Here is a 461,373-nt window from a genome sequence, read left to right as displayed (position 1 = left end):
GTGTGCCCTCCTCGCGCGGCTCTCGCCCCTCCTGCTGCTCACCGTGCTCGCCTGCCGTAACGAGGTCCACGCCACGGGAGGCGTGCCGGTGTCCGGGTTCGAGATCGTCCAGAGCTGGCCCCATGATCCCCGGGCCTTCACGCAGGGCCTCGTCTACCGGGATGGCAAGTTGTACGAGGGCACGGGCGGCAACGGACAATCGAGCCTGCGCGAGGTGGAGCTCGAGACGGGCGCGGTCCTGCGCAAGCGCGACCTCGAGCGGCAATACTTCGGAGAGGGGATCGCCTTCCTCGGAGGCAGGCTCTATCAGCTCACCTGGCGCTCACGCGTGGGCTTCATCTACGACGCCGCGACGTTCCAGCAGGTGGGCCGGTTCGACTATTCCACCGAGGGCTGGGGGCTCACCACCGACGGTACGTCGCTCATCCTGAGCGATGGGACCGCCACGCTGCGCTTCCTCGATCCCCGGACGTTCGCGGTGCAGCGCACCGTCACGGTGACCGACGAGGGCCGCGAGGTCTCCCGGCTGAACGAGTTGGAGTACATCCGCGGCGAGGTCTACGCGAACGTGTGGATGACCGACCGCATCGCACGGATCGATCCGGCCTCGGGACGGGTGACGGGGTGGCTGGATCTCAAGGGGCTGCTCGCACCGGAGGAGCGCACCGGGCGCGAGGACGTGCTGAACGGGATTGCCTACGACGCGGCCCGGGATCGGCTGCTGGTCACCGGGAAGAACTGGCCGAAGCTGTTCCAGATCCGCGCCGTACCCCGGTAGGCCCGGTATTCAGCGAGAGCGGCGTCGCTGAACGCCCTGCTCGCTCAACTTCCAGGCCAGCTCGCGAGCCACCTCGAGCTCGAACGGCTTCTTGAGCCACTGCAGGTCCGCCCGGCCGACACGCTGGGCCACCTCCTCGCGGGAGATGTCCGAGAAGGCGCTGCAGATGGCGACCTCCAGTTGGGGGTCCTTCTCCAGCATGCGCATGATGGTCTCCAGCCCGTCCCAGCCCGGCGGCATCCGCATGTCGACGAGGGCGAAGGTGTAGGGCCGCGCCTCCTCCAAGGCACTGACGACCTTCTGGAACCCCTCGAGGCCCTGGGAGGCGGTGTCGATGATGAAGCTCACTTCAGGGGACGCGGCGGGCGGGGCGGCACCGAAGAGTTTCTTCTCCAGGCTGTCCAGGGCAGGGCGGCGCCACTTCGGCCCCAGCACCCGGCGCCAGACGTTGAGGATGGTGGGATCGTCGTCCACCACCAGGATGCGCCGCTGTGTCTGAACGTCCAGCCGGAGCCCACTTGATGGGGCCGGGCGTACACCCGGCCCCTGAGCCCCATCTTGAGACCCGGCCATCCAGAAAGTGTGAGGGGGTCGCCACTGGAGCGGAGCCGGTAGGGCGCTGCTCTTCGCCATGTTGTTGTCCTCCGGGCAACTGTACCTGGGTCCTACAAGGGGTGGAAGACACAGCTTCCGGAGAGATGCGCGCGGGCCGGCGTAAGGAAAAGCCCCGAGCATGCGGGAGCGGACATTCGCGGGGGACGGCATCAAGGGTGGGCCTCCAGGCCATGCAGGAGCACCTGGGGCTGCCTTCCCCGCCTGCTACTCCGGCGGGCCAGCGTACGACCCAGGGATGAGTGTGTTGGATTCAATGGGCCTCGTTGCTGGCCTTCACGGCCGGGCGGCGTGCGGCACCGTTCGCCACGCCGTTCAGGTAGTTCAGCGACATCTTCAATTGGTGGTCGGTCAGCTTCGCCGTCACGTCCCAGCCCCGCACGCCCTCGGGCAGCCCCCTCGGCTTCGCCATCGTCTCGGACTCGCTCGCCACCGACGGCTCCGCCTTGAAGTGCCGCTCCAGGTCCTTCTCTCGCGGCTGAGGGTCCTTCGCGCCCTTTCCACCCGGTGTCTCCGGAACCAGGTAGTCCGGGGTGATTCCCTTCTCCTGGATGCTGCGCCCCTTGGGGGTGTAGTACCGGGCAATGGTCAGCTTCAACCCCGAGCCATCCTCCAGCTCGATGACCGTCTGCACGCTCCCCTTTCCGAAGGTCTGCGTCCCCAGGATGGTCGCGCGGCCGTGGTCCTGCAGCGCCCCCGCGACGATCTCCGACGCCGACGCGCTCCCCGCGTTCACCAACACCACCAGCGGGTACTCCGGCTCCGTGTCCCGGTCCTTGCTGCGCTCCTCGGTCGTATTGGCCCCGTTGCGCCCGCGCGTGCTCACGATGGGCAGGCTCCCCGGCAGCCACAGGTCACTCACCGCCACCGCCTGGTCCAGCAACCCGCCCGGGTTGTTGCGCAGATCCAACACCACCCCGCGCAGCGGCTTGCCCCCGTTCTGCTCCCGCAGCCGGTCCAGCTCCTTGCGCAGGTACAGCGCCGTGCGGTCCTGGAAGTTCTTCACCTTCAGGTGGGCGATGCCCCCGTACAGCGCGCCCTCCACCGGGATGATGCGGATGTGGTCCCGGATGATGGCCAGCTCGCGCGGCGCATTGAAGCCCTCGCGCATGATGGTCAGCAGCACCCGCTTGCCCGCCGGGCCCCGCATCCGCTGCAGCACGTCCGACAGCCCCAGCCCTTGAAGGCTCTCGCCATCGATGGCGACGAGCTCGTCCCCCGCCCGGATGCCCGCGCGCGCCGCCGGCGTGTCGTCGATGGGCGCCACCACCACGATGCCCTCGCCCTTGCGCGCCACCTCGATGCCCAGCCCTCCGAACTCGCCGGAGGTGTCGATCTTCATCTCCTTGAAGACCTCGGGCGGCATGAAGACGGTGTGGGGATCCAACGTCTCCAACATGCCCTTGATGGCGCCCTGCATCAGCTTCTTGTCGTCCACCGGCTCCACGTAGTTGTTCTGCACGTACGAGAGCACCCGGGCGAACACCTCGAGCTGCTCGTAGGTGGTGGTCCGGGCGGTGGAGGGCTCGCGCCCGTCGGCCCGTGCCGTGGGTGCCAGGAGCAACAGGCCCGCGGCGAGTGCCGCGCGCCAGGAGTACGGGGAACGCATGGGCGCGACTCTAGCACCCGCCGCGCCCCGGCCCGCCTACAGCCCGGAGGCGTCCGCGAACCGCACCAGTTCCGACACCAGCTCGTCTGGTCGCTCCACGTGCGGGATGTGGCCGAACTGCTCCACCACCCTCACGCGTGCATGGGCCGGCAGGTTCGAGCGGAAGAAGTCCAGGCTTTGGTGTGGCAGCAATTTCTCACTCCCACCCCACACGAAGAGCACGGGCATGGCGAGCCGCTTGAGCTCCTCGGGCTTGAGGTACTCGGCCCTGGCCAGGGCGTCCTCGCTCAGCGCACGCACCGCGGGTGTGGCGTAGATGCCGCGCACCGCGTCGGCGAACAGCATCATCAACAGGGGCGGCCGGTGGAAGAGACGCCGGGTGAGCGCCCGCGACTGCTCGGCGGTGCGCACGTCCATGGACTCCAGCACCTCGCGGATGAGCTCGTGCCCCACGTCGGCGCCCGCTGGCGCCACCAGCCCCAGTGCGCGCACCAGCTCGGGGTGCTCCGCCGCCAGCTGCGCCGACAGGGCCCCACCCAGCGAGTTGCCCACCACGAAGGACGACCCCCCCACCACCTGCCGGCAGTACTCCACCAGCAGCGCGTACTGGCCGCGCACGCACGTCGGCCCGAGGCAGTACTCCGGCGAGAAGCCGTGCCCTGGCAGGTCCACCGCCAACACCCGCTCGAAGCGCCTGGCCAGCCCGAAGAAGATGCGCGCGAAGCCGTTGGCCGTCCCGCCCAGCCCGTGCACCAGCAGCACCGTCGGCCCCTTGCCGCGCCCCTTGAGCTCGTAGTGGTGGAGCGGCTGACCGCCCACGTTCACCACTTCCGACCGCACTCCGCGCGCCACCAACATGCGCCGGGTGACTTCCTGTAGTCCTGAGATCAAGTCCACGGTGGGGAAATTAACCGGCCCCATGCCGCACTGCATCATTTCCGTGCGCTCATCCATCCAGGAGTGGACGCTCGCCCGGGAGCGTGATGCGTCGGCCCTCTTCGGCGCTGCGCACCGCCGCCTCGAGCACGCGGATGACCTGGGCGGCGCTCTCCGCCGTCACCGGCACAGGTCCCTCGCCAGCGATGGCCGCGGCCAGCTGACGGTAGAAGCGCTCATAGCACCCCGGCAGGGTGGGCACGCTGCCCCCGCGACTCAGCCGGCCGTACCGCTCCGCGGGCTCGACACCCCAGCCGGCCTGGCCCGGCCGAAGCCCCGTGCCGAGCTGCTCCTCCTGCGGGTCGAGCCCGTACTTGCACCAGGCATCCGCTTCGCCCTGCAGGACGAAGCGGGGCCAGGGCTCGTGCACCACGGAGCCGGAGTGGAGGATGACGCGCAGCTCGCCATAGCGCAGCAACAGGTGGAACCAGTCCGTGGCCCGAGCCCCCTGCCGCTGCCGTCCGAGGTCGGCGGTGATGGACTCGGGCAGACCGAACAACAGCAAGGCCTGATCGACCAGGTGGGAACCCAGGTCCCACAGCGTGCCGCCCCCGGGGACGTCATCCTCCTTCCAGCGCGCCTTCACCTGGGGCCGGAAGCGATCGAAGTGGCTCTCGAAGCTGTACAACCGCCCGAGGCGTCCCTGCTCCAGCAACTGACGCACGGTGAGGAAGTCGCCATCCCAGCGCCGGTTGTGGAAGACGGTCAGACACCGGCCCCGCTCGCGCGCCAACGCATCCAGCCGCAGGGCCTCGGCCGGGTCCACGGTGAAGGGCTTCTCCACGACCACGTGCTTGCCGGCCAGGAGCGCCCGCTCGGCCAGTGACGCGTGCGTGTCGTTGGGCGCGGTGATGATGAGCAGGTCCAGCGAGGGATCCGCCAGCAGCTCCTCTGGGGAGAGCACGCGCACGCCCGGCCAGTCGCGCGCGACGTCCTCGGCCCGGCGCGTGGCGACCGCCGAAAGGGTGAAGGCCGGCTCGGCGGCGAGCAGCTGCGCGTGGAAGCGGGAGCCGGACAGGCCGTAGCCCATCAGCCCGGTGCGGATGGGAGAAGAAGAGGAAGGTCTCATAGCGTCAACGCGACAGCCAGGGTGCCGGGTCCAGGGCCTGCCCGGCCCGGCGGATCTCGAAGTACAGGTAGGCGCCCTTGAGCGAGCCCGTATCACCCACCTCGCCCACCACATCACCCGCCGCCACGTGGGCGCCCACCTGATGGGCCAGGGAGGACAGGTGTGCCACCAGCGTATGGTAGCCGCCCCCGTGGTCGAGGATGAGCAGATTGCCATAGCCGCGCATCCAACCCGCGTAGGCCACGGTCCCCTCCGCCACCGCCTTGACCGGCGTGCCCGCGGCCGCGCGGATGTCCACGCCCTTCTGCACGGTGACGGTGTTGAAGCGCGGATTCACCACGCGGCCGAAGCCCACCTCGATGATGCCCGGCGCGGGGAACGGCAGCTTCCCCTTGAGGGCCCCGAAGCCGGACGTGGCCGGGCCCTCGTTCATCTCCTGGATGACGCGCGTGAGGTCCGCGTCCGCCTGCTCCAGCTCGCGAACCATGCGCCGCGCCAGCTCCGCCTCGCCCTTGATGGCGCCCACCACCTCCTCGAGCGCCTCCTGCTGCGCCTTCGCCAACGCCTCCTGCTCCCGCAGGAAGCCCAGTCGGACGTTCAGCGAGCCCTGCAACCGGCGCAGCTCGGCCGCCGACTGGCGCCGCAATCCCGCCACCCGCTGCACCGTGCGCAGCACCCGCAGGTCCTCCTCCAGCGTGGCCCGCAGCGCGCGCGAGCGCCACACCATGGCGGAGAAGTCCTTCGCGCTCAGCAGCACCTCCAGGGGCCGGCGCCTCATCAGCCGGTACATGCCCCACAGCCGCGGGGACAGCCGGCGCATCTGCTCGCGCAGCATCTGCTGCGTCACCGCGTCCTCGTGCTCGGCCACGGCCAACCGCTTGCGGAAGACGGAGAGATCCCTCTCCAGCGCCTTCACCCGCTGCGAGCTGGTGGCCGCCCGCTGCTCCACCATCTCCAGCACCTCCAGCGCGGACACCTTGCGAGACTCGATGAGCGCGAGCGCCGCCCGCTGCGTGGACAACTTCTCGCGCACGGCCTCCCGCTCCGTCGCCTCCTCCTGCGCGGGCGACTCGGACGCGGCGCCCTCGGACGCGGACGGCTGCGCCGCGGCCCCGTCCTGGGAGAGGGCCACGCCACCCCACAGCAGCAACGAGAGGAGGACGAGCCGGCTCATACCCGCAGGAAGCGCCCCACCGCGATGAAGCTACCACCCAGCCCCAGCGCGCAGCCCGCCGCCAGCAGCTCCAGGGCCAGACCCGGCTCCAGCAGCGGCACCATGCCACCGGGCCCCACCAGGAAGGAGAAGAGCGAGGCCACTCCCGGCCCCACCAACCGCTCGAAGGCCACCAGTCCCGCCAGCGCCACCCCGGCCCCGAGCAGCCCCTGCAGGAAGCCCTCGATGAGGAAGGGCGCCTTGACGAAGCGGTCCGTCGCGCCCACCAGCTTCTGGATTTCGATCTCCTCGCGCCGCGCGTAGATGGCGAGCTGCAGCGTCGCGGACACGATGACCACCGTGGCCAGCAGCACCACCGCGAAGGCCACCCATCCGCCATAGCGCAGCGCCTTCGAGATGGCCGAGAGCCGCTCCACCGCCTCCTCGCCATAGTCCACGCCGGTGACACCGGGCATGGCGCGCAGCTCCTGGGCCAACGCCTTCAACGCGCCGGGGGTGCGCCGCTCCTGGGGAACCTCCAGCTCCAGCGAGGGCGGCAGGGGGTTCTCCGGGAGCTGCGCCAGCGCCTCGCCCAGGTCACCCAGCTCCCGAGCCAGACGATCGAGCGCGGCCTGGGGCGGAACCAACGAGGCCCGGCCTCCACTGGCGGCCACCATGCGCTCTCGCAGCACCGCGGCCCCCTCCTCGTCGAGCTCGGGGGACAGGTACACCGTCACCTGCACCTCGCCGCCCAGCGAGCCGATGAGCGCATCCACCATGCGTCCCATGGCCTGCGCCAGCCCCGCGGAGAAGAGGGCGATGGCGATCGTCGTCACCGCGATGAAGTGGACGAAGGGCGCATGCCGCAGCCCCGAGGCCGCCGAGCGCCAGAAGTAGGCTGCCTTCGCGATCGCGCTCATCCCGCCGTCATCCGCCGGGCCGCCTTCACCCCGTCCTCGTCCGACACGATGAACCCGCGCTCCAGCCGCAGCGTGCGCTTCTGGTAGCGCGTGATGAGGCTGGTGTCGTGGGTGGCCACCAGCACCGTGGTACCCCGCGCGTTCACGTCCATCAGCAGGTCCATGATCTCCAGCGTGAGCGCCGGGTCCAGGTTGCCCGTGGGCTCGTCCGCCAGGAGGATGGTGGGATCATTGACGAGCGCCCGTGCGATGACCACGCGCTGCTGCTCACCACCGGAGAGCTTCAGCGGCAGCGAGCCCGCCTTGTGCTGCAGGCCCACCAGCTTGAGCATCCGCTGCACGCGCTCGCGCGCCTGGGGCCGGGGCACGCCCAACACGTCCAGGGCGAAGGCCACGTTCTCCTCCACCGTGCGGTGCGGCAGCAGCTTGAAGTCCTGGAACACCACCCCGATGTTGCGCCGCAGGTAGGGCACGGCCGACTCGCGGATGCGCGCGATGTTCCGCCCACCCACGAGCACCTGGCCCTTGGTGGCTTTCTCTCCGCAGAAGATGAGCTTCATGAGCGTCGTCTTCCCCGCGCCCGAGGGCCCGGTGAGGAAGACGAACTCGCCCTTCTCCACGTGGAGGTTGATGTCCGAGAGGACGGGCGGATCGCCCGGATACGCCTTGTAGACGTGGAACATCTGGATCATCGGCGCGGCGATTATGTCCCCCGGACGCACGGAGGGCCAACGCTCGGCCGCCGACGTCCGGCTACTGGTTGTTGTCCTCGCCCGCCAGGTAGCTGAGGATGACCTCGTCCAGGCTCTTCTCGGAGATGAGATCCTCACCGAAGAGCGTCTCCACCCCCACCTCGTTGATCTTCGGCTGCACCTTCATGGCGCGCGCGGCGGCGATCTCCGGGGGAACGAAGGCGGCTGGAGGGGCCGCCGGAGGCGGAGCCTTGGGCTGAACGGGCTGCCGTGCGTGGGGGACGTCCTCGGCCGAACCGAGTTGGCCGGGTTGGTAATGACGCACCCCGCCCTCGTACCCGTCGTACACGCCGTTGATGAGGTTGCGCAGCATCTCCTTGTGCTGCTCCTCCATCAGCTCGCGCACGACCTCGGCGAGGTTCTCCGCGTTGAGGATGTCCGCGTACGACGTCTTCTTCGACGCGAGGATGTTCCCACCCACGAACAGGTGGGTGATGATGTGGGGGTTGTTGACGCCCGAGTCCTCGGTCTGGACGTGGTAGACCTTCCCCTTGTACTTGATGTTGTGGTTGAAGCCGGTGACGGCTTTTTCGAAGGTTTTCGCCATGCCCGAGGCCGAGGAACGTACCAGCGGTGCATGGGTGTGACAAGGAACGCGTCGGCCTTCTTCGGTTGAATGCCTGCTGGCCTTCCGACAGGAAGGCCGCGCCCCTGCACCGGTCACCAGACGACTTCGTCGAAAATCCCACTGCGGGTAGACTGCGCCGGCCACCGGGGGGGGAAGGCAGCCGCCGGAGCATCGACCGGAACGGGAACCACGATGAAGAACGAGCTCAAGAATCAGCTGCGCCAGCAGGACGCCACGGCGCTGGCCCAGGGCTATTCGCCCGCCATCCGTGCCATGGAGATCGCCAGCATCGTCTCCTTCATCGGACTGGAGTCGGCCCTTGTCTGGAGGCTGTGGGGCAATCCCCATACCGGCCCCTGGCTGGTGCTCAGCGCCCTGCTGTTGGGCTACCTGGCGGCCGACTTCGTCTCCGGCATCGTCCACTGGATGGGCGACACCTGGGGCGCCACCGACATGCCCGTGCTCGGCAAGGCCTTCATCCGGCCCTTTCGCGAGCACCACGTGGACGAGAAGGCCATCACCCGCCACGACTTCGTGGAGACCAACGGCAACAACTGCCTCGTCTCCATCCCCGTGGCCATCCTCGCGGTGGCGCTCCCCCACTCCAACGCCAGCTGGGTGTTCGTCTCCGCCTTCCTCGGAGCGATGATCTTCTGGGTGATGGCGACCAACCAGTTCCACAAGTGGTCGCACATGGACGAGCCCCCCGCGCTCATCGGCTTCATGCAGCGTGTGCACCTCATCCTGCCGCCGGAGCACCACCGCATCCACCACACGGCGCCCTACAACAAGTACTACTGCATCACCGTGGGCTGGATGAACAAGCCACTCGCGATGATCGGCTTCTTCCCCGCGATGGAGCGCCTCATCACCTGGGCGACGGGCGCCATCCCCCGCAAGGACGACATCGGTACCGAGGCCGCCCTGGAGCTCTTCGAGGCCACCGCCACCGCCGAACCCCCCGTGGTCCAGGCCGCCAAGGAGCTGCTCGAGGCCACCACCGCCGAGGAGCCCAAGCCGGTCTCCCCGGTGCGGCCGTCCTGACACACCGGGCCCGGCGCTCGACCGCACCGGGCCTCCAGCGGCAGGTGGAGCTCAGAAGGACAGGTCCACCTGCTCCGCGGAGTGGATGGGGCGCCCCAGGAAGCGCGCGCCGACTTCCACGAAGCGCTCCGGCACGTCCGTGACGAAGGAGTGGTGCGTGGGCGCCCCACCCGCGGCCAGCAGCCCCTGCTCCTCCAGCAGCGCCGCCACCACTTCCGCCGTGGCCTCTGCCGAGTCCACCAGCGACACCTGGGGCCCCACGGCCTCGGCGATGACGTCCTTGAGCAGCGGGTAGTGGGTGCAGCCCAGCACCAGCGTGTCCACCCCGCTCCGGGCGAAGTCCTCCAGGTACTCGCGGGCCACCAGCCGCGGGACGTCTCCCGCCAACCACCCCTCCTCCGCGAGCGGGACGAAGAGCGGACAGGCCCTCGCCTTCACCTTCACGCCCTCGGGACCGGCCGCCGCCTCCAGCTCGCGCTGGTAGGCCCCCGAGCGGATGGTGCCCGGCGTCCCGATGACGCCCACGCCGCCTCCCCGCGTCCGCCGCAGGGCCGCCCGCGCGCCCGGGGCAATCACCCCCACCACTGGTACCGGCAGCGCCGCCGACAGCGCCGGCAAGGCCACCGCCGACGCCGTGTTGCACGCCACCACCAGCAGCTTGATGCCGCGCTCCAGCAGGAAACCCGCGTTCTTCAGCGAGTAGCGCGTCACCACCTCGCCGGACTTCGTGCCGTAGGGCACCCGCGCGGTGTCTCCCAGGTAGAGCGTGCTCTCGTGGGGGAGGTGGGACATCAGCGCCTTGAGGACGGTGAGTCCTCCGACGCCCGAATCGAAAACCCCGATGGGACCGTGGCTGCCTTGCCGCATACCGGGGCTCCTATCACGTTTGATGCCAACGCCATGTACCCGCCCGCAACGCAAGGAGGGCCGAGGCGGGTGCCCCGGCCCTCCGGAGGACAGGCGAGCTGCCGATCAGTAGCGGATGAGGGTGATTTCGGTCGACGGATCCGCCGCGGTCTTCTGGTCGAAGGCCCACACCGTCACGGTGGTGGGGGCATCCTCGTTGGTATAGAGGATGGTCGAGCCCTTCATCCCGCGGATGTACACATCGTAGGAGCCCGGCTTCAGGAACTGGTAGAGGACGGGAGCGCCCGTGCAGGGCTGCGGGTCACCCACCGTACCGTAGACGAACTTGCCCGTGGCCTTGTCGAACAGGTTGATGGACATCCCCGTGAGGCCCGCCTCGGCGCAATTCACGAAGTCGTAGCCATCCCACAGTTCCCAGCGCAGCGACATGCCGCCCACCTCGTAGAAGCGGAACGACTCGGACCGGGGGCTACCGGCGCTCGTCACGAACGTGCCCTGGGTGGAGTACAGCGGCATCCCATCCCGGCCCGCCCGATCCCGGCCATAGGCGACGAGATCGATGGTGTGCGTCCCGTCCTCCAGCCAGGGCGTCTCCACCCCACCGTTGGTCATGCCATCGGCGCAGTTCAGGGTGACCCACTCGCCCCCGTCGATGCTGGCCTTGACCGAGGTCACGTTGGCCTGCGAGCAGGACGGGTTCTGGCTGTAGGTGTTGGGCGGGAAGGACCAGGACACGTACGCGTAGGACATCCCATTGGGCGTGAGGTCGATGTTCACCCGCACGTCCCCGTTCACCGTGAAGGTGCCACGGCCCTCGTAGAGGGTCTCGTTGGTGTAACTGTAGGCCTTGATGGTGAAGGAGTAGTTGCCGGGCACGAAGTCGTGCAGGACGATGCCGTCCACCCCCGCGGTGCTACAGGCGTAGACGCCACCGTTGTAGAGGGTCTCGCCGGGGATGCTGATGTGGATGTTCTTCACCTCCGGTACGTCCGAGCACCGGAAGTCGGGGGCGAACGTCCACAGGAACGTCACGTCACCGGGCCGCGCGGCGGGAGGAGGGGGCGGGTTCGTGTTGCAGCAGGGGCCGTCATCATGGTCGTCGTCGTGGTCGACGATGATGCAGCCCGAACCTAGGGAGGCGAGACAGAGGAATGCGGCGAGAAGTCTGGCGTTCATGGGGCGTCCTCGGATTGTGGACCACCGGGGAAAAGGGGCGGGCATGCGGCCCGACACACAACCCCTCGGACGCCCCCTCCGGGAATTTATTCAATGCCCGGCAACAGCAACCAACCGACCCCTCTTCGTACCGGGTTTGTTTGACCACCCCGGACCCAGGTGCTACGGCCAGACCCCCATGTTGATGCCCCGCTTTCCCCTGGCGCTCGGCGCCATGAACTACCTGCAGATCCTCCGTGATGCCTCCATCCTGGAGCTGGGAGTCCTGGGCCTGCTCATGGTCGTTTCGGTGGCCTCCTGGGCGCTCATCGCGCTCAAGCACACCCAGCTGACCCGTGCCCGGACCCAGTCCCTGGCCTTCCTGGATTCCTTCTGGAAGGCATCCCGGCTGGAGACCATCTACCAGGACGCCCAGAAGCTGGAGGGCTCGCCCCTGTCCAAGGTGTTCTGCGCTGGATACGAGGAGCTCTCCAAGCTGGCCCAGACCAAGGACAGCGCGGAAGGCGCCATGAGCGAGCGGCTCGGCGGTATCGAGAACGTGGAGCGGGCGCTCAACCGGGCCTCCACGACCCAGCTGATGGACCTGGAGTCGCGGGTGAGCTTCCTGGGCACGGTGGGCGCGGCGTCGCCCTTCGTGGGCCTGTTCGGCACGGTCATCGGCATCCTCAACGCCTTCAACTCCATCGCCGAGCAGGGCAACGCCACGCTGGCCACGGTGGCGGCGCCGGTGGGCAACGCGCTCTTCGCCACGGCGGCCGGCCTGTTCGCGGCCATCCCCGCGGTGGTGGCCTACAACTCGTTCATCAGCCGCATCAAGGTGTTCGACACGGAGATGGCCAACTTCTCCGCGGACTTCCTCAACATCATCAAGCGGCACTTCTTCCGCTAGGAGATACGCGCCATGGGCATGGGCTCCAATCGCGGGGGCGGCCGCGTCACCATGAGCGAGATCAACGTCACGCCCATGGTGGACGTGATGTTGGTGCTGCTCATCATCTTCATGGTGACGGCGCCCCTCATCCAGCAGGGCGTCAAGGTGAACCTGCCGGAGGCCAGGGCCGCTCCGGTGGAAGCCGCCGAGAAGAAGCTGGTGCTGTCCATCGACGCACAGCGGCGCGTGTACATCGGAGAGGCCGAGGTGCCGGTGGCCGAGTTGGAGAAGAAGCTGGCCAGCAACGCCAAGGCGCAGGCGGACAAGGAACTCTACCTGCACGCGGACCGGGACGTGCCCTACGGCGTGGTGGTGGACGTGATGGCCGCCGCGCAGCGCGCCGGCATCAACAATGTGGGGATGATCACGGACCCCACGGGTGGGGGCCGGGCGTCCAACTCCAACAAGGGCAAGAAGGAGGCACGGCGCTAGCCCATGCACCCGGCCTACAACCAGAGCCTGCTCGCCCCCAGGCGCACACGCCTGGGACGCTTCCTCACGGTGTCGCTGGTGGGCCATGCCCTGGTGCTGGTCGCCGTGGGGCTGTACACCACCTTCGTCGAGGAACCCCGGGTACAGCTGGACCAGAAGCCCATCCGCGCCACGCTGGTGCGCCTGGGCAAGCCCCGCGACGAGAAGCTGCTGCCCCGCAAGGAGCAACCCCCTCCGCCTCCTCCCAAGAAGGTGGACGCGGCGCCCTCCCCCACTCCCGCCCCGCCCGAGCCCGCCAAGGTGGCCGTGCCCGTGCCCGGGGTGAAGCCGGAGCCCGCCCCCAAGCCCACGCCCCAGAAGGGCGAGGCCCAGGGCGAGGACCGGCGCAACCGGCTCTTCGGAGCCTTCGACAAGCTCGCCAAACCCTCCAAGCAGGAAGAGGAGCTGGAGGGCGCCGAGGACGGCGATCCCAACGGCGACTCCGCCACCGCCGAGGGCGAGCGCTACTTCGGCCTGCTCTCCTCGCAGGTGCGCCGCCACTACGACGTCGCGGACACCATCCCCGATAACGAGCGTCTGTACCTCAAGGCCCAGGTGGCCATGCGCCTCAACCGTACCGGAGAGGTCATCGATGCGCGGCTGGCCAAGGCCAGCGGAAATACCCTCTTCGACTCGGCCGTATTGGCCGCGGTGAAGAAGGCCTCTCCCTTCTCCCCTCCCCCCGACCATCTACGGGACGCGCTGCAGAAGAGCGGCATCGTCCTGGAGTTCAGCCCGTGAACGCGAAAGCCCTCCTCCTCTCGCTCGTGCTGCTGCCCCTCACGGCCCTCGCACAAGCCCCCGTCATCCAGATTTCCGGCGCCAACTTCCGGCCCCTCCCCCTGGCCGCCCCCGCTCCGCTCGTCCAGGGCGAGGTGGCCAAGGCATCCACCCAGGAGGTGGACGCCGCGCTGATGTATGACCTGCGCGCCTCCGGCATCTTCCAGGTGCTGGACCGCAACAGCTTCCTCGCGGACCCGAAGGAGGGCATGGCCGCGGGCAGCATCAACTTCTCGCGCTGGGCCGACGTGGGCGCCGAGTCGCTGGTGAAGTACACGCTCTCCCAGGAGAACGGCGAGCTGAAGGCCGAGGCGCGCCTGTTCAACGTGGGCTCCGGCCGCGAGGACTTCAAGACGACCCAGAGCGCGCCCGCCGCGGAGCCTCGCGCGCTGGCCCACAAGGTCGCCGACGCCATCTACCGCTTCTACACCCGCGAGCCGAGCCCCTTCCTCTCGCGCATCACCTACGTGCGCAAGTCGGGCGCCAACCGGGACGTGTGGGTGGCGGACTGGGACGGCCACAACGCGAAGCAGATGACCCGCGGTGGCATCAACCTGCTGCCGGCGCTCGGGCCGGACGGGACGCTGGGCTACACCTCGTACCAGCAGGGCAAGCCGGACCTCTACGTGCGGAAGCCGGGCGGCGACACCGTGCGCATCAAGACGTCCGAGGGACAGATGGCCACCGGCATCTCCTTCTCCCCGGATGGCAAGCGCATCGCGTACGCACTGGCCGAGGAGGAGAGCGCTCAAATCTGGGTGGCCGAGGCGGATGGTGACAACGCCAGGCAGATCACCGACACGCGCTTCGGCATCAACACCAGCCCCTCGTGGTCGCCGGACGGCAAGCGCATCGCCTTCGTGTCCAACCGGGGCGGCTCGCCACAGGTGTACGTGATGAACGCGGATGGCTCGGGCGTGAAGCGGCTCACCTTCCAGGGCAACTACAACCAGACGCCGGACTGGTCCCCCCGCGGAGACCTCATCGCCTTCACCGCGCGCGACGAGCGCAACGCGTTCGACCTCTTCACCGTCCACGTGGACAGCGGGAAGATCACCCGCCTCACGCAGGACCAGGCGAACAACGAGGAGCCGAGCTTCTCGCCCAACGGCCGCCTCATCCTCTTCACCTCCACGCGCAACGGCGGGTCGCAGCTCTTCGTGATGACGGCGGATGGCAACAACCAGACGCCGCTGCCCGCGAGGGAGAAGGCCACGCTCACCACCCCCGACTGGGGACGCTGAGCCCAAACACTCTCCCTCCGGGAGAGGACCCGGGTCTGCCCCATTGCCGGATTGACACACGCGGGCCCGGCCCCTGAGCATCCCTCCATCCAGGCACGGAAGTGGAGCCCATTCCCGAGGCTCCCTCCCGCCGCCAGGCAGGGGGAGCACATGCTACTCGAGAACAAGGTCATCATCGTCACCGGCGCCACGTCTGGCATCGGAGCCGCCACCGCCATGGAGGCGGCCCGGCAGGGCGCCAAGGTGGTACTGGCTGGCCGCCGCGCCGACAAGGGGGAGGAGTTGGTGGGCCGCATCCGCGCCGACGGAGGCACCGCGCTCTTCGTTCGCACGGATGTCTCCCAGGAGGCCGACATCGAGGCGCTCGTCGCGCGCACCCTCCGCGAGTACGACAAGCTGGATGGCGCCTTCAACAACGCCGGCATCCCGGGCCCCCTCGGGAAGTTCGCCGACATCCCGCCAGCGGAGTACCGCCAGCTCATGTCGATCAACCTGGACGCCACCTTCCTCAGCATGCGCCACGAAATCCGGGCGATGAAGAAGAGTGGCGGCGGCTCCATCGTCAACTGCGCCTCCATCCTCTCGCACGTCGCCGCGCCCGGCTTTGGCGCCTACTCGTCGGCCAAGCACGGACTCATGGGCATGACCAAGGCCGCGGCGCTCGACTACGCGACGGAGGGCATCCGCGTGAACTCGGTGCTGCCCGGCCCGATCGATACGGAAATCTGGAGCCACATCGAGCACGGCGAGCCGACCCGCCAGGCCTTCGTCAATGGCGTGCCCATGCGGCGCTCGGCCCGCTCGGAGGAGGTGGCGAAGCCCGTGCTGTTCCTGCTCTCCGATTGGTCGACGTACATCACCGGCACGGCGCTCGCCATCGACGGCGGATACTCGGCCCAGTAGGCCGACTCCCCTTGCTCCTCGAGCCCCTGAAGCCAGCGGCCCGGTGACCGCTGGCTTCGCACGGGCTCGTCAGATGTTGATGCTCTGGGGGATGTTCGTCGGGATGAGATAGGGATAGGGCCCGTAACGGTTCGCGTTGCGCTGCGCGATCGTCTGGCCGATCTGCTTCAGCTCTTCCTTGAACGTGTGCAGCGCGGCCATGACGTTCAGCCCCTTGAACCAGAGGGGCCGGTACTCCCCCAACCGCGTGTAGTAGACCCCGCCGAGCAGGGAAAGAAAATCGAGCTGCTCGGCCGCCATGTCCAGCGGGGGGTACTGGTCCAGCGTGGGATTGAGCGCGGCGTCGGCCACGGACAGCGGCGCTGCCCGATAGGCGGCCCCCGGCGCCAGCGGAGTGAAGGTCATCAGCCCCGCCTGGGCGAAGTTCACCGCCGCGTGCTGCGCGCTGGAGGTGAAGATGATCATCGTCAGCGCCTGGACCAGGTACTCCACCGTCGACAGCTTGCCCTGGCCATCCTCGCCGAAGCCGCGCACCCGCCCCCCCTCCTCCGCCACCAGCTCGGCGCTCCACTGCTGTAGCGCCTGGTCCTTGGCGACTGCCTCGTCCGAGGCGTAGTGGATGCCCACGTAGGCGCGGACCCACCGCTCGATGGCCCCCCACAGCAGCAGCGCGTCGTCACGGTAGGGGTACTCCAGGCCCTCGTCCGTCACCCCGCGCAGCTCGAGCTGCTTGGGCAGCATGCCCCGGTTGAAGTCGTAGTCGGAACCCAGGAGCGACTGGACGGCGAGGGCCCGATCCGCATCGATGGTGCCGCCCAACAACATGTCCACCTGATGGCCCTTCGCGATGAGCGTGGACTGGGCCGAGTCGTTGATGGACAGCGTGCCCTCGAAGTGCGGAAGCAACAGCTGGCCCACCGGGTGCTCATCCGGCAGCTGCCGGTGGGTGGCGATCACGAAGGGCTCGATCAGCAGGTGCGTGCGCCCCAGGTGGGAGAACATCTCGTGATGGTTGAAGTCCGCGACCTGGACGGTCGTCTTGGCCCACTGCCAGGCCTCTCCGTCCTCCGGGGTGAAGAGGGGGTAGACGCGCGGGTCCTGCCCGCAGCGGATGGCCACCGGCTGGAGCTGGCGCGCACCCGTGCCACGCGGGAGCGAGAACAGCGCCTTGGGAGCGAAGCAGTACTTGGGTCCGTCCGGGAAGTTGCCGTTGATCACCCCGGCCAGCGCCCGGTAGTCCGCCACGAACAGACGCCCCTCGGCCAGGGCCTGCTGGACCGAGTCTCCCGCGTCCTCGAGGAGGGTCTGGAATTGGGCGTCGGTGATGGCGAGGTCCGGATCCAGCGTGGTCAGCTTCTGGATGACGAGTGGATTGAATCCGGCCACGCGCATCCAGGCGAACGTCGCATCATCCTGGAAGCTGCTCGCGGCCCAGGGCGGGCTCACCGAGGTGAACAGGTTGAGGTAATCCTGCAACGAATTGGGACGCCCCTTCGGTTTGGCGAGCACGGCGTCCACCACCAACCCGAGGATCTCCAGCGGATTGGTGACGTTCATCTGCCCCACCCTGCGGGCGATGCGCTCGCAGTGAGCGAGGGTCTCGGCCTTGTCGCCCAGTTCGCCCAATCCCTTCAGGAGCTCACCTTCGGCTCGCTCCCAGGGTGAGCCGCTCTCCTCGATGGACTCGAGGTTCAGCGCGTCCAGGTTGCCGTCCTTCGGCATGCGGGACATGTCCACCTGGCCGAGACCGAGCTTCCCGAGGTCGAGCGTCAATGCGCTGGCCGGGGCCGGAGCGCTGGAGGAGCCCTGCTCGCGCTGCGCCTGCTGCCACTTCCACTCGAGCTGGTTGCGAGCGATGTGGAGCACCTGCCAGATGACCTTGAGGTACCAGGTGAAGGAAGGCCTCTGGTCCTTGGGAAGGGTCTGCAGCATCGCCAGCGGCGAAACGTAGGTGTAGTTGTACTGGTACTCCGAGGCGTTCGGATTGAGGGGTTGGGCGGTGGCGGCGGTGGACATGAGAGCTCCCTTGGGAAACGCGGGCGGCGAGCGAGCGGGAGGACACCGAATCCGCCATGAGTCTGTCCGAGGAGCTCCGGTTTCGTCCATCCACCCCCCCGCGCTCGCTGACAGGCCGGGTGTGAGGGTCTACAGTCCGCGTGCCCATGGATGAGTCTCCCTTCCGCTCCTACTGGTCGCTCGATCCCGAGGTGACCTTCCTCAACCACGGTTCCTACGGCGCCTGCCCCACGCGGGTGCTCGAGGAGCAGTCCCGGCTGCGCGCCCGCATGGAGGCCGAGCCGGTGCGCTTCCTCCACCGGGAGCTCGAGGCCCTGGCCGACGCGGCCCGTGCCTCGCTCGGGGCCTTCCTGGACGCGGACCCGGATGACCTCGCGTTCATCAACAACGCCACCACGGGCGTCAACACGGTGCTCCAGTCGCTGCGCTTCGCCCCAGGCGACGAGCTGCTCACCACGGACCACGAGTACAACGCATCCAAGAACGCGCTCGACTTCGTGGCCAGCCGCTGGGGCGTGAAAGTGGTGGTGGCGAAGCTGCCCTGGCCCGTGCCATCACCGCAGGCCGTGGTGGACGCGGTGCTCGCCCATGTCACCGAGCGCACCCGACTGCTGCTCATCGACCACATCACGAGCCAGACGGCCCTGGTGCTTCCCGTGGCCACGCTCGTGCACGCGATGCGAGAGCGGGGCGTGGAGACACTCGTGGATGGCGCCCACGGACCCGGGCAGGTGCCCCTGTCCCTGCGCCAGCTCGGCGCCGCGTATTACACCGGCAACTGCCACAAGTGGCTGTGCGCGCCCAAGGGAGCGGCCTTCCTCTACGTACGCAGGGATCTGCAGCCGGGCATCCGCCCCGTCGTCATCAGCCACGGGTACAACTCGCGGCGCGAGGACCGCTCCCAGTTCCGCCTGGACTTCGACTGGCTCGGGACGAACGATCCCACCCCCTTCCTCTGCATCCCCAAGGTCCTGGAGGTGATGGGCGGCATGCAGCCCGGCGGCTGGCCCGAGGTGATGGCCTCCAACCGGGCCAAGGCGCTCGCGGCTCGCGCCTTCCTGTGCCAGCGGCTCGGGGTCGCGCCCCAGTGCCCCGAGGACATGGTGGGCTCCATGGCCACCGTACCCCTCCCGGACGGCTTCCCGGCACGGCCCTCGGTGCTCGGGTTGGATCCACTCCAGGACCGGCTCCTCTTCGAGCACCGCATCGAGGTCCCCATCACCCCCTGGCCCCGGCCCCCGCACCGTCACGTGCGCGTGTCGGCCCAGCTCTACAACTCGCACGCGGAGTACCAACGATTGGCGGAGGCTTTGGGGGCGCTTCTGGGCTGATAAGCTCCGGCGGATGCCTCGTTACGCCACCATCGATGTGGGGACCAACTCGGTCCTCCTGCTCGTCGCCGACCGCCAGCCCGATGGCCGCTTCCAGGCCGTTCAGGAGCGCGCCGAAATCACCCGCCTGGGCCGCGGCGTGGACAAGAGCCGCCGCCTCTCACCCGAGGGCATGGAGGCCACCCTCCAGGTGCTCTCCGATTTCGCCACCGAGGCGCGCAACCTGGGCGCGGAGGCCATCGCCGTGTCCGCCACCAGCGCCGCGCGCGACGCGGAGAACGGCGCCGAGTTCCTCTCCGCCGCCAGGGCCCGCGCCGGTGTCACGGTGGAGATCATCTCCGGCGAGCTGGAGGCGCAGCTGTCCTTCACCTCGGCGTACGCGGACTTCGGGCGTCAGGCCTCCGGGCCGCTGGTGGTGGTGGACATCGGCGGCGGCTCCACCGAGTTCATCTACGGCGACACGCAGGGCCGCGTGTCCTTCCGGCACAGCTTCGACGTGGGCTCGGTGCGCATGACCGAGCGCTACGTGCACGCGGATCCACTGACGGCCGAGGACCGGGCCCGCGTGGAGTCGCACCTGCGCGAGACGTTCTCCTCGATGCCCTCCTGCCCTCCGGGCGCGCAGCTCGTGGGCATCGCCGGCACGGTGACGACGCTCTTCGCCGTGCAGCACGCCATCGATCCGTATGACTCCGAGCGTGTGCACGGTGGCACCCTCACGCTCGTGCAGTTGGAGGCGCTGGCGGACAAGCTGTGCCGGCTGCCCCTCGCCGAGCGCCAGAAGCTACCCGGCCTCCAGCCCAAGCGCGCGGACGTGATTCCCGCCGGAGCACTCATCCTGCTCGAGGGCCTGCGGGCACTCGGGCTCGCGCGCTGCCTCGTGAGCGACCGAGGCCTGCGCTGGGGCCTGCTCGCGCACCGTTTCGGAGCCCCCCTCTCATGAGTCACCCCACCGCCGTGGCCGCCCCCGCTCCCACCGCCACGCGCACCAGCCACTACGCGCTGCTCATCCTCTCGCTCATCAACCTGGTCAACTACCTCGACCGGTACATCGTCACGGTCGCCCTGCCCTACATCAAACAGGACTTCCAGCTCACCAACACGCAGGCGGGCTACCTGGGCAGCTTCTTCATGCTGGTGTTCATGCTGGCCTCGCCGGTGAGCGGATTCCTCGGGGACCGCCTGCCGCGGCGCTACCTGGTGGCCGCTGGCGTGCTGCTGTGGAGCCTGGCGACGGGGGCCTCGGGCCTGGCCACCACCTTCTTCATGCTGATGGTGGCCCGGGCCGCCGTGGGCATCGGCGAGGCGGGGTACGGCGCGGTGGCCCCGTCCATCATCTCCGACCTCTTCCCGAGAGAGCAGCGCACGCGGGTGCTGTCCTTCTTCTACATCGCCATTCCCGTGGGAGCGGCGGTGGGGTACGGGCTGGGCGGGTGGCTGAGCCAGGCCTACTCGTGGCACATGGCCTTCTTCGTGGGCGGCGCGCCGGGCCTCGTGCTGGGCACCATGGCCTTCTTCATGCCCGAGCCCCAGCGCGGCGCCATGGATGGGCCCGAGGCGAAGACGAAGCTGCCCTTCCTCGTGGGCCTCAAGGGACTGGCGAGCAACAGGGCCTTCTGGTGGACCACGACGGGCTACACACTGATGACGTTCGCCATCGGAGGGCTCGGGTACTGGCTGCCCACCTTCCTCGTCAGCGAGCGCGGGATGTCCCCGGGCGCCGCGGGCTTCAACTCCGGCGCCGTCACCGCCACGGCGGGCCTGTTGGGGACGATCGCCGGAGGCTGGCTGGGCGACAAGATGGACCGGAGGATGGAGGGCGGTGGCCTGCGCATGTCGGGCGTGGGGCTGTTGATCGCGGCGCCCCTCATGTTCCTCTCGACGAAGGTGGACTCGCACGCGCCGATGTTCGCCATCATCTTCCTGGCGCAGTTCTTCATCTTCCTCAACAGCGGCCCCATCAACGCGGCCATCGTCAACGGCGTGCCCCCGGCGTTCCGCGCCTTCGCCATGGGCCTCAACGTGCTGTTCATCCACATGCTGGGCGACGCCATCTCGCCCACCGCCATCGGCAAGGTGGCCGACCTGAGCAGCCTGAGCTTCGCCATCGAGCTCAACGCCGTGCCGGTGCTGCTGGGCGGGCTCGCGCTGTTGATGGCCGGCAAACTGTTCAAGCACGTCACCGCCTGAAGTGTCGCGGGCGCTTCAGAGCGCGAGAGAATCCGCGACATCGTGCTCAAGGCGTCCCAGGATGTCCGCGCCCGAGCCGGGCTCCTCCCGGCTCGACGTCGACATGCTGGAGGCACCATGAGCAGCCTGCTGTTCACCCCGCTGACCCTGCGCGGGGTGACGTTCAGGAACCGCATCGCCGTCTCACCCATGTGCCAGTACTCGAGCGAGGACGGCTTCGCGAACGACTGGCACTTCGTCCACCTGGGCACCCGGGCCGTCGGAGGCGCGGGGTTGATCATCTTCGAGGCCACCGCCGTCGAGGACATCGGGCGCATCTCGCCGCAGGACCTCGGCCTCTGGAAGGACGAGCACATCGCGCCGCTCGAGCGCATCGTGCGCTTCATCCACGAGCACGGCGCCATCGCGGGAATCCAGCTCGCGCACGCGGGGCGCAAGGCGTCCACGAAACGTCCCTGGGAGGGCGGGGGCCCCATCGCGCCCGACGAGAAGAATGGGTGGAAGACCGTCGCACCGAGCGCCGTTCCCTTCGATGAAGGCTATTCGGAGCCCGAGGCGCTCGATGACGCGGGCATCCAGCGTGTGCTCCGGGCCTTCGTCGCGGCCGCCGAGCGCGCGCGCACCGCGGGGTTCCGCCAGCTGGAGATCCACGCCGCACACGGCTACCTGCTGCACGAGTTCCTCTCGCCCCTGTCCAACCGCCGCACCGATCGCTACGGAGGCTCGTTCGAGAACCGCGTGCGGCTCACCCGCGAGGTGGTGCAGGCCGTGCGCAAGAGCTGGCCCGAGGAGCTCCCCCTCTTCGTGCGCTTCTCCTGCTCCGACTGGGTCGAGGGCGGCTGGACGCTCGAGGACACCGTCGCCCTCTCGAAGCTGATGAAGGAGGACGGAGCGGATCTCATCGACTGCTCCTCGGGCGCCATCGTTCCCGGGGTGAAGATTCCCGCGGGGCCCGGCTACCAGACTCCCTTCGCCGAGCGCATCCGCAAGGAGGCCGGTATCCCCACCGGCGCCGTGGGCTTCATCCGCTCCGCGTTCCAGGCGGATCACATCCTGCGCACGGAGCAGGCGGACATGGTCATCCTCGCGCGCGAGCTGTTGCGAAATCCGTACTGGCCCCTGCACGCGGCGCGCGAGCTCCACGCGGAGGTGGCGTGGCCGCCGCAGTACGAGCGCGCTCAGGACTGAGACGTGCTCGCGGGGGACCCAGCGTGTGTGGGGCGAAAGGACCCGCTCCTGCTAACCTCACGGGACATGCCCGCCCGTGAACCCCTCTCGCCCTGGGCCTCCCTGGGTTTCGCTGTCCTGCTTTTCGGGGTGGCCGCGATGATGGCGTGGATGACCCTCTTCCGATACCTGGGCCCGCGCATCGAACGAGAAACCCGGTTCATGGGGTGTGATCGGCTCGCCAGTGGCCAGTGGCAGCTCCAGTTCTACCCCGGCCCCACCAGCGTGCGCCTCGAGGCCTCCGGCGAGTACAACGCGGAGGTGGCCGGGCTCTGCGCACGACAGGCCCGGGTTCGCGTGGTGGCTCGCGCGAAGGGAAACATGGGCGAGCCCATCACGTGGGTGGAGGGCCTGGAGGACCTCGAGAGCAGCGAGGTGGTGCTCTCCGAGGAAGACGCGATTCAGACCCGGGCCGGTGGCGATCGGCGTGGGGTGCTTCGTCCTGTTGGTCATCGCCGCGGCCCTGCTCATCGGCGACGACGAAATGCTCCCGGAGCACGACTAAACCTCCTCGAATCTCGTGCCGGTAGCGCCCATGCGCTGTAAAGCGTCCTTGATCTCCTCGGAGGCGATAAGGACGACCTCCCATCCCTCGGGACGGAACACCTTGGCGCTCCCCACCTTCGCCTTGTCAATGCGCATGTCATCTACGGCCCAGTACTGACCCACCTTCTCGGGAAGGCCATCCTCGGGTCGCCAGAACTGCACCTTGGAGGATTTCTCGTCGATGCAGCGGATGAGACGAGTTGCCACGAGGACGAGGTACTGATCCGGTTGGCCTTCGATATCCGCGGGAATGAGCTCACATCACCGGGGCCCGCTCCGACAGCATGGGGGCCACCTTGACGTGGACGACAGGGATGCTCAATCCCGCCTCGGAGAAGTCCAGCGGCCTGCCTGCAACCTGAATGGGGATCCTCAACCGTCCCACCAGGTGCACGGGCGTTCCTCTCTTGAAGTCCCAGTCGTGCACCTTGTTGCCCTGGCCATCAATGGGGGTATTCAGATGCCAGCGGTGAGGGACATAGACGTCGTCGGAGAGCTTGAAGAAGCGCTGGGCCATATGGGGAAGTTCTAGCGTCGCCCCTGCATTCTGGCTCGTGGGCTGCCGCGCGGAGCTGCTGCCCAAGTATCGGATTGGCGAGTGTGAGCGATTGGGCTCCCGCACGTGGGGCGGAGTGCCACCGGGGCCAGACTCCGGTTGGACACTCGCTGCCGCGGGGACAAGTTCCCCTCGTCGGACGCTCCACCAAGTCGTAGCGCGTCACCGCCCGGTCTTGCGGACGGAGATCTCCACGATGAAGTCCGGGCCCCGCTCCGGGTTCCCCTCGGCCCGCTCCAGCACGGCGGGCCGGTCATCTCCGGTCCACAGGCCCAGCAGATCGTAGGTCATCCACTGCGCCAGCGAGCGCGCCACCCGCTGTGCTCCCTCGCGTGACACCGTCGACAGCGAGCCCTGTGCCTCCATCAGGCCTCGCACCATCCGCGCCGGCACCATCCAGCACTCGGCCCGCAGCGAGGGCGGCACCAGGAACAGGCAGAAAGAGGACTCGCTCTGCCCGAGCAGCCCGTCCACCTGCTCCCGTGCCAGCCGGATGTTTGGCGCCCACTGCCCTTCCCCTCGCCGCTCCAGCTTCGTCGCCTGCACCAGCACCGCACGCTTCGTCGTGAGGAACGACTCCACCTCGACCTTCAGCACGAAGGCCAGCTCCACGCCTCCGGGCCTCAGTCCCTCCGGGGCGGACTCGCCCTCCACGGGCGCACGCGTTCTCCGGTACTGGAGGTCCAGCTCCAGCGGCACGGGCTGCCCCTGCGAAAGCAGGATCGACAGGTCCGAGCGGATGCTCTCGAACTCGTGCTTCAGATCCTCGAGCAGCCGGGTCACCAGGCGCGCCTCGTCCTCGCGGAAGTGCTCCGGGTAGCGCGCGGAGAAGTCCCGCTCCACGCGGCTGAACGCCCCCAGGAGCAGTTCCTCGAGATCCCGGTCCCGCAGCCACGTCCTGCCCCCACCGAGCGTCATCGCCCCCGAGGCGCGCAGGTGACGCAGTGCCCCCGTCAGCGTCGCCGGTGTCTGTGGCTCCGGTGCGGACTCGGGCCCGGCGGCGAGCCACGCATTGATGGCCCTCACGCGGAAGCGCACGCGCGTGGAGGGGTGCTCACCCAGCCGCCGCAGGAGCCGCCGGTCCGTGGACGTCTTCACCAACGACAGCGTCACCAGCTCGGCCTCGGAGGCCGCCGCGTCCGGCGCGCACCACAGGAAGAACTCGATGGCCGCCTTGCGCAGCACCGGCTTCTTCACGAAGCGGCGGACGACCTCCTGCCTCCACGCGGACAAGTCGTCCGCTCCGGGCCGGCGCTCCGACTCGAAGCGGGGCCACAGGTCCACGCACTCCTCGGACAGCCAGTACAGCGCCTCCGCCACCGGCAACTCGCGTACCCGCTCGCGCGCCCGGTTGCGGCGCTCGAAGGAATCCTCCACGCCCTGGCGCAGCGCCACCCGGAAGATGCGCTCCTCCAGCCACAGCAGCACGAGCGCCAGGCCCGGCTCCTTCTTGGGCTCGAGGTGCTCCCAGCACTTGTCCGCCACGAGCCGGTGCCGCGCGAGCTCCTTGTCCTCGTGGATGCTGGCCACCAGCGCCTGCAGGGCGCCTCGCAGCCCCTCCACGGGCGCCTCGAAGTACGCCAGCAGCTCACTGAGGTTCTCGATGACGGCCAACGGTCCTCCCTCTTCGAGGTTCCTGGCGAGCAGCAGGCTCGCCCGGGTGCACCACCGCGCCTCCCCCTTGCCTTGCGCATAGCTGCCCAGGAAACCGCGCAGCTCACCCCGGCTCTCGGGAGCGGCCACCAGCTGGAAGAGCTTCTCCTCGAGGATGTCGCGGCACTCGCGCCAGGGAATCTTCGCCGCCCGCTCCCGGATGAAGGCCACCAGCTTGTCGCGGCCCTCGCGCAGGTACGGCAGCAGCGCCCGGAGCTGATCCAACCGCCCGATGACCCGCCGCTCCGAGCCCAGGAGGACCTTCAGGTCCACCTCCACGGTGTCGTTGAAGCGGAGCACCTTGCCGTCGAACGTGCAGCGCACGCCGCTCACCAGCGTCACCAGCTCCTCGGGGTGGCGCTTGAGGTAGCGGGAGACGACCTTGGCGAGCTCGGCCTCCACCTGGCGCACGAGCGGCGCCACGGCCTCGTCCTGGCCTCCGTCCTTCAGCGCCTGGACGAGCTGCGCCTGCCGGGTGATGAGCCGCTGGAGCAGCTCCCTCGGCGCCTCCGAGTAGGGCCACAGCAGCTCGCCGCAGTGGACCAGCAGGAACAGCAGCTCGCCGGGAGAGCGGGAGCCGGTGTCCAGCCGGGACCAGGCGGCGGACTGCGCCATCTCGCGCTCGTCCAGGGTGGCGTTGCGCACCCACTCGGCGAGCTGCTCCGACCACTGGGGACGCGACGACAGCACGGCCTCGGGGGCGGAGCCCGCCACCTGCTCGTAGAGCGCCTGGATGGACTCAGGCCACTTGTCGTTGCCGGGAAGCATGTCGCGGTCGGTGCCTGCTGTCTCTCAGCGCCCTGCTACCACAGCTAACGGCGCAATGGGCTGTTCGAGGCGGGGACGGTACTCCCCGGCCAGCTGGTCCACCTCCGCCGCCAGACGCTCGCCCTCCTCGAGCAGCCGGGCCTTGAGCCTCGCGCGGCTGCCCAGCGTGAAGAACACGGACACGTCCCGAAGCACCACCCACCAGCGCTCGGAGAAGTACAGGGTGAAGAGAGACAGCGGCGGCACCGCCAGCAGCACCGGCAGGCCCAGCGCCGGCCCGCGCCACAGCCACGCCCCCACCGTCAGCACTCCCCACCACGCCACCGACACCACCAGCGCCGCGAGGAACTTCACCGTCGCCTGCACATCCAGCTCGGCCTTGCGGCTCATCCACCTCGGGAAGAGGTACGGCACGTAGAACAGCCCGAGCCCCAGGGCGAACAGCGGCAGCCCGAACACGAGCAGCGCCAGGTTCTTCAGCACGAACCGCGTCACCGGGCCCGCCTGGTACGTCAGCGCCAGGTCCGTGGGGTCCGCCCGCACCAGCTCCAACCGGCGGTGGAAGGACATCAGGTCTCCGCGCATCCGCTCGAAGCGCTCGGGCTGCTCGGAGCGGAAGAGCTGGAGCCCCCGCGCCCAGTGCCGCAGCCGCTCGGGGTCCATCGCTTCCTTCTGACGGAACGCGTAGAGCCGCTCGGCCATCTGGATGAGCGGCAGGTCCTCCCACTGCTCCAGGTTGAGGGTGACGGAGCGGAGCCCGCCAGCGATGTGCTCGGTGAGCTTGCGCACCGAATCGACCTCACCCGCCGCGTCCGCCGGGAGGAAGTCCTTCACCTCGATGGGCACGCCCATCTCGATGAGCACCTCGCTGCGGAACAGGTGCTTGTCCGCGTACGTGAGGCCCACGGGCACGATGCGCACCGCCGCCCCCTGCTTCGCCGCCCCGAGCGCGATGCGCGCCGCCCCCGTCTTCAGCTCCGCCAGCGAGGGCTCCGAGTGGCTCTTCCCCTCGGGGAAGAGGGTGATGGCCCTGCCCCGCACCAGCGCCCCGCGCGCCGCGTCCAGTGTCCCCTCGTTCTTGCCCATCTGCGAGGGATCGTCCTGCTTGCGGTACACGGGCAGCGCGCCCAGTCCCCTGAGCAGCCAGCCGATGATCGGAAGGCGGAAGAGGGGCTCCTTGGCCAGGAACGTCACGTGCCGGCGCGTGAGGATGAAGACGAGCGCGGGGTCGATGAGCCCATTGGGGTGGTTGCCCACGAACATGACCGGGCCCTCGGGCTCGGCCGAGGGAGCATTCACCTTCACCCGGTAGAAGAGCCGAAGCGCCAGGGCCACGACCGCACGTACGAAGCTGTAGAACACACGTGCAGTGTACACCGGGCGGGGCGCGGACGGACCCGCCCCCGGCCAGGGCCGGAGCCGAGCATCTCTCCACAGACGCCTGCTCGGTCGCGGGCATGGCACGGGAACGGAGTATCGAACGCGCCCCGGGTGTTCCCGCGCTTCGACAACCTCCTCTCCCGGAGCACACCGCATGCCCAGAACCCCTCACGCCCTCGCACGCTCGTCCGTCGTCGTCCTGCTGCTGTCCCTGGCGGCCTGCGGGCCCGAGTCACGCGTCGAGCCGAAGACGGAAGACAGGTCCGGCCACACCGGGGAAGCGCTGGCCTCGACGCCAATCGGTAACTTCAGGAGCGGCATCATCACCTTCTACGACGCGACCGGCGCGGGGGCCTGCAGCTTCGATGCGAGCCCGGAGGACCTGAACGTCGCCGCCATCGGTGAGCCCGACTACGCGGGCAGCGGGGCGTGTGGCTCGTGTGCCGAGGTGCAGGGGCCGCTGGGCACGGTGCAGGTGCGAATCGTGGATCTCTGCCCCGGCTGCGCGGCGGGCCACCTCGACCTCAGCCGCGAGGCCTTCGCGAAGATCGCCAACCCCATCGATGGCCGCGTGAACGTGCGCTGGCGCTATGTCTCGTGCCCCGTGACGGGCCCCATCCGCTACCGCTTCAAGGATGGCAGCAACCCGTGGTGGACCGCCATCCAGGTGCGCAACCACGCCCTGCCCATCCAGAAGCTGGAGTGGTTGAACCCCGAGGGCAAGTGGGTGTCGGTCCCGCGCCTGAGCTACAACTACTTCGTCCAGCCCACCGGAATGGGCTCGGGTTCCATCAAGGTCCGGGTGACGGCCTCGAACGGGCAGGTGCTCGAGGACACCCTGCCGGGCGTCCGGGCGGAACAGACGTTCGCCGGCAAGGCCCAGTTCACGCCGTAGTCCGCGCCCGCTGGCTCAGAACGTGCCGATGCTGAAGTGGAGCTGCCAGAGGGGCTCGTTGAGCGTCTCGTCCGGGTCCAGGTTGATGCCCACGTCGAAGGCCAGCGGGCCCACCGGCGTCACGTAGCGGAAGCCCATGCCCGTCGAGTAGCGGAGCGCGCTGAAGTCGAGGTTCGTCCGGTCCAACCAGAGATTGCCCGCCTCCAGGAAGAGGCCCAGGTTGAACGAGGACTGCACCGGGATGCGCAGCTCCGCCTTCCCGAGGGTGAAGAGCTCGCCACCTTCGCTCACGGGCGCCTGGCCTCCCAGGATGGTCAGTTGCTCCAAGCTGCAACCCGCCGGGTGGATGAGCGAGCGGCAGTCGGCCACCTGGCGCCGCAGCGCGGTGCGCTGATCCTCGCTGAGGATGCCGTCCTCACGGAAACCGCGCAGGCTGCTGGAGCCGCCCAGGAAGAAGCGCTTGGAGCCGATGACCCGCGCGTCCTTCTCCAGTGACACGATCGTGCCACCGCGCAGCGACAGCGCCAGCACCGCTCCCGACGTCAGCGGCGCGTACACGCTCACGTTGCCGGAGATCTTCACGCCGTTGATGGGCAGCGCCTCCAGCGGCTCACCCGTGCGGGTGGTCTCGTACGAGCTCAGGTCCCCCATCCACTCGGCGCTGGTGGACACCAGCAGGCCCTTGTGCGGGTTGGCCGGGTCATCGCGCAGGTCCACCGTCGCCGACGAGCGCACCGAGTGCAGGATGAAGAAGCCGTAGGGGAAGCGCAGCCGCTCCTGGTCCGCGCGGTTCGGACTGATGAGCACCCGGTCTCCCGACTGCAGCAGGTTGCCCTCCAGCTCGTACTGCAACGCGAGGTTCAACCAGCGCATGGCCGACCAGTCCAGGCCCGTCACCGCCGCGACCCGGGAGGACAGGTACGAGGGCCGGTGCACGCGCTCGGCGATCAGATCCAGACGCGCGCCCACCTCCAGCGGCAGCAACCCATAGAGCCGCGGTTGCACCGCCGACAGCACGGCACGCCCGTCGAAGTCGCGCACCCAGTCATACGGAGCGGGCTGGACGCACTCCTCCGGCAGGGTCTCGCAGCGGACCCGGGCGAACTCCGCCCTGTCGATGCCCTGCGTACTCAACCCCACGTAGTTGAGCTTCAACCGGCCCGACAGGTTGAGGCCACGCCCGTCCACGTTCGTCCGCGTCGCGTCCACCACCAGGCGTGGACCTTCCGACAGGAAGTACCCGCCCGCGATCTCCCCCTCCCAACGAGGGCGCTCGCGAACCTCCACCACGACGTCCTTGCTGGCCTCCGGCACGTCCGGCTTCTCCAGCCGCACCGTCACCTGCCGGAAGAGGTTGAGGAGCGCGAGCCGGCGCTGGCTCTCGAAGAGCTTCTCCGGATCCACCACCTCGTCTTCCTTGAGGCGCACATTGGCCCGAACCACCTCTTCGTCGGTGCGCGCCGTCCCCCGCACGAGGATGCGGCCCACCGTCACCCGCTGTCCCGGCTCCAGCCGGTAGAGGACGCTCACGCCCTTGCTCCCCGGCGTCGGCGCCGCATCCACGCGGGCGAAGAGGTAGCCCAGGCGGCCCAGCCCCGTGACGAGCGCCTGCCGCCCGCGCTCCACCGCGTCGAGGCTCAGCGGCTCACCCGGCGTCACCGGCACCAGCGCGTGCCCATCGAAGCCCTGGGGTCCACCCTCGACGCGTACCTCGGCCACGCGCAGCTGCGTGCCCTCGTGCACGTCGAACCACGCCACCGCCGTGCCCCGGGCCACGTTCACCCGCAGCCGGGTGAAGCGCACCTGGGCCTCCAGGAACCCCCGCTCGCGGTAGGCCTCCGTCATCAGCTCCGCGGCGTCCCGGTAGGCCTCCTCGACGAAGATGGTGGCCGGCTCGTGCACCCACTCGGGTGGACCCATGCGGCGGTTGCCGGGCCCCATCTCCAGCACCTCGCGCAGGCGCGCCGGCGAACCCGGCTGGGGCTCGTTGGCGCGGATGCGCTCGGTGAGCATCTCGCGCAGCGTCTCGTTGGAGAGCAGCGTGTTGCCCCGGAAGATGACCCGGCGCACGCGCAGCGGACGGCCCTCCTCGATGTCGAAGGCGAGCACCGCCTCCTCTCCGTCCGGGCGGTGCACCTCACGCGGCTCCACGTGGACGTCGTTGAAGCCCCGGTAGCGGTAGAAGGACTCCAACTGCCGGACCAGCCGGGCCACCGTCGAGGCGTCCAGTGGATCCTGTCCGTCGTAGGAGAGCACGCGCGCGAGCAGCGTGTCCGCGAAGTGGTGGTTGCCGTGGAAGTGGAAGGTGAAGCGCGGCCCGGCGGAGATGGGCACCACCACCGTCGCCGCCTCGCCCTCCTTCTCGAGCAGGGGCACGCCCACGTTGGCGCGAAAGTAGCCGCGCTCGCGCAGCAGCGTCCGCAGCCGCTCCAGGCCCGAGTCCAGGCCTCCACGGTCCAGCACCCCGCCCACCCGCAGGCCCAGCGTGGCGAGCAGCTCGGACAACGGCAACCCGGGACTGCCCGTCACCGAAACGGCCGCCAGCTGCGTGGGTTTGCCCTCGAAGATGGTGAAGGCCAGCGCCACGCCTCCGGGAATCGGCTCGCGTGTGAGCTGGATGCGCGCGTCGTTGTAGCCCTGGCGCCCGTAGGCCTGGGACAGCCCCGCATGGGCCGCCTGGAGCGCCTCCTCCTCGAGCCGCTGGCCCACGGCGATGCCCCTCCTGCTCAGCACCTCCAGCAGTACCTCGTCACTCAGGACGACGTTGCCCTCCACGTCGATGCGCATGACGGGCAGCATGGGCGTGAGCTCGAACACCACGCGTACGCCGTCCTGGTCCTCCACGGTGCGCACCACGATGTCGCTGAAGCGCTCGCTGGCCCACAGCCGCTCCACCGAGCGCCGCACCGCGCGGGCCGACAGCGTCTGGCCCTTGCGCACCGCCACCAGCTCCGCCAGCCCCGCCGCTTCCATGTCCTCGGGCAGGTGCAGCTCCACCGCCACCACCGTCGGGCCGGAGGGCGGTACGGGGACACCGGGCACCGGCACCACCGGCTGCGCCATCACCGGGCACGCCAGCACCAGGACGAGCGCCAGCGCTACTTGGACTCCCAGCTCAACTTGAGCTCGAGTCCAAGATTTCCCAGGTTGCCGAAGGTGTTCTCGGTACGCTCGTTGTCCCACTGAAGCTGCGCGGAAAGGCGGTTGTCGAAATGGTACTCGGCACGCGCGCGTGTTCCGCGCCCGCTGACGGGTTGCGTCACTCCAATCTTAAGCTGCTCCGTGAGGAACTTCGACTCCAACCGGGCAGTTGGTTCCGCCTGCTGGGTGGCGTCGTTGTAGGTGGTGGAGATCTGCAGGGACAGGTCCTTGAGGACCGGGTTGTTGGGTAGGAAGCGCTGCACCTGCCGATCCAACCCGGACATGTTGAAGAAGGCCTCCGCGGCCAGACCCACGCTGGCCGAGGCCGCCGTCTCCCTGTCCGTGCTCGTCAGTCCCAGGGTGAGAAGGGAGATGACGTCCCCCTCGGGCAGGCCCGGCTCCGAGGTGAGGAGCACCTGGGGAGCAGCCGGGCGACCGAAGGCATGCAGTTTCACCTGGTATTCACGCACCTGGGCCTGGGCGCGCAGGTCGAACACGGGGTCGATGCCGTAACGATCCTGGAATTCGATCTGCCCGCGGTTGATGGTGAACTGGTTGTTGCGGAAGAAGGCCTGACTGCCCTCGTCGGTCTCCACGGTGCCGAGGACGCCCGGGCGGACGTTGGTGCCGGTGAGCCGCAACGACCCGAGCAGCCGCGCGCGGGCCAGGTTGTTGTCCACGCGCACGTCACCCAGGTGCATGCCGACGTCGAAGGTGAGGTACTCGCGGGGCTTCTCCGTGGGCGTGGGCAGCACGGTGCGCCGGGCGAGCCGCTTGAGGATGTCGTCCAGCTCCAGGCCGCGGCGGTAGCGCAGGTTGCGGATGTCCAGGGCGCCGCCCAGGCGCAGCGCGTCCGGGTTGCCGGTGAGCCACAACTGCCCCGTGGTGTTGAAGGGCAGGTCCTCGTGGAAGCGCATGGCCACGTCGGTGAGGGAGAGGTTCAGGCTCACGTCCGAAGGACGGAAGTCGACCAGGTGCACCTCGCCGCTGGCCTGCATGCGGCCCTCGTTGAGCAGGCCCTCCAGGGACTCCAGGAGGATGTGCTGCGCGGTGAACTCCACCCGTCCGGACACCTCCCGTGCCGACAGGGGCTGGTCGCGCAGGGACAGCTTCGCGTCGAAGATACGGGCCGTCCCCGCCAGGGACGGGTTGCGCGGGCTGCCACCCGCCACGGCGTTGAGCTCCACGCGACCGTCGGTGCGCACCAGCATCGGTGAGAGGGACTCGAGCAGGCTCAGGTCCATGGTGCCGCGCAGCAGCAGCTCCATCTTCTCGAACCCCACCCACCCGGCCGCGGACAGCTCGGTGTCCGGCCCTCGGAAGGTGAAGGAGGGCACGTCCAGCCGTCCGTTCGCGTAGCTCAGCGAGATGGGCCCATCGTTGGCGCCGGAGAGCTCTCCTCGCGAGAGGGTGAGCCGCTCCACCGTGGCGTTCATCTGGATGGCCTGCGCGTTCTTCAGCGCGCCCTGCGCCCGCACCACCGCCTTCACCGAGCCGGACAGCTCCTTGGTGAAGTCGTTGGCGGGCAGCAGCGGGCGGATCTCCGGCAGCTCCAGCGTCACCGCCGCGTCGAAGGGGTATGGCTCCTTCACGCGCATCCACAGGATGCCGCTCGTGTCGCGCGAGGGGCGGCCGGCCACCTGCAGCTCGCGCCCTTCCAGACGCGCCTCGAGCCCCATGTTGCCCAGGTTGCGGTCGGCGAACGTCACCTGTGGGCCCCACACCCGCGCCGTCGTCACCGGCACGTCCGTGTTGCCCGACACCGCGCCCTCCAGGGCCAGCAGGCCCTGCACGCCCAGGCGCTTCGCCGACTCCGGGCCCAGCATCTCCGCCAGGGACAGGTTCTCGCCTCCGAAGCGGTAGTCCAGGGCGCCCTCCTTGGGCCCGGAGAAGAAGAAGCTGCCCTCCACCCAGGTGAGACCCAGCGGGCCCTCGAGCACGGTGCGCTCCAGCACCATGGCCTTGCCGTCCTCGAAGCGCAGCCGGGCCGAGCCGTCGCCCATGCGCCGCCCGTAGTACGTGGTGTCCTTGAAGTCGAGCGCCACCAGCCCCTCGAATTGATCCACCGGGCTGTCGATCTCCACCCGGCCCGACACCTCGCCCTGCACCGGCCCCTGCACGACGGAGAGGGTGGAGCTCAGCGGGGCGATGATGTCGATCAGATCCTCGGTGCGGCCCCGCGGCACCACCACCTCGGCCCGCGCGTGCAGCGAGCGCCCGAAGGTGAGCGCCGCGGTCCCGAAGTACTGGGTGCGCCCCTTCTGCCCCGAGAGCGTGGGGAAGCCCAGCACCTTGTCCGCGTACGTCACCTTGCCCTGCACCACGCCCAGATCGAAGTCCCAGAACTCGAAGTCGCGCAGCGACACGTTCGCGCCGATCTTCACGTCCGAATACGGCCCTTCGATGAAGGTGCTCGTCGAGCCGCGCCCGGACCACTCGAGCCCCGCGATGTGGCCGAAGTCGGACAGGTCCACGTCGCCGTGGGCATTCACCAGCAGACCCTTCTGCGAGTCGTAGAAGAGCGTCACCTCGCCGCCGATGCGCGAGCGGCCCGATTCGATCTGGATATCGGTGAAGTTGACGCGATCCCCCAGCAGCGACACGTGGGTGCGCACGTGGCCCCGCTCGTAGGTGAGCAGGGTGCTGCCGGTGTCCACGGGCGCGTCGAAGGCGCGCGAGGCCAGCATGAAGCGGCCGTGGCGCAGGTCCAGGTCGCCCGACAGGTTGGGCCGGGGCAACAACGTGCCGGACAGGTGGACCTTCGCCGAGGCCGGGAAGTCCACCCAGGAGCCAGCCAGCCCCGCCTTCTCCAGGATGCGCCCGAACGAGGCGTCATGGGTCTCCACGTCCACGTCCACCGGCAGCCCCGGACGGAGCGAGAAGGAGCCCGTGATGCGCGCGTCTCCCGAGCCGATGGGGAGGGTGAGCTCCTCCACCGTCACCTGGTCGCCAGCGTAGGCCAGCCGCGCCGTGAACGAGCCCGGGGCGAACTTGTCGTAGGCGAGCCCGCTGCCCGACAGCTCCACGGACACGCTGGGCGCCGCCGGGCGGCCATTCATCGTGAGGCGCGTCCAGAGGTGCCCCTGGGCCGGCTTGGGCAGCAGCCCCGCGCGAGACAGCGTGCGCAACGGCAGGAACACCTGGGCGTCCAGCGCGAGCACCGGCTCGCAGAGCTGCTCCACGCGGCCGGAGATATTCACCGTCACGTCATCCAGCGCCACCTCGGCGCGGTCCACCTCCAGCAACTCCTCCTCCACGTCCAGCCCACCCGAGAGCGCCAGCCGTCCCAGGGCGAGCTCCTGTCCGGGGCCCAGCCGCACCAGGCCGCGCCGGGCCTCCACCTCGAACTCCTCCTCGCCCCAGCGCTCGCGCAGGCTCACGTCCAGCTCGGACACCTCCACCTGCCGGCCCTCGGGCAGCACCAGCCGCACCTCCGCGCCGGTGATGGCCAGCCGGGACAGGCGCAGCCGCCGCAAGGGCTTGAGCGGGCACACCCCCGGCTCTTCCTTGGAAGTACCGCGGGGACGAGACAGGTCCAACGCGAGCCGCGGCCGGTTCACCTGCACGAAGTCGATGGCGAGCTGACCCGAGAACGGGTTGGGCAGACCGAGCTGCACCTCGGCCAGGTCCGCGGCGAGCAGGGGCGTATCCGCGCCCTTCTCGAAGACGGACACGCCGCGGAGGATGAGCCGCTGGCCGAGCGGATCCACCTCACACCGCCCGATGCCCACCTCCACCCCGAGCAGCGTGGGCAACTGGCGCCGCGCCTGTGTGCACAGCCCGTCCCAGGCGATGCGCGTACGAAGGAACAGCACCGTCCCCAGCACGAGCACGAGGACGATGAGCCATAGGGGCGCCTTGCGTGCACCCGGCTGCCTGTTCCTTGGGACCAAAACCGCTACAGCTTACCCAGTCCCTCGAGGTAGCGATCGATCTCCGCGAGGTCCACCTTCGCACTGCCGCCTGCCCGACTGCTCCCATTGGCCGCCAGGGCGGGCTTCTGTTGGCTCTCCGGCTGCGTCGAGCCCTGCAACCCCAGATTGTCGGCGATGCGATGGATGAGCTTGTCGCCGATGAGCTGCTCACGAGCCAGGAAGGCCTCGAAGAGGGCGTTGTCGCAGATGCTGTTGATGACGCGCGGGGTGCCGCCCGAGCGCTGGTGGACGGCCACCAGGGCCTCGGCGGTGAAGGGCAGGCGCGGGGAGCCGGCCAACCGCAGGCGGTGCTTGATGTAGGCCTCGGTGGACTCGGAGGTGAAGGGCTCCAGCTTGTAGCGGAGCGCCACGCGCTGGGCGAGTGGCGGGTCCAGCTTGAGGTTCTTCTCGATGTCCGGCAGGCCGAAGAAGACGAAGGAGATGAGCTTGCGCTCGGGGACCTCCAGGTTGAGCAGACCCCGGAACTCCTCCATGAGCTCGCGCGTCTCCAGCATCTGGGCCTCGTCGATGAGGACGACGGCCTTCTTGCCGGACTCGTAGATTTGAAGCAGCCGCTGGTAGAGCTGGGACAGGAGGGCCAGCTTCTCCTGGGCCGGGTTCTCCACGCCCAGCTGCAGGGCGATGCGCCGCAGCAGCCAGTTGGCGGTGATGCCCGAGTGGATGATGACGAGCAGCGCGGCCTCGTACTCGGACTCGGGCAGCGAGTCGAGCATGCGCCGCGCCAGCGTCGTCTTGCCCGCCCCGATGTCACCGATGAGGATGGACAGGCCCTTCATGTAGCTGACCGAGTGCATGAGCCGGGTCAGCGCCTGGGAATGCTGGGCCGAGTTGTAATAGAAGCGACTCACCGGAGCGTTGGAGAAGGGCTCCTGGGTGAGCTCGAAGTAGTCGAGGTAGGTGGTCATGGGCTCGGCGAACCTCGGACTGCGCTAGACGTAGCCTACCTTACGCGGCTTGGCCGCACTCGCGGGGGCTGGCGCCGCCGGAGCCGCGGGAACGGGCATTCGGGCCCCCGAGGGAGGAGCCCCATGAGTTGCCGCCTTGGGCAGCGGATCCGCCACCGGGGACGTGGTGGCGGCCAGTCGCTCCACGTGGCCGGAGACCTCGCGGAACTTCGGGTCGAGCGCGGCTACGCGCTGGAAGTGGTAGAGGGCCTTGCCCGCGTCGCCCACGGCCTCGTGAGCCATGGCCAGCTCGAAGCCGATGGCCTTGGCCACCTCGCCGGTGGCGTGCTCGCTGGCGAGCGCCTGCTTGAAGGTGACCACCGCCGCGCCGGCATCACCCCTCTGGGCCTGCAGCAGGCCGATCATCGTGAGGCAGTCCACCTCACGCTTCTTGCCCATGCAGCCCTCGCGCGCCACGGAGAACTCGTTGAGCGCGTCGTCGATGAGGCCCATCTCGCGGTAGGCGATGCCCAGGTCGTAGTGGGTGTCCACGTCCTCGGGCTTGACCACCTTGGCGAGGCCCTTCTTGAACTCGGCGAAGACCTCCTCGACCGAGTACTGGAAGTCCTCCTCGACGGCGGACGCCGCGGGCTGCTCTCCACCCAGATCGCCGAACTCGCCGGCCAGTTCCGCCGCCAGGTCGAACGCATCGCGCTCGGCGGGGGACTCGCCCAGGGCGGGGACCGCGGGCACGGAAACCGCCTGGGTCTCCTCCTCGGGCTCCTCGGCCTCCGGGGAACCGCCGGACTCGAGCGTCTCGAGCCGGGCCATCAGCTCTTCCGCGCGCGCATGGCCCGGGAAGGCGATCATCACCGTCTCGAGGATCTCCCGCGCCTCCTCGAGGAGGCCCTGATCCAGGAAGAAGCTGGCCTCGTCGCACTCCTCACCGGCCGGCTCCTCCTGCGGCTCCTCGACCACGGGAGCGGGCTGGGGCTTGGGCGGCGCCTTGGCGACAGGAGCGGGCTGGGCCTTGGCGGGCGCCGGCGCCGCCTTGGCGACAGGAGCGGGCTGGGCCTTGGAGGGCGCTGGCGCCGCCTTGGCGACGGGCGCGGAGGCCTGGGGCTGAGCCTTGGGCGCGGCGGCCTGCGGCGGGGCCTTGGGCGTGGCCTTGGGAGCCACCACCACGGGCGCGGGCACGGGCTCTGGCTCCTCGAGCTCGTAGGAACCGAGCGCCGGTGTATCCACCGGGGTGCCCTCTTCCACGGAGTCGAACGGGTCCGTCTCCAGGGGGAGCGGCGACACCCGCGTGGGCAGGTCGTCGTCCGGCTCGGGGAAGGAGGAAGCGTCCGAGAAGGAGTCCTGGAGCAACTGCGCCGAGGGCTGCGACACCTGCGTCGGCAACGGCTCGTCGTCGCCGAGCGCCAGCGGGGCACCGGCGTCCGCCAGCAGCGGCTCGTCCTCCTCGGCGGAGGCGACCACCAGCGCGGCGTCGTCGTCCGAGCCCACGGGCTCCATGAAGACGGTGGTGGCCTCCTCGGGCTCGTCACCCGCGCCGAAGAGCGGCTCGTCGCCAGACACCACCCCGACCGGCTCGTCCGCGAGCACCACCCCCTCGTCGGAGTCCGCGGGAATGCCGAACTCGCCGGGGAGGATCTGCCCGTCCTCCTCCTCCGCGCTGCTCGCGGAGACGAGGGCCAGTTCGTCCCCCGGCGGGTGCTCCAGGGCATCCGCGGGCGCGTCGGCGACGACGACCTCGTCGTCGTTGGAGTCCACGAGGATGGCGTCCTCGCCCACCGTCTCCACCTGCGCCCCCATGACCGGCGCCGCCGAATCCGACTGCAGCACGGCCAGGAAGGCAGGCACCTCGGGGTGGCCGGGGTTCTGCTCGAGGATGGTGGCCAGGTACGGCTGGGCGCGCTGCACCTCCGCGCGGCGCGTGCACAGGCGCAGCACGTTCAGCAGCTGCTCGCCGGCCTGGGCCGCGTTCCCGGAGGCGACGTAGATGTGGTACGCCTTCTCGTGCGCGTCGAGGTTCTCCGGGTCCACCGCGAAGATCTTCCGCAGGTGCTCGAGCGCTTTATCGTGCAGGCCGTATTTGACGTAGACTTCCGTCTCCGTCAGCAGCTTGGAGAACTGATCCTTGCCGGCCGGGGCTGGAGCCGCCGGAGCGGGCGCGGCGCTGCTCGGAGCAGGAGCCGGAGCGGGCGGAGCCGCGGTCACCGGAGCCTTCGCGACGGGAGCGGGCTGGGGAGCTGGGGCGGGCGTGGGGGCCTGGACCGGAGCCGGAGCGGGGGCCTGGACCGGAGCCGGAGCGGGGGCCGCGCTGGCCCCTTCCGCCTTGTACGCCGCCAGATCCGCGTCAGAGGGATCCAGCTCGGCGACACGGTTCCAGATGTTGGCCGCGTCCTGGTTGCGACCGCGCTCCTGGTAGACCTTGGCCAGCTCCTTGTAGACGGAGATGGTCTTGGCCGTCTGCCCGAGCCCGTGGAAGGCCTGGGCCAGCATGTTGAGCGTCTCGACGTCGCGCCCGTCCGCCTTGAAGCACACCTGGAGCCGGGCCAGCGCGCGCTTCTGATCCCCGCGTGACAGGTACTGCTGGGCCAGATCCTTGGCCAGCGCGACGTTGTCCGGATCCAGAGTGGAGAGGCGCTCGGCCACCCGGAACCAGTCATCCATCCGGTTGTTGCGCTTGAGGTACTCGGCGGCCTTCTTGAACTCCTGGGTGGCCTCGCGCGTCAGGTTCTCGCGCGCGTACAGCTCGGCGAGCTTGATCTTCGACGCCACGTTCTCGGGGTCGAGATCCACCATCTTCTTGAGCGTATCCAGGGAATTCTTGACGTCGCCGGACTTCTCGTAGTGGTTGGCGACGATCTGGAAATACGCCATGGCCTCGGACATCAGTCCGAGCTGCTGATGGAGCTCCGCCAGCTTGAGGTTGACGTCCAGCAGGTTGGGGTTGAGCTTGAGGACCTGCTTGTAGAGGGCAACGGCCTTCAGGAAGAAGCCGTCGGCCGAGTAGCCCTCGGCGACCTTGGTGAAGTAGTGGGCCGCCTGAACGTTGTCGTTCTTCTTCTGGTACAGCTCCCCCATCTTCTGGAGGACACGTCCGTCCTTGGGATCGACCTCCAGGACCTTCTGGTATTCCTTGATGGCCTTGTCGTAGGCGCCCTTCGCGACGAGCTTGGCGGCGGCTTCGATGATCTTGTTCTTGTCCATCGAGCGTGGGCTTCCTGCCGAGCGAAACCCCCGGAAAGTCTGGGGTTTCTGCTTCCTTCAAGGAGACTACGAGGGAGGCCCGAGGCTAGCGGAATCATCCCTCGCGGGTCAAGGAATCCACCCGCCACAACCCCCTTTGGGATCAGGGGGTTGCGCGATGAGCAGGCAAGGAACCGTCAGGGAGTTTCCTCGATCGCCTTGCGCAGCCGGTGGGTGCCCGTCTCGGACGCCAGCAACCGCTCCACGAAGCGCGTGTCGTAGTTGCCCTCGACGAAGGACTCCTCCGCCAGCGCCGCCCGGTGGAACGGGATGTTGGTGCGGATGCCCTGCACCACGTACTCGCCCAGCGCCCGCTGCATGCGGCGGATCGCCGTGGGCCGATCCTCCGCGTAGACGATCAGCTTGGCCAGCAGGCTGTCGTAGTACGGCAGCACCGTGTAGTTCTCGTACGCACTGGAATCCACACGCACGCCATAACCACCGGGAGCGCTGTAGGCGGTGATCTTCCCCGGCCAGGGCGCGAAGGTGACGGGGTCCTCGGCGTTGACGCGGCACTCGATGGCGTGGCCGCGCATCTGGATGTCTTCCTGCTTGCGCTTGAGCGGCTCACCCGAGGAGAGCTTGATCTGCTCGCGGACCAGGTCGACGCCGGTGACGAGCTCGGTCACCGGGTGCTCCACCTGGATGCGGGTGTTCATCTCCATGAAGTAGAAGCGCCCGTTCTCGTCGAGCAGGTACTCGATGGTGCCCACGTTGTTGTAGCCGAGCTTCTCCATCGCGCGGATGGAGACCTCGCCCATCTGCTGGCGCAGCTCGGGGGTGAGCGCCGCCGAGGGGCTCTCCTCGATGAGCTTCTGGTGGCGCCGCTGGACGGAGCACTCGCGCTCACCCAGATGGATGATGTGCCCGTGCTCGTCGGCCACGATCTGGATCTCGATGTGGCGCGGCTTCTCCACGTACCGCTCGATGTAGAGGTCGCCGTTGCCGAAGGACGCCACCGCCTCGGCCGCCGCCGTGGCGAAGGCCTGCGCCAGCGCGTTCGGCTCGCGGACGATCTTCATGCCCTTGCCGCCACCACCGGCCGCCGCCTTGAGGATGACCGGGAAGCCGATCTCCTTGGCGAAGGCCTCGGCCTCCTTCGGATCCTTCACCGTGCCGATGCTGCCGGGCAGCAGGGGCAGGCCCGCCTCGCGCGCCGCGTTGCGCGCCCGGACCTTGTTGCCCATCAGCGAGATCATCTCCGGCCGGGGGCCGATGAAGTGGATCTTGCAGTCCCGGCACACCTTGGCGAACTCGGAGTTCTCCGAGAGGAAGCCGTAGCCCGGATGGATGGCGTCCGCGCGAGTGATCTCCGCCGCGGAGAGCAGCTGCGGGATGTTGAGGTAGCTCTCCTTGGAGGGCGGTGGGCCGATGCACACCGACTCGTCGGCGAACCGCACGTGCAATGCATTGGCGTCCGCCGTCGAGTGCACCGCCACGGTGGCGATGCCCAGCTCGCGGCAGGCGCGGATGACCCGCAGGGCAATCTCCCCGCGGTTGGCGATCAGCACCTTCTTGAACACGATGTCGTGCCTCCGCAGGGCGTCAGACCGCCCGCGTATGTCAGACCGGCTCGATGCGGAACAGCGCCTGGCCGAACTCGACCGGCTGCCCATTCTCCACGAGGATCTCCGCCACGCGACCCGCCACGTCGGCTTCGATCTCGTTCATTAGCTTCATGGCCTCGATGATGCAGAGCACCTGCCCCTTCTTCACCACCGAGCCCACGTCCACGAAGGCGGGCTGGTCCGGGGCGGGCGTCCGGTAGAACGTCCCCACGAACGGGCTGGTGACGAGGTGCCCGGGCTTCTCGGCCGCCGCGGCCGCGGAGGCCGGAGCCGGAGCCGCCATGGAGGCCGGCGCCGGAGCCGCCACGGAAGGAGCAGCCGCCACCATGGGGGCGGCTGCCACCACCGGAGCAGGGCTCACCGAGGGCGAGACCGGGGCCGCGTGCACGATGGTGGGCGCGGGCACGGGGCCACGGCGGATGAACAGCCGCTCCTCCCCGCGCTGCCACACGAGCCGCGTCACCTCGGAGGCCTCGAGGATGTTTACGATCTCCCGGAGCGCATCCACGTCCAGGGACGTGGTGTTGCCCTCCACACGGACGCTACCCGCCTCCTCGGCGGGCGCGGACAGCGTTCGAACTGCCTTGCGCTTGGTTGCCAATTCTGTCCCCTCCCTGAAGCGCGATGGAGCGACTAGCCTGCGGTGGCCACGCGCGTGAGGTACTTGCCGTCGCGCGTGTCGATCTTGAGGACGTCACCCTCGTTGATGAAGAGCGGCACGTTGACGACGTAGCCCGTCTCCAGCGTGGCGGGCTTGAGCGCGCCGGACACCGTGTCGCCACGCACGCCGGGATCGCACTTGGTCACCTTCAGGTCCACCGAGTTCGGCAGGGTCACGCCAATGGCCTTGCCGTTGTAGAACATGATGGCGGCGTTGACGTTCTCCTTGAGGAAGTTCTTCGACTCCCCGAGCACGTCCGCGCTGATGAACGTCTGCTCGTAGTTCCGGGTGTCCATGAAGTAGTAGTCGCCGCCCTGCTCGTAGAGATACTGCATGTCCTTCTCTTCGATGTCGGGCTTGCCCACCTTGTCGCCGGACTTGAAGGTCGGCTGGAGCACGCGGCCGGAGAGCAGGCTGCGGATGGACGTGCGCACGAAGGCCGAGCCCTTGCCCGGCTTGACGTGCTGGAACTCGACGATCTCGAACGGCTCACCGTCAACTTCGATCTTCATGCCCTTGCGGAACTCGGACGTATCAATCACACCGGCCATGAACGGCTCCTTCGGACAGCTTGAAAAGTCCGGGGTGTCTAGCCGATGGGGCCGCGCCTTGCAAAGTGGAAAGGCGCGGCGCGCTGCGCCGTCAGCCGTCCAGGCTACAGCTCAGCGCGGATCTTGGGGGCGGTCACCCGGAGGACGTATCTGCCCTTTCCATAGTTACCGTCCGCCCGGAGCGCCAGCACCAGGAAGTATTCCGGGGAGACGAGGCGCATCAGCGTCAGCACGTGCTCGCTGTTGACGCTGACCTCCTGCACCTCTCCCGTCTTGAGGGCCTCGGCGGCCTGGCGGAGCTGACCGAGCAGGTTGGCGTACTCCACCCAGGCGCCATTGAGCTCCAGCTCGGCCGCCTCCTCCTTCTGATGGGTGTCCACGGCGATGCCGTCGAAGCCCATCACACTACAGGCCAGGGCCCCGTCTACCTGGTTGACCACCGACTCGAGGTGCGTGCGGAAGGACATGGCTGCTGGCTTGTAGGAGGCTCAGGAGAGCGGGTCAAGAGTCAGGAGCCGGGATTCACGCAGGTGATGGGGCCGTCCATGCCGGGGATCCCACACGTCCCGCTGTAGACCTCATCATCAGCACAGGCAGGGAGCGTGGTGGCGAACACGGTGACGGGGAAGGTGAACTTGTTGCTCTTCACCTTCTGGCCACTGCTCGTATAGCCCTCAGCATAGATCGTGGAGAGGACGGTCACCGACTCGTCACCGGCCTGCACCTGCTCCTGCAGCGCCGCGAGTGCCTTCGCGCCGAACGTATACATGAAGAGGTAGCTCTCGTCGGGGTCCGTCTCAGGACGGAAGACGGCGTAGATGGGGACGCGATCCTCCTCATCCGCAGGCAGCCGCACACCCGGCCTCGACGCCTGATAGGAGTAGACCAACTCGGTCAGGATGATGTCACCGAGCCCGGTATTCGTAACCGTCTTCCCATCGATGACGATGGGCTGATTCACGGTATTCGTCTCGACGCTCGGAGCAATCAGGTAGTTGCCATAGCCGGCCAGGTCGAGGCTTCCACGGGTGATGAATCTATCCGCTGCGGCCGTGCAGCCATCATTGGCCTCCAGCGCGCGGGTATTGAGGAAGCGCACGGGCGCATCTCCCTGATTGGCCACACAGCCCACGGGTGCCATGGCCAGCACCGCAACCACCATCAATCGCTTCATGGACATCGACTCCCTCGATGGCTCGAAAGATACCGGCTACAGAGACTGAGCAATCGTCTGCCGGTTGAGGATTCGCGGCGTGATGAAGATGAGCAACTCCTGGCGCTCATCACGCTCGCGGTGATTCTTGAACAGAAAACCCAGCACCGGAATCTTCGACAGGAAGGGCACCTGATTGCTCTGGCTGCTACCACGGCGGACGTAGATGCCACCGATGACGGTGGTATCGCCGTCCTTCACCAGCACCTGGGTGTTGGCCTCCTTGCGCTGGATGGCGGGCTGGCCGTTGGCTCCCGTGTTGGACGGATCCGGCTGGTTGTTCTGCGCGTTGATGGTCATCAGGATGCTGCCGTCCTGGGTGATGTGCGGCGTCACCTCGAGCGACAGACGCGCTTCGACGAAGGTGGTGTTGGCACCGGACGCGGACACCTGGCTGAACGGGATGGACACACCCTGGCTGATACGCGCGGTGTTGTTGTCCAGCGTCGTCACCTTGGGTGCAGAGATGGTCTTCACCACACCCTCGGCCTCCGCCGCGGACAGACGCAGGTTGAGGGTGAGCGCGCCACCGGCGGAGCCGAAGACGAAGCCCAGCGCACCACCGAGACCCGGACCGGCACCCACCGGCAGGTTGACGGCGTAGTTGGGACTCTCGGCGTTACCGACACCGGTTCCTGCCGAGCCACCCGTCACGACGGCGGTGTTGGGGAAGATGAGCCCGGTGGGATTACCCGTGGCCGGCGCGGCCGAAGCCTGACCACCCCACTGAACGCCCAGTTCGCGGCTGAACGAGGTGTTGGCCTCCACGATGCGGCTCTCGATGAGCACCTGCGGCGTCTGCGTGTCCAGGTTGCGTACCAGCGCCCGGGCCTTCTCGATGTTGGCGCGCACGTCCTTGACGATGAGCACGTTGGTCCGCGCGTCCACCGTCACCGACCCGCGCTCGCTCAGCACGTCCTTCACGCGGGAGGACATGTCGCCGGCCGTCGCGTAGTTCACCGGGATGAGGTTCACCAGCAACTCCTCCTGCGCGATGAGCGACTTCTTTCGCTCCTGGCGCAGCTTGGCCTCCTCCTCCAGCGTCTTCAGCGGGGCCACGCGGAGGATGTTGCCGATCTCCTCCTTGCCCAGCGACTTGGTGCGCAGGATCAAATCCAACGCCTGATCCCAGGGCACGTTGCGCAGGCGGATGGTCACCTTGCCGCTGACGTCATCGGCGACCACGATGTTCTTCTTGGAAATCTCCGCGATGACGCGCAGCAGGTTCTGGATGTCGATGTCCTTGAACTCGAAGGACACCTTCTTGCCGCGGTAACGGGCCTGCTGGGGCGCGCCCTCGGAAGCGTAGGTGGGCGCCTCGGCGGTGAAGCCGGCGGTGCGCTGGGTGACGGTCACCTGCTCCGTCTTCACGCCCTTGACGTTGAGCCGCCAGGACAGGCCACCCGCCACCTGGCTCACGTTCTCATCGATGGCGCCATCCGCGGCCACCACCAGGCGAACCCGGTTGCCCTCGCCAGGCACCGAGAAGGCGCTGATCATCTTCACCGGCGTCTCCAGCGCGCTGGTGTCCAGGCTGCGCTCGAGCCGCCGCGGCAGCTTCGCGTTCTCCAGGGTCAGCACCGCGCTGCGGGGATCCGGCCGCTCCACCTTCCAGGCCACCGCGCCCGACAGCTTCAGGTTCACCCGACCACCGGACTCGTTCTCGTCGAAGGTCACGTCCTTGACGTCCACCGGCGCCGGCCGCGCGTCCACGGGCGTGGTGCGCAAGGGCGCGTTCTCGGCCACCACCTTCTCGGGCGTATCGACCGGAGCGGCGGGTTTGCGGGCCACCTTGCCCCCGAGCACCACCGCCAGACCACTGCCGGTGCGCTCCACGCGGTACGCGGGCATCTCGTCGCGAACGTCGAGCACCAGTCGCACCTTGTCCGAGTGAGCGCCCACGCGCAGGTCCTTCAGAGGACCCGAGCGCACGCGCGGCGCACGGGCGGCCAGCCCCACGCCGTACACGTCCACCGCGAGCCGCGGAGGATCCGCCAGCTCCAGGACCTCGTAGCGGGAGACCTCGCCATCCGCGCGGATGTTCAGCGTGCCACGGGCGAAGGACAGTCCGGTGATGCGGCGGGCCGGGTGCGCCACGTCGCGCTCGTCCGCCTCGGCCGCCACCACGTTCTCGGGCAGCGCGGCGGCGGGCTTCTTCTCACGCGGCTCGGCCACGACGGCCGGCCGCGGCGCGGGAGCCACCGCCGGAGCGGGCTCGGCCCTGGCCACGGTGGCGGGCTCGGGCTTCACCTCCGGCTTCGGCTCGACCGCGGGTGCGGCCTTCGCCTCGGCCGCGGGCGTGGAAGCCGCTGCTCCGTCCACGGAGATGATGACCCGATCACCCTCGGCGCGCACGTCGTACTGCGCGGCCTGGTGCAGGGCCACCAGCACCCGGCCCACGCTGGCGCGCTCATCCGAGAACTGGGAGGCCACCACTCCGGCCACCGGTCCCTGTCCGTTGTGGTGTCCCTTGATGCCCGTGGCGTCCGCCGACGAGAGATCCACCACCAGCCGCTCCGGGCCACTCAGCCGGAAGACGGTGAAGGTGGGTGCCCGTGTGCCGGTCACCACGACCTGGGCGCCAGCTCCCGTCTGCACGACCTTCAGGTCGCGCAGCGTATTGAGCTCGGCGGCCTGGGCCCCGACACCCACGATGGCGACCATCAACGCGGCCACCACGCTCATCAACTTGCCCCTCGTCACAACGCTCACCTCGAGCATGCTTCCCCTCAACAAGTTGCAATGGGGCACGGGAACCCGTCCGACCGGTTCCCGGCTCGCCGGGTGCCTACGGCTCCCAGTTCTTGCCCGTCATCAGGTCGTAGGCAGGATCCACCCGGCCCTCTTGCTTCAACTCCATCTTCACCGGGTTGTAGACCACCCGCTCCGGCGTGGTGATCGTCTCCGTGATGATGACCTCGTCGCGAAGGATCTGCGTCACCTTGCCGCCCGCGCGGCCCAACCGGGTGTTGCGACGCACGATGTGGCCACGCCCCATCGGGTCCTCCACCATGGCCATCGGGTTGGCGTCACCGGTCACCACCGCCACCAGCTTGAGCTGGTCGATATCCCACTGGCACAGCGGCTCGTTGCAGGCCGACATCTGCTGGCCTGCCTGCGGAGCCTCACGCACCATGTCCTCGACGGGACTGCGGAACGGATCCCGCTTCCCCACCGGGTTGTAATTATAGACGTACGTGGACACGGAGGCTACCGGGGTCTCCGCGGCCTTCTCCTTGGGGGCGGTCTCCGCCTGGGCGCGCTTGGGCGCAGCCGCAGGCCGAGCAGGCCGCGATTCCTCGCCGCAACCCACCAAAGAGAGGGCCAAGGCCCCCGAGATGAACATGGAATGGAACGTCTTCATCCTCTGATCCCCTTGTCGCCCCATTTCCAGGACCGATCAAGTTTCCGCGACTACTTCTTCTTCTTGGCCCCGGGCTTGCCTGGCTCGGCCGGCTTCGCCGCGACGAAACGGAACGTGGTGGCCAGGAACGAGCTGTTGAGCATCACCTTTTCGTTCTTCAGCTTGGCCCCATCGAGCTTGATGTTGTTGACGTTCACGATGCGCCGCATGGTCGAGACCTCCTGCAGGAACATCGCGATCTCATGGTAGTTGCCGCTCACCACCATCTTGATGGGGATGCGCGCGAAGAAGTCACTGCCACCCACCGTCTCCGGGCCGGGCTCCACGCGGGCGATCTCCAGCCCCGCCTTCTTGCCAATGTCGTTGAGCTGCGCGAGCAGCTCCTCGACGTCCTTGTTCTCGGGCAACTCGGTGAGGGCCTCGGCGAGCTTCTGCTCCAGCACGTCCATCTCGCGCCGGCGCTCGTTGAGGTTCTGGGCAATCTCACTCTTCTCCGCCAGCTCCAGGTCCAGCTTGCGCTGAGCCGCGACCTGCGTCTCCATCTGCTGCTCCAGCGGCTGGATGACGAAGAAGAAGTTGGCGGCGGTCATCAACACCACCACGGCCGCCAGCCCGCCGAACTTCACCGCGGGGGGCGCCTTCACGATCTTGTCGAGGTACTTGTCCATCGCGCCGGTTCCTCTCAGATGGCGTAGTTGGCGGTGAGGGTGATGTCGAAGTCCACTGTGGACAGTTCACCCGCCCTGGTGCCCTTCTGCTCGGTCTTCTTCAGGTCCACGTTGGAGAAGAAGGGCTTGATGTCGCCCACCGGGAACTCCTCGATGGAGGCCTCGGCCGCCACCAGCTCCACGCGCGACGTCTTGGCCTCACGGCGCTGCTCCACCAGGCGGCCGATCCCCTTGGGCGTCCACACCATGCCGTTGAGGTTGCGCATCAGCTCGGCCACATCATCGTGGCTGATGGCCGAACCCGCCAGCTTCACGGCGCCACGCTCCTCGTTGAAGGTCTTGATCCAGGCCTTCTTCGGCAGCGAGGTGGACAGGGCGTCCAGCATGCGCACGGGACCGGAACGGCCCCTGCGCAACTCGTCCAGCACGGCCAGCTTCTTCTCCACCTCGGCCTTGCGGGTGTTGATGTTCTTCACCTCGCCGATGGTCTTGTCCAGGTCGGCGATGCGCTGACGGGTGGTGGCCAGGGCCTTGGCCTGCCTTTCCACCACGTCATTGCGGTCGGAGTACCAGAAGAAGTTGCCTCCGCCCGCGCCGAGGATCACCAACGCGAAGAGGGCCAGGATCTGCCGGCCCATCTCCCGCTGCACTTTCTTGCGGACGGGCAACAGGTTGATGCGGATCATCATGTGAGTCGGTCCTTCGAAAAGAGGGGGAGATCAGCCGAGCTTGTCACCCGGGCGGCGCAACGCCAGGCCCACGGCCACCGCTGCCATCGGCGCCACCTCCATGATGAAGGCGGGGTCGAACTTGCGGTTGTCCACGTCGATCTTCCGGAAGGGGTTGAGGATCTCCACCGGCACGCCCACACGCGATTCGATGGTCTTGAACAGCGCCGGAATCTTGGCGGTTCCACCGGAGAGGTAGACCTTGGTGAAGTTGGCATCCACCGCGGTGCCCGCGTAGAAGTCCAGCGAGCGCTGGATTTCACCGGACACCTGCTCGGCCACGCTCGTCAGCACCCGCTCCACCTCCTGGGGAACGACCGCGTCCGAGTCGCCACGGGTACCGCCGATCTTCAGCGCCTCCGCCTCCTCGTAGGAGACGTTGAGCTGCTTCTGGATCTCCTCGGTGAACTGGTTGCCACCGATGGTCACGTCACGGGTGAACACCGTGATGCCGTTGGAGATGATGTTGATGTTCACCACCGAGGCGCCCGCGTTGATGAGCACCACCGTCTCCTTGTCGGGGACGTCGTAGTTGGAGGCGAACATGTTCTGGACGGCGAAGGCGTCCACGTCCACCACCACCGGCTGCAGCCCCGACTCGGAGACCACCGTGGTGTAGTCGTTGATCATGTCCTTCTTGGCCGCGACCAGGAGCACGTCCATCTGGCCGGTGGCGTCATTGCCCCCCGCGTCCAGGATCTGCGTGTCGATGTTCACGTCCTTGACGTCGAAGGGGATGTACTGCTCCGCCTCCCACTGGATGCTCTCCTCGAGCTCCTCCTGGCTCATGCGGGGCATCTGGATCTTCTTGATGATGACCGAGTGGCCGGAGACGCCGATGGCGACCTCCTTGTTCTTGATCTTCAGCTCGGTCATCAACTCCTGCAGCGCCTGCACGATGGCGGTGGAGTTCATGAGCGCGCCGTCGACGATGGCCTCGGGAGGCAGCGGCTTCATCCCAAAGCTCTGCAGCGCGTAGCTCACCTGGCCACGCTTGCGCTGCTCCTTGAGCAGGATCATCTTCACCGAGGTCGATCCGATATCGAGACCGAGAGCCAGCTTTCCCTTCGCCATACAGTCGTTGCTCCGTGGAGGGGCCACCAGCGTAGCACCGGCCCGCGAGCCCTCCTAAAAAGTGCTCCGCGCCTGCCCGCTCAGCAGGCGGCCAATCTGTCCCCCGAACGTCCACGGCGGTGCACCCACGCCGCTCTGACAAGCCGATTTTCCGGCCTGGGACGCGTTTCGTCAAATCGCCCTCCCCCGCGGCTCGTCCACTGCCGCACGGGCAGTCAGCCTCGCTCGCCCTCGGCGTCCGCGTCGATTCCGTATTCCTTGATTTTGTACAGCAGGGCCCGATGGCTGATCTCCAGCACTTCGGCGGCCCGGGTGCGGTTGCCCCGGGTCCGGCGCAGGGCGGCGCGGATGTAGGACTCCTCCAGGTCCCGGATGGCCTGTTTGAGTGACAGATTCGTATCGGCCGCGGGGTGGGAGGGGGCCGAGGCCGGCACGATGGCCGGAGGAGGCGGCGAGGACCAGAGCCGCTCTGGCAGGTTCTGCGGGAGGATCAGCTCCGCCTCGGCCAGCAGGACGGCACGCTCCATGGCGTTCTCCAGCTCCCGCACGTTTCCGGGCCAGGAGTAGGAGGCCATCAGCGCCTCGGCCTCGGGGGTGAGGCCCCGAACGGGAGGCTCACGGTTGAGCTCGCGGTTGAAGCGCGCGAGGAAGGCCCGCGCCAGCAGCGGAATGTCTCCAGGGCGCTCGCGCAGCGGGGGGACGCGCACGTTCACCACGTTGAGCCGGTAGTAGAGGTCCTCGCGGAACTCGCCCCGCTCCACCAGGCGGCCCAGATCGCGCAGCGTGGCGGCGATGACGCGCACGTCCACCTTCTCCGCGCGGTTCTCCCCCAGCGGACGGATTTCCCCCTCCTGGAGCACACGCAACAGCTTCACCTGGGCGGGCGGGGGCAGTTCCCCCACCTCGTCGAGGAAGAGCGTGCCGCCATCCGCCTCGCTGAAGAGGCCGCGCCGGGCGGTGCGCGCGTCCGTGAAGGCGCCCTTCGCGTGACCGAAGAGCTCGCTCTCGAGGAGGCCCGCGGGGATGGCCCCACAGTTGACGGCGACGAAGGGCATGGCGGACCGGGGCGAGCGCGCGTGCAGGGCCCGCGCGACGAGCTCCTTGCCCGTTCCACTCTCACCCGTGATGAGGACGGTGGTGCCCACCGGCGCCAGCCGCTCCACCTGCCGCATCACCACCCGCATGGGCTCGCTCTCGCCGAGGATGCCCTCGCCGGACACGGAGCCACCGGCCCCCTGCAGGCGCCGGTTCTCGCGCAGCAGCCGCTCGCGCTCCTCTGCCTTGCGCAGGACGAAGACGATCTCCTCGGGCTTGAAGGGCTTGCGGACGTAGTCGTACGCACCGGCGCCCACCGCCTCGAGCGCCTGCGCCTGAGAGCCGTACGCGCTCATCACCACCACCGTCAGCCCCGGGTGCTCGCTCAAGGCCTGGCGCAGCAGGGACAGGCCGTCGCGCCTGGGCATGCGCACGTCACACAGCAGCACGTCATAGCCGCGCGCGGACAGCTCGCGCAGGGCCTCCTCGCCATCGGCCACGGCCCGTACCTCGTAGCCCAGCCCGGACAACACCAGCGTGAGGACATGACGGACGGAAGGCTCGTCGTCAGCGACGAGGATGCTGCGGAAGAGGGCCATGAGTGCCCCTCTAGAAGTAGCCCACTCCGGGGCGCACGGCCAGCTTCCACCTCAGAGGCCCGGCAGGCGCACGGAGAAGCGAGCCCCTCCACCCGGGACGTTCTCCGCCGTCAGCCGCCCGCCCATCCCCTCCGTCAGGTGCAGCGACACGGCCAGTCCCAGCCCCGTGCCCTGCCCGGGTGCCTTGGTCGTGAAGAAGGGCTCGAAGAGGTGCGGCATCACCTCCGCCGGAATGCCGGCCCCCGTGTCCTCCACCATCAACAGGACGTCCCCTCCCTCACTCCAGGTGGAGAGCCGCACGACCCCCTGCCCTCCCATGGCCTGCACCGCGTTGAGCAACAGGTTGATGACGATCTGTGACAGCGGGCCGGAGTCCGCCCGCGCGAGCAGCCCGGGCGTGAGCGCCAGGCACACGTCCACCTGCGAGAAGTCCCGCCCGGCCTTCACGAGCTGCACGCACGTCTCCACCACGTGCCCCACATCCACCGGTCCCAGCCGCTCCCAGCCCGGACGGCCGATCTCCAACAGGCCCCGCACGATGCCGTCGATGCGCTGCACCTCATGATCGATGCGCGCGAGGTACTCCTGCACCTCGGAGTCCTTCACGCGGGCACCGGCCAGGGAGAGATAGCCGAGGATGCCCGCCAGCGGGTTGCCCACCTCGTGGGCGACGCCCGCGGCGAGCCGGCCCACGGTGGCCAACCGCTCCGCCGAGACGAGCTCTGTCTGAGCCTGGGCCAGGCGTGCGTTGGCGGCACGCAACGCCTCCATCTGGCGCAGCGTGGTCTCCTGCTCCCCCTGGAGCGCCACCATCATACGGGAGAGCGCCCGCTGGATGCGCGAGAGCAACGGCCCCGGGCTCTCCGGCAACGACACGTCCAGTTCCAACCGGCCGAGCTGCTCCACCACATCCTCGGTCCGCCGCAGGGGCCGGCCCACCATGAAGTCCAAGACTCCGTACGACATGAGGGTGAGCAGCAGCAGATCCCACGCCAGCAGGAACGGCAGCGAGCCGATTGTCCGAGCCAACGCGGAGGCTTCCGGCGAGCCATGCGCCGCGCACTGGCGCCCCGCCTCCATCAGTGCCAACAACGGCCGCTGAAGGGTGAGCCAGGTGAGGCCCGTCCCCACCACGCTCAGCAAGAAGGCGACGCTGGCGATCCGCCACTTCATCCGCGCCCGCCCTCCCTCACCGCACTCCCGACAGCAGCAGATCCAATGGCACCGGCAGCACCTCGCTCAGCCAGGGACCCAGCAGCATGATCTCGAGGGCCGCGAGCGACAGCCAGGGACCAAAGGGGATGTTGGTGGGGCCCGGGACCCAGTCGTCCTCCTCGCCCTCCCCCTTCTCTTCTCGTGCGTGATCCGCATCCGCGGACTCCGGCGCTGCTCCAGGCTCGCCCTCGGGAGGCACCTGCGCACTTGGGAGGGTGGAGGATGGCGGCTCCGAAGCCTCGGGCTCCGGCGCCGGTCCCGCCCGTCCGTGGATGAGCAACATCAGCGAGCCCACCACAGCACCCTGCAGCGAGGAGAGGAAGATGATGCCAAGCAGCGCCTTCCACGACAGGAAGGCCCCAAGGAGTGCGAGCAGATCCTTATCACCCGCCCCCAAGGCCTCCTTCTTGAAGATCTTCTCTCCTATCCACTCCATCGCCCAGAAGATGAGGAAGCCGGCTACCGCGCCGATGACGGAGTCGCGCAGCCGCTCCAGCCCCTGTGTCGCCGACAGCACCACGCCCGCGGCGATGCCCGGCCACGTCAGCTCGTGCGGAAGTATCCAATGCTCCAGATCAATGAAGGAGAGCGGCACCAGCAGCAGCACCAACACCAGGCCGGACACGAGCTCGGGGCTCCAACCAAAGCGGCGCTGGCAGGCGAGGAAGAGCACGCCGGTGAGCAGCTCGATGAGCGGGTAGCGCCAGGAGATGGGCAGGCCACACGAGCTGCAACGCGCGCGCAGGGCGATCCAGGACAGGACCGGAATGTTTTCGTACCAGGCGAGTTGGTGCCCACACCGGGGGCAACGCGAACGGGGCCGCACGATGCTCTCGCCCGCGGGCACGCGAGCGATCACGACATTCAGGAAACTGCCGAAGATCAGGCCCATGACGAAAACCAGCGCCACGGCCACGGCTTCCACCGCCTGGAGAGTCACGTTCTACGTCCCTTCATCCACGAGAAGCTCCGAGGCGCGCAGCATAGGGCCCGGGAGTGCACCGCGGGCAGACGATTCCTGTCACCCTGGTGACAAAAATTGGCACCCCTTTTTTGTCACCGCGTCTGGTGATCCAACGCAAGTACCTGGATCTCCGTGGAGGGGTGGCTCGTTTGACGGTGGCATCGTTCGTGCTATTCCTCGTCACGGCTACAGCCGCAACCCACGGCTTCGGCCGCTACCCATCGAAGGGAACCCCATGACCCGTCTGTCCGCCCGGAAGAACCGTGGCTTCACGCTCATCGAGCTCATGATCGTGGTGGCCATCATCGGCATCCTCGCAGCCATCGCCATCCCGAACTTCATCAAGTTCCAGGCCCGCTCCAAGCAGGGTGAGGCCAAGGCCAACCTGAAGGCCTGGTTCACCACGCAGCGCGCCTTCCTCCAGGAGAAGGATCGCTACGAGGAGGACATCAAGATCATCGGTTACGCCCCCGAGCGCGGCAACCGCTACGCCTACTACTTCGGCGCCGACACGGGCACCTGCGAGATGCGCGCCGCGGGCGCCATCGCCGAGCTCCCCTCCGCCTTCTGCATCAGCGTGGACACGGGCAAGTTCAGCGGCGCCACGGCGCTGCCGGAGCTCACCGCCAAGGGCACCGTCTCCCACGTGGGCACGGGCAAGCCGCCTGGGAATCCTGGCCTCTCCACCGCCGGCTGCCCTGGCTGCAACATCGACGCCTACGCGGTGGGCAACGTCGACAACGACCCGGTGGGCAACGACACCTGGTACATCTCGACCGGTGACGCCACGGTGGCCCACGTGTGCGGCAACGCCTCCGAGACCACGGCGGTGGCCGGTTCGCCTTGGACGAGCTACAACGACGTCGACTGCGACATCTGATTGATTACCCGCTCGGCCCTTGGGCCAGCGGGTAGTAAAAAGGACATCCGGGGCATATCCCGGGTGTCCTTTCTGTTTTTGAGACCAACATGCGGTCGCGAACCTCCCTGCCTGCCCTCCTGGCCGGCCTTCTCTGCCTGACCATCCTCGCCCTGCTCGCGGAACCTCCCCGCAAGCCTCCTCGGGGGCCTCACCAGGAGCCCCTCCTGCCCCGGCTCGAGCTGCTACGGCTGGTGGGACGGGGGCACCTGCAGATGGTCGCGGATTACTTCTGGCTCCAGCTCATCCAGGCCACTGGCCGCGCGCGACAGGCCGAGGAATACCGCGACATCTATCCCTACGCGGACCTCATCACTGACCTGGATCCAAGGTTCAGCATCGTCTACCCGTTCGCCGCGGGGGCGCTGCCCACCAATCTGGGCCGTGAGACGTGGGTCAACACCGAGGAGTCCACCCGGCTCCTACGCAAGGGCCTGCCCCTGGTGCCCGACAACATCGAGATGAACATCATGCTGGCCTACAACCTGAGCGCCTTCCACAAGCAGTACCGGGAGGCGGCCGAGGTGTTGGAGCGTACCTCGAAGCTGCCGGGTGCCCCTGCCTACCTGCCCGCGCTCGCCACCCGCCTCTACGCCCAGGCCGGGAACGTGAATGCCGGCCTGGCGCTGGCGCGCTCCCTCGCGGATTCCGCGGAGGACCCGGCCACGCGCGAGGCCTTCCAACAGCGAGTGCGCGATCTGGAGATGGAGGGAGAACTGCAGCGGGTGGATGACGCCATCTCCGACTTCCGCCAGCGGTTTGGCGTGGCCCCGCCCGACATCGACACGCTGCTGTGGCTGGGTTTCCTGAAGCAGCCTCCGCACGACCCGCAGGGGGGCGGCTTCTTCATCGGCTACGACGAGCGCGCCTACTCGGAGTCGCAGCAGCGACGGCTCGAACTCTACACCCCCGACAGCCGGGGCTACCAATGGCAGACGCAGGTGGTGCAGTGACTCCCATGGACTCTCCCGCTCCCATCGAGATCCGAAACCTTTCCAAGACGTACCGGCTCGGCTTCCTCATGAACCGACAGGTCCGCGCCCTCCAGTCGCTGGACCTCACCCTGATGCCGGGCCAGGTGTACGGACTGCTCGGCCCCAATGGTGCCGGCAAGTCCACCACCATCAAGATCCTCCTCAATCTGGTGCAGCCCTCCGCGGGCGAGGCACGCCTCTTCGGCCTGCCCCCCACCGCGAAGGAGGCACGCCGCCGAATCGGCTACGTGCCGGAGAACCCGGCGCCCTACGAGTACCTGACCGGCCGCGAGTTCGTCACGTTGTCAGGCCGGCTGGCGGGCATGAGCGGCAAGGAGCTGGATGACCGGGTCTCCGAAGTCCTGGGGCTGGTGCAGATGACGCGGGCGGCCAACCTGCAGCTCCGCCGCTACAGCAAGGGCATGGTGCAGCGCGTGGCGCTGGCGCAGGCCCTGGTCTCCAAGCCGGAGCTGCTCATCCTCGACGAGCCCACCTCGGGCCTGGATCCTGTGGGCCGCCGGCAGATCCGCGACATCATCCTCGAGGAGCGGCACCGGGGCACCACCGTGCTCTTCTGCACACACATCATCCCGGACGTGGAGGCGCTCTGTGATCGGGTGGCGGTGCTGGTGGGCGGCCGGCGGGTGCGCGAAGGCAGCGTGGCCGAGTTGGTGAGCGCGCAGGCGACGCACCTGGATTTGACGGTGGAGGGGCTGCCGGCGGAGCGCATCGAGGCGCTGGGGCTGGCGCTGGAGCAGGTCCGCAAGCTGGAGAATCGCGTGCTGCTGCGCGTGCGTGAGGCGGATGCACAACCCCTGCTCAAGCAGGTGCTGGAGCAGGGTGGGCGGCTCACCCAGTTGCAGCCCGCCCGATTTTCGCTGGAAGAGCTTTTCCTGCGCGCGCTCGAGGAGGCGCGGCAGGGCCCCGTGGGAGGAGAGATTTCGTAATGGGTCCGTTCGTCGCCCTGGCGCTCAATGGTTTCCGGGAGGCCCGACGCAACCGGGTCACCCTCCTGGTGGGCATCTTCGCGCTCACCCTGCTCATGTCCACCACACTCGTGTTGGAGGTCACCGTCGGCACGTTCGACCGCGTCCTCACGGACGTGGGCCTGGGGACCATGAACCTGATGCTGGTGCTGCTCACCATCTTCCTCTCCAGCGGGCTCATCTCGCGGGAAATCGAGCGGCGCACCATCTTCCTCATGGTGTCCAAGCCCATCTCGCGTGGCACCTTCCTGGTGGGCCGGCTGCTGGGCAACATCCTCACCGTGACGGTGCTGCAGTTGGCCATGGCCGCGCTCTTCATCCTGATGCTCGTCCTCTACAAGAGCCCCCTCACATACGCGCACCTCGCGGCCGTGGGGATGCAGTGGTTCGAGCTGTGGGTGCTCAGTGGCGTGGGCTTCCTGATGTCCAGCTTCTCCAGCCAGATGGTGTCCGCCTTCGTCACCGTCAGCATCTACTTCGCCGGACACCTCTCGGCGGACATCTACTCGCTGGCCATCAAGTCCCAGAGCGAAGCGGTGCAGGCGCTGGGACGGGCCGTGTACTACCTGCTGCCGGATCTATCGCGCCTCAACTACCGGCCCCACGCGACGTACTACGCCAGCATCTCCGGCGGCGAGCTGCTGTCCTCCGCCGTCTACGCCCTGGCCTACACCGGGGTGCTGGTGTCGCTGGCCGTCATCCTCTTCAACCGGCGGGACTTCCGCTGAAGGAGTGGGGTGGGACGGCGGGGCTCAAGCCTCGTCGTCCCGGTCGGAGAGCCCGTGCTTGGCCATGCGGTAGCGGAAGGAACGGAACGTCAGGCCGAGCAACTCCGCCGCACGCGTCTTCACCCCACCCGCCTGGGTCAGGGCGGCCACCAGGTAGCGCCGCTCGGCATCATCCAGGAAGTGCTCCAGGGAAAAGCCGGTCCCAAGCGAGACCTGCTCCGAGGGAGAGGCGGAGACGGCGGCGGGCTGTGCCGGCTCGCCCCGCAGCGTGGGGGGCAGCGAGGCCAGCGTCAGCACGTCTCCATCCGCCAGCGTGGCCGCGCGCTCGACGATGTTCTCCAGCTGGCGCACATTGCCAGGGAAGGGATAGGAGGCCAGCACCGCCAGCGCCTCTGGAGAGAAGCGCAACCCCGGCCGCCCCAGCTCCTTGCGCTGCCGCTCGAGGAAGTGCTCGGCCAGCAGCGGAATGTCGCCCGCCCGCTCGCGCAGGGGGGGCAGTTCCAGGGTGATGACGTTGAGGCGGTAGAAGAGATCTTCCCGGAAGCGCCCCGCCTTCACCTCGGCCTCCAGACGCCGGTTGGTGGCCGCCACCACCCGCGCATGGAAGGGGATCTCCGCCGAGCTGCCCACGGGCTTCACCTTCCGCTCCTGCAGCACGCGCAGCAGCTTCACCTGCGTGGCCAGCGGCACCTCGCCAATCTCGTCGAGGAACACCGTCCCCTCCCCCGCATGCACGAGCAGACCCGGCCGCTCCTGCGTGGCGCCGGTGAAGGCCCCCTTCACGTGACCGAAGAGCTCGCTCTCCAGCACGCCCTCGTTGAGGGCCGCGCAGTTGACGGGGAGGAAGGGCTGGCCGGCACGCGTGCTCTTGAGGTGGATGGCCTTGGCGATGAGCTCCTTGCCCGTACCGCTCTCTCCATGGATGAGGACGGTGGAGCGCGTGGGCGCCACCTTCTCCACCAGGCTCCACACCGCGCGCATCCGCTCGCTGCGGCCCACCCCCATTACTCCCGCGCCCGGCACCAGGTGCTCGCGCAGCGAGACGTTCTCCCGGCGCAGCGTGCGCTTCTCCAGCGCCTTCTGCACCAGCAGCTTCAGCTCCTCGTTGTCGAAGGGCTTGCCAATGTAGTCGTACGCCCCTTCGCGCATGGCCTCCACCGCCGAGGCCGCCGTGCCGAAGGCGGTGATGACGATGACCTCGGGCGGCTCGGGGAGGGACCGCGTGGCACGCAGCACGTCCATGCCACTCTGCGAGGCGCCCAACCGCATGTCGGTGACGACCAGGTCCACCCGCGCCGAGCCCAGGACCTCCCTGGCCGCCCGCACGCCATCCACGCACGTCACCTGGTAGCCCGCCCGGGTGAGCAGCACCTCCAGGAACTCGCGCATCGACAGCTCATCGTCCACCACCAGGATGTGCACGACCAGGCCCTCCCTTTCCCCCTCAACCCTGCAGCGGCAGTTGGATGAGGAACTCGGTGCCCTCTTTCGGAGACGAGGACACGCGGATGTTGCCACCATGCGCACGCACGATGGAGTACGCCGTGGACAGCCCCAGCCCCGTACCACCCTCGCGGGTGCTGAAGAAGGGCTCGAAGATGCGTGACAGGTCCGCCGCGGGAATGCTGCCCGCCGAGTCCCAGATGCGCAGCCAGGCCTCCTCGCCCACCGCCTCCAGCGTCACGCGCACCCTGCCCCGTTGGCCGGCCGCCTGGAAGGCATTGCGCAGGATGTTGATGAGCACCTGCCGGAACTGATCCGCGTCCACCGGCACGCGCAAGGGGGCGAGCACCATGTCCACCTCCACCTGCTGGGCGATGGGGTCCACCCGCAGCATCTCCACCGTCTCCGCCACCAGCACCTCCAGCTCCTGCTCCTGCTTGATGGGCGGAGGCGGGCGGGCGAAGCGCAGGAAGTCCTCCACCAGCTTGGAGAGCCGGTCCGACTCCCGCAGGAGGATTTCCACCAGTTTGGTCGAGCTCGGGTCCGTGTCGGGCTCCTGTACGAGCAGCTGCGCCGAGCCCCGCATGGCCGCCAGGGGATTGCGGATTTCGTGCGCGAGCTGGGCGGCCAGCGTTCCCAGGGCGGCCAGCCTGTCCGCGCGCTTCAGATCCTCCTCCATGCGGCGCAGCTCGGTGAGATCCTGGAAGACGATGAGCGTGCCACCTCCATCACTGCTCTCCAACCCCGTCACCGACAGCCCGAGCGTGCGCACGCCAGAGGGCGTCTGCACCGCCAGCTCCCGGCGGCGCTGGCGGGCATCCGCTCCCAACGCGCCCGGCAACAGGGACTCCACGTCCAGCCCCGGTGGCAACCGCGGCTCCAGAGACAGGATGGCACTGGCGGCCCGGTTCACGAAGGTGACACGCCCGGCCACGTCGCAGGTGATGAGCCCCGAGGGCATGCAGGCGAGGATCTGCCGCTGCAGGTGGTCCAGCTTCTTGAGGTCCGCCTCGCGCGCGGAGAGCCGTCCACCCGTAGCCGACAGCTGGCGCGTCAGGTAACCCGCCAGCGCGGCAATGAGGAACAGGGCCAGTACGTTGCTGCCCAGAAGGAAGAGGAGGCGCTGACGGCTGAGCACACCCACTCCCAGGGGCGGTTCCAACCATTGGAGCCTCACCGCCACGAGCAGCGTCGCATAAGCGAGCGCACTGGCCCCGGCGGCGATAAGCGCGCCTCGTCCATCCAGCAGGATGCTCGCGCCAATAACGGTCAGCAGGTAGAGGAAGGTGAAGGGGCTGTCTCCGACGCCGGTGAGGAAGACGAGCACCGAGGCGATGAGCAGGTCGCCCGCCACCTGCACCACCGCCGCCGCTCGGTCCGCCCGGCCCCCGCGCAGCATGAGGCCATAAACAAGCGTGAAGAGATAGACGAGCCCGATGGCCACGAACGACAGCGTGTCCACACGGCTGAGATCCTCCAGGGGCTGGAGGAGCAGCCGGGCCGCGACGGCCACGAGCGACAGGCTGACGGCCACCGTGCGGAACACGGTGAGCCAGACCAGCCGTGTCCGCAGCGCGTCGGCCTCCGGCGGAGCGGCGAGCACGAGGCTGCCGACGCTACTTGATGGCACCGGCGATGGAGAAGATGGGCAGGTACATCGCGATGAGGAAGCCACCGACCACGCCGCCCAGGAAGACCATCATCAGCGGTTCGATCATCGCCGTGAGGCCCGCGACCGCCGTATCCACCTCGTCATCGTAGAAGTCGGCGATCTTGTTGAGCATCGTGTCCATGGCGCCGGTGGCCTCACCCACGCCAATCATCTGCACCACCATGGGAGGGAACACCTTCGTCTCCAACAGCGGGCCGGCGATGTTCTTGCCCTCGGCGATCTTCCCGCGCACGAAGTAGATGGCCTCTTCCACGGAGCGGTTACCGGCCGTCTTCGCCGTCACGTCCAGGGCGTCCAGGATGGGAACACCCGAGGAGATCATCGTGCCGAGCGTACGGGTGAAGCGCGCCACCGCCACCTTGCGGATGACGGGTCCGAAGATGGGCGCCATCAGGAACACCTTATCGAAGAAACGCCGGCCCTGGGGTTGAGCGTACGTATAGGAGAAGGCCACCGCGATGGCGATGATGCCCATGAACGCGTAGCCCGCGTAGGCCTGGGCCCATTTCGACAGGTCCACCACGAACTGGGTGGGCGCGGGCAGCGCCTGGCCGAAGTCCGCGAACATCTTCTCGAACGTCGGCGTCACCTTGAGGAGCAGCAGCGCCGTCACGCCGAAGGCCACCAGGAGCACGATGGCCGGGTAGGTCATCGCGCTCTTGACCTTGCGCTTGAGCTTCTCGTTCTTCTCGCGGTAGGCCGCGAGCCGGTTGAGGATGTTGTCGAGGATACCGCCCACCTCGCCCGCGGCGCACAGCTGGACGAAGAGCTCGTCGAACACCTTGGGGTGATCTCCCAGCGCGTCCGCGAAGGTGGAGCCCTGCTCCACCTTGTTCTTGATGGCGAACACGACCTTGCGAAAGGCCGGGTTGTCCATCTGGCTGCCCAGGATGTCGAGGCACTGCACCAGCGGAAGGCCGGCGTCGATCATCGTGGCGAACTGACGGGTGAAGACGAGGATGTCCTTGCCCGTGACGCCCGTGCCGAGCGCGAGGTTGAGCTCGGAATCGAAGATCCCCTTGCGGCGAACCTTGACCGGATTGAGACCGAGCGACTTGAGGCGGGCATTGACGGCCTCGACGTCCGAGGCCTCCATCTCACCCTTCTTGGTCTCGCCAGACTTGGTCTTGGCCTCCCAGAGGAATTGGGCTGTGTTCTTCGACGACTTTTGTGGTGCCGACTTCTGGGTTGCCGTTGCCGCCATACAGGCCTCCGAGGGGGACGCGAGTCTATCCCCGCGGTTGAATTTCGCGAATTAGCGTGCGCCCGGACCGGCCGGCCGCTGACCAGGCATGCCGCCAGGCCCAGCACCCGCCAGGAGATTGCGGAGCTCGTCCGGATCGCTCGAGCGTCCAAAGGCCTCTTCCTGACTGATGAGCCGCCGCATCAGCAGCGCCGCCAGGGCCTGGTTGAAGGTCTGCATGCCGAACTTGGCCTGACCGACCTGCATCGATGAGTAGACCTGATGGATCTTGTCCTCGCGGATGAGGTTGCGGATGGCCGGGTTGGGAACCATGACCTCCAGCGCCAGCACGCGGCCCGGAGAGCCCTGCTTGGCGATGAGCGCCTGGCTCATCACGCCTTCCAGCACGAACGACAGCTGGGCGCGCACCTGCGGCTGCTGGTACGGAGGGAACACGTCCAGCACGCGGTTGATGGTCTGCACCGCGCTGTTGGTGTGCAACGTGGCGTAGCAGGTGTGGCCCGTCTCGGCGATCACGAGCGCCGCCTCGATGGTCTCCAGGTCGCGCAACTCGCCCACCAGCACCACGTCCGGGTCCTGGCGGAGGATGTACTTGAGCGCCGTCTTGAAGTTGCGCGTGTCGGCCCCCACCTCACGCTGATTCACCAGGCAGTTCTTGTGCGGGTGCAGGTACTCGATGGGATCCTCGATCGTCATGATGTGCTCATGACGGTCGGTGTTGATCTTGTCGATCATCGAGGCCAGCGTGGTGCTCTTGCCCGAGCCCGTGGGACCCGTCACCAGGATGAGACCGCGCGGCTTCTTCACCAGCTCGGCCACCACAGGGGGTAGACCGAGCTCCTGGAAGGTGAGGATCTTGAAGGGAATGGTCCGGAAGGCCCCCGCCACCGCGCCGCGCTGCATGTAGATGTTGGCGCGGAAGCGCGACAGGCCCTTCACGCCGAAGGACAGGTCGAGCTCGTTCTCCTCCTCGAACTTGTGCTTCTGGGCGTCCGTGAGGATGGAGTAGCAGAGCTGCTTGGTCTCCACCGGGGTGAGCTGGGCCGTCTTGAGCGGCACCAGCTCGCCATCCACGCGGAGCTGGGGCGGCGAGCCGGTGGTGATGTGGAGGTCGGAAGCGCCCTTCTCGACCATCGCCTTGAGCAGCTGGTGCAGATTCACGAAAACCGTCCTTCAGGGTAGGGGTATTAGGCGGGGTGGAGCGGGTTAGAAGTTGTCGGGCGCGGTGTTGGCCACCACTTCGTCCAGGGTGGTGACGCCGTCCATCATCTTCGCCAGGGCCGACATGCGCAGCGAGCTCATGCCCAGGCGGATGGCCTCGGCCTTGAGCTCGGCGGCGGAGGCGCCGTTGATGACCAGTTCCTTGAGGCCATCCCAGAAGGGCATGACCTCGTAGATGGCCACGCGGCCACGGTAGCCACGATCATTGCACTCGCGGCAGCCGACCTTCTCGTACACGGTGAAGGTGCCGAGCTTCTCCGGAGGCACGCCCGCGTTGAGGAGGGCCTGCTCGTCCACGTTCTCCGCCGGCCGCTTGCAGGCGGGGCACAGGCGGCGCGCCAGACGCTGGGCGAGGATCAGGTTGAGCGAGGCCGTCACGAGGAAGGGCTCGATGCCCATGTTGAGCAGACGGCTCACCGTGCCCGGGGCGTCGTTGGTGTGCAGCGTGGAGAGCACCAGGTGGCCCGTGAGCGCCGCCTTGACGCCGATTTCGCCCGTTTCGAAGTCGCGGATCTCACCGATCATGATGATGTCGGGGTCCTGACGCAGGAAGGAGCGCAGCGCCGCGGCGAAGTTCAGGCCGATGTCTTCGTGCATCTGCACCTGGTTGATGCCGGCGAAGTTGAACTCGACCGGGTCCTCGGCGGTGGCGATGTTGGTGTCGACCTGGTTGAGCGACGAGAGCGCCGAGTAGAGCGTCGTCGTCTTGCCGGAACCCGTGGGGCCCGTCACCAGCACCATGCCGTAGGGACGCTCGATGGCCTCCTTGAACCAGGCCAGCGGCTGCGGATCGAAGCCCAGCTTCGTCATGTCCAGCTGGAGGTTGGACTTGTCCAGGAGGCGGAGCACCACCTTCTCGCCGAAGAGCGTGGGGCACACGCTCACGCGGAAGTCCATCTCCTTGCCACCGCCGAGCTTGATCTTGATACGGCCGTCCTGGGGCAGGCGGCGCTCGGAGATGTCCAGGTTCGCCATGATCTTCAGACGGCTGGTGATGGCGTTCTTGAGCTTCATCGGCGGACGCATCACCTCGTAGAGGGAGCCGTCGATGCGGAAGCGGACGCGGAAGTCCTTCTCGTAGGGCTCGACGTGGATGTCCGAGGCGCGCTTCTTGATGGAGTCCTGGAGGATCAGGTTCACCAGCTTGACGACGGGCGCGTCGTCCGCGGCGCGGGCCATCTCCTCGACGTTGCCCTCCTCCTCCTCCTTGGCGACCTCGATGTCCTCGGCCATCTCCTCGACGAGGGCATTCATGTCCGGGCCCTTCTCGGCGTAGTAGCGCTCGATGGCCTCGCGGATGGAGATTTCGGACGCGACCACCGGCTCCACGTTGTAGCCGGTGAGGAACTTCAGATCGTCCACCGCGTAGATGTTGGACGGATCACACATCGCCACGATGAGCGAGGGGCCGGCGCGGTTGACGGGGATCACCAGGTGCTTCTCGGCCACTTCCTTCGGCACGAGCTTGATGATCTCCGCGTCGATGTCGAAATCCTTCAGGTTGATGGCCGGGACGCCGTACTGCTTGGAGAGGAAGTCGGTGAGCTTGGACTCCTCGATGGCTCCCGTCTTGATGAGGGCGGTGCCGATGCGCGTTCCCGTCTTCTGCTGCTCTTCCTGGGCTTTGCGCAGCTGCTGGACGGAAATGAGGTTCTCGCGAACCAGCAGTTCACCAAGTCGACCGGACATTCAGGGGCCTCGAACGTTGGAAAAACGAAGGGATGCGCGGACGTAGGCGCGCATGAGACTTTGAGAACGGATTAAAGGAAGGGACGCGCGGACCTGTCAAGGCGGCCCACGGGAGCCGCTCTCCTGGCAACCCGTTGAATCCATTCGGGAAAGTTTCAGTCGGACGCCCGGGCGATGACCGCTCGGGCAGCCTCGACATCCCGCTTGATCTGCCCCACGAGCTCCGCCACGGAGCCAAAACGGCGCTCGGCGCGCAGCCGCTCCAGGAACTGCACCCGCAGCTCCTTGCCGTACAGGTCCCCACTGAAGTCGAGCAGGTGCGCTTCGATCGTGACCTCGTTGACCCCGAAGGTGGGTTTGACACCGATATTCGCGACCCCCGGAAGCCAGGTGACATCCGGCCCCCCGCGGAAGCTGACGCGAATGGCGTACACACCGGCGGCGGGCCGCAGCTCGTTCTGGGTGTCCACGTTGGCGGTGGGGAAGCCGATGCCCCGGCCGCGCCCATGGCCGGTGACGACGGTGCCGTCCAGGTCGAAGGGCCGCCCCAGCAGCCGCTGCGCCGCGCTCACCCGCCCCTCGAGGATGTACTCGCGCACCTTGGAGGACGAGGCCACCACCCCATCCACGGTGACGGGAGGCACCACGTGCACCTGGGCGCCCCGGGCGGCGGCGGCCTCGCGCAGGGTGTCCGCGTTGCCGGCGCGGGCGGCCCCATAGGTGAAGTCATGGCCCACCACGAGGTGGCGCGCGCCCACCTCGTCCAGCAGCGAGGCCTCGAAGTCGCGCGGCGAGTGACGGGCGTACTCGAGCGTGAAGGGCTGCACCACCGCCGCGTCCAACCCGCTGGCCTCGAAGAGCTCCAGCTTGCGCGGCAGCAGGGTGATGAGCTTGGGGGCCAGGTCCGGCTGGAGCACCTTGCCCGGGTGGGGCTGGAAGGTGAGCGCGGCGGAGGGAACCCCCCGGCGCCGGGCCTCGGCGAAGAGGGCCTGGTGGCCCAGGTGCACACCATCGAAGTTGCCCAGCGCGAGCGCGCAACCGGCCAGCGCCCGCGCCTCCGACACACCTTGGAAGACCTTCATGGGTCGCCGGTATAGCGCCAAAACCGTCGCTTTGCCCTGGCCAGACCGCCCCGGCCCGTGCGAAGAGGCCTCCCAGCGTCACGCATCCGTCATGGCCCGCCCCCGCCTCCTCCCCGATCCCGTCGGCCTGCACCTGGCCAATCTCGAATCCCCTCCCGACTGGGACATGGAGTTCGGCTTCTCCGGCCCCCTGGAGCTGGAGATCGGCTCCGGCGCCGGTGGGCACGCGCTCGAGTACTGCCGGCGCCACCCCGAGGTGCGCTTCGTCGCCTTCGAGTGGCGCAAGAAGTACGCGCGCGACACCCTGGACCGCGGCAGCAAGATGGGCCTGCGCAACCTGCGCGTGCTCGAGGCCGACGCGCGCTTCGTGGTGCCGCGCATCTTCGCGCCGGGCTCGCTGGATGCCATCCACCTCCAGTTCCCCGACCCGTGGTGGAAGCGCGCCCACTTCAAGCGCGCCGTCATCCAGCCCGAGTTCGCCAGGCTGCTCCTGGACCGGATGAAGCCCGGCGGCCTGTTCGACATGCGCACGGACGTTCAGGACCGGGGCGTCTCCATGCTGGCCATCCTGGAGGACGCCGGCTTCCTCAACCCGCTCGGCAAGGGTGTGTTCCACCCTTATGATCCCGAGGAGGTCCCCTCCACCCGCGAGCGGCGCTATCTGGCCAGCGGCGAGCCCGTGTACCGCGCCCGTCTGCGCAAGCCCGCCTGAGGAGCACCCGGACGGGCGGCTGGCTTGGCAGCGGTGCCGCTTCCGGGAAAGAATCAGGGGCCCCCCGGACACCCCCGGACGAGGGGGGTCACAGGTGGACGGCAGCGACATGGCGGACGATTCGATCAAAAAAGTGGGAGAGGCGCCCCGCCGCACCCTGGCCACACCCACGCTCGCCGACCGCACCATCCTGCTCGTCGACGACGACCCCGCCAACATCCAGCACGTGCGCGAGGGCCTGGCCTCTCACGGCTACCGCTTCCGCGAGGCCCATGACGGCACCGAGGCGCTGCGCTCGCTCCGGGAGGTGAGGCCGGACCTCATCATCATGGACGTGGAGATGCCGCGGCTGGGCGGGGTGGAGGTGTGCCGCATCATCAAGGCCAATGGCGGCGAGGGGGGCTTCGGCTTCATCCCCGTCATCCTGGTGACGGCCCGGCAGGCGGCGGGCAAGGTGGAAGGGCTCGAGCTGGGAGCGGATGACTACCTGGTCAAGCCCTTCGACATGCTGGAGCTCTCCGCGCGCGTGAAGTCCATGCTGCGCCTCAAGGCGCTGCAGGACACGCTGGTGGAGAAGAACCGGGAGATGGACCTCAAGAACCGCGAGCTGGACCGGGCCAACAAGGAGCTGGCCCAGAAACGCGAGGAATTGCTGGCCCTCACCCGAATCGACGCGCTCACCGGCCTCTACAACCGCCGCTACTTCGAGGAGCGGCTGACCGAGGAGTTCATCCGCTCCACGCGCTACCGCTCGCCCCTGTCGCTGGTGATGCTGGACATCGACCACTTCAAGCGGCTCAACGACACCTACGGCCACCCCTTCGGGGACGAGGTGCTGCGCACGGTGGCCCGGGCGGTACGCGGCAAGCTGCGCGAGGTGGACTTCGTGGCTCGATATGGAGGCGAGGAGATCATCGCCCTGCTGCCGGAGACGGGGCCCAAGGAGGCACTCGGGGCCTGCGAGCGCGTGCGCGAGGCCATCGCCTCGCTCCAGCTGGAGCACCGCGCCCAGGACGGGTCTCGCCAGCAGGTGCGGTGCACGGCCTCCCTTGGGGTGGCCAGCGTGCCCGCCAAGAGCATTCTCGCCCTGGAAGAATTGCTGCGTGTGGCCGACGTCTGCCTCTACGAGGCCAAGGCCGCCGGCCGTAATTGCGTCCGCCAACATCAGGAAGAGACTCCCGGTTGATTCAGCCTCTTGGCGAGCGCTCCGCTTTGGCCTAGATGGCAGGAGCATGCGCCTGCCGCCCGCGATGTCGCTCCTCCTGCTGGCCCTGCTGGCTCTCGGTGGTTGCAACCGACCCAGCTACGAGACGCCCGTGAAGGCCTACCAGACCTTCCACCGGGCCGTGCAGCGCGGCGATGAGAAGACCGCCTACTCCGTCCTCTCCCAGCCCACCCAGGAGGCACTCAAGGCCCGGGCCCAGGCGGCGGCCGACGCCTCCGCGGGCGCGGTGAAGGCGGATCCGGTAGCCTTCTTCTTCGCGAATGTTCCACCCCCCGCCGATGTTACGGAAGTCTCGCTCTCAAGCGAGGAAGGGGACGTGGCGAAGGTAACCGTGGTTTCCTCGAATGGAAGAAGTCAGGTCCGGATGGTTCGTGAACCCGCCGGATGGAAGATTGACCTTACGCAGTCCCTCCAGCAGCCGTGAGCACAGGCCTCCCCCAGGCCGCTCGCGCATCAGGTAGCCTACGAACGTGAACGATCGGAAAACACGGCGGATCGCCCCCGCAGTCGAGGTCATCCGGCGCCCGGCCGCCACTCCCGGCACCGTTGCGCCGACCCCGACGCCCACGACCTCTGTCACCCCGCGGCCCACGCCGCGGCCCACGCCGACGCCCTCGGCGCCCACGCCCGGCCCCACCGTCAGCGTGACGCCCAGCGTGACGCCGAAGCCCACGCCGACTCCCTCGGCGCCGGTGACGCCGTCGGCTCCGGTGACACCTGCGTCCGTGGCCCCCGCCCCTCGGCCCATCCCCACTCCCACCGCCCCTCGGCCCATCCCCTCCCCGACCTCGCCACGGCCCGCCCCCTCGGCTGGCCGCGCGCCTGGAGCGGGACCGATGGGCTCGCGTCCCGGCGGTGGATTCGGACGCCCCAGGGCGCCCCGCCCCCCTCCCACGCCCGAGCAGATCCTCGCGCTCGCCACCAAGGAGCACGTGCCGGCGCGCATCGCCAAGGGCGAGCTCGAGGGCAAGATGAAGTGCCGCGTGTGGCGCAAGCTGCACGCCGAGGAGGCCAAGCGCTTCGACCAGGTGTACGAGCTGATGGGCCAGAACCCGGGCCTGTCGCTCCCCGATGCCTTCGGCGTGCTGCAGAGCGGCCTGACCGTGGCCGAGTTCCTCGCACGCAAGGAGCGCACCCAGCGCAAGGCCGCCGTGAAGCAGGCCCGCGGCGAGGTGGATGACTCCTCGGTGGGAACCTTCATCAACGGGCTGCTCGAGTCGAAGACGGAGCTGGCCATCGTGCTGGGCGAGCGCACCGTGCTCGATACGCTCGCGAGCGTGGAGCCCATCTCCTTCGTGCTCGGCCGCAGTGGCCGACTGGAGAAGCTCCAGGTCGTCATGCTCACCCGCCGCACGGACTGGGAGCAGCTCACGCCCCACCTCGAGCGCGATCAGAAGCTGGCCCAGAAGCCCGTCAACGTCGCGCGCCAGCCGGACAAGCGCCCGTTCTCGGACCCCCGCCCCTTCCTCGCCCACCAGGGCGAGCGCGTGCGGCTGACACTCCGCAATGGCATCCAGCTCACCATGCGGCTGCGCGTGGTGGGACGCTTCGACCTCATCGTCGGTGAGGACGGACACGAGGTATTCGTCCCGCTGCACGCCCTGGTGCGCTTCTCGGCCGAGAACGCCCCGGACGCGGAGATGCCCGGCAACGAGGCCGAAGAGAACGACTAGCCCCCAAGGAACCGCCGATGCCCTTCATCTCCAAAATCATCAAGCCGCTGCTGGCCCTCACCCTGGCGGCCGCGGTGCTGAGCGCCGGGCAGGGCTGCTCCAAGGAATCGAAGCCGGCGGAGCCCTCGGCCGCGGCCACCGCCCAGCCGACGAAGCCCGGTGAGCCGCGCACCATCGCGCTCTCCGTCACCGAGAAGGGCTACGAGCCGAGCCCCGTCACCCTCAAGCAGGGCGAGCCCGTGAAGCTGGTGCTGACCCGCACCACGGACCAGACCTGCGCGACGGAGATCGTCCTCGACGAGTACAACATCAACACCCCGCTGCCCCTCAACCAGCCGGTGGAGGTGAGCTTCACCCCCAACAAGACGGGCAAGCTCGTCTACGGCTGCGCCATGGGGAAGATGATCAGCGGCGTGTTCATGGTGGAGTGATTCCACTCCATCCGCCGTTCCGAGGGGGCCGACTCCATCCGCGCGATGGGGTGGCCCCCTTCTCGTATCAACGCCTCCACTCCCGAGCGTAGGGTGACGTCTGGACGGGGGACGGAGCAGGGCACCAGAGCGGCGCCCCCAGCTTCGCGGCCCGGTGACGCGCGAGGTGGAAGGCCGGCCAGCCTCCCGGCATCGACTCCCGGGCGTAGGCGCAGAGCGAGCGGCGGGCCCGCATCGCGAAGGAGCCCTCGAGCTGCTCGCTCTCGGGCCGCTGCGCCAGGTACGCGGCCAGCTCCGGCGCGGCGTCCTCCGAGAGGGCCAGCGTCATGTACTCCGCGTCGAGGACGACGCCCTCCGAGGAGCGCGCGAGGTTGCCGCGCGCGATGAAGGCGTCGGGGTTGAGCACGTTCAGCGTGGCGAGGAAGCCGAGCGCCCCCACGAAGGCCCCGATGGCGAAGCGCTCCGGCCGCCACCACAGCGTCACCACGCGCCAGGCGAACACCCCGGCCAGCGCCACCATGAAGACGTGCGTGTACACGCGCAGCTCCGTGTAACCGTAGACGGACTCGTAGAGCGCCATACGCTTCATCGCCGAGGCGAGGATGACCAGCACCAGGCCCACCATCGCCGTGCACGCCGCTCGGAAGGCGGTGAGCTGCCCCTGCCCGTGCAGCCGCGTCCAGCGCGCCAACGCCAGGCTGAGCCCCAGCGTCATCACCGACACCGCGAGCAGTTCGAAGAAGCCGCGCCGGGCGTACTCGGAATAGGTGAGCCCCGAGGGCAGGTGCGCCTCGCCGAACAGGAAGGCGAGCTGGATGGCGGCGAAGCCCAGGAAGAGCAGATCCACCAGGCCCACCAGCGTGAGGCTCTCGGTGAAGCCCAGACGGGCCTCGACGGGAGCCACCTCCGTCTCACCGGCCTCACCGCCATGGCGGCGGCGGCGTAGCGCGTGGGCGAACAGCCCGAGCACCCCGAAGGCGCTGCCCGCGATGAACACCCCCCGCCCCACCGCGTCCATGAACGACAACCCCAGGTCCAAGGACAGCACCCGCTCCACCGCGGTGGCGAAGACGGCGTCCGCCGAGACGAGCAATCCGGTGAAGATGAGCAGCACGGGTACGGCGAGCAGCGCTCCACGCAACACCGGCATCAGCTTCGGCGCATGCGCGCGGGCCGCGGACAGGTCCACCTCCGCGCGCACCACGCCCAGAGGGAGGAACACCGCCTGGAAGAAGGTCCCGAGCGCGGTGAACGGATAGCTCCACAGCCCGAGCCGCTCCACGCGGCCCGCCGCCCAGAAGTGTGTCACCAGCAACAGCAGGAAGCCCGAGGCGAGCACGTTGAGCGTCGTGAGCAACGGGCTCGCGCGCACGAACACCATCCCGGAGAAGAACAGCAGCGGCACGAGCAGCCACGCGTTGGGACGGGCCCGCTGCCAGCTCTCGCGGCCTCCCACGGTGAGCAGTGCCGATAGGAGAAGCACGACGAACAGAGGGAACGAGAGGCCGAGCGCGGGCCCATCGAAGAGCACCTCGGCGCAGATGCCCAACCCGAGCGCCGCGAGCAACGTCGCGCGGGGCCTGCGGAGGCGGGGAACGGCGGGTACGAGGGGAACATCGACATGCGGAGTTGGCAGGCCAGTGGCGGCGGTCGTCATATGAGACTCCGAGAGCGTGGGTTCGCCCGATGCCGTGCAAGGTTGCGCCCACCCGAGGCGACGACGAGGCCCTCCACGCCGAACGGTCGGTTCGCCGCGCCCAGCGGTCGCAACCCGGCCCGGCTCACGCCCTCCCCTCCCGCTCCGCCCTCCCTCCCGTGTCCGCTCCGCCACGGCTGCGGCCGGTGAACCACACTCCCTCCCCCCGTGAAGTCAACGAGCCACCAGTAGGACTGCTCCCTCGCAGCAGAACCCCGGGCGGCCGGTTTCTCGGCACGACGCCCGAAGACGGCTAGGCTGGACCCTCTTCTCCATGGGCAGCGCGGCGGAGCTCTTCACCCGACACGTATTCCTCGACCTCGAGACGACGGGGCTGGACCCGCGCGTCGACGAGGTCATCGAGTTCGGAGCCCTCTTCGTCGAGAACGGTCAGGTGGTGGACCGCTACGTCCACTTCTTCGCCGCCTCGCGCCCCCTGCCCCTCACCATCCGCCGGCTCACGGGCATCGACGACTCCATGCTCGCCGGTCAGCCCCGGCTCGCGCAGAAGGTCCCCGAGCTGCGCCAGAAGCTCGCCGGCTGGACCGTGGTGGCCCACAACGCCTCCTTCGAGAAGGGATTCCTCCCGGACCTCCTGGGCCCCATCCGCGCCCCCGTGCTCGACTCGTGCGAGCTGATGCACTACCTGCACCCGGAGCTGCCCAGCCATTCGCTGGAGTTCCTGCTGCGCTGGGCCGGCAAGGGCCCCCGCTCGCGCCACCGCGCCATGACGGACTGCGAGGCCACCCTCTCCGTGCTGCTGCACGCGTTCGAGGGCTGTCTCCGCGACGGCCGCGCCGATGACCTCGCCGACCTCCTGGAGACGCTCGACCCGCGCGCAGCGCTGCGGCTCGCGCAGATCGAAGCCGGCGAGTCTGGACTGGAGCTCGAAGGAGACCTCGACCCGGACGCGGCGCCCATCGTCACGCTCCTCACCGGGCTGTGGAACCTGTGCCGCTCCCGCTCGGCCCCGCTCAAATTGGAGGCCACGGGATTCCTCCCCGGACGCCCCGAGCGCCAGCGCACCGACGGCTCGAAGCCGCCTTCCGAACAGCCCGACGAGAGCACCCCCGTGCTGCCCGTGCGCACCGAGGAGGTGACGGCGCTGCTCGGCCCCGGGGGAGCCCTGGAGCGCGCGCAGGAGGGCTTCGCGGCCCGCCCCGCCCAGCTCGAGATGGCCCAGGCCGTGGCGCGCACCCTGTCCGACGGGGGGCAGCTCGCGGTGGAGGCCGGCACGGGCACAGGCAAGTCGCTCGCGTATCTGGCCCCCGCCGCCCTCTTCGCCGCTCGCAACGGGCGCAAGGTGGGCGTGGCCCCGCATACCAAGACGCTCCAGGACCAGCTCATCGAGAAGGACCTGCCCCGCCTGCACCGCGCCACCGGCGGAGCCTTCTCCTACGCACTCCTCAAGGGCCAGACGAACTACCTCTGCCGCCGCCGCGCGCTGGACATCACCCGCGTGGAGCCCGGCATGCGCCACACCGCGCGAGCCCCCCGTGCCTACCTGCGTGCATTGATGCGCCGTGGCCCGGATGGAGACCTCGACCGGCTGAGCCACTGGTTCCGCGAGCGCTTCCCCGTGCTGCTCGCGCTCTCCCCCGCGGTGCGCTCGGAGGCGGCCACCACGCTCGGCGAGCGCTGCCCGCACTTCCACCGCTGCTACTACCACTCGGCCGTGGCCCAGGCGCGCGACGCGGACGTGCTCGTCATCAACCAGTCGCTCGCCTTCGCCTGGCCCGCGCGCTACCCCAAGCTGGAGCACCTGGTGCTCGACGAGGCGCACGAGGTGGAGGACGTCGCCACCACCGCGCTCTCCTCGGAGCTGTCGGACCTGGCCTTCAGCCGGCTCACCGAGCGGCTCCACGGGCGCGACGGGCGGCGCGGCCTCTTCGCCGAGCTGCGGCGGGCCCTCTTCGCCTCGCGGCGCGCGGAAGCCCGCGTGCTGATGAGTGAGATCGACAGTGCCCTGCTCTCGGTGGGCTCGGCCGCGCGCGGCCTGGGCGAGCGCGTGATGGCCCTGTGCGAGCCGGCCGCGGCGAGTGCCTCCGAGGACGCGGACGAGTCCGCCTACGCGCCGGAGCTGCGCATCACCCCCGAGGTTCGGGCCGCCGCCACATGGGAGCCGGTGCGCGAGGGACTCCTGGAGGTGCGCGAGTGCCTCCAATCCCTGCACAAGCTGCTCACGGTGGGGCTGGCGGAGATCCTCCCGGACCTGGCGGTGAAGATGCCACCGCTGGAGCGAGAGCTGGCGGGAGGCGTGTCGGAGGTGCTGGAGCTGACCACGCTGGCCTCGGAGCTGTCCGACGAGCCCGCGGAGGGACGGTGCTACGCGGCCACGGCGGTGCCTCGCAAGCAGCGCTGGAGCCTGAGCGCGCAGCCTGTGAACGTGGCGGCCTACGTGTCGCGGGACTTCGCGCAGCACAAGCGCTCGCTGGTGCTGGCCTCGGCCACGCTGAGCACGGGCACCGAGCGGACGCCGTACGTGCTCGGACGGCTGGGATTGGATGGACGCAACGAGGGGATTCCCGCGCCCCGGCTGCTGCGCGCGCCCACGCCCTTCGATCTGCGCAGGCAGGCGCTCGTGGTGCTGGTGATGGATGCGCCTCGCGCGCACGAGGAGGCCTTCATCGATTGGGCCGCGACGCGCGTGTCCGGACTGGCCCAGGTGATGGGCGGGCGCGTACTGGGCCTGTTCGCCTCCACCCGGCGCATGGAGCGCGTGGCGGACCAGGTGAAGGCGAAGCTGGAGCCGCAGGGCATCGAGGTGATGCGGCAGTCACGCGGGCACGGGCGCTCTCTGGCGGCGCGGCAGGAGAAGGACACCGGCACGGTGCTGCTGGGGACGAAGAGCTTCTGGCAGGGCGTGGACATCCCCGGCCGGGGCGTGGGGTGCGTCTTCATCGACAAGCTGCCACTGGAGCCCGCCAGCCGTCCGCTGGTGGCCGCTCGCGAGGAGCCCCTCTCCCGCGGAGGCAACACGCACCTGGGCTTTCTGTACTACCGGCTGCCCCGAGCGCTGCTGCAGCTGCGCCAGGGCGTGGGCCGGCTCATCCGCTCGCATGGGGACCGGGGCGTGGTCGTCATCGCGGACCCCGGCCACCCCAGCTACCGGCAACTCATCCTGGACGCGCTCGCCGGCTACCGCGTGGAGATGCTCCCCTGGTCCGAGGCCCGCGTGCGCCTCTTCTCCGCCATCGAGGAGATGGGGCTCATCCGCAGGAGCTGAGTCAGGCGGAGCCGGGCTTCGTGTCGGGCGGAGGCCCAAGGGTCCAATGCTCCAGCTCTTGCCGAGCAGTTTTCTCCTGGGTCATGGCCGGGATGTCTAGCGCAGTCTCAGGGCCTCACGTGTCCCACTCGAACGTGTCCGCGGCCTCCTCGATGATGCGAGGCGCCAGCACCTTGAGCAGTTCCTCGGGCTTCGCTCCCGAGGCCTGCACTTCCACGTCCCCCAGCAGCAACTGATCCGGGTAGCTGACGCACACCATCCGCACCAACAGGCCTCCCGACTCCGTGTCGAGAATCTCCGCCTGCACCCGGAAGCCGAGGATGCCGTGCTTGCGCAACACGCCCTTCGCCGCCGCCTTCTTCTCCTTCGTCGGCGCCAGCAGCGCTCCCACCTGCGTCAGCTTGCGCCGCATCCGCGCCTCGGTGGACTTCACCACCTCCGGCCGCAGCTGGCCCGTCTTGTCCTTCACCCCACCGAAGGACACGTAGAGCCGGGGCGTCTGCTCCTTCAACCCCTGCAGCACCTGGATGGAGGCCTGGATGGCCGCCTGCGTCGCCGCGTCCGTCTCGCGCTTGCGTGCCTTCAGGCACTCCAGCCCGGCCAGCTCCTTCAACTTCCCCAGCGCCTGAGCCGAGGCCGCACGGACCTGCTCGCTCGGATCCTTCAAGCCTTCACACAGGGGCTTGAGCGCCTCCGGATCATCCGAGGCACCCAGGCCCTGCGCGGCCTGCGAGCGCAGTCGGGGCTCCTGCCCCTGCCCGAGCTGTTTGCTCAGCGCGGCGGTCCGGGAGTCCACCTGGGCCAGGGCAACCCCTGGCAGGGTCAGCAGCAACAAGGAAAGGAGCGAGAACGGGCACCGCATGCGGAGCTCGCATCCTAGAACCAGGACAGCGAGGAACGCAGCGCACCGGGGGTATGAGCTCTCGCTATTTCCACCCGAACGCACCCGTGACGTCCTCGATGACGCGAGGCGCCAGCGCCACGAGCAGATCCCACGGCTCCGCGTTCGAGGCCTGCACCTCCACGGTCCCCAGGAGCTGTTTGCCCGGGTAGCGCACGCCCATCACCGACAGCTTCAACCCCCCCGCCGAGGCTCCAGGGCGGATCTCCACCACCAGCCGGCAACCCTGGACCTTCTGCTTGTCCAGGAGCGCCTTCGCCGCCGCTTCGCTCTCCTTCTCCGGCGCGAGCCACGCGCCCGACCGCACCAGCTCGCGCCGCATCCGGGCCTCGGTCGCCTTCACCATCTCCGGCGACAGCGTCCCCGTCATGTCCTTCACCCCCGCGAACACCACGTACGCACGCGGGGGGCGTTCCTTCAGCTCGCGCAGGGAGCGCAGCGCGGACTCCATCGCCGTCCGGACCTCCGCCTCCGGCTCGTCCTTCCGGGCCTCCAGGCACTCCACCCCGCCTGGCTCTCCCAGCTTCTCCATCCCCCCGGCCGCCGCCGCCCGGACCTCGGCGCTCGGGTCCTGGAGCCCGGCACACAGGAGCTCGAGTGCCTCGGGGTCATCCGACGCCCCCAGGGCACGCGCCGCCTGGACGCGGTGGAGGGGCTCGGTCCCCTGCTTCAACCTCCTGCCAAGCGAGGCCGTTTCGGGGTCGGTTTGTGCCAGGACTGTCGCCGGGCAGACGAGCAGCAGAAGGGTGACAAGGTGGGATGGGGAGCGCATGTCAGTAGGCGGATCCTAGCTCGGTCCATAAGAAACGCAGCGCCCCCACCACTTGTGGCATATACCCTCACCATGTCCTCTGTCCTGTCCGCCTCCCAGATTCGCGAGGCGTTCCTCGAGTTCTTCGAAGAGCGCGGTCACCGCCGCGTCGCGTCGTCCTCTCTCGTCCCGCAGAACGACCCCACCCTGCTCTTCACCAACGCAGGCATGGTTCAGTTCAAGGACGTCTTCACCGGCCGTGAGAAGCGCGACTACTCGCGCGCCACCACGTCGCAGAAGTGCGTGCGCGCCGGCGGGAAGCACAACGACCTCGACAACGTGGGCTACACCGCCCGGCACCACACGTTCTTCGAGATGCTCGGCAACTTCTCCTTCGGCGACTACTTCAAGGCCGACGCCATCGCGTACGGCTGGGAGTTCGTGACGAAGACGCTCGGCCTGTCCAAGGAGCGGCTCGCCGTCACCGTGTTCAACGGCGAGGGTGGTGTCCCCTGGGACGAGGAGGCCTTCGAGCTGTGGGCGAAGCAGGGCGTGCCGCGCGAGCACATCTACAAGCTCGGCCTCAAGGACAACTTCTGGGCCATGGGCGACACCGGCCCGTGCGGCCCCTGCTCCGAAATCCACTTCCATCAGGGTGACGACATCCCCTGTGCCGAGATCGCCGCGGGCCGTCCGTGTCAGGGCGTGGCGTGCGACTGTGACCGGTGGCTGGAGATCTGGAACCTCGTGTTCATGCAGTTCGAGCGCAAGGAGAAGGACGCGCCGCTGATTCCGCTGCCCAAGCCGTCCATCGACACGGGCGCGGGCCTCGAGCGCATCGCGTCCGTCGTCCAGGGCAAGCGCTCCAACTACGACACGGATCTCTTCCAGAGCATCATCTCGCGCGTGAGCGAGCTGGTGGGCAAGCCCTACACCCAGGAGGGCGGAGCCTCCATGCGCGTGGTGGCGGACCACAGCCGCGCGGCCGGGTTCCTCATCGCCGACGGCGTGCAGCCCTCCAACGAGGGCCGTGGCTACGTCCTGCGCCGCATCATGCGCCGCGCCATCCGTCACGGCTCGCTGCTGGGGCTCGAGGACCTCTTCTTCTTCAAGGTCGTGGACCGCGTCATCGAGCTCATGGGCGACGCCTACCCCGAGCTGCGCGAGAGCCGCACCTTCATCCTCGAGGTCTGCAAGCACGAGGAGGAGAGCTTCCGCCGCACGCTCAACCGCGGCATGAAGCTCATCGACGAGGAAGTGGCCCGGATGAAGCAGGCCGGGGAGAAGGTCCTCTCGGGCGAGAAGGTCTGGGAGCTGCACGGCACCTACGGCTTCCCGTGGGACCTCACGGAGATCATCCTCAAGGAGCGCGGCTTCGAGGCCGACATCCAGGGCTTCGAGAAGCTCAAGAAGGAGGAGGCCGAGAGGGGCACGGACGAGGGCGGCATCTCCAAGGACAAGGCCATCGCCACGGTGCACCTCGCGCTGCTCGAGCGCCTGGGCCCCACCGAGTTCCTCGGCTACGAGGGCGTGGGCCACGAGGGCGAGGGCTCCGTGCGCGCCATCGTCAACAAGGGCGGCGTCGAGCTGACCGAGGCCAACGAGGGCGATGAGGTGGAGCTGGTGCTGGACCGCACGCCCTTCTATGGCGAGTCCGGCGGCCAGGTCGGTGACACCGGCCGCATCGTGGGCCACGGCGGCAAGGCGGTGGCGCAGGTGCTGGACGCGCAACGTCCGGTGCAGGGCCTCGTCGTGCACCACGTGAAGGTGACGCAGGGCACCTTCAAGGTGGGTGACATGGTGCAGGCGGGCGTCGACGGCGAGCGGCGCTCGTCCATCCGCGCCAACCACTCGGCCACGCACCTGCTGCACAGGGCGCTCAAGCTGGTGCTCGGCGAGCACGTCAAGCAGGCCGGCTCCGTGGTGGCGCCCGACTACCTGCGCTTCGACTTCTCGCACTTCTCGCCCCTCACACACGAGCAGGTGGAGCAGGTGGAAGACCTGGTCAACGGCTGGGTGCGCGAGAACACCGAGGCCCAGACGCGCGTGATGAACCTGGAGGACGCGAAGAAGTCCGGCGCCGTCGCCATGTTCGGCGAGAAGTACGGCGAGACGGTGCGCGTCGTCACCGTGCACCCCCAGTCCACCGAGCTGTGCGGCGGCACCCACGTGCGGCGCAGCGGTGACATCGGGCTCTTCAAGATCGTCTCCGAGAGCGGCGTGGCCTCGGGTGTGCGGCGCATCACCGCCGTCACCGGCATTGGCGCCATCCAGTACCTGCGCGAGACCGAGCGCGAGCTGAAGAAGGCCGCCGAGCTGCTGAAGACCTCGCCCAAGGACCTGGTCAAGCGCGTGGAAGCCACGCAGCGGCGCGTGAAGGAGCTGGAGAAGAAGATCGAGGAGGTGGCCGTCAAGGCCCAGGCCGGCTCCAGCAAGGACCTGCTCGAGCAGGCGCGCGACATCAACGGCATGAAGGTACTCGCCACGCGGATGGATCCGGCGGACCCGAACGTGTACCGCGGGCTGGCGGATCAGCTGCGCGATCGCCTCAAGTCCGGCGTGGTGCTCATCGGCGGCGAGAAGGACGGCAAGGTCGTCCTCCTGGTGGCGGCCACCAAGGACGTGGTGGCGCGCGGCATCCACGCGGGCAACCTGCTCAAGGAGCTGGCCAAGGAGGTCAACGGCCGCGGCGGTGGCAAGCCGGACCTGGCCCAGGGCGGTGGCGAGGACCCCTCGCGCATCCCCGCCGCCTTCGACAAGCTCTACGAGCTGGTGAAGGGAACGAGCCTCTCATGAGACTCGACGCCCGTGGCCTCGCGGCGCTCCTCTGCTCTGCGGCCCTCATGGGGGGCTGCAAGAAGGAGGAGTCCGCGCCCACCGAGGACCGCACCCTGGCGAAGCTCCGCCAGGAGGTGGATCGCGTGAACCAGGGAGGTGCGCCCGCCGCCCCTCCCGACGCTCCCGCGGACCCCAACGCGCGCCTGGCGGGCCTCGCCGCGGGCCACGAGGCGGAACAGGCCAGGACGTACGCCCTGGCCTCGAAGGAGCGCGTGAAGGTGGACACGCTCTCGCTGAAGCCCACCCACCTGGAGGCCCTGCACTCCCTGAGCGGCAAGGGCAAGGTGTCGCTCACCACCACGGACCTCTTCGTCCGCGTGGAGCTCGAGGCCGAGAACGTCGGCCCCCAGCCCGTGGACCTCTCGCTCTCCGCGACCCGGCTGGTGGACGCGGAGGGCAAGGAGTACCCCATCGCCCGAGATGCACAGACCGTTGGCGGCACGCGCACGCTGGACCACACCTGGCAGCGGGAACAGCGCGAGTCGCTCGTCCTCCTCTTCGAGGCGCCCGCGGAGGCCCTGGCTCCCGGACTGGCGCTCCTGATTCCCACCCCCGGCGGCGCGGACGCTCGCATCCCGCTGCAATGAGGCCCTCCTGGAGGCGTGACGGACGGTGACGGTCGAGCCCAAGCTGCTCCCGCTGCGCATCCGCCTCCCGTACGCGACGGAGGAGGATTTCGTCGAGAAGTACGGCTCCAACGTCGCGCGTGGGGGCCTCTTCATCGCCACGCGCTCGCCCAAACCCGAGGGCACGGGGCTCGCCTTCGAGCTGGTGCTGGCCGATGGCTCGCGGCTGCTGCGCGGCGAGGGGCTGGTGGTGAAGGCCCAGGCCGAGGGCCCTCGTGCCGGGATGACCGTGCGCTTCGTGCGTCTCGATGCGCACAGCAAGGCGCTCATCGATCGCATCCTGGCCCGCCGGAACGCGAGCGCCGACGTCTCGCCGCCGGCTCCCACGGCCCCCAGCGCGCCCCCGCCCTCCGCCGCGGCCGAGCAGGTCCTCGAGCAGCTACCAGAAGCCCGCGCGGAGGCACCCGCCGAGGTCCCGGAGCCACGCGTCAGCCAGTCCACCGGGGCTCCACGCGCGGATGAGCCCGGGCAGGTGCGGGCTCCGCGCCCGGAGGGACCGGGAAGGAGCGGACGGCCCGTCATCTCCGCGGAGGCGCTTCGCAAGCAGGCCGCTGCATCGCCACCGCGCCCGGCCGCGCCGAAGCCGGCCGCTCCTGCTCCGGCTCGAGCTCAGCCGCCAGCGAAACAGGTTCCTCCGGCCGCCCCCAGGCAGGCCCCTCCTCCTGCCCCCGCGAAGCCCGCGGCCCCACCGGCGCCGAAACCGGCCGCTCCTCCACGAGCAGCTGCACCGAAGCCCGCCGCCGCGGCCGGGCAGCAGGTCCCGCCCACGCCGCAGCCACCCGAGGCCCCAACACCCGCCAGCATCCCGGCTCCCGTGGCCGAGAAACCCACACGGACCATCACGCCGGTCTGGGGCGTTCCCACCGTCACCGTGCCCGAACCCGCGAGCACGTCCACCCCGGCGGAGCCCGCCGCCTTCGTGGCGCCCGAGGGTGCGGCCCCGGTGCTCCCCGTGCGTCCCACGACCCAGGACTTCATCGCCAGCGCCGTCCTGGAGCACCTCTCCCCCGAGGACCTGGAGCCCTCCGCGATCATCGCCCCGGAGCCCGAGCCGCCTCCTGTGCCCGTGACTCCGGCACCTGTCCCCGTGCTCCCCGCGGAGCCGCCCGTCTCCGTGCGTCCGGAGCCCTCCGTCTCCGAGACTCCAGTCCCTGTCGTCCCCGAGGAGCCTCGCCGTCCCGTCTCGCCCGAGCTCAAGGGCCGTCGGCGCGCCATCCTCGACGTGCCCGTCTCCGCGCCCGTGACGGCCGCGCCTCCGGAGGTCGTGCTCGGCATCGACCTCGGCACCTCCCAGGCGCGCGTCGCCGTCCACCACCAGGGCACGCTCCAGCTCCTCTCCTTCGGCGAGTCCCAGTCCCTCCCCTCGCTCATCGCCGTGGACGCGACGGGCCAGCTCCTCGTGGGCACGGCCGCCAGGGCCGAGGCCGCGCGCTCTCCGCGTCATGCCATCCACGGGCTCCGCCGGTTCCTCGGGCTGCGCGCCCGCTCGCCCCTGGTGCGCGCGCTCGGCGGTCCCCTTCCCTTCCCCATCTCCCCGGGCCCCCACGGCGACGCCAGCATCGAGCTCCACGGCCGCGGTCTCCTCCTCCCCGAGCTCGCCGCCCAGCTCCTGCGCGAGCTCAAGTCCGCCGCCAGCACCTTCCTCGGCCACGAGGCCATGCGGGCCGTCCTCTGTGTCCCCTCCCACTTCGACGATCGCCAACGCGCCGCCATGCGCGAGGCGGGCACACTCGCCGGGCTCGACGTCCTGCGCATCCTCAACGCCCCCTCGGCCGCGGCGCTCGCCTTCGGCCATGGGCGGGTGCTCGCCCGCAAGCGCCTGCTCGTGGTGGAGCTCGGTGGCGGCGGTCTCGACGTGTCCGTCGTCCAGCTCACCGGTGACGACCTCGAGGTCATCTCCACCGGAGGAGATCCCACCGTGGGCGGCATGGACTTCGACGCACGCATCGCCGAGGCACTCGCCAGCGAGCTCCAGGCCCAGGGACTTCCGCGCCCCGAGCACCCCTCCGACTGGGTCCCCCTGCTCACCGCCGCCGAGGCCGCCAAGGTAGCCCTCAGCGAGCGCGAGGAGGTCTCCTTCCCGCTCCCCGGCGCCCCGGCTCCGTTCTCGCTCAACCGCGAGCGCCTGGAGGCCCTCACCGCGGATCTCGTGCAGCGCATCACCCTCGTCGTCCGCCACGTGCTCGAGTCCAGCGCGCTCACGCCGCAGGGGCTCGACGAGGTGCTGCTGCTCGGAGGCCAGGGCCGCTCGCCGCTGGTGCGCCGCCGTCTGGAGGAGAGCCTGGGCGTGCCCGTGCGCGCGGATGTGGCGGCCCCTCACTCCGCGGCGCTCGGCGCGGCGCTGCTGGGCCAGGGCATGCTCGACGCTGCGGCGGGCAAGCCCGGCGCCACCGTCTCCGAGGTGCTCTCCGTCCCCATCGGCGTGGCCGAGCGCGGGGGCACGTTGCGGCGCGTCCTCGAGCGCAACACCCGGCTGCCCGCGGAGAAGACACTCGTCCTTCCCGTCACGCCCGGGCCGCTCACGCTCGCCCTCTTCCAGGGGCCCTCTCCGGTGGCCGCGGAGAACGAGTACCTCGGCACGCTCGCCTTCACGCTCGAGCGTCCCGGCGAGGCCGAAGTGCACTTCAGCCTCTCGCAGGACGGGACCCTCTCGCTCGCGGCCACGCTGCCCGGCGTGAAGCGCCACCCCGTGACGCTCGCCACGGACATGCCCGAGGACGCGGAAATGGAAGCCGTCATCGCCCGTTCTCCCCTGGAGGGCGAGCCCGAGACGCGTCCCGGCGGTCTCCTCTCCGGTCTGCGCAAGCTCTTCGGACGCCGCTAGCCCCATTCCCCGAGAGAACCAGGAGGCCCGCCGAGCGCCTCCCCTCCTCCCCGGAGCGTGCACGGCCACCCCGGGCAGGCGCGGCTCCCATCCTTCTCATTCCGGCCGAATGCCCAGATTTCGGCCAGAGGACACACACCCCAGAGTGACGGGAGGATGAGATGAAGGTTCGTTCGTGGATGGGTGGTATCGCGCTGGTGGCCTTCTGCACCGCGGGTTCGGCGTTCGCCGCCATTGACGCTTCGCGCGTTGGCGACGTCATCAACTTCGAGCAGGAGAGGACGCGAGTGGGCCTCGACGTGCGTCTGGGCATGGGCGGATTCACCGGAGACGCCGGGTCGCGTACGGCGGCGGGCCCGCTGCTCGGCATCACGGCGGGTGCGCAGCCCTGGCGCAACTTCGGCATCGAGGCGGGTGTCGAAAGCCAGCGCATCCCCATCAATGAGGAAACCATCCAGGAGGGAGAGGCCCTGTACCGCCACAACCTGGGACTGATGGCCAAGGCCGGCCCGCTCGTCATGCAGGACAAGCTCCGCCCGTACGTGGGAGCGGGTGTCGGCGTGAGCTACATCAACGTCACCGATGGCGCGGAAGGCCTCTTCAGGAACGACTTCATCCAGGAGGTGCCGGTCGCGGCCGGCGTGGACTACCGGTTCACCCCGAGCGTCTTCGCCGGGGCGCGCGCCTCGTACCGCTTCCTCCTGGGGACGGAGTTCGAGGACGCGGTCGACCTGGACGGTGAGACCAGCGGCAACCTGCTCAACTTCGCCCTGACGGTGGGCGGCCGCTTCTAGTCCTTCCGAGGCCACCAGGTCTCATGAAGTCGAGCCCCGTCGCACCTTCCAGGTCGCGGCGGGGCTCCCTGATGACCGATCGACACCCGCGACAAGGAGCTCGCCATCACTTCCGAGATCGCCATCATCCTCCTGCTCGTGCTCGCCAATGGCGTTCTCGCGGGAGCGGAGCTCGCCATCATCTCCGTGCGCAAGACGCGGGTGCATGAGCTGGTGGAGTCGGGCAGCCGGGCCGCGCGGGCCGTCGCCTCGCTCCGGGACAATCCGGAACGCTTCCTGGCCACGGTGCAGATTGGCATCACGGTGGTGAGCGCCACGGCGGGAGCGTTCGGCGGCGCCTCCCTGGCCCAGCCCCTCGCGACGGTCCTCCAGGAGCTCGGGGTGGGAGCGGAGCACGCCTCGCGGCTCGCCCTGGCGCTGGTCATCGGATTCATCTCCTACCTGTCGCTGGTGCTGGGCGAGCTGGTGCCCAAGTCGCTCGCGCTCCGGTATTCGGAGCGGTACGCGCTGCTCATCGGCCGGCCCCTCCGGCTCCTGTCCCGGCTGACGAAGCCGGTGGTCTGGCTGCTCACCGCCAGCTCCAACCTGGTGCTGCGCTTCTTCAAGGACCGGACCTCCTTCACCGAATCCCGCATGAGCCCGGAGGAGGTCCACCAGATGGTGGAGGACGCCTCCCGGAGTGGAGCCGTCAATCCGCGCTCCGGGGACATCGCCACGCGCGCGCTCGACCTGGCGGACCTGAGCGTCGCGGACGTGATGGTGCCGAGGCCCAAGGTGGTGGGGCTGCGCAGGCACGCGCCCCTGGAGGAGTTGAAGCAGGTGCTCCAGCAGCGGGGCCACTCCCGCCTTCCCGTGTACGAGGGCACCCTGGACCGGGTGGTGGGGTACGTCGTCGGCACGGACCTGTTGAGCATCGCGCTGGAGCAGGGCACGTTGGACCTGGAGGACGCCCTGCGCCCGGCCTACTTCATTCCCGAGACCACGCGGGCCCTGGACGCGCTCCAGCAGATGCAGGCGCGGCGCACCCCCATGGCCCTCGTGGTGGACGAGCGGGGCGGGCTCGCCGGACTCGTCACCCTGGAGGATCTACTCGAGGAGCTGGTGGGGGAGATCTTCAGCGAGAGCGACGTCCCTCCCGACTGCCTGCACCGGGAGCCGGACGGAGCCATCCTCGCGGATGCCACCCTGACCGTGCGCGAGGTGAACCGGGCGCTCGAGCTGGAGCTCCCGGAGGGCGAGGCGTGGGCCACCCTCGGGGGGCTCTGTCTGGCGTTGGCCGGAATCATCCCCGCGCCGGGAACCCGGCTCACCACGGACGATGGGACGGAGCTGGAGGTAGTGGACGCCTCGGCCCGCCGGGTGAAGCAGATCCGCATCCGCCCACCGGCCCGTCCCGCCGCGGAGCCGGAGCCCGAATCCCAACACCCCCCCGCGTAGGCGCCGTGGATGTCCCCTCTCCACTAGGCCGCCATCGCACCCGCCCTCGGCTCCTGCTCGGCGACGTGGGCCGGCAGGACGACGCGGAAGGTGGTGCCCCGGCCCACCACGCTCTCGACGGTGAGCTCTCCCCCATGCGCGACGATGATGCGCTGGCATACCGAGAGCCCCAGTCCGCTCCCCACTCCCGCGGGCTTGGTGGTGAAGAACGGACGGAAGATGCGCTCCAGGTCCTCCGCCGCGATGCCGCAGCCGGTGTCACTCACCTCCACTGAGACGCGGGCATCCGCACCCGCTCGGGCCAGCAGCTTGATTTCATTGCGCTCCACCTGACCCGGCGCGATGGCGTGCGCCGCGTTGATGAGCAGGTTGAGGAACACCTGGCACAGACGCGCCGCGTTGCCCCGCACCGGCGGCAGTCCGTCCGACTCCATCACGAGCCGCGCCCGGTAGCGGATTTCATGCGTCGCCATCTTCGAGGCGCTCCGCAGCACGGCCCCCAGGTCCACCGGACCGCTCGCCCCGTCATCCGCGTGGGACAGCAGCTTCAGGTCCTGCGCGAGCAGACGCACCCGCTCGGCCCCCTCGTGTGCCTCGGCGAGCGCCGCCAGCAGCTCCTCGCGCTCCTGGGACGAGGGCGCCCCCTGGAGCCGGCCCAGCTCCTCCCGCGCGAAGCCGAGGTTGCCGAGGATGAACGCGAGCGGGTTGTTGATTTCGTGCCCCACGCCCGCCGCGAGCTGGCCCATGGTCACCAGCCGGTCGGCGAAGAGGAGCTGGGCATTGGCCTCCTCCAGCTGGGCGGTGCGCTGGCGCACGGTCTCCTCCAGCAGGGCGTTGTAGCGGCGCATCTCCCGCTCCGAGGCCTCCGCCTCCGCCTTGGCCAGCCGCTCCTTCTCCCGCACGGTGTCGCGCAGCTCCGCGGCCATCCCGTTGAAGGCCCTGGCCAGCGTGCTGTACTCGTCGTCGCCCGACACCAGCAGCTCGGTGGTGAAGTCACCCCGGCCGATGCGCTCCGCCCCCTGCGTCAGCTCCCGCGACGAGCGCCGCAAGGGGATGATCAACGTGGCCGCCATCAAGAACACGAGCACCAGCGCCACGAGCGGGACGACCGCTCCGAGCACCTGACTGGCGTGGAGCGTCAGGAACCGCCAGCGCTTGTGCTCCGCCTGACGCGCGCTGTTCACCTTCCAGGCCTTGTCGAGCAGGGGCAGCACCTCCCGTTCGAAGGCATCGAGCGACTCATGCAGGAGCCGGTCCTCACCGCCCGCGGGGAACTCGCGAAGGCGCGCCGCCATGCGCCGCATCCACCCCAGGTGCGCGTGGTTCAACTCGTCGATCCGGGCGAGCTCCGCGGGCAGCGCCTCGGGTGCCATCTGCTGCCGCACCAGCTCCCGGAGGTGCGCGAAGTCCGCCTCGATGCGCCGCAGCTGTTCGTCGAGCACCTTCCCGGTGTCCTGCCCCTTCTCATGTGCATCGAGCAGGGCATGGGGCACCTTCATGGAGTCCGAGATCAGCCCGCCGTAGAAGACGTTCTGCTCGTGCATGGAGAACATCAACTGCGTGCTCCACAGCCCCCGGCTCGCCATGGAGAACAGCGTTCCCCCGAGCACCGCGACGAGCCCCACCGCCACCGCCGCGAACAGCAGGATCTTTCCGCGCACCGTCATCGTGATGGCCTCTCGGAAGCAGCTCCGGGCACCCGAAACCCGAACGGCCAATACCTCAGATGGCCGTTCAAGTCATGACGGATTTTTTCATCGATGCGGTATGCGTTGAAAACCCGTCAAAGCGTGAAATGACGGAGAAGGGCCTCGGGGCGAGGGTCTCGCTCCCAGACATCCAGCACGGACTGGGCGGGCGAGCGGCCCGAGGCGGCCACATCGGCGAGCGGCTCGAGCAGGGGCGCATCGGCGGCATCCAGGCGCTCCAGGCCACGCCGGGCGATGGCCACCATCTCCGCGGCCAACCGGTGCAGCTCGTGGGTGCCGAGCCGCCCGGCCAGACCCTGACGGCGCGCGGTGTCGTGGAAGGCCAGGTGCTCCTCATAGGACAGCCGCGGCAGCAGCCGCTCGGCCTCCTCCATCGCGCCGCGGTCGTACAGCAGCCCGCGCCACAGCGCCGCGAGCGCGCCCGTCATCGGCGCCGACGCGCAGTCCGCGCCGCGCACCTCGACGACCTTCTTCAGCCGCACCTCGGGGAAGAGCGTGGAGAGGTGGTCCGTCCAGTCGCTCATGTCGGCGGGGCTGCCCTCGAAGCCCTGCTGGATGAACTGGCGGAAGGTCATCTTCGGGCGGAGGTACTCACCGTTGCGCCGCAGGAAGAGGATGGGCGCGTCCAGGGCCCACTCCACGTAGGCGCGGTAGGAGAAGGAGCCGTCGAAGAAGGAGCGCAGGTAGCCACAGCGCGTGGGATCCACCTCGTCCCACACCCGGCTGCGGAACGAGAGGTAGCCGGAGGGCTTGCCATCCACCAGCGGGCTGTTGGCGTAGAGGGCCACCAGCAGCGGTGCCAGGCGCGCCACCAGCACCGTCTTGCGCACGCAGTCGGCCTCGTCCTCCCAGTCGAGCGACACCTGACCGGTGGAGGTCATCAACATCATGTTGTGCGCCAGCGGGCCGCGCTCGGGGAGGCTCTGGCGCATGGCGACGTAGCGCGTCTTGGGCATCCACGACATGGCCCGCGGCGTGCCGAAGGGCCGGTAGCCCAGGGCCACCAACCTCAGACCGAGCGCCCCGGCGGCGGCCTTCACCTCTTCCAGGTGGGCCAGGTTCTCGGCGTGGGCCTCGCGCGCGGTGCGCCAGGGCGAGCCGGACAGCTCGAACTGGCCGCCGGGCTCCAGGGAGATGGTGAGCAGCCCCTTCTGCAGGGCGATGATGGGAGAGGTCGGCGTCTCCCGGAAGGGGGTGTAACCGGCCGGAACCAGCCGCTCGAGCAGCGCGCCAATCCCCGAGGGTCCCTCGTAGGCCACCTGGCTCGCGCCCTGGATCGGATAGACGAATTTCTCGTGCTCGAGTCCCAGCAGGTGCTTGGAACGAGGCTTCTCCGCGGACCGGAAACCGGCCAGGAGCATATCGATGGAGGTGATCGGCTCGGAGGCTGAGCGCTGGAGGTCGAGAGACATGGCGGCCCTATATAACGATCGTTGACCGTGCCGCCGTCATTTGCGCATCGTCTCGGAGATGACCCACCCCTCGCCGGTGCCCACACTCTCCGCCCGGCCCGGTCCGGCGGATTTCTTCCAGGGGCTTGGCCTGCTCGGCCGGGCCTGGAGCCTCATCTTCCGGACGCCGCGGCTGCTGCGCCTCTCCACCCTGTGCGCGGTCGTTACACTGGTGGCACTGGGAGGCCTCTTCGCCCTGGTCTGGATGTACACGCCGCAGCTGCTGGGGTGGATGTGGACCCGCCCCGAGGCCTGGTACGGACAGGCCGTCTGGTACGTGCTCCTGGTGCTGATGTTCCTCGTCCTGCTGGTGGTGGGCGCCAACGTGGTACTGCCCCTGGTGCTGGCGCCGCTGCAGGATCCCCTGTCCGAGCTCACCGAGGAGCAGTGCGGTGGCTACACGCCGCCCCCCTTCCGGCTCGGTGCCTTCACCCAGGGCCTGGTCACCGGCGTGGCGCATACCCTGGCGCGCGTCCTCTTCCTCGTCTTGGGGCTGGCCCTGCTCTTCCCCCTCAACCTGATCCCCGTGCTGGGAAACACGGCGTGGACGGTGTTGGGAACCGGATGGACGGTGCTCTGGCTGGCGGGAGAGCACCTGGCCGCTCCCATGACGCGCCACCAGTACCCCTTCGCCGAGGTGCGCCGGGTGATGCGCCAGCGCTGGCTGCTCTGCCTGGGCTTCGGGGCGGGCGTCTACGTCCTGCTCTGGGTGCCCCTGCTCAACAGCTTCTTCCTCCCGGTGGCCGTGGTCGGCGGCACGCTCCTCTACCGGGGGTTGCTCGCCGTGGGGAACGTGCCCCCACCCCCGGCCGGGAAATAATCCTCCCGCCCGGTTGTCTCGTCCGGTGGCCCCGGGCGCGGGAACGCAGCGCACGCTCGTGGCGTTCTCCAACGTTGCACAGAGGCGTCCGCTTGAAGCACCAGGGGTCCATGATTAGGCTTGCCCGGTCGCTCCTGGCCCCGTTCCTCATCGGCAACCGCTGGATTTCGCAGGGCTTTTCACGCATCACCCCCGGGGCCCACGGGCTCCAATCTGGATGAACCATGCCGCGACTCTTTCGCCGGATCACCGCCGTCGCCGTTCTCCTTGGCGCCTGGGCCCTCGTGGGCAACGACCGGGCACCCCTGCCCCTGACACTGGGCGCGGCGGAGGCCGGCCAGGCAAACGCCACTGACTCCAACCGCATCGCTGGCGAGAAGGGCGGCCCGACGCACGACCTCTCCTCCCTGCGCGTCTTCACGAAGGTCATCCTCTACGTGAAGGACAACTACGTCGACCCCAAGCGCGTGAAGCCCAAGGAGATGATGATCTCCGCGCTGGAGTACGTGGAGAAGAGCGTCCCGGACGTGCTCGTGGACGGCAACGCCGAGACGGGCAAGCTCAGCGTCAACGTCAACGGCAAGACGCGCGAGTTCGACATCAGCCACGTCGACTCGCTCTGGAAGATGTCCTTCACGCTCAAGGACGTCTTCGACTTCGTGAACAAGAACATGCGTCCCATGGACGACACCCGCGACATCGAGTACGCGGCCGTCAACGGGATGCTCTCCACGTTGGATCCGCACTCGGTGCTGCTGCGCCCCGAGGTGTACCGGGAGATGAAGCTGTCCACCAAGGGTGAGTTCGGTGGCCTGGGCTTCGTCATCCAGATGCGCGAGGGCAACCTCACCGTCGTGAAGGTGCTGCCCAAGACGCCGGCGGCGCGCGCGGGCATCCAGAAGGACGATCAGATCAAGAAGATTGGCGAGGAGTCCACGGTCAACATGGACCTCAACGAGGCCGTGTCCAAGCTGCGCGGCCCGGTGGACAGCCGCATCAGCATCACCGTGGAGCGCAAGGGCTGGGACAAGCCGCACCCCATGACGCTCAGCCGCGCGATGATCTCCATCGAGAGCGTGCAGTCCAAGCTGCTCGCCGGCAACGTGGGCTACATCCGGCTGAAGAACTTCCAGGGCAACACCACGCGTGACCTGCAGGCGGCGCTGGCGGACATGCGCCGGCAGACCGAGTCCAAGGGTGGGCTCAAGGGCGTGGTGCTCGACATGCGCGGCAACCCGGGCGGTCTGCTGGAGCAGGCCATCCAGGTGTCGGACACGTTCGTCTCCAACGGCACCATCGTCTCGACGGTGGGCCTGTCGGACAAGCTGCGCGAGGAGAAGCGGGCCCGGGCGGACGAGGGCGAGGACACCTTCCCCATCGCCGTGCTGGTGAACGCGGGCAGCGCCTCGGCGTCGGAGATCGTCGCTGGCGCGCTCAAGAACCTCAACCGCGCGGTCATCATCGGCCGCCAGACGTTCGGCAAGGGCAGCGTGCAGGTGCTCTATGACTTCCCGGACGACAGCGCGCTGAAGCTGACCATCGCCAAGTACCTCACCCCGGGCGACGTCTCCATCCAGGAGGTCGGCATCGTCCCGGACATCGAGCTGATTCCCTCGGCCGTCACCGACGAGCGCGTGCTCGTGTTCGCCCCGCGCAAGACGATTGGCGAGGCGGACCTGGATCAGCACTTCGGCAACCCGAACTCGGACTCGGTGGCCAAGAAGCGCGAGGACGTGCTCGGCCGCGAGAAGCCGCTGGAGACGCTGAAGTACCTGAAGATCGACGAGAAGCAGCAGCAGGCCCTCACCAAGAAGCAGGAGGAGGCCGACAAGAACCCCGGGGTCGCCACGAAGGAGGACCCCAAGTCGACCACCAACAAGCACCTGCTGGACGTGGACTCCATCGGCTCGGGCGAGGAGCTGGATGATCAGCTGGACGCGGAGAGCCAGGACGAGGTGAAGGAGGACTTCGAGGTGCTGTTCGCCCGCGACTACGTCCTCCAGGTGCCCTACACGGACCGCCGCCAGATGCTGCAGAAGGGCAAGGATTTCGTGGAGAAGAAGCGCCGCGACGAGGAGCAGCGCATCAACTCCGCCATCAGCGCGCTCAACGTGGACTGGAGCCCGGGCCCCACGCCCAAGGACGTGAAGCTCGCGGCCACCTTCAGCCCCCCCCCCGACCAGCGCATCCCCGCGGGCGAGACGTTCGACCTGGTGCTCACCGCGGAGAACAAGGGCACCGAGCCGCTCAAGCGCGTGCGCGCCTGGACGGAGAGCGACAACTACTACCTGGACCGCCGCGAGTTCCTCATCGGCAGCCTCGCCCCGGGTGAGAAGAAGACGTGGAAGGTGAAGGTGCGCCTGCCCAAGGATCTCACCTCGCGCCGCGACGACGTGACGGTGAAGTTCCTGGACGACCACGGCGTGCTGCCCACCACCCTGGTGAGCGAGCTGAACTTCACGGAGCTGCCGCGTCCCTCCTTCGCCTTCAACTGGCAGGTGCTCGACGACTGCGCGTCGTGCAACCGCGACGGCGTCGCCCAGCGTGGCGAGGACATCACCGTCGTGCTGGACGTGACGAACACCGGCAAGGGCAAGGCGCTCGACACGTCCGCGCAGATCAAGAACGCGGGCGACGCGAACATCTTCATCGAGAAGGGCCGCTTCAAACTGGGCGAGATCGCCCCGGGCGAGACGAAGACGGCGCGCTTCCAGCTCCAGGTGAAAAAGGGCTTCAAGGAGAACACCTTCCCGCTGAAGCTGACCATCTTCGACGAGCCGCTCGAGGAGTTCGCCATGGAGAAGCTGCAGATGCCCGTGGCGGACGCCGCGGTGGCGAAGTTCGAGCCGAAGAAGGGCCTGGTGAAGGTGGCGGAGAAGGCGGAGCTGCTGGCCGCCCCGCAGCAGGACGCCCCGGTGCTCGGCAAGCTGCCGCGCTCGGTGGTGCTCAACACCGAGGCCGTCACCAAGGGCTTCTACCGGGTGGAGCTGGACAGGGAGCGCTTCGCCTTCGTGCGCGCCCAGGATGCCCGCGACACGCGCGGCAAGGCCTCGACCTCGGTCCTCCAGGGGGTGACGTACGTGGCCCGCCGCTCGCCGCCGGAGATCAGGCTCGACGTGGACGCCAGCCAGGGTGGCCTGGTGGCCAACGGTGAGAAGTACACGCTCTCCGGCGAGGTGGATGACGCCCAGGGCCTGCTGGACATGTACGTCCTGGTGAACGACCAGAAGGTCTACTTCCAGGGCGCCAACACCCACGGTAAGGGCGAGCCGCACAAGCTGAAGTTCTCCACCGAGTTCTCCCTGAAGGAGGGCAACAACGCCGTCCTGGTGGTGGCGCGCGAGAGCACCGACTTCGCCAGCCGCCGCACCCTGGTCATCCGCCGCCGTCCGGCCGAGATGGCCCAGAAGGTGGCGGCGCCGGCCACGGCCACCAAGCCGACCAAGTCGGTGACGCCGTAAGGAAGTAGCGCGGCTGATCGGCTGCCATCCGGGCGGCTTTCGTCGGGGCCCCGGGCCCCCTCGGAAGCCGCCCGTTTTATTGACGCTCTCCTCGGACGCACGCTAGCGTCACTCCGTTTGGCGCCGTCGCCGGACGTGTGCCTGGGAGGCGGTACTGAGGATGCGGACGTTCAGCCGTTGGATGGCCCTCGCGGTGCTGGTGTGCGGTCCCGCCGCGTACGCGGATCGCAACGACTTCACGCAGATCACGAAGTTCGGCAAAGCGGAGCCGGGCCTGGACAACATCAACTCGGAGGCCAACGCGAACTTCCGAGCCTTCGCGCGCACCTTCGCCGCGGTGATGACCTCGGCGAACCTGATGCCCCCGGAGACGCTGGGGCACGCGGGCTTCGCCCTCAACGCGGAGCTGAGCGTCGTCAGCCTCCCCTCCAGCGTGCTCCTGCCCACGGAGCGTCCGCAGACGGGCTCGCTGCTGCTGCCCTCGGTGCACGTGCGCAAGGGCCTGCCCTTCTCGCTCGAGCTCGGGGCGCGCGTGGGGTGGATCGACCGCAGCAGCATGTTCGCTACCACCGGCGAGCTGAAGTGGGCCGTCAACGAGGGCTTCACCTGGCTGCCCGACATCGGCGTGCGTCTCCACGTGACGCGCCTGATGGGCAACAGGGACTTCGATCTGACAGCGACCGGCCTGGACCTGGGCGTGGGCAAGCAGTTCCCGCTCGGCGGAATGGTGACGCTCACGCCTTACGGCGGCATCGACTTCACGGGCGTGATGGCCAGCTCGGACACGATCGATTTCGATCAGGGGCGGACGCTGGACAGCACGCTCAACCCGGCCAACCCCTACGCGGGCCTGGACAACACCGGCGTCTACACGCAGGTGAAGATGGGGGAGAACATCAACACCCGCTTCTACGGCGGTGTGCGCTTCATCGGCGGCGCGCTGCAGCTCGGCGCCGAGTTCTCCCTCAGCAGCCAGGGCACCATCCCGGTGACCAGCTCGGGTGTGACGACGGACCGTGCCCTACCCGCGGTGGTCGCCTTCAGCACCACGCTCGGCCTGGACTTCTAGTGGAGAATGTCCCCTCTCCCCTCGGGAGAGGGTTAGGGTGAGGGTAACCGAGCCCGTTCTTCAACCCGTGGCCCGCGGTGTGAACAGGGGGGTTCAACCCGGGTTCACCCGATACCCTCACCCCGTCCCTCTCCCGAAGGGAGAGGGGAAATGGCCGCGGGGGGCCACCTGAAGGGGCTCAGGCCGCCCCGCCGCGTAGGGCCTCACGGATGACGCGGGGCTTGTTGGTGATGAGGTAGGAGACGCCCATCTCATCCATCGCCCGAGCCCGCTCCGGCTCATCCACCGTCCACACCGCCACGCGCAGGCCCTGACGCAGCCACTGCCGCATGCGCTCGGGCGTGCACTGCTCGTGGTACGGGTGCACCGAGTGGGACGAGACGAGCGGCATCACCACGTACGCCTGCGGGCCCCAGCGCTTGTCCGGATCGATGAGGAAGCCGCGGCGCAGCGAGGGCGCGGCGGCCGCCGTCCGGAAGAGGCACAGCGGGTTGAAGCTGGAGATGACCACCCGCTCGGCCAGCTCCCGGCGGGTGACGAGTTCCGCCACCTTCCGGGACAGTCCTCCGTCATCGGCCCGGTCGCACTTGAGCTCGATGTTGATGAGGAAGTGCGCGGGCAGTGCGTCCAGCACCTCCTCCAGCAGGGGGATGCGAGCGGGCGCGAAGCCGAGCCGGCTGCCCACATCCGCCTGCTTCAGCTTCCACCAGGACGTGGTGCGCACCTCCCAGGGCAGGCCGGCGAGCCGGTCCAGCTTCTCGTCGTGGCACACCACCACCTCGCCGGAGCCACACACCATGGCGTCCAGCTCCACGCCATCGGCCCCCTGGGCCACGGCCTCCTGGAAGGCGGCGAGGGTGTTCTCGGGGGCATCGGCGCTGGCGCCTCGGTGAGCGAGCAGGAGCATGCCTCCCACTGTGCAACAGCCCGGCTCCAGGGGCGAGCGTCCCGGCACCGGCCGTCCGGGCACGACAGGCGGCTTGCCTCCCCCCGGGCATTGCTGCACTGTGCGCGGCATGCTGGGACTGCGTACCGGGGAGATCCTGTTCATCGCCTTCATCCTGGTGGTGGTGTTCTCCGCCGCCCGGATGGGCCAACTCGGCAACGCCGTGGGCAAGTTCGTCTACTCGTTCAAGAAGGCCTCCAAGGGTGAGGACCTGGTGGACGCGAAGACCCTGCCCCGCGCCAGGCGTGGCCAGGACGTCTCCGACGCCGACTACACCGACTCCGGCCCCAAGCGCGGCTAGCGCGACTCCACGGCCAGCAGCCGCGCGGCCTGCTCGCGCAACGAGGGGTGCACGGACGCATCCGCGGCCAGCTCGGACAGGTCGCTCGCGCTGAGCAGGGGGACGATCTTCACCCCCACCTCCGGCGGCAGGTACGGGTTGAAGACGAGCGCGCGGCGCACCGCGTGGCGCGAGGACCAGCGCGAGGACTTCCAGATTTCCACCAGCGGCTCCGGCCGGGCGGGACGGCGCGCCGCCATGCGCACCACCAGGGGCTCGGTGAGCCGGGGGTTGAGGAGCGCGTTGCGCACCACCGCGGGGTTGCTCACCGTCACCAGCCGCGCGAGCACGTCCGGATCCCTCGTGAGCCGCGCCTGCTGCTTGAGGTGCCCCAGGGACTGGGTGAGGAGCCGGGCATCCGCCTTGGCCGCGGCGCCCTCGTCGAACTCCTTCTGGGCCGGCGCCGTCTCGAAGAGATCCGCCACCGACTCCAGGGACTGAACCTCGGCCATGCGGCGCATCGAATCCGCGTAGGGGATGCTCGCGGCCTCCTGGCCCAGCGCCGCCACGAAGGCGGAGAGGACGCAGGTGGCCGGCTCCCAGGACTCCCGGGCCAGGTAGATGACCTGGTGCAGGAGCTCGTTGGCGTCGAGCGGATCCCTCCGGGCGAGCTCGCGCGCGGCGGCCTTGCGGACGATCTCCGCGCTACCGCTCAGGGCATGCAGCCGCCGGACGACGGTCTTGGCCTCCTCACGGCTTGGCATCGCCGGCGCGTCCCTCCTGGGCTCCCTCCCTGGCGGCGACCGTGGTCCGCGGCTCGAGCGTCACCTCGAGCCGGAAGTCGGCCAGATCCGAGGGGTACTCGTAGAACAGGACGACGAAGGGTGCCCGGGCGCCAGGAGCCACCTCCTTGGAGGCGCCATCCAGGCGGGCCCGCAGCGCCTCGGCGTCGCTGGTACTCTGGAGCGAGTAGAGCTCCTCCGGCGTGGGCACGGCCCCCACGAGGCCCTCCGCGGACAGCACCTTCTGCTCTCCGTCGAACAGCGTGACGCCCACCTTCACGCGGATGGGGGTGGAGCCACGGTTCTCCACCTCTCCCCGGACGAAGAAGACGGCGCGCCCGTCACGGGTCTCGTAGAGCCCGTTGGAGAGATCCTTCGCCACCAGGGGCCGCGTGGGCGACACCATCTCCCGCACCTGCTCCCGCACCTGCGCGGGAGACAGGGCGGACAGCTCCACCCGCCCATCGTTGAGCCAGGCACTGCCCACGGCCAACAGGACGACCAGCAGCACCGCCGCCACCACGAGCTGGGCGGCCACGGCGGCCAACCGCTGCACCAGACTCGGACCCGTGGGCGGCGCCTTGGGCGCCTCCAGCTTCGGCGCGGGCGGCGCGGCGATCACCGGCGGCGCGGGCGTCGGCGTCATCCCCGGCAGATCCGGGAGGATCTCCGTGCTCTGGGCACCCGCCCCCGGGAAGTCCTGGAACGGATTGCGCTCCGTGGGCGCGTTCGCCTTCGCGGTGGGAGTCGCCGCGACCGTCTGCGTGGCACCCCAGTCCGGGATGCCCGATGGCATGGACTGCTGCGGCGCGCCCCAGTCCGGAATGCCCGATGCGGGCGCGGGACTCGGGGCGGGCGCCGGAGCAGGCACAGGCGCCTTCGCGGGAGCTGGAGGCAGCGCGGCCACCGGGTCGAACGCGGCGAAGGGGTTGTTGCCCTCGAGCCCCTCCATCTCACCCGGGTTCGCGGCCGGAATGGGAACCGGAGCGGGCGCGGGGGCCTTCGCGGGAGCCGGAGGCAGTGCGGCCACCGGATCGAACGTGACGAACGGGTTGTTGCCCTCGAGCCCCTCCATCTCCTCGAAGACCGGAGCCGGAGCGGGCGCGGCACCCCGGGGCGGCACCGTGGGCGTGGCCTGCACCGTCGGCGCGTCTTCCGGGGGCAGCGAGAACGGATCATTCTCCTCGAACGCCATCGGCGCGCCACGCGGCGGAACGGGCGCGGCGCCTCGGGGCGGCAGCGTGGGCGTGGCCTGGAGCGTCGGCGCGTCTTCTGGAGGCAGCGAGAACGGATCGTTCTCCTCGAACGCCATCGGCGCGCGGACCTGGGGCGCGGGCGCGGGGCTCCTCACCGGGACCTGGACGGGCGCGGGCGCGGCGCTCTGGGCCGGCTTCGGAGCCGGCGGCGCGCTGCGGGCGGGCACGGCCACGGGAACCGGCCTGGGCGCGGGGGCCGGCGGCAACGTGGGCATCGAGCCGGCGAGCGTCGCCTCGCCCTCATCCGAGCCGAACGGGTTGTTCTCGTCGAAGGAGAAGGGCGCGCTGCTCACGGGAGCGGGCGCGGGGCTCTTCGCCGGAACCGGCAGGGGCACGGGCGGGCTCTTCGCCGGAACCTGGAGGGGCGCGGTGCCCTGGGCCGGCTTCGGCGCCAACGGAGGGCTGCGGGCGGGCACCTGCACCGGGGCCGGCGGCTGCACCGGACCGACCGCGATCGCCCCCGCGGGCTTGTTGGGGATGGGCGCCTTCGCGGCCAGCTTCAGGGCCTCGGCGGGCGTGGGGGTGCTCTCGCCGATGAACTCCATCAGCGGATCCAGATCGATCGTCGCCGGAGTCTTCGGCGGCTCCATCGAGGGGACCCGGGGAACGCCCGCCGGAAGACCTCCGCGCGCGGCGGCCACTCCCGCTGCCGGAGCCTTCCCGGCCGGGGCAGCCCCGGGCCCGGAAGTCCGGGGCACCTCGAGGGGTGTACCCGCACGAGGGGTGGCCGGGGCGGACGTGGCGGACGCGAGGTCCTCACGCACGACCCGGAAGGTATGCTGACACCTGGTACAGCGGACCTTGACCCCCTTGTCCGTCACCTTCTCGTCGGGGATCTTGAACCGCGTCTGACACCGCTCACACTTGACGATCATTCAGGGCTCGGCCGGTCCGTGAGTATAGGCGCAGAGGGGCACCACCGCGAGCATGCCTCTCCTCGGCTTGCCCGCTCCCACCCCCTCTGCTACAGGCTTTCGTCCCGCACCGTGTGCGAGAGCGTCCGGAGGCAGGGGGAGAACCAGATATGAGCGAGCCAGAGCAGGCAGGCGTACCGAGCAAGGAGCCGAAGGTCATCAAGCGGTACACCAACCGCAAGCTCTACGACACCGTCGAGAGCCGATATGTGACCCTCGATGAGATCGCCGCGATGATCAAGGAGGGCGTGGAGGTCCAGATCGTCGACAACCGGACGAAAGAGGATCTGACCTCGGTCACGCTCGCGCAGATCATTTTCGAGGAAGAGAAGAAGCGGAACCGGATGCCCCTCACGGTGCTCCGGGAGATCATCCGCCATCCCGGCGAGTCGCTGACGGACTTCATCCAGAAGGCGGTCACCCCCCGGGTGGCCTCCATCCGGGAGGAGGCCGAGTCGCGGCTGGACAAGCTGCTGCGGCGTGAAGACAGGCAGGAGGGCGAGCCCTCGCCCGAGCAGCAGCCGGCCGAGCAGGCGCAGCCCGAGGAGGCCGCCAACGCCGCCGCGGGCCCGGGCGGTGCGGCGGAGCTGCTCAAGGCCAGCCAGCGCGCGCTGGAGGACTGGCAGCGGAAGATCGACGAGCGGGTGAAGCACGTCGTGGAGAACCTGGCGGGCAACCTGCCGGCGCTCGGCCGCGACATGGCGGTGCTGACGCAGCGCCTGGCCGAGCTCGAGAAGAAGCTGGACGAGTTGGAGAAGAAGAGCCCGCCGAATCCGCAGTAGCGCGTGCCCTCCCCTGCCCTCCCTCTCCCCCTCTGGGAGAGGGTCGGGGTGAGGGTCAAGCGAGGCTCGGGCGCCGCTACGCCACGCGGGTCGTCTTCCGACCGCGCTTCGTCCCCTTCGAGGGCGCGCCGTCGTAGATCTCCTCGGCGATGGCGCCGAGCATCTGCGCTCCCGTGCTCCGGGGGGCGTACTCCCAGATGGTCTTCCCGTGGCTCTGGGCCTCGTCCACCTTGACGTTGTAGCCGAGCGGCGTGGCGGCGAGGGCATCGGGGAAGTAGGACTTGAGACGCTCGAGGATGGCGGTGGCCAGCGCGGTGCGCCGGTAGAGCGTGGGCACCACCTTGGTGATGCGCAGCCCGGCACGGCCCTCGGTCTCGGCGACCTGGCGGACGGTGTCGGCCACCTCGGCGCAGCCGTCGAGCGCGAAGTACGTGAGGGCCACGGGCACCACCACCTCGGTGGCGGCCACGAGGATGTTGCGCGTGGTGATGCCCATCGACGGCGGCGCATCGAAGACGATGACGTCGAAGCCCGCGGCCTCGGCGGGGGCGAGCCGCTCGGCGAGCCGGTGCGCCCGCCGCTCGTCATTCGCCACCATGAGGGGGAAGTCTGCCATCTCCTTGTAGGCGGGCAGGACGGACAGGCCCTCGATGGCCGAGGGCCTCACCACGTCCTCCAGGCGCACGGCCGGTTCGGTGAGCAGGTGGAAGACGTTGCGCGGCAGGGTGCGCACGTCCAGCCCGAGCGACTTGCCCGCGTGCCCCTGCGTGTCCAGGTCCACCAGGAGCACCTTCAGCCCGCGATCCCTCGCGAGCCACGCCGCGGTGTTGACCGCCAGCGTCGTCTTGCAGGTGCCACCCTTCTCATTGATGAAGGCGATGCGCCGCATACGCTCCCTCTACTTCTTCTTGGCCGCCACCAGCGCGTCCACCTTGGACTCCACCGAGGACAGCAGCCGCTCCAGGTCATCCACCTTGTTGCGCAGCTGCTCCAGGTCCGCGGTGGACGGCAGGTTCATCGCGGAGAGCGTCGTGCGCAGCGCGCTGTCCAGGGTCCCCTTCGCGGCCAGCGAGCGCGCCACCAGGTTCTGCACCATCGCCACGAACTTCTCGTTGGACATCAGCTGCTGCGTCAGCTTGCCGACCCTCTCCTCACCGGTCTCGACGAGCTTCTTCACCATCGGGTTGTTCATGATCATGGATGTGTCCATTCACTCCGCGTGGGGGTGGGGGTAAGGAGGATCCGCGGCAAATCCCGGAACAACGGGCGAACTCTGGAAGGACGCGACGCGACGTGTCAAGTCGTGGCAAGTACTCAACAGTCCGCGTTGACAGGGGGGAGGGGCATCCCTACGGTTCGCGCCTCTCAATGGCCGGCCTGCTCGACAAGAGGTTGTGGATCGTCTCCGGCAAGGGCGGCGTGGGGAAGAGCACCATCGCCGCGGCCCTGGCGTTGCGCTCGGCGCGCGCTGGCAGACGCACCCTGGTGTGCGAGGTGAACACCCAGGAGCGCATCAGCCGCCTGCTCGGGCATGAGCCCGTGGGCCCCGAGGTGACGAAACTGGAAGACAATCTGTGGGCGGTGGACGTGCGCCCCCAGGAAGCCATGCGCGAGTACGCGCTCATGGTCCTGCGCTTCGAGACCCTCTACAAGACGGTCTTCGAGAACAAGGTGGTGCGTTACTTCCTGCGCTTCATCCCCTCGCTGCAGGAGCTGGTGCTCTTGGGGAAGATCCTCTACCACGCGCAGGAGAAGCGGCCGGACGGCCAGCCGCTGTGGGACACGATCGTGATGGACGCGCCGGCCACGGGCCACGCCATCACCTTCCTGCGGGTGCCGCAGGTGCTGCTGCAGACGGTGCCGCCCGGGCCCATGTCCCGCGAGGCCATGAAGATGCGGGACATCCTCGAGGACCCGGCGGTGACGGCGGCGGTGCTGGTGTCGCTGCCGGAGGAGATGCCGGTGAACGAGACGCTGGAGCTGCACGCGGCGCTGAGGGATCAGGTGCGGGTGCGCACGCACGCGGCGGTGCTCAACGCGTCCTTCCCCGAGCGCTTCACCGAGGACGATCTGGAGGCGCTGGTGGATCAGCCGGAGCTGCTGCGGGTGGCGCGGGCGCACCATGACCGGGCGGCGCAGACGGTGCTGGCGGAGATGAAGCTGGAGCGCAACCTGCACGCGCCGGTGCACCAGGTGCCGCGTATCTTCACGGACAACTTCGACCGGGCGGCCATCCAGCAGGTGATGGGCCACCTGGAGCCACTGGTGACGGGGAAGGCGGGAGCATGAACGCGCTCTCCGAGGCCCTGACGAAGAAGCGCGTCCTGGTGTGTGTCGGCTCGGGGGGCGTGGGCAAGACGACCGTCTCCGCGACCCTGGCGCTGCGCGCGGCGGTGGACGGACGCAGCAGCCTGGTGTGCACCATCGACCCGGCCAAGCGGCTGGCCAACTCGCTGGGCCTGCACGCGCTGGGCAACGTGGAGGCCGAGGTCCCCGCCTCCGCCCTGGAGCCGCTGGGCGTGAAGCCGCGGGCCCGTCTCCACGCGATGATGCTGGACATGAAGCAGACGTGGGACGACCTCATCGTCAAGCACGCCCCACCGGACAAGCGGGAGAAGATCCTCGCCAACCGCTTCTACCAGTCGCTCTCCAGCGCCCTGGCCGGCAGCCAGGAGTACGTGGCGATGGAGAAGCTGTGGGAGCTGCGCACCAAGCGCGACTACGAGCTCATCGTGCTCGACACGCCTCCCACGGCGCACGCGCTGGACTTCCTCGAGGCGCCCAACCGGGTGCTGGACTTCCTCGACAACGAGGCGGCGAAGAAGCTGCTCACCCCGGCGCTGGCGGCGGGGAAGATCGGCCTGTCACTCTTCAGCCTGGGCAGCAGCTACGCGGCGAAGGCCATCTCCAAGTTCACCGGTACGGAGACGCTGCAGGAGCTCGCTGGCTTCATGCTGGCCATCGCCCCGATGAACGAGAGCTTCCGGGAGCGGGCGCGCGGGGTGCGCGAGCTGCTCGCGGCGGAGCAGACGGGCTTCGTGCTGGTGACGAGCCCGGGGCGCGAGCGCCTGGACGAGGTCATGCACTTCCACCGGCTGCTGAAGCAGAACGCGATGGAAGTGGTGGCGGTGGTGGTGAACCGGGTGCACCCCATGCCGGGGCCGGGGTTGTGGGAAGAGGCGAAGAACCTGATTCCCTCCCGGCGCGCGAAGGTGGAGGAGACGCTGCGGGAGCTGACGGTGCTCGCCGAGCAGGACGCCCGGGGCATCGCCGAGCTGCAGGCCGCGTGCGAGGGGACTCCGCTCATCCAGGTGCCGCGCTTCGAGCTGGACGTGCACGACATCGGCGCGCTGTGGCGCACCGGGCGCTACCTGATGGGTGACGAGGTGGTCGCCGCGCTCCCGGCCGCTTGAGGGCGCCCCCCTTCCGTCAGGAATCCCGGCACAGCCGGTCCACCCGGTTGAGCAGCGTGGGGATGCGTGAAGCACCATGCATCCTCCGCACGTGCTCCGCGGCGGCGCGGGCCTCCACCCCCACCGCGGTGACGAATAGCGGACGCTGGCTCTGCCCGCGCAGCACCGGCACCGCGAGCTGGCTGGAGTGGAATGCCGTCTTCGCCACGCCGATGACCGGCACGCGCCTCCCGAGCGCCTCGTGCAGGTGCGCGCCGAGCCCGGGCCGCTCCTCGCCCAGCCACACGTACCCGTCGATGACCACCGTCTCCAGCGGCTCCCGGACGGCGGCGAGCACCTTCAACAGGTGGGGCAACTCGCGGCGGTAGAACTGCCCGGGCTCATAGGGCTCCCCGGGCGGCCCCCGCTCCACCACATGCGCGGCCTCGGCGGCATCCGCCCAGTCCCGGAAGAGCACACAGGCGGCCACGGAGACCTCCGTCCGGTAGTCCACGTCCATGCAAGCCAGCATCGTCCGCCTCCTCCGAGTGTCCACCCTTCACGCTGGCCCGGTCGCCGGGCGGCGCGCCATACGGGCGGGAATCGCGGGCGAAGGTTAAACTGGGGCCCGCCTGGGAACCCCGGGACGGTCCTCGCTGTCCCTGGGGACTGGAAACGCGGACGGCCCCCCAGCGGGCCCCTGACGAGATTTGGATGGAGCGGAGGACAGACATGTCGGCCACCTGGCGCACGTGGGTGTTGGTGGGAGTTCTGGGCCTGGTGGGATGTAGGACGACGAGCTCGGCGGTGCGCGAGACTCCGGAGAAGCCGAGGCAGGAGGTCCACTTCGAGCCGGTGTCGGTGACGGCGGACCTGGAGTTGTCGGAGCTCAACGACGAGGAGCTGTTCGCGGGCGGCACGTCGGCCTTCGCGGCCAACGACTTCGCCCGGGCGGCGCGCTACTTCGGGCGGCTGGTGGACTTCCACCCCCAGAGCAAGCACCGGCAGGAGGCGCTCTACAACGCGGGCCTGTCGTACGAGCGGCTGGAGCAGTGGGAAGAGGCATACCTGCGCTTCTCCGAGCTGGCGGACGCGGAGAAGGGCACGGGGGACGCGCTCGACGCGGCCTTCCGCATGGCGGAGACGCAGTACCACCTGGAGCGCTTCGCGGACGCCGCGAAGGTGCTGGGGACGATCGCCGCGCGCGAGGACCTGCCGGTAGGCAAGCGCCTGGAGGCCCAGGTGCAGCAGGGCGTGTGCGAGCTGGAGTCCGGGCAGCCGGAGAAGGCCGAGGCCACGCTGCGCAAGGTCATCACCACGTACGAGGGGCTCCCGGACAAGGACGAGGTGGAGGACTACTTCCCGGGGCAGGCGCACTTCTTCATCGGGGAGATCTACCGGCTGCACTACGAAGCGGTGAAGCTGGACCCGGAGAAGGGCAGCGACGCGCTGGCCAACGACCTGAACTACAAGGCGGAGCTGCTGCTGTCGGCGCAGGGCAACTACCTGCGGGCCATCCGGGTGGGCAACGGCCACTGGGCGACGGCGGCCGGGTCGCAGATCGGCGCGATGTACGAGAACCTGTACGAGCACCTGGTGAGCTCGCCGGCGCCCAGGGAGCTGGACGCGGAGGAGGCGCAGATCTACCGCGAGGAGCTGCGCAAGAAGGTCCGGGTGCTGCTGACCAAGTCCATCAACATCTACGAGCGGACGCTGGAGGCGGCCGAGCGCATCGGCTCGCAGAACGCGTTCGTGGACAAGACGCGCAAGAGCCTGGAGAAGATGAAGGCGCTGTTGCTGGCGGACACGGACGGGGCACCGCTCCCCTCCGACTCCGAGCCCGCCGGGTCCGAGCCGCACACCTGAGCGGAGCGCTCCCCTACGGGGCGCGCCGCGGCAGCCTCACGGTGAACGTGGTGCCCTCGGCCTCGACGGAGCGCACCTCGATGGTGCCCCCGTGCGCGCGCACGATGTTGTCCACGATGAACAGGCCCAGGCCGATGCTGCGACTGGCCCCCTCCCCCGCATGCGAGCCCCGCCTCATCGGCTCGAACAGGTGCGGCAGGAGCTCGGGGGAGATGGGCTTGCCCCTGTTGTGCACGCGGAGCAGGACGGCCCCATCCTCGCCGCGAGTCTCCACCCGGACGGGCGAGCCCTGGGGGCTGTAGGCCAGCGCGTTGTTCATCAGGTTGGTGAGCACCTGGGCCAGCCGGTCCCCATCCCACTCGCCCATGCCGTGTCCGCTCCTCACCACCTCCACCTCGCGATCGGGATGGGCGAGACGCACCTCCTCCGCCACCTGCCCGCAGAGGGCGTGGAGGTCGAGCGACCTGCGCTCGATGGGAATGCCCCCTCCGAGCCGGACCCGGGTGAAGTCGAGCAGATCTCGAATCATCCGGGTCGCCCGCTCCGTTGACGCCGAGATGCGCGCGAGGCCCTTCGTCTGGCGCTCGCTCAGGTCCTCCTGCCGCATCAGCGCCGCGACGGACAGGGTGATGGCGTTGAGGGGGTTGCGCAGATCATGGGAGACGATGCCGATGAGCTGCTCGGCGAACTCCGCGCGGTGCTGCGCCTCCGACTGCCGGCGCTTCCTGTCGGAGATGTCCTGGACGGTGCCGATGAAGCGCACGGCCCGGCCCCCCTCGAAGACGGCGCGGCCCGTGGAGCGCAACCAGTGCTCCCCCGGCTCCTTGCGCCACAGCGCGCGGAACTCGGAGTCGTAATCACCACCACTGCCCGGTTGCAGCGCCCGCTGAACGGCGGCGTGCGTGCGCTCCCGGTCTTCCGGGTGGATCCCCTCGAGGAAGGTGTCGTACGTCACCTCGGCCTCCTGGGTCAGGCCGAAGAGCGCCCTGCACCGCCCGTCCCAGCGCAACACGCCCGTCACCGGATTGAAGTCCCAGGTGCCCAGGTCCGCCGCGCGCACCGCCAGACGCAGCCGATCCTCACTGGAGCGGAGCGCATCGCTCGCGGCCTTGCGCGCGGTGATGTCCTGCATCGCCCCCACCATCCGCACCGCCCTGCCGCTCGCGTCCCGCTCGATGAGACCGTGGTCGATGACATGGGCGTAGCTGCCGTCCCGGTGGAGGAAACGGTACTCGTCCCGCCACCGCTGCTCCCCTCTGGCGATGGCCGCGTGGATGCCGTGGACGACGCGCTCCCGGTCCTCGGGATGGATGGAGCCGTACCAGCCGGAGATGTGCCCGCCGAGCTCCTCCCGGGAGTGTCCGAAGAGCTTCTCCACCGCCCCGCTCCAGGAGATGGAGTCCGTCAGGAGGTTCCAATCCCAGATGACGTCGCTGATGGCCTCGGTCGCCAACCGGTAGAGCGTCTCGGACTTGCGCAGCCGCTCGTTCGTCTGCCGGAGCTGCTGCAGCAGGAGGGCCTTCTCGATGATGCCGGAGAGGTACTCCACCAGCGTCTCGAGGTAGCGCCTCGCCTGGGGCTCGAAGGGCCGGATCTCCGAGACACCGATGTAGAGCACCCCGAGGAGCTTGCCGTGTGGCCACAGCCGCAGGCCCAACAGCGAGCGCAAGCCGCTCTGGCGCACGCCCTCGGACACCGCGGGGCCGGCACTCGCCGCGTCTGCCAGGGCCAGGGGCTCCTCGGAGGAGGCCAGCTCGGCCAGGAAGGAGGATGAGTCCACCGGGACGGGCTCGGTCTCGCCCCGATCGCGCCACCGGCCGGTGTACATGGTGGGAATGAGCAGCTTCCCGCTCGGATCCGCGAGCAGGAGCCCGGCGCCATCGGCCCGCATCGCCTCCTGGACCACCTCCAACAAGGCGCCCAGCCGCTCGTGGAGGGGCACGGAGCGCTCGCTGTTTCCAATCACCTCGGAGGACAGCGCATCGAGACGGCGCAGGAAGCGCTTCTCGCGCTGCCGATCATCCGCAGTGTAGCCGCTGAAGGTCGCGACCACCTGGTCCATGGCCCCCCGGAGCTCCTCGAAGAGGAGCTGCGTGTCCTCCGGCGCGGGTTGCTCCCGCAGGGGAAGGGCCTCCCAGAGGACCGAGATGATGCGGCCCATGACGACGTACTCGCCCGTCACCTCCTCCTGGTTGTAGCCCAACCGCACGCGCTGGCCGATATGCGTCTCCTCCAGACGCGTCTTCGTCTTCACGGGATCTCCCCGGTGGCCCTGCCGGGAGATGGCCGCCAGCGTCGAGAGGTACTCGGGGAAGGTATTGATGAGCTCGTGCTGGGTGAGGCCCCGGGCGGACTCCGTCCGGCTCGCCTCCTCGGCATAGCGCTTGATGAGCTGCTCCCGGTTCCTCTCGATGAATTCGGCGACCGTGGTCATGACGTGTGGGCGTTCCTCACCCTCCTGAAGGTGCGAAGGACCCGAGCCCGGCGCCAGCACGGCGAGTGACGGGCGTTGTCCTTTCAACGACCTCCCAGGGCTCCTGGTTCGCCGAAGCCGAGCGCCGAGATCCGGGAAGGGGGATAGCCCATGGCCTCGAGCGGGGTACGGATGTCCCGCTGGAGCTCCGGGAGGTAGCCCATCAACACATCGGCCGGCCCCTGGACTTCGAGGGAGCCCAGCGCGGCCGGCAGGAGCAGGGTTTCCCCCGGGGGAAGCGTGCCACGCCAATCATCGGCACGAAGCGCCACCGGGCCGCCCACGTTCGACAGGATGCGAGCCCCATCGAAGATGTGGGCAGGCGCCACTGTCCAGGAGTTCACACCCACCACGTACGCGTCCCCACTCCGGGACCAACCTGCACGCCCTTGCCCGCGCGCTCGGCGCTCTATTTGCGATCGCGTGGGCGATCAGGCATCCAAGCCCCTCCTGGCTATGCGGCGCGTTTCACGACCGGCAACTCGCTTCGGTCATCGCGCCCTTGGAATAGACCGAGCAAGGGCTCAACTCCGCTCATCCGTCTCCAACTCTTCCGGAAGAGGTGCGTTCATGAAAGTCAGCCTTCCTGGGAGTTGAACGACCATGAAGCCCTTACCGGCGATTTTGACACGCTGCGCGTGATCTGCCTTCCCACTCACAAGCCACTTGTCCGCGTCTTCTCGTGTCGCGAACTCATGAGAGACCTCGACAGTGAATGACTTGTTAGAAAACTCTTTATCCCACCATATTCGCGACGACTGGCTCAAGACATGCATGAAGGCTGAGGTCGAGCGCGTTGGGTTGAGTTATCGGGCACAAGGCAGAGGAAGCCCGCCCCGGGGCAGCGGGTAGCAAGCAGGAGGAGATGGAGAGGGGAGTGGGGAGAGTGCGACACGTGAGCTGCAATTGACTCCAGGCAGCTACGTGATTTGCGCTGTGCTCAGCGAGCCCAGCTTCGTCCACAGCTTCTGCCAGAGGCTGGCCGACTCCCGGCCAATGACCAGCACCACTCTTCTGGCGTGTAACAGCACCCGCGCGGCTACTTTGAGCACCCGCTCGCGCACACGGAGCAGCCCCCAGCCCTCGCCCGTGGCCTGCTCCATCAGCACGCGCGCGGCGTGCACCAGGTTGTAGGCCAGGGCATTGAGCAACAGGCGTACCTCGTTGTTGGCGAAGGCGTCGATGGACACCGCGCGCTGGACGGGCGGCTGCCCCCGGTACTTGGACTTGGGCCGTCTGGCCGAGGAGAGCGCCGGGGCCAGCACGTCCATGAGCTCTCCGAAGTGGCCCTCCGCCGTGCCGCGTTGGCGGTAGTGCTCCAGCAGCGCCTGTGCCGGCATCTGCTCCTTGCTCCAGCTCGTCACCAGCCAGAAGGCGTGCGGGAAGAGCTCGTCCTTCCTCTCCAGCACTACCAACACCACGCGCCGCGCACGGCTCCAGCCCTGCGCCTGGTACTCCCATTCGTACAGGTGGGTGCCCGGCTCCCCCAGCGGCACTCCCGAATTCATGAAGCGCGGCAGCGCCGCCTCCCGCTGCAACACGCTGGTGTTGCGCACGCGCGCCACGTAGGGCGTGCCTCGCTCCTCCAGCTTCGCCAGCAGCTTCTCCTCGGGAAAGCCCGCGTCGAAGCGCACCGCCGCCACCTCACACACCTCCTTCTCCACTCGCCCCAGCAACTCGTCGATGAATTCCAGCGCTCCATTGGCGCTGTGCACGTTTCCCTCGCGCAACCTCACGTCCAGCAGGTCTCCCGTCTCGGCGAGACTGGCGACAATCGGGTGGTACATGCGTACTCCGTAGTGCCCGTTGTACGCGCTGCCCTCCTGGTGCCCATGCACCTCCACCGGCAACCCGTCCACGTCCACCGTCACCTGCTTGAGCTTCTGGCCCTTGGGCTGCTGCGCCCTCAGCCTCCGCCCCGTCTGCCACACCAGCGCCTCGTGCAGCACCTTCCGGTTTTCCTCTCGCGCCAACATGGCCGTCAGCCGCGACAAGGTGGGCTGTGAGGCCAACCCCTCCGCTCCCCCCTCTTTCCCCCTCAGCGGCACGCTGCTCTTGCTGTCCGACACCGCCAACCTCAACGCCGCGTCCCTCCTGAGCGCGTCCGCGTCGTCGTGGTCTCTCCACCCTTGCCCCAACAGCAGAAGGTCCGTGCGCACCAACTCCCTCAGCGAGTGGGTTATCCGCTTCTCGTCTCGCGTGTCCGTCAACATCTCCCCCAGCCAGCGCGTCAGCCCCAACCGCTCGTCCACCTCCCTCAGCAGCACCGCACCTGCCTCCGACGTCAACCGCTCCGCCCTCGCCTCCAGCTTCACGGAGCCGTTGAACTCCAGCCCGAAGTCGTTGAGGATTTCACCCATGACGCGCCTCCTGCCTTGTGGTGGTGGATGTCTGAACAACACCCCTCTACCACTCGGGAGGTCAGGCGCGTCACCCTCCTTTTCCGGTCATCCTCCTGCACCTCTCGTGAATAAGGCGGGTTTATAATACCGAATGAAGTCCTCCTCCTGCCTGCTGTCGCGAGTGTAGAGCAACGCGGCTTGAGCCATCTTGGTTGCAGCCCTCTCTTTGGAGTCCTCTGCATACTTCTCGATGACGGAAGAGAGAACGCCGATCATCTCATCCAAATCGAACTCTGGAGTGTGTGCCATGTTGTCACCAAGCTCGCCGCCTGCTTACAGGGGAGCCAGAACCAGTGCACCGCCAAGTATGGCAACGACGTACGGGGCGGCAGCCACGCCTCCCACGATAACGACGGTTCCAAGTGCCACTTCAGTCTTGTGATCCCCGAGCCAGTTGATCGCAGCGTCCATGGTTGGGAAATGAAGCGCCTTCTTCTGTGACTCCTGCCGCTCCAGTTCCTCTTGTTCCTTGATGCAGCTCATGAACACCTTGAGACATTCACTCGTGCAGTGCTTGTAATGCTTTTCTGAGTGCTTCTCGATACTCGGAAGCTCCGGCTTGAAGTTCGTTGCAGTAGGCCTCTGCGCCAGCACCACCCGTTCCGCTCTCGACGTTGGGGCCAACTCCGCTCGCGTCTTCGGAAATGACGTAGACCTTTCGCTCCGGTTGCTGCGAGTGAGCACATCCGACGCTGGCCATCGACACAGCCGTCAGCAGAATCATCAATTTCGACAGGGAAACTGACGTCATTGCCTCAGTCCTTGTGGGCTTGCCCCGGTTACGTGGACAGTAGGGTTAAGATGCCAACTTCTGCGGTAAGGCCGCAAGCTCAAAATCCACTGGACTGACGTAGCCCAGCGAGGAGTGCCGCCGCTGGCGGTTGTAGAAGACCTCGATGTATTCGAAGAGGGCCAGCCGGGCCTGCTCGTGCGTGGCGAAGGCGGTGGTGTAGACGAGCTCCTGCTTCAAGCTGCTGAAGAAGCTCTCCACCACGGCGTTGTCCCAGCAGTTGCCCTTGCGCGACATGCTGCATTGGATGCCCCGAGCAGCCAGTGCCTGCTGGTAGTCGGTGCTGGCGTACTGGCTGCCCCGGTCCGAGTGGTGCAACAACCCCTGCGGTGGCTGGCGTCCCTCGAGGGCCATGTCCAGGGCGTTGAGCACCAGGTGCCGGTCGATGTTCTCGCTCATGGACCAGCCCACCACCTTGCGAGAGAAGAGGTCCATGACGACGGCCAGGTAGAGCCAGCCCTGCCCCGTCCCCACGTAGGTAATGTCCGTGGCCCAGGTGCTATTGGGCTGGCCGGGGGAGAAGTTGCGCTCGAGGATGTTGGGGGCAACGGGCTGGTTGTGGCGGGAGTCCGTCGTGCGCACGAAGCGCCGTCTCTTGCGAGCAGCGATGTCGTGCTCGTTCATGAGCCGGGCCACACGCTTTCGACTCACGCGCTGCCCCCGGGCACGCAGCTCCGCGTGGACGCGAGGACTGCCGTACGTGCCGCGGCTGTCGCGATGTATCCGCGTCACCTCCTCGGCCAGGGCCCGGTCCGCCTTGTCCCGCGCGGACTCCGGGCGCTCCTTCCAGGCGTAGTAGCCCGAGCGCGACACACCCAGCTGCTCGCACATGAAGTCCACAGGGAAGTGGGCCTTCTCCGCGTCGATGAACTCGAACTTCACCTCGAGGTCTCCTTCGCGAAGAAGGCCGCCGCTTTTTTTAGGAAGTCGCGCTCCATCTCCAGATGACGCACCTCCTTGCTCAGCCGCACCAACTCCTCCCGCTCGGCCGTGGAGAGTGCACCTGCCGACTCCTTGCCATCGCCTCCGTCGGCCTCGCGCACCCAGTTGCGCAGGGCTGACTCGGTCAGGTCCAAGTCCTTGGCCACCTGGGGCAGGCTCTTGCTGCCCTCGCGCACCAGTCGGACCGCCTCGGCCCTGAACTCCGGGGTGAAACTCCGCCTCTTCCTTCGCTCCATGAACACTACCTCCTGTGTAGCCGACTTATGAGGTGTGTCCACAAAACCGGGGCAGGCTCATCCTGGCCAGCCACCATCGCGAGCACCACGTGGGCCGGGTGGGCGCGCCACCGGGTGAGGCTCCCTCGGGGGTACTGGCGCGTGAATGTCTCTCCGCCCACGGCTGCGAGCCATGCTCGGAGCTCCTCTTCCTCTGGCCCCGAAGAGGCTATCTCTGACACCCACAGATCCGGCCAGCGCTCGCGAGCGAACCGGGCTGCGGGGCCCGGGTCGACGCGTCGGAAGCACACCTCCAGCCGCTCCATGGGCGGCTCCGCTCCTCGCCACAGGCGCTGCCAGTTGTGGCTGCCGCCGAGGCCCGACTGCTCGAAGCCCCCCTTCGCATCCGCCTCGAACAGGAACTCCCCGGTGCTATCATAGATGTTGTACTGGAAACCCACCGTGCCGAGGTGCTCGGTGAGGCGCGCCAGGAGCGGTGCCTCCCCTTCCATGAGCAGTTCGTAGGGCGCGCTCCGCAGGGCGCACCAGCCCGGCGAGGCGAGAAAGCCCGCGAGGCCCCAGCGGGGCACGTCCTCGCCATGCCCGTACTGCATCGGATCGTAGGGCTCGGGCGTGCGCGGCGGGGGACGCACCTGGTGGCGCCCGGCCTCCTCGAGCAGCCGCTCCACCGCCGCTTCGAGCCGCCCGAGATCCGCCGTCTGCACGAAGGCGACGTTCATCCATTTTCCCATTGGGATACCTCGGCTTTCCCCGGCCGCCTCACCCGCCGGGCCAGGGACCAGGAGTCTGGCGTCAACAGACCGGAGAGTGGAAGAAGCTTGGGGCGCAAGTCAGGTGAGGAACCGGTCGCGTCTGGGCGCACTCACCTTCTCCGGCGCAGGTTGCCGTCGTACTCCGCCAGGGCCTCTCGTTGTTCCGGTGTAGCGATGTTGCGGGTGGCCGCGAGGAGGGGTTCCATCTGGTATCCCGCGAAGTCGTTGAGCGCCTCGACCACCGCCTCAGCCCAGTCGTAGGAGTCGGTGGCAGGTGAGAGGCTGCGGAACCAGGCCGGGAGCACTTCTGCCCAGTCCACGCCGACCTGCCATGAGCCGGCCTCGTCAGCGAAGAAGACGATGTTGACCTCGCAGCGGTCGATCTGGCGCATCAGGTCGATGAGAAGACCAAGCCCCTCGCGGGCCGTGTCGACGTCGCCTGCTCGCTCTGCCCTCATGCAGGCATCGAGCAGTCGCGAGTGCTCCGCGATGAAGGTTTCGGTGCCACGCGACTTCTCCATGAAGTTGCGCGAGCTCACCATGAAGTCCTGGTAGTAGCGGCCGGCGAGGCTCTCGCGATGGAAGCGACGGATGCTGTGAAGCAGGCCGGGCTCTGCCCGGCCGTCCGCAACGACATCCTCCAGGCGGACGTAGTTGGCGACGAGCTCGGGGAAGGCCTCATCCGGCAGCAGGCCGATGGCGCGGTCCAGCCAGACACGGAGCCCGGTGCCATCGAGCTTGTGGGCATGGGCGCGCACCTTCGCGCGGTCGATCCGGGGCATCTTCTCGCGCTGGCTCATCGGTCGAACGCCGTCGTGGCTCGGACCATGTGGAAGCCGTTCGGTCGCCAACCGTCGAGCCAGGCTCCCAGCGCGTCGGGATCCTCGTCTTATATCTTCATGCGCGTCAGGTAGTACACCTGCCGCGCGCCCCCCTTCCAGGACCCGCTGTGTCCTGTGACAACTCACGTCATGTCACGACGGGAGCTGATAGCTCCGTCGAGGGGAGGCTCCCAGTGCTTGCGCCGGCCTGATCCAGTCCTCCGCCCAAGGCGGCGGGGCTCTACTGCTCCCGCGTCACCGCCTCGGCGCGCGTTCGAGGGACCAGGCGCACCGGTGCGAACCGCACGCCCTTGGACTCCCAGTCCACCGAGGAGACCCATGGCAGGTGCGTAGAGCCCCATAAGGCCCTCAGCGCGACACGCGCACCAGCGTCGTCACGTCGCTCTAGAAATCGAGAGGCTCGAGAGCGGACGGCGGATGGGAGCGCATCGCCCGAGGATGACCTTCCAGCCGTTCCGGGCTGCCGCCGCCTCGCGGATGATCTCCGCCACCTCGGCCGCATCCACGCGCTCGTCGGAGATTCGCACCGTCGCGCCGAAGTCGGCGGCGAGCTGGCGCCGCTCGGACGCGGTTGACGCTTGCTCGAGCACGCGCGAGTACGCCTCGCACGAGTACGCGAACGTCTCGCGCTTGCGGAACTCGATGTCGAGCAGCCACTCCCGCCAGCGGGTCTCGGGGAGGCCCACCGTACGGCGCTTGCAGTTGTGGAAGATGTGCGCGGCCTCGTGGACGATGAAGTCCGCGAAGGGCTCGTTCCCGGCGAAGTATTCTGGGGACACGTAGCACGTCGTCGCCTCGCTGAGCCCGACTATGAGCGGCGCCTCCTCCCCGAGGAGTTCCGCGCCGAGGCTCGCGAGGTAGAGATTCGCCAGGTCCCAGGCCGAGCTGTCGTAGGCGTGCTCGCGCAGCAGTCGCTCGATGTTGTCGCTCGTGAGGAACACGACGGATTTCTCGAGCATGGCCAGAACGGCGTCCTGCTCCACTCTTGGGAAAAGGCCTCGGACCATCGGCTCGACCTTCTGGCGAGTGAGTGCGACGGTGCCGACCTCCGGCACCGGGCGAGGCGTGCGGCCTGCAGCGAGGCGCTTCACCTCGCTGACGAGCGCGTTTCGCAGGTCGTTGTGCGCTCGCTGGGCGCTCTCGAGGAAACCTCCCGGCCATGCCGTGTGATGCGGGTCGGTGTTGCCGGTGCGGAGGTAGCGCTCAACCTCCTGCGCGATGGTGGGCTGGGTGTCAGTCACCTCGTGATGGTACGCGTGGCCCTCAAAGATGGGGAGAACGGCGTAGGCGACGGAAGGGGCTTCGCCACGGCAAGCGAGTCCCCGCCCGTGAGCCGTGCTCAAGAGCTGGCGCGCCTGCTGCTGGTAGAGCGCCGTGTCCGCCTGGCGCCAACTCCTCCAGTCCGCTGGCACACGACATGGCGGCGCGAACCGCCACTGTCCCGGGCGGGGCGTCTCCCGGTGACGAGCGCGTGGCCTCAGTCCCTTCCGGGGCCCCTTGGAAGAACAACCGCCCAAGAAGATAGCGCGTGCCCGGCCTACCCGGAAAGAAGGCAGGGGATTGCCATGTGTGATAGTGGTCCTGTCGGAGTGAGCGGGTATTGCTTGCTTGGGCGCCGCCGCTTGGGGGCTTCCGGAGGGCGCGCACGATGAGGACTCACCCGTGGGCCGTGATGCTGCTGTGCCTCTGTCCAGCACTGGGCGGGGCAATGGATTCTCCCTCGCCCGACAGCGAGGCTTCACTGCCAGCTTCCTACGCCACGTGGCGCTACCTGACGCGCCTGGAGGCCACCGGGCTGGCGCTGCTGCCAGGCGACGGCGTGGGCGGAGTGGTGAGCTACGCCCAGGTGACACCCATGCTGGTGGTGGCCGAGGGTGAGGCGTTCGGCCTCAACATGGGCGCCCCGGTGCGGCTACGGCTGGCGGGCGGCGAGGTGGGGGCCGGGCTGGTGCGCCGGGAGGACTGGGACAGCCTCTCGGATTGGGGCCAGTTGGTGCATGCCCTCAAGCTGGGCTCGGACACGGCCCCGGTGGGACTGTGGGTGGGAGCCCTGGAGGGCTACAGCCTCCTGTCCGGGCACCTGGTGCGCCGCTACTCCAACCGGGCCAACCCGGACTACCACCCGGCGGGTGCCTCCCTCACTGGCACCGTGGGCCCACTCTACGTGGAGGCCTTCGCCTCGGACGTGCTGGGGGCGCGCCTCATGGGCGCCCAGGCCGAGGTGGACTTGCAGCACCTCTTCACCGGCCCGCCACGGCAGCGGGGCCGTTACACCCTGGGGCTGTCAGCAGTGCATGACTGGGGCAGGGCCGGAGGCGCTTCTCCTCCGGTGACGCTGGCCCACCTGGACGGGACAGCGGTGGTGGTGGTGCGCCCGGGCTTCGAGCTGCACGTGCTGGGCGGCTGGGGAGGCCGCCCGGGTGTGGGCGGCGCCTGGGGGGCGGTTGTCGGCGTGGGGGCGGATGCCCTCTCCCCCACCCTGGACATGAAGCTGCGGCTGGAGGTGCGGCGACAGCAGGGTGGCTTTCGTCAGGGGTACTTCGGCCCGGACTACGAGCTGGGGCGCCTGAGCGCGGTGGGCACACCCGGGCTGCCGCAGGCGCAGGCTCCCTTCCCCAACGGGTTTTCCACCTACGCCGAGGCCGTGGTGGCCTGGGATGGGGTACGGTTGGGCGGGCTGCTGCAACGTCACCTGTCCCTCTCCCTGGGCGCGGAGGTGTTTGGCTGGGGCCGGGTGGACGTGGACGGGCGCCTCACGGCGCAGCTGGCCAACCGTAACCTGGAAGTGGCCCTAAATGGGCTGGCATTGGGCATGGGCCAGCCAGGGGCACGCCACCTGTACTCGGGCCAGGTGCGCTGGCGCTTCGGCCACAAGCTGTACGTGCTGGCCGAGGGCGGAACGCTGCTGTTTGCGGAGGCGGACGGGGCATTGCGCCCGGGTGCCTTCGCCTCGCTGGGCCTGGGGATGGACAATGCGCGCTGAGGCCCTGGCGCTCAGGAGGGCGGCGCTGCTGCTGGGCGCCGTGCTGCTCTCCACCGGCTGCGTAACGCTGGCGCCGCGACAGGGCGGCAGCACCTCGGAGGGCCCCCGCGCGCTCTCCATGTCGCGAGAAGTGGGGGCCAGTACGCCCGCGCTCGAGGCACCCTCCCCTCTTGCGTCTACCGAGCTGGGCGAGCACGCCCTCTCCGCCGAAATGGGCGCGCAGGAGCGGCTGCACCGCCGCCGAAGCGCCCGTGGACTGGGCCCGGAGGCTGCCCTGGCGAGCTCGGGCGAGGCGCCTGCGTCCGAGGAGCCCAGCGCGGGGCCTTCCCCGCAGGAGCCGCCCTCGTGCGGAGGGCAGGCCGTGCCCCCGGGCTGGCCCGATTTTTCCTCCTGGGACAAGGAGGCACTGCTCGCCCCCTTCCTTTCGTGCTCTTCTCCTGGGGAAGTCCTCGCCCTGCAGGAGCGCGTGGACATGCCCCGGCTGCTGGAGGCCTTGGATGACTGGCGCGCCGTACGACTCGGCGCCCTGGGCCCACCGCGCGAGGACGTTGCCCACCTGCTCAACCAGAAGCGCGCCTCTCTTCTCCAGAAGGCCCCCGGAGCCTATGGACGCCTCAACGCGCAGGTCCTCTCCGTCTACGTCGTCGACTCGGCCTACGACAATGACTTGAGGGAGATTCTCTTCCTGCTGGCCCAGGAGAGGCGGCTGGAGGAAGTCCTCAAGCGGCTGCCCGCTTTCCAGGCCGCACTGGAGAAGCGGGGACTGAAGCCCACGGCCCGTGTGGAGCGCGGCTCCAAACTTGAACAATGGGGCCGAGGTATTCGCGGGCTTAGCGAGGACACGCTCTCCAGCTCACCTGCGGCCATAGACGGGCAGGATTTCGCGTTCTTCCCCATACGAGGCCAGCTGCCGCCGGAGTACCAGGAGGCCCTCCAAAAGGCCGAGAAGGAGCTGGTGCTCAACGCCTCGGCGGACGACATGGCGGTGAGTGCGTTTGACCACGTCACCTTTGGTGTGCCGCTGGGCAGCTACCACTTTATCGCCACCTCCGGTCATGGCGTGTGGTTGCTCTGGAACGGCGAGATTGAGGAGGGCACGCGTGAGGCGGCGCCGGCGCTGGTGCTGGCCCTCGTCGGGGGCTACAAGGGCGTGCGCTACCTCGCCAAGGGGGAAGGCGCCGCGGGCGTGCGCTTGCGCCTGCGCACCGGGGCGGAAGCCGCGGAAGCACGGCTTCGGGCCCTGACCGAGACGGCGCGGCAGCTCCAAGGGGTGATGAACCTCCAAGGCCTGCGCGACCTGGCAGGCTACATCCGGGAGAGCCGTGAGGCAGGGCGCTTCGTGGCCGTGGGCGGGGCGGACGCGGCGCTGGCGCTATACGAGGCTCGGGGAAATGTGGCCAAGGCCAGGCCGCTCATGTCCAAGGCCAGGCCTGGGGCCACGGGCTCCCCTCCCGCGAAGAGTGGGGCAGGCGCTGGAGAAGCCGCCACCGCGGCGGATGACGCCGCGCGCTCTCCTCCCAAGAAAGCCCCCGTTGCGCAGGGCCAGGGCACCCTGGCCGCGCTGGTGGATGACGGGGTGGGCCACACGCGGGAGGTGGTGGAGGCGAAGCTGGCGGCGGCGGAGCTCGAGGCTACGGGCCCGCGCCTGCCCAAGGACGTGAAGGTGCTGGAGCAGCACCGCCCCGCCCTCGAAGCCCCACCGCCCGAGGCCCAGGGCAGCCCGCGCTGGCGCGAGTACGTGGAGTACTACAACAAGCGCTTCAAAGAGGTGGAGAGTGGCACGGCCGCCGAGGGCCCCCTCAAGTGGGCGCCTTACGAGCAGTTGCGCGGATGGTTTGCCCGGGGGCTGGCCTTCGAGCGCGACATGGTGAGGCTGCTGCAAGCGGACGCGAAGAAGCCTCGGGCTCAGCGCAGCTTCCTCGGGGACTTCGACAGGCCGCGTATCGAAATCCAGGTGGGCGTGAGGAAGCCGGGCACCGGCCTGCGCTTCGCGGATGTGCTCGTCATCGAAGAGGGAGGAGTTGGCGGAGGGCCACGGCGCGTGGAGTCGTTCAGCTTCAAGAGCCGCGACCTCTCGGGGCTGGGGGAAGGAGCTTTGAAAGCTCAAATGATTGAGGATGCGAGCGAGGCCCTACAGAAATATGGCGAGAGGCTGGATATCCGCCGTGACTCCCTCCAGTCCCTCTTTCCAGGGAGCGGCGAGGTGCAGGTCACGAGAGTCCGCCTCATCTACGAGGGGGGCAAACTCATGCCCAAGGATGTGGAGTTGTTAAGGGGAGCCGTGGACGAAACCAGGGCAGCGGTTCCGGGAGTCGAGGTGGTGTTTCAATGAAGGTGCTGAAGTTTCACGGCATGAAGGACGAGGATTATCTCCGACTTGCTTTCGACACTGTCTTCGACCAGCAGGCGGCGCTGGAGGGACAGTTGGAGCCCTTTCTCCAGGCACTTGAGGAGTACGCCGACGGGTGGATGCCGGACGTCGTTGAAGGCAAGCGGCGCCGCAAATACTCCCGCGCCGCCGTCTGGAAGTCCCTGGAAGAAAAACGCGGCCAAAGAACATCGGGGCTCGAACTTTATCGGACCAAGTGGCCCGCATTGGACATGTCCATCAGTCTCTGGTTTCCGCCGCTACCTCCCAATCTGGGATTCTTCGTCAACGTGAAGCCGCTCTCCGTCTTTGCGGAGGCGGATCGCTGCCACCGCTTCGTGGAAATGGTGCGCGCCTGGGCCTCCCATTATCCCGTTACGTATGCGAAGGCCCACAGCACTGATGACACGCATTTTACGGACTCGCCCAATTTCGGCCGCGACGACGAGACCCGGCGTAGAGACGGCTTCGACAAAATCTACGAGGTGTTCTGGCTCAACGTCTTCGGCGCCAAGCTGGTGGAAACGGTCGGCCGCGAGCGCATGCTGTCCACGCCGGCTCACCGAGTGGAGGAATTGCCCAACGGCTCCGTCCTGCTGGTGACGTGGCCCACTGCGGCGGACTTCGCCAGCAAGGAGGCGCGGCTCGCACAGGCCCGCGCTCACGCCCACCTCCGGCCGGATCTCGACTTTGACACCGTGCTGCGTACCTTGCATGAGCGCAGTGCCATGCTCGCCCCTGTGGAGCCCCGTTTCCACCCGGAGATGGCCTCGCTTCTCTCCCGGGTGGTGGACGGCGCCGCGAGTTACGAGCGTCAGCGCAGGATCGCCGAACTCAACGCGTGGTGCCCTCCTGAGCCCGAGGAGTGGCGCCCTGCTGACTCCGCCCTGCCACCAGACGTGGAGAATGTGGAGCGCGCTCTCCAGCAGTACAGCTTGTACGCCGAGCACCTTGTGGCGCTGCTGCATTCGCAGGTGCCCTCCGTCTTCGAGGCCACGCCCGAGTCCCTTACGGATGCCGACTTCTACTTCTGGCGCGAGGAGTTTCCGAAGAGCCGCCTGCGCGAAGCCATCGACGAGCACGCGGTGCCAGCCATTGGCGCGTACCTGGGTGAGGTGCTGGTGCGCAACTTGGGCGGCAAGTGGATTCCGCGCCAGAAGCTCGAGGAGGCCCAGGTACTCGTGGGCAACCGCGTGTGGCTTCCCTTCGCCCGGGCCCGCAACTACATGCGCTCGCGACAGTCGCTCCTGGACTACTCCCTCACCTACCTCTACTGCGTGGCCGAGCGGCACAGGAGCTGACCACCAGCGGGGAACTCTGGAGATGTCCCTGCTCGGGTTGTCCGTGGTCCAAACAGGCGATCACCTGACTGAGGACCTCTGACCGGTTGGACTTCACCGCGGGAAGGTGAACCCACCGCTTAGGGGCGAACTTCTCGCGCAGCTCCAGGTGGTACACCCCTGTGGCCCTTGCTTCGAGCGGCGTGTGTCCGAGTTGCCCTCCCCTGTTCTACGCTCTCCCGGCTCGAACGCCGTTAGACAGGGCTGGCTCATTGCGCGTGCTGCGCAGAGGACGCCACTGCCTCACGGGAACTCGATGTTTTCCAGGGCGATTTCGAGCCCCCCACCCCACAGCCTGAGTGTGTACCTTCCCGTCAACTCCTGCTGCGTGGGCCCCAGCACTACGTCGATCCGCCTTACGGCTCCGGCCGGAAGAGCTGCCTCCGGCAACACCCGCACTGCAGTGAGTGGCTGGCCGCCTCCTGCTGTGAGCGACGCGCCCTCGACTCGCCAGTCTTCCTGCCGGTTGTTGGCGAGCCGGACGCGCACTGCTGCTTCGCGCTCTCCATGTTCCAGTTCCACGGTGGTGGTTGAGATCTCGCTGACATCGATGTCTCCGCGCTGGCCTCCTTGCGGCTTCACATCCCGCCAGTGCAGAGAGATTCGGCTGCCCCTGCCCAGCCGCAACAATCGCTCCAGCAGCGTTGTGGGAGCTGCCTGCTTGCTGCACTGCGCGAGCTGCTGCTCACAAACTTCCGCACGCTGCCGCTGTTGCTGCGCCTCTTGGCGGAGCGAAGCGACCGTGCGGGTCTGACGGAAGACGTTCACCTGTCGTGGCTTCCCGGAGCCCTGGCCGACGAGAATGAAGGTGGCGCTCGATGGCTCCTTCTCATCCGCGAAGTAGACGGTGAGCTTGCGACGCTCTCCTTCCGCTAGGTCTCGAGTGGCCTCAAGGGACATGCCCATGGGAGTCGGTGAGAAGGACACCTCGCTTCCCTCCAACACCGTCCTCTCCAAGAGAAGCGGAGTGTCGAAGCGCAGCGTGGTGGCGACTTCCGGCGCGACGCACACCAGCATGGGCAGTGAGCCCACCTCCAACTCCACGTTTTGCAGCTCGGCGCCGCATTCGATGAGGGGGGCAGCGGGAACCTGGGCAGCCTTCCCGGGAAGGGCCACCAGCAGCAGGACAGGCAGGGGAAGCTTGAGCACGGCAACGACTCCGAGCCACACGAGCGGGAGGCAGGCAATTCTGCTGCAAGCTTACCCGCTCTGACTCTCGCCGGGCCTCCTAGAAACCCGGGGCGATGCCGCAGCGCTCGTAGTACCGCGTCACGGGCCGGACATTGAGGAGCGGATACACCTTCCCGCTGCTATCCAGGGGAGCGATGGCGCACATGCACACCGGGCTCTTCTTCTTCCCGTCCGTGCTGGTTGGGCTTGCCCCGGTTACGTGGACAGTAGGGTTAAGATGCCAACTTCTGCGGTAAGGGCGCAAGCTCAAAATCCACTGGACTGACGTAGCCCAGCGAGGAGTGCCGCCGCTGGCGGTTGTAGAAGACCTCGATGTATTCGAAGAGGGCCAGCCGGGCCTGCTCGTGCGTGGCGAAGGCGGTGGTGTAGACGAGCTCCTGCTTCAAGCTGCTGAAGAAGCTCTCCACCACGGCGTTGTCCCAGCAGTTGCCCTTGCGCGACATGCTGCATTGGATGCCCCGAGCAGCCAGTGCCTGCTGGTAGTCGGTGCTGGCGTACTGGCTGCCCCGGTCCGAGTGGTGCAACAACCCCTGCGGTGGCTGGCGTCCCTCGAGGGCCATGTCCAGGGCGTTGAGCACCAGGTGCCGGTCGATGTTCTCGCTCATGGACCAGCCCACCACCTTGCGAGAGAAGAGGTCCATGACGACGGCCAGGTAGAGCCAGCCCTGCCCCGTCCCCACGTAGGTAATGTCCGTGGCCCAGGTGCTATTGGGCTGGCCGGGGAGAAGTTGCGCTCGAGGATGTTGGGGGCAACGGGCTGGTTGTGGCGGGAGTCCGTCGTGCGCACGAAGCGCCGTCTCTTGCGAGCAGCGATGTCGTGCTCGTTCATGAGCCGGGCCACACGCTTTCGACTCACGCGCTGCCCCCGGGCACGCAGCTCCGCGTGGACGCGAGGACTGCCGTACGTGCCGCGGCTGTCGCGATGTATCCGCGTCACCTCCTCGGCCAGGGCCCGGTCCGCCTTGTCCCGCGCGGACTCCGGGCGCTCCTTCCAGGCGTAGTAGCCCGAGCGCGACACACCCAGCTGCTCGCACATGAAGTCCACAGGGAAGTGGGCCTTCTCCGCGTCGATGAGCTCGAACTTCACCTCGAGGTCTCCTTCGCGAAGAAGGCCGCCGCTTTTTTTAGGAAGTCGCGCTCCATCTCCAGATGACGCACCTCCTTGCTCAGCCGCACCAACTCCTCCCGCTCGGCCGTGGAGAGTGCACCTGCCGACTCCTTGCCATCGCCTCCGTCGGCCTCGCGCACCCAGTTGCGCAGGGCTGACTCGGTCAGGTCCAAGTCCTTGGCCACCTGGGGCAGGCTCTTGCTGCCCTCGCGCACCAGTCGGACCGCCTCGGCCCTGAACTCCGGGGTGAAACTCCGCCTCTTCCTTCGCTCCATGAACACTACCTCCTGTGTAGCCGACTTATGAGGTGTGTCCACAAAACCGGGGCAGGCTCAGTCTACGATTCTCCGGCCCATGGAGCCCATCTTCACGCCCGAGCAGCTGGCCGAGATCAAGGCCTACCACCTGCCGCTCTACATCCGCAGCGCGGTGAGCCCCTTCATCTACCTGGGCGTGCTGGCCCTCATCCTGGGCGTGCTCGTGCGGCCCTTCTACCGGTGGTCCGAGTCCTGTGCGGCCTGGCTGTCCCAGCGGCTCGCGTTCCTTCGCACGGCGCCCGTCAGCCGGGCCTTCGTCAAGGCCATGGACCGGCTCTGGGGTGAGCCGGGATGGGGCGCGGCGATCTTCTTCGCGCTGCTCGTGAACCTCTTCATCGAGCTCGTCCACGTCCCGGCGACCATCTACTTCGACTACGTGCTGGAGCACCGCTACGGCATGTCCGCCTATACGCCCCTGCGGTTCGCGTTGGACGAGCTCAAGGGTGTCACCCTGCAGGGGTTCGCCACCCTCGCGCTGGTCCTGGGGCTGTATGGGCTGGCCCGCCGGGTGAAGCGCTGGTGGCTGGTGCTGGGCATCCCCTCGGCGCTGCTGCTGCTGGTGTCCTCGGCCCTCGACCCGTACCGCAACCAGGTCTACTTCGAGCAGACCCCCCTCGAGCAGGGGCCCGTGCGCGAGCGCATCACCGCGTTGATGGCCCAGGCGAACATCCCCTTCCAGGACGTGCGGGTGGAGAAGACCTCCGTGGCCAGCAAGCGCCTCCAGGCCTACTTCGCGGGCCAGGGCCCCACGCGCACCATCGTGCTCAACGACGTCATCCTCCAGGAGCTCGCACCCGAGGAGATCCTCGCCGCGGTCGCGCACGAGGCGGGCCACGTCCACGAGTCGAAATGGCCGGGGCGCATCGCCTCCTCCGTGGCGATGCTCGCGCTCCTCTTCGTCATCGACCGGCTGCTGAGGCTGTCCGCCTCACGAGGGTGGTTCGGCACCACGCACTTCGCCGACATCCGCACCCTCCCCCTGCTGTGGTTGCTCTCCTTCTTCATCTTCTTCCTGAGCAACCCCCTCTCCGCCGCCTTCTCCCGTGAGCGCGAGCGCGAGGCCGACCGCTACGCCCTCCAACTCACCCAGGACTCCGACGCCTTCCGCCGCATGCTGGTGAAGGCCGCCCGGGTGAACAAGATGGACCCGGACCCGCCTCGCTGGGTCGTCCTCAAGGGCCACAGCCACCCGCCCATCTCCGAGCGTCTGGCCGCCGTTCCCCCCTCCCCACGAAAAAGAGCGCCAGCGGGCGGAACTCCGTTCGTCACGGAGCCCTCCCACTGACGCTCTCCCACCGGACCGCCGTCGTCCCCTCCTCCCCTCCGCGGCCCGGCGGCTCCCACTCGTGACAGCGGACTACGCCCGCGCCTGGGCCTGATCCGCCTTCATCTTCTCCGCGGCCGCCAGCGCGATCGCCTTCACCAGCGCCTTCGCCCTCCGGCCCGCCGACGTCTCCCCGTTCGGATCCGCCTCCGACGCGTTGGCGATGTCCGTGAAGCCCTGCCGGTTGCCCTGCCGCAGGTACAGCTCGCCGCGGTTCACCAGCGCCACCGGGTTGCTCGGGTCTCGCTCCAGCGCCGCGCTGTACTCGGAGATGGCCTCCTCCAGCCGCCCCAGCTTCTGGTACACCGTGCCCAGCGCCGCCCGGCTCGCCGAGTCCTTCGGGTTCCCCTCCACCAGCCCCTCGAAGAGGATGCGCGCCTCCTCGTAGCGCCCCGCCGCCGCCAGGTCACACCCCACCTGCGCGATCGCCTTCGCCTCCTCGAAGGTCATCCCCTCCACCTCCGACCACGTCATCTCCCCGCGCACGAACGCCTTCAGCTTCTCCGTCGTTGCCGTGTCCATGGCTCCTCCCTCGTACTTGATGACCCGTCCCATCTCCGCCTACGCGCTCCGCATGTTGGAGAGGGCCGTCTTCGCCATCTCGTTGAACTTCATGGACAGCGTGCTCATCATCTCGAACATGTTCTTGCGCTTCTCGATGAGCTTCTGAAGCCGCAGGTTGATCTTCTCGATGTTCCGATCCGCGTCCGCGGCCTTCTTCTCGTTGCCCTTCTCGTTCGAGATGCCGGCCCTGGAGTCCTGCGCCGCCGCCAGGTCATCCATCGTCTGGAGGATCTCGTCGTCCAGCTTCTCCGTGAGCGACATGAGGATGGCCTCGATCTTCTCCTCCAGGCTCATGCTCGGGTCGTTGATGACGCCCCGGACGCTCGAGCTGGCCTGACCGCCCGAGGACGACGACGTGCCACTGGAACCGCCGGGGCGGGAAGACCCCGACGACGACTCCACGCTCCCGGGCTGCCCGTACTGCGCGTAGTCCGCCTTCACCTTGTTGATCTCACCCCGCACGTTGCTCTGGGTGATGCGGTCGTCGTTCCGGATGTCCTGGAGAATCCCCGCGACACCGCCCTTGAAGCCGCCGAGCGAGGTGTCGAGCCGCTCGAAGTAGCCCGGGTTGTCCACCAGGAAGCGGGCCGCCTTGCGCAGCTCGGGCGACACGCGCGAGTCCTCGGAGATGCGCTTCAGGTCCGCCTTCGACAGCGACCCGTCCAGCTTCCCGTCCGTCGCGTCGAGGTAGCGGAAGTTCTGCTCGATCGTCCGCAGCGAATGGAGGTAGTCGTTCATCTTGGGGTCCAGGTGGCTGCCCCCGTCGACGCCACAGGGCTCGCGCGAGCCGCCCGTCTCCACCGGCGAGGAGCCGTGCCGCGGCTTCGCGTAGCCCTCGCAGGCCCGCTGCTCGTCCTTCGGCGCCCTGTACTCGGTGGTGGCCGGCGGATTCTGGGTCAGCTCCTGCGCGAGCCCCATCGCGCCATCGGCCGCCAGCATCACATTGCCCGTCATCGCCCCCACCGCCACCTTCGCGGCGTTGGTGATGGCCGGCGGGAGCCCCAGTGCACTGCCCGCCATGTCGATGAGCGCGCCACCCGACAGCAGGTTCGTCACCCCCCCCAGGGCACTGCCCAACCCCTTCAGAAAGTCACTCATGGTTTCTCCTTGGTCGTGTTCCGCGCCCGAGGGATTGCAGCGGCGGTGCCGACCCGGAGCCGGGCACGACGCCAACGAATTCAGCGAGTTAGCCCGAGCACCGAGCGGGCACGGTCCTGCCTCGCGGACGGAGCGGTCCACGGAGGAGGATTGCGGTTAGATTCCGCCGCGCATGCGCACCCTGGGCCTCGACGTGGGTACCAAGACAATCGGCGTCGCGGCCTCGGACGCCCTGGGCCTCACCGCCCAGACCGTGACGACCATCCGGCGGACCAGCCTCAAGGCGGACCTCGCCGCGCTCGTGAAGCTCGTGCGCGAGTACGAGGCCGAGCGCTTCGTCGTCGGGCTGCCGCTCAACATGGATGGCTCCGAGGGCCCTCGCGCCGAGGCCACCCGCAAGTTCGTGGACACGCTCACCCAGGCCACGGGCCTGCCCGTGGAGCTATGGGACGAGCGCCTGTCCACCGTGGCCGCCCAGCGCACCCTGCTCGAGGCGGACCTGTCGCGCGCCAAGCGCCGCGAGGTCATCGACCAGATGGCCGCCCAGTTCATCCTCCAGGGGTGGCTCGACGCCCGGCGCCCGCCCTCGGAGGCGTTCGATGACGACGATTACGACCCGGAGATGTAAGTGAAGAAAGTCCTCCTCGCCCTGCTCGTCCTCGGGGTGCTCGCGGCCGCCGCCGCGGGCGGCTGGTACCTGCGCCGCGAGCGGCGGATCACCGAGTTCGCCGCCACCCCCGTCACCCTGCCCCAGGAAGGCATCACCGTCAGCGTGCCCAATGGCACCGGCCCGAGGACGCTCGCCCTGATGCTGGCGGACGCGGGGGTCGTCACGGATCCGGAGCTCCTCTACCTCTTCATCCGCCGCGAGCAGGCGGGCCCCAGACTCAAGGCCGGTGAGTACCTCTTCGAGGGCACCCTCACCCCCGCCCAGGTGGTGGAGCTGCTCGCCTCGGGCAAGGTGAAGGTCTACCGCTTCACCGTCCCCGAGGGTCTGCGCGTGGAGGAGATCCTCCCCATCCTCGCCAACTCGGAGCTGAAGCTGGACCCGAGGAAGCTGGAGCGGCTCGTCGCGGATCCGCGCTTCCTGCGCGAGGCCGGCGTGCCCGCTTCCTCCATCGAGGGCTTCCTCTACCCGGACACGTACACCTTCACCCGCAACGCCACCGAGGAGCGGGTGCTCGCCCGCATGGTGGAACGCTCGCTCGAGGAGTACCGGAAGGCGGACGCGAAGAGGAAGGCCGGGGTGAAGCTCTCGCTGCTGGAGACGTTCACCCTGGCCTCCATCGTGGAGAAGGAGACGGGCCAGCCCCAGGAGCGGCCCCGCATCGCGTGTGTCTTCCACAACCGGCTGCGCCAGGGCATCAAGCTGCAGACGGACCCCACGGTCATCTACGCCATGAAGCTGCTGCGCGGGGTGTACTCGAAGAACATCACCAAGAGGGACCTGGAGACGCCGCACCCGTACAACACGTACACCACGGCCGGGTTGCCGCCGGGGCCCATCGCCAACCCGGGTGCAGCGGCCATCCAGGCGGCCCTTCATCCGCTCGACTGCGAGGATCTCTTCTTCGTGTCGCGCAACGACGGCACCCACATCTTCTGCCCCACCCTGGAGTGCCACAACGCGGCCGTGCAGAAGTGGCAGGTGGAGTTCTTCCGCGCCAAACGTCGGCAGCGGGCAGGCGGCGCGAACTAGCCATCCTCCGCACGCCTCGGCCACCAAGGCACCGAGGAGGCGCGGTGGCCGCCGTTCTCTCCGCGCTCAAGCGGGCGCGAGGTGGAGGCATGCTCCCTGTTCGAGCCGGGGTGTCCACTTTTGGAGGCAGGGGATTCAACCCCTTCTTCCACGAGGTGGACCATGGCAACGGCGACACAGCAGAAGGCAGGCGTGCAATTACTGGCGGGCCCTCCGGTGAAGGTGAGCTGGAGTGCCATCTTCGCCGGGACGGTGACGGCACTGGGCCTCTGGATATTGCTCTATGCGCTCGGACTGGCGCTGGGCCTGTCCTCCATCAATCCGCAGGACACCGGGAGCGCGAGGACCTCCGGCATCTTCACCGGCATCTGGAGCCTCATCTCTCCGCTCATCGCCCTCTTCGTGGGCGGCATCGTGGCCGGGCGAGGCTCAGGGGTCCAGACGAAGTCGAGTGGGGGCATCCATGGGCTCGTCATGTGGGGGCTCACCACGCTCGTAGGCTTCTGGTTGCTCAGCAACCTGGTCTCCGCGCTGGCGGGTGGACTGTTCTCCATGGGCAGGACGGCCGTCCAGGCCACCGGGTCGGCGATATCGGCGGGCGCCTCTCAGGGAGGAGGCCTGGGGCAGGTGGCGCAGAGCTTCGGAATCGATGCCAATGACGCCCTGCGCCCCGTCAACCAGCGCTTGCAAGCACAAGGCCTTCCTCCGGTGACGGCGAGCCAGCTGGAGGCCGCGACCCGGGACGTGGTGCAGACAGCGGTGCAGCAGGGCCGGCTCGACCGGCAGCTCCTGGTGAATTCCATCGCCGAGAACACGGCCCTCTCGCGCGCGGACGCCCAGGAGGTCGCCAGCCGCGTGGAGGCCCAGTTCAACAATGCCCAGGGCCAGGTGGGCCAGGCCGTCCAATCGGTGCAGACGGGCGCGCTCCAGGCGGCGGATGCCACCGGCAAGGCGTTCTGGGGTGTCTTCGGCGCCCTCTTCCTGGGACTCATCTCGGCGATCCTCGGCGGCACCGTGGGCGTGAGCAAACGCCAACGCGTCTACGCGGAGGGCGCGGTGGTGCCGACTCCGCCCGAAGGCGGGCTGCCCCCTCCTCGCCGCGAGGTGTACCCGTAGGCGCCCTGCCCTCTGGAGTGCGAACGGGCCCGAGCATCCAGCCGGGCCCGTTCGCACTCCGAACCGGGTGTTGCCCGGATTCTCACCGTTCCGGGCCGAGGCCCGGGTCGTCATACGGCCGGGCATGCGTCAACCGTCATCTGCCTGCGGGGACGACACGACCCATCGTGACGCATGGATGCCGCGCGGCGTCGTCAGGGTGGCGGCACGAACCGCGGTACCCCAATGCACATCACGAATCAGGAGGCAGCCATGATCCAGCGCAGTCAGTTGAAGGAAGGCATGACGGTCCGGAGCTCCGACGGCGAGAAGCTCGGCAAGGTGTTCGCCCTGGGGGATGAGGCGTTCCACATCGAGAAGGGCATCTTCTTCCCGAAGGACTACCTCGTCCGGTACGAGGAGATCTCCGACATCCGAGATGGAGAGATCATCCTCACGCACGGCCGTGAGGGACTCCTCCGTCTAACCGACCAGGACAGGTACGGGGCCGCCAGCATGGCCACCAGCTCTGGCCTGGGAACGAGCGCGGCGGGCATGGGCCTGGGAACGAGCGCGGCGACCATGGGCCTGGGCGCGGGCGCGGAGACCATCGGCGTGGGAACGGAGACGCGCCAGAGCGCCGCCAGCACGGAGCGCCGTTCGGACGAAGTGGCCGTCCCCGTCCACAAGGAGGAACTGGACGTCAGCAAGCGGGACGTTCAGTCCGGTGAGGTGCGCATCCACAAGGAGGTCGTCGAGGAGGTGAAGACGGTGAGCGTCCCGGTACGCCGCGAGCGCGTGAGCGTGGAACGCCGCGACGTCAACCCGGACCGGCCCGCCATGAACGCCTCCTTCCAGGACGAGACGGTGGTGGTGCCCCTGCATGCCGAGGAGGTGGAGCTCCACAAGCGTCCCGTGGTGTCGGAGGAGGTCGTCATCCGCAAGGACGAGATCGAGGAGGAGCGCCGGGTGGCGGAGCCGCTGCGCCACGAGGAGGTGGACGTCCGCACGTCCGGAGAAGAGGACACGCGCTCGCTCAACCTCAACCCCGATGATCCCACCTTGCGCCGCTCGTGACGGGAGCGGCCCCAGGCCACTTCCCGGAAACGGGAGGTGGCCTTTCCCTCCGGGACGTCAGCCGCGGTGGGCCTCGACACTCACGATGGGCGTGGAGAGCGTGGCCATGTGGAACCCGCCGAGTGCCGGGGCAACCTCACGGTGAAGGTGGTCCCATCTCCCTCGTGGGAGCGCACCTCGACGCTCCCGCCGTGGGCCTCGGCGATCTGCTGGACGATGAAGAGACCCAGCCCCAGGCCCGAGGTCGGGTGCGCATCGCCCTCCACCGCCCGCCGGAAGGGCTCGAAGATGCCCGTCAGCAGCTTCCGCGGGATGGGCCGCCCCTCGTTGTGCACCACCACGGTCACGGTGTCGCCCTCGTCCTGGAGCGTGAAGTCCACCGGTGTCTCCGCGGGGCTGTAGTCGAGCGCGTTCTTGCCCAGGTTGCCCAATAGCTGGGCGAGCCGGTCCGGGTCCCACTCGCCCAGGAACCGACCGTCCGCCACCAGCCGCAGATCCCTCCCGGGATGGCTGGTCTCCAGCTCCTCCAACACATGGCGGCAGAGGTGACGCAGGTTGGTGGGCCGGGGATGGCTGGGGATACCGCCGCCCAGCCGCCCGCGTGTGAAGTCGAGCAGCTCGCCAATCATCCGCGCCATGCGCTCCCCACTGGTGACGATGCGGCGCACCACCTTCGCATGCGTCGCGGGTATCCCCTCCAGCCGAAGCAGCGTGTTGGCCGAGAGCAGGATGGCGTTGAGCGGGTTGCGCAGATCATGGGAGACGACCCCCAGGAAGCGCTCGCGGAACTCGGCCGTCTGGCGCATGAGCTCCTCCTGCTGCTTGCGCTCGGTGATGTCCATGACGACGCTGCCCACCCCGAGCACCCGCCCGTCTCCCCCCCTCACCGGGAAATAGTCCCCCACCCAGTGGTGGATGACGCCCGGGTCATTGGCCGGCGCGGCGCTGAACTCCTGGCCCCTCGAGGCCTCTCCCGTCTCCAAGACCCGTCGCAGGACGGGCTCCAGCGCCGGCCCACTCCCCGGGACCACCTCGTTCACGTGCCTACAGGCGGTGCGGCTGCCCATGTGGGCCACGCCGATGACCTCCTCTCCGTACATCAACGGAACCCCGTAGAGCGCACGCGTCCCCCGAGACCGGATGAGCTCGCTCCTCACCAGAGGATCCGTCGCCGCCGAGCGCAGCTCCAATGGCCGCTGCTCAGCCGCGATGCGCCCGCTGAAACCCTCGCCCACCCGCAGGCGGAAACCGGAGGTCACCTCCTCCTCCAACCCCACCGAGGCGCGAACCCGCAGCACGTCGCCCTCGCGCATCAGCAGGGAGACGGAGTCCACCGCCTCCGTGCTCTCCAACATGACGCGCAGCAGCTTCGGCAGGAAGGAGTCCAGGTCCTCCGTCCCGAGCGCCGCCTCAGTGCCAACGCTCGCCACGCCGTGGATTCAGCGGCCCCCCGCCAATCTCCGGTCCTCCGCATGCCGGACGGCCAGGGGAGCGAGGGATGGGCATCAAGGACGGGTGCGGACGATCTCCCGCAGCGTGAGGCGCCGGCGCACCGTGTCCACCTCGTACAGCACGAGATGGCCCTCCAGGGAAAGGGAGCGGGAGACGAGAGGCTCGGCCTCCTTCTTCGGCAGGGGCACCGGTGTGGGCGACCTCAACTGGGCCGCGATGCCGTCCAACGCCTGGCGGATGCGTTGGTAGCTCTCCAACGGCAGGTGCGCCAACTGCTTCCAGGCAGAGGGACTGACTTCCACGCTGTAGGAGTTGAGACTCTCAGGGCGACGCATACCGGACCGCCCCACTGCACGTGCCAGGCCAGTCCGATCATCTGTCGGTTTCAACACTTACCCCGTGCACGTCCCCGGTTGACTGGCATTTCTACGGTCGGAAATCGGAAACATTTACGGAGTCAGGCTTCCCGGGTGGTCAATGACCACCTGTACGGGAGGGAGCCACCTGAGGATGTCTCATGACGGACGACCCCTCGAGACCCGGAGCTTGCCTGGCGACAGGGGCGGCTCCACGCATGCCCCGATGAGGGGAACTCCCCCGTGAGCCCGCCGCCCATGCACCCTGGCACCTTCGAGACTTCTTCCTGGGATGGGCAGGTGTTCTGGGACGCGCTGGTGGAGGAGAGCCCCTCCTGGGAGGCCTTCACCGGCCAGACGCACCGGCAGAGCCAGGGCTCGGGCTGGGTCGAGGCCATCCATCCCGAGGATCTGTCCAACGCGCTCAAGCACGGCGCCGGCAGACCCGTGCGCATCCACGTCACGAAGGAGGGGCAACGCGCGAGGGTGACGGTGCGGGACGAGGGCATCGGCATCGCGCCGGAGCACCTGCCGCGCGTCTTCGACCGCTTCGCGCGTGGCGTGTCGGAGCGGCACTACGGGGGCCTGGGGCTGGGCCTCTACATGACCCGGCGGAGCATCGAGGCGCTGGGCGGCACGGTGGGCGTCGAGAGCAGGCCTGGAGAGGGAGCCCTCTTCACCGTGGAGCTGCCGCTGCGGCCCCCCGGGGAGGACGAGCGGCCGTGAACCTCGAGACGCGATCGCCGGAACCCTCGTCCCCCTCCCTGGCGGAGCTGCTGGAGGAGCGGCACGAGGACATCATCCAGCGTTGGACCGGGCGGCTGCGCGGAGGGCTCGTGACCGGGCGACCCACCCGGTGCGAGCTGGAGAACCACATCGGCGACTACCTGTGGGAGATGGCCGCGGTGCTGCGCCAGCACGAGGCCACGGGGGACCTCCCGGTGCCGGAATGGAGCCCCAGGGCCCGGGCGCGCGGGGCCTGGCACCCGCGCGGGGGCTTCGACGTGCGGGAGCTGCTGCGCGAGTACCACGTGCTGCACGAGTGCATCCTCGACCTGGTGGAGGAGACGAACGTGCGCGTCACCCTCGGGGAGGTGCGCGCGATGTCGGCCTTCATCTCCCTCGGCATCGCCGAGGGCGTGGCCGAGTACACCCGTCAGTGCGACGAGCGGGCCCCTCTCGGAGACGAGGAGCGCTTCCGCCTGCTCGTGGAGGGCGTGGAGGACTACGCCATCTACATGCTCGACCCGGAGGGCCGGGTGATGAGCTGGAACGCGGGCGCCGAGCGCATCAAGGGCTACGCGGCACGGGAGGTGCTCGGCCAGTCCTTCACCCGCTTCTACACGCCCGAGGATGTCGCCGCCGGAGTGCCCGACAAGTGCCTCCAGACCGCGGCCATCCACGGCCACTGCCGGACCGAGGCGTTGCGCGTCCACAAGGACGGCCACCGCTTCTGGGCGGACGCCGTCATCACCGCCCTGCGCGACGAGCACGGCGTGCTGCGCGGCTTCTCCGACGTCACCCGCGACATCTCCAAACGCAAGCGCGCCGAGCAGGCCCTGCGCGAGACGACCCAGCGGCTGCGGGCCATCCTGGAAACGGCGGTGGACGGCATCATCACCATCGACGAACGGGGCCGCATCCAGGACGTCAACCCGGCCACGACGCGCATCTTCGGCTACGCGCCCGAGGAGCTCATCGGCCGCAACGTCGGAATCCTCATGCCCGAGCCCTACCGGTGCGCGCACGACGGCTACATGGACAACGGCCTGAGCACGGACGTGCGCAGGGTCATCGGCATCGGGCGGGAGGTGGAGGGCCTGCGCAAGGACGGGAGCGTCTTCCCGCTGGAGCTCTCCATCAGCGAGACGCTCCTGCCCCAGGGCCGCCTCTTCACGGGACTGGTGCGCGACATCACCGCGCGCAAGCGCGCCGAGCGCACCCAGGCCTTCTTCATCGAGGTGGGGACGGTGCTGTCCCAGTCGCTCGACGTGCCCACGACCCTGAAGCGGCTCGCCTCGCTGGCCGTGACGCACCTGTGCGACTACTGCATGGTGGATCTGCTGGGCGAGGACGGGCGGCTGCACCGCCTGGAGATGGCGGCCCGCGCGCCGGAGAAGCGGGCCCTCCTGGAAATCTCACGGCCCTACCCTCCCCTGCTGGGGAGCCACAGCCCCGTGGCCCGCGCCCTGGAGAGCGGCAACGCCGTGGCCGTACCGGAGATCACCCCCGGGTGGCTGGATGCCGCCGCTCGCAACGCGGAGCACCGGGCCAACCTGGAGGCGCTCGGCCCGAAGTCCGTGGCGCTCGTCCCCCTGGTGGCCCGGGGCCGCAAGCTCGGCATCATCAACCTCGCCTGGACGAGCCCCCATGCCGGAGACCTCACCGCGGACCTGGAGGTGGCCAAGGGGCTGGCGGATCGCGCGGCCGTGGCCATCGACAACGCGCGCCTGTACCAGGAGGCCCAGGAGGCCATCAGGGTCCGCGAGGACGTGGTGGCCATCGTCAGCCATGATCTGCGCAACCCCCTCAACGCCATCACCCTGTCGGCCACCGCCCTGCTCAAGCGCGAGGACGTGGACGAGCGCTCCACGAAGGCGGTGAGCCGCATCTACGCCGCGGCGGAGCGGGCCAGCGGGATGATTCGCGATCTGCTCGACTTCACCCAGGCGCGCGTGAGCGGCATCCCCGTCCAGCCCGCGCCGCTGGACTTCCATGAGCACGTCCATCGGGTGGTGGAGGAGGTCCAGCTCGCCTGGCCCGAGCGGCACATCCTCTTCCACGCCCACGGCGATGGCCGGGGCGAATGGGACGAGGGGCGCCTGGCCCAGGTCGTCACCAACCTGGTGGGCAATGCCCTGCAGCACAGCCCCGCGGGCACGCCCGTGCGGGTGACCACCTGGAGCGAGGGCCCGGACGTCCGCCTCGAGGTGTACAACGAGGGTGACCCCATCCCCGCCGAGCTGCGGACGACGCTCTTCGAGCCCTACCAGCGGGGACAGGAGGCCGGGGAGGGCCGGGGCAGCCTGGGCCTGGGCCTCTACATCACCCGGCAGATCGTCCTCGGCCATGGGGGCACCCTCGACGTGCGCTCCACCGGGGACGAGGGCACCACCTTCACGGTGCGGCTGCCCCGCCACCAGGCCTGAGCGACTACCAGGTGGCGTTCGCCCGCGCGCGCAGCCGCGCGTTGGACACCACCAGGCCGGCGCGGTCGGCCAGCTCCTGCAGCAACGCCTGCTCCTCCGGGGTGTAGGGCAGATCCGGCCGCGAGCGGAACACGCCCAGGGTACCGAGGATCTGCCCCTGCGCGCGCAAGGGGACGATCAGGATGCCGTGCAGGCCGAAGCACTCGACGAAGGGACGCACCTGGGGCGCCAGCGACTCGAGCAGCCCTTCCTGGGGAACGCGCGACACCCGCAGCGGCTGGCCGGTGTGCAGCACGCGCACGGCCGGCCCCTCCTCCCGCTCGTAGGTGCCGCGGATCGTCTCCTGGAGGAGCGCGCGGGCCCAGGGATCCGGGTGGTACATGGCGGAGAACGTCACGCTCCCCGAGACCTCGTCGCGCAGCAGCAGGGCACAGGCGTCCCCGAACGACTCCGACACGCGCCGCACCAGGGCCCGCGCGGACGCCTCCACGTCTCCTCCAGCCTCCGCGAAGGCCTTGACGGCGTCGGCCAGCAGCCGCATGTGCTCCGTCTGCTCGCGCGCCACCGCGAGCAACCGCGCGCGCTCGAGTGCCTGGGAGCACAGCTGCGCCAGGGCGGTGAGGAAGTCCCGCTCCTCGGGCGAGAAGGGCCGCCTGTCCTGGAAGGACAACCACAAGCAGCCCAGGCTGTTCCCCTCGACCCGCAGGGGCAGCGCGACACGGGCCTCGAAGGTGGACAGCAGGGTGGACATCTGCGGGTAGTCCGCCAGGAGCTCCTCGGTGGAGGAGAACCAACGGGCCTCCCCGGTGCGCACCGCGTCGAGCTGGGGCATCCGGTCCCCGGCGGAGAGGTGGCGCACGCGGCGGACGAGCTCCCTGGAGTAGCCCACGTCGTGGAGCACGCGGAGGGAGCCCTCGGGCTCACGCAGATAGACGATACCCGCGTGGGTGCCCACCTGCCGGAGCCCCTCGGTGAGGATGACGCGAGCGACCTCCGCGGGAGTCGCGGCCCGGGACAGCGCCGCCGCCACCGCCTGGAGCCGGGAAGCACGCCCCTGGGCCTCGCGCGCCTCGCGGTACAGCAGCGCGTTGTCCACCGCGAGCCCCGCGCGCCGGGCCAGCTCCTGGGCCAGGAGCAGATCCCTCTCACTGAAGCGCCGGCCGCTCTCGGCGTGGACCAGGGTGAGGGCCCCCAACACCCGTCCGCGCGCCACGAGGGGCAGACACACCGACGACTTGAACCCCAGCGTCCGGGCCAGGCGGAGGTGCTCCTCGCCGCGCGCCAGACGGCGCAACAGCTCGTCCGGCATGTGCTCGAGCAGGAGGGGCTCGCCCGTGCGCAGCACCCGGCCGATTCCCTCGTGGGAGGTCCGGTCGATGGGCCAGCGGCGGGCGATCTCGAAGGCGAGAGCCGCCTTCTCCGGCTCGCTGTGCACCGCGGCCACCCGCTCCACCGCGCCCGTCTCGGAGAGCAGATCCACCGCCGCCCAGTCCGCCAGGCGCGGCACGACCAGCTCGGCCAGCCGCTGCAGGACGGTGCGATCCTCCAGGGTGGAGAGCAGCTCGCCGGCCTCCGCCATCAACCGGAAGCGGCCCTCGCTCTCGCGCAGCGCCTGCTCACGCTCCTCGAGCTTGCGGCGCGCGCGGACCTGCGCCGTCACCTCCACCGCGTGGGTGAGCAGCCACTCCACCTGGCCCTGCTCGTCCCGGAGCGGCTGGTAGACGAGGTCGAAGAAGGCCTCCTCCAGGACGCCGTTGCCGTGCCGGCCGAGCGACACCGGGAACTCGCGACCGCTGAAGGGCTCGCCGGTGCGCATCGCCTGCCGGAGCGCCTCCATCACCCCCGGCTGCGAGACGACCTCCGGCAACACCTCGCGCAGGGGCCTGCCCAGGGGCACGGGACGGCCGACCACCCGCTGGTAGAGCGGGTTGGCGAACTCGAAGACGAAGTCCATCCCCCGGGTGATGGCGATGGCCGCCGGCGTCTGCGTCAGCAGGTTCAACAACCGCAGGCGCTCGGACTCGGCCTTCTCGCGCTCCGCCTGGAGCTTGAGCCGCTCGCGGTGCAGGTACAGCTCGACGAACACCTCCACCTTGGCGCGCAGCACCCGCGGGTCGAACGGCTTGAAGAGGAAGTCCACCGCGCCCATGGAGTATCCACGGGTGGTGAAGTGCGCGTCGGCCGTCAGCCCGGAGATGAAGATGATGGGCGTGCGGCACGTCCGCTCCCGCTCGCGCATGAAGCGCGCCACCTCGAAGCCGTCGATGTCCGTCAGGTGCACGTCCAGCAGGACGACGGCACAGTCCATCTCGAGCAACAGCCGCAGGGCATCCCCACCCGACGACGCCGTCACCACCCGCTGGCCCAGGGGCGCGAGGAGGGCCTGGATGGCGACGAGCTGGTTGGGGCTGTCATCCACGACCAGGATGATCGCCTGAGCAGAGGGGGATGCCGGCTCGGGAAGCAGTGCGGCGGACGTCATGGCCTGGGTGTTCGTGAAGGGTGCTCGTGCTGGAGGATTCCAGAACCCGGCGTCTCGCGTTGTCGCACGAACACACGGGCTCCGGCCATGCCTTCCTCACGGCAGCCCCACCAGGAGGCAGCCAGGCGCCAGGTGTCTGTCACCTGGCCAACCGTGGTGGAGGACGGGTGGCCCCCCCGCGGCCCCGCCCGCCTCAGCGGCGCTGATAGACGTGCAGCGGCGCGGAGAAGCCGTCGAGCTCCTGGTACGCCACGCCGTCGAGCGTCAGCGTGCGGCCCTCCAGCGTCACCCCCGGGTCCTTCACCAGCGAGCCGCCGTCGAAGCGCACGAGGTACTCCGGCCGGGCCTCGCGCAGGTGCTTGCGGAAGGTCTCCCAGCGCACGCGGGCGAGCCGCTCGTCCGGCAGCCCGGAGAAGAAGGCGAGCTGGAGATCCAGGTAGCCCGGATCCATGTCGAGCACGGCGGCGCCGCCCCTGGGAGCGACCTCGTCCCTGAGGAAGCGGGCCACCTGCATCAGCGGCACCGGGTTGGTGGAGGTGGGGCTCACCGGACGGAGGCTGTCGCGCATGCCGCCATCGGCGCGGAAGGTGTAGAGGCCCATGGCCACCGGCACGGCCACCGCCAGCACCGAGCACAGCCCGGCCACGGCCTTGCGCGCCCCGGCCCCGCGAATCGCCTCGAGGCCCGGCACCACGAAGGGCAGCAGCAGCACCAGCTGCGTCACCGTGAAGCGACCCAGGGGCTGGAAGTTCAACAGCACCGAGGCCCGGAAGGTGAAGTACGCGGTGGGCACCGCCGCGGCGAGCACCAGCCAGCGCACGTCCGGCCGCTGCCGCCACGAGCGCCACATGCCCACCATGCCCAGCAGCGCCACGCCCGGCGACAGCGTGAGCAGCGCCACCCCGGGCCAGAAGCCCAGGCTCTCCAGCCGGTAGCGCCACGCGCCCACCCGGGCGATGCCCTCGCGCGTCCAGTCCGCGTGGAATTGCTCCACCGCGGTGACGGGGAAGAACGGATCCCCGTGCGCCATCTCGTTGCCCTGCATCCACAACAGCGGGAAGGGCAGGCACAAGAGGCCGAAGCTCACGGCGCGGGTGAAGCCGGCCACCCGGTCCTCGCCCCAGAACAACAGCGCCACGCACAGCAGCGGCATGTACATCCACGCGTCGTAGCGCGTGGCGCACGCCAGGTTGAGCACCAGCCCCGCCCCGAAGAGGGGCCCCAGGCGGTTCTCGTCCAACCCCTCCGCCACGAGCGCGAACACCCACAGCATGAGGAAGAGCGAGAGCGCCTCGCTGGCCGCCGTCGTGGACATCTGCAGGTGCATGCCCCAGACGGAGAAACCCAGGCAGGCCCATACTCCGGCGCGCCAGCCGAAGAGGCGCCGGGTGAGCGAGTAGAGCGGCAACACCGCCAACACACCGAACAACAGGCTCACCAGCCGGCCCGCGAGCGCCTTGTCCGGCACCACCTTCAACGCCAGGCCCACCAGATAGAGGTGCAGCGGCCCGAACTGGAAGGCCCCATCCCCATACGAGGTGATGAGGTGCGGCGCGCGTGCCCAGCGCTCGGCCAGCTCCGTGCGCGCCACCGCGTCCCCGTAGAAGTTCTCGTTGAAGGGCATCAGCAGCAGGCGCGGCAGCAGCGCCGCCGCGAGCAGCAGGATCCACAACAACCGGGGGTTGGGCTCCAAGGCCACTTCTGGCACGGCGGAGAGGGCGGGGATCGCACCGGACGGGCGCGGAGGAGAGGCGGGAGCGGTCGAAGCGGACGACATGGGGGCGCGGAGAATACGCAGGCGCGGCCCAAAGCCAAGCAAGCATCCCTCATGGGAGGGTCTTTCCCTACCCTCCCCCGTTGCCTGGGTGACAGGCAGGCATGTTAGCCTTCGTGTAGCCCATTTTCCGGGCCGTCCCAAAAAGGGGGAAATTCCAAACATGCTGGCTTCCCGTTCCTTGCGTCACGTCGTGCTCGCGCTCGCCGCCACCCTGGCGGTGGGCTGTGCCCCGAGCCTGAAGGTCAACGTCCTGCAGCCGGCCCGGGTGAACCTGGGCGCCGCCAAGAGTCTGACGGTGGTCCAGACGGAGGGCCGCAAGGGAGCCCGCGACTTCCTCGTCGACGAGCTGACGCGCCAGGCCCGTACCGGGGGCTACTTCCAGGTGGCGGACCGCACCGACGAGGGCATCGTCGTGAAGGTGGCCGGCCGCTCCGTGCAGATCATCAACGCGGGCACCGGCCCCGCCCAGACGCAGGACGAGATCGGCATCCGCATCGACGTCAATGACTGGGACGCCGAGAAGAAGACGGAGATCATCAAGGACAAGGACAGCAAGGGCAGGGTCACCGAGCGCGAGGTGAAGTTCTACGAGGCCAAGACGGTGGCGAGCGTCACGGCCTTCAACACCGCGGGCAAGGCGCTGCTGGCCGAGCAGGAGTACGAGACGGTCGGCCGGGGCGAGGACAAGGACGAGGCCATCACCCACGCGGCCCGCGCGCTCGTGAGCCAGCTCCTGCGCGACATCACGCCCACGTACGTGACGAAGAGCATCCGCCTGGACGGGGACGACAAGGCGCAGGAGCCCATCATCGACATGGCGCGTGAGGGCAACGTGCCGCGCGCCATCACGGAGATGGAGTCCTACGTGCAGAGCAACCCGCAGAACGCCTCGGCCCTCTACAACCTGGCCGTGCTGCTGGACGCCACGGGCAAGTACCCCGAGGCGCTGGAGCTGTACACCAAGGCCATCTCCCTGTCCGCCAAGGACTACTACGTGGACATGAAGTCCGAGTGCGCCAGGCGCCTGGCGGACCAGCAGGCGCTCTCGCGGTAATCGGCCGCCGCGCCGGAGTCTCCGACCGGGCCGTCACCAGGGCACAGTGGCCCGCCGGGCGGCGATGGCCATCGACAACGCGCGGCTCTTCTCCCTGGCCCAGACGGAGCGCCAGCGCGCCGAGGAGGCCAACCGGCTCAAGGACGGCTTCCTGGCCACCGTCAGCCACGAGCTGCGCACGCCCCTCACCGCGATGATCGGCTGGGTGAAGATGCTGCGCAGCGGGCGGCTCGCCCCCGACAAGCACGCCCGGGCGCTCGAGACGGTGGACCGCAATGCCCAGGTGCAGGCCCAGCTCATCGAGGATCTGCTGGACGTGAGCCGCATCATCTCCGGCAAGCTGCGGTTGGAGACGCGGCCGGTACACCTGACGGAGGTCATCCGGGAGGCGATGGAGTCGGTGCGCCCCGCGGCGGACGCGAAGGGCATCCACCTGCTGGCGGAGCTGGACGCCGAGGGGGACCTGGTCCTGGGGGACCCGGGCCGGCTGCAGCAGGTGGTGTGGAACCTGCTCTCCAACGCGGTGAAGTTCTCGCCCGGGGGCAGCCGCGTCTGGGTACGGCTGCGGCGCGTGGAGGCCTCGGTGGAGGTGATGGTGGAGGTGATGGTGGAGGACGAGGGACCGGGGATTCCCGCGGACTTCCTGCCACACATCTTCGAGCGCTTCCGTCAACTGGAGGGAGGCACCACCCGGCGGCACGGAGGACTGGGCCTGGGACTGGCCATCGTCCGTCACCTGGTGGAGCAGCACGGCGGCACGGTGCGGGCCACTAGCGAGGGACCCGGCCGGGGCGCCACCTTCAGCGTCCTCCTGCCGCCCGCCCAGCCCCGCCCGGCCGCGCCGGAGGCCTCCCCTGCCCGGAAGCTCCCGGCCCTCCCCGCCCTCTCGGCCCCCAAGCCCCCCGCGCTCGTCGAGCGGCGCATCCTCGTGGTGGATGACGAGGACGACAACCGCGAGGTGCTCAAGGTGATGCTGGAGGAGTACGGGGCGCACGTCGTCACCGCCGCCTCCGCCGCCGAGGCCCTGCGTGCCGTGCGCGAGGTCCGGCCCGAGTTGCTCATCTCGGACATCGGCATGCCCGGCGAGGACGGGTACCGGCTCATCTCCCAGGTGCGCGCGCTCTCGGCCGAGGAGGGAGGTGGGGTGCCAGCGGTGGCGCTCACGGCCTATGCCCGGGTGGAGGACCGGGCGCGCGCCCTGACGGCCGGCTTCAACATGCACGTGGCCAAGCCCGTGGAGCCCTCCGAGCTCCTGACCGTCCTCTCCAACCTGGTGACGCTCGCGCCGGGGAGCTAGCAGCACACTTCGGACCTCGAGGGAAGTGCCCAAAGCGCGCCGACATGTAGAGCAAGCGGGTACGCTACCCCACAGTTGATCGTCCAATTTCCGCTCATCCCCTCGTACTGTCGTTCACTGATAACCGAGCGGTAGGAACACCCCTGCTCGAAAACAAAGGCACCCTTATAATGGAGTGTGCCTTTTCACCCCGTGGAGGCGGGGCCCATCGCACCGGCGACGAGCCCTTCCGACACGAGCTGGCCACGCGGTCCCACCCCGCGGCGGGGTCCCGAAAAGGGCAGGTCGATCGGTCGTGTCGTTCAGGGACCCGTCGTGGGTGGGCTTTGGAATGGCCCCTTACCCCCCCAGGTTCACTTTTTGGCCCTTCAAGGGCGCGAATTCCGCGTTCTCGAAAAGCCCGAGGGAGAAACATGAAGGACGTTGAGATGAAGGGTTCGTGGGTCGCGAAGATCGCCGCGTTGCAGGACGCGAAGACCTACGCGGAGCTCAACTGGGAGGGCTCCTTCGAGGACTACCTCGAGATCGTCCGCAAGAACCCGAAAGTGACCCGCACCGCATTCCAGAGGATCTACGACATGATCCTCTCCCACGGGAAGACGGAGTACATCGACAACAAGAAGAAGCTCATCCGCTACCACTTCTTCAGCGACGAGAAGTTCGGCGGACGCGACGCCATCTTCGGCCTCGACGTCCCCCTCATGAAGCTGGTGAACGTCTTCAAGTCCGCGGCCCAGGGCTACGGCACCGAGAAGCGCGTCATCCTCCTTCACGGACCGGTGGGCTCCTCCAAGTCCACCATCGCGCGCCTGCTCAAGAAGGGTCTGGAGGACTACTCCAAGTCGCCCGAGGGGGCCGCCTACACCTTCTCCTGGCTCACCGACAAGAAGGGCCCGGATGGCTCCACCGTCCGCGAGAAGATGAAGTGCCCGATGAACGAGGAGCCCCTCAACCTCATCCCCAAGGAGTGGCGCTCCAAGGTCTTCACCGAGCTCTGCCCTCCCGACAGCGGCTACACCATCCCGGATGGCAGCGAGCTGTGCCCCGCCTGCCGCTTCGTCTTCAAGGACCTGATGACGCAGTACAAGGGCGACTTCGGCAAGGTGATGGAGCACGTCCGCGTCAACCGCCTCATCTTCAGCGAGAAGGACCGCGTCGGCATCGGCACCTTCCAGCCCAAGGACGAGAAGAACCAGGACTCCACCGAGCTCACCGGTGACATCAACTACCGGAAGATCGCCGAGTACGGCTCGGACTCCGACCCGCGCGCCTTCAACTTCGACGGCGAGTTCAACATCGCCAACCGCGGCCTCATCGAGTTCGTCGAGGTGCTCAAGCTCGACGTGGCCTTCCTCTACGATCTCCTCGGGGCTTCGCAGGAGCACAAGATCAAGCCCAAGAAGTTCCCCCAGACGGACATCGACGAGGTCATCATCGGGCACACCAACGAGCCCGAGTACAAGAAGCTCGAGAACAACGAGTTCATGGAGGCCTTGCGCGACCGTACGGTGAAGATCGACATCCCGTACATCACCAAGCTCAGCGAGGAAGTGAAGATCTACGAGAAGGACTTCAACTCCCGCGCCATCAAGGGCAAGCACATCGCCCCGCACACGCTGGAGATGGCCGCCATGTGGGCCGTCCTCACGCGCCTGGAGGAGCCCAAGAAGCACAACCTCTCGCTGTTGCAGAAGCTCAAGCTCTACAACGGCAAGACGCTCCCCAACTTCACCGAGGACAACATCAAGGAGCTGCGCAAGGAGGCCAGCCGCGAGGGCCTCGAGGGCATCAGCGCCCGCTACATCCAGGACAAGATCTCCAACGCCCTGGTGAGCGACAAGGGAGAGGGCTGCATCAACCCCTTCATGGTGCTCAACGAGCTGGAGGCCGGCCTCAAGGGCCACTCGCTCATCAACAGCGAGGACGCCCGCAAGCGCTTCCGCGAGATGCTCACCTCCGTGAAGCAGGAGTACGAGGACATCGTCAAGAACGAGGTCCAGCGCGCCATCAGCGCTGACGAGGACGCCATCGGCAAGCTGTGCGGCAACTACATCGACAACATCAAGGCCTACACCCAGAAGGAGAAGGTCCGCAACAAGTACACCGGCCTCTACGAGGAGCCGGATGAGCGCCTGATGCGCAGCATCGAGGAGAAGATCGACATCCCGGACAGCCGCAAGGACGACTTCCGCCGGGAGATCATGAACTACATCGGCGCGCTGGCCGTGGACGGCAAGAGCTTCAACTACCGGACCAACGAGCGGCTCCACAAGGCGCTCGAGCTCAAGCTGTTCGAGGACCAGAAGGACAGCATCAAGCTCAAGAACCTCGTGTCCACCGTGGTGGACAAGGAGACCCAGGAGAAGATCGACCTGGTCAAGGACCGGCTGATGAAGAACTACGGGTACTGCGAGATCTGCTCCACGGACGTGCTGAACTTCGTGGCCAGCATCTTCGCCCGTGGTGACGCCAAGGAATAGGCCCGAGAGGGGGACGACGTGTCACTGCGGATCCACCAAGACCACTCGCGCTTCAAACAGATCGTCCGCGGGAAGATCAAATCCAACCTGCGCAAGTACGTGCAGAAGGGGGAGATGATCGGCAAGAAGGGGAAGGACACCATCGCCATCCCCATCCCGTTCATCGACATTCCCCACTTCAAGTACGGCCACAAGGAGCAGGGCGGAGTCGGACAGGGAGATGGAGAGGTGGGTCAGCAGCTCTCCCCGGGCGCCGTACAGCCCGGGGATGGGCACCAGGCCGGCCAGGGAGAGGGTGACCACTCCCTGGAGGTCGATGTCACCCTGGACGAGCTGGCTCAGATCCTCGGCGAGGAGCTCCAGCTCCCCAACATCGAGCGCCGGCACAACGAGAAGATCGTCACACAGCGGATCAAGTACACCGGCGTCAACACCACCGGTCCCGAGTCCCTGCGTCACTTCAAGCGCACCTACAAACAGGCGCTCAAGCGGCAGATCGCGATGGGGACGTACGACCCCGCGCGGCCCATCATCATCCCCACCCGCGAGGACCGTCGCTACCGCAGCTACAAGCTGCAGGAGCTGCCGGAGACCAACGCCGTCATCATCTACATGATGGACGTGTCGGGCTCGATGGGTGACGAGCAGAAGGAGATCGTCCGCATCGAGAGCTTCTGGCTCGATACGTGGTTGCGCCACCAGTACAAGGGCCTGGAGGCGCGCTACATCATCCATGACGCCGTGGCGCGCGAGGTGGACCGGGATACGTTCTTCCACACCCGCGAGTCCGGCGGCACGATGATCTCCAGCGCCTACAAGCTGTGCCGCGACATCATCAAGGCGGACTACCCGAAGAGCGCGTGGAACATCTATCCGTTCCACTTCTCGGACGGCGACAACTGGAGCGCGGACGACACGCGCCAGTGCATCGAGATGCTCCGCGAGGACATCCTCCCGAGCGTCAACCAGTTCGCCTACGGCCAGGTGGAGAGCCCCTATGGCAGCGGTCAGTTCATCAAGGATCTGCGCGAGGCCATCGGGGATTCCACCAACGTCGCCCTGAGCGAGATCGCCGACAAGGACGCCATCTACGCCTCCATCAAGGATTTCCTCGGCAAGGGTCGCTGAAGAGCGGCCTCACGCCACCCGGAGCTCGCGATGCCCAAGAGCCTCACCCCGCAGTTGAGCAGGCTGAAGGAGGAGATCGAGGGCTACGCCCGCGCCTTCGGTCTCGACTTCTTCGAGACCATCTTCGAGGTCGTCAGCTACGACGAGCTCAACATGGTGGCCTCCTATGGAGGCTTCCCCACGCGCTACCCGCACTGGCGCTGGGGCATGGAGTACGAGCAGCTGTCCAAGGGGTACGAGTACGGGCTCTCGAAGATCTACGAGCTCGTCATCAACAACGACCCCTGCTACGCGTACCTGCTGGAGAGCAACTCGGACGTGGATCAGAAGCTCGTGATGGCGCACGTGTACGGCCACTGCGACTTCTTCAAGAACAACTTCTCCTTCCGCCACACCAACCGCCGGATGATCGACGACATGGCGAACCACGCCACGCGCGTGCGCCGGTGGATCGACAAGATTGGCGTGGAGAAGGTGGAGGACTTCATCGACCGGACGCTGTCGCTGGAGAACCTCATCGACCAGCACGCCCCGCACATCCGCCGCAACCCGGACCCCAAGCGGGCCGAGGACGAGATGAAGTCCAACGAGCGGGTGGAGGGCTTCAAGGTGGACCGCGAGTACATGCGCGGCTTCATCAACCCCTCCGAGTTCCTCGACAGCCAGCGCAAGAAGGTGGAGGACGAGAAGCAGAAGGCCAAGAAGTTCCCCGAGCGTCCCCAGCGCGACGTGCTGCTCTTCCTGTTGGAGAACGCCCCGCTCGAGCCGTGGGAGTCGGACGTCCTCTCCATCATCCGCGACGAGGCGTATTACTTCGCGCCCCAGGGCCAGACGAAGATCATGAACGAGGGGTGGGCCAGCTACTGGCACTCCACCATCATGACGCGGCGGGCGCTGAAGGATGACGAGGTCATCGACTACGCGGACCGGCACTCGGGCACCATGGGGACCCGGCCCGGCGCGCTCAACCCGTACAAGCTGGGCATCGAGCTGTGGCGGGACATCGAAGAGCGCTGGAACAAGGGCCGCTTCGGCAAGGAGTGGGACGAGTGCGACGACCTGCGCGCGCGCCGCTCCTGGGACAAGAGGCTGGGCATGGGCCGCGAGAAGATCTTCGAGGTCCGCAAGCACTACAACGACATCACCTTCATCGACACGTTCCTCACGCCCGAGTTCGCCATCGAGCAGAAGCTGTTCGTCTACGGCTTCAACGAGAAGCGCAACTCGTGGGAGATCCTCGACCGTGAGTTCCGCAAGGTGAAGAACAAGCTGTTGCAGGGGCTCACCAACTTCGGGCAGCCGATCATCGAGGTGGTGGACGGCAACCACGAGAACCGGGGCGAGCTGCTGCTGGCGCACAAGCACGACGGGCAGGACCTGAAGCCGGACTACGCGCGCGAAACCCTGCGCAACCTGCAGTCGCTGTGGCGGCGTCCGACGTGCATCATCACGCGCTACGACAACAAGGGCGTGTTGCTGCGCTTCGACGGCCAGAACCACACGGAAAAGAAGATCGACCTCTAGGACCGGGATGCCCGCCCCGCCCCCCTCCCTCTCCCCCTGGGAGAGGGCCGGGGTGAGGGTATGTGGAGCCCTTCTCTTTTCCACCCTGTTGCAAAAACCCAGTTCGCATAAAACGACCAGAGCAGCCGGCCGGGCGAGCTCCCATCAACCCGCGGAAATCCCTGGCCGGAAGTTGGGCACAGGTCTGTAGCTCCACTAGACTGGGCGGGCCCCCATGAGACTCGCCAGCGCCTTCCTGTGCCTGGGCCTGCTGTTCGCCGCGCCCTTCGCCGAAGCCTCGATCCGTTACACCGTCAAGAACCGCCGCATCGAGCCGAACCAGCCGCTCGCGGTGGCGCTGCAGGAGGCGGGGCTGCCGCCGGAGCAGACGGCGGCGGTCATCTCCGCGCTCGAGGGCGTGTTCGACTTCCGCAAGTCGCGCGTGGGAGACCAGTTCCGCCTGGTCATCCGCGAGGGCGAGCTGGACTTCTTCGGCTACCGGCAGAGCGCGGTGGACGAGTGGCAGGTGCGCCGGGACGGCGACAAGTTCGTCGGCAGCAAGCGCGCCATCGAGGTGGAGAAGAAGGTGGCGTTGGTGTCGCTGGAGATCAACAACTCGCTCTACGAGGCGGCGCTGGCCGCGGGTGAGGATCCGCTCATCGGCATGGTGCTGGCGGACGTGTTCGCCTGGGACATCGACTTCTACCGGGACGTGCGCAAGGGAGACCGGGCGCGGGCGCTGGTGGAGAAGTTCGTCTCCAAGGGCCGCATCCTGCGCTACGGCGAGGTGCTGGCGGCCACGTACGAGGGCGAGTCGGTGGGCACCAAGCGCGTCTTCCGCTACGAGCTGCCGGATGGGAAGGCCAGCTTCTTCCAGGAGGACGGGGCGAGCGCGCGCAAGGCCTTCCTCAAGAGCCCGCTGAAGTACGCGCACGTCACCAGCGGCTTCGGCAGCCGCTTCCACCCGGTGCTCCGGTACGTGAAGGCGCACAACGGCGTGGACTACGCGGCGAGCATCGGCACGCCGGTGTGGGCCGTGGCCGATGGCACCGTCACCGTGGCGGGCAACACGGGCGCCGGCGGCAACACCGTCTGCCTGCGGCACACCAACGGCTTCGAGACGTGCTACCTGCACCTGTCGAAGTACGGCGCGGGCGTGCGCGTGGGCGCGCGGGTGAGCCAGAAGCAGGTCATCGCCTACTCGGGCAACACCGGCCGCAGCACCGGCCCCCACCTGCACTACGCCCTCAAGCGCGGTGGCCGCTACGTCAACCCGCTCAACCAGAACTTCCCTCGCACGGAGCCGCTGCCCAAGAACCTGATGGCGGACTTCCGCGCGAAGATCGCCCCCCTGGCCCAGCAGCTCGACGCCGTCTCCGTGGCCACCGCCGGGGTGGGGGCCCAGCAGTAACTCCTCCCGTTGCGCTCCACCCGACCTGGTATGTAGGGTCCCTCCTTACTTTCCCCTCGAATGTAAATGAGGAGAAGGCGGAGCGAAGCTCTGCGCGTTGGCCAACCTGTCTGATAGGATGGGAAATTCCCCCAATCCCCCACCCCCAAGACGACATGTCCGCCATCGCTGACTTCATCGACGTCGCGGAGGAGCTCCGCAAAGGGCTCGTCCGGCTCACTGAGGAATTGCAGCACGGACTCCCCGAACGCCTGGCGCGCTTCCCGAGAGACCCGCAGCAGCGTCAGGCGATGCAGGAGGAGCAGGCCGCGCTGCTCAAGAGGCGCCTGCCGGAGCTCACCGCCTGGCTCGACCGCCACTTCGCCCGGCTGACGGAGCTGGACTCCCACCTCACGGAGGAGGAGCGCGAGCGGGCGCTGGAGCACCACCGCTCGGCCGTCCAGCCCTTCTTCCTGCAGAGCCCCTTCGTGCGGCGCGCCGTGGACAAGCCCCTGGGCTACCCCGGGGACTACGTGACGGTGGAGATGATCTTCGGCACCGAGGATCAGGGCGTCTCCACCATGGCCCGGCTGCTCTCCCATTATGCGCTCCACGTGGGGCCTGCCCAGGCCCACCGCGCGCGTCCGCCCTGGGTGATGGGCCACCTGCGCCGGCATGAGCAGGAGCTGGGGCGCCCCCTGCGGGTGCTCTCCTTCGCATGCGGGCCCGAGCACGTGCTGCGTGAGTACACGGCCCTGGGTGGCACCGGCAGCTTCGTGCTGTGCGACTTCGATCCCGCTCCGCTCGACTATTGCCGCCGGCAATTCGAGAAGCTCGCGCGCATGCCTCGCGGCGGGGTGCCTCCACCCGAGCTCAACTTCGTCCAGCTCTCCACCTACCAGCTCATCCGCTACCGGGACTCCCTGGACAAGCTCCGCCTGCCGAGCGGCCCCCTGGACGTGGTGGTGGCGGCGGGCATCCTGGACTACCTCAAGGACAACGTCGTCACCCGGTTGCTGGACCTGATGGCGTCACTGCTCGCCCCTGGCGGATTGCTGCTGCTGACGAACCTCCATCAGCAGAACGACTGGCGCTCCTTCATGGAGTACGTGGGGGACTGGAGCGTGCACCACCGCACGCGCCAACAGTTCCAGACGCTCTGCGAGGGACCAGGAGAGCGGAGGATGCTCACACGAGAGCTCTCCGCCGACGCGACGGGCACCAACCTCTTCTGGGCCGGCCAGCGCCAGGGGTGAACGGCGCCCGGACGGGCCTCAGGACCACTCCAGCAGGTACTCCGCGTGGTTCACCGCGAGCGCCTTGCCCGTGGCCCTACCATTGCCGCACAGCACCACCAGGACCTCGGTGAGGGCCCCCTCGTGGAAGAACACGGGCTGCATGTCGTCGCGGAAGGTGATGAGCGCCCGCTTCTCCCCCAGGTCCCGGAACTCGCGCGTGCCGTAACTGACCAGGGTGGAGTAGACGGTGTGGACCGTGGAGAGGGCCCGCTTGGGCTCCCCTCCCCCAATGAGCCTCATCAACGTGTTGCCCACGTAGGACTTGAAGAAGCCCGTCACCGTGGAGGCCCCGCACGCCCGGAAGACGTCCTGGAGGTCCGGGTACTGCGGCTCCAGCACGTCCACGGCCGCGTAGAGCAACCGCAGGAAGTCCGCCGCCGGGTAGGAGAAGAAATCCACGGGCATCTTGCTGACCCGGAGCTGCTGCAGCATACGATCCATCCCCGCGCTGCCCACGCGCTGCTCCACGAGCCCGTACACCGACTTGAAGATGAAGCCGCGTACGGTGTCCTCGGGCCGGCAGATGGCAATCCGCTGAGCCAGATCGTTCTTGTCACTAGGCATGAAAGAACCTTCCGGGTTCCAGGCCGGGGGCAGAACCTGGATACATCCGCTTCCTACCAGACTCCTCGTCCGATCGGCGAAGTCTCTACACCCACGCTCCATCCTCGGAAGACGGGTCTCACTCCATCCAGGAATTCCAGACCACACCGCAAAACCGGAGCGCCCGCCCGCTGTGGGAGCACGCATCTTTTCTTTCGATGCGAGATGCCCCCAGCTCGGTCTACCCTTGCGGGCCCGCGCACGGCCGGAACAGAGGGCCGTGCACATCACGTCACCTGACTCATCGAACGCAGAGTTCCACGAATGTCCAACCTCGTTCCCGTCGCCAACCCGCCGCCCGCCTCCGCGTCCGACACGCACGACACGGGGCGTGAGCCCAACCGTACCGGGCTGGATCCGCACAACGTGCGCCGCGGCTTCCTCGAGCACGTGCGCTACTCGCGCGGGAAGAACCCGGAGACGGCCACCGCCCACGACCGCTTCATGGCCCTGGCGCTCGCCGTGAGAGACAGGCTCACCGACCGCTGGGTCCGCACGGCTCGCACCTACTACGAGCAGGACGTCAAGCGCGCCTATTACCTGTCCGCCGAGTACCTGCTGGGGCGTGCGCTAGGCAACAACCTCATCAACATCGGCATGTACGAGGCCGCCGAGCAGGCCATGCGCGAAGTGGGCGTGGACCTGGGCACGCTCGTGGAGATGGAGCCGGACGCGGGCCTGGGCAACGGCGGCCTGGGGCGTCTGGCCGCGTGCTTCCTCGACTCGCTGGCCACGCTGGGCTACCCCGGCATGGGCTACGGCATCCGCTACGAGTTCGGCATCTTCACGCAGGACATCGTCGACGGCTACCAGGTGGAGCGCGCCGACGAGTGGCTGAAGTTCGGCAACCCCTGGGAGATCGTCCGGCCGGAGAAGGCGGTGCCCGTGCGATTCTTCGGGCGCGTGGAGCACCACCAGGGCGCGGACGGCCGGCCCATGGCGCGCTGGGTGGGCGGCAAGACGGTCATCGGCGTGCCCTACGACACGCCCATCGCCGGCTACGGCAACAACACCGTCAACACCCTGCGGCTGTGGCAGGCGCGCGCCAGCGAGGAGTTCGACCTGCTGCTCTTCAACGCCGGTGACTACGAGCGCTCGGTGGTGGAGAAGAACGACTCGGAGGTCATCTCCAAGGTCCTCTACCCCAACGACGCCTTCCAGGCCGGCAAGGAGCTGCGCCTCAAGCAGCAGTACTTCTTCGTGGCCTGCTCCATCGCGGACATCGTCCGGCGCTACCTGAAGACCCATACGGACTTCCGCGACTTCCCCAACAAGGCGGCCATCCAGCTCAACGACACCCACCCGGCCATCGCCGTGGCCGAATTGATGCGCGTGTTCGTGGACGAGAAGCGCCTGCAGTGGGACGAGGCGTGGGCCATCACCCAGGCCACCTTCGGCTACACCAACCACACGCTGCTGGCCGAGGCCATGGAGAAGTGGCCCGCCACGCTCTTCGAGCGCCTGCTGCCGCGCCACCTGGAAATCATCTACGAAGTCAACCACCGCTTCCTGCGGCAGGTGCAGATCCGCTACCCGTTCGACAACGACCGGATGCGGCGGATGAGCCTGGTGGAGGAGGGCCCGGAGAAGAAGATCCGCATGGCGCACCTGGCGGTGGTGGGCAGCCACAGCGTCAACGGCGTGGCGGAGCTGCACACCAACCTGCTGCGGCGCGACGTGCTCCCGGACTTCGCGGAGATGGCCCCCGAGAAGTTCAACAACAAGACCAACGGCGTGACGCCCCGGCGGTGGCTCGCGTGGAGCAACCCGCGGCTCTCCAAGCTCATCACCAGCCGCATCGGCGAGGGCTGGGTGACGGATCTGGATCAGCTCCAGAAGCTGGCGCCGCACGCGGAGGATCCGGAGTTCCGCAAGGCCTTCGCCCAGGTGAAGCAGCAGAACAAGGAGGACCTCTCGCGCTACCTGAGGGACCTCTGCTGGGTGAACCTGGACCCGAACGCCATCTTCGACGTGCAGATCAAGCGCCTGCACGAGTACAAGCGCCAGCTGCTCAACGCGCTGCACATCGTGTCGCTGTGGATGAAGGCGCGGAGGGATCCGAGCACCATCATCGCCCCGCGCGTGTTCCTCTTCGGCGCGAAGGCGGCCCCGGGCTACCACCTGGCCAAGCTCATCATCCGGCTCGTCAACGGCATCGCCGAGGTGGTGAACAGCGACGCGGGCACCACGGGCCTGCAGGTGCTCTTCGTGCCCAACTACCGGGTGAGCCTCGCCGAGCGCATCATCCCCGCGACGGACGTGTCCGAGCAGATCTCCACCGCGGGCATGGAGGCCTCCGGCACGGGCAACATGAAGTTCATGATGAACGGCGCGCTCACGCTGGGCACGCTGGACGGCGCGAACGTGGAAATCCGCCAGGCGGTGGGTGACGACAACTTCTTCCTCTTCGGCCTCACGGCGGACGAGGTCATCGCCCGCAAGCGCGCCGGCTACCGGCCCCGCGAGGAGTACGAGCGCAACGTGGAGCTGCGCGAGGCGTTGGATCTCATCGCCTCGGGCTTCTTCTCGCCGGAGGACAAGAACCTCTTCAAGCCGCTGGTGGACAGCCTCCTGGAGGAGGACCGCTACCTGGTGCTGGCGGACTTCGCCTCGTACGCGGCGAAGCAGGAGGAGGTGGCGCGCACCTACAAGGACCAGGAGAAGTGGACGCGCATGGCCATCCTCAACGTGTCGCAGTCGGGCATCTTCTCCTCGGACCGCACCATCAAGCAGTACGCCGAGGAGATCTGGCGGGTGAAGCAGACGCCGGTGGGCACCTGAGCCCCTGACGTCCGGGTGCCCGCGGTGCGTGTCGCCGCGGGCGCCCTCCCCTCTTCCGCCGCTCACTGCCTCCTGCCTCCAAAACGAGGGCGCGCGACTCCGGAGGGGACCGGCGACTCAATCCACGTGGGTGCCAGGAAGGCCGAAGTGATGCCGGATGCGCTCGGCCTCGGAGACGAGTCCCCCCTCCTCCAGCTTGCCCAGGATGTAGCGCACGGCCGCGTCCATGTCGGCGAAGACGGCATTCGGCATGGGCAGGGGCTTGAGGTGGAAGATGAGGCTCAGCGACAGACGGATGGGCGGCGAGGTGATGATGGTGGCGCTGCCAAGCACCCGCTCACGCAGGGCGGCCTCGTGCTTGTGGATCCACGCCACCTGCATCTGGCGCTGTGTGGCCGTGAAGAGACCTGCATGACTCATGTCGGAGATGAAGGCGTACCGCTCCCCTCGCTCCACATAGGTGCTCGACCGAGCGAGGAGCTCGGCGAACTGCTTGTCCGGCAGCACGCCCGTGAGACGGAAGATGAGCAGCGGCCAGAGCGAATCGTCAAAGGTGAAGCTCGCGCTCATGCCGCCTCCCGCGCGGGCACTCCCCGGTGCGCTGGGGATGATTCTTCTAGAAACATATGGCGCCAATACCGTCCTTGCTCCATGGAGCAGTGCCTGCCCTCTCCTGGCCGAACGCCCACCCACCTGACAGCCGGGCCTTCGGCGAATCGCCCGAGGAGAAGAGGCCGCCCCGGTTGCCCGGAGCGGCCTCTCTCGAACCTCAGTCCCTCGAGTGATTACGGCGACTCGGCGGGGCTCGAGGCGTTCTGCGGATTGCGCGCCGCGCGAATCACGAAATCCGTCGCGTTGTCATCGCTGTCGTAGCCGTTTCCACGGTTGGCATCGCTGCCACCGGGCCCCATGGAATCGGAGGTGGAAGAACTGACCGCCTTGCGCTCGAGGCTGGCGCCCGCGATGGCGTTGTCGATGAGCGGCGCGGGGCTCCCCTCGGGCTGCAGACCCGCCGTCGAAGCAGTACCCCAGGCCAGCCGGTCGATCGTGCTCCCTAGCGAGTTGACGAGTTGCAGCGTCGCTCCGGAGTGAGACGTCTGCGCGGTGTACGTCGCGTCCGGTGCCACCGAACCGGTATACCCGAGTCCCGTCGAGCTATTCTTGTACGCAAACAGGAAGTAGCCCTTCGCCGGAATGGATGCACCCGAGAGAAGCGTAACCAGGGTGCTGAAGGTCGACGTAGTGGAAGCCGACTTGTACTGGAGCTTCCAACCGGAAATGTCCACTTCGGCATTGGTCGGGTTGTAGAGCTCGATGAACTCGTCATCGTGGGCGAGGGACCCATCCGAAGTGAGGTTCTTCGAGGCGAACTCGCTGATGACCACGTGGTTGGCCACGGTCACCGGAGGATCGATGATCGTCACGGTGCCGAAGACGCCGGTGGCCGGATCCGCGATGCCGTTCTGATCGCAGTACACGTAGGGCGAGGACTCCCCGGTGAACGGGTCCTTGAAGAAGTACCGGAAGCCGTAGCGGTACGAGCCAGGGGTGGGGATGCTCAGCAGGCCCATCATTTCGTCGTTGTTGCTGACCGGGGGCGCGTAGCCTCCGTTGAACGAGATCGGTGCCCAGGTCCAGGTCTCCGCGGAGCTCATGCCCGAGCCGTAGCCCAGCTCGGCGAACACGTGCGGGTAGCCGTCATTGCCGGCCGTGTTGCGATCGGTCACGCTCGGCTCGTAGAACTGGCTGTAGATCTCCGTCGACGTGCCGGCGATGGTATCCGGGAGCGTCTTCGGGCTCTGGATGTTGCACCAATCCACGGGCGGGGTGACCGTCATGCCGCACGCGGAGTTGGCGGCATTGGGCGTGCCGTAGTCCCCACCCGAAAGCTGCACGTCCGCGTCACACCAGTACCAGGGATTGCCGTTGGCCCGGGTCCCCACCACGAGCGAGGAGAGGCTCATCGCCCTGCCCTCCGTCTGCCAGAAGAGCGGCGAGTACGTGAACTCCTCCACCGACGTGGCCCCGTTGGCGATCTTGAACTGCCCCGAGCCCTCCAGGGCGATGGAGCCGTCGTACTGATAGTTGGCGGAGACCCCGCCGTTGGTGGCGATGTCCTTGTTCTGCGCCAGGACGAAGGTGCCCTTGCGGTCGATCACCACCGGGGTGCTGCCAGAGCCCACCGGGAAGGTGGTCGTGGCGCCAGAGCCGCTCTTGTAGGTGATCAGCAGGCCATTGAGGTTGAGCAGATCGTTGGTGTTGTTGGTCAGCTCGAAGTACTCGGAGGTACCGGTCGACGGCGAGTGCATGACCTCGGAGATGCTCAGCTGATTGGCCGTGGGCTTCGCCGCCGTGTCGCAAGCCGCGTCGAAGCACACGGCGTCGGTGCCCGTGCAGACAGTGGTCGTCTGCGACTCCTCGCAGGTGGCGGTGTTGTCCACGTCGACGCAGCTCTGCTGGAAGGAGATCAGCGAGACGCCATCTTCCGCACACGTGGGCGCGCGCGGCGGGCAGACGAAGCCGGCGCACGGGTCCACATTCGTGCTCGTGCTCACGGTGGCGAAGCGCGTGTTGTTGGCGCTGTCATGCACCCTCAGCGCGAAGTAGTAGAGGGTGTTGGGGCTGAGATCGATGACGGTGACCGACTCGGCCGTTCCCGGCGCCTGGGGCGAACCCACGTCCACCGGCACGGCGGAGTCGAACGACGCGGCATCGATGGGGCTCGTCGAGTAGCGCAGGTCGTAGAGGGAGGCGGTCCCGAGCAGGTCGTCATCACCCACGGCGGTCCAGCCCAGCTCCACCTGGATGCTCGTCTTGCCCAGCACGGAGAGCGTCACGGCGCCCGGCGCGACGTCGTCCACGAGGGTGAAGGGCTCGCTGGAAACGGGAGCGAACCCGGGGGCCGAGGCCGTCAGCACGTAGCCCGAGTTCTCCTGGGCGATGGACAGGCCCGAGAAGGTGGCCACGCCGTCCACCGGCAACACGGAGACTCCCCCCTCCAACGTCCCGCCCTTGTCGACGGAGAGCGTCACCGCGGGCTCACCCACGGGCACCACGTTTCCGGCGGCGTCTCTCAGCACCACCTGCACGCCGAAGAGCGCGCGGACGCGGCTGTCGCCAGGCTGCTTGGAGAAGAAGAGCTGCGTGGCCCCACCCGGCACCACGGAGAGCTCCACCGAGGCGGAGAGGGCCGCATCCGCCGTGTCCTTCACCGTCACCACGCGGCTGCCCGCCTGGTTCAGCGTGACGTCGAAGGTGTGGCGGCCGAGATCGGCCGCGGTGAACGTGTAGTCCGCCGGCAACGTGGCCGAGGCGTCATCCGACGAGAAGTGCACGGTGCCGAAGTAGCCGGCCGCATCGTTCCCGAAGGCATCCCGCGCGGAGACCTCGAGACTCACCGGGCTGCCCACCACCACGGGCCCCACCGGGGCAGTCAGTGACAGGGTGGCGGCGGCCGCGGGAGCCACGTCGAAGGACGGGCTCGTCGCACCCGCCAGCCCGTCGGCGCTCGCCACCAGCGTGTAGCCCTGTCCGGCCTTCTCGAGCACCAGATCGGAGAAGCTCGCCACGCCATTCACCGCCGTCACCGTCACCGTCCCCTTCAGGGTGGCCGACGCCGGACCGGAGCCGAGCGCTACCGTCACGGTGTTGCTGGCACTCGTCACCGTCTCGCCGTCCGCGTTCTGGATGGCGACCGAGAACACGCCCAGCGCCGTGCCGGCCGTGCCGGACGACGGCGCCGAGGAGAAGGCCAGCCTGGAGGCCGGCGAGACGACGGACCCGACGAACTCGATGGTGGGCCGGGACGACAGCGTCACCGGGCCGCCCTCGGCTTCCACCGACACCGTCACCGTCTTCGTCTCCGCGACGGTGGAGCGCAGCGTCGCGATCGCCACGCCCTGGTCATTGGTGGAGCCCGAGGGCTGGGTCAGCGTGTTGCCCGTACCGGAGACCGTCACCTTCAACGTGCGGCCCGGCAGCGGCGTGCCGTCCTCCTTGCGCACCGTCACCTTGATATCGACGGAGTCCTCGCCGTTGGCCTGGACCCCTTGTGCCCTGCTCACTTCCACGGACGAGCGGTCCGCATCCGGCATCTCACGCGTGACCGGCGGAGTGGGATCTCCACCACAACTCGATCCGCACCCGACGGACAGACCGAGCAACAACACGCTCCACGCGACCAGTCGCGCGAACGTGGGGGGGCCATGACTCATGGACATCTCCAGGCTGAGGAAGGACAGCACCCGCTAGCGGGACGCTCGGCGGGTACGGAGTGACTTCTATCAGACACCATGTCCCTGAAAAAACTCAGTGCCAGGAGACGAGCCCGTCACCCTGTTGCCGCAAGGGCGTCACATGCCCATGGCCTGGAGCATCAGGCCGGAGCCGAGCAGCGACTGGCCACCGTCACACACCATGATGGAGCCGGTGATGTATGAGGCCGCATCCGACGCCAGGAAAAGCGCGAGTTGCGAGATGTCCTGCTTCGTACCGAAGCGTTGCAGGGGCAGGGCCCGGGTGAGCTTCTGGCGGGTGTCGTCGCCCGGGGCGAGCCGGCGCATGCCCTCGGTGTCGTCGATGGGGCCGGGGGTGATGGAGTTGACGCGCACGCCCACCCCACCCCACTCGATGGCGAGGGTGCGGGTAATCATGTCCACACCAGCCTTGGCGGCGCAGACGTGGGCCTGCATGGCCATGGGCAGGTAGGCCTGGGGCGCGGAGATGTTGAGCACGCTGGCGCCCGGCTTGCGCAGGTGCTCGAAGGCGGCGCGGCAGGCGTTGAAGGTGCCGAGCACGTCGATCTCCAGCACGGACTTGAATCCATTGGAGGACATGCCCAGGGCGGGAGCGGGGAAGTTGCCCGCCGCGCCGCACACGAGGATGTCGAGCTCCCCATAGGCATCACGCGCCGATTGGATGGCCTTCTCCACGGACTCGTAGTTGCGCACGTCCGCGGGCACGCCCATGGCGGTGCCATGCGCCTGGAGGCCCTTCACGGCCGCCTCCAGCTTCTCCACGTTGCGGCCGTTGATGACGACCTTGGCGCCCGCCTTCACGAAGGCCTCGGCGATACCGAGGTTGATGCCACTGCTGCCGCCGGTGATGAAGGCCACCTTGCCCGCCAGCAGATCATCTCGAAATACACCCTGTGCCATGTGACTCATCTCCCCTGGAAGCGCGGAGGCCGCCGCTCGGCGTATGCCGCGAAGGCCTCGGCGAGGTCATGTGACTGAAGGAAGGCGGAGTTCCACACCGCCACGTAGCGCAGGCCGTCCGCCACGGACTTGTCCGCGCAATACTCCATTACCTGCTTGGCCCCCTGCACCACGAGCGGAGGGTTGTCGGCGATCTTCCGTGCGGTGGCGCGCGCCGCGGCCAGCAACTCCTCGGGGGTGGCGAAGACCTGGTTCACCAGTCCCATCTGGAGGGCGCGGTCCGCGTCGATGTCGCCACCGGTATAGGCGAGCTCGCGCGTGTGCCCCTCGCCGATGATGCGCGGCAGCCGCTGCAGCGCGCCGAGGTCCGCGGTGATGCCCACGCGTACCTCGCGCAGGGAGAACTTCGCCTCGCGCGAGCAGTAGCGGAAGTCGCACGCGGCGATGAGATCGATACCGCCACCGATGCACCAGCCGTGCACCGCCGCCAGCACCGGCTTGCGGCAGCGGGCGAGCCCCTCGGTGGAGGCCTGCATGGTGTCGATGAGTTGGAGCAGCTTCGTGCGCTCGAGCGCGAGGTTGCCCTCGCCCGTGAGCAGCGGCCCGAGCGTCTCCATCATGGCCATCAAGTCGAGGCCGTAGGTGAAGTGGGAGCCGTCGCCGCGCAGGAGGACGACGCGCACCGAGTCATCCGCGTCGAGCTTCCGGAGCGCCTCGGGCATCTCGCGCCAGAAGTCCGGCCCGAGCGCGTTGCCCTTGCCGGGACCGGTGAGCACCACCTCGGCGATGCCGTCCGCCTGTTCGATGCGCAGTGACTGATATGCCGCCGTCATTCAAGGCCCTCCCTCGTGGAGGAGGGCCACTTGAGCAGAACGCCCGGGCAGCGTCCACGCCCGCGCTCAGCCGAATTCGACCACCTTCATGCCGAAGAGCCGCTCCACGGATTGGATGAGCTCGTCGCTCACCTGCACCTTGATGGAGGTGTTGCCGATGAGCGCCTCCGCCTCGTTGGCGAACAGCAGGCTCACGGCCACCGGAGTCGCGCCCGCGTACTGCTTCGCGATCTCCGCCAGCTTCGCCATGCGCTCCTCCGTCGCGAGGTCCACCGGCAGCCGCAGCTCCAGCCGCTTGGTGCGCTTCTCCCGCACGGCCTTGAGGCTCTGGATGTCCTCGACGATGAGCTCCGCCACCGGCGTGTCCTCGTCGCGCTGGTTGAGCTGCACCGTGCCCGTCACGAGGATGGGATCATCGCTCTTGAGCAGCGGCTCCCAGTGCTCGAAGCCGGGCTTGGGCCCCTGCTTCGTCCACTTGCCGTCCTTGCCCATCACGTTGCGCGTGCCGTCCTTGCCCGGGAAGCACACCAGCTCGATGGAGCCGGACAGGTCCTCCAGCGTCACCCACGCCATGCGCTTGCCCGTCTTGGTGGGCCGCTCGCGCAGCGCCGCGACGATGCCCGCGATGGTGAGCTTCTCGTCCTTGCGCGCGCGCTGCACCGCGGTGATGGGCCGCGCGTAGCGCTTGAGCTCCTTGTCGTACTGGTACAGCGGGTGGCCCGACACGTAGAAGCCGATGGCCTCCTTCTCCAGCGCCAGGCGCTCCTTCTCCGACCACTCCTCCACCTGGACGTAGTCGTCCTTCATCCCGCCGCCGCCGCCCGAGGAACCACCGCCCAGCATCCCGAAGAGCGAACTCTGCCCCGCGGCCTTGTCCTTCTGGCTGCTGGAGCCGCGGCTCATCGCGCGCTCGATGCTCTCGAAGAGCTGCCGCCGCGGGCGATTCTCGAAGTCGAAGGCGCCCGCCTTCACCAATTGCTCCAACACCTTGCGGTTCACCTTCCGCGAGTCCACGCGCTCGCAGAAGTCGAACAGGCTCTTGAAGGGGCCCTCCTTGCGCGCCTCGACGATGGCCTCGATGGCCCCCTCGCCCACGCCCTTGATGGCGCCCAGGCCGAAGCGGATCTTCCCCTCCACCGCGCCGAAGGCCATGTCCGACTGGTTCACGTCCGGCGGCAGCACCTGCACGCCCGACTGCCGGGCCTCGCCGATGTGCAGCACCACCTTGTCGGTGTTTTCCTTCTCGCTCGTGAGAAGGGCCGCCATGAACTCCACGCGGTAGTGCGCCTTGAGCCAGGCCGTGTGGAGCGTGACGAGGCCGTAGGCCGCCGAGTGGCTCTTGTTGAAGCCGTACTCGGCGAACTTCTCCATGAGGTCGAAGATCTCGCCGGCCACCTTCAGGTCGACGTTGTTGTTCTTGCACCCCTCGAGGAAGCCGGCCCGCTCGGCCTGCATGACCTCGGCCTTCTTCTTGCCCATGGCGCGGCGCAGCAGGTCCGCGCGGCCCAGGGTGTAGCCTCCCAGCACCTGGGAGATCTGCATCACCTGTTCCTGGTAGACGATGACGCCGTAGGTGTCCTTGAGGACGGGCTCCAGCAGGGGGTGCGGGTACACCACCGGCTCGCGGCCGTGCTTGCGGTTGATGAAGACGTCCACCATGCCCGAGTCGAGCGGACCCGGGCGGTAGAGCGCGCCGGCGGCGATGACGTCTTCGAAGCAGGACGGCTTGAGCTTCATCACCATTTCGGTGAAGCCGCTGGACTCCATCTGGAAGACGCCGGCGGTGTCGCCGTCCGCCATCAGCTTCCACACCTCCGGGTCATCCAGCGGGATGTCCTCGCGCTGGATGGGCTTGCCGTCCGGTGGGTTGCGGTTGATGAGGTTGAGCGCGTTCTGGATGACGGTGAGCGTCTTGAGGCCGAGGAAGTCGAACTTCACCAGGCCCGCCGCCTCCACCTCGTCCTTGGCGAACTGGGTGATGAGGGTGTCCTGGCCCGGAGGCTGGTAGGTGGGCACGAACTCCCACAGCGGCTTGTCGGCGATGACGACGCCGGCCGCGTGCATGCCGGGCTGGCGGTGCAGGCCCTCCAGCGCGAGCGCGATCTCCAGCACGTCCTTGGTGGTGACGTCCTTGCCCTCCACCTGCCCGATGGCGGTGGGCTTCTCCATCATCTCCTTGAGGCGCGGCTCCTGCTCGATGGCGTCCTTGAGCGTGATGCCGAGCACCTCGGGCACCAGCTTGGCGATGCGGTCCCCCTCACTGAAGGGCAGCGCGAAGACGCGGCACACGTCGCGCAGCACGCTCTTGGCCTTGAGCGAGCCGAAGGTGATGATCTGCCCGACGTTGTTCTCCCCGTACTTGCGGCCCACGTACTTGATGACCTCGTCGCGCCGGTCCTGGCAGAAGTCGACGTCGAAGTCGGGCATCGACACGCGCTCGGGGTTGAGGAAGCGCTCGAAGAGGAGGTTGTACGGGAGCGGATCCAGGTCGGTGATGCGCAGGCAGTAGGCCACGAGCGAACCGGCGCCCGAGCCACGGCCCGGTCCCACCGGAATCCCGTTCTGCTTGGCCCAGTTGATGAAGTCCTGGACGATGAGGAAGTAGCCGCTGAACCCCATCTTCTGGATGACGCCGATCTCCAGCTCCAGACGGGCCTTGTAGGGCTCGCGGTCCACGGGCGGCTGGCCGGCGCGGAAGCGCGCCAGGTCGATCTCCTTGAAGCGCTCCTCCAGGTTCTTGCGCGCCAGCTCCGCCATGAAGCTGTCCGGCGTGTGGCTGTCGGGCACCTGGAAGGTGGGCAGCATGGGCTTGCCCAGCTTCAGCTCCAGGTTGATCTGCTCGACGATGCGCTGGGTGTTGTGGACGGCCTCGGGCGTGTCCTTGAAGTACTCCAGCATCTCCTGGGGACTGGTGACGTAGAGCTTGTCCGTGGAGTGCTTCATGCGCTTGCCGTCGGCGAGCGTCTTGCCGCTGGCGATGCACATGAGGAGCTCGTGGGCGCGCGCGTCCTCGCGCTTGATGTAGTGCGCGTCCGCGGTGGCGCACAGCGGGATGGCCAGGTCCCGGCTGAGCTGCTTGAGGTTCTCGTTGGCCTTCTCCTGCTCGGGCATCCCGTTGGACTGCACCTCGAGGAAGAAGTGCTCGGGCTCGAAGATGTTCTTGTACTCGAGCGCCGCCTTGCGGGCGTGGTCCATGTCCCCGCGGAAGGCCGCGCCCGTCACCTCGCCACCCAGGCAGGCGGTGAGCGCGAAGAGCCCCTTGCTGTGGTCCTTCAGGAGCTCCTTGTCGATGCGCGGGTGGTAGTAGAAGCCCTCACGGTAGGCCATGGACGAGAGGTACTTGAGGTTGTCGTACCCCTCCTTGTTCTTGGCCAGCAGGATGAGGTGGTGGCCCACCTTCTCGGTGCGATCCTTGCGGCCCTTGGGACCGGCGACGTAGGTCTCCATGCCGATGATCGGCTTGATGCCCGCGTCCTTGGCCTTCTTGTAGAAGTCGATGGTGGCGAACATGTTGCCGTGATCGGTCACGGCCACGCTCGTCATCCCCTTCTCCTTCACCGTCTTGATGAGGTCCTTCATCCGGATCGCGCCGTCGAGGAGCGAGTACAGGGAGTGCAGGTGGAGATGGGTAAAAGACATGGCTGGAAGGTAGTCAGGAAGGGGGTCTACAGCATCACATTTGTTCAGCGAGACGCCGCTCGCCAGTTTCCGGCCGGACGGCGTGTCCGGGGCCAGAAAGTCGGCCCCGGCGCCTTGTGCCACGGCCTCCACGGGCCGTGAAGGAGCCATCAGGTCGGGAATGGGGCACAGGCCCTGCCACCTGGGATGGCCGCGTGGGGCCCTCTCCCGCCAGGTCGCCGGGCGGGCGAGCGGCCGGGGTCTCCAGGCGGCCGGAGCCCACCGGCCGGAGCCCGCCGCGTGGCCTTCACACTTCTTTACCCCGCCACAAAGCCCCCTCAACGGGCCTCTCGCATTCTGTACACCGTCGCCGATTGACGGCGTCCACGAGCAGAACGCGGGGCCGGGAAGGCCCCTGGGAGCATACGCCATGACCACGAAGAACAAGATCCTCCTCGCCGGCTCCGCCGTCCTCGCCTTCGTCCTCCTGTCGGGTTTCCGCGGCGGACACTTCGGCGGTGGCCCGCGCGACCCCGAGCGCGTGAAGCAGATGATCACCTGGAAGCTGGACGACAAGCTGGAGGACCTGAAGGCCACCGACGCCCAGAAGCAGGCCATCCACGGGCTGAAGGACTCGCTCTTCGAGGACGGCAAGCGCCTCTTCGAGCAGCAGAAGGACGCGCGGGCCCAGATGATGAGTCAGTGGGAGTCCCCCAACCCGGACAGCAACGCCGTGCACGCCCTGGTGGACGCGCGCGTGGACGCATTCCGGGCCTTCGCCCACAAGGTGGCCGACGCCGCCCTGCAGGCCCACCGCATCCTCACCCCCGAGCAGCGCCAGCAGGTGACGGCCGGGGTTCGTGAGCACATGAACGCTCACTAATAGCCGAGTGCACGCGGAAGCACACATCGTGGATGGACCGGGGTCCAATTCCGTCCCCGGCCCACCTCTCCCGTGGATACCCTGGAGGGGTGCCACACAACTACCAAGAGTACGCCCGCCGCATCCGCGCCTACGCCGACATCGCCGAGGTGAACGAGTACGCCCGAGTCGTCGAGGGAGGTGTCGAGTACCCGCTCTTCCGGCTCACCGTGCCCGGGGAGCGTTGGTTGGTGATCACCTCGGGCTTCCACGGCGAGGAGCCCGCCGGTCCGCTCACGTTGTGCCAGTACTTCGAGGACATCGTCACGTACGCCCGTGAACGTCGCGTGGGCCTGCGCGTGTACCCCTGCATCAACCCCTCGGGCTTCGAGGACGGCACCCGCTACAACCGCAGCGGCGAGAAACCCAACAACGACTTCCTGCGCTACGAGACCGCGCCCGGGGAGTGGAAGGGCGAGCTCAACCACGGCGAGCCCTTCCTCCGCTGGGCGCTCTACGAGGGAGGCCCCAAGGAGACGCGCGCGGTGCGCTCGGACATCGTGCGCTACCCCGCTCCCGACGCGGCGCTCGACATCCACCAGGACAACTACCTGCCGGGCTCCGCCACCTACGCCTATACCTTCGGGGACAAGAGCGCCTACCGGCCGCTCATGGAGGCCGCGTCGGCCTATGCCCGCATCATGCGAGAGGAGAAGGTGGACGACGTCAACCGCACCGACACGGACGGCCTCATCGAGTACAACGATGGGAGCGTCACCGACTACTTCCTGCGCTGCGGGGTGCCCTACGCCACGGCACTGGAGACCACCACGCGAACTCCGCTAGAAGCCAGCCACGCCATCAACCTCATCTGGATTCGCGGCTTCATCGACCTGGCCGCGCGTGGAAGCGGGAGCACGTGATGATTCGCAGACCTCTGGGCAACACCGGCCTTCAAGTGTCCGTCCTGGGATTCGGAGCGGGGCCGGTGGGAAGTCCAGAGCTGTCCGAGGCCAGCGCCGAGGCCCTGCTCCACGGGGTGCTGGACGCGGGCATCAACCTGCTCGACACGGCGCCCAGCTATGGGCTGTCCGAGGAGCGCATCGGCCGCTACCTGCAAGGGCGGCGGCACGAGTTCGTCCTCTCCACCAAGTGCGGCTACGGCGTGCCCGGCGTGGAGGACTGGACGGGCCCCTGCATCACCCAGGGCATCGACCTGGCCCTGGGCCGGCTGCGCACCGACGTCATCGACCTGGTGCACTTCCACTCGTGTCCGGTGGACGTGCTGGAGCGCCCGGGCGTGGTGGACGCGCTCCGGCGCGCCGTGGAGCAGGGCAAGGTGCGCGTGGCCGCGTACTCGGGGGACAACGCGCCCCTGAGGTGGGCGTTGCACTCGGGGGCCTTCGGCTCCGTGCAGACGTCCGTCAACGTCTTCGACCAGAAGGTCATCGACTGGGGTCTGCCCGTCGCGAGGGAGAAGGGCATCGGCGTCATCGCCAAGCGGCCCCTGGGCAACGCGCCCTGGCGCTTCGCCGAGCGCCCCGGTGCCCCGGACATCGCCACGTACTGGGAGCGGATGCGCGCCCTGGCGCTGGACACCGAGGGCCTGGACTGGAGCGAGCTGGCCCTGCGCTTCGCCGCCTTCGTGCCGGGCGTGGCCAGCTGCATCGTGGGCACCACGCGCACGGAGAACCTCCAGAGCAACCTGCGCGCCCTGGAGAAGGGCCCGCTGCCCGACGCCCTGGTGGACCGCATCCGCGACGCGTTCCGCCGCAACGAGCAGGGCTGGGACGGGCTCATCTGACGCGGCGATGAGCCCGCCTCCGGGACTGCGTCTACTTCTTCGGCGCTGCCTTCTTCTTGCCCTTCGCGTCCGCCGGCTTGCCCTGCTTCTGGAGCTCGATGACGTAGTGGCTGACCGCCCAGCGGTCCTCCTCGGGCATGTTCAAGAAGGGCATCATCGTGCTCCCCGGAATGCCGGTGGTGAGCGTCTGGAAGATGTCCTCCGGCTTGTTGCCCTTCTTGAAGGGCTCGGTCAGGAAGTTGCGCGGCTTGGGCATCAGATACATGCCCGCCGGACCGTTGCCCTCACCCTTCTCTCCGTGACAGGACAGGCAGTAGGTGGTGTACGCGGTCTTGCCCTTCTCGATCATCGCCGGTGTGGCCTTCGGCGGCTCGGCCCCGACAGCCGAGCCCGTCACCGCGACCGACAGCACCAGTCCCATCCACTTCATACTCATGCGTTCCTCACTGCTCCGTGCGTCGCGCCCTGGCGGATCGGGAAGAGACCGTCGCGAACACCTCGGATGCGGAATACCCCGGCCCCGCGGCCCCCGCGCGCTGAGCCTCCCGACCCTTCGTGACCATTGTATCCGGTGGTAGCGTCCAAGCCCCCGCCATGCAAGCCCACCAGGGGCCTGGAGGGTCGTGGAGTAGCTCCGCTACTGGAAGCCAGGCTGGCAGGAGGCCGTCTCCAACTTCACCCGCACTGTCTCCGTCCACGACGGAGAGAGCAGGGCACACGCATCACGGGTTGCGTGATGGCCGCCGCGGCGGCTTCACTGCGGCGCATGCAGAGCCAGTCTCCGCACAGCGCCCCGTCCCGCCCCCGCGCGCTCCTGGTGCCGTGCGTGCTCCTCACCCTCGCGCTGGGATTGGGCTCGCGTTCCGCGGTGGCCCGACACGTGCTGCCACACTTCATCACCGACTACGCGGGCGACACGCTCTGGGCCACCCTCGTCTACCTGGGAATCCTCCTGCTCTGGCCCCGGCTCTCCGTGCGGCGCGCCGCGGCGGGCGCCCTGGGCTTCTCCGTGCTCATCGAGCTCAGCCAGCTCTTCCACCCTCCCTGGCTCGATGCACTCCGGGCCCACCCCCTCGTCGCCCTGGTGCTGGGCCGTGGATTCCTCGTGTCGGATCTCTTCTGCTACGCGGTGGGCGTGGCGCTCGGGGTGGCGCTCGACGCCGGGTTGTCGCGTGCCTCAGCGCGCGGTGCCCACCACGCGTGACCACATCGTCAGCAGATTGCGGACCACCGGCCCCTCGGGCACCTCGGCCACGGGCGGCACGTCCACCTGGATGCCCTGTGGCGCGAGCCGCGTGAAGGGGTTGGCCGCGTCCTGCGTCTTGAGCGGCACCGAGGGATCCGCCGGCCGGAAGCCGAACGCCAGCGCGCGCTCCTGCACCGGGCGGCTGCGTAGATACGTGAGGAATTTGCGCGCCGCGTCCTTCTGCTCCGGCGTCACCCAGTCGGCCTGCACCAGCGCCGCCGGGTGGTCGCTCCACAGGGTGAGCGCCGGGTAGTACACCTTCAGATTGCCCCATCGGCCCTGTGCGTTGGCGAGCTGGGAAATCGCCAGGTTCTCGTAGACGACCGCCACGTCGTACTTCGACGGGCCGAAGCGCACCATGTCCGTCATGAAGGTGCCCGTGGAGGTCTCGAAGCGGGTGACGCCCTTCTCCAGCTCCTTCACCCACGTCTGGTACTCGGGCTTGAGCAGGTCTCCCACCGTCAGGCCCGAGCGCTTGCCGTAGAACTCCAGCGTGGCCAGCAGCATCGCCTGCAGGCCCGAGTTGGAGCGCGTGGGGTCCGTATGGCCCAGCTTCACGAAGCCCCACTCCGACCTTCCTCCAATGGCCGGCCAGCCCTGATCGCTCGCCACCGCCTTGTGGATGGCCTTCCACGACACCACGCCGCCGGAGATCTTCTGCAGCACCTCCGCCCGGTCCTCCCACACCACGAACACCAGCGGCGTGATCACCAGCGGCTGCGGCGCGTCGTCACCGCTGGTGGCGAAGAGCTGCCCACGCTGCGGGTCCGTCGACCAGTCCGACTCCAGCATGCGCAGCACGGCGCTGTCGGCCGGGCTCCACACCGTGGGCTTCTCCTTGCCATCCAACATGGCCTGGGCCGACTCCAGCGAGCCCTTGCCCACCAGCTTCACGCGGATGGACGGGTTCTCCTGCTGGAAGCCCGCCACCGCGGCCTCCACCCACTCCTTCTTCTCCGTGCTGTAGAGGAAGGAGATCTCCGTCACCGGCCCGGAGGTCCGGGTCTGTGAGGGAGCGGTCTCCGTCCCGCCCTGCTGCCGCGCCTTGTCCCCGTTCGAGGACGTGATGAAGAGCACCGCGCCGACCGCGACGAGGAACCCCAGGATGATGAAGACCTTGGGCTTCATGATGAGACTCGAACCTCCTTGAGCGATTGCAGGGTGTCCTCGAAGGCCTGGATCTCACCATTCATGCGGCCGAGCTCCTGGTTGAGGTCCCCGTACATGCTGTCCGTGGCCTGTGCGTCCAGAGCGCGCAGGCGCATCACCTTGGCGGGGAGTCCCTGGAAGGTGGCCGCGATGCGCGAGAGGTTGGCCAACACCCGCTCGTGCGCCGCGTGGATGTCCAGCAGCGCCGCCAGGTGCTCCTCGCGAGCCCTGTGCGCGCTCTGGTACTGCTCCCGGGCCTCCGCGTCCCGCGCCGCCCGGGTCTGCTCTTCCAACAGGCGCAGCTGCTCGCGCACCGCGCCCATGTCCACCGTGCGCAGGTAGCGGGAGAGCTCCTCGCCTCGCCGCACCAGCCGAACCGCGCGCCCCTCCAGCTCGCTCAGCGACGACAGGGCCAGCTCCAGGTGCGACAGCACTCCGCGCGGTGCGTCCGCCAGCGTGCGCGACAGCTCCTCGCGCGCCTGATGGATGGCCCGCACCGAGTCGCGCACCCGCTGATCCTCCAGCCGGCCCGGGGCGGGCAGCTTGCGCTCCTCCTCGGAGCGGCCGGAGAGGGTCTCCTTCCAGAAGCCGGGCGACACCACGTCCCAGGCCACCAGCGCGACGTAGGCCACCGCGCCCAGCGCGGCCACGGCCCAGGAGCGCAGGGCCGCCGCGAGCAGCGCCGACGTGCCCGCCACCACCAGGTTGAGCGTGCTCCCCGCCGAGCGCGCCAGCACCTTCGGAAGGTAGCCCACCAACGTCGACTCACCCCGCTCGGCCATGTCCGCTCCTCCCCTGTCCCGTCATCCCGCGCCTCAGAAGAAGGACGCCATGTCCCGGTACACCTGGACGATGTCCTCCACGCCGCCCTTCGCGCTGGAGCCCTTCGCCGCCTCGGCGATGCGCTCGAGCACCTTGCCCTCGGCGCCATTGCCGTAGGCGATGGTGAAGATGCGCACCGGGTTCTCCTCGCTCGAGGCGTTCAGGCCCTGCTCCAGGTCCCCCAGCGTGATGGTGCTGTGCTCGTCCTTGCCGTCCGTCATCACCACCACGGCGTGGATCTTCCCCGGCTCCTTCTGCGCCCGCTCCCGGGCGAGCTTGTAGGCGGTCTGGGTGGCCGAATAGAGGGCCGTGCCCCCCTCGGCGATGATGTTGTCGACGCGGCCGAGCAGCTCCGCGCGGCCCTTGCCGAGCGTCATGGGGCCCAGGGGCGGGTACACGTTGTTGTCGAAGAGGACGAGCGTCACCTCGTCCCGGTCCGACAGCGACTCCAGGAAGCGCTTCGCCCCCACCTTGGCCTCGGCCAGCGGGCGGCCCGACATGCTGCCGGACTTGTCGAAGACGAAGGTGATGTCCGTGGGCTTCTTCGTCTCGCGCCACACGGCCAGCAGCTTCTCCAGCACGTCCGCGCCGGGCACCTCCAGCAGCGTCTGCGGCTGCTTGGGATCCGCGCCGTGCGCCGCGTCCACCGGCGCCGCGATGGCCACCGCGGGGTCCGCCGGACGGAAGCCCAGCGCCAGCGCGCGCTCCTGCGCCGGCCGCGCCTTGAGGAAGGCCATGAAGGCCTGCGCCGCCTCGCGCTCCTCGGCGCCCACCCAGTCCGCGTCCAGCACCGCGTACGGATGATCCGACCAGAAGGTGCCCTCCACCGGGTAGATGGACACCAGCGGGAACGGCGCGTCCGTCTGCTTGCCGTAGGACTCGATGACCAGGTTCTCGTACAGCACCGCCGCCGACAGGTAGCCCGGGCCGCGCTGCAGCATCTTGTCCGAGAAGAAGCCGGTGGACTTGCCGTAGTGCACCACCGTGCCCTCGATCTCCGCCAGCAGCGCCTTCGTCTTCTTGTGCTCCACGTCCGCCACCGTCAGCCCGCGCGTCTTGCCCGAGCCCGCGTAGGCCTCGGCCAGCACCGACAGCAGGCCCGAGTTGGAGGAGTCCGGGTGGGTGTGGCCCAGCTTGAAGCGGCCCCACTCGGGGTGCCCGTACGCGCCCCAGCCCCGCTTGTCCGCCGCCACCTTCATCAGGTCCGCCCAGCCAATGGGCTTGCCCGGCCAGCCCAGCGCCTCCGCCATGGGCTTCCACATGGCGATGACGATGGGCGAGAGCAGCAGCGGCTCACCCTCGCCCACCACCGGCGTCGTCTTCCCCTTGGACGTCATCCACGCGCTGTTGAGCAGCGGCAGGTACGCGCTGGAGGCCGGGCTGTAGACGTGCGCCCGGAGCTTGCCGGAGACGATGTCCTGCACCGCCTCGCCCGAGCCCATCGCCCGGCCCTCCACCCGGATGGACCGCCCCGACTTCGTCTTCGCCCCGCTCCGCTCGAAGGCCCGCGCCTGCTCCTCGAACCAGCTCTTCTTCTCGCTGCCGTAGGCCACCGTCAGCACCACCGGCCGTCCACCGCCCGCCACCTGGGGCTTGCGCGTGGCACCCGGTGCACTGGATGTCCCCGGGTTGGATTCCTTGCAGGCGGCCAGCAACATCACCACCGCGAGCACTCCCCACCGCAGCTTCCACATCCGGACGGTCCTCCCCTCGGGCACCTTCGCCACGACTGTGTGACGCAGCGCCGCCTCCCCCTCAACCGTCCGCGACTCAACTCACCTGCTTCTTGCATGCACGTGACGGGCTCGTCACAAACAAAAACCGCTTAACCAGGAATACATGTTCACCCATTAAATAATTTGAGGTCACACGTATTCGACCGGGACAGATAGGTTCGATAGAGTCCGCCGCCATGAATTTCAAGAGCCGGAAGCTGTGGATGATCGGAGGCCTGGGTCTGGCGCTGGGTGGGTGTGCCACGAAGGTGGTGCCGGTGAAGTACAACCTGGGGCTGTCGCGCGCGGAGTACCGCGACTATGCGAAGGCCGGGGCCAACATCTGTAATGCGGAACCCCGCACCGTGGAGAAGGAGCTGGGTTCGGTGAACAAGCTGCTGACGGACTTCCTGTCCTCCACGGAGCAGGTGAAGAACCCTCAGTCGGTGGACCATGGCCGGGCCCTGGAGACACTGAAGGAGGCGGAGGGCTCGCTGGGCAAGGTGCTGGACGTGTACCAGACCAACCTCGGCGCGGTGCGCAAGTGCGACTTCGCGAAGTCCAAGACACTCTCGGAGCTGGCGCAGAAGGGGACGGAGCTGCTGGAGCAGTCGCGGGCGCGGATGACGGAGGGCGCCCAGCTGTCCGCCTTGAGGGAGGCCCAGCGCAAGTGGGAGGAGGGGGTGCCCCAGCGGGAGAAGACGGCGCGCCAGACGTGGTGCGCGAAGGAGCCCGAGGTGGGCAACACGGACCTGTACTACGCGCGCAAGTTCGCCGATGGCCGGACCGAGTGGCTCTTCTGTGATGGCCACATCGTCCAGTCCGGCACCCAGGGGGGCGAGCCCACCCTGGTAGCGCCCGAGGGCCTGAGCGCGAGGGACCGCCGCAAGGTGAAGCCGCCGCGTTACATCGAGGCCGCGAACGGCTACCCGGTGGAGGAGATGGACAAGCAGCCCACGGGCATCGCGGAGCCGTCGCCTCCCGCCCACAGCTCGAGCGCGGGCGGGAACTGAGGGAGCGTGCTACCTCACGCGCCCAGCCGGGACAGTCGCTCGGCGAGGCGCGTGTCTCCCCCGGCATCCAGGGAGCGCAGCCACGCCGGCAGCGAGCTGCCTCCCGCCACCAGGTGTCCCTCGAGGTGTGGACGCAGCGCGCTCCAGCGTCGCTCCCACCCCTCACCGGAGCCACTCCGGGGCCGAGCCTCCAACAACGCGCCGATGCGCAGCGCCAGTTCGGGCTCGCCCAGCGCCTCGGCCTGACGGGCCAGCAGGCCGGTGGCGGCCTGGGCCGGCGCACCCGCGGGGGCACGCTTCCACTGCTCCAGCGTCCGGAGGAAGGCCGAGGCGTCCAGCTCGGCCAGCAGTTCCATGGCCACCCACGGCGGAAGCCGCGGCTCGCCCCGGGGAGCCACCACCTTCGCCATCAATGACGTGAACACCGGGCCCAGGGCGGCGTGGCTGGAGGGCTCCGTTCCCCCCAGCGCCCGGAGCGCGCGCCGGGCCTCGCGCGCCCGCTGCGCCACCTTCCAGCTCCGCCCTCCCACGAGGGAGTCGAGCCGGGTGAGGGCCTCCACGGCCGCCGTCACCTGCTCGGCGGAGGGCTTGCCGCCACGCACCCGGGGAGGCAACGAGAGCTTCGGAGACGCCGCGGCCGCGCCCTTCGCGCCCTTGGGGGCCGGGGCCGAGGACGGCTCGGCGGACACCTCGTGGTAGCCCTCGCGCAGCTTCTCCGCCACCTTGCGCTCATACTCGCGCCGGGCGCCCGCCTCGTCGGGGAACGCCTTCTCCTTGCGCTGACCGTCGGTGCCCAGTCGCCCGTACACCACGATGAAGGTGTTGCCCTGGACGTCGGCCATCCAGAACTTGGCGCTGGTGCCCTCGACGAACTCGAACCTGCGCATGACGTGGCCCCTCCCCTACCGGGTGTGCGGATGTCCGGCGGACGCTACTACGGGCGGCGGTGGCGATCCCACCCGGGGCGTGGATGGGACACCCCACGCTCCCGGCCCGGACGCTAGTCTCGCGCGCATGATTCGATCAGCCACCCCCGCGGATATCCCCGCCATCGCCCGGCTCATCCGGGCCCTGGCCGAGTACGAGAAGCTCTCCCATGAGGTCGTCCTCCGGGAGGAGGACCTGCACCAGCACCTCTTCGGCGCCCGGCCCTACGCCGAGGTCGTCCTCGCCGAGGACGGCGGACAGGTGGTGGGCTTCGCCCTCTTCTTCCACAACTACTCCACCTTCCTGTCCAGGCCGGGCATCTACCTGGAGGATCTCTTCGTGCTGCCCGAGCACCGGGGCCACGGGCACGGCAAGAAGCTGCTGTCACACCTGGCGAAGCTCGCCCTCGAGCGCGGCTGCGGACGCTTCGAGTGGTCCGTGCTCGACTGGAACACGCCCTCCATCGAGTTCTACAAATCGTTCGGCGCGGTGCCGATGAACGACTGGACCGTCTTCCGCGTCACCGGGGACGCGCTGCGGCGGCTCGCTCGGGCCACGTGAGCCGAACCCGGCCGCCCGCCTGGCGGCCTGTCGTGAAACATCGTCGCGTGTTTGATTCCAGAATCTGCGCGACGAGCATTCTCGCTTCCCCGGGGGCATGACATCCTGCGGGGCAGCGAGGCTGCATGGGGTCTTTCGATGACAAGGAGCGCCGGACGGTCGTGACCGACGAGCGCCGCACGGCCGTGGCCGAGGAGCGGCACACGGTCGTGACAGACGAGCGCCGCACGGTTGCCCTGCCCGAGGGTAACGCGCCAGGACCCCAGCCGAAGACCCGCTCTGATGAGACACCCGCGCTCGGCCGGGGAACGCCGCTGGACCGGTACGTGGTGTTGGATCCCCTGGGCCAGGGCGGCATGGGCATGGTGTACGCCGCCTATGACTCGGTGCTGGACCGGAAGGTGGCGCTGAAGCTGCTGCCGCGCGGTGACTCCGACGAGGGTCCCGAGGTGACGTCGGGGCGGGCCCGGCTGCTGCGCGAGGCGCAGGCCATGGCGCGGCTGTCCCACCCCAACGTGGTGGCCATCTACGACGTGTACCAACACGGCACCCAGGTCTTCATGGCCATGGAGCTCGTGGAGGGGCAGACGCTGCTGCAGTGGCAGCGGGAGCGGCCACGCACCTGGAGGGAGATCCTCACGGCCTTCCTGGCCGCGGGCCGGGGCCTGGCCGCCGCGCACGCCGCCGGGCTCGTGCACCGCGACTTCAAGCCCACCAACGTCCTGGTGGGCAAGGACGGCCGCGTCCGGGTGACGGACTTCGGCCTGGCGCGTCCGCACAACGCGCCCGCGGAGCTCGGCTCCGACGACGGGGCGCCCTCCCCGGACACCGGTCCGGTCAAGCCCCACAGCCTGCTGGAGCTGGAGCTGACACAGCGGGGCGCGGTGCTGGGCACTCCGGCCTACATGGCGCCCGAGCAGTTCCGCGGTGCCATCGCGGATGCGCGCACGGACCAGTTCTCCTTCGCCGTGTCGCTGTGGGAGGCCCTCTACGGCGAGCGTCCCTTCGAGGGCGGCTCTCCCAGTGAGCGCCGGGAGAACGTGCTGGCCGGGCGCATCAAGCCCCCGCCGCCCTACTCCAAGGTGCCGCCCTGGGTGAACCGCGCCCTGCTGCGCGCGCTCAACACCGCACCGGAGGCCCGCTACCCGTCGCTGGACGCGCTGCTGGCCATCCTGGAGCGCAACCCGGCCCAGGTGCGCCGCCGCTGGCTGACCGCGGTGGGCCTGCTCCTCCTCGTCACCGCCTCGGGCGCGCTGGCCTGGTCCTCCTGGAGGCAGCGGCGCGCCCACCTGTGCACCGGCAGCCAGGAGAGCCTGAAGGCGGTCTGGGGCAAGACCCGTCAGGACGCCATCGAGAGGGCCTTCCTCGCCACCAGCCTGTCCTATGCTCGCGACACCTGGGCCCGCGTGCACGGAGCGCTCGACACGTACACCCGGGCGTGGACGGACATGCACCAGGACACCTGCGAGGCCACGCGCATCCGGGGCGAGCAGTCCGAGGCCGTCATGTCCCTGCGCATGGCCTGCCTGGAGAGCCGCCGTCAGGAGCTGGCCGCGCTCACCGAGGTCTTCACCGACGCCGACGCCACCGTGGTGGAGAAGGCCCTCTCCGCCACCAGCTCCCTGCGCTCCCTCCGGGGCTGCGCGGACGTGGAGGCCCTGATGGCCGAGGTGAAGCCTCCCGAGGACATCTTCGTGCGGGGCTCCGTGGAGGTGGCACGCGCCCAGCTCGCCCGCGTCAAGGCGCTCACCGAGGCCGGCAAGTACAAGGACGCCCTGGCACTGGCCTCGGAGGTGGATGAGCGGGCGGCGACGCTCGGCTACGAGCCCATCCGCGCCGAGTCCCTCTTCATGAAGGCCTGGGCGCAGATCATCTCCGGGGACAGCCAGGGAGTCCCTCCGCTGCTGATGCAGGCGCTGTGGCTGGCGCATGCCGCCCGGCACGACACCCTCGCGGCGGCGGCCGCCGTGCGGCTGATGGGCTACTACAGCAACCGCGGGCCCCAGGAGGAGGCCGAGCGCTGGGAACACTTCGCGGAGGCCTCGCTCAACCGGATCGGAGAGCGCGGCGAGCTGCGCGCCATCTTCTTCAACAACCGGGGCCTGGCGCTCTACCACCAGGGCAAGTTCGCCGAGGCCTACGAGGCCTTCGACAGGGCCTTCGCCCTCGCGGAGCAGACGCTCGGCCCCGCGAACGCGACGACGCTGCGCTACGCCAGCAACTCGCTGGCCGCGCTGGACAACCTGGACCGTGTCGACGAGTCCCTGCGCGCACTCGAGACGCTCGTCCGGCTGGGCGAGAACAACCTCGGGCCCGGCCACCCGTTCCTCACCCAACCCCTGACGAACCTGGCGAACATGTACGCCCTCCAGGGGCGCAACGCCGAGGCGCGCCGCCTGCTGGACCGGGTGCGGGAGATCGGCCAGCAGGCGTACAGGAGCGACTCGGAGGAATGGGCCCACTTCCACATCGCCTACGGAGACCTCGAGGCCGCCGAGGGTCATGACGCCGCGGCGCTCGAGCACTACAACGAGGCCGTGCGCCGCTTCCGGGAGCTGATGGGCCCGGAGGGCCCGTACCTGATGCAGGCGCTCGTGAACGTGGCGGAGGCCCAGACGTCGCTGGAGCGGCTGTCCGAGGCGCAGCGGACCTTCCAGCAGGTGGTGGAGCTGGCGAAGAAGGACCCGAAGCAGCACGAGCACGTGTACACCAAGGCCCTGGTGGGGCTCGCGGATCTGCACGATGTGCGAGGCCAGCACGAGAAGGCGCTCCGGCTGCGCCAACAGGCGCTGGAGCTGCGCGAGAAGAACCTGGGCCCCGCGCACATCACCACGGCGATGATGCGCGTGAGCATCGGCGCCAGCTACCTCGAGCTGGGGCAGGCCGCCCGCGCGCTGGCCATCTTCGAGAAGGAGCAGCCCCTCTTCGAGAAGACGATGGGAGTGGACTCGCCCGTCGGCGTGCTGCCCCTGGAGGGCAAGGGCGAGGCGTTGCAGCGGCTGGGACGGTCCACCGAGGCCATCCCCGTCCTCGAGCGCGTGCTGCGGGTCGTCGAGAACCGCCCGGTACGTCCGGCCTACCGGGCCTCCACGCAGTTCGCCATGGCGCGAGCCCTGTGGGCCGCCGGTCAGCAACCGGAGCGCGCCCTGAGACTCGCCCACTCGGCGCGGACCACCTTCTCCCGCGCCCCCATCCTCCATGCCAAGGCACTGGCCGAGCTGGAGTCCCTGCTGAAGCGGTACGATCCGAAGACGGCCACGCCCGGCCCCCTGGCGCAGCCAGCAGCTCCGTGAGGCGAAGCGCCGTGCCGAAGAACCCTGGCTCCGCGTGCCGTTACAGCTCGCGGACGAGGTCCCGCCCAGCGAGGACAGCCCCCGCGATGAGCAGCAGGCCCATGCCCTGCACCACCCAGGTCAGCGCGGAGCGAGGGAGGCGGCTCTCGTAGCGCCGGAGCAGCCAGACGAGCAGCAATTCCCAGCAGGCCACTCCCGCGCCAGCGGCGGCACCGAAGGGGAGCGCGAGCACCGCGGAGAAGTCGAAGAGCTGCCGCGCATAGAGGGCCGCGACCGCCGCGCTCCACGTGGCCAGCAGGGTGGGATTGAGCGCGGAGATGGAGAAGCCGAGCAGGAAGCCCATGACGGAGCGGCCCTCCTCGGGCTTCACCTCGTCCACGGGCTTCCACCGGATGAAGTACACCCCGAGCAGGGTCAGCACGAGCGCGCTCAACGCGTGTGAGAGGGGGAGGATGGCGGGACGGTTCGCGAGGAACGTCGTGAATCCCCAGAAGGCCACGGCGGCGTAGAGCGCCTCGGCCAGCGCGGCTCCCAGGCCGACACGGAGGGCCGCGCCGAAGCGCTTCTGCACGCACAAGGACAACACCATGACGGCGATCGGACCGGTCAACGGAATGGAGCCGATGAACCCGAACCCGAACGCCACGAGACAGGTGATGAGCGTGCTCACATTGACACCACTCAGGCGCGCCCGAGCGCCGACAGCAACTGGCGCGAAGCCTCGGTGAGATCCGAGGAGAGCTCGAGCAGGCCGCCGCCCATCAAATACATCACCTCGTCGCCGTAGCAGGACTTCATCGCCTCGAGGTTCGACAGCCGCATGCCCCCGCCCGGCGTGGGGCAACAGGGCCGCAGCGAGCCCATGGGCGCGAGGCAGGCGCTGGCAATCTGCTGGCACTCCTCCTGGGAGAAACCGAACCGGCCGCCAAAGTTGGGATAGATGCTGGCATCGACGCCAGCCAGACGCTGCAGCAGACCGAACAGGACTCCGTGGGCGTGACCCGCGCTCGGGCTGACCACGTGCGAGCCCAGCCAGGTCGGATGGGACAGCAGGGGCAGCGCGATGCTGTCGTCGTCGGCGATGGCGCGCAGCGTGTCGAAGCCCACCAGGCCGGGGCCGAGCAACAAGGCCCGGGCACCCGCCTCCTTCGCGAAACGCACCCGGCGCTCGAGCTGACGGAAGTCCGAGGTGACATTGGCCGCGTACACGGCGTGCCGGCCCGTCTCGCGGTTGGCCCGCTCCACGGCGGCGGCACAGGCGGCCACCCGAGCCTCGAAGGGCGCCCAGGGCTGATTGGCCAGGCCATGGTCGTCCTTGATGATGTCGATGCCACCGAGCGCGAGCCGATAGGCCATCTCGGCCAGCTCCTCGGGCGACAGCCCCATGGGCTTGAGGGCCGTCTGCACGAGCGGTCCCGTGGGCACGCCCAGGAAGTCGCGCAGCCCCTTCATACCGAAGCGGGGACCTCGGAACTGGCGCAGGAACGACTCCGGCAACCGGACGTCCAGTACCCGCACGCCCGGCTGCAACGAGCTGTTGCCGAACAGCAGATTGAGGAGCTGGGTGAGCTCGCCGCCCGCGGACTCCACGAGGTAGCTCAGGGTGACCTCGTGGACTCCCGGAGCGCGCTCGGAGATGTCCTCGATGTGCCCCACCACCTCGTCGCGGATGAAGCCACGTGGCACCAGCCGCTCGGGCAACTCCACGGTCTGCTCGAGCGCGATGGCGAGGGCTCGTGCCTGAATCTCCGCCGCCGGAGCGGTGACGCCGTAGGTGACCCGGATGCGCTCGGAGCCCATCACAGCGCCTCCGCCTTGGACGCCGAGTGCACCGCTTCCAGCCGCACGGCGAGGAGCTCGTCCTGGGTGATGCCCAGCGCCTGGCCGGCCAGCTTCTCCGCGGCGCGCACCAGCGCCATCGCATCCAGGCCGTACTTCGTCATGAGGTAGGGCTTGCTGGCGCCGTGAGCGAAGGTGTCCTTCAACCCCAGACGAACCAGGGGCCGGCCCACACCCGCGTCCGCCATGAGCTCCGCGAGGATGCTCCCCAGTCCGCCCACGATGGTGTGGTTCTCCAGGGAGATGACCCCCAGGCGCACGGACGCGAGGTGGTCCAGGAACTGCTCGCGGTTGAAGGGCTTGAGGGTACCCACGTGCAGGTGGCGCACGGACAGGCCCTTCGCCTCGAGGGCGGCGGTGGCGCGCATCGCCTCCTCGGTGGTGATGCCGGCGGTGACGATGAGCACGTCCCGCCCCTCGCGCACGCAGCGGATGTCGTTGAAGCGGAACGGGGTGGAGAACAGCCGGGGAACCTGGCCACGCAGCACGCGCACGTACACCGGGCCGTCGACGGCATCGGCCACCGGCAGCACCGTCTCCACCTCGGTGGCATCTCCTGTTTCCAGCAGCGTCATGTTGGGCACGGCGCGCAGGATGGCGATGTCATCGATGGCCTGGTGGGTGACACCGCCCGGCGTCGTGATGCCGGGCAGGAATCCCATGAGGCGCACCTTGCGGTTGGGATAGGCGATGGAGTTGATGAGCTGATCCAACGGCCGGCGATAGAGGAACACGCCGAACGTGTGGATGAAGGGGCGGAACCCCTCCATGGCCAGCCCGGCCGCGAAGGACAGCATGTTCTGCTCGGCCATGCCGCAGGACAGGAACTGCCGCGGGTACTGATCGCGGAACCTGTCCACCTCACAGCTGGAGGTCAGGTCGGCGGACAGGCAGAGCACTTCCGGGCGCTTCGAGGCGTAGGCGATGAAGGCCTTCGCGTAGGGCTTCTCGACGAGTTCCATGACTCAGGGCTCCGGGTTGGGAATGCCGAGCTGGGCGGCGACGCTGCGAGCGAGCTCGCGCCTCTCCTCGGACGACTGGAAGCGGACGTAGTGCAGACGCGGGAAGCGCTTCTTCAGGGCGGCGTCCATGCCCTGATAGGGGCTGGTGCGCATGAGCGTGACGACGGGCCGGTCCTCCGCTCGGCGGGACAGGGCCGCGCGCATGGCGGTGAGGTCATGGCCGTCCACCTCGACGGCATCGGCGCCGAAGGACCGGAGCCGGGCGATCCAATCGCCCATGTAACCGACCGTGCTCATGGCCCCGTCGCACTGCTGGGCGTTGACGTCGATGACCACCGAGACGTTGGCGATGCGGTGGAACGCCATGTTGGCGAAGCACTCCCAGGTCTGTCCCTCCTGCAGCTCGCCGTCGGACAGGTAGACCCAGACGCGGCCGGGCTCGCCGCGCCGCTGCCGGGCCCAGGCCACGCCGGAGGCCATGGACAGACCCTGGGCCAGACTGCCGGTGGTGACCTCGAAGCCGGGGCTGTGCTCGGCGCCAATCATCTCCACGCTGGAGCCGTCCCGGTTGAAGTGCTCGAGCCCCTCGGGGGCCATGCGGCCCGCCTCGATGAGCGCGGCGTAGACCACCAGGGCGTAGTGGGCTGGGGAGATGAAGAAGCGGTCGTACTCCGGAGACGCCGGGCCGTGGTAGCCGGCGCCGGTGAAGCTGTCCGGGTTGTGGGGACCGGGCACTCCCGGAAAGGGACGTGGAATGGCCGGGGCGGTGCTCGGACCGAGGTGGAGGACCTCGTTGTAGAGCAGGGCCAGGGACTCCGCCGCCGAGCACGCCTGGGACAGGTATCCCCCGTTGTGGCGGATGGTGTGCTCGAAGACGCGCCGTCGGATGCCATCGGCGATGGCTTGAGTGCTTCTCGTCATGGGACCGAGAGCACCCTAACACCGATGGTTCCAACACCGGGAGGACGGAGAGTACCGCCCTCCCGGGGTCCCTCGACGAGGGCAACGGCGACTACAGCTCGTCCAGGTCGTAGTACTCGGCCGACGCGTTGTCGTGGTTGCTGACGCCGCCCACCGCGAGCACCGTGCCGTTGTTGAGCAGGGTCGCCGTGTGACGGTAGCGGTCCACGTTCATGAACGCCGTGACGCTCCACCTGCCCGTCGCCGGGTCATACAGCTCGGAGGCGGTCATGATGCCCGTGAGCGGGTGGTAGCCACCGGCCACCAGCACGCGGCCGTCCGGCAGCAGGTTGGCGGTGTGCCACTTGCGCGGATCCTTCATGCTGCCCGTGGCCGTCCAGGTGTTGGCCGCCGGGTCATACAGCTCCGCCGAGGAGCTCAGCGCCACGTCGATGCCCGCACCGCCCGCCACCAGCACCTTGCCGCCAGGCAGCAGGGTGGCCGTGTGAGAGGAGCGGCCAGCGCCCATGCTCGCCACGCTCGTCCACGTCCCGGAGGCCGGGTCGTAGATTTCCGCGGAGTTGATGAGGGCGTCGGAGGCATCGCTGCCGCCCGTCACCAGCACCTTGCCGCCAGGCAGCAGGGTCATGGTGTGATAGGCGCGCGCCGTCTGCATGCTGCCGGTGTACGTCCAGGAGCCCGTGGCCGGATCATACAGCTCGGCCGAGGCGAAGACGTTGCCGTCGTACTCGGTGACGCGACCACCGGCCACCAGCACCTTGCCGTTGGGCAGCAGCACCGCCGAGTGGTGGAAGCGCTGCTGGTTGAGCTGACCCGCCGGCTTCCACTTGCCGATCGCGGGGACATACAGCTCCGCGGTGGCGTCGGTGATGGGGCACGAGCCGCCGCCCGTGATGAGCACGCGGCCATCCTGCAGCTTGGTGGCCGTGTGACCGCGGTGCGCGCCCAGGGTGTTGCCCGTGGCGGACCAGGTCTTGGTCTCCGGGTTGTACAGCTCCGAGGTGGTGTTGAAACCACCGGCCACCAGCACCCGGCCGTCGTCCAGCAGGGTGGCGGTGTGCAGCATGCGCGGCAGGGCCATGCTGCCCGTCAGAATCCAGCCGCCGTGCCGGTCCTCGCACTCGCCGGAGGGGCCCGGAATCACGGTGACGGTACGGGTGGCGGTGCCCACGTGGCCCGCCGCGTCCTTCACCGTGTAGGTGAGGGTGTAGGTGCCCGCGACCTTGGTGTTGACGGAGCCGGAGACGGTCACCGCGGAGCTCAGGTCACCCTGGCAGGCGTCATTGGCCCTGGCGCCGGCCTCGACGTACGCGTTGCCGCACGTCATGGTGATGGAGGGGTAGCCGGACACCGTCACGACCGGAGCCTGGGTATCGCTCACCGTCACCGTGCTGGTGCAGGTGGCGGTGTTGCCAGCGGAATCCCTGCCGGTGTGCGTGACGGGGGTGCTGCCCACCGGGAAGCGGCCGGCGCCGGGGCTGCTGGAGTACGTCGCGTCGCTGCAGTTGTCATCGCCGTACGCCTGGCCCGGATCCACGTTCGCACCGCCCGAGACGCACTCGGCCGACACGTTGGCCGGGCAGGTGATGGACGGAGCCGTGGTGTCGACGACGGTCACCATCGCCGTGCAGGAGGACCGCTGGCCCGCCGAGTCGACGCAGGTGAGCGTCGCCGGGGTGGAGCCCAGAGCGAAGTTGCTCGGAGACTGGGTGCAGCCCGTCAGGTCACCGTCCGGGTCATACGAGCCGTTGTCGATGTTGATGAGGCTGCCGGAGACGGAGCAGACGAGGCTGTCGGCCGACACGGTGACATCCTTGCAGAGCGCCACCGGAGGACGGGGAACGGCGACCAGCCGGCAGGAAGCGCTGCAGGAGCCGGAGCCGTTGGAGGCACCGGTGTCGCACTCCTCACCGGGGTCCAGCGTGCCGTCACCGCACCAGTGCAGGCGGCACACGGACGAGCAGGCCGTGCCGGGCACGCCGTTGCTGGCGCCCGTGTCGCACTCCTCGGGGTACTGCATCACGCCGTCGCCGCAACGCACGGGGATGGCACCGCGCGCCAGGACGTAGGGCACGCCGTGCGAGCCGTCCGCGAAGTCCATGGAGCCCGGCAGGCGCGCGCCGTAGGTCGGGTCACGCGCGATGACGAGCGGGGTGAAGTTGGCGGCCGGGAAGGAGTCGAAGGCCTCGTGGACCGAGCAGCCCCAATCGGAGAGCAGGCCGTCCGTCAGGCCATCGAGGGCCGCGTGGGTGGCCACGATGTGGGCATCGTTGTAGCAACCCACGCCCGTCACGGTGAAGGCGCCGAACGGGTCGAGCAGCGGCACCGCCGTGTTGGCCGGCGTCCCGTGGTAGTAGCAGCTCAGGTTGATGTAGGCGCCCGTCTTGCCCTCCTGAGCGACGGAGAACCCGACGGCGTTCCGGGTGACCAGATCCTCCGCGTGGTACACGGGATCGGTCCCCATGACGATGACGTTACCGTCGACCACCGGGCCCCAGACGTGGCGGTTGTCGATCGCCGCCTGAACCAGGCCCACGCTGGTGCTGCACGTGGGGTCCCCCAGGATGATGGCGCGATAGGTGGCGAAGTCCGCCGAGCTCTTCGCGGCCCACTCCGCGTCGGAGACGACCTCCACCGCGTAACCCAGGCTCGCGGCGGCCTGCGCCTCGACGCTGGACTCGCCATCGGTGACCGTGCCGGCCAGGATGAGGACCTTGTTGGTGCTACCCAGTCCCTGCGGGCGCGTGCTCACTGCATCCGATGGCAACTCACTGCCACCGCAGGCCGCGAGCAGCAGCACGCTCGAGGCCATCAGCACCCAGTCACGGATGCCACTCCAACTCTTCGTGTGGTTATCAGACCGCATGGCCCCCTACCCTCGTGGCTCGACGCGGAGCACTCCGCGTGGGCGGGGCTTTTACACCAGAGATCGATGACTCGAGGGAGGGCCCGGCGGCGCTCCTGGGGACCAGCCAGGCGTCACCTGGGCGACACCTTGTTCCTCACAGAACACATGCCCAGGTTCCGGGAGTGATGAAGACCGTGCAAATGATTCCGGCCTGGATGCTGTATCTGCTCGCACCGATGGTGGCGCTGGCACAGAACGAGACCGTTCATAGCGCGCGCGAGGACTCGCACGTCACCAGCAGCCCGCTGCTCTGGTACTGGCTGGCGGTGCTCGTGGTGGCGGCGGCTGTCTTCGCGTTCGTGTCCGTCCGCCTGTCCAAGCGCAGACAGCCGCCCCATCGTCCGAGCATGCCCTGAGTCCGCTCAGGGCGTGACCGCGGCGGCCTTGGTCTCGCTCTTCTTGCCCGCGGGGAGATCCGGAATGAGGAGGATCTCGATGCGCCGGTTGCGGGCGCGGCCCTTGGGCGTGGCGTTGCTGGCCACGGGCTTCGTATCGGAATGGCCCGCGGCCACCAGCCGGGCCGGCGGGACACCCGCCTTCTCCCCGAGGAACCGCACCACGTTCACCGCGCGGGCCACGGACAGCTCCCAGTTCGTCGGGTAGGTGGCCGCCAGCCGCTGCGAGGGCGGCGCATCGTCCGTGTGGCCCGACACGAGGATGGAGCGGTTCTCCACCTTGGAGAGCACCGCGCCCAGCCGCGCCAGCACCTCGGAACCTCGCGCCGAGAGGCTCGCCTCACCGGAGTCGAAGAGAATCTTGTCCACGAGGTCCACCTGGATGCGGCCCTCGGCCTGGGACAGGCGGATCTCCCCTTCGGAAATCTCCGCCTTCAGCTTCTGCTCGATGTCCTCGTAGGTGGCCTTGAGACGCGCGAGCTCGGCCTCCTTCTCCTGCACCGCCTGCTGGAGCTGCTCGCGCTCGGTGGACAGCCGGGTGCGCTCGTCCTCGAGCGCCGTGAGCTTCTGGTCCTTCGCCGCCAGCTGCTCCGAGAGCTTCTCCTCCAGCGCCTTGCGCGCCTGCTCCGTGGTCACCGTCCGGGCTCGGGCCTCCGCGGCCGACTGCTCCGCGGCTTCCGCGCGCGCCTTCTGCGCCGAGTACGCCGCGTACCCGATATAGCCCCCAGCACCGGCCAGCAGCACCACCACCGCCGTCACCAGCCACGGAACCCAGGGCTTCGAGCCCTGGCCACCCCGGGGGGCCGTTCCCTTCGCGTACACCGTCTTGTCTGAATCTCCAGGCATGGCGCGGACGGTAGAAGCCCCGCCCGGGTGACTTCAAGGCGGTGCAGGTGAGCGCAGGTGTCAGGAGGTGCAACGTTCCACTCGCGGCGGAGCAGGACCTGCTCGACGCCGCGCGTTACGCTCGGGGTCGCGAGGTTTCAGGCCAACGGGCCGCTCGCGGTGCGCAAGGCCTCGATGAGCTCACGCGCCGACACGGGGTGGCCCTGCCCTTCCGGCGTGAAGAAGACGCCCACGGGCATCCCCTCCTCCTCGAGCTGGGGCAGCACATTGTCCATCAGCTCCCGCAGCGTGATGGCGCGCGGCTGGAAGCCGGACCACAGCCGCGTGGCGCACATGGCGGCGAACTCGGGCGCGGGCCACAGCGGCAGCACGTCCCGCCCGCTGTCATCGAGCGCGAGCGCCCACCCCTCGCCATCGAGTCCCCACACCTCACCGGACTCCACCACGCGTTGGAGGAAGTACGAATAGCGCCGGGCAGCGGGCAACCGCAGCACGGACTGTATGCGCTCCTGGCTCTGTTCACGTTCCATGCGTCCTCCCAGTGCTCGAAGGATTCCAGGCCGGTCCGACAAGGGCCGTGCCACCGGCGAGCTGTCCGGCGAGCGCGACCACCTCCTCGGCACAACCCCAGGAGAGTGTCACGCCCGCCCCGCCATGTCCGTAGTTGTGGAGGACGTGACGTCCTCCCACCTGCTCCAGCTCGAGGCGCACGGAGGGACGCCCGGGCCGTAACCCCACCAGGTGCTGCAGCACGTGGAGGCGGGTGCCCGCGGGGAGCAGCCGCGCCGCGCGCGCGAGGATGGCCTCGGCCTGCGCCGGGTCTGGCTCCAGCGACCAGCTCCCCTCCACGAGCGTGCCGCCGAGGATGCAATCCTGGAAGCGGGGAATGAGGTAGGTCATGCCACGCGTCTCGTCCTGCTCGTCGAAGAGGAAGCGCTCCAGCGGGAGCGGTTCCACGCGGAGCACCTCCCCGCGGATGGGGAAGAGCGACGTGTCCCCCAGGAGCTCACGAGACCCCAGGCCGGTGCAGTTGATCACCAACGGAGCCACGTCCCACGCCTCGTCCAGGGAGCGCACCTCGCGCTGGAGCACGGAGCCACCGAGCCGGCGGAAGCGGGCCAGCAGATACGGGAGGTAGCGAGGCATGTCGATGACGGGAGCCTCGAACACGTAGCCATCCACGAAGTCCGGGAGCAGCTCCGCCGGAGTGGCGCGACGGAAGCCGGGGACGCACGGCGTCCACCACGGGTCGGGGGCGGGACGAAGCAGGAGCTCCGTCCCGAGGATACTCCGGACACCGGTGTCGGGCTCCCGGGCGAGCGCGCGCAGCACCTCGAGGGTGCGCCCGGCCCAGGCGGAGACGCGCTCCTGGGGGAAGGCATGGTACGGGTACCACACGGCCGCCGCGACATCGGACGTGGTGTGCGGGGGCAGCTCGCGCGCCCAGATCTCCACCGGGTGACCGGCTTCGAGCAGCCGGACACCGCAGGACAGTCCAGAGACTCCACATCCAAGGATGACGACGTGCATAGGGGGCCAGGGACGAGCCCCTGTTCTATCGCGGATGGGGCCCGGGAAGTGAATGCCCCCCCCCGCGGGATCCACGAAGGAAGGGGTGCGGATATCTTCCAGGAACGATGCCTCCACCCATCAGCCTGCTGACGGATTTCGGCCTGACGGATACCTACGTGGGCCAGATGAAGGCGGCGATCCTCCGGGTCGCCCCGGGAGCGGTCCTCGTGGACCTGACGCATGCGGTGCCCGCCCAGGACGTGAGAGGGGGTGCCTTCCTGCTATGGAGCGCGGTGGAGGCCTTCCCCGAGGGCTCGCTGCACCTGGCGGTGGTGGATCCGGGCGTGGGCTCGACACGGCGAGCCGTGGCGGCGAGGACGCGGCGGGGTGACGTGCTGGTGGGTCCGGACAACGGACTGTTGGTGCCAGCCATCGAGCAGCTCGGGGGATTGGCCGGGGCGGTGGAGCTGACCGCGCCAGAATACCGGGGACCCAGACAGTCGAGGACCATCCACGGGCGGGATGTGTTCGCACCGGCGGTGGGACACCTGGCGGCGGGGGTGGAGCTGGAGAAGCTCGGCCGCGCGTTGCACCACCTGGAGAGACCCTTCTCATTCCCACCCCCGGGAGAGGAGAACGGATGGCCGGTGGGCGAGGTGCTCCACGTGGACACCTACGGCAACCTCATCACCAACCTGCCCGGGGCGCTCCTACCGGCGCGCTTCCAGGTGCACATCGGGGCCACGGTCATCCGGGAGGCGCCACACGCGCATTACCAGGTCGTCGCATCCGGAGAACCGCTGTCCCTGGTGGGGAGCGCGGGGCTGCTGGAGGTGTCCGTGAGGGAAGGGAGCGCGGCCGAGGTGCTCGGGGTAGGCCGGGGAACGAGAGTGCGAATCGAACCAGGCTGAGCCCCAACTCCCTCTCCCCCTGGGAGAGGGTCGGGGTGAGGGTATCGGCTTCCCACCAGGAGCCCCGTGCCTACATTCCGTACAGGAGAGCACGGAGTAATGAGCACGGAGCTGCCGAAGAGAAAAGCACCGGGCTGGGGGAAGGCGAGCATCTACACGGTGGGCCACTCCACGCGCTCGGCGGAGGAGCTGGTGGAGCTGCTGCGAGCGCACGGAATCCAGACGCTCGTGGACATCCGCACGGTGCCGCGCTCGAGGAAGAACCCCCAGTTCAACCGGGACACCCTGCCCCGAACGCTCGGGGCGGAGGACATCCGGTACGTGCACCTGCCGAGGCTCGGGGGGTTGCGACGCGCGAGCAAGGACTCGCCCAACACCGGGTGGCGCAACGCCAGCTTCCGCGGCTACGCGGACTACATGCGAACCGACGAGTTCGCACGAGGGCTCGAGGAGCTGCGGGAGCTCACGCCGGACGGGCCGCTGGCCCTCATGTGCGCCGAGGCGGTGCGCTGGCGGTGCCACCGCTCGCTCGTGGCGGACGCGCTGTATGCCCGGGGAGTGGAGGTGCGGCACATCACCAGCCGAACCCGCTCCGAGCCCCACGCGCTCACGCCCTTCGCGGTGCTGCACGGCAGACAGGTGCTCTACCCGGGCCCGGGGGAACAGGCCGGCGCGAAGCAGACCGAGCTGGACCTGGGCCTCTGACTCCTGGCTGCCCTAGAGGGGAATGGTGGTGCCGACCCCCGCGTAGACGTGCCGCTGACCCAACCGGGCCCGGAGCAGGGCGAACGTGCGCTCGCCCGAGCAGTGACCGGGAGCCAGCTCCCGGATGCGCCACGTGTCGAGCAGGGAGGAAACGATGGCCTGGATCTCCGCGTCCGAGGCCTCCACGAGGTGCAGGCCGCCGAAGAGCATGCGGAAACGCGAGGAGGACGAGGCGCGCGAGGCCTCCTGGAGGATCGGCTCGATGCCCGGGTGCGAGCAGCCGGCCACCAGCACGTTGCCCGACGGAGTCTCGAGCACCAGCGACAGCTCCTTGAGCTCCATCGTGCCGGGCTTCCGCGAGGTGGTGGTGATGAGGCGGATGCCCGGGGCGACCTCCAGGGGGGCGGTCACGCGGATGAAGTTCGCCTCGCGCCAGGGCGTCCCGTGCGGGTTGTCATGGGGCGGGTGCCCGTCGAAGTAGCGCATCTCCGGCGGAAGGGACTCGTCGCCGTGCTCGAAGAAGTGGGGCGGAGTGACGCCGCCGAAGTACTCGTCGGCGGGCACGTAGATGGGCACGTCCGGGTTGACCTCGAGCAGGTGCTTCAGGCCCGAGGCATGGTCCCCGTGGCGGTGGGAGATGACGACGAAGTCGAGGTTCGTCAGGTCCACGCCCAGGCGCTGGACGTTGTGGGCGAAGTGGTCGGGGTTGTTGCCGGTATCGAAGAGGATGCGCTTGCCCTCGTACTCGATGAGGGCGGCGAAGCCCCAGTCCTTCCTCAGGTCGGACGGCTTGCCGAACCCGTCGTAGAGGATGGTGACGCGGTTGGCCGTGCTCGCCTCCGCGCGCGGGCCGAGGAAGACGAGCAGTGAAACGAGGGCGAGTCCGGCGATCCACAGCAGCTTCATGGGTTGCTCTCCGTAGCGAAGTAACGCTGCCTGGAACGAACGAGGTTTTTCGGCCTTACACGGGTAGGGCAGAATGGTTCCCCTATGGAGCAGCAGGTCCTCGCGATGGATGTGCGGCAATTGGAGAAGCTGAGCGTGCTTCAGGACGAAGACGCTCCGAATCTCGTGGCGGACATGGCGCGCGGCTATCTGGACCGCACGCCCCAGAGAATCGTCCGGATGCGGGAGCTGCTCGCCGCGGGGAACGCCGCGGTGCTCGCCAACGAGGCCCACGGCCTGGCGACGAGCAGCGGGATGTTCGGGATGATGCGGGTGCGCATGCACTGCAAGGCGCTGGAGAACCTCGCGCGGGAGCGCCCGGGGCTGGAGGGCGCGGCGGAGCTGCTGTCCGCGGTGGAGCAGGCATACCAGGAGGCAAGACCCCTGCTGATGGCCCAGGTGGGAATCCAGGAGTGAGCGAGCCATGAAGCGCGCCTCCGAGCCGGGTGGACAGCCCGCCATGCTCTCGCTGTTCGTGTTCGCCGTGGCGGCGCTCCTCTTCGGCTCGCCGCTGCGGCAACTCTGGCTGCGGGAGGGCGCGCCCTGGTACCAGCCCTTCGCGGTATGGCTCGGAGTCATCGGGCTCGGGGCCTGGGCCGCCCGCCGGAGCGGCCATGACACTTGAGCTGGGCACGCTCGTCGTCGCCTCCCTCGCCTACCTGTTGTTGCTGTTCCTCATCGCCTACGCCGCCGAGCGCGGACGCATCCCCTCGCGCATCACCCAGCACCCGCTGGCCTACGCCCTGGCGCTCGGCGTCTACGCCACCTCCTGGTCCTACTTCGGCAGCGTGGGCTACGCCGGCCAGTACGGCTTCCGCTACCTCGCCATCTACCTCGGCGCCACCCTCTCCTGCCTGCTCGTCCCCGTGCTGTGGCGCCCGCTGCTCAAGCTCACGCGGGAGTTGCAGCTCACCTCGCTCGCGGACCTCTTCGCCTTCCGCTACCCGGGACAGGCCACCGGTACCGCGGTGACGCTGGCGCTGCTGGTGGGCACCCTGCCCTACCTGGCCCTGCAGGTGCGCGCCGTCGTCGAGTCCGCGCGCGTCCTTAGCCCCTCGGCCTCGGCCACCCTGCTGGGGCTGGGCTTCTGCGCCACCACCATCGTCTTCTCCGTCCTCTTCGGGGCCCGCTACGTCACCGTGCGCGAGCGCCATGAAGGCCTCGCGCTGGCCATCGCCTTCGAGTCGCTGGTGAAGGGCGTGGCGCTGGTGCTCGTGGGGGCCTGGGCGGTGGCCTCCGTCTTCGGTGGCCCGGGAGGACTCCAGGCGTGGCTGGACGCCCACCCCGAGGCGCTGCACGCCATGCAGGAGCCCGCGCGCGAGGCCTCCTGGACGCCGCTGCTCGTCATCTCCTGCGCCGCCGCCTTCCTCATCCCGCGCCAGTACCACGTGGCCTTCACGGAGAGCCCCGAGCGCGATGCCCTCTCCACCGCCACGTGGGCCTTCCCGCTGCTGCTCCTGTTGATGAACGTGGCGGTGCCGCTCGTGCTCTGGGCCGGCGTGGAGATGGGACTGCCAGGGCCCGCGGACTTCCACGTCCTCGCCGTGCCCGCCGCACGGGGCGCCCACGCGCTGGCGCTGCTCGCGTTCCTCGGCGGCATCTCCGCCTCCAGCGCCATGGTCATCGTCACCACGCTGGCCATGGCGCCCATGTGCCTCACGCACCTGGTGCTGCCGCTCGGCTACGCGCGGGCACCGGGCAACCTGTACCGCCGGCTGCTGTGGGCCCGGCGTGTCCTCATCGCCGCCATCATCCTCGCGGGCTACGGCTTCTACCTGCTGCTCGACAAGCGGGCCGCGGGGCTGGTGGACCTGGGGTTGATCTCCTTCGTCGGCGTGGCGCAGTTCATCCCCGGGCTGCTGGGACTGCTCTTCTGGCCCCGGGCCACGCGCACGGGATTCCTCTCGGGCCTGGGCGTGGGCACCGCCGTATGGGCCGTGCTGCTGCTGCGACCACTGTGGTTGGGCCATGGTCTGCCACCACGGGCCGCGGAGCTGGCGACCCTCCTGGGCTTCTCCGCCGTCGACCCATGGAGCTTCGTCACCTTCACCTCCCTCACCCTCAATGCGCTGACCTTCGTGGGACTCTCGCTCGCCACGCGCTCCTCGCCCGAGGAGGCCGAGGCGGCACGGCTGTGCGCGCGCGAGACGCCCTCGCTGAGCGCGGGCAACGTGACGGCCAGCTCCCCGGACGAGTTCCGCCAGCAGCTCGCGCCCGTGCTGGGGCCGGACGCAGCAACCGCCGAGCTGGAGCGGGCGCTCGGCGAGCTCGGGTTGACCCATGGAGAGCGCCGCCCGTCGGAGCTGCGCCGGCTGAGGGATCAGATCGAACGCAACCTGTCCGGCCTGCTGGGCCCGGTGCTGGCACGGCTGGCGGTGAGCGAGGCCTTGCAGGTGGATCCCCGGGCGAGCACGGCGCTCGCCGAGCAGCTTCGCTTCGTGGAGGAGCGGCTGCGCGACGCACGGGGGATGAAGGGCCCGGTGCGTGAGCTGGAGGCGGTGAGGCGCTACCTCCAGCGAATCCTCGAGGAGCTGCCCCTGGGCGCGTGCGCGCTGGGGCCGGACCAGGACGTGGTCATCTGGAACGCGGCGCTGGAGCGGCTGTCCGGCCTGAGCTCCGAGGAGGTGCGGGGCCAGACGCTGACGCATCTGCCGGAGCCCTGGGGAGGACTGCTCTCCGGCTTCGCCTCGGGCCCGGACGCGGACGCCGAGACACAGGTCCGGCTCGACGGGCGCGAGCGCATCCTCCGGCTGCACCGCTCGCTGGCCACGCTCCCGGAGAGCACGCAGGAGAGACCCGAGCGCCCGGAAGGCGCGGTGCTGCTGGTGGAGGACCTGACCGAGCGCAAGGCGATGGACGCGCGGCTGGCGCACCAGGATCGACTGGCCTCGGTGGGACGGGTGGCCGCGGGCGTGGCGCATGAGATTGGCAACCCGCTGACGGCCATCACCAGCGTGGCGCAGAACCTTCGTTACGAGGAAGACCCGGCGGAAATCCACGAGCGGGTGCAGCTCATCCTCCAGCAGGCCCGGCGCATCGACGCGATCGTCCGGGCGCTCGTCACCTTCAGCCACGCGGGAGTGACGGAGGGAAAGACCGTGCCCGTCACCCGGGTGACGCTGTCACCGCTGCTGGCCGAGGCCGCGCATCTCTCGCGCCTGGGCCGCAAGAGCGCCGACGTGACGTGCGTGAGCCACTGCCCCGAGGGCCTGGAGGTGATGGGCAATCCGCAGCGGCTGGAGCAGGTTTTCGTGAACCTGGTCACCAACGCGATCGACGCCTCGCCACGAGGCGGACGGGTGGAGCTCTTCGCCGAGGAAGCAGGTGAGCAGGTGAATGTGCGCGTGGTGGACCAGGGCCACGGGATTCCACCCGAGTTCGCGCAGCGCATCTTCGAGCCCTTCTTCACGACCAAGCAGCCCGGAGAGGGAACCGGGCTGGGACTCGCGCTGGTGTCCAGCATCGTCCAGGAGCACGGCGGCACGCTGGAGGTGGACAGCCAGCCCGGAGCCGGCACCACCTTCACCGTGACACTCCCGAAGGCGATGGCCCGACAGTCCACCCTCCAATCAGGCGGATCGCGAGGAGTTCGTGGCCCATGAGCCCACGGCCATCAGGGAAACTCCATGGCTCACGACGGCCGCCGAGTCACGAGAGAGATTGGAGGGCGGCGCGTTCTATTCCCGCCACCTCCAATAGAGATTGCCTGCCGCCTTGAGTCGAACCCACTCCTAACAAGGAGGCGCGGCTCGCATTAGGGGACCATCGGTTCTTGTCGGACCAAATTTAGACCAAATCCGTCGGCGTATGGCGGGATGGGGGCACAGTAGAGGGTGAGGGCTGGAGCCAATCTCGCCCTCGAGGTGGGCAGTCCCAGGTGCTCCACAATGGCGCATCCCCACCGGGTGCCGTCACCTACGCCAGCACCCGCCGGGGCCTCCACAGTGGGCACAGGCGAAGACATCCAGCGCGAAAGTTCGGCGCAGCAGCCCGGCGAGAGTCCACTCGCGGCGTGCGCTCCTTCATCGGCTCCACCCGCACCGCTCTCTCCGCTGGCCCGCTCGCCTCTTCCGGCTTCGGCTCTGCCCCCCCACTTGAGGGAGCAACCTTCGTGCGGGCCCCCGTCCCCCGCCCCAGCGCCCCAGCGCCGAACCCGCCTTCGGGTCTCCCCCCACCGGCGCCCGCCCGCGCCGAAGCCGTCTTCGCCATCCAGGAATGCCCCTAAACAGATGCGCAAGCCAGCCCTCCCACGGTTAAATACCGGCATGACCTCGCAGAACCTGCTCGAAACCACCACGGTCACCCTGGGTGACATCTTCGGGAACGGCAAGATCTACGAAGTCCCCCCTTTCCAGAGAGACTACTCGTGGGGCCTCGAGAACTGGGAAGACCTCTGGGAGGACATCCGGGGACTCGATTCCGCCGGGAGCCTCCACTCGCAGCACTACATGGGCGCCATCGTCCTGCAGACCTCGGGGGAAAACCGCTTCAAGATCATCGATGGGCAACAGCGGCTTGCCACGCTGACCTTCCTCGCCCTGGCGGTGCTGAAGCGGCTGAATGACCTCGTCGAGTGTTCCATCGAGCCTGACGCGAACAGGGAGCGCTCCGAGCTGCTGAGAAGTCAGTTCATCGGGACCAAGGACCCGGGTTCCCTCAAATATTCGAGCAAGCTCTTCCTCAACGAGAACGACGACAGCTTCTATCAACAGCACTTGGTGCAACTCAAGGAGCCCAGGACCAGACGGCGGCCCGACTCTCACCAGAAGCTCTGGAGTGCCTACCGCTTCTTCGTCGACCGTCTGGAGGAGCGCTTCCGTGGGGTGACTGATGGGGCCATTCTCGCGGACTTCCTCAACAAGCTCGTCGCCCGCCGCCTGCTCTTCATTCAAATCAAGGTGCTCGACGAACTCTCGGCGTACACCGTCTTTGAGACCCTCAACGCCCGTGGGCTTGAGCTGACCTCCACAGACCTGCTGAAAAACTTCCTATTCGCGCAGGCGGCCGGGGGGAGGACGGATCTGCAGCTCGTGAAGAAACAGTGGGAATCCATCGTGGCACGGATCACCATGCCCATTTTCCCCACGTTCCTCTTCCACCACCTCAACGCCGAGGAACTCAACATCCGCGAGAACCGGCTGTTCCACCATGTCAAACGAAACATTGACAGCCGTGAGAAGGCCTTTGCCCTGCTGGATGACCTGGAGGAGTCATCAGAGTGGTACGCCGCGCTCGACGATCCCCAGGACCCCTTCTGGCAGGACTACCCTCCCGAATGTCGCAACTATGTCCGCGCGCTCAGGCTGTTCCGTGTCGAGCAGTACAAGCCGCTCATCCTCGCCGCTAGGCAACGGTTCCGAAAGGATGGGGGGCAACTCAGACAGCTTTTGCGCCTCTGCATGGTCGTGTCTTTCCGCTACAACATCATCGGGCAGCGAAACACAGGCGACCTAAAGCGAGCCTACAACGAGGCCGCCGTCCATCTCTGGAAAGGGGAGTACCAGACCACAAAGCAGGTCAAGGAGGGGCTCGGTCCCATCTACCTATCGGACGAAGAGTTGCGCGATGCCTTCAGCAGCCGGACGGTCGACTCGCGCGGAAACAGAAAGAGGCTCGCCATGTACATTCTTTGCGAGCTAGAGAAGCGTGCCTCCAATACTGACATCGACTTCGAAACGACTGAGGCCACCCTTGAGCACATCCTCCCGGAGAGTCCGAGAGCAGGGTGGGAGGCCATCTCGGAGGAAGACCGCGAGCGCTTCACTTATCGGCTGGGCAACTACACCCTCCTGGAGCCAACCCTCAACCGGGAAGCCGAGAACAAGGACTTCGCCACCAAGCTGCAGATCTACGCCAGGAGCAGGTACCAGATTACAAGAAGCATTGCGTCTGCGGACTGGAATGCCGAGGCCATCCGGAAGCGGCAGGACCTCTTCGCCAGGGAAGCTACTGCCATCTGGCGGCTGGACTATTGACTCTCGCGGCGCGTGCTCGCGGCCCGCACGCCCGGCGCGTGGACGCGAGCCCCCTGGCGTATAGGGCGTAGGCGTAGCCCCTGTGTCAGGGTAGTTGACGCCTGGAACCGAGGGGCCGAGGAGGGCCGCTGAGGGAGCCCCCGGGCTATGCGCTAGCCCGGATTATTCACCAGGGTAGAGGAGAAGGAGGGCGGTTGCGGGCGTAACGCCCTGATTTAGCTTGGGTTTATCCAGAACTCAGGCCGACTCGGAAGCGCCCGCCCGCATGACGCACTGTACTCCAGCCGTCCTCCACTTCCACCCCACTCTTCCGGTTCAGCTCACGTGCGACGCGCCACACACCTCCAGCGATGGGGGAGCGCTGTTGCTGAGGCTGATGGACGAGCGTTTGGGGCTCACGCAGAAGCTGGCCGCCTGCATTCCTGACGCACGCGACCCGGCGCGGGTGGTGCACTCGCGTCTGGAGCAGGTGCGCCAGCGCGTCTACCAGATGGCCCTGGGCTACGAAGACTGCAACGACGCGCACGCCCTGCGTCATGACCCGGCCCTCCAGGTGGCGTGCGACCTGATGCCGCACAGCGGCTCGCCCCTGTCCTCGCAGCCCACGCTCTGCCGCCTGGAGAACGCCGTGGACGGGCACAGCGTGCGCAAGCTGCTGGGCGTCCTGGAGCAGCATTACCTCGACTCCTTCACCTCGCCCCCCCGAGGTGGTGGTGCTCGACATCGACAGACGTGTTGATGCATGCGCTGCGCACCGAGGCGGGCCGACAGGCTCCCGCCCTGGCCACGGTGCAGATGGACACGCTGCGGCTGAGCCTGTTGAAGGTGGCAGCCCACGTGACACGCTCGGCGCGTCGGCTGTGGGTGCGCTTGCCGACGTCCTTCCCGCTGGCTGCTGTCTTCATGGCCCTGGCCGGCTCGCTGCGCTGGGTGCCCTCGTGAGCTGACGCGCGGTGCACACCCCGCTGCTCCTGCTTCGACCACCTGGCCGACACGGCCGAGGTGCGTCTGGTGCTGCGCGCGAGTTACTGGCATCCAACCCTACGGGCTTCGTGCCCCTTTGCCAACCTGACTTCCGCTCACCTGACAGATGGGGGCAACGAGTCAGATCGTGCCCCCTGGGTCTGCGCACGGCCCCTTCGCGGCTTCTCGCCAAGCCCTGGTGAATAATCCGGGATGAAAGCACCGCTCCGCCAGCACAGGCCTGGGCTCGGAAGCCTCCTGGACAGCGCACCGCCCCCCGTCCGTCCAGGGCGAGCGTCGCCGCTCGCTGGAGGTTGGCGAGCCTCGGGTCTCGGGCCGCTGACTCTCGGGGGGCTCGGCGCTGACGTAGCGCAGGCTGAGACGTAGAGCAGCAGTGCGATGCACGCTCGGAAACGCATGGCCACATCCTCCAGTCAATTCAGGACCTGTCTCGCCCAACGAGAGGTCAAAGGGGACCAAACGGAACGGACGGGCATGGACTCGCCCGGACAGATGGGCAGGTGCTGTGTTCGCATGGACCGCGCCCGGCCGCGGAGGCGTAGAGCTCGGGCCATCGAGGATCAGGCTCGACCAGGCCCTCGCCTCGGGACCGACCACTGGCCGCATCCAGAACCTGAGGTTCACGGAGACCGCCTGTTGAGCCGTTTGGCGAATTGGCGTGAAGTCGCGCGATGCGCTCAGGCAAGACTCGTGTGAGGGACATGCGGCAACGAAGCGGGACGAGTTGAATGACCTCGCCGCCTTCGTGGCGGTCGCGGACGAGCGGAGCTTCACGCGCGCCGCGTCCAGGCTGGGCATGTCGCCCTCCGCGCTGAGTCACGCAATGCGGTCACTCGAGGAACGCCTCGGCGTGCGGCTGCTGGCGCGGACGACCCGGAGTGTCTCGGCCACCGAGGCCGGCGAGCGCCTGCTGCGCATCCTTCGGCCCGCCTTCGAGGACATCGGCGCCGGGCTCGCGGCTCTCGGCGAGCTGCGAGACAAGCCCGCGGGGGCCGTGCGCATCACCACGTTCAGGCACGCGGCGGCTTCCGTGCTGTGGCCCGTGTTGCCCGGCCTCCTCGCCGCGCATCCCGATGTTCGCGTCGAGATCTCCATCGACGAGGGCCTGACCGACATCGTCGAGAGCCGCTTCGACGCGGGCATCCGGTGGGGTGGGAAGGTCGCCAGGGACATGGTCGCCGTGCGGGTCAGCCCGGACATCCGGATGGCCGTCGTTGGCGCACCAGCGTACTTCGCCAGGCATCCCGTACCAGGCTCTCCGCGGGACCTCACCCGGCATCCTTGCATCAACTACCGGATGAAGACGGGGGGAGGTCTATATATGTCTGGGAGTTCGAAAAGGACGGGAAGGCACTGCGGATCAAGGCCGACGGTCCCCTCGTCCTGAATGACGGCGATTTGATCCTGGCTGCCGCCCTGGCGGGACAGGGGCTCGCATTCCTCTACGAGGATCAGATCCCCGACCACGTCGTCAGGGGCCAGCTGCGCCGAGCTGGCGCCCATCCATGGAAACGGTGGACCGGATCTAGCATCGCATTCCGTCTATAAGCTGGATCCAGGACGTCCCAATGAGCCCGACGCAGACGGAACGAGGAAGCGAAATGGTGAGCCGCAACCCCCAGCAGACAGCCCTGGTCATCATCGACGTGCAGAACGGCATTCTCGCGCATCTCGACGGCGAGCGGGGCGATGCCGCCCGCCGTGCGCTCGATGAAACCGTCGGCCGGATCTCCGGCCTGCTGGCTCGGGCTCGAGATGCGGGTCTCGCCGTGTTCCACGTTCAGCACAATGGTCCCGCGTCACACCGGCTGGCCGTCGGCTCGGAAGGCTGGCGCATCCGTTCGGAACTGGCGCCGCGCCCGAACGAGCTCCTGATCAACAAGACGGCCTGCGACTCCTTCTTCGGGACGAGGCTGGAGGAGGAGCTGCGGGCCAGGCAGATCGAGCACGTCGTCGTCGCGGGCTGCATGACGCAGTACTGCATTGACACCACGGTGCGGCGGGCGGTCAGCCTCGGTTTCGACGTGACGCTGGCCGCCGACGGCCACGCCACCGGCGACGCGGGTTCCCTGCGCTTCGAGCAGATCATCGCGCACCACAATGCCCTGCTCGACGGTTTCGATGCTGGAGCTCGGGAGGTTTTGGTGCGTCCCTGCGCGGCGCTTCCCTGAGGTCGCATCCAGGACCGGAAGCCGCGGCGTGGGACATGGGCATGGACCGCGGCGGCGGTGCCGGGGGGCGCTACGTCTCCCCTCTCACGTCCTCGTAGTGCCGCGCGTACTGTTGCCGGAGCACGAACTTCTGCGCCTTGCCGGTGGTCGTCTGCGGCATCGCCCCGAGCAGGACGATGGACTTCGGCACCTCGAACCCACCGAGGTGCTGACGGCAGTGGGCGATGATTTCAGCCCCGGTCGCGGAGGCGCCGGGCTTGAGCACGACGAAGCCGGTGACCGCCTCGGACCAGCGCGGATGCGGCAGGCCCACGACCGCGACCTGCAGGACCGCGGGGTGACGCAGGAGGACCTCCTCGACCTTGATGGACGGAACGTTCTCGCCGCCGGTCTTGATCATGTCCTTCTTGCGGTCCACGAAGAGGAGCTGGCCGTCGGCGTCGAACATGCCGAGATCCCCGGTGTGGTGCCAGCCGAACGCGCGCGCCCGCGCGGTCGCCTCCGGGTCCTTGTAATAGCCGAGCATCACGTTCGGCCCGCGATGGACGATTTCTCCCACTTCGCCGCGCCCGAGCAGCCGACCTTCGTCGTCCATGATGGCCGTCTCGTTCGTCACGACCGATTCTCCCCAGTACGAGCCGAACCGTTTGAGCTGCTGCTCTGGCTTGAACATGGTCGTCGCTGGGTACATCTCCGTCTGCCCCGACGCGAGCGCGAAGCCTCCCGGGCAGAATCTCTCGATGAGCTCCACGAGCAACGTGCGCGCCATCGGCGCCATGACGTAGAGGCACAGGCGCAGGCTGGACAGCTTCGTCGCCGGACGCGCCGGGTGCGCGAGCATCGCGCCGTACATGATTGGCAGGCCCAGCAGGAGCGTGATGCCGCGCTGCTCGATGGTCGTGAGCATCGCGCCCGGATCGAAGACGCGCCGCACGACGACGGTCGCGCCGGCGAGCAGGAACGACATCGAGACGGCGTGCTGCGCGCAGTGGAACATCGGGAGCACGCAGAGGGTCGAGTCGCTCGGCCGCAGCCCGAGCTCGAACAGGTTCCCGCTGAGAGCCGCGTGCACCGACGCGTGCGAGTGCATGACCCCCTTCTGCTGGCCGGTGGTGCCACTCGTGTACATGATCTGCGCGAGCTGGCCGCTCTCGATGTCCACCTCGGGCAGGGTGCCGTGCTGGCCCTTCAGCGTGTCGAGGAAGGCGGTCGTGTTCCCGCCCGGCGAAGCCTGCCCCTCGGGGACGCAGACGATGACGCGGGTGCCGAGCGCGTCGAGCATCGCCCGCAGCTCCGGCTTCGCGAGGAACTCGGCGTCGATGACGATGTGCGTCGCCTCGGCATGCTCGAGGATGTAGCGGACGGCATCCACGGCGAGGCCGGTGTTGATCGGCACCCAGACGAGGCCCGCCTTGTAGATGCCGATGAAGGCAGTGACCATCTGCGCCGAGTTGCCGCAGAGCATGGCGACGCGCGCGCCCCGGGGGAGGCCCTGCGCGAGCAGGTAGTGCGCGAAAGCATTCGAGCGCCGGTCGAGCTCCGCGTAGGAGAACTCGAGCTCCCCGTCGACGAGCGCCGTCTTCTCCGGCCAGCGCAGCGCCGACCGGTGGATGACGTCTCCCAGCGAGACCCGGCTGATGCGCCTGTACTGCGCTTCCTGGGCTGCTTCACTCATGCGGCCTCCTTTCCTTCGGGCGAGACGACCGCGACGACATGACGTGCCGGCACCTGAGCCCCGACCGTGACGTTCACCGCCGTGACGACACCGTCGATGGGCGCGACGAGCGACGACTCCATCTTCATCGCCTCGAGCACCACCAGCACGTCGCCCCGCTTCACGGTCGCGCCGACCTCGGCGTTCACCCGGATGATGCGGCCGTCCATCGGCGCGCGCAGGCGGCCGTCGCTGGCGCGCTCGCGCTCGGAGGGCGGCCGGAAGGAGATGTCGCGGAGGTGGCGCGTGACGCCATCGAGCGAGCACCACAGGCTCCTACCCGCGCGCCGGAACCGGACCGCGCGGCGCCTTCCCGCCACTTCGACCTCGGCGTGCTCGGCGGCGATGGAGCGCAGGGACAGCACGACACAGGTGTCGCCGATACGAACCTCGTACTCCGCTGGCGCGACGGGGCGGACCGATGCGCGGAACTCCGATGCCCCATCACTCAAGACGACCGGCACCGGCAGGGCGTAGGAGCTGCTCCAGCCGACGAGCGTCTCGTCGAAGCCGCCCCGCGAGGCAAGCGCCACCGCGTCATCGTGGAAGAGCAAGGCGGCCAGGACGGCCTGGTCCTCGGCGGACGCCTGCCCGAGCGCACGCAGCGTCTCCGGGGGCATGTGCGTGGCGACGAAGCCCGTGTCGTACCGACCGGAACGGAACGCCTCGTGCGCGAGGACGTGCTGGAGGAAGGTGCCGTTCGTCGTGACGCCGAACGCCGTCAGCTCCCGCAGCGCTGCGGCCAGCCGCTCGCGCGCCGTCTCACGGTCCGGCCCGTGCGCGATGATCTTCGCCTGCATGGAGTCGTAGAACGGCGTGATGTCCTGGCCCTCGCGCACGCCGTGGTCGACGCGGACGCCCTCGCCGGCCGGCGGCACCCACGCGAGGAGCCGTCCCATCTGGGGAAGGAACCCGTTGGCCGGATCCTCCGCACACAGCCGCACCTCGATGGCATGCCCGCGGAAGGTGATCTCCGGCTGCGTCAGCGGGAGCGGCTCGCCATCGGCGACACGCAGCTGCCACTCGACCAGGTCGAGCCCCGTCACGAGCTCCGTCACCGGGTGCTCGACCTGCAGGCGCGTGTTCATCTCCATGAAGAAGAAGTCGCCGTTCGGTGCGAGGAGGAACTCGATGGTCCCCGCGCCGCGGTAGCCGATGGCGCGGACCGCCTGCACCGCCACGACCCCCATGCGCTCGCGAAGCTCCGGCGTGACGGCCGGGGACGGACTCTCCTCGACCACCTTCTGGTGCCGCCGCTGGATGGAGCAGTCGCGCTCGCCGAGGTGCACCGCGTTCCCATGCTCGTCCGCGAAGACCTGCACCTCGACGTGACGCGCGCCTTCGATCGCACGCTCGAGAATCAGCTCGCCGCTGCCGAAGGCGTTCGTCGCCTCCGAGCGCGCGGAGCGGATGGCGTCGAGCAGCGCGCCGGGCTCGCGGACGAGGCGCATGCCGCGCCCGCCGCCGCCCGCCGCCGCCTTCACCATGAGGGGGAATCCGATGCGATTGCCCTCGCGGACCAGGGCTTCGTCGTCGAGCGACTCACCGGGACGGGCCGCCTCGTAGCCAGGGATGCACGGCACGTCGGCGGCCTGCATGCGCAGCTTCGCCTGCCGTTTGTTTCCCATCAACTCGATGGCCTCCGCTGGAGGCCCGATGAACACGAGGCCGGCCTCCGCGCACGCGCGCGCGAAGTCCTCGTTCTCCGACAGGAAGCCATACCCGGGATGGATGGCGTCGGCGCCGGACGCCGCTGCCGCCGCGAGCACCCGCTCGACGGAGAGGTACGACTCCTTCGCTGGCGCCGGCCCCAGACGCACCGCCTCGTCGGCGAGCCGCACGTGAGGTGCGTCCCGGTCGGCGTCGGAGAACACGGCGACCGTGCGCAAGCCGAGGCGGCGGCAGGTCCGCAGCACGCGCACGGCGATCTCGCCCCGGTTCGCCACCAGCACCTTGTGAATGCGCTTCATGGTTTCCCTCGCTACAGCCGGGCGACGCCAAAGGTGTTGGGAGCGAGCGTGCGGCGCGCGGCCTCCTCGCACGTGGCCAGGATGAACCCGAGCACCCGCCGCGTGTCCCGCGGATCGATGACGCCGTCGTCGAACAGCCGCGCGCTGCAGTGGAAGGCATCCGACTCGCGCTCGAACTGCTCGATCAGCGGCTGCGCCATCCAGGCCAGCGCCGCCTCGTCGACAGGCTGGCCGGCGCGCCGGGCCTTCTCGGCGGAGACGATGGACAGCACCTTCGCCGCCTGCTCGCCGCCCATCACCGCCGTGCGCGCGTTCGGCCAGGCGAAGATGAAGCGCGGGTGGAACGCACGGCCGCACATGCCGTAGTTGCCCGCGCCGAAGGCCCCCCCGAGCAGGATCGTCACCTGCGGCACGGTCGCATTGGCCACCGCCTGCAACATCTTCGCGCCGTGTTTCACGATGCCCCCCTGCTCCGACTGGGTGCCCACCATGTAGCCAGTCGTGTTCTGCAGGTAGACGATGGGCTTCTGCGTCTGACAGCAGAGTTGGATGAACTGCCCCGCCTTCGTCGCGCCCTTCGGCGTGATGGGCCCGTTGTTGCCGATGATGCCAATCGACCGGCCCTCGATGCGCGCCCAGCCGCAGACGGTGAGCGCGTCGTAGTCGTCCTTGAAGGGCGCGAAGTCCGAGCCATCCACGAGCCGTGCAATCACCTCGCGGCAGTCGTAGGGCCGCCGGTGGTCGATGGGCACGACGCCACACAGCTCCTCCACCGGGTAGCGGGGCGGCTCGATGGCGGAGCGCGTGGGCGGCGGAAACGCGTCGTTCCACCCGAGCGATGCGACGATCTCTCGCGCGATGCGGATGCCATCGGCGTCGTCCTCGGCGAGGTGGTCAGCGGTGCCGGCAACGGTGGCGTGCATCTCGGCGCCGCCGAGCTCCTCGTCCGTGGCGACCTCGCCCGTGGCCGCGCGCAGAAGGGGTGGGCCAGCGAGGAACACCTTCGCCTTTCCGCGGACCATGACGACGTGATCGGAGAGCCCCGGAATGTATGCGCCGCCGGCGGTGCTCGAGCCGTGGACGACAGTGACCTGGGGGATGCCGGCCGCCGACAGCTTCGCCTGGTTGTAGAAGGTCTCCCCTCCCGGGACGAAGATCTCCTGCTGGTAGAGCAGGTTCGCGCCGCCGCTCTCGACGAGCGACACGACGGGCAACCGGTTCTCGAGCGCGATCTCCTGCGCGCGCAGCGACTTCTGGACGCCCCAGGGTGTCGCGGTGCCGCCCTTCACGGCGGAGTTGTTCACGAACACGAGGCAGCGCACGCCCGAGACGAAGCCGATGCCGACGATGGTGTTGCCGCCGGCAAGCGAGCCGTCGGTGTCGTCGTGGTGCTTGTAGCCGCAGAGCGTCGAAAGCTCGAGGAAGGGAGAGCCACGGTCGAGCAGCAGCGCCAGGCGTTCACGTGGCAGGAGCTGTCCGCGCTGCTGGAACTTCTCGCGAGCCTGCTGCTCGGTGTCACGTGACTTCCGCTCGATGGCGCGCAGCTCGGTGACGCGGGCGAGCATCTCCTCCCGGTACGTGGTGAAGGCGGAGGAGGTCGGTTCGATGCGGGAAACGAGTGTCGGCACGTCACTCCTCCTTCGAGCCATCGAGGATCCGCGGCGGCGCGGAGAGATGGAACCCGTCGTACGGCTTCGAGCGCGAGTGCTCCGGCAGCGGGAAGGCCTTCGTGTTGCAGGACGCGCCCCCGTCGATGCGGATGACCTCGCCGGTGATGAACGCCGCCACGTCGGAGAGGAGGAACACGATGGCACCGCTCACCTCGGCCTCGGTGGCGAGCCGGTGCAGGGGTACCTGTTGGCGCAATTGTGGAATGAGCTCGCGGATGAACGGATCCTTGTAGGTGTCGAGTCCACTCGAGGCGACCCAACCGGGCGCGACGGCGTTCACGCGAACCCCGGCGGAGGCCCACTCGACGGCAGCCGTCTGCGTCAGGTTGAACATACCGGCGCGCGCCGCACCCGAATGCCCCATGCCCGGCATGCCGTTCCACGCGTCCGCGAGCATGTTCACGATGGCTCCGCCGTGCTCGCACATGGACTGCAAGAACACCTCGCGCGCGACGAGAAAGCCGCCGGTGAGGTTCGTCGAGACGACCGCCTCGAAGCCCTTCTTGGAGATCTGAGCGAGCGGCGCGGGGAACTGCCCACCGGCGTTGTTCACGAGCCCGTCGATGCGACCGCGTGCCTCGACGACGGCGGAGACCATGGCGCGGACCGCTTCCTCATCGCGGATGTCGACGGCATGCTGCGTCGAGGCATGTCCCTCGGCGGCGAGCTCTCCGGCGACGCGTGCGAGCTTCTCCGGCTTGCGGCCGACGAGGACCACGTGCGCGCCGAGCGACGCGAGCTCGTGCGCGGTGCACCGCCCGATGCCGCTGCCCGCACCGGTGACGACGATGGTGCGGCCCGCGAAGGTGCCAGGTGCGAAGACTGAACGGTATCCCATCGTGTCCTCCTCGGCCGCGCGACTCGCGAGGCTGGTGCCCATTGCCTTGCTTCAGAGAAGCTGTTCCGGAACCTCGACGTGGCGCGCGCGCAGCCACTCGCCGAGCGCCTTGCCCTGCGGATCGAAGCGGGTGGACGACGCGACGCCCTCTCCGAGGAGGCCCTCGACGACGAAGTTCAAGGCGCGCAGGTTCGGAAGCAGGTGCCGGTGAATCGTGCGCTCGCGCGTCTCCGGCAGTAGCTCGCGCAGCCGCTCCTCCGAGAGGGCGTGCACGAGCCAGCGCCACGCCTCCTCGGTGCGGACCCACACGCCGATGTTCGCGTCCCCGCCCTTGTCCCCACTGCGGGCCAGGGCCACCCGGCCGAGCGGCACGCGCCGGGTGGGCCCCGGCGGCAGCGGCGCCGGCGGCGTCGGCACCGGAACCGCCTCGAGCCCGAGCGTCTCGTCCGGCGGCGCCACGTCGATGCGCGTCCCATCCGGGAGCACCGCGACGTGCGGCACCCTCCGCGCATCGAGCCAGGCCGGCGTGTAGATGCCGAAGGGCGAGGCGTCGCCGGGCAGCGCGGTCATGAAGAAGCCGGGGTAGCTGGCCAGCGCGAGCTCCACCGCGGCGCTGCTGAAGTGGCGTCCGACGACCTTCGCATCGGCATCCTTCGCGGTGACACGCAGCGTCGCCGAGGCCTGCTCCTCGCTCGGTGCGTCGGCGTGGTCGGTGCGCGCGAGGGTGTAGACGACCTCGGCCGGCCGCGGGTCGAGCGCCGCATCGAACTGCTCCCGCACGAGTGCGGCCTTCTCCTCGATGTCGAGGCCGACGAGCACGAAGTTGGCCTCGTTGCGGAACCCTCCGAGCCGGTTCAGGCACACCTTCACGTCTGGAGGAGGCGGTTCGCCGCGTACGCCCGACAGGCGCACACGGTCGATGCCAGCGGCCTCGACCACGATGGTGTCGAAGCGCGCGGTGGCGTCGGGGCCGGCATAGCGAGCGCTGGCGATCTCATAGACGAGCTGGGCCTTCACGGTATCGACGGTGACGGCGCCGCCGGTGCCCGGGTGCTTCGTGATGATGCTCGAGCCGTCGGAGAAGATCTCCGCGAGCGGGAAGCCGGGCCGACGCGCGTCGAGCTCGCCGAAGAACGCGAAGTTGCCACCGGTCGCCTGCGCTCCGCATTCGAGGACGTGGCCGGCGACCATGGCGCCCGCGAGGCGATCCCAGTCGTGGCGCTTCCAGCCGAAGTGGGAGGCGGCGGGGCCAACGACGAGCGCGGCGTCGGTCACCCGCCCCGTGACGACGATGTCCGCGCCAGCATCGAGGCACGCCGCGATGCCCCAGCCGCCGAGGTACGCGTTCGCCGTGAGGGACCGGCCGAAGCCGAGCTCGTCCGCGCGTCCAACGAGGTCGTCTCCTTCGACGTGCGCGACGCGGACGGACAGGCCGAGCTTCGCGGCGAGCGCGCGCAGGTCGTTCGCGAGCCCCGCCGGGTTGAGGCCGCCAGCGTTCGCGACGATGCGGACCTTCTTCTCGACCGCGAGGCCGAGCGTCTCCTCGAGCTGGCGCAGGAACGTCCGGGCGTACCCGCCTGCCGGGTTCTTCAGCCGGTCGCGGCCCAGGATGAGGAGCGTCAGCTCGGCCAGGTAGTCGCCGGTGAGGACATCGAGCGGGCCGCCCTCCAACATCTCACGAAACGCGGAGAAGCGGTCGCCGTAGAAGCCGGATGCATTGCCGATGCGCAGCGATCGAGCGTCCATCGCACCTCCCATACCGGTGAGTGGAGAGTCTGTGCCCCCCGTCTGGAAAAAAGCAAGCGTGATTGATTTTTTCTGGGCGATACAACACGGTAGGTACATGAGCGGTCCGGCGAGCGGAGCGACGAGGCAGGAGCAGGAACGCAGCCGAGTGACGCGGCAGAAGCTGATGGCGGCCGCCATCGAGGTGCTCGCGGAGCAGGGCTGGGCAGGGGCGACGACCGGCGCCATCGCCGAGCGGGCCGGGGTGTCGCGGGGCGCCTGCCAGCACCACTTCCCGACGCGGGCGGCCCTCGTCGCGGCCGCGGTCGAGCATGTCTCCCACCAGCAGGTCGAGGAGCTCGCACGGCGCGCGAAGGGCCTGCCGCGGAGCCGGCGGCGCATCGAGCCCCTGCTGAACCTGCTCTATGACATCTACGCCGGCCCGCTCTTCACGGCCGCGACGCATCTGTGGGTGGCGGCCGTGGCCGACGAGGAGCTGAAGGCGCTTCTGCTGCCGCTCGAGACGCACGTCGGCCGGGAGGTGCACCGGCTCACCATCGAGCTGCTCGGCCTTGATGAACGCGACCGCCAGGTCCGTGACGCCGTGCGCGCGACACTCGACCTCCTTCGCGGCCTGGCGCTCGCGAACCTGCTCCACGACGACACCGCCCGGCGCGGCAAGGTGCTCGCCCACTGGGCTCGTACACTCGAGGCACAGCTCACGCCGGCCTGACGCCCTCGAGGGGATTCCCCCTCGAAGGCGGGTGAAGACGAAGGCGATGTCAGGGGGTGTAGAGCCTCGCATCATCAGGGTGATGGTGGCGTGACAGCTGGATTCAGCTGCAATAAAGCATCACAATCTCAATCGAAACAAGAGCTTCCACGTGCCATGGCCTTCCTGGCGAGCCCGCTGGCCAACTCCATCCGAGGAGCGCTGCTGCGCGAGGAGGGAGGGAGCACCGTGGCCTAAAGCTGGCTGAGATAGGCACAGAACATGTCAGCCATCGCCCCGGCATAGGCGTCGACCTCCTGCTCGGTGCGGCCCTGCTCCGAGATCCGCTTCCCCACGGCATTGAGCGACATCATGATCATGTCGCCAGCGAGCGCACGCTTCTCCTCCGACGCCGTTGGGAGTGCCTCGCGCAGGAAGGCCTGCACGGCGCGAGTGCCGGCCACGCGCGGCTCCTTCGCCTCGGGTGCGTCGCGATAGAGCGGCGCCGCGTCGTTGAGCGCGATCCGCATCTCGGCCTCCGCGCACTCGGACCGGATGAAGGCGTGCACGACCTCGCGAAGCCGCTCGAGCGGGGGCCTGGAGGAATCCTCGAGGATGCCGCACAGCAGCTGGCCGTTCTGCCGCCACTCATCGGCCTGCAGACGGAAGAGGATCGCCGCCTTGTTCGGAAAATATTGGTAGAGCGATCCAACGCTGATTCCAGCCTTCTCGGCGACGCGCGCGGTGGTGAAGCGGTGCGCGCCGTCACGTGCCAGAACCTGAGCAGCCGCGGCGAGGATGTCCGCGACGAGTTGCGTGGAACGGGCCTGCCTGGGCTGCTTTCGCGAGGAAATACATGGGGTTGGACGATCCGTCACGAAGGGCCTCGGGAACGCGAATAGGAAATGCGAATAATCAATCGTATTTCTTGGTCAGGCGCAAGGACGCGCTCTCAACCTGACCAGGGATTCCAATGACCACACTTTCCACCGCACCGCTCGCCCCCCTGCTGGCTCATCTGTTCGCGCAAGCGGACGAGTCCTCCGCCGCGCACATTCCGGCATTCGCCCAGATATCGAAGGAGGAGCGTGCCCGGCTGATGGCGAGCAAGACCGACTATCTCGAGCTCTACACGATGATGAAGGACGAAGCGCTCGCCGTCTCCCGCGAGACCGGCACGCTGCTCTACATGCTGGCGCGAGCCTGCCGCGCGCGGACGATCGTCGAGTTCGGCACCTCGTTCGGCATCTCGACCCTGCACCTGGCCGCGGCGCTCCGCGACAATGGCGGTGGCCGATTGATCACGAGTGAGTTCGAGCCGTCGAAGATCGCGCGCGCGCGCCAGAACATCGCGGCGGGCGGGCTCGCGGACCTCGTGGAGATTCGCGAGGGCGACGCGCTCCAGACGCTCGCCGAAGGCTTGCCCGAACAGGTCGACCTGTTGCTGCTCGACGGCGCCAAGGGGCTCTATCCGGCCATCCTGGCGCTCGTCGAAAGCCGGCTGCGGCCAGGCTCCTTGATCCTCGCCGACAACGCGGATTGGAGCCCGGAATACCTGGAGCGCGTCCGCTCGCCCCAGCACGGATATCTGTCGGTGCCGTTCGCTGGCGAGGTGGAGCTGTCGATGCGAATCGGCTGATCGACATACAAGGCTCTCGGATCAAGCCGGTGGACTGCCGCGACTGTCAGGTACTCCACGACATGTCCACCTGGGACAATGAGCCCGGCCGGAGAAAGCGTACACCAGCCTCCCACCTTCAACAGGGCCCCATCCGTCCTATGCGCTTGCTCCGTGTATGAGCCAGAACATCTACGATGATCCAAGCTTTTTCGAAGGTTACAGCCAGCTCGCACGCTCCTTGAAGGGCCTCGCTGGCGCCCCGGAGTGGCCGGCGCTCCGTGCGCTCCTCCCCGATGTCAAAGACCTTCGGGTCGTCGACCTCGGGTGCGGTTTCGGCTGGTTCTGCCGCTGGGCGCGGGAGAACGGCGCCGCTCACGTGCTCGGACTGGACCTGTCCGAGAAGATGCTCACTCGCGCGAGGGCCGAAACCTCGGATGACGCGCTCACCTATCGACGGACCGACCTGGAGCGCCTGGAGCTCCCGGAAGGGCCCTTTGACCTCGCCTTCAGCTCGCTCGCGCTCCATTACGTCGAGGATCTGGAACGGCTCCTCGCGACTGTTCACCGGGGGCTGGCGCCAGGTGGATGGTTTGTCTTCTCCATCGAGCATCCCATCTTCATGGCGTCGCGCCGGCCAGATTGGATGACCGACCCGGAGGGGCGCAGAACGTGGCCGGTCGACAACTATCAGTTGGAGGGGAAGCGCACGACGCATTGGCTGGCGGACGGGGTGAGCAAGTACCACCGGACGCTCGGGACCACGCTGAACACGCTACTCAGACAGGGCTTCACCCTGCGACACGTCGAGGAGTGGGGGCCAACCGACGCTCAGATCGCGGCGCACCCCGAACTGCTCGAGGAACGGGACCGGCCCATGTTCCTGCTGGTCTCCGCTCAGCGATAGGCGCACGCCGACTCGCCCACACCGAAAGCATTCAGGAGCGGAGAGGCGCGGATGCACTTCACGCCTCCAACATCGACTGCTCAGTATCCGACATGGCAAAAAAATCATACGCACGGAGCGTAGAATCCGCCTGATTCTCACAATCCTGATTCTTCATACCTTACACCTACTCTCACCAGGAGCAACCGGGAGATGTCCATGCACATACCAACAGCCAGAATCCATTGGATTCTTCTCTTGCTGCTCTGGGGATGCATCGCCTGTGTCCCCAGTTGCTCGGACAGCGCCCGGAACGACGAACCGCCATCGGAAGGGACGAGCTCCAACCGGTACAATCAGGGCAACCTGGTCAGCGGAATAACCGCCCAATCCGGTGGCGGCGTCTTTCTCATCGGAAGCGGCATCTACGACATCACCGGCCCGGCCGGAGAGCTCCCGATGATGGGATATGCCGTATCGGACCAGAAAACCGCCGGCATCCACATGCGGCTGCGGTCACGGGCTTTCGTCATCGGCGACGGCACCAGTCGGGTCGTTTTTGTCAACGCCGACCTGGGCCAGCTCTTCCAGATGGTCAAAGTCAAAGTGAGCGAGAAGATCGCGGCCAATGCCGAGCTCGCACGATATTACGACACGAAAAACGTCCTCTTGTCGGCGACGCATACCCACAGCGGCCCCGGGGGTTATTCGGGGTACTTCCTGTATGACGCGACCATCAACGGGTTCGTGAAACAGAATTTCAACGCGATCGTGGACGGCATCTACCAGTCCATCCTGCGCGCCCATCACAACGTGAAGCCCGGCAAGATCCTCGTCAACGAGGGAACGATCGAGGGCTGCGGCGGGAACCGCGCGGTGGAAGCCTACCACAACAACCCCGCGGCGGAGCGGGCCCGGTATGAGAGCATCACGGACAAGACCATGACGCTCCTGAAGTTCGTCGGCCTCGACGGCGAGGAGATCGGCATGGTGAACTGGTACGCGGTGCACCCGGACAGCATCGGACCCGAAAACAAGCTGATCAGCGGCGACAACAAGGGCTGGGCGTCGTACCTCTTCGAGAAGGACAAGGGGACCGATTACCTGGCGTCCAAGACGTTCGTGGCCGCGTTCGCCCAGAGCAATGCCGGCGACGTGACGCCGAACATCGGGTTCGGCCTGGCGCCCCCTGATTTGAACTTTGAAAAGAACAAGAGCCTGGAGAACGCCGTCCTCAAGCAATACAACAAGGCGAAGGAGCTCTACGACGGCGCGGCGAGGGAGCTGACCGGCTCGGTGGATTTCCGCCACGAGTGGGTCGATATGAGGACGCTCTACGTCGCTTCCGCGGGAACCACGACCTGCGCGGCCGGCATGGGGGCCTCCTTCTCGGCCGGCAGCCCGTATGACAATCCAAGCCCCGTGCCACTCTTCCCGAATGGGACCACGGTTGACAGCGTGCAGTGGAGCAATGACGCCGGCAAGGCGGCGCTCTCCGGATTCCTGGGCGGCATCTTCGCCTTCGCGTGGCCGGCGACCAACAACGCGGCATACAAGGCGTGCCACGCGGAAAAACCGGTGCTGATTCCGACCGGCGTGGCGCACGTCAACATCAACGGTCCGACGATGACCCCGCAGATCATGCCCCTCCAGGTATTGAAGATAGGGAACCTGGCCATTGTCGCCGTCCCCACCGAGGTGACCACCATGGCGGGCCGCCGCCTGAGGGAGACGGTGAAAACGGAGCTCGCGAGCGTCGGCGTCGACACGGCGGTCATCGCCGGGCTCTCCAACTCGTACGCGTCATACCTGGCCACCCGGGAGGAATACGCCAAGCAGTGGTATGAGGGAGCCTGCACGCAGTTCGGCCCGCATGAGCTGGCCGCCTTTCAGCAGGAATTCACCAAACTCAGCAAGGCCATCGTTAACGGCGCCGACGTCGCGGCCGGCCCCACCCCCGAGGACGTGACGGAGCAGACGATCGATCTGACCGCGAAGGTGGTGCTGGATGATAAGCCGCTCGACAAGGATTTCGGGAGCGTGATCACCCAGCCGGCCGCGAGCTATGCGAGGGGAAGCCTGGTGACCGTGCAGTACTGGGGTGGGCATCCGAACAACGATCTCCAGACGCAGGGCTCGTTCCTGACGGTCGAAAAGCTGGTGAACGGCGCATGGGTGGCGCTCGCGTGGGACTGGGACCCGGAAACGACGTACCGGTGGGAACGGAGCGGCATCTCCTATTCCAAGATAACGATTACCTGGGACACGAAGAACGCCGCGGCCGGTACATACCGCATACGCCACAAGGGTCACTGGAAGTCTGGATGGACCGGGAAGATAAGCCCCTATGAAGGGGTTTCAGAGTCATTCACGGTGCTGTAAGCGCCTGCAATGAATAGTCGCTCTGCGGGTGCCGCCTCGTTGGGCGGCACCGTCTCATGGGGTAGAGCCTGCCTCGGCCCTGGCAAGACCGGGGCTCGCGATGTACAGAACACGCCATGAGCTTCCCCATCGAAATAGAGCGTACCTTCCGGGAGCACTGGCCGTCTGGGATCGCCGCTCTGGCGATCCCTGCTCGCACGCTCAGCCTGTCTCTCCATGACGTCGCGGCGCTGGGATGGTTCACCCCCGAGTTCCGAGCTGTCCTGGCCGGCGGGCCCAACCGGCTGGACCTGTCACGCACCTTCCTGGATGACCTCGACGCCGCCATCGCACAGGCTCCGGGGGCGGTATATCCCCGGCTCGGGTACTGCAGTTGGAAGGCCTCGTCGCCCTGTGCCCTGCCAGCTCGAACCGCTCGGCAGGTACTCGGCACGATCACCCGTCCTGACGCCCGGGTCGCACGGGCGCTACTGGCGGCCGTCTCCGCACGAAGCGGCTTGGCCTTGCACCTCGTGGATTGGCACGACATCGCCCCCTGGAGTGAGTTTCGTCTTTTCATCCGCGACCGCCGGCTCATCGGGGCGTCGCAGTACTATTGCGATAGAGCATTCCCCGAACTCTTTTTCGCCGAAAGCGCGCTGCACGCGGTCATCCCGGCGTTCGCCGAGGCTCTCGGTCGCGCCCTGCACATGACGGACGTCGTCGCGGACATCCACCTGGCGCCGGATGGCCGTAACGGCCTGAAGGCCGAGTTGATCGAACTCAATCCCTTCTCTCCGTTGACCAGCCCCTGCTTGTTCACCTGGCACCGCGGCGGAGATTTCGACGGGTCGATCCGCATCGTTGGCGGCGGTCAGAAGACGAGCGGCCTGGCCAACTTGTCATAAATCGGCAAGTGCCAGGCGTCGTAGTCCGACCTGTCCTGCAGATCATACAAGGATTCGAGGAAGGCCTCGAACGAGTCGGCTTGATGCCAGACCTGGGTGTTGCCCTCGGTGCCCCAGATATTCCGCGTGTGCGGCCAGCAGAAGATGTGCCCCCAGTCAGTGGGGCGAAGCGACAGCAGAATCTCCAACCCTCCCGGATCGCAACCGATGAACAGCATGTCCGGCGGATAGCCCTTGCCGTAGACCTCGCCGCGCCAGTGCGATTCCACGGTGGCCCACGAGTAGAACGGGTCGACCATCGTAACGGGCTCGGTCGACGGGTACAGCTCGAGGGGAACGTTGTAGCGGAACAGGCGGGGGTAGACGCGACCGCCATTGAACGTGAGCATGAACCGGCGATAGCCGTCCGGAAGGTTGCGCTTCGTTGTGCGCTCCCACCGTTGGATGTCCTGGCTGGCATCCGCAACGTACGACCAGTCCCGCTCCCCCCTGTTCCAGCCCTCGGTCTCGGGAACGATCAATCGCTTCGAGCTCATCATCAGAATCCCCCCGCTTGCTGTCCGGAGTACAAGGAAGCGCCCCCCATGTGCGGCGTCGTGGCGCCTCCGCCCGTGGCGTGGATGTCCTTTGGAATCAATTGCATCGTGGTTCCGTTCTCATGGTGGTGCCACGTGTAGCCGGACGGTCGCCTCCAGGTGGGATCGCCGAGCTTTTCCCTCATGGCATTGTCCGCGGCGGTGAAGTCGGACGTGTGGTTGCCACGCATGGGAATGTCGACGTCCCCCTTCGAGAAGGGGCTATAGTTGGGGAATCCATTCCTGTACTCGATGGGAGGACTCCCCTCCGCCGGCACCCACGTGCCGTCGCCGCGCTCGCCTTGCCACGTCCCGCTCGGGCCATCCTTCGGCGTGTTGCTGTACTGCGGCCCCTTGAGCAGCGCGGCTTGTTGACGGCACTCCTGCGTCGTGCACTTCTTGATAGCCTTTTCGTACTCCGCGCGGTTCTTCTTGGCGATGTCGTCCCAGTACTTCGCCGCGATCTCCCTGGTCCGCTGGAGGGAGCGGTTCAATCCGGCCGCTGCGGTATCGATCGCGCGCCGCAGATCGTTCAGTTTGTTGGCGATCTTTCCCGCCTTCGCCGCATCCCCAGCAATGGGGATGAAACCCACCACGTCGAGGAGCGCGCCACCCCAATCGCCGGTGTAGAGCGACTTGCCGAGCGAGGCGAGGTCCGCCACGGTCCCAAAGGGGGGTGGCAAGGCTCCGCCAGCAGCGAGGGACGCATCCAAAGCCAGCTCACCGTACTTCTTGTTGAGCTGCCCCAATTCTTCCCACGCCGTGCGGGTCCTGGCCGGGTCGACTCCGCCCTGGGCGAGCGCCTGGCTCATGGCCTACGCACCGTCAGCATGTAGGGGTACCAGTAACGGTCGTCGGCATGCATGATCGCCTCCACCGCCTGCTCACCCGGCGTTTCATAAAGCCGGTTGATCTTCTCTGGCCCCGTGAGCTTCGGGTCCATCAGGGTCTCGCGGAAGCCTGGGAACTCGAAGAAGTTCGGGCCCACCTTCCACATCAGGGTGATGAAATGGTACTGGGAGGGTACGTCGCGAATGCCGAAACGCTCCGCGTAACGTCTTCCCTGGAGCACCATCTCGCGCTTGCCTTCTTCCGATATCGCGTAGGCGAACTCCGGGACGTGAGCGGGCATGAACTGCGTGACGTACCACTCGGCGAATGGCTTGTCCTCCGATACCGTCGCATACATCAGCTCCGTGCTGAGTCGTAGCGGCATGACAGCCTTCCTGATCCGATGTTTGGCTCTGGAGTCAATCCCGAGTGTCCGACAGAAGTCCAGAGAATCGGGTTGGGGTGGCGGACCAGTTTCCCAGACGGGCCCGGAAACCGGTCCCAGGGAATACATGGACACGCCACGCGGCGCTCAGGCCCGGAGTTGCGGCCGCTTCTCCCGCGCGAGCGTCTCCAGCAACTCCACCGCTCGAGCCATTCCCGGCAGCGTCCGGGCCTCCCGCTGGAAGCGCCGCGCGTTCTCCCGGTACGAGGGTGTGCGAAGCACGTCGCGCACCGCCTCGCGGATGCTCTCGTGCGTCATCGAGAGCGGAGACACCACGCGCGCCACCCCCAATTCCTTGCACCGCTCGGCGTTCATCGGCTGGTCCGCGGCGATGGGCACGAGCACCAGGGGCAGCCCGTGGTCGAGCGCGGACGTGGTGCTGTTGTAGCCCCCGTGCAGGATGGCCAGGTCCACCTTCGGGAAGAGCAGCGTCTGGGGAATGTAGCGCTCCACATGCACGTGGGCCGGCTGCGGACCGAGCGCCGCCGGGTCCATGTCTCGCCCCACCGTCACCACCAGGTCCACCGGCTCCTCGCGCACGCCCTCCACGAGGGTGCGCAGCACGCCGAGCACCTTGTTGAAGACGGTGCCCAGCGTCACGTACACGACCGGCCGTCCACCCTGCCCCAGCTGCTCGGCCCAGGCCGGCAGGCGCTCGTCACCGGACTGGTCGAAGATGGCCGACTGGAGGAAATGGGTCGTCGGCGGCAGCTCGCCGCCGAGGTAGTGCCGTGGAACGAAGCACAGGTGCAGGTAGCGGTAGAGCGACTGCTGCTTCGGCTCGGGCGGCAGGCCCACCGTGGCGCGCACCTCGTCGAACCGGGCCGTCATCAGCGGGTTGTCGTAGTCCCGGGGCAGGGCCGCGCCGACCTGGATGGAGGCGTGCGGAATGCCGAGGTGCTCGCCCGCGATGGCCGCGCCGAACTCCATCGAGTCGCGCACGAGCAGGTCCGGGCGCCACCCGGACGCGAGCGACACCAGGTCCGGCACCATCTGCCGCGCGAAGTGGCCGACGAAGTTGTTGGCCAGGTGCTCGATGCGGGCCTCGGCCGACATCCGCATCATGCCCTCCATCCTCCGCGCCATGGTGGCCGCGTCCCCTTGCTGCATCTGGGGCCAACTTCCCCCGGCGCGGAAGAAGCGGAAGCCCCTGGCCTCCACCTGCTTCTGGAAGGCCTCTCCGGTGGCGAAGGCCACCTCATGGCCCGCCTGCTGGAGCGCCTGGGCGACAGGAACGAGGGGATGGATGTGGCCGGAGCCGGCAAGGGCAGTGAAGAGGACACGCATGGTGGATGTTCCCCGAGGCAGGTTGGCCGCCGCATAACGCTCCGGAGCTCGGGATGCCACCTCCGCGAACCCATGACGCACCCCGTCAAACCTTTGGAAGTGGACAAAGGGCGGGTCAGAGGGACTACCCTCTCGGTCAAGCCTTCCGAGGTTCGCCGAGCCCCCATGAGCGACCTGGACAGGGGGGGCAGCACACCGCATGAGCCGCATCCTGGTCATCGAGGACGAGCCCGTCATCCGCACCGAGCTGCGGCGCCTGCTGACGCGAGCGGGGCACGACGTGGCCGAGGCCGGCGCGGTGCTCGAGGCCCAGACCGACCACGAGCTGGACACGTTCGATCTCATCCTGAGCGACCTGCGCCTGCCGGGCGCGCCGGGCACGGACGTCATCGCCAAGGCGCCGGGCGTGCCGGTCCTCATCATGACCAGCTACGCCACGGTGCGCTCGGCGGTGGAGGCCATGAAGCTGGGGGCGGTGGACTACATCGCCAAGCCCTTCGACCACGACGAGCTGCTCCTGCAGGTGGAGCGCGTGCTGCGCGAGGGACGGCTGACGCGCCAGAACGCCGCGCTGAAGCGCGAGGTGGAGCGCGCGTACTCGGTGAGCGGGATGGTGGGCAACTGCGCGGCCATGCGCGACGTCTTCGAGCGCATCCGCAAGGTGGCGGCCTCACCGGCCACGGTGCTGGTGCTGGGCGAGTCCGGCACGGGCAAGGAGCTGGTGGCGCGCGCCATCCACGAGCAGAGCCCCCGACGAGAGAGCCCACTGGTGGCCGTCAACTGCGCCGCCATCCCCGAGGGCCTGCTGGAGTCGGAGCTGTTCGGCCACGAGAAGGGCGCCTTCACGGGAGCGCAGGCCGCGCACGCGGGTCTGGTGGAGAGCGCGGATGGAGGCACGCTCTTCCTCGACGAAATCGGAGAGCTCCCCGCCCCCGCCCAGGCCCGCCTCCTGCGGATGATGCAGGACGGCGAGGTGCGGCGCGTGGGTGCCACCCGCTCGCGCAAGGTGGACGCGCGCATCATCGCGGCCACCCACCGCGACCTGCCCAAGCGCGTCCAGGAGGGCGCCTTCCGGCAGGACCTCTACTTCCGCCTGCGCGTGGTGGAGATCAAGCTGCCGCCCCTGCGCGAGCGGGGCGAGGACGTTCCCGCGCTCGCCAGGCACCTGCTGGAGCGGGCGTGCCAGCGGCTCAACCGCTCGCCCGCGACGCTCTCGCCCGAGGCGCTCGTGGCCATCACCACGCACCCCTGGCCCGGCAACGTGCGCGAGTTGGAGAACGCCCTCGAGCGCGCCGTCATCCTCGCCGACGGCCCCGTCATCACCCCCGGCCTGCTCGCGCTGGAGCCGGTCGGCAATGGGGCCTTCGAGGCCAACGAAATCCCCGACCCGGGCATCGAGGGCAGCGCCTCGCCCGACTCGCTGGAGGAGTACTTCCGCCGCTTCGTGCTGGAGCACCAGGACAAGCTCGGCGAGACGGAGCTGGCGCGCCGGCTGGGCATCAGCCGCAAGGCCTTGTGGGAGAAGCGCCAGCGGCTCGGGATTCCGCGCACCCGCGCTTAGACATTACCGCCCAAGCGACGGATGCTCCGGCACCACCCACAGGTAGAGAGTGCGTCCGTCGGACTCGATGATCCGCTCCGGCTCCCAGCCCTCGATGTCGAAGGCATGCGAGACGATGCGCGTCCCCGGCTTCAACTCCCTGAGCAACTTCGGCTTCAACCGGTTGTTGACGCTCGGCAGCAGGTACATCGTCACCACCGTCGCCTCATCGATGTCCGCCTCGAAGAGATCCTGCTGGCGGAACTCGGTGAGTTCCTGCACGCCCGCGGAGCGCGCGTTGGCTTCCGCCTCCTGGATGCGCTCGGGGTTGATGTCGATGCCCACCCCGCGCACGCCGAAGTTCTTCGCGGCGGTGACGACGATGCGGCCATCTCCCGAACCCAGGTCATAGAGCACATCCCCCGGCTTCAAGTCGGCCGCCGCCAGCATGTCGTCCACCACCTCCTGCGGAGTGGGCACGTACGGCACGTCCGGCGCGCGCTCGGGCAGCGCCGAACGTCCCAGGTTGGACGGCCCTGCCTGGCCCAGGGCCGGCGGGCCGCCCCAGAGTCCCAGCCCGCTGCACAGCACCACGCCGAACGCGGTCTTCCGAATCCCCATGTCGCACGACCTCCCGTGGGTGAGGGGTTGCCATGTGTGAAGGAATGGACACCTCGTGGAACCGGGGCAATGAGACCCCAGGGCACCGCCTCCACCGAGTGCTCGCCGGGTCCTCGACGAGGCGGGAGTCGGTGTTACCGGGGTGACGGGATTCGTTACCTTTCGAAACATCTGACGCGCCGTGCCAGCCTCCAAGAGCGCGAGAACATTCATGCTGAGGCCTGGAATGAGCGTTGCTCATGGAGGCAGCGTGACACCCCCACCCCCTCCCTCCTCCATTTCCCGCATGGCCCCACTGGCCGGTCCGGCCTCCCCCTGAACGTCCCCCCTCGAGTCACCCCCCCCAGGAGACACACCGGATGATGTATCGACCCACGGACGGGTTTCGCTGGACCGCGCGCCTCCAGAGCCTGGAGGACTATCAGCTCCTCTATCGCAGGAGCATCGAGAAGCCCGAGGAGTTCTGGGGCGAGATGGCCCAGGCCCTCACGTGGTTCCACCCGCCAGACACCATCCTGGACGCGGACCTGGACCTGGCGGACTTCTCGTGGTTCGGGGGAGGCCGGCTCAACGCCTGCTACAACGCGGTGGACCGGCACGTGAAGACGCGCCCCGGCAAGCCCGCCATCATCTGGGCGAAGAACGAGCCGGGAGAGTACGAGCTCATCACCTGGCGCGACCTCAAGCACAACGTGGGCCGCGTGGCCAACGTGCTCAAGGCCCACGGCGTGCGCAAGGGAGACCGCGTCTGCATCTACCTGCCCATGGTGCCGGAGCTGGCCTACACCATGCTGGCGTGCGCGCGCATCGGCGCGGTGCACTCGGTGGTGTTCGCCGGCTTCTCCGCCGGGTCCCTGCGCGAGCGCATCCTCGACTCGGGCGCCCGGGTGCTCGTCACCGCCAACGAGGGGCCGCGCGGCTCGAAGCGGGTGCAGACCAAGGCCATCTGCGATGAGGCGGTGGAGGGCCTCTCCCAGGTCCAGTCCGTGCTGGTGGTGCGCCGCACGGAAACCCACGTGCCCATGCGGGCCGGCCGCGACTGGTGGCTGGACCAGGAGATGAGCAAGCACCGCGGCACCTGCCCCGTGGAGTGGATGGCCGCGGAGGATCCCCTCTTCATCCTCTACACCTCGGGCAGCACCGGAAAGCCCAAGGGCGTCATGCACACCACGGGCGGCTACCTCGTCTACGCCGTCACCACGCACCGCTACGTCTTCGACCTGCAGCCGGACGACGTGCACTTCGGCACCGCGGACATGGGGTGCATCAGCGGCCACACCTACGTGCTGTACGCGCCGCTGACGAACGGGACGACCACGGTGCTCTTCGAGTCCGTGCCCACCTACCCGGACGCGGGGAGGCTGTGGCAGGTGGTGGACGACCTGAAGGCCACCGTGCTCTTCACCGTGCCCACCGCGCTGCGCGTCCTCATCCGGGAGGGGGACGCGTACGTGAAGAAGTCCTCGCGCAAGAGCCTGCGGCTGCTGGCCTCCGCGGGCGAGCCCATCAACCCCGAGGTGTGGCGCTGGTACCACGACGTGGTGGGAGAGGGCCGCTGCCCCGTGGTGGACAACTGGTGGCAGACGGAAACGGGCGGCGTGCTCATCGCCCCCCTGCCGGGCGCGATCCCCTGCAAACCCGGCAGCGCCACCCTGCCCTTCTTCGGTATCGAGCCGGTGCTGGTGGACGACGAGGGCCGCGTCCTCGAGGGCAACGGCGTCTCCGGCAATCTGTGCATCGCCCGCACCTGGCCGGGCCAGGCCCGCACCGTGTGGGGCAACCACCAGCACTTCATCGACACCTACTACTCGCGCTTCCCCCGCCTCTACTTCACCGGGGATGGCTGCCGCCGCGACGAGGACGGCTACTACTGGATCACCGGCCGCGTGGATGACGTGCTCAACGTCTCCGGCAACCGTCTGGGCACCGCCGAGCTGGAGAGCGCGCTGGTGGCCCACGACGCCGTCGCCGAGTCCGCCGTGGTGGGCTTCCCACACGAGATCAAGGGCACGGGCGTGTGCGCTTTCGTCACGCTCAAGCCCGAGTACCAGGACACCAGCCCGGAGCAGATGGAAGGCGCCCTCAAGAAGCAGGTGCGCCACGTCATCGGCCCCATCGCCACGCCGGACCAGGTGCGCATCGTGTCCGGCCTGCCCAAGACGCCCTCGGGGACGATCCTCCGCCGCATGCTGCGGAAGATCGCCTCGGGCGAGACCCAGGACCTGGGCGACACCTCCACCCTCGCCGAGCCCAGCGTGCTCGAAGAGCTGTTGAAACAACAGATGCTGCTGCAGTCGCGCCGCTGACGAACACCCCAAGGAGAACCCCGTACCATGTCCCAGAAATCCAAGGCCGAAGAGCTCGAAGCCCTGGCGGCGGCGCGCTGGCGCGTGGCCGCCGTGCTCACCGCCGGCATGCTCGTGACCTACTTCGGCTTCATCCTGCTCGTCGCCTACAACAAGCCGCTGATGGGCCAGCAGATCACCCCGGGGTTGTCGCTCGGCATCCTCCTGGGGGCGCTCGTCATCGGCGCCGCCTGGGTGCTCACCGGCATCTACGTCGTCTGGGCCAACAACCGCTACGACAAGGCCCTCCACCAGTACCGCCGCTGAACCCGGAGCCACGCGAATGAATCCCCAGCAGGCACAAACCTCGATTGGCCAGACCAACTACACGGCCATCATCTTCTTTCTCTCGTTCGTGGGTCTCACGCTCGCCATCACGTACTGGGCGGCACGCAAGACGAAGACGACCTCGGAGTTCTTCACCGCCGGCGGCGGGGTGAGCGCGCTCCAGAACGGCTTCGCGCTCGCCGGCGACTTCATGAGCGCCGCGAGCTTCCTGGGCATCGCCGGCCTGGTGGCGCTCTCCGGCTTCGACGGCCTCATCTACTCGGTGGGCTGGCTGGTGGGCTGGCCGGTGGTGACGTTCCTCATCGCCGAGCCCCTGCGCAACCTGGGCAAGTACACCTTCGCGGACGTGGTGGCCTACCGGCTGAAGCAGACGCCGGTGCGCATCTCCGCCGCCATCGGCACGCTCACCGTGGTGGCCTTCTACCTCATCGCCCAGATGGTGGGCGCCGGCAACCTCATCCACATGCTCTTCGGCCTCTCCTATGAGGCGGCCGTCGTCATCGTGGGCGTGGTGATGATCCTCTACGTCCTCTTCGGAGGAATGATCGCCACCACGTGGGTGCAGATCGTCAAGGCGGTGCTGCTGCTGCTGGGCGCGACCGCGCTGGCCGTGATGGTGCTGATGAAGTTCCACTTCAACCCGCTGGAGCTGTTCCAGGCGGCGGCCACCCAGTATGGGCCGGAGGTGCTGGCGCCGGGCAAGCTGGTGACCAACCCTCTGGAGGCGGTGTCGCTGGGCCTGGGACTGATGTTCGGCACGGCGGGCCTGCCGCACATCCTCATGCGCTTCTACACGGTGCCCAACGCCAAGGCGGCGCGCAGCTCCGTGTTCTACGCCACCGGCCTCATCGGCTACTTCTACCTGGTGACGTTCATCCTCGGCTTCGGCGCCTCGGTGCTGATGGGCCGCTCGGCCATCACCGCCGTGGACAAGGGCGGCAACATGGCGGCGCCCATGCTGGCCGAGGTGGTGGGTGGCACGCCCTTCCTGGGCTTCATCTCCGCGGTGGCCTTCGCCACCATCCTCGCGGTGGTGGCCGGTCTGACGCTGTCGGGCGCGGCGGCGCTCTCCCATGACCTGTGGACGAGCGTGGTGCGCAAGGGCAAGTCGCCCGAGCACGAGCAGCTGCGCGTGGCCCGTCTGGCCAGCCTGGGCCTGGGCATCCTCGCCATCTTCCTGGGCATCATCTTCAAGGGGCAGAACGTGGCCTTCATGGTGGGCCTGGCCTTCGCCATCGCCGCGAGCGCCAACTTCCCCGCCCTGCTGCTGTCCACGCTCTGGAAGGGCTTCACCACGCGCGGCGCGGTGGCCAGCATGATCACCGGCTCGGTCAGCGCGGTGCTCCTCATCGCCCTGTCGCCCACGGTGATGGTGGAGCTGCTGGGCAACAAGACGGCCATCTTCCCGCTGAAGAACCCGGGCATCGTCACCATGCCGCTGTCCTTCCTGGTGGGCTGGGCGGTGTCGCTGCTCGCGCCCGAGCCCGAGGCGGCCGACCGTTACGCGGAGGTGCGTCACCGCATGCACGTGGGCGCGGAGGCCGATGTGCCCGACTCCGCCGCGACCACCAAGCCCACGGTGGCCTCCGTGGCGTCCCCGGGCCCCCAGACGACCTGAGCCCCTCCCTGGCGGGGGCCGGTCTCCTTCAGGCCCCCGCCCGCCTCAGCAGGACCGACCGCACACGCGCGTCGAGCCGTTGGGGCACACCGTGGCGGTGGTGCCGCTCTCCTGGCAGGTGACGTCGCAAGTGCCGGTGTTCTGGCAGTCGACCCGGCACGTCCCGGTGCAGGTGACGTCGCAGTTGCCGACGCGCTGGCAGGAGACCTCGCTCGCGGGCCCCACGGTGAACGCGCAGCTCGACGCATCCGAGCAGCGCTGACGGCAATTCGCCCCGCATCGCGCCTCGCAGGAGCTGAGCCGGCTGCACTCCAGCTCGCAGCCGACGCCGCAACGGACGTCGCAGTCGGGCCCGTCCGCGCAGGCCAGCTTGCATCCCTCGTCCAGACACTCTCCCGAGCACCGGGGCCCGGGTTTGCACGTACAGGTATCTCCCTCGCAGTCCACCTCGCCCCCATCGAAAGGCGAGGAGCTGCAACCCAGGGCGGCACACAGGAGCACGAGAACAGGTAGGAGCTTGAGCACGGCGCGCATCCTAAGCACCACTCCGCCGGCCTGAACCTCGCGGCGTTCACCACACAACGCAAACCCAGCCGTTTCCCGCCGGGTGGAGGGGGGGTGGAGAGCGGCCGGCTGGCAAGGCTGTCATCCTCCTGCCCTCTCCTGTGTCGTCCCCACCCGAAGGAGTCGCGACATGACGGTCCGTACACTGTTGCTGGTCCTCTCCACCACCACCCTGTCGGCGCTCGCGGGCTGCGCTACCGGGCAGACGGCGACTCGCGAGGACGCCGCCGCCAGCACCTCCACACAGGTCTCGCAGCAGGGCCAGGGCGAGCACAAGGGATGCAGCTGCGCCCACCACAAGGCCCAGGACGGCTCCGCGCAGGCCGCGGACGCCAAGAGCTGTGGCTGCCCTCATTGCGCCAAGATGGCCGCCAAGACCGGCGCGGAGGAAGCCGGGTCGTGTGGCTGCTCGCACAAGCAGGGCGGCGGCCAGGCCCAGGCCATGGACAGCGAGAGCTGAAGCGGGACAAGGAGCGCGCGCGCGAGTGGTCCGCACCGAGCACGATGCCCTGGAGCTCATCCGCCAGAAGCGTGTCGTCACCGAGGTCCCCGCCCACGGAATGACCTCGCTCGTCGAGGCCGTGGCCGGTGGCCCGGTGCACGGGAGCTGGCGGACCCACGCCAGGGGCCGGCTGATGTACCGGCTCGGCCGCATGCTGAGGGCCTCCGACGAGGTGCTCTCCGTGCGGCTCGTGGAAGGCAAGGTGGCCTTCGTGGACCCCTCGCTGTGGCCGGCGGTGTACCGCATGGCCATGGAGCCCTCGCGCCGCCGCCGCTCGCTCGAGGGGCTCTCCCCCCAGTCCCGCGCCCTGCTGACGGCGGTGGAGCGGGACCGGGTGGTGCACCTGGACAAGGAGAGCGAGTGGACGAAGGCGCGCGAGGCCCTGGAGGAGCGGCTGCTCGTGCACGTCTCCGAGACCGAGCTCGAGGCCGGCCACCACGTCACCGTCCTCCGCTCCTGGCGGGACTGGGTCTCGCCCACGGTGAAGGAGGCCGCGGAGGCCATCACCTACGACGAGGCGCTCGCGCGGCTGCGCGAGGCCTGCGGCGGAGCCCCGGCGGGGCTGGGTTCGTGGGTGCCCTGAAGCCTCGATGTCAGAACATGTCGGGCATGGCCGGCGGTGGCCCGGAGAAGAGCGTCGTGGCCGTACGCAGGGAGGTCTCATCGGCCTGGAGGACCCCGGAGAGCTGGAGCGCGGAAGGCGACAGGAAGCCGCTGTAGAGTGGAGCGAGCGCCCGCACGTGCAGCTTCACGTCCCCATCCCCGCCAGGGCGCACCTCGGCCTCGCCGTTCTCCACCTCCAGCACGAAGCGGCCACGGTTCTCCGGGAAGAGGTCATCGTCCACGTCGAGGTGCAGCGCCCCCGAGAACCCCGCCGGGTAACCGCGAGCCTGGAGCGCCGCGGGCACGTCCAGCACGCGCAGCATCCAGTGGAAGAGGTGCTTCACCTCATACGTCTGCTCGCGCAGGAGGAAGAGGAGTGGATCCGCCGGTCCGCCCCGCCACACCACCTCGGTGGCCAACGAGCGGTGGTCGCCAATGAGGCTCAGCAGCCGCCGCCCCGCGGCCGGGGTGAGCGCGACGAGGTCGGTGAGACTCAACTCCTGCTTGAAGCCCTGGGGCGCGCGCCGGCGCGTCAGGTAGACGTAGCCCTCCACTCCCGCCTGGCCCTCCACGAGGAAGCCATAGGCGATCTCCCCCCTGGGCTGGGTGACGCGATTCCAGATGTACGGGCCGCGGTCGAGCCACCCCTGCTGGCGCTGTGCGTGGCGCCGGTAGACGTCATGGAGGGCCGGCATGTCGGGCTCCTCCACGGGCCGCAGGGAGAGGGAGCGCTCCTGGATGTCGAGCCCCAGCAGCTGCACGCGATTCTCGAAGCGGGAGCCGGCCTGCTCGAAGCCCACGCGCCGGTAGAGCGGCTGGGTGGAGGGATAGAGACCGACGAGGGGGACGCCCTGACCGCGCAGCTCCCGGAGGCACGCCTGCATGAGACGGGTTCCCGTGCCCTTCCCCCGGAAGGCGGGGGCCACGCCCACCCCGCCGATGCCCACCAGGGGGACCCGCCGCCCACCCCACCACTGCCCCATGAGGAAGAAGACGAGCGTGGCGGCCACGGCCCCGCCCTCGCGCAACACACGCACGTGGGCCCCTCCGGCCTCCGCCTTCCGCGCCACGACCCGAGCCTCGTCCGGTGTGAGGGCGAAGGCCTGGGAAACGATGTCATCCACCGCGGCGAGCTCTCGCTCCCCCTGCGGCGGACCAAACTGCGCTGCTGTGGGTTCCATGCGATTCTCCCGGCTCGAAGGAGGCGCGCCCTGGGACGGACGCGCCCCGCCCGTGTCTTTCACGTGAGCAACGTTCCGCCATCCACCAGCACGGTGCTCCCCGTGATGTAGTCGCTCGCGGACGAGGCCAGGAAGACGGCCACCTTGGCGATGTCATCGGGGTCGCCGAGGCGTCCGAGCGGAATCTTCGTCTTCTCGAAGTCCGCGCGCCACGCCGCCTCCTGCTCCGGCGTCATCACATCCCTGAGCGCCTGGGAGCCGCCCTCGGTGTAGATATTCCCGGGAGCGATGGCGTTCACCCGGATGCGCTGGGGCCCCAACTCGAGCGCGAGGCTCTTGGTGAACATGGTCACCCCCGCCTTCGAGGTGTCGTACGCCGCGAGCCCCACCATGGCCGGATGGAAGGCGGCGATGGAGGTGATGTTGATGATGCTCCCGCCCCGCCCCTGCTGAACCATCCGGGCCCCCGCCGCCTTCGACGCGAGGACGAGCCCCCGGACATTCACCCGGTAGACCTGATCGAGGAGCTCGGGCCCCATCCGCGACACGGGCACGTTGGGGTAGATGCCAGCGTTGTTCACCAGCACGTCCACACGGTCGAAGCGCTCGACGCAGCGGGCCACCATGGCGTCCCCCGCCCCGTCCTCCGAGACGTCCACCCGCATCACCTCGACGCTGCCTGGACCCCTGGGCAGGCGCTCGAGCGCCTCCACCGCCGCCTTCTCGTTCACATCCGCGAGCAACACGTTCGCGCCGCCCTCGATGAAGCGCCGGACGATGCCGAAGCCGATGCCCATCGCGCCACCGGTGACGATGGCGGTCTTCCCTGAGATGTCGAATGGATTCGTCGCTGCCATATATGGGTGTACCTCCCTGTGTGCTGGCTCCCGTCCAGGCCACCTGGTCGGAGCCCCGGCAACATGGCAGAAACCGCCCGTGTGTCGCTGGACAGCGCGCTTTTCATGGTTACAGGGAGGGCGTTCGCGCCCCCCAGGGGCGCCCGGAGGAATCAATGTCCGTCGACACCCCGAGGGAAACCCACAAGTTCCAGGCGGAGATCAACCAGCTCCTGAACCTGGTCATCAACTCCCTCTATAGCCACAAGGAGATCTTCCTGCGCGAGCTCGTGTCGAACGCGTCGGACGCGCTCGACAAGCTGCGCTTCCGCTCGGTCACCGAGCCCGAGCTGCTGGAAGGAGGGGCCCCGCTGGAAATCCACCTCCTGCCGGATGCGGAGAAGGGCACGCTGACCATCGAGGACACCGGCATCGGCATGACGCATGACGAGCTGGTGAAGAACCTGGGCACCATCGCCCACTCCGGCTCGCGCGAGTTCCTGGAGCTGGCCTCACAGCGGGGCCAGAAGGACGTCAACCTGATCGGCCAGTTCGGCGTGGGCTTCTACAGCGCCTATCTGGTGGCCGACCATGTCGAGGTGGTGAGCCGGGCCGCGGGCAAGGACACCCAGGCCTGGAAGTGGACCTCGGATGCCAAGGGCAGCTTCACGGTGGAGCCCGCCGAGCGCGCCACGCGCGGCACCTCCATCACCCTGCACCTGAAGGAGGACCAGAAGGAGTTCCTCGACGAGTGGCGGCTGCGCTCGTTGGTGACGCAGTACTCGGACTACGTGAGCCACCCCATCAAGCTCCAGGTGAAGCGGACGACCGGAGAGGGTGACGCGAAGAAGACCGAGACGCAGCTCGAGGTGGTGAACAAGGCGAGCGCGCTGTGGCAGCGCTCGAAGAGCGAAATCACCGACGAGCAGTACCAGGAGTTCTACAAGCACCTGACGCACGACTGGGAGAAGCCGCTGGCGTGGACGCACTTCCGGACGGAAGGCAACCAGGTCTTCACGGGGCTGCTCTTCCTGCCGAAGAACCCGCCGTTCGACCTGAACAGCCCGCAGCAGCGCGGGGTGCGGCTGTTCGTGAAGCGGGTGCTCATCATGGACCGGTGCGAGGAGATGCTGCCGCAGTGGCTGCGCTTCGTCCGGGGCGTGGTGGACTCGGATGACCTGCCGCTGAACGTGTCGCGCGAGCTGCTGCAGGACTCGGCGGTGGTGAAGGCCATCCACAAGCACGTGACGAAGAAGACGTTGGACATGCTGGAGAAGCTGGCCAAGGACAAGCCGGAGGACTACCGGACGTTCTGGCAGGGCTTCGGCACGGTGCTGAAGGAGGGCCTGGCGGTCGACACCGAGCACCGCGAGAAGCTGGGCGCGCTGGTGCGCTACGAGAGCTCGCGCGAGGAGGGCCTCACTTCCCTGGCGGACTACGTGTCGCGCATGAAGGAGGGCCAGGAGGCCATCTATTACGTCTTCGGCGAGTCGAGGAAGGCGGTGGTGGACTCGCCGCACCTGGAGGCGCTGAAGAAGCGCGGGTACGAAGTGCTGTACATGACGGACCCGGTGGACGAGTGGGCGGCGCAGGGGCTGCGCGAGTACCAGGGCAAGCCGCTGGTGTCGGCGATGCACGCGGACCTGAAGCTGAAGGAGACGGAGGAGGAGAAGCGCGAGAAGGAGCAGCGCGCGAAGGGGCTGGGGCCGCTGGCGGAGCGGATGAAGGACGTGCTGAAGGAGCAGGTGCGCGAGGTGCGGGTGTCGGAGCGCCTGACGGACTCGCCGTGCTGCCTGGTGGTGCCGGAGGGCGGCTCGCACGCCTTCGTGGAGCGGCTGCTGCGTGAGCGGGGCCGGAGCGTGCCGCGTGCCAGGCGGATTCTGGAGGTGAACCCGTCGCACCCCATCATCGAGCACCTGAAGGCACTGCAGGAGAAGGAGCCGGGCTCGGCTCAGGTGACGGAGTGGGTGGAGATGCTCTACGACCAGGCGCTGCTCACGGAGGGCAGCAGCGTGGAGGACCCGAACCGCTTCGCCCGGCGGATGACGGCGCTGATGACACAGCTGGCGGCGCAGAAGGTGCCGCCCGCGGGCGCGGTGGCCTCCGGCCCCGAGACGCCCACGTCCGACGCGCAGCCCACGGAAGGCAGCGCGGTGGCCGCTGGCCCCGAGACGCCGCTCCCGAGGAACTGAGTAGCATCGCATCAGGGCCGGAAGGCAAAGGGGCGAGGCTGCCAGCCTCGCCCCTTTTCACATCAGTGAGTGGGCCCGCTCGCTACGGGAGCAACACGCTGAGGCCTACACCACCGGGGCCAACACTGAGCGAGGCCGAGCCCGCCTTGGGCTCCGACGGCTTGTCGATGAACCACAGGACGGCTCCGGTCGCGACGAGGGCGGCACCCACGCCCGCGCTCACTCCGGCCAACGTGCGGTTGCGGTTGATGTCGTCGCGAAGGCCAGCCACCTCGGCGGCACGACTCGGAGGCGGAGCAGCGCCGTTCTGGTACTCGGCATCGAGCTTGTCGTAGGCGTTGCCAGCCTGGATGGCGAACACGACCGCCAGAACTCCGGCCGCGACCCCTGTCCCTCCGGCGGCATAGGCCACCGGCGTCTTCCAGGTGCGCGACTGCTTCCGCGTCTCCGTCACGGAGGGCACCAGCTCGGGCTTCGCCGTGGACTCGCTCGTAACCGCTCCTTGCGTGTCCGTCCCGGACGCGCTGGCGCCCAGATTCCCCGCCCCCTGCGGCTTCTGTTCCACCTTCGCGCTCTGCGCTGAAGGAGCAGGTGGCGGGGTCTCCGCCTGCTTGGGCTCGGGCGGCGGAGGCGCGGGGATGAGTTGCTTGCGCAGCTCATCGACCTGGGCCTGGACGAGGTTCTCCATGGGCTGGCCAGCCTTGACGCTCTGGGCGGGGATATCCTTCTGGTCCAGCGTCTTCCCCTCGGGGCTGACGGCGACGCCGCTGAAGCCCACCTTGTTGCCCGGCTGGAGGACGAGGGTCACGAGGACCGAGCGGCTGGCCTGATTCTCCCTGGCCATGCGGCCGAGGCAGCTCAAGAGCTCATTGGAGCTCCTACTGCGAGCGCACGAGCCCTCGGTCGCCTTCACGCCCTCACCGGCGCCCATCGCCTGGGTGCACGCCCCCTGAAGCTTCTTGGCTGTATTGGGGCTACCTCCCTTGACGATACAGGGGTGGACCGCAGCGGTCTCCGATTGCCCCCAGGCCAAGGGGGAGAACAGGAGGGAGACGGCGAGCAGGTGTGGAGGCCGCAAGCTGAAGGAGCGGATCACGGAGGGATCCTCGTGATGGCGTAGGGCGGAATTCCTAGTGAATTCCGGGTTGACGGACGGTGGCTGCGTGGACGGCCCGTACCATGCTATCCCCGCCTCTGTTTCGTCAAATGGGTTTGGAGGTCCACCGTGAGGCTGCGCAGGGTCTTTGGAGCGCTGTTGGTGCTGGGGGCGCTCGGGGGTTGCAGCGAAGTTCCGGGCAAGTGCGAGCAGGACTCGAACTGCCCTCAAGAGCAGTACTGTCACCTCGAAGTGAAGCAGTGCTTTTCCCCGCGCTACGCGGCGTTGATCCTCCCGACGTTGGGAGAGAACACCGTTGTAGGGGGAGGTCCGCAGCAAATACAGGCCCGGTTGGAGCTCAGTCCCGGTGCGAGCCCCGTCTACCCGTCGCAGCTGAACCTCACGGTGGCTCCGAGCAACGGTGGGGCTCCCACTGTCATCACGCTCCAGAGCACGGCGGAGGGGACGTACAGCGCCGAGTGGACGCCGCCACCGGGGGAAGGCTCGTACACCTTCCAGGTGGCCCACCCTGAGCCCTGGGGACCAAGCAGATCGGTCCAGGTGACGGTGGACCGTACGGCGCCAGCGCTGACGGTCCAGGTGCCTGAGGCACAGCTCGCTGAGCCCAAGGACGGCTTCAGCTATGCGGACCCTCTGGCGGACAAGGCGTGGCCTCGCGACCAGACCGTGACGGTGCGGGTGGAATCGGAGTCGGCGGACATTGATCCGGCGGGCCTGCGGGTGGTGGTCAGGGGACACGATGGCGGTACGGACGTGACGGACCTCGCGGTGAAGCAGGGGACCCCGTGCACCAAGGCCTACTGCGGCACGGTGGACGTGCCCCTGTGGCGTCCGGGACTCGAGGCCTTTCGCGGCAATTTCCAGGTCGAGGTGGCGGCGAAGGACAAGGTGGGCAACGAGCGCCAGGCCAACGGCACCATCCCCGTGACGCGCTGGAAGTGGGCATTCGATGGAGCCTCCGGGCCCATCCACACCAGCCCCGCCATCGGAGAGAAGGGAACCATCTATTTCGGCACCGACGATGCCGCCGGCAAGGTCTTCGCCCTCAACCCCGAGGGCTCGATCAAGTGGACGGCCCCGCTGGGCCCCGTGAAGACCAACCTGACCGTGGGCAGCTCCACCAATGGGACCGAGCGCGTCTATGTGGGGAGGGGGCCCACTTCCAGCACGGACTTCGGATACCTGTACGCCCTGGATGCCAACGGCGCGACGCTGCTCCAGTGTAAGGCGTACCTCGCCGGAGTACCCCTCCTGTCGACCCTCACGCTCCTGCGCACCCAGGCCAGCGATGATGCGGCTCCCGTCGAAGCAGTGATGGCGATGTTCAGCAGCCCCGACGACAACACGCCTGTCACGCTGCGGCCCGACTCGTCCAACCCGTCCCGCCGATGCATCTTCGGCACCGCGGGCCATGTGGCGCCGGGGGCGGGCATCGTCTCGACGGGTGATGACCTCTATTTCGGTTCGTTCTACCTCTCGGACCCCTATCCAGATATCGCGGAGATCAACCACTACATCAACGACCCGTATGGCTCGTTCGTATCGCTCCCGAGAGCATCCCCCACCAACCGCGACGGGCACCTCGCAGCGCTGGCGATCGTGGACGACACCTTCGGCATTGGAGCACTGTGGGATGATGATCCGCAGATTGGAGGTGTCATTACCTTCACGCGGCAGGACTCGACTTTGGGCAGCTGGATCTTCCCCAATCCCGAGAAGGGAAGAGCCCCGGTGCGCAACCTGGCCGTGGGACCGGGCAAGGTCGTGTTCTTTGGCAGAGATGTCGCAACAGGAAGCGCGGAGTTGACGTCGGTCGAGTTCTTTGGCTCCATGCCTCGGGTCGTCGTGCCGAACGCGGGGAGCTTCCCGTCATCTCCCATCGTGGGGGCTTCGGGCCTGCTCTACACGGCCTCCGCCACCGGTCCCTCCGCCAGCAGCGGCGAGGTGTCGGCGTGGAGCACGGACAACCTGGCGCTGCACTGGAGGCTCAGCGATAGCGTGGGCCGCGCGCAGGCCACTCCCGCCCTGGACTGCGCGCGCGGCCCGGATGGGGCCCCCACCGAAGCGCCTAAGGGTGTGCTGTACGTGCCCTCCATCGATGGCAAGATGTACGCCCTCGTCGTCGATAGTGCGGGTCTGGAGCGGAACGCCCCGTGGCCCAAATTCCAGCGCGACGCGCGCAACACCGGCAACACCGAGACGCCCATCACCAACTGCCGGTGAAGCCTTCACCTGCTCGGGGGCGACCCGGGTGGGTCTCCCGATGGCGGTGGTCCTCCTCTCGTCCGGGAGGTCTCTGCCGCCCGGTCCCCGTGAAGCCCATGGCCTTTCTGAGGTAACCTCCCCTGCCGGAGTCGCCCCAGGGGGGGGCCGCCACGGACGAGGACCATGATGAGGCGGATCGAGCACGCACGAGCAGCGCACCACATCCAGGCGAAGGGGCGCAGGAGATACGAAAACATGAGACGCGCGTACACTCAGGCACTGCTGGCGCTGGTGCTTCTCGCCGCCAGCCCCTCCCAGGCCGAGCCAGACACGTTCGGCCTGGGAGAAGGTGTCTTGGAAGCTGACGATCTGACGGTCGATGCGAACAGCAGCATCACCGTCAACTCCTATGCCCGGGTCACGTTGCCGCTCGCCCCTGGAGATACCCAGATCTCCATCGACACTGTAGATCCTGGCGCGGGAAGGCAGGCGTCCACCGCCTTCAGGGGTGGCGATCTGGTGATGGTCCTGCAGACGACCGGGCTCGTTCCCGTGCTCCAGACCAAGATGACCACGCCACTGGACATCAGTACGTCCGAGGTCGGGCATTGGGAGTTCGCCCGGTTGGCGGCGGGTACGACGGTCTCCATCCTGAAGCTCGAAAAACCGCTTGTCCGTTCCTACGCCGCCAAGGTGACGCAGGTCGTCCTCGTGCCTGAGTACAGAAAAGTCACTTTGAACGCCAATGGCGGGGAGAAGAAGTTCGGCACGATCAAGGCGAAGGACTGGGATGGGAAAACGGGTGGCGTCGTCGCGTTCCTCGCGTCCGAAGATGTCACCATCAATGGTCACATCCGGGCTGATGGATTGGGCTTCCGCGGAGGGAAATATCTTGCGGACAATCTCCTTACTCCCAGCACCGGCTGCAGCGGTGAGTCCGGAGAATCCCCGCTGCATGCACAGAAGGGTGAGGGAATAGACATCACGCATTACGCGAATGCCTCCGATCCTACCGTCACCAACTGGGCCGGGCTTGGCAATTTCGCGAACGGTGCGGGTGGCGGTGTGTGCCTTCGTTCCGGTGGAGGTGGTGGAGGGAATGCGGGGAGTGGGGGCAAAGGCGGACTGTCGGCCGAAAGCACCCCACGGGATGTAGGCGGAATGGGCGGCGTGTCCCTTGTCTACTCGATACTTGAGCGTCTCACCTTCGGAGGAGGAGGCGGGAGCGGCCATGGGAATCAGGTAACCGATCCAGCGCATGGAGGCGCGGGAGGAGGCCTTATCTTCATCCGGGCCAAGAGCCTGACCATCAATAGCCAAGCCAGCATCAATGCCTCCGGTGCTGAGGGTTCGAAAGCGGACTCCCAGGGCTTGGGCGGCGGCGGCGGCGGCGGGGCGGGAGGAACCATTGTGTTGAGGTTGACGGGAGCCCTCTCATGCACCAGCGCCGACCTTATCATGGCTGCGGGCGGAAAAGGCGGCACAACGTCCACCCCCGCAGGCGGCACCAAGCCAGGCACGGGCGGTGGAGGCGGTGGAGGTCGTGTGCTCTTGCAAGCGAGCAGTATCTCTGAGGACTGTATCCGCCCGACGATGGTAGCGGGGGGAACGCTTGCTGGCACCCAGCCAGGCCAGAGCGGCTCCATCTCCTCGCTGCCGGGTTCGTTTCCCGCATCCCTGCAAGCCCCCACGCTGGACGCCGTGGCCTCCACGGGGGAGAGCGGGTACACCAACCTGAGAAGGCCCATCATCCAGGGAGGGATTGCGGACACCTCCTATGCTGGGTTTGGGGTCGTCATCTATCTGGGCAACCAGGAAGTCGGGCGCACGACCGCCGACAGCACCGGTCACTTCTCCTTCAAGATGCCGCAGAACCTCGTCGATGGTGAGTACCAGGTCTCGGCGGCCTTCGCCCATCAGGGAGTCCAGAGCCCGAAGAGCCCACCCCGCTCCTTCGTCGTGGATGGAACGCCCCCCGCGAATCCGGTCGTGGATCTGCTCGCCCAAAGAGCAGCAGACGAGAACATGCTCATCGGCAGGCCTGACCTGGATGCCAGCGACAAGCTCTCCATCAGCGGAAGAGCGGAGCCGGGAAGCACCGTGACGGTGGTGCAGACCCGTCCGGATTTCTCCGCTACGGAGTCGGGCGTCGTGGATGCCTTGGGCAAGTGGAAGGTGAGCATCACTCAGCCCCCTGACGTGGACACGACCGAATACACGCTCTCGATGACAGCGAAAGACAAGGCATACAACTCCAGCCCATCGTCAACCACGCTGACATTCCGTCTGGACACCCGGCGACCGGGTGTCCCTGTGGTACAGACAGTAGGAGATGTCACGGCGGGAGGCTCCGTGCCCGTCAATTCGCTCCGGCCGGTATTGCAAGGAACGGCGGATAGCGGAAACCGGGTGGTCGTGACGCTGACCCGGACGGGCGCGGGCTCGGAGTCGCCTCAAACCCTCGAGACGACCTCGAGTTCGGGAACCTGGAAGGTCGTTCCATCCGCCCCGCTGACAGACGCCGCGACTTATAGCATCGACGTGAAGGCCTACGACCAGGCCAACAATGAACGGTCCGGCACGCCCAAGACCTTCAGCGTGGACGTGACGGCCCCCTCGGTGCTGACGATCACGAGCGTGGGAGCCAAGACGAGAGAACCCCGTGAGGGCATGCTCATCGGAGGACCCGACCTGGCCTCCTCGAACCTCTCCATCGGCGGAAAGGTGGATTCCGGAAGCACCGTGACGGTGAAGCAGCTCAGACCGAGCTCGACCCCGGCGACCACGGCCACCGTCAGTTCGGACAACTGGAACGTGAGCCTCGCGATGCCGGCGGACACGGCTCCCACCGCGTACACGTTGGAAGTAACGGCGGAGGACGCGGCAAAAAACAAGAAAACGATGACGCTGAACTTCACGCTGGATACGCAGAAGCCAGCAGCCCCCACCGTCTCCGCGGTGGCCGGGGTGGCCCCCTACACCAGCTGTGCTGTATCGCCCACGCGCTTCGTCACGAACAAACAGCCGTTGATCCAGGGAACGGGTGAAGTCCGAGGCACCGTGAATATGACCCTGGCTCCCGCCTATGACGTGCCACCGACCGTGGTGAATGGCACGTCGGGTACGGGAAACTGGAGCGCCTCGCCCACGAGCGACTCCCTGCTCGACGGCTACTACACCCTGACCGTGAAGCTGACGGACGAGGCTGGAAACGAGAGCCCCACCGCCACCTACTGCTTCCAACTGGATGCGACTGCGCCGCCGAAGCCAGACTCCATCGTCTTCGTTACGACGACGCCGTCCGGCACAACGACGACGCCGGCCGTCAACGGCATGCTCATTGGACGAGCCTTGTTGACGAATGTGAATGACGCCGTTGTTTCAGGCGAGCTGGTGCCAAATGGCACCCTCAGCATCAGTGGCAATTCGAGTGGAACCAGGGTGCATTTGAAGCTGATCCCGAAGAACCCAGCGATGCCTGTGAGTGACTCCGTCCTGACCGACGTGTCAGGTACCTGGAACAAGAGTTGGACCGGATTGGTGAGTGGCAGCTATGCGGTGGAGGCACGCGCCGAGGACGCGGCCAGCAACCTCGGAGATCCGGAGACGATCTTCTTCGATCTGGACCTGGTACCGCCGAAAGTCAGTTTCACCAAACTGCCGGACGGCATTACCGCTTCCAAGGACGCGGTCTTCGGCTTCAAGCCTTCGGAGTCTGTGCAGAAGTATCGGTGCACAATCAAGGAGACGTCCGGGCCGACCACATCGCTCGATGATTGCTCCAATCCGCTCTTCCATACGGTCGCCAGAGCGGGGGAGTACACCATCCAGGTCTGGGCAAAGGATCTGGCAGGGAATGAAACCTTCACGACGGTCTCCGCCCCTATTCCCGCCGACATGGCTGCCCCTACTTACACATGGAAGGTGGATGACAATCAGCCTCTCGCCAAGATCTTGAACTGGGATACGGCAGTCCTGGGCAAGGAGATGCTTCCCGTCGAGAACGGTGGCGGCACGAGCAAGGACTCCGTGGCGTTCGTGATCCAGGCAGACAAGGACAACATGCAGATTGGGTGCAAGAGGGAGGGCCAGACAGACTGGACCGAGCCTTGCTGCACCGACGCCGAACTCATCAAGGATGTGGCTCCCGCCACGCCCGAGCGGCCCATTTGCATCAAGAGCTATAGCGCCCCAGAGCTCGCGGAAGGTGACCATGTCTTCAGCGTGAAGGCCTACTCGAGGGACCTGGGCGTCGAGACCCCCGAGAGCGCGAGAGTCACGTACAGCTGGTTCGTGGATAAACAATCCCCCCTCACCCTCATCACGACACCCCAGCTCGATTGGGTATCCGCCGATTACCTGCAAGTGAATCTCGTCACGCCGAACGAACCCAAGGGGGTGGAGCGTTACGATTACGAGCTCAATGGTGCATCGTCCACAACGACCAACAGCTACATCGTGATCAACTTCCCCAAGGCAGGGGGAGACAAGCCCTACACGCTCAAAATCAAGGCGATCGACAAGGCGGGCAACGTCGAGGAAAAGGCAGTGGAGCGCTCCTGGACGGTGGATAGACTGGCACCGGCCGCGCCCATCGTACAGTTGCCCCAGGAGGGGGGACGCTACAAGGACTTGACCTTGTCGGGTACGACGGCCATCGAGGACGCATACAGCACGATCTCCTTCTACCTCGACCCGGAGAATGATGATGTGGAGGGGACGCTCATCGGGACGACGACCGCCGATGGAGAGGGGAAATGGAACCTCGTCATCGCGTCCGATAAGAAGCCCGCGGATGGTCTACACGTCATCAAGGCGAAGGCCACGGACCGGGCCGGGAATACGGACACGACATCAAGGTCGACGGCCATTCGCTTCATCTTGGACAACGTTCCCCCCGTCGTGAACATCACCGGGCCAGACAAGAACACCTCGAATCGCTCCGCGGAGTTCAACATCACCGCGAACGAGGAGGGGGTGACCTTCCAGTGCAAGCTGGATATCGAGGAGGAGCCTCAGAACTGCGGCACGCAGGTGACGTTCACCGATCTCCTGGAAGGGCCGCATACGCTCAACGTCTATGCGGTGGACCAGGCTGGCAACAGGCGGGAGACCAGCTACAGCTGGAGCATCTACCTGGGCAATGACATCCGTGCCGAAGGTGGAGGCCTGGGTTGCTCGTCGGCTTCAGCAGGGCCCTCGATGTTGTGGCTCCTGGGAATCCTGGGGCTCCTCCTCAAGGCCTCTCAGCACCGCGGTAGCAAGCAGTGACGTAGCGGCTGGCAGGTTGGAGGGTGGGGACCGCCCCCTCTGCCCGTCGGCCACAGCGTGAGCGCCCCTTAAGTGAGCGGCGAGGACTCGCATGCTGGCGAGCCTCCTGCTCCAGCGGAGCGACTCCCTGTGCCCATGCGGCCGGGCAGCACCTGCCAACAAAGGGGCGTGAAGGGCCACCGGTTCGAGCAGCCCGGCGAAGCCCCAGCACCCACCAAGACGAGGCGAGGCGCCGCCCCTGGGAAACAGGTGCTCGGGAAGAAGCGCGCGAAGAACCGCTACGCCACAGCCAGATCGACCCAACCAACACGACCCAGACGACCTGGGGAGCATGCGTAGCCCCAGGCCATACGAGAGGAAAACCGGCCACTCACCTACTTCCGGGGGGCCTCCGAGCTCTCGCCGCCGTCGCGGACGATCTTGAAGTCCACCCGCCGGTTGTTCTCACGGCCAATCGATGTCGCGTTGCTGTCGATGGGCCTGTCCGGACCGTAACCCCTGGCATCCAGCCGCTCGGCGGCCACGCCCTTCCCGATGAGGTAGCGCATCACCTCTTCGGCGCGCCGCTGCGACAGCCGGCGGTTCTCGTCCGCGAAGCCCCGGTCATCCGTGTGAGCACCCACCACCACCTGCGGAATCTCCGGGTGCTCGCGCATCACCTTCGCCACCCAATCCAGCACCGAGAAGGAGCGCTGCTGGATGCGCGACTGAGACGCCTCGAAGTACACCTTGCCGCGCAACTTGAGCTCCGTGGGCGAGATCTCCACCAGGGGCACTTCATGCTCGGGACAACCCAGGTTGCCCTCCGTACCCGGTTGGTTGGCACAGCTATCCACCCGGTTGGGCGTGCCGTCCTTGTCCGAGTCCTCCTCCGGGCAGCCCTTGCGCTCGACCGGACCGGGCTCGTCGGGACACTCGTCCTGGTCGTTCTCGATTCCGTCCTTGTCGCGGTCCCTGAGCGGGCAGCCCCGGTTGTCCGCGGGACCCGCCTCCGCCGGGCAACTGTCCAGTTCGTCCTCGACGCCGTCCTTGTCCTGATCACGCGCGGGACAGCCCTGGCTCGCGGCAGGGCCAAACTCCGTCGGACAGGCGTCCAGCGAGTCCTCGATGCCATCCTTGTCCAGGTCCGTCCGTGGGCAGCCCGCACGCGCGGGATCGCCCGGCACGGTCGGGCACTTGTCATCGACGTTGCGCACACTGTCGCCGTCGTAGTCACTGTCCGGGCACTCCTCCGGAGCCAGGGACAGTCCCATGTCGCACTTGACGGAGGACTCCCCCGGCCCTCGCCGCGGCGTCACGTCTCCGAAAGAACCTCCCGCGAGCACCCGGAACAGTGGCGTCCCTGGACTCTTGCCGACCCCGATGCCCGCCAGCGCGAACACCTCCATCGAGGGGTTCACCAGGTAGCGCACTCCCGGCATCAGTTCCACCGAGCCCGGCTGCTCCGTAAGAGGAACCATGCCTCGGACATTGAACTCCCACCGCATCCGGCGCCCCGTCGTCACCAGCGCCGCCCCAATGCGCAGCTCATTGCCCAGTTTATCCAGGACATCGGCGTTGGCATCGGTGACGCGCACCGCTGGGCGAACCAGCACTCCCGCGTCCAAGGCCGCCCGCAGGAAACCAAAGCGCCGGCCCACCATCACCCGCGGCGAGTAACGCAGCCCATCATCCCGCGCGTACGCATCCTTGTTGCCCACTGGCAGCCCGACATCACCCCCCACCGCCACATCGACCCCGCCCTGATCGTCCTGCGTGAGCAGACCCAGGCGCAGCCCTACCGTGGGCGTCCCCAGCAGGAAGGAGCTTGGCCCATCTGGATTCGGAGCACTCGGTCCCCATTGCTGCAACACCACCAACGGCAGCTGTCCCTCCACCTGCAACCTGTTCGTCAGGGAGTAGGCGGCGGACAGGTGCATCGTGCTCCGACCCGGCACGACCCCGGTGGCCTTCCCCTCCCGGAACAACATCAACGGCCGGTGCGAGTAGTGGGCTGTCGCGGAGATGCGGAACTGCCCGGCCTGCAGCAACTCTCCCGTGCCCACGACGAGCGAGCCTTCAGCTCCGGGATTGAGTTCCAGACGCTCCAGGTCGAACGACTTGATTGGAGTCGTCTGCGCGAAGGCCGCCACTCCAGGCAACAGCAGCAACAGCGCCAGTGCGCCAGGCGCGAGAATCCTTCTTCCCATGGCTCCCCCGCTTCGGGTGTGTCGAGGCGCGGCACCAGCGCGCCACAGCGTAGATCTACCGGTCAACAAGCTGCTGCACTCTAGCAGTGATCCGGCCAGAAATGCGCTCCGGCCCGATGCGCCCGAGAGAGGCACATGCCCCGAACGCGTCAACACGTCCGCACGTGCCGCTACATACCTGCCCCCATCACTCAAGAACCCGTTCCGTTCAGAGTGAACACGGTCCCTGGACTTGCAGCCTTTCGTACACTCTGGCAGGTTTCACGCCGTCCATCAGACCTGTGGAGGGGGGAAACACCGCACGTGAGACGAGGACTCGTGAAGGCACAGCCACAGGCATGCCCCAAGGCATGCGTCCGTTCCGGTAGTCGAGACAAAAGGGTTCTGCTCACTCTCCTGCTCGCGGCAGCCACCGGTACCTCGTGTGCGAAGCGCGTGGGGCCCACGCCGTGCGAGACCCCTCCTCCCATGCAGGTCGTCCTGGATGTCTCCGATCAGGTGAATCCTGATCCGCGCGGACGCTCGCTGCCCACCGTGGTGCAGGTCATCCAGCTCAAGGACAGCGCGAAGCTGGAGCGCGCGGGCTTCCGCGACCTCTGGAACCGCCCCAAGGAGTACCTCGGAGAGGACCTGCTCCAGGTGGCCGAGTTCACCGTCGCCCCGGGCCAGAAACTCCAGCGGTGGATCCAGCGGGATCCCAAGGCCCGCTTCATCCTGACCATGGGCCACTTCCGCCAGCCGCTCGGCTACTCGTGGCGGACCGTCAGCGCACTGGATCCCGTGCCTCCGCCCCTGTGCGTCGAGAGGCCCGCGGGAGACCAGGGCGAGCCCAAGCCCTGGGATGTGCGGCTTCGCTACCGGCTCCAGGGCTATCAGATCGACATTCTTCGCCCCCAGGCCACGCTGACGGAGCCGGCTCCCGCCGCTCAGTCCGACGAGGCCGAGGTGCCATCGCATCCCAAGAGGAGTGCATGAAGAACGCGCAGCGCGTTGTCTGGTCGGAGGGGATGTTCATGAGTCCCCACCACATGCAGCAGCTCGACCTCTATCATGAGAACCTGCTGGACCTCCGGCTGGGGGCGGTGGAGCCCTATCCCTGGGGCGTCTACTCCCTGGAGTTCGACATGGAGGCCCTGCGCGCCGGCCGCGTGCAGCTGCGCCACTTCAACGGCGTCCTTCCCGACGGAATGCCCATCGGCTTCCACAGTGGCGATCCCGAGGCCCCGCCGGCCCGCCCCACGGAGGGCGTCTTCCCGCCAGCGCAGCAGGTGCTGGACGTCTACCTCGGCGTTCCGCGCGAGCGCAGCGGCGTGGAGAGCTATGGTGGTGGAGATCGGATCGGCGGCAACCCCCGCTTCACCCCGACCAACCGGCCGGTGAACGACCTGACCGCGTCCACCTCCATCGTCCCGGTGGCCTTCGCGCAGCGCAACGTCAAGCTGCTCTTCGGCACCGAGCCGCGCGAGGACTACGACGCCATCAAGATCGCCGAGCTGTCGCGCGATCGCTCCGGCAGCCTGACGCTCGTCGAGAACTACATCCCGCCCGCGCTGCGCATCGACGCCTCGCCCTACATCATGAGCGAGCTGCGCACGCTGCTGCGGCTCATCGTGGCCAAGCAGCGCCAGCTCGCCTCGCGGCGCCGGCACCGGGACGCGTCCGCGCTCGAGTTCACCGCCTCGGACGTGACGCTCTTCCTGGAGCTCAGCGCCCTCAACGGCATCATCCCGCTGCTCCAGCACGCCATCGACGCGGGCAACATGCGGCCGCACGCGCTCTACCTGGCGCTCAGCCAGTGCGCGGGACAGCTGTGCACCTTCGCCGCGGACGCGGATCCCACCACGCTGCCGCCCTTCCAGTTCATCCAGCTGCGCGTCACCTTCGAGGAGCTGTTCCGCCGCCTCCAGTCGCTGATGCGCTCCGTGGCGCTCGAGCAGTGCCTCACGGTGCAGCTGCAGTCCGGCGACGACCGGCTCTACCGCGGGAAGCTCGAGGACGAGCGGCTGGATCGTTGTGGCCAGTTCTTCCTCTCCGTGCGCAGCGAGCTGCCGGAGCGCACGGTGGCGGAGCAGTTGCCCAAGCTCGCCAAGCTGGCCAGCTGGGGCGACATCCAGAACCTGGTGCAGGCCACCTCGCCCGGTGTCCCCATCCAGGTCAACTACCGCCCCCCGCCCGAGGTGCCCATCCAGCCGGGGGTCCTCTACTTCACCCTCTTCACCTCGGACGGCTACTGGAAGAACGCGATGAGGGATCGAACGCTCGCGCTCTACCTGCCGCACCCCTTCGACGCCGCACAGACGACGGTGGAGCTGCTCGCCGTCCCCACCGCCAGCCGCTGACGACCGAACGCCATGCAACGAGTCACCGAAGCCACCAAGGACTGCTTCGACGCGGCGATCCGCATCCGCAACTCGGATGCCGCCGCGGTTCCCCCTCCCGAGGTGCTGCATCACCGCCTGCGCGGCGTCGTGGACGAGATGCTGCGGCGCGCGGCCGTGCTGGGTTTCAGCCACCAGGACGCCCAGGACATGGCCTATGCCCTGGTCGCCCTGCTCGACGAGGTCGCGCTCACCCGGCCCGAGCCCTACCGCTCGTTCTGGATGACCAACCTGCTGCAGCTCCAGTACTTCAACGAGAACGTCGCCGGTGACGGCTTCTTCCACCGCTTGCAGGCCATCCGGAAGGATCCACACCGCGCCGAGGTGCTGCAGGTCTACTACCTGTGCATGCTCTTCGGCTTCCAGGGCCGCTACCGCATCCGCGGCGGCGAGCTGGAGCTGATGACGCTCATCGACTCGGTCCAGAAGGACCTGGAGCGAGCCAAACCCTTCGACTTCGACGTGCTGTCGCCACACGGTGAGCGGCCCTCCGAGTCGATGCTCGCCGGCAAGCGCAGGCTGTCCCCGATGATCATCTCGCTCGGGGCGCTGGCGCTCGCCGTGCTCGTCTATGGCGGGCTGGTGGTCAGCCTGGATGGCGCCGTCGACACCTTCCTGAACGAGATCAAGCTCCACATGGCCACCCACACGGGAGAGACGCGATGATCTGGGCACTCGTCATCACGTTCCTGGTGGGACTGGCCTGGGGCGCGGTCGCCATGCTGGGAGCTCCGCCGATCCTCACGGGGCTCATCACCGCGGGCGTGTTCCTGCTGTTCGCGCTCTGCAAGTGGATCGTCGGGAAGATCAAGTCGCGCAAGGCGGCCAAGAAGCTCGAGGGCGCGCTGGAGGCGCAGGCCGAGGAGCAGGTCAAGACGGTCCGGCCGGACCTGCAGCCGGAGATCAAGGCCATGCAGGCCGAGTTCTCCAAGGCGGTGGAGGCGCTCAAGACCTCCAAGCTGTCGCGGGGCCGCAAGGATGCGCTCGCGGTGCTGCCCTGGTACCTCATCGTCGGACCGCCGGGCGCGGGCAAGAGCACCGCGCTGCGCAACTCGGGTCTGAAGTTCCCCTACCTCTCCGCCAAGGGTGGCGGCGTACGAGGTGTGGGCGGCACGCGCAACTGCGATTGGTGGCTCACGAACGAAGCCGTCATCCTCGACACCGCCGGCCGCTACGTGAGCAGCGAGGACGACAAGCCCGAGTGGTTCGCCTTCCTCGACACGCTGACGAAGTACCGCCCGAAGCGGCCCATCAACGGCCTCATCGTGGCGGTGAGCGTCAGCGAGCTGATGGGGGTGGATCCCCAGGTCGCCGGCGAGCTGGGGCAGAGCATCCGCGAGCGCCTGGATGAGATCACCTCGCGTCTGCGCACGCTGGTGCCCGTGTACCTGATGGTCACCAAGTGTGATCTCCTCCCCGGCTTCACGGAGATGTACGCGGACCTGACGCGCTCCGAGCGCGGGCAGATCTGGGGCTTCACCGTGCCCATGGGCGCCCAGGCGGAGGCGTCCACGGACCTGCTGCTGGAGCGCTTCGACGAGCTGGTGAACGTGCTGGAGCAGCGCACGGTCAAGCGGCTGGGCCAGGAGCGCCGGCTGGAGGCGCGCGAGAACATCTACCAGTTCCCGCAGCGCTTCGCCGAGCTGCGCAAGAACCTGGCCGAGTTCGTCCAGCCGCTCTTCCTGGACAACGTGTACCAGGACACGCCGGTGATGCGCGGGTTGTACTTCACCAGCGGAACCCAGGAGGTCAAGCCGATGGAGCGGCTGTCGGGCTCCTCGGGGGAGCTCTTCGGGGACTCGCGTCCGCAGCCCGAGCCGAGCGCGGAGGGCCGCAGCTACTTCCTGTGGGACATCTTCACCAAGGTGATGTTCCAGGACCAGGAGATGGCCGCCCGCAGCTCCATCGAGGAGCAGCGCTACCGCCGCCGTCAGCTGATACTCACGGCCACCTACTTCACCGCCGCGGCCCTGCTGCTGGTGCTCCCCATCATCTCCTACTTCCAGAACCGGACGTTGGCGCGCGACGTGCGCGATGCCATCACCGCCGTGCGTCTGGATGACCGGGACGACCTCTCGCGCATCACGGACCTGACCCCGCTGCAGGCCCAGCTCCAGGAGTTGACGAAGCACAAGACGGAGGGAGCCCCCTTCTGGTTGCGCTTCGGTCTGTACGAGGGTGACAAGCTCTTCCCGCTGGCGCAGTCCTTCTACAACACCGCCCTGCGCCGGGTGCTGCTCGGCAACCAGTACGAGCGCATCGAGCAGAACCTCAACCTGTTCGCGCAGAACCAGGACTCGCCGGACTGGAAGCCCGGCTCCGATGACTACGCGCGCCACTTCGATGCGCTGAAGATGTACCTGCTCATTACCTGGCCGCACACGCCGCGTGAGCCGGCGCTCGACGACGCCCACCAGGACTGGCTGGTGGACCAGATGGTCCGTCACTGGACCCACGTGAAGGGCTCGGGCGGAGAGGCCAACCTGCAGCAGGCCATCACCCGCCACGCCCGCACGTACATCCAGATGCTGGCGGCGGAGCCGGAGCAGCTCGCCTTCGCGCGCAACAACAACATCGTGCGTGCCACGCGCAGAGCGCTCAACCGCGTCCCCGTGACCACGCTGGAGATGGATCGCATCGTCTCCGACGTGAGCCGCGAGTACCCGGACCAGACGCTGGATGACATCGTCGGCGCCGTGCCCGCCATGCGCGCCACCAAGCGCGTCCGCGGTGCCTTCACCAAGGTCGCGTGGGATCAGGTGGTGCGCTCGCGGCTGGAGTCCGCCTTCAAGAACAAGGAAGCCTGGGTGCTGGACCGGGACGCCAAGGAAGACGAGGAGCAGTCCCGCGCCGAGCTGCGCACGCGCTACTACCAACAGTACATCCAGGAGTGGAAGGACTTCCTCCAGTCCATCACCGTCCGGCCGCCGGATAACGTGGACCAGATGCAGGCGCTGCTCGAGAGCCTCACGCGTGGCAAGCCGCCCGCCTTCGGCAAGCTGTTCCGGGCGCTCTCCTACAACGTGCAATTGGTACGCACGCCGAAGCAGGAGGAGAAGAGCGCGGCCCGCAGGGCCCTCGAGCAGGTCTTCTCCAACGAGAAGAAGGACGAGCCGAGGCTCATCGACCCGAATGCGTCCACGGGTGAGTACACGCTCGGGCCCCGCGACGTGGAGAAGGAGTTCGCCACCCTCATCAAGTTCACCACCGAGGAGTCGCGCTCCGAGGACGGCGAGGAGAAGCTGACGGCGCTCGACTTCTACCAGGACCAGCTCGCGTTGGTGCTCATCTCCCTGCTGGGCGTGAAGGAGAAGCCCTCGGAGTCCGGCGCCCTGCTCGAGAAGATCAAGACCACGCGCGAGAGCGTGGCCATGCTCGTCAAGAAGTACGAGAGCGGCGGACCCATCCTGGAGAAGCTGCTGCTGCCGCCCTTCCAGGACATGCGCTCCATCGTCTTCGCCGGCGTGGCGCAGACCAAGAGCAACGATTGGTGCGAGGCCGTCACCAAGCCCTTCGCCCAGCTCATGGCCAACCGCTATCCGTTCGTGCGCGAGTCGATGCAGGACGCCCCCCTGGCGGAGCTCTCGGAGTTCCTGCGGCCCTCGGGAGGCACGCTGCGCAAGTTCATCCAGCAGAACCTGGCCGACGAGGTCGTCACCTCCGGCCGCAAGTGGACGTTCGCCAACCTCAACACGCGCGACATGTACCGCGAGGACCTGCTCACCTTCCTGGAGAAGTCCAACAACCTGGCCATCACCCTCTTCCCGGGTGACACCGTGGATCCGCTCGTCCGCTTCCAGGTGCGCGTGCGCGCGGGCACGTCGCCGGACACCTCGCCGTCCGAGATCTCCGCCATCACCCTGACGATCGACGGCACCGACGAGATGTACCGCAACGGTCCGGACAACATCTGGAAGCCGATGAGCTGGCCCGGCCAGGCCGGAAAGCTGGGCGCGCACATCCACGTGGAGAACGCCTCCGGTGCCACCGCGGACATCGATGAGCCCGGCGAGTGGGGCCTGTTCCGCCTGCTCGAGCGCGTGAAGCGCATCGAGCCCAGCGGAGACGGCCGCTTCTTCACCGCCGTCTGGGAGATCGAGGACATGAACGGGGCGCTCGTCGCCATCGACTTCCGCCCCGAGCGCACCGCCAACCCGTTCTTCGGTCTGTCTGGCAACAACACCTCTCGACTGCTGCAGATCTTCCGGGATCCGGGCCTGACGCCCCCGAACGGCATCGCCCGGGGTGGCAAGGGTTGCATCGAGATGGTGAGCACCAACGGAGCTCCTTGAGGATGACGCAGGCGCCTCACATCGGGCTGCTGGGCAAGGCTCCGCGCCACGCGGAGTTCGTCCGGCACAACGCGGCCAGCCCCCTGGCCCGGTACCTCTTCCGCTGGATGGAGGAGAGCACCGGCCGGCTGCACGGGGCTCGGAGCGCACTGCCCACGGCTCACGCCAGCTTCGTCTTCACCGCACCCGGCGAGAGCTCGGTGTTGGTGGGCGTGCTGGCGCCGAGCGCGGACAGTGTGGGGCGTGCCTTTCCGCTGGCCATCTTCCAGGAGTTGCCCGCCTCGGACGTGGTCGGACGCTACGCGCTGCTGCCGGAGACCTATCAGCCCTTCCTCCGGGCCAGCGTGGAGCTGCTGCGGGAGGCCGGCTCGCTCGACGTGCCGAAGCTGCAGGAGCGCACGGCGAAGCTGCCCACCGTGCGGCCCGGTGACATCCGGGTGGCCGAGCGACTCCGGGAGGCACTGCTCTCCGAGAAGCGCTGCGCGGAGCTGCTCCAGCACGTCAATGGAAACCAGGCTCCCGAGGGGCGCTACTACGCGCTGCACACCTTCCTCACGGCCTGCGCGGGAGAGCGCCACCGCGAGCAGGGGCTGGCCGGCGTGATGCTGGACTGTCCCTATCCCCCGCACATGGGGCCCGTCACCTGGCTGGAGCTCGCCACGCGGCTGCTGCGCTGGTCATCCCTGCCTCCGTCCTTCTTCTGGTCCGACGGGCAGCAGCCGCGGCTCCTGCTCTGCCTGGGCGCCGCGCCCCCTACCCTCCTGCTGCACCTGGCCCAACCCACGCGCTCGGGGAGCAACCTCTGGCCCCTGCGCACCGAGAAGCCCGCCGCGATGGCGCAGGCGAAGCAGGCGCTGTCCGCCTCGCAGCGCCAGGTCATCGATTCCTCCAACAGCACGCTCGAGCAGCTCCTGCGTGCCCTCGCGCGATGAAGGAGCGCCCCTCATGACGCCCTCCAACGACATCTTCCGCGAGCGCGCCAACACGTGGCTCCAGCCCATCTCCGACGAGGCTCCCTGCGGAGCCCCGTCCAAGCATCACCCCACCTACGACAACATCTTCGCCGAGGTGGCCAAGCTCGAGTCCCCCACGGGAGACGCCGTACGCTGGGACGAGGTCGTCCGCAACGCCGGGGAGCTGCTGCAGACGACCACCAAGGACCTGTGGCTGGCCTCCTACTTCGCCTTCGGGCTGTACATGACCGAGGGCCTGCCCGGCGCCATCACCGGGGCGACGCTGCTGGCGGAGCTCACCGAGCGCTACTGGCAGGGACTCTTCCCGGAGGCCTCGCGCCTGCGCAGCCGCGGGCTCGCGCTGTCCTGGTACGTGGAGCGCATGAAGCACGTGCTCCCCACCGTGCAGGCCGAGAGCACCTCGCCCGCGGTGGTGGAAGCCCTGTCCTCCGCAGTGTCGAAGCTCGCCGAGGTGACGCGCACGCGCCTCGCCTCACAGGGCCCGGCGCTCGGACCGATCCTCACGAGCCTCGAGCGGCTGCGCGCGAGCATGCCCCAGCAGGCCGCGGCGCCCACGACGGCCGCTCCCGCGCAGGCGCCCGTCCCACCCACCGCCCCTTCCACGCCGGCGGCCCCCGCGGAGAGCCCGGCGACGACGGGTACCACCCCCGCCCCCGCCGTCACGCCTCCACCCACGCCCGCTCCTCCACCCGCTCCCGCGGCGCCCACGCCGGCCCCCGCCGCGCCCTCCGCCGCGGTGGCGGCCCTGGCCGCGCAGCTCCCCTCCGCCCCCACCGGTGAGCTCACCAGCGCGGAGGCCGCCGCGGACTTCCTGCGCAACATCGGCTCGTCGCTGGCTTCCGCCTCCGGGGTGCTGCGCCGGGCCAATCCAGCCGACCCGCTCGCCTACAGACTGCTGCGCACCGGATTGTGGCTGCACATCTCACAGCCTCCTCCCACCGGCGCCAATGGCAGGACATCCCTCCCGCCGCTGCCCGCGCCGCTGCGCACCAAGTTGGAAACCCTGACAAACCATTCACGCTGGGCGGAGCTGCTCGACGAAGCAGAGTCCGCCATGACCCAGCATCGCTTCGTGCTGGATTTGCAGCGTTTCAGCGCGCATGCCCTGACATCGCTTGGCCCCACCCATGCGTCCGCACGTGAGGCATTGCTGCTGGAGCTGAGCAGTCTGCTCAAGCGCATGCCCGCGGTGGTGGACCTGGTGGCGGCGGATGGCACGCCCATGGCGGACGCGGCCACCAAGGAATGGCTGCAGCGCGAGGTGCTCGCGAAGCCCACCGCCGCGCCCCGGAACATCATCATCCCAGCGCCCCTTCCCCGAGAGCTCGACACCCCCGCGCAGGACGCGTCCGCCGAGGGGGAAACGCTCGCGCAACACCAGGCGCGTCTCGCCTCGGCCAGCACGGCCCGCGCGCGCTTCGTCGCGCGGCTGCACCTGGCACGTATGTGCGTCCAAGCAGGACAGCTCACCACGGCCCGCGCGCTCTACGAAGCGCTCGATGCCGAGTGCACCGCGCAAGCGCTGGACTCCTGGGAGCCCGCGCTCGCCGCCGCATGTCTCGAGGGGTTCCTCACCTGTGTCCTCGCCGGAAAAGATTCACCAGATGGTCTGGTAGGAGATTTTTGGATCCGTTATCGTCGTCTCGCCCAGCTCGACCCCGCTGCCGCCCTGCGCGTTCAACCCTGACACTGGGGCAGCATTCTCGGACAAGCTTCAACTGGCGACGAGCCCACGCACCACCCACCTCACTCAAGAGGAGATAGCAGCAGATGAGCAAAGAGAGTTCCGTCGCCCCTACCGAGCGCGTCAACATCGTCTACAAGCCCGCAACGGGTAACATGCAGGAGCAGGTCGAGCTGCCCCTCAAGATGCTGATGATGGGTGACTTCACCGGCCGGCAGGATGACCGCCCGCTGGAGGATCGCGCTCCCATCAACGTCGACAAGATGAACTTCACCGAGGTCATGGCGCAGCAGGACCTCAAGGTGGACATCTCCGTCACGGACAAGCTGTCCAACGAGGACGGCGCCAACCTGGCCGTGTCCCTGCAGTTCAAGAGCCTGGCGGACTTCGCGCCCGAGAGCATCGTCAACCAGGTGCCCGAGCTCCGGAAGCTGCTGGAGCTGCGCAGCGCGCTGCACGCGCTCAAGGGGCCCCTGGGCAACGTCCCCGCCTTCCGCAAGAAGCTCCAGGCGATGCTCGCCGACGACGAGGGCCGCAAGCGCCTCATCGACGAGCTTGGCCTCAAGGCCGATGGCAACGGTGATTCCAAGAAGTAGTCCAGCAGCGAGAGCGTGACCCATGAGCACCCAGACCCAGACCCAGAATCCAGCGGGCGCCGCGGCGGCCGTTTCGCCCTCCCTGCTCGACGAGATCCTCTCCGAGGCGAAGATCAAGCCCAAGGACGAGGGCTATGACGTCGCCCGCCGGGGCGTGGAAGCCTTCATCACCGAGATGCTGGCCCCCAACCGCTCCGAGGAGCGCGTGGACAAGGCCCTCGTCGACGCGATGATCGCGGAGATCGACCGGCGCCTGACGTCCCAGGTCAACGAGATCATGCACCACCAGGACGTCCAGAAGCTGGAGTCCGCGTGGCGCTCGCTGAAGTTCCTCGTGGACCGGGTGGACTTCCGCGAGAACATCCGCGTGGAGATGCTCAACGTCTCCAAGGAGGACCTGCTCAAGGACTTCGAGGACTCCCCCGAGGTGGTGAAGAGCGGCCTGTACCGGCTGGTGTACTCCAACGAGTACGGCGTGTTCGGTGGCAAGCCCTACGGCCTGCTGCTGGGCAACTACGACTTCGGCCCGGGCCCGCAGGACATCGACCTGCTGCGCAAGTGCGCGTCCGTGGCGGCCATGGCGCACGCGCCCTTCATCGCCAACGCCAGCCCGGAGATGTTCGGCGAGCAGAACTTCCTCAACCTGCCGAACCTCAAGGACCTCAAGTCCCTCTTCGAGGGTCCGCAGTACGCCCGGTGGCACTCGTTCCGCGAGAGCGAGGACGCGCGCTACGTGGGCCTGTGCATGCCGCGCTTCCTGCTGCGCCTGCCCTACGGTGAGAAGACCATCCCCGTGAAGGCCTTCAACTTCAACGAGGACGTGGTCGGCCACCATGACCGCTACCTGTGGGGCCACGCCTCCACGGCGTTCGCCACCCGCGTGGCGGACTCGTTCGCCAAGTTCCGCTGGAGCCCGAACATCATCGGCCCGCAGTCCGGTGGCGCGGTGGAGATGCTGCCGCTGCACCAGTACGAGGCCATGGGGGAGATCCAGACCAAGGTCCCCACCGAGGTGATGCTCACCGAGCGGCGCGAGTACGAGCTGAGCGAGGAGGGCTTCATCGGCCTGGTGTTCCGCAAGGACGCGGACAACGCGGCCTTCTTCTCGGCCAACTCGGCGCAGAAGGCCAAGTTCTTCGGCAGCACGCCGGAGGGTAAGGCGGCGGAGACCAACTACCGCCTCGGTACGCAGCTGCCCTACATGTTCATCATGACGCGGCTGGCGCACTACGTGAAGGTGCTCCAGCGCGAGCAGATTGGCAGCTGGAAGGAGCGCTCGGACCTGGAGCGCGAGCTCAACCAGTGGATGAGCCAGTACATCGCCGACATGGACGACCCGGCGCCCGCCGTGCGTTCGCGCCGCCCGCTGCGCGCCGCCCGCGTGACGGTTGAGGATGTGGAGGGTCAGCCCGGCTGGTATCGTTGCAGCCTGCAGGTGCGCCCGCACTTCAAGTACATGGGCGCGTCCTTCACCCTGTCGTTGGTGGGCAAGCTGGACAAGGAGTGAGCCCGTCGCACCCGTGATTCGTGGTTCCGCTGAACGCGGGCTCCATCAACCCCGGGCCCCAAGGGGCCCGGTCTTCCGCGCCGTACGCGGCGCACACACCGAGGTGGCTTATGGCTGAGACAGTACACCTGTACCTGAAGGCGAACGGCACGGACATCAAGGGTGACAGCACCCAGACGAGCCTGGGTCGCCAGGACTCCATCGAGTGCGTGTCCTTCGAGCACGAGGTCATCACCGCGCGCGAGTCGGGCTCCGGCCTGGCGACGGGTCGCCGTCAGTACCCGCCGATGCGCATCGTGAAGCGCATCGACAAGTCGTCCCCGCTGCTCATGAAGGCCCTGTGCGAGAACCAGGTCATCGACGCGACCTTCAAGTTCTTCCGCCCCAACCCGACCGGTGATGGCACCACCGAGCAGTTCTACACCATCGCCATCAAGAAGGGCCGCATCAACAGCATCAAGCAGCACGTGCCGGACAGCTTCGTGCCGGCCAGCACCAACCTGCCCGCCATGGAGGAGGTCACCTTCGTGTTCCACACGATCGACTGGACCATCACCAACGGCGGCGTGACGCACACCGACACCTGGGACGCGCAGCGCTAGTCCGTTCCGCTCCCGGAGCGCCCGCGTGAAACGCGAGCGCTCCGGAGCAGCCTCCGCACGCCATGGCCGAACGAGGACTCCTGACACGTCTGGCCTCCAGCAGCCACGGCGCGCTCGCGCCCCGAGGCAACGCGGTGGCCGCCATCGCCGAGCACCTGCGGGTCCTGCTCAACACCCGCAAGGGAGAGGCAGCGGCCGCCCCTGGCTTCGGCATCATGGATTTCAACGACATCATCCACCTGTTCCCTGCGGCCATCCCGAGGATGCAGCAGTCCATCCGCACGGCCATCCAGGAGTTCGAGCCGCGGCTGAAGAACGTCGTCGTCATGCACGTCCCCGACGAGCAGGACCCGACCGCCCTGCGGTTCGACATCATCGCGCAGCTCAACATCAAGGACGCGCGCGGCACCGTGCGCTTCCATACCGAGTTGCAACCCGGCGGGCGGGTCGACCTCTGGTGAAAGGGCGAGGATGTTCAGCAAGTACTACCTGAGCGAGCTCAGCTACCTCCGGGAGATGGGCCGGGCCTTCGGGCTGGCCAACCCGAGCGTCGCCGGCCTGTTGGTCGAGCGTGGCGCGGATCCCGACGTGGAGCGGCTGCTGGAGGGCTTCGCCTTCCTCACCGCGCGCATCCGCGAGCGCGTGGACGACGACGTCCCGGAGATGGTGCAGGGGCTCACGGAGCTGCTGCTGCCCCACTACCTGCGCCCGGTGCCGGCGTGCTCCATCGTGGAGTTCTCGCCGCAGATGCGCGCCCTGCGTGGCCGCTCGCGCATCGCCGCGGGGGCCGAGGTGGCCTCGACGCCGCTGGACGGCACCAGCTGCGTCTTCCGCACCACCCACGACGTGGACCTGCTGCCGCTCAGCGTGCAGGACGCGGTGCTGGACCGCTCGTCCGTGTCCTCGCCGGTGCTGCGCCTCTTCTTCCAGACGACGGAGCAGGGCCGCGAGGAGCTGCAGAAGCCCCACGGCCTGCGCCTCTTCATCCACGGGGAGATGTCCGCCAGCGCCCTCGTCCTGCTGTGGCTGCTGCGCTACTGCCGCCAGGTGCGCGTGCGTGGCACCGCCAGCGGCAACGAGGTGGTGCTCCAGCCCAGCTGCATCCGCCCCGTGGGCTTCGACAGGCACTTCCGCCTGCTGCCCTGGCCCCGGGCCTTCGACGGCTACCGGCTGTTGCAGGAGTACTTCACGCTGCCGGAGAAGTTCCTCTTCTTCGAGGTACACGGCCTGGAGACGGCCGCGTCCGCGCTCGAGGAGCGCTTCGAGATCTCCTTCCACCTGGAGCGCCCGCCGCCCCTGGACGCGCGGATTACCCGGGAGATGTTCCGCCTGCACTGCACTCCCGTCATCAACCTCTTCCGGGCCCCGGCGGATCCGCTCTTCCACCATGCCCTGGGCCGCGAGCACCTGGTGCGAGCCTCGGAGCTGCAGCCCCAGCACGCGGAGGTGTACTCCGTGGACTCGGTGACGGGGCTCACCGCCGGGCGCAGCGATCGCCGCACCTACCTTCCCTTCCACGAGTTCGAGCACACCCAGGGCGAGGGCGCCGAGCAGGCCTTCTACCGGCTGCGGCGCGTCCACTCGCCCGTGGATGACGGCATCGACACGTACCTCACCCTGGAGACGCCGCGCGACGTGGCGCCCACGCTCGGGGCCGAGGAGGTGCTGTCCATCGATCTCACCTGCACCAACCGCTCGCTGCCCGCGCGGTTGCAGGTGGGGGACATCACCCAGTCCACCCCGGCCTCGCCCACCAACGCCAGGTTCAAGAACATCACCCCGGTGAGCCGTCCGGCCCGCGCGCCACTGGGCACCGAGCTGCACTGGCGGCTGCTCTCGCACCTGGCCATCAACCAGCACTCCATCGCGGATGCCGCGGCGCTGCGGCGCCTGCTGGACCTGTACAACTTCCAGGCGCTCGCGGACAACCTGGCCGCCCGCGCCAGCCGCCTGCGTATCAACGCCATCCGCAACGTGGAGACGAGGGCCCTCACGCGCTTCCTCGAGGGCTCTCCCGTGCGCGGCAACAAGACGATGGTGGACCTCGAGGAAACGAACTTCATGGGTGTGGGGGATGCCTTCCTCTTCGGATGCATCCTCGATGAGCTGCTGGCCTCCCACGTCACCCTCAACTCCTTCAACGAGCTGGCCATCCGGCTCCAGCCCTCGCAGACGGAGTTCGCATGGCTCCCGAGGAACGGCTTCCTGACACTCTTGTAGAGGCCTCCCGCCGCCTGGCCGGGATGGCGCCCCACCTGGGCTTCTTCCAGCTCGTGTCCTACCTCGAGCGGTTGACGGCCGAGGCGGCACGCGTGGGGAGCGTCGGCCCGGTGAACGAGGAGATGATCCGCTTCCGGCACGACCCCTCGCTGGGCTTCTCCTCGGGAGACGTCAGCGAGGTGACGCTGCGCCAGGTGCCGGTGCGCGCGGAGGACGCGTTCTCGAGGCGTCCCCTCTTCGAGGTCGTCACCCACTTCCTCGGGCTCACCGGCTCGGTGAGCCCGCTGCCGATGTACATCGCCGAGGAGATCGCCCAGGAGGACCCGGACCATGCCGTCCGCCGGGAGTTCCTGGACCTCTTCCATCACCGGCTGCTGTCGCTGCTCTACCGCATCGAGTCCAAGTACCGCATCACCAGCGAGTCCAACTCCGAGAACACCGACCAGTGGTCCCGCCGGCTGCTGGCGCTCGCGGGCTTCGACACGTACGAGGGCAACGGCACGAGCAAGCTGCCCACGCGGCGGCTGCTGCGCATCGTTCCCTTGTTGGACTCGCGCGCGCGCACCGCCGACAAGCTGGAAGCCGCCCTGGAGGACGTGCTCGGTGACGAGCTGCAGGGCGCTCGGGTACGGGTGGAGCAGTTCGTGGGCCGCTGGGTGGACATCGATGCCCGGCTGCAGCTCGGCCGCAACAACCACATCCTCGGGAAGAACACCGTGCTGGGCGGCAAGGCCTACGATCGCATGGGGAAGATCAAGATCCACATCGAGCCCCTGCCCACCACCGTGTACCGGCGGATGCTCCCGGGGGGAGATCTGCTGGCGCAGGCGCGCGAGGTGGCGCGGCTCTTCCTGAAGGATCCACTCGAGTACGAGTTCGAGCTGGGACTGACGGAAGGCGTCACCCAGACGTTCAACCTTTCGAGCACGCAGTCGGCGCAGCTGGGGCGGGATACGTGGTTGGGTAAGGGAAAGCAGATACGCCTCAGCATTCCGGTCGTGTGAAGCGCGACCCCGGGAGCGCTGGCAACCGACGGCGCTGGCGCTCCCTGAAAGACATTCCGCCGTCCCCTGTTGGAGGGTTCCGCCATCCGAGTCGAACCGAAGGCCCTCGTCCGCCGCCTCACGCCCACGGCCACCCGCACCCTGGAGGCCGCCGTCGCGCGCGCCAGCAATGGGCGCTTCTACGAAATCGTGCCCGAGCACATGCTCGCGCAGATGCTCGAGCCCGAGGACTCGGACGTCGCCCGCCTGCTGCAGCACTTCCAGGTGGACCGTCTGCGTCTGGCCGCCAGCATGGAGCGCGCCATCCAGGGCCTGCGCGCCGGCAACGCCGGCCGGCCCGTGTTCTCCGAGACGCTCTTCCAGTGGTTCGAGGACGCCTGGTTGATGGCCTCCGTGGAGCAGGGCGCGACACGCCTGCGCTCCGGAGCGCTCTTCGCCCAGTTCGTCACCCGCCGCAATCGCTACACCGCCGAGCTCTTCCCCGAGCTGGACGCCATCTCCCGTGACGAGCTGATGGCCTCGCTGGACGTGGTGCTGCGGCCGTCGCCAGAGTCGGTGGAGATGGGCCCCGAGCCCGTCGCGGGAGGTGCCACGTCCGCGGCGTCCGCCCGTGGCGCGGCCGGCGGAGAGGCGCTCCAGCGCTTCGCCACGTCCTTCACCGGCCGGGTGCGCGAGGGGAAGATCGACCCCATCTTCGGACGCCACCGGGAGATCCGCCAGATGGTGGACATCCTCTCGCGGCGCCGGAAGAACAACCCCATCCTCGTGGGTGAGCCGGGCGTGGGCAAGACGGCGCTCGTCGAGGGGCTGGCCTGGGCCATCGTGAAGGGCGAGGTGCCCGACGCGCTGAAGAACGTGGAGCTGATGGGGCTCGACCTCGGTCTGCTGCAGGCCGGCGCGGGCGTGCGCGGTGAGTTCGAGAACCGCCTCAAGTCCGTCATCAACGAGGTGAAGGCGTCACCCACGCCCATCATCCTCTTCATCGACGAGGCCCATACGCTCATCGGCGCCGGCGGCGCGACGGGCGGCAGTGACGGCGCCAACCTGCTCAAGCCGGCGCTCGCGCGTGGTGAGCTGCGCACCATCGCCGCCACCACCTGGGGCGAGTACAAGAAGTACTTCGAGAAGGACGCCGCGCTCGAGCGGCGCTTCCAGCCCGTCAAGGTGGACGAGCCGGGTGTCGAGGAGGCCGAGCTGATGCTGCGCGGCCTGCGGCCCACCTACGAGGCCGCCCACGGCGTCACCATCCGCGACGAGGCCGTCTCCGCCGCGGTGCGGCTGTCCAGCCGGTACATCTCCGGCCGCCAGCTCCCGGACAAGGCCGTGGACCTGCTCGACACCGCCGCCGCGCGCGTGAAGATCGAGCTGTCCACCAGGCCCGACGAGCTGGTGGCGCTCGAGCAGGAGATCTCCGCCCTGGAGCGCGAGCGCGACGCGCGCAAGCGGGACATCGCCGAGGGCCACCCGGTGGAGGCCGGGAAGGTGGAGGAGGTCGAGCAGAAGCTCGCCGCCGTGAACGACAACCTGGCCTCCCTGCGGGCCCGGTGGGAGGAGGAGCGCACCGCGGTGGGCGCGCTGATGGACGCGCGCAAGGCGCTGCTCTCCGCTCCGGCCGACGCCGACAAGGCCCCCCTGAAGGCCGCGGTGGACGAGGCCTCGGCGAAGCTGGCCCAGGTGCGCGGCGAGGAGCCGCTGGTGCACGCGGAGGTGGACGCGGACATCGTGGCGCGCGTGGTGGCCAGCTGGACGGGCATCCCCGTGGGCAAGATGCGCAGCGACCTGCTCACGGCGGTGCTGGGCCTCGAGTCGCGGCTCACCGAGCGCGTGCGCGGCCAGGAGCCGGCCCTGCGCAAGGTGGCGGAGATCATCCGCATCGCCCAGGCGGGCATCCGCAACCCGGAGACCCCCATCGGCGTGCTGCTCTTCGTGGGCCCCAGCGGCGTGGGCAAGACGGAGACGGCGCTGGCGCTGGCCGACGTCCTCTACGGCGGCGAGCGCTTCATGACCACGTTCAACATGAGCGAGTTCCAGGAGAAGCACACCGTCAGCCGCCTCATCGGCTCGCCGCCCGGCTACGTGGGCTACGGCGAGGGCGGCCTGCTCACCGAGGCCGTGCGCCAGCGCCCCTACTCCGTCGTGCTGCTCGACGAGTGCGAGAAGGCCGACCTGGAGGTGATGAACCTCTTCTATCAGGTGTTCGACAAGGGCGTGCTCAACGACAGCGAGGGCCGCGCCGTCGACTTCCGCAACACCGTCGTCATCCTCACCAGCAACCTGGGCTCGGACATCCTCATGAAGATGCACGAGTCGGGCGCCACGCCCACCGCCGAGGAGATGATCGCCAAGGTGCGCCCCAGCCTCAGCAAGCACTTCAAGCCGGCGCTGCTCGCGCGCATGACCATCGTCCCCTACGCTCCCGTGGGCCCCGACATCATGCGGGAGATCGTCGCGATGAAGCTCGGCAAGCTCGTGGGGCGCCTGCGCTCCGTCCACGGCGTGGAGACGACGCTCGCCCCCGAGCTGCTCGACGAGCTGGCACAGCGCTGCACCGAGGCCGAGACGGGCGCGCGCAACGTGGAGCACATCCTCCAGGGCTCGCTGATGCCCGCCGTCTCTCGTGAGCTGCTGGAGCGCCTGGCCGCCGGCTCGGTCCCCAGGCAGCTGAGCATCTCTCTCGACCCCGAGGGGGGTTGGGACATCCGGTTCGCTGAGGCATAGGTACCAGGCCCCCAGGGAGGCCCGAGGAAACGATGAAACGAAGACTCCTGGTCGCAGCCCTTGCTCTCACCACCCCGCTGGTGGGCTGCGCCACTGTTCCGAGACCCCAGCTGTGCGAAGCCACCGTCAATCCGCGTGAGCGCTCCTTCCCCACGCCCGACACGTGGTTCGGCCTGCTGCTGCACGGCTTCGACGCCAAGCACGGAGCGGCGCCCCGTCCCCCCGTGGACTGCTCGGGTGCTCCCGTGGCCTGGGAGGAGCCCTCGGCGGACGAGTGCCGCGAGGCGGGCCCCCAGCCCAAGCCGCTCCCGCCCAAGGCGCGGATGGACGAGAAGGATCTGATCCTCGTCACCACCCAGGCCAATGAGCGGCTGGTGTGGATCATCACCCGGCGCTTCGACAACGGCGAGGGGCTCGGCCCCGTGGCCCTGGTGGAGACGACGAAGAAGGGCTTCACCGTCCGCGGCCTGGGCTCCTTGCGCGGCATGACGGAGAACGTGCAGCTGCGCCTGGAGCGCGTGGGCTCCACGGACGTGCTGGTGGCCGAGGGCGACGCGTGCACGAACGAGCAGCCCCAGGTGTGCCGGCGCGCCGCGCGCATCCTCCCGCTGCGCAACGGCCGCTTCTTCGCGGAGGCCGTGTCCGACTCCGAGCGCGCCTGCCTGGGCGCCGGCTGGTTCCCGCTCGCCCGCGAGCAGGTCTTCGAGATGCCCAACGGCCTGCGCCGCAAGTTCGAGCTGACGTCCACCCTCGTCTTCAACCCCGACTCCATCACCGTCCAGGAGCAGGTGTCGGTGAGCGACTCGGACCCGAAGCAGCCCTCCATTCCCGAGCGCCTCTACCGCCGCGCCCAGAACGAGCGGAAGCTGACGGTGGAGGACAACGTGCTGGTGGGTAGCGCGCCCTCCCTCTGGTCGCGCATGGTGGAGTTGCAGGTGGCCGCGGGCGCAAAGCCCGTCCCCGCCAAGCCCCTCGTCGCGCCCGAGCCTCCGAAGGAAGATCCGAAGGCGACGGGCACGGCCAAGAACATCCCCTGAGGCGCGAGCCCCCGCGGGCTCACAGGCCCGCGGCGAGCCCCTTGCGCAACGTCTGCGCGGGCGGCACGGGAGCGGCGGGGTCCACCGAGATCCTCCCCGTGTCGCCCTCGAGCGAGGCCGCCGTGTTGCGGCCCCTGGCGAACATCACCCGGGAGATACGCTTCAGGGTGTCCCGCCCGTTGGGCTCCCTCCCGATGAGGCGCAGCGCGTGCGCCACCGCGTTCATCGCGTCCTCGAGCGCGCGCCGTCCGGGCTCCGTATCCAGCTCCACCCAGTCCACCTCGAAGCTCAGGGGCTTGCCGCCGAGCTTCTGCTCACCGGGCCAGAACTGTTCGGTGAGGCCCAGGGCCAGCTTCTCCGCGTGCCGCAGCAGATCCTCCCGGTTGAGCGCGGGCCGCACGAGGAAGGGCACCTGGTTGAGCAACGCCGGGGGCTCGACCGTCACCGCGATGACGGAGGAGAACTCCACGTACGTCACCGCCTCGCCGCGCGACAGCAGGCCCTCCTTCGCCGAGGCCAGGAGAATGGCCTCGCGCGGCAGGTAGTCCAGCAACACCCCCGACAGCCTCACCCCCTGCGCCAGGTGCAGGGTGAGGTTGAAGGTCGGAACGTCCTCCCCCGCCCGCCCGCGCGCCACCTGGGCCGCGAGCGCATCCAGCATCTTCTCCACGCGACGTGCGACCAGCCGCTGAACGCCTTCCATTCCGCTGCGCCTCCTGTGTTCGAAAGTCCGGAGCCGGTTCAGCTCCCACCACGACGGCGGGCCTCGGCATCCATCACGCGCTTCTCCACCTTCACCCGGGCGAAGCTGGAGAACAACCCACCCGGCTGCATCCCCGACAGCGCGCGCATCTGCTGCCGCAGGTCCTCCAAGGTCTTCCCCGCATGGCTCCGCCGCTCGGACAGCTCGGCGTTCGAGGCGAAGCGGATGAACAGCAGCATGTCCACATCGACACGGCCGTCCAGCTCGCGCTCCTGCAGGTCGAGCGAAATGGCTCGCGGCGCCAGCTCGCCCAGGGCCCGCGCCACCACGGCCTGGAGCTCCCGCGCCACCGCCAGCAGGGAGGGCGCATCCAGCGCGGCATTCAGCCGCTCCATGCCCGCGGCCAGGTCGTCCACCAGGGGCGTCATCGCCGTGCGGCCCGGTGGTGACAGCAATTGCGTGACATAGACATCCAACCCGTCCCCACCGGTCTGCTCCACCACCTGGCGCAGCAGGGGCAGCCAGTCCGTCTTGAGCTGCTCACGCGTGGCCCCCACGGGTGCCTTCGCGCGCGCGGCCTTCTGGAGCGCCTCGTCCAGGCCCTTCGAGATGACCTCGGCCGGAAGCACGCCCCGTGGCGCCGCGGAGCGATCATGCCAGCGACTCTGGCGGACCTCGGGGGCCACCCCCGTGAAGGCCGGGCTGCCCGGGCTGGTGGTCTCTCCGTTGAGGTCCGGCATCCTGGGGCTCGTGCCCGGCCTGGCGAAGGGCGGACGCCCCGGGTTGGTGGGAACATCCTCGAAATCGTCACCGCGCGACCGGACGGGGGCTCTCGGGAGCATGAGCCTGCGCGGCTCGACCACGGTGGGCGAGTCGTCATCTGCCCCCAGCGGCACACCCGTGGTGGGAACCTTCGGTTTCGACGGTGGAGGCGACATGTGAGCTCTGGAGGCCATGTTGCTACGGCCCGGCCCGGCAAGGAAAGCCGCCCGGAGTAGTATGGCGGCCGGATGCCGCGTGCCCCCACCGCTCCGCCCCTCCTCGACGAGGAGGCGCTGGTCCACCAGTTCCCCGGTCTCGACCGGCGCGCGATGGGTGCCTTCTACACACCCGCGCCGCTGGTGGAGCGGACGTTGGCACTCGCCCTCGCGTACGCCGGGGATGGACCGCTCGCGGTGGTGGATCCCGCCTGCGGTGCCGGTGCCTTCCTCGCCGCCGCGGCTCGCGCCCGGCCCGACGCCCACCTCGCCGGCCTGGAGCTCTCCCCCGAAGTGGCCCACGCCTGTCAGACCCGCCTCTCCGGCGCGGACATCCGCGTGGGTGATGCCCTGCGCGGCGGGCTCGAACCCCTGCTCTCGCGCCTCCCCCCGGCCCATCGCGAGATGTGGATCGGCAACCCGCCCTATAACGGCACCTCCGCGCTCCTGAAGGATCGCGACGCCTACGCTCGACTGCGCGCCCTGCTGCCGCTCGCGCTCCCTCCGGGCACCAGCCTGCGCGATGACTTCGCCTTCTTCCTCCTGCTCGCCGCGCACCGGCTCTCCTCGCGCCCCGGCGTGCTCGCCTTCATCACCCCCACCAGCCTCCTCGACGCCTTCCTCTACGCGCCCCTTCGTGCCGCGCTTCTGGGGATGTTGTCCCTGCGCGAGGTGGTGGACCTCGGCCCGGGTGCCTTCGCCGGCACGCAGGTCCGCACGTGCATCACCGTGTGGACGTCGCCTCCGGATTCGCGGGTTCAACCCGTGTTCACGCCATACCCTCACCCCGTCCCTCTCCCAGGGGGCGAGGGGCAGGTGTCGACACCGTTCACTCCCGAGGCCCCCGAGTGGCGTCTCGCTCCGACTCCTCCCGAGGCCGCATGGCTCGATGCTCGCTGGCGCTCCGAGGGCGAGCCGCTCGACACACTCGTCCCGGTGAGCCTTCCCGGCGTGAAGACGCGCTTCGACGAGTTGCTGGTGGATGAGGAGCCACGACGGCTCCTCGAACGTCTCGAGGATTTCGCTCGTACGCCCCTGGAGGAGCTCGACCGGTTCGCCCGCGCCCACTCCATCCCCGAGGCCCTGCTGCCCAAGCTGCGCGCCTTGAAGGAAGGCCCGCCCTTCACGGTGGAGCCCGCGTGCGTGCGCCCCTTCTTCCGCTACGCCGGAGCGCGTCACCGCGGCACCCTCCCCTCCGAGGCTCGCGCCTTCTGCTACCTGGATCGACGCCTCATCCCTCGCGGAGATCACCGCCTGCGCGGCCCGTGGGATCCCCACCGCGGCGCCGTGAAGCTCCTCTTCAACGTGCGCGAGCTGCCCCTGTCCGCCGCGCTCCTGGAGGAGGAAGGCTGCGTGCACGACCACCGCCACGCCCGCTTCGCGCCCCTGCTCGTCCCCCAACGCGTGCGCGACGAGGGCCTCGACATCACCCGCGTCACGCGCTCCGAGGCCGAGCTGGGTCCGCTCGTTCCCAATCTCTCCCCACGCGGGCTGGCGTGGGCGGAGGCGCTCGGCGGTCCGCTAGTCGCCTATCGGACAATCGTGCGCTTCCTCAACGGCCCCGACGTGCAGCAGCGCTGGGCCCCCGTCTATGGCGCCTCACGTGTCGTTCCTGTTCCCCTGGCTGCTCTCCAGCCTTGAGGAATGTGTCCGACGCATTAGTGTCCACCTTCTCTATCGATCCGGAAGTCCGGAATCGGGAATTCCCGCAGAGAAGGAGACACCGTTCATGAAAATCCGCGCGCTGCTCACCGCAACCGTCCTCTGCTTCGCCGGCCCCGCGCTCGCCCAGGGCAAGGCCCCCACCGCCAAGGAGAAGGCCGCCGCCAAGAAGGAGGAGAAGGCCGCCACGAAGACCGGGGCCGCGGCTGGCGCCACCGCCGATGTGAAGGACGCGAAGGGCCAATCCGTGGGCACGGTGACGCTCACCGAGACGCCTCATGGAATGCTCGTGAAGGGCTCGCTCTCCAACATTCCCCCCGGCGAGCACGCCATCCACATCCACCAGACGGGCAAGTGCGAGGCCCCTGCCTTCACCTCCGCCGGAGGCCACCTCAACCCGGCCAAGAAGAAGCACGGCGTCCTCGCGGCCGAGGGCAAGCACGAGGGTGACCTGCCCAACCTCTACGTGAACGCCGATGGCAAGGTGCAGTTCGACTTCTTCGCCCACGGCCTCGCGATGAAGGACGTGCAGGACCAGGACGGCGCGGCCATCGTCGTCCATGCCACCGCGGATGACTACAAGAGCGACCCCGCGGGCAACGCGGGTGACCGCATCGCCTGCGGCCTCGTGCAGGCGCAGAAGTAGACGTCTCACGCGAAGGGAGTGCCGGGCCCGGGGTTGTGGCGCCTCGGCCCGGCCCTCCGTCCGCGAAGCCTCCTCACAACGGTTGCGCCGGAGCTCCACCTTTCACGGTCGAGAGCTCCAGCCGTGCCCCCCGCGGCGGAGGCATGAGCCGGTGCAACGCCCTCCCGCCAATGCAGGAACACGAGCGAGGGCTCCTCGAGCGGCGCATCGAAGTCGAAGCCCAGCCGCGTGGGCCCCTGGGCGTCCGCGGCCAGCACCGTCACCTTCATTCCCTCCAGCGACACCTGCACGCCCTCGCCGAGCATGTGCGCCGGGCTCCGGACGGCCTGCTCGGCATCACTGGTGCGGATCATCTCGGGCAACGGCCATCAGGGATAGGGGCCCTCCTGCACGATGCGTCGCATGCCCTCGGGACTGCCTCCGGCGAAGCGGAAGAGCTCGAAGGGCGAGCCCAGGGGCCACTGTCCCTCGAAAATGAGGAGGTGGATATAATCATCCAGGGCGAACCCCATGACCAACGTGGAAAGGCCGAGAACCAGGGCGGCCCCCAGTGCGGGCCAGCAGACACGCGGAGAGTCGAACCAGCGCTTCGGAGGAGAGGAATCCAGGGGCATCGAGGCCCCTGACATGAGCGTCGGACGCCAGGTTCCAGATGGAGCGCCCGAGCGCTCACCCGCCCGGCTGGGTAGGCTCCTTCAAATAGGACGTACCAAGAGTGAGACTGTCTGGGGCCATCCCGTTGTAGTATCCGGTGACGCGGCGCCGCGCCCCCCCCAACTCGATGCCGCTGGAATGCGAATGGGTACTGAGTCGAATCCGGGCAACGACATCGCGTACGACGCCGAGAAGGATCTCCAGCACCGGTTGAGCCTGGCGACGCCCCAGCACACCACGCGGGGATTCCTGTTCACCTCCATGCTGCGCGTGGTGCGGGAGCTCGGGCAGAACGAGGCCATGGTGCAGCGCTGCCTGGCGGCCAGCGGGGAGAAGTCCTTCGCGGAGTTCTTCAACTATCCCACCCGCTCGCTGCTGCTGTTGCTCTCCGCGGCGGCTCGCGCGCTGAGCCCCAGGTACAACGACAACTTCGAGGAGGCCCTGCGACAGATCGGGTTCAAGGCGGGGCAGAGCTACATGGAGACCGCCGTCGGGCGCACGGCGCTGCAACAGGCCGGAGGAGGTCCCCAGCAGTTCATGATCGCCCTGCAGACGCTCTACTGGGTCGTGACGACCTATGGAAAGCCCGCGGTGTCGTGGACGGGGCCGAACAGTGGCGTCATCACCATCCAGCGCACCTTCCTGCCGCTCGCCTACCATGAGGGAGGGGCGTGGGCGATCGCCCAGAAGCTGGGCATCAAGCTCGTGAGCGTCCGCGCGCGGAAGACCGGAGACCTCAGCATCGACCTGGAGGTCTCCTGGTAGTCCTTCAGGACTCCTCGTGGGCCAGGAGCCGGCCGCTGCGCACCGCCTTCTGGAAGAGGGCGAAGTCCTGCTCGGTCTGGTCGGCGTAGGCGCGCGCGAAGCGACACAGGGCCAGGTCGAACGCCCCGCTCCGGCCGAGATAGCCGCGCAGCATGGCCGCGTCTCCCCCACGCGCGTGGGCCCGGGCCAATGTCTGACCACAGAGCGAGGCGTACTCGCGTAGCCCGCGGGGTGACAGGCGCTCCACGTCGATGCTGCCCTTCATGTCGCGCAGCTGGCGCACGTAGAAGTCGCGTCCGCCCACCTGGCACCAGCCGAGGAAGATGTCGCTGGCGGCCTGCATCAACCGCTGCCCCTCCACCACCCGCTGCCCGGCATGGGGGTAGGCGCTCTTGCCGGCGAAGGGCTCCAACACGGACGGCCCCGCCTCCTTCACCTGGAGGAAGAGAGGGTCCTCCTCGTGCGCGCCGAGCAGCAACGCGATGTAGCAACGCGTCCCCACGCTGCCCACGCCCACGACCTTGCGCGCCACATCCACCGTCTGGTAGCGCCGCACCAACGTGCCGCGGTCCCCCTGCAGCGAGGACAGGTAACCCCCGGCCATGACCTGGAGCACCTCGGCCAGCAGCTCCGCGTGCTCACGAGGGGAGCGCACCACGAGGGGCGGGGCGTGGATGATGCAGCGGCGACCCTCGCGCAGCTCGGTGAGCTTGGGCAGGGTGGCCAACTGGGTCCGCCGGCGCGCCTGGGCGAGCGTCTTCTCCGTACTCTCCCGCTCCTCCTGGCCAATCGACTCCAGCACCTCCCGGGCGTCCACGCACGAATACCAGACGTCGAGGAAGGACCAGCGGGACATCCTGCCCATCCAGCGGCGGTAGCTGCGCACGCTGGCCTCCACCGCCTCCTCGCACCGGGCCTCCGCCACGCCATTGCAGCGACCCGCCACCCAGATGCTCGCCACCAACCGCTTGAGGTCCCACTCCCAGGGCGCGGGAAGCGTCTCGTCGAAATCGTTGACGTCGAAGACGAGGTTGCGTTCAGGGGTGGCGTACACGCCGAAGTTGGCCAGGTGCGCGTCCCCACAGGCCTGCACCTTGATGCCCGTATGAGGAGTGTGCGCCAGATCGTTCGCCATGACGACGGCCGAGCCCCGGAGGAAGGCGAACGGATCCTCGAGCATGCGCGCGTGGCGGATGGGAACGAGGGACGGGAGCCGGCCGCTGTTGGAGGCCTCCAGCAGCGTGATGGGATCCGGCCGATCCGCCGGGGGATTCCACCGGGAATGCTCCGCTCGCGGCGTCTTCTCGCGCAGAACCCGGCCCTGATGCTTGCGCTCCCGGCGGCTCGGCATGAGCTCGGGAATCAGCGGAGGCGCGGGTTCCGGTGCGGTCAGATCATGCCGGACCACGATCCGGGGCTTGCGACGGGAGCGGCGGGCGGCGGAATGACGCGCCGTGGCGCGAGTCTTGGAACGAACGGGCACCCACCCAATCTAGGCATTCCAGTCGGCTGGGATTGAAGGTTCGTACACATCTCAACACCAGGCCGGGAAAGCCTGAGTGACCCGAAAAAAATGGATCGCCTCTCCATGTGACGACCCCCTTCGCCAACCTTCGGGCCCAAGGGTGCCGCTCACCAAAGGAGAGCCAGGATGCTCATCCATCGTTTGCCACAGCTGACCCGACGTCTGGGGCAACAGGCGTTCGCACTGGCGTTCATCGCCGCACTGGTGCTGAGCCTGCTTCCCACCCTGGCCTCCGCCGCCGACCGCGGCGCCTGGGCGGCCTATACCAACTATGCCGTCGCCGACACCGTCACCTACGACGGCAAGGGCTATGAGTGCCGTCAGGCCCATCAGTCCCTCCCGGGTTGGGAGCCGCCCAACGTCGCCGCCCTCTGGACCGAGAAGGCCGGCAGCTCCGACACCCAGGCCCCCTCGGCTCCCTCGGGCCTCACCTCCACCTCCAAATCCTCCACCAGCGTCTCCCTCTCCTGGAGCGCCTCCACCGACAACGTCGGCGTCACCGGTTACGAGGTCTTCTCCGGCTCCACCCTCGCGGCCACCACCACCGGCACCAGCGTCACCGTCTCCGGCCTCTCCCCCAACACCACCTATACCTTCACCGTGAAGGCCCGCGACGCCGCTGGCAACCGCTCCGCCGCAAGCTCCGCCTTCAGCGTCACCACCGACCCGCAGATCGCCGACTCCCAGGCGCCCACCGCTCCGACGAGCCTGCGCTCCACGGGCACCACCAGCAACAGCGTCTCCCTCACCTGGAACGCCTCCACGGATAACATCGGCGTCACCGGCTACGAGGTATTCGTCGGCGGCTCGACCCTGGCGGCGACCACCACCGCCACCAGCGCCACCGTCTCCGGCCTCTCGCCCAGCACCACCTATACCTTCACCGTGAAGGCCCGTGATGCCGCTGGCAACCGCTCCGCCGCCAGCGTCAGCGCCTCCGCGACGACGCTCGCCACGTCCACGGGCGACATCCCCAGCAAGATCCTCATCGGCTACTGGCACAACTTCGACAACGGCTCTGGCTTCATCCGGCTGCGCAATGTCTCTCCGAAGTGGGATGTGATCAACGTCTCCTTCGCCGAGCCGACGAACGGCGCGACGGGAGGCACGATTGGCTTCACGCCCTACAACTCCACCGAGGCCGACTTCAAGGCGGACGTCGCGTACCTGAAGAGCCAGGGCAAGAAGGTGCTCATCTCCATCGGCGGCGCCAACGGCCAGGTCCGGCTGGAGACCGAGGCGGCCAGGACCGCCTTCGTGAACTCGATGATCTCCATCATCGAGAAGTACGGGTTCGACGGAATGGACATCGACTTCGAGGGCCATTCGTTGCAGCTCAACTCCGGTGATTCGGACTTCAGGAATCCGACGACCCCTCTCATCAAGAATCTGATCTCCGCCATCCGCGCCGTGCGCGACCACTTCGGCTCGAAGTTCGTGCTCACGATGGCGCCGGAGACGTTCTTCGTGCAGCTCGGGTATTCGTTCTACGGCGGCAGCTGCCTGGGTTGCGACACCCGCGCCGGAGCCTACCTGCCGGTCATCCACGCGCTCCGGGACATCCTCAGCTGGTTGCAGGTCCAGGACTACAACTCCGGACCGATCACGGGGCTCGACGACCAGTATCACAACATGGGCAACGCGGACTTCCATGTCGCGATGACCGACATGCTGCTCACCGGGTTCCCCGTCGGCAAGAACCCGAGCTACTTCTTCCCCGCGCTTCGTCCGGATCAGGTGGCCATCGGGCTTCCAGCCAATGTCAATGCGGGCGGCGGCTATACGGCTCCCGCGGAAGTGCAGAAGGCGGTGGATGCCCTGGTGAAGGGAATTCCGATCGGCTCCTACACCGTGCGCAGCAATGTGGCGAACAACAAGAGCCTCCGGGGACTGATGTCCTGGTCGGTGAACTGGGACGCCTTCGCGAACTACGAGTTCACGAACAGCCACCGGCCCTATCTCGATGCCCTGAAGTAATTCCCAAACACTTCCACGGGAGGCGTTGTACCCGCGCCTACCGTGGCGCTCTCTCATCCCCTGCTGTGAGGAATCACCGATGAACCTGCAACAATTGACCCGACGTCTGGGGGAACAGGCGTTCGCACTGACGGTCGTCTTCGCGCTGGTGCTCAGCCTGATTCCCGCCCTGGCCTCCGCCGCCGACCGCGGCGCCTGGGCGGCCTATACCAACTATGCCGTCGCCGACACCGTCACCTACGGCGGCAAGGGCTATGAGTGCCGTCAGGCCCATCAGTCCCTCCCGGGTTGGGAGCCGCCCAACGTCGCCGCCCTCTGGCTCGAGAAGGCCGGCAGCTCCGATACCCAGGCCCCCTCGGCTCCCTCGGGCCTCACCTCCACCTCCAAGTCCTCCACCAGCGTCTCCCTCTCCTGGAGCGCCTCCACCGACAACGTCGGTGTCACCGGTTACGAGGTCTTCTCCGGCTCCACCCTGGCGGCCAGCTCCACCGGCACCAGCGTCACCGTCTCCGGCCTCTCCCCCAACACCACCTATACCTTCACCGTGAAGGCCCGCGACGCCGCTGGTAACCGCTCCGCCGCAAGCTCCGCCTTCAGCATCACCACCGACCCGCAGATCGCCGACTCCCAGGCGCCCACCGCTCCGACCAGCCTGCGCTCCACGGGCACCACCAGCAACAGCGTCTCCCTCGCCTGGAACGCCTCCACCGACAACGTGGGCGTCACCGGCTACGAGGTCTTCGTCGGCTCCACCCTGGCTGCCACCACCGCCAGCACCAGCGCCACCGTCTCCGGCCTCTCCCCCAGCACCACCTATACCTTCACCGTGAAGGCCCGTGATGCCGCTGGCAACCGCTCCGCATCCAGCGTCAGCGCCTCCGCGACCACGATGAGCGCCCCGCAGGCTGGCAGCAAGGTCATCGTCGGCTACTGGCACAACTTCGACAACGGCTCGACGAACATCCGTCTGCGTGACATCTCCCCGAGCTACAACGTCATCCAGGTCGCCTTCGCCGAGCCGAGCGGCGGCTCGACGACCGGCAACATGGTGTTCACGCCCTACAACGCCACCGTCGCCGAATTCAAGGCGGACGTCGCGTACCTGAAGAGCCAGGGCAAGAAGGTGCTCATCTCCATCGGTGGCGCCAACGGAACGATCGAGCTGACCACGTCCTCGGCCAAACAGAACTTCATCACCACGATGAAGTCGCTGATCGACACGTATGGGTTCGACGGCATGGACATCGATCTGGAAGGCAGCTCCCTGGCGCTCGACGGCGGAGACACCGACTTCCGCAACCCGAAGACGCCGAAGATCGTCAATCTGATCGACGCCGTCCGGCAGATCGCCGCGAGCTACGGCTCCGGCTTCCTGCTGACGATGGCTCCCGAGACCGCGTATGTCCAGGGTGGCTACACGGCCTACGGCGGACCGTGGGGCGCCTATCTCCCGGTCATCCACGCGCTGCGCAACCAACTGACGTACCTGCACGTGCAGCACTACAACACCGGCTCCTTGACGGCGCTGGATGGCCGTTCGTACTCGCAGGGCACCGCGGACTTCCACGTGGCCATGGCGGAGATGCTCCTGCAGGGCTTCCCGGTCGCGGGGAACACGAGCAACGTCTTCCCGGCGCTCCGGCCCGACCAGGTGGTGCTCGGCCTGCCCGCTTCTCCCCAGGCGGCGGGCGGCGGCTATACGACTCCCGCCAATGTCCAGAAGGCGCTCACCTACCTCATCAAGGGGCAGTCCTTCGGCGGTAGCTACGTCCTCCGCAATCCGGCCGGTTACGCCGACTTCAAGGGACTGATGACCTGGTCGATCAACTGGGACAAGTACTACAACTCCGAGTTCTCCAGCAGCCATCGCCCCTTCCTGGACAGCTTCCGGTAGGGACTCCAAGTGAGGCACCTCGGACTTCGGACCTCGGGCGAGGTCCGAGGTGCTACCCGGCGGGCCGCCGCATGGATGGCGGCCTGGCGGGCGTTCCCCGTGTAGGAGTTTCTAGGCGTCCCTGGCGCGACGTGGTTAGAGTCCGCCGCCGTGCCCCCCGAAGAGCTGTCCTTCTCGACCCGCAGGGAGCTCGAGGCCTGGGCGGAAGCCCACTCCGTCCCGCATGCACTCACGCTGTCCGCGGAGGTCCTGTTCTCGGAGCTGCCGCTCAACGAGCCCCAGCGGAACGCGCTCCGGCACGCGCTCAACGGACTCGCGGTGCGCGACATCGGCTCGAGAGAGGGTGCGCTCCGTTACGCGGGCGCACGAGGGAAGGGACTCGAGACCGCGCTCGCGGAGGCCGCGCGGGCCTACCTTCAGCAGGAGGCGGAGTCCGTTCAGCGAGGAATCGCGGAGGAGCGCGAGCGTCGCGAGGAGCACCCCGACACCGCGATCGCGCCACTCTGGGCGCGCCTGCTCGAGCTCCGCCGCACCATCCGGGCCAATGCCTTCCCGCGCTCACGTGAGCGGCGCTCGGAGGGAACGTGGACTTTCGACGCGGCGGCGTGTGCCCTCTCGTGGAAGGAGCGCGATCGCCTGGTGCGTGGGGGCCCCGACTACAACACGGTCGCCGGCTCCGCGCGGCTGACGTTCACCGGCGCCGGAGAGGCCCGGATCGAGTGCAACTGCTCGTCGCGGTCTCGTGGATGCACCCACGCGCTCGCGCTGCTCGACACGACACTCGACCTCCTCGAGAACCCCGCCCGCGTCGCGGAGGCCCGGGCCCTGGCGGAGGAGATTCTTCGTCCGAGCTGGGCACGAGCGCTGAAGGAGCTCGAGCGCTTCGAAGCCGAGGCAACGAAGCCCCGCGCGCAGCTCGAGATCTGGTGGTGCATCGAGCATGAGCTCGGAACGCTCACGGTGTCGCCGCTCGTGAAGAAGCAGACCCGTCGCGGCACGCTCAGCCCGGGTGCCCGGATGACGGCGGCACGCCTCCTCGAGGAGCACCGGGAGCTGCTCTCGGAAGCGGATCTCCACATCGCGGAACAGCTCGCGTCCTGGGCGCCGGCCTCGCGCGCCACGGGCACCTACCCCTCACGGGCGTTCGCCGCGCTGGCCGGACATCCGCGCGTCTCGCTCGACCTGCGCCCCGAGGAGCCGATCGAGGTGAAGCGCGTGCGCCTCGGGTTCACGGCGCTCGCGGCGGACGAGCACATCCACCTCGAGCCGTCGATCGCGGGAGAGCGCTTCAATCCGAAGCTCCTCGCCGCCCTCCTCCGCACGTTCGCGCCCGGCGAGCCGCTGTTCACGGTCGAGGAGCAGCGTGGCCGATGCCGCTGCCTGCTGATCGACGTGAACGACGATGCGCGCCAGCTGTGGAACGTGCTCGAGAAGCACGGCGACCGGTTCCCACCGGAGAGCCACGAGCGGTTGCTCGAGCGGCTCTCCCGGCTGGAGGCGCGGCTCCCCCTCGTCGTGCCGGAGACGATCAAGGGCCGGGAGCTCCAGCTGGAGAGCACCACCGTCGTCCGGCTCCGCCTGCTCCCCGACGTCTCCCTCGAGCTCGAGCTGCTCGTGCGCCCTGGCGCGGGAGCGCCGCTGTACCACCCCGGGGTCGGGCCTCGGGACGTGCTGCTCGCCCGAGGAGGCGAGCGAGGCTACGTCCGCCGCCAGTTGCTGCTCGAGGAGGAGCGCGCCCGCGCCGCGCTGCGCCCGCTTCCGCTCGCCGGGGCCGAGGAAGGCCCCCCCTTCTGCTTCCGGATGGGCGACACCGACGCCGCCCTGCAGCTCGTCGCGGCGCTCCAGCATCCGCCACCGGGGCTCGAGGTCGAGTGGGTCGACGAAAGGCCTTTCATCACGTCCTCCGTCGGCGCCGAGGCGTTGAGGGTGCAGATCGAGCGCAAGCGCGACTGGTTCGGCGTCTCGGGAGAGCTGAAGGTCGAAGCGGGAAGGCTCGAGCTGGCGGTGCTGCTCGATGCGGCCCGGAGACAGAAGCGCTTCGTGCGCATGGATGCACACCGCTGGGTCGAGCTCGGCGACACCCTGCGGAAGCGGCTGCTCGCGGTGGCGGACCACACCTTCGTCGGCAAGAACCGGATGGAGCTGTCCCCGGGCGCCGTCCCGGCGATGAACGCGCTGCTCGACGCGGGGGCGGACGTCGAGACCCCACCCGCGTGGCAGCTGTTGACCGAGCGCCTCGCGACCTCGCTCTCCCTCAAGCCCAAGCCCCCCGCCGCGCTCGCGGCGACCCTGCGTGACTACCAGGTGGAAGGCCATGCCTGGCTCAGCCGCGTCGCCGCATGGGGCGCCGGTGCGTGCCTCGCGGACGACATGGGCCTGGGCAAGACGATCCAGGCGCTCGCGATCCTGCTGGATCGCGCCCGTCTCGGCCCCGCGCTGGTGCTCGCACCTACGTCCGTCGCCTTCAACTGGGTCGAGGAAATCCATCGCTTCGCACCAACGCTCCGCCCCATCCTCTACGCGGAGCAGACGGACCGGATGGCGTGCCTCGCGAAGTCGAAGGAGCGCGACGTGCTCATCGTGAGCTACGGGCTGCTCGTGCGCGATGCCGCGCAACTGGGGGCCATCCCCTTCGGCACGCTCGTCGTCGACGAGGCCCAGGCGATCAAGAACCCGAACACGCGACGCGCACGCGCGGCACGGCAGCTCCAGGCGGGCTTCCGGATCGCGCTCTCGGGCACACCGCTCGAGAACCATCTCGGCGAGCTGTGGAGCATCTTCGCGCTCGTCTTCCCCGGTCTGCTCGGAAGCTGGGAGCAGTTCCGCGAACGCTTCGCGGCGCCCATCGAACGCGGAAAGGACCCCGACGCCCAGGGGGCACTCTCCCGCGTCATCCGTCCGTTCCTGCTGCGCCGGACCAAACAGGAGGTCGCGCGCGAGCTGCCTCCTCGGACGGAGATCCAGGTCCCGGTCGCGCTCTCCGAGGAGGAATGGGCGCTGTACGAGGACGCGCGCCTGGCCGCGGTCGCCGAGGTCAGTGCCCAGGGCAAGGGTCTTCGCGACGAGCAGCATCGCTTCCAGGTGCTCGCGGCGCTCACGCGGCTGCGCCTGCTCGCCTCGCACCCGCGCCTGTACGACGCGGAGTCCACCCTCTCGTCCTCGAAGATGCGGCGCCTGCTCGAGCTGCTCGAGGAGTTGCGCAACGAGGGTCACCGCGCGCTCGTCTTCAGCCAGTTCACCTCGCACCTCGAGCTCGTCCGGGAAGAGCTGGAGCGCTCGGGGTTCACATACCTCTACCTCGACGGCTCCACTCCGGCGGGGGTCCGGGCGAAGCGGATCGCCGCCTTCCAGGCCGGAGAGGGTGACCTGTTCCTGATCTCCCTGAAGGCAGGCGGAACCGGCATCAACCTCACCGCCGCGGACTACGTCATCCATCTGGATCCCTGGTGGAACCCCGCGGTCGAGGACCAGGCGACGGATCGCGCGCACCGCATCGGGCAGACGCGGCCGGTGACGGTGTACCGGCTGATCGCCCGGGGAACCATCGAGGAGCAGATCCTCTCGCTGCACTCGGACAAGCGCGCGCTCATCTCGGGCGTGCTCGAGGGAACGAACGCGGCGGCGCGGCTCACGACGAAGGATCTCCTCGCGCTGCTCGCGGGCGGCGAAGGGCCACGCGAGCGGGCCGACGAAGAAGAGACGCCTCGCACCCGAACGGTGCACTGAGCGCGAACACGCTCGGGCACACGGGCGTCAGGATGGGACGGAGCCGCGGGGCAGCCGCACGGAGAAGGTGGTGCCCTCGACCGGGTTGGAGCTCGCGGTGATGGAGCCGCCGTGGGCCAGGACGATCTGCTGCGCGATGTAGAGCCCCAGCCCCAACCCCTGGCGCGAGCTGTCCGCGGAGCGGCGGAAGGGATCGAAGACATGAGGAAGCAGCGACTCGGGGATGGGCGTGCCCTGGTTCGTCACCACGAGGACGATCTCCTGGCCCTCTTCGCGGAGGTCCAGCGTCACCGGGGTACTCCCGGCCCCGTGCTTCAACGCATTGCCCACGAGGTTGGAGATGACCTGGGCGAGCCGATCCAGATCCCACTCCCCGGTGTAGGGGCCCTGGCCATGGGAGAACACGATGCGGCCCGGGTGCGTCATGTCGAACTCCTCGAGCGTGGTGCGCACCAACTCCACCAGATCTCCGGGCCGGCGCTGCAGGGGAATGCCACCGCCCATTCGGGCGCGGGTGAAGTCGAGCAGGTCGGTGATCATCCGCGACATGCGCTCCCCGCTCTGGACGATGCGCCGCACCCGGACGAGCACGGACTCGGAGAGGCTCTCCCGGCGTAGCAGCGTCTCGGCGGCCAGGGTGATGGCGTGGAGCGGGCTGCGCAGATCGTGGCTGACGATGCCCATCAACCGATCGCGGAACTGCTCGGCGCGCTTGCGCTCGGTGACGTCCCGGAGGAACACGGCCAGCCCGCCCTCCGCGGTGGGGTAGGCGCTCACGCTCGCCCAGAGGTCCTGCGGGGGATAGTACTCCTCGAAGTGCACGGGGACCCGCTCAGCCATCGCGCGGTGGTACTCACGCCAGTACGCGGACTCGGGATTGTTGATGGCGGGGAAGACATCCCAGAGGACACGGCCGAGCTCCTCCTCGCGTCTCTTCTGGCTGACGAGCTCCTGGTTCTTGTTCACCTGGATGATGCGGAAGTCACTGTCGAGCAGGATGAAGGGATCCCCATGCTCCAGCACCTCCACCGCGCGCCGGCTCTGGAGCAGCGCGGCCTCGGCCTGCTCGCGCAGACGGGTCTGCTCACGGAGGAGCTCCTCGCGCTCCTCCTCGCGGTGCTTCCGTTCGGAGATGTCCTGACAGTAGGCGGCGATCCCCTCGTCGATGGGGTAGACGTGGAACTCGAACCAGCGATCCCAGGGGATGTAGTAGTTCTCGAAGGAGAGCGGAATGCGCTCGGCGGCCACGCGCCGGTAGTAGTGCTCCACCTTCGTCCCCAGGGTGGCGGGAAAGACTTCCCAGTGATCGCGGCCCAGCACCTGCTCGCGCGACATCCCCATGAAGCGCTCGGCCTCACGGTTGACGTAGGTGAAGCGCCAATCCCGATCGAAGGAGAGAAAGGCCTCGGACATGCTCTCCAGGATGGTGGTGAGCCTCCGCCGCTCGTGCTCGACAGCCGAGCGCTGGTGCTCCTCACGCAGTCGTTGCTCGTCGAAGACGGACTCGGCGTGCTCCATGGCGGCTCGAATCCAGCCGGAAAGGAGCCGGATGTCCTCGGAAGCGGGCTGCTGGTTGGGAGGGAGGGACGTCCAGAGACCCGAGAGGAGCCGCTCGAGGAGGGCGAACTCGGCCTTCACATCCTCCAGCGTGTAACCCAATCGCAGGCGCCGTCCGAGGTGGGCCTCTTCCAGACGTCCCCGGGTATAGCCAGGGTCCCCGCGCTGCGCTCGGGAGGGCGCACGCAGGGTGTCGAGATACTCGGAGAGGTTGTCGATGACCTCCTGGGGGCGCACATCCCGGGCGGACGGAAGCCTGCTCGCCTCCTCGCGGTACCGCAGCAGCAACGACTCTCGATTCCGCTCGATGAACTCCGCAAGGGATGGCATGGCCGAGAGTGACCCCCCCAATCCCTCAGCGTTCATCAATCCCTGGCCCGTTTGGGGTGAAATCTTCCAGCGAAGTTGCGCTCCCGACAAATGAGAGAATGAGGCACATCCCCCTCCCAATAGCGAGATGTGAGGGATTGTGGTGCTTTTTTTGACGGAATCGTCGCGCGACTTTTCATGTCAGAGTCGTTGGGATAATCCTGCTTGCCTTGAAATACTCCATTCACGAGGAGCACTGGTGCTTCGACGACTGATTCTGGGGGCCGCCCTCTTCTTGTCCGGAGAGGCGTTGGCCAAACCACACGCGGGCGGCGTGTTCTGCGCCACATATCCCTCGGCGCCCGCTTGCACCGGGCAGCAGCCCGCCTGCACCTACTGTCACATCGCTCCGCCACAGCGCAACGCCTTCGGCGCCGGGCTGGAATCCCACCTGGCTCCCGGTGCGCCGCGTCCGTTGCCGGACGGTGACTTCACGGCCGCGCTCCCCACCGCGCTGAGGGCCGTCGAGGCGGCGGATGCCGACGGGGACGGCGTGTCGAACCTGGAGGAAATCCAGCGCGGCACCCAGCCGGCCGACGCCAACAGCTTCCCGGTGGACTCGGGCGGCTGCGTGGCGGGCACCAACCCCCACAACCCCCAGTACGACGTGTGCCGCTACGACACGCGCTTCGCGTACCGGCGCGTGCTGCTCGACTTCTGCGGGCAATCCCCCACCTATGCGCAGCTCAAGGAGTTCGCCGCGTTGAACGCCGACGAGCAGCGCACGCGGCTCGACGCCGAGCTCGACCGCTGCACCCAGAGCGAGTTCTGGCGCGGCAAGAACGGGCAGCTGTGGAAGCTCGCGCACCCGAAGATCCGCCCGGTGGGCTCGCTCAAGGCCGGTGAGGACAAGGGCGCCATTCCCCTCGCCGACTACTATGACGACTACGCGCTCTACACCTACGCGCAGATCGACGACCACGACGCGCGCGATGTGATGACGGCGAAGTACTTCGTGCGCCGGGATACGAACCCCACGCGCTACTCGATGGTGACGTCACTGCCGACGCAGTTCGTCGACGAGGCGCACCGCGCGGGCAACATCACCAGCTCGTGGAGCCTCATCTACTTCGTGATGTTCACCGCGCTGCCTCGCAACGCCGCGTCACAGGCCTACCGCGCGTACCTGGGCCACGACATCGCCAAGCAGGAGGGCCTCTACAGCGTGCCCGACGAGCCCCGCGACTTCGACAACAAGGGAGTCACGGCGACGGCCTGCGCGGCCTGTCACGCCACGCTGGATCCGCTGAGCTATCCCTTCCGCAACTACCAGGGTCTCTCCCTCGAGGCTCACAATACCTCCGCGCGCTACATCCCCGACCGCCTCGAGACGTACTTCCGTGACGTCGCGCCGGCCATCACCCAGACGCCCGAGGCCGGCTACATCTTCGGCCAGAAGGTGAACAACCTCGTCGAGTGGGCGGAGGTCGGGGCCAACAGCGATGCCTTCGCCATCGCCACCGTCACCGACTACTGGAAGCTGCTCATCGGCCACGCCCCGACCCCCGAGGAGCACGCCGAGTTCGTCGCCACCTGGCAGCGCTTCAAGGGCACGCACCAGTACCGCGTGCAGCGCATGCTTCACGATCTGATCCGCACGGAGGCCTACGGTGCGCCCTGATTTCCTTCGCGTGTTGCTCCTGTCCGGCGCCTGCGCCCTCACCGCCTGTCCCTCCCCCTCTCCCTCGGGAGAAGACGCCGGCACGCCGCCCGTGGACTCGGGGACGCCCCCCTCCACGGACGTGGCCCGCTCCTCGCGCAACAACCTGCGCTTCAAGGGCCCGGAGCGGCTGGCCTCCGACTTCGCCGCGGCGCTGTCGCTGCCGGCCGAGCAGGTGTGCAACGAGCTGGGCCAGTACCCGTGCACCACCAACGTGCACATCGTCACCCTGGGAGGCGTCGACCCCTACGGTCTGGGCGTCTACGAGCCGCTGCCCTTCACCGGTGTGACCACGCCCATCGCCGTCGACCGCGTGGCGACGGCGGCTTGCGCCCGGCGCGTCTCGCTCGACGTCACCACACCCTCGGAGGCCGTCATCTTCGGGGGCATCGAGCTCGACGCCCAGGGGCGCCTGGCCAACCGGGAGGGGGCGCCGGTGAAGAACGCCATCACCGCGCTCTACCAGCGCGCGCTGTTGCGAGACCCCACGGAGGCCGAGGTGGGCACGTTGTTGCAACTGGCCACCGACATCGAATCCTCGAGCAGCCAGGCGCCCGGCCAGGACTGGATGAAGGCCGCCTGCTTCGTCGTCCTCTCCTCCGCCGAGTCCGTCTTCTTCTAAAGGGAAACCCCATGTCACTCCGCAACAATGGTCGGCTCTCGCGCCGGGAGATGTTGAAGGCGCTGTCGCTGTGCGCGGCGGGCTCCGCGACGCTGGGGCCCCTGCTGACGGGCTGCCGCGATGCGCTCACGACCCCGGCCGCGCTCGAGCAGCTCGGGGGCGTGCGCCGCGCCCGCCTCGATGGCAAGCCCCGCTTCCTCATCGTGGTGGGCGCCGCCGGGGGCGCCTCCATCGTCGACAGCTTCCTGGCGGTGCGCGCCTCGGAGGCTGGTGCCAACGCCTCGAAGCTCAACACCTTCCCCGACGAGCACGTGCAGGGTGTGGACGGCTCCCCGTTCCGGGCGGTGAAGGTGAGCAGCCCCCGGCTGGGCAACATCCCCATGGCGGTGAATACGGATCAGCTGCCCTTCGTACGCAAGCACAAGGACTCCATGCTGGTGGCCACCACGGTGGGCACCTCGGTGAACCACGTCATCGCGCAGAAGCGGAGCCTCACGGGCAACGGGGCCTGGCGGGGCCGCACCCTGCAGGAGTGCGTGGCCCTCCAGTACGGCGCGAGCTTCCCCATCCCCAACGTGAACATGGGGATGGGCGGCTACTCCGAGCGTGGCACCGATGGTTCGCTGCCCCCGTACTGCTACGGCGAGGTGGTGACCAACGCCTCGCTCTGGCCGCTGGGCCTCGATGGCAGCAAGGGCATCAAGGACGCTCCCCCTCGCGACGTGGTGGAGATGGCCCGGCGCACGCGCAACACGCTCGATTCACGCTCGGTCTTCGGGCAGACCTTCGAGAACGCGGCGGCGCTCCAGCGGTGGAACGAGCAGCGCATCGAGGGGCAACCGATGCTGGAGGCGAAGGAGCTGATCAGCCGCCTCAACGTGCTGCCCGACCAGCCGCCGGCCCTGCCGCTCTCCGAGTACGGCCTGTCGAGCTCCCCCGATGGGGAGCGGCTGCGCGCGGCCTTCCCGGACTACCTGACGGACCCCGTGCAGGGACAGGCGGCGCTGGCCTTCCTGCTCCTCAAGTACCGGGTGTCGGTGACGGTGACACTGGGCCCGTCGTTCAACGTGGCGGTGGGCAGCACCGCGAGCCAGTACATCGCCAACCCACCGCTGGCCTTCGACTTCAGCCACACCGAGCATCGCTCCGGCCAGGCCTTCATGTGGGCACGGGTGCTGGGCGTGGTGGACAAGCTCGTCGACCTGCTCAAGGCGGAGCCCTTCGACTCAAGCGGCGAGAGTCTGTGGGATCGCACGCTCATCTACGTGGCGACCGAGTTCGGGCGCACGCGCTCGCGGCCCGCCGATGCCACGGAGTTCAGCTCCGGGCACGACCTCAACAATGGCTTCCTGATGCTCTCGCCGATGCTCAAGGGCAACACGCTGCTGGGAGGGATCGACCCGCTCACCGCGCTGACCTACGGCTTCGACCCTCGCACGGGAGAGCCACGACCAGGCAAGCTGGAGACGAACGAGCCCGATATCTTCTCGGGCGTCCTGACCGCCCTGGGCGTCGACACCTCCGGCAGCGGACTCCCCGACGCGAGCGCCTTCGTGCGCACCTGAGGGGGGGCCCCTTCAAAGTCCAGCCGCTTTTGAACACACTCACCATGGGCCGTGCTCGTTACAGGAGTCCTCCTGACGAGCACGGCATGCACATGGCGAGCACATCCGATCCGAAGCGCGAAACCCCTCGAAGGCCGCACACCTGGCTGTTGCCCCTGCTGGATTGGTTCCTCTCGGAGCACCTGCGAAAAACCCCCTCCTCCGAGCTCCACCGCCACCGGGTGCTGGTCGGAGCCTGCCTGTTCGCGTTCACGGCCTCCGTGCTGTACCTATCGCTCGTGCCCTTCACGCTCGCCGCGGTGCCCACGCTCCTCGCGACCGTGTGCTACCTCGGTACGCTGCTGCTGGCGCACAAGGCCCGCTCGCTGCTCCTGCCAGCGATGCTCCTGTGCACGTCCGCGGCGGTGGGGTACGTCGTGTCCATCTTCCTGGGCAACTACCCCGAGGGGGGGTTCCACGCCACGAGCATGCTCATCCCCTCCTTCGCGGCTTACCTGATGGGGCCGCGGCTGGCCTTCCTCATCACGAGCTTCCTCGCCGTGGCCGTGGGGATCGCCCATCCGCTCTTCCGGGCGCACTTCACCACCTACTCCAGCCACATCCCCCTCTCCGAGCTCACGGTCCTGCACGGCGCCGCGGCCGTCGGCCTGATGGGCGCGTGGGTGCTGAGCACGCTGCATAGCACCTCACGAGACTCGGCCCTGGAGGCGCTCGAGCGGACACTGATGACCCTGCGCGAAAGTGAGGGCAAGCTGCTCAGCCTCATCGAGAGCACCGATGATCTGGTGTGCTCGCTCGACACGGAGAAGCGCGTCATCACCGCCAACGCGGCGATACGCCAGCTCTACCTCCAACTCCAGGGGCAGGAGCTCGTTCCCGGGCAGCGGTTCGTCTTCCCGAGGACTCCGGAGCTCCAGGAGCATTGGTACACGCTGTTCGACAAGACGCTCGCGGGAGAGCGCTCACGGTTCGAGGAGGAGGACACACAGGAAGGGGTCCACCGCGTCCTGGACATCTCGCTGAGTCCCATCCTCGGCACCGAGGGGAAGGTGACGGGGCTGACCCTCTTCGCGAGGGACATCACGGCACGCAAGGTGGCGGAGACACGGCTGGGTGAAATGCACCGCAGCCTGGTGGATGTCTCGCGCTACGCGGGCATGGCGGAGATCGCCACCGGCGTGCTTCACAACGTGGGCAACACCCTCAACAGCGTCAACATCTCGGCCGGCCTCCTGAACGACCGGCTGCGTCACTCGCGAGTCTCTGGCTTGCGCAAGGCCGCCAGCATGCTGCGTGAGCACGCCTCGGACGCCAGCACCTTCCTCACCCGGGATCCACGAGGCCAGCAGCTCCCGGACTATCTCCTCGCCCTCTCGGAGGAACTGGAGAGGGAGCGGGAGTCGATGCGCACGGAGGTACGCTCGCTGACCGAGAGCGTCGAGCACATCAAGTCCATCGTGAGCATGCAGCAGCAGCACGCGCGCGCCGCCGGAGTGGTGGAGCGGCTGCCAGTGCCGCAGCTCATCGAAGAGGCCCTGCGCCTGCACGCCGTGTCGTTCGAGCGCAAGGGCATCCACATCGCGAGGGAGTATGACCCGGTCCCGCCCATCCTCGTGGATCGACACAACCTGTTGCAGATTCTCATCAATCTGCTGAGCAACGCCCAGCATGCGCTGATGGAGAGCAACACCCCGGACAAGAGGCTGAGCATCCGCATCCGGCTGAGCACCGGGGGAGACCGGCTCATCATCGAGGTCTCCGACAACGGCGTGGGCATCGCGCCGGACAACCTGGCGCGCCTCTTCACCCAGGGATTCACGACGAAGAAGACCGGGCACGGCTTCGGGCTGCACATCAGCGCGCTAGCGGCCACCGAGATGAGCGGGCGTCTCACCTGCACGAGCGCCGGGCCGGGCCAGGGTGCGACCTTCACGCTCGAGTTGCCACTGGAGGGACCGAGCGAGAAGCAGGAGCCCCAGCGTCAGGTCTGAGCCAGGGTCTGGAGCAGCCCCCGCCTCAAGCCTCTTCGGGTGCGTGCCTCAGGACCCACAGGGGAGCATCACCACACTGGACGAGCAGCCCATCGCCCTCGCGCGCCAGCACGGTGCCAGGGGCGGCCCGCACATCCCCTTCCTCCACCAACCGGGTGCGCTGCACCCGGACCCGCCGGCCCTCCAGGGTGGCGCGCGCGTCGGTCTCCTTGTCCTGCCATGCGCCGAAACGACAGGCGCGCACCTGGAGGTGCACGGCGCGCGCGGTCTGGCGCCAGTCCACCTCGCGGTAGGCGGGCTCGAAGAAGGGCGCATGGCTCACCCCCGTCTCCGGCTGGGGCTCGCCCGCATCACCCCAGGCCACACGCTCGAGGACCTGCGGCATCATCATCAAGGAAAGACTCATCATCTTCTCCATGAGGCTCTCCTCCGTGTCCGAATCCTCGATGGGAGCCCGAGCCTGGTCGAGCAGCGGACCGGTGTCGAAGTGGGCGTCCATCCGGTGGAAGGACACCCCCATCACCTTGTCGTCGTTCCGCAGCGTCCAGCCCATGGGGTTGGGCCCCCGGTAGCGGGGAAGCAGCGAGGGATGCCCGTTCACGGCGCCCAGGGGCGCCACCGCGAGCGCCTCGGGGGGGATGCGCCAGGGGAAGAAGAAGCACAGCAGGAAGTCGGGCTTCAGGGCCGAGAGCAACGGCGCGAGGTGGGAGCGCTCGCTGGCGATGACGACATCGAGCGAGGAGGGCGCCGCCTCGAACAGCCGCCGCATGTCGGTCCACTCCGCGGCGTTCCGGGGCCGGGGGCCACTCGGCCCGGGGGGCGTGACCAGGGCCACCACCTCATGGGACCGCGCGCGCAGGTAGTGCGTGAAGTTGAACGCCACGGACGGCGCGACGGTGAGCAGCGCGATTCGCCACCCGGAGGTTCGCAAGGTGGCGCTGGTAGGTGGGTCAGCGGACATGGCGCCCATCTTAACCCAAGGGGGTGAGGGTAACGCACCCTGGAGCATGTCCGCAATCTGCTTGCAAAAGTAATTGCGTGAGGGAAACCCACCAACCTAGGTTCCGCGCGCTTCAGGAAGGGCGTGTGAGGACCCCCGTGGATCCAGTCGTGCGGAAGAACAGTCGAAGAACCCCCTCCCCTCTCGTGGCCACACTGCTGGTGATGTGGCCGGCACTCGCCGCGTCCCAGCCGGCGGAGCCCCTCCAGCCCCAGCAGCCCACCCCCACGCCCTCCCGGGAGCTGCCGCCCGAGGGCAGCGAGGACATCTCCCTCTCCCTGGGCGAGGTCGTCGAGGTGCAGGGCCGGAACGTGGGCCCGCTCTCCAGCGCCGAGGTGCTCACCTCCGTCAACCTCCTGGGACGGGAGCAGCTCGAGCAGGAGAACGCCAACGAGCCCCTGGAGCTGCTGCGGCGCGCTCCGGCCGTCTACGTGGACACCTACAACCAGGGCATCATCGGCTCCGAGCTGGGCATCCGCGGCTTCAGCACCCAGGGAGACACCGCGCACACCAAGCTGCTCATCGACGGCATCCCCAGCAACATCCATATCGGTGTGAGCGATCTCAAGGCGGTCTTCCCGCTGGAGATCGAGCGCATGGAGGTGGTCAAGGGGACGAACGATCCGCGCTACGGCCTCAACAACGTGGCCGGCAACGTCAACGTGTACACCCGCCGCAGTGGCAACGAGCGCAAGGTGCGCCTGCTCGGCGGTAGCTTCGGCACGCTGGAGCCCCAGGTAATGGCGGGCTTCGACAACGGGCGCCTGGCCCAGACGTACTTCGCCGCGTACCGTCACTCCAACGGCTACCGCGCGCACTCGGACACGGACAGGATTGCCGCCTCCGGCAAGTGGTTCCTCACGCTCGACGAGCGCTGGAGGGTGGGCCTCATCCTCCGGGGCATGAACCTGGAGGCCCGGGCCCCCGGCTACCTCACGCTCGACGAGGCGCGCCTGGACCCCATCGCCTCGGTGGACTACGCGAACGGCGACGGGGGCGCGCAGCGCAACCTGCACGCCAGCCTGCACGTCGACCACGACTTCTCCCCGTCACTCTCCTGGTCCCTCAAGGCCTACGGGCAGGGCTTCCGGCGCAACCGCTGGGTGCGCTTCAGCGCCGAGTCCAGCCAGCAGGAGCGCATCGAGAACGAGAAGCAGTACGGCGCCATCTCCGTGCTCACGCTGCGCACCGATGAGCTGGGCCTCGAGGGCTTCTCCGTCGAGTGGGGCGTGGACTACCAGTTCCAGGACAACCTCCACCAGCGCTACCTCACCCGAGTGCGCGAGCGCGACGGAGCCCCCGTGCGCGACCAGGCCTTCGGCTTCCACACCTTCGGCTCCTACCTGCAGGCGCGCGCCTGGCCTCTGGACACGCTCAAGCTCGTGGCCGCCCTGCGGGTGGACGGACTGGCGGGCCACTTCCGCGACCGGCTCAAGGCGAAGGAGTATGGCATCAACGACTCCGGCCCCATCTGGCAGCCCAAGCTGAGCGCCGTCTTCACCCCGCTGTACGGCCACAACCTGTACGCCAACTACGGCCGCACGTTCCAGACGGGGGTCGGCATCGGCGCCTATCAGACCCAGGCCGAGCCCCTGGCCCCCTCCCTCAACGACGGCTGGGAGGTGGGTTACAAGAGCAGCCCGTTCTCCTGGCTCACCGGGCGCGTGTCCTACTGGCAGCAGTACGCGAGCAACGAGGTCCGGCTCAAGTTCGACGACTCGGGCGACTCGGAGAACGTGGGCCGGACGCTGCGTCAGGGCTTCGACGTGGAGCTCAACCTCCAACCGCTGGAGCAGCTCCTGGTGTGGGGTGCCTTCAGCCGCCACGTCTCCGAGCAGGTGGAGCCAGGGCTGGCCTTCCCCGAGCGCAAGGGCAAGGAGCTCAACAACGTGCCGGACTTCAGCGCCAAGGCGGGCGTGGACTACCGGCCCCTGCCCGCCCTGCGCACCTCGCTCTGGATGTACGCGCAGGGGGACTACTACCTGGACAAGGAGAACACCCTCGGCCAGTACGGCGACTACCTCACGCTCAACCTGGACCTGTCCTATGAGCTGACGTCCTGGGCCCAGGTGGCCGTCCAGGTGAAGAACCTGCTCGGCACCCGGTACTCCTCCTCCATCTGGTACCGGGACTTCGATGGGAGCGCCATCCTCTACAACCCCGCCGACGGACGCTCCTTCTACGTCTCCACCACGGCGACCTTCTAATTAGTCACAGGTAGCTCATCCAGGCGCTCCGGGTCCGCGCCTTGAGTCTCGCGAACCAGCGACAGGCGAACCAAAGTGGAAACGACACGAGCGCGGCCAGGACCCAGAGCGAGAGCACGTTCGGGACGCTGAAGAGCGACCCCTGATTGGGACCGAAGAGGGCAAGGGCCACCTCGTTGAGGAGGTGCAGCAGATAGAGGTGAACCAGATAGAAGAAGAGCGGGGCCGCGCCGAAGGTGGTGAGGAGTGCCTGGAGCCCCGATGGCAGACGGTCCAGCGTCGCGAGCAGCAGCGCCCCCACCCCCAGCGTCAGCAGCAGGAAATCCAGCGAGGGGGGGTACTTGGTCAGGTTCAGGAAGGAGCTCAGGGTGAGGAGCGGCGTTACGCCTCGCGCCCAGGGAACGGGCTCGCCATACACATTGACCACCCGCAACAGGACGAAGAGCGCCAACGCAGCCAGGCCCAGGGAGTACAACCTGAACCGGCGGGCCGCCGGGCCGAGCTGAGCGGTGAACCAGGGCCCCACTCCATGGCCCAGGGCGATCACTCCGATCCAGGGGAGGATCGGATAGGACGTGCGCGCGCGGGCGCCCCAGGGCAACTCGATGAAGCCGCGATCATGGAGGATCGCCCACACGGTGCCCCCAGGCGTCCCCGTCTCGAGCGTGATGGGATCGAGCAGGTTGTGTCCGAAGACGATGACCAGGCCCACGCCCATCAACACCGGCCTCGGCAGCCACAAGAGCCCGGACAGCGCGATCATCGACAGCCCGATGGCCCAGATGACCTGGAGGTAGTAGGTCCGCGGGGTGAGCGAGAACGTCCAGGCGAAGTTGACGAACGTGAGCTCCAGCAGGACGAGGAACAGCCCACGCTTCAGCAGGAACCCGGAGGCGGCACGCCGTCCACCCCGACGCCGACCGTAGAGCCAGGCCGAAAGCCCGGTCAGCGCGACGAACACCGGCGCGCAGAGGTGTGCGGTGAGCCGGGTGAAGAAGAGTCCGGGCGGCGTGGTCGCCACGTTCACGGGATCGCTGACCTGCGCGTGCAGGTAGAAGAACTCGCGCGCGTGATCGACGAGCATCAGCAGCATGACGAAACCGCGCAGGGCATCGATGGTGACGATCCGCCCCGCCAGCACGCGTCCTCCCGCGGCTACACCTTCCGTCGGCTGCGCGCCCGCTGGAGCGGCCTCCGTCTGCCCCATCACACTGACTCCCGTTGACACTCTCTCGTCCCTTTGGCGTCGAAATATTGAAACAGTACACCCGTGGCATACGGGCCGGAGCGGTCCGTGCCATGGGCCTCTGGAGGAACAGCGAGGCCGAGGAGCGCTGCTGAAAAGGGCCATAAGGGTCGCCCCACCTCGCCGTCCCCTCCCGCTCCAATTCGGCCAGGAGCGGGTACGCTCCCCAGTCCAATGCCCGCTCTTCGTACCTACGCCCTGCTCCTTCTGCTCACGGCATGCGCTTCCTCGCGCCCCTCCCCTTCCACCGAGCCACCACGGCCAGCCCGTCCCTCGGATGAAATCGTGCTGGCCGACGACGTGCGCGTTCAACGCCTCGCGCCCGGGGTCTGGCTGCATGTGACGCTCGCGGGTGAGGACTGGGGCCGGGTTCCCGCCAATGGACTGCTCATCGAGGACGGCGAGTCCTCGCTCCTCGTCGACACCGGATGGAATGCCCGGCAGGCGGAGCACCTGCTCGCCTGGGCCCGCGACACGCTGCACCGCCCCGTGCGCGCCGCGGTGGTGACGCACTTCCACGTCGACCGGACCGGAGGCGTGCCCGCGCTCACGGCCCAGGGCCTGCCGGTGTACGCGCGCGAGGAGACAGCGCGGCTCGCGGCCGAGCGGGGTCTGCCCGTGCCCGCCCAACGCATCGCGGACACCCAGGAGTGGGGGCCGCTGTCGTTGTTCTTCCCCGGAGCCGGACACGCACGCGACAACCTCGTGGTGTGGCACCGCGACAGCGGCCTGCTCTTCGGCGGCTGCTTCGTGAAGGAGGCCGGCGCGAAGGAGCTGGGCAACGTGGCGGACGCGGACGTGTCGGCCTGGCCCGAAAGCCTCGAACGTCTCCGCCAGCACTACCCGGACGTACGCACGGTGGTGCCGGGCCACGGCCTTCCCGGCGGACCGGAGCTGCTCACGTACACCCAGGCCCTACTCCGCGACTGAGGCAGGACGCGACCTCGTTTGTCATTGAGGCGAGTGGGTCACAATCAACATTCCCCCGCCAGGCGCCGCTTGCTCGACGTGAGAATTTCCGCTCGCGTGGCAACGCATACGAGCGGCGCCTGGCTGCGGTACCATGGGGGCACCATGCTCTTCGGAAAGAAAGAGCCCCCCTCGCGCTCGGAGCTGATCGCCGAGGCCGATCTCGCCCGCTCCAAGGGCCATCTCAAGAAGGCGATTGCCGGCTACCGCAAGGCGCTGGCGTCGGATCCGAAGGATCCGGTCGTCCATGGGAAGCTGGCGCCACTGCTGGCCCGGGTGAACGAGCCCGAGGCCTCGCTCCAGAGTTTCCGCACCGCGGCGCAGAGCCATCTGGACAAGGGCTTCGCCGACAAGGCGCTGTCCGTCTACACGCAGGCGGCGGAGACGTTCCCGACCCAGGTGAGCCTCTGGCAACAGGTGGTGCAGATGTACCTCGCGCGGGGGCACCGGGCGGACGCGGTGCGGATGCTCCTGCGCGGCCGGATCCTCCTGCGGAACAAGAACGAGCGACGCGAGGCCATCACCCTGCTCGAGGAGGCGCTCGCGCTGGAGCCCACGCTCTTCGAGCCCAGGCTGGACCTGGCGCGGCTGTTGGCGCGGCAGGGGCGTCAGGCCGAGGCGATGGCGCTGCTGGAGCCCATGGCGGAGCAGCTGGAGGGCGGGATGCTCCGGCAGGTGCGCGGGACGATGCTACGGGTCTCCCCCAGCCTGGGAGCGGGGTGGCGTTGGCTGCGTGCCGCGCTGACAGGGCGTTGAGGCCGATCAGGTATTCGGAGAACTCAGCTGACACCTTCCGTGTCACCTGGAGTAGAGCGCAACGGTACCGTTGCGATTCGTCCGGTGGCCGGATACCGTCACGTCCATGAGGCGCAGAAGCGCAGGGGAATCCATGCGTCCGCCCCGGGCCAGGCAGCTTCGCGGCGAGAACCTCACGGCGAAGGTACTCGAGGTCGTGTTGAGCGAGCTGGACCGCGTGGGCCACGAGAAGCTCGCCTTCGAGCAGGTCGCCGCGCGAGCGGGCGTGAACAAGGTCACGCTCTACAGGCACTGGCCCACGAAGCTGGAGCTCATCCGGGCCGCGGTGCAGCTCGTCGCGGATGAGACACCTTCCCAACCAGACACCGGGACGCTCCGGGGAGATCTCCTCGAGCAGTTCCGCGCCCTGCGCGCACAGGCCCGCGATCCCTCACGCCGCGGGTTCTTCCGGCTGCTGTTCGATGCGAGGCCGGGGGAGCCCGTCGGGGAACTCGTGCTCAAGCTCCGGGACGAGAAGGATGCCCAGGAGATGCACATCTACGAGCGCGCCATCGAGCGCGGCGAGCTGAGGCCAGACGCCGACCCCCGCCTCATCCATGGCGTGCTCTTCGGCGCCGTCCTCAACTTCGAGTTGCTCCACTCGGACAGCTCGGACGAGGCGAGCCTGGAATCCCTGCTCGACCTCGTGCTCGCCAGCGTTCTGCGTTCCCCCAAGGCAGGCAAGCCTCCCCCGGCACGCCGCTCATGACTCCGGCGGGCCACCGTCACCTTCCGAGAGAGCCAGCCGATTTCGCACCCGTCCGTTCACGAATACGTACTCGACGTTCTCGGGCCGCCCGTTGAAAATGTAGATGCTGGCCCGCCGAGGCGCTTGCCGGATTGCGCAGGGTTTCTGCCCAATCCAGCAAGCTCATGCCGTGGGGACCGTGCCGCCATCGATGACGTACTCCGTGCCCGTGATGGAGCCTGCGCGCGGCGAAGCGACGAAGGCGATGAGGTCGGCGACCTCGCGCGGCTTCACAGGGCGCCCCAGCGGGATGCCGCCGAGCGAGTCCATGATGATCTTCCTACCCCCCTCGTAGTCCGTGCCCGCCTGCGCGGCGAGTCGTTCGGCGAGGCGCACCGCCGCTTCGGTCTCCACCCAGCCCGGCGACACGCGCACCACGCGCACGCCCTTGGGACTCACCTCCTTCGACAGGGACTTGCTGTACGTCGACAGTGCCGCCTTCGCGGCTGCGTACGCGGTAGTCGAATCGGGCAGCGGCAGCTCGTGCTGAATCGACGTGACATGCACGATGACTCCCGAGCCCTGCGCCAGCATCGAGGGCAGGAGCGCGCGGTCGAGCCGCACCGCGGGCATCAGGTTGAGGTCGAGTTCCCTACGCCACTCGTCATCGCCAAGCGCCGCGAAGCCGCCTGCAGGGGCGCTGGAGCCGCCCAGCACGTTCACGAGGATGTCGATGCCACCCAGATGCGCGAGCGCCTCTCGAGCGACCAGGGCACAACCCTCGGCTGTCGTCACGTCGGCTGCGACGTAGTGCACGCCGCCCGGTTCCTCGCTCGGCACCGTACGCGCGGTGGTCACGACGCGCGCGCCTGCGTCTCGTAGCGCCGCAACCACGGCCGCACCGACACCCTTGGTTCCGCCCGTGACGAGCGCGCGGCGGTTCTTCAGTTCGAGGTCGAAGCTCATGGCGACATCTCGAGACTCATGCCGTACTTCGCCGTGGCAGCAGCGTTCCATGCGGTGATGGCGGCACGGCCGCGATGTTCGTGACATTCATCTGCAACCAGCACGTCGTCGGCGAAGCGTCTGGCGACAGCGTCGGGGCCGGTCGTCTGGTGCGCGAAGCAGGCGGCGATCGGCGCCGGCAATTCAATGGAGGTGGTGCGGTTCGTTTGCATCGCCCATTCTCTAACGAATAGGTTTAAAACGAGCAAGAACGCACGAAATAGTGGGGTACATACCTTTGGGTAAGCACGACCATCACACGCCCGCGACGGCAGCCAGCGGCATCGAGGATGCCATCCAGATGCTCGAAGGGCGCTGGAAGCTGGTCATCCTGTTTCAGCTTTTCGGCGGGAAGAAGCTCCGCTTCTCGGACCTCGAGCGAGCCATCCCGGCCATCTCGCAGAAGATGCTCATCCAACAGCTTCGGCAGCTCGAGCAGGACGGCATCGTCGCGCGCATCGTCCATGCGCAGGTGCCGCCCAAGGTCGAGTACCACCTGACCGACTGGGGGCAGTCGCTCTGCCCGGCGCTCGACGAACTGCTCACGTGGGCCGAGAAGCGCCCGACACCGAAGCGGCCGCGTCGCGCTTCGAAGGCTCCGTGAGCAACGCGCATCCGAACACGTCGAGCTCGAAGCTCCTGCGCAGCAGCCCGGCCCCATCCAGTCGCGGCGTGCGCGCCTTCTTCGCTTCCGCCTTCGCCGCTGCCTCAGACGCCCGGCTCGCCGCTTCTGGCTTCGGCTCTGCCCCTGCTTGGGGGAGCTTTCCAGGGCGTCAGCGCGTCCCGGGCTTCTGTCCCTGACCAGCCCCACCGTTGGGTGCCTCGTCCGAGGCCCCGGAGCCCCCGGTCCCCAGGACTTCGCGCTGGACCTCCAGGGGCTTGAGTGCCTGTGCCATTCCCCTCTGGGACCAGGCGACGTGGTCGAGCAGCACCAGCATTTCGTCCGCCATGAGCTGCGTCATCTGGATGGCCTGGGCCGCGGTGTCGATGGGTCCGCCCTTCACTCCCGCGAGCTCCTGACGGCGCTGACGAAGACGCTTGATCTCGGCCAGCGTCTGGTCCGCCCTGTGGTCAAGCGCCGTGGCGAGCGACTCCTGCCGCGCAGTGAGCTGCCGCGCGAGGTCGTCCGTGCGCTCGAGGGCTTTTGCCATCTGCCCAAGCTCCTCGCGGGGGAAGCGCCCCACGGCTTGCCGTACCTCAGCCAGGGCTCGAAGGGCGAAGATTCCCGTGACGAGCATCAGCGCAAGCAGCACCCCTTGGATGATGATGAGAGCCGTCAACCGACGAACGATGGGGTCGCTTCTCCGGGTCCCATCCATGTTGGCTCCTCCTCGAAGCTCGGGTTGGGGGTGTCTGATGTCTGTGGACGCGCAATCCATGGAGCAAGCCGCACAGCCGCAGGTCGTGCTCGACTCCTTGCTTGCGCGCCCCGTCGCGTGTCGAGGCCCAGCATCCGGTTGAGGGGACACACCCGGGTGATGGCTGTCTCGGCGATGAGTGCGCCGCCCATCATCGCGACCAGTCCCGGAAGCCGCCCCTCGCGACCGCGCATCCGGAGGTAGCCCACGGCCAGAAGCCCTGGACCGGCGATGCCGCGCAGGATGCGGTCCCAGCTGCCGACGTTCTCCTTCATGGCATGCCTCCTCGAGGAGACAGTGGGGACTCCGGCCGGGAGGCGACAGAAGCATGCCTGCTGACGAGCGTCTCGTTGAGGGCTCCCAAGCCAGGCTGGGTATCCAAGCAAGCCCAAACCGGGTGTCTACCTGCCGGTCCCGGGGGAGCACCCGGGGCCAAGGGGACGTTCGAGTCCTTTGACACCTTCTCAGGACACACTCTCAGCCTTGAGCTCGCCGGGCACGGGGGCATCCCTCACCCCCAGGTGCGCCTCCAGCGTGCGCTCCAGGAAGAGCACCTGCTCGGCCGAGAGCTCCTTCGAGACGAGCTTGCGGCTGCGGCCATCCCGGCACAACACCCGCAGCTGATACACCTGCCGGATTCGTCCCCGAACGAGCTCCGCGCACTTCTGGCCATAGAGCTGGTAGAGGTCCCGCGCCTCCACCACGCTCGGAAGAACGAACCAGGGCAGGGGACCATGCCGGACGGAGATCCCCGTCCGGGGCGAGGCCTCGACACTCGTGCGGTTGACGAGCCGCAGGAGCACCTCGTACCCGAGGAAGAGACTCATGACGAGGAAACTCCAGGGGACCAGCGCCTGGCGCGCGGGAACCTCGAACTCCCCCAGGAGCCCCGCCAGGCCCAGACCTCCGAAACCAATCGCCATGAGGGCGTTCATGCAGATGGACACCGGATCCCCACCCCAGCTCCAGCTCACGTGCAGGACGTCGCCCTCACGCACCAGTTCCCAGCCATCATCCACTTGCGCCCAATGCCCGTCGCGGGCGGCACCCGGCCCGCGCGCGCGAGCAGCGCCTCGGCCTCCGAGCGCAGCAGCCCGTAAATCCCACCACAGGTGGAACACCTCACGCACAGCGCTTCCGGCTGGACATCCCCCTCCTGGAGTGAAGCCCCGCAGATGCCACATCGAGAATGCATGGGCGGACTCTAAGCCATCTGAAGCAAGTTCTTTCAGGGGTAGCGTCGCCGCTCGGTAGGCGTGAGGAGCGGCGATGCCCCTGGAGGCTGGACGCGTGCGCGCCTGGCGGATGGGTAAAGACCGCCTCAACAAGGCCCCCATTCCTCCTCTGCGTTTCTCGTAAATAAAGAATTGGCAGCTTGAAAGCTGCGAGAGCCGCACAACTCGCAACACGTGAAGCTCGAGAATTGGCGACTCCTGTCAGTACCGTGAAGGCGTTGGACCCCCACCACCTGTACATGGGCTTCTGGATCGTCATCAACTGGTGGGAGAACGAAGAGGACTGGCGCATCATGTCCCGCTACGTCGACGTCGTCGGGATCGACCGGTACGCCACGAACTACGACGACGCTCAGGTGCAGCTGCTGTTCGGCCTTGTTCGTGTACCCTCCGAGCCTCCTCGAGTCGGGGCGCGCCGTCATGCTCCGAACGGACCCGTCAGGACCCGATAGGTCCTGACTCGATTGGAGGACGTGGCCATGCGTTTCCGAGCGTGCATCGCACTTCTGCTCTATGTCTCGGCCTGCGCTACGTCAGCGCCGAGCCCAAGAGAGTCAGCGGCCCGAGACCCGAGGCTCGCCAACCTCCAGCGAGCGGCGACGCTGCCCTGGACGGATGGGGGGCGGAGCGCCGTCCAGGAGGCTTCCGAGCCCTGGCCCGTGCTGGCCGAGCGGTGCTTTTTCATGCCCTCAATCATGACCGGATCGAATTTCACGACACCACGGGACGATGTGCGGTCGCCTCAGCGGGTGCCGCTGCCGTGGGCGTCGGACTCTGTGTCTTGGCGGCGCCGGAGCTCGTCGTGGGAACGGTAGTCGTCGCGAGCGTGGTGGTGGTGGGATTCGTCATAAAAGAGGCGCTGGATGCGTATGCTCTGGATAGGGGGCGCCCCGAGGTAAGGCCCGCGCCTGAAACGCGGCCCGTGCCTGAAACAGCGCCCGCTCCGCAGAAACCCTCGCCGAAAAAAGGCCCAAGCCGGAGCCAAAAGGGCCGGATTTCCCTCCCATTGGGCCTGTCGAAGTCACGGAGCGAGATCGCCCCAGGTGCGAGCCCGACCCAGTGCCGTACCACCTTGGCGGTAATAAACTGCACGGCAAGTGCGCCGACAGAATTCCGAACAACAGTTTCCCCGGCAGGGATGTGTTCGTGAATGGGAAAAACTTCGACGCGCTGCAACTGGCCACGCGCACGCTGTGGGAGGTCAAGACCGACAACTTCGACACGTACACGGACGACCTACAGGACATCGTGGTCAGAAGTCAGGTGCCGAAGTTGCGGCACGAGCGCGCCCTCGCTCTGGCTTGCGGATTTGACTTCCGCGTCGGTGTGCGCAGCGAAGCGCACAAGGAAGCGCTGGAAGACGAGGCTCCGGATCTCCAGGGCCACATTGGCAGGATTCCCGCCATCGACATCGCTAGCGCCAACGGCATCAGCAGTGCCCTCGCCCGGGGCTATGTGACGCTGGCCAGCGACAGTGGGCACACGGCGGACAACCAGCTCTGGAACAGCGAGTCGGCGAGAAACTTCGGACGCGAGCAGATCAAGAAGACCCATGACGTGGCCATGGTCATCACCAGGGCCCGGTATGGAACCCTCCCCTGGTTCAACTACTTCCAGGGGGGATCCCAGGGCGGGCACGAGGCGCTCATCGCCGCCAACTTCTACCCCGAGGACTTCAACGGCGTCATCTCCGGCTTCCCTGCCTATAACTTGTACACCATGCACCCGGGAGCCATCGACTACTCCCAGGCCCTTTACGGTGCCCACACCGCCGCCAACGGGTATTCATATCCCAGCCAGGCGGGCGAGGGCTGGATCAGCCGGGCTCAGAGCACGGCGCTGACGGATGCCATCGTCAGTGTATGTGATGCCCTCGACGGCGCGACGGATCGTGTCGTCAGCAATCCAGGGCACCCCACCTGCCGGGCCTACACGGCACGCCTGACGAAGCATGACACCAGCAATCCCCTTCGCTGCGCGGGCGGTGCCGCCCCGGGAACGGGTGAGACCTGCCTGTCGGATCCCCAGATCGAGACCCTCACGCGCTTGAGCTCCCGGTACAACCTGCCTCCCGGAATCACCGTTGATGGCGGCCTGGCGAGCTACGGCAGGTGGCCCTTCCTCGATGGCGCGGTGATCGCCTCCGACCCTGCCCACGGCGTCTTCAACGAGGATTTTGGAACCAGCGCGACCTCGTATGACGCCTTCCAGTACAGGATGCCCTCCGTTGGACAGGTCCAGCTCATCACCCAGAGCCTCGTCACCAACCCCAGTCAGGTCATCGACTTCGATTTTTCTCAGTACGCCGACCGGGTCAAGACCTTGTCCGGCTGGATTGACACCAGCAGCGTCGATTACAGGCGTTTCAGGGCCAGGGGTGGCAAGCTGATCCACTACCATGGCAACTCGGACGTCTCCATCACACCCTACAACTCCATTGACCTCTACCTTCGCATGACCGGGCAGTTCGTCGGCAATAGCAGGTACCTCGGTCAGAACCCCTTCTGGGGGAGCAATGACGCGACGACCAACGCGAAGGTGACCCAGAACGGCAATGTTCGAATCTCCAACGGGGTGGTGGACGACTTCTACAGCTTCTACCTCCTCCCGGGTTTTGGTCACGGCCATGGCTACTTCCAAGCGAGCGTCGATTGGCTGACGGCCTTGGAGAACTGGGTTGAGCGGGGCATCGCTCCACGCAACACGCTGACCATGACCGATGCGGGTGCCAACAACCTCGGCAGCCGGCCGGTGTGCTACTTCCCCTATTACCCGAAGTTCACAAGCACCACGAGCAGCGATACGACCCTGGCGTCGAACTACACCTGCGCCCGGCTCGACGAGTACTCATACGTGCGGTAGTCCTCCCATCAGGTACCCACCTGCGCTTCGGAGAGCTCCCCGAAGCGCAGAAGGCTCGGGTCCAGGAAATCCCTCGTCACACCCTTCTCGCATCCGTGGCAACCGCGATGGCCGCGGGGCTCGTCTCCCGCATCAACTTCGCGAAGGTGCGCAGCCTCGCTCTACAGGTGTCAGAGGAATCGTCAGTGTGAGGCATCAACGAAACGATTCCTTTGACACATTCCCGGCTCTTGCGCGTTCGCATTCTACCCGCGGGCCTGAGCCAGGCTCCCGTGAATGACAGTCCGTCCTTCCGGTACTCCCACGCGCATTCAGGGTCTCCCCTGGCCGCACTCCTCGGCCTCACGCTGGGATGCAGCCCCGTCCCGGAGACGGTGCCGCTCGAGATTCCTTTCGGCGCCTTCAACTTCACCATCGATTCGAGACCGGCCTCCGAACAGATCGCGTTGCTCGACGGCATCGGCTACCAGGGCATGGCGTTGTACTGGCCGGGGGTCGAGGCATTCGAGGCGTTCGCCGCGGAGCCCGCGGTACGCCAGGGCAGGTTTCGGATGCTCGCGGTGCTGTACGACCTCCGATTCGACACGCCGTGGAGCCGCGAGGAGATGGACACGATCCTGCACACCTTCGGAATCGGGCAGCCCCCGGAGGAGCATTTCCGCCGCTCCTACGCGACCTGGCGCACCATGTCCCGGGAGGTCGCGGCCACCCTCACCGGCCAGTGCGCCGAGACGGTGTCAAAGGACTCGAAACGAAGGACTCGAGCGAGAACAAGGCTCGGCGTAGACGGATAACCGCTCTCTCTTCAAGTCTTTCCGGGACCTGGCTCTGGCCCACAGGGTGCATACGGCCCAGTCCGGCGGATTGCACACAGGGGATGGGGATGGGCTGGCCGTTGAGGATGTTCGAGCCTGCCGCCACACCTCACGCAGGCGAACACGTCGAAAGTCGAACCTCCTCCTCAGCAGTTCTGCCTGGTCCACTCCCGACGTCCTCTCCCTCATCGGCTCCTTCCTGGTCGCTGCATCAAGCACCACCCTCGCCTCCTCCGCACCTGTTTGAGGGAGCGGGGAGTTCCGCGGCAAGCAGGCTGTGACCGGATACTTCGCCCGGCTGCAGTCCGCGAGCACTGGGACTTTGCACCAAACTCCTCCTTGGCATTCTGGAATACAGGCGTTGCCCCTGGAGTGCTGGAATGTTAGCTCTCCCCTGAGCTGGCCTTCGAACGTGCGGATGAGCGGAGGTTCTGTGGGTGTCTTGCTGGCGCAGCAACCTGATATGGGCGAACCACTACCCGGGGCCTCTTGATGGATGCGTTCATCTATCGTCCGGGTCCTCCGCTTCGCGAATTCATCGATTGGCTCTGGTTCTGGGATGGCCGCCCCATGCCGACACCGAAGGAGCGGGTGCTTCCGTCGGGCTCGTTCGACCTGGTCATCAACCTCGGTGATGAGCGCTTCCGCTTCTACGACCCCATCGCACTCACGCCGCTCGAGCCACTCACGGGGCCCATCGTCTCGGGCGCGCACGCCAGCCACTTCGTCATTGGCACGGCGACTGGCACGGCGATGATGGGCGTTCACTTCAAGCCCGGCGGGGCGTTCCCGTTCCTCGGCGTGCCCGCGGGAGAGCTCGAAGGGACCCATGCCCCGCTCGACGCGCTCTGGGGTTCAAGCGCGCGTGCACTCCGCGAGCGACTGGTCGAGGCGCCGGCGGGCGAGGACCGATTTCGCCTCCTCGAATCGCTGCTCCTTACCTACGCGCGGCGTCCGCTGCGGCATCATCCCGCGGTCGTCGAGGCGCTCCGCGCGTTCGAAGATCCCTCCCTTCGGAGCGTCGCCGAGTTGAACGCGCGCCTGGGGCTCTCACCGAAGCGGCTCATCGCACTGTTTCGCGACGAGGTCGGCCTCGGGCCCAAGGCGTTCTGGCGTGTGCGCCGATTCCAGTCCGCGCTCCGCCGCGTCGACGGCAACCGGCCGGTGCGCTGCGCCGAGCTCGCGGCCGAACTCGGCTATTGCGATCAGGCCCACTTCAACCGCGAGTTCCGAGGCTTCGTCGGCCTGAGCCCTCGCGCCTATGTCGCGCAAGGCATCGAGCGACCCAACCACGTCCCGCTCCGCGGGTAGGCCGGGCGGCGGCGTGCCGCCACCCAGAACCCCTAGCTCCGGTGCTCCGTCGTGCGGCCGAAGCCCGCCCATAGGACCGCAGCGAAATAGACGATCTGCTCAATGCCGCGCTGGAGCAGGGGCGTGGCCGCTTCGCCGGCGAGTGTGATCTGGTGCGTAGCGGCGTACACGTTGGCTGGGAACACCGCCAAGAGGAGGAGCAGCAGCCCCACGGTGGAGATCCGCCGCGTGACTGGAATCAAGATGCCGATAGCGCCCGCGAGCTCAGCCAGTCCCGTGAGTGTCACCCAAAAGCCAGGATTGCCGAAGACGGGAGGCACCCTCCTCATGAGGTCAGCGCGCATGCCGATGAAGTGCGCGCCCCCCGTGAGCACGAACAGGGCGGCCACTCCCGCGCGCAGCGCCCCGGGCAGGGTGGCGAAATCGCCTCGCCCTGGATTGAGCGAGCCGGCGAAGCGTGCGAGGAGCGTGACGACGACGAATACGAGCAAAGGAGCCATGGCTCTCCCTCCCTCTATTTCCTCGCCTCAACCAGATACCCTCGCGGCGCTCCCCGCCTGTCCGCCGGCGCTGGCGGGAACGGCCACCGCTTCCACGCGTTGCCCACCACAGCGACGTCCGTGACGTCGGCCACCCAATCTCGGAGCAGTGCCGCGGGCTCGTCGCAGCCGAAGATCCACGGCGCACCAAGCTCTCGCATCATTTGCAGAGTCGTGGCGAGCGGCGGCGCATCCAGGAGTGATTGGCCGACGACGTCATAGAGCGCCACCGATCCAGCCGCCGACAGCGAGTCGATCCGCGCGAAGAGGCCTTCGACCATGGCACGCTCGAGGTACTGCAGTAGCCCCTCGACGACCCACGCAGTGCGCGCGGTGCGATCGAATCCGCATGCTTCAAGCTGCCGCGGCCAGTCCTCGGCGAGGTTCATGCCGATCGCCACACGCGTACACGCCGAGGCCGTGTCGCCGAGCGCGCGCGCCTTGGCCTCGATGACCTCGGCCTGATCGATCTCGAAGACGCGTGTCCCCGCCGCCCACTGCAGGCGATACGCTCTCGCGTCCATCCCGGCGGAGAGGATCACATACTGACGCACGCCGCTGGCGCTGGCCCGAGCGAGGGCCTCATCGTACCAACGCGTGCGGACCTCGATGATCGGAGTGGACGAGCCGTCCGCTTTTCGGTACCGAGCGAGCGCCGCGCGCCCCTCGTCGCCCGCCAGGGTGTGGGCGAAGGAATCCTCGAACAGCCGATCCGCGCGCTTCGATTCCTCGGCGCGTATGGCGGCGACCAACAAGCCAGTAATAGCGACAGGGTTCATGTTGCGATTGTGCGTAGCGCTGGCGGCGCCGTATTGGACATTTTTGCCCGCGCAAGGGCACAGGGCTCGGCGAGCTGCGGGTCGACCGTGTACTCCACTGCGGCTGCACGGTGAGAGAACCAGTGTGGCGCACAGCTCTGGGAGAACGGCATCAGCAGCCGCTCCACCGGGCGGCCCCCCACGAGGTGCTCGTCGATGATGGCGGGCACGTCTGCTCGAGTGGGCGGGAGAGGAGGCCGGACGGCGGCCTCCTCCCAGATGAATCCCCTACTGCCCACTCCTGGTGGACGTCGGAATCTTCATGCCCCGCGAGGCCTGGATGACGAGGCACGGCGACGCCGGGCCGACATCCAGCCGAGCAGCAAGTTGCCGGCCCCATCGCGTGCCACCACACCGACGCGGGTCTTTCCGATCGGGAACACGGAGCCGGGCGCGTGGCTGTACGCCAACGTCGGCTTCGGGGTCAGGTCGTCCGAGGCGCTCGCGCCCTCGTAGGTGACGGGGGCACCCAAAGACCCTACGGCTTCTGCCGTCACGTCGGCCGGGCACTTCACGGTGGGCGGGGTGATGTCGTCGAGCAGCCGTACGGACAGGCGCCACAGCTCGAAGCCATGGATGCCGTCATCCGCACCGACGAATACGGCATCACCGCTTCGGGAAATGATCCACGGATTCGAGGAGCGTGCCCCCGGTGCGATATCTCCCACCATACGGGTCCCCGTCTCGGTCCCATCCGACACCCAGAGCGCCAACCCGCCGCGCGCGTCCGACGCGGCGAACAGCAATCGGCCCTCCGGCTCGAGTGCGAACATGGACCCGCTCCTCAACCCCCCCGTTGGCCCGGGGATGGGGTCCTTCACCAGTCGCGTCCCCTCGGATGTTTCATCGCTGCGCCACAACTCATAGCCGCTCGCCTCGGTCCATCTCATGGGCAACCAGCCGGAAACAGGTAGGGCCGACAGGTCCGGTCGAGCTGAGCGGTGCCGGGAGCTACGCGTGGTGCACCCAAGGCCGAGTTCGACGATGCCGCGAAGTCCCCGGGTACTCCCAAGAACTGAGCGGCGCGCCCTGCTCCACGATGCTCACGGAGCATGAGCTTGCCGCCCCCAAGGTCACGGCCGGGTGGTTGATGACGAAGGCGATGGCGAGGTGGACGAGCGACATCCCCGCCTCGTCGGCCAGCCGGCCCAGCGCATCAGCCGCCTCGAGCTTGCGCTGGTTGGCGGGCTGCGCCATTTGCCGGACAGCCACCCGCCCGCGAGTGGACTCCAGAGGATGACTCCCATGGCTCTTGGGCGACAGCGGACAGGGTGGGCCATGTGCCTTGGGCCAGCTCAGTCCACCTGGGCCCCCCACTCAATGGGCGCCGGAGCGGCTGGGATCCCACTTACGAACAACGCCGCGCAAGTGCGCCAGGGAGGCGGGGTCGTCCCCCATCGCGTCATACCACATCGTGGGATCATAGAACTCAACGGGTATTCCGTTCGTCGATGCATCGGGCGCCGCCCCGATGACCTTCCTGATCTGCTCGAGCGCCCCCTTCACGTCTTCATCGAGGAGAGTGTCTCCCACGAAAGCGTCCTCGCCCGTCACGATGGGAATGCTGATTTCCCGCAGGGACTCGGGGATATCGATTTCGAAATGAGCAGCCTCGGGAATGGCCTCGGAGATGAGCGCTTCCTGCCCGACGGACGTGAGAACGGCTTGAAGGACCGACGCCACCATGTTCGCACAACCGCCCGAAAGATTGACGTTCAGATCCCGCCCGGAAACAACACCAGAAATGTTCAGTTCGTTCTTCCGGAGCGCACTCCGCCCCTGCCTGACCGCGCCCTCCCCACCGTCCGCCCGGCACTCCGCTGCATTCCGCGCACAATCCTCGTCTGTGCAATCCACGATGATTTCTTTCATATTGAGGCCGTAGTAGTGAAAATCAACCCTTTCCTTGATCTTCCTCAGGTTTTTGAAAGCCTGATGACCCGCCTCCCCCTGGATTTCCAGCTTCTTGATTCGCGGTGCGGCCTGGTTGAGGAGCCGCCACGCCAGCTTGCCGGGCGTATCCCATTCTCCATCACAGGCGTGGGTCGTGGTGACATCGACGGGATTCATGCGTGCGATGATGAAGTTGTCGAACAGGGAACCGAGTGGCTGTTTCCTGATTCCCGGATCTCCTCCCGTATGACTCAGGCAGGCATAGTCACCGATGATTCCCTCATGGTGGTATTCACCGATGAGCGCTGCATGTCCAATCATCTGATGGAGCGACTCGTCGAAGCGCAGGAGTCTCGTCGGGAAAGGGAGACCCGCCACGTCGAGAATCGCCTTGAAGTGTGGAAACAGAGGAATGAGGACGTTCTTCCTGCACTGCTCCTCGACCCCCCGGAAATACTTCCAGATCGATCGGATCGCCGACTCGGCCATGACGTCCGGGGCCGCTCTCCATTGAATGGGTTCGTGGCTCCCCCAGGCGATGATGTATATCTTCACTCCTTCGAATGTCGTGGTTGCCGGCTCGAGGCATTTCTGAACAGGGGAGAGAGTCTCCCCTGGCTCACGCAACTCCGGGCCTTCCTCACATCCACCCAGCTCGTCCTGGAGCTCAGACGCCGAGAGCACGTTGACGGCAGTCCAGATCGCATCACACAGGAGCCGTACATCCCTGTCACCGGGGTTGGCGAAAAGGGTAGCACCTGCCCAGGAAGCGTAGGACAGGTGGCGAAGGCTGCTCGCGGTGCGCAGGATGGACTCGCAGTGCATCTGGAGCTGGTTGGAAGACGTCAGCCCCCCAGTCAACGCATCCTGGGTCCCGAGCCTCACGAGCGTTCCCACCCTCGAGTTCCCAAGCGCATCGCAGATGCGGGGAAAGCGCCGCATCAGACGCATGGTCAAACGGGCCTCGATTTCGGTACGGCGTGCGGTCGTGAAGGACTCCAGCTAATGCCGATCTACTTTCATCATGATTCAACTCTCGTACGGGAACTGCGCCCCGGAAGAATTGGAGTGAAAGCCTCGAAATAAGAAGGAGAAAGCTTGGAGTCAAAAGAGTCGCTCGTCGAGCATCTCCGCCGGTGTCTCGTTTTGATGGAGCCCCGGCCGCGCCTGATGAGGGCCGGCCCGTGTGGCTCCAGAACCCCCGCCGGACGGGCGAGGAGACCATCGGCCCCACGGCCCGAGGCAGGCGCGCCCGGTCCACGTACCCGTGCATGGCGAACCACTCTACGGCATCCGTGATGGTTTCTTCGAGTGGCCGGAAGCGGATGCCCAGCATCCGCTCGGCCTTGGACGACGGCGCTGGAGCGGCGGCTGAGCACCCGTCGCTCGCCCGTATCCCCGAGGCGTCCGCCTGACCGCTACCGGGGACGGCTTCGTCGCGTTCTTCAACCCCTGGCTGGCACGCTTCCGGTGGCTGTCGAATCCTTTGACACCTTCTGGAGCTTCCGGTGGGCGTACTGGGACTACCCGTGGAGACGTGATGCGTTCTTCACCCCCAATGCCCGTGTGTTACGCGCCGAGGTGAAGAAAACCGGGTCGACAAGCCTCCGCGAGAACGCTGCTGCTGGGAACGAAACAGGCAATGGCGGAAACCCAGAGCAATGGCTTGGAGAGAGACATATCGATGGATGTGATTGAGCGGAATCCTCGTCGTCTCCACTCGGGGCACGGCCAGAGCATCCGGGTGCCAGAGCTTGGATGCCCGCTGGCCTATGCGCTCCGCTCCGAGGACCGCCTCGACACGAGGCCCGCTCATCCCTCTTCCGGAACAAGGCCTTTCGAACGTGGGACGGACTTGCGCCCCGTCCAGCCCCGTCCTGCCCGCTCTGTGCGAACCTGTGCATATTTGCGCTTTTTGTTGCGAAACCAGCTGCGTTCGTGCACTTCTCCGAGCCATGACAGCTCCTGCACCCCTGATGGTCCTCGTGGCGGGCCCCTACCGGTCCGGAACGGGGGATGAGCCCGCGAAGCTCGCCGCGAACGTGCGGGTGATGAACGAGGCCGCGCTCGCCATCTTCCGAGCGGGCCACCTGCCCGTTACGGGCGAGGCCCTGGCCCTTCCGTTGATTGAGCTGGCCGGGAGCCGGGCCATCGGAGACAGCGTCTTCAACGAGCTCTTCCACCCCATCGCCCGCCGGCTCGTCACGCGCTGTGACGCCGTGCTGCGCGTCGGAGGGCCCTCGGTGGGGGCGGACGAGATGGTCAGCATGGCCCGGGCCCAGGGCAAGGCGGTGTTCCACTCAGTCGACGAGCTGCCCGCGGTCGGTGGGGAGGCGCCGCCGCGTCCGAAGCCTCGCGATCCGGGCGGCTTCCGAGACCCGTCGACCGGGCCCTCGCGCAACGACGCCGTGCGCATCACCGACGTGCAGGTCCTGTCCTCCAACTGGTACGTCCTGCGCAAGGTGACGTTCGATTACCGGCGCTCGGATGGCACGTGGAGCCGTCAGAGCCGCGAGGCCTACGACCGGGGCAACGGGGCCACCGTGCTGCTCCATGACGCGTCGCGGGGAACGGTGCTGCTCACCCGCCAGTTCCGTCTGCCGGCCTACGTGAACGGCCACCCCGACGGCATGCTCATCGAGGCGCCCGCGGGCCTGCTCGAGGGCGAGCACCCCGACGTGGCGATCCGCCGGGAGGTCGAGGAGGAAACCGGAGTGCGCATCGGCGAGGTGCGGCCCGTCTTCGAGGCCTTCATGAGCCCGGGCTCGGTCACCGAGCGCCTGCACTTCTTCGCCGCACCCTATACGCGGAACGATCGCGCCTCGGAAGGCGGCGGGCTCGCGTCCGAGGGCGAGGACATCCAGGTGCTCGAGCTCCCGCTCTCCGAGGCCCTGCGGAAGATCGACTCGGGGGAGATCATCGACGCGAAGACCATCATGCTGCTGCAATGGGCCGAGCGGCACGGCATCCTCGAGGCCCGGTGATGCTGAAGGACGAACGCCATCGCCGCATTCTCGAGATCCTCGGCACCGAGGGCCGTGTCGTCGCCGGAGAGCTGAGCGCGCTGCTCGGGGTCTCGGACTACACGATCCGCCGCGATCTGGACGAGCTCGCGGAGGCCCGCCGTCTGCGCCGGGTGCATGGAGGGGCGGTGGCACGCTCTCCGGTGGCGCCCACGTACGCGGAACGCCAGCAACAGGGCGTGTCGGGGAAGATCGCCACGGCGCGCGCCGCCGCGACGCTGCTCGAGCCGGGACAGGTCGTCATCCTCGATGGCGGGACGACGGCCCTGCACCTCGTCGATGCGCTGCCGCCGGACCACACCGGAACGTTCATCACCCACAGCCCGGCCGTCGCCACGGCATTGGCCCGGTATCCCGGCATCGAGCTCGTCGTGGTGGGGGGGACGTTCGATCGTCGGGCCATGGTGGCGGTCGGTGCCAACGTCATCGAGACCTACCGGCGCATCACCGCCGACGTGTGCTTCCTGGGCGTCTGGAGCGTCAACGCCACCAGTGGCATCAGCGGCCCCTACTACGAGGAAGTGGAGGTGCGCCGGGTGTTGATCGACCGCGCGGATCGCGTGGTCGGCCTCGCCTCCCGGGAGAAGCTCGGCACCGCGGCGCCATTCTCCATCGGACCGGCCACCGCGCTGACGCACCTGGCGACCGAGCCGGACGTCCCCGAGGAGATGCTCCGGCCCTTCGTCGATCTGGGAATCCACATCCTCCAAGGCCGGGCGGGTTGAAGTCCCCTTCCTGCTACCAGCAGCCCTCGGGCGTCGGCGGCGAGGGCTGCTGACCGGCGGGCGTCTCTTCCTCGGCGATCAATCCCCGGATGCACGCCAGCGTGGCCTCGTTGTTGTTCACCAGGTTCTCCAGCGAGCCCGTCTGCTTCCATTCCAGGATGCGGTCGACTCCGTAGAAGAACTTCTTCCCGTTGTAGGAGTTGTAGAGCTGCATGAGCGCGACATCGAAGCGCGGGTGATTCGGGCTCTCCTGCACCAGGTGCGCGAGCAGCCGGTGATACTCGCGGACCCCCGCGTTGAACCGCTTGATGTACTTGGGAACCTCGGGGGCCTGGACGTCGGGCGCCAGCTCGTGCAGCACCCGGCCGCTGCCCCCATCCGGGTTGGGATGCGCCACGCCCATGAAGTCGGCGATGGTCGCCGTCACGTCGATGTTCTCCGCGTAGGGAATCACCTTGCCCCGAGCGATTCCCGGCCCGTGGAAGATCAGCGGAATCCGCTCGGAGTCCTCGAACTGGATGGGGTGCCAGCCGTAGACCGAGGCCCCATCGGCTTGCAGGATGAACAGCGTGTCCTCCCACATGTTCTTGCTCTTGAGGAACTCGATGAATTCACCCAGGAGCGCATCCGCCTCACGGGCCTCCTTGATGAAGGGCGAACCTTCCGCGTAGAGGTTGTTCTTCCAGGGCGTTCCAGGCCGGGCGAGGGCGACCGGTGCACCGCCCCGGTCATTGGTGTCCTGCAACACGATGCGCATGAACACCGGATCCTCCTCGGTCAGCACGCGCCTGGCCTCTTCCAGGACGTGTTCGTCACGGAGGTTGGGATCGAGCTTGGAGTACGTGAAGCCCGCGTCCAGCGAACGGTAGGCCCTGGAGTTGGCGATGTGCGCGGTGAACCGGCCACCAAAGCTCTGTTGAATCATCTTCGGGCTCTCGGTGAGCAGCACCGTGCCCGACATGGTGACAGGGTTGGGCAGCGAGGTCAGGTGGTGGCGTCCATATTCACCGGTGGTCGGGTGCCAGGGAATGATCACCACGGCCTCCTCGACCCGAGTGCCCTCGGCCGCGAGCGCGAGGACGTTCTCGAGCTGGAGCTTCTCCGGGGCCTGATAGTGCAGGCCGTCGAATTGAAAGAGGATCGTCCGACGGGCCCTTGCGGGGGCGGGCGTTTCAGTCTGTGGGGGTTCTGTCTCTTCAGATGCACGTGCACTGGCGCAGGTGCAGAGGGTGAGGAGCGGCAGGAACAGGAGCGAACGCACGTTCATGAGGTGATTTCCTTTCGCTGCGGGTGGACCGGAGGATTTCCCCCCGGTTGAGTCAGTCAGGGAGGACCTTTCCTGGATTCATGATGGCCTTCGGATCGAGCAGGGCCTTGAAGGAGCGCATCAACTCCAGCTCCAGGCCGCTCTTGTAACGCACGATGTCCTGGCGTTTGGATTGGCCGAGGCCGTGTTCGGCGCTGATGCTTCCCGAGAATTGCGCGACGACGTCATAGACGACCCGGCCGATGCGGCCGGCCTGGGCTCGGAAATCCGCGTTCTCGCTGTCCGGCGGCTTGGACAGGTTGAAGTGCAGGTTGCCATCGCCGACATGGCCGTAGCAGACCAACCGGATGCCAGGAATCTCCTGGGACAGGGCGGCGGAGGCCTTGTCGATGAAACCGGGAATGGAACCGACCGGCACGGAGATGTCGTGCTTGATGCTCGGCCCCTCGAAGTTCTGGGCTTCGGAGATCCCTTCACGCAGTTTCCACAAGGCGGCGGCCTGCGCTTCATCGGCGGCGATCACCGCGTCCAGGACCTGGCCGTCCTCGAGCGGGCCGATCAGCCCGGTTTCGATCAACTCCCGGAGATGGGCGTTCGGTGAGGAGTCGGTCAGCTCGATGAGCAGGTACCAGGGATGGGGCTCCGCCATTGGATCGGTGCTGCCCGCCATATGCCGGAGGACGAAGTCCAGGCTCATGCGCGACATCAGCTCGAAGCCGGTCAGGCGGGGGCCGCACAAGGAGCGGAGGTGCTTGAACAGCTCGATGGCCGCCTCGGGCGAAGGAAGGGCGGCGAAGGCGACGGCCTTTTCGGTGGGCAGGGGATGGAGCTTCAGCACGGCGGCGGTAATGACTCCGAGCGAGCCCTCCGAACCAATGAAGAGGTGTTTCAAGTCGTAGCCGGTATTGTCCTTGCGCAAGGCGCGCAAGCCGTCCCAGATCCGCCCGTCGGGCAATACGACCTCGATGCCGAGGGTCAGGTCGCGCATGTTGCCGTAGCGCAGAACGGCGACACCGCCGGCGTTGGTGGCGAGGTTGCCACCGATGGTGCAACTCCCCTCGGAGCCCATGGACAGGGGAAACAAGCGGCCCACTTCCCGCGCGGCGTTCTGCACATCGGCCAGGATGCAGCCGGCCTCGGCGACCAGGGTGTCGTTCGCGACGTCGATGTCGCGGATGCGGTTGAGGCGGTTCAAGGACAGGACGAGCTGACGGCCCGAGGCATCGGGCATCGAGCCGCCGCACAGGCCGGTATTACCGCCCTGGGTCACCACCGGAATGCCCTCCTGGTGGCACAGGGCCAGAACGCCCGAGACTTCCGCCGTGCTGGCGGGCCGGACGACCAGGGCCGCCCTGCCCTTGTAGGCGCCACGCCAGTCGGAGAGATAGGGAGCGACCTCCGCCGGGTCGGTGAGGACGCCTCTCTCGCCGACGATGTCGCGAATCCGGTCGGCCACGCGCTGGGGCACCAACTCCCGGGTCAATGGATTCAACGTGTCATTCCTTTCCACGGACTCCAGGCGAAGCCCGACAACTATGGGAGAAACCACGAACCGCGTCTAAGTCAGAGTGCGTATCGACTGATACTCCGCGCGCATCGATGCGCCCTTTCGCATGGGCGCTCACTAGAACTCCAGCTGGAGCCGCGCCGTCACCGCGCGCGTGTCGTCCAGCGCGATGGCATTGAGCGGATCCTCGCTCGTGGCCAGGATGCCATTCAACGTGAGGCGGACGCGCTCATTGAAGTACCAGTTGATCCCCGCGGTCGCGGCACGGACCTCGGTCCCACTCGACACCCCGTCAGCGAGCGTCGTCAGGCCGCGCGCCACGTCGTAGCGGACCGCGAGCTCCACCGCGCCGGGTCCACCGCGCGGGGCGAGGCGCTGGAAACGGCCACGCCTGGCGTCGTAGGCACGGCTCTCGCCCGTCAGGAACCCGCTGACCTGCACGTACCAGGTGGTGAGCCGGCCCTGCCCGCTCCGGCACGCGTAGCGCCCCTGGGCAGCTTCCGCTTGCAAGGAAAGCGGACCGTAGACGCCAGCGAGCTCGAGCACGCCCTTGGTGCCGTCCACGGGGGAGTTGTCGTTGAGGCCCATGAGCAGAAAGCGGGAGCCGTCGGCGAGGTGGCCGGCCGTGCGCACCCGCAGCGTGACGCCGGGCTGCTTGCCGTCGCCCATCAGGTCCGTGTGCTCGCGAGCCACCGCCGCGCCCACGTGCAGCACCCTCCCCTCCGTGCGCCAGGGCGCGAACGTCACCCGGGCAGACGCCCCGTACCCCCGATCGTGACTCGCGTTGTTGCGATCGAGGTTGTACAGCGCCACCCCGTAGGTGAAGGCCCCGGCATCGCCTGCGTAGCCAATGCCAATCTGGAAGCCGGGCGCCAGGGTGCTCGCGAGGAAGCTGCGCTCCTGCATGACGACATACAGGTCACTCGTCTGGTCCTCGACGGAGAAGGCGGGTTTGAACTGGCCGATGGTGAGCTGGCCCGGCCCCAACGTCCTGGCGACCCACAGGTCCTGCGCCTCCACCCCATCCCCGGCGAAGTCCACTTCCACCATGTAGCGCCAGCCGAACGCCAGCCCAGCGGCGCCCAGCCGCACGCGCCGCAGCTCCGTGCCACTCACGTTCCTGGTGCCCAACGCGTCGTTGCGGAACGCGCCTCCGTCCACCTGGATGCGTCCCCTGAGCGTCACCTCGAACTGGCCGTCGCTCGAGGTGACATTGAGGCCGCCCGAGGACGGCGTGGTGATTTCCGGGGGCAACGCCTCATTGGCACGCGCCGGTGCGGCGAAGGCCCACGTCATCAAGCTCGCTGCCGCCATCCAGCTTCGCTTCACGATGACCTCCTCCCGGATGTCTCAGCGCATGAGGCACGGGCGCTTGGGGTCGAACGTCCACCCCGGTATCAGGTACTGCATGGCGGCCGCGTCGTTGCGCGCCCCCAGCGACTGGGAGCGGTAGAGGGCGTGGGCACGCTCGAGCTGGTCCGGGTCCAGTTCCACGCCCAGCCCGGGGCGGTCCGGGACCGTCAGCTGCCCGCCGGAGATGCGCAGCGGCTCGCGCGTCAGGCGCTGGCCGTCCTGCCATATCCAGTGCGTGTCGATGGCGGTGATGCGCCCGGGCGCCGCCGCGGCCACGTGGGTGAACATCGCCAGCGAGATGTCGAAGTGGTTGTTGGAGTGCGAGCCCCAGGTCAACCCCCACTCGTTGCACATCTGCGCGACGCGCACCGAGCCCTGCATCGTCCAGAAGTGCGGGTCGGCCAGCGGGATGTCCACCGAGCCCAGCTGGATGGCGTGCCCCATCTCGCGCCAGTCGGTGGCGATCATGTTCGTCGCCGTCGGGATGCGCGTCTGCCGGCGGAACTCCGCCATGACCTCGCGGCCCGAGTAGCCCTTCTCCGGGCCACAGGGGTCCTCGGCATAGGCGAGCACGTCGCTGCGGCCGCGGCAGAGCCGCACCGCATCCTCCAGCGACCAACAGCCGTTGGGGTCCAGGGTGATGCGCGCGTCCGGAAAGCGTTCGGCGAGCGCCGTCACCGCCGCCATCTCCTCCTCGCCTCGCAGCACGCCGCCCTTGAGCTTGAAGTCCCGGAAGCCGTAGCGCTCGTACGAGGCCTCGGCGAGCCGCACCACGGCCTCCGGCGTCAGCGCCTCCTCGTGGCGCAACCGCAGCCAATCATCCTTCGCGTCCGGCTCGGACCGGTAGGGAAGATCCGTCTTCTTCCGGTCGCCCACGTAGAAGAGATAGCCGAGCACATCGACGCGCTCGCGCTGTTGCCCATCCCCTAGCAGCGCCGCCACGGGCACATCGAGGAACTGGCCCAGCAGGTCGAGCAGGGCGGACTCGAGTGCCGCCACGGCGTGGATCGTCACCCGCAGGTCGAAGGTCTGCTGCCCGCGCCCGCCGTCGTCGCGGTGGGCGAAGCGCTGGCGCACCGAGTTGAGGACGTTTCGATAGCCGCCCAGGCGCTGGCCGACCACGAGCGGGATGGCCTCCTCGAGCGTCTGGCGGATGGCTTCGCCGCCGGGCACCTCGCCCACGCCCGTGCGGCCAGCGCTGTCGTGGAGGACCACCACGTTGCGAGTGAAGAAGGGAGCGTGGGCACCACTCAAGTTCAGGAGCATCCCGTCGTGCCCCGCCACCGGGATGACGCGCACCTTCGTCACCGTTGGCGCCTCGTTGCGTCCCACCGTCATCGGTTGCGTCTTCATGGTTCGTGTCCCTCCTCTACGCCTGCTTCAGCTCCATGCGCCGGATCTCACCGACGACCAGCAGGTAACAGACGATGGCGAGCAGGGCGTTGGCGCCCACGAACACGAGCGCGGCGGCGAAGGAGCCGCTCCCCTTCACGAGGTAACCGATGATGATGGGCGTGGTGATGCCCGCCACGTTGCCGAACGTGTTGAAGACCCCGCCGCTCAGGCCCGCGATCTGCTTGGGCGCGGTGTCCGACATGACCGCCCAGCCCAGCGCGCCCACGCCCTTGCCGAAGAAGGAGAGGGACATGATCGCGACGACCAGCCACTGCGAATCCACGTAGTTGCACAGCACCATGCTCGTGGACAGCAGCATCCCGAGCACGATGGGCGACTTGCGCGACAAGGAGAGGGAATGGCCGCGGCGCAACAGGCCGTCGGAGATCACGCCCCCCAACACGCCGCCAATGAACCCCACCACCGCCGGCAGAGACGCGACGAAACCCGCCTTGAGGATGGACATCCCGCGCTCCTGCACCAGGTACACCGGGAACCAGGTGAGGAAGAAGTAGGTCAGCGTGGTGATGCAGTACTGGCCCACGTAGATGCCCATCATCATGCGGCTGGAGAGCAGCTGTTTGATGGCACCCCATTGGGGCGGCGCCTTGGCCGCCGCCGCCCGCTCGAGACTCACGAGCCCCCCACCGCACTCGATGTGCTCGAGCTCCGCGCGGCTGATGCGCGGATGGGACTTGGGATCGTGGATGAAGTACAGCCACAACCCGGCCAGCACGATGCCCAGGCTCCCCATCACGAAATAGACGCTTCGCCAGCCGTGGGCATGGGTGAGGTACGCCATGAGGGGCGCGAAGAGCACGGTCGCGAAGTACTGCGCCGAGTTGAAGATGGCGGACGCCGTGCCACGCTCGGCGGTGGGGAACCAGGCCGCCACGATGCGGCCGTTGCCCGGGAACGACGGTGCCTCGGCGAAGCCAACCATCAGCCGGCAGAGGAAGAACCCGCCCACCACGGCGGTGACGGGCAGCGCGCCCACCATCCCCTGCAGCAGCGTGAAGAGCGACCAGAGGGTGATGCTCCCCGCATAGACGAACTTGGTGCCGAAGCGATCGAGCAGCCAGCCGCCGGGGATCTGCCCCGCCACGTACGCCCAGGCGAACGCGGAGAACAGATAGCCCATCTGCACCGGATCCAACCCCAGCTCCTTCTGCATCGATGAGCTGGTGATGGAGAGGGTCGCGCGGTCCGCGTAGTTCAGCGTGGTGACGATGAACAACAGGAACAGAACGAAATGGCGCACACGGCTGCGCGTCCGTTCACCTGCTGTGCTCACGGCGGATACGTCTTCCATGGGAAGCCCTCCTCGCTGCGGGGTGCGGGTGAAGCCCAGGCGTCAGGCCAGGTGGGGCGGACGGCTCAGCGGCGTGGCACCGCGGGCGGGACGAGTTGCCCGTCCACTCGCCGCCACAGCTCGAGCGGATTGCCATCGCGCAGCGCCTCGGGGAGCAGCGCCTGCGGCATGTCCTGGTAGCAGACGGGGCGCAGGAAGCGCCGGATGGCGAGCGACCCCACCGAGGTGGCACGCGGGTCGGACGTGGCCGGGAAGGGGCCGCCGTGCACCATGGCGTGGCCCACCTCGACGCCCGTGGGGAAGCCGTTGACGAGGATGCGCCCTGCCCTGCGCTCGAGGACGGGCAACAGCTGGCGCGCCACGGAAAGGTCGGCCTCGTCCATCTGCAGCGTCGCGGTGAGCTGCCCCTCCAGGCGCTCGGTCACGGCGCGCATCGCCTCCACGCTCTCGCAGCGCACCACCAGGGAGGAGGCACCGAACACCTCCTCCTGGAGCGCGGGATCGCCCAGGAAGCTGTCCGCATCGGTCGCGAAGAGGGCGGCACGGCCCTGGTTCGGCCCATTCGTGGCCACTCCACGCGCGACCGCCGTCACCTTGGGGTGGGCCACCAGGCGGCCCACGCCCTCCTCGAACGCCGAGTGGATGCCGGGCGTGAGCATCGTCGCGCACGGACTGTCGCGCAGCACCGCGGCGGCGGCCTCAAGGAAGGACTCGAGACCGGGGCCGTCGACCGCGAGCACCAACCCCGGGTTGGTGCAGAACTGCCCCGCGCCCAGCGTGAGCGAGGCCACGAAACGCCGCCCGATGTCCGCTCCGCGCGCCGCCAGGGCCGCCGGCAGGAGGTACACCGGGTTGATGCTGCTCATCTCGGCGAAGACAGGGATGGGCGCGGGGCGAGCGGCGGCGACCTGCATCAGCGCGGTGCCCCCACGTCGCGAGCCGGTGAAGCCCACCGATTTGATGCGCGGGTCCGCGACGAGCGCGGCGCCTACCACGGTGTCCGAGGCGAAGAGGAGCGAGAAGACGCCCTCGTGCAGGCCACAGTCGGCCACCGCCTGGCGGAGCGCGCGCCCGACGAGCTCCGAGGTACCCGGGTGGGCATTGTGTGCCTTCACCACGACGGGACAGCCCGCCGCGAGCGCGGACGCGGTGTCCCCACCCGCCACCGAGAAGGCCAGCGGGAAGTTGCTCGCGCCAAAGACAGCCACGGGTCCCACGCCGATGTGGCGCTGGCGCAGGTCGGGGCGTGGCGCGGGCTGGCGCTGCGGCAGGGCGGGATCGATCCGCACCTCGAGCCACTCGCCCCCGCGCACGACCTCCGCGAAGAGCCGCAGCTGGCCAACCGTGCGGCCACGCTCGCCCTCGATGCGCGCGCGCGGGAGCCCCGACTCCGCGCAGGCCCGCTCGATCAGCGTGTCCCCCAGGTCGAGAATGCGCTGGGCCGCCGTGTCGAGCAGGCGGGCGCGTGTCTCCAGGCCGGTGTCGCGGAACGTGTCGAATGCCTCCCACGCGAGGAGGCAGGCCCGCTCCACGTCGGCCGGAGTGCCGCCGCCATAGACCGGCTCGAGCCATGCGCCGCGCGCCGGGTCGTGTGCGCGGAACGTCCCCGCCGAGCCGCGTACCCGCGCCGCGCCAATGAACATCTCTCCAGTGAGTGCCTCGGAATGGGTCGTCATGGGTGGGTCCTCGTTTCAGGAGCGCCCGGCGATGAGGGCCTCGAGCTCAGCGAACTCGCTCTCGGTGAGATCCGTCAGCGGAGGACGCACGGGACCGGCGGGACGGCCCACCGCGCGCATGCCCGCCTTCACGATGGAGACCGCATAACCCTTCTTGCGGTTGCGAATCCCGATGTACGGGAGCACGAAGTCGCGCAGACCGGCCGACACGGCCGCGAGGTCTCGCGCACGGACGGCGGCGTAGAAGCGGAGGGCGAACTGCGGCAGGAAGTTGAAGATCGCCGAGGAGTAGGTGGTGACGCCCATCTCCAGGTACGGAAGGGCGAAGGTCTCCGCCGTCGGCAGTCCGCCGATGTACATGAGGCGGTCTCCGATGCGCTGGTAGATGCGCGTCATCATCTCGATGTCGCCCACCCCATCCTTGAAACCGACCAGGTTGGGGCAGCGCTCGCACAGGCGCGCGAGCGTGATGTCATCCAGCACGGCGTTGGCGCGGCTGTAGAAGATGACGCCCAGGCGCGTGGAGGCGCACACCGCCTCGACGTGCGCGGCGATGCCGTCCCGATCGCACTCGGTGAGGTAGGGCGGAAACAGCAGCAGCCCGTCCGCGCCCGCGGCCTCGGCGGACCGGGCGAGCTCGCTGGCCATCGCGGTGCCATAGCCGCACGGAGCGAGCACCGGTACCTTGCCACGCGTCTCCTCCACCGCCGCCTTGACGACCCGGTTCACCTCGCTCGGCGTGAGGGAGAAGAACTCGCCCGTCCCGCCGGCGGCGAACAGGCCGGCCACGGGGTACTCGCTCAGCGCGGCCAGGTTGGTGCGATAGGCGCGCTCGTCGAAAGCGAGCGTCGCGTCGAAATGCGTGACGGGAAAGGAGAGCAGCCCCCTACCCATCTGCCTTGCCATCTCCATCGGAGTCATCTGCGTCATGGGCATTCGTCTCCTCGGGTCGGTCTCGATTCGCGGTCCGTCCCCACGCGAATCAAGGTACGTGTCGGCCCGATGCCGCTCCAAACCAAAGAGGGCATGTACCCATGCACGAAGTGGATGGATGCGACGCGCTGCGTCTCCCCTTCCCGCTCGTGAGGGGCGCACGCGCTCGCCGTAAAGGCGCGCTGCGTCAACGTTCAGTCCCGTGCGTCACCCGGAGGCATGGCGGGCGTCCGGATGAATGCCAGATAGACTGCGCACAGGCTCCTTCCATGCCCGGGACGCATCAATGTTCGAGTTCAGCCAACTCCGTTGCTTCGTGGCCGTCGCCGAGGAACTGCACTTCGGGCGTGCGGCCACACGGCTCAGCATGACCCAGCCGCCGCTGAGCCGGCAGGTACAGTTGCTGGAGCACAACCTGCGGACGCAGCTCTTCGAGCGTACGAGCCGCACCGTCAAGCTGACCCCCGCGGGCCGCTCATTCCTCCCGGAAGCACGCCGGCTGCTGAACCTGGCCGAGAGCGCCGCGTTCAGCGCGCGGCGTGTGGCGAGCGGTGACGCAGGCACGCTCACCCTGGGCTTCACCGCGGCCTCGGGCTACAGCTACCTGCCGAGCCTCATCTCCTCCATGCGCTCGCGCCTGCCCGGCGTGGATCTGGTCCTCAAGGAATTGGTGACGGCCGCGCAGGTGGAGGCCTTGATGTCGAAGCAGCTCGACGTGGGCCTGGTGCGCGTGCCGGTGAACCACCGCGACTTCGTGTCGCGCTGCGTGCTGCGCGAGCCCCTCATCGCCGCGATTCCTCGCACGCATCCGCTCGCCTCGCAGCCGTTCGCGACCCTGAGGGACTTCGAACACCAGCCCTTCATCATGTACTCGCCCTATGAGGCGCAATACCTCCACAACCTCGTCCTGTCTCTGTTTGGCAGGGCGGGCGTGGCCCCCCGGTACGTGCAGAACATGAGTCAGATCCACTCCATCCTCGCGCTGGTGCGCGCGGAGATGGGCATGGCGCTCGTCCCGGAGGCCGCGGCGGCCCTCAACTTCGATGGGGTCGTCTTCAAGGCCGTGGAGATGGAGCCGGCGCGGCCCGTCGAGCTCTTCCTCGCGTGGAGCCGCGCCAACGACAACCCCGTGCTCGGCGCCTTCCTCGAGACGGTGTTCGCCGCGTCGGGTGCGGAGCCGGAGGCCCGGAGCGGGACCGCCGGCGCGACACGGTCCGCCCCGCGCGCCGTCTGATGCGTGAGCGCCCTGCCCGAACGGGTGGTGAGAAACCGACAACATCCGAAGCATGCCCTCCAGCACGGGCACTCCGTGCGAGAGCAGGCAGACCAAACGTCGGGTTCCCCACCCTGCCGCGTCACAACCTCTGATTCGAGGTGCGAGGGGGCTCCGGATTCAGCAGGTGGAGCCCATCTCCTCCTCGCGCATGCTGCTGGCCCTCTTCCTGATCGCCGCCAACCCCGCCCCCCATGAAGCCGGGGCGCCTTCGTCGGCGACTCCCGGGCCCGAGCCTGTCGCGGAGTTGACGGTCCCCCCCACCCCCGGGTTGGTGCGCACCGGATGGAGCGGTCAGGCGGTCCAGACGGCGTTCGAGGGCACCATCGCCACGCAGGCCCCCGTGCGCCTGCGCCCCATCCTCATCACCACGCTGCTGGCCTCGCTCGGCCTCGCGCCGCTCGCCCTCGGCTCCGGTGAGGGCACCGAGTTGCCGCGCCCGCTGGCCATCGTCACCATCTCGGGGTTGTGCATGGGCACGCTGCGCACGCTCTTCGTCGTGCCCTGCCTCTACGTCAGCCCGCACGCGCTCGTCGCGTGGCGGCCCGGACAGGGGCACCGTGAAGAGGAAGGCCCCTCCCGACATGAACCAGGAGGGGCCTCGTGACGGATTCAACCCGCGACTCCTCCCCCACTCCCCCCTCGAGCGGACCGCGCGAGGCCGAGCGAGCCGCCCCTGTGACAGCGCCTCGCGGCCGAACGGTGTGGCTCGGGCTGACCGCGGCATTCGTGGGTATCTGGGCCGCGGTGCACTACCTCTGGCCCTTCGTCTTCACGCTGCTGGTGGGCGGGGCGAGCTACTACCTGCTCGCGCCGCTGGTGCAGGGGCTCACCCGGCTGAGGCTGCCCCGGGCCCTGGCGGTGCTCTGCGTCTACGCCGCGTACATAGGCCTGGTGGTCCTGGCCTTCATCCGCCTGCTGCCCCGCGTCTACACGGAGCTCGTCTCCTTCGCGGGCGACCTGCCCGCCTACCTCGACGCCCTGGACGCCTGGCTGACCGAGCACCACATGAGGGGCGACGAGGCCGACCCGCGCCTGAGATACGCCACGCAGTCGATAATGGAGCAACTGGACTCCGTGGCGCTCGAAGCGATGAACCGCATGGCCCATGCATTGGGCTCCCTGGTCAGCTCGCTCTTCTCCGTGCTGCTGGGGTTGGTGGCGGGCTTCTACCTGCTGTTGGGAGGACCGGGGCTCGCCGAGGGCCTGGCCGGGTGGATCCCTCCCGCGCACCGGGCCCTCTGGATCCGGCTGGGGCGCAAGATCAGCGTGCTGCTGGCGCGCTACCTGCGCGCCCGCCTGGTGGCCTCGCTCTTCGTGGGCGTGAGCTACGGGGTGGCCTTCCATCTGCTGGGGCTCGACCGGGCGGAGCAACTCGGCACCCTCGGTGGGGTGCTCAACCTCATCCCCGTGCTCGGCCCGTTGCTGGCAGCGGTGCCCGCCCTGTTCCTGGCCCTGCTGGAGGGGTGGGGCACGGTGTTCGGCGTGCTGATTGTCATGCTCGTCGCCCAGCAGGTGGAGAGCATGGTGATTGGACCGCTGCTGGAGGGTCGGTTCCTACGCCTGCACCCGGCCGTGGTGGTGCTGGTGGTGGCGGCCGGAGCGGCGGTGGCCGGGATGGCGGGAATGCTGATCGCGGCGCCCTTGAGCGCGGTGGTACGCACCGCGCTGGACATCTTCTACCGGCGCTGGGACGAGGCGGCGCCCCCGCCAGGGCGTTAGCCCCGGAGGCGCTGCTGACCCGCGGCGACTCAGCGCGCGGGCGCCGGTGGGGACATGGGGAGGATCTCCACCTCGCGTGCGATGAGCGCTTCATCGTCCCGCACGATGAACGAGGCCCGCACCTCGGTCCCCTCTGTGTACATCCCCAGGCTCACCGGCTGCTGGTTCTGGGTGACCTGGGTGCGCTCATCGATGCCGAGTGAGTAGGTACGCCCCTGCTCGTCCCGCAGGCTGAATCCATCCGGCTCCGTCGAGACGATGCGCCCCTGGACCGCGCCGGCTCCGCCCAGGGTGGCCACCGAGGCTCCCGTCTCCTGCTGGAAGTACTCGGCGACAGCGCGCTGCTCGCGCTGCCATTCCTGCTCGGCTTGCGTGATGCGCCGCTGCTGCTCCGCCAGCGCCGTGGCCAGCTCCTGCTCCATCTCCGCCTTGCGCTCGGCCGCGCGCCGCTGGAGCTCCGCCATCTCCGCCTGGGCGTCGCGCCGCGTCTCCTCCAACGACTGCCTGGCCTCTTGCAGACGCTGCTCCGGAGAGCGCTCCCGCTGACAAGCGGAGACCATCAGCACCGTGATGAGGCCTCCCAGCACTCTGCATCCCATGGTCATACACGCCTCCTCGAGCTGGCCGTGAATCCCTCGTTCAGGTTTGAACCTAGGTCCCCCCAACCGTCCCGGGGATTGAGAGTGAGGCAGGGAGGGCCTGGCCCGCTGCCTACCTCGCGAGGCAGTTATCGCAGTGAGTCGACACGGCCCGCACCGGAAGGAAGAGCAGCATGCATCTTCCGTGAAGGAGACAAAGCCTCCTGGTGCAGCCCCTGATGAATCCAAAGGAGATACCCATGCGCTTCAAGAGCTGGAATGCAGGAGTCCTGGTATTCGCGATGGCGGCGGCTTCTCCCGCGCTCGCCCAGGTGAACGTCGAGACGGACCAGGACCGGGCTGTCGTCGAGGTGGAGCGGATGCCTGTGCAGGTGGGGGTGAACTTCGGCGTGAACAACTTCACGGGAGCCGCTGGTGACCTGACCGGGACGGGGGCGCTCCTGGGCGTGAACGCGAGCGTCCAGCCGTGGAGACTGATAGGGGTGGAACTCGGCTATGAGGGCTCTCGCAACCCGGTGGATGGGACGCAGGGTGGCCTGTGGCGACACAACGTAGGTGCACTCGCCAAGGTAGGGCCGACGCTGGGGCAGAACCAGAACATCCACCCCTTCGTCGGAGCGGGCGTGGGCCTGAGCTATATCAACCCGAGCGGGGATGCGGAGGACAGCTTCCGCACCGACTACGTCAGCGAGGTGCCCCTGGCGCTCGGGGTCGAGACGCAGCTTGGCCCGGTGAACGCAGGCGTGCGTGCCACCTATCGCATCCTCGGCGCCGACAACTTCACCCCCGACCCGGACGCCAACTCGAACCTCTTCAACGCCAGCCTGATGCTCGGCGGACGCTTCTGAATCCCAGGCAGCCGCGCGGGCCAGGAGCGCGTCGGGCGCCACCTGTTCCAGCACGGCTGGAGTCCTGGCGGGGGTACTCGCGGCGCAGCGCCTCCAAGGGCAGCCCGCCCTTGCGCGCGGCGACGAGCAGGTGCCCCCGGCAGGGTCTCCCAGCCGTCCTACATCTCCGAGGGCGTGCAGAAGGTCTGTCCGCCGTTCTCATGGTCGTGCCGGCACGAGTGCAGCTCCTTCGAGACGGGCAGCTCGTAGATGTACTGCAGCACGTCTCCGCCGGCTGACACCGCTACATCGCTCGCCTGCGACTTGCCGGGCTCGATGAACATGGTGCTGTACTTCACCTGCCCCGTCTTCGACACCTGGATGGCCGTCGCCGGCTCGGGCGGAGGCGCCACCACCGAGCGCGTCTGGTAGCGCGCGTAGCCGGTGTTCTTGTCGAGGAAGGCCGCCGCGCAGTTGGGGGCGCCGGAGATGTAGTCGCCCTGGAAGAGGCGGGCCCGGTTGCTGGACGTGCCCGAGCAGGGCCCGCCGCTGGTGACGGTCGACGGGTACATGGAGTTCCAGAGGGAGCAGCTGGCCAGCACCGCCGCGCCACTGGCCGTCTTGTGCTCCAGTCCCTCGTACTCGTAGAACCAGCCGGCGTCCTCCGGGCCCGACACCAGCCGGGTGTCGCATTTCATTCCGCTCGCGCACGTACAGACGCCCTGGGCATCGCACTGCACGTTCGTCACGTTGACCAGGTCTCCCGTGCCCGACGTATTGCCGGTATCCGTCAGCCGCCGCGCATCGAAGTCCCTGGCCACGTTGGCCGACCCCCCGCCCATGTCCTCGTCGAACGTGCGCTCCGGCATGTTCGCGGGACCACCATAGACCCAGACGCCGTAGAAGCGGTTCTTGCCGAGCGTGCTCGAGGTGCTGGACGCATTCACGTCCAGGTCGTTCATGTTCAGCGGGTTGCCCATGTCGACCGACAGGCGGCAGTCGAAGGTGGAGCCCGACAAGTCCTGACCGCACAACACCTGGGGACGGGAGAAGTCGTAGCTGAGCGTTCCGGTGCCACTGGGCGAGGGGCAGGTGAGGGCGTTGCGGGACTCGAACTCGGCCTTGAGGAACGCGTTGACTGACGAGCCGCAGTAGTTGGTGGGCACCGGGCCGCTGAAGGAGGTGTGGCGGCCGAGCTTGTAGGCGCGGTCCGTCCACTCGTTGCTCAGCCGCTGGTAGTCCGTGCCGCGCGTCGTCTTGTAGACCACCTGCGTCTGGGTGCACCCCAGCTTGGAGCACGTCTGCGGATTGTCGAAGCGGCAGGTGCCCGCGTTCTTGTCGAGCAGCGAGTAGCGGTTGCCCGTGCCCACGTAGGCGCGCAAGGCCTTGTTGCCCGGCTGCACCGCCAGCGAGGACAGGTAGTAGTAGGGCGAGCGGGAGCGGATGCTGTTGGTGTTGCCCACGGCCGCGCCATCCCGGTCCATCGAGAAGGAGCGTGCACCACTCCAATTCTTGACGAGCTTGGTGATGTTGTCGATCACTCCCGGCTGGTAGAAGCGCAGTGTCCAGAGTTGGCCGCCCAGGTCTCCCACCACCCCGGTGTCGAAGAAACCGTCGAAGCCCGCCTTGCCGTTGGCGCCATAGTCCACCAGGGCCACCGGGGCCACGAAGCCGTACGTCATGGCCTTGCGCGGATCATCCGGATGGGTGGGGGTGCCATTGGGACCGGGGTCCACGAACTCCCACTTCCACAGCAGGTTGTCGCGGCGGCCGTTCACCGTGCCGTTCCACACGTCCACCATGTAGATGCCGCGTCCCTTCTCATTGCCGGGAGACCAGCCACCCGACAGCATCGCCACCCAGCGCTCCACGCTCCTGGGCCCGTCCGGACCATGGCGCTCCTGCCCCTTGTCGGACTGCAGCAGCACGGGGCCGATCGGCGGCGGCTTGGGGCTGAGGCTCAGCAGCGTCTTGCCGAAGCGCTGCGCCTCGTCCGAGCACGGCTGCGGAAACATCCAGCGGAACGAGGGTGCCTGCGCATCGAGCGTCGCCGAGCCGTTCGACAGCCACTTCAGCTCCAGGGCGAAGTAGTGGATGCCGCCGCGCCCCTCGGACACCACGGCCATGGTGCGGTACTCATCCCATTCCTTCTGACCGTTCCCATTCGAGTCCGCCCAGATGTCGCGGACCATGATGTCGCCATCGACGAGATAGCTGTGGCCCTGCAGCAGCTCCTGCAACCGCGGGAGCGCGTCCGGCGGGATGAAGGCCCACCGCTCCTGACCGACATCATCCTCCTCGCCCGTGTATTCGTAGTCACACGTCCGGGCGTCCTTCAGCATGCCCTTTCCATCACTGAAGGCGTGCAGCATGCCGTCGTTGGCGCCCACCAGGATGAGGCGCTCGCGCTGGCGGTTGAGGAACTGGTAGTACTCGTAGGCGTCACGGGGCTTGGACTCCGAGGTACCGGTCTCGCACGTGGCGGGCAGCTCGTTGGGTGGAGTGACCATGGGGGTAGCCCCCTGCCGGGTCTGGTCATTGGGGACGGCGTACAGCGTGCGCACGCACTGGTTGCCGACGCCGAGGTCGCACACGAACTTGTCCGCCGGAGGGTCCACCATCACCGGCGACGAGTGGAAGATGTCACCCAGCAGGGACGGCCGGGTGTCGAGGCGGTTGCCGTTCACGTTCTCGTCGAGGATGTCCTGCCCGCGCACGTACTGCATGACGAGCGCCGCGCACAGCAGATCATAATCCTGCTGGGTCGTGGGGGTGGCCGGCAGCCCCACCACGGAGGACAGGCCCGTCGAGGACACCGCTCGCGAGAGGTCCGCCTGCAGGGGCATCTGCATCCGGGTCAGGAGGAGGCCCGGCTTGTAGGTGATTCCAGTCCCGGTGGGGCACAGCGGCGCCCCGCTCACCGCCAGGTACTGACGTAGCTGGCCCAGGTTGGCGAGGTTGAAGGGGATGAGCGCGTCGTTGTGGTTCAGCAATCCATCCTTGTTGCTGTCCGTGACCGTCAGGATGTTCCGGCCCGAGTGCGTGGTCTCGTATAGCTTGGAGCTCGCCTCCCAGTAGGCGGTGGCGGTGGCGCCGAGGAGGGGCGTGCCATCGGGGTTCTGGCCCACCACCTTGCGGTAGGTGCTCGAGCCGTCCTCCGCGATGACGCTCCCCTCCTTGTCGACGAGCAGCACGTCCGAACGGTCGCCGTCGCCGTTCTTGTCCTGGTCCTCGACGAACTCGTTGAACAGCCGGTAGCGGAACAGCTTGCCCGTCCAGGCATCGTTCTTGGAGGGCAGCATGCGCGGGACGATCGCCGTCAGCGCCTCGCTCTGGGTCTGCAGCGTGCTGATGGCCGACACGGAGAAGGACGTGTTGCGCGCGTTGATGTCGTCCACGATGGACAGGATGGCGCGCTTGAGCTCGCTGGTGCTGCGGGCCGGGAAGAACTTGCCGCCGCCCACCTGGGCCGTCGTGCGCAGCAGCGCGCTGCTGGCCGCGCTCTCGGAGAAGCCAATGGTATACGTGGCCACGCGCTGCTGACCCGCCATGTCGAAGCGCAGGTCGTTCTCCCACAGGAACCTGGCCACCTTGTGCAGGTTGCTCGTCTTCGAGGGGTTGGGGAAGCAGCCGTCGCAGGCCACCGGGTCGCTGGTGATGGCGGAGGGCAGCGGAGTAACCACGTCGCCCTCTTCCTGGAAGTTACCGTCCGTCAGCAGGATGATGGCGTTGAAGCCACACTCGAAGCACACCGCGTCCGTGATGTTGAAGTTGGTGCTCGTCGGGTGGGCGCCCAGGTAGGTGGTGAAGGGCGTGGGGGCCGTCTTGGATTGGAAGTAGTAGCCCGCCGCGTAGAGCGCATCCGCCAGCGGAGAGGCACAGCCGCCCCAGCCCAGACCGTTGCTGTTGTTGGCGTTGACGTTGGTCAGGTCGTTGAGCAGCGAGTTGCGGTTGTTCTCCACCGCGCTGCTGTCCAGCGGGTAGGACTTGGCGCAACTGGGCCCCGAGGCCTGCTCGATACACAGACACTGGTTGCCGTTGCTCTGCTTCTTGCCCCAGCACGTCCTGGCGGCCTTGGTCTGGAAGCCGATGACTCCGAGGCGCACCTCGCGCAGGTCGCGCACCACGTCCGCCAGCACCTTGACGGCACCCGAGTCGCGCGGCGCGTAGAAGTTCAGGAAGTTGCCCTTCACCCGGCGATTGTCGCTGTCGTGGATGTAGTAGCCCTGGTTGTCCAGGCACGCCAGACAGGTGGTCAGGTCGGCCGCGCCGATTCCATTGAGGGACGAGCACGCGGTGGACACGCTCGTCCAGGTGCTCGCGGCCGGCGAGCCACCGAAGAGGACGCCGTACCCTCCCGCGGGCGCGTCGTAGTACTTCGCATTGTCGAACCAGTTGCTGGACTGACTGCTGACGCCCGTCCACAGGCGGTCATACTGGGTGTTCTTGTCGTAGCCCAGGCTGTTGATGAACGGGTCCGAGCAGCCCCGCGTGCTGGACCAGGCCGTGGGCCAGGCGTGCATCGACGTGGCGGTGTCCACGACGAAGAGGATGTTGGGAGGACCGCCGGACCGCGAGAAGAACTTCTCGTCGCTGCCCTTGAGCGGGTTCATCAGGGCATCCAACCGCGACGTGGTCGGCAGACAGCAGGCCGCCTGATCGATCGCGACCGCGGTGTCCGCCCGGAGCGCGACGGCTCCCACAAGCAACATGACAAGATGGAGCGACAGCTTGCGGAACATGGTGCCTCGCCTCACAAACCGTAACGGAAGAGGAACTCGACCTCGGATTCGCGGCCCGAGCCCTCCTGACACTTCACCACCACGCGGTAGTACTGGCCGCCCAGGAAGCCGCCACCCGCCGGAGCGATGTTGACGATGTCGCGCACCTGGCGGTCCGAGGCTCCCATCTGCTCCGGGTTCACCACCACCACCGTGGGCTGCGCACCCACCGAGCCGTAGTGCCCCGTCACCATCGACGTGCGCGCCTGGGGATCCGGATCATCGATGAGCTGGGTGTCCAGCAGCTGGAAGATGGAGGACGAGCCGTACAGCTTCAGGCGCGCCAGCAGGTGCCTGCGCGCCACATCCGCGCAGGTACTGACGCCCTCGCCCCGCAGCCTCTCGGTCGAGGCCTCGCGGTTGAAGCGGGTGAACTGGATGGCCCCCACCACCAGAACCAGCAGCACCGCGTTGGCGATGAGCGTCAGCAGCAGGGCGTTACCGCGGGGAAAACTCGGTCTCGGCGTCATATTTCTTGAACACCACTGTAATCCCATATTCCAAGAAAAGTCCAACCCACATCCTCCTACCTAAAGAGGGGTCCACCTCCCCGCCGCTTTCATCAGCCGCGGGTTCGGGGTCATCCAAGGTCGGCGCCGAGATACGGCCGAAGCCGAAACCCCGGTTGATGTCTGGATTGAAGACGAGCGCATCGAACATGGCGCCGTCGAGGACGGACGGCCCACATGATGAAGTTGGAATTCCAGATGGCTCGCGCGACCGCTTTTGGAATGGGATTGCGCTCGTCTCGAGCGCTCAGACCATTCGAGGAATGAGGTGGCACGGGCACGCCCTGTCTGGAAGTAAACGAACCCGACAAACATCACGGGTGACGCAACGCACCGCGTTCAGGCGATGCCGCAATGCGCTGCATGAATGATGCGGCGCGTTGCCGGAATTATCTGAATTCAGCGTCTTGACCAACAGTACAGAACCCATTCACCCTGGCACGATTCGTTGCACCCAACCCCGAGGAACCTCCCATGCGTCGAAAGCAGGTGGTGAGCAACTCCGCCCCACGATGTTAGCGCTCACATCCCCAATCGCCGACCTGTGCCGAGGGAACGCGCGGAGGCGCTCGGCGCTCCCATGTTAGCGCTCACACCTCCAGCCGTTGCCAGGCCCAGGCGTCTTCTTCCGTTGTCGAACGTCAACGAAAGGTAGGAACCCAATGGTTTTGTCATCCGTCACGAGGCTACTCACGCCCGCATCCGAAGGAATCGTTGGCAGGATTCGTGCCCCGCTGCTCCTGCTCTGCCTGGCACTCGTTGCCCTTCCCGCCTCGAGAGCCCATGCCACGGGGGAGCTCACGTTCCTCAACCCGCTGCTGGAGAATGGAGCGGACCCCTGGTTGCAGTACCACAACGGCAACTACTATCTGGCCACCACGACGTGGAACTCCCAGGTGGTGATGCGCAAGGCACCAACGCTCGCGGGCCTGCGCACCGCGGCCCCCGTCAACGTGTGGTCGGACACGACCGCGGACCGGTGTTGTAGTCACTGGGCACCCGAGTTCCACCGACTCACCGGGCCCAACGGCACCCGCTGGTACTACATGTACAGCTCGGGCCGCAGTGGCACCCTCGACTACCAACATCTCACCGTGCTGGAGAGCGCTGGCGATGACCCGATGGGCCCCTACTCGCTCAAGGGATCGCCGATGGAGACGACCTGGAACATCGACGGCTCCTACCTGCAGCTCAACGGGAATCTCTACCTGCTCTGGTCGGAATGGGATGGCCCGGATCAAAGCCTGTGGATCGCGCGGATGACCAATCCCTGGACGATCACCGGCCCCAAGGTGAACATCTCCAAGCCGAGCTACAGCTGGGAAATCGAGGGCGGCAGGGTCAACGAAGGTCCGGAGGTTTTGCAGCGCAATGGACAGACGTTCATCGTGTTCTCGGCCAGTTCCTGCAACACCCCGTACTACAAGCTGGGCCTGTTGACCCTCACCGGGAGGGATCCGCTCAGCGCCTCGTCCTGGACCAAGTCCCCCACCCCTGTGTTCCAGGCGGCCAACGGCGTCTACGGTCCGGGCCACAATGGATTCTTCACCTCCCCCGATGGCAAGGAGAACTGGATCGTCTACCACGGCAACGCGAGCTCCAGCCAAGGCTGCGGCTCGACACGGTCCACCCGGGCCCAGCCGTTCTCCTGGAACTCCGATGGCACGCCCCGCTTCGGCGCCCCCGTGTCGACCAGCACCGCGCTGGCCGTTCCATCGGGGGAACACGGGCCGATCACCACCGCGGTTCGCGGAGCGGCGTACCAGTTGGTCAACCGCAACAGCGGCCTGTGCACGGGAGTGACCGGCAGTTCCGGCTCGGACGGGGCCGACGTGGCACAGCACGCCTGCGGCCCGACCTCCACCGAATGGGTGCTCGACCCCACCGCGGACGGCTACTACCGGCTGGTCAACCGCTCCAGCAACAAGGTGCTGGATGTGGCGGATTGTGGCACCGGCGACGGCGCCAACGTGCGCCAGTGGGCCTGGTTGAACAACGCCTGCCAGCAATGGCAGGTCATCCCCACCACGGAGGGCTGGTTCCGGCTGCAGAACCGCCACAGCGGCAAGGTGCTCGACGCCGCCAACTGCGCCACCGCCAGCGGCACCGACATCCGTCAATGGAGCTGGCAGGGCAACAACTGCCAACAGTGGCGGCTGCAGCCGGTGGGCAACCTGGCGATCGTCAGCGCGCAGAGCGGCAAGGTGCTCGACGTCGCCAACTGCGCCACCGCCAACGGCGCCGACGTGCGTCAATGGCCCTGGCTCAACACCGCCTGCCAGAAGTGGACCTTCAAGCACACCGACAACGGCTTCTATCGGGTCGTGCCGACCCATGCCACCAACAGCTGCCTCGCGGTCAGCAGCGGCTCCACCGCGGACGGCGCCAACATCGACCAGGGCGCATGCTCGAGCACCCACAGTCAATGGCGCGTTGATTTCCTCGCCGATGGCTCGGTGCGGTTGGTCGCGCGGCACAGCGGCAAGGTCGTCGACCTGGCCAACTGTGGCCTCGCCGACGGCACCGACATCGCCCAGTGGAGCTGGTTGGACAACACCTGCCAACGCTTCCACCTGATGCCGGAGTAGCAGCGGCAGGGGGCGGGGCGATTCCAGCCCCGCCGCCACCCGTGCAAGCGATGCCCGCCAGGGTCCACACCCCGCACCTCACGCCGGCTGCAGGAAGCGTCCGTCAACGAGATGCTCGATGACCTCGCGCGCCGAGTGCGGATCGAGCTTCAACGTCGCCCCCAGCTGCGCCACCGCGCTGGCGACCGTCGTCGGCTGCTCGAAGGCGGCCAGGGTGGTCAGGAGGATCCTCCCGTCCTCGCCCTGATCCAGCGTCGGGTCGGTGAACCTTCGCGGGCTGAGCGAAGGTGCACAGGCCAGGCCCGTTCCGTTCACCGACCGGACGACGGTCACCTGCTCCTGCGCCACCTTCGCGGGGACTCGATGAGCTCCCAACCAATCACCGAGCTTGAACCGAAGCGTCGAGGGGGCGGTGTTCTTCAGTCGCGTGCGTCCGTTGATCGCGATCCTCTGCTTCTTCTCTTCGTGCGTCCTCGCGAGGGCATCCACGTGCTCCGACGTGCGCTGCACCGCCCGCTCGAGCGCCGCGTCGCGGAAGCGCAGCATCGGCACCGACACATCACCGGGCTCGCGCTGCTCGAAGTACTCGAGGAACTCCGTGAACGTTCGCGCTTCGCTCACCATGTCGAACCGCGTGGGGTGCTCGGTGGCGAGCGCCCCGGGCTGCGCTTCGAGCCGCTGGTAGCCCACCAGGCAGTCGAGGGCGATCACCCGCTCCACCAGGCGCACCTCCTCCTCGAGCGTGGCGGCGCTGGCGAAGGGCAGGCCCGCGATTCCAGAGACCTCGACGTCCAGGTTCTTGTAACGGCGGCAGCCGTCGATGATCTCCAGGAGTTGCTGGTCCGAGGCACACGGCTTGAGCAGGCCACGACGCATCTGCTCGTGCCGCTGCTGTTCCGAGAAGCAGCCGATGTCGAGCACCATGTGGACGTGCTCGAAGGTCTGGGCCAGGGCATCGATGAGCTCCATCCGGGCCACTCCCCACAGGAAATACATACAGGAGTGGCGTGAGAGATCGACCCCCGCCCAGGTGCCTTGCAGGAACGCCGCCGAGCTTCCCGCGAAGTCGTAGCGGAACTGCCACGTCCGGTGGGCGATCTCCTGGTGGTCGCGGCGCACACTCTCCTCGGAGCGCAGAAATGGCTTCGCGCGTCCGAATGCCGCCTTCTGGTTGCCGCGGGCCCCACCGCAATAGAGGCAGTTCTCACCGCACCCCTTGCCGGGCGCGACCCACCCCGAGAAGGCGTGGCGATCCTGGTGGCTCAGGAAGATGTCATTGAAGTGCGAGTAGTAGACGTCCTCGCTGTTCGTGGCGCCTTGCACGTACTCGAGTGGCAACCGCCTCGGGGAGCCGTCCGGCCCCTTGGTGACACAGTTGGGTGGGGACGGTTCTCCCTGGCAGAGCGCCAGCAGCGGCCGCTCGCCGTCGCCCAGGACGATATGATCGATACAGTCGAACGCGTGCAGCTCCCGCCACCAGTACGAGGCGGTGTTGCCACCCACGACGATCCGGATGTCGGGGTCGATCTCACGCAACGTCCGAGCCAGGAGCAGCGCGCGGTGGACGTGGTGGAACCATTTGAGGCTGATGCCGACGAGCCGGGGGCGCACGCGGGCCACCAGCGCTTCGAGCGAGCGCGCCACCTCGTCCTCGGTTTCGTCCCCGTCGTAGAGCCGGACGAAGGCCTCGATCCCACCGCGCCGCAGGTAGCCCGCGAGATAGAGAATCCCACAGGTGGCCTCGCCGGTTCCGGCGCCGAGCAGCAGGACTGGAGAGAGGACGCGACGGCCATGCATGAGACGAAACCCACCCTTCCGAACAGGGTGAGTATAGCGGCATCCTTCCGGTACCCTCACTCCGTCCCTCGCCCCCCGGCCAGGCACTCCGAGCGAGGGCATCCCCTCGTTGCCCGGAGTGCTGGGGCTCAGGAGCGCGCCGTCACTGGCCGAACGCCTTCGCGAAGAAGTTCTCGAGCCGCGACTTCTCGGGCTGCACCGTGCCCGCGGGCGAGGCCACGGCGGAAGCGCCGGCGAGGCTGGGGCGCAGGCCCGCCGCGATGCCGGGCTCGACGTGGTGGCGCAGGTCGAGGGCGGCGTCGGTCTTGATGTGGGTGCCCACGCCCATCGCGGCGTTGACGTCCGCGGAGTGCTTGAGGAAGCCGTTCTCCAGACCGAGCTTCCCGCCCGCCTGGGCGGCCACGCCCGCCACCGCGCCCGCGGTGACCGAGCCGTGCAGCCGGCCCAGGTGCCCGCCCGCCGTGCCATACGCACCCGCCGTGGCGGCCGCGCCCACCTGGCCCGAGAGCATCGCCGTGGCGGTCCTCGGATCCAGGGAGGCCACTCCCTCGGCGTAGGCGGTGGCCGAGGCCTTGCCCTCGCCCTTGAGGTACCCACCCACGTGCCGGTTGAAGTCGTGGCTCACGCTCGCCCCGACGCCCACGCCCGTCTCCGCCTTGCCCGTCAGCGCGGCCGTGTACGCGTGGTTCTTCGTATCCGCCGAGACGCCCGCCTGGGCTTGCGCCTTGAAGGCGTTGGCCTCGGCGGTGAGTTGGGTGCTGCTCACGCCCAGACGGCCCGCGTGAACCTTCTGCAGCTCGTAGGAGGCGTGTGGCCCGTTGAGCTCGGCCTGGGCCGAGTAATGGTGCAAGCCACCGCCGTTGTAGCTCGCGGTGGAGGCCTGCATCGAGCCCAGGCCGCCGCTCACCCTGCCCCCGAAGGTATCCTTCTGGAAGGAGGTGCCCGGCTTGTCGATGAGCATGTTCTGCTTCGCGGCCGGGGGAAGCGTGAGCTTGTTGTCGCCGCCGCCCACCATCAGATCCGAGGCCTGGCCCGTGGTCTTCTCCCAGGGGCTGTACGTGGCGGGACCCTCGGGCAGGCCCGGGTGCTTCACGGGCTTGGGCTCCGTGGCGATCGGTGCGCGCACGGCGGGCCTGGGCGTGGCGGGCGTCGAGGAGGGCAGCGTGGCCGGCAGCGTGGAGGCGCGGGTCGGAGGCTTGGGCTGGGACGCCGTGGGCGCGGAGAAGGTCGCGGAGCGGTGGGGCTGCGTAGGGCGGATGCGGGGCATGGGCGGCTCCTCGGTAGGTGCGGTGGTGACTGGTGCGGAAGAGTGATGCCCTGTCCTTCTGCACCCGACATGCCACGCCCATGTCGCCCCCCCGTGCCCAGAGGGCCTCTCTGATTTCAGGGGTTTAAGAAAAGGGGGCTCGAAGCAGGAGCCGAAGGGGTGGTGAGTGCACTCACCAGTCCGAAGACAACTGTCACCACCCCAAGCCCGATGCGCCCCGCCTCGTGTTCGAGCAAGGACTTCCTCGAGCGTTTGCGTGAGACGGAGTCCTTCGACGAACAGCAGGGCTCACCCATCTTCGAGCTTAGAAGAGCACGATGAGCAGCGGCCACAGGTAGTTGATGAGGTTGGCCTCCACGGGCGGCGGCGTCTTCAGGGCCAGGAAGTAGAGGAAGTGGTAGCCGAACAGCCCGCCCACGCCCGTCAGCCACACCGCGGCCGGCTGGCGCAGGTGGCGCCCGATGTCCTCTCGCCGCACCAGCCACTTGCCGAGCGTCAGCAGGGAGGCGAAGGCGAAGGAGATGGCCACGGTCAGAGCAGGATGGCCACCGCGCCGATGGCCGTGGCGCGAGTCGTGGAGTGCGAGGAGGCAGGGGCCATGCTCCCTTCGTAGGCCGACTCAGCGCGGGCAACAAGGACCGGCCCCGCCGTGCCGAGAGTTCTCCCATCTCGTGATGCGCCACCGTCTCCTCTGGCCCCAAGAATTGCCTGTTGACCTCAACCGAACTCGAGGTTGCAGCATGGTCGCCGAGTCGATGTACGGCAACCGCCTGAACCCCGAGAGGCTCACCATGATCACCACCCCTGGCCTTGTCTCCCATCCACTGACAGACATCACCCGTCCCGATGCGGGCCATATCCTTATCAGCGAGTGGATGACGGACAGCCCCGAGCAGCAGCGCGCCGCCATGGACGCGACCCTCGACGCCTGGGAGCAGCACCCACTGCCCATGGAGTTCCTCTCCCGCCTGTGCTTCGCGGGCACCGACGGGCACACCATCCTCAACTACGCCCAGTGGACCCGCCCCGAGGCCCATCTCGCATTCGCCCAGGACCCCAGGAACCAGGCCACGTTGGCTCAGCGCATCACCGCCGCCGTCGGTGAGGTGGGCAAGCCCAGCAGTTACCGGCTCTACCGCAGCATGCTCCCGGCCGGACGAAGCGGGCAGGTGCCCGGCTGCATCGTCGGCGTCTCCTTCGATACCGACGGAGAGGACACGGCGCGGAGGTTCATCGACACCCTGGTCGATCACTTCTCGGGCATCCAGCCCACCGTTCCCGGCGGCGGCATTGCCTCTCACTTCCACATCCGAAGCGATGGGAGGCGGGTGTTCAACTTCAGCGAGTGGACCACCGCGGAGGCACACCAAAGAACCGTCGAGACGCAGCTGCAGGCGGGCGGCGAGGTGGCCAACCTCATCGCCTCCATCCCAGGACTGCGCCCGCTCGGCTTCAAGCGCTACCTGCCCTACCGTGGCCTGGTGCGCCCCCTCCCCTGATGTGCTCTTGGTGAGTGTAGTACCGCTCGGTCCATCACCCGATGCACATGCCCACCTCCTATACTCACCCGGAACACAAGAGCCTGGAATACAGGAACCGGAGGAAGCGCATCATGTTGGCGGAATCGCTCAAGGGAAAATCGGTCATCGTCACCGGCGCAAGCAAGGGCATTGGCAAGGGAATCGCCCGGGTCTTCGCGCGGCACGGCGCCAAGGTGCTGGTGGTCGCGCGCGATCTCCAGGCGGCCGAGACGACGGCGCGGGAATTCGTCGCGGACGGTGGCACCGCTAGCGGCTTTTCCGCTGACGTGACCCGGTTGGAGGACATGGAGAAGATGGCCCAGGCAGCGGCCGAGCGTCATGGCGGAATCGACGTGCTGTGCGCCAATGCCGGCATCTTTCCGCAGGTGAAGATGGAGGAGATGTCGCCGGAAACCTGGGACGAGGTGATGGCGACCAACCTCAAGGGCACCTTCCTCTCGGTGAAGGCCTGCATCCCCTATCTGAAGAAATCCGACCAGGGGCGCATCGTCATCACCTCTTCCATCACCGGCCCGGTGACCGGCTTTCCCGGCTGGACCCATTACGGCGCCACCAAGGCCGGGCAACTGGGCTTCATGCGCACCGCGTGCATGGAGCTCGCGAAATACCGCATCACGGTCAATGCCGTGCTGCCCGGCAACATCGTGACCGAGGGCCTCGAGAAGCTGGGCCCGGAGTACATGAAGGGCATGGCGGCGGCGGTGCCGCTCGGCACGCTGGGCGAGGTCGAGGATATCGGCCATGCCGCCCTGTTCTTCGCCAGCCGCGAGGCCGGCTACATCTCCGGCCAGACGCTCATCGTGGATGGCGGTCAGGTCCTCCCTGAATCGCCGGACGCGCTGAGGCAGATGTAAGGGCATCCAGGGCCGCGCGGCGCTGCTCCCGCGCGGCTCGGGTCCCGTGGACTCCACCCCTATCGAGCCAGGATTGATCCAAAGTCCGTAGGAGAGGTTTTGAAGAGGCGGAGAGCAAGTCCAGACATTCACAGGCAAAGAGGGAGCATCCCTCCGGACGGCGCCTGAAAGAGGGGCGCCGTGGAAGGACAGGAGTGAAGGTACACAGGCCGAACAGCCAGGGGAGAAGAGGCGCGGGAAGGCCGGAGCGGGAGCAGCTGGCGGGCGCTCAGGCAAGTGTGGCCAGACTCTCGGGCAGCACGGCCAGACCCAACAGGCCCTGGTAGAGCACCTCCATGGTGCGTGCGAAGCTTTGGGGCCGTTTGTCGCGAGTCGGCAGGTGCGTGCGCACCAGGGCCAGCAGGTTGTAGGCCAGCAAACGCAGCCAGCTGAGTACCAGGGGTGCATTGCCTCGCAGGCTGGGCGAGGCGCTGTCCTCCTCCAGCACCACGTCCGCTGTCCAGTTGGGCCCGTTCTCAATCCCCCAGTGCCGGCGTACCAACGTCAGCATCCGCTCCGGGGACAGTTGCCCTGTGGGAATGGAGGTGAGGAACAGCCGCGTCTCCACCTTCGGCAGCTCGCCGTCTCTGGTTCGCGTCTGCCTCACCCATACCCATTGCTGGGCGCCGGGAAAGTCCTCCTCTGGCGGCTTGTCCACCACCCTCAACTCCCTCTCCACCCACTCCCCGCTCGTCCGCTCGCGCGTGCGCACCTTCACTGGCGCCACCGCCAGCGCCACCCACGCCTTGTCATGTAGCCGGTGGAAGTTCTCCTTGAGCGCCATCAGGTAGTGCTTGCCCGCCTCCCTCACCACCCGCGCATTGGCCGCGCTCGTCATTCCCGCGTCCACTGTCACGTACTCGAAATGCCGCCCGAACTTCTCCACCACCCGTTTGAACAACTCCGGGAACGCCGTCGCCTCTCCCTGCTTGCCTTCCAGCAACTTCTGGTCGAGCACCGGCTGGGCCGCGCTGCTGGTGAGACTGGCGCGCAGCGCGTACGGGTACCAGTACTCCCGCCCCTGCTCATCCTTCGTCGTGTGGCTCGGCTCGCACGGCGGCTGCCCCGGCGTGCTCTCCCCGCCTTCCCGTCAATGCTGACGACGCCCCGGGCGAAGAGCTCATGGCGTATCAGCCCCACTTCCAGGCCTCGGTGCACCATCTGGTGCACCTCCTGCTCCAACCCCTCTGGCTCCAACTTCCCCAGCAGCCTATCCAACGTCGTGTCGGACACCGGCCGCTTCAGCCCCTCGGGCGCCGTGCCTTCGCGCAGCATGTCCTCCCCCAGCGCCTCGGCATGCCTCAACACCCGCCGCCCCACCGCAATCGCCTGCACCAGCAGCATCAACATCGCCGCCAGCGGGTGCCTCTGTCCCCGGCGGGCCCGGGGGTCCTTTACCTCCTTGAATGTCAGCCCCAGGCTCGCCATCATCCTCTGCACGCGGGAGGGGGTTTCCTGCTCGTCCTTCTTCCCCTTCCCGTTTCCCGCTTGGGGTGTGGAGGGCCCGCCAGCCCTCCCGCCCCGGTTTTTCTTCCCACTCATCCTTCTCCTCCCCGGACCTGTCCGGCCCGTCTCCGGCTCTGTGCTGGCGCTCCCCCTCGCGATCAGCCCGCGGCTGCTCGCCTCCGGTGGGCGCCTGTAGGCGGGACTATACTTCAGCCGTAGGCCCGGGTGGGATGACCTCTCCCGTGGGACTTTGAATCAAGCCTGCCCTATCGAGCGGGGAACTCGAAACGAGGGACTCGCACGAGAACAAGGCTCGGCGTAGACGGGTACCCCGACCGCTCTTCAAGTCTTTCCGTGGACCCGGCTCTTGCCCACGGGATGGGCTTGCCCGGTTACGTGGACAGCCGGTTCATAAGGGAGGGGCGACTTTGAATCAGTCCTGGCGCACTCCACCTGGTTGTATACGGTGTTGAGGACGTCGAGGTCTTCAAAGGTGACGCTCCATTGCCGGGCGTGCAAATGTGACTCGTGTGAGTTCACTTCCTTGTTGCGGAAATCCTTCACGCTGGTGGAGAAGGAGAATTTGCAGGCCGAGATCTGATCGATCCGCTCCGGGTGCTCGGTGTTGCGGTGGATGGCGACAAATGTGTCGCTCCTGTTCCAGTCGAAGTCGGACGAGGAGCTATCTTCCAGGGATTGGAGCGTGTCATCGTACCAGGCCGTGATCTGCTCGCCGTCGATGGAGCCTTGCTTGCCCTTGCTGACGAACGTCGCGAGAAAGAGGGCACCGTCGATGAGGGAGCGCAGGATGGAGCCCACTTCGGAGGCCCTGAAGTCCCGGCTCATCTCATAGTAGTCGACGGCATGGAGTCCGTGCCTGGTGACGAGGTCATGGTTCGTGATGATGACCAGGAGCTTGTGAATCAGATTCTGGTCATCCGACACGGTATACTCATACCGTCGGGCGGTCTGCGCGGTCCTGGCCAGAATGTGTTTGTTGGCGGAGCCCTTGCTCCCACGGGAGAGCTGCGCCTTGAATTGACTGATGTAGCCCGCCATCTTTTCGGGGGTGTTCTCCGAGCAGTTGAGACCCAGGCTCGCGAGCTTTTGAGAGAGGCGCTGGGAATCGACGGCTGTCGATCGTGCGGCTGCGAGGATGCGCAGAGGGAAGGATTCGGAGTCATCAAAGCTCATGGTCTATCCTTCAAGGATGGCTGTCGTGGAGCAGGGAGAGGCCGGAGATCCAGTCTCCGGGATAGGCCTTGCGCTGGTCCGGCCGGCGTGACCGCCGCCGAACTCGCCGAGCTTCTGCCCGGGAAGGGTTGGTGTTCATCAAGTGATGAACGGATCGGGTCGTGTCCACCGGATAGCAAGGCGGGTGCCGGTCAACGTCACAGGGAGGCCCGGCACGCGCCAGGGGGTTTTGACGCGTCAAGGGCGCATGCTGACGCGTAGTCCCGTAGCACTGACGTGTCGGCGAGGCCGCTCGCACGCTCAGAACGGTGGGCGCTTGGGGCTCTCCGCCAGGAGCGAATCGGGCCTTGACCTCAACCTATCTTGAGGTTGCACGCTTGTGCCCATGACGATCCAACCTTCTCATGATGTGTCAGATGTCGTTCTGGTCACTGGAGCGACGGGCAATGTCGGCCGGCATGTCGTCCAGCAATTGCTCGCCGCCGGGGTCCCGGTCCGGGCGGCCAGCCGACGGCCCGAATCGGTGAACCTGCCCGGACGAGTGGAGGTCGTCGGCGCCGACCTCACCCAAGCCGCGACTCTGCCCGCCGCGCTGGCCGGTGTGCGCAAGGTCTTCCTCTATGCCGAGCCGCGGGGCATCGACGGCTTCGTCGCCGCGGCCAGGGCCGCCGGGGTGAAGCACGTGGTGTTGCTGTCCTCCAGCGCCGTCGTGGCGGCCGACGCGGAGACGAACCCGATTGCCCGACTCCACCTCGACGTGGAACGACCGCTCGAGGCATCCGGGATTCCCTGGACGTTCATCCGGCCCGGGGCCTTCGCCACGAACTCGCTGATGTGGGCGCACTCGATTCGCTCCGACGGCGTCGTCCGGACGCCCTACCCCGAATCGCACAGCACGCCGATTCATGAGGAGGACCTCGCCGAAGTCGCGGTGCGGGCGCTGCTCGACCCCGGACACGAGAACGCGAGTTACGTCCTCAGCGGGCCGGAGTCGCTGACCCAACGGCGCCAGGTGGAGCTCATCGCCGAGGCAATCGGTCGTCCGGTGCGGTTGGAGGTCATCACGCCCGCGCGAGCGCGCGAAGAGATGAGCCGAGTCATGCCGCCAATGGCCGTGGACGTGCTGCTGCGGTACCAGGCCCTGTCCGACGGTGTCCCCCTGCCCGTGCGGGCCACCGCGCGCGATGTCACGGGGCGGCCGGCACGCCCATTCGCCAGGTGGGCCCGGGACCACGCCAGCGACTTCCGCTAATTCCCACAGCGGGACTCCACCGCGCGACATCGCCCCGACACCCTCCGAGGCTCTCGTGCGTGCGCATGTCCCCACCTGAGCAGGATGGCATCCGCCGGAACAAGCGCTCGAAGTGGATGCGCTCCTCCAAGGCCCGGTTGAAGGCGGCGTGGTTGTCCTGGGCGAGCAGGAAGATGGTCTCCTCCCGGGTGGGGCGGGATGGCCCGCTCAGGCGCGGGCGGGAGGCCGTTGGGGGCGGGGCTTGGAGGCGGCCTCCGGGTCACGTCTCAGCGCGCCTGGCGACACGCCCATGAAACGCTTGAAGGCCCGGCTGAAGGCCGCCTCGGACTGGTAGCCGAGGCGGCTCGCGAGCTCGCCGAGCCCCGCCGTGTCCTCCCTGAGCCAGGTGACGGCCACGTGCATCCGCCAGCGCGCGACGTAGTGCATGGCGGGCTCGCCGACGAGCTCGGTGAAGCGCGCCGCGAAGACCGAGCGCGACATCCCGACCTCGCGCGCGAGCGCGGACAGCGTCCAGGCGCGCGCCGGCTCCCGGTGGATGAGCATGATGGCACGGCCCAGCTGCTTGTCCTGCAGCGCGCCGAGCCACCCCGTCTGCGCGGCCGGATCCTGCTGAATCCACGAGCGGATGGCCTGCACCACCAGGATGTCCGCCAGCCGGGTGATGACCGTCTCTCCGCCGGGGCGCAGCGCCTTCGCCTCGGTCGCCATCAGCCGAAGCGTGCTCTCCATCCACTCCCCGTGCGCCGAGCTCGCGGCGTCCAGGTGAATCACCCGGGGCAGGAGCTTCACCATCGCGTGCGCGGCGGGGTGGTCGAAGCGGACGGCGCCGCAGACGAGCGTGCTCGGCGCACCGCCGCCCCCGTGCCGGAGGACGGAATAGCGCTCGCTGAGCTGCTGCTGCGGAAGGTCATGGGCCAGGGGCGTGGGGACGCGCGGCTCGGTCCAGAGCCGGTGACCCTCGCCGTGCGGCACGAGCGCGAGGTCCCCCGGACTCAGGACGACGGGCGCGCCGCCCTCGACCTCGAGCGAGCACCGGCCCGCCGTCAGGACGTGGAACCACATGCACCCGGGCATGGGCGGCAGTGCCAGCCCCCATGGCGCGGAGAGCTCCGACTGGCAGTAGAAGCTGCCCGTCATCCGCAGGAAGTGCAGGGCCTCGCCGAGCGGGTCCACGGGGGCCCAGAGCTGCTTGTCCACCATGCCCCGAGCATGCTCACGGTGGGCCGGCAGCGTCCAGCGGCGCGCCTGGACGAACGAGCATGAATCCGCGACTGCCGGTCATTGAGACCCCGGGCCCCGGGCGACATCTTGCGCGCAGGCAATCCAGCCCGAGGGAGTCGTGATGAAAGTCCTGGTCGTGGGTGCAACGGGAGGTTCTGGCCGCGCGGCCATCGAGGTGCTGCTGTCCGCGGGGCATGACGTGACGGCCTTTGCCCGGAGGCCGCGGGCGCTCCAGCTGTCGTCCCCGAGGTTGAATATCGTCACGGGGGACGCGGCGAACCCCGAGGACGTCGAGCACGCGGTGCGGGGGCAGGACGCGGTGATCGTCACGCTCGGCATCAGCGAGAACCCATTGACGGTCCGGATGCGCGGCAGCTCGAGGACGCCGATGGACGTGCGCTCGGTGGGGACGCGAAACGTCATCGCCGCGATGCGGAAGCACGGCGTGCGCAAGCTGGTGGTGCAGACCACGTACGGAGTGGGAGAGACGTGGGGCCGGCTGTCGCTCAAGTGGAAGCTGCTGTTCTCGCTGCTCCTGAAGCCGCAGATCGCCGACACCGAGGTGCAGGAGCGGGAGGTGCGCGAGAGCGGGCTCGACTGGGTGCTCGCGCGGCCCGTCGGGCTGACGGACGAGGCGGACGCGGGTGCGCCCTTCGCCTCACCGGAGGGCGAGGCCCGTGGGATGAGCGTCTCGCGCAGGAGCGTGGGCCGCTTCCTCGTCGAGGCGGCGGAGGGCGCGAAGTACATCGGGAAGTCGGTGGCCCTCTCGGCCGCGTGAGGCTTCACATGACCGGAACCCCGCTCCTCGTATTGACGTGGCTGTCGGCGCTCGGCTCGGGCGTGGTGGCTGGAGTCTTCTTCGCCTTCTCCGCGTTCGTGATGGGAGGCCTTGCCCGGCTGCCGCCCGCGCAGGGCCTCCTGGCGATGCAGTCCATCAACGTCACCGCGACGACGCCGGCGTTCATGTCCGTGTTCTTCGGAACGGCCGTGGCCGCGCTGGGCGCCGCGGTGCTCGGACCGCGCTCATGGCAGACGCCGGGCGCGGTGTACCTGTGGGTGGGGTGTGGGCTGTACGTGCTCGGCGTCGTCGGAGTGACAGCCGCGTGCAACGTGCCCAGGAACCATGCGCTCGCGGCCGTCGACCCGGTGCAGGTGGACGCCGCCCGCCTGTGGACGGGCTACGTGTCGGGCTGGACGGCGTGGAACCACGTGAGGACGGTGGCGGCGCTCGCGGCCACGGTGTGCTTCATCCTCGCGCTCCGCGCATCCGCGGGGGCGCAGTCACCCGGCTGAGCATGGGAGGGCGCGGTAGGTCGTGGGCGCGTGGCGGTGCGGGCTCAGGGGGACGGCACGAAGCGGACGTCCACCCAGTAGTTGGTGTCCTTGTAGCTGCTCGCGGGGAAGCCGCCGGCGCCGTACGCATAGACGCCGTTGCCTCCCACGCTCGCGCTGGCGGGGGCCGTCAGGTTGCCGCTGGTGACGGCGCTCGCGAGCCCGGACGGGTCTCTCGCGAAGCGGCCGTTGGACGTGTGGTACGAGGCCACGTAGAGCGTGTTGGCGCTGATGGGGACGGGCGTGGGCAGGACGGCCTCCTGCCACCCGGGGATGCGGCCGTCGCTCACGGACACCTGGGCGAGCAGGGTGCCCGTGCCACTCCAGAGGCGGGCGACGTAGCCGCTGGCGTTGCCGGTGCCCCGGTAGAAGCGCAGCGCGTGGATGGTGCCGGAGACGTTGCCGCGGAAGCGCACGCCCAGCTCCACGGCGCGGGTGTCCGCCTCCTCGACGGCATTGGCGGGCACGCGGTCTCCGAAGAGCGTCTGGCTCCAGGGGAGGATGAGCGTGGCCACCACCGGCCGGTGGTCCGACTGCGACGTCGCGCCCACGACGGCCGCCGTCACGGGCGACGTCCACGCGGAGCCGAGCATCACGTAGTCGATGCGGCGCGTGGGGATGCTCGCGTCATGGGTGTAGCCGCTGCCCGAGCCGCCGCGCGTCCACGCGTCCGAGAGCAGCGCCTTCAGGCTGGTGATGCCAGACTCGGAAGGGGAGGCGTTGAGGTCGCCGCCGAGCAGGGCCCATGGCCTGCCCGCCAGGGCGGCCTTGACATCCTCCGCCTGCTCGAGCCGCTCCGTGGCGCCGGTGGTGCCGAAGTGGGTGACGGCCACGGGGATGACGTGCGTCGCATCGAGCTCCACCTCCACCAGGCCGAGCACGCGCTGCTCCGCGGCGGAGCGCAGGGGAATGCGCTGGGTGGAGCGGATGGGGTAGCGCGACAACACCGCGAGGCCGTACTGCCCGCCGTCGTAGCTGAGCAGCGAGGGGATGAAGGCCGAGCCCAGCCCCGTGAGCTGCCCCAGCCGCGCGGCCTGGTCCACCTTGCCGGAGCGGTTGGTGAGGACATCCACCTCCTGCAGCACGACGAGGTCCGGTGACTGGCCCTTGATGACGCTGGCGATGCTGTCGAGGCTGCTCAGCTCACCGTGCTTGATGTTGTACGTCATGAACCGCAGCCCGCCGCCCGGGGTGAGGGCCCGCGAGGTCTGGGTGGACGGCACGGACTCGTCCGCGGGCTCCGGTGGCGCGCACCGGGGAAGGGCGGCGAGGAGCAGGACGGCCAGGATGACTGTGAGGGATTGCCGGAGGCGCATGGTCAGGGCTCTCGTGGTGCTGACGGTGACCCGGGTGTCTTGGAATACCCCGGAGACAGCTGCTGGCCGAGGGCGTCGATCATCAACTCGAGGCCGAAGCCGTATTCCGCCTCGTGCCGACAGACGGACAGGTACGCGGCGGACTCGGTGACACGCGGGAGGCCCGTCGCGACCAGCACCCGCTCGCGCTCGGCCATGCCCGCGGGATCCAGTCCGCTGAACGTGGGGCCGGCGCCGACGTCACGCAGCAGGGTCCCGACCAGGTAGGCCAGGAGGGCGCGCAAGGCGTGCACCGCCCCCTTGGCGTCGAACCCGGCACGCCGGAGGATGTCGAGCGCGGTCTCCGTGAGAGGGAGCGAGGGTCCCGACTGGAGCTGGCGCGTGAGGCACAGCGGGGCCGTGCGAGGGTGCGCCAGGGCCTCACGCCGAAAGGCCGCCCCCAGGGCGCGGGCGTCGTGGCGCCAGTCAGACGTCGGCGGGGGGACGTCCATGCGCGAGAGCACGACCTCGGTGATGCCGTCGAGCACCGCGTCCTTGTTGGCGACGTGGTTGTACAGCGACATCGCCTCGACCCCGAGCTCGGTGGCCAGATTGCGCATGCTGAGCGCCTCGACGCCGTGCTGCTCCACCAGGCGCAGAGCGGCGGCCAGAATCCTCTCACGTGACAACGGCTCTCGGGTCCGGGTGCTTGCCTTCATCGGGCTCCTTCACGCCTCTCTTGACATACTTACAGCGTAAGCGCCATCCTGCGCCAACTTACAGCGCAATCCCATACTCCAGACAGGACGCAGCCCATGCTCACCGACGCCCTGCGCGCGACGCGCGAGAAGATCGTGCTCGACCACTTCCACGACGAGGTCGCCCAGAAGTGGGACGACGTCCTGTCGACGTTCCCACACCCGCGCTACGAAGTGAGATCGCGACCGGCGTCCTGCACGACTGCGTATTCCGGCCATCGTGATCACCCAGATCGGTCGATCGTGATCACCTGGATCGGTCATCGTGATCGGAGCGAAGCGACGCTGACCGGGGACCTACTTCTCCGCAGACTCCTCCTTCCTGCGGGAGGGGCCCTTTAGCACGACCCGATGGGAGTTATGTAGCACCCTGTCGCAAATGGCGTCGGCCACCGTCGGGTCACCCAGGTGGTCGTGCCACTTCGTGGTGGGCAGCTGGCTGGTCATGAGGGTGCTGCGGTTGCCGTACCTGTCCTCGAGAATCTCCAGCATGTCGCGGCGCTCCTGCTCCTTGAGCGGCGCCAGCCCCCAGTCGTCAATCACCAGCACGTCCACCTTGGCCAGACGCGCCAGCACGCGCGCAGGGATGATTCGTCCACCCGGTGCCATTGCACTGACACCTCTGTGGGCCTACTGCAACTACTGCAACCCAAGCTCATGGTCCCAGTCATATAACAATCCGATAAGTTCCTCAGTGAGTGCACCCGACACCCGTTCGAAAGAACGCGCGTCGAGAGAGGCGAGGCGCTCGCGCTGGAAGGCCGGGTCTGCCACCACCTCGCGGTGCTTCAAGTTGCGCGCGAGAGCAAGGGCCCGAGGCATTTCCCGGAAGATAGCCTCGACACAGTCCTCCCGTGTCGCTCTCGCCATGCGCTCCGCCGCCACCGCCAGACGCGAGCGCACCGAGGAATCGCCCACCGGGCACCACGCATCCATGGCCCAGCCGCAGGAGGCCACCATCACCTCCTCCAGAGTCTGTGGCACGCTTGGTTTCTTGAAGAGGTAGCGCGCGCTCTGAAGCGGCGCCCAGAAACGAAGCACCGAATGGAGACGCCGCGCCGTACGCTCCGCACTCACCGCCCCCATGTGCGTCGTCGCGAAAAACAGCGCCCCCCAGGCCGTTTCCCGGAAGAACGCCTCATAGTCATGCCTCACGAGAAACGACTTCTGCCCATCCTGGGCCAGGTCGCCCATGACATGCGACACCATGTACAGCCGCCAGGCTGGGCGCTCACGCTGGAAGTCCACCACCTCGTGCGCCACCACCACCTCGCCCGGGGGCAGTTCCACCATCTGCCGAGGGACGGGAATGGTACCGTCCTTCCGGTACTGCTCTCCACACCGCAAACTCTCCCGGTGCGTCTTCTGCTGCACCGAGCGGAAGGTTCCATGCAGGAAGGACGGCAGTTGCAGCGACGCGGTCTGTCCGGGTGTCATTCAGTCTGTCCTAGCAAAAGCAGCCACACCTCAACGAGAAAGCGACATGCCCGCAGCGGCCGGCGCCTGTTCCGGGGACGCGGCGGATGGAGGCCGCACCGGGAAGGGAATGACCTGTCCACCTCCCTGGGCGGGTGGCTGCCGCGCCCCCGTGCCAGCCCCCATCTGTCCCATGATGGAACCCCACAAGACCGTCGTCGCAACCCCACCGACCAGGTCGATGACCATGCCCACAGTCCCGCTGACGGTGGCGAGTTTCTCACGACTGCTCACCATTCCTTCCACAGCCTGACTCACCCAGCCACCGTACTGCCGCAACTCCTCCTCGGAGAGTTCCACCCACTGTCCGGCCTCGTCAGCCGCCGACTGGGACTCGAAGCGTTCCTGGCTGCGCGTCCACCGGTACTGGACCACTCCAGGCTCGGGATTCTTCCATTCCAGGCGCCAGATGTATTGACCTCCCGCGAAGCGGACGAGGATTTCACCTTGGAAGTCCGTACCACCGGTAAACCGTCTGCCAGACAGGATGGCCCGATTCAATGCGGCCATGTACTTGCGAGCCTCCTCTCTGCCTTCCTGGAGAGCCAACCCATCCCATGGCTTGATTTCGAAGAGGGCTCGGAGGGTGAAGTCGGTGATGTCCGGGCGTAGCTCGCGCTCTTTCGGCAGCAAAAGAGACGCGTCTCCGATTTCCGTTTCATCAAGGATGAACTTGATCGATTTGGTATTGTAATAAACCCTGTTGCCCGGGTAGTTGATGCCATACATGTAAGAGATGAGCCGGTGTGACGCATTACCCATGTAGAACTCCCAGGGCATCCGCGAATCCGGCTTGCGGCCGGGAATGTTGTAACCCTGGATGCCAGGGCGGATGGGCTCTCCTCCCACCAATGGCTCATCGCTCATGGCCAAGAGGGCTCCTGGAGGAAGAACGGAACCGGGCGAGCCGTACCGTGGCACGTCCTGGTGCCAAGCGGGGGAAGACCCCCCGCCAGAGGCCGTGGCACAGGCGGCGAGCACCAGCACGAGGAGGACCATGCACCGCGCGACCCAGAACAGGGATGGACAGCCGATAGCTGCATTCATGTGAACTTCCCGCTCCGCTCGCACCAACAAGCGCGAAGTCAGCCAGCAGCAGAGGTGGGGCATCGAGAAAAGAAACCCAGGCAGTGGAGGCGGAAGGACTTTACCGGCACGCGGTTCGTCGAGGAGTGAGGCAGCGACCAAGAAGAGTGCTTGTCCTACAGGAGGCGGCGGGAATCGAACCCGCGTCCTTCCGATACCCTCACCCCGTCCCTCTCCCAGGGGGAGAGGGGTATTCGCTCACACGTAACCGAAGCGGCGTCGCAGGAACCATTCAGTCCCCAGCAGCCCCACCAGCGCCACCAGGTAGTACCAACGGTCCCACAGCGGCTTGTCCTTCGCCCGCCCCACTTCCACCACCGGCGGGTCCAGCAACGGCACGTCATCCGGCAGCCCACTCATCGGCAGCCGGAACGCCTTGCCTCCCGTGTACTTCGCGATCTGCTCCATCAGATCCGGCCGCACCGATGCGTCCGACAGCTCCGGGCCCACCGCTCGCACCGCCACCGCGTCCTCGCCCTTCCCCAGATCCGTCTCGCCCTTCTTCGCCGTGGCCACCAGTTTGTATGGACCCGGCGCCGGCGGCGCGAACTCCAGCCGAACCACTCCGTCCGGTCCCGTCTGCCCTGTCTGCACGGCCACCGGCCTCTGCGTGTCCACCGACACCAGTTCCACACGAATCTGCGCGTCCTGCGCCGGCTGGTAGTCCGACGTCCTCGACGACACCACCACCCCCACCGCCTTCCCAGGCTCCACCGACGGAGGATCCGCCGTCACGTTCAGCGTCGTCAGGTCCGGATCCCTCACCAGCCAGCGCAGCGCGCTGCCCCAGAAGCGCTCATACGTGCGGCTCGGCGAGCCATCCTTGTGCGCCGTGAAGGCCCAGTACCAGCTCGCGTCCGTCGCCATCACCAGCGCCCTCCCCCGCCCGTAGTCCCACACCGCCACCAGCGGCGCGTTCTTCCCGTCCACCGTCATGAACGGATGGTCCATCAGCACCGTCGCCCCTGGCTTCGCCCTCGTCAGGTTCGCTCCCGGAATCGCCGGCAGCTCCGCCCACGCCGCCTCCGTGCTCGCCCCTCCCGACACCATCGCCGTCACCGGGTGTCTCAGTCCCTCCGGCGTCAGCCTCGCCTTGAAGGGCTCGGCGTTCGCCGGGCCCGCCCCCTCCACCGGCAGCGCCTCGTACAGCGTGGGCATGTTCGCCCTTCCCTCTCCCAGCACGCTGTCTCCGCCAATCATCACGAAGGCACCGCCGTTGTGCACGTAGCGCTCCAGGTTGCGCTCGTACTGGGCGATCGACAGCGATTGGTCCGTGTGGCCGAAGTTCTGGAAGATGACCACGTCGAACGTGTCCAGCTTCGTGTCGAAGATCTCCTCCATCGGGAAGGGAATCAGCGACAGCTCGCGCTCCTGGCTCACCACGCCCGGGTCATCCGACATCGTCCGCAGGATGTAGAAGGACACCAGGTCCACGTTCGCGTCCTGGCGCAACAGGCCTCTCAGGAAGCGCTCGTCCCACGAGGGCCGGCCCACCACCAGCAGCACGCGCACCCGGTCCCGAATCACCTTCAGCACGAAGGAGCGGGTGTTGTTGTCCCCCACCGCCTCGTCCGGGAACACGGGCATGCTCACCGTGTAGACGAAGCGCCCCGTCTGATCCGGCGTGAACGTGAAGCCCACCGGCTTCACGTCGTCCGAGGACTCGAAGCGCACCGCCTTGCTCGCCACCACCTTGCCTTCCTGCTTCAGCACCACCGGCACGTCCTGTCCGGAGAAGCCTCGGCCGTGCACCTCCACCTCCACGGTGATGGAGTTGCGCACGAAGGCGAAGTCATCCACCTTCACCCGCTCGACGGACAGGTCCTTCAGCGCCTCCTTGCCCACCAGGAACGTCGACACCGGCACGTTCAGGTCCGCCAGCGCCGCCCGCGCCCGGCCCACCGCGCCGCCCGCGAGCTCCACGTTGTCCGCGCCGTCGCTCACCAGCAGCACGCCGCCCAGCTTCTTCGCGCCCTGCGCCCCCGCCCCCACCGAGCGCAGCGCCGACAACAGGTCCGACGAGCCCGCGCGCGCCGGCTCCTTCGCGAGCGCCTCGGCCGTGGTGGGCGACAGCTCCGGGTCGAAGCCGTACACCTCCACCGTGTACCGGTCCCGCAGGGCCGCCAGCCCCGGCGCCGCGTTCTCCAGGAAGGCCGCCGCCTGGGCCGAGCGCGTCATGCCCCCGGGCTCCACCGGGAAGTTCATGGACGCCGAGCGGTCCACCAGCACGGCCAGGCGGTTCTTCATCCGCGCCACCTGGAGGTTGCGGATGCCCGGCTCCAGCAGGAAGAAGAGCGCCGCCAGGCCCGCGCCCGCGCGCAGCAGCCACAGGGACCAGCGACGCAGGCGCGCCGGCTCTCGCCGCACGCCCCACGCCGCCAGGCCCACTCCGAGCGCCACGCCCACGCCCAGCAGCACCAACGCCCAGACGGGCAGTGGCGAGAGGCTGACGAGCTTCCAGGCATTGAAGGGGGTGGTGTCCATGAAGTGAGCCAGGGGCCTCGTGTCAGCGGCGCTTGTTGAGGATGAGGGGCAGGTGGACGGCGTCGTCCTTGTAGTCCAGGCAGAGGGCGTACATGCAGAGGTTCACGCCCACCCGCACGGCCAATTCGCGCTGGGGCTCGCCACCCGGGGAGACGTCGAATTCGTAATCGCCCGCCTCGCTGCGGCTCCACGCGCCCGCCAGGTCGTTCTGCGAGTACATCACCGCCGCCCGCTTGCCGAGGTTGGCCGACAGCAACTGTGGCTTGTTGAGCAACCGGCCCGGCGCCGAGTCCAGCAGGAAGAAGCTCTTGAAGACGACGTGGGTGGAGGGCACCGGCGTGAGCGGGCTCTGCGGCAGCACCCGCGCCATCTCCCGGCGGAAGCTCGCGTCGAAGCCATCCCCGTCGCTGCCATCATTGGCGTCCGCCAGGAGGAAGCCTCCGAAGGTGAGGTAGCGCCGGAGGTTCTCCACCTCCGCATCGGAGAAGGGCGGGAAGCCTCCGTCCCCTCCCAGGTAGAGGAAGGGGTACTCGAAGAGGTCCGGGCTGGAGAGGGCGAAGGGGCGAGCATCCGGCACCACGTCCACCGAGGTGCGCCGCTGCAGCTCCCAGGCAATTCGTCGGAGCCCCGACAATCGGGCGTCCCAACGGCCTCCATGGCGGGCGACGGCGGGGATGAAGCGGCTCTTCTCTCCGAAGGCGGACGCGCGCCCGGCGAGCAGCGGGACGAGCGCCGCGCTCCCGAGCAAGAGGTGTCGACGGCTGAGGGGGCGCGGGGGCATGGGGGTTCTATATACCGTCGACGCGCCCTTGCATTCCCCGCTATAGAGGGGGCCCATGGCGAAAGGCGGACAGACGCCGAAGGATCCTGCCTCCCCCCGGATGCAGGCGGCGTGGAAGCTCAAGGACTCGGGGGACGTGGTAGCCGCGCGACACGAGGCCGAGCGCATCCTGGCGGACAATCCCAGTCCGCAGGACAAAGCCCAGGCCGAGGAACTGTTGCGCCGCTCCACCACGCCCGTCGCGCTCTATGGCTTCGCGGCCCTGGCCGCCTTCATCCTCGTGCTGCTCGTGGTGCTCGCCGCCACGCGCTACTAGGGGGCACCGTCGTGGACGCGTACCTCGAGGCCCTCAAGGCCTACCAGAGCTTCAACCCCGCGGGCTGGGTGGCCATCTACCGGCTGCTGCCCATGTGGGCCGGCATCGTGAGTTGCGGGGTGGGGCTCACGCTGTTGCTCTTCGGTGGAGGCCGGCTCTTCCGCGTCCTGGCCGGACCCATGGGCGCCCTCATCGGCCTGGGCTGGACGGGCGTGCTGCTCACGAGGTTCGGCATCGCCGGGACGGATCCCCGCCTAGCCACCGCCGCCGCAGCGGTGCTCGCGGTGCTCGGCTTCGTCTTCCCTCCGGCCATCGTCTACCTGGGCGTGGGCATCCCCGTGGGCCTGCTCGGCGGGGAGATCGCCGGGCCCAATGACTACCTCATCGGCTTCGTGCCGGGCCTCATCCTCGGCGGATTGGTGGCCGCGGTGCTGCACCGACAGGTGGCGGCCATCCTCTCCTCCGCGCTGGGGGCGTGGCTGCTCGTCATCGGCGCGATGGCGGCCCTGCACCAGTTCGGCGGGCTCGTCGCCGCCATGGCCAGCCAGCCCTGGGGCCTCATCATCGCCGCGGGCCTGTTCGCGATCGCCGGCAGCGTCTATCAGATCGCCGTGCGCCCCTCGCCCGAGGAGGCCGAGCGCCAGCAGGCCGAGCGTCAGCGGTTGAAGGTGCGCCAGGCCGAGCAGAAGGCCCTGGAGAAGCGCTGGAGCGCCTCCCGGGGTGACAAGTAGGCACTCGCACCCGGCCTTTACCTCCACCGGGGCCGCGCGTAGATTCCGCGCCCCCCTCCACCCCACCCCCCTTGGGGACGAGAGACACCCATGGCCCAGGCCAGACGCAAGGAGAAGAACCTCGAGTCCCGGGAGCCGCAGCGCCCCCGAGTGGAGGGCCCTCCCTCCGCGGACGCCGAGACGGGTGCCACCGTCGCATGGAAGAAGCCCGAGGGACTGTCGCGCCGGGGCTGGGTGGTGCTCGCCTCCGTCATCGTCCTCATCCAGTTCCCCCTCATCCACTACGCCCTCTTCCGGGGTGAGGCCGCCACCACCACCACCGTGCCCTACCGGCAGGACTTCTCGGATCCGTCCGTGGTGCAGCGCGACTTCTTCTCCACCGGTGGCCACTGGCGCGTGGTGGACGGGCAGCTGCTGTCGCCCGGCGTGAAGAACAACCCGCTGTGGCTCCAGGCGAAGCTGCCCCGGGACGTGGCCGTCGAATTCGACGTGCGCTCCGAGTCCCAGGAGGGCGACATCAAGGCGGAGATCTTCGGCGACGGGACGGATCACGCATCCGGGTACGTCCTGATTCACGGCGGGTGGAACAACTCGATGTCCATCATCGCGCGGCTGGACGAGCACGGCACCCCGCTGGACACGCTCCAGAAGCAGGCGCGGCGCGTGGCCGAGAACAACGGCGGAAAGAGCGCGGGCCTGGTGGAGACGGGGGTGTTCCGCGAGGGCACGCACATGCGCGTGGAGGCGCGGCCCTACCCGGTGGAGCTCGGCCGCACCTACCACTGGCGTATCGAGCGCAGGGGCTCGCTGTTACGCTGGTTCATCGACGGCAAGCCCTTCATGGAGTTCGATGACCCGATCCCGCTCGAGGGAAAAGGTCATGACCGCTTCGGGTTCTCCAGCTGGGAGTCCCAGCTCTTCTTCGACAACCTGAAGATCGAGCCGCTGTAACCCCGCGCAATATGGGGTAAGCACCGGCAGCCGATCAGGAGTCAGGGGTACCAACGTGCGCAGAGTCGGAATCTTCGGCTGGGGAGTGGTCGCTCCCCGGTCCCGGAACATCGAGGCCTTCGAGAAGAACCTCGCGTCGGCGGAGAGCTGGCTCTCCGCGTTCCAGGGCTTCGGGCCCAACAACTTCCTCGTCGGCAATCCCGAGTTCGACTTCTCGGACTACAAGCCGTGGATCGACGCGCGCTTCCCCGCCACGCGCTTCGCCCAGCTCGAGAAGAAGATGGGCATGCCCACGAAGATGGCGATCGGCTCCTTCATCCAGGCGCTGGGGCAGAACCCGGGTCTGGAGCAGGAGTTGCAGACGCTGGGGCCTCGCGCGCACGTGTACGTGGGCACCGGCCTGGGAGATCTGCCGACCATCCACGACATCACCCTGGGTCTGCACCGCGCCCAGCGGCGGTGGGACCGGTTCTGGGCGGCCCCCGAGCGCAACAGCGCCCTGCGCCGCTGGCAGGAGACGCGCGAGCCGCTGACGGGCATGCCCCCGGACCCCGCCACCGTGGACCCGGCCGAGCTGGACGTGGCCGAGGAGGCCTGGTGGCACTTCTGGGCGGGCCAGTCTCCCGAGCTGCGCGAGTACCTCGCCGAGCAGAAGGAGATTGAATGCCTGGGCGTCGAAGGCGGCAACGTGGAGTCCGCCAAGCTCGCCGTCATCAAGGAGAAGCGGACGCGCAACCAGCGCCTGCAGAAGAAGTGGAACGCGCCCGAGCCGCCCTGGAACGCGGTGCCGGCCGACATCCTCTGGAACATCCACAACACCCCCGCGTCGCAGATCTCCATGATGGGGAAGATCACCGGCATGACGTTCGCGCCGGTGGCGGCGTGCTCCTCGTTCGGCTACGGGCTGAAGCTGGCGCTCGACGCCATCCGCCGGGGTGATGCGAAGGCGGTGGTGATGGGGATGACGGATCCGCCCCCGCACGAGCTCACGGTGGGTGGTTTCTACAACGCGCGCGTGGTGAGCGCGGACGGCGCCGTGTCCAAGCCGCTCACGCAGCTGCGTGGCACGCACGTCGCTGGTGGCTCCGTGGTGTGGATCCTCGGAGACCTGGAGCACTTCACCGCCAGGGGCTTCAAGCCACTGGGCATGGAGCCCGTCACCGTGGGCGTCACCGCGGACGCGGACCACATCATCACGCCCTCGAAGGAGGGCCCCACCGTGGCCATCCACGAGGCCCTCCAGTCCGCGGGCGTGACGCCGACGGAGGTGGGCAGCTGGGATCTGCACGCCACCGCCACCCCGGGTGACTTCCTGGAGGTGGAGACGCTGCGCGCGGTGCTGCCCGAGACGGTGCTGGTGACGGCGCGCAAGGGCACCTTCGGACACGGCATGAGCGCCGGTGGCGGCTGGGAGCTGACGGCCCAGTACCTCGGCTTTGCCCGGGGCCAGATGTTCCCCACCCCGTTGACCGAGGCGGAACTCAACAAGGAGATCGGCCGCGTGCACGGCCGCTACGTCTTCGACAAGGCCGTGGCGGCGCCCCAGGGCTGCGCCGGCAAGCTGTCCATGGGCGTGGGAGGCATCAACGCCTGCGTCATCTCGCGCCCCTGGCGCTGAGCGCGGAGCGGCCCTACCCGTATAGGGTCATGCCTCGCGTTCGCGCTCCCGCGGTGGCGGGGTCCTTCTACCCTGCCGCCGCCCCCCTTCTCGCCCAGCAGGTGGACCGTTGGCTGGAGCAGGCCCCCGCCTGTCTGAGCCCACCTCCCTCGGCGCTCATCGTCCCCCATGCCGGCTACATGTACTCGGGCCCGGTGGCCGCGAGCGGCTATGCCTGCCTGCGCGGGCTGAAGGGACAGGTGAAGCATGTCCTGCTGCTCGGGCCCTGCCACTTCGTCCCGATGAACGGGCTGGCCCACCCCGATGCGGAGCTGCTGCGCACGCCGCTCGGGGACGTGCCCGTCGATGAGTCCCTGCGCGAGCGCGCCGAGGCAACGCACCACGTCGCCGCGTCCGCCGTGGCCCACCAGAGGGAGCACTCGCTCGAGGTCCAGCTCCCCTTCCTCCAGCGCGTGCTGGGGGATTTCGACGTGCTCCCGCTCGTGGTCGGCTCCACCCGGCCCGAGGAGGTGGCCGAGGTGCTCGACTCACTCTGGACGGAGGACGTGCTGCCCATCATCAGCTCGGACCTGTCGCACTACCTGCCCTACGACACCGCCCGGAGGGTGGACCGCGAGACGGCCGACCACATCCTCCGGCTCGAAGGTCCGCTCGAGGAGGACTTCGCGTGCGGCGCCGCGGCCATCAACGGACTGCTGCTCGTGGCGCGGCGACGCGGACTGCGCGCCGAGCTGCTCGACCTGCGCAGCTCGGGCGATACGGCGGGAGACAAGCAGGAGGTGGTCGGCTACGGCGCGTTCGCCTTCCACACGAGCAACTAGCCAATCCGCACGGCGTTGCCGTCGAGGCGCACCTTCTCGATGGTGAGCCCCATCAACTGCTCCAGCATCGCCCTGGCCAGCTCGCGCGCCGACTTCAGCTGCTCCGCGCGCCCCTTGTCGCGTCCCTCGTTGTAGAGCCCGCGGATGATGGAGCCCGAGAGCACCACCGACTCGTACAGCTCCTGCTTCTCGCGATCCGACAGGCGCCGCTCCTTGAGCCGCATGGCGATGCTCGCGTTGATCTGCTCCAGCATGCTCTCCCGCTGCTCCCCACTCAGCTCCTCGCCGTTCTTGAGCGCGCAGTAGGAAGACAGGAAGAGGAAGTTGAAGGCCCCGGCGAGGTTGTTCTTCAGCCGCTGCTCGTCGTTCTCATCCAGGAGATGCTCGTAGTCCTTCAGCAGTTCCAGCAGGGCCGCCTCGAGCCGCTGGCGTTGCTCCCGCTCGAGGCCCGGAACCCCCGTGGCAATGCGCCTGGGCACGACGGGCTCGCCCACCGTGCGGAACGACGACACCGAGAGCGGCAGCAACACCGGCGAGATGGTGGGCGACTCCACCGACGTTCCCGAGGCCGCCCGAGGCTCGCCCCACTGCCGCTGGAAGGTGAGCTTGAAGTTGCCGTTGATGAACAGGCTGCTGCTGTATTGCCTGTATGGACTGAAGGGCTTCGCCTCCGCCGGCCCACTGGAGCCGAGCAGGATGCACGCCACCCACATGGCGAGCAGTGCCCTGAAATCGTGGTTCATGTCCCCCTCCGTACGACTAGACGGGGGGGAACATCCTCGGAAAGCACGCGAGCGGGCAAGTTCTGGGAGAATGCGCTGGCCCCCTCCACGGCGGCCCTGGTAGCAGCGCCCCCATGCGGCTCACCCTCCACCGTGGCGTCAGCCTCGCCGTCCTCGCCTCGGCTCGAACCGAAGCGGAGCACCATGAGGACCTGGGTTGCAGCATCCAGGGCCCCACCGCCCGACCCGTGCGTCAGGCCCACCAGCCCCTGAAGGAGCGGCTCGCGGAGCTGGGCCCGGAGCGCTCCCTGCGCGAGGCCAAATCCCTGGTGCGCTGGCTGGAGGAGACGCCCCGCTACGCCGCGCTCTGTGACACGGGTAGACGGCGGGGAGGGCGGCGCCCGCTGCGGCACGAGGTGCTGTTCCCCGACGCGACGCGGCACAAGCCGCGGATCCTCCACCTGCGCCAGGAGGAGCTGGGGCTCGACTTCCCGGTGAAGGCGCGTGAGTGGCCGGCCATCGCCGAGCTCTTCGCCACCCTCGAGCGTGGCGCCACCCGAGCCGAGCTGCGGGCGCTCGCGGCGGTCCCCGCGGTGGGCGAGCTGCTCGGAGACATGTCGGACGCGGGCTGGCTGGTGCGCCACGAGGGGCCGGTGGAGGTACCCGCTCCGGGCGCCCTCTTCATCGGCCACAACACCGTGCTGGTGTCGAGCACCCGGGCACGCGTCCTGGTGGACCCGTACTTCCGGCCCGCGAGCGGGCTCGATCGGCCGGACTACCAGCCGATGCAGCCGGGCGACATCGGCCCGGTGGACGCGGTGGTCATCACCCACTCGCACGGGGACCACTTCCACCTGGGCTCACTGCTGCGGCTGCCGCGTGACACGCGCATCTTCGTCCCGGCGGTGGAGCGCGAGAGCCTCTTCTCCACCGACTGCGTGCTGCGGCTGGAGCAGCTCGGCTACACCCGCGTCGAGGCCCTGCGCTGGGGCGAGGAGCGGCTGGTGGGCGACATCACCGTGCGCGCCCTGCCCTTCCATGGCGAGCAGCCCACTGATGGGGAGGGCCTCTACCCGGACCTCTTCAACGAGGGAAACACGTGGCTGGTGCGCGCACCGGGCTTCTCCGCGGCCTTCTTCGCCGATGCCGGGCATGACGTGCGCGGAGACATGCGCACCGTCTGCCGCGCGCTGCGGAAGGAGGAGCCGGTGGACGTGCTCTTCTGCGGCGTGCGCGGCTTCCGGCTCGAGCCCCTCTTCTTCGGCTACACCACGCTGGACGCCTACCTCGTCGACGTGCCCGTGGACGCACTCGGCACGCCGCAGCAGCTCATGGCCGGGCCGGAGGAGGCCCTGCGATACGGTGAGCTGCTCGGCGCGCGGTACGTGGTGCCCTGTGCCGATGGCGGTGCCCCCTGGTACTGGCGCGAGGGCATGGGCCCGCGCTACCCGGGCTACCCCGGTGCACCGGTGAGCGGCGCCAGCACCCTGGATGAGAACCCGGACGCGGACCCCTACCCCGAGCGACTGAAGCAGGTGCGCCGCCGCATGGGACAGGGGCCCCAGGCCCTGCTGCTCCGTCCTGGAGAAGCCCTGGCGTGGCGGGGACGCCAGGCTCCGAAGCTCATCCAATACCCTGGCTTCCAGTGGCCGTTCGGCGGCATGCCGGCCCGGCGGGGTGCGTGATGCGAGCCGCTCGGCCTCACCGCGGCTGCCGAGGCTCCAGGTCCCGAAGCGGCTCCTCCGGGAAGGACTTCATGTTGAGCAGACCCGCCAGGACGTGCAGCTTCTCGTGCACCGATTCGTTGGTGAACTCGTGGAGGTCCATCAACGCCTGGGCGTAGTCCGTGAGCGCGCTCAGCCATTCGCGCAGGCTCTCCGGGCTCGTCGGCCTGGCGCGAGCGTCCTCGATTCGCGCGAAGGCCTCGTGCAGTCTGTCGGCGGCATCATCGACGTGTTTGGGAAGTGCCATGGTTCATCCCTCCGCTTCACCATGGGACACCCCTGTCCTGAAGTGCCAGGGCGGCCGTCATGCCGGAGGGCCCGGCGGACACGCCTGGAGGCGCTCCCTCCGGTGCCGCATGAGAACCGGGCGGCCGTGCTCGGGACGAGCGCCGCGCCGGGGAGCAGGCACTCGAGCCCGGCCTGCCCGCCGGTGGCATGCACCCGAGTCCGAGCGGACAAATCCTCAATCTTCATGACGCAGGCCGCCAAGGCCGCGACGAACAGGGAGGAGGTCGTCATGAAGGGACGTGAGCGCGTGTGCAAGAAGCACATCAAGCAAGCGGGTTGGAGCATCGCGAACGAGGGCCAGCGGGAGCAGGGCTATCACCTGGAGCTCCATGGTCCTCGAGGGGAGCAGATGAAGGTCGACGCGCCTTCCAAGGCCCGTGCCTACCGACACGCGGAGCGACAGGTGAACGGCTCGGAACCGGGAATGGCGCTCTGGGCGGGTCCAACCTGATTCCTTCTCGACTGGTCGGGAAGTAGCCGACCGGGCTGGAGCACCGCCCGCCGAACTGCCCCCCGGCATTCCCCGACCCTAACCTACCTGCCAGGACACCGAGGGCGTGCCATGAACATTCAAGACACCGACAAACCGTCGGCGGAGCAGGGCAGCAGCCAGGCCTCCACCGAGCAGGACCAGAAGCCTAGCAAGGCGCCACCTCCCATGCAGGCGGATCAGCGTCCGCCGATCGAACGGGGGGCGCACCTGCTCGCGCTGAGCACGCTCAAGAACGCGGAGATTCCCTTCGTGGTCGCGGGCGCCTACGCGCTCCACCTCTACACGGGTATCTACCGTGACACCAAGGACCTGGACATCTTCCTCAAGCGCGAGCACGTGCAGCGCGCGATGGAGTCCCTGGAGAGCATGGGCTTCCAGACGAAGATGCATGATCCGGTGTGGATCGCGAAGGCCTACGCCAACGACGAATACTTCGCCGATCTCATCTTCAGCTCGGGCAACGGCGTGGCCATCGTGGACGACTATTGGATCGACCGGGCCCATCCGGGCGTCATCCACGGGCTGCCCATCCTGGTGGCGCCGCCCGAGGACATCATCTGGTCCAAGGCCTTCGTCTGCGAGCGCGAGCGCTTCGACGGCACGGACATCAACCACCTCATCCTCGCCCGCGGCAAGCAGATGGACTGGAAGCACCTGATGATGCGCTTCCAGCCGCACTGGGAGGTGCTCCTGGCCCACCTCACCTTCTACCGTTTCAGCTATCCGGGACAGCGCGACCACGTGCCCCGCTGGATCTGGGACGAGCTGCTCGACCGGGCCCGCGACCAGCACAACGAGCCCGAGAAGAAGAAGCTCTGCCGGGGAATGTTGATCGCCAAGGGACAGTACAACGTGGATGTCGAGCACTGGGGTTACGCCGACGCCCGCCTGGTGGAGGTCGCGACGTTCCGCGACTACAAGAAGGACTGAGGCGCACGGCGCGGCCCTTGCCCGGCAGGCCGTCCACCACTAGCAAGGGGGCTCCCTCGCGCCCCGGAGCCCGCGCCCCATGTCCCTGTCCACGCTCTGCCTTCGCTGCGGCCTGTGCTGCGATGGCACCCTCTTCACGCACGTCCCGCTCCGGCGCACGGAGGTGGGTCCCTTGAAGGCCCTCGGGCTGCCCGTGAAGGAGCGCAAGGACGGCACGCCCATCCTCCCGCAGCGATGTGCCGCACTGGAGGGCAAGCGGTGTACCGCCTACGCGGAGCGCCCCGAGGAATGCCGCCGCTACCATTGCAACCTCTTCTCCGCGCTCTCGGAGGGTGAGGTGTCCCTCGAGGAGGCACTCGCGGTGGTGGACGGGGCGCACGCCCTCCTGCTCGCCACCTCCGGGGACACCGAGCGGAAGTCCGAGGTGGAGGACTACCTCGACCGTCACTTCCGGGGCCGCCATCGTCGCTATACGGCGCAATAGCCGCCCGCTTCGTAGCGTGGGTAACGGAAGCGACGGTGGGGCAATGGAGCCCCGGAAGGTGTCTGCCTAGCCTGCCCGGCATGCGTCACTGGCTCCGCCCCTTCGCCGTGTTGCTGTGGCTGTCCGCCTCCGCCTGCACCCAGTCCTCGAAAGGGTCCACCGATGGTGGAACGAACACCGGGCCACGTCCGGAGCCCGTGGACGCGGGCCAGACCGACACCGGCCAGGATGACGCGGGCCAGGGTGGGACGGGCACTCCGCCCCCTGGGGCCAGCGAGCAGGTTCAGGTGACCGTCCCCGAGAGCCTGCGCACCGCTCCCTTCGACTCGCCACGCACCCTCACCGTTCCGCCCGGCTTCACCATCTCCGTCTTCGCGCGGGTGCCGGAGGCGCGCTTCATGGCGATTGCCCCCAACGGGGACGTGCTGGTGTCACAGCCGGACCTGGGCACGGTGAAGCTGGTGCGGCCCCGCCCCGGACAGACGCCCGAGATATTCGACTGGGCCACGGGCCTGCGCGGTCCCCATGACATCGTCTTCCACACCCGCGGAGGCACCACCTGGGTGTACGTGGCCGAGACGAACCAGGTGACACGCTCGCCCTGGCAGGCGGGAGAGACCCAGCGCCACGACGTCGCGGTGCTCGTGAGCGGCCTGCCCGACGCGAGCCAGCCCGAGCTGCCGGGCCCCTACGGGCACGCACTGAAGAACATCGCCGTCGACCCGGAGGGGCGGCTCTACGTCTCCATCGCCTCCACCTGCAACGTGTGCCTGTCGGACACGCGGAGCACTCCCGAGCGCGGAGCGCTCTACCGTTACGGGCCAGAGGGCGGCTCGGGGCAGCTCTTCGCACGCGGCCTGCGCAAAGCCGAGGGCCTGGCCTTCGTCCCCGGCACCGACACCCTCTGGGTGACGGTGAACGCGCGAGACGACATCCCCTACCCGCACGACGACGGCACCGGAAGGTACGGGAAGGTGATTCCCGAGTACGCGGACAAACACCCGCCCGAGGCCCTCACCTCGGTGCGCGAGGCAGGCGAGTACGGCTGGCCCTTCTGCAACCCCAACCCGGACACGTCGCTCGGCTTGAAGCAGATGCCCTTCGATCGCGACTACGACCTGAACCGGGAAGGGACCATCGCCTGCGGAGCGATGGACCGCTTCGACCAGGGCATCCAGGCGCACTCGGCGCCGCTGGGCCTGGCCTTCCTCAATGGCACGGCCTTTCCCGAGCCCTACACTTCGGGCGTGGTGGTGGCCTACCACGGCTCGTCGAACAGCACGCGGCCCACCGGCTACAAGGTGACGTACTTCCCCTGGGACAAGGTGACGGGCCAGCCCACCCGGGAGCAGGACTTCGTCTCCGGGTGGGTGTCACCGGATGGCACGAGCGTGTGGGGCCGCCCGGTGGACGTGGCCGTCACCGCCGACGGCGCCCTGCTCATCAGCGACGACCAGGGCGGAGCCCTGTACCTGCTGCGCAAGCAGTGAGCCCCTCGGTGAGCCTCAGCTCTTGGGCACCGCCACCAGGTCGAAGTCCGGGATGTGCTCGCGCATGTACTCGCGCATCCGGTTGATGAGCGCGGCCTCGATCTGCCTCGCACGCTCGCGGCTCACCCCGTACTTGTCGCCAATGTCCTGCAGCGTCAGCGGCTCGTCGGAGATCAACCGGTTCTCGAAGATGTAGCGCTCCTTGCCCTCCAGCGACTTCGCGAACTCCTGGAGCTTCTCCCGGAACACGGCCTTGAGCTCCTCGTTGCCCAGCCGCTCCTCCGCCCCCACCGACGACGACGGCAGGAACCGGTCCATCCGCGTCGCGCCCGAGTCGTCGCCTCCCACCGGCGCGTCCAGCGACATCTCGTCGTGACCCAGCCGCTGGTCCATCTCCACCACGTCCTGCTCGGTGACGTTGAGGCGCTCGGCCAGCATCTTCGGCGTCACCTCGAAGCCCTGCGCCATCAACTTCTCCTGCTCCTGGCGCAACTTGAAGAAGAGCTTCCGCTGGGCCTCCGTCGTCCCCAGCTTCACCATCTTCCAGTTGTCCATGATGTAACGCAGGATGTAGGCGCGTATCCACCACGCGGCGTAGGAGCTGAGCTTCACTCCCCGCTCTGGATCATACTTCTTCACCGCCTGCATCAGCCCGATGTTGCCCTCCTGCACCAGGTCCAGCAGCGACAGGGGGTTGCGGTGGTACTCGTGGGCCAGCTTCACCACCAGTCTCAGGTTGGCCGCCACCAGGCGGTAGGCCGCCTGCACGTCCCCCGTGTCACGGTAGCGTCTGGCCAGTGACACCTCCTCCTCCCGGGTGAGCAGGGGGTGGCGCTGGACTTCGTTCATGTAGGCCTGGAGGGGATCCGTCCGGGCCAGCCCCGTCTCCCCGGCCCTCACCAGGGCCGCCGTGGGAATCCCGGGGGACTCCTCCACCTCGGCCTCCACCTCCTCCAACTCCTCGGGGGCGGGCTCCAGGGACTCCGGTTCCGGCTCGGCGGATTCTGCCTCCACCACCTCGGCATCCTCGGGGGGTGGGGCCGCCGCGGGCTTCTTCGCCCGGGTCCGGGTGCCCGTACCGCCCGTTTTCTTCCTCCCATTCGCCATGGGCAGTTCCTTATGCAAAGTGAGCCGATTGTTGCCAGAGAGTAATGCAGGGGTTATGCCCCTGGCTTGATGAGCGACATCCAACCTCCGGAGCAGCCGGAAACCACTGCCGAAGCCCCGTCCCGCCCCGCAGAGTACGTCGCGGACGTCAGCTTCGATGACCTGAATCTCTCCGAGCCCCTGCGTCGCGGCGTCGCGGAGCGCGGCTACACCCACCCGACCCCCGTCCAGGCCAAGGCCTTCCGGCCCGTCATGGAGGGCCGGGACCTCATCGTGCGCAGCAAGACCGGCACCGGCAAGACGGCCGCCTTCGGCCTGCCCCTGTTGGAAAAGATTCCCGCCGAGGAAAAGGGGGTGCGCGCGCTCATCCTCTGCCCCACCCGCGAGCTGGCGCTCCAGGTGTCCGAGGAGCTCTCCGCCCTGGGCAAGCACAAGGGCGTGAAGGTCGCGGCCATCTACGGCGGCGCCTCCATGAAGCAGCAGGAGGACGCCCTCGAGGAGGGCACGCAGATCATCGTGGGCACGCCCGGCCGGGTGTTCGACCACATCAACCGCGGCAACCTCAAGCTCGAGTCCTGCTCGCACGCGGTGCTGGATGAGGCCGACGAGATGCTCAACCAGGGCTTCTACGAGGAGGTGACGCGCATCCTCGATCGTCTGCCCAAGGACCGGCAGGTGCTGCTCTTCAGCGCCACCGTCCCCACGGACATCCAGAACCTCATCGCCCGCTACACCACCAACGCGGAGACGCTGCTGCTCTCCGGCGACGTCTTCACCGTCGAGCACATCCACCACATCCGCTACGACGTGTCGGATGCCTTCCCCAAGCCGCGCAACCTCATCTACGTGCTGGAGGCGGAGGAGCCGCAGAACGCCATCATCTTCTGCAACACGCGGGATGATACGGCGCTGGTGACGGCGGTGCTCAACCGCAACGGCTTCGACGCGGAGCTGCTCAACGGGGACCTGCCGCAGAAGGAGCGCGAGCGGGTGATGGCCAAGGTGAAGCGGGGCGAGGTGGCCTTCATGGTGGCCACGGACATCGCCGCGCGCGGCATCGACATCTCCGGCCTCGAGTACGTCATCAACTACTCGCTGCCCGAGGATCCGGCCGTCTACCTGCACCGGGTGGGACGCACCGGCCGCATCGGCAACAAGGGCACCGCCATCAACCTCTTCTCCGGCCGCGAGCTGGCCACGTACACCACGCTGGAGAAGAAGTTCGGCATCAAGTTCGAGAAGCGCGAGATGCCCGCGCCCGAGGAGGCCATGCGCCTGTGGGCCGAGCGGCACGTGCGCGAAATCCGCGAGGCCGCCTCCGGCGCCATCTTCGAGGGTTTCCTGCCCCTGACCTCCCAGCTCAAGGGCCGGGCGGACGCGGATGATCTCATCGCCTTCCTGTTGAAGTACTTCTTCAGCCACCTGCGCATGGAGAAGGCCAAGGCCGCCGAGGAGAACGAGCGCCCCGAGCGCGAGGCCCAGGCGAAGCCCGAGGGCCGCCGCCGTGACAAGGAGCGCGAGCGTCCCCGCGACAGGGAGCGCGACCGGGAGAGGCCTCCTCGCCGCGAGGAGCGCCGGGAGGCGCGTGGAGAGTCCGAGTCGCGTGAGCGCGGGGAGCGGGGCGACCGGCGCCGCCGTGAGCGCGGGGAGCGGGGCGATCGTGGCCCCTCGCCGATGGAGGCCGCTCCGGGCGAGGTGAAGCTGTGGGTCAACCTGGGCACCGAGGATGGCCTGGGCCCCGGCAGCATCGTCACCGCCCTGGAGGAGGCTGGAGCCCCCGCCAACAAGGTGATCCGCGCCGAGCTCAAGCCCGGCTTCGCCTATGTCTTCATCGCCCAGGACGACCTGGCCGCCTTCGAGGCCCTCAACGGCAAGCCGTACAAGGACAAGTCGCTGAAGGTGGAGAAGAGCCGGCCACGTGGCGAGCGTGACCCGAACCGGCCGCCGCCCTCCCCCGACGCCGGCCCCGGCGAGGTGAAGCTGAAGTTCAACGTGGGCATGGACGACGGCCTGGACGAGGCGAAGTTCATCGCCGCCCTGGAGGCCGCTGGCGCCCCCGCGGGCAAGGTGAACAAGGCGGTGCTCCGCCCCCGCTACGGCTACGCCTACGTGCCCGAGGCCGAGGCCGCCGCCTTCGAGGCGCTCGACGGCAAGCAGCACGGCGAGAAGGCGCTGAAGGTGGAGCGGCACAGGCCTCGCGGCACCCGCGAGCGCCCGCCGCGTCCGCCCCGCCCCGAGCGCGTCGAGACTCCCGAGGAGCCCGGTCAGGCGCGCCTGTGGGTGGGCCTGGGCCGCTCGGACGTCGCGGACGAGGCCGCCCTCACCAGTGCCCTGGAGACCCTCGGCGCCCCGGCGGGCAAGGTGCAGCGCGTGGAGCTCAAACCCACCTACGCGTACGTCTTCGTCGCCGACGAGGACGTGGCGGCCTTCGAGGCCCTCAACGGCAAGCAGCACGGCGAGAAGGCACTCAAGCTGGAGCGGGCCCGGCGCGGCAGGTAGTCAGCCGGTGTAGGGGGGCGGGCACTCGTCCCCGCCCCGAGCACCCCCAGGCGGGATGGCCTAGAATCCTCCCGCCGTGTCCTACGACCGTTCCGCTCCGCCTCCCGATGACGACGCCACCGTGGTGACGCTCCCCGGACGGCCGGAGGCGGGCGGTACCCCGAGCCCGGCGCCTTCCGCGGAGCTCTTCGCCGGGCGCTACCGCCTCGAGGCGCTCGTGGGACGCGGAGGCATGGGCCGCGTGTACCGGGCGCGCGACGTGCTCGTCGGCGACGTGGTGGCCCTCAAGACGTTGGACCTGGAGAAGGACCCCGGCACGAACGCGCTCGAGCGCTTCCGCCGCGAGGTCCGCCTGGCGCGCCGCATCTCCCATCCCCACGTCGCGCGCATGCACGACCTGGGAGAGCACGAGGGCCAACACTTCCTCACCATGGAGTACGTGGACGGTGTGGATCTGCGCTCGCTCATCGCCCGCGAGGGGCCGCTGGCGCCCGGGCGCTCCGCCCGCATCGCCCTGGCGGTGTGCGAGGGCCTGGCCGCCGCCCATGCCGCCGGCGTGGTGCACCGGGACCTCAAGCCGGCCAACGTCCTCGTCGAGAAGGGCGGGCGCGTCGTCCTCACCGACTTCGGCATCGCCCGCGCCCTGGTGGATGAGTCCGCCCGGAGCACCCAGGGCACCGCCGGTACGCCCATGTACATGGCGCCGGAGCAACTCTCCAACGGCGAGGTGGACGCACGCGCGGACCTCTACGCCGTGGGCCTGATGCTCTACGAGATGCTCACCGCGGCGCCGCCCTTCTCCGGCAACTCTCCCATGGCGGTGGCCCTGGCCCGCCTGAACCAGCCTCCGCCGGATCCACGGGCCAGGATGGCCGTGCCGGACGCGCTCGCCGAGCTGGTGCTGCACTGCCTCGCCCGCGCACCCGAGGATCGTCCCGCGAGCGCCGCGCACTTCGCCCGCTCGCTGCACACGTGGCTGGAAGGGCTCGGCGAGCTCACCCCCACGCTCGTGTCGCTGCCAGCGCTGCCCACGCCTCCGCTTCCGCTTCCGCCCCCACGCGAGCTGTCCACCCTCTCGCTGCTCCTCACCGAGACCCGCGAGCCGGGGGTGGCCATCCTCCCGCTGCGCTTCCAGGGGCCCCAGGAGCGCGCGTTCCTCGCAGACGCGCTCACCGACGCGCTCATCGACGTGCTGTCACGCACCCGGGGCCTGCGCGTGCCCTGCAGCGCGGCCACCCTGCGCTTCCGCAACGAGCGCGAGCCCCGTACCGTGGGCCGCGAGCTGGGCGTGGGCTTCCTCGTCGACGGCACGGTGCAGAGCGCGGGCTCCACGGTCCGCGTCTCCGTCCGCCTGGTGGAGACGGCCCACGGTACCCAGCTGTGGAGCGGCCGGTTCGAGGACTCCTCCGCGGATGCCTTCGAGCAGCAGGATCGGCTGGGCCCACGCATCGCCGAGGCGCTGCGCGTCGAGCTGTGGGTCGCCTCCGAGCGCGACACCGCCTCACCGGAGGCGCTCGCGCTGTTCCGCCAGGGCTTCGTCCAGGGCTACACCTCGGGCTCCTCTCCGGACGTGGCGATCGGCTGGCTGGAGCGCTCCATCGCGCTCGCGCCGGACTTCCTGCCCGCCCAGGCGCTCCATGCCCTCCTGTGCATGCGGGCGTGGATCGTGGGCGGCTCGAGCACCCAGCGCGACTGGGGAGACGTGGCCCGCGCCAGCGTCGAGCGTCTCGAGCAGCGGGCTCCCCAGCTCGCCGAGACGTACCTGGCCCGGGGCATGCTCGCCTCACAGGAGGGAGACTGGCGCGAGGCCGTGCTCTCCGCCCGCGCCTCGCTCGAGGCCGCGCACACCTTCCCGGTGGCCATGTTGTTCCTCGGCAGCCTCCAGTGCGAGGCCGGGCGTGCCGACGAGGGGCTCGTGCTCCTGCGCCGGGCCTTCGACCTCGACTCACGCATGGGCCTGTGCCTGTTCGAGCTCGCCCGCTGCAGCGCCCTGCACGGACGGATGGAGGATTACCACCAGGCCAGCGAGCGGCTCGCCGCGTTCACCACCTACCGCATCCCGAGCCTGATGCTCCGCCTGCGCGTCGCCGCCTGGAGGGGAGATCTGGAGGGCGTCCGGCGGTGCAAGCGCGCCCTGGAGGACGAAGCACCCGGCGCGGCGTTCACCGGCGTGCGCTACGCAGCCGCCGTGCTCGGCGAGGTGGATCCGATCGCCTCGCTCGCCCCGCTGGACGCCATGCTGAGCCACCGGCTCAGCCCGCGGTTCGCCTCGCTGATGCGCCAGCTCGCCACCGAGCAGCTCTGCCTCACCGGACACCCCCGGAAGGCGCTGGACTACTTCCTGGGTGCGGCCCACTCGGCGCTGATCGACCTGGAGTGGACCGACCACTGCCCCGCGCTCGAGCCGCTGCGCGCCCTGCCCGGCTTCGCCGAGGGCCGCCGCGAGGTGCGCACCCGGGTGGAAGTCATCTGGGACGGGTAGCGCTCCGGAGGAGGTTCAGGCTCAATCCGGGGGCCGTCCCGCCTTCGCCCTCCGGGCCCGGTGGTAGTGCGCCACGCACAGCTCCCTCGCCAGCACCGGCCGCTCGCAGCCCGGCTCCTTGCAGCGGGGAGCCTCCTCGGCCGGCACCTCTCCGGATGTGCGTCCGGATCCGAACATGGCCTCCGCCACCGCCAGCAGCCGGTCCACCTCCGCCCGCGTCAGCCGATGCTCCCGCGCGAAGTCCACCAGCCGGTGTGCCCCCGCCACCTCGTCCTCGTCCACCCGGAAGAGCTCCGCCAGGGACACCCCCAGGGCCGCCGCCACCTGCACCAGCGTCTCGTAGCTGGGGCTGCGCTCCCCCCGCTCCAGCAGGGATGTGAAGCTCACGGAAATTCCACACCGCTCGGCGAAGTCCTCCTGCTTCAGACCCCGCCGCTCACGCAGGGCGCGGATGCGTCGGGCGAGCCCCTGCAGGTGCCCGCTCGCATCCTGGGCTGACGGGGAACTGGAGCGCATCGCCAACCCATGCTAGCGCACATCATCTGTTAAGGTCTCGCGCCGTCGTGGGTCGCCCCCACGCCGGCCGCCTCAGGAGAGCACTCCGGCCATGCACGCCGTCGAAGGGATCCACCACTACTTCCGCAAGGCCGCGCGCATCATGGACGTGGGCGAGCGCATCGAGACGCTGCTCGCCACGCCCCTTCGTGAGGTCAAGGTCCAGGTCTCCATCGAGCTCGACAGCGGGGAGATCCGCACCTTCCACGGCTACCGCATCCAGCACGACAACAGCCGCGGTCCCATGAAGGGCGGCCTGCGCTACCACCCCACCATCACCCAGGACGAGTGCGTGGCGCTCGCCTCGTTGATGACGTGGAAGACCGCCGTGGTGAACCTCCCCTACGGCGGCGCCAAGGGCGGTATCGCGGTGGATCCCACCCAGCTCTCCCTGAAGGAGATCGAGCGCCTCACCCGCAAGTACGTGGATCAGATCCAGGACGTCATCGGTCCCACCCGCGACATCGCCGCGCCCGACATCAACACCAACCCCCAGGTGATGGCGTGGATCATGGACCAGTACTCGCGCTACCACGGGCACTCGCCGGCAGTCGTCACCGGCAAGCCCCCGGAGCTCTACGGCTCCAAGGGCCGTGACTCGGCCACCGGGCGTGGGCTGCTCTACATCACCCGGGAGATCCTCCGGGACGTGGGCCTGCCCATGAAGGGCACGCGCTTCGCCATCCAGGGCTTCGGCAACGTGGGCAGCCACACCGCGCAGCTGCTGTGGCAGGACGGCGGCGTGGTGGTGGCCGTGTCGGACGTGTACGGCGGCGTGTACAACCCGCAGGGCCTGGACATCCCCGGCCTCTTCGAGCACGTGAAGCGCACCGGCACCGTCACCGGCTTCGGCGGCGGCCAGGCCTGCTCCAACGAGGACGTGCTCGCCTCCGACTGCGACGTGCTCATCCCCGCCGCGCTCGGTCATGCTTTGAACCGCAACAACGCCAACGCGGTGCGCGCCCGGCTCATCATCGAGGGAGCCAACGGCCCCACGGACCCGGAGGCGGACGAGCTCCTCGAGAAGCGCGGCGTGCTGGTGGTGCCGGACATCCTCGCCAACGCGGGAGGCGTGACGGTCAGCTACTACGAGTGGGTGCAGAATCTCCAACACCTCACCTGGGAGGAGGACCGGGTGAACGCGGAGTTGGAGAAGACGATGAAGGAGGCCTACGACCGGGTGGCCCAGGTGGCGCGCTCGCGCAAGGTGACGTTGCGCACCGCGGCATTCATCCTGGCCATCGGGCGTGTGGGCAAGGCCACGGTGCTGCGCGGCATCTGACGAGCGGGCGGACAACCGTCAGCCCGAAGTCCCCTCCTCTTTCGCGCGGGCGGCGCTTCGGTTATCAGGCGCCACACAAGCCCATGGTCACGCTCCAGCAAATCGAAGACGCCCAGCAGCGCATCGGTGACGCCGTCTACCGCTCGGCCTGCGCCAGGTCGGAGCAGTTCAAGGAGGTGACGGACTGCGCGGCGCTGTACTGCAAGCTGGAGAACCTGCAGCGCACGGGCGCCTTCAAGGAGCGCGGTGCGCTCAACAAGCTGCTCACCCTCACGCCGGACGAGAAGGCCCGGGGTGTCATCGCCGCCTCGGCCGGCAACCACGCGCAGGGGCTCGCCTACCACGCGGGCCGGCGCGGCGTGAACTCCACCATCGTCATGCCGGAGCGCACGCCGCTCATCAAGGCGGCACGCACGCGCGGCTACGGCTCGAAGGTGGTGCTGCACGGCAGCAACTTCGACGAGGCCTACGCCGAGGCCCTGCGCATCCAGGACCGGGAGAACCGCGTCTTCATCCACCCGTTCAATGATCCGCTCGTCATCGCGGGCCAGGGCACCATCGGGTTGGAGTTGCTCGAGCAGTGTCCGTACATGGACATGGTGGTGGTGCCCATTGGCGGCGGCGGGCTCATCTCCGGCGTGGCGTGCGCGATCAAGGAGACCAACCCGCGCATCAAGATCATCGGCGTGCAGGCCGCGGCCATCGCGAGCATGAAGGCGTCGGTGGACGCGGGGAAGCTGGTGGAGCTGCCCGCGGGGACCACCATCGCGGACGGCATCGCGGTGAAGCGCCCTGGCGATTACACCTTCGAGATGATCCGCCGCTACGTGGACGACATCGTCACCGTGGACGACGAGGAGATCGCCAACGCCATCCTCCTGCTGCTGGAGCGGGAGAAGACGGTGGTGGAGGGCGCGGGCGCGGTGGGCATGGCGGCGATGCTCAACGGGAAGATTCCCTCGGCGCGCGGGCGCAAGGTGGTGGCGCTCATCTCCGGCGGCAACATCGACGTGAACCTCGTCAGCCGCATCATCGAGCGGGGCCTGGTGAAGGACGGGCGACTGGTGCGGCTGGTGGTGCGCATGCCGGATCGGCCAGGAATGCTCGCGCGGCTCACGGCGGAGATCGCCCAGCAGGGCGCCAATGTGGTGGAGATCTATCACAACCGAGCCTTCTCGAAGGCGGGCCTGGGCGAGGTGGCGGTGGAGGTGACGCTGGAGACGCGCGGCCGCGGCCACATCGAGGAGCTGATGGGCAGCCTGGGACAGAACGGCTGGCAGGTCGCGGAAGAGACGTGACGCCTCCGCTCCGTGGCATTGCCTCTCGTGGGACCCGACGTCGCCATGGTGGGAACAGCGCTTCCCACGGGCTCGCGCGGCATCGCCCTCCAGGGTAGCGGGCGGGACTTCCCGTTCCACCATCCGACACACCGTGAGGCATGAACGGTGCACCGGTGGCCCTCCGCTTCGCACGGGGGGTCTCATGAGGAACTGGCATTGGCTGCTGAGGGTGAGCCTGGCGGGACTGCTGGCCTGTGGGCCCGCGTCCCTTCCCTCCTCTCCCGGGGCCACGGACAACAGCCGCATCGATCTCCAGCCCCATCCACCCGACACGGACGACATCTCCCAGGTCGATGAGGGTGACGTCCCTCCGGTGGACACGGGGACACGTGAGGACCCGGGCCCCGGCGCATATCCGCCCGTCCAGACGCGCGTTCCGGTCCTCGAGCTGTGGATCTCCCCGGAGCATCTGGCGTGGCTGGACGCCCACCCGACATCGGATGAGTCGGTGCCGGCCGTGGTGGTGCTCGACGGCCAGAGAGCCCCCTGCCAGGTGCGCTATCGCGGCGCCAGCACCCGCGAGCTGCCCCAGAAGAGCTTCGACGTCGACCTGGACAAGGGCTACGAGCTGGAGGACCGGGATCACTTCGAGCTGCTCGCCAGCTGGTACGACAGCGGCAAGCTCTCCGAGAAGTTCGCGGTGGACCTCTACACCGCCCTGGGACTGCCCGTGCCGAGAGCGCGCTACGTCCGGGTGAGCCTCAATGGACGGCACAACGGGCTCTACCTGGACATGGAGCACGTGGGGAAGGACTACCTGAAGCACCACGGTCTGGAGCGTGACGCCTCCATCTACCGCTGTGGCCACCGCAACTGCGAGCTGACGCTCCAGACGGGCCCCCATCAGACCGGCTTCGAGAAGAAGACCCAGAAGGACACGGGCCACGCCGACCTGGATGCCTTCCTGGCGTGGGTGAATCGCAGCGACGACGCCGAGTTCGAGGCGAAGCTGGAGCGGTTCGTCGACGTGGAGGCCTATCTGGGCAACCTCGCCGCGGACATGCTCATCTCCAACAACATCATCGAGGACGCACGCGGCTATTGGATCCACGAGCCGGTGAAGGATCGGTGGCAATACACGCCGTGGGACCTCAACAACGCGCGGATGTTCCACTGGCGGACGTGGATGCCCGAGGACCCGCCCATCACCACGCGCTGGCCCCAGTCCTTCAGCCTGTATGATCCCTGGGTCCAGCGCATCTACGAGACCCGCGTGGCCCAGCGCCCCGCCCATCGGCCCACCTGGAACGTGCTCAACACCCGTATCTGGGATCGGCCGGCCCTGCGCGCCCGGTTGCTGGCGAAGCTCGAGGCCGCGCTCGCGGGCCCTTTCTCGGAGGCCCGGGCCCAGGCGCACCTCGACGCGCTCCAGGCCGTGGCGGGACCCCAGATGGCCGAGGATCCGTATGCCTCGCCCGAGCACGTGGCCCGGGCGCGCGACTTCCTCGGGACGTACGTGCGTGAACGTCGCGCCTTCCTGCTGAAGACGCTGCCGGCCCTCCATGCGCACGGGAGTGGCCCGCTCGTCATTCACGAGGTATCCGCCGGGAGCTCGGGCTACGTGGAGCTGTACAACCGCGGCACCGTCGCCCTGTCGCTGGAGGGCCATGAGCTGACGAATGATCTGCGCGCCACCTCGCGGGCCCCGCTCCCGGCCCTGACGCTGCAACCGGGCCAGCGCCTGCGTTTGATAGCGGACGGAAACACGAGCGCGGGCCCCACGCACCTGCCCTTCACCCTGTCCCGCGAGGGCGGCGAGGTGGGCCTCTTCGACGGCAAGCGCCTGTCGGACAGCGGCGGGCCGCGCGTGTATGCCCCCGAGGACGCCGTCTTCTACGGACCGCTCCCTCGAGGCACGGTGTACGGACGCAAGACGCCGCGAAGCGAGGACTTCGAGCGCCGTCCCCTCGCGCGCTGAGCCAGACAGCGGTGCCATTGAAATCGTCCAACACGAAGGACTGTCAGTAGAGAGGCATAGGGTGTCCGAGTAATCCGAATCTCGGAGGCCCCATGAAGCGCTCCTCTGTGGTCACAGTCCTTGTCGCACTGTCGTGCCTGACGGCCTGCATGTCCTTCATTGACGGGTGGGGAGGCATCTCGCCGTCACAGTTCGAGTTCCAGCCCATGGTTCCATTGAGGGGACAAGGGCCCGGGGGATGGAAATCAGCCCGGGTGGTCATCACATTGCTTCACGTGACCCCAGGAGACGTTCGCAGGAAAGTCACGTGCCCGATTGAAGTGCAGGTGCCAGAGGTCAACAGGCTCGGCGTTGTGAGCAACGAATTCGCGCAAATGGAGGCCGCGAAGGCAGCGGACATCGCCGCGGAACGGACATTGGCCCAAGGAGGGCTCTCGGCAGAGATGTGTGAGCGCTTCAAGAACGAAATGCAGGAGGTGATGGGAAAAACCATCGGCGGAGTTCGTGTTATCAAATCCCTCTAGCCTGGGACCTGAACACAGAGGCACACAGTGGGCTCGCTGCCAATGACTGCTGATTTGTCCACGCCGCGCTTGTTGGAGCTGGTTCACCAGTACTACCCCGCGAACCTCATGGAGTTCGATGAGGGGTACTCCGAGTCGGAGCAATACCAGCGCCTGATTCGAGCGCGTCAGGATGCGCTGAAGAACTCCGGAGCTTGGGAACGCCTGATGCCCAAGCTCACGGAGGCTCTGCCCGACTGCAAGGTGGAGGACTGGAGCGTCCTCTTCTCCGACGACAACTGCTGGCGTGTTCGTGTGTACCTGCCCGAGGTACGGCAACTCGAAGAAGGAGTACGGGAGTTCCGGGCCGTCGTGGTCCTCGTCAGCATCCTGGCTCCGGTATATGTGATCTACAGTTCCTTCCAACGGATAGTCGGAGCGCAGTGGGAAAAGCCCGCGCTCTTCTACGAGGACATCCCGGAGACGAAACCCTACGCAGACAGGGTGGAGGCACTGGTGCGCTCGGAACTGGACGTGCGGACCCTTCCCCAAGAAACGCTCTTCACCCTGGTTCCCGACATCCAATGCCGTCATACCCGTCTTGGCACGACCCGGCTCATCGACTGCCTCTTCACCGATGACCGCTGGTAGGCACCGCCACCGCACCTCCCCAACAGGATGGCCAAGGAGCCCGCGGTGGCGCTCGCACACACCCGGGAGCAGCGTCCCCTTCGCCCGGGCACGTGGGCTCGGCCATACTGCGCGCCATGCGTGCCCTGCTCCTCGCCGCCCTGCTCTCCGCCAACCCTCCGCCCACGCCCGCGCAGGCCCAGAAGCTCGCCGCCCAGCGCGCGTGGGAGGACCTGTACCTCGCCTGGTCCTCCGTGGACCCCAAGGGCTACACGCCGCCCCAACGCCGCACCATCGCCGCCTCGCTCCTCAAGGGCTGCGAGGCCCTCGCCGGCACCGATGCCGTCATGGCGTACTCGCTCGGCGAACGCGCGGCGCTCTTCCAGAAGACGGCGCCGGGCCTGCGCTGTCTGGCCCGCACCGCGCTCGCCACCGACCAGCGCGGCGCCGCCGAGGAGGCCCTGCGTCACGGATTGACGTACTTCCCCAAGGAGGGCTACTTCGGCCTGGAGCTCGGACGGCTCCTCCTGGAGGACAAGGACCCGCGCGGTGCCCTCGAGGTGCTGGGCAAGGTGCCCCCCCGCTCGCCCGAGGCCTCGAAGGCCCGCGCGTTGTTGCAGAAGGCCCGCAGCGAGTCCGCCGAGGAGTCCGAGGCCCGCGCCCAGGCCCGCGCCATCGAGCGGCGCTTCAACGGCGAGACCGATGACAAGGGCTCCGTCCAATCCACCTCCTCCGGCCTCTCCTACGAGTCCGGCGTGGCCTCGGACGGCATGCGCACCCGCTCCAACAGCCGCTTCGTGGTGAAGTACTTCAACAACGCGCGCGACTTCGGTCAGCGCGCCGAGTACGAGGGCCGCATCATCGCCGCGCTCGACGAGGCCCATGCCCATACCCGTCAGGTGCTCGGCGAGGCGCGCGAGAATCCCGTGGACGTCATCCTCTACACCCGCGAGGAGTTCCGCACCCACCAGGGCGCCGCACTCGCGCGCGCCGTGGCCGGGCTCTACGCGGATGGTGCCATCCGCATCAACGACGCCGCCGAGCTCACCCAGCAGACCAAGGCCACCCTCGTCCACGAGTACGTGCACGCCGTGGTGGATGACCTGGTCCGCGCGAACCAGGGTGGCCAGCGCGTCCCCACCTGGCTCAACGAAGGTCTCGCCGAGTACATCGAATGGCGCTATCTGGGCAGTGACAAACCGCCCTACGCGCTGGCCACCCGCCTGCGCGGCGCCGCCCAGACCGGTCAGCTCCCGCGCCTCTCGGAGATGTCCGGGCAGGCCCTCATCACCCAGCGGGACCCCTCCCTGGCCTATGGGACCTCGGCCGTGGCCGTCCGCGAGCTGCTGAGCGAGGGAGGGCCCTCCCGGCTGCTCGAGCTGATCCGCGAGGTGGGACAGGGCACCCCCTTCGAGCAAGCGCTCCGGCAGCGCTATGGCCGGAGTGTCTCGCAGCTGGAAAACGCCGTGAAGGCCGCCCTCTCGCGGAGGTGACAGGCAGGCGGATTCCGCGTTCGCGAAGTTTACCCCTCCTCCTGAGTCCCCTACACTCGCCCACGGAAATTTTTTGCTTTGGCGCTGCGGCAGGAGCCCTGGCCCCGGGTCCGCAGCAAGGTGACGGATGTCGGACACGCGTGCGGCGATGAGGGAGTTTCGCTTCCTGGATGAGAAGCGGACGCGGGGGAATCTTTCCCCCTCGGAGGAGGCTCGTTGGAACGAGCTGCAGGGGCACCTGGTCAACCAGGCCATGCCCTCGCAGGAGCCTGCCGCGGCCATGGACCCCGCGCAGCAGCCCCAGGGCTACTACGGCGACGATGGCCAGTGGTACGCCTACCCCACCGGCTACGATCCCAACCAGGCCTACGATCCCAACCAGGCCTACGATCCCAACCAGGCCTACGCGCAGCAGCCCCAGGGCTACTACGGCGACGATGGCCAGTGGTACGCCTACCCCGCCGGTTACGACCCCAACCAGGCCTACGACCCCAACCAGGCCTACGACCCCAACCAGGGTTACGACCCCAACCAGGCCTACGCGCAACAGCCCCAGGGCTACTATGGCGAGGATGGCCAGTGGTACGCGTATCCCGCCGGTTACGACCCCAACCAGGCCTACGATCCCAACCAGGCCTACGCGGCTGATGCCTCACAGGGTTACGACCCCCACCAGGGCCAGGACCCCTACGCCGCCACGCAAGGCCAGACCTACGCGGCGGAGCCGCAGCAGGCCTACTCGGCCGAGGCTCCACTGGAGCCGGAGCCCGGTTACAGCTCGCCGGTGCCCGGGTACGTGCCGCAGCAGCCGCATCCGATGCCGGATCCGGTCAAGCTCAGCCTCGAGAGCGAGAACCTCGAGGTCCCCGCGCTGAACGAGCCCGCGCCCTGGGAGGAGCCCACTCCAGAGCCCCTCCCCGCGTCCGAAGCCGAGCCGCTCGAGGCCGCGGAGCCCGGCGCCGATGACGTCTTCGAGGTGAGCGACACCGACGTCTCGCCCGTCAGCGAGATCACCCCCCTCCCCGAGAGCGTTCCCGAGTCGGTCGACATGAGCGACTGGAACGACGTCACCGCGCCTTCGGCGGCCACGCTCGAGACGCAGCCGTCGGTGCACGAGCCCCAGTCCTCGGAGTCCGCGGGGCCCATCGAGCTGGACGAGGACGACTTCTCCTCGCTCAACTCCGACCTGGGGACTCCCGCTCCCGCCTCCGCGCCGCCCGTCGCCGAGCCGCCGCTGACGCCACAGCGGACCATCGAGATCAGCCCCTCCGACATCGAGCTGCTCGAGCCCGAGGCCGATGTGCCGCTCCAGGCCGAGCCCATGCTCGCCGAGGAGCCCGCGGCCCCTGTCGCGGACGAGTGGGCCGCCGCGCCGCTCGCGGTGGATGCGGAGCCGGAGGCCGCGCAACCGGACATCGCCCTGCTCGACGAAGAGAACCCGATGGAGATCACCGCGTCGTACGCGTTGCCCGCGTACCCGGTGCAGCAGCCCGCCGCGGAGCCGGTCTCCACCCTGGACGTGAACGATCTCCGGACCCCGCCCGAGCCGAACGCGGTCCCGGCCACGGAGGCGCCGTGGGAAACGACGCCCCAGGACATGGAGCCGTTCGAGGCGAGCCCCGCCGGAGCGGAGCAGCCCACCCTGGACGCGGTCGATCTCAGTGCCGAGATCGAGCCGTCGGCTCCCGATTCGGGCGTGCCGTTCGCGGACCACGTGCCCACGCTGGAGCTGAACCCGATGCAGGTCGCGCCCGATCTGCGCGCGAACACCATCGAGGTCGCCGACTCGTTCGACCCCGAGACCACTCGGCCCGAGGAGTGGGGCAACGCGGGCGAGCCCGTGCCGCTCGCCAGCGCCTCCGATTTCCTGGGGCACGCGGACCAGACCGGCACGTCCGTGTCGGACGAGCCCATCCCGCTCGAGACGACGGGCGCCGACGTGAGCTGGAGCGAAAGCGGGGACGCGAGCACCGGGGAGAGCCTCCAGATGGAGAGCGCCGCGGAGTTCATGAGCACTCCGCAGTTCACGGAGGCCAGCGCGACCTGGGGTCACCAGCCGGAAGGCGAGCAGTCCGCGACGGAGATGGTCGGGGCCGAAGTCGAGAGCACCACGGCGTATGGCAGCCCGCTGACTGATGACGTCGGCATGCCGTCCATCGAGGCGCAGCCCGAGTGGGCCGAACCCATGGAGGAACAGCCCGTCCTCGAGGCCCAGCCCGCGGAAGTCCAGCAGGAGTGGGCGTATTCAACCGGGCCCACCACCATCGAGGCTCAGCCCGAGTGGGCCGCCGCCGCCGAGGCGCAGCCCGCCGCCGAGGCGCAGCCCGAGTGGGCCGCCGCCGAGGAGCAGCCCGAGTGGGCTGCCGCCGAGGAGCAGCCGGTCATGGAGGCCCAGCCCGAATGGGCCGCGCCCGTGGAGGCGCAGCCCGAGTGGGGTGATCCCGCCGAGCCCCAGCCTGTCATCGAAGCCCAGGCCGAGTGGACGACCACGGAGCAGCCCACCACCGAGGCACAGGCGGATTGGGCCGCACCCATGGAGGAGCAGCCCGTCCTGGAGGCCCAGCCCGAATGGGGTGCTCCCGAAGAGCCCCAGCCCGTCATCGAAGCCCAGGCCGAGTGGACGACTGCGGAGCAGCCCGCCACCGAGGAGCAGCCCGAGTGGGCCACTCCTGTCGAGGAGCAGCCCGTCCTGGAGGCCCAGCCCGAGTGGGGCGCTCCCGCCGAGCCCCAGCCCGTCATCGAAGTGCAAGCCGAGTGGACGACCGCGGAGCAGCCCGCCACCGAGGCGCAGCCCGAGTGGGCCACTCCTGTCGAGGAGCAGCCCGTCCTGGAGGCCCAGCCCGAATGGGGTTCTCCTGCGGAGCCCTCCGCTGAGGCGCAGCCCGAGTGGGCCACTCCTGCCGAGGAGCAACCCGCGACCGAGGCCCAGCCCGAGTGGGGTGCTCCCGCCGAGCCTTCCGCCGAGGCACAACCCGAGTGGGCCACTCCTGTCGAGGAGCAGCCCGTCCTGGAGGCCCAGCCCGAATGGGGTGCTCCTGCGGAGCCCTCCGCTGAGGCGCAGCCCGAGTGGGCCGCCGCCGAGGAGCAACCCGCGACCGAGGCCCAGCCCGAGTGGGGTGCTCCCGCCGAGTCCTCCACCGAGGCGCAGCCCGAGTGGGCCGCCGCCGAGGAGCAGCCGGTCATGGAGGCGCAGCCCGAGTGGGCCACTCCTGTCGAGGAGCAACCCGCGACCGAGGCGCAGCCCGAGTGGGCCACTCCTGTCGAGGAGCAGCCCGTCCTGGAGGCTCAGCCCGAGTGGGGTGCTCCCGAAGAGCCCCAGCCTGTCATCGAGGCGCAGCCCGAGTGGGCCACTCCTGTCGAGGAGCAGCCCGTCCTGGAAGCTCAGCCCGAGTGGGGCGCTCCCGCCGAGCCCCAGAGTGATTGGGGAGCCCCCTCCGAGGAGCAGCCCGTCCTGGAGGCCCAGCCCGAGTGGGGTGCTCCCGCCGAGCAGCCCGCGACCGAGGCGCAGCCCGAGTGGGCCACTCCTGTCGAGGAGCAGCCCGTCCTGGAGGCCCAGCCCGAGTGGGGTGCTCCCGAAGAGCAGCCCGCGACCGAGGCGCAGCCCGAGTGGGCCACTCCTGTCGAGGAGCAGCCCGTCCTGGAAGCTCAGCCCGAGTGGGGCGCTCCCGCCGAGCCCCAGAGTGATTGGGGAGCCCCCTCCGAGGAGCAGCCCGTCCTGGAAGCCCAGCCCGAGTGGGGTGCTCCCGCCGAGCAGCCCGCGACCGAGGCGCAGCCCGAGTGGGCCACTCCTGTCGAGGAGCAGCCCGTCCTGGAGGCCCAGTCCGAGTGGGGTGCCCCCGCCGAGCAGCAGCCGTGGATGACCGCCGCCGAGCAGACGGAGGGCACCGAGCCCCAGCCCGAGTGGGCCACGGGAGGCGCCACGCAGGACTGGAACGCCGCACAGGCCACCGATCCGCAGGCCAGCTGGGACGCGCCCGTCGAGGAAGTGCAGCCCGAATGGAACGCCGCCGGCACGGACTCGCAGCCACTCGCCGAGACGGCCCCCATGGATCATGGAGCGGCCTGGTCCAATGCCCCCGCGGAGACGGCCTGGAGCGAGCCCGCCACGGACGCGACGAGCTGGGAGGCGCAGCAGGCCAACGGTACGCAGACGGACTGGAACGCGGCGGCCTACGAGGCCGAGCCCATGAGCGCCGAGCGTGACGCCTCCCTGTTCGGCACGAGTGACACCTGGTCCTCCGGTGAGCCGGCGGCCGATGCACATGCACCGTCGGACTGGTCCGGCCAGCAGCAGGAGTCGGCGTGGGGACATGATCCGCTCGCCGAGCCCACCCAGGAGCAGTTCAACCCCGAGCCGGCTTCCGCCTTCGCCCCGCCGCCAGCACCCGAGCCCGACCTTCCCATCATGGAAGCCGAGCCCGAGGCCGACCTCCCCGTCATGGAGGCCGAGCCCGAGATGCCGGAGATCGACCTCTCGGAGGACATCGTGGAGCCGCCTCCCGCGGCGGTGCCCCCTGTCATGGTTCCGCCTCCGGCGCCCGTGGCACCCGCCCCCGTGGCGCGAAGCGCGGCGCCCGTGACGCCTCCGGCCCCCGCGGTGACCCCGAAGGCGCCCATGTCGACCGCCCCCACCATCGCGATGGGTGCCGTGATGGTGCCCGGGGCTCCGCCTCCTCGCGCGACGCTCAGCGGCCTTTCGGCCGTGCAGTCCACCGCGTCCGCCGGAGTCCCCCTCCCCCCCGTCAACGCCTTCATCGAGGGTGAGCACCGGGTCATCATCCACACGGTGGAGGGCCAGGTGAAGCGCGGCGCCATCCGGGACGTGGACCTGCTCGACGAGGCCATCCCGCTCGAGCAGCAGACCGGCTTCGCCCCCGAGCGCATCCCCATCCAGCGCGTGAAGGCCGTCTTCTTCATGCTCGCCACCGGCAGCCGTCCTCCGCAGCCGGAGGGGCAGAAGGTGCGCGTCACCTTCACGGACGGACGCCAGGTGGCCGGCTTCTCCAACGACTACAAGGGGACCGGCGAGGGCTTCTTCGTCATCCCCGCGGACACGCGCACCAACACCTCGCGCATCTTCATCTACCGCGCGAGCGTGCAGGCCGTCGCCGAGGGCTGAGCCCGCCCTCGCCCCACCGCTGGCGCGGCCCCACGCGCTGGCGGTGCCCGCGGAGGGTGCCCGCAAATGAAAGAGGGGCCTCGTCTCCGAGGCCCCTCCGGGCAAACGCCCTGTCCCGCTCAGGCGATTACTTCGAGTCCTTCGCGGCCTTGGCCGGGGCCGCCTGCTTCTTGTTCAGCTCGAGGTCGAGGGTGATGGCAACCTCCTCACCCACCGCCACGCCGCCGGTCTCGAGCACGCTGTTCCAGCCCAGGCCGAAGTCCTTGCGGTTGATCTTCGTGGTGGCCGTGCCGCCGCGCTTGATGTTGCCCCAGGGATCCTTCGCCTCCGTGGTGAAGCCCTCCACGTCCAGCACCACCGGCTTGGTCACGCCGTGCATGGTGAGGTTGCCGGTCACCTTCAGGTTCGCGCCGGCCTTCTCCACCTTCGTCGACTTGAAGGTGATGGTGGGGTACTTCGCGGTGTCGAAGAAGTCAGCGCTGCGCAGGTGCTCGTCGCGCTTGGGCTCGTTGGTGTTGATGGTGGTGGCGTCGATGGTCGCCTCCACGGTGGACCTGGTGATGTCCTTCTCGTCGATGTTGGCCTTGCCGGTCACCTTCGAGAACGCGCCACGCACGTTCGACACCATCATGTGCTTCACGGAAAACTGCGCGGCCGAGTGGGCGGCGTCGATCTCGAACTCGGCGGCGAACGCGAACGAGGGGGCGGCGAGCACGAGGGCGGCGATGGCGGGCTTCAGGGACAGCTTCATGGTGGTTCTCTCCATTGGGGAACTGCGGAACAGCGTCACGCGGGGACTTCATAGCAACCCCCAGGCCAGGGAAGTCAACCCTCCAAACCATTGGAATCACTTGCCCCAGCGACTCTGGCTCGCGCCGGAACTCTCAAAACGATAGATAGAGCCATCATCGTGAGAGGGAGTCACCATGGCGCCAAGGCTGGAGCTGGACCTGAGAGAGCTGCTGTCCTTCGAACCGAACGGAGGGCTCATCCACTTCGCGGGCCAGCGGGTGCTGCTGTTGGATCCAGTGGTGTTGGGACTGCTGCGCAAGGAGCTCATCTCCACGGTGGGGATGACGGCGGCCAGGGGCATGCTCACCCGGCTGGGCTTCGCGCATGGCTGGAGGACAGCGGAGACGATGAAGAACGCCTTCCCCTGGGAGGACGAGGCGCAGTGGCGCCGTGCGGGAGGGCGGCTGCACACGCTGCAGGGGCAGGTGGTGCTGGAGCGGGTGGAGCGCGGGAAGGAGGACGGCCCGGAGCCCTTCGCGGAGGCGCTGTGGCACGACTCGTACGAGGCGGAGCAGCACCTGCTGCACCTGGGCAAGGCGGAAGAGCCGGTGTGCTGGGCGCTGACGGGCTTCGCCAGTGGCTACATGAGCTACTGCAACGGCAAGTCCGTGTACTGCCTCGAGACGCGCTGCGTGGGGAGGGGGGACGCGGTGTGTCAGATCATCGGCAAGCCGGAGGAGGAGTGGAGCACCGAGTGCCGCGAGGCGCTGCGCTTCTACGAGACGCAGTGCATGGAGGGGGCGCTGGCGCAGGTAACGGAAGCGTTGAAGCAGGCCGAGCGCAAGCTGAGGGCGAAGCGCCAGACGCTGGCGCGGGTGTCGGGCGTGCGGGAGGATCCGGCGGGCATGGTGGCGCGCACCGAGGCCATGCAGCAGGTGCTGAACCTGTCGAGGCGGGCGGCGAAGGTGGACTCCACGGTGCTCATCACCGGAGAGAGTGGCGTGGGCAAGGAGCGGATCGCCCAGCTCATCCACGAGGAGTCGAGCCGGGCGCACAAGGCCTTCGTGGCGGTGAACTGCGCCGCGGTGACGGAGAGCCTGCTGGAGAGCGAGCTGTTCGGCCACGCGAAGGGGGCCTTCACGGGGGCCACGCACGACCGGGCGGGCTTCTTCGAGGCGGCGCACGGAGGAACGCTCTTCCTGGACGAGGTGGGCGAGGTGCCCCCGGCGATGCAGGCGAAGCTCCTGCGCGCGCTGCAGGAGAAGGAGGTGCGGCGCGTGGGGGAGAACCAGAGCCGCAAGGTGGACGTGCGGGTGGTGGCGGCCACCAACCGCAACCTGGCGGCGGAGGTGGTGGCGGGCCGCTTCCGGCAGGATCTCTACTACCGCCTGCGGGTCATCGAACTGCGGATACCGCCGCTGCGGGAACGGCGCGACGACATCCTGCCGTTGGCGCGGATGCTGCTCGCGGAGGCGACGGAACGACTGGGGCGCCGGGTGATGGGACTGTCGCCGGAAGCGGCGGACCAGCTCCTGCGCTACGGGTGGCCGGGCAACGTGCGCGAGCTGGGCAACGCCATCGAGCGAGCGGTGGCGCTGTGCGAGGGCACGCGGGTGGAGAAGGATGACCTGCCGGAGGAGGTGCGCGCGGCACCGCCGAGCCTGCTGCCAGGAGACTCCCCGCGGACGCTGGAGGAGATGGAGCGCGAGTACATCCTGGCGGTGTTGGCGAGGAACGGAGGCAACCGGGCGCGCACGGCGGAGCAGCTCGCCATCGGCATCGCCACGCTCTACCGGAAGCTGAAGCAATACGGAGAGAGCGAGCACCCCAACTGAGCCCCCACCCCTCTCCCTCCGGGAGAGGGACGGGGTGAGGGTATGTCGCCCCCGGAACGCACCCCGAGTCCAGGGGGAGAACTAATTCAGATACCTGTCATCCGGCCGCTCACGGGAGATGACACGCAGGTGACGCGAGCGCCCACGCACCTGCCGCTGCAGCCGCCAGTGCTGGAAACGGAGCCACAGCTGCCGGGGGCTGCCACCGCGCACGGCGATGAAGGTGATGCCGAGCGCGAGCAGCTCGGGCATCTGGCTGGCCCACCCGGCGGAGAGCCCGTTGAGAACGACGAAGCCAACACCGATGGCGGCGAAGACGTGACCGGTGATGGGGATGCCCCAGAAGTTCGTCTGCCCTCGCCCGATGGACAGGCCATAGGCCACCCAGGCGATGGTGCCCATCACCCAGCCGCCCGCGTACGGGTAGGAGCGCAGCAGCGGGAAGAAGAGGGACAGCACCACCGTGAGGAAGCCCGCGAGCACCGTGCCGCCCCACACCACCCACAGCAGCCGGCGCGAGCCCCAGCTCATCTCCAGGCCACCGCCAATGGAGTAGAGGGCGAAGGCGCCGAAGATGATGCCGAGCGGGTTGAGCTCGACGAAGCCGTAGGTGAAGGGCTGCCACAGCATCAGCCCCGGGAAGACCGCCTGGGGAGAGAGCACCAGCAGCGAGCCCACCGTCCGCGCAGCCAGGGCCACGAACGAGCCCACCACGAGGCCGATCGCCAGCCTGGCCGCCGTGGATTGCACGCTCGGAAAGCCGAATCCGCCGCCGCCATAGCTGCTCCGCATCGGTCGCATCAAACCTCCTCCACTCGGGACATATGAGAGTCGTCCAAAGGTGGGGGAACGGGGCCCGCTTCGCAACCGTTTCGTCCACTTCCAGGCGACTCAAATGGCGAAGGGCGCCCATCCCCGTCGTTGGGGAGAGCGCCCTTGGCTGCCGTCACCTGCCGGGATGTCCGGCTCAGGACTTGTGGCGGTAGAACAGGGTGATGGTCAGGCAGTGGAACTCCTTGTCGGAGGACTGCGTGACGATCTTGTCCACCACGTCCAGGTTCGGGTTCTCCTTGAGCCACTTCGTGATGTTCTCACCCATGTTCTCGCGGTCGCGCGCGAGCGTGGTGGAGAACACCTTGACTCCCGTGAAGCTGATGACGCCCATTCCGACCCTCGTGTAGCCGAAGAGATTCCGCAGGTTTACCGCGAGTCTTGACGGCCTTCAAGAAAAGGGCCCGAGATTCCAGCCCTTCCACTGCCCTCCACGTGACATCCCCATCCTACCCCCCAGGGAGGGCGGGCGGCTCGGGACGTCCCCGGCCGCCCCGAGGGCCCGAGGCTCAGCGGGAGGCCGCGGCGTGGCGGGCCTGGCAGGTGACCTCGTCCTTGCACGAAGGCCCGATGCCCTCCGGGTGGGGCCCCAGGGGCGTCTTGTCACTCTCCTCCACGCCACACACCACGCACTTGCGCTTACGGTTGCGGCGCTCGGCACGCCGCTGCTCGGCGATTGCCTTGGCCCGCTCCCGGGCCGCCTTCGCGTCCAGCTCGTTACTCATCGTCATGGGTTCCGTTCATTCGTCGGGAGAGCGAAAGGTTCAGAGCGCCTCGATGAGGAGCGCGATGCCCTGGCCACCACCGATGCAGGCGGAGCCGATGCCGTAGCGGGCGCCCCGGCGCTTGAGCTCGTAGGCGAGCGACATGGTGATGCGCGCGCCCGAGGCCCCCAGCGGGTGGCCCACCGCGATGGCGCCACCATTCACGTTCGTCTGCTCGCGGGGCAGCCCCAGGTCCTTCTCCACCGCGAGGTACTGCGGCGCGAAGGCCTCGTTCACCTCGAAGAGCTCCACGTCGCTCAGCTTGCACTGGGCGCGCTCGAGCAGCCGGCGGATGGCCGGCGCCGGGCCGATCCCCATCACCTTCGGATCGCACCCGGAGATGCCCCAGTTGACCAGCCGGGCGATGGGCTTCAGGCCGTGCTTCTCCACGAAGCTCCGGGTGGCCATCACCATGGAGCCCGCGCCGTCGCAGATGCCGCTGGCCGCGCCCGCGTGCACCACGCCGTCCTTCTTGAAGACCTTGGGCAGCTTCTTGAGCCCCTCCACCGTGGTGTCCGGCCGGTTGTGCTCGTCCCGGGCGAACTGCGTCTCGCCCTTCTTCGTCTTCAGCGTGACGGGCGACAGCTCCTGCTCCAAGCGGCCGGACTCCTGGGCGGCGGCGAAGCGCTTCTGCGAGAGCACCGCGTACTCGTCCACCGCGTCCTGCGAGATGTCGTAGTCCACCGCGAGCTGCTCGGCGGTGAGCGCCATGGGCAGGCCCGTGTAGCTGTCCGTGAGGGCGCTCCAGAGCATGTCCTCCATGCCACCCTTGCCCAGCGGAATGCCCCAGCGCGCGCCCCGGATGACGTGGGGCGCCTGGCTCATGGACTCGGTGCCACCGGCGAGCACGCAGTCCGCCTGCTCGGTGAGCATCATCTCCGCGGCGGTGACGAAGGCCTGGAAGCCCGAGCCACACAGCCGGTTGACGCCCAGCGCCGGCACCGGCACCGGTACGCCCGTGCGCAGGCCCACGTGCCTCGGCAGGTAGATGGCGTCCGAGCTCGTCTGCACCACGTTGCCGTAGATGACGTGCTGGATGGACTCGGGGGACACCTTCGCCTGCGTGAGCGCCGCCCGCGCCGACTCCACGGCCAGATCGGTGGCGCTCAGGTCCTTCAACGAGCCGCCATACGTACCGAACGGCGTACGCTTACCGGACAGGAAGTAGATCTCTTCGCTCTTGGACACGCTCTTCATCGCGGGACGGGCTCCAGACTGGCTGAAAAAATGTATTCTTCCTACTCTCAACGAGGGCGCGGCGCACGCCCAAGGTGCATCAAGCCGAGCGCCCGCCTCCCAGGAAGAGACCGGCGACGATGGCAAGGGCCACGAAGGTCCACAACAATCCTTGGAGGTTCTGTCGTCGAATCTCCCTTTGACCAGCCCCCCGGTACCATGCCTGCCCCGCTTGTAACCGCGCATCCCAGGTGAAGTGTTCCGTGGGAACAAGGCCCTCGAGACGCTCCTGGTGGGCCTGGAGCAGGCGCTCGGGAGAAGCCTCCGGAAAACTCCCTGAGCGATAACGACCGGGGAGGTCGAAACCCGGCCGCTTGTAACCAGCGGTGAGCACGAACCCCTCGGGAGCGAGCGGGGTGAGGAGATAGAGGCGGGGACGGCCCCCGGACGCGAAATGAAGGGTGGCGAAGGTGCGCGCGCCGGGGTGTGCGAAATCGTAGGAGCGGGTGCCCCGATGGAAGCGGGGCTTCTCCACGTGGCGGCCCAGGGGAACGAAGCCCAGGGCGCGGAGCTGGCCCGCCAGGGGAGCGAGCTCCTCGGGTAGCTCCATCCGCTCGGCGGGGGCCTCGGGCCGGACGCGGACGCTCGCGGGGAAGAGGAAGAGGACGGCGCGCCAGAAATTGAGGAGCAACAACTTCACGGCCGCCCCCAGCACGACGAGCACGAGCACGAGCTCGGCGAGGGCATTCATGACGGGGCTCCCGGAGACATGGGGCGCGCACCCTAGCCCGCGAGCACCCGCTTCGTCTCGCGGTCGCACGCCTGGTGGGCGGTCCTGCGGGAATAGCCTCTGTCCGGGCATGCACATCGTCAGTCCCAGCGGGGCACCGACTGCGCCGCGGGAGGACGGGGATGCGTGCGATGAAGCTCTCGAGGCTGGCCGGAGTCCTGGCCGTGACGGCGCTGGCGGCCTGCGGCGCCTCGAAGAAGCAGGAGGAGCCGCCCGCGGACTTCCGCGCCGGGGCGGACTTCCGCGCCCTGAAGGACGCCACGGTGACGCTCTTCCCCGGCCACTGCGCGGGCGTCGTCGTCGCGGATGGACGTCATGCCCTCACCGCCGCGCACTGCATCGACGTGGCCCCCGGCGAGCGTCAACCCGTGGTGCTGCGCAACGGGCACATGCTCAGCGGGGTGGTGAAGCTCGTGGACCCCAGGCGGGACGTGGCCGTCATCCGCTTCGACGAGGCGGCGCCGGTACACCCGCTGGCCGTGGCCACCACCCTGCCCCTGCCGGGACAGGAGCTCCTCTTCGCCGGACGCAATGACCGTCCGAGCGAGCCGCAAGCGGTGGAGCTGCGCAAGCTGGGGCGCTGTCCCTCGCTGCCGGGCGTGCCCCAGGCGCTCTTCACCAGCCTGCATGGAGAGAAGGGTGACTCCGGCGCGCCCGTGGTGGATCGCCAGCTCCAGGTGGTGGGCCTGGTGCATGGAGGCGCGGCGTGCAGCGTCGCGGCGCCCACCGCCGAGTTCTCCTCCGTGCTGGACACGCTCGTCGCGGAGGTGGCCCGGCCCGATGCCGAGCAGGGCATCGGCGGAAGTGGAAGCGCCGGGCAGTAGTCCCCTCTCGACCGGGCGGGCAACCGGGCCCCGGCGCGCCGGAGAGGTTGTCCGGTGCGCCACCGTGCCGAAGTTGAGTCGAGCAGCATCAGGCACGCAGACGACGGAGACACCCATGGCCGACACCCCCAAGATTCCCACGGGCAGGACGAAGGAACCCACGGACAAGGGCCGGGACGCCCCCGATATGACGAACGTCGGCGATGATCAGTACGTCCCGGATCAACGCGGGCAGAACTTCCAGCCGCGCAACGCGGGCGCGATGGAGGACTCCATCGACCAGGCGGCGGCACGGGTAGCCCAGGACATCAACGAGCGCGCTCGCGCCGATGTGAACCCCGGCCCCTCGCAGGACACGGCCTGGGAGGCTCGCGTGGAGAAGGGCGAGGAGTGGGAAGAGCAGAAGGACAAGGACCCCGTCCGCAACCACGACATCAACGAGGACGTCTACAAGCGCGAGGCTCCGGCGAACGAGCAGCGAGAAGACCCCTCGGGCAGGCCCGGCCGGCGGTGATGCACGCTCCCCGCGCGGCAGGCGCCCACTCCGGCGTCAGCCGCGCGCGGACAGCGGGCCCTCGCGCTCGGACTTCTCCGTGAAGCGGAAGAGGAGGAACAGCGCGGCGAGTGACAGCGCCGTCATCGCGAGCTTCACGCCCTCCTGCCACGGAGCCTCGGGGAGCATCACCCGGCGCAGCACTCCGCCCCGTGCGTCGAAGCCGTCATACAACCGGTAGACGACGTTGCCGCCCCAGTGCAGGCCGATGCTCAGCCAGAGCGAGCCGGTCCGCACCAACGCCAGCGAGAACATCAGCCCCAGGAGCCCCAGGTACAGCGAGGACTCCAGCGTCAGCTGCATGTACCAGACGTGGTTGAGGACGTAGACGAACGTGGTGAGCGCGACGAGCGCGCCAGCGGACAGGACGCCCGAGAGGTGACGGAAGAGGAACCCGCGCACGAGCACGTCATCCGTGGCGGACGAGAGGAACATCGCCACCGCGGCCTGGAACACCAGCTCCGCGAGCTCACCGGCGGGACGCGCGCCCTCGACGTGGAAGGCCCCCAGGGCCCACAGGATGGCGTACTTGAGCGCCCACGCGGCCGAGCAGAAGACGAAGCCCAGCCACAGGTTGCGAGCCCAACCCCGGTGCGGAGCGAGCCCCAACGCGCCCAGTCCTCCCGCCCCGGTCAATCGCCCCACTCCATGGGCCAGCGGGAAGAAGGCGGCGTAGAGCCCCAGCCACGCCACGGGAGAGAGCCGCACGAAGTTGGGGACGTTCAGGTACACGTCCAGCACGACGAAGCCCACCCCCATCCACAGCAGGCGCACCCCGAGCGGGCGGGACACGACAGGAGAATCATCCGAAACGGAGCTCGGAGCTGGGGAGTGCGCGGAGTGCATGGGCGCCGCGCACTCTAGACGACGCTCATCCTGCGTGCGGACCCACCCGGACCCGTACCTCGCTGGACCGGTACTCCGCCACCCTGCGCCGGACGTCGTCCATGTCCAGCGCACGCGCCTGCCGGATGATGTCCTCCAGCATCGGCTCCAACAGCGCACCGACGTGGTTGAGCAGCAGGAAGCCGTCTCGGAACACCATGAACGCGGGCAGCGCCTGCACTCCGAGCACCTCCACCAACTCGGGCTGTGCGTCCACCTCCACCTTCGCGAAGGTGACGTCCAGATGCCGCCGGGCCACCCGCTCGAAACCAGGACCAAAGGTGCGCGAGGGTGCGCACCACCGCGCTCCCCAGTGGATGAGCAGGATGCCGGGTCTCGCCAGCGCCGGTCCGAAACTCTTGCTGTCCAAGGACACCACCGACATGGACTCCTCCCAAAGGACCGGACCGCGCCGATCCACCCCTAAGGTAGGAGTGCGGAAAACAGGTCCAACCCCCTTCCTTATCCAGGCAAATCGAGCGAAACTGAACAGGTTCGCTGAGGGAAACAGGACAGCGGACACACCCGGTGAAGCCAACCCGGGAGCAGGCCCCTTGACGTGGAGACCGCTGTGAAACCCAGAGTCCTGATCGTGGATGACTCGTGGTCCATGCGCCAGACGCTGCGTCTCCTGCTGTCCCCGGATTTCGATTGTGCGATCGCCGAGGATGGAGCATCCGCGCTCGAGCTGGCCCGAGGAAATCCGCCCGACATCATCGTGTCGGACGTGAACATGGAAGGCATGGACGGGTACGAGCTGTGCCGCCAGGTACGGGCCGAGCCCTCGCTCGAGAAGATCCCCTTCCTCTTCATCAGCGGCCACGCCCCCCGCCCGGGTATCCCCGAGGCAGGCGACGCCTACCTCATCAAGCCGGTGCAGCCGGCGGTCCTCATCTCGAGGCTGCACCAGATGCTCCAGCCAAGGCCGCGCGCCGTGGGCCAGGGCTAGCAACTCCCTCTCCCTCTGGGAGAGGGCCGGGGTGAGGGTCTTCCGCCTAGGGGTTCCACCACACGGAGCCCTTGCCCTCCATGGCCTGGACCGCGCGTCGGCGAACATCCACCATCTGCTCGGTCGTGAGAGGCCGGAAGGCCGCGGCGGCGTGCAGCGCGGCGTCCTGTTCGTTGGGAAAGCTCATCCCCAGCAGCGCCACGTCCGGATCCAACGTGAGCGTGTAGTGCACGCACTCCTCCACGCCGAGGTGCGGCAACGAAGGCGCCGCCGTGTCGGCTCCGCCCGAGCTGACCTTGCCACGCGGGCGCACCTGGAGCGGCCGTCCATAGCCCTCGGTGTCCCCGAGCAGCTTGCCGGCCCCGAAGGTCTTGAAGCACACCGTGCCCACGCCCCTGGCCTTCGCCAGCGGGAGGATCTCCTCCACGTAGCGTGGGTGGACGAAGGGCCCCACGGGGAACATCACCACATCGCAGCGGCCGGACTCGAGCGCGGCGCGCAGCACGTCCGGGTGGTGGCTGGAGATGCCCCGGAAGCGGGCCTTGCCCTGCCGCACACAGCGCTCCATTTCCTCCAGGCCTCCGCCCGGCGCGGCGAGCCGCTCCCACGTGGCCAGCTGGGAGAGGTTGTGGAAGACAAAGAGGTCCACCGCCTCCAGCTGGAGCCGGCGCAGGCTCTCCTCCACCTGCGGGGTCACCGGCTGCTCCAGGAAGTCCACCTTGTCGATGACGAACATGCCCTCGCGCCGGCCGCGCAGGGCCTCGCCGACGATCTGCTCGCTGTAGCCGTCCTCGTACCCGGGGGCGGTGTCGATGACGTTGAGTCCCGCGTCCATGGCGCGGTGCAGCGTGGCGACGCACCGCTCCAAAGGCACCGAGCGGTCCGCCAGGTCCCCAATCCCCACCTGGGTGGCGAGGAACCCCGTGCGCCCGAGCTGCCGTCGGGGCTGGAAGCGGGGAAGCGATCGTTCGTCAGCCATGTGAAACCCTCAGTCTGGGTGATGGATGTGATGTTCGGCGGTGTGGGTTTTACATACCTCGAAGATTCAACCACCGGAACGAAGGGCTATGCTCCGCCGCCCTTTCGCATTCCCACCGAGGTGCTCCGCGTGATCAACGCCAACGTCCGCGTCCCAATGCCGCAGAACGAGCCCATCCTCTCGCACGCGCCCGGTACCCCCGAGCGCGCCGAACTCCAGGCCACCCTCAAGCGCATGGCCTCCGAGCAGATCGAGATTCCCATCCTCATCGGCGGCAAGCGCATCAAGTCCAGCAAGACGGACACGGTGCGGATGCCGCACAAGCACTCGCACGTGCTGGCCACGCTGCACGAGGCGGACGCCAGCCACGTGGAGCAGGCCATCCAGAACGCCCTGTCCGTGAAGGACGAGTGGGCGCGGATGCCCTTCGCGGAGCGCGCGGCCATCTTCCTGCGCGCCGCGGAGCTGCTGGCCACGAGGTACCGCCCCATCCTCAACGCGGCCACCATGCTGGGCCAGTCGAAGACGGCGCATCAGGCGGAGATCGACGCGGCGTGCGAGGCGATCGACTTCCTGCGCTACAACGTCCACTTCGCACAGGAGCTGCTGAGCCAGCAGCCGGTGAGCCCGGCGCAGACGTGGAACATGATGGACTACCGTCCGCTGGACGGATTCGTGTTCGCGGTGGCCCCGTTCAACTTCACGGCCATCGCGATGAACCTGGCCGTGACTCCGGCCCTCATGGGCAACGTGGTGCTCTTCAAGCCCTCGAATACGGCGGCCTACAGCAACTGGTACGTGATGGAGCTGCTGCGCGAGGCGGGCCTGCCCGACGGCGTCATCAACATGCTGCCCGGCGATGGCCCCACGGTGGGCAACCCGGTGATGGCCAGCCCGCACCTGGGCGGCATCCACTTCACCGGCTCCACGCCCACCTTCCAGAGCATGTGGCGCACGGTGGGCGAGAACATCGCCCGCTACAAGCAGTACCCCCGGCTGGTGGGCGAGACGGGCGGCAAGGACTTCATCTTCGCGCACCCCTCGGCGGCGGATGACCTGGACGCGCTCGCCACGGCCATCGTCCGCGGCGGCTACGAGTACCAGGGCCAGAAGTGCTCGGCGGCCTCGCGCATCTACGTCCCCGAGTCGATGTGGCCGAAGCTCAAGCCGCGGCTGCAGGAGATGATCGCCGAGCTGCGCATGGGCGACATCACCGACTTCCGCAACTTCATGGGCGCGGTCATCGACGAGAAGTCCTTCAAGCGGACGTCCTCGTACCTCGAGCTGGCGAAGAACAGCGGCGCCGAGGCCACCATCCTCGCCGGCGGTGAGGCGGACCGGAGCGAGGGCTGGTTCATCAAGCCCACGCTGGTGCAGCTCACCAACCCGCGCCACCGCATCATGCAGGAGGAGATCTTCGCACCGGTGGTGGGCCTGTACGTCTACCCGGACGCGAAGTTCGAGGAGACGCTGCGCGAGTGCGACGCGTGCGCCACCTACGCGCTGACGGGCGCCGTGTTCGCGCGCGACCGCAAGGCCATCAGCATGATGATGAGCGAGCTGCGGCACACGGCGGGCAACTTCTACATCAACGACAAGCCCACCGGCGCCGTGGTGGGTCAGCAGCCCTTCGGTGGCTCGCGCGCCTCGGGCACCAATGACAAGGCGGGCTCCATGCTGAACCTGGTGCGCTGGACGTCTCCGCGCACCATCAAGGAGAACTTCGTCCCGCCCACCCGCGTCCCCTACCCGTACATGGGCCAGTAGGCCCCGGGAGAAGGGCGCTCCGGACGTGGGTCAAGGGCTCGGAACCGCGAGGGTTCCGGGCCCTTCGCGTTGTGGGCACCACCACGCTGGCATTGTCAGCCTGCCCACAACCCCGGGTCCGAATGCGCTCGGAGTGCGCGCCTGACGGCTACAATGGACAAGCCGGAGCACGTCGAGCCACGTCCTGCGGAAGGAGGAGCGTCATGCCCGTCGTCATCCGCGGACACCGCGTCCGCTTCGAGACGGGAGGCTCCGCGCCCGAGCTGCCTCGATGGAAGCCGCCACCGGACCCGTGCCCACACTGCGGCGAGGACAAGCAGACGCATCCGGGAATGGAGGGTGGAGGCACCTCCGTGGACTCGAGCATCGCGCTGGCTCGAAACATCCTCCGGGACACCTCGCGAGAGCAGCACCCCTGGTACACCGGCGTCTTCTCCCTGGCCGCCCACCACCTCATCTGCGGCGAGGCCATGGACGATGAGTTCTGGCCGGAGGTGTGCTCGTGGTTCTCCTACAACATCAACCACGCGAACAACGGCGTCATGCTGCCGCACGACATGGAACTGGCGTGCCAGCTGGGCGTTCCTGTGCACCGGGGCAGCCACAAGGCGGGCCATGCCGACGAGCCGAGCCTCTCGTATCCCGACGGCGTCAAGTGCAAGCTGCGAGAGCTGGAAGAGAGAGTCCGTTCCGGGGAATTCTGCATGAATCCCGGCAGGGTGCGCGCGCTGCTCGACAGGCTGAGCCGGGACATCTTGCGAGAAGTGAGCGCGTTCCGCTGGACGCTGACGTGGGATGGCGAGGACTACGGGCCGGGAGGTGCTGGTTGCGGCGGGGTGAAGTCTCTGCGCGCCAAGAAGGAGGCGGACGAGCAGAACAAGAACCCCTACTGCCCACACCAGCGACGTCATGGGCTGCGACATGCGCAGACGAACAAGGAGCTACCGCCTCACGACATGCCCCTGGAGCTCGGAAAGTGAATCACACCTATTACGTCCACGGCCGCGCCTCCAACGACTCGCATCCTCTTCTCGCCTTCGTCGACAATGGCCCCGCTCGTCATTCGCTGCATACGAAGCGATTCGTGGAGCCGGAATCGACTCCCGTGCGCTTGCGGCTGGGCCGCCCCGAACCCCGCAGCCCCATCATGGCCGACCACCTCTCACTGCCTCTTCCCGTCCTTACCCGGAAGGTGGCCCAGGTCATCGAGGCGTTGCAGCTGCCAGACGTGCAACTGGTACCCGCCGTGGTGGAAACCCCCACGCGCGAGTACCCCTACTTCATCCTCAACGTCTGGAACTTCATCGCCTGCGTGGACAGGGCCGCCTCGGACATCACGGAGGACGAGGACGATTCCCGATACATCCTGGGCATCCGGCACCTGGTACTGGACATGAAGGCCATTGACGAGGTGCCTCCAGAGCGGCGGCTGCTGTTCCGCCTGGCCGAGTCCTCGTCCACCTATGTCTTCGCCCAACCGGTGGTGGATGCCATCCTGGGCACGTCGCCCGAGGGCATCCGCTTCTGGCCCGTCAACGGCTGGGGCGAGGGCCACGCCTTCCGCCGGGGTGCCTGAACCTCTGGCTCCCTCGCGGGACTCCGGAGGGGCTATGCTGCCCCGCCATGCCTACCCCCCACATCTCCGCCGCACCGGGAGACTTCGCCGACGTGGTCCTCATGCCCGGCGACCCGCTGCGTGCCCGCTACATCGCCCAGCGCTTCCTCCAGGACGCGCGCGAGGTCACCTCGGTCCGCAACATGCTCGGCTTCACGGGCACCAACCGCGGCCGGAAGATCTCCGTCATGGGCCATGGAATGGGGATTCCCTCCATCTCCATCTACGCCACCGAGCTCATCCAGCAGTACGGCGCCCGCGTCCTCATCCGCGTGGGCAGCTGCGGCGCCCTGCGCCCGGACGTGAAGCTGCGCGACGTCATCGTCGCGCTCGCCGCCGGTACCGACTCCAACGTGAATCGCATGCGCCTGCAGGGCTTCGACTTCCCCGCCGTGGCGGACTTCTCCCTGGCCCGGCTGGCGGTGGAGGCCGCCGAGCGCCGCGGGAAGCCGGTGCGCACCGGCTCCGTCTTCACCTCGGATCTCTTCTACGGCCCTCCCCACCAGACCTACGAGGTCCACGAGCGCATGGGCATGCTCGCCGTGGAGATGGAGGTGGCCGGCCTGTACGGCGTCGCGGCCGAGTTCGGCGCCCGCGCGCTCGCGCTGCTCACCGTCTCCGACCACCTGCGCACCCACGAGGCGCTCAGCCCCGAGGCCCGACAGACCTCGTTCGACGAGATGATCGAGCTCGCCCTGGACGTGGCCGTCGCTCAGTAGGCGCCGGTGCGCCGCAGCACGGCCGGCAACGTCTTGAGGAGGATCTCCAGGTCCAGCCAGAGCGACCAGCGGTGGATGTACTCGCAGTCGAGCCGGACCACCTCCTCGAAGTCGGTGATGGAGCTGCGGCCACTGACCTGCCACAGGCCGGTGATGCCCGGAAGGGCCCCCAGCCGGCCGAAGTGGTGCTCGTGGTAGTTGGCCAGGTCCGACTCGAAGAAGGGCCTCGGCCCCACCAGCGACATCTCCCCGCGCATCACGTTGAAGAGCTGGGGCAGCTCGTCCAGGCTCCACTTGCGCAGGAGGGCGCCCACGCGGGTGACGCGGGGATCATTGGGAATCTTGAACAGGCGCGCGTCGCCGCTGGTGTTGAGGTGGGCCAGCTTCGCCTTCTCCGCGTCCGCCCCCACCCGCATGGTGCGGAACTTGAGCATGCGGAAGGTACGGCCACCCTGCCCCACCCGCTCCTGGGCGAAGAAGACGGGGCCGCGCGAGTCCAGCTTGATGGCGATCGCGATGAGCGTCAGCAGCGGGGAGATGAGCAACAACCCCAGCCCCGCGCACAGCAGATCCATGCCCCGCTTGACCCACAGCTGCTGCGCGCGCAGCGAGGGCACCGTCAGCTCCATGAAGGACAGCGAGCGGTAGGAGATGGGCGAGGGGCGCACCCAGCCGAGCCGGTCATAGCGGGACACGGCCAGCAGCCGGACGCCCGCGGACACCACCGCCTCCAGCAGCAGCTTGAGCTGCTCGTCGTCCACCAGGCTGCACATCACCACGGTGTCCACGGCGTTGTGCTGCAGCACGTTCCAGAGGTCGTCCACGGAGCCGAGCACGGCCTCGCTCCGACCCTGGGGCGTCTCGAGGGGGAGGACGGGCACGTGGGGAGAGACCCACCCCACCACCTCCAGGACGCCGAAGTGCTCCAGGCGCTCGCGCACCCGCTGGCAGGAGGGATCGTCCGGATCCCCCACCAACATCACCCGCTCCGCGGGAGAGTGGAAGGCGGGCATGCGGATCAGCCGGGCGATGATCCGATCCAACAGGAAGCGGGTCAGCATGACGGAGGCGCCCAGGCCCACCACCGCCGTGAAGTAGTGCACCACCACGGGGGCGATGCCACGCAGCCACAGGTCTCGCCAGAGCACGAGGCCCACGGCGAGCAGGACGCCACTGAAGATGCGCCGCGGCGAGCGCCAGTCGTCTCCCGAGTGATAGGCCCCCGCGATGAGCAGGCCCACCACGACGGCGGCGCCCATCTGCCATCCACCGGCCGAGCCGAGCGGCGGCACGGCCCACCGGGTGGCCGCGTCGAGGGGCTCCAGCTTGTGGCTGGTCTGCACGACACCCAGGGCCGCGCGGGCCATGAGGAAGGCCGCGACGTCCATGGCGAACAACAACAACACACGCGAAGTGGCCCTCAGCGCATGCATCAGCAACGTACGCGAGGCACGGCGCTGCAAGACGACCCGAGGAGGCACCAGCCAGAGGGGTTTGACCGCGAGGAAGCGGCCCGATGCGGTGGTGGTCCCCGGAGGAGGGACGGGCGAAGCAGGGGGGCTCACCCTCTCATAGTGACACCCTGATTCAGGGTGAGTCCAATCCCCGGCCAGACCCGGCCGCCCGACCTGTTCGGTTGGAGGCGCCCCACGCTCGCTCGGTTGCCCACATGCCGAGCGGCATGTTCCCGCGTGACCCATCCGTCATAACGGACATCCTGTATAACGGATACCTTGACACCATGGCGGAGAGAGGCCATGTTGCTCCTCGCAATGACCTTCGCGCCCTTCGCCCATCGTCGAATGCGGATGCCGAGTGGTGGGCTCCCGCCCGCCGCCGGTTGACAGACGTCCGTCGACCCGTGGCGAAAGAGCGGAGCCCACCCCACCCGCGAGGGTCGGTGGGCTCTGTCGCATCAAGCCCCCCGGTGCCCTCGTGGAGACTCCAGCCCACCCGAGGAGCACCCCATGAGCAACCCCCCGTCGCAGTCGAAGAACTTCGAGACGCTGGCCCTGCACGCCGGCTACGAGCCCGAGCCCACCACCGGCTCGCGCGCCGTGCCCATCTACCAGACGACGAGCTACCGCTTCCGCAACGCGCAGCACGCGGCGGACCTGTTCGCGCTCAAGGAGCCGGGCAACATCTACACGCGCATCATGAACCCCACGACGGACGTCTTCGAGAAGCGCATCGCGGCGCTCGAGGGCGGAGTGGGGGCGCTGGCGGTGGCGTCGGGGCAGGCGGCGGAGACGCTCGCGCTGCTCAACATCCTCAAGGCGGGAGACGAGTTCGTCACGGGCACGAGCCTCTACGGAGGGACGTACAACCTCTTCAAGGTGACGCTGCCGCGGCTGGGCATCCAGGCGCGCTTCGTGGACGCGAACGACCCGGACTCGGTGCGCGCGGCCATCGGGCCGAAGACGAAGGCGCTCTACATCGAGGCCATCGGCAACCCGCGCCTGGACGTGCCGGACTTCGAGAAGCTGGGGGAGATCGCCCGCGAGGCGGGCATCCCGCTCATCGTGGACAACACGGCGCTGTCGCCCGCGCTCTTCAACCCGCTGCGCCACGGGGCGAACATCGTGGTGCACAGCGCGACGAAGTACATCGGCGGCCACGGCACGTCGATTGGCGGCGTCATCGTGGACGGTGGCACCTTCCCCTGGAACAACGGCCGCTTCCCCGAGTTCACCGAGCCCAACCCGGGCTACCACGGGCTCATCCTCCACGAGGCGCTCGGCCCGGCGGCGTACATCGGCAAGGCGCGGCTGGAGGGCCTGCGTGACCTGGGCCCGTCGCTGAGCCCGTTCAACGCGCACGCCTTCATCCTGGGACTGGAGACGCTGAAGCTGCGCGTGCAGCGGCACTCGGAGAACGCGCTGGCGGTGGCGAAGTGGCTGAAGAAGCACCCGAAGGTGGAGTGGGTGCGCTACCCGGGCCTGGAGGAGGATCCGTCCTACGCGAACACGAAGAAGTACCTGCGCAACGGAGCGGGCGGCCTGGTGACGTTCGGGGTGCGCGGTGGCGTGGACTCGGGACGGCGGCTCATCGACGGCGTGAAGCTGTGGAGCCTGCTGGCGAACATCGGGGACACGCGCTCGCTCATCATCCACCCGGCGAGCACGACGCACCAGCAGCTGACGAGCGAGGAGCGCCTGAGCACGGGCGTGACGGACGGTCTGGTGCGGCTGTCGGTGGGCATCGAGCACATCGACGACATCATCGCGGACCTGGACCAGGCGCTCTCGGCGGCCTGAGTCCCCACTTCCCCTCTCCCTCCGGGAGAGGGACGGGGTGAGGGTATCCGTCCCCGCCCTCCCCCCTGTCTCCCAAACGCATCCCCAGCAGGACCCCACCATGACCCCACCGCCAGGCGTCTTCGATCTCCCGCTTCCCGACCTGCCACTCGAAGCAGGAGCCCGGGTCACATCCCACGTCGCGAGAGGCTGGTGGTGGGGACCCGAGCAGGATCTGCCGTGGCTGCGCGCGCGGGCGCACATCATTCCCGAGGAGACGGTGCGCGAGAACGCCTTGCGAGTCGTGCGCCGGACGAAGGAGCAACTGCGCGCACTCGCGGAGACGCCCCGCCCGAACGGACCGGCGAGTCCGGACGCCTCGGTGCCCACGGTGCTGCTGGTCCACGCGCTCACCGGAGACATGCGCGCGGGAGGCCCGGGCGGCTGGTGGGAGCCGGTCATCGGCCCGGGCAAGGTGTTCGACCCGGAGAAGGTGCGACTTCTGTGCTTCAACAACCTGGGCTCCTGTTACGGGAGCTCGGGCCCGGCGGACGAGGGCTTCCCGCTGCGGGTGGACGACAGCCGGTTCGTGCCCCCCGCGCCCCTGCCCAAGGGGGACCTGCGGCTCAACGAGCACCAACTGCCGGCCACCCTCACGCCGTGGGATCAGGCGCGAGCCATCCTGCAGGCGCTGGACGCCCTGGGCATCGAGCGGGTGTCACTCCTCGCGGGCGGCTCGCTGGGAGGGATGATCGTCCTGTGCCTGGCGGTGCTGGATCCCGAGCGCTTCGAGCGCATCGCCCCCATCGCCGCCGCCGCGGAGGCGAGCACGTGGGTGGTGGGATGGAACCACGTGGCGAGGCAGGCGCTGCTGCTGGATCCGGAGTTCCCGGAGGCGCCCGCGCGGGGCCTGGAGCTGGCGCGGCAGCTCGCCATGCTCACCTACCGGGCGGAGCCGGGCCTGGACGCGGTCCACGGGAAGAACCCGAGCTGGTCCTCGCGCGCGCTCTACCCCATCCAGAGCTACCTCGAGTACCAGGGTCAGAAGCTGCGGGCGCGCTTCGACGCGCGGTCGTACCTCGCGCTGCTGGGAGCCATGGACCACCACGATCTCTCGCGCGCGCCCGAGGGTGAGCCGGACGGGGAGTGGGGCGTCTCGCGCATCCGGGCGAGCACCCTGGCCGTGGGCATCGACAACGACCAGCTCTTCTACCCCGAGCACATGAAGAAGCTCGTGGAGCGGCTGCGCGGCCAGGGACGGCACGCGGAGTACGCGGAGATCTCCAGCATCCACGGGCATGACGGCTTCCTCATCGAGTGGGGACGGCTGGACGCGCTGCTGCGACGCGCGCTCGCCCTGCCCCCGGGAGGCGGAGGGGGCTCACGCGCGCCGTCGGTGGAGCCCCTCACGGAGGTGAACCTGCTCCTGCTGGGGCGGGGCACCGTCGGCGGCAACCTGCTGGAGCAGCTCCGCTCCCAGCAGTCCGTGCTGGCGCGCGAGCACGGGGCACGGCTCCGCGTGACGGGCATCGTCGACACCCGGCACCTGCTCTTCGACACGCGAGGCGTGCCGCTGAACCAGTGGCGCGAGCGGCTGGACCAGACGCAGCGGAGCGGCTCGGGGCCCGGAGACCTGCTGGAGGTGCTCGATCGGATGCGCCGGCTGCCCACGCCGGTGCTCGTGGACTGCACCGCGGCGGATGGAATGGGCTTCCTGTACGCGGAGGCCTTCAAGCGGGGCATCCACGTCGTCACGGCGAACAAGAAGCCGCTGGCGCTGCCCTGGGAGTCGAGGGAGCAGCTCTTCAGCACGGCCCGGGCGAACCAGCGGGCCTGGCACTACGAGACCACCGTCGGCGCGAGCCTCCCCGTCATCCGCACGCTCGCGGACCTGGTACGCACGGGAGACAAGGTGCGCCTCATCGAGGGCTGCCTGTCCGGGACGCTGGGCTTCCTGTGTGACCAGCTCACGCAGGGCCTGCCCCTGTCGAGGGCCGTCCGCCTCGCGCGCGAGCGCGGCTACACCGAGCCCCACCCGCGCGATGACCTGCTGGGGCTGGATGTCGCGCGCAAGGCGCTCATCCTCGCGCGGGAGCTGGGGCTCGTGGTGTCGCAGGAGGACGTCGAGGTGGAGCCCTTCGTCCCGAAGCAGCTGCTCGCGGAGGACGACGTGGAGCGCTTCCTGGCCTCGCTGGAGGCGTGGGACAAGACGTTCGCCGCACGCATCGAGGGTCTGCGCGCCGAGCGCCGCGTGCTGCGCTACCTGGCGCGTGTCGAGCCCCCCGCGAAGGAGGGACAACATCCGGTGCTGAAGGTCGGCCCCATCGCCGTGCCCCAGGACCACCCGGCGGCGAGGCTCCGAGGCTCGGAGTCCTTCGTGGCCTTCACCACCGAGCGGCACACGGAGTGGCCCCTGCTCGTGCAGGGCGCGGGCGCGGGAGGCGCCGTCACCGCGGCGGGCGTGCTCGCCGATGTCCTGGAGGTGGCTCGCGCGTCCACGGGCAGGGCCCTGGCACGCGGCGCCTGAGCGGGGCCGCGGTCCTCATGACGCGATGTCGATGCGCTGGGAGTAGACGGGCGCATCCGGCTCCATCGTGTAGGCCCGGAGCTGCCGGTAGTCCTTGTACTCGGCCTGGAGGGTCAACGCGTCCCCCACCTGGATGCGCGTCTCTCCGGAGGGGTGCAGCCACTCGTCGCGGCTCCCCATCCGGCGCATGGACAGCGTCAGCCCTCCGAAGCGATCCCTCACCTCGGAGATGGTCATCCCCGGCAGCCCCTCGCGTGCCTCGAAGACGGACACCACCATCAGGTGCGTGCCGATGCGGAACGAGTGGACGATGCGCGGATCCAACGCGGCCAGCGCCATGGCGGGCGCCGCCAGCGACGAGCTGCTCAGCGCCTCGGCCTTGAAGGTGTCGCGCACCTTGGCCACCAGGTCGTCGTCGAAGAGCCGGATGACCACGCGGATGTCCGGGTTCATCCTGCGCGCGTCCAGCGCGATGTTCAGGTTGGCCAGGTCATCGTCCGTGGCGCAGACGATGGCCGCCGCCTTCTTCACGTTGGTGCGCGGCAGACACTGCGGGCTGCGGATGTCGTCGATGAGCAACGGCACCTGCTCGTCGCGCAGCACCGAGACGAAGGCCGCCTCCTCGCGCTTCTCCACCACCACCACGTCCTTGCCGAGCATGCGCAGCTGCGTCACCACCCGGTACCCCACCCGCCCCGCGCCGCACACCACCACGTGGCCCTTCAACGTCTCGGCGATCACCTCGAACCACTCCTTGTCCTGCCTGTGTCTGGCGAAGAAGAGGTAGGCGAACCGCACGACGCCGTCGACCAGCACCGCGATGCCCACCGGAGGGATGACCATGTCGAGCAACATCAACAGGCCGTCATCCACGTCGAGCGACGGCTCCCCGTAGAGCAGGAAGTAGACGTGACGCAGCGCCTTGCCCAGGCTCACCGGGTGCCCGTCCGGCTGGACATGGCGCCAGTGGTACAGCAGCGGCATGCAACCGAAGAGCAGCACCGCCATGAGGACCGTCGTGCGGAAGCGGCGCAGCAGCGCACCGAGGTAGAGCACGTTCATCGCCAGGCGGCGGCGGGGATTCACCATCGCCTCCCTCCGTACCACGCCCGTGACACCTCGGCCACTCAGCCCCCCGCGAGCCAGCGCAGCCCCCAGGCCGTGGCGAGCCCGAGGTAGTTGCCCAGGGCGATGCCCGCGAGCCCGAGCGTGAGGCCCGGCCCCACGAGGCTGCGGTTCTTCAACGCCGCCGCCACCGGGCCAACCTGCGCGGGCCCGTAGATGGTCGCGGTCGAGCAGATGAGCGTACTGTCCGCGTCGATGCGCAGGAGCACCGAGAGCGCGACGTGGAGGAGGATGGCGAGCCCCATCACCAGCGCCACGAAGAAGGCCAGCATCACGCTGCCCCCAATCAGCAGCCTCGCATCGGCCAGCGAGCCCATGGCCACGCAGAAGACGAGCAGGATGTACTCCCCCAACTCGAAGGGCCCCACCAGCGCGCGGATCCGCCTCGACAACGAGGCCACGAGGCCCAGGGTGGTGATGCCGAGCAGCGCCGGACCTGCCGCCACCTTGCCCAGCACGGCCATCGTCACGCCGGCCACCACCGCCACGATGAGCGCCGCCAGCGCGAAGCCGAGCCCCATTCCCTTCAGGTGGTGCCGCGTCCAGGCGCCGAGCCGCTCCCCCGGGTGCTCGAAGGGCTCGTGATGGGGCGCGGCGGTGAAGGGCCGCATGAAGCGCAGGAGCAACCGCTGCGCGAAGGTGAGCAGGAAGATGAGGTAGGTGCCACCCGCGACCAGGTCCGCCGCGTTGAGCAGGAGGAAGGTCTCGCTCCGGACCTCCAGCATCTGCCCGACAGCGGCCATGTTGGCCGTGCCGCCCACGTACACCCCCACCAACATGCCGGCGATCTTCCACCACTCGTCGGTCCTCTCGCGGAAGAACCAGCCCACGAGACCGGCGGAGAAGACCGACGCGATACACGCCAGCACGAAGGAGATGAGCAGCGAGCGCGCCAGCCGCGGCCACTCCCGCACATCCGTGGAGAACAGCAGCAGGGGGATGGCCAGGGGCACCGCGGCCTCGCTCACGCGCATGGAGGTGTCCGAGGACAACCGCACTCCCGGCAGGTTCGCGGCGAGCACGCCCGCGACGTAGCAGATCGTCACGGGCCCGAGGAACCGCGCCACGCGGAATCGCTCCGAGGCCCAGATGGCCACCGCCGGGAAGAGCACGCAGAACAGCACCTGGATGACCGTCATCGACGAACTCCCGCTCGATGACGTCACCCTACTCCCTACGCCCCCTCCGCTGCATGGCCGGGAGGAATGTCCTGGGGAACGGGTCGTCTATAGTCACAAGTATGAGTTCCGCCCTGCTCGACATCCTGCGAGATCTACCCTGTTCCCCGTGCCGACCGCAGGGGTCCGCGTCCGTCCGACTCGCCATGCTGGCCGTGCTGGGCCTGGTGCTCATAAACCCCTACAGAGCCTCCGCCCAGCTCCAACCCCGAAAGGAGACGGTCACACTCCTGGGCCAGAAAGCGAAGGTCTGGGCCTCTTCCACCCTGAAGGCCAAGGATCCACGACGCTACTCGGTGCTCAACGCCTTCGATGGCAAGCTGGCAACGGCCTGGGTGGAGGGGGCGGCAGGCATGGGTTACGGCGAATCCATCACGATCGAGTTCCCCCGTCCCGTCACTCTGTCCGGCTTCTGGTTGGTGCCGGGTTACACGAAGTCCCTGGAGGTTTTCCTACAGAACCTCGCACCCGACCGCATGGTGCTGAGCGTGGATGGTCGCGAGGTGGGCCAATACACGCTGCGCTATGTCGTGGACATGGATGAGCAGGCACCGGACCCCACCTGTCTACTCGTCAAGGACGAAACCAGCCTCTCGCCACGCCTGGTCGTCTTCCCGCAGCCTGTTTCCGGCCAGAACATCCAACTCACCTTTCGGGGAAATGCGCCGCGTTCCAGGTGGACCAGGTACGACGATCTCGCCGTCTCCGAGTGGGGGCTCCTGTCCGAGGAGTCCACCCACAAATCCGCCCGGCCTCCGGCCCAGGTGGCCACCGCCGCGGCCCTGCTGCTCGGCTATTCACGTTCGGAAAAGCTCCCCCGTAACCTCTTCGATGAAAGCACAGAGGTGCAGGACGTCCTTGCCCCCTCGCCGCTCATCAGCGCTGACTGGATGCAGCAGGGCATTCGTCAGGAGCTCCTGCGCAAAGGTGCTGACGAGACGAAGCCGCCCCTGGAGAACTTCGAAACCATTGCTCGGGGAGCCCTCATCGGGGCCCCTGTCACAGTCGTTTCCCGCCCGGATGACGAACTCCAACTCGTGGGTTCCCAGTTGTTCTCCTTCGGCGACGGTGAGTGGATTGAGTACTACCCATCCATCACACTCGAGGGGAAGAAGAGCATCCGTTGGGTAGGAGCCTTCATGAGCGGCGACGGAGCCCCCGGCTGCCACGACCTGCTCCCGGGCAAGCTCTCGCTGATGCGCTGAGCTGAAGATTCAGGGGGTCGCTCCAGCAGTCGCGTTCGTGGATTCAGACGCCGGGTTCGGCACGGGTGCAGACGCCGGCTCTGCCTTGGCCGTCGGCTCCACCTTCTTGCCCCCGATGACCAGAGTGCCGTCCCAAGCCTTGTTTCGAGCTTGCCCGAAGTACGCTCCAAGGTCGGACCACTGGCTGACCGTCAATTCCACGAGCGTGTACGAGAATGGCTGCCTGCACTTGCCCGCCATGTCGCACACCTGCATGTGGTCCGCCCGCAGCCGCTTCGTCTTGTCGCGCATGTAAGCACGGCGCCATGCATCACGCTCGGCGGTGAGCTTCTGGGACTCGTCGGCCTCCGCCTGAGTGAAGGCCTTGGCCTTCTTGACGTTCAGCTTCTCCATTTCCTTGAGGGATGCCTTGTCGAGCTTCCCCGCGACCTCCTTCTTGCCGACCACCTCTTTCTTGCTCTCTGCCTCTTTCTTGGCGGTTTCGAGCTCGGAGAGCCGGCTCTCATCCTTGTCCGTCCACTCGAAATCACGCCTGCGCCTGACGAGTTCCTCGATTCGATTGAGAACCTTTGAGTTTCCCCGGTTGAGATCCGCCGCCTTGTTGACGAAGTCCTCGCCGAAACGATCGACCAGCGCCTGCTCCCCGGCGCCTCTCTCATCCGTATCGCTTGCCTCCAGAACGACACACTCCTTCTCTCCCGCCCGAGTGGCTCCAGACGCGCAGCGCCATCGCTTCGAAATAGCGCATAAACGGATGAAGAGATTGAACTCGTCGAACCTTGGAAAGACCTGACACCCATCGGACCAAGAATCGACCCGCCATTGGGGACCACCGGCCTCCTTCAATGTGCCATCCTGTTGGAGTTCCACGTTGTGGGCACGGTGGAGATTGGTCCCCCCCACGACCTGGATAGCCTTGTCTCCAAGCGGAACCTTGATGAGAACCTGATCCTCGGGAGCAAGCTTCGTGAGGGTCTCGTTCTCCTTGAGGTAGGCCTCCATCACTCCTGCATCGTTCTTCCTCAACTCGAGAATCACCGAGTCGTCATGGAAGAGTCGGTCCTTGCCAGCTACGGACCGCACCTGCCTTACCACCCGATTCTTGCCCTGAAACGTGTCCACCCGCTCCGCGCAGACGCGCCGTATGGAGAAGATTCGGCTCGCCTCCAAATACCCCGTCGTGAGCGCCACCATGCTGGTGTCTTTGGCGAAGGTGTTGACGGACGATATCTTGTGGATGAAAAACGAGAAGGCATCCGCATAGTGACGAGGCAGAAGGATGGCCTTCTCTTCCTCATACCAGCCCTCATTCCCCTCGTTTATCCCGAAAAGCTCAGGGTCGTCGTTCTTCGGCTTTTCGGCCGCGATGAATTCCGCCTCGAGCTTCACCCTTTTCGCCTCGAGTTCCTTGCCTTTCTCCTCGAGCGTCGCACTTCTCGCTGTCAAGCGCGTCTGCTTCTCCTTGAGGCCGCCGACCTTCAGGGTGAGGCGCGCAATGAGCTTCTTGTCCTTCCCCTCCTTCGCCTTGGTCAGTTCCTGTTCAGCAAGCGGGAGTTGCTCGTTGATTGCCTTGAGCTCCTCCTTGCATTTGTCTGCACCCGCCCCGTTTTTCGCGATGGCTGCTTCCTGTTGGCTCAATGCGCTGCGCAGCCTGTCACGCCGCACCTCCATTCCCGGCTCGGTGCTGATCTGAAGCTTCGCAGCTACCCAGAGTCCCTTGCTGCAAGGGATGAACTTCACCTTGTCCTTGTTCTTGGCGAGGACTTTTTCCAAATCCTTGCGTAGCGTCTCCTCCACGGTCTTTTCGAAGTCCGCGAGCTTCGCCCCTTCGAGCATCTTGAAGAAGACGATCATCGCGTCGTCGAACTCGTCCGAAATCGAGTTCTCCAGGCGCAACCCCACCAAGTTGAGATGGAGAGGCTTCTCGTTGAAGGCCCCCCCCTGGGTGGACAGGGCGTCTTTTACCCGCTGGCGCAGCCAGCAAATGAAACAAGGATTGGTATCACAGCCCCCCGCACTCACCGTGGCGGGTGTGTTGGGTGCCACATCCGCGGTTTTGGTCCCAACAGAAGCAGACGTGGCAGCAGGTGGGACCTCGGCACCAGACGATGGCTGAGAAGAAGGGGCGGGAGCCACAGGCGGCGCCTTCTGGTTCGTATCCGTCACGGCTCTTCTCCTTGAGTAAGAGACTCACCCACCATGGACGTCCAGCAACTTGTCGAGAGTCTTGCCACTCGGCTCGCCCGTCACTTCGAGCCCATGGAGGACCTCGAAGGAGCAGATCGCATCGCGAAGCTGCGGGCTCAACTTCCCTTCGATAGGGCCGGGGTCGAATCCCAGGTTCCGCAACCGGGCCTGGACGCCAGAGATGCCTTCGTCATCCGTATCCCTGACGGGGTTGAGAAAGCCGATCCGCACAGTCCACTCCCGCTCACCCACTGCCAGCTTCGCGCTCTCCGCCTTCACTGGCACCTTGTGGACGAGGTGGCCATCCCCGTCCGTGGTGCCATCGCTCGCAACCCCATCCACCTCCAGGAGGTACGGCATGTTCCGCAGCGGCTCGCCCTGCTCGTCCCGGAGATTGAGCCGCAACTCCCTCATGGGGCGTTTGTAGATGAACTGGTGGGTCTGTCCCGTCGCGAACCGCCGGTCTTGCTTCTGCAACTCGGGGATGAAAACGACATCACCTGGGTGGAGCAGGTGCGGATTGGGCCGCTTCTTGCGCAACGCCTCGTTCTTCGGATGGTTATAGACGTGGTTCCAATCCGAGAAGCCATAACGGAGCGCGATGGCATCGAGACATTCACCCGGTTGCACTTTGTGCTGCGGCATCTCTTCCCCCCTCGTCCTGCTGCTGCGCATCAGACCTCGTCAGGGACGATGTCTCAGATCTTCTCCTGCTCGTTGGGGCGACCCGGAGTCAGCGTGCCCTCCCGGATGACGCCATCCGGCAGCTCGATGCAGTAGCGCGCACCCGCCCGTAGCTCGAGTGGAGGGTACGTGCCGAGCCAGAAGAGAGCCAATGCTCCAGAAGCGAGATAATGAATGCCTGAAGCACCTGCAGACCAGTCCTGAGGTCCTCGGCGCTCGGGTTTCGGAGAATGACATAATCGGACAATCGTCCGAGCATCCTCCAACGCTTGTGGAGAACGTGTTCCACCAGCCCCCCTCTTCTTGCCCCAGGTCCGCACAGGCTACGCCCCTCCAGGGAGGGAAGACAACGCCACCGGTTGGAAGGCCGGCTCAGGCGCCCGTCGTCGGGGTGATGCCCGCCTCGGACTCCTGCTTCGCCCGCCTGCGCTCGATCATCCACACCGCCACCACGCCCATCTCGTAGCAGAGCAGCATGGGGCCGGCCATCAAGGACAGGTTCACCACGTCGCCCGTCGGCGTCAGCACCGCCGCCAGGATGAGGCACACCACGAACGCGTGCCGCTGGTACTTCATCAGCCAGCCCGCCTTCACGATCCCCACCAGGCCCAACACCGCCATCACCAGCGGCAGCTCGAAGATGACCCCGAACGACAGGATGAGCAGCAGCACCAGCGACAGCTGCTCGTTCATCGTCAGCATCGGCTTCGTCCACGCATGCGCCACGTAGCGCGCCTTGCCCAGCGCCAGCTCCTTCTCCAGCCGCCACAGCCCCGCCATCTCCTCGGCCCGCGTCGGCGCCACCCCGGCCAGCAGGCTCGCCGCCTCGTCCATGGCCTTCGCCGCCGCCCCGTAGTCCTCCTTCGCGTACGCCTCCACCGCCTCCGCCCGCTTCTCCACCGCCTCGCGCAGCACGATGCGCGCCGGCCCTCCGAAGCCATCCGCCGCCGCGTCCACCAACCGCCCCAGCCCCGCCAGCCGCGCCTCCAGCTCCACGCTCTCCGCTGGCGGTCGCGTGACTTCCGGCATCTGCCCTCCGCCCTCCGCCTTCAGCGCCGCGCTCGCCTCCTGGGCCAGCTTCCCCGCCCGCTCCGCCTCGCCAATACTCAAGAAGCGCAGCGCGTCATCCGCCCTCAGCCGTCCCACGTCCAGCCGCTGGGAGATCGCCAGGCTCTCCTCCTCGTTGAGGAGGAACTTGAACATCGAGGGCAGCACCGCGAAGTAACAGAACATCGCGCCCAGCAGGAACGCCAGCGAGCCCATGAACACGAAGGGCGCCGCGTAGCGGCGCTCCTCCGGGAAGAGCCCCGGCGACACGAAACCCCAGATCTGCCAGAGGATGACGGGCGTCGTCAGGAAGATGCCGCAGTAGACGCCCACCTTCATCAGGACGTTGATTTCCTCGATACCCGAGGTGTAGACGAGCGCGCGCCCGTCCGCCGGCAGCGCGTCCAGCACCGGCTTCACCAGGATGCCGAAGATGGGCCGGGCGAACACCATCGACGCGGCGCCCAGGACGAACACCGCGGCCGTACACTTGAGCAGGCGGGAGCGGAGCTCCGTCAGGTGCTCCGCCAGACTCATTCGAAGTTCGTTGTCCACTGTCGCGAATCTCGGGGGCTATCCACCGCTCTTGGGCGTGGGAGCGTTGCGCGCCACCGTGCCCGGGATGGGCTCCAGGCGCGGAAGGGCATCCGCCTCCGCGGCGAGCGGCTCGGAAGGGGAAGACGCGGTCTCCACGGCCACCGTGGCCATGGCCGGCGCGGCGGACTCCGGGGTGGCCACGACGGCCTGGGTCTCCGGGAGGGCGGCCGGCGTCACGGGCGGAGCCACGGGCGCCACCTGGGGCATCGCCGCCGGGATGGGTCCGGGCACCTTGGGACGCGGCTCGTCCTGGAACTCCTGATCCATCTTGTAGAACTCGCGCTCCACCACGGTGCGGACCTCGTCGGTCTGCCGGCGGAAATCCCGCACGAACTTACCGATGGCCCGCGCGAACTCGGGCAGCCGCTGCGGCCCGAGCACGAGCAGCGCCGCCACCAGGATGAAAACCAGTTCGCCTGCGCCGATGTTGAACATGAGCGGATGGCTCCAGAAAAACCGCCTCGGGGTTATCGCGCCCCCAGCGTCGGGGTGCAACCCGATTGGACCGCCCCTCGTCTGCCTGCCTCCGGGGGAAGCGGGGCAAATGGCCCCACCCCCGCCCGGTGTGCACTCACGAACGGGGCGCTCCCCCCCCGTGCCCAGGGCCGCCGCCGGCCCGGGAGTGCCACGCCGATGCCCAACCCCGCCCTGGCCCAGGAGGTCCGGACCTCAGGCCGGCAGCCGCCGGTGCGAGCTCGCGCCCGCCATCGCGCCGCCCACCGCCGCCCCCACCAGCACGCCAATGCTGGAGAAGAGCACCCACAGGCCGAGCGCCACTCCCGAGAGGAAGCCCACGACGGGCAGGTTGAAAACGGCCAGCAACAGCCAGAGCCCCACGCACACGACGATCGCCGGCAGGATCGCGGCCCCGAGCGCCCGCTTCACGTTGCCAACCTTGTACCCGCCCACCACGCCGCCGATCAGACCATTCACGGCGGGCAGGAAGAACAGGACGAGGCTCACGCCGATCATCCAGAGCGAGCCGAGCACGATGGGATCACGCCGCTTCACGGTTTGTTCCATATCGACCTCCTGGCCCAACGCTATGCATCGAACGAAACGGCACCAGGGGCCGCGAGCGCCAGGGTGACGCCAGCACGAGGGCATGGGGTAGCCCCCTCGCCTGCCCCGGCGCGAGCCTCGCGCGCTACACCTTGAAGCGCCGGCTCTCCGCGCGCAGCACCTCGGACTGACGCTGCAGGCTGTCGATGGCCTCTTCCAGCGCCTTCACCGAGCGCGTCTGGTGCTCGGACACCCCCTTGATGGCCTCCACCGCCTTGAGCACCTGCTCGCTGCCCTTGGTCTGCTCCTTCTGGGCGCGGTTGAGGTGGGTGACCATCTCGTTGATGTTCTCGATGGAGCGGGTGATCTGCTTGCTGCCGTGCGCCTGCTCCTGGCTGCTGCGCTGCACGTGGGCGGTGATGGCCTTCATCCGCTCGGCGCTGTTCATGATCTGCTCGCCGCCCTTGGCCTGCTCGTTGGAGGCCTTGGAGATCATCTGCACCGTCTCGGAGATGCGGTGGATGGCCTGTGTCACCTGCTTGCTGCCGCGCGCCTGCTCCACCGTGGCCCGGGCGATGGCCTTCACCATCTGCGTGGACTTCTGCGCGCTGTCGTTGATCTTCCGCAGGGTCCCCTCGGCCTCGCGGCCCAGGTTCACGCCCTCCTCCACGTTGCGCACGCCCTGGTTCATCACCTGCACCGCGTTGCGGCTCTCCTCCTGCACGCGGCTGATGAGGTCGGCGATCTCCTTGGTGGACTTGCCCGTGCGGTCGGCCAGGTCCTTGATTTCATCCGCGACCACCGCGAAGCCCTTGCCGTGCTCGCCCGACTGCGCGGCGATGATGGCGGCGTTGAGCGCCAGCAGGTTGGTCTGCTCGGCCACGTCGTCGATGACGTTGAGGATGTTGCCGATCTCCGAGATGCGCCGGCCCAGGCTGTCGATGACGCCCGAGGCGCCGCGGGTGGACTCCTTGATGCGGTCCATGCCCTGCATCGTCTTGCGCAGGGCCTCCACGCCCGTCTTGGCGTCCTCGGACACCTGCTCGGACAGGCGCGCCGTCTCGTTGGCGTTGGCCTCCACCTGGCCGATGGCGCTGTCCATCTGCCCGATGGAGGTGCTCGTCTCCTCGGTGGAGTCGCGCAGCTCGTCGATGTTCTTGGCGACCTCCTTGATGGAGAAGGTCATCTCCTCGATGGCGCTGGTGGTCTCCTCCACGCTGGCGGCCATGGCCTGGACGTTCTCGGCCACCTCGTCGTTGGTGGCCGCCATCTCCATGATGGAGGAGCTGCTCTCCTCGGCGCTCTGGTAGAGCACCTCCACGTTCTCCGCGATGCCACGCAGGCTGGCCAGCATCTGCTCCATGGAGGAAGACGTCTCCTCCACGCGCCCCTGGATGGTGGAGGCGCCCGAGGACACCGTGGTGCCGGCGCGCGAGAGCTGCTCGATGACGTTGGAGACCACCTCGGACACGCCGCGCACCTGCCCGAGCGTCTTGCGCAGCGACTGGCCGATGCCATCGAGCGCCTCGGCCAGCTGGGACAGCTCGCCCGCGCCATCCACCGGGACGCGGCTGGTGAGATCCCCCTCCGCCATCTTGCGCGCCACCGCCATCATGCGATCCAACGGCCGGAGGATGAACTTGTTCGTGACGAGGTAGATGAGGCCCACCACCACCGACAGACCGATGAGGAAGGCCGTCACCAGCAGCAGGGTGAGCTCACTCAGGATGTCGCGCAGGGGCGCGAAGTTCACCACCACCACGACCCGGCACGCCCCGGCTCCACACTGGGGCCCTCGCGCCAGCTCGGACAGGAGCTGGTCCCCATTGGGGAGCTCGAAGGACGAGGCGGTCTCCTGGGGGAGCTGTCCGAGCAACGCGGAAAAACGCTCGGGCTGCCCGCTACTCTCCAGGAGAATGGAGCCATTGCTGGCAACGATGGCCACGTACGTGAAGTCCTGATCCGCGCCCAGCGAGCCCATGGCGCGCATGGCCTGCTTGTCCGCGTCCGGCAGCGGCAGGAGGCTGGCGAGCTCCACGGCTTTGGCTCGGCCATGCTCCATGAGCCGCGTCTCGAGATAGTTCGAGACCAGCCAGGACAGGGACAGGTGGAGGCCCAGGAGGATGAACACCAGGGGCGCGGTGAACGAGGCGAACAGGGCGACCCGGAGACCGGGTTTCTTCATCAGGCGTCGGAGCAAGGCCCGGGGACTGTAGGAAGGTTGGCCCTCGAAGGGCAAGAAACCGGCGGTGACGCCCGGGAGCCCCTGCCTCCCGTCCCTCGCTCGGGGAGAGAGAGGGCGGGCGCCGCGGCTTCGTTCGCGCCATACTGGTTGGGTGGGAACCCACGCCATGACCCAGACGCTGCTGCTGACCGATCCTCTCTTCCTCCGGCACGACCCGGGGCCGGAGCACCCGGAGAGGCCGGAGCGACTGGCCCGCATCCTGGAGCTGCTCGGGCGCGAGCCCATCCCGGGCACCGAGCGGCGGGTCCCCCGCTCGGCCACCGAGGAGGAGCTCGCCGCCGTGCACACCCCCAGGCTGCGCGAGTACCTGCGGGGGCTGCGGGGCCGTACCGAGCTCATCGACCCGGACACGGTGACGTCACCGGACAGCTACGAGGCGGCGGTGCGGGCGGCGGGAGCGTCGGTGCAGGCGGTGGAGGAGGTGATGGCGGGGCGGGCGCGCAACGCCTTCGCGCTGGTACGGCCGCCGGGACACCATGCCGAGCCGGATCAATCCATGGGCTTCTGCCTCTTCAACAACGCGGCGATCGCCGCGGAGGCCGCGCGCCGCCAGGGCGCAGAGCGGGTGCTGATCTTCGACTGGGACGTGCACCACGGCAACGGCACGCAGGCGGCCTTCTGGGGGCGGCGGGACGTGCTCTACATGTCGGCGCACCAGTTCCCCTTCTACCCGGACACGGGCGCCCCCTTCGAGGTGGGCGAGGGCGCGGGCGCGGGCTACACCCTCAACTGTGGCGTGCCGCCAGGCGCGACGGACGCGGACTACGGAGCGTTCTTCCAGGAGCTCTTCCTCCCGGTGGCGCGGGCCTACAGGCCGGACCTGGTGCTGGTGTCCGCGGGCTTCGACGCGCACCGCGAGGATCCCCTCGGGGACCTCGAGCTCACCGAGCGGGGCTTCGCGGCCATGAGCACCGAGCTCAAGGCGCTGGCGGAGAGCACATGCGGGGGACGGCTGGTGATGCTGCTGGAGGGGGGCTACTCGCTGGAGGGCCTCTCGCGGTCGGTGCACGCCTGCGTGGAGGTGATGGCGGAGGACATCAAGGATCGCTTCCCGGAGGGGGTCTCCCCGGGAGCGGCGGAGGCGCTGCGGCGCAGTCGAGAGGCGCACAGGCCCTACTGGTCCGTGCTGGGCCGGTGAGGCGTGCCCGAGTGGAGACCTGGACGACTTTCACAGGTGGAGGGGTGAGACGTGGATGCTGAAGCCGTGGAGAAGTTGCAGCGCGCGGGCCTGAAGGTGGACCAGCCCGAGCTGCTGCGGGTGGCCATCCAGCGCGACGAGAACAAGAAGGTGGTGCCGCCGCGCGGGGAAGTGCCGGTGATGGGCAACGAGGGCCTGGTGCTGACGACGCTCAAGCCCATCTCGCAGCTGTGGACGGGCTCGACGGTGCCGCCGGATCTGTCGCGGACGCCGCCGCCGCAGTACCACCCCTTCCTCCTGCTGCTGGAGTCGACGGCCGCCAACTACTGCGCGGCCATTGGCAGGCCCGAGACGGACGACGAGTTCGAGCGGCTCTACCGCCAGCTGCGCCGCAGGCCGGATGGGACCGATCCGCATCCGCTCTTCGCGTACCTGCAGGGCGCGGCGCGGCTGTACATGTCGCTACGGGACGTGAGCCAGGCCGAGTTCGAGGCGGTGGTCAACCGGCTGAGCCAGTCGGCGAAGTGGCATTCCTCGCACGTGGGCAGTACCAACTATTACCGCGAGGTGCTCCAGGGATTGTTCGGAGCCTGAGCGCGCAACGGAAAGGAAACGCCGATGATCGACCTGTACACGTGGTCAACACCCAATGGATACAAGGTGTCCGTCACGCTGGAGGAGATGGGACTGCCGTACACGGTGCACCCCATCGACATCAGCAAGGGCGAACAGAAGCAGCCCGGGTTCTTGAAGATCAACCCCAACGGGCGCATCCCGGCCATCGTGGACCGCGAGGAGGGGAACTTCGCGGTGTTCGAGTCGGGAGCCATCATGCTCTACCTCGCGGAGAAGACGGGGAAGCTGATGCCCACCGACCGCAAGGGCCGCTCGCTGGTGACGCAGTGGCTGATGTTCCAGATGGCCGGTGTGGGGCCCATGCAGGGGCAGGCCAACGTCTTCTTCCGTTACTTCCCGGAGAAGCTCCAACCGGCGATCGACCGCTACCAGAACGAGACGCGGCGGCTCTACACGGTGCTCGACACGCGGCTCGGGGAGAGCGAGTACCTGGCGGGCGACTACAGCATCGCCGACATCGCGAACTGGGCGTGGGTGCGCATCCATGGGTGGGCGGGCGTGTCCGTGGACGGACTGCCGAACCTGCAACGGTGGCTGGCGGCCATCGAGCAGCGGCCCGCGGCGCAGAAGGGCATCACCGTGCCGCAACCCTCGAATATCGGCGCGTCCCCCGCCGCCCAGGCCCAGGCCATCCAGTCGGTCCAGGGCATCGTCCAGCGGTAGACCTGGCGCGTGCCGCACCGCGCCATTTGTGCTCCCCTCCCCCGCCCTTCCGTGGCAGGAAGGGCACCGACATCCGGAGGGAGCACACATGGCGGAGATGAACTATCGGACGGCGCTGGTCACGGGGGCCTCGAGCGGCCTGGGTCGTGGGCTGGCGCTCTGGTTCGCCCGGCGGGGCGTGAAGGTGTACGCCGCGGCCCGGCGCCGTGAGAACCTGGAGGCGCTCGCCAACGAGGCCCGCGCGGCCGGCGCCCACATCGAGCCCGTGGAGTTGGACGTCGCCGACGCGGACGCCACCCTCGCCCGCATCCGCGAGCTGGATGCCGCCTGTGGCGGGTTGGAGCTCATCATCGCCAACGCCGGCTTCGGCCAGGAGTCGTCCGGCAAGCGCATCAACTGGGACACGGTCAAGAAGACCATCGACGTGAACGTCACCGGCGCCGCCGCCACCCTGTGCGCCGTGCTGCCCCAGATGGTGGAGCGCAAGCGGGGCCACATCGTGGGAATCGCCAGCCTCGCCGCCTGGCGGGGCTTGAAGCGTCAGGCGGCCTACTCCGCCTCCAAGGCCTTCCTCTCCACCTTCATGGAGAGCCTGCGCGTGGACCTGAAGGCCACCGGCGTGCGCGTCACCTGCATCTACCCCGGCTTCGTGAAGAGCGAGATGACGGCGCAGAACAAGGCCATGCCCTTCCTCCTGGAAACGGAGGAGGCGGTGGAGATGATGGGCAAGGCCATCCTTCGAGGAGAGGCCGAGTATGCCTTCCCCTGGCAGACGGCCAGCCTCATGGGCGTGATGAAGGTGATGCCCAACGCCCTCTTCGACGCCGCCATGCGCAGGCTGCTCTGACACACGGCGGCGCCCCGGGGCGTGCCGCTACGGCGCGCCCATGAGGAATTCCTGCGTGCCCACCGAGCCCTTCTCGGGGGTCACCTCTTCGGGCGCCGTGCCCTTCTTGAACCAGATGTTGACGGCATCCTTGGTGCCGGAGGAGGCGATCTTCCCCGTCTTCTTGTCCACGCGCTTGAGCACCAGGCTCTCGCTCAGCCACTGGGGCGGCCAGAACTCGGCCTGGGGGCGCGCGGCCAGCGCCGTCTTCATGTAGTTGAGCCAGATGGGCAGCGACGCGCGGCCACCCGTCTCGTAGCGGCCCAGCGGGTGCTCGTTCTTGTCGTAGCCCACCCACGTCACCGTCACCAGGTCGCGGGTGTAGCCGGCGAACCACGTGTCGAACGAGTCGTTGGTGGTACCCGTCTTGCCCGCCGCCGGCTTGCCCAGCCGCTGCGCCGGCGCGCCCGTGCCCTCCTGCACCACGCCGCGCAGCATGGAGGTGAGGATGAAGCCCGTCTCGGGGCTCATCACCTGCTCACCCGGCTCGAACAGGCGCGCGTAGCCCGCGGCCACCCGGTCCTGCAGCGGCGCCCACGCGTCGTCGTACGCCGTGTGGTCCTCCAGCGTGCGCCCGAAGCGGTCTTCGATCTTGCGGATGAAGTACGTGGGCTTCTTGCGGCCGTAGCGGTTGAAGGTGGCGTACACGTTGGCCAGGTCGTACGGGTACACGCACGAGGAGCCCAGCGCGGCGGAGAAGTCCATGTTCATCGGCGTGGTGAGGCCCAGGCGCGTGGACCACTCGGCCATGTTCTTCACGCCCACCGCCGCGAACGTCTTCACCGCGGGGATGTTCATCGAGTTCACCAGCGCCGTGCGCAGCAGCACGTCCCCCAGGAACTCGTCGCTGTAGTTGTCCGGCTTCCAGGCGACACCGTTCTCCGGGTCGTGCTCGACGATGGGCGAGTCCACGATGATGGTGGCGCCCGTCCACCCGAGCTGCTCCAGCGCCGCCGAGTACACCAGCGGCTTGAAGGAGCTGCCCGGCTGGCGGCACGCCTGGAAGGCGCGGTTGAACTCGTTGGCGTCGAAGTCGTAACCGCCCACCATCGCCGTCAGGTACTGGCGGTGGGGATCCACGGACACGAGCGCGCTCTGCAGCTCCGGCTCCTGCTCCAGCCGGAAGAGCGGCACGTCCTCGGGAATCTCCTTGTCCATCTTCCGGTCGAACTGGACGTTGTCGTCCGTGAGCTCCTTCTTCACCACGTGGCGCACCACGATGACGTCGCCCACGCTCAGCGCGCGCTTCACGGAGGTGAGCATGAGCCCCGGGTAGTAGCCCTCGGGGTTCACCTTGCGCGCCCAGCGCATGCCCAACAGCGGCAGCAGGCCCTTGTGCGGACCCACCCGCACCTCCGCGCCCTTGCCGTCCGCGTCCACGCTCGTCACCAGGCCCACGTACAGCTTGTTCTCCGTGAGCTTCTCGTCGCCCATGACCTGGGTGGCCTTCTCCAGGAAGGCCTTGCGCTCCTGCTCCGTGGCCAGCTGCAGCACCGGCCCGCGGAAGCCCTGGCGCTTGTCGATGGCCAGCAGCCCCTCGAGCACCGCCTCCTGCGCGCCACGCTGCCGCTCGCTGTCCATGGTGGCGAAGATCTTCAGGCCCTCGTTGAGCAGCACCTTGTTGCTGTAGCGCTCCACCACGTTGCGGCGCACCTGCTCGGTGAAGAAGGGGGCGAACTCGTGGAAGACGTCCTCCACCGGGTACACGCGCACCGGCTCCGCGTCGGCCGCCTCGCGCTCCTCCCTGGAAATCATCCCCTCGTCGAACATGCGGCGCAGCACGTACGAGCGGCGCTTCTTCGCCGCCTCCGGCCGCAGGAAGGGCGAGTAGCGGCTGGGCGCCTGGGGCAGACCCGCGATGAGCGTCATCTCGCCCAGCGTCAGGTCCCGCACGTCCTTGCGGTAGTAGTTCTCCGCCGCGCTCTGCACGCCATAGCTGTGGTGCCCGAGGAAGACGTTGTTGAGGTAGAGGTAGAGGATCTCCTCCTTCGTCAGCGCCTCCTCCAGGCGCCGGGCGAGGATGGCCTCGCGAATCTTGCGCTTGAGGTTCTTCGCGGTGGCGCTCTCGTAGCCCTCGGCGGCGATGAGCACGGCCTTCGCCGTCTGCTGCGTCAGGGTGGAGCCACCCTGCACGCTGCCACCCAGGCCCAGCTTCTTGCTGATCGTCTTGAAGGCGGCGCGCGCGGTGCCCAGCACGTCCACGCCCTGGTGATCGAAGAAGCTGGAGTCCTCGCTGGCGATGAAGGCCTGCACCAGGCGCTTGGGGATGCGCTCGTAGGGCACCACCTTGCGCCGGTGGTGGTAGAACTCGCCGGCCAGCACCGCGTCATCCGTGTACACCTCGGTGACGATGGGCGGCCAGTACTGGTCCACCTTGGGGATCTCCGGCAGCCCCTGCGAGAAGTGGTAGTAGATGCCCAGCGCCACCACCGCCACGGCCGTGGCCCCCGTCAGCGTGGCCCACCCGGCGAACTTCAAGAGGCCCACCCACCAGCGGCGCTTCGGAGGGACACCGTCGAGCACCAGCTTCGACTGGGAGCGATCGGTCTTCTCGTTGGGATTCGTACTCATGAGGGTTCCAGCGCGGCGCGCTTCAACACGTCCTTCAACTCCGGGGGCAGCTTCGCCTCCACCTCCACCTTGCCCCCGTGAGCCGGGTGGGGAAATTCGATGCGCTCGGCGTGCAGGAACAGCCGTTTGAGACCCCAACGGGCCCGCACGTCCCGATTGAAAGCGAAGTCACCGTACTTCTTGTCGCCCGCCACCGGGTGCCCGATGGCGGTCAGGTGCCTTCTTATCTGATGAGTGCGTCCGGTCTCGATGACGCAGGAGAGGAGGGCTGCCTCGCCCGACTGCTTGATGACCTTCCATCGCGTCACGGCCTCCTGCATGTTCACCCCGCGACGGGCCTTGGACTCGGCCGTCTGCTGGTGCTCGGCGAGCGGGAGGTTAATGACCCCCGAGTCCCTCGGCATCTTCCCTTTGACCAGTGTCAGATACCTCTTGCGGGGATGTCCGTTGGTGAAGAGTTCCGTGAAGTGGACCATCGCCGGCCGGCGCTTGGCGACCAGGATGACGCCGCTCGTCTCCCTGTCCAGCCGGTGAGCGGGGCTCGCCGCGAAGTCGTTGCGCACCGCCTTGGGCCCCAGGTAGGCCCGCACGTAGTCCACCAGCGTCCCGCCGGTGATGCCACTGCCGGTGTGGACCGCCATCCCACTCGGCTTGTCCACCGCCATCATCCAGTCGTCCTCCATGAGGATGACGAGCTCGCTGGGGTCCACTGGAGGGGGTGGAGGGGGTTTACGCTCCTCGGGGTTGGCGGGGGCGAGGAGCTGCTCCTCGGTCCCCCGGATGGAGATGGTGTCGCCGGCCGCCAGGGGCTGCTCGGGTTGGGCGCGCTTGCCGTTCACCCGCACCTTCTTCACGCGAATCATCTTGAAGAGGTGCGAGGTGGGCACGTTCGCGAGCTTCTTGCGGAGGAACTTGTCCAACCGCATGCCCGCGCTGTCTTCCTCGATTCGGAACTCGATCATTTGACTGGCGTACGGACCTCACCACACCGATAAATTCGGATCCATGCCGAAAGCCCCCACGATTGAACAGCTCCTACAGAACGGAAGCGCCGAGTGGAACCGCCTGCGCAAGGCCGGCAAGGTTCCCACCGAGCACACGGGCGCGACCTTCTCGCAGCTCTTCTCCGCCAATACCGACCTGTCGGGTCTCGAACTGGTGGGCAGCGAGTGGGAGCGCTGCGACCTGTCCAAGGTGAACTTCCGCGATACGGACCTCTCCAACGCCTACTTCCACGGCGGCCGGCTCCAGGACTGCGACTTCCGAGGCGCCAACCTGGAGGGCGCCACCTTCGAGAGGCTCAAGCTGCTGCGCTGCGACTTCACGGGCGCCAAGGGCCTGGAGGAGGCGGACTTCGACGAGGTCGACATGGACCGCGTCACCGGCCTGGACGGCGACGAGCCGCCCCCGCCCCCGCCGCCCCCGGTGCAGGGCATCACCGCCTTCACCCGCGAGCAGCGGGACAAGGTGATGGGCCCGGGCGCCGTGCTCTCCATGTCCTCGCCCGAGCAGCAGCCGGCGGAGAACGAGCTGCCGCCCTTCAAGCCCCAGGACAACCCGGGCCAGCTCTTCTTCCGCGCCCTCAAGCGCCTGGGCGCCCCGCCCCTGTGGGTGCTCGACGTGCCCGGCCTGCGCCCGCTGCTGCCTCCGCGCCTGCCGCCCGGCTCCTCGCTGGAGACGCTCTACCGCGAGGCGGTGAAGACGCGCCTGGAGAACAAGAAGCCCTCGGCGGACCCCGGCGCCGTGGAGCGCGCCCAGCGCTCCCTGCGCCTGGGGGGCAAGGACGCCAGCCTCGCCGCCATGTACCTGCGCGAGGTGGGCGTGGTGCCCTCCTTCCGCTTCTCCGCGGCCAAGGTGCTCAAGGGCGCCCTGCGCGAGGAGCTCCAGGTGGATGACCTCACCGGCTCGGTGGACCCGCGCACCACCGGCGCCCTGCTGGAGCTGCGGCTGCCCCACGAGGTGGTGGAGCTCACCCACGAGGTGCGCCGCCGGCTCGCCGCCACCCAGCTCTACACCGCGCTGCTCGAGGCCGGCTTCAACCCGGAGAACAACTGGGAAGAGGCGCTCGAGTCGGCCGACGCCGCCATGGAGCTGGCGCAACTGGCCACGGGCGAGGACCGGCAGGCCCTCCTCGAGGGCTTCCAGGTGTTCGCCGCCCTCCCCGACGAGGCCCGGCTGCGGCGCCTGGCCTACCTGGCCGAGGCCCTCTCCCACATGGAGCTCATCGGCCGGCTGCCCGAGGGCATGGAGCCCTCCTGGCTCACCGGCCCCGAGACGCGCGAGTGCCACGACCGGGAGATGACCTACGTGCAGTCGCTGCGCGCCGAGGACATCCCCCGCAAGGTGCCCGCGCTCGCCAAGGCCGAGCTGGGCGTCCCCGAGGGCGAGGTGCCCGAGGAGAGCGAGGAGGACCTCTTCGTCCAGCTGCGCTGCGACGTGTGCGGCAAGGAGAAGCTCATCGTCCAGTCGCCCGGCGAGGAGTGACGGGCGGTCGCCACGCCCGGGGCGGGGGGAAGTGAACGGTCCGGGACACTCCCCCTGTCCCATCCGGTACACCCGCCGGGCCCCTGATGCCCTGGCGGGCCTGATTCCAAGGGGTTGGAGCGCGGCACGGGGAGTGCTTCGGGGAGGACACATGAGCCATCGGGCTCATGAAGCCTCACTACGAAACCCCGGAGCACCCTCCATGAAACGCCTCCAGCTTCTCGCGTTCAGCCTGTTCGCCATCGCCTTCGGACTCGTCACCGTCGGCTGCGGCGGCAACGACAGCAGCGTCACCATCAAGCTCACCGACGCCCCGGGCGACTTCAAGGCGGCCGTCGTCACCATCTCGGAGGTCTACCTCCAGGGTGAGGGTGGCAGGCTCGTCCTCAGCAGCGAGGCCACCACCACCAACCTGGTGACCCTGGCCAACGACACGAAGGACATCGTCAAGGACGCGGTCGTCCCCGCTGGCAGGTACAGCGAGCTGCGCTTCGTCATCTCCGGCGCCTACATCGAGGTCGAGCAGGAGGATGGCAGCACCCTCATCTACGCCACGGATGAGAACTACGAGGGCCTGCCCGAGGGCGCCCAGGTCGCGGGCCGCCTGCAGACGCCCAGCTTCAGCTCCTCCGGCCTGAAGGTGAAGTTCGACGGCGACGTCGAGGTGTCCGGCGAGCAGAAGGTGATTCTCGTGGACTTCGACGTGTCCCAGAGCTTCGGCAAGGAGCGCGGCCAGGGCGACAAGTGGGTGATGAAGCCGGTCATCAAGGGCGCGGACATCACCTTCAGCGGCAGCGTGAATGTCACCCTGGCCAAGGACGCCGCCGTCATCCTCCCCGAGTTCGAGGGCCGGGTGCTGTCGCTCGCCGACTTCAAGGCCACGCTCAAGCCCACCGAGGCCAGCCCGGATGGCGCCTCCGCCCCGGCCGCCGAGGAGATCGCCCTGACGGACGCCAACGGCGACGGCATCTTCGAGGCCAGCTTCAAGTTCCTCGTCCCCGGCAACTACGAGATCGGCTTCACCGGCCCCGAGGGCATCAGCTTCACCATCAACCCGGCCGTGCCCGCCTCCGTCGTCATCGTCTCCGGCCAGGACCAGACGCAGGCCTTCGTGCTGACCTCGGCGTCCATCGCCATGCAGTAACGCAGTGTAATAAAATGGAGCCTCCCAGGGCGGGCTTGTAGTATAAAGGCCTCCCCCTAGTAGTACCCCCCCTAGTAGTACCGGACGGGGATACGGCACGGCACCGTATCCCCGTTCGGTCTTTTTCGGGCCCAGGTGGAATCATCGGGCTCAGAGGAGCGCGAGCTGCTTGGGCTGACCGAGCGCGCGCGCATCCAGGCCCTCCCCCCGCAACACCTCGGCGAGCTCCTCGGCGAAGCCGTGCAGGGTGATGACGTCGCGGGCGCCGGTGGCCTTCACGTAACGCACGAGTGACGGACAGTCGGCATGGTCCGACAGCGGGAAGGCCACGTCCGCGCCGTAGCGCCGCGCGGCGCCGCCGCCGTCGAGCGCCCAGCCGGTGAGCACGGCGGTGGCCCTCGGCCAGAAGGGAGCGAGTGCCCCACCCCGCGCCAGGTGCGGAGGGAAGAAGAGCACCTCGCCCGGCTCGACACGGCCCTCGAAGCGGCGCAGCGGCTCGATGGAGACACCGAATTCGCCGTAGAGCTTCGTCACCTCGTAGATGGAGGGGTGGGCCACCAGCGGGAAGCCGCGGTTGGACAGGTACTTCATCGCCTCCTGGCTCTTGCCCAGCGGATACGCGAGCAGCACCGGCACCGCGCCGCGCTCCAGGTGACGGCGCACCCAGGACTCCACCGCGCCCAGCACCTCGTCACGAGGCGGGAAGACGTAGCGCGGGTGCCCGAAGGTGGACTCGATGACGAGCGTGTCGCACTCGGCCACCTGCACGGGCTCGGCGGTGAGCGAGGGCGCGAGGTTGAGGTCCCCCGTGTAGACGATGCGCTTGCCGTCCTCGCGGATGACGCGCAGCTGGGCACTGCCGAGGATGTGGCCCGCGGGCAACAGCTCCAACATGAGCGAGCCCAGCTCGAAGGGACGGCCGTAGGGGACCGGCAACGGGGCGCTCACCTTCCCCAGCCGGTGCACCATGAAGCGCAGCGTGGCGGCGGTGGCGATGGTGCGCTCGTGCCGGGCGATGTGGTCCGAGTGCGCGTGGCTGACGAAGGACAGGGGGGACTTGCGTGTGGCATCCAGGGACAGGGGCGTCCCGGTCAGGTGCAGTCCGTTCCTTCGCAGCTCGACGCTCATGGGGAACGCCGGGTATAGCGTGTCCCGGCGGGCATGCACGTCTTCTGCTCCCTCAGGCGGCTCGGACGTCGGGCCTGCGCGGGAGCGGGCGCTGGGACTAGCCGACGCTGTCCGGCACGGCGGGCCTGCCCGCGCGCAGACGCTCGAAGAGGTGTCCACCCACCTCGGCCACCAGCACGCCCAGCACGATGAGGCCCCCACCCACCCACTCGCGCACGCCGAGCTTCTCGTAGCCGAGCGCCACCGAGTACACGCCCGTGAAGACGGGCTCCATGGAGCAGATGAGCGCCACGCGCACGGCGGTGGTACGCGCCTGGGCCCACGTCTGCACGCAGATGCCCATCGCGCTGGCGAGCAGCCCGCAGTAGGCCACCGCCCCGAGGAAGGCTGGCGTCCACGCCACCCGCGCCTGGGTGAAGGGCAGGCAGAGCGCGGACAGCAGGGCCACCACCCACAACTGCACCGCCACCAGCGGCACCACGCCCGTCTTGGGCGCGTACCGCTCGGTGAGGAGCATGTGGATGGCGTAGGCCGCCGCGCAGCCGAGCGTCAGCCAGTCGCCCAGGGACAGGCCCTTCCCCGCGTCCAGCTCCGCGCCGGTGAGGTAGCGCAGGCCCACCGCCGCCAGCACCACGCCCACCCACGAGGAGACGCGAGGCACCCGCCGGAAGAGCGCCAGCCCCAGCACCGGGACGAACACCACGTACAGCCCGGTGATGAAGGCCGAGCGCGAGGGCGTGGTGGACACCAGGCCCACCGTCTGCAGCACGAAGCCGAGGAAGAGGAAGACGCCCAGCACCAGCCCGCGGCGCAGCGTGTGCGGGACGAGCATCTGGCGCCGGGCCACGGCCGTGAGCGCCAGCGCGCCCAGGGTGAAGCGCAGCGCGAGGAAGGAGTACGGGTCCCCATCTCCGAGCGCTCCCTTCACGACCAGGAAGGTGGTGCCCCAGAAGGCGGTCATGAGGGCCAGGGCCCCGTCCGCCTGGAGGCGCGCATGGCCCTCCTGGGGGCGCGCGGTGTTCGTCGTCGGGGAGGAAGAGGGGCTGCTCACGGACAGCGCTTCTGGCCTACCCTTCGGGACGATGCAAGGGGGCTCACCCCGCGCTTCGGCCCACCCCTCGCTTGAATGATCGCCAGGCCACGCGAACCTGCTCGTGACGCCACAGCCACCGGAGCAGACGGTGGGAGGAGAGGAGCAGACTTCGGGAGGAACGAGGCACGGGAAGCTGGAGCCGCCCGCGTTTCACCGCCGTGACACGGCCGAGCACCCGTTTGAGCTCATCCGAAGCGCCCAGGAAGGCCCGGGTCTCCAGCGGGCCGGTGCGCGCCACCACGTGGGCCGAGAGCCGTCCATCCTGGCGAAGCACCAGGGCGATGTCCCCCGCCGCCAGCGCGTCCTCACCGCAGCGCAGGACACGCACGCCGTCACCCGGCCAGAGCAGAGGCACCATGCTGCGGCCCAGCCCCGAGAGCCAGAGGGAGCGGCCCTCGGGAAGAGCCTCCAGCAGCCGGAGGACCTCAGCGGGCCGCATGGTCCTCGCACCAGCGCCGCAAGTACCCGCCCGCTTCGGGAGCGTTGCGGAAGGAGAAGCGATACGAGGGGAAATGGGAGGCCAGCCCGGCCACCCGCTGGAGCAGCTCGGCCCGGGTGAGTCCGTCCTCGGGCGCGCGAAAGGTCTGGGAGAGCAGCAGCGGCACCGCGGAGGATGGGGCCAGCGGCTCGAGCGACTCGGAGGAGGCGTGCACCAACGAGAAGAGCCCGCCCAGCAGGGCCTCGCGGGCCGTGCCCCCCAGGTCAGCGTCGGAGCGAAAGGGCGTTCCGAGCACCCGCCCATCCGGCAGCAGCGCCACCACCTCGTCGGACAGCAGCGCTCCGCCCGCGAGCCGCGCCAGGCGCGCGAAGGTGGACTTGCCCGCGCCACTCGGCCCCACGGCCACGAGCGCCTTCCCACCGAAGGCCACGCTGGATGCGTGGAGGAGCACCCCGCCCTGTCGGAGCGTCGCCAGGAGGAAGGCGGCCCGTAACCCAAGCTCCGCTGCCAGCACGCTCTGCGTACAGGCGATGCGGATGAGAGCTCCCTCCACCTGGTAGCGGCCGAGCGTCGGGTAGCGGGGATTGAGGGGCTGCCCGGTGGACAGCGTGGGGACGCGCTCCAGGCGGAGCTCGGACAGGGCCCGGGGCTCCTCCGATGCGCTCCGGAAGCGCTCCACATCACACCGGGGTGCGGCCAGGCCGAGGAGTGAGGGCTCGACCTGGATGCACCAGTCCCCCAGACGCAGGCGGACCATTCAGCGATTCACGCGCCCGACGATTTCGGGAGGAGGCCATCGCATGGATCGAACTCGGTCGGTACGCAGTTGGTCGGGGTGAAGAGGTCGGGAACCAGGATCTTCACCGAGCGCACCTTGGGACGGCGATATGGCTTCTTGGGTCGTTCCATGGCGGCTCCTCAATACCAGACTTCCACCGTCGCGGGAGTGCTTTGGCTGTCGCCCGCGGCCACGTCAGGCAGGCCGTCGCCGTTGAAGTCGCCCGACGCGATGCTGATGCCCAGGGCCGTACTCGACGTCAGGCGGGACTGCATGAGGCCGCCCAGGACGGCGGCGTCGAACTCGTTGCGCGTCCCGCCCTGGTTGTAGAAGACCCAGGCCGAGTTGTTCGTCGTCTGGTTCTGTCCGATGAGCAGGTCCAGCAACCCGTCGCCATTGAAGTCGGCCACCCGCAGGCCGCTGCCAAAACGTACGCCACCGGAGATCCTCAGCCGCGCCGTCGTGAAGCCCGTGGGCCCGCCATCCGGGTAGACGTACACCGCCTGTTTGAAGGGGTTGGCCACCACGAAGTCGACCCCCGGACCACGGATGAGGTTCCTCCCGCCCACCGCTTCGGTGCCGAAACCGTTCAGGCTCGTGCCCGTATCCGGGGGGTCCTGGAGGAGCTGGAGGATGTCCGTCGCCGCCGTGGAGAGCGTCACGCCCTTCGTCAGCCGGCTCCCGGAGTAGAGCCACACCTTGTTGATGTCCTGCCGCGCGGCCGCCACGCACATCTCGGGAGCGCCGTCCCCGTTGAGGTCTCCCAACGTGACGTTGCCGCGATACATGCCAAAGAAAGGCGTCCCCGGGTCCCCGACGAACGTCACATCCGCCGCCGAAGCGGGGATGACGCAGGCCCCCGTGGTGCTCGTGCAGGAGCTCCCCGTGACCGGGTCCTTCCCCAGGGAGCGCCACTCCGCGACCGGACGGCCGAAGAACAGATAGGTCTTCACCTCGCCATAGGAGCTGAAGACGAGCTCCTTCAACCCATCCCCATCGAGGTCGTCGATGATGCGGGTGCTGCCACCGAAGTTGGCCGCGATGCCCGAGGGTCCTTGGAACTCGAGGTAACGGGTCTTGTCCAACTGCTGGTCCTTGCGTCCGAAGTAGAGGAAGGCGCGCCCGCGCTCGAGCGACCCCCCACCCGTCCACCGCCGCGCGCCCACCACCAGATCGGCCACGACGTCACCAGCCTCGTCCCCCACGTTTCCGAGCGAGAAATCGCCGCCATACGTCTGGGTGAGCGTATCCGGCGGAACGAGCTCCTGACGCACGGCGGACGCCGGGTCCGCGGAGCCGTAGTAGACGAAAACCGCTCCCGGCTGGATGTCCGAGGCTCCCACCACGAGGTCGTCCTTGCCGTCCCCGTTCAGGTCCTCCCCAGAAGCCATGTACTTGGCGAAGCCATTGCCCGTACCGGAGCCCGCGGGGTTGGACAGGCTGGCGCGCCGCCAGAAGTTGGCGATGGGCGCCGTCTCCTTCTGGAAGGGAGAGTAGTTGCCCACTTCGTCACAGGCGCGCACCTGGATGGAGTAGCTCGCCAGCGGCGGCAGTTTCAAATCATAGGCGAGCGTGCTGGACGACAGCAGCTTGCCGGTCTCCTGCCTCACCTTGCTCGTGTCGTGGAACTGGGCGTTGTCCGCGATGACGTCGGGCACCAGGACGTTCGTCGTCCAGCGCAGGTCGTAGCCCTGGACGACGCGCGAGAGGCCATCATCGCCCACGGGGTCCCACCGCACTTCGACGATGGCGCTCCGCACGAGAGCGGGCGGGAGTGTACGCCGGACGATGGGGGCCGCGGGGGAAACCACGTCCACGGTGACCTGCGCCGTGTACGAGACCTGATTGCCGGACGCATCGCTCACGCGGATCTCCAACGTCCCGGACGAGTCGTGCGGCAGCGTCACCGTGCGATCGATCGTCGTGGTGTCCGTGGAGGGAGTCACCAGGGGGCTCACCTCGGAGCCGTTGTAGAAGAACCGCACCTGCCCGCCCTGCGCTCCCGTCACATCGAAGAGGAGCTGCACCTGTCCTCCTTCCTGGTCCGCCCACAGATCCGCCACATAACCCGGTACCGTCTTGAGGACGTTCACGTTGTCGGAGGCGGCCACCAGGAAGAGCTTCCCAGCGGAGTCCTTCCTGGGCAGGGTGACGGAGAGGGTGGGCGAAGAGATGTCCGCCGAGGCCTCCAGCAGATCCACCGTCGTATTGCCCACGCTGTCCGTCATCTCCACGCGGAAGCGCGCCGTCTCGCCATCCGCGAGCGTCACCGGGAAGGAGAAGCGGCCCGCGGCGTCCACGCTCGTGGTGCGCTCGGCGGGGACCGTATCATCGCGGAAGAGGCTCACGCCGAGCCCCTTGCAGTCCGGCGCCTCTCCCACCAGGGTGTACTGCAGGCCGGGCACACCTGTGTTCTGATCGTCACGCGCCAGGAAGCGCACGGGACTGCCAGCCGGGTCGATGAAGCGCAGCTGGCACCCCGGGGCATCCACGGTCACGTTGTCCACCGTCGCCGTGGCGAGGTTGCCCGCCGCATCCATCAACTCCGCGCTGAGTTGGTAGATGCCCGGCGTCAGGGTCACGGTGGTCCGGGCGAGGAACGAGCCATCCGCCTCACGTGTGACAGAGGCCTGGCCCACCTTCTCCCGCGCCCCCGCGGTGGGCCATGCGTAGATGCCCACCACGCGGCCTTCCTCGCCATCCACCGAAAGCTCCACCGTCATCAGCGAGCCGATATGGGTGCTACCCGCCACGGGTCGCGTGAAGGCCAGCGTCGGAGGCACCAGGTCCATGGAGACCTCGAACGTCACGACATTGCCGTTACCCAGCAGATCCGTGGCGGAGAGCTCGAACCGCGTGACGCCCGATTCGACCGTGAACATCTGCGACACGGTCGTGCCCGTCCGGGTCCGCGGAGCGCTGGAGGCAGGCGCTGGCGTGGCGACGATCGCCACACCGTCCGGTCCCACGTCCGCGGAGGTGTCGAACGCGACGAGGAGCTGGAAACCAGGCGTCGCCGGGTCCGCGTCATCCGCGGGCCCGAGGCTCAGCTTCACGGGAGACAGGAGGCCGATGTCCGGAGGCTTGCGATCCAACCGGAGGTTGAAGAAGGCGGCATCATTGCGTGGATCCAACGGCCGGCCCGCTCCCAGGTTGTTGGTGTTGCCAGACTGCTCCACCAGGCGCACCGCGAGCTCGAGGGTGACGTCCTGTGCGCTCTCCAGCGCATCCAGGACGACACGGGCCTGGCCGTTCTCGACGAGGGCCGAGCCCAGCACGGACTTGCTCACCTGATTGAAGACCTGCACCACGCTGCCGTTCTCGAGCTCGGTCGTGGAGACCTGTACCACCGGCGCTCCGGAAGGCAGCTCGTTCGAATTCAGGATGCGGTCCCCCAGCTCGTCATGCTCGAGCTGGACCGACACCACACGCGGGCGCTGGCCATCCACCGTCATCACCACCAGCTCAGAGGTGGTGAGCGCGCCATCGTCGAGGACGGCGTAGAGCGAGTAACGCCCCTCGGGATAGGTGAAGAGGGCCGTATTCGGGGGCGCATTGGACACCAGGGTGTAGCCCACTCCGTCCCGGCAGGGCATGGCGCCCGTCAGCAGCTCGACGTCGGAACAGATGTCCACCGTGTACTGCGTGGCGGTGGTCGTCACGCTGTAGTTCAAGGGCCGCTGGATGCCGGGCACGTCCAGCTGGAGATCCTGGCCCACGTTGTAGATGACCGACCCCGACGCGGATTGAGGAGCCGTGAGCACCACCGACACCGGAGCCGTGTTCACGACGAAGAGGCCCGTGACACAGGTGATGGCACCACCGGACTCCACCAACTCACCTCGCAGCACGTTGATCCCCTCGGAGAGGATGACCTCCTCGAACGTGTACTCGGTCTGGGCCGCGGTGACGGAGACCTCCCTGAGTACCGTCGTTCCGCTCTGCAGCCGGAGAACTCCAGCCCGGCCCGGCAGGGACACCTTGACCGGCATGGCGAGCCCGCCGCCCATCTGCACCTCGCCGCTGTCACGGCCGAGCGTCGAACCCGCCACCGGGGAGACGAACTCCAGGGCGCCCGGGTCCAGGTTCAGCACCAACGGCTTCTTCAACGTGGCGGTGTTGCCCGCCACGTCCGTGGCCGTCAACGTCAACACGCAGGTGCCGGAGCGAGGCACCGTCACCTCGCGGAGCAGCGCCATCCCCAAGGCATCCGCCTTCGCGGTGACACCCGCCGCCAGCGCACACCCCGTCACGCTCACCGTGCTCTCAGGCTCGGTCCACGCCTCGACGATGATCTGCGTGCCCGGAAGCACCGAGGTATCCGTCGTGCTGCCGTCCAGGGTTCCGGAGTCATCCGGAGCTCCGCGCACCCGGGCCGAGAGCACCGGGGGCTGGGTGTCCAGACGAACAGCGACCGCCTGGCTCACCCCCCCCGGGCACTGCACGATGAGCTCGAACTCTCCATCGTCCAAGGAGAGGAACACCGTGGCGGTGCCTCCGGAGATCGTCCCCGACTCCTCCGCCACCGGAGTCGGCACGCCGGACTCGAAAGCCCGGACGGTGACAGGACCCGACTCCGCTTCCACCTGGACGGAGAGCGGGTCGTTCCCCTCGCCACGAACCGCATGGTCGCGCGGGGACATGATGCGGCAGGCCTTGCGACCCGTCGCCACCCTCACCGTCTTCAGCAGACACGACTCGAGGCCCGCGACATTACGGACGCAGGCCCGGAGGGTGTTCTCCCCTTCGGCGAGGTCCGCGATGAAGTCGGCCACGAGCCGTCCGCCCTCGCTCCGGGTGCTCACGCGCACCGGCGTACCGAGCCGGCCGTTGACGGACTGCCAGAACTCCACGGGCGTCCCTTCGGAGACACCGGTGACGGTGGCCTGCACCGGAAGTTGCACGCCGTTCGCGGGGTTGGCATCTCCATCCTCGTTCACGGACTCCGCCGCCGTCAGCGACAGCAAGGGCGCGGTGTTGGCCACCTCCACGGTGAAGGGCAGACGCGTCATGTTGCCGCCGGAGTCCGTCACGCTCAGCGTGAACGACTGCGTCCCCGCCTCCAGCACCGACACGGACGGGTAGGACACACCTCCCGTCCCCACGTCCGCGGTGAGCACATCCCCGCTCGCGAGGGACAACGTCGCCGAGGCCCCGTCCTCGCAGCAGCCCACCGCCGCCTCCACCTTGAAGGTGGTGGAAGCCACGGGCGCCACGGGCCCGGACACCTCCACGCGCGGCGCCACCGTGTCCACGGTGAGGGCACGCCGGGGACTCGTCACGAGCCGCTCACCGAACTTCACCACCGCGTAGCACTCAGCCACCTGGGCCTCGCAGGCGGCCTGGGTGAGCGTCACCGGAACCTCGGTGGTACCACCCGGTGCCACGACGAAGTCCGTCGGCGGAATGCCGCAGGCCTTCTCGCACACCAGCGTGCCCTCGCGGCCCGCAAGCCCGGCGGTGCGCAGCTTGAAGCGCACCTGGTAGCCCGGCGTGGCGGGGTCCGCGTCATCCAACTCGCGCAGCACCTGGCCCTCGGCGGGACTGGTGAGGTCCACGCTCCACGTCTCCGAGCCCACCGTCACGCTCTGGCTGCGCGTGGCCGTGCGCTTCGAGCCCTCCTCCTCCACCGTCACCCGCAGCACGGTGGTGCGCCCCGGCATCGTCACCAGCGGGAAGCGCACGCGCGCGCCCTCGAGCACGCCCGCCGGCCCCTCGCGCCACGACGCCTCCCCCGCCAGTTGCACCTCGAGCGTCGCCTTCCCCAGCGTCACCGCCCGTCCAGCCGAATCCGTCGCCGCCGCGACCACGTCGTACTGGAAGCCCTCGGTTGCCGGATCCGCGTCATCACCCATGGCCAGGCGCTGACCATCCACCGGCTGCTCGAACGCCACCGTCAGCTCGGACTCCACCGGCGGCTTGCCGCACGTACACCCCGCGACCCACAGCGCACACACCGCCAGAAGCCACTGCCATCCCGCTCGATGCATGACTGCCTCTCGATGTACCGGCACCGGCCCCTCCGGGCTCACGGCCCGAGCACCAGCACCTTCTTGTCCACCAGGAGCCGTACGAAGGTGACCGTGTCCTCCCGGCACACCGCGGGCTCCACATCAAACTCGTCGCACAGCGCGGCCACGATGCCGCTCACCGTCCGCCACCCATCCACCAGCTCGAGGATGCGCTCGGCCACCTCGGACACCTGGCCGTCCTCGTCCTCGAACGTGTGCAGGGTGTCGTCGAGCCCCACCGCCAACATCCGGTCTCCCACGCGCTGAATGCCCGCGTCCGGGTGGAGGCGCGGCACCGCATCCATCACGTCACCCATGCGCGCGCGTCCTCGTCAGTCGCCATGACGGCTCCCCTGTCTCTCGGGGCAACCGGGCCTCCTGGCCCTGTGCGAAGTGGCACGATGCTACAAGTCCCCCTCCCCCCGAGCCAGAAACCGCAGCCTGTCCGCTCGCTCCTGTTGTCCACTACTGGGGAACAGTTATGACGAGGGCGCGTCACCGCCCATGTGCGGCACGAGGAGCCAGGAAAATTCCATGAACACGATGACCGAGGGCCAGATGGCGCCCCAACCGAGCTGGTGGGGCCGCAATTGGAAGTGGGTGGTACCCACGGGATGTCTGGGGCTGCTGCTGTCGTGCGGGTGCCTGGGCGCCGTCATCTTTGGCGTCACCTGGCAGGCCCTTCGAGGCACGGGCGTCTTCGTGGAAGCGGTGGCCCAGGCGAAGCAGTCACCCGAGGTGCGTCAGGCGCTCGGCGAGCCCGTCGAGGCGGGGCTGATGCTCCAGGGCTCCATCCAGTCCCACAATGATCAGGGCGCGGCGAACTTCTCCGTGCCCCTCACGGGCCCGAAGGGCGAAGGCACCCTGCACGTCGAGGCCTACAAGAGCGGGGGGGACTGGAACTTCACCACGCTGCGGGTGGACATCCCCGGGCGCCCGAGCATCGATCTGCTCGGCGGAGCCCCCGCCCCTCCTCCCGACACCGTCCCCTTCCCCGACTCGCCCCCGGAGCTCCCGGATGTCGAGCCCCTCCCCGATGAGGACGAGCCCTCCGAGCCCCGCGAGGAGCGGCCCACGGAGCGGAAGAAGGAAGACATCCAACTCTGAGCCCCGCAAAGCGGAAGGGGCGGCGCGAGGAGTCTTCCCCGCCACCGCCCCTCCTGAAACGCCCAGAGCGCTGACTAGCCCTTCGCGTTGTGGATGGCCTCGCGCAGCGCGGGCAGCACCTTGAAGAGGTCCTCCACCAGCCCGTAGTCCGCCACCTGGAAGATGGGGGCCTCGGGGTCCTTGTTGATGGCGACGATCGTCTTGGAGCTCTTCATACCGGCGAGGTGCTGGATGGCTCCGCTGATGCCCGCGGCGATGTAGAGCTGCGGCGCCACGACCTTGCCCGTCTGGCCCACCTGCAAGTCATTGGGCACCCAGCCGGCGTCGCACACCGCGCGCGAGGCGCCCACCGCGGCGCCCAGCTCGTCGGCCAGCGCCTCGATCTCCTTGAAGTCGCCCTTGGTGCCACGACCGCCGGAGACGACCACGCGTGCCTCGGTGAGCTCGGGCCGCGCGCTCTTGACCTCCTTGAAGTCCACGAACTTCGTCTTGCCCGCCTCCACCTTGGGCGAGAAGGTCTTCACCTCGGCGGCGCCCTGGCCCGCCTGGGCGGCGGGGAACTCGGTGGCGCGCAGGGTGAACACCTTCACCGGCGTGGTGAGCTTCACCTCGGCGAAGACGTTGCCCGCCCACATGGGCCGGGTGAAGGTGAGGTCAGCGCCACCGCCGTTGAAGCCCATGACGTCCGTGGCCATGGCGGCCTGCAGACGGGCGGCCACGCGCGGCATCAGGTCCTTGCCCTGGGCGGTGGACGCCATGCCCACGTAGTCGGCGCCAATGGACTTCGCCAGCTCGGCGATGGCCGGGGCATACGTCTCGGCCAGGTAGTGCTCGAACTCGGGGGCCGCGGCGGTGTGCACCACCTTGGCACCCAGGCCCTTGAGCTCCTCGGTCACCTTGGAAGGGTCCTTGGAGAGCAGCACCGTGTGCAGCTCCGCGCCCGCCTTGTCGGCGAGCTGCTTGCCCGCGCCCAGGGCGTTGAGGGTCGCCTTGCGCAGATTCCCGTCCGGCTGCTGCTCCGCAACGATGAGAACGATCGGCATGTTCAGCTCCAATTCTCGAAGAAGAGGGGGAACGGCTCCCCGTCAGACGACCTTGGCCTCGTTGCGCAGCTTGTCCACCAGCGTCGCCACGTCCGGCACCTTGATGCCCGCCTTGCGCGGAGGAGGCGCCGCCATCTTCAGCACCTGCACCTTCGGGGTGACGTCCACGCCCAGCTTCGCCGGCGTCAGCTCCTCGATGGGCTTGCTCTTGGCCTTCATGATGCCCGGGAGGCTGGCGTAGCGCGGCAGGTTCAGCCGCAGGTCCGTGGTGACCACCGCCGGCAGCGCGCACTCGAGCGTGGCCAGGCCGTTGTCCACCTCGCGCACCACGCGCACGCTCTTGCCATCCGCGCCCACCTGCAGCGCCGGCACCTTGTTCTTCTCCTGCTCGCTCTCCAGCGACTCCACCTTGGAGGCGAACGTGGCCTGGCCCCAGCCCAGGAACTCGGCCAGGTACTGGCCCACCTGGTTCTGGTCATCGTCGATGGCCTGCTTGCCCAGGATGACGAGGTCCGGCTTCTCCTTCTCCGCCACCTTCTGCAACAGTCCCGCCACGCCCATCTGATCCAACGGGCCCGTGTGGTTCACCCACACCGCGCGGGTGGCGCCCATGGCCAGCGCGTGCCGCAGCTGCTCCTGCACTTCCTTGCCGCCGATGGAGACGACCACCACCTCGCCGCCATGCTTGGCCACGAGACGCAGTCCCTCCTCGACGCCGATTTCGTCGAAGGGATTGATCTTGTACTTGAGCCCCTCCTGAACGATTCCCGAGCCGTCCGGCTTCACCTTGATCTTGGACTCGGGGTCTTCCACGCGCTTGGCGGTGACGAGGATCTTCACGGTCGTCCTTCTCCTTAGAGCGGGTACTCCCAGAACTGTCGGAACGGGCGCGTCCTCATGACGCAACGCGCCGCGTACGGGGCGTTGATTTACGCATCAACGCCCCGGTCCGGCAACCGGGAAGAGCAAGGAGCGGACAGTTTTTCTTGCCTACTTGAACAGCTCGCGCGCGATCACGAGGCGCTGCACCTGGCTGGTGCCCTCGTAGATTTGGATGAGCTTGGCGTCGCGCATGAGCTTCTCCACCGGGTACTCCTTGATGTAGCCGTAGCCGCCGTAGATTTGAACGGCGTCGGTGGCGACCTTCATGGCCATGTCAGCCGAGAAGCACTTGGCGTAGGACGACTGCAGGGAGGCGCGCTGGCCCTCGTCGAGCAGCCAGGCGCTCTGGTGGCACAGCAGGCGCGCGGCCTGGATGTTCATGGCCATGTCGGCGAGCATGAACTGGATGCCCTGGTGCTCGCGGATGGGCTTGCCGAACGTCTTGCGCTGAGCGGAGTACTCCAGCGAATACTCGAGCGCGGCGCGGGCGATGCCCACGGAAAGGATGGCGGTGATGGGACGGCTGTTGTCCAGCGTCTCCATGGCGATGCGCCAGCCCTCGCCCTCCTCGCCGATGCGGTTGTGCACCGGGACGCGCACGTCCTCGAAGGTGAGCGCCACGGTGTCGCTGGCGCGCTGACCCATCTTGTTCTCGTGCTTGCCCACGGTGAGGCCCTTGGGACGGCCCTCCACCACGAAGCACGTGATCCCCTTGTGCTTCCTGGCCTTATCCACGGTGGCGAACACCGTGTACTGGTCCGCGTGGCCACCGTTGGTGATGAAGCACTTGGAGCCGTTGAGCACGTAGTGGTCGCCGTCGCGCACCGCGGTGGTGCTCATGTTGGCCACGTCCGAGCCCGCCTCCGGCTCGGTGAGGCAGAAGGAGGCGAGCTTGAACTTCTCCGTGAACGGCGTGAGCAGGCGCTTCTTCTGCTCGTCGGTGGCGCCCACGATGATGGGCAGGTTGGCCAGGTCGTTGGCCGTGATGGAGGTGGCCATGCCCGCGCAGCCCCAGGCCAGCTCCTCGTAGGCCAGGAGCTGATCCACGTGCGACAGCCCCACTCCGCCGTAGGCCTCCGGGATGGCCATGTTCAGCAGGCCGTTCTCCCAGGCGGACACGATGATGTCCCGCGGGAACTCCGCGGTCTCGTCGTGATGGGCCGCCTTGGGGCGGATCACCTCACGCGCGAACTTGCGCGCCATCTCCTGCAGGGCGCGCTGGGATTCAGTGAGTTGGAAGTCCATCGGGGTTTCCTCGCGAGCTCGGGTGGGCACGGACACGTCGTGAGCAGAAGATTCCAACCTTCCAACTCTCTAAGAACGTGTCATGCATGTGTTGTTTGACGAATACCCCGCTCGCCAGAATACTGCTAGCCGTCAAGTATCGGGCCGGAGCATCACCCTGTTGAGGGGGAATCAACCACATGCATCGATTGTTGAAGTTCGCTGGCGCCCTGGCGCTGGTGTTGGGAATCACCGCTTGTCCGGGGCCGGAGCCCAAGCCGGAAGAGCCCTGGCTGTCGATGAGCGCCTCGCCGCGCACCCTCGACGATCTGGGCCAGACGAGCACCATCCGTGTCAGCGCCACCGATGCCCAGGGTGAAGAGGGAACGGGCGACGTTGAGCTGACCGCCTCGGCCGGCATGTTCGGGGATGGCCAGAAGACCACCACGCTGACGCTCTCGGGCGGCAGCGCCACCACCGAGTTCAAGTGCCCGAAGGCCCAGGACGCGGCCTGCAAGGGCACGGTGACCCTCAACGCGCAGTGGAACCAGACCACCGCCAAGACCACCATCCAGGTGGGTGGCACGATCACCGACCCGGGCGACGGGGGCACTGACGGGGGCACCGACGCGGGGGACGGTGGAGACGGAAACCCCTCCTCGAAGTTCAAGGTCAGCATCCAGAGCGACAAGCCGGCGATCGTGGCCAACACCGGAGATCGCTTGATCATCACCGCGACGGTGACGCGCACCGCGGACAACAGCCCGGTGGCGAACGGGACGCCCATCACCTTCGCCACGGACAAGGGCTCCTTCCAGCCTGAGGCAGGATTCCAGAGCACCATCGTCAACACGGTGGACGGCAAGGCCACCGCGTCGCTCTACGTGGCCAGCGCTGGGGCCGGCACCGCGCGCGTCACCATCACCGTGGAGAACGAGACGTCGGCGATGACGTATCCCTTCATGGATGTGTCCTCCATGTCCCACGTGAAGACCACCGCCACCAAGGATCAGCTCGGCGTGGAGTCCTCCGGCCGCGAGACCACCACGCCCATCACCTTCAAGCTGATCAACGCGAGCGGGCAGCCCGTGCCGAACATCGACGTGAACTTCTCGGTGTCGGGCGCCGCCGGTGCGAGCGTCACGCCGAGCGCGACGACGGATGCCTCGGGACAGGTGACCACCACACTGCGCGCGGGCAACTCAGTGGGCGTGGCCATCGTCAGGGCCGTGGTCACCGCCACGCGCGATTCCACCCCGCCCGTCGATGCCAACCACCCGGGTACCCCCATCGTCGGTGGCAAGCCGTCCGACGCCGGGTTCTCGGTGGACTGTGCCAAGAGGAACCTGGGCGCGCTCCACGCGACTCCCGTGAGGCAAGTCACCACCACCTGCACCGCCAAGCTGGTGGATCGCTTCGGCATCCCCGTGGGCCTGAAGACGTCAGTGCAGTGGTACCCCGAGGCGGGATCCATCAACAGCCCCGTGGAGTCCAAGCCCCAGACGACCAGCACTCCCGCTGCCGACACGGGCATGGCCACCACCATCTTCAGCACCATCGGCTACTTCCCGCCCTACCCGGTCGAGCCCCTGCCGGGAGAGAGGGTGCACAATGGTCGCAACCCCCGCGACATGGCGGTGACGATCATCGCCGTGGTGGCGGGCGAGGAGGACTTCACCGACGGCTCCGGCCCCGACCGCAAGCTCAACGGTCAGTGGGATCCCGGCGAGTGGTTCGTAGACCTGGGTGAGCCCCTGGTGGACCGCAACGACAACGGCGTCTGGGATCCGGGCGAGTTCTTCATCGACACCGAGCGCATCGACTGCGCCGACCCGAGCAAGCCCGCGACCCGCAACGGCAAGTGGGATGGGCCCAACGGCTGCTGGGACGGAAACACGCAGATCTGGCGAGCCATCCACATCGTCTACTCCGGCCCCCTGGATCCGACCAACTTCGAGCTCCTCACGCCCCCGGATGCGGCGCCGGCCGTCTACAATGTGCCCCTCAACTCAGTCCGGGATGTGTTCTTCCGTTGGGGCGATGCCTACTCCAATCAGATGTCATCGGACGCCGCGGGATTTACCGTGCAGCGCTCGGGAAATCGCGGCAACGCCGCAGTCACGCACACAGCCATGACGGTCGATTACGGTGGGTTCAGCATCGACTACAACAGGCGCGTGGCCACGACTCAGCCGGACGGCAGCCTGAAGATCGAGGGGCTGTGCGATGACGGTGCACCGACGCCGCCCGGCTCTGACACCTCCCCAGTCAAAACCCGCTGCGTCCACACGGTGGACTACAGCTTCAACTCCATGGTGGACGGAAACACCGGCTCCGTCCGCCTGACAGGGGCGACCAGCTCGACGGGAGGCCCGATCCGCAGCGACATCGAGCTCAAGGCCAGCCACTCCTTCTCGCCGACGCTCATCCTCAAGGCCTTCGAAGCGATCTTCCAGTAACGAGAGCTCCGAGCCGTAGATAGCACGAGGCCACCGCGCCAGGACGGGCGGTGGCCTCCGTGTTTCATGGGCAATTGCCCGGCGCGGCTTACGGCCTGGCGGCCTTGGGGACCTTCTCCCAGTCGGCCAGGAACTTCTTGATGCCGATGTCGGTGAGCGGGTGGTTGGCCAGCTGGGCGATGACGCTGTAGGGCAGCGTGGCCACGTCCGCGCCCATGCGCGCCGCCTGCAGCACGTGCACCGGGTTGCGCACGCTCGCCACCAGCACCTGCGTGGTGAAGTCGTAGTTCTGGTAGATCTCGATGATGTGGGCGATGAGCTCCATGCCATCCTGGGAGATGTCGTCCAGACGGCCCACGAACGGCGAGATGTACGTGGCGCCCGCCTTGGCGGCCAGCAGCGCCTGGTTGGCGGAGAAGCACAGCGTCACGTTGGTGCGGATACCATCCGCGGTGAGTGCCTTGACGGCCTTGAGGCCCTCCACGCCCATGGGAATCTTCACCACCACGTTGTCGTGAATCTTCGCCAGCCCCTGGCCCTCCTTGATGAGCTCGGGAGCTTCCAGCGAGACGCACTCGGCGCTGACGGGGCCATCCACGATGGAGCAGATCTCCCGGATGGTCTCCTCCAGGCCGCGGCCCACCTTGGCCAGCAGCGACGGGTTGGTGGTCACGCCATCCAGCACGCCCATCGCATGGGCCTTGCGGATTTCCTCGACGTCAGCGGTGTCGATGAAGAACTTCATCTCGTACACTCTCCAGGTTCAGGTGGTAGCGCTAACAAGCCTGTCCTCAATGAAATCCACGCTCGCAGGGCATGCGCTCCAGTCTGCCCGCCAAGCGAGAAGGCGCGTAGCCGATGCCCCCGGGTGCGTCAAGCTGGCAGGCCCGCCCGGGCAGGGGGTACAAGGGCCCCCATGGCCCGAGTCCCCCGTAACACCGCCCGAAAGCCCCGCCTTCGCGCCATCCCAGGACAAGCCACTCCCGCTCCCGCGCCCTCCCTGGACGAGCGAGAGGCCACGCTCGCCTATGCGCGCAGCGTGCTCGAGGCCGAGGCCCAGGCCATCCTCGGGTTGACGGGACGGCTGGGGGACTCCTTCCTGCGGGCGCTGGAGCTGGTGCGCGACTCGAGCCAGACCGTGGTGACGGGCATGGGCAAGGCGGGCCTCATCGGCCAGAAGCTGTCCTCCACGCTGGCCTCCACCGGCATCCGCTCCGTCTTCCTGCACCCCGCCGAGGCCGTGCACGGGGACCTGGGCCGCGTGGGCCGGGGCGACGTCATCCTCGCGCTCTCCAACAGCGGCGCCAGCGAGGAGCTGGTGCGGCTGCTGCCCTCCTTCAAGCGGCTGGGCGCCCCCGTCATCGCCATCACCGGAGACGCGGAGAGCCCCCTGGCCCGAGGCTCGGACGTGGTGCTGGACATCGGCCGCATCGAGGAGGCCTGCCCCATGGGCATGGTGCCCACCGCCTCCACCGCGGCCCTGCACGCCATCGGTGACGCGCTCGCCATGGCCGTGCTGCGCGCCCGGCCCTTCGGCTCCGCCGAGTACGCCCTGCTCCACCCCGGCGGGAAGATTGGCCGCTCCGTCATGCGCGTCTTCGAGCTGATGCGCTCGGGCAACGCCAACCCCATCGTCCGCGACAGCGCGAAGCTCTCCGAGGCCGTGGTGGTGATGACCAACACCCCGGGCCGGCCCGGCGCCACCAACATCGTCGACCGTCAGGGGCGGCTCGTGGGCATCTTCACGGACGGAGACCTGCGCCGGCTCGTCGAGCAGGGGCGCACGGACTTCGACCTGCCCATCCGCGAGGTGATGGGCAAGCGGCCCCGGTGCGTGGGCCCCGAGGTGCTGGTGCTCGAGGCCACCAAGCTCATGCGCGAGTTCCGCGTGGACCAGCTGCCCGTGGTGGACGCCGAGGGCAGGTGCGTGGGCCTGCTCGACGTCCAGGACCTGCTCGCCGCGCGGTACTTCTGAGGGCCACGGCCCGGGAGGCGACCTCCCCATTTTTCCGGGCTTCCAGGGTGTCATAGGATGCCGCGCCATGCGCTTCCTGACCCCCTGTGTCCTCCTGCTGGCCGTGGCCTGCGCGCACTCGCCAGCTCCCTCCGCAACCCCCGCGAAGGCCGCGAAGGCCGCGAAGGCCGCGAAGGCCGCCGCCACGCTCCCCGCCATGGAGCCCCCGGCCACGCCGCCACCGGGCTGGCTCATGCTCTACCGAGCCGACACGCTGATGCGTCAGGGGAAGTACGCCGAGGTGCTCCCGCTCTACCAGCAGGCCTGGGCCGCGGGGAACCGGAAGGGGGACGCCGCCTACGCCGCCGCGTGCGTCGCGGCCCGCCAGGGACGGAAGGACGAGGCGATGACCTGGCTGGAGCGCTCCGTGGAGAACGGCTTCCGCGACGCGGAGTGGATGAAGCAGGACGAGGATCTCTCCTCCCTGCGTGAGCTGCCGGCCTTCATCGCGCTGCTGGCCAGGATTCCCTCGCGCCCCCCGCACGCGGAAGCGGGCGGCGGCGGCGGCGGCAACCCCGAGCTGCAGCGGCTGGTGGACGAGGACCAGGCGGATCGCCGTCCCCCGGCGGGCCCCATCACCCCCGACCACTGGAAGCAGATCGCCGAGAGGGATCAGCAGCGCCGCCAGCGCGTGAGCGAGCTGCTCGACGCGGGGGCCGCGAAGACGGGAGCGGACTTCTTCGCCGCCGCGCTCGTCTTCCAGCACGGGAACACGCTCGAGGACTACGCCCGGGCACGCGAGCTGGCCGCCGAGGCCGCCCGCCGGGGCCACCCGCGCGGCCTCTGGCTCACCGCCGCCGCGTGGGACCGGTGGCTGATGAAGGCTGGCCAGCCCCAACGCTTCGGCACCCAGTACCAGTTCGGCAAGGCCACGGGGAAGATGAGCCTCTACCCGGTGGACCCGTCGGTGACCGACGCCGAGCGTGAGCGCTGGGGCGTGCCGCCTCTCGCGGAGCTCCGTCCGGAGCTGTAGGCGCCTCGCGCCCGTTACTCGAGCACCTCGACACGATGCGGGCCATCGATGAAGGGGCCCGCGACAAGGTACAGCAGGTGCTCTCCTGGAAGCAGGACGTCTCCCGCCACCTTGCCCAGCTCCAGGGAGAAGCGCACGACGGCGGCCTCGCCTCCGGCACGAACGCTCGAGGCGGGGAGCGGGACCGTCGCGGTGATCATGGGCGGGCCTATCTCGTCCTTGCGCAGCAGCAGCACACCGACTGGGAGGAAAGCGGCCGGACGACCCTCGGCCGCCACACCGCCCACGACCATGCCCGGGGGAATCCGCATGCGCAGCGTCCCCTGGATGACCGCGCCGGTGCCCTTCCGGAACCGCTCGGGCACGGTCAGGGAGATACCGTCGGCCCGAGGGCCCGCCTCGCCAGGGACTGGTGAGACGGAACCCTCCAGCGCCCGCCAGTCCTCCAGCACGCGTCCGGACTCCTCCATCGACAGCGGCTCCGGCTCGCGAGGAGGCGCCGCGCCCTCGGTCAGGTCCACCGTCACGGTGTTGGAGACCCAGTCCCAGCTGATGAAGGTGAACGCGTAGCGGCCCGCCTGCCAGGGCAGCCCCGTCAGTCTTCGCGCATCGAGGATGCTCAGTCGAGCATGGACGGAGGGGTTGTCCTCGGAAGGCGGCTGACCCTGCATGGAGCGATCCAGGGAGTTCGGGTTGTAGCGCTTGCGCGGCCGGAAGGCCCACCCATGGAGCACACCGCCCCGCTCCAGATCGACGGCGACCAGGATCGCGTTGCGGCGCGGCTCAACCTCCCAGTCGCGCAGCCCGGTCGCCCGTCGCGCCTGGAGCAGCGGCAACACCTCCCGCGCGCTCACGTCGACCCGGTCAGGCGCCCGAAGCCGCAGACCCTGGAAGTCCACGTCGAGCAACTGGAGCTCGAGGGGGGCCAGCACGTCATCGTCCAGCGCGTACAGGTCATTCCCGGCCTTCGCGAGCAGGGCATCCACCCGGGCCGCGTTCCTGGTAGCGGGTGACTCGGGAGGCGTCGGGGCACGCACAGGCGCCGTGATGGGCGCGGCAGCGGCGGGCCCACTCGAAGCCGCGCTGCTCGCCCTCGCAGCGGGCTGGGAGGGGGTCGGCCCATTCATGGCTTCCTGCCCGGGCGATCGACACCCGGCGAGGAACACGAATACCGCGAGCGCCTCCCACCAATGCCCTCCCCTGCTCACGGCCTCGCCTCCACCGCGTACGGCCCGGCCACATGGACCTGGCGGGATTCGGTTTGTGAAGGGCGTCACTGTCTGGCGTGTAGCCCGTCAGAGCGGCTCGGCGTAGATGCCGCGCATGGTATCGAAATAGAGAATGTAGGTCGCGGTATCCCCCGGGACGAGGATAATGGGCGACGTGGGTCTTCCCGGGACCGAGACGGGCACCAGCCCACGGGGCTCCTTCCAACGCAGGAGCCGCCCCTCCTCGGGTTTGACGGCCACCAGCGCCTCACGGCGAACGAGCTTCCCGTCCTTTTCAACGAAGAGCAGCGCGCCCGCCTCGGGCTTCTCGGCGAGGGGGCCGAGCGGCATCGCGCCAGGCGTTCCCCGCGGGGCGCCATCCGCGTCCCAGCGAGCTTCCGTCCACGCGCAGGCCAGGCTTCCCTCCTTCTCCGTCACCGTGAGGGCACCGACGTATACGTGCTCGTCGGCATCGACGAAGACGCCGAACGCGGAGGGATCGACCAGCCGCCCGGCGTCGGCGACAACCACCGACCGCCATGTCCCGAGCGCCCCACCCGAGGTGTACTTCGCGACAAACAACTCGACACCGTGCTCGCGCTGCGCCGCGAACGCCACGTAACGCGGGCTGTGATGGGACGCGGGGCCGAGCGCCGCCGCGATGGCGTCGGGCCGGGCTGGCAGCGTCACCCGCCACGCGAGCTTCGGAATCGGGGGCTCGGCGGGCTCGGCCGCCATCGCGAAGCTCACGAGATGGAGCTCCTCGTTCGTCACCGCGAGCACCTCGGCGGGCCCTCCCGTCGCCTTCAACGGGGGCCGCACGAGCGCCCGCGGCTCCACGGGAAGCTCGATCGACGAGATGTCGCCCGTCGACGAGACGACCTTCACCGAACGCCCTTCGCGCCACACGATGAAGCGCATCAGCTCATCGAAGAACGGGCTGTTGCGCCAGGGGACGCCCACGTCGGTGGCGTTCGGGCCGAGGAGCTCGCGCTCGATGGGCTCCCCGATCTTCGGCTCCGTGATGTCCGGGCGAACCTCATGGAAGAGGAAGGAAAACAGCTCGTTCCCATCCTCTCCCCGCCGCAGGAAGGCCCCCTCCCCCTCCCCTTTCTTCTGGGGCCGGAGACCGACCCCCACGTGGATCGACGACGGCACGGCGGCACGGATCCGCACCACGGAGGCGGCGCTCTCCACCCAGCGCCCGCCGTGCTCGAAGCGCGAGACCAGCGAGTAGTCGCCCGGCTGGAGGATTCTCAATCCCGGCCCAAGGCCGACCACTCCCTCCCACGTCGTGCCCGCCGCGATCCGGAGCATCGCCGGAGGAGGCGGCGCTGGAGGCGCCTTCCCGAGAGTGGGCCGGTGCTCCAGTGCGAACCGCGTGAAGCTCTGCCCCCGCGGGAACTCGGGTCCCACGAGGACGTAGACCGGCTGCGAGCCCGCCGACGTGGGATCCGGAACCTCGACGTCAGCCCCCTGCGTGTTGACGATCCGCAGGCGCAGGCGCAGCTCTCCCGCGACGGGAAATTCGTCATTCGCGGGCTGGGCTTCGTACGTGATCATGGTCGTTGCTTTCGGTGTCTCGTGCTTCTGGTTCGTGCAGGCGTGCGCCGGCCCCGCGAACAGGGCGATGGCGAACACCATCGCGAGGTGACGCCTCATGGCTCAGGGCTTCCTGTTATCATCGTCGTCCTTCCGGAGCGCCGTCGCATCCCAGCCGCGCAGTCGGAGCTGGCACAACCCGCAGAAGACGTCGCGAGCGTTCGAGTACGACATGATGCACCGGTCGTCGTCGTCGTCGTGCCGGTCGTCCTGCGCGCCCGCCGGATTGATCGTGTTGCCGACGTGATGCTTCGAGTGCGGCAGGAAGACGTGGTGGCCGATCTCGTGCAGGAGCGTCCCGAAATCCGCCTGGAAGAACGCCAGCACGCAGCGGTTGCGGGTCCTGTCGTTGGCGCCCATGGCGACCCCTTGCAGGATCGCGATGCCGTCGGGGAGTGCCTCCCGGACCACGCTGTGTACATAGTCGAAGTGAACGACCGACACGCCATCGGGAGCGGCGCCGACCTTGCCTCCGGACAGCGGATGGAGGTCATTGACGAGGGCCTCGAAGGGCGCCGTGTTCGTGAGCAGATCGCTGTATTTGGCCCGCGTATCCACGCCGTTGGCCCTGAGCCAGTTCTGGGTCCTGCGCACGCGTGTCCTGAACGGCCCTGGCGCCAGGCCCGCCAGGTTCGCCGTACCGAGGATGAGGCACTGAGGGGCCGTCAGGTCTCCGGCAACCACGGCCGAGCCGCCATTCAATCTCTCGTGCATCAGCCACACGAAGTCCTCATAGCTGCGCAGATTGAAGGCCGATGCGTCCGCCGCGTGATCCGCGGCCGGGTCCACCGCGAGCCGCTCCGGATTCTTGTAGAGCACGTTCCCCGTGCCCACGAGCGCGGCATCGGCGACGGCATTGTAGTCGACGGCCGCCCCCGCGCCGGCCTGCCTGTGTTCGGCGAGCAGGTAGGTGTTATCCGCCCCGCGCTTGTCCTCGACCTCGACATACGCCTTGTGGAATCCCGCCCTCATGTTCGCGAGGTTCGCCCCGACGAAGTCCGCGACGGTCGCGTCCTTGCGCACATAGCGCGCGAGGTGGAGTTCCCGCCAGAGCTGGAGCGTCCCCGTCCTGGCGGTGATCGCGGCGTTGACCTTGAGCGGCTCGGTCTTCACGTCGAGCGCCCACGTGTCCTTCGCCGTCTTGTCGTACGCCAGGTAGACGGAGACGACATAATCGTCCCCCGCCATGCGCGAGGGTTGGAAGAGAACACCCGTCTGCCCGATGAGCTTGCCCTTACACCACCCCTGGCTATAGGCAGCCCATTTGCGCTGCTTGCACGGCTCGACCTTGAAGGGGAACACGCCGGCGTCCAGCGTCGCCTTCGCGTCGTACCCGTCCTGCTTCGGGAACATCGCCTTCGCTCCCGGCCCGCGCTTGCCACCGCGATCGACGTGGCAGTTGTCTCCCTTGGGGTACTCGTGGTCGTTCGCCGAGCGCGTCGCGTCGGTGCCATCCTTGTAGTAATCAATCGCCTTTCCGAGGAAGTCCCTGGGCTTGAGGGCCTGTCTGCCATTGACGTCCTCGTCCGGATCCTCCCAATCCCACAGGAACTTCACCTTCCCGAGCGCGACGGCTCCGGGCCCATCCTCCAGCTTCACCTCCGCGCCCTGCGAGTCGGCGAGGCGGATCTTCGCGAGGATCGGGATGTTCGGCCCGTCCCCCCACTGCGTCTGGTATTGGCCGAACGCCGTGTTGTCGTCCATCTCGGTATCGGTCATCTTGAAGAGGTTGCTCGGGAGGAACACCTTCCGGAGCGCGCCGCTGGGCTGCGGCAGTCCCCCATCATCCTCGATCTTCTGGCGCACGGCCTTGTCGAGCAGGTGCTTCGGGTCACCGACCGCCGCCGCCACCACGCACTCCTCGGGGCCGAGCTCGAGCTCGATCTTCTTCACGAGGATGTGGAAATACGTCCACGCGACCGCCGGCTCGTCCTTGCGCTGCTTGCTCTCGAGCACGAGCTTCAATTTGAACGGCGTGTGCTCGAGCGTGACGTAGCCATCGGGGAACGCGTCCTTCGACGTGTCGGGCGCGAAGGCCGTGAGATCGTGCTCGAACACCCCGCCGTTCTTCGTCCCCGCCTGCTCGGCGGTGGGCGCGACGATCCGCCCGTCCCACGTCACCTTGTGCTGGCCGCCCGCGAGCCAGTCGGCCCCGAGCTTCGCGAGCTCCAACTGCCAGAGCGGCTTGTCGTCGAAGCGCGTGTAGAGCTCGAGCCGCGCGGCGTCGACGATGGCACACTGATCGTCGATCTCATAGACGATGACCCCCTTCTCCTTCTCGGGGGCGAAGTTGAAGTCGTCCGAGCCCTTGTCCTTGGGCTCCTGCGCGCTGTCGAGCACGTGCGTCTTGCTCGACTTGCCGCCGAACTCGACCCCCAGCTCAAGGACGGAGAACTCCGGCACGCGCAGCCGGTTCACGTTGACGTGCTCATCGGCGGCCCGGGTGTTCGCGACGATTGCCTTTCGATCCATCGTGATCGCCCTCAGAGGGTGTCGTGGCGGGTCTTGATATCGTCCTTGATATCCACCGCGTTGCCGGAGCCGTCTTCGTCGTTCAGATAGAGCTTCTGGTACGCCCTCACCGAGCGCGTCTTCAGCTGCTCGTCGGCCGCGGGGAAGCCCAGGTTCTCGAGCCGGAGCGTTACCGCGTCCCCCTCATCGAGCACCTCGAGCCGCTTGACCTCGAGCGCCCATTTCACGAGCACCTCGGCGGCGACCGGCTTGTCCGTGTCCTTCCAGTCGTCGGCCTCGAGCGGAGGAGGATACGGCGGCTCCGGAGGCACCACGGCGGCGAGCACGGGGGCGATGGCCCTCGGCGGAGTCGTGAGCTTCACCTCCAGCTCCGCCCGGTTCGCCGAGTAGGGGAAGTCCTCGAGTTCGATCAGCCCGTCGCCCCCCGTCATCCCACTCTTCTGGAGGGGCGAAGTGACCTTCCACGCCACGTTCGCGAGCGCCTTGCCGTCCCTGCCCACGAGCACGATGCGCAGCCTGGCGCGCGGCTCGAGCTCCACGTCCACGGTCGTCTTCTGCCGGGTGACGACCGTCTGGCCCTTCTTCTCCTTGGGCGCCTCGTATTTCCTCGCCTGCTCCTCGGTGAGCGCGACCGTCAGCGTGTAGTTGCCGGGCTTGGACGCACCGAAATCAGCGAGACCGGTGGCCCCCACGCTCGTCGCGTTGCGCTCCGGCATCGCGCCTTTCGCGGTCACCGCGATGCCACCCACCGGCTCGTGGGTATCCGCGCGCGTGAGCTTCGCCGCGAGATCACCAGGGCCCTCGAGCTGGAACAGGCAGAACGTCTCGTCTCCCGCCCGAACGTTCTCCGTGCGCATGCCCGCGCCGCGCGGCACGTGCGTCGCGGCGAGCTGGCCGAGCTCGAGCTTGACCTCGCACCCACCCGGGTCGAGCCCTGCCCACTCCGCGAACCCATCCCGCGACGTCTCCTTCGCCGTGTTCCGCGCGGTGAGGGTCAGCCCCTTGATGCCCTCCTTGGTGGTGGCCTCGAGCACCCACGCGACGAGCTTGCCCTTCTGCTGCGGGCAATCCTGCTGCACGCCTCCGCGCTTCTTGCTGGGCATGAATCGTTCCCCCCTACGGCTTCTACTGCTTCTACTGCTTCGAGTCCGCCTCCAGGATTCCGTGAATCACGAGGAGCTTCCCGTGCCCCGACACGCCGCGTTGCTCCAGGAAGGAGCGTGCCCACGAGAGCGGGCCCTCGAGCTCGAAATCGGCGCCATGGGCGAGCATCAAATCGAGCAACGCATCGATGTCTTCCTCGAAGTCGATGTTGTACCGCGTCGCCTTGTCGAGGGCCGCCCGCACGAAGCGCACCACGCCCTCCTCCCCGTCACGCTCGTGGAAGTCGGGCCGATCCCTCTGAACGCGCTTCACCATGCGGCGCTCGAACGCGCGCTCCGCAGCGTCCGACAAGGTCTGCAGCTGCGCGTCGCGAATCACGAGCATGGCGGGGGCAAGCGTACCAAGCCGCCCCCATGGGAAGGAAGAGGCCGCCATTTACCCGCCGAAGACGTCGGCGAGGTAGCGCCCCTGAGTCTCCAGCTCGCGCACCCAGGCGGTGGCCTGCTCCGCGGTGCACCCGGTCCGCTCCTGGTGGATACGGGCCACGGTCTCTCGCACCGCGGGCGCCATGTAGCGGCCATCCCCGCAGACGTACAGGCGCGCGCCCGCGTCGAGCAACACCCCCACCCGCTCGCGCTCCTCCCACAGCCGGTGCTGCACGAACGTCACCCCGTCGCGCTCCTGCCGGAAGAAGGCCGGATACACCTCCACCACGCCCTGCCGCTGCCAGGCCTCCAGCTCCTCGCGGTAGAGGAAGTCCACGTCGGGGTGATCGCACCCGAAGAACAGCAGCGCCCGACCGAGCCGCGTTCCCCGCTCGGCCAGCCGCGCCCGCTCCTGGATGAACCCTCGGAAGGGCGCCAGCCCCGTGCCCGCGCCCACCATGATGACGGGCACGCTGGGGTCCTCGGGCGGCCGGAAGGGGGCGTGCGGCTCGCGCAGCACCGCGTGGATCCGCGTGCCCGGCTCCACTCGCGTGAGGTAGCTGGAGCACGCCCCCTGGAAGCGGCCTCGCCCCGACCAGGCGGGCGCATCCACGACCGCGACCGTGAGCGTGCAGCGATCCGGCGCCTCGAGCGGCGAGGACGAGATGGAGTAGCGGCGCGGCTTCATCGGCGGCATCAGCTCGAGGAACACCCCGAACGGGAGCTCGCACGCCTGGAACTCCTCGAGCAGGTCGATCACGCTGAGCCGCTTCTCGAGCACCTGCGTGCGGTACACCTCCGGCTCCGCGCCGCCCTCGCCCGCGAGCGCGAGCAGCCGCTTCTTCTCGGGAGGGCACGCGGTGTACTTCGCCAGGAGCTGGAGAGCCCTCCGCGTGGCGGGCGCCGACAGCTCGACGTAACGGCCCAGCAGCGCGCGCACCGTCACGGGCCTGTCGAACGGAAGCGTGCCCGGCTCCTCGCGCGTGCGCCGGATGAGCACCGTCTCGTCCGGGCTCAACTTGAAGCGCCGCGCCACCCGCTCCACCTGCTCGGGCGCGTTCTCCGGGAGCACCGCGAGGTGATCGCCCGTCCGGTACGACACCCCTTCCGGCAGCCGCACCTCGAGGTGGCGCTTCGAGCGGCCGAACGGAGACGTCATGTCCACGAGCTCGCGGTTGGCCACCACCTCCACCGGCACCACGCCGTGGGCGAGCTCCAGCGGATCCGCCGCCTGCTCGAGCCGCTCCACCTCGTAGCGCGGCGCCTGGTTCGCCTCCGCGGTCTCCACCCCGAAGGACTCACCGAGCCTGGGCCACACGCCCTGGTACCAGCCGTCGAAGTCGCCAAAGAAGTCGGCGCGCGCGTCCGCCTCGCCCCGAGCGAGCAGCCGCTGCGCACCGGCGGCGGCCAGACGCTCATCCACGTGCCTGGGCACGGCCTGGAAGGTCGCGGCCCAGTCCCGGTTGCCACAGCCGAACACGGCGTAGCGAACCCCGGAGAGCGCTCCGGGCTGGAGCTCCTCCAACCACCGGCAGAACGCCCGCGCGTTGTCCGGAGGGTTGCCGTTGTACGAGGCGGTCACGATGACGACCGCCCCCTCGTGAGGCAGACGCCCCGCGTAGGCGTCCATGGTCCCGAGCGTGGGCACGTACCCCTGCACCACCGCGTCGCTCGCGATGCGCTGGGCGAAGGCCTCCGACGAGCCCGAGTTCGAGCCGTACAGCACGAGCAGCGGCGTGCCGTGTTGTGCCACGGGGCCGGACGTCCACTTCGGCTTCTGGGGAGCCACCGCCGCGGCGGCCGGCCTCAGCTCCACCACCGGGCGATCCGCATCGCCACGCGCACGCACGCGCATCCGGAAACCCTCCGGCTTGAGCGTCAGCGTCTCCTTGATGTGGAGCTGGTACCGGGTGTGGTCGATGAGCTGGAAGCGCTGCAGGAGCATGCCGAGCACCAGCAATGCCTCCTGCATGGCGAACGGGCGGCCGATGCACGCGCGCTGCCCGTTGCCGAAGGGCTTCCACGCATTGGGCGGACGCGCCGCGACGGCCTCGGGGCTGAAGCGCTCCGGATCGAAGCGCTCCGGCTCCGTCCACACCTCCGGATCGCGATGCAGCATCGGCGTGAGGACCATGATCGGCTCGCCCTTGCGCACCGGCCACGCACCGCCCAGCACCGTGTCCTCGCGCGCGTACAGGCCGAAGGCGGGCGCCGTGGGCCACAGGCGCAGAGACTCGCGCAGCACCTGGTCCAGATACGTGAGCTTGCTCAGCACCTCGACCGTGGGGCGCTTCGAGAGGTCCCTGCCGAGCACCCGGTCCACCTCCGCGGTGGCGCGCGCGAGCACGTCCGGGTGCTGGAGGAGCTGGTAGAGCGTGAAGGACAGCAACCCGCTCGTCGTCTCGTGCCCGGCGATGAGGAAGGTCACCACCTGGTTGCGGATGTTCTGGTCGTCCAGTTGCTGGCCGCTCACCGGATCCACGCCCTGGAGCATGAGGCTGAGGAGATCCTTGCGCGTGGCGGCATCCCCGTTGTGGCGCCGCTCGCGGATGACCTCGTCGACCACCTGGTGCATGTACGCGATGTCGCGCTGGTACTGCTGCTGCGTCATCAGCATCAGCCGCGTCTTGAGGGGCAGGCGCCGCGCGCGCTCACCCGCCTCGGCGAGGCTGCGCACCATGGCGTCCACGAAGGGATGCATCTCCCGCTGGTAGAAGCTGTTGAAGCGGTACCCGAAGCCGCAGAGCGCGATGGTGTCGAGCGTCAACCGCGTCATGTTGTCGGTGACGTCGAGGTCCGCGTCGGGCCCGAGCCGCTCCCACTTCGTGAGCATCTGCTCGGCGATGTCGAGCATGAAGTCGAAGTAGCCGCGCATCGCCTGGGGACCGAAGGCCGGCATCAGGATGCGGTGCGCGCGCTCCCAGTTGGGCTCGTTCGTATACGCGGTGAAGAGCCCGTCGCCGGCGAAGTCGCGGATGTTCTTCAGCGCGCCCCCCACGGACTTGTCGAAGCGGCGCTCGTCACACACCTCGTCCACCAGCGCGTGCGAGCTGAGGACGAGGATGGACCTGCCCGGAAACGTCAGCCGGAAGATGGGCCCGTACTCCCGGCTCAGCTGCATCAGCGACTGGATGGGTGTCTCCGACTCCACGTCGGGGATGTTGCCCACCAACGGACGGGTACGAGGCTGCGGAATGGGCGCGGAGGCAGAGACGGCGCGCATGGGGAATCTCCTGTCCCAAGGGACTTATAGCTCAATAAGCCTTATTGAGTAATAAGCACCTTCACGCGCCGCGTCAACCGCACGTGGCGTGTCAGTCCCGTTTCCGGCGGGGAGTGGGGGCCTTCTGCGAGGACTCGTCTGGAAGAGAGGACTCCTGAGGAGCGAGGAGCCCGCGCAGCACCAGGTCCACCACGAAGTCCGCGTAGCGCGCGATGACGCGCTCGTCCCTCGTGTCCAGCTCGAAGGAGCGCTGGGCGGCCCTGGGCTCGGCGAAGGGCTGGGTGATGGCCCCGATGAGGGCGAAGTAGGCGAACTTCGCGTCGATGGGACGGAGGGTCCCATCCTCCGTCGCGGCGGAGAGCTCGTTGAGGAGGAAGGCCATCGGGCCCTTGCGCCATTTCTCGAAGATGAGATCGAAGGCCTCGCCCCCGGCGCTGCTCTCCGTGCGCACGAGCCGGGAGAACTCCGGACGGCGGCCACTGAAGAGCACGGCGGTGCGCAGCAGGTGCGCCAGCCGGGTCCTCCGGTCCAACCCCTCCACTTCCCTCAGGGTCTCCTGGATGAGCGTGTGGAGCTCCTTGAAGAGCTCCTCGATGACGGCGTCCCAGAGGCCCTGCTTCGAGCCGAAGTGGTGGTGCACCAGGGGCTGGGTGACACCCGCCAGCCGGGCGATGCCCGCGGTCGTTGCTCCCGCGTAGCCGCGGTCAGCGAATTCCTTCGTGGCAGCGGCCAGGATCTCCGCGCGGCCACTGCCCAAGACGTGACGAGTACTCACGACCCCATGGTGAGGGCTCGCGAGCCCCCTGGCCAGTCCTCAAAGCACTCGGGCCTTCTATTGGCTCAGCTTGGCTTGGAGGGAGGCCCGGGAAGCGTAGTCCGGCGCGGAGGCGGCCAGCTTCGTCCACAGCGCCTTGGCGCCCTTGAGGTCGCCCTTGGCCTTCAGCGTCTCGCCGAGCTGATCCACCGCCGCCGGATCCGTCCCCACCGCCACGCCCCACACCCTGTCCGCCGTCGGCTTGCCCAGACCAATCAACGTCCACGCCAGGCCCGCCTTCACCCGGCCGTCCGGCCGCAGCGGCATCACCTGCCGGTACGCCGCCAGCGCCTCGTCGAAGCGACCCGTCGCCAGCATCGCCTCACCCTGCTCCACCGTCTGCGTGAGCTGGGCCTCCAGCTCCGGCGTGTGCTCGACGTTCTGCATCGCCTGCATCGTCTCTTGCGAGAGCGTGGGCGCCGCCGTGTCACCTCCGCCCGCCATCGGCCCGCCCTGGCCACCCGCCATGGGGCCCCGCGCCATCATCGGACCGCCCGTCGACAGGTTCAGCTTCGAGGCCCGGATGCGCCGGTCCTCGGCGCGAGAGGCCCGCCACTTCTCCATGCCGCCCGCCTTCACCGCCTCGTCCGCCATGCGGCCCAGCTTGCGCGCCAGCGGAGCCCGCGTGGAGTCCGGGTGCGCCGCCAGGAAGGCCTCGAAGCCCTCGCGCGCGGACTGCAGCGCCTTCAGGTCCTCGCCCCGCGTCTCGTACAGCACCGCCGAGCGCCCGAAGAGCGCGTCCGCGTACGTGGGCGCCACCTCCAGCACCCGCTCGTACACCTTCAGCGAGCCCGCCGCGTCCCCGGAGAGGAAGAGCGCGTTGGCGTGAATCGACTCCACCTCCAGCACCGGCTCCAACGCCGCGCGCGCACAGGCCGCCGCGCCCGCGGTGTCGCCCTTCTTCGCGCGCTCCGCAGCCGTCGCCGCCATCTGCTCCACCGGCATCTGCGCCGTGAAGCCGCAGTTGGCCGCCTCGGGGCTCTGCACCGCGGCCCTGCCCAGCTTCTTGCGCTGCGCCAGGAACAGCTCGCGCGTCGCCTTCGCCCGCTCCTCCGCCTGGAGGAAATAGGGGATGGCATCCGCCGGCCGGCCGTTCGTGTAGTAGAGCTTGCCGAGCGACGAGGCGATCTCGAACGTCTTCTCCCGCTCGCGCAGGCCCTGCATCCCGTCCAGCTGCTCGAGCAGCTCCTCGGCGGTGGGCGGCGCCCGGCCCGTCATCGGCGGGTGGCCCTCCGGCATCGCTCCCGCGGACGCCGGGGCCGTCGAGCCAGAACCGAAGGACGGGTGGCCCTCGGGCAACGCTCCCGTGCTGGGAGAGGAAGCGGCCGGGGCCCTGGCCTCCGCGCCGATGGGCGGGTGACCGGAGGGCAGGGAAGAGGGCTCGGCGGCGAGCAGGGCCGCGGTGGCCAGGGCGAGGGAGAGGGTCATCACTCAGTTACCGGGAGAAGGGTTTCGGGCCACTGGGTGGCCACGCACCGGCGTACGTCCTGCGGCGAGAGCTGGGTGAGCAACTCGGACACCGTCATGCGAAGCACCGGGTGCTCCATGTCGGGAGCGAGCTCGGAGAGGGGCTCCAGGGCGAAGCGCCGCTTGTGCAGCTCCAGGTGGGGCACCTGGAGGTTGGGGTCCGCCACCACCTCACCCTCCCAGAGGAGGATGTCCAGGTCGATGGGGCGCGGTCCCCAACGCGGACCGGCCGGGTAGCGGCCCATGTCGCGCTCGATCTGCTTGAGGATGCAGAGCAGCCGCTGGGGTGGCAACGAACACTCCAGCTCGACCACGGCGTTGAGGTAGTGCGGCTGGGGCGGACCCACGGGCGCGCTTTCGAAGAGCGACGAGCAGCGCAGGACCGCCACTGCATCGATGCGGGACATCGCCTCCAGGGCGGAGACGAGTTGGGCTTCGCGGTCTCCCTCATTGGAGCCCAGCCCTACGTAGACGGTGGCGCTCAAGGCTCCATCTCAACAGGATTGGACAGCGTCCCGATTCCCTCCAGCTCCACTTCCACCGTGTCCCCGGCCACCAGCCGGCCCACGCCCGAGGGCGTCCCCGTGCTCACCAGGTCGCCCGGCAGCAGGGTCATGATGTGGGAGATGAAGGACACCAGCCGGGCAGGCCCGAAGATCATGTCGGAGGTGCGGCTATCCTGTCGCACCTGCCCATTCACCCGGCAGAGGATGCGCAGGTCCGCCGGGGACAGGCCGGTGACGATCCACGGCCCGGTACAGGCGAAGGTGTCGTAGCTCTTGGCGCGGGTGTGCTGCACCTCGCGGCGCTGGATGTCGCGGGCCGTCACGTCGTTGATGCAGGTGAGGCCCCAGATGGCGCGAGCGGCGGTGGCCTCGTCCACGTTCTTCAGCCGCTCGCCGATGACGAGCCCCAGCTCCGCCTCGTAGTGCACCTCCTGGCTCGCCTTGGGAATCTGGATGGGCGAGCGGTGCGCGTTGAGCGCGGTGGAGGGCTTCAGGAAGATGAGGGGCTCGGGAGGAACGGGCTTGCCCATCTCCTCGGCGTGCTTGCGGTAGTTCTGCCCGATGCACACCACCTTGGAGGCCTCCGCGGGCACGAGCAGCGACACGCCGCTCAGCGCCACGCGCCGGCCCGTCTCCGTCCCGCCCGCCCACGGCGCCCCGGAGAGCACCACCACCTCGTCACCTTCGATGCGGCCGTACTGCGCACGCCCCTCGTCCTGGAAACGGCAATAACGCGTCGTCATGACGTCCTCTGGAAGCCAAGCACGTCGGCCATGTCGTAGAGCCCCGGTGAGCGGCCCGTCACCCAGCGCGCGGCTCGCAGCGCCCCGAGTCCGAACTGGTCCCGGTTGGTGGCACGGTGGGTGAGCTCGATGCGCTCGCCCTCGCCGAAGTAATACACGGTGTGCTCGCCCACGACGTCACCACCGCGCAGCGTCTGCACGCCGATCTCCTGCTTCGGGCGCGCGCCAATCTGGCCCTGCCGGGCGAAGGTCAGATCCTCCTGCCCGCGCCCCAGCGCCGAGGCGAGCACCTCGGCCAGCTTCAGCGCCGTGCCCGAGGGCGCGTCCTTCTTCATGCGGTGGTGGGCCTCGAGCACCTCCACGTCGTAGCCCTCGCCCAGCACGCGCGCGAGCTCGGCGGCCATGCGGATGACCACGTTCACGCCCACGGAGGTGTTGGGGGCGAGCACCACGGGAATGGACTTCGCGCTGGCGGCCACCTCGGCGCGGGACTCGGGGGTGAAGCCCGTGGAGCCGATGACCATGGCCACGCCGCGCTCGGCGCACTGGCGCGCGTGGGCCACGCTGGCCTCCGCGCTGGTGAAGTCGATGAGCACCTGGGCTCGCGCCGAATCGAGCACCCGGCCCAGGTCGTCGCCCACGGAGACACCGAGCGTCCCCAGACGCGAGGCCTGGCCCGCGTCCTGACCCACGGCGGCGGAGCCCTGGCGCGCGGTGGCGCCAACGAGCTCCAGGTCCTTGGCGTCGCGGACGAGACGCAGCAGGGTGCCGCCCATGCGGCCGGTGACTCCGGTGATGACGGTGCGGATCATGGTGTCCTCGGTACCCTCACCCCGACCCTCTCCCGGTGGGAGAGGGAGTTGTGGTGTTACCCCCTCTCCCACCGGGAGAGGGCGGGGGTGAGGGTCTGGCGCTTCCCGGGTTCAGCCCTGGAGGAGTCCCAGCTTGCGCAGCTCGGCCTCGAGCTTCTTCGCGTTGGGCTCGGTCATCGGAACCAGCGGCAGGCGAACCTCCGGTCCGAACAGTCCCAGCTTGTGCAGGGCCCACTTCACCGGAATGGGGCTGGACTCGATGAAGAGCAGCCGGTGCAGCTCGTTCATCCGCACCTGGAGCTCCCGGGCCTTCTCCAGCTGCCCCGCGCGCGCGGCGGCCACCAGGTCCGCCATCATGCGCGGCGCCACGTTGGAGGACACGGAGATGACGCCCTTGCCCCCGCAGGCGATGAAGGGCAGCACGGTGAAGTCATCACCGGACAGCAGCGTCAGCCGCTCGCCGCACTTCTCCACCAGGTCCACCGCGCGAGCCATGCTCCCGGTGGCTTCCTTGATGGCCACCACCTCGGGGATGTCGCACATCCGCTGCGCCGTCTCCGGCAGCAGGTCCACGCCGGTGCGGCCCGGCACGTTGTAGGCGATGATGGGGAAGCCCGGGTGCGCCTTGGCCACCGCCCGGAAGTGCTCCACCAGGCCCGCCTGCGTGGGCTTGTTGTAGAAGGGCGTGACGATGAGCGAGCCATCCGCCCCGGCCTCGCGCACGCGCTTCACGCCCTCGATGGTCTCCGCGGTGCTGTTGGAGCCAGCCCCGCCCACCACGGGAACCCGCCCCGCCGCCTCCTCCACGCACACGCGGACGGCGCGGAAGCGCTCGTCGGGGGACATGGTCACCGCCTCACCCGTCGTGCCCATGGGGATGAGCACGCTCGTCCCTCCGGCGATCTGCTGCCGGATGAGCGCACGGTAGGCTGCTTCGTCGAACGCCCCGTCCCGGAAGGGAGTGGCGAGCGCGGTCATCGAGCCTTCGAAGGTCCTCATGCAGCGGCTTATATGTTCAGGGCCGCTCGCCGCGCCAGAGATCCTCGACGCTCTCCCGTTCACGCACCACCCGCCAGGCGGCCCCATCCACCAGCACCTCGGCCGGCCGGGGCCGCGAGTTGTAGGTGGACGCCATGCTCATGCCGTAGGCCCCGGCGGTCATCAGCGCGTACAGCTCCCCCTGCTTGGGGAGCACCACCTTGCGCTGGCGGGCCAGCACGTCGGTGGACTCGCACACCGGCCCCACCACATCCACCTCCACCTCCTGACCGCGCCGTTGGACGACCGGCTGCAACCCATGGTGGGCGTCATAGAGGGCGGGGCGCATCAGGTCGTTCATGCCCGCGTCCACGACCACGAACTGCCGGGCGGGCGTCTTCTTGCGGAAGAGCACGCGGGTGACGAGCACCCCGGCATTGCCCACGACCAGCCGGCCCGGCTCGAAGATGATGGTGGCGCCGGTGTCGCCCACGACGGACAGCGTGGTGCGCGCGTACTCGGCGGGAGTGGGGGGCGTCTCCTCGGTATAGGTGATGCCCAGACCGCCGCCGACGTCCAGGTACTGGAGCGCGTGGCCCTGGGCCTTCAGCTCCTTGTAGAGCCCGGCCACCTTGCCGAGCGCGGCCTTGAAGGGCGCGGTGCGGGTGATCTGCGAGCCGATGTGACAGTCCAACCCCACGGCCTGGAGGCCCTTCATCCGCCTGGCGCGGGCGTAGAGGGCCACGGTCTCCTCGAAGGGAACGCCGAACTTGGACGTCTTCAGACCGGTGGAGATGTGTCGGTGGGTGCGCGCGTCCACGTTGGGGTTCACGCGCACGGCGAAGGGAGCGCGCCTGCCCTGGGCCCGGCCCACGGCGTCGAGCAGGTCCAGTTCCTCGGGGCTCTCCACGTTGAAGAAGAGGATGCCGGCGGAGAGGGCCTGGGCCATCTCGTCGGCCGTCTTCCCCACGCCGGCGAACACCGTCTTGCCCGGCTCGCCGCCAGCGGCCTTCACGCGGGCGAGCTCACCGCCGGAGACGATGTCGAAGCCACTGCCCTCCTCGGCCAGCAGCCGCAGCACCGCCAGGGTGGAGTTGGCCTTCACCGCGTAGCACACCAGGTGCGGGTGCGAGCCGAAGGCCTCCGTCACCACCCGGAAGTGCCGGCGGAGCGTGGCGGTGGAGTAGACGTAGACAGGGGTGCCCACCGCCTCGGCGATGGCCGGCAGGGGCACCTCCTCGGCGTGCAGGACACGCTTGCGGTAGGCGAAGTGATTCACGGAGTTCCAGCGTCGGAAGGAGGAGCCGAGGGAGACAGCGGGCCGCGCGACACATCGGTCGGCGGAGGAGTCTCCCCGGCGGCGGGACGAGTCGACTCGGGCGGACGGGGCGGGCCCTTGATGCCACAGGCCGCCCCCCCCAGCGCGAGTCCGAGCAGCACGACGAGCGCGCGCGGCCGGAGCATGACGTCTTCCTAGAAGCGGATGCCCAGCGTGCCGCGGATGGCGTGGGCCGTGGCCAGCTCGCGCTGGTTGGCCTCCTGCAACTCCTGCAGGCCATTGAGCGGGAAGAGCACGGACCAGTCCACGCGCGCCACGAAGCCATCCTCCGTCTCGTAGCGGGCGCCCACGTTCGTCTCGAAGCCCAGGGGCCGGTCGGTGCTGGAGGGCGTGGACTCGGCGTAGATGGCCTGCGAGTAGATGACGCTGCCGAAGAGGTCGAAGCCCTGGGTCAGCGTGTAGCGGATGGTGGGCTTGGCGTAGAAGGCGTCGGTGACGGCGCCGACGAGCTCACGCCAGAGGATGTTGTCCACGCGGTAGGCGCGGTTGAAGCGGAAGTTGCGGATGTAGCTGTCGCGGCAGCCGCCCAGGCCGCAGTTGTACTGCGGGCCATCGAAGTCACCCGGCTGGGTGAAGAAGCCCGCGCGCTGCGGACGGTTCCGGCCCGGGAAGGCCCCGAAGCCCGGCGCCCGGTCACCCGAGGCGAAGCCCAGCTCCATCTGGAGGTTGAGCTGCCCGTTGAGCAGCCGGTACTCGCCCACCGCCGCGCCGCCGAAGGACACGATGTCCAGCCGCTGGTTCTGGTTGACGTCCGTCGCCTCGGCCAGCGTCTGCGCCCGGTTGTCGATGGAGCCGATCTGCGCGGCCAGCTCGAACTCCAGGCGGAACTTCTTCTCCTCGTAGCGCAGCCACACGTCCGGAATGTAGAGCTCGGAGCCGCGCGGCACGAAGCCCAGCATCGGCCCCACCGTCCCGTCCGGGTTGTACGTGGGAGGACTGCTGTAGAGGCCCGAGGCCGCGTAGCGCTGGGTGCGCCAGCTGAAGTGCACGCCGTAGTTGAGCACGCCCTGGTTGTTGTCCAGCTTCGCCTTCACCTGCTGCGGGGTGTCGCGGCGCGCGATGGCCAGCACCACGCTGAAGGTGTCATCCGCGTTGGTGACGTCCACCGGCTGGCTCTGCGGACCATTGGGGTAGGCGTACTGGCCCTCGGTGTTGAACTCCAGCATGGGCGTCACGTAGAAGCCGTTGAAGGGCTCCGTGACGAACATGACACGGTCCACCACGTCGCCGAAGTCACACTCCAGGCAGTTGCCGTCGTTGCGCAACAGACCCATGCCCCAGTGCGCCGTCATGCGGCCGAAGCGCAGCAGACCCACCGGCGTGGACACCTCGCCGTAGGCCTCGCGCACCATGATGGAGTCCTTGAGCGCGTTGAGGGCCGACTTGGGCGGCACCTGCGAGTCGTTGAAGATGTCGAAGAGGTAGAAGCCGTCGCCGGGGAAGCTCTGCGAGGGCGTGGAGCCCAGCAGCACGTTGTCCAGCACGTCGATCTGCGTCTTCACCCTCACCTCTTCCGAGATGTTGAAGGTGGGCTCCAGCCGCAGCCGCATGTCGGCGCCCGACTGGGTCGACTCCGTGGCGCGCGGCGACGGGAAGAGCCGGCGATCCTGAACCTTGCCCAGGTCGAACTGGTAATAGAGGTTGGGCCGCAGACGGTAGTAACCGTCCAGGGTGAAGAGCTCCAGCTTGCGCTTCTCCTCCACCCACTCCTCCTGCCAGTCGGTGGCGAGGCTCTGGGTGGCGAGCTGCGCGCGGATCTCCTCACGCATCTCCTGCTTGGCGGCCTCCACGCGCTTCTCCACCTCCTGGCGGATGCGCTCCTCGGTGGAGTCGGCGGTCTCCGGGGTTGCGGGAGCAGCGGTCTCCGGGGTTGCGGGAGCAGCGGTCTCCGGGGTGGGAGCCGGAGTCCCGGTCTGAGGCTCCGGCGTCTGGGCGGCGGCCGTGGCGGAGGCGACGAGCAGGGCCGCCAGCAGGACGTTGGACGACATAGGGAATTCTTCTCCGGTGCCGCGCGAGTGCGGCGGGTGCAAAGGGCGGGCGAGTCAAGCGGAGTGCGCCGGGGGTGTCAACGACGGCGAGCACCCCGCTTCCCACGTCCGTCCGGGGGTTTACGGCCAGGGTTCTTCGGTTGGCATTGGGGGCAGCAATGGGTGGTGCGGCCTCCTTGGGTGAAGGATTCCACCGTCGCTCCGCATCGGGCACAGGGCGTCCCGGCGCGACCGTAGATGAGGAAACGGTTCTCCGCGCCGTCCTCCAGGTACGCGGGCTCCTCGCCCTGCTGCTCCTCGAGGCCGAAGGTGATGGAGGCGTGGATGGCGTCGGCCAGCCGCCGCCACTCGTCGGGGGTGAGGGTCGCGGGCTTGCGCGCGGGGTGGAGGCCGGCCCGGTAGAGCGCCTCGGCGGCATGGATGTTGCCCAGCCCCGTCACGCGCCCCTGATCCATCAGCGCCACCTTGAGCTCCTGGCGGGAGTCTCCCACGGCCTCCTGGAGTTGTTCGGCGGTGAGACCATCGGCGAGCGGATCCCTCCCCAGCACCTTCACGGCCTCCAGCGCGTGCAGCCGCGAGGCGGCACAGGGCTCCATCCGGCCGAAGAGGCGCGAGTCGGCGAAGTGGATGACGTCCCCGGAGTCCAGGTGGAAGCGGGCCCGGCTGTAGGGCACCACGGCCCCCTCGGGCCGACGGACGAAGCGGCCCGTCATGCCCAGGTGGGCCAGCAGACCCCGGCCGCCCTCGAAGGTGAAGAGGAGGTACTTGCCGCGTCGCTCCAACGACACCAGGCGGCCCTGGAGCGAGGCGAAGTCCTCCCTGCGGGCGCCGCGGAAGACGCGGGAGTCATCGGCCTCGGCGCGCACGACGCGGCGACCGTCCAGCCAATGGACGAGGTTGCGCCGGGCGATTTCGACTTCGGGAAGCTCGGGCATGGCGGCGTGCGGAATTACACCCTTCGCGAGCGCGGCGCATGTCCAACGTGTTACCGCGCTTACATCTGCGCGAAACGGCCTCCCGGAAGGCGGCTTCGGTCCGTAGAAGGGTCCCTTCCCACCCTCATCTTCCTCGCACTCGGAGGCCCCACATGGCCGACATGCCGCAGAAGAAGTACACGCCGATGCAGTTCACCCACCTCAAGGGTCTCAAGGGCATCAGCGACGCGGTGCTCGAGTCGCACTTCAAGCTGTACGAGGGCTACGTCAACCGCACCAACAAGCTGACCGAGCTGCTCTCGGGGATGCAGACCAAGGGAGAGGCCGCGGGTGCCAACCCGGCCTATGCCGAGATGACCCGCCGAATGGGCTTCGAGTACAACGGCATGGTCCTGCACGAGTACTACTTCGGCAACATGAAGCCGGGCGGCGCGACCACGCCGGGCGGCAAGCTGAAGCAGGCCATGGAGCAGAGCTTCGGCTCCTACGAGAACTGGCTGGCGGACTTCAAGGCCGTGGGAACGGCGCCGGGCATCGGCTGGGCCATCACCTTCCAGGATCCGCGCACCGGCTGGCTGTCCAACCACTGGGTGACGCTGCACGAGAACGGCAACATCGCCGGCTACACGCCCATCATCGTCATGGACGCGTGGGAGCACGCCTTCGTGCCGGACTACAAGCCGTTCGAGCGCGCCAGGTACGTGGACGCCTACTTCCAGAACATCGACTTCGAGGCCTGCGAGAGCCGTCTGAAGAAGTAGTCCCTCGGAAGCCGTTGTCCCCGGCGGCGGGTGGGCTCCACGAGGGCCCATCCGCCGTCGCCTTTTTGGGCGGTTACTCCATCTTCATTGCGCTCCCCCCAACTGGCCTCACCAGTCCGGTCCCCTTGTGGTTGACCCCTGGTAGGAGCCGGTTTGAGAAATAGGTCCACCCCCGCCCGACTCTGCCGGAACAGCCCCGAGGGAGAAGAATCATGCTCTCGACATTGCTGGTCGTACTGCTGACGCAGGTGCCGTGTACACCCGGCGAGATGTCAGTGGTGTGCAACTGCAAGCAAGGCATGGTGAATGCCTGCGTCACACTCGCGGGGGATGATCCGCTCAAGGCGGCAGAGGTGTTGGACGAGGTGGTGGGGATGCTCGGGGCGCTGGAGCAGACCTCGCAGATGGCGCGGGAGGGAGACAAGAACAAGAAGAAGCAACTCCAGGCGACGGCGGAGGCCTTGTCCCACTCGCTGGGGTCCTCCGAGCCACCCCACTGCAAAGGCCAGGAGCACCATCCCATCTCCCGGCGCATTGCCAGGGAGTTGGAGAACCACGCCACGCTCAATGGACTCTTCAAGCCTCGGGACCCACGCTTCGTGGCTCGGGCCAAGGACGAGCAGGCGCACTGCGGCTATCAGGAGTGGCACCGCAAGGTGGATGATGAAGTCATCGAATGGCTCACCCAGAACGGCAAGGCCACATACAAGGAGTTCATGAACAAGTTGCGCGAGATCTACAGCCGCCCTGAGATGAGAGAGAGGTTCCCCAATGGGTTTTGAAGCCTCTGCATCCCCGCGCTTCTTTGTCCTGACAAAGGGCGCCCTCGGGTCTCGTTACGATACCGATGTTGAAACAGTCGACCCCGTCAACCGCGCGGATGCGCCTCGCTGCCCACAGTGCGGCGACATCATCGGGATGCGGACCTGGCTTCCTCCCTACCGGGTCAAGCTGGAGCTGCACGGGGAGGAACTCGGGGACTTCATCAGAGGCCCTGGGTACGCACAGCTCATCTCCGAGCCATTCACGGAGGCTTTCCGTGCAGAGGGGCTCACAGGGTTGGAGGGCTTCCACCCCGTCGAGGTCCTCCGGGTACGCGCCAGGAAGAAGAAAGCTGGCAAGCCCATCACCGTGCCTCGCTACTACGTCGTCTCGCCCTGTTTTGGCCGAGCGGCGGTGGACCTGGTGCTCAACCGCGTGCGCTTCTCCAAGCCCCACAGCTGTTCGGAATGCCGCTCGACGGGCATTGAGGCCATCAACGGCTTCATCCTGGAACCGGGCACCTGGGGGGGAGAGGACATCTTCCGCCCCCGTGGCATGCAGGGCGTCATCGTCGTCTCCGAGCGTTTCAAGGACTTCATCAATCGGCACGGGTTGACGAACATGGTGCTCACGCCCACCGAGCAGTATGTATGGGACCCGTCCAACCTGGGGCCCGCCCCCCTACCGATAGCCTGAGCGCCAAGCGCGGCGCCGAAGTGCTCCAGCCGCTGGCCCTCGCCGGACTCGAGCTGGGCGATGAGCACCATGCCGATGGGCACCATCATCACCGCGGCGGCGGTGGTCGCGAGAGCGGGGCCATCATCGGCCCCGCAGGTGCTCATCAGCGGACAATGAAGTCGAACCGCTCAATCGCCGCTTTGAGCTCCGCCTCGGTGGTTCCCGAGCGCTTCGCCTCGGCCGGGGCGTAGAACGACACCGCGACCGAGGAAGGCACCTCTTTATATCGGCCCTCCAGGGTGACCGGGTGGAAGGTGCCCGGCCACTTCACGCTCATCAGCTCACGCCCGTGGCCGATGGGATCGACGATGGTGACGGAGAACTCGCGCTTGAGTTGCTGAGCCTCGCCACGCGTGCGGTAGCCCTCACCAGCGCGCTCGCCACCGTCCTCCCGAGCGCCGGCGCGGCAACACCCGCGACTGGATTCCGGCGGGCCCGTCCGCCTCAACCCCTCTCCGCCCCCCACCCCTGCGGTGACGCCCTCCTCCCCACGGTAGTTGTCGCTGCGTCGTGGCCCTTCGACAGGGCGACTGTCCGCACGGTCTCGTCAATAGACGATGCAGTCGAACTGCTCAACGACCGCTCTGAATGCTTCCTCGGTAGTCTCGCGTCGCTTAGCGAGGGCCGGAGCGTAGAGCGTTACTGCCGTTGTGCAGGGAGGATCCCTGTACTGACCCTCCACGACAATGGGGCGAAAACCTCCCGGCCACTGGACGCTGTTGAGCTCGCGGGCTCGCCTGATGGGGTCCAGGATGGTGAAGCAGGGCCATTTGGGAAAGCGAATGGTGGCTGGGTCCGACCCCATGATGCGGCAGCCATCCAGGCGGGCCTCGGTGAAGTCGCAGTCCTCGATGGCCCCGTGCTCCCAACCTGTGCCGTAATCAGGCCAGTGCCCGAAGTCGCACCCGGTCAGCCGCCCCTTGATGCGGCACCCCTTCAGGGAGGCCTTCACCCACTGTTGGTGGTTTTTCAACTCCTGCTTCACCTCGAAAGTGCAGTCGATGAAACGGGAGCCGGTCAGAAACAGGTTCCTGCCCGAGACCTTGACGACGACCGTGCAGTTTCGAAGCGTCAGCCCGGAGCCGAGGAAGTAGAGCGAGCCTTTGTCGGTCAGCTCCAGTCGTTCGTTCTCGATCTCCTGGCCCTGGTAGAAGACCTTATTGTAGAGCATGCGCCGCACTCTCAGAAGGTGAGCATCCGGAAGAACTCGCCCGCCATGCGCCTGCCATGCCGGGCTAGATTCGAGTCCGTCCCGGAGAGAATCTCGTACTTGTAGCCTCCGGGGACCTCTACATCGATCCCTTTGTTCCGGCTGAAGTTGTAGAGGTGTTGGAACTGATCTCGCACCTCGTTTTCCACGTAGCGCCCCCGGGCCTCGCGTTCCAGCAGTCTCGCCAGCCAGTATTCGCCCTTCTTCAGGGCTTCGTCGATGGCCTCTCGCTCGTTGCGCGAGAGCCTGTCGGGCCCCCACTTCTTGGCAGCCTTGGTGACGGCCTCCTGCAGCATGTCGCCAATCTTGTCCTCGGCGGGAATGTCCGCGGCCGACCTGCCCCGAGGCAGGTGCCAGCGTTGCCCGTCGCTGAGCTCCACCTGTCGATTGCCGCCCCGGTGGCGAATGACGGTTTCCGCGGAGCGGCCTCCGGGGGCCTGCCCAGTTCGGGAGCCCGTCCCCTTCTTGAGCATGACGATGGCCATGGAGCCCTGCGGTGAGGTGGCTACCGTCTCCACCGCCGCAATGGCCTTGGCTAGGGCTCCTTCCGACACGAGAGACGCCTCCGTTGCCTCGACGCTTCCCGTGACGGCGGCGCCGCCCTGCGCCTCGAACTGCGCCCCCGCGAGCTTGAAGCGCGGAAGCGACTTCACTCGCGCCACCACCTGCCCCAGCGAGTGCCCAGCGAGTGTGGACACGGCGAGAATCATGGCCCGGGCCGCATCCTCGCCCAGCACCTCGCCGAATTCCTCGCCCGCCGTGCGCAGTTCCTCAAGGGTGGTGGCGTGGTGCGCCGTGTCGGCCATGCGGGCCCAGCCGTCCATCAGCCCGTACACCGTCTCGAGGCCAGCAGGCCGAGGCAGTCGCCGCCACCCTGGTGCTCACACCACTTCAGGTACTTCTGCTTGAGGGCTGCTTCGGCCTCGGGAATGAGCTCAACCGGGCCATCCTGACGTAGGGGTGTCCAGGTGGGGGCCGAGCGGTAGTGCTGCTCCACCTCCCAGTAACCCGTCATGGTGACCCATGGGTCGTCCGGCTTCGTCGCCACAAGGCTCAGAAACTCGTGGGCGGCCTCGCGCGGCGACTTTCGCTTCAACCGCACGTCGCGAGCGAGGCGCTGGAACGCCTGTTGGAACTCGGCCCTCGGTATGGGCACCGGCCGAGTAGCGACGTTGCCGGGCTCCATGAAGTCCACCGCGTACACGGTAGCGGACTCGAGGCCGGGCTCTGCCGTGGGGGCCACAGGCTCCTTGAGGGCCGGTGGAGGCGTGAGCGAGTGAAAGCGGTAGCCCACGAGGAGGCTGCCGGGTGGCGTGCGCGTGGCGCAGGATGCCTGGAGGAAGAGGACGAGGAGAAACCAGCCCCCCAGCAAGGGGCGCAGCCGAGCGTCAGGTGGGCGCAGGCCAAGAAGACGCGTGGACACGGCGCACCTCCGGAAGCGACGCGGGGCAAGCCGTCGCTCCGGAACTACACGGAAAGCCGTGTGCGCCCGTCAAGTCTACGGGTATGGAATCGCATGCAGGATGCAGTAGGTAGGTCGCGAAGGTGGGGCGTCCCCTCGCGGTCTGGCGCTACGGGAACGTCACGTTGCCCAGAGTGACAGTGCGCTGGCGAGCTGCATCCCACAGAATGAGGGCGTAAGTGCTGCGGGCCTCCTTCTCCGTAACCCCATCCATGAACGATGAGGGCCCATCCGCCGTCGTCGCTTCGGGGCTCAGCGTCCAGAGTCGCCCTTCTTCCGACGCGTCCCGGCCCGCGTCCCCACCGTCTTCTTCCGGCCCTGACGCGGCGTCCGCTCCCGCACCTCGCGAGCCGCCTGTTGACTCAGCCGCAACGAGCCCCGTGCCGGGATTTCGCTCACCTCGCCACGCACCATCTCAGGAGCCCGCCCAGCTCCCCTGCCCTCCCCGTTGGCGAGCGGCGCCTCTTCCCTCTCGGGCGCGGGAGCCTCGGGAGGCACCTCGCGCAGCCCGTGCTTCCGGGCCCGCCGCTCCAGGAAGGCGAGCAGCCGTTCCCGGTGCATGTCCTGGTAGCGCTGGGGCTCGAAGGCGACGGTGCGCGCCTCGATGACGCTCAGCACGGCCTCCACATCGCGCTCGACGGGACGAGGGCCGGGCAGGGACACCTCGGAAAAGCTCTCCTGGGAGACGACCTCGTCCGCATAGTGCAGCGTGGAGAGAACGAGCCCTCGTCCGTGCGGCCACACGACGCACAGGTGCCCCTTGAGGTGCATCACCAGCCGCCCGATGCCCGCTCGGCCCGAGGCTCGCAGCGCCATGGCCAGGGTCGCATACGGCCTCCACGCATTCTCGCCCGGCATCACGTGATAGGTGGTGTCGAAGAAGATGGGATCGATCTCGGAGAGTTCGATGAAGTCCTCAAGGTCCACGGTGCGGCTGGCCTGGGGATCGAACGCCTCGAGCTCGCCGCGCGTCACCTCCACGTAGCGCCCCGGGCGGATTTCATAGCCCTTCACCACGTGCTCGAAGGGCACCTCCTCGCCATCGGCCGAGCACACCCGCTTCTGCTGGATGCGGGCACCGTCCGCGTCGTGCAGGAGGTTGAACTGCACCTGCCTGGGGGACACGGCCGCGTAGAGCCGCACCGGGACGTGCACGTGCCCGAACCCCAGCGAGCCGGTCCAGACGGGTCGAGACATGAGGGGCCTCCCTGGCACCCGACGGGGCGCCGTCTCCTAAGTTCCGGACTGTCCCAATGAGCGACAAGGCACTGCGCACACACGGCCAGGGGCCCGCAGGGACGGTTGCTCGGGAGTCCCTCCAGAACACCTCCCGGCACGCGGGGCTTGCCGAGTCCCCGGAACGCTGGGTACGACGCCGGGTCATCCCAGCAGCGCAGCACCAGGACAAGGAAGGCGAAGCATGAAGCGGATTCTCTCGGCGGTACTGACTCTCTCGGTGGCCATGGGGCTCACGAGCGGTTGCGCCTCCGTCAAGAAGATGAACGTGGGACGCACGGCGGCGTCCATCCTCATCTCCGACGAGCAGGAGGCGCAGCTCGGCGCGCAGGTGAAGCAGGAGCTCGAGACGAAGGAGAAGATCAAGTACCTCGAGGACCCGGTGGTGGTGGACTACGTGCGCAACCTGTCCACGCCCATCCTCCAGCAGGCGAACAAGGATCGTCAGAACGTGAAGTGGAAGATCCACGTCATCGATGATCCGAAGACGGTGAACGCGTTCGCCACGCCGGGCGGCTACCTGTACGTGTACACGGGGCTGCTGCTGGCGGCGGACAACGAGGCCGAGGTGGCGGGCGTGATGGGCCACGAGGCCGGTCACGTGACGGGCCGGCACTCGGCGCAGGCGCTGATGCTCCAGTATGGCCAGCAGGCGCTGATCGACGCGGCGCTCGGGAAGAACTCGGGGACGGTGTCGCAGATCGCCGCGAGCCTGGCGGGCAGTGGCACGAGCCTGGCCTTCAGCCGCGGCAACGAGACGGAGGCGGATGAGCTGGGCGCGAAGTACACGTCGGGTGCGCGCTATGATCCGCACGGGCTGGTGACCTTCTTCCAGAAGCTGGCCGCGCAGGAGGGCAAGACGCCGGGCTTCATGAAGTGGCTGAGCACGCACCCGCCCAGCGCGGATCGCGTGAAGCACCTGAACAGCTACATCTCGTCCAAGGGCCTGTCGGGCTCGGAGCTGGGAGCGGATCGTCTGGCTCCCATCAAGGCGCGTCTGCGGAAGTAGACCCGCGCCTCAGTGCTGGGAGGAGTGCTCTCCCCGCTCCTCTCTCGCCGAGTCCTCGCCGGGAGCCTCCTGGACCTCGGCGGGAGGCTCGACCTCGGGAGAAGCACGCTCGGCCATGCGCCGGCGCCGGCGCCAGAAGGCGAGCCGCTCCCTCCCCGAGCCCTTCTCACGGGAGGCCCCGGCCACCAGGTGGGGCGCCTCAAGGGGCGAGGGCTTGCCGGCCGCCTGGGCCGCCTCCGCCTCGGCGTGCTCGAGCACGGCATTCACCTCGCCACCGAGGATGAAGATGAGGCCAGTGAGATAGAGCCACAGCAGCAGCACGACGACGCCGCCGATGGAACCATAGGTGACGTTGTAGCGGCCGAAGTGCTCGACGTATTGCGTGAAGCCCCAGGTGGTGAGGAGCCACAGCACGCTGGCGAGCAGCGCTCCGGGCGAGAGGAACTGGTAGCGGTGCCGGACCGCGGGCAGGCGCCAGTAGCACAGGGCCAGCACCAGCATGACGAGACACGCGGTGAGGGGCCAGCGCAGCCACGTCCACACGGTGTGGTAGACGTCGAGCACGTGGAGGTGCTCGGCGGCCCACTCGCCCACGCGCCCGCCCAGGAGGAAGAGGGCGAAGGCCAGCGGGATGACCAGCGAGCCCGCCACCGTCATGACGATGGCGAGCCCCTGTGTCTTCCAGTAGGGCCGGTACTCGGGGACGTCATAGGCGAGGTTGAGCGCCCGGCGGAACGCGTCCACACCGCGCGAGGCGGTCCAGAGCGCCACCAGGAGGCCCAGGGTGATGAGGCGGGGCTGGCTGTCGGAGACGAGCGACTCGAGGTGTCCCCGCACCACCTGCAGGGCCTCGGCCGGCATGAGCGGACCGAGCCGCGCCACCATGGCCTCCACGGCCCCCGGGGCGAACGGCAGGTACGCCGCGAACGTCACCAGGAAGAAGAGGAACGGAAAGAGGGCGAAGAGGAAGTAGAAGGCGAGTTGCGCCGCGCACTCGGTGATGGCGTCTTCCTCGATTTCCACCCAGAGACGCCTGAAGAACTCACGCCACGTCAGGTGCCTGGGCTTGCGGAACGGCATTCCTTCCTCCGCGATCTCCCGGGTTGAAGACGCAAGGTAGGTACGGAGGAGCCGTCGTGCAGCGAGCGGCCGGGCGGGCCTTCTCCCTCCTCTCCCCTCCCCTCACCCATGCCTGCTAGCCTTTCCCGCCACCATGCATCCGTTACCGCTCGTCGTCTTCCTGACGCTCGCCGCTGGTCCCGACCGAACCATCCCCGTGGGATGCCGCGAGGACTATGAGACATGCCGAGAGGACTGCACCATCGACTACGGTGGCAGCACGACGAAGTACCGCCAGCTCAGCCAATGCCTCGAGGGCTGCGCGAATGAGCAGAGCGAGTGCACCACCCGGCACTACACACTCCGGGACGCGAACATCGACCCGCTGCCCGCGCGCGAGGCGGACCCCGCGATGCGGGAGACCAGGACGTACGACGACGACCTGCGCGACAGTGACACCGCGAAGCCCGCGTCGGACACCGGGACCTCCGATGGGATGCGCCGTGGTGTCTACCGGGCCTCGGAAGAGGAGCCCCCCGCCCGGACGGAGCCGGCCGTGATGAAGGAGCCGGAGCCCGAGTCGGAACCCGAGTCCGAGCCCGAGGAGGAAGAACCCCAGCCGGCTCCCGCGCCGAAGCCGTCGGAACCGCTGCGCCCGACGCCTCCGCCGGAGCCCAAGAAGAAGGACATCTCGGAGTGGGACCCGAACGGGGATTGAGCCACTACCCTTCCACGGGAACCGCCTGCGGGAGGGGCGCGCTCTGTGTCAGCCGCACGCCGGCGAGCACCAACCCGCCCCCGACGGCCAGCTCCCAGTGCAGCGACTCGCCGAGCAGCAACCACGCGGCGAGCGCGGTCATCGCGGGCTGCAGGTTGGAGAAGATGGCGACGCGCGAGGCGGACACCTTGGTGAGGGCGTAGTACCAGATGAGGTACGCCACCACCGAGGTGAGGATGGCGAGGTACGCGATGCTGGCCAGCGCGGGCGCGCTGGCGGACAGAGTGCGCGTCGGCGCGAGCGCGAAGGGCGTCACGGGGACCAGGAGCAGGGCGGCGGCCACCATGCTCCACGAGGTGGAGCGCACCGGACCATAAGCGGCGGCGAAGGGCTTGCCCTCGGTGGTGTAGACGACCCAGGCGCTCACCGCCGCGAGGATGAGCAGGTCTCCCAGCAGCGAGCCTCGCGCCGAGGCCAGTCCGCGCCCGAGCAGCAGCACCACCACACCGGCCAGCGCGGTGAGGATGCCGAGCGTGGCGCGAGAGGAGGCCCGCTCGTGCCCACGCGCGAGGCTCAACAGGTACACGCCGAGCGGGGTGAGCGCGTAGAGGAGCGCCGCGTGGGCCGCGGTGGAGTGGGACAGCCCGTAGAAGAACAGCATCTGGTTGATGGGGCCCGCGAGCAGGCCGAGCATCCACACGCGACGCCACTCGGAGCGCGGCGGAAGCATGGGGCCGGGCGTGAAGGCGAGCAGCAGGCAGAAGACGGTGGCGCTGAGGAGGAAGCGCCAGAGCACCACGGTGACGGGAGGCAGCTCCTCCATGGCCCGTTTGCCGGCCAGGTACGTGCCGGCGCTGATCATCACCTGGAGGAACAGCGCGGCATAGACCCCGCCGAGCGACGCCTGACGAGAAGAACCGGCTTCGGAGGTGGATGCGCCCATGGACCGGCGCCACCTAGCAGACTGGCCGGTGAACCGGAACACCCAACACTATGCATCCAGATGACGGAGTGCCCACTGTGCGGCATGACGTACCTGCTCGCTCGGGTCTTCGCTCAAGCGCTCCAGCAGGGGCCGGGCCTCGGCCTGCTTCGTGGCACCCAGCGCGTACACGGCATTGCGGCGCAGACCATCGTACTTGGCACGGGCGAGCGCGGTGCCAGGGATGAGCTGCGCGTACTGCTCGGGGGTGAGCGCGGCCAGCTCCATCACCCCGAGCTCCGCCACCGCTCGGGGCGCGAAGCGCTCGTTGGGCGTGAACACGGGGCTGCGGTTGAGGGGACAGACGTCCTGGCAGATGTCGCAGCCGAAGATGATGTTGTCCATCTCCACGCGGAAGGACTCGGGCACCTCGGCGTGGCGGTTCTCGATGGTCTGGTAGGAGAGGCAGGCCCGCGCGTCCACGCGCCCCTGGCCCAGCAGCGCGCCGGTGGGGCAGGACATGATGCACTTGCGACAGTGGCCGCAGCGGTCCTCGGCGGGGCCGCCCGCGTACTCGTCCACCTCGGCGTCGAGCACGAGCGCGGACAACAGCACCCACGAGCCATAGGGCTCCGTGATGAAGCACCCGTTCTTGCCCACGTAGCCCAGGCCCGCGCGCGCGGCCCACACCTTCTCCATCAGCGGGCCCGAGTCCACGCTGCCGTAGTGATGCACCTCGGGGTATGCCTCCGAGAGCAGCCTGCGGAAGGCCTTCAGCTTGTCGCGCAGGGTGGAGTGGTAGTCCCGGCCCCGCGCGTAGCGGGCGATGGGCGAGCCCGAGGAACGAGGCTCATCGCGGTAGTAGTTGGTGGCGAAGGCGATGACGGTGCGCGCGCCGGGGAGGAGCAGGGAGACATCCAGGCGCTCGGCGGCCCGAGTGCCCAACCAGTCCATGTCCGCGGCGCAGCCGGCCTCGAGCCATCCCAGGAGGAACTCGGGAGGAATGGGCTCGGCGCGAGCGAAGCCCACGAGGTCGAAGCCGATCTGCTTGGAGAGCTGGCGAAGGTGTGCGGTGGGCAGCGGACTCACGGGCTCATACATAACCGCGTCGCCGCTCCAGGGGAGCCCCGGCGTGCTACTTCGAGGGCTTCTCCGGTATCCACTTCACATCCTCGAGCCCCACCCGGTGGTTGGCGATACGCGCCATGATGAAGAGCAGATCCGAGAGGCGGTTGAGGTAGGCCACCACCTCCTGCTGGGCCTCGCCCTCGCGCATGGCCGCGACGACCCGACGCTCGGCCCGGCGGCACACCGTCCGGGACAGGTGCAGCGCGGCGGCCGCCTGGCTGCCTCCCGGAAGGATGAAGTGCGTCATGGGCGAGAGCTCGGTCTCGAAGGCGTCGATGGCCGTCTCCATGTCCGTCACCCACTCGGGCTTGAGCTTGGGGATGTGCTCGGAGGCCTTGGTACCCACGGGCGTGGCCAGCACCGCCCCCACGGTGAAGAGCTGGTCCTGCAACCGCAGCAGGAGCGCGTCCAGATCCGAGGGCATGGACAGGGAACGCGCCAGCCCCAGCGAGGCGTTCAGCTCGTCCACCTCTCCGTAGGCATCCACGCGCACGCTGTCCTTGCGCACCCGACCTCCGCCGAACAGGCCCGTCTCTCCCGAGTCTCCGGTCTTCGTGTAGATCTTCATGGCGCGCCCTTCTAATGGTCTCCCCTCCGAGACTTCCACCAGAAGACGGACTCGCGGCGCGATTGTCGCGCGGCTCACATCTGTTTGAGGTAGAAGCCGCTCCCCGTTTTGCGCCCGGGAAGAGCCGGAAGGATCGATCCGACCATGAAACAGTACCT

Annotated in this window: 376 protein-coding genes and 7 pseudogenes (2 of these 383 only partly in view); 176 read left to right on the top strand and 207 right to left on the bottom strand. The window is 68.3% G+C overall.

Features of this window, described 5'->3' with window-relative positions:
• Positions 1-778 carry the 3' portion of a glutaminyl-peptide cyclotransferase gene (locus JQX13_RS27495; protein ID WP_239013894.1) on the top strand. Its footprint begins 11 nt before the window's first position, so the window shows 778 of its 789 coding nt (coding positions 12-789); its start codon lies off the left edge, out of view; it ends in the stop codon at positions 776-778.
• A 9-nt stretch (positions 779-787) separates the two neighbouring features.
• Here JQX13_RS27495 and JQX13_RS27490 read toward each other — a convergent pair whose 3' ends face one another.
• From JQX13_RS27490 to JQX13_RS27455, 8 genes are all read right to left on the bottom strand, one after another.
• Positions 788-1,255, bottom strand: coding sequence for a response regulator (locus JQX13_RS27490; RefSeq protein ID WP_203402450.1), 468 nt, complete (start codon positions 1,253-1,255; stop codon positions 788-790).
• Between the two features lie 388 nt (positions 1,256-1,643).
• The gene (locus tag JQX13_RS27485) at positions 1,644-2,999 is read right to left on the bottom strand and encodes a S41 family peptidase (protein WP_203402449.1); all 1,356 of its coding nucleotides are present in this window, start codon (positions 2,997-2,999) and stop codon (positions 1,644-1,646) included.
• Between the two features lie 36 nt (positions 3,000-3,035).
• A complete protein-coding gene (locus JQX13_RS27480; protein ID WP_343211014.1) occupies positions 3,036-3,857 on the bottom strand; it encodes an alpha/beta fold hydrolase in 822 nt (273 codons plus the stop codon).
• A gap of 88 nt (positions 3,858-3,945) precedes the next feature.
• Positions 3,946-5,004: an oxidoreductase gene (locus tag JQX13_RS27475; protein ID WP_203402447.1), complete on the bottom strand. Its 1,059-nt coding sequence runs from the start codon at positions 5,002-5,004 to the stop codon at positions 3,946-3,948.
• Between the two features lie 4 nt (positions 5,005-5,008).
• Positions 5,009-6,178 carry a murein hydrolase activator EnvC family protein gene (locus tag JQX13_RS27470; protein WP_203402446.1) on the bottom strand — a complete coding sequence of 390 codons (1,170 nt, stop codon included), beginning with the start codon at positions 6,176-6,178 and terminating at the stop codon, positions 5,009-5,011.
• Complete coding sequence (locus JQX13_RS27465; RefSeq protein WP_203402445.1) at positions 6,175-7,077, bottom strand: cell division protein FtsX; 903 nt, start codon at positions 7,075-7,077, stop codon at positions 6,175-6,177. The genes JQX13_RS27470 and JQX13_RS27465 overlap by 4 nt, the downstream gene beginning before the upstream one ends.
• Positions 7,074-7,769: a cell division ATP-binding protein FtsE gene (gene ftsE / locus JQX13_RS27460; protein WP_203402444.1), complete on the bottom strand. Its 696-nt coding sequence runs from the start codon at positions 7,767-7,769 to the stop codon at positions 7,074-7,076. Before ftsE ends, JQX13_RS27465 begins: the two co-directional genes overlap by 4 nt.
• Positions 7,770-7,830: 61 nt before the next feature.
• A complete protein-coding gene (locus JQX13_RS27455; protein WP_203402443.1) occupies positions 7,831-8,376 on the bottom strand; it encodes a hypothetical protein in 546 nt (181 codons plus the stop codon).
• Between the two features lie 213 nt (positions 8,377-8,589).
• Between JQX13_RS27455 and carF the strand changes: the two genes are divergently transcribed.
• Positions 8,590-9,441, top strand: a complete 852-nt coding sequence (carF, locus tag JQX13_RS27450; RefSeq protein WP_203402442.1) for a plasmanylethanolamine desaturase — start codon at positions 8,590-8,592, stop codon at positions 9,439-9,441.
• A 51-nt stretch (positions 9,442-9,492) separates the two neighbouring features.
• Here carF and murI read toward each other — a convergent pair whose 3' ends face one another.
• Both murI and JQX13_RS27440 read right to left on the bottom strand, forming a co-directional pair.
• On the bottom strand, positions 9,493-10,308 hold the full coding sequence (murI, locus tag JQX13_RS27445; RefSeq protein WP_203402441.1) for a glutamate racemase: 816 nt from the start codon (positions 10,306-10,308) through the stop codon (positions 9,493-9,495).
• Positions 10,309-10,413: 105 nt separating this feature from the next.
• On the bottom strand, positions 10,414-11,484 hold the full coding sequence (locus tag JQX13_RS27440) for a hypothetical protein (protein WP_203402440.1): 1,071 nt from the start codon (positions 11,482-11,484) through the stop codon (positions 10,414-10,416).
• A 181-nt stretch (positions 11,485-11,665) separates the two neighbouring features.
• Between JQX13_RS27440 and JQX13_RS27435 the strand changes: the two genes are divergently transcribed.
• The 5 genes from JQX13_RS27435 (at position 11,666) to JQX13_RS27415 (ending at position 15,813) form a co-directional block, all read left to right on the top strand.
• Positions 11,666-12,373, top strand: coding sequence for a MotA/TolQ/ExbB proton channel family protein (locus tag JQX13_RS27435; RefSeq protein WP_203412234.1), 708 nt, complete (start codon positions 11,666-11,668; stop codon positions 12,371-12,373).
• Between the two features lie 12 nt (positions 12,374-12,385).
• On the top strand, positions 12,386-12,847 hold the full coding sequence (gene tolR, locus JQX13_RS27430; protein WP_203402439.1) for a protein TolR: 462 nt from the start codon (positions 12,386-12,388) through the stop codon (positions 12,845-12,847).
• Positions 12,848-12,850: 3 nt separating this feature from the next.
• Complete coding sequence (locus JQX13_RS27425; RefSeq protein ID WP_203402438.1) at positions 12,851-13,627, top strand: energy transducer TonB; 777 nt, start codon at positions 12,851-12,853, stop codon at positions 13,625-13,627.
• Positions 13,624-14,910 carry a Tol-Pal system beta propeller repeat protein TolB gene (gene tolB, locus JQX13_RS27420; RefSeq protein ID WP_203402437.1) on the top strand — a complete coding sequence of 429 codons (1,287 nt, stop codon included), beginning with the start codon at positions 13,624-13,626 and terminating at the stop codon, positions 14,908-14,910. Before JQX13_RS27425 ends, tolB begins: the two co-directional genes overlap by 4 nt.
• A gap of 150 nt (positions 14,911-15,060) precedes the next feature.
• A complete protein-coding gene (locus tag JQX13_RS27415) occupies positions 15,061-15,813 on the top strand; it encodes an SDR family NAD(P)-dependent oxidoreductase (RefSeq protein WP_203402436.1) in 753 nt (250 codons plus the stop codon).
• 69 nt (positions 15,814-15,882) lie between these two features.
• On the opposite strand, the gene JQX13_RS27410 is transcribed toward JQX13_RS27415, so the two are convergent.
• Entirely contained in the window at positions 15,883-17,829 is a 1,947-nt protein-coding gene (locus tag JQX13_RS27410) for a lipoxygenase family protein (RefSeq protein ID WP_203402435.1), read from the bottom strand.
• Between the two features lie 146 nt (positions 17,830-17,975).
• On the opposite strand from JQX13_RS27410, the gene JQX13_RS27405 reads away from it, so the two are divergent.
• The 4 genes from JQX13_RS27405 (at position 17,976) to JQX13_RS27390 (ending at position 22,538) form a co-directional block, all read left to right on the top strand.
• Positions 17,976-19,160, top strand: coding sequence for an aminotransferase class V-fold PLP-dependent enzyme (locus JQX13_RS27405; protein ID WP_203402434.1), 1,185 nt, complete (start codon positions 17,976-17,978; stop codon positions 19,158-19,160).
• Positions 19,161-19,173: 13 nt separating this feature from the next.
• Positions 19,174-20,103 carry a Ppx/GppA phosphatase family protein gene (locus JQX13_RS27400; protein WP_203402433.1) on the top strand — a complete coding sequence of 310 codons (930 nt, stop codon included), beginning with the start codon at positions 19,174-19,176 and terminating at the stop codon, positions 20,101-20,103.
• The gene (locus JQX13_RS27395; RefSeq protein ID WP_203402432.1) at positions 20,100-21,350 is read left to right on the top strand and encodes a spinster family MFS transporter; all 1,251 of its coding nucleotides are present in this window, start codon (positions 20,100-20,102) and stop codon (positions 21,348-21,350) included. Before JQX13_RS27400 ends, JQX13_RS27395 begins: the two co-directional genes overlap by 4 nt.
• Positions 21,351-21,467: 117 nt before the next feature.
• The gene (locus tag JQX13_RS27390) at positions 21,468-22,538 is read left to right on the top strand and encodes an NADH:flavin oxidoreductase/NADH oxidase (RefSeq protein ID WP_203402431.1); all 1,071 of its coding nucleotides are present in this window, start codon (positions 21,468-21,470) and stop codon (positions 22,536-22,538) included.
• Between the two features lie 540 nt (positions 22,539-23,078).
• Here the strand turns inward: JQX13_RS27390 and JQX13_RS27385 are convergent.
• The 3 genes and pseudogenes from JQX13_RS27385 to JQX13_RS27375 form a co-directional block, all read right to left on the bottom strand.
• Positions 23,079-23,640 (bottom strand): annotated as a pseudogene (locus JQX13_RS27385) (imm11 family protein).
• Positions 23,641-23,841: 201 nt separating this feature from the next.
• Positions 23,842-26,100 carry a hypothetical protein gene (locus JQX13_RS27380; protein ID WP_203402430.1) on the bottom strand — a complete coding sequence of 753 codons (2,259 nt, stop codon included), beginning with the start codon at positions 26,098-26,100 and terminating at the stop codon, positions 23,842-23,844.
• A gap of 24 nt (positions 26,101-26,124) precedes the next feature.
• Entirely contained in the window at positions 26,125-27,462 is a 1,338-nt protein-coding gene (locus JQX13_RS27375; protein WP_203402429.1) for a lysophospholipid acyltransferase family protein, read from the bottom strand.
• A gap of 172 nt (positions 27,463-27,634) precedes the next feature.
• Here JQX13_RS27375 and JQX13_RS27370 point away from each other — a divergent pair, with 172 nt between their 5' ends.
• Positions 27,635-28,375, top strand: a complete 741-nt coding sequence (locus tag JQX13_RS27370) for an expansin EXLX1 family cellulose-binding protein (RefSeq protein WP_203402428.1) — start codon at positions 27,635-27,637, stop codon at positions 28,373-28,375.
• A 15-nt stretch (positions 28,376-28,390) separates the two neighbouring features.
• Here JQX13_RS27370 and JQX13_RS27365 read toward each other — a convergent pair whose 3' ends face one another.
• The 17 genes from JQX13_RS27365 to JQX13_RS27285 all read right to left on the bottom strand — a co-directional run bounded on the left by JQX13_RS27365 (position 28,391) and on the right by JQX13_RS27285 (position 53,158).
• Positions 28,391-31,456: a POTRA domain-containing protein gene (locus JQX13_RS27365; RefSeq protein ID WP_239013893.1), complete on the bottom strand. Its 3,066-nt coding sequence runs from the start codon at positions 31,454-31,456 to the stop codon at positions 28,391-28,393.
• Positions 31,457-31,473: 17 nt separating this feature from the next.
• Positions 31,474-35,409, bottom strand: a complete 3,936-nt coding sequence (locus JQX13_RS27360; protein WP_203402427.1) for a translocation/assembly module TamB domain-containing protein — start codon at positions 35,407-35,409, stop codon at positions 31,474-31,476.
• Positions 35,410-35,414: 5 nt separating this feature from the next.
• The gene (locus JQX13_RS27355; protein ID WP_203402426.1) at positions 35,415-36,356 is read right to left on the bottom strand and encodes an ExeA family protein; all 942 of its coding nucleotides are present in this window, start codon (positions 36,354-36,356) and stop codon (positions 35,415-35,417) included.
• Positions 36,357-36,380: 24 nt separating this feature from the next.
• On the bottom strand, positions 36,381-39,551 hold the full coding sequence (locus JQX13_RS27350; protein ID WP_203402425.1) for a tetratricopeptide repeat protein: 3,171 nt from the start codon (positions 39,549-39,551) through the stop codon (positions 36,381-36,383).
• Between the two features lie 176 nt (positions 39,552-39,727).
• Entirely contained in the window at positions 39,728-41,113 is a 1,386-nt protein-coding gene (gene accC / locus JQX13_RS27345; RefSeq protein ID WP_203402424.1) for an acetyl-CoA carboxylase biotin carboxylase subunit, read from the bottom strand.
• A gap of 40 nt (positions 41,114-41,153) precedes the next feature.
• Positions 41,154-41,759, bottom strand: coding sequence for an acetyl-CoA carboxylase biotin carboxyl carrier protein (gene accB, locus JQX13_RS27340; protein WP_203402423.1), 606 nt, complete (start codon positions 41,757-41,759; stop codon positions 41,154-41,156).
• 32 nt (positions 41,760-41,791) lie between these two features.
• The gene (efp, locus tag JQX13_RS27335; RefSeq protein WP_203402422.1) at positions 41,792-42,370 is read right to left on the bottom strand and encodes an elongation factor P; all 579 of its coding nucleotides are present in this window, start codon (positions 42,368-42,370) and stop codon (positions 41,792-41,794) included.
• 104 nt (positions 42,371-42,474) lie between these two features.
• A complete protein-coding gene (locus JQX13_RS27330; protein ID WP_203402421.1) occupies positions 42,475-42,837 on the bottom strand; it encodes a roadblock/LC7 domain-containing protein in 363 nt (120 codons plus the stop codon).
• A gap of 41 nt (positions 42,838-42,878) precedes the next feature.
• On the bottom strand, positions 42,879-43,544 hold the full coding sequence (locus JQX13_RS27325; RefSeq protein ID WP_203402420.1) for a hypothetical protein: 666 nt from the start codon (positions 43,542-43,544) through the stop codon (positions 42,879-42,881).
• A gap of 36 nt (positions 43,545-43,580) precedes the next feature.
• A complete protein-coding gene (gene pilQ, locus JQX13_RS27320; RefSeq protein ID WP_203402419.1) occupies positions 43,581-46,304 on the bottom strand; it encodes a type IV pilus secretin PilQ in 2,724 nt (907 codons plus the stop codon).
• A 67-nt stretch (positions 46,305-46,371) separates the two neighbouring features.
• Positions 46,372-46,947: a pilus assembly protein PilP gene (locus JQX13_RS27315; RefSeq protein WP_203402418.1), complete on the bottom strand. Its 576-nt coding sequence runs from the start codon at positions 46,945-46,947 to the stop codon at positions 46,372-46,374.
• 50 nt (positions 46,948-46,997) lie between these two features.
• Positions 46,998-47,615 (bottom strand): type 4a pilus biogenesis protein PilO, encoded by a 618-nt coding sequence (locus JQX13_RS27310; RefSeq protein WP_203402417.1) that lies wholly within the window; start codon positions 47,613-47,615, stop codon positions 46,998-47,000.
• A 14-nt stretch (positions 47,616-47,629) separates the two neighbouring features.
• On the bottom strand, positions 47,630-48,304 hold the full coding sequence (locus JQX13_RS27305) for a PilN domain-containing protein (RefSeq protein WP_203402416.1): 675 nt from the start codon (positions 48,302-48,304) through the stop codon (positions 47,630-47,632).
• Between the two features lie 30 nt (positions 48,305-48,334).
• Entirely contained in the window at positions 48,335-49,417 is a 1,083-nt protein-coding gene (gene pilM, locus JQX13_RS27300) for a type IV pilus assembly protein PilM (protein ID WP_203402415.1), read from the bottom strand.
• Between the two features lie 215 nt (positions 49,418-49,632).
• Complete coding sequence (locus JQX13_RS27295; RefSeq protein WP_203402414.1) at positions 49,633-51,051, bottom strand: sigma-54-dependent transcriptional regulator; 1,419 nt, start codon at positions 51,049-51,051, stop codon at positions 49,633-49,635.
• A 51-nt stretch (positions 51,052-51,102) separates the two neighbouring features.
• The gene (locus tag JQX13_RS27290) at positions 51,103-52,224 is read right to left on the bottom strand and encodes a sensor histidine kinase (RefSeq protein WP_203402413.1); all 1,122 of its coding nucleotides are present in this window, start codon (positions 52,222-52,224) and stop codon (positions 51,103-51,105) included.
• Between the two features lie 16 nt (positions 52,225-52,240).
• On the bottom strand, positions 52,241-53,158 hold the full coding sequence (locus JQX13_RS27285; RefSeq protein ID WP_203412232.1) for a prepilin peptidase: 918 nt from the start codon (positions 53,156-53,158) through the stop codon (positions 52,241-52,243).
• Positions 53,159-53,465: 307 nt separating this feature from the next.
• Here JQX13_RS27285 and JQX13_RS27280 point away from each other — a divergent pair, with 307 nt between their 5' ends.
• From JQX13_RS27280 to JQX13_RS27265, 4 genes are all read left to right on the top strand, one after another.
• On the top strand, positions 53,466-54,110 hold the full coding sequence (locus JQX13_RS27280; RefSeq protein WP_203402412.1) for a prepilin-type N-terminal cleavage/methylation domain-containing protein: 645 nt from the start codon (positions 53,466-53,468) through the stop codon (positions 54,108-54,110).
• An 89-nt stretch (positions 54,111-54,199) separates the two neighbouring features.
• Positions 54,200-55,102: a hypothetical protein gene (locus tag JQX13_RS27275; protein WP_239013892.1), complete on the top strand. Its 903-nt coding sequence runs from the start codon at positions 54,200-54,202 to the stop codon at positions 55,100-55,102.
• A 5-nt stretch (positions 55,103-55,107) separates the two neighbouring features.
• On the top strand, positions 55,108-56,070 hold the full coding sequence (locus JQX13_RS27270; RefSeq protein ID WP_203402411.1) for an ABC transporter ATP-binding protein: 963 nt from the start codon (positions 55,108-55,110) through the stop codon (positions 56,068-56,070).
• The gene (locus JQX13_RS27265) at positions 56,070-56,837 is read left to right on the top strand and encodes an ABC transporter permease (RefSeq protein ID WP_203402410.1); all 768 of its coding nucleotides are present in this window, start codon (positions 56,070-56,072) and stop codon (positions 56,835-56,837) included. Before JQX13_RS27270 ends, JQX13_RS27265 begins: the two co-directional genes overlap by 1 nt.
• A gap of 24 nt (positions 56,838-56,861) precedes the next feature.
• Here the strand turns inward: JQX13_RS27265 and JQX13_RS27260 are convergent, their stop codons facing one another.
• From JQX13_RS27260 to JQX13_RS27235, 6 genes are all read right to left on the bottom strand, one after another.
• Complete coding sequence (locus JQX13_RS27260; protein ID WP_239015359.1) at positions 56,862-58,226, bottom strand: sigma-54-dependent transcriptional regulator; 1,365 nt, start codon at positions 58,224-58,226, stop codon at positions 56,862-56,864.
• Positions 58,227-58,281: 55 nt separating this feature from the next.
• The gene (locus JQX13_RS27255) at positions 58,282-59,883 is read right to left on the bottom strand and encodes a two-component system sensor histidine kinase NtrB (RefSeq protein WP_239013891.1); all 1,602 of its coding nucleotides are present in this window, start codon (positions 59,881-59,883) and stop codon (positions 58,282-58,284) included.
• A gap of 13 nt (positions 59,884-59,896) precedes the next feature.
• On the bottom strand, positions 59,897-61,156 hold the full coding sequence (locus JQX13_RS27250) for a type II secretion system F family protein (RefSeq protein ID WP_203402408.1): 1,260 nt from the start codon (positions 61,154-61,156) through the stop codon (positions 59,897-59,899).
• Between the two features lie 51 nt (positions 61,157-61,207).
• Positions 61,208-62,290, bottom strand: a complete 1,083-nt coding sequence (locus tag JQX13_RS27245) for a type IV pilus twitching motility protein PilT (protein ID WP_275425017.1) — start codon at positions 62,288-62,290, stop codon at positions 61,208-61,210.
• 72 nt (positions 62,291-62,362) lie between these two features.
• Positions 62,363-64,066, bottom strand: a complete 1,704-nt coding sequence (gene pilB, locus JQX13_RS27240; protein ID WP_203402406.1) for a type IV-A pilus assembly ATPase PilB — start codon at positions 64,064-64,066, stop codon at positions 62,363-62,365.
• A 155-nt stretch (positions 64,067-64,221) separates the two neighbouring features.
• Positions 64,222-65,148 carry a bifunctional riboflavin kinase/FAD synthetase gene (locus JQX13_RS27235; protein WP_203402405.1) on the bottom strand — a complete coding sequence of 309 codons (927 nt, stop codon included), beginning with the start codon at positions 65,146-65,148 and terminating at the stop codon, positions 64,222-64,224.
• 91 nt (positions 65,149-65,239) lie between these two features.
• Here JQX13_RS27235 and trmB point away from each other — a divergent pair, with 91 nt between their 5' ends.
• From trmB to JQX13_RS27210, 5 genes are all read left to right on the top strand, one after another.
• Positions 65,240-65,860 carry a tRNA (guanine(46)-N(7))-methyltransferase TrmB gene (gene trmB / locus JQX13_RS27230; RefSeq protein ID WP_203402404.1) on the top strand — a complete coding sequence of 207 codons (621 nt, stop codon included), beginning with the start codon at positions 65,240-65,242 and terminating at the stop codon, positions 65,858-65,860.
• 109 nt (positions 65,861-65,969) lie between these two features.
• A complete protein-coding gene (locus JQX13_RS27225) occupies positions 65,970-67,046 on the top strand; it encodes a diguanylate cyclase (protein WP_203402403.1) in 1,077 nt (358 codons plus the stop codon).
• 46 nt (positions 67,047-67,092) lie between these two features.
• Positions 67,093-67,509: a hypothetical protein gene (locus JQX13_RS27220; RefSeq protein ID WP_203402402.1), complete on the top strand. Its 417-nt coding sequence runs from the start codon at positions 67,093-67,095 to the stop codon at positions 67,507-67,509.
• Between the two features lie 412 nt (positions 67,510-67,921).
• The gene (locus JQX13_RS27215; protein ID WP_239013890.1) at positions 67,922-68,758 is read left to right on the top strand and encodes a hypothetical protein; all 837 of its coding nucleotides are present in this window, start codon (positions 67,922-67,924) and stop codon (positions 68,756-68,758) included.
• A 17-nt stretch (positions 68,759-68,775) separates the two neighbouring features.
• Positions 68,776-69,189 carry a cupredoxin domain-containing protein gene (locus JQX13_RS27210; protein ID WP_203402400.1) on the top strand — a complete coding sequence of 138 codons (414 nt, stop codon included), beginning with the start codon at positions 68,776-68,778 and terminating at the stop codon, positions 69,187-69,189.
• Between the two features lie 67 nt (positions 69,190-69,256).
• Here JQX13_RS27210 and JQX13_RS27205 read toward each other — a convergent pair whose 3' ends face one another.
• Positions 69,257-70,846, bottom strand: a complete 1,590-nt coding sequence (locus JQX13_RS27205) for a DUF4153 domain-containing protein (protein WP_203402399.1) — start codon at positions 70,844-70,846, stop codon at positions 69,257-69,259.
• Between the two features lie 313 nt (positions 70,847-71,159).
• On the opposite strand from JQX13_RS27205, the gene JQX13_RS27200 reads away from it, so the two are divergent.
• Complete coding sequence (locus JQX13_RS27200; protein WP_203402398.1) at positions 71,160-74,111, top strand: helicase C-terminal domain-containing protein; 2,952 nt, start codon at positions 71,160-71,162, stop codon at positions 74,109-74,111.
• Between the two features lie 115 nt (positions 74,112-74,226).
• On the opposite strand, the gene JQX13_RS27195 is transcribed toward JQX13_RS27200, so the two are convergent.
• Together JQX13_RS27195 and JQX13_RS27190 are read right to left on the bottom strand one after the other, a co-directional pair.
• Positions 74,227-74,973 (bottom strand): HEAT repeat domain-containing protein, encoded by a 747-nt coding sequence (locus JQX13_RS27195; RefSeq protein ID WP_203402397.1) that lies wholly within the window; start codon positions 74,971-74,973, stop codon positions 74,227-74,229.
• A gap of 64 nt (positions 74,974-75,037) precedes the next feature.
• Positions 75,038-75,784: a HEAT repeat domain-containing protein gene (locus tag JQX13_RS27190; RefSeq protein WP_203402396.1), complete on the bottom strand. Its 747-nt coding sequence runs from the start codon at positions 75,782-75,784 to the stop codon at positions 75,038-75,040.
• Between the two features lie 72 nt (positions 75,785-75,856).
• Between JQX13_RS27190 and alaS the strand changes: the two genes are divergently transcribed.
• The 5 genes from alaS to JQX13_RS27165 all read left to right on the top strand — a co-directional run bounded on the left by alaS (position 75,857) and on the right by JQX13_RS27165 (position 84,282).
• Positions 75,857-78,559, top strand: coding sequence for an alanine--tRNA ligase (gene alaS, locus JQX13_RS27185; protein WP_203402395.1), 2,703 nt, complete (start codon positions 75,857-75,859; stop codon positions 78,557-78,559).
• Positions 78,556-79,188 (top strand): hypothetical protein, encoded by a 633-nt coding sequence (locus JQX13_RS27180; RefSeq protein WP_203402394.1) that lies wholly within the window; start codon positions 78,556-78,558, stop codon positions 79,186-79,188. The genes alaS and JQX13_RS27180 overlap by 4 nt, the downstream gene beginning before the upstream one ends.
• 25 nt (positions 79,189-79,213) lie before the next feature.
• Positions 79,214-82,051 carry an Hsp70 family protein gene (locus JQX13_RS27175; RefSeq protein WP_239013889.1) on the top strand — a complete coding sequence of 946 codons (2,838 nt, stop codon included), beginning with the start codon at positions 79,214-79,216 and terminating at the stop codon, positions 82,049-82,051.
• A gap of 161 nt (positions 82,052-82,212) precedes the next feature.
• Entirely contained in the window at positions 82,213-82,845 is a 633-nt protein-coding gene (locus JQX13_RS27170; protein ID WP_239013888.1) for an outer membrane beta-barrel protein, read from the top strand.
• Between the two features lie 138 nt (positions 82,846-82,983).
• Entirely contained in the window at positions 82,984-84,282 is a 1,299-nt protein-coding gene (locus JQX13_RS27165; RefSeq protein WP_343211013.1) for a hemolysin family protein, read from the top strand.
• Positions 84,283-84,305: 23 nt separating this feature from the next.
• Here the strand turns inward: JQX13_RS27165 and JQX13_RS27160 are convergent, their stop codons facing one another.
• On the bottom strand, positions 84,306-85,949 hold the full coding sequence (locus JQX13_RS27160; RefSeq protein ID WP_203402393.1) for a sensor histidine kinase: 1,644 nt from the start codon (positions 85,947-85,949) through the stop codon (positions 84,306-84,308).
• A gap of 116 nt (positions 85,950-86,065) precedes the next feature.
• Positions 86,066-87,403 (bottom strand): glutamate--cysteine ligase, encoded by a 1,338-nt coding sequence (locus tag JQX13_RS27155; protein WP_203402392.1) that lies wholly within the window; start codon positions 87,401-87,403, stop codon positions 86,066-86,068.
• A gap of 58 nt (positions 87,404-87,461) precedes the next feature.
• Between JQX13_RS27155 and JQX13_RS27150 the strand changes: the two genes are divergently transcribed.
• The 3 genes from JQX13_RS27150 to JQX13_RS27140 all read left to right on the top strand — a co-directional run bounded on the left by JQX13_RS27150 (position 87,462) and on the right by JQX13_RS27140 (position 92,792).
• Entirely contained in the window at positions 87,462-88,262 is an 801-nt protein-coding gene (locus tag JQX13_RS27150; protein ID WP_203412226.1) for an EI24 domain-containing protein, read from the top strand.
• Positions 88,263-88,486: 224 nt separating this feature from the next.
• Positions 88,487-91,723, top strand: a complete 3,237-nt coding sequence (locus JQX13_RS27145) for an MXAN_5808 family serine peptidase (RefSeq protein ID WP_203402391.1) — start codon at positions 88,487-88,489, stop codon at positions 91,721-91,723.
• A gap of 160 nt (positions 91,724-91,883) precedes the next feature.
• Entirely contained in the window at positions 91,884-92,792 is a 909-nt protein-coding gene (locus JQX13_RS27140) for a hypothetical protein (RefSeq protein WP_203402390.1), read from the top strand.
• A 178-nt stretch (positions 92,793-92,970) separates the two neighbouring features.
• Here the strand turns inward: JQX13_RS27140 and JQX13_RS27135 are convergent, their stop codons facing one another.
• Entirely contained in the window at positions 92,971-93,699 is a 729-nt protein-coding gene (locus tag JQX13_RS27135) for a glycerophosphodiester phosphodiesterase (protein ID WP_203402389.1), read from the bottom strand.
• 109 nt (positions 93,700-93,808) lie between these two features.
• Here JQX13_RS27135 and JQX13_RS27130 point away from each other — a divergent pair, with 109 nt between their 5' ends.
• Positions 93,809-94,039: a twin-arginine translocase TatA/TatE family subunit gene (locus JQX13_RS27130; protein ID WP_203402388.1), complete on the top strand. Its 231-nt coding sequence runs from the start codon at positions 93,809-93,811 to the stop codon at positions 94,037-94,039.
• On the opposite strand, the gene JQX13_RS27125 is transcribed toward JQX13_RS27130, so the two are convergent.
• The 3 genes and pseudogenes from JQX13_RS27125 to JQX13_RS56505 all read right to left on the bottom strand — a co-directional run.
• Entirely contained in the window at positions 94,036-94,782 is a 747-nt protein-coding gene (locus JQX13_RS27125) for a hypothetical protein (RefSeq protein ID WP_203402387.1), read from the bottom strand. The genes JQX13_RS27130 and JQX13_RS27125 overlap by 4 nt on opposite strands.
• Positions 94,769-96,646, bottom strand: coding sequence for a DUF3426 domain-containing protein (locus JQX13_RS55540; RefSeq protein WP_275425013.1), 1,878 nt, complete (start codon positions 96,644-96,646; stop codon positions 94,769-94,771). The genes JQX13_RS27125 and JQX13_RS55540 overlap by 14 nt, the downstream gene beginning before the upstream one ends.
• A 225-nt stretch (positions 96,647-96,871) precedes the next feature.
• A pseudogene (locus JQX13_RS56505) lies at positions 96,872-96,931 on the bottom strand (zinc-ribbon domain-containing protein); the annotation flags it as partial.
• A 149-nt stretch (positions 96,932-97,080) separates the two neighbouring features.
• Here JQX13_RS56505 and JQX13_RS27115 point away from each other — a divergent pair.
• Positions 97,081-97,752, top strand: coding sequence for a polyhydroxyalkanoate synthesis regulator DNA-binding domain-containing protein (locus tag JQX13_RS27115; protein ID WP_203411798.1), 672 nt, complete (start codon positions 97,081-97,083; stop codon positions 97,750-97,752).
• Between the two features lie 76 nt (positions 97,753-97,828).
• Here JQX13_RS27115 and JQX13_RS27110 read toward each other — a convergent pair whose 3' ends face one another.
• Both JQX13_RS27110 and JQX13_RS27105 read right to left on the bottom strand, forming a co-directional pair.
• On the bottom strand, positions 97,829-98,641 hold the full coding sequence (locus JQX13_RS27110; protein ID WP_203411797.1) for a ParA family protein: 813 nt from the start codon (positions 98,639-98,641) through the stop codon (positions 97,829-97,831).
• A 9-nt stretch (positions 98,642-98,650) separates the two neighbouring features.
• Positions 98,651-98,950 carry a hypothetical protein gene (locus JQX13_RS27105; protein WP_203412225.1) on the bottom strand — a complete coding sequence of 100 codons (300 nt, stop codon included), beginning with the start codon at positions 98,948-98,950 and terminating at the stop codon, positions 98,651-98,653.
• A gap of 170 nt (positions 98,951-99,120) precedes the next feature.
• Here JQX13_RS27105 and JQX13_RS27100 point away from each other — a divergent pair, with 170 nt between their 5' ends.
• Together JQX13_RS27100 and JQX13_RS27095 are read left to right on the top strand one after the other, a co-directional pair.
• Entirely contained in the window at positions 99,121-100,041 is a 921-nt protein-coding gene (locus JQX13_RS27100) for an ArsA family ATPase (protein WP_203411796.1), read from the top strand.
• Positions 100,038-101,165, top strand: coding sequence for an ArsA family ATPase (locus JQX13_RS27095; protein WP_203411795.1), 1,128 nt, complete (start codon positions 100,038-100,040; stop codon positions 101,163-101,165). Before JQX13_RS27100 ends, JQX13_RS27095 begins: the two co-directional genes overlap by 4 nt.
• Before the next feature lie 16 nt (positions 101,166-101,181).
• Here the strand turns inward: JQX13_RS27095 and JQX13_RS27090 are convergent, their stop codons facing one another.
• Positions 101,182-101,676 (bottom strand): endonuclease V, encoded by a 495-nt coding sequence (locus JQX13_RS27090; RefSeq protein ID WP_203411794.1) that lies wholly within the window; start codon positions 101,674-101,676, stop codon positions 101,182-101,184.
• A gap of 200 nt (positions 101,677-101,876) precedes the next feature.
• Here JQX13_RS27090 and JQX13_RS27085 point away from each other — a divergent pair, with 200 nt between their 5' ends.
• Positions 101,877-103,010 carry a tetratricopeptide repeat protein gene (locus JQX13_RS27085; protein ID WP_203411793.1) on the top strand — a complete coding sequence of 378 codons (1,134 nt, stop codon included), beginning with the start codon at positions 101,877-101,879 and terminating at the stop codon, positions 103,008-103,010.
• 13 nt (positions 103,011-103,023) lie between these two features.
• Here the strand turns inward: JQX13_RS27085 and JQX13_RS27080 are convergent, their stop codons facing one another.
• The 9 genes from JQX13_RS27080 to JQX13_RS27040 form a co-directional block, all read right to left on the bottom strand.
• On the bottom strand, positions 103,024-105,444 hold the full coding sequence (locus tag JQX13_RS27080) for a PAS domain-containing protein (RefSeq protein ID WP_203411792.1): 2,421 nt from the start codon (positions 105,442-105,444) through the stop codon (positions 103,024-103,026).
• Between the two features lie 83 nt (positions 105,445-105,527).
• Positions 105,528-105,827, bottom strand: coding sequence for a hypothetical protein (locus JQX13_RS27075; RefSeq protein WP_203411791.1), 300 nt, complete (start codon positions 105,825-105,827; stop codon positions 105,528-105,530).
• 576 nt (positions 105,828-106,403) lie between these two features.
• Entirely contained in the window at positions 106,404-107,843 is a 1,440-nt protein-coding gene (locus tag JQX13_RS27070) for an IS1380 family transposase (RefSeq protein WP_203410758.1), read from the bottom strand.
• Between the two features lie 87 nt (positions 107,844-107,930).
• Positions 107,931-108,134 carry a hypothetical protein gene (locus JQX13_RS27065; RefSeq protein ID WP_203411790.1) on the bottom strand — a complete coding sequence of 68 codons (204 nt, stop codon included), beginning with the start codon at positions 108,132-108,134 and terminating at the stop codon, positions 107,931-107,933.
• Positions 108,135-108,158: 24 nt separating this feature from the next.
• A complete protein-coding gene (locus JQX13_RS27060) occupies positions 108,159-108,482 on the bottom strand; it encodes a hypothetical protein (protein ID WP_239015216.1) in 324 nt (107 codons plus the stop codon).
• A gap of 199 nt (positions 108,483-108,681) precedes the next feature.
• Positions 108,682-109,853, bottom strand: a protein-coding gene (locus JQX13_RS27055) for an IS3 family transposase (RefSeq protein WP_203411789.1) whose coding sequence is annotated in 2 segments (ribosomal slippage) — positions 108,682-109,598 and positions 109,598-109,853 — 1,173 coding nt in all. Because the reading frame shifts where the segments join, the coding sequence is not laid out codon by codon here.
• A 5-nt stretch (positions 109,854-109,858) separates the two neighbouring features.
• Positions 109,859-110,572, bottom strand: coding sequence for a hypothetical protein (locus JQX13_RS27050; RefSeq protein ID WP_203411788.1), 714 nt, complete (start codon positions 110,570-110,572; stop codon positions 109,859-109,861).
• A 143-nt stretch (positions 110,573-110,715) separates the two neighbouring features.
• Positions 110,716-111,405 carry a hypothetical protein gene (locus JQX13_RS27045; protein ID WP_203411787.1) on the bottom strand — a complete coding sequence of 230 codons (690 nt, stop codon included), beginning with the start codon at positions 111,403-111,405 and terminating at the stop codon, positions 110,716-110,718.
• A gap of 416 nt (positions 111,406-111,821) precedes the next feature.
• Positions 111,822-112,688, bottom strand: coding sequence for a hypothetical protein (locus JQX13_RS27040; protein WP_203411786.1), 867 nt, complete (start codon positions 112,686-112,688; stop codon positions 111,822-111,824).
• Between the two features lie 467 nt (positions 112,689-113,155).
• On the opposite strand from JQX13_RS27040, the gene JQX13_RS27035 reads away from it, so the two are divergent.
• From JQX13_RS27035 to JQX13_RS27025, 3 genes are read left to right on the top strand one after another with little or no spacing between them, the layout of a single operon-like run.
• On the top strand, positions 113,156-114,430 hold the full coding sequence (locus JQX13_RS27035; RefSeq protein WP_239015214.1) for a hypothetical protein: 1,275 nt from the start codon (positions 113,156-113,158) through the stop codon (positions 114,428-114,430).
• Positions 114,420-116,762, top strand: a complete 2,343-nt coding sequence (locus JQX13_RS27030; RefSeq protein WP_239015212.1) for a hypothetical protein — start codon at positions 114,420-114,422, stop codon at positions 116,760-116,762. The genes JQX13_RS27035 and JQX13_RS27030 overlap by 11 nt, the downstream gene beginning before the upstream one ends.
• Complete coding sequence (locus tag JQX13_RS27025; RefSeq protein WP_203411784.1) at positions 116,759-118,099, top strand: hypothetical protein; 1,341 nt, start codon at positions 116,759-116,761, stop codon at positions 118,097-118,099. Before JQX13_RS27030 ends, JQX13_RS27025 begins: the two co-directional genes overlap by 4 nt.
• A gap of 282 nt (positions 118,100-118,381) precedes the next feature.
• On the opposite strand, the gene JQX13_RS27020 is transcribed toward JQX13_RS27025, so the two are convergent.
• Together JQX13_RS27020 and JQX13_RS27015 are read right to left on the bottom strand one after the other, a co-directional pair.
• Positions 118,382-119,287, bottom strand: coding sequence for a DUF2381 family protein (locus tag JQX13_RS27020; RefSeq protein ID WP_203411783.1), 906 nt, complete (start codon positions 119,285-119,287; stop codon positions 118,382-118,384).
• A gap of 254 nt (positions 119,288-119,541) precedes the next feature.
• Positions 119,542-120,712 (bottom strand): annotated as a pseudogene (locus JQX13_RS27015) (IS3 family transposase).
• Positions 120,713-120,791: 79 nt separating this feature from the next.
• Here JQX13_RS27015 and JQX13_RS27010 point away from each other — a divergent pair.
• Entirely contained in the window at positions 120,792-122,039 is a 1,248-nt protein-coding gene (locus JQX13_RS27010; protein WP_203411782.1) for a M48 family metalloprotease, read from the top strand.
• Between the two features lie 72 nt (positions 122,040-122,111).
• Here the strand turns inward: JQX13_RS27010 and JQX13_RS27005 are convergent, their stop codons facing one another.
• Together JQX13_RS27005 and JQX13_RS27000 are read right to left on the bottom strand one after the other, a co-directional pair.
• Positions 122,112-122,633: a tetratricopeptide repeat protein gene (locus tag JQX13_RS27005; RefSeq protein ID WP_203411781.1), complete on the bottom strand. Its 522-nt coding sequence runs from the start codon at positions 122,631-122,633 to the stop codon at positions 122,112-122,114.
• A 6-nt stretch (positions 122,634-122,639) separates the two neighbouring features.
• On the bottom strand, positions 122,640-123,740 hold the full coding sequence (locus JQX13_RS27000; protein WP_203411780.1) for a hypothetical protein: 1,101 nt from the start codon (positions 123,738-123,740) through the stop codon (positions 122,640-122,642).
• A gap of 172 nt (positions 123,741-123,912) precedes the next feature.
• Between JQX13_RS27000 and ruvX the strand changes: the two genes are divergently transcribed.
• From ruvX to JQX13_RS26985, 3 genes are all read left to right on the top strand, one after another.
• The gene (gene ruvX, locus JQX13_RS26995; RefSeq protein WP_203411779.1) at positions 123,913-124,368 is read left to right on the top strand and encodes a Holliday junction resolvase RuvX; all 456 of its coding nucleotides are present in this window, start codon (positions 123,913-123,915) and stop codon (positions 124,366-124,368) included.
• Positions 124,369-125,439 carry an endolytic transglycosylase MltG gene (mltG, locus tag JQX13_RS26990; protein WP_203411778.1) on the top strand — a complete coding sequence of 357 codons (1,071 nt, stop codon included), beginning with the start codon at positions 124,369-124,371 and terminating at the stop codon, positions 125,437-125,439. It begins immediately after the preceding gene.
• Between the two features lie 162 nt (positions 125,440-125,601).
• On the top strand, positions 125,602-126,555 hold the full coding sequence (locus tag JQX13_RS26985) for a hypothetical protein (RefSeq protein ID WP_203411777.1): 954 nt from the start codon (positions 125,602-125,604) through the stop codon (positions 126,553-126,555).
• Positions 126,556-126,684: 129 nt separating this feature from the next.
• Here the strand turns inward: JQX13_RS26985 and JQX13_RS54465 are convergent, their stop codons facing one another.
• Positions 126,685-126,996 carry a hypothetical protein gene (locus JQX13_RS54465; RefSeq protein ID WP_239015211.1) on the bottom strand — a complete coding sequence of 104 codons (312 nt, stop codon included), beginning with the start codon at positions 126,994-126,996 and terminating at the stop codon, positions 126,685-126,687.
• A 54-nt stretch (positions 126,997-127,050) separates the two neighbouring features.
• Between JQX13_RS54465 and JQX13_RS26980 the strand changes: the two genes are divergently transcribed.
• The gene (locus JQX13_RS26980) at positions 127,051-127,611 is read left to right on the top strand and encodes a YsnF/AvaK domain-containing protein (RefSeq protein ID WP_239015209.1); all 561 of its coding nucleotides are present in this window, start codon (positions 127,051-127,053) and stop codon (positions 127,609-127,611) included.
• Between the two features lie 80 nt (positions 127,612-127,691).
• Here JQX13_RS26980 and JQX13_RS26975 read toward each other — a convergent pair whose 3' ends face one another.
• A complete protein-coding gene (locus JQX13_RS26975) occupies positions 127,692-129,041 on the bottom strand; it encodes an ATP-binding protein (RefSeq protein ID WP_239015208.1) in 1,350 nt (449 codons plus the stop codon).
• A gap of 75 nt (positions 129,042-129,116) precedes the next feature.
• Positions 129,117-129,398, bottom strand: a complete 282-nt coding sequence (locus JQX13_RS26970; RefSeq protein ID WP_203411775.1) for a type II toxin-antitoxin system RelE family toxin — start codon at positions 129,396-129,398, stop codon at positions 129,117-129,119.
• A 432-nt stretch (positions 129,399-129,830) separates the two neighbouring features.
• Between JQX13_RS26970 and JQX13_RS26965 the strand changes: the two are divergent.
• Together JQX13_RS26965 and JQX13_RS26960 are read left to right on the top strand one after the other, a co-directional pair.
• Positions 129,831-130,145, top strand: a pseudogene (locus JQX13_RS26965) (sensor histidine kinase); the annotation flags it as partial.
• Entirely contained in the window at positions 130,142-132,568 is a 2,427-nt protein-coding gene (locus JQX13_RS26960) for a PAS domain S-box protein (protein WP_203411774.1), read from the top strand. The pseudogene JQX13_RS26965 and the gene JQX13_RS26960, both read left to right, overlap by 4 nt.
• 4 nt (positions 132,569-132,572) lie before the next feature.
• Here the strand turns inward: JQX13_RS26960 and JQX13_RS26955 are convergent, their stop codons facing one another.
• Both JQX13_RS26955 and JQX13_RS26950 read right to left on the bottom strand, forming a co-directional pair.
• On the bottom strand, positions 132,573-135,050 hold the full coding sequence (locus JQX13_RS26955; protein WP_203411773.1) for a GAF domain-containing protein: 2,478 nt from the start codon (positions 135,048-135,050) through the stop codon (positions 132,573-132,575).
• A gap of 193 nt (positions 135,051-135,243) precedes the next feature.
• Positions 135,244-136,827 (bottom strand): ArnT family glycosyltransferase, encoded by a 1,584-nt coding sequence (locus JQX13_RS26950; protein WP_203411772.1) that lies wholly within the window; start codon positions 136,825-136,827, stop codon positions 135,244-135,246.
• A gap of 160 nt (positions 136,828-136,987) precedes the next feature.
• Here JQX13_RS26950 and JQX13_RS26945 point away from each other — a divergent pair, with 160 nt between their 5' ends.
• The 7 genes from JQX13_RS26945 to JQX13_RS26915 all read left to right on the top strand — a co-directional run bounded on the left by JQX13_RS26945 (position 136,988) and on the right by JQX13_RS26915 (position 146,935).
• The gene (locus JQX13_RS26945) at positions 136,988-137,881 is read left to right on the top strand and encodes a tetratricopeptide repeat protein (protein ID WP_203411771.1); all 894 of its coding nucleotides are present in this window, start codon (positions 136,988-136,990) and stop codon (positions 137,879-137,881) included.
• A 46-nt stretch (positions 137,882-137,927) separates the two neighbouring features.
• Entirely contained in the window at positions 137,928-139,178 is a 1,251-nt protein-coding gene (locus tag JQX13_RS26940; RefSeq protein WP_343211144.1) for a hybrid sensor histidine kinase/response regulator, read from the top strand.
• A gap of 413 nt (positions 139,179-139,591) precedes the next feature.
• Entirely contained in the window at positions 139,592-141,658 is a 2,067-nt protein-coding gene (locus tag JQX13_RS26935; protein WP_203411770.1) for a PrkA family serine protein kinase, read from the top strand.
• A gap of 18 nt (positions 141,659-141,676) precedes the next feature.
• Positions 141,677-142,786 carry a DUF444 family protein gene (locus JQX13_RS26930; RefSeq protein WP_203411769.1) on the top strand — a complete coding sequence of 370 codons (1,110 nt, stop codon included), beginning with the start codon at positions 141,677-141,679 and terminating at the stop codon, positions 142,784-142,786.
• Between the two features lie 30 nt (positions 142,787-142,816).
• Positions 142,817-144,310 carry a SpoVR family protein gene (locus JQX13_RS26925; RefSeq protein ID WP_203411768.1) on the top strand — a complete coding sequence of 498 codons (1,494 nt, stop codon included), beginning with the start codon at positions 142,817-142,819 and terminating at the stop codon, positions 144,308-144,310.
• A gap of 214 nt (positions 144,311-144,524) precedes the next feature.
• Entirely contained in the window at positions 144,525-145,700 is a 1,176-nt protein-coding gene (locus tag JQX13_RS26920; RefSeq protein ID WP_203411767.1) for a peptidoglycan DD-metalloendopeptidase family protein, read from the top strand.
• Positions 145,701-145,855: 155 nt separating this feature from the next.
• Positions 145,856-146,935 (top strand): class I SAM-dependent methyltransferase, encoded by a 1,080-nt coding sequence (locus tag JQX13_RS26915; RefSeq protein WP_203411766.1) that lies wholly within the window; start codon positions 145,856-145,858, stop codon positions 146,933-146,935.
• 18 nt (positions 146,936-146,953) lie between these two features.
• Here the strand turns inward: JQX13_RS26915 and JQX13_RS26910 are convergent, their stop codons facing one another.
• Positions 146,954-147,541 (bottom strand): TIGR02265 family protein, encoded by a 588-nt coding sequence (locus JQX13_RS26910; RefSeq protein WP_203411765.1) that lies wholly within the window; start codon positions 147,539-147,541, stop codon positions 146,954-146,956.
• Between the two features lie 303 nt (positions 147,542-147,844).
• Here JQX13_RS26910 and JQX13_RS26905 point away from each other — a divergent pair, with 303 nt between their 5' ends.
• Positions 147,845-150,361, top strand: coding sequence for a glycogen/starch/alpha-glucan phosphorylase (locus JQX13_RS26905; RefSeq protein WP_203411764.1), 2,517 nt, complete (start codon positions 147,845-147,847; stop codon positions 150,359-150,361).
• A gap of 117 nt (positions 150,362-150,478) precedes the next feature.
• On the opposite strand, the gene JQX13_RS26900 is transcribed toward JQX13_RS26905, so the two are convergent.
• The 5 genes from JQX13_RS26900 to dnaE form a co-directional block, all read right to left on the bottom strand.
• Positions 150,479-150,931, bottom strand: a complete 453-nt coding sequence (locus JQX13_RS26900; RefSeq protein WP_203411763.1) for a hypothetical protein — start codon at positions 150,929-150,931, stop codon at positions 150,479-150,481.
• 215 nt (positions 150,932-151,146) lie between these two features.
• Positions 151,147-154,575, bottom strand: a complete 3,429-nt coding sequence (locus JQX13_RS26895) for a lamin tail domain-containing protein (RefSeq protein ID WP_203411762.1) — start codon at positions 154,573-154,575, stop codon at positions 151,147-151,149.
• A 138-nt stretch (positions 154,576-154,713) separates the two neighbouring features.
• Positions 154,714-155,517: an SDR family oxidoreductase gene (locus JQX13_RS26890; protein ID WP_203411761.1), complete on the bottom strand. Its 804-nt coding sequence runs from the start codon at positions 155,515-155,517 to the stop codon at positions 154,714-154,716.
• 5 nt (positions 155,518-155,522) lie between these two features.
• Positions 155,523-156,350, bottom strand: a complete 828-nt coding sequence (locus JQX13_RS26885; protein WP_203411760.1) for a crotonase/enoyl-CoA hydratase family protein — start codon at positions 156,348-156,350, stop codon at positions 155,523-155,525.
• Positions 156,351-156,416: 66 nt separating this feature from the next.
• Positions 156,417-159,989, bottom strand: coding sequence for a DNA polymerase III subunit alpha (gene dnaE / locus JQX13_RS26880; protein WP_203411759.1), 3,573 nt, complete (start codon positions 159,987-159,989; stop codon positions 156,417-156,419).
• A 409-nt stretch (positions 159,990-160,398) separates the two neighbouring features.
• Between dnaE and JQX13_RS26875 the strand changes: the two genes are divergently transcribed.
• From JQX13_RS26875 to JQX13_RS26865, 3 genes are all read left to right on the top strand, one after another.
• A complete protein-coding gene (locus tag JQX13_RS26875) occupies positions 160,399-160,851 on the top strand; it encodes a Spy/CpxP family protein refolding chaperone (protein WP_203411758.1) in 453 nt (150 codons plus the stop codon).
• 89 nt (positions 160,852-160,940) lie between these two features.
• Positions 160,941-161,753, top strand: coding sequence for a hypothetical protein (locus JQX13_RS26870; protein ID WP_203411757.1), 813 nt, complete (start codon positions 160,941-160,943; stop codon positions 161,751-161,753).
• A complete protein-coding gene (locus JQX13_RS26865; RefSeq protein ID WP_203411756.1) occupies positions 161,753-162,634 on the top strand; it encodes an aldo/keto reductase in 882 nt (293 codons plus the stop codon). Before JQX13_RS26870 ends, JQX13_RS26865 begins: the two co-directional genes overlap by 1 nt.
• Before the next feature lie 31 nt (positions 162,635-162,665).
• Here the strand turns inward: JQX13_RS26865 and JQX13_RS26860 are convergent, their stop codons facing one another.
• A complete protein-coding gene (locus JQX13_RS26860; RefSeq protein WP_203411755.1) occupies positions 162,666-163,070 on the bottom strand; it encodes a c-type cytochrome in 405 nt (134 codons plus the stop codon).
• Positions 163,071-163,460: 390 nt separating this feature from the next.
• Here JQX13_RS26860 and JQX13_RS26855 point away from each other — a divergent pair, with 390 nt between their 5' ends.
• Entirely contained in the window at positions 163,461-163,838 is a 378-nt protein-coding gene (locus tag JQX13_RS26855) for a DUF2809 domain-containing protein (protein WP_203411754.1), read from the top strand.
• Here JQX13_RS26855 and JQX13_RS26850 read toward each other — a convergent pair.
• From JQX13_RS26850 to JQX13_RS26840, 3 genes are read right to left on the bottom strand one after another with little or no spacing between them, the layout of a single operon-like run.
• Positions 163,812-165,008 carry a substrate-binding domain-containing protein gene (locus JQX13_RS26850; protein ID WP_203411753.1) on the bottom strand — a complete coding sequence of 399 codons (1,197 nt, stop codon included), beginning with the start codon at positions 165,006-165,008 and terminating at the stop codon, positions 163,812-163,814. The two genes, JQX13_RS26855 and JQX13_RS26850, sit on opposite strands and share 27 nt — an antisense overlap.
• Positions 165,005-165,811: a hypothetical protein gene (locus JQX13_RS26845; protein WP_203411752.1), complete on the bottom strand. Its 807-nt coding sequence runs from the start codon at positions 165,809-165,811 to the stop codon at positions 165,005-165,007. Before JQX13_RS26845 ends, JQX13_RS26850 begins: the two co-directional genes overlap by 4 nt.
• Before the next feature lie 33 nt (positions 165,812-165,844).
• A complete protein-coding gene (locus tag JQX13_RS26840) occupies positions 165,845-167,545 on the bottom strand; it encodes a VWA domain-containing protein (RefSeq protein ID WP_203411751.1) in 1,701 nt (566 codons plus the stop codon).
• 218 nt (positions 167,546-167,763) lie between these two features.
• Here JQX13_RS26840 and JQX13_RS26835 point away from each other — a divergent pair, with 218 nt between their 5' ends.
• Entirely contained in the window at positions 167,764-168,579 is an 816-nt protein-coding gene (locus JQX13_RS26835) for a hypothetical protein (RefSeq protein ID WP_239015206.1), read from the top strand.
• 14 nt (positions 168,580-168,593) lie between these two features.
• Here the strand turns inward: JQX13_RS26835 and JQX13_RS26830 are convergent, their stop codons facing one another.
• Positions 168,594-169,466, bottom strand: a complete 873-nt coding sequence (locus JQX13_RS26830) for a WGR domain-containing protein (protein ID WP_203411750.1) — start codon at positions 169,464-169,466, stop codon at positions 168,594-168,596.
• Positions 169,467-169,593: 127 nt separating this feature from the next.
• On the opposite strand from JQX13_RS26830, the gene JQX13_RS26825 reads away from it, so the two are divergent.
• Together JQX13_RS26825 and JQX13_RS26820 are read left to right on the top strand one after the other, a co-directional pair.
• A complete protein-coding gene (locus JQX13_RS26825) occupies positions 169,594-170,067 on the top strand; it encodes a GNAT family N-acetyltransferase (RefSeq protein ID WP_203411749.1) in 474 nt (157 codons plus the stop codon).
• Between the two features lie 125 nt (positions 170,068-170,192).
• On the top strand, positions 170,193-173,360 hold the full coding sequence (locus tag JQX13_RS26820) for a serine/threonine-protein kinase (protein ID WP_203411748.1): 3,168 nt from the start codon (positions 170,193-170,195) through the stop codon (positions 173,358-173,360).
• 40 nt (positions 173,361-173,400) lie between these two features.
• Here JQX13_RS26820 and JQX13_RS26815 read toward each other — a convergent pair whose 3' ends face one another.
• The 5 genes from JQX13_RS26815 to JQX13_RS26795 form a co-directional block, all read right to left on the bottom strand.
• Complete coding sequence (locus JQX13_RS26815; RefSeq protein WP_203411747.1) at positions 173,401-174,030, bottom strand: LysE family transporter; 630 nt, start codon at positions 174,028-174,030, stop codon at positions 173,401-173,403.
• Positions 174,031-174,041: 11 nt separating this feature from the next.
• A complete protein-coding gene (locus JQX13_RS26810; protein ID WP_203411746.1) occupies positions 174,042-175,160 on the bottom strand; it encodes a RuBisCO large subunit C-terminal-like domain-containing protein in 1,119 nt (372 codons plus the stop codon).
• Positions 175,160-176,161: a transketolase family protein gene (locus tag JQX13_RS26805; RefSeq protein ID WP_203411745.1), complete on the bottom strand. Its 1,002-nt coding sequence runs from the start codon at positions 176,159-176,161 to the stop codon at positions 175,160-175,162. The genes JQX13_RS26810 and JQX13_RS26805 overlap by 1 nt, the downstream gene beginning before the upstream one ends.
• A gap of 3 nt (positions 176,162-176,164) precedes the next feature.
• The gene (locus JQX13_RS26800) at positions 176,165-177,082 is read right to left on the bottom strand and encodes a hypothetical protein (RefSeq protein WP_203411744.1); all 918 of its coding nucleotides are present in this window, start codon (positions 177,080-177,082) and stop codon (positions 176,165-176,167) included.
• 91 nt (positions 177,083-177,173) lie between these two features.
• The gene (locus JQX13_RS26795) at positions 177,174-179,948 is read right to left on the bottom strand and encodes a kelch repeat-containing protein (protein ID WP_203411743.1); all 2,775 of its coding nucleotides are present in this window, start codon (positions 179,946-179,948) and stop codon (positions 177,174-177,176) included.
• 167 nt (positions 179,949-180,115) lie between these two features.
• Here JQX13_RS26795 and JQX13_RS26790 point away from each other — a divergent pair, with 167 nt between their 5' ends.
• Positions 180,116-180,346 carry a hypothetical protein gene (locus tag JQX13_RS26790; protein WP_203411742.1) on the top strand — a complete coding sequence of 77 codons (231 nt, stop codon included), beginning with the start codon at positions 180,116-180,118 and terminating at the stop codon, positions 180,344-180,346.
• A gap of 6 nt (positions 180,347-180,352) precedes the next feature.
• Here JQX13_RS26790 and JQX13_RS26785 read toward each other — a convergent pair whose 3' ends face one another.
• The 3 genes from JQX13_RS26785 to JQX13_RS26775 form a co-directional block, all read right to left on the bottom strand.
• Positions 180,353-181,231: an OmpA family protein gene (locus JQX13_RS26785; RefSeq protein ID WP_203411741.1), complete on the bottom strand. Its 879-nt coding sequence runs from the start codon at positions 181,229-181,231 to the stop codon at positions 180,353-180,355.
• Positions 181,232-181,368: 137 nt separating this feature from the next.
• A complete protein-coding gene (locus JQX13_RS26780; RefSeq protein WP_203411740.1) occupies positions 181,369-181,761 on the bottom strand; it encodes a DUF2750 domain-containing protein in 393 nt (130 codons plus the stop codon).
• Positions 181,751-182,761 (bottom strand): FAD-dependent oxidoreductase, encoded by a 1,011-nt coding sequence (locus tag JQX13_RS26775; RefSeq protein WP_203411739.1) that lies wholly within the window; start codon positions 182,759-182,761, stop codon positions 181,751-181,753. The genes JQX13_RS26780 and JQX13_RS26775 overlap by 11 nt, the downstream gene beginning before the upstream one ends.
• 107 nt (positions 182,762-182,868) lie before the next feature.
• Here JQX13_RS26775 and JQX13_RS26770 point away from each other — a divergent pair, with 107 nt between their 5' ends.
• Positions 182,869-183,654, top strand: coding sequence for an SAM hydrolase/SAM-dependent halogenase family protein (locus tag JQX13_RS26770; RefSeq protein WP_203411738.1), 786 nt, complete (start codon positions 182,869-182,871; stop codon positions 183,652-183,654).
• Positions 183,655-183,753: 99 nt separating this feature from the next.
• A complete protein-coding gene (locus JQX13_RS26765) occupies positions 183,754-184,359 on the top strand; it encodes a DUF488 family protein (RefSeq protein ID WP_203411737.1) in 606 nt (201 codons plus the stop codon).
• Positions 184,360-184,371: 12 nt separating this feature from the next.
• On the opposite strand, the gene JQX13_RS26760 is transcribed toward JQX13_RS26765, so the two are convergent.
• The gene (locus JQX13_RS26760) at positions 184,372-185,265 is read right to left on the bottom strand and encodes an MBL fold metallo-hydrolase (RefSeq protein WP_203411736.1); all 894 of its coding nucleotides are present in this window, start codon (positions 185,263-185,265) and stop codon (positions 184,372-184,374) included.
• Between the two features lie 84 nt (positions 185,266-185,349).
• Between JQX13_RS26760 and JQX13_RS26755 the strand changes: the two genes are divergently transcribed.
• The 8 genes from JQX13_RS26755 to JQX13_RS26720 all read left to right on the top strand — a co-directional run bounded on the left by JQX13_RS26755 (position 185,350) and on the right by JQX13_RS26720 (position 194,434).
• On the top strand, positions 185,350-185,721 hold the full coding sequence (locus JQX13_RS26755) for an Hpt domain-containing protein (RefSeq protein ID WP_203411735.1): 372 nt from the start codon (positions 185,350-185,352) through the stop codon (positions 185,719-185,721).
• A 7-nt stretch (positions 185,722-185,728) separates the two neighbouring features.
• Positions 185,729-185,929, top strand: a complete 201-nt coding sequence (locus tag JQX13_RS26750) for a hypothetical protein (RefSeq protein ID WP_203411734.1) — start codon at positions 185,729-185,731, stop codon at positions 185,927-185,929.
• Positions 185,919-188,906 carry an ATP-binding protein gene (locus tag JQX13_RS26745; protein WP_203411733.1) on the top strand — a complete coding sequence of 996 codons (2,988 nt, stop codon included), beginning with the start codon at positions 185,919-185,921 and terminating at the stop codon, positions 188,904-188,906. The genes JQX13_RS26750 and JQX13_RS26745 overlap by 11 nt, the downstream gene beginning before the upstream one ends.
• 663 nt (positions 188,907-189,569) lie before the next feature.
• Positions 189,570-191,279, top strand: a complete 1,710-nt coding sequence (locus JQX13_RS26740; RefSeq protein ID WP_203411732.1) for a DUF262 domain-containing protein — start codon at positions 189,570-189,572, stop codon at positions 191,277-191,279.
• A 265-nt stretch (positions 191,280-191,544) separates the two neighbouring features.
• The gene (locus JQX13_RS26735; RefSeq protein WP_203411731.1) at positions 191,545-192,018 is read left to right on the top strand and encodes a transposase; all 474 of its coding nucleotides are present in this window, start codon (positions 191,545-191,547) and stop codon (positions 192,016-192,018) included.
• Positions 192,018-192,221 carry a transposase gene (locus JQX13_RS26730; RefSeq protein ID WP_239015356.1) on the top strand — a complete coding sequence of 68 codons (204 nt, stop codon included), beginning with the start codon at positions 192,018-192,020 and terminating at the stop codon, positions 192,219-192,221. Before JQX13_RS26735 ends, JQX13_RS26730 begins: the two co-directional genes overlap by 1 nt.
• 766 nt (positions 192,222-192,987) lie before the next feature.
• Complete coding sequence (locus JQX13_RS26725) at positions 192,988-193,650, top strand: LysR family transcriptional regulator (RefSeq protein WP_203411729.1); 663 nt, start codon at positions 192,988-192,990, stop codon at positions 193,648-193,650.
• A 181-nt stretch (positions 193,651-193,831) separates the two neighbouring features.
• On the top strand, positions 193,832-194,434 hold the full coding sequence (locus JQX13_RS26720; RefSeq protein WP_203411728.1) for a cysteine hydrolase family protein: 603 nt from the start codon (positions 193,832-193,834) through the stop codon (positions 194,432-194,434).
• A gap of 70 nt (positions 194,435-194,504) precedes the next feature.
• Here the strand turns inward: JQX13_RS26720 and JQX13_RS26715 are convergent, their stop codons facing one another.
• Genes JQX13_RS26715 through JQX13_RS26695 form a run of 5 tightly spaced genes read right to left on the bottom strand, consistent with a single transcriptional unit; the run spans position 194,505 to position 202,372 of the window.
• Positions 194,505-196,109, bottom strand: coding sequence for an AMP-binding protein (locus JQX13_RS26715; RefSeq protein ID WP_203411727.1), 1,605 nt, complete (start codon positions 196,107-196,109; stop codon positions 194,505-194,507).
• On the bottom strand, positions 196,106-198,118 hold the full coding sequence (locus tag JQX13_RS26710) for an acetyl/propionyl/methylcrotonyl-CoA carboxylase subunit alpha (RefSeq protein WP_203411726.1): 2,013 nt from the start codon (positions 198,116-198,118) through the stop codon (positions 196,106-196,108). The genes JQX13_RS26715 and JQX13_RS26710 overlap by 4 nt, the downstream gene beginning before the upstream one ends.
• A gap of 11 nt (positions 198,119-198,129) precedes the next feature.
• Positions 198,130-199,746: an acyl-CoA carboxylase subunit beta gene (locus tag JQX13_RS26705; RefSeq protein ID WP_239015204.1), complete on the bottom strand. Its 1,617-nt coding sequence runs from the start codon at positions 199,744-199,746 to the stop codon at positions 198,130-198,132.
• A gap of 1 nt (position 199,747) precedes the next feature.
• Positions 199,748-200,626, bottom strand: a complete 879-nt coding sequence (locus JQX13_RS26700; RefSeq protein WP_203411724.1) for an SDR family oxidoreductase — start codon at positions 200,624-200,626, stop codon at positions 199,748-199,750.
• A 51-nt stretch (positions 200,627-200,677) separates the two neighbouring features.
• Complete coding sequence (locus JQX13_RS26695; RefSeq protein WP_203411723.1) at positions 200,678-202,372, bottom strand: acyclic terpene utilization AtuA family protein; 1,695 nt, start codon at positions 202,370-202,372, stop codon at positions 200,678-200,680.
• Between the two features lie 148 nt (positions 202,373-202,520).
• Here JQX13_RS26695 and JQX13_RS26690 point away from each other — a divergent pair, with 148 nt between their 5' ends.
• A complete protein-coding gene (locus JQX13_RS26690) occupies positions 202,521-203,084 on the top strand; it encodes a TetR/AcrR family transcriptional regulator (RefSeq protein WP_239015203.1) in 564 nt (187 codons plus the stop codon).
• 233 nt (positions 203,085-203,317) lie between these two features.
• On the opposite strand, the gene JQX13_RS26685 is transcribed toward JQX13_RS26690, so the two are convergent.
• Positions 203,318-203,941 carry a TetR family transcriptional regulator gene (locus JQX13_RS26685; protein ID WP_239015201.1) on the bottom strand — a complete coding sequence of 208 codons (624 nt, stop codon included), beginning with the start codon at positions 203,939-203,941 and terminating at the stop codon, positions 203,318-203,320.
• A 95-nt stretch (positions 203,942-204,036) separates the two neighbouring features.
• On the opposite strand from JQX13_RS26685, the gene JQX13_RS26680 reads away from it, so the two are divergent.
• The 4 genes from JQX13_RS26680 to JQX13_RS26665 all read left to right on the top strand — a co-directional run bounded on the left by JQX13_RS26680 (position 204,037) and on the right by JQX13_RS26665 (position 208,836).
• Complete coding sequence (locus JQX13_RS26680) at positions 204,037-204,702, top strand: O-methyltransferase (RefSeq protein WP_203411721.1); 666 nt, start codon at positions 204,037-204,039, stop codon at positions 204,700-204,702.
• A 157-nt stretch (positions 204,703-204,859) separates the two neighbouring features.
• On the top strand, positions 204,860-205,588 hold the full coding sequence (locus JQX13_RS26675) for a class I SAM-dependent methyltransferase (protein WP_203411720.1): 729 nt from the start codon (positions 204,860-204,862) through the stop codon (positions 205,586-205,588).
• A 237-nt stretch (positions 205,589-205,825) separates the two neighbouring features.
• Positions 205,826-207,949 carry a neutral/alkaline ceramidase gene (locus JQX13_RS26670; protein ID WP_239015200.1) on the top strand — a complete coding sequence of 708 codons (2,124 nt, stop codon included), beginning with the start codon at positions 205,826-205,828 and terminating at the stop codon, positions 207,947-207,949.
• Between the two features lie 116 nt (positions 207,950-208,065).
• Positions 208,066-208,836: a hypothetical protein gene (locus JQX13_RS26665; protein WP_203411718.1), complete on the top strand. Its 771-nt coding sequence runs from the start codon at positions 208,066-208,068 to the stop codon at positions 208,834-208,836.
• Here JQX13_RS26665 and JQX13_RS26660 read toward each other — a convergent pair.
• From JQX13_RS26660 to JQX13_RS26645, 4 genes are all read right to left on the bottom strand, one after another.
• Complete coding sequence (locus JQX13_RS26660; protein WP_203411717.1) at positions 208,803-209,375, bottom strand: SMI1/KNR4 family protein; 573 nt, start codon at positions 209,373-209,375, stop codon at positions 208,803-208,805. The two genes, JQX13_RS26665 and JQX13_RS26660, sit on opposite strands and share 34 nt — an antisense overlap.
• On the bottom strand, positions 209,375-210,223 hold the full coding sequence (locus JQX13_RS26655) for an HNH endonuclease (RefSeq protein WP_203411716.1): 849 nt from the start codon (positions 210,221-210,223) through the stop codon (positions 209,375-209,377). Before JQX13_RS26655 ends, JQX13_RS26660 begins: the two co-directional genes overlap by 1 nt.
• On the bottom strand, positions 210,220-210,627 hold the full coding sequence (locus JQX13_RS26650; RefSeq protein ID WP_203411715.1) for a hypothetical protein: 408 nt from the start codon (positions 210,625-210,627) through the stop codon (positions 210,220-210,222). The genes JQX13_RS26655 and JQX13_RS26650 overlap by 4 nt, the downstream gene beginning before the upstream one ends.
• A 147-nt stretch (positions 210,628-210,774) precedes the next feature.
• On the bottom strand, positions 210,775-211,974 hold the full coding sequence (locus JQX13_RS26645; RefSeq protein WP_203411714.1) for a glycosyltransferase: 1,200 nt from the start codon (positions 211,972-211,974) through the stop codon (positions 210,775-210,777).
• A 199-nt stretch (positions 211,975-212,173) separates the two neighbouring features.
• Between JQX13_RS26645 and JQX13_RS26640 the strand changes: the two genes are divergently transcribed.
• Positions 212,174-213,535 carry a sigma-54-dependent transcriptional regulator gene (locus JQX13_RS26640; protein WP_203411713.1) on the top strand — a complete coding sequence of 454 codons (1,362 nt, stop codon included), beginning with the start codon at positions 212,174-212,176 and terminating at the stop codon, positions 213,533-213,535.
• A 3-nt stretch (positions 213,536-213,538) separates the two neighbouring features.
• Here JQX13_RS26640 and JQX13_RS26635 read toward each other — a convergent pair whose 3' ends face one another.
• On the bottom strand, positions 213,539-214,135 hold the full coding sequence (locus JQX13_RS26635) for an SAM-dependent methyltransferase (RefSeq protein ID WP_203411712.1): 597 nt from the start codon (positions 214,133-214,135) through the stop codon (positions 213,539-213,541).
• A 359-nt stretch (positions 214,136-214,494) separates the two neighbouring features.
• Here JQX13_RS26635 and acs point away from each other — a divergent pair, with 359 nt between their 5' ends.
• The 3 genes from acs to JQX13_RS26620 are packed head-to-tail and all read left to right on the top strand — an operon-like array spanning position 214,495 to position 218,386.
• Positions 214,495-216,441: an acetate--CoA ligase gene (gene acs / locus JQX13_RS26630; protein ID WP_203411711.1), complete on the top strand. Its 1,947-nt coding sequence runs from the start codon at positions 214,495-214,497 to the stop codon at positions 216,439-216,441.
• 27 nt (positions 216,442-216,468) lie between these two features.
• Entirely contained in the window at positions 216,469-216,747 is a 279-nt protein-coding gene (locus tag JQX13_RS26625; RefSeq protein ID WP_203411710.1) for a DUF485 domain-containing protein, read from the top strand.
• A gap of 16 nt (positions 216,748-216,763) precedes the next feature.
• Entirely contained in the window at positions 216,764-218,386 is a 1,623-nt protein-coding gene (locus tag JQX13_RS26620) for a sodium:solute symporter family transporter (protein WP_203411709.1), read from the top strand.
• A gap of 45 nt (positions 218,387-218,431) precedes the next feature.
• Here JQX13_RS26620 and JQX13_RS26615 read toward each other — a convergent pair whose 3' ends face one another.
• Positions 218,432-218,920 (bottom strand): hypothetical protein, encoded by a 489-nt coding sequence (locus tag JQX13_RS26615; protein WP_203411708.1) that lies wholly within the window; start codon positions 218,918-218,920, stop codon positions 218,432-218,434.
• A gap of 160 nt (positions 218,921-219,080) precedes the next feature.
• Here JQX13_RS26615 and JQX13_RS26610 point away from each other — a divergent pair, with 160 nt between their 5' ends.
• Together JQX13_RS26610 and JQX13_RS26605 are read left to right on the top strand one after the other, a co-directional pair.
• Entirely contained in the window at positions 219,081-219,410 is a 330-nt protein-coding gene (locus JQX13_RS26610; protein WP_203411707.1) for a hypothetical protein, read from the top strand.
• A gap of 25 nt (positions 219,411-219,435) precedes the next feature.
• Positions 219,436-220,035 (top strand): RNA methyltransferase, encoded by a 600-nt coding sequence (locus tag JQX13_RS26605; protein ID WP_203411706.1) that lies wholly within the window; start codon positions 219,436-219,438, stop codon positions 220,033-220,035.
• A gap of 10 nt (positions 220,036-220,045) precedes the next feature.
• On the opposite strand, the gene JQX13_RS26600 is transcribed toward JQX13_RS26605, so the two are convergent.
• Both JQX13_RS26600 and JQX13_RS26595 read right to left on the bottom strand, forming a co-directional pair.
• Positions 220,046-221,236 (bottom strand): GNAT family N-acetyltransferase, encoded by a 1,191-nt coding sequence (locus JQX13_RS26600; RefSeq protein WP_203411705.1) that lies wholly within the window; start codon positions 221,234-221,236, stop codon positions 220,046-220,048.
• A 59-nt stretch (positions 221,237-221,295) separates the two neighbouring features.
• On the bottom strand, positions 221,296-222,093 hold the full coding sequence (locus JQX13_RS26595; RefSeq protein ID WP_203411704.1) for an SDR family NAD(P)-dependent oxidoreductase: 798 nt from the start codon (positions 222,091-222,093) through the stop codon (positions 221,296-221,298).
• Positions 222,094-222,248: 155 nt separating this feature from the next.
• Between JQX13_RS26595 and htpG the strand changes: the two genes are divergently transcribed.
• A complete protein-coding gene (htpG, locus tag JQX13_RS26590) occupies positions 222,249-224,264 on the top strand; it encodes a molecular chaperone HtpG (protein WP_203411703.1) in 2,016 nt (671 codons plus the stop codon).
• Positions 224,265-224,346: 82 nt separating this feature from the next.
• Here the strand turns inward: htpG and JQX13_RS26585 are convergent, their stop codons facing one another.
• Positions 224,347-225,126 carry a hypothetical protein gene (locus JQX13_RS26585; protein WP_203411702.1) on the bottom strand — a complete coding sequence of 260 codons (780 nt, stop codon included), beginning with the start codon at positions 225,124-225,126 and terminating at the stop codon, positions 224,347-224,349.
• Positions 225,127-225,489: 363 nt separating this feature from the next.
• Between JQX13_RS26585 and JQX13_RS26580 the strand changes: the two genes are divergently transcribed.
• Entirely contained in the window at positions 225,490-227,604 is a 2,115-nt protein-coding gene (locus JQX13_RS26580) for a PQQ-binding-like beta-propeller repeat protein (RefSeq protein WP_203411701.1), read from the top strand.
• Between the two features lie 237 nt (positions 227,605-227,841).
• Positions 227,842-232,857: an adventurous gliding motility protein AgmC gene (agmC, locus tag JQX13_RS26575; RefSeq protein ID WP_203411700.1), complete on the top strand. Its 5,016-nt coding sequence runs from the start codon at positions 227,842-227,844 to the stop codon at positions 232,855-232,857.
• A gap of 374 nt (positions 232,858-233,231) precedes the next feature.
• On the opposite strand, the gene JQX13_RS26570 is transcribed toward agmC, so the two are convergent.
• Positions 233,232-235,046, bottom strand: coding sequence for an OmpA family protein (locus JQX13_RS26570; protein WP_203411699.1), 1,815 nt, complete (start codon positions 235,044-235,046; stop codon positions 233,232-233,234).
• 303 nt (positions 235,047-235,349) lie between these two features.
• Here JQX13_RS26570 and tssJ point away from each other — a divergent pair, with 303 nt between their 5' ends.
• The 14 genes from tssJ to JQX13_RS26500 all read left to right on the top strand — a co-directional run bounded on the left by tssJ (position 235,350) and on the right by JQX13_RS26500 (position 254,058).
• Entirely contained in the window at positions 235,350-236,021 is a 672-nt protein-coding gene (tssJ, locus tag JQX13_RS26565; RefSeq protein ID WP_343211143.1) for a type VI secretion system lipoprotein TssJ, read from the top strand.
• Positions 236,018-237,385, top strand: a complete 1,368-nt coding sequence (gene tssK / locus JQX13_RS26560) for a type VI secretion system baseplate subunit TssK (protein ID WP_203411697.1) — start codon at positions 236,018-236,020, stop codon at positions 237,383-237,385. The genes tssJ and tssK overlap by 4 nt, the downstream gene beginning before the upstream one ends.
• Before the next feature lie 12 nt (positions 237,386-237,397).
• Positions 237,398-238,090, top strand: a complete 693-nt coding sequence (locus tag JQX13_RS26555; RefSeq protein ID WP_203411696.1) for a DotU family type IV/VI secretion system protein — start codon at positions 237,398-237,400, stop codon at positions 238,088-238,090.
• On the top strand, positions 238,087-241,716 hold the full coding sequence (tssM, locus tag JQX13_RS26550) for a type VI secretion system membrane subunit TssM (RefSeq protein WP_203411695.1): 3,630 nt from the start codon (positions 238,087-238,089) through the stop codon (positions 241,714-241,716). Before JQX13_RS26555 ends, tssM begins: the two co-directional genes overlap by 4 nt.
• 2 nt (positions 241,717-241,718) lie before the next feature.
• Positions 241,719-242,648 (top strand): type VI secretion system-associated protein TagF, encoded by a 930-nt coding sequence (gene tagF / locus JQX13_RS26545; protein ID WP_203411694.1) that lies wholly within the window; start codon positions 241,719-241,721, stop codon positions 242,646-242,648.
• Between the two features lie 13 nt (positions 242,649-242,661).
• Positions 242,662-244,377 (top strand): type VI secretion system protein TssA, encoded by a 1,716-nt coding sequence (tssA, locus tag JQX13_RS26540; RefSeq protein ID WP_203411693.1) that lies wholly within the window; start codon positions 242,662-242,664, stop codon positions 244,375-244,377.
• A gap of 83 nt (positions 244,378-244,460) precedes the next feature.
• Entirely contained in the window at positions 244,461-244,970 is a 510-nt protein-coding gene (gene tssB / locus JQX13_RS26535) for a type VI secretion system contractile sheath small subunit (RefSeq protein WP_203411692.1), read from the top strand.
• A gap of 22 nt (positions 244,971-244,992) precedes the next feature.
• Positions 244,993-246,477: a type VI secretion system contractile sheath large subunit gene (gene tssC, locus JQX13_RS26530; RefSeq protein WP_203411691.1), complete on the top strand. Its 1,485-nt coding sequence runs from the start codon at positions 244,993-244,995 to the stop codon at positions 246,475-246,477.
• A 110-nt stretch (positions 246,478-246,587) separates the two neighbouring features.
• The gene (gene tssD / locus JQX13_RS26525; protein ID WP_203411690.1) at positions 246,588-247,079 is read left to right on the top strand and encodes a type VI secretion system tube protein TssD; all 492 of its coding nucleotides are present in this window, start codon (positions 246,588-246,590) and stop codon (positions 247,077-247,079) included.
• Between the two features lie 62 nt (positions 247,080-247,141).
• Positions 247,142-247,540: a type VI secretion system baseplate subunit TssE gene (gene tssE / locus JQX13_RS26520; protein WP_203411689.1), complete on the top strand. Its 399-nt coding sequence runs from the start codon at positions 247,142-247,144 to the stop codon at positions 247,538-247,540.
• A gap of 10 nt (positions 247,541-247,550) precedes the next feature.
• A complete protein-coding gene (gene tssF, locus JQX13_RS26515) occupies positions 247,551-249,299 on the top strand; it encodes a type VI secretion system baseplate subunit TssF (protein WP_203411688.1) in 1,749 nt (582 codons plus the stop codon).
• Complete coding sequence (tssG, locus tag JQX13_RS26510; RefSeq protein ID WP_203411687.1) at positions 249,263-250,303, top strand: type VI secretion system baseplate subunit TssG; 1,041 nt, start codon at positions 249,263-249,265, stop codon at positions 250,301-250,303. Before tssF ends, tssG begins: the two co-directional genes overlap by 37 nt.
• Positions 250,304-250,372: 69 nt before the next feature.
• Positions 250,373-253,021, top strand: a complete 2,649-nt coding sequence (gene tssH, locus JQX13_RS26505) for a type VI secretion system ATPase TssH (RefSeq protein ID WP_239015198.1) — start codon at positions 250,373-250,375, stop codon at positions 253,019-253,021.
• Between the two features lie 32 nt (positions 253,022-253,053).
• Positions 253,054-254,058, top strand: coding sequence for a hypothetical protein (locus JQX13_RS26500; RefSeq protein ID WP_203411686.1), 1,005 nt, complete (start codon positions 253,054-253,056; stop codon positions 254,056-254,058).
• A 19-nt stretch (positions 254,059-254,077) separates the two neighbouring features.
• Here JQX13_RS26500 and JQX13_RS26495 read toward each other — a convergent pair whose 3' ends face one another.
• Positions 254,078-254,761 carry a hypothetical protein gene (locus JQX13_RS26495; RefSeq protein WP_203411685.1) on the bottom strand — a complete coding sequence of 228 codons (684 nt, stop codon included), beginning with the start codon at positions 254,759-254,761 and terminating at the stop codon, positions 254,078-254,080.
• Between the two features lie 38 nt (positions 254,762-254,799).
• Positions 254,800-255,699, bottom strand: coding sequence for a hypothetical protein (locus JQX13_RS26490; protein ID WP_203411684.1), 900 nt, complete (start codon positions 255,697-255,699; stop codon positions 254,800-254,802).
• Between the two features lie 72 nt (positions 255,700-255,771).
• On the opposite strand from JQX13_RS26490, the gene JQX13_RS26485 reads away from it, so the two are divergent.
• Positions 255,772-257,379 (top strand): N-6 DNA methylase, encoded by a 1,608-nt coding sequence (locus JQX13_RS26485; protein ID WP_203411683.1) that lies wholly within the window; start codon positions 255,772-255,774, stop codon positions 257,377-257,379.
• An 88-nt stretch (positions 257,380-257,467) separates the two neighbouring features.
• Entirely contained in the window at positions 257,468-258,046 is a 579-nt protein-coding gene (locus JQX13_RS26480; protein ID WP_203411682.1) for a superoxide dismutase family protein, read from the top strand.
• 5 nt (positions 258,047-258,051) lie between these two features.
• On the opposite strand, the gene JQX13_RS26475 is transcribed toward JQX13_RS26480, so the two are convergent.
• Both JQX13_RS26475 and JQX13_RS26470 read right to left on the bottom strand, forming a co-directional pair.
• The gene (locus JQX13_RS26475; RefSeq protein WP_203411681.1) at positions 258,052-258,408 is read right to left on the bottom strand and encodes a hypothetical protein; all 357 of its coding nucleotides are present in this window, start codon (positions 258,406-258,408) and stop codon (positions 258,052-258,054) included.
• A 6-nt stretch (positions 258,409-258,414) separates the two neighbouring features.
• Positions 258,415-258,660, bottom strand: a complete 246-nt coding sequence (locus JQX13_RS26470; RefSeq protein WP_203411680.1) for a hypothetical protein — start codon at positions 258,658-258,660, stop codon at positions 258,415-258,417.
• 178 nt (positions 258,661-258,838) lie between these two features.
• Here JQX13_RS26470 and JQX13_RS26465 point away from each other — a divergent pair, with 178 nt between their 5' ends.
• The gene (locus JQX13_RS26465) at positions 258,839-259,465 is read left to right on the top strand and encodes a DUF2378 family protein (protein WP_203411679.1); all 627 of its coding nucleotides are present in this window, start codon (positions 258,839-258,841) and stop codon (positions 259,463-259,465) included.
• Between the two features lie 4 nt (positions 259,466-259,469).
• On the opposite strand, the gene JQX13_RS26460 is transcribed toward JQX13_RS26465, so the two are convergent.
• Positions 259,470-260,948 carry a DUF2252 domain-containing protein gene (locus JQX13_RS26460; protein WP_239015196.1) on the bottom strand — a complete coding sequence of 493 codons (1,479 nt, stop codon included), beginning with the start codon at positions 260,946-260,948 and terminating at the stop codon, positions 259,470-259,472.
• A gap of 168 nt (positions 260,949-261,116) precedes the next feature.
• Here JQX13_RS26460 and JQX13_RS26455 point away from each other — a divergent pair, with 168 nt between their 5' ends.
• From JQX13_RS26455 to JQX13_RS26445, 3 genes are all read left to right on the top strand, one after another.
• The gene (locus JQX13_RS26455) at positions 261,117-262,967 is read left to right on the top strand and encodes a fibronectin type III domain-containing protein (RefSeq protein ID WP_203411678.1); all 1,851 of its coding nucleotides are present in this window, start codon (positions 261,117-261,119) and stop codon (positions 262,965-262,967) included.
• Between the two features lie 79 nt (positions 262,968-263,046).
• A complete protein-coding gene (locus JQX13_RS26450; protein ID WP_203411677.1) occupies positions 263,047-264,861 on the top strand; it encodes a fibronectin type III domain-containing protein in 1,815 nt (604 codons plus the stop codon).
• A gap of 150 nt (positions 264,862-265,011) precedes the next feature.
• Entirely contained in the window at positions 265,012-268,587 is a 3,576-nt protein-coding gene (locus JQX13_RS26445) for a DEAD/DEAH box helicase (RefSeq protein ID WP_239015194.1), read from the top strand.
• Positions 268,588-268,614: 27 nt separating this feature from the next.
• On the opposite strand, the gene JQX13_RS26440 is transcribed toward JQX13_RS26445, so the two are convergent.
• Positions 268,615-270,474 (bottom strand): sensor histidine kinase, encoded by a 1,860-nt coding sequence (locus JQX13_RS26440; protein WP_203411676.1) that lies wholly within the window; start codon positions 270,472-270,474, stop codon positions 268,615-268,617.
• A 238-nt stretch (positions 270,475-270,712) separates the two neighbouring features.
• Here JQX13_RS26440 and JQX13_RS26435 point away from each other — a divergent pair, with 238 nt between their 5' ends.
• From JQX13_RS26435 to JQX13_RS26420, 4 genes are all read left to right on the top strand, one after another.
• Positions 270,713-272,134 carry a hypothetical protein gene (locus tag JQX13_RS26435; protein ID WP_203411675.1) on the top strand — a complete coding sequence of 474 codons (1,422 nt, stop codon included), beginning with the start codon at positions 270,713-270,715 and terminating at the stop codon, positions 272,132-272,134.
• The gene (locus tag JQX13_RS26430) at positions 272,124-272,795 is read left to right on the top strand and encodes a hypothetical protein (RefSeq protein ID WP_203411674.1); all 672 of its coding nucleotides are present in this window, start codon (positions 272,124-272,126) and stop codon (positions 272,793-272,795) included. Before JQX13_RS26435 ends, JQX13_RS26430 begins: the two co-directional genes overlap by 11 nt.
• An 11-nt stretch (positions 272,796-272,806) precedes the next feature.
• Positions 272,807-274,360 carry a hypothetical protein gene (locus JQX13_RS26425; protein ID WP_203411673.1) on the top strand — a complete coding sequence of 518 codons (1,554 nt, stop codon included), beginning with the start codon at positions 272,807-272,809 and terminating at the stop codon, positions 274,358-274,360.
• A gap of 92 nt (positions 274,361-274,452) precedes the next feature.
• A complete protein-coding gene (locus tag JQX13_RS26420) occupies positions 274,453-276,351 on the top strand; it encodes an ATP-binding protein (RefSeq protein WP_203411672.1) in 1,899 nt (632 codons plus the stop codon).
• Between the two features lie 25 nt (positions 276,352-276,376).
• Here JQX13_RS26420 and JQX13_RS26415 read toward each other — a convergent pair whose 3' ends face one another.
• Positions 276,377-277,312: a methionyl-tRNA formyltransferase gene (locus JQX13_RS26415; RefSeq protein ID WP_203411671.1), complete on the bottom strand. Its 936-nt coding sequence runs from the start codon at positions 277,310-277,312 to the stop codon at positions 276,377-276,379.
• A 185-nt stretch (positions 277,313-277,497) separates the two neighbouring features.
• Here JQX13_RS26415 and JQX13_RS26410 point away from each other — a divergent pair, with 185 nt between their 5' ends.
• A complete protein-coding gene (locus JQX13_RS26410; protein WP_203411670.1) occupies positions 277,498-279,558 on the top strand; it encodes a TonB-dependent receptor in 2,061 nt (686 codons plus the stop codon).
• A 4-nt stretch (positions 279,559-279,562) separates the two neighbouring features.
• On the opposite strand, the gene JQX13_RS26405 is transcribed toward JQX13_RS26410, so the two are convergent.
• Positions 279,563-280,765 carry a DUF1624 domain-containing protein gene (locus JQX13_RS26405; RefSeq protein WP_203411669.1) on the bottom strand — a complete coding sequence of 401 codons (1,203 nt, stop codon included), beginning with the start codon at positions 280,763-280,765 and terminating at the stop codon, positions 279,563-279,565.
• 213 nt (positions 280,766-280,978) lie between these two features.
• Here JQX13_RS26405 and bla point away from each other — a divergent pair, with 213 nt between their 5' ends.
• The 3 genes from bla to JQX13_RS26390 all read left to right on the top strand — a co-directional run bounded on the left by bla (position 280,979) and on the right by JQX13_RS26390 (position 283,277).
• On the top strand, positions 280,979-281,734 hold the full coding sequence (bla, locus tag JQX13_RS26400) for a subclass B1 metallo-beta-lactamase (protein ID WP_203411668.1): 756 nt from the start codon (positions 280,979-280,981) through the stop codon (positions 281,732-281,734).
• A gap of 144 nt (positions 281,735-281,878) precedes the next feature.
• Entirely contained in the window at positions 281,879-282,529 is a 651-nt protein-coding gene (locus tag JQX13_RS26395; protein ID WP_203411667.1) for a tetratricopeptide repeat protein, read from the top strand.
• Positions 282,530-282,662: 133 nt separating this feature from the next.
• Complete coding sequence (locus JQX13_RS26390) at positions 282,663-283,277, top strand: TetR/AcrR family transcriptional regulator (protein ID WP_203411666.1); 615 nt, start codon at positions 282,663-282,665, stop codon at positions 283,275-283,277.
• Positions 283,278-283,439: 162 nt separating this feature from the next.
• On the opposite strand, the gene JQX13_RS26385 is transcribed toward JQX13_RS26390, so the two are convergent.
• Together JQX13_RS26385 and JQX13_RS26380 are read right to left on the bottom strand one after the other, a co-directional pair.
• Positions 283,440-284,222, bottom strand: a complete 783-nt coding sequence (locus JQX13_RS26385; protein WP_203411665.1) for an SDR family oxidoreductase — start codon at positions 284,220-284,222, stop codon at positions 283,440-283,442.
• Complete coding sequence (locus JQX13_RS26380; protein WP_203411664.1) at positions 284,219-284,434, bottom strand: hypothetical protein; 216 nt, start codon at positions 284,432-284,434, stop codon at positions 284,219-284,221. Before JQX13_RS26380 ends, JQX13_RS26385 begins: the two co-directional genes overlap by 4 nt.
• Positions 284,435-284,499: 65 nt before the next feature.
• Here JQX13_RS26380 and JQX13_RS26375 point away from each other — a divergent pair, with 65 nt between their 5' ends.
• Complete coding sequence (locus JQX13_RS26375) at positions 284,500-284,865, top strand: winged helix-turn-helix transcriptional regulator (RefSeq protein WP_239015190.1); 366 nt, start codon at positions 284,500-284,502, stop codon at positions 284,863-284,865.
• A gap of 169 nt (positions 284,866-285,034) precedes the next feature.
• Here the strand turns inward: JQX13_RS26375 and JQX13_RS26370 are convergent, their stop codons facing one another.
• From JQX13_RS26370 to JQX13_RS26355, 4 genes are all read right to left on the bottom strand, one after another.
• Positions 285,035-285,412: a hypothetical protein gene (locus JQX13_RS26370; protein ID WP_203411663.1), complete on the bottom strand. Its 378-nt coding sequence runs from the start codon at positions 285,410-285,412 to the stop codon at positions 285,035-285,037.
• Positions 285,413-285,537: 125 nt separating this feature from the next.
• On the bottom strand, positions 285,538-285,894 hold the full coding sequence (locus JQX13_RS26365) for a YgaP family membrane protein (protein ID WP_203411662.1): 357 nt from the start codon (positions 285,892-285,894) through the stop codon (positions 285,538-285,540).
• 189 nt (positions 285,895-286,083) lie between these two features.
• Positions 286,084-286,617, bottom strand: a complete 534-nt coding sequence (locus JQX13_RS26360) for a hypothetical protein (protein WP_203411661.1) — start codon at positions 286,615-286,617, stop codon at positions 286,084-286,086.
• Positions 286,590-286,814 carry a hypothetical protein gene (locus tag JQX13_RS26355; RefSeq protein WP_203411660.1) on the bottom strand — a complete coding sequence of 75 codons (225 nt, stop codon included), beginning with the start codon at positions 286,812-286,814 and terminating at the stop codon, positions 286,590-286,592. Before JQX13_RS26355 ends, JQX13_RS26360 begins: the two co-directional genes overlap by 28 nt.
• A gap of 228 nt (positions 286,815-287,042) precedes the next feature.
• On the opposite strand from JQX13_RS26355, the gene JQX13_RS26350 reads away from it, so the two are divergent.
• From JQX13_RS26350 to JQX13_RS26335, 4 genes are all read left to right on the top strand, one after another.
• Positions 287,043-287,306: a hypothetical protein gene (locus JQX13_RS26350; RefSeq protein ID WP_203411659.1), complete on the top strand. Its 264-nt coding sequence runs from the start codon at positions 287,043-287,045 to the stop codon at positions 287,304-287,306.
• 607 nt (positions 287,307-287,913) lie between these two features.
• Positions 287,914-289,716: a tannase/feruloyl esterase family alpha/beta hydrolase gene (locus JQX13_RS26345; protein WP_239015189.1), complete on the top strand. Its 1,803-nt coding sequence runs from the start codon at positions 287,914-287,916 to the stop codon at positions 289,714-289,716.
• A gap of 272 nt (positions 289,717-289,988) precedes the next feature.
• Positions 289,989-290,510, top strand: a complete 522-nt coding sequence (locus JQX13_RS26340; RefSeq protein ID WP_203411657.1) for a hypothetical protein — start codon at positions 289,989-289,991, stop codon at positions 290,508-290,510.
• Positions 290,511-291,023: 513 nt separating this feature from the next.
• Positions 291,024-291,842, top strand: a complete 819-nt coding sequence (locus tag JQX13_RS26335; protein WP_343211142.1) for a DUF6597 domain-containing transcriptional factor — start codon at positions 291,024-291,026, stop codon at positions 291,840-291,842.
• A 32-nt stretch (positions 291,843-291,874) separates the two neighbouring features.
• Here the strand turns inward: JQX13_RS26335 and JQX13_RS26330 are convergent, their stop codons facing one another.
• The 5 genes from JQX13_RS26330 to JQX13_RS26310 all read right to left on the bottom strand — a co-directional run bounded on the left by JQX13_RS26330 (position 291,875) and on the right by JQX13_RS26310 (position 296,049).
• A complete protein-coding gene (locus tag JQX13_RS26330; protein ID WP_203411655.1) occupies positions 291,875-292,342 on the bottom strand; it encodes a DoxX family protein in 468 nt (155 codons plus the stop codon).
• A gap of 14 nt (positions 292,343-292,356) precedes the next feature.
• Positions 292,357-293,160 (bottom strand): class I SAM-dependent methyltransferase, encoded by an 804-nt coding sequence (locus JQX13_RS26325; protein WP_203411654.1) that lies wholly within the window; start codon positions 293,158-293,160, stop codon positions 292,357-292,359.
• Between the two features lie 299 nt (positions 293,161-293,459).
• A complete protein-coding gene (locus JQX13_RS26320; RefSeq protein WP_239015187.1) occupies positions 293,460-293,972 on the bottom strand; it encodes an HYR domain-containing protein in 513 nt (170 codons plus the stop codon).
• A gap of 178 nt (positions 293,973-294,150) precedes the next feature.
• The gene (locus tag JQX13_RS26315; RefSeq protein WP_203411652.1) at positions 294,151-294,411 is read right to left on the bottom strand and encodes a hypothetical protein; all 261 of its coding nucleotides are present in this window, start codon (positions 294,409-294,411) and stop codon (positions 294,151-294,153) included.
• Positions 294,412-294,516: 105 nt separating this feature from the next.
• Complete coding sequence (locus JQX13_RS26310; protein WP_203411651.1) at positions 294,517-296,049, bottom strand: hypothetical protein; 1,533 nt, start codon at positions 296,047-296,049, stop codon at positions 294,517-294,519.
• Between the two features lie 998 nt (positions 296,050-297,047).
• Between JQX13_RS26310 and JQX13_RS26305 the strand changes: the two genes are divergently transcribed.
• Both JQX13_RS26305 and JQX13_RS26300 read left to right on the top strand, forming a co-directional pair.
• Positions 297,048-298,076 (top strand): NUDIX domain-containing protein, encoded by a 1,029-nt coding sequence (locus JQX13_RS26305; protein WP_239015186.1) that lies wholly within the window; start codon positions 297,048-297,050, stop codon positions 298,074-298,076.
• The gene (locus tag JQX13_RS26300; protein WP_203411650.1) at positions 298,076-298,840 is read left to right on the top strand and encodes a DeoR/GlpR family DNA-binding transcription regulator; all 765 of its coding nucleotides are present in this window, start codon (positions 298,076-298,078) and stop codon (positions 298,838-298,840) included. The genes JQX13_RS26305 and JQX13_RS26300 overlap by 1 nt, the downstream gene beginning before the upstream one ends.
• Positions 298,841-298,853: 13 nt before the next feature.
• Here JQX13_RS26300 and JQX13_RS26295 read toward each other — a convergent pair whose 3' ends face one another.
• The 7 genes from JQX13_RS26295 to kdgD form a co-directional block, all read right to left on the bottom strand.
• Entirely contained in the window at positions 298,854-300,107 is a 1,254-nt protein-coding gene (locus tag JQX13_RS26295; protein WP_203411649.1) for a sulfatase-like hydrolase/transferase, read from the bottom strand.
• 52 nt (positions 300,108-300,159) lie between these two features.
• Positions 300,160-301,599, bottom strand: a complete 1,440-nt coding sequence (locus JQX13_RS26290) for an FAD-binding oxidoreductase (RefSeq protein WP_203411648.1) — start codon at positions 301,597-301,599, stop codon at positions 300,160-300,162.
• A 132-nt stretch (positions 301,600-301,731) separates the two neighbouring features.
• Positions 301,732-302,943 (bottom strand): OprO/OprP family phosphate-selective porin, encoded by a 1,212-nt coding sequence (locus tag JQX13_RS26285; protein WP_203411647.1) that lies wholly within the window; start codon positions 302,941-302,943, stop codon positions 301,732-301,734.
• Between the two features lie 21 nt (positions 302,944-302,964).
• Positions 302,965-304,320 (bottom strand): glucarate dehydratase, encoded by a 1,356-nt coding sequence (gene gudD / locus JQX13_RS26280; protein WP_239015183.1) that lies wholly within the window; start codon positions 304,318-304,320, stop codon positions 302,965-302,967.
• A 16-nt stretch (positions 304,321-304,336) separates the two neighbouring features.
• Positions 304,337-305,674, bottom strand: coding sequence for an MFS transporter (locus JQX13_RS26275; protein WP_203411646.1), 1,338 nt, complete (start codon positions 305,672-305,674; stop codon positions 304,337-304,339).
• A gap of 65 nt (positions 305,675-305,739) precedes the next feature.
• Entirely contained in the window at positions 305,740-307,350 is a 1,611-nt protein-coding gene (locus JQX13_RS26270) for an aldehyde dehydrogenase (NADP(+)) (protein ID WP_203411645.1), read from the bottom strand.
• Between the two features lie 15 nt (positions 307,351-307,365).
• Positions 307,366-308,280, bottom strand: a complete 915-nt coding sequence (gene kdgD / locus JQX13_RS26265) for a 5-dehydro-4-deoxyglucarate dehydratase (RefSeq protein ID WP_203411644.1) — start codon at positions 308,278-308,280, stop codon at positions 307,366-307,368.
• 289 nt (positions 308,281-308,569) lie between these two features.
• Here kdgD and JQX13_RS26260 point away from each other — a divergent pair, with 289 nt between their 5' ends.
• The 3 genes from JQX13_RS26260 to JQX13_RS26250 all read left to right on the top strand — a co-directional run bounded on the left by JQX13_RS26260 (position 308,570) and on the right by JQX13_RS26250 (position 311,278).
• Positions 308,570-309,517, top strand: coding sequence for a LysR substrate-binding domain-containing protein (locus JQX13_RS26260; RefSeq protein ID WP_239015182.1), 948 nt, complete (start codon positions 308,570-308,572; stop codon positions 309,515-309,517).
• Between the two features lie 166 nt (positions 309,518-309,683).
• On the top strand, positions 309,684-310,163 hold the full coding sequence (locus tag JQX13_RS26255) for an efflux RND transporter permease subunit (protein WP_203411643.1): 480 nt from the start codon (positions 309,684-309,686) through the stop codon (positions 310,161-310,163).
• Complete coding sequence (locus JQX13_RS26250; protein WP_203411642.1) at positions 310,160-311,278, top strand: AI-2E family transporter; 1,119 nt, start codon at positions 310,160-310,162, stop codon at positions 311,276-311,278. Before JQX13_RS26255 ends, JQX13_RS26250 begins: the two co-directional genes overlap by 4 nt.
• Before the next feature lie 29 nt (positions 311,279-311,307).
• Here the strand turns inward: JQX13_RS26250 and JQX13_RS26245 are convergent, their stop codons facing one another.
• Entirely contained in the window at positions 311,308-311,883 is a 576-nt protein-coding gene (locus JQX13_RS26245; RefSeq protein WP_203411641.1) for a hypothetical protein, read from the bottom strand.
• A gap of 233 nt (positions 311,884-312,116) precedes the next feature.
• On the opposite strand from JQX13_RS26245, the gene JQX13_RS26240 reads away from it, so the two are divergent.
• Positions 312,117-312,725 carry an outer membrane beta-barrel protein gene (locus tag JQX13_RS26240; protein ID WP_203411640.1) on the top strand — a complete coding sequence of 203 codons (609 nt, stop codon included), beginning with the start codon at positions 312,117-312,119 and terminating at the stop codon, positions 312,723-312,725.
• Between the two features lie 158 nt (positions 312,726-312,883).
• Here the strand turns inward: JQX13_RS26240 and JQX13_RS26235 are convergent, their stop codons facing one another.
• From JQX13_RS26235 to JQX13_RS26225, 3 genes are read right to left on the bottom strand one after another with little or no spacing between them, the layout of a single operon-like run.
• The gene (locus tag JQX13_RS26235) at positions 312,884-317,446 is read right to left on the bottom strand and encodes a pilus assembly protein PilY (protein ID WP_203411639.1); all 4,563 of its coding nucleotides are present in this window, start codon (positions 317,444-317,446) and stop codon (positions 312,884-312,886) included.
• 11 nt (positions 317,447-317,457) lie between these two features.
• Positions 317,458-317,955 carry a hypothetical protein gene (locus JQX13_RS26230; RefSeq protein WP_203411638.1) on the bottom strand — a complete coding sequence of 166 codons (498 nt, stop codon included), beginning with the start codon at positions 317,953-317,955 and terminating at the stop codon, positions 317,458-317,460.
• Positions 317,924-318,145: a hypothetical protein gene (locus JQX13_RS26225; protein ID WP_203411637.1), complete on the bottom strand. Its 222-nt coding sequence runs from the start codon at positions 318,143-318,145 to the stop codon at positions 317,924-317,926. Before JQX13_RS26225 ends, JQX13_RS26230 begins: the two co-directional genes overlap by 32 nt.
• Positions 318,146-318,656: 511 nt before the next feature.
• Here JQX13_RS26225 and JQX13_RS26220 point away from each other — a divergent pair.
• Positions 318,657-320,582 carry an RICIN domain-containing protein gene (locus JQX13_RS26220; RefSeq protein WP_203411636.1) on the top strand — a complete coding sequence of 642 codons (1,926 nt, stop codon included), beginning with the start codon at positions 318,657-318,659 and terminating at the stop codon, positions 320,580-320,582.
• A 78-nt stretch (positions 320,583-320,660) separates the two neighbouring features.
• Here JQX13_RS26220 and JQX13_RS26215 read toward each other — a convergent pair whose 3' ends face one another.
• From JQX13_RS26215 to JQX13_RS26205, 3 genes are all read right to left on the bottom strand, one after another.
• On the bottom strand, positions 320,661-322,379 hold the full coding sequence (locus JQX13_RS26215) for a B12-binding domain-containing radical SAM protein (RefSeq protein ID WP_203411635.1): 1,719 nt from the start codon (positions 322,377-322,379) through the stop codon (positions 320,661-320,663).
• A 142-nt stretch (positions 322,380-322,521) separates the two neighbouring features.
• On the bottom strand, positions 322,522-323,646 hold the full coding sequence (locus tag JQX13_RS26210; protein WP_203411634.1) for a hypothetical protein: 1,125 nt from the start codon (positions 323,644-323,646) through the stop codon (positions 322,522-322,524).
• 304 nt (positions 323,647-323,950) lie between these two features.
• The gene (locus tag JQX13_RS26205) at positions 323,951-324,175 is read right to left on the bottom strand and encodes an EamA family transporter (RefSeq protein ID WP_239015180.1); all 225 of its coding nucleotides are present in this window, start codon (positions 324,173-324,175) and stop codon (positions 323,951-323,953) included.
• Positions 324,176-324,386: 211 nt separating this feature from the next.
• Here JQX13_RS26205 and JQX13_RS26200 point away from each other — a divergent pair, with 211 nt between their 5' ends.
• Both JQX13_RS26200 and fabG read left to right on the top strand, forming a co-directional pair.
• Positions 324,387-325,145, top strand: coding sequence for a hypothetical protein (locus tag JQX13_RS26200; protein ID WP_203411633.1), 759 nt, complete (start codon positions 324,387-324,389; stop codon positions 325,143-325,145).
• Between the two features lie 113 nt (positions 325,146-325,258).
• Entirely contained in the window at positions 325,259-326,041 is a 783-nt protein-coding gene (fabG, locus tag JQX13_RS26195; RefSeq protein ID WP_203411632.1) for a 3-oxoacyl-ACP reductase FabG, read from the top strand.
• Positions 326,042-326,309: 268 nt separating this feature from the next.
• Here fabG and JQX13_RS26190 read toward each other — a convergent pair whose 3' ends face one another.
• The 3 genes and pseudogenes from JQX13_RS26190 to JQX13_RS26180 all read right to left on the bottom strand — a co-directional run bounded on the left by JQX13_RS26190 (position 326,310) and on the right by JQX13_RS26180 (position 328,720).
• The gene (locus JQX13_RS26190; protein ID WP_239015279.1) at positions 326,310-327,074 is read right to left on the bottom strand and encodes an ISAs1 family transposase; all 765 of its coding nucleotides are present in this window, start codon (positions 327,072-327,074) and stop codon (positions 326,310-326,312) included.
• Positions 327,075-327,307: 233 nt separating this feature from the next.
• Positions 327,308-327,430: pseudogene (locus tag JQX13_RS56500) on the bottom strand (hypothetical protein); the annotation flags it as partial.
• Between the two features lie 438 nt (positions 327,431-327,868).
• Positions 327,869-328,720, bottom strand: a complete 852-nt coding sequence (locus tag JQX13_RS26180) for a hypothetical protein (RefSeq protein ID WP_203411631.1) — start codon at positions 328,718-328,720, stop codon at positions 327,869-327,871.
• Positions 328,721-329,105: 385 nt separating this feature from the next.
• Here JQX13_RS26180 and JQX13_RS26175 point away from each other — a divergent pair, with 385 nt between their 5' ends.
• Positions 329,106-329,972, top strand: coding sequence for an SDR family oxidoreductase (locus JQX13_RS26175; protein WP_203411630.1), 867 nt, complete (start codon positions 329,106-329,108; stop codon positions 329,970-329,972).
• A gap of 207 nt (positions 329,973-330,179) precedes the next feature.
• Here the strand turns inward: JQX13_RS26175 and JQX13_RS26170 are convergent, their stop codons facing one another.
• Complete coding sequence (locus tag JQX13_RS26170; RefSeq protein WP_203411629.1) at positions 330,180-331,172, bottom strand: AraC family transcriptional regulator; 993 nt, start codon at positions 331,170-331,172, stop codon at positions 330,180-330,182.
• 142 nt (positions 331,173-331,314) lie between these two features.
• Here JQX13_RS26170 and JQX13_RS26165 point away from each other — a divergent pair, with 142 nt between their 5' ends.
• Both JQX13_RS26165 and JQX13_RS26160 read left to right on the top strand, forming a co-directional pair.
• Positions 331,315-331,971, top strand: a complete 657-nt coding sequence (locus JQX13_RS26165; protein WP_203411628.1) for an NAD(P)-dependent oxidoreductase — start codon at positions 331,315-331,317, stop codon at positions 331,969-331,971.
• An 8-nt stretch (positions 331,972-331,979) separates the two neighbouring features.
• Positions 331,980-332,486 (top strand): DUF1772 domain-containing protein, encoded by a 507-nt coding sequence (locus JQX13_RS26160; RefSeq protein WP_203411627.1) that lies wholly within the window; start codon positions 331,980-331,982, stop codon positions 332,484-332,486.
• Between the two features lie 44 nt (positions 332,487-332,530).
• Here the strand turns inward: JQX13_RS26160 and JQX13_RS26155 are convergent, their stop codons facing one another.
• From JQX13_RS26155 to JQX13_RS26125, 7 genes and pseudogenes are all read right to left on the bottom strand, one after another.
• Positions 332,531-333,841, bottom strand: coding sequence for a DUF4082 domain-containing protein (locus JQX13_RS26155; protein ID WP_239015178.1), 1,311 nt, complete (start codon positions 333,839-333,841; stop codon positions 332,531-332,533).
• Positions 333,842-333,843: 2 nt separating this feature from the next.
• Positions 333,844-334,539: a TetR/AcrR family transcriptional regulator C-terminal domain-containing protein gene (locus tag JQX13_RS26150; protein WP_203411626.1), complete on the bottom strand. Its 696-nt coding sequence runs from the start codon at positions 334,537-334,539 to the stop codon at positions 333,844-333,846.
• Positions 334,540-334,875: 336 nt separating this feature from the next.
• A pseudogene (locus JQX13_RS26145) lies at positions 334,876-335,139 on the bottom strand (ATP-binding protein); the annotation flags it as partial.
• A gap of 78 nt (positions 335,140-335,217) precedes the next feature.
• Positions 335,218-336,015 carry a hypothetical protein gene (locus JQX13_RS26140; protein ID WP_203411624.1) on the bottom strand — a complete coding sequence of 266 codons (798 nt, stop codon included), beginning with the start codon at positions 336,013-336,015 and terminating at the stop codon, positions 335,218-335,220.
• Between the two features lie 30 nt (positions 336,016-336,045).
• Positions 336,046-336,921, bottom strand: a complete 876-nt coding sequence (locus tag JQX13_RS26135; RefSeq protein ID WP_203411623.1) for a hypothetical protein — start codon at positions 336,919-336,921, stop codon at positions 336,046-336,048.
• 417 nt (positions 336,922-337,338) lie between these two features.
• Positions 337,339-339,624: a glutamine amidotransferase gene (locus JQX13_RS26130; protein ID WP_203411622.1), complete on the bottom strand. Its 2,286-nt coding sequence runs from the start codon at positions 339,622-339,624 to the stop codon at positions 337,339-337,341.
• A 22-nt stretch (positions 339,625-339,646) separates the two neighbouring features.
• A complete protein-coding gene (locus tag JQX13_RS26125; protein ID WP_203411621.1) occupies positions 339,647-340,405 on the bottom strand; it encodes a DUF4159 domain-containing protein in 759 nt (252 codons plus the stop codon).
• Between the two features lie 55 nt (positions 340,406-340,460).
• Here JQX13_RS26125 and JQX13_RS26120 point away from each other — a divergent pair, with 55 nt between their 5' ends.
• The 5 genes from JQX13_RS26120 (at position 340,461) to amrB (ending at position 344,842) form a co-directional block, all read left to right on the top strand.
• Positions 340,461-340,721, top strand: coding sequence for a molecular chaperone DnaJ (locus tag JQX13_RS26120; protein ID WP_203411620.1), 261 nt, complete (start codon positions 340,461-340,463; stop codon positions 340,719-340,721).
• Between the two features lie 11 nt (positions 340,722-340,732).
• Entirely contained in the window at positions 340,733-341,452 is a 720-nt protein-coding gene (locus tag JQX13_RS26115) for a hypothetical protein (RefSeq protein ID WP_203411619.1), read from the top strand.
• Positions 341,453-341,542: 90 nt separating this feature from the next.
• The gene (locus JQX13_RS26110; protein ID WP_203411618.1) at positions 341,543-342,403 is read left to right on the top strand and encodes a hypothetical protein; all 861 of its coding nucleotides are present in this window, start codon (positions 341,543-341,545) and stop codon (positions 342,401-342,403) included.
• A 55-nt stretch (positions 342,404-342,458) separates the two neighbouring features.
• Entirely contained in the window at positions 342,459-344,021 is a 1,563-nt protein-coding gene (locus JQX13_RS26105; RefSeq protein ID WP_203411617.1) for a beta-ketoacyl synthase N-terminal-like domain-containing protein, read from the top strand.
• A 29-nt stretch (positions 344,022-344,050) separates the two neighbouring features.
• Positions 344,051-344,842: an AmmeMemoRadiSam system protein B gene (gene amrB, locus JQX13_RS26100; protein ID WP_203411616.1), complete on the top strand. Its 792-nt coding sequence runs from the start codon at positions 344,051-344,053 to the stop codon at positions 344,840-344,842.
• On the opposite strand, the gene JQX13_RS26095 is transcribed toward amrB, so the two are convergent.
• Entirely contained in the window at positions 344,839-345,585 is a 747-nt protein-coding gene (locus tag JQX13_RS26095) for a DUF6683 family protein (RefSeq protein WP_203411615.1), read from the bottom strand. The genes amrB and JQX13_RS26095 overlap by 4 nt on opposite strands.
• A gap of 113 nt (positions 345,586-345,698) precedes the next feature.
• Between JQX13_RS26095 and JQX13_RS26090 the strand changes: the two genes are divergently transcribed.
• On the top strand, positions 345,699-347,249 hold the full coding sequence (locus JQX13_RS26090) for an MBL fold metallo-hydrolase (RefSeq protein WP_203411614.1): 1,551 nt from the start codon (positions 345,699-345,701) through the stop codon (positions 347,247-347,249).
• A gap of 16 nt (positions 347,250-347,265) precedes the next feature.
• On the opposite strand, the gene JQX13_RS26085 is transcribed toward JQX13_RS26090, so the two are convergent.
• A complete protein-coding gene (locus tag JQX13_RS26085; RefSeq protein WP_203411613.1) occupies positions 347,266-347,535 on the bottom strand; it encodes a hypothetical protein in 270 nt (89 codons plus the stop codon).
• 270 nt (positions 347,536-347,805) lie between these two features.
• Here JQX13_RS26085 and JQX13_RS26080 point away from each other — a divergent pair, with 270 nt between their 5' ends.
• The 4 genes from JQX13_RS26080 (at position 347,806) to JQX13_RS26065 (ending at position 350,973) form a co-directional block, all read left to right on the top strand.
• Positions 347,806-348,027: a hypothetical protein gene (locus JQX13_RS26080; RefSeq protein WP_203411612.1), complete on the top strand. Its 222-nt coding sequence runs from the start codon at positions 347,806-347,808 to the stop codon at positions 348,025-348,027.
• Positions 348,028-348,138: 111 nt separating this feature from the next.
• On the top strand, positions 348,139-348,999 hold the full coding sequence (locus tag JQX13_RS26075) for a nucleotidyltransferase (RefSeq protein WP_203411611.1): 861 nt from the start codon (positions 348,139-348,141) through the stop codon (positions 348,997-348,999).
• Positions 349,000-349,078: 79 nt separating this feature from the next.
• Entirely contained in the window at positions 349,079-349,483 is a 405-nt protein-coding gene (locus tag JQX13_RS26070; protein WP_203411610.1) for a YkgJ family cysteine cluster protein, read from the top strand.
• Positions 349,484-349,563: 80 nt separating this feature from the next.
• A complete protein-coding gene (locus JQX13_RS26065) occupies positions 349,564-350,973 on the top strand; it encodes a PQQ-dependent sugar dehydrogenase (protein WP_203411609.1) in 1,410 nt (469 codons plus the stop codon).
• Positions 350,974-350,988: 15 nt separating this feature from the next.
• Here the strand turns inward: JQX13_RS26065 and JQX13_RS26060 are convergent, their stop codons facing one another.
• Entirely contained in the window at positions 350,989-352,080 is a 1,092-nt protein-coding gene (locus JQX13_RS26060; RefSeq protein ID WP_203411608.1) for a sigma-70 family RNA polymerase sigma factor, read from the bottom strand.
• A 69-nt stretch (positions 352,081-352,149) separates the two neighbouring features.
• Between JQX13_RS26060 and JQX13_RS26055 the strand changes: the two genes are divergently transcribed.
• Positions 352,150-354,579: a DEAD/DEAH box helicase gene (locus tag JQX13_RS26055; protein ID WP_203411607.1), complete on the top strand. Its 2,430-nt coding sequence runs from the start codon at positions 352,150-352,152 to the stop codon at positions 354,577-354,579.
• Positions 354,580-354,655: 76 nt separating this feature from the next.
• A complete protein-coding gene (locus JQX13_RS26050) occupies positions 354,656-357,061 on the top strand; it encodes a serine/threonine-protein kinase (RefSeq protein ID WP_203411606.1) in 2,406 nt (801 codons plus the stop codon).
• A gap of 21 nt (positions 357,062-357,082) precedes the next feature.
• On the opposite strand, the gene JQX13_RS26045 is transcribed toward JQX13_RS26050, so the two are convergent.
• A complete protein-coding gene (locus JQX13_RS26045; protein ID WP_203411605.1) occupies positions 357,083-357,577 on the bottom strand; it encodes a helix-turn-helix domain-containing protein in 495 nt (164 codons plus the stop codon).
• A gap of 91 nt (positions 357,578-357,668) precedes the next feature.
• On the opposite strand from JQX13_RS26045, the gene JQX13_RS26040 reads away from it, so the two are divergent.
• The 7 genes from JQX13_RS26040 (at position 357,669) to JQX13_RS55535 (ending at position 369,901) form a co-directional block, all read left to right on the top strand.
• The gene (locus JQX13_RS26040) at positions 357,669-358,898 is read left to right on the top strand and encodes a Glu/Leu/Phe/Val family dehydrogenase (protein ID WP_203411604.1); all 1,230 of its coding nucleotides are present in this window, start codon (positions 357,669-357,671) and stop codon (positions 358,896-358,898) included.
• An 83-nt stretch (positions 358,899-358,981) separates the two neighbouring features.
• Positions 358,982-360,196 carry a threonine ammonia-lyase gene (gene ilvA / locus JQX13_RS26035; protein WP_203411603.1) on the top strand — a complete coding sequence of 405 codons (1,215 nt, stop codon included), beginning with the start codon at positions 358,982-358,984 and terminating at the stop codon, positions 360,194-360,196.
• 184 nt (positions 360,197-360,380) lie between these two features.
• Positions 360,381-362,156, top strand: coding sequence for a CotH kinase family protein (locus tag JQX13_RS26030; protein ID WP_203411602.1), 1,776 nt, complete (start codon positions 360,381-360,383; stop codon positions 362,154-362,156).
• 92 nt (positions 362,157-362,248) lie between these two features.
• The gene (locus tag JQX13_RS26025; RefSeq protein ID WP_203411601.1) at positions 362,249-362,680 is read left to right on the top strand and encodes a hypothetical protein; all 432 of its coding nucleotides are present in this window, start codon (positions 362,249-362,251) and stop codon (positions 362,678-362,680) included.
• 42 nt (positions 362,681-362,722) lie between these two features.
• Positions 362,723-363,310 carry a hypothetical protein gene (locus tag JQX13_RS26020; RefSeq protein ID WP_203411600.1) on the top strand — a complete coding sequence of 196 codons (588 nt, stop codon included), beginning with the start codon at positions 362,723-362,725 and terminating at the stop codon, positions 363,308-363,310.
• Between the two features lie 116 nt (positions 363,311-363,426).
• Positions 363,427-364,782 (top strand): peptidase MA family metallohydrolase, encoded by a 1,356-nt coding sequence (locus tag JQX13_RS26015; RefSeq protein WP_203411599.1) that lies wholly within the window; start codon positions 363,427-363,429, stop codon positions 364,780-364,782.
• A 127-nt stretch (positions 364,783-364,909) separates the two neighbouring features.
• Positions 364,910-369,901 carry a DUF6982 domain-containing protein gene (locus tag JQX13_RS55535; RefSeq protein ID WP_203411598.1) on the top strand — a complete coding sequence of 1,664 codons (4,992 nt, stop codon included), beginning with the start codon at positions 364,910-364,912 and terminating at the stop codon, positions 369,899-369,901.
• 127 nt (positions 369,902-370,028) lie between these two features.
• Here the strand turns inward: JQX13_RS55535 and JQX13_RS26005 are convergent, their stop codons facing one another.
• The gene (locus JQX13_RS26005) at positions 370,029-370,652 is read right to left on the bottom strand and encodes a YceI family protein (protein WP_203411597.1); all 624 of its coding nucleotides are present in this window, start codon (positions 370,650-370,652) and stop codon (positions 370,029-370,031) included.
• Positions 370,653-370,827: 175 nt separating this feature from the next.
• On the opposite strand from JQX13_RS26005, the gene JQX13_RS26000 reads away from it, so the two are divergent.
• Positions 370,828-372,468 carry a sigma-54-dependent Fis family transcriptional regulator gene (locus JQX13_RS26000; protein WP_203411596.1) on the top strand — a complete coding sequence of 547 codons (1,641 nt, stop codon included), beginning with the start codon at positions 370,828-370,830 and terminating at the stop codon, positions 372,466-372,468.
• An 81-nt stretch (positions 372,469-372,549) separates the two neighbouring features.
• Here the strand turns inward: JQX13_RS26000 and JQX13_RS25995 are convergent, their stop codons facing one another.
• The 5 genes from JQX13_RS25995 to JQX13_RS25975 form a co-directional block, all read right to left on the bottom strand.
• Positions 372,550-373,269, bottom strand: a complete 720-nt coding sequence (locus tag JQX13_RS25995) for a DUF1751 domain-containing protein (RefSeq protein WP_203411595.1) — start codon at positions 373,267-373,269, stop codon at positions 372,550-372,552.
• 166 nt (positions 373,270-373,435) lie between these two features.
• Entirely contained in the window at positions 373,436-373,633 is a 198-nt protein-coding gene (locus tag JQX13_RS25990; protein WP_203411594.1) for a hypothetical protein, read from the bottom strand.
• A 175-nt stretch (positions 373,634-373,808) separates the two neighbouring features.
• On the bottom strand, positions 373,809-374,024 hold the full coding sequence (locus tag JQX13_RS25985) for a hypothetical protein (RefSeq protein ID WP_203412212.1): 216 nt from the start codon (positions 374,022-374,024) through the stop codon (positions 373,809-373,811).
• 39 nt (positions 374,025-374,063) lie between these two features.
• Positions 374,064-375,260: an acetyl-CoA C-acetyltransferase gene (locus JQX13_RS25980; RefSeq protein ID WP_203411593.1), complete on the bottom strand. Its 1,197-nt coding sequence runs from the start codon at positions 375,258-375,260 to the stop codon at positions 374,064-374,066.
• 79 nt (positions 375,261-375,339) lie between these two features.
• The gene (locus JQX13_RS25975; RefSeq protein ID WP_203411592.1) at positions 375,340-375,990 is read right to left on the bottom strand and encodes a hypothetical protein; all 651 of its coding nucleotides are present in this window, start codon (positions 375,988-375,990) and stop codon (positions 375,340-375,342) included.
• 161 nt (positions 375,991-376,151) lie between these two features.
• Between JQX13_RS25975 and JQX13_RS25970 the strand changes: the two genes are divergently transcribed.
• Both JQX13_RS25970 and JQX13_RS25965 read left to right on the top strand, forming a co-directional pair.
• Entirely contained in the window at positions 376,152-376,853 is a 702-nt protein-coding gene (locus tag JQX13_RS25970; RefSeq protein WP_239015177.1) for a S1 family peptidase, read from the top strand.
• Between the two features lie 115 nt (positions 376,854-376,968).
• A complete protein-coding gene (locus JQX13_RS25965) occupies positions 376,969-377,367 on the top strand; it encodes a hypothetical protein (protein WP_203411591.1) in 399 nt (132 codons plus the stop codon).
• A gap of 36 nt (positions 377,368-377,403) precedes the next feature.
• Here the strand turns inward: JQX13_RS25965 and JQX13_RS25960 are convergent, their stop codons facing one another.
• The gene (locus JQX13_RS25960) at positions 377,404-378,198 is read right to left on the bottom strand and encodes a CPBP family intramembrane glutamic endopeptidase (protein WP_203411590.1); all 795 of its coding nucleotides are present in this window, start codon (positions 378,196-378,198) and stop codon (positions 377,404-377,406) included.
• Positions 378,199-378,277: 79 nt separating this feature from the next.
• Complete coding sequence (locus tag JQX13_RS25955; protein ID WP_203411589.1) at positions 378,278-378,676, bottom strand: thioredoxin family protein; 399 nt, start codon at positions 378,674-378,676, stop codon at positions 378,278-378,280.
• A 186-nt stretch (positions 378,677-378,862) separates the two neighbouring features.
• Between JQX13_RS25955 and JQX13_RS25950 the strand changes: the two genes are divergently transcribed.
• Complete coding sequence (locus JQX13_RS25950; protein WP_203411588.1) at positions 378,863-379,240, top strand: response regulator; 378 nt, start codon at positions 378,863-378,865, stop codon at positions 379,238-379,240.
• Between the two features lie 46 nt (positions 379,241-379,286).
• On the opposite strand, the gene JQX13_RS25945 is transcribed toward JQX13_RS25950, so the two are convergent.
• Positions 379,287-380,219, bottom strand: coding sequence for an aldo/keto reductase (locus tag JQX13_RS25945; protein WP_203411587.1), 933 nt, complete (start codon positions 380,217-380,219; stop codon positions 379,287-379,289).
• Positions 380,220-380,348: 129 nt separating this feature from the next.
• On the opposite strand from JQX13_RS25945, the gene pruA reads away from it, so the two are divergent.
• The 4 genes from pruA (at position 380,349) to deoD (ending at position 384,320) form a co-directional block, all read left to right on the top strand.
• Positions 380,349-381,986 carry an L-glutamate gamma-semialdehyde dehydrogenase gene (gene pruA / locus JQX13_RS25940; protein ID WP_203411586.1) on the top strand — a complete coding sequence of 546 codons (1,638 nt, stop codon included), beginning with the start codon at positions 380,349-380,351 and terminating at the stop codon, positions 381,984-381,986.
• Between the two features lie 203 nt (positions 381,987-382,189).
• Positions 382,190-382,966: an AHH domain-containing protein gene (locus JQX13_RS25935; protein ID WP_203411585.1), complete on the top strand. Its 777-nt coding sequence runs from the start codon at positions 382,190-382,192 to the stop codon at positions 382,964-382,966.
• The gene (locus tag JQX13_RS25930) at positions 382,963-383,562 is read left to right on the top strand and encodes an imm11 family protein (RefSeq protein ID WP_203411584.1); all 600 of its coding nucleotides are present in this window, start codon (positions 382,963-382,965) and stop codon (positions 383,560-383,562) included. The genes JQX13_RS25935 and JQX13_RS25930 overlap by 4 nt, the downstream gene beginning before the upstream one ends.
• A 47-nt stretch (positions 383,563-383,609) precedes the next feature.
• Complete coding sequence (deoD, locus tag JQX13_RS25925) at positions 383,610-384,320, top strand: purine-nucleoside phosphorylase (RefSeq protein WP_203411583.1); 711 nt, start codon at positions 383,610-383,612, stop codon at positions 384,318-384,320.
• On the opposite strand, the gene JQX13_RS25920 is transcribed toward deoD, so the two are convergent.
• Positions 384,314-385,885, bottom strand: a complete 1,572-nt coding sequence (locus JQX13_RS25920) for an exopolysaccharide biosynthesis polyprenyl glycosylphosphotransferase (RefSeq protein WP_203411582.1) — start codon at positions 385,883-385,885, stop codon at positions 384,314-384,316. The genes deoD and JQX13_RS25920 overlap by 7 nt on opposite strands.
• 402 nt (positions 385,886-386,287) lie before the next feature.
• Here JQX13_RS25920 and JQX13_RS25915 point away from each other — a divergent pair, with 402 nt between their 5' ends.
• Complete coding sequence (locus tag JQX13_RS25915) at positions 386,288-387,577, top strand: O-acetylhomoserine aminocarboxypropyltransferase/cysteine synthase family protein (protein WP_203411581.1); 1,290 nt, start codon at positions 386,288-386,290, stop codon at positions 387,575-387,577.
• 100 nt (positions 387,578-387,677) lie between these two features.
• Positions 387,678-390,083 carry an alpha/beta fold hydrolase gene (locus tag JQX13_RS25910; protein ID WP_203411580.1) on the top strand — a complete coding sequence of 802 codons (2,406 nt, stop codon included), beginning with the start codon at positions 387,678-387,680 and terminating at the stop codon, positions 390,081-390,083.
• A gap of 15 nt (positions 390,084-390,098) precedes the next feature.
• Here JQX13_RS25910 and JQX13_RS25905 read toward each other — a convergent pair whose 3' ends face one another.
• Both JQX13_RS25905 and JQX13_RS25900 read right to left on the bottom strand, forming a co-directional pair.
• Positions 390,099-391,172, bottom strand: coding sequence for a potassium channel family protein (locus JQX13_RS25905; RefSeq protein ID WP_203411579.1), 1,074 nt, complete (start codon positions 391,170-391,172; stop codon positions 390,099-390,101).
• Positions 391,173-391,210: 38 nt separating this feature from the next.
• On the bottom strand, positions 391,211-392,347 hold the full coding sequence (locus tag JQX13_RS25900; protein WP_203411578.1) for a DUF819 family protein: 1,137 nt from the start codon (positions 392,345-392,347) through the stop codon (positions 391,211-391,213).
• A 185-nt stretch (positions 392,348-392,532) separates the two neighbouring features.
• Here JQX13_RS25900 and JQX13_RS25895 point away from each other — a divergent pair, with 185 nt between their 5' ends.
• Positions 392,533-393,591: a discoidin domain-containing protein gene (locus JQX13_RS25895; protein WP_203411577.1), complete on the top strand. Its 1,059-nt coding sequence runs from the start codon at positions 392,533-392,535 to the stop codon at positions 393,589-393,591.
• 9 nt (positions 393,592-393,600) lie between these two features.
• On the opposite strand, the gene JQX13_RS25890 is transcribed toward JQX13_RS25895, so the two are convergent.
• From JQX13_RS25890 to JQX13_RS25860, 7 genes are all read right to left on the bottom strand, one after another.
• Positions 393,601-395,487 carry a hypothetical protein gene (locus JQX13_RS25890; protein ID WP_203411576.1) on the bottom strand — a complete coding sequence of 629 codons (1,887 nt, stop codon included), beginning with the start codon at positions 395,485-395,487 and terminating at the stop codon, positions 393,601-393,603.
• Between the two features lie 294 nt (positions 395,488-395,781).
• The gene (locus tag JQX13_RS25885) at positions 395,782-396,423 is read right to left on the bottom strand and encodes a peptidoglycan-binding protein (RefSeq protein ID WP_203411575.1); all 642 of its coding nucleotides are present in this window, start codon (positions 396,421-396,423) and stop codon (positions 395,782-395,784) included.
• A 53-nt stretch (positions 396,424-396,476) separates the two neighbouring features.
• Positions 396,477-396,614, bottom strand: coding sequence for a hypothetical protein (locus JQX13_RS25880; protein WP_203411574.1), 138 nt, complete (start codon positions 396,612-396,614; stop codon positions 396,477-396,479).
• 220 nt (positions 396,615-396,834) lie between these two features.
• Positions 396,835-398,046 (bottom strand): twin-arginine translocase subunit TatC, encoded by a 1,212-nt coding sequence (gene tatC, locus JQX13_RS25875; protein WP_203411573.1) that lies wholly within the window; start codon positions 398,044-398,046, stop codon positions 396,835-396,837.
• A gap of 36 nt (positions 398,047-398,082) precedes the next feature.
• Entirely contained in the window at positions 398,083-398,541 is a 459-nt protein-coding gene (locus JQX13_RS25870) for a Sec-independent protein translocase subunit TatA/TatB (RefSeq protein ID WP_203411572.1), read from the bottom strand.
• Positions 398,542-398,775: 234 nt separating this feature from the next.
• Positions 398,776-399,129, bottom strand: coding sequence for a hypothetical protein (locus JQX13_RS25865; protein WP_203411571.1), 354 nt, complete (start codon positions 399,127-399,129; stop codon positions 398,776-398,778).
• A gap of 124 nt (positions 399,130-399,253) precedes the next feature.
• Positions 399,254-401,293, bottom strand: a complete 2,040-nt coding sequence (locus tag JQX13_RS25860; RefSeq protein WP_430384196.1) for a methyl-accepting chemotaxis protein — start codon at positions 401,291-401,293, stop codon at positions 399,254-399,256.
• Positions 401,294-401,459: 166 nt separating this feature from the next.
• Here JQX13_RS25860 and JQX13_RS25855 point away from each other — a divergent pair, with 166 nt between their 5' ends.
• The 4 genes from JQX13_RS25855 (at position 401,460) to JQX13_RS25840 (ending at position 404,637) form a co-directional block, all read left to right on the top strand.
• Positions 401,460-402,491: a histone deacetylase family protein gene (locus tag JQX13_RS25855; protein WP_203411570.1), complete on the top strand. Its 1,032-nt coding sequence runs from the start codon at positions 401,460-401,462 to the stop codon at positions 402,489-402,491.
• 51 nt (positions 402,492-402,542) lie between these two features.
• A complete protein-coding gene (locus tag JQX13_RS25850) occupies positions 402,543-403,085 on the top strand; it encodes a hypothetical protein (protein WP_203411569.1) in 543 nt (180 codons plus the stop codon).
• A gap of 24 nt (positions 403,086-403,109) precedes the next feature.
• Positions 403,110-403,790: a glutathione S-transferase family protein gene (locus JQX13_RS25845; protein WP_203411568.1), complete on the top strand. Its 681-nt coding sequence runs from the start codon at positions 403,110-403,112 to the stop codon at positions 403,788-403,790.
• Positions 403,791-403,878: 88 nt separating this feature from the next.
• Complete coding sequence (locus JQX13_RS25840) at positions 403,879-404,637, top strand: SDR family NAD(P)-dependent oxidoreductase (RefSeq protein WP_203411567.1); 759 nt, start codon at positions 403,879-403,881, stop codon at positions 404,635-404,637.
• Positions 404,638-404,664: 27 nt separating this feature from the next.
• Here the strand turns inward: JQX13_RS25840 and JQX13_RS25835 are convergent, their stop codons facing one another.
• Entirely contained in the window at positions 404,665-407,247 is a 2,583-nt protein-coding gene (locus JQX13_RS25835; RefSeq protein ID WP_203411566.1) for a penicillin-binding protein 1A, read from the bottom strand.
• Complete coding sequence (locus JQX13_RS25830; protein ID WP_203411565.1) at positions 407,244-408,209, bottom strand: RluA family pseudouridine synthase; 966 nt, start codon at positions 408,207-408,209, stop codon at positions 407,244-407,246. Before JQX13_RS25830 ends, JQX13_RS25835 begins: the two co-directional genes overlap by 4 nt.
• 43 nt (positions 408,210-408,252) lie before the next feature.
• Here JQX13_RS25830 and JQX13_RS25825 point away from each other — a divergent pair, with 43 nt between their 5' ends.
• A complete protein-coding gene (locus tag JQX13_RS25825; protein WP_203411564.1) occupies positions 408,253-409,731 on the top strand; it encodes a pentapeptide repeat-containing protein in 1,479 nt (492 codons plus the stop codon).
• Positions 409,732-409,933: 202 nt separating this feature from the next.
• Positions 409,934-410,875, top strand: a complete 942-nt coding sequence (locus tag JQX13_RS25820) for a DUF4382 domain-containing protein (RefSeq protein WP_203411563.1) — start codon at positions 409,934-409,936, stop codon at positions 410,873-410,875.
• Positions 410,876-411,025: 150 nt separating this feature from the next.
• On the opposite strand, the gene JQX13_RS25815 is transcribed toward JQX13_RS25820, so the two are convergent.
• The 7 genes from JQX13_RS25815 to JQX13_RS25785 form a co-directional block, all read right to left on the bottom strand.
• Complete coding sequence (locus tag JQX13_RS25815) at positions 411,026-412,003, bottom strand: MBL fold metallo-hydrolase (protein WP_203411562.1); 978 nt, start codon at positions 412,001-412,003, stop codon at positions 411,026-411,028.
• Positions 412,004-412,100: 97 nt separating this feature from the next.
• Positions 412,101-413,054 carry a DMT family transporter gene (locus tag JQX13_RS25810; RefSeq protein WP_239015175.1) on the bottom strand — a complete coding sequence of 318 codons (954 nt, stop codon included), beginning with the start codon at positions 413,052-413,054 and terminating at the stop codon, positions 412,101-412,103.
• A gap of 43 nt (positions 413,055-413,097) precedes the next feature.
• Positions 413,098-413,535 carry a hypothetical protein gene (locus JQX13_RS25805; RefSeq protein WP_203411561.1) on the bottom strand — a complete coding sequence of 146 codons (438 nt, stop codon included), beginning with the start codon at positions 413,533-413,535 and terminating at the stop codon, positions 413,098-413,100.
• Positions 413,522-414,292 carry a potassium transporter TrkH gene (locus JQX13_RS25800; protein WP_203411560.1) on the bottom strand — a complete coding sequence of 257 codons (771 nt, stop codon included), beginning with the start codon at positions 414,290-414,292 and terminating at the stop codon, positions 413,522-413,524. The genes JQX13_RS25805 and JQX13_RS25800 overlap by 14 nt, the downstream gene beginning before the upstream one ends.
• Positions 414,293-414,300: 8 nt before the next feature.
• A complete protein-coding gene (locus JQX13_RS25795; protein WP_203411559.1) occupies positions 414,301-414,444 on the bottom strand; it encodes a hypothetical protein in 144 nt (47 codons plus the stop codon).
• 9 nt (positions 414,445-414,453) lie between these two features.
• On the bottom strand, positions 414,454-420,303 hold the full coding sequence (locus JQX13_RS25790; RefSeq protein ID WP_203411558.1) for an FG-GAP-like repeat-containing protein: 5,850 nt from the start codon (positions 420,301-420,303) through the stop codon (positions 414,454-414,456).
• A 38-nt stretch (positions 420,304-420,341) separates the two neighbouring features.
• Positions 420,342-420,641 (bottom strand): PqqD family protein, encoded by a 300-nt coding sequence (locus JQX13_RS25785; RefSeq protein ID WP_203411557.1) that lies wholly within the window; start codon positions 420,639-420,641, stop codon positions 420,342-420,344.
• A 217-nt stretch (positions 420,642-420,858) separates the two neighbouring features.
• Here JQX13_RS25785 and JQX13_RS25780 point away from each other — a divergent pair, with 217 nt between their 5' ends.
• The gene (locus JQX13_RS25780; RefSeq protein ID WP_203411556.1) at positions 420,859-421,431 is read left to right on the top strand and encodes a cytochrome c oxidase assembly factor Coa1 family protein; all 573 of its coding nucleotides are present in this window, start codon (positions 420,859-420,861) and stop codon (positions 421,429-421,431) included.
• A 74-nt stretch (positions 421,432-421,505) separates the two neighbouring features.
• Here the strand turns inward: JQX13_RS25780 and JQX13_RS25775 are convergent, their stop codons facing one another.
• The 3 genes from JQX13_RS25775 to JQX13_RS25765 form a co-directional block, all read right to left on the bottom strand.
• Positions 421,506-422,474 carry an electron transfer flavoprotein subunit alpha/FixB family protein gene (locus tag JQX13_RS25775; protein WP_203411555.1) on the bottom strand — a complete coding sequence of 323 codons (969 nt, stop codon included), beginning with the start codon at positions 422,472-422,474 and terminating at the stop codon, positions 421,506-421,508.
• A gap of 42 nt (positions 422,475-422,516) precedes the next feature.
• Positions 422,517-423,314: an electron transfer flavoprotein subunit beta/FixA family protein gene (locus JQX13_RS25770; protein ID WP_203411554.1), complete on the bottom strand. Its 798-nt coding sequence runs from the start codon at positions 423,312-423,314 to the stop codon at positions 422,517-422,519.
• A gap of 150 nt (positions 423,315-423,464) precedes the next feature.
• Entirely contained in the window at positions 423,465-424,601 is a 1,137-nt protein-coding gene (locus tag JQX13_RS25765; protein WP_203411553.1) for an acyl-CoA dehydrogenase family protein, read from the bottom strand.
• A gap of 179 nt (positions 424,602-424,780) precedes the next feature.
• Here JQX13_RS25765 and JQX13_RS25760 point away from each other — a divergent pair, with 179 nt between their 5' ends.
• Complete coding sequence (locus tag JQX13_RS25760; protein ID WP_203411552.1) at positions 424,781-427,039, top strand: Ig-like domain-containing protein; 2,259 nt, start codon at positions 424,781-424,783, stop codon at positions 427,037-427,039.
• Between the two features lie 88 nt (positions 427,040-427,127).
• On the opposite strand, the gene fsa is transcribed toward JQX13_RS25760, so the two are convergent.
• Positions 427,128-427,784 (bottom strand): fructose-6-phosphate aldolase, encoded by a 657-nt coding sequence (fsa, locus tag JQX13_RS25755; RefSeq protein ID WP_203411551.1) that lies wholly within the window; start codon positions 427,782-427,784, stop codon positions 427,128-427,130.
• Here fsa and JQX13_RS25750 point away from each other — a divergent pair.
• Positions 427,734-429,014 carry a KpsF/GutQ family sugar-phosphate isomerase gene (locus tag JQX13_RS25750; RefSeq protein WP_430384195.1) on the top strand — a complete coding sequence of 427 codons (1,281 nt, stop codon included), beginning with the start codon at positions 427,734-427,736 and terminating at the stop codon, positions 429,012-429,014. The genes fsa and JQX13_RS25750 overlap by 51 nt on opposite strands.
• Positions 429,015-429,081: 67 nt before the next feature.
• A complete protein-coding gene (locus JQX13_RS25745) occupies positions 429,082-430,026 on the top strand; it encodes a TPR end-of-group domain-containing protein (protein WP_203411549.1) in 945 nt (314 codons plus the stop codon).
• 14 nt (positions 430,027-430,040) lie between these two features.
• Here JQX13_RS25745 and JQX13_RS25740 read toward each other — a convergent pair whose 3' ends face one another.
• The 16 genes from JQX13_RS25740 to mutM all read right to left on the bottom strand — a co-directional run bounded on the left by JQX13_RS25740 (position 430,041) and on the right by mutM (position 449,642).
• Positions 430,041-431,012 (bottom strand): hypothetical protein, encoded by a 972-nt coding sequence (locus JQX13_RS25740; RefSeq protein ID WP_203411548.1) that lies wholly within the window; start codon positions 431,010-431,012, stop codon positions 430,041-430,043.
• 309 nt (positions 431,013-431,321) lie between these two features.
• Positions 431,322-432,896: a hypothetical protein gene (locus JQX13_RS25735; RefSeq protein WP_203411547.1), complete on the bottom strand. Its 1,575-nt coding sequence runs from the start codon at positions 432,894-432,896 to the stop codon at positions 431,322-431,324.
• A gap of 3 nt (positions 432,897-432,899) precedes the next feature.
• Positions 432,900-435,308, bottom strand: coding sequence for a hypothetical protein (locus tag JQX13_RS25730; RefSeq protein WP_203411546.1), 2,409 nt, complete (start codon positions 435,306-435,308; stop codon positions 432,900-432,902).
• Positions 435,309-435,319: 11 nt separating this feature from the next.
• Positions 435,320-436,411, bottom strand: a complete 1,092-nt coding sequence (locus JQX13_RS25725; protein ID WP_203411545.1) for a carboxypeptidase-like regulatory domain-containing protein — start codon at positions 436,409-436,411, stop codon at positions 435,320-435,322.
• A gap of 31 nt (positions 436,412-436,442) precedes the next feature.
• The gene (locus JQX13_RS25720; RefSeq protein ID WP_203411544.1) at positions 436,443-436,796 is read right to left on the bottom strand and encodes a hypothetical protein; all 354 of its coding nucleotides are present in this window, start codon (positions 436,794-436,796) and stop codon (positions 436,443-436,445) included.
• A 51-nt stretch (positions 436,797-436,847) separates the two neighbouring features.
• Complete coding sequence (locus JQX13_RS25715; protein ID WP_203411543.1) at positions 436,848-440,060, bottom strand: bifunctional cytochrome P450/NADPH--P450 reductase; 3,213 nt, start codon at positions 440,058-440,060, stop codon at positions 436,848-436,850.
• A 91-nt stretch (positions 440,061-440,151) separates the two neighbouring features.
• Positions 440,152-440,835, bottom strand: coding sequence for a TetR family transcriptional regulator (locus JQX13_RS25710; RefSeq protein ID WP_203411542.1), 684 nt, complete (start codon positions 440,833-440,835; stop codon positions 440,152-440,154).
• A gap of 57 nt (positions 440,836-440,892) precedes the next feature.
• Positions 440,893-442,302: a hypothetical protein gene (locus JQX13_RS25705; RefSeq protein WP_203411541.1), complete on the bottom strand. Its 1,410-nt coding sequence runs from the start codon at positions 442,300-442,302 to the stop codon at positions 440,893-440,895.
• Entirely contained in the window at positions 442,302-442,826 is a 525-nt protein-coding gene (folK, locus tag JQX13_RS25700) for a 2-amino-4-hydroxy-6-hydroxymethyldihydropteridine diphosphokinase (protein WP_203411540.1), read from the bottom strand. Before folK ends, JQX13_RS25705 begins: the two co-directional genes overlap by 1 nt.
• Positions 442,823-443,590, bottom strand: coding sequence for a fumarylacetoacetate hydrolase family protein (locus JQX13_RS25695; RefSeq protein WP_203411539.1), 768 nt, complete (start codon positions 443,588-443,590; stop codon positions 442,823-442,825). The genes folK and JQX13_RS25695 overlap by 4 nt, the downstream gene beginning before the upstream one ends.
• Positions 443,587-444,402, bottom strand: a complete 816-nt coding sequence (gene dapB, locus JQX13_RS25690) for a 4-hydroxy-tetrahydrodipicolinate reductase (protein WP_203411538.1) — start codon at positions 444,400-444,402, stop codon at positions 443,587-443,589. Before dapB ends, JQX13_RS25695 begins: the two co-directional genes overlap by 4 nt.
• 111 nt (positions 444,403-444,513) lie before the next feature.
• Positions 444,514-445,401, bottom strand: coding sequence for a 4-hydroxy-tetrahydrodipicolinate synthase (gene dapA / locus JQX13_RS25685; protein ID WP_203411537.1), 888 nt, complete (start codon positions 445,399-445,401; stop codon positions 444,514-444,516).
• A gap of 16 nt (positions 445,402-445,417) precedes the next feature.
• Positions 445,418-446,659: a diaminopimelate decarboxylase gene (gene lysA / locus JQX13_RS25680; protein ID WP_203411536.1), complete on the bottom strand. Its 1,242-nt coding sequence runs from the start codon at positions 446,657-446,659 to the stop codon at positions 445,418-445,420.
• Complete coding sequence (locus tag JQX13_RS25675; RefSeq protein WP_203411535.1) at positions 446,656-446,844, bottom strand: hypothetical protein; 189 nt, start codon at positions 446,842-446,844, stop codon at positions 446,656-446,658. The genes lysA and JQX13_RS25675 overlap by 4 nt, the downstream gene beginning before the upstream one ends.
• A 9-nt stretch (positions 446,845-446,853) precedes the next feature.
• Entirely contained in the window at positions 446,854-448,707 is a 1,854-nt protein-coding gene (locus JQX13_RS25670) for a TIGR04551 family protein (protein ID WP_203411534.1), read from the bottom strand.
• 77 nt (positions 448,708-448,784) lie between these two features.
• Complete coding sequence (gene mutM / locus JQX13_RS25665; RefSeq protein ID WP_203411533.1) at positions 448,785-449,642, bottom strand: bifunctional DNA-formamidopyrimidine glycosylase/DNA-(apurinic or apyrimidinic site) lyase; 858 nt, start codon at positions 449,640-449,642, stop codon at positions 448,785-448,787.
• Positions 449,643-449,794: 152 nt separating this feature from the next.
• Between mutM and JQX13_RS25660 the strand changes: the two genes are divergently transcribed.
• The 3 genes from JQX13_RS25660 to JQX13_RS25650 all read left to right on the top strand — a co-directional run bounded on the left by JQX13_RS25660 (position 449,795) and on the right by JQX13_RS25650 (position 451,861).
• Positions 449,795-450,403, top strand: a complete 609-nt coding sequence (locus JQX13_RS25660; protein ID WP_203411532.1) for a superoxide dismutase — start codon at positions 449,795-449,797, stop codon at positions 450,401-450,403.
• Positions 450,404-450,615: 212 nt separating this feature from the next.
• Complete coding sequence (locus tag JQX13_RS25655; RefSeq protein WP_203411531.1) at positions 450,616-451,185, top strand: Wall-associated protein precursor; 570 nt, start codon at positions 450,616-450,618, stop codon at positions 451,183-451,185.
• 136 nt (positions 451,186-451,321) lie between these two features.
• Positions 451,322-451,861 carry a hypothetical protein gene (locus JQX13_RS25650; RefSeq protein ID WP_239015173.1) on the top strand — a complete coding sequence of 180 codons (540 nt, stop codon included), beginning with the start codon at positions 451,322-451,324 and terminating at the stop codon, positions 451,859-451,861.
• Positions 451,862-452,006: 145 nt separating this feature from the next.
• On the opposite strand, the gene JQX13_RS25645 is transcribed toward JQX13_RS25650, so the two are convergent.
• The 4 genes and pseudogenes from JQX13_RS25645 to JQX13_RS25630 all read right to left on the bottom strand — a co-directional run bounded on the left by JQX13_RS25645 (position 452,007) and on the right by JQX13_RS25630 (position 455,772).
• A complete protein-coding gene (locus JQX13_RS25645) occupies positions 452,007-452,351 on the bottom strand; it encodes a hypothetical protein (protein ID WP_203411529.1) in 345 nt (114 codons plus the stop codon).
• A gap of 99 nt (positions 452,352-452,450) precedes the next feature.
• Positions 452,451-453,074 (bottom strand): hypothetical protein, encoded by a 624-nt coding sequence (locus tag JQX13_RS25640; protein ID WP_203411528.1) that lies wholly within the window; start codon positions 453,072-453,074, stop codon positions 452,451-452,453.
• A gap of 11 nt (positions 453,075-453,085) precedes the next feature.
• Positions 453,086-454,536, bottom strand: a pseudogene (locus JQX13_RS56495) (hypothetical protein).
• 291 nt (positions 454,537-454,827) lie between these two features.
• On the bottom strand, positions 454,828-455,772 hold the full coding sequence (locus tag JQX13_RS25630; RefSeq protein WP_203411527.1) for a Ku protein: 945 nt from the start codon (positions 455,770-455,772) through the stop codon (positions 454,828-454,830).
• A gap of 223 nt (positions 455,773-455,995) precedes the next feature.
• Between JQX13_RS25630 and JQX13_RS25625 the strand changes: the two genes are divergently transcribed.
• A complete protein-coding gene (locus JQX13_RS25625) occupies positions 455,996-456,820 on the top strand; it encodes a M48 family metallopeptidase (RefSeq protein ID WP_203411526.1) in 825 nt (274 codons plus the stop codon).
• A 9-nt stretch (positions 456,821-456,829) separates the two neighbouring features.
• On the opposite strand, the gene JQX13_RS25620 is transcribed toward JQX13_RS25625, so the two are convergent.
• Entirely contained in the window at positions 456,830-457,900 is a 1,071-nt protein-coding gene (locus tag JQX13_RS25620; protein WP_203411525.1) for a YihY/virulence factor BrkB family protein, read from the bottom strand.
• A gap of 133 nt (positions 457,901-458,033) precedes the next feature.
• Here JQX13_RS25620 and JQX13_RS25615 point away from each other — a divergent pair, with 133 nt between their 5' ends.
• Positions 458,034-458,597: a hypothetical protein gene (locus JQX13_RS25615; RefSeq protein ID WP_203411524.1), complete on the top strand. Its 564-nt coding sequence runs from the start codon at positions 458,034-458,036 to the stop codon at positions 458,595-458,597.
• 4 nt (positions 458,598-458,601) lie between these two features.
• On the opposite strand, the gene JQX13_RS25610 is transcribed toward JQX13_RS25615, so the two are convergent.
• Genes JQX13_RS25610 through JQX13_RS25600 form a run of 3 tightly spaced genes read right to left on the bottom strand, consistent with a single transcriptional unit; the run spans position 458,602 to position 461,215 of the window.
• On the bottom strand, positions 458,602-459,540 hold the full coding sequence (locus JQX13_RS25610) for a DMT family transporter (RefSeq protein ID WP_203411523.1): 939 nt from the start codon (positions 459,538-459,540) through the stop codon (positions 458,602-458,604).
• 48 nt (positions 459,541-459,588) lie between these two features.
• Complete coding sequence (gene queG / locus JQX13_RS25605; protein WP_203411522.1) at positions 459,589-460,608, bottom strand: tRNA epoxyqueuosine(34) reductase QueG; 1,020 nt, start codon at positions 460,606-460,608, stop codon at positions 459,589-459,591.
• A 46-nt stretch (positions 460,609-460,654) separates the two neighbouring features.
• A complete protein-coding gene (locus JQX13_RS25600) occupies positions 460,655-461,215 on the bottom strand; it encodes a cob(I)yrinic acid a,c-diamide adenosyltransferase (RefSeq protein ID WP_203411521.1) in 561 nt (186 codons plus the stop codon).
• 144 nt (positions 461,216-461,359) lie between these two features.
• On the opposite strand from JQX13_RS25600, the gene JQX13_RS25595 reads away from it, so the two are divergent.
• Positions 461,360-461,373 carry the 5' end (the start) of a thymidylate synthase gene (locus JQX13_RS25595; protein ID WP_203411520.1) on the top strand. Its footprint extends 781 nt past the window's final position, so 14 of the gene's 795 nt are visible here — the first part of the coding sequence; it begins with the start codon at positions 461,360-461,362; its stop codon lies beyond the right edge, outside the window.

The organism is Archangium violaceum (genome assembly GCF_016859125.1).
Lineage (GTDB): Bacteria > Myxococcota > Myxococcia > Myxococcales > Myxococcaceae > Archangium > Archangium violaceum_A.
Note: the sequence above shows the minus strand (reverse complement) of the source record. Positions and strands in the feature narration are given on the sequence as shown.

Bases quoted from the DNA above. Each gene is read 5' to 3' on its own strand.
- JQX13_RS26040 (WP_203411604.1), top strand. From the start codon at position 357,669: ATGCACGCCGTCGAAGGGATCCACCACTACTTCCGCAAGGCCGCGCGC.
- JQX13_RS55540 (WP_275425013.1), bottom strand. From the start codon at position 96,646: ATGGAGCCGCCGAAGACTCCGGCGACGATCGATCTGGATCCGCTGATG.
- JQX13_RS25905 (WP_203411579.1), bottom strand. From the start codon at position 391,172: ATGGTGAATCCCCGCCGCCGCCTGGCGATGAACGTGCTCTACCTCGGT.
- JQX13_RS25745 (WP_203411549.1), top strand. From the start codon at position 429,082: ATGCGCTTCCTGACCCCCTGTGTCCTCCTGCTGGCCGTGGCCTGCGCG.
- JQX13_RS27195 (WP_203402397.1), bottom strand. From the start codon at position 74,973: ATGCGGTGCCCGTTCTCGCTCCTTTCCTTGTTGCTGCTGACCCTGCCA.
- JQX13_RS26695 (WP_203411723.1), bottom strand. From the start codon at position 202,372: ATGGACGCTCGATCGCTGCGCATCGGCAATGCATCCGGCTTCTACGGC.
- JQX13_RS26645 (WP_203411714.1), bottom strand. From the start codon at position 211,974: ATGCGTGTCCTCTTCACTGCCCTTGCCGGCTCCGGCCACATCCATCCC.
- JQX13_RS27475 (WP_203402447.1), bottom strand. From the start codon at position 5,004: ATGAGACCTTCCTCTTCTTCTCCCATCCGCACCGGGCTGATGGGCTAC.
- JQX13_RS26905 (WP_203411764.1), top strand. From the start codon at position 147,845: ATGTCCAACCTCGTTCCCGTCGCCAACCCGCCGCCCGCCTCCGCGTCC.
- JQX13_RS26945 (WP_203411771.1), top strand. From the start codon at position 136,988: ATGCTGGCTTCCCGTTCCTTGCGTCACGTCGTGCTCGCGCTCGCCGCC.
- fsa (WP_203411551.1), bottom strand. From the start codon at position 427,784: ATGAAGTTCTTCATCGACACCGCTGACGTCGAGGAAATCCGCAAGGCC.
- JQX13_RS26895 (WP_203411762.1), bottom strand. From the start codon at position 154,575: ATGAGTCATGGCCCCCCCACGTTCGCGCGACTGGTCGCGTGGAGCGTG.
- JQX13_RS25695 (WP_203411539.1), bottom strand. From the start codon at position 443,590: ATGACGACGCGTTATTGCCGTTTCCAGGACGAGGGGCGTGCGCAGTAC.
- JQX13_RS26710 (WP_203411726.1), bottom strand. From the start codon at position 198,118: ATGAAGCGCATTCACAAGGTGCTGGTGGCGAACCGGGGCGAGATCGCC.
- JQX13_RS26770 (WP_203411738.1), top strand. From the start codon at position 182,869: ATGCCTCCACCCATCAGCCTGCTGACGGATTTCGGCCTGACGGATACC.
- JQX13_RS25870 (WP_203411572.1), bottom strand. From the start codon at position 398,541: ATGTTCAACATCGGCGCAGGCGAACTGGTTTTCATCCTGGTGGCGGCG.
- kdgD (WP_203411644.1), bottom strand. From the start codon at position 308,280: ATGACGCAGATGACTCCGATGGAGATGGCAAGGCAGATGGGTAGGGGG.
- JQX13_RS26950 (WP_203411772.1), bottom strand. From the start codon at position 136,827: ATGTCGTCCGCTTCGACCGCTCCCGCCTCTCCTCCGCGCCCGTCCGGT.
- JQX13_RS27250 (WP_203402408.1), bottom strand. From the start codon at position 61,156: ATGGCGGCAACGGCAACCCAGAAGTCGGCACCACAAAAGTCGTCGAAG.
- JQX13_RS27350 (WP_203402425.1), bottom strand. From the start codon at position 39,551: ATGGACAAGAACAAGATCATCGAAGCCGCCGCCAAGCTCGTCGCGAAG.
- JQX13_RS27065 (WP_203411790.1), bottom strand. From the start codon at position 108,134: ATGGCACACACTCCAGAGTTCGATTTGGATGAGATGATCGGCGTTCTC.
- JQX13_RS26740 (WP_203411732.1), top strand. From the start codon at position 189,570: ATGACCTCGCAGAACCTGCTCGAAACCACCACGGTCACCCTGGGTGAC.
- JQX13_RS26820 (WP_203411748.1), top strand. From the start codon at position 170,193: ATGGGGTCTTTCGATGACAAGGAGCGCCGGACGGTCGTGACCGACGAG.
- JQX13_RS26055 (WP_203411607.1), top strand. From the start codon at position 352,150: ATGAGCGACATCCAACCTCCGGAGCAGCCGGAAACCACTGCCGAAGCC.
- JQX13_RS26220 (WP_203411636.1), top strand. From the start codon at position 318,657: ATGGTTTTGTCATCCGTCACGAGGCTACTCACGCCCGCATCCGAAGGA.
- JQX13_RS26330 (WP_203411655.1), bottom strand. From the start codon at position 292,342: ATGGCTCCTTTGCTCGTATTCGTCGTCGTCACGCTCCTCGCACGCTTC.
- JQX13_RS25945 (WP_203411587.1), bottom strand. From the start codon at position 380,219: ATGGCTGACGAACGATCGCTTCCCCGCTTCCAGCCCCGACGGCAGCTC.
- dnaE (WP_203411759.1), bottom strand. From the start codon at position 159,989: ATGTCTTTTACCCATCTCCACCTGCACTCCCTGTACTCGCTCCTCGAC.
- JQX13_RS26655 (WP_203411716.1), bottom strand. From the start codon at position 210,223: ATGAGCCAGGCGCTCGCCCAGGGCGGAGTCGACCCGGCCAGGACCCGC.
- efp (WP_203402422.1), bottom strand. From the start codon at position 42,370: ATGGCCGGTGTGATTGATACGTCCGAGTTCCGCAAGGGCATGAAGATC.
- JQX13_RS26925 (WP_203411768.1), top strand. From the start codon at position 142,817: ATGCCCAAGAGCCTCACCCCGCAGTTGAGCAGGCTGAAGGAGGAGATC.
- carF (WP_203402442.1), top strand. From the start codon at position 8,590: ATGAAGAACGAGCTCAAGAATCAGCTGCGCCAGCAGGACGCCACGGCG.
- JQX13_RS25620 (WP_203411525.1), bottom strand. From the start codon at position 457,900: ATGCCGTTCCGCAAGCCCAGGCACCTGACGTGGCGTGAGTTCTTCAGG.
- JQX13_RS26745 (WP_203411733.1), top strand. From the start codon at position 185,919: ATGACACTTGAGCTGGGCACGCTCGTCGTCGCCTCCCTCGCCTACCTG.
- tssF (WP_203411688.1), top strand. From the start codon at position 247,551: ATGTTCAGCAAGTACTACCTGAGCGAGCTCAGCTACCTCCGGGAGATG.
- JQX13_RS26370 (WP_203411663.1), bottom strand. From the start codon at position 285,412: ATGGCAAAAGCCCTCGAGCGCACGGACGACCTCGCGCGGCAGCTCACT.
- JQX13_RS26085 (WP_203411613.1), bottom strand. From the start codon at position 347,535: ATGGCACTTCCCAAACACGTCGATGATGCCGCCGACAGACTGCACGAG.
- JQX13_RS25995 (WP_203411595.1), bottom strand. From the start codon at position 373,269: ATGCGACCGATGCGGAGCAGCTATGGCGGCGGCGGATTCGGCTTTCCG.
- JQX13_RS25805 (WP_203411561.1), bottom strand. From the start codon at position 413,535: ATGCGGCCCGCTGAGGTCCTCCGGCTGCTGGAGGCTCTTCCCGAGGGC.
- JQX13_RS26230 (WP_203411638.1), bottom strand. From the start codon at position 317,955: ATGACGCCGAGACCGAGTTTTCCCCGCGGTAACGCCCTGCTGCTGACG.
- JQX13_RS26935 (WP_203411770.1), top strand. From the start codon at position 139,592: ATGAAGGACGTTGAGATGAAGGGTTCGTGGGTCGCGAAGATCGCCGCG.
- JQX13_RS26440 (WP_203411676.1), bottom strand. From the start codon at position 270,474: ATGCCATCCCTTGCGGAGTTCATCGAGCGGAATCGAGAGTCGTTGCTG.
- JQX13_RS26495 (WP_203411685.1), bottom strand. From the start codon at position 254,761: ATGGAAGGCGTTCAGCGGCTGGTCGCACGTCGCGTGGAGAAGATGCTG.
- JQX13_RS27290 (WP_203402413.1), bottom strand. From the start codon at position 52,224: ATGAAGTGGCGGATCGCCAGCGTCGCCTTCTTGCTGAGCGTGGTGGGG.
- JQX13_RS27415 (WP_203402436.1), top strand. From the start codon at position 15,061: ATGCTACTCGAGAACAAGGTCATCATCGTCACCGGCGCCACGTCTGGC.
- JQX13_RS25705 (WP_203411541.1), bottom strand. From the start codon at position 442,302: ATGACCCTCTCCCTCGCCCTGGCCACCGCGGCCCTGCTCGCCGCCGAG.
- JQX13_RS27025 (WP_203411784.1), top strand. From the start codon at position 116,759: ATGAAGGTGCTGAAGTTTCACGGCATGAAGGACGAGGATTATCTCCGA.
- JQX13_RS26570 (WP_203411699.1), bottom strand. From the start codon at position 235,046: ATGGGAAGAAGGATTCTCGCGCCTGGCGCACTGGCGCTGTTGCTGCTG.
- htpG (WP_203411703.1), top strand. From the start codon at position 222,249: ATGTCCGTCGACACCCCGAGGGAAACCCACAAGTTCCAGGCGGAGATC.
- JQX13_RS26025 (WP_203411601.1), top strand. From the start codon at position 362,249: ATGAAGCGCTCCTCTGTGGTCACAGTCCTTGTCGCACTGTCGTGCCTG.
- JQX13_RS27330 (WP_203402421.1), bottom strand. From the start codon at position 42,837: ATGTCCTTCCGCACGCACCTCGAGTCGGTGGTCAACCAGGTAGACGGG.
- JQX13_RS27265 (WP_203402410.1), top strand. From the start codon at position 56,070: ATGGGTCCGTTCGTCGCCCTGGCGCTCAATGGTTTCCGGGAGGCCCGA.
- tssK (WP_203411697.1), top strand. From the start codon at position 236,018: ATGAAGAACGCGCAGCGCGTTGTCTGGTCGGAGGGGATGTTCATGAGT.
- JQX13_RS26970 (WP_203411775.1), bottom strand. From the start codon at position 129,398: ATGCGTCGCCCTGAGAGTCTCAACTCCTACAGCGTGGAAGTCAGTCCC.
- JQX13_RS27245 (WP_275425017.1), bottom strand. From the start codon at position 62,290: ATGGTCGAGAAGGGCGCTTCCGACCTCCACATCACCACCGGCTCGCCG.
- JQX13_RS27000 (WP_203411780.1), bottom strand. From the start codon at position 123,740: ATGAGTGACTTTCTGAAGGGGTTGGGCAGTGCCCTGGGGGGGGTGACG.
- JQX13_RS26835 (WP_239015206.1), top strand. From the start codon at position 167,764: ATGAATTTCAAGAGCCGGAAGCTGTGGATGATCGGAGGCCTGGGTCTG.
- JQX13_RS26390 (WP_203411666.1), top strand. From the start codon at position 282,663: ATGCGTCCGCCCCGGGCCAGGCAGCTTCGCGGCGAGAACCTCACGGCG.
- JQX13_RS26355 (WP_203411660.1), bottom strand. From the start codon at position 286,814: ATGCATTCTCGATGTGGCATCTGCGGGGCTTCACTCCAGGAGGGGGAT.
- JQX13_RS26610 (WP_203411707.1), top strand. From the start codon at position 219,081: ATGACGGTCCGTACACTGTTGCTGGTCCTCTCCACCACCACCCTGTCG.
- JQX13_RS27100 (WP_203411796.1), top strand. From the start codon at position 99,121: ATGGCCGGCCTGCTCGACAAGAGGTTGTGGATCGTCTCCGGCAAGGGC.
- JQX13_RS26005 (WP_203411597.1), bottom strand. From the start codon at position 370,652: ATGAAGCTGTCCCTGAAGCCCGCCATCGCCGCCCTCGTGCTCGCCGCC.
- JQX13_RS25660 (WP_203411532.1), top strand. From the start codon at position 449,795: ATGGCCGACATGCCGCAGAAGAAGTACACGCCGATGCAGTTCACCCAC.
- JQX13_RS26980 (WP_239015209.1), top strand. From the start codon at position 127,051: ATGGCCACCAGCTCTGGCCTGGGAACGAGCGCGGCGGGCATGGGCCTG.
- JQX13_RS26000 (WP_203411596.1), top strand. From the start codon at position 370,828: ATGGCGCCAAGGCTGGAGCTGGACCTGAGAGAGCTGCTGTCCTTCGAA.
- JQX13_RS26095 (WP_203411615.1), bottom strand. From the start codon at position 345,585: ATGAACCACGATTTCAGGGCACTGCTCGCCATGTGGGTGGCGTGCATC.
- JQX13_RS27395 (WP_203402432.1), top strand. From the start codon at position 20,100: ATGAGTCACCCCACCGCCGTGGCCGCCCCCGCTCCCACCGCCACGCGC.
- JQX13_RS25970 (WP_239015177.1), top strand. From the start codon at position 376,152: ATGCGTGCGATGAAGCTCTCGAGGCTGGCCGGAGTCCTGGCCGTGACG.
- JQX13_RS25915 (WP_203411581.1), top strand. From the start codon at position 386,288: ATGAGCAACCCCCCGTCGCAGTCGAAGAACTTCGAGACGCTGGCCCTG.
- JQX13_RS26180 (WP_203411631.1), bottom strand. From the start codon at position 328,720: ATGAGCTTTGATGACTCCGAATCCTTCCCTCTGCGCATCCTCGCAGCC.
- JQX13_RS26135 (WP_203411623.1), bottom strand. From the start codon at position 336,921: ATGAGCGATGAGCCATTGGTGGGAGGAGAGCCCATCCGCCCTGGCATC.
- JQX13_RS26305 (WP_239015186.1), top strand. From the start codon at position 297,048: ATGACAGCTCCTGCACCCCTGATGGTCCTCGTGGCGGGCCCCTACCGG.
- JQX13_RS26125 (WP_203411621.1), bottom strand. From the start codon at position 340,405: ATGCCCCCGCGCCCCCTCAGCCGTCGACACCTCTTGCTCGGGAGCGCG.
- JQX13_RS27220 (WP_203402402.1), top strand. From the start codon at position 67,093: ATGCGCCTGCCGCCCGCGATGTCGCTCCTCCTGCTGGCCCTGCTGGCT.
- JQX13_RS25985 (WP_203412212.1), bottom strand. From the start codon at position 374,024: ATGAGTAACGAGCTGGACGCGAAGGCGGCCCGGGAGCGGGCCAAGGCA.
- JQX13_RS27115 (WP_203411798.1), top strand. From the start codon at position 97,081: ATGAGCGAGCCAGAGCAGGCAGGCGTACCGAGCAAGGAGCCGAAGGTC.
- JQX13_RS27210 (WP_203402400.1), top strand. From the start codon at position 68,776: ATGCCCTTCATCTCCAAAATCATCAAGCCGCTGCTGGCCCTCACCCTG.
- JQX13_RS26850 (WP_203411753.1), bottom strand. From the start codon at position 165,008: ATGAAGCCCAAGGTCTTCATCATCCTGGGGTTCCTCGTCGCGGTCGGC.
- JQX13_RS25865 (WP_203411571.1), bottom strand. From the start codon at position 399,129: ATGGAACAAACCGTGAAGCGGCGTGATCCCATCGTGCTCGGCTCGCTC.
- JQX13_RS26120 (WP_203411620.1), top strand. From the start codon at position 340,461: ATGGCGAAAGGCGGACAGACGCCGAAGGATCCTGCCTCCCCCCGGATG.
- JQX13_RS26700 (WP_203411724.1), bottom strand. From the start codon at position 200,626: ATGGGATACCGTTCAGTCTTCGCACCTGGCACCTTCGCGGGCCGCACC.
- JQX13_RS27215 (WP_239013890.1), top strand. From the start codon at position 67,922: ATGGGCTCGCGTCCCGGCGGTGGATTCGGACGCCCCAGGGCGCCCCGC.
- JQX13_RS25730 (WP_203411546.1), bottom strand. From the start codon at position 435,308: ATGGATCGAAAGGCAATCGTCGCGAACACCCGGGCCGCCGATGAGCAC.
- tatC (WP_203411573.1), bottom strand. From the start codon at position 398,046: ATGAGTCTGGCGGAGCACCTGACGGAGCTCCGCTCCCGCCTGCTCAAG.
- JQX13_RS26640 (WP_203411713.1), top strand. From the start codon at position 212,174: ATGAGCCGCATCCTGGTCATCGAGGACGAGCCCGTCATCCGCACCGAG.
- JQX13_RS27090 (WP_203411794.1), bottom strand. From the start codon at position 101,676: ATGCTGGCTTGCATGGACGTGGACTACCGGACGGAGGTCTCCGTGGCC.
- JQX13_RS26210 (WP_203411634.1), bottom strand. From the start codon at position 323,646: ATGCCCCGCATCCGCCCTACGCAGCCCCACCGCTCCGCGACCTTCTCC.
- JQX13_RS25825 (WP_203411564.1), top strand. From the start codon at position 408,253: ATGCCGAAAGCCCCCACGATTGAACAGCTCCTACAGAACGGAAGCGCC.
- JQX13_RS25840 (WP_203411567.1), top strand. From the start codon at position 403,879: ATGGCGGAGATGAACTATCGGACGGCGCTGGTCACGGGGGCCTCGAGC.
- JQX13_RS26500 (WP_203411686.1), top strand. From the start codon at position 253,054: ATGAAACGAAGACTCCTGGTCGCAGCCCTTGCTCTCACCACCCCGCTG.
- JQX13_RS26750 (WP_203411734.1), top strand. From the start codon at position 185,729: ATGAAGCGCGCCTCCGAGCCGGGTGGACAGCCCGCCATGCTCTCGCTG.
- JQX13_RS26165 (WP_203411628.1), top strand. From the start codon at position 331,315: ATGAAAGTCCTGGTCGTGGGTGCAACGGGAGGTTCTGGCCGCGCGGCC.
- JQX13_RS27305 (WP_203402416.1), bottom strand. From the start codon at position 48,304: ATGATGATCCGCATCAACCTGTTGCCCGTCCGCAAGAAAGTGCAGCGG.
- JQX13_RS26335 (WP_343211142.1), top strand. From the start codon at position 291,024: ATGGATGCGTTCATCTATCGTCCGGGTCCTCCGCTTCGCGAATTCATC.
- JQX13_RS26765 (WP_203411737.1), top strand. From the start codon at position 183,754: ATGAGCACGGAGCTGCCGAAGAGAAAAGCACCGGGCTGGGGGAAGGCG.
- JQX13_RS26830 (WP_203411750.1), bottom strand. From the start codon at position 169,466: ATGCGCAGGTTCGAGTTCGTCGAGGGCACCAGCGCCAAGTTCTGGATG.
- JQX13_RS26875 (WP_203411758.1), top strand. From the start codon at position 160,399: ATGACCACGAAGAACAAGATCCTCCTCGCCGGCTCCGCCGTCCTCGCC.
- alaS (WP_203402395.1), top strand. From the start codon at position 75,857: ATGTCCTCTGTCCTGTCCGCCTCCCAGATTCGCGAGGCGTTCCTCGAG.
- JQX13_RS26260 (WP_239015182.1), top strand. From the start codon at position 308,570: ATGTTCGAGTTCAGCCAACTCCGTTGCTTCGTGGCCGTCGCCGAGGAA.
- JQX13_RS25800 (WP_203411560.1), bottom strand. From the start codon at position 414,292: ATGGTCCGCCTGCGTCTGGGGGACTGGTGCATCCAGGTCGAGCCCTCA.
- JQX13_RS25895 (WP_203411577.1), top strand. From the start codon at position 392,533: ATGCTGGCCGTGCTGGGCCTGGTGCTCATAAACCCCTACAGAGCCTCC.
- JQX13_RS26795 (WP_203411743.1), bottom strand. From the start codon at position 179,948: ATGCGGTCTGATAACCACACGAAGAGTTGGAGTGGCATCCGTGACTGG.
- JQX13_RS25720 (WP_203411544.1), bottom strand. From the start codon at position 436,796: ATGCTCGTGATTCGCGACGCGCAGCTGCAGACCTTGTCGGACGCTGCG.
- JQX13_RS27270 (WP_203402411.1), top strand. From the start codon at position 55,108: ATGGACTCTCCCGCTCCCATCGAGATCCGAAACCTTTCCAAGACGTAC.
- JQX13_RS26785 (WP_203411741.1), bottom strand. From the start codon at position 181,231: ATGCCTGGAGATTCAGACAAGACGGTGTACGCGAAGGGAACGGCCCCC.
- JQX13_RS26415 (WP_203411671.1), bottom strand. From the start codon at position 277,312: ATGTCCGCTGACCCACCTACCAGCGCCACCTTGCGAACCTCCGGGTGG.
- JQX13_RS27125 (WP_203402387.1), bottom strand. From the start codon at position 94,782: ATGCCAAGCCGTGAGGAGGCCAAGACCGTCGTCCGGCGGCTGCATGCC.
- JQX13_RS27440 (WP_203402440.1), bottom strand. From the start codon at position 11,484: ATGAACGCCAGACTTCTCGCCGCATTCCTCTGTCTCGCCTCCCTAGGT.
- JQX13_RS25610 (WP_203411523.1), bottom strand. From the start codon at position 459,540: ATGGGCGCATCCACCTCCGAAGCCGGTTCTTCTCGTCAGGCGTCGCTC.
- JQX13_RS25815 (WP_203411562.1), bottom strand. From the start codon at position 412,003: ATGAGCGTCGAGCTGCGAAGGAACGGACTGCACCTGACCGGGACGCCC.
- JQX13_RS25625 (WP_203411526.1), top strand. From the start codon at position 455,996: ATGAAGCGGATTCTCTCGGCGGTACTGACTCTCTCGGTGGCCATGGGG.
- JQX13_RS27045 (WP_203411787.1), bottom strand. From the start codon at position 111,405: ATGAGCCAGCGCGAGAAGATGCCCCGGATCGACCGCGCGAAGGTGCGC.
- JQX13_RS26680 (WP_203411721.1), top strand. From the start codon at position 204,037: ATGACCACACTTTCCACCGCACCGCTCGCCCCCCTGCTGGCTCATCTG.
- JQX13_RS26665 (WP_203411718.1), top strand. From the start codon at position 208,066: ATGAGCTTCCCCATCGAAATAGAGCGTACCTTCCGGGAGCACTGGCCG.
- murI (WP_203402441.1), bottom strand. From the start codon at position 10,308: ATGCGGCAAGGCAGCCACGGTCCCATCGGGGTTTTCGATTCGGGCGTC.
- JQX13_RS25855 (WP_203411570.1), top strand. From the start codon at position 401,460: ATGACCCAGACGCTGCTGCTGACCGATCCTCTCTTCCTCCGGCACGAC.
- ftsE (WP_203402444.1), bottom strand. From the start codon at position 7,769: ATGATCCAGATGTTCCACGTCTACAAGGCGTATCCGGGCGATCCGCCC.
- JQX13_RS26235 (WP_203411639.1), bottom strand. From the start codon at position 317,446: ATGTTCCGCAAGCTGTCGCTCCATCTTGTCATGTTGCTTGTGGGAGCC.
- JQX13_RS25845 (WP_203411568.1), top strand. From the start codon at position 403,110: ATGATCGACCTGTACACGTGGTCAACACCCAATGGATACAAGGTGTCC.
- JQX13_RS26760 (WP_203411736.1), bottom strand. From the start codon at position 185,265: ATGAAGCTGCTGTGGATCGCCGGACTCGCCCTCGTTTCACTGCTCGTC.
- JQX13_RS26395 (WP_203411667.1), top strand. From the start codon at position 281,879: ATGCTCTTCGGAAAGAAAGAGCCCCCCTCGCGCTCGGAGCTGATCGCC.
- JQX13_RS26245 (WP_203411641.1), bottom strand. From the start codon at position 311,883: ATGACCATGGGATGCAGAGTGCTGGGAGGCCTCATCACGGTGCTGATG.
- JQX13_RS25775 (WP_203411555.1), bottom strand. From the start codon at position 422,474: ATGCCGATCGTTCTCATCGTTGCGGAGCAGCAGCCGGACGGGAATCTG.
- JQX13_RS26805 (WP_203411745.1), bottom strand. From the start codon at position 176,161: ATGGAACTCGTCGAGAAGCCCTACGCGAAGGCCTTCATCGCCTACGCC.
- JQX13_RS25935 (WP_203411585.1), top strand. From the start codon at position 382,190: ATGCCCGTCGTCATCCGCGGACACCGCGTCCGCTTCGAGACGGGAGGC.
- JQX13_RS27485 (WP_203402449.1), bottom strand. From the start codon at position 2,999: ATGCGTTCCCCGTACTCCTGGCGCGCGGCACTCGCCGCGGGCCTGTTG.
- JQX13_RS26385 (WP_203411665.1), bottom strand. From the start codon at position 284,222: ATGAGCTTCGACCTCGAACTGAAGAACCGCCGCGCGCTCGTCACGGGC.
- JQX13_RS26465 (WP_203411679.1), top strand. From the start codon at position 258,839: ATGCGAATGGGTACTGAGTCGAATCCGGGCAACGACATCGCGTACGAC.
- JQX13_RS27280 (WP_203402412.1), top strand. From the start codon at position 53,466: ATGACCCGTCTGTCCGCCCGGAAGAACCGTGGCTTCACGCTCATCGAG.
- JQX13_RS27355 (WP_203402426.1), bottom strand. From the start codon at position 36,356: ATGACCACCTACCTCGACTACTTCGAGCTCACCCAGGAGCCCTTCTCC.
- JQX13_RS26890 (WP_203411761.1), bottom strand. From the start codon at position 155,517: ATGGCACAGGGTGTATTTCGAGATGATCTGCTGGCGGGCAAGGTGGCC.
- agmC (WP_203411700.1), top strand. From the start codon at position 227,842: ATGAGACGCGCGTACACTCAGGCACTGCTGGCGCTGGTGCTTCTCGCC.
- JQX13_RS26485 (WP_203411683.1), top strand. From the start codon at position 255,772: ATGCCGCGTGCCCCCACCGCTCCGCCCCTCCTCGACGAGGAGGCGCTG.
- JQX13_RS26810 (WP_203411746.1), bottom strand. From the start codon at position 175,160: ATGGGCTCCGAGCGCATCCGGGTCACCTACGGCGTCACCGCTCCGGCG.
- JQX13_RS27180 (WP_203402394.1), top strand. From the start codon at position 78,556: ATGAGACTCGACGCCCGTGGCCTCGCGGCGCTCCTCTGCTCTGCGGCC.
- JQX13_RS26320 (WP_239015187.1), bottom strand. From the start codon at position 293,972: ATGTTCGCACTCGAGCCGGAGGGCCGATTGCTGTTCGCCGCGTCGGAC.
- JQX13_RS27155 (WP_203402392.1), bottom strand. From the start codon at position 87,403: ATGTCTCTCGACCTCCAGCGCTCAGCCTCCGAGCCGATCACCTCCATC.
- JQX13_RS26715 (WP_203411727.1), bottom strand. From the start codon at position 196,109: ATGAGTGAAGCAGCCCAGGAAGCGCAGTACAGGCGCATCAGCCGGGTC.
- JQX13_RS26660 (WP_203411717.1), bottom strand. From the start codon at position 209,375: ATGATGAGCTCGAAGCGATTGATCGTTCCCGAGACCGAGGGCTGGAAC.
- JQX13_RS26140 (WP_203411624.1), bottom strand. From the start codon at position 336,015: ATGACACCCGGACAGACCGCGTCGCTGCAACTGCCGTCCTTCCTGCAT.
- JQX13_RS27095 (WP_203411795.1), top strand. From the start codon at position 100,038: ATGAACGCGCTCTCCGAGGCCCTGACGAAGAAGCGCGTCCTGGTGTGT.
- gudD (WP_239015183.1), bottom strand. From the start codon at position 304,320: ATGAAGACGCAACCGATGACGGTGGGACGCAACGAGGCGCCAACGGTG.
- JQX13_RS26020 (WP_203411600.1), top strand. From the start codon at position 362,723: ATGACTGCTGATTTGTCCACGCCGCGCTTGTTGGAGCTGGTTCACCAG.
- JQX13_RS25675 (WP_203411535.1), bottom strand. From the start codon at position 446,844: ATGCTCCGGCCGCGCGCGCTCGTCGTGCTGCTCGGACTCGCGCTGGGG.
- deoD (WP_203411583.1), top strand. From the start codon at position 383,610: ATGCCTACCCCCCACATCTCCGCCGCACCGGGAGACTTCGCCGACGTG.
- JQX13_RS55535 (WP_203411598.1), top strand. From the start codon at position 364,910: ATGTCGGACACGCGTGCGGCGATGAGGGAGTTTCGCTTCCTGGATGAG.
- pilM (WP_203402415.1), bottom strand. From the start codon at position 49,417: ATGGCGAAGGGAAAGCTGGCTCTCGGTCTCGATATCGGATCGACCTCG.
- JQX13_RS26450 (WP_203411677.1), top strand. From the start codon at position 263,047: ATGAACCTGCAACAATTGACCCGACGTCTGGGGGAACAGGCGTTCGCA.
- JQX13_RS27070 (WP_203410758.1), bottom strand. From the start codon at position 107,843: ATGGGTGAAATCCTCAACGACTTCGGGCTGGAGTTCAACGGCTCCGTG.
- JQX13_RS26200 (WP_203411633.1), top strand. From the start codon at position 324,387: ATGGTCGCCGAGTCGATGTACGGCAACCGCCTGAACCCCGAGAGGCTC.
- JQX13_RS27050 (WP_203411788.1), bottom strand. From the start codon at position 110,572: ATGAACGTCGCCTTCGTGCAGACGGCGGATCTCGGGCGGCTCGAAGCG.
- JQX13_RS26720 (WP_203411728.1), top strand. From the start codon at position 193,832: ATGAGCCCGACGCAGACGGAACGAGGAAGCGAAATGGTGAGCCGCAAC.
- JQX13_RS27465 (WP_203402445.1), bottom strand. From the start codon at position 7,077: ATGAGCGCGATCGCGAAGGCAGCCTACTTCTGGCGCTCGGCGGCCTCG.
- JQX13_RS25860 (WP_430384196.1), bottom strand. From the start codon at position 401,293: ATGAAGAAACCCGGTCTCCGGGTCGCCCTGTTCGCCTCGTTCACCGCG.
- JQX13_RS26175 (WP_203411630.1), top strand. From the start codon at position 329,106: ATGACGATCCAACCTTCTCATGATGTGTCAGATGTCGTTCTGGTCACT.
- amrB (WP_203411616.1), top strand. From the start codon at position 344,051: ATGCCTCGCGTTCGCGCTCCCGCGGTGGCGGGGTCCTTCTACCCTGCC.
- JQX13_RS26780 (WP_203411740.1), bottom strand. From the start codon at position 181,761: ATGGAACGTGAACAGAGCCAGGAGCGCATACAGTCCGTGCTGCGGTTG.
- JQX13_RS25990 (WP_203411594.1), bottom strand. From the start codon at position 373,633: ATGGGCGTCATCAGCTTCACGGGAGTCAAGGTGTTCTCCACCACGCTC.
- tolR (WP_203402439.1), top strand. From the start codon at position 12,386: ATGGGCATGGGCTCCAATCGCGGGGGCGGCCGCGTCACCATGAGCGAG.
- JQX13_RS27150 (WP_203412226.1), top strand. From the start codon at position 87,462: ATGACCCACCCCTCGCCGGTGCCCACACTCTCCGCCCGGCCCGGTCCG.
- JQX13_RS26455 (WP_203411678.1), top strand. From the start codon at position 261,117: ATGCTCATCCATCGTTTGCCACAGCTGACCCGACGTCTGGGGCAACAG.
- JQX13_RS27480 (WP_343211014.1), bottom strand. From the start codon at position 3,857: ATGTTGGTGGCGCGCGGAGTGCGGTCGGAAGTGGTGAACGTGGGCGGT.
- JQX13_RS26080 (WP_203411612.1), top strand. From the start codon at position 347,806: ATGAAGGGACGTGAGCGCGTGTGCAAGAAGCACATCAAGCAAGCGGGT.
- JQX13_RS26325 (WP_203411654.1), bottom strand. From the start codon at position 293,160: ATGAACCCTGTCGCTATTACTGGCTTGTTGGTCGCCGCCATACGCGCC.
- JQX13_RS26060 (WP_203411608.1), bottom strand. From the start codon at position 352,080: ATGGCGAATGGGAGGAAGAAAACGGGCGGTACGGGCACCCGGACCCGG.
- JQX13_RS25735 (WP_203411547.1), bottom strand. From the start codon at position 432,896: ATGAGGCGTCACCTCGCGATGGTGTTCGCCATCGCCCTGTTCGCGGGG.
- JQX13_RS27190 (WP_203402396.1), bottom strand. From the start codon at position 75,784: ATGCGCTCCCCATCCCACCTTGTCACCCTTCTGCTGCTCGTCTGCCCG.
- JQX13_RS26490 (WP_203411684.1), bottom strand. From the start codon at position 255,699: ATGTCGCCTCCACCGTCGAAACCGAAGGTTCCCACCACGGGTGTGCCG.
- JQX13_RS27130 (WP_203402388.1), top strand. From the start codon at position 93,809: ATGCTGGGACTGCGTACCGGGGAGATCCTGTTCATCGCCTTCATCCTG.
- JQX13_RS25885 (WP_203411575.1), bottom strand. From the start codon at position 396,423: ATGCCGCAGCACAAAGTGCAACCGGGTGAATGTCTCGATGCCATCGCG.
- JQX13_RS25965 (WP_203411591.1), top strand. From the start codon at position 376,969: ATGGCCGACACCCCCAAGATTCCCACGGGCAGGACGAAGGAACCCACG.
- JQX13_RS26275 (WP_203411646.1), bottom strand. From the start codon at position 305,674: ATGGAAGACGTATCCGCCGTGAGCACAGCAGGTGAACGGACGCGCAGC.
- JQX13_RS25975 (WP_203411592.1), bottom strand. From the start codon at position 375,990: ATGAATGCCCTCGCCGAGCTCGTGCTCGTGCTCGTCGTGCTGGGGGCG.
- tssE (WP_203411689.1), top strand. From the start codon at position 247,142: ATGGCCGAACGAGGACTCCTGACACGTCTGGCCTCCAGCAGCCACGGC.
- JQX13_RS26625 (WP_203411710.1), top strand. From the start codon at position 216,469: ATGTCCCAGAAATCCAAGGCCGAAGAGCTCGAAGCCCTGGCGGCGGCG.
- JQX13_RS26730 (WP_239015356.1), top strand. From the start codon at position 192,018: ATGCATGCGCTGCGCACCGAGGCGGGCCGACAGGCTCCCGCCCTGGCC.
- JQX13_RS26860 (WP_203411755.1), bottom strand. From the start codon at position 163,070: ATGAGTATGAAGTGGATGGGACTGGTGCTGTCGGTCGCGGTGACGGGC.
- JQX13_RS26300 (WP_203411650.1), top strand. From the start codon at position 298,076: ATGCTGAAGGACGAACGCCATCGCCGCATTCTCGAGATCCTCGGCACC.
- tssA (WP_203411693.1), top strand. From the start codon at position 242,662: ATGACGCCCTCCAACGACATCTTCCGCGAGCGCGCCAACACGTGGCTC.
- JQX13_RS26920 (WP_203411767.1), top strand. From the start codon at position 144,525: ATGAGACTCGCCAGCGCCTTCCTGTGCCTGGGCCTGCTGTTCGCCGCG.
- JQX13_RS27310 (WP_203402417.1), bottom strand. From the start codon at position 47,615: ATGGACAAGTACCTCGACAAGATCGTGAAGGCGCCCCCCGCGGTGAAG.
- JQX13_RS26595 (WP_203411704.1), bottom strand. From the start codon at position 222,093: ATGGCAGCGACGAATCCATTCGACATCTCAGGGAAGACCGCCATCGTC.
- JQX13_RS27080 (WP_203411792.1), bottom strand. From the start codon at position 105,444: ATGACCACGGTCGCCGAATTCATCGAGAGGAACCGGGAGCAGCTCATC.
- JQX13_RS27160 (WP_203402393.1), bottom strand. From the start codon at position 85,949: ATGACGGTGCGCGGAAAGATCCTGCTGTTCGCGGCGGTGGCGGTGGGG.
- JQX13_RS26365 (WP_203411662.1), bottom strand. From the start codon at position 285,894: ATGAAGGAGAACGTCGGCAGCTGGGACCGCATCCTGCGCGGCATCGCC.
- pilQ (WP_203402419.1), bottom strand. From the start codon at position 46,304: ATGCTCGAGGTGAGCGTTGTGACGAGGGGCAAGTTGATGAGCGTGGTG.
- JQX13_RS27030 (WP_239015212.1), top strand. From the start codon at position 114,420: ATGCGCGCTGAGGCCCTGGCGCTCAGGAGGGCGGCGCTGCTGCTGGGC.
- JQX13_RS27405 (WP_203402434.1), top strand. From the start codon at position 17,976: ATGGATGAGTCTCCCTTCCGCTCCTACTGGTCGCTCGATCCCGAGGTG.
- tssD (WP_203411690.1), top strand. From the start codon at position 246,588: ATGGCTGAGACAGTACACCTGTACCTGAAGGCGAACGGCACGGACATC.
- JQX13_RS26160 (WP_203411627.1), top strand. From the start codon at position 331,980: ATGACCGGAACCCCGCTCCTCGTATTGACGTGGCTGTCGGCGCTCGGC.
- JQX13_RS25640 (WP_203411528.1), bottom strand. From the start codon at position 453,074: ATGCTCTACAATAAGGTCTTCTACCAGGGCCAGGAGATCGAGAACGAA.
- JQX13_RS25750 (WP_430384195.1), top strand. From the start codon at position 427,734: ATGGGCCTTGCGGATTTCCTCGACGTCAGCGGTGTCGATGAAGAACTT.
- JQX13_RS27275 (WP_239013892.1), top strand. From the start codon at position 54,200: ATGCGGTCGCGAACCTCCCTGCCTGCCCTCCTGGCCGGCCTTCTCTGC.
- JQX13_RS26420 (WP_203411672.1), top strand. From the start codon at position 274,453: ATGGCGAGCACATCCGATCCGAAGCGCGAAACCCCTCGAAGGCCGCAC.
- JQX13_RS25725 (WP_203411545.1), bottom strand. From the start codon at position 436,411: ATGCCCAGCAAGAAGCGCGGAGGCGTGCAGCAGGATTGCCCGCAGCAG.
- JQX13_RS26865 (WP_203411756.1), top strand. From the start codon at position 161,753: ATGATTCGCAGACCTCTGGGCAACACCGGCCTTCAAGTGTCCGTCCTG.
- JQX13_RS27455 (WP_203402443.1), bottom strand. From the start codon at position 8,376: ATGGCGAAAACCTTCGAAAAAGCCGTCACCGGCTTCAACCACAACATC.
- JQX13_RS26225 (WP_203411637.1), bottom strand. From the start codon at position 318,145: ATGTTCGATGCGCTCGTCTTCAATCCAGACATCAACCGGGGTTTCGGC.
- JQX13_RS25785 (WP_203411557.1), bottom strand. From the start codon at position 420,641: ATGGGTGACGTGATGGATGCGGTGCCGCGCCTCCACCCGGACGCGGGC.
- JQX13_RS26845 (WP_203411752.1), bottom strand. From the start codon at position 165,811: ATGGCCGAGCGGGGTGAGTCGACGTTGGTGGGCTACCTTCCGAAGGTG.
- JQX13_RS26790 (WP_203411742.1), top strand. From the start codon at position 180,116: ATGAAGACCGTGCAAATGATTCCGGCCTGGATGCTGTATCTGCTCGCA.
- JQX13_RS27325 (WP_203402420.1), bottom strand. From the start codon at position 43,544: ATGAAGCGATTGATGGTGGTTGCGGTGCTGGCCATGGCACCCGTGGGC.
- fabG (WP_203411632.1), top strand. From the start codon at position 325,259: ATGTTGGCGGAATCGCTCAAGGGAAAATCGGTCATCGTCACCGGCGCA.
- JQX13_RS27235 (WP_203402405.1), bottom strand. From the start codon at position 65,148: ATGAAGGTCTTCCAAGGTGTGTCGGAGGCGCGGGCGCTGGCCGGTTGC.
- JQX13_RS27005 (WP_203411781.1), bottom strand. From the start codon at position 122,633: ATGGGACGGGTCATCAAGTACGAGGGAGGAGCCATGGACACGGCAACG.
- JQX13_RS26295 (WP_203411649.1), bottom strand. From the start codon at position 300,107: ATGAACGTGCGTTCGCTCCTGTTCCTGCCGCTCCTCACCCTCTGCACC.
- tssG (WP_203411687.1), top strand. From the start codon at position 249,263: ATGGCTCCCGAGGAACGGCTTCCTGACACTCTTGTAGAGGCCTCCCGC.
- JQX13_RS25980 (WP_203411593.1), bottom strand. From the start codon at position 375,260: ATGAAGAGCGTGTCCAAGAGCGAAGAGATCTACTTCCTGTCCGGTAAG.
- JQX13_RS26170 (WP_203411629.1), bottom strand. From the start codon at position 331,172: ATGGTGGACAAGCAGCTCTGGGCCCCCGTGGACCCGCTCGGCGAGGCC.
- JQX13_RS26070 (WP_203411610.1), top strand. From the start codon at position 349,079: ATGTCCCTGTCCACGCTCTGCCTTCGCTGCGGCCTGTGCTGCGATGGC.
- JQX13_RS26675 (WP_203411720.1), top strand. From the start codon at position 204,860: ATGAGCCAGAACATCTACGATGATCCAAGCTTTTTCGAAGGTTACAGC.
- JQX13_RS25955 (WP_203411589.1), bottom strand. From the start codon at position 378,676: ATGTCGGTGGTGTCCTTGGACAGCAAGAGTTTCGGACCGGCGCTGGCG.
- tssC (WP_203411691.1), top strand. From the start codon at position 244,993: ATGAGCACCCAGACCCAGACCCAGAATCCAGCGGGCGCCGCGGCGGCC.
- JQX13_RS26405 (WP_203411669.1), bottom strand. From the start codon at position 280,765: ATGGGGCAGACGGAGGCCGCTCCAGCGGGCGCGCAGCCGACGGAAGGT.
- JQX13_RS27225 (WP_203402403.1), top strand. From the start codon at position 65,970: ATGGCGGACGATTCGATCAAAAAAGTGGGAGAGGCGCCCCGCCGCACC.
- JQX13_RS26620 (WP_203411709.1), top strand. From the start codon at position 216,764: ATGAATCCCCAGCAGGCACAAACCTCGATTGGCCAGACCAACTACACG.
- tssB (WP_203411692.1), top strand. From the start codon at position 244,461: ATGAGCAAAGAGAGTTCCGTCGCCCCTACCGAGCGCGTCAACATCGTC.
- JQX13_RS26600 (WP_203411705.1), bottom strand. From the start codon at position 221,236: ATGGAACCCACAGCAGCGCAGTTTGGTCCGCCGCAGGGGGAGCGAGAG.
- JQX13_RS25830 (WP_203411565.1), bottom strand. From the start codon at position 408,209: ATGATCGAGTTCCGAATCGAGGAAGACAGCGCGGGCATGCGGTTGGAC.
- JQX13_RS26065 (WP_203411609.1), top strand. From the start codon at position 349,564: ATGCGTCACTGGCTCCGCCCCTTCGCCGTGTTGCTGTGGCTGTCCGCC.
- bla (WP_203411668.1), top strand. From the start codon at position 280,979: ATGCCCGCTCTTCGTACCTACGCCCTGCTCCTTCTGCTCACGGCATGC.
- tssM (WP_203411695.1), top strand. From the start codon at position 238,087: ATGATCTGGGCACTCGTCATCACGTTCCTGGTGGGACTGGCCTGGGGC.
- JQX13_RS27410 (WP_203402435.1), bottom strand. From the start codon at position 17,829: ATGTCCACCGCCGCCACCGCCCAACCCCTCAATCCGAACGCCTCGGAG.
- JQX13_RS27140 (WP_203402390.1), top strand. From the start codon at position 91,884: ATGCGGACGTTCAGCCGTTGGATGGCCCTCGCGGTGCTGGTGTGCGGT.
- JQX13_RS26215 (WP_203411635.1), bottom strand. From the start codon at position 322,379: ATGCATGGCCGTCGCGTCCTCTCTCCAGTCCTGCTGCTCGGCGCCGGA.
- dapB (WP_203411538.1), bottom strand. From the start codon at position 444,402: ATGATCCGCACCGTCATCACCGGAGTCACCGGCCGCATGGGCGGCACC.
- acs (WP_203411711.1), top strand. From the start codon at position 214,495: ATGATGTATCGACCCACGGACGGGTTTCGCTGGACCGCGCGCCTCCAG.
- JQX13_RS26555 (WP_203411696.1), top strand. From the start codon at position 237,398: ATGCAACGAGTCACCGAAGCCACCAAGGACTGCTTCGACGCGGCGATC.
- JQX13_RS26090 (WP_203411614.1), top strand. From the start codon at position 345,699: ATGCGGCTCACCCTCCACCGTGGCGTCAGCCTCGCCGTCCTCGCCTCG.
- JQX13_RS27260 (WP_239015359.1), bottom strand. From the start codon at position 58,226: ATGCGCGAGTTCCTGGAGGTGCTGCTCACCCGGGCGGGCTACCAGGTG.
- JQX13_RS26155 (WP_239015178.1), bottom strand. From the start codon at position 333,841: ATGCGCCTCCGGCAATCCCTCACAGTCATCCTGGCCGTCCTGCTCCTC.
- JQX13_RS27425 (WP_203402438.1), top strand. From the start codon at position 12,851: ATGCACCCGGCCTACAACCAGAGCCTGCTCGCCCCCAGGCGCACACGC.
- JQX13_RS27010 (WP_203411782.1), top strand. From the start codon at position 120,792: ATGGAGCCCATCTTCACGCCCGAGCAGCTGGCCGAGATCAAGGCCTAC.
- JQX13_RS26775 (WP_203411739.1), bottom strand. From the start codon at position 182,761: ATGCACGTCGTCATCCTTGGATGTGGAGTCTCTGGACTGTCCTGCGGT.
- JQX13_RS26885 (WP_203411760.1), bottom strand. From the start codon at position 156,350: ATGACGGCGGCATATCAGTCACTGCGCATCGAACAGGCGGACGGCATC.
- JQX13_RS26470 (WP_203411680.1), bottom strand. From the start codon at position 258,660: ATGCCCCTGGATTCCTCTCCTCCGAAGCGCTGGTTCGACTCTCCGCGT.
- JQX13_RS27135 (WP_203402389.1), bottom strand. From the start codon at position 93,699: ATGCTCCTGCTCGCTCACCGAGGCGCCAGCGCCGATGCCCCCGAGAAC.
- JQX13_RS26075 (WP_203411611.1), top strand. From the start codon at position 348,139: ATGAACATTCAAGACACCGACAAACCGTCGGCGGAGCAGGGCAGCAGC.
- JQX13_RS25765 (WP_203411553.1), bottom strand. From the start codon at position 424,601: ATGGACTTCCAACTCACTGAATCCCAGCGCGCCCTGCAGGAGATGGCG.
- JQX13_RS26030 (WP_203411602.1), top strand. From the start codon at position 360,381: ATGAGGAACTGGCATTGGCTGCTGAGGGTGAGCCTGGCGGGACTGCTG.
- JQX13_RS25820 (WP_203411563.1), top strand. From the start codon at position 409,934: ATGAAACGCCTCCAGCTTCTCGCGTTCAGCCTGTTCGCCATCGCCTTC.
- JQX13_RS26915 (WP_203411766.1), top strand. From the start codon at position 145,856: ATGTCCGCCATCGCTGACTTCATCGACGTCGCGGAGGAGCTCCGCAAA.
- JQX13_RS26800 (WP_203411744.1), bottom strand. From the start codon at position 177,082: ATGACGAGAAGCACTCAAGCCATCGCCGATGGCATCCGACGGCGCGTC.
- JQX13_RS26270 (WP_203411645.1), bottom strand. From the start codon at position 307,350: ATGACGACCCATTCCGAGGCACTCACTGGAGAGATGTTCATTGGCGCG.
- JQX13_RS25780 (WP_203411556.1), top strand. From the start codon at position 420,859: ATGAACACGATGACCGAGGGCCAGATGGCGCCCCAACCGAGCTGGTGG.
- JQX13_RS27170 (WP_239013888.1), top strand. From the start codon at position 82,213: ATGAAGGTTCGTTCGTGGATGGGTGGTATCGCGCTGGTGGCCTTCTGC.
- JQX13_RS27380 (WP_203402430.1), bottom strand. From the start codon at position 26,100: ATGCTTCCCGGCAACGACAAGTGGCCTGAGTCCATCCAGGCGCTCTAC.
- JQX13_RS25910 (WP_203411580.1), top strand. From the start codon at position 387,678: ATGACCCCACCGCCAGGCGTCTTCGATCTCCCGCTTCCCGACCTGCCA.
- JQX13_RS26015 (WP_203411599.1), top strand. From the start codon at position 363,427: ATGCGTGCCCTGCTCCTCGCCGCCCTGCTCTCCGCCAACCCTCCGCCC.
- JQX13_RS25630 (WP_203411527.1), bottom strand. From the start codon at position 455,772: ATGTCTCGACCCGTCTGGACCGGCTCGCTGGGGTTCGGGCACGTGCAC.
- JQX13_RS27085 (WP_203411793.1), top strand. From the start codon at position 101,877: ATGTCGGCCACCTGGCGCACGTGGGTGTTGGTGGGAGTTCTGGGCCTG.
- JQX13_RS26615 (WP_203411708.1), bottom strand. From the start codon at position 218,920: ATGCGCGCCGTGCTCAAGCTCCTACCTGTTCTCGTGCTCCTGTGTGCC.
- JQX13_RS26045 (WP_203411605.1), bottom strand. From the start codon at position 357,577: ATGCGCTCCAGTTCCCCGTCAGCCCAGGATGCGAGCGGGCACCTGCAG.
- JQX13_RS25900 (WP_203411578.1), bottom strand. From the start codon at position 392,347: ATGACGGTCATCCAGGTGCTGTTCTGCGTGCTCTTCCCGGCGGTGGCC.
- JQX13_RS26635 (WP_203411712.1), bottom strand. From the start codon at position 214,135: ATGGGGATTCGGAAGACCGCGTTCGGCGTGGTGCTGTGCAGCGGGCTG.
- mutM (WP_203411533.1), bottom strand. From the start codon at position 449,642: ATGCCCGAGCTTCCCGAAGTCGAAATCGCCCGGCGCAACCTCGTCCAT.
- JQX13_RS25760 (WP_203411552.1), top strand. From the start codon at position 424,781: ATGCATCGATTGTTGAAGTTCGCTGGCGCCCTGGCGCTGGTGTTGGGA.
- ilvA (WP_203411603.1), top strand. From the start codon at position 358,982: ATGGTCACGCTCCAGCAAATCGAAGACGCCCAGCAGCGCATCGGTGAC.
- JQX13_RS26900 (WP_203411763.1), bottom strand. From the start codon at position 150,931: ATGAGCGCGAGCTTCACCTTTGACGATTCGCTCTGGCCGCTGCTCATC.
- JQX13_RS26955 (WP_203411773.1), bottom strand. From the start codon at position 135,050: ATGACGTCCGCCGCACTGCTTCCCGAGCCGGCATCCCCCTCTGCTCAG.
- JQX13_RS27205 (WP_203402399.1), bottom strand. From the start codon at position 70,846: ATGACGACCGCCGCCACTGGCCTGCCAACTCCGCATGTCGATGTTCCC.
- JQX13_RS26150 (WP_203411626.1), bottom strand. From the start codon at position 334,539: ATGAAGGCAAGCACCCGGACCCGAGAGCCGTTGTCACGTGAGAGGATT.
- JQX13_RS25835 (WP_203411566.1), bottom strand. From the start codon at position 407,247: ATGAGTACGAATCCCAACGAGAAGACCGATCGCTCCCAGTCGAAGCTG.
- JQX13_RS27295 (WP_203402414.1), bottom strand. From the start codon at position 51,051: ATGGCCCTCTTCCGCAGCATCCTCGTCGCTGACGACGAGCCTTCCGTC.
- JQX13_RS26735 (WP_203411731.1), top strand. From the start codon at position 191,545: ATGACGCACTGTACTCCAGCCGTCCTCCACTTCCACCCCACTCTTCCG.
- JQX13_RS25600 (WP_203411521.1), bottom strand. From the start codon at position 461,215: ATGAAGATCTACACGAAGACCGGAGACTCGGGAGAGACGGGCCTGTTC.
- JQX13_RS26425 (WP_203411673.1), top strand. From the start codon at position 272,807: ATGTCACTCCGCAACAATGGTCGGCTCTCGCGCCGGGAGATGTTGAAG.
- JQX13_RS26240 (WP_203411640.1), top strand. From the start codon at position 312,117: ATGCGCTTCAAGAGCTGGAATGCAGGAGTCCTGGTATTCGCGATGGCG.
- JQX13_RS26985 (WP_203411777.1), top strand. From the start codon at position 125,602: ATGGCAACGGCGACACAGCAGAAGGCAGGCGTGCAATTACTGGCGGGC.
- JQX13_RS27110 (WP_203411797.1), bottom strand. From the start codon at position 98,641: ATGCGGCGCATCGCCTTCATCAATGAGAAGGGTGGCACCTGCAAGACG.
- JQX13_RS26755 (WP_203411735.1), top strand. From the start codon at position 185,350: ATGGAGCAGCAGGTCCTCGCGATGGATGTGCGGCAATTGGAGAAGCTG.
- JQX13_RS26110 (WP_203411618.1), top strand. From the start codon at position 341,543: ATGGCCCAGGCCAGACGCAAGGAGAAGAACCTCGAGTCCCGGGAGCCG.
- JQX13_RS25790 (WP_203411558.1), bottom strand. From the start codon at position 420,303: ATGCATCGAGCGGGATGGCAGTGGCTTCTGGCGGTGTGTGCGCTGTGG.
- JQX13_RS25670 (WP_203411534.1), bottom strand. From the start codon at position 448,707: ATGTCGTCCAACGTCCTGCTGGCGGCCCTGCTCGTCGCCTCCGCCACG.
- pilB (WP_203402406.1), bottom strand. From the start codon at position 64,066: ATGTCCGGTCGACTTGGTGAACTGCTGGTTCGCGAGAACCTCATTTCC.
- JQX13_RS27285 (WP_203412232.1), bottom strand. From the start codon at position 53,158: ATGGGCCTGATCTTCGGCAGTTTCCTGAATGTCGTGATCGCTCGCGTG.
- JQX13_RS27315 (WP_203402418.1), bottom strand. From the start codon at position 46,947: ATGAAGACGTTCCATTCCATGTTCATCTCGGGGGCCTTGGCCCTCTCT.
- JQX13_RS27370 (WP_203402428.1), top strand. From the start codon at position 27,635: ATGCCCAGAACCCCTCACGCCCTCGCACGCTCGTCCGTCGTCGTCCTG.
- JQX13_RS26480 (WP_203411682.1), top strand. From the start codon at position 257,468: ATGAAAATCCGCGCGCTGCTCACCGCAACCGTCCTCTGCTTCGCCGGC.
- JQX13_RS27035 (WP_239015214.1), top strand. From the start codon at position 113,156: ATGGATTCTCCCTCGCCCGACAGCGAGGCTTCACTGCCAGCTTCCTAC.
- JQX13_RS26825 (WP_203411749.1), top strand. From the start codon at position 169,594: ATGATTCGATCAGCCACCCCCGCGGATATCCCCGCCATCGCCCGGCTC.
- JQX13_RS26130 (WP_203411622.1), bottom strand. From the start codon at position 339,624: ATGGACACCACCCCCTTCAATGCCTGGAAGCTCGTCAGCCTCTCGCCA.
- JQX13_RS25615 (WP_203411524.1), top strand. From the start codon at position 458,034: ATGCATCCGTTACCGCTCGTCGTCTTCCTGACGCTCGCCGCTGGTCCC.
- JQX13_RS25795 (WP_203411559.1), bottom strand. From the start codon at position 414,444: ATGGAACGACCCAAGAAGCCATATCGCCGTCCCAAGGTGCGCTCGGTG.
- JQX13_RS25715 (WP_203411543.1), bottom strand. From the start codon at position 440,060: ATGCGCGCCGTCTCTGCCTCCGCGCCCATTCCGCAGCCTCGTACCCGT.
- tagF (WP_203411694.1), top strand. From the start codon at position 241,719: ATGACGCAGGCGCCTCACATCGGGCTGCTGGGCAAGGCTCCGCGCCAC.
- JQX13_RS27400 (WP_203402433.1), top strand. From the start codon at position 19,174: ATGCCTCGTTACGCCACCATCGATGTGGGGACCAACTCGGTCCTCCTG.
- trmB (WP_203402404.1), top strand. From the start codon at position 65,240: ATGGCCCGCCCCCGCCTCCTCCCCGATCCCGTCGGCCTGCACCTGGCC.
- dapA (WP_203411537.1), bottom strand. From the start codon at position 445,401: ATGAGGACCTTCGAAGGCTCGATGACCGCGCTCGCCACTCCCTTCCGG.
- JQX13_RS25650 (WP_239015173.1), top strand. From the start codon at position 451,322: ATGCGGACCTGGCTTCCTCCCTACCGGGTCAAGCTGGAGCTGCACGGG.
- JQX13_RS27105 (WP_203412225.1), bottom strand. From the start codon at position 98,950: ATGATCATGAACAACCCGATGGTGAAGAAGCTCGTCGAGACCGGTGAG.
- JQX13_RS27200 (WP_203402398.1), top strand. From the start codon at position 71,160: ATGGGCAGCGCGGCGGAGCTCTTCACCCGACACGTATTCCTCGACCTC.
- JQX13_RS27470 (WP_203402446.1), bottom strand. From the start codon at position 6,178: ATGAGCCGGCTCGTCCTCCTCTCGTTGCTGCTGTGGGGTGGCGTGGCC.
- JQX13_RS26380 (WP_203411664.1), bottom strand. From the start codon at position 284,434: ATGCAAACGAACCGCACCACCTCCATTGAATTGCCGGCGCCGATCGCC.
- JQX13_RS26910 (WP_203411765.1), bottom strand. From the start codon at position 147,541: ATGCCTAGTGACAAGAACGATCTGGCTCAGCGGATTGCCATCTGCCGG.
- JQX13_RS27390 (WP_203402431.1), top strand. From the start codon at position 21,468: ATGAGCAGCCTGCTGTTCACCCCGCTGACCCTGCGCGGGGTGACGTTC.
- JQX13_RS26840 (WP_203411751.1), bottom strand. From the start codon at position 167,545: ATGTGGAAGCTGCGGTGGGGAGTGCTCGCGGTGGTGATGTTGCTGGCC.
- ruvX (WP_203411779.1), top strand. From the start codon at position 123,913: ATGCGCACCCTGGGCCTCGACGTGGGTACCAAGACAATCGGCGTCGCG.
- JQX13_RS26650 (WP_203411715.1), bottom strand. From the start codon at position 210,627: ATGCCGCTACGACTCAGCACGGAGCTGATGTATGCGACGGTATCGGAG.
- JQX13_RS25655 (WP_203411531.1), top strand. From the start codon at position 450,616: ATGCTCTCGACATTGCTGGTCGTACTGCTGACGCAGGTGCCGTGTACA.
- JQX13_RS27145 (WP_203402391.1), top strand. From the start codon at position 88,487: ATGCCGCGACTCTTTCGCCGGATCACCGCCGTCGCCGTTCTCCTTGGC.